Consider the following 454,482-nt stretch of genomic DNA (forward strand, 5'->3'; position numbering starts at 1 on the left):
GAGCACGTCGTGGGCGCTGGAATCGAGGACTTTGACCTTGATGCGCGGGAATTGCCGGTGATAACGGGCGACCACGCGCGGCATGAAGTAGTAGGCCGCCGACGGCACGCAGGCCACGGTGACGTGGCCCATTCGCGTCGAAGCGACTTCGCTGATGCCCAGCAACGCCACATCCAGATCATCCAGCAAACGCTCGACGCTGGGCATGAAGCCGCGCCCGGCCTGAGTCAGGCTGACTTTGCGCGTGGTGCGTTCGAACAGTTTTACGCCGAGGGCGTCCTCAAGCTTTTCGATGCGACGGCTCAAGGCCGGTTGTGACAGGCGCACGGTGTCGGCGGCCTTGCGAAAGCTGCCCTGTTCGACCACGGCGCGAAAGGCTTGCAGGTCGTTGAGGTCGAAGTTGATGGCCATGGCGGACTCGGAAAGACTGATTCGCGAAGGCTATCAATGTAACTATTTGATGCAAATTATTACAGACTTACACTGGACCCTGTAGGAGCTGCCGCAGGCTTCGATCTTTTGATCTCCGGAATTAAGATCAAAAGATCGCAGCCTGCGGCAGCTCCTACAGCGGATCTTCGATGGATCTTGAATCGTTTCAGCCTTTATCCTTGTCACCCCCCGCCGTACCGCTGTCAGGAGTCAACCCATGCCCCATGAAGGCAACCTGTTACAAGCCGCTGTCGTGTTTCTGTTCGCCGCAGTGCTCACCGTGCCCTTGGCCAAACGTCTGCAACTGGGCGCGGTGCTCGGTTATCTGTTGGCGGGGGTGATCATTGGCCCGTCGGTACTCGGTCTGATCGGTAATCCGCAGAGCGTCGCGCATATTTCCGAACTGGGCGTGGTGCTGCTGTTGTTCATCATCGGCCTGGAACTGTCGCCACGGCGCTTGTGGGTGATGCGCAAATCGGTGTTTGGCGTGGGCCTGGCGCAGGTGCTGCTGACAGCGGCAGTAATCGGCGTGCTGGCGTTGTATGTGTTCGGTCAGCCGCTGAACAGTGCAATTGTCCTCGGCCTTGGCCTGGCGCTGTCGTCCACCGCATTCGGCCTGCAGAGCCTGGCCGAGCGCAAGGAACTCACCAGCCCGCACGGGCGGCTGGCGTTTGCCATTCTGCTGTTTCAGGACATCGCCGCGATCCCGTTGATCGCGCTGGTGCCGATGCTCGCCGGCAGCGCGCATGCCACCAGCAACGCGGAAAGCCTGAATCACGGTTTGCAAGTACTCGGCGGGATCGCCGTGGTGGTGGTCGGCGGGCGTTATCTGTTGCGTCCGGTGTTCCGCGTGGTGGCGAAAACCGGTCTGCCGGAAGTGTCTACCGCCACCGCATTGCTGGTGGTGATCGGCACGGCGTGGCTGATGGATCTGGTCGGCGTGTCGATGGCCCTCGGGGCTTTCCTCGCCGGCCTGTTGCTGGCGGACTCCGAATATCGGCATGAACTGGAAGCGCAGATCGAGCCGTTCAAGGGCTTGCTGCTCGGGCTGTTTTTCATCAGCGTCGGCATGGGCGCCAATCTCGGCCTGCTGCTCAGCGCCCCCATCACGGTGCTTGGGCTGACGCTGCTGCTGATCGGCTTGAAGTTGCCGCTGCTGTTTGTGGTCGGGCGTCTGGCCGGTGGGCTGACCAAGGTCAGTGCAATTCGCCTGGGCATCGTGCTCGCCGCCGGCGGTGAATTTGCCTTTGTGGTGTTCAAGATCGGGCGCGATCAGGGCCTGTTCGAACCGCGCCTGTATGACCTGCTGGTGCTCACTATCACTCTGTCGATGGCGTTGACGCCGTTGCTGCTGTTGATCTGTGCGCGGCTGGTCAGCCCCAAAGTGCAGCCGGTGGAAGTACCGGAAAAATTCCGCGAAATCGACACCGAAGCACCGCGCGTGGTGATTGCCGGCATGGGCCGGATGGGCCAGATCGTGGCGCGGATTCTGCGAGCGCAGAACATCAAGTTCGTCGCCCTCGACACTTCAGTGGAAACCATCGAACTGTCGCGCAGTTTTGGCGGCGTACCGGTGTTCTATGGCGACCCGATGCGCCCGGAAATCCTCAATGCGGCAAAGGTTGGCGAGGCGGAATACTTCGTGATTGCCACGGACGATCCGGAAACCAACATCAAGACCGCCGAGATCGTGCGCAAGCTGTATCCGCACATGAAGATCATCGCCCGCGCACGTAACCGTCAGCACGTGCACCGCCTGGTGGATGTCGGCGCCGAGCCGATTCGTGAGACCTATTACTCCAGTCTGGAAATGAGCCGCCGTACCCTGGTCGGCCTCGGTCTGACCCAGGCCCAGGCCGATGCGCGGATCAAGCGTTTCAAACACCATGACGAACAGGTGCTGGAAGCCCAGCACGCGGTCTACGACGACGCGGCCAAAGTCCTGCAGACCGCTCAGGAAGCCCGCGCGGAACTGGCGCGGCTGTTCGAATCGGATCAACTGGAAGAGGAAGCGCGCAAGGCCTGACCTCCTTGCACAGATCCAAACTTCAGGCCGACAGCACTGACGCCTTCGCGGGCAAGCCCGCTCCCACAGGTTTTGTGAACGACCGAAAACCCTGTAGGAGCTGCCGCAGGCTGCGATCTTTTGATCTTGATCTTAAAAAAACAAAATCAAAAGATCGCAGCCTGCGGCAGCTCCTGCAGGGGATTGGATCAGGCCAGCTCTAATTCCCGTTCTTGCTTGACCGGCGCCACCTCAAACCGTTCCGCGAGGAACGGTGTGATATCCAGCGGCAGTGCTTCCTGGTTGACCAGTTTGTCCAGCAGCACCCCGGTAATCGCCGAGGTCAGGATGCCGGTGCGGAAGTGTCCGCAGGCATTCAGATACCCTTCCACCCCACGCATCGGCCCGAGGATCGGCAGCTCATCCGGCGACCCCGGACGCAATCCGGCCCAGGTGCGCTTGAGGTTGACGTCCTTGAGTTCCGGCAGGCAGCGCACCGCGCCCTGCACCAGTCCGGCGATTTCCGGGTAGGTGGTGGTGACGTCGAAGCCTTTGTCTTCGGTGGTGCTGCCGATCAGGATCTCGCCGTTGTCCTTCTGCGCCACATAGCAGTCGCTGGTGGTCAGGCAGCCGTTGAGGATCTTCGGCATGCGTTCGGTCAGCAGGATCTGGCCCTTGACCGGCTTCACCGGAATCCGCACACCGGTGGCCCATTCGCTCAAATCCGCCGCCCAGGCGCCGCCGGCGTTGATCAGGGTTTTGCAGTGGAACACGCCCTCTTCGGCCGTCTGCACGCCGGTCACGCGGCTGCCGTGGTGCAACACGCCAGTGACGTTGGTATTGACGAAGATGTCGACGCCGTTCTGCCGCGCACCTTCCATGTAGGCATCGGCGAGACGGAACGGGCTGACCTGGTGGTCGCAGAGAAACTCCAGCGCGCCCCGAGCCTCATGGCTGACGCTCGGCTCGGCTTCGCGCAATGCAGCCTGATCAAGCCAGCGCACCTGATCGGCCAGATGCGGAATGCAGCTGACAATGTGCTCGGCGTAGAGCCGGTCTTCGTCGTCATAAATGACGAACTTCAGTCCGGTCTTTTCAAACTTGAAATCCATCCCGTGCTTGTCCTTCAACTCGCGATGCAACGCCGGGTACAGCGCGTTGGACTGCAAGGCGAAATCGAAGAGCGACTCCGGCAGGATATGCGGCGTGCTGGCGTCCACCGCGACGGCCGCGCCCTGGGTTTCGCGTTTGCGGTTGGCCGACATCATCCGGAAGAAAATCACTCCGCAGCCCAGCCCCACCGACTCGCCGATGGCCCACAAGCCGCCGGCCGAAGCGCGGGTTGCGTTGCCCGGGCGTTTGGCGTCGATCAACGCCACCTTGAGGTTCTCGCGCTTGGACAATTGATAGGCGCAGGACGCCCCGATCACGCCGCCGCCAGCAATGATCACGTCATAGAACTTACTCATGGGAAACGGCCTCCGTGCCGCCGGACTGGAACGCGGAAAAAGGAATCGGATCGATCGGGAAACGCGGACGCAACCAGCCAACGTCCTTGCGCCCGGTCGCCTGGCGCAGGCGATCGCTGCAGTAGCCGACGCACATCCGGCCCTGACAATCGCCCATGCTGACGCGGGTGCGCATCTTCAGGCTGGCGATGTCCTGCACGCCTTGCTCCAGCGCCAGATCAATGTCCGCGCGGGTCGCATGTTCACAGCGGCAGATCACCGTATCGGCAGCCGGCAAGGCGGTCTGGCCGACACCACGTTCGGTGTAGCGATCAACAGCCGCGCGGAAGCGCACGATGGATTTGAGTTTGCCCAAGTAGCGGTCGCGGCGTACCCGTGCCAGATCCTCTTCGATAATCCCGCGTTGCAGCAGGATCGAAGTGGCAGCGATTCTGCCGGCGAGCATCGCTGCTTCACCGCCGCGAATGCCGCCCATGTCACCGGCCAGGTGCACATGCGGCTCGTTGCTTTGTTGCCAGCTGTTGGCATTGGCGCGCAGGTAACCGTCGTCGCTGAAACCGTGGTCGAGGCCCATCTGCTGACTGAGCTGGGTGCGCGGGATAAAACCGTAACCGACCGCCAGGGTCTGGGCTTCGAAGCGCTCGATGCGTGTCAGGTCCGGCTCCCAGGTGGCCGAGTACGGTGCCACGCTGACGCTTTTCAGCTCGCCGTCGCCGTGAGCTTCGACCACGCCCCAGCCGTAGTTCATCGGGATGCCGTGCAGTTTCAGGTAAGCGAGCATGCTCAAACCATCGAGGAACAGCTGCGGCTTGTTCAGCAACGCCAGGCTTTCGCGGGCGATCTTGCCGAAGGCGCAGGCTTCGTACACGCCCGCGACCTTGACGCCAGACGCGTGCAGCTGCGTTGCCACCAGCGGCAGCAACGGCCCGGTACCGGCGATGACCACCGGCCCCTGCGGCTTGACCACGCCACTTTTGATTTGCAGTTGCAGGCCGCCGAGCATGATCACCCCCGGCAGGGTCCAGCCGGGAAACGGCACGCTGCGTTCGTGACAACCGGCGGCCAGCAGCAATTGCGGATAATCGATCTCATGCAGCTGCTCATCGCCATCCAGCACCACCAGGGCACGGGTGCCTTCGGCGCCAACCACGCGATGATTCAGGCGCACGTCAATCAGCCCGGCCTGTTGCTGAAAATCACCGTGCAGTTTGCTCAGGGCTTCGGAATAACGTGGCCCGAGGTAATCCAGTTGCACGCCGTCACGCAACGGCCCGCGATAGACCACCCCACCGAGGCGCGAAGCCTCTTCGAGCAAGGTGCAGCGCACACCATGGCGCGCCAGTTCGATGGCCGCCGCCATCCCCGCCGGACCACCGCCGACGATCACCGGTTGCAGGCTCATACGACCTCCTGCTCGTTGATGCGGTTGACCCGGGTTTCAATCCGCATTCCGTCGCGCACCACCGTCTGGCAGGCTCGGCGCTTGTGCCGACCGTTGATTTTCACCAGGCAGCACTGGCACACGCCCATGCCGCAATAGGCGCCGCTGATCTGGTCATGATCGTTGCGTGCGACCTGGCGCACACCGAGGGACTGGATAACGCTGAGGACCGTTTCACCGATGGCCGCGCTAACCGGTTGGCCGTTGATGTGGACAGTCATATCCGCCTGGGTCAGGGGCTGGATATCAAAGGTGCGTTCGAGGCAGTGCATTACGATGTTCATCCGTGAAAAGTTTCAGGGGGAGTTCTACGTCAGCTCCTTGCTGCACTCTGCCTGGCGACCCGTTGTGATTGTTGGTGGGGGCTGCCGGGCGACTCCATGAGCGCAGCAAATTGCGCACCGGAGCACTGTAGTCGATACCGCAACAAGGGCCTGGATCTTTTAAGTTAGGTGATATTTCAAAGGGAAATATTGATCCAGATCGGTGAAATCTCGAGCCGGCTGAAAAACCTTGAGGTGTCAGTGTTTGCCGGTGAGCAGCCCCTGCTCCGCCTCGCACAGCCCCACCACATAATCCCAGACCACCCGCAGCCGCACCGATTTGTGCAGCTCGCGCCGGGTGCTGATCCAGTAACTGCGCTCAATGCGCTCATCCGGCAGCAACAGGCGCAGATCCGGATCCGACGCCGCCATATAGCAGGGCAACACAGCAATCCCCAGGCCCGAGCGCGCCGCCTCCTGCTGGGCGATCACGCTGGTGCTGTGAAATACAACGCGCGGGCTGCGACAGAAACTGTTGAGAAACATCAGTTCCTGGCTGAACAGCAGATCATCCACATAGCCGATCCACGCATGCCGGGCGAGGTCTTCGCGACTCTGTAGCGGCGGTGCCTTGTCGAGGTAGGCCTGACTGGCGTAGAGCGCCAACCGATAGTCAGTGAGCTTGCGCGTGACCAGCATGTCGGCAGCCGGGCGTTCGAGGTGGATGCTGATTTCCGCCTCGCGGTTGAGGATGCTGACGAACCGCGGCACGGCCACCAGCTCCACCTCCAGGCCGGGATAGCGTTCGAACAGGCCGATCATGCGGCTGGCGAGAAATTTGATACCCAGCCCTTCGGTGACGCCGACGCGGATCTTGCCCAGCGGCGCGGTGGATTGGGTGATCTCTTCCTGGGCCAATAGTGCGACGTTTTCCATGGCTTCGGCGTGCTTGAGCAGCGCCTCCCCCGCCGGGGTCATTTCGTAGCCTTGGGCATGCTGGACGAACAGTGCGGTGCCGAGGCTCCGTTCGATGGCCTCAATGTGCCTGGCGACGGTGGCGTGAGTGGTGTTCAGGCGTCGGGCGGCCGTGAGCAGGCGGCCGCTGCGTTGCAACTCCAGAAAAAACCGCAGGTCGTTCCAGTCGAACATGGGGTGTCCTTGTCAGCCAGGGTCAAGCCAGGCTGTTCGAAAACGCACAGCGGCTGGGTAAAAACTAACATTCTTTTAACGAAAGCTGACAACTAGAGTGTCGGACAATAAAAACAAAAAGCGAGGTCAGGGAATGCAGACTTCCCTTGATGAATACGACTACATCGTGGTCGGTGCCGGACCTGCCGGGTGCCTGCTGGCCAATCGATTGTCGGCAGACAAGCAGCAGCGGGTGTTGCTGCTCGAAGCCGGCGGACGCGACAACTATGCGTGGATTCACATCCCGGTCGGCTATCTGTTCTGCATTGGCAACCCACGCACCGACTGGTGCTTCAAGACCGAAGCCCAACCCGGCCTGCAGGGTCGCAGCCTGAGTTACCCGCGCGGCAAAGTGCTCGGTGGCTGCTCCTCCATCAACGGCATGATCTACATGCGCGGCCAGGCCGGCGACTATGACGGCTGGGCGGCCGAGGGCAATCCGGGCTGGGCCTGGAACGACGTGCTGCCACTGTTCAAACAGAGCGAAAACCACTTTGCCGGCGCCGCTGAATTTCACGGTGCCACGGGTGAATGGCGGGTTGAGCAACAGCGGTTGTCATGGCCGATTCTCGACGCGTTTCGCAGCGCCGCGCAGCAGAGCGGCATCGCCAGCATCGACGACTTCAACCAGGGCGACAACGAGGGTTGCGGCTACTTTCAGGTCAACCAGAAGGCCGGGGTGCGCTGGAACGCGGCGAAAGCATTTCTCAAACCGATTCGCGAGCGGGCCAATCTGACGGTGCTGACCGGGGTTGAAGTGGATCGGGTGCTGCTGGAAAACGGCCGTGCTTGCAAAGTCAGCGCGCGTCACGAAGGCCAGGTGAAAAGTTTCAAGGCGCGCAAGGAAATCATCCTCTGCGCCGGTGCCGTCGGTTCCCCGAGCATTCTGCAGCGCTCCGGAATCGGCCCGCGGCCGTTGCTGGAACACCTCGGCATCGGCGTGATTCATGAGCTGCCGGGGGTTGGCGGCAACCTGCAGGATCACCTGCAATTGCGCCTGATCTACAAACTGCAAAACGCCCGCACGTTGAATCAGATCGCCGGCAGCCTGTGGGGCAAGATGGGCATGGGCCTGCGTTACCTGTATGACCGCAGCGGGCCGCTGTCGATGGCGCCGAGTCAGTTGGGCGCATTTGCCCGCTCCGGGCCGGAGCAGACTTCCGCCAACCTTGAATACCACGTGCAACCGCTGTCGCTGGAGCGCTTTGGCGAGCCGCTGCACGGTTTCCCGGCGTTCACTGCGTCGGTCTGTGATCTGCGTCCGCAGAGCCGTGGGCGGATCGACATCCGTTCGACGAATCCTCAGGACGCGCCGCTGATTCAACCGAACTACCTCAGCCATCCCGAAGATTTGCGCGTGGCCGCCGATGCGATCCGCCTGACCCGCCGCATCGTCAGCGCCCCGGCCCTGCAGGCATTCAAACCGGTGGAGTATCTGCCCGGCGACAGCCTGCAGAGCGAGGCGCAACTGCACGAAGCGGCGGCGCGAATCGGCACGACGATCTTCCACCCCGTCGGCACCTGCCGCATGGGCAATGACGCTGACGCGGTGGTCGATGCGCAACTGCGCGTGCATGGCGTACCCGGCCTGCGCATCGCCGACGCCTCGATCATGCCGCGCATCACCTCGGGCAATACCTGTTCGCCTACGCTGATGATTGCCGAGAAGGCGGCGCAGATGATCCTCAACCCACCGATCAGGACCTGCACACCCACTCCCGAACTGGCCCACACCCTGTAGGAGCTGCCGCAGGCTGCGATCTTTTGCCTTTGGCTTTTACAAGATCAAAAGATCGCAGCCTGCGGCAGCTCCTACAGGGGGCCGTGTAATTCGTTCAAGGCAGCGCGCAACACCAGTGGAACAACAAAAACAATCACTGTGAGGGATACCGATATGTCAGAACACGCTCAGCCGCTGGATGCCGCGAGCGGCGCCAGCACCAGCAATGCCACACAGAAAGTCATCTTCGCCTCGTCCCTGGGGACGGTGTTCGAGTGGTATGACTTCTTCCTCTACGGCGCCCTGGCGGCGGTGATCAGCAAGCAGTTTTTCGCCGGCGTCAACGACACCACGGCGTTCATCTTCGCGCTGATGGCCTTCGCCGCCGGGTTTATCGTGCGGCCGTTCGGGGCGCTGGTGTTCGGTCGGTTGGGGGACATGATCGGGCGCAAATACACCTTCCTCGCGACCATCGTCCTGATGGGCATCGCCACGTTCTGTGTCGGTCTGCTGCCGAACTACGCCAGCATCGGCATCGCCGCGCCGATCATTCTGGTGGTGCTGCGCATGCTCCAGGGCCTGGCGCTGGGAGGTGAATACGGCGGCGCCGCGACCTACGTGGCGGAACACGCGCCCATCGGCAAGCGCGGTTTCCACACCAGCTGGATTCAATCCACCGCGACCCTCGGTCTGCTGCTGTCACTGCTGGTGGTGCTCGGTTGCCGGTACTTCACCGGTGACCAGTTTGAAGTCTGGGGCTGGCGTATTCCGTTCCTGCTGTCGATCGTGCTGCTGGGCATTTCCACCTGGATCCGCCTGAGCCTGCACGAATCGCCGGCGTACCTGAAAATGAAAGAGCAAGGCAAAGCGTCGAAGGCGCCGATCCGCGAATCGTTCGGCCAATGGGAGAACCTCAAAGTCGTACTGATCGCGCTGTTCAGCATCAATGCCGGGCAAGCGGTGACCTTTTATGCCGCGCAGTTCTACGTGCTGTTCTTCCTGACCCAGTTTCTGAAAATGGACCCGGCCGTTGCCAACAGCCTGCTGATCATCAGCGTGGTCATCGGTGCGCCGTTCTTCATCATTTTCGGCTGGCTGTCGGACAAGGTCGGACGCAAACCGGTGTTGATGCTCGGTTTGCTGCTGGCGACGGCGCTGTACTTCCCGATTTTCAAATCCCTCGCCCACTACGCCAATCCGGCAATCGATCAGGCCAGCCGTCAGGCGCCGATCACCGTGCTGGCGGACCCAGCAACCTGCACCTTTCAGTTCGACCCGGTGGGCAAGGCCAAATTCGACAGCCCGTGCGACAAGGTCAAGACCTTCCTGGTCAAGCAAGGCCTGCCCTACACCAGCGCCGCAGCGCCGGCCGGCAGCGGCGTGCAGGTGAGCATCGGCGACGTGAAGATCGACGGCTATGACGAATCGGCCCTGCGCGGCGCCGTCACCCTCGCCGGTTACCCGCAACAGGCCGACCTGCAGCAGATCAACAAACCGATGATCGTGGCACTGATCGTCGCACTGATCATCATCTCGGCCATGTGCTACGGCCCGCTGGCGGCGCTGATGGTCGAACTGTTCCCGACGCGCATCCGCTACACCTCGATGTCCCTGCCGTATCACATCGGCAACGGCTGGTTCGGCGGTTTCCTGCCAACGGTGTCGTTCGCGCTGGTGGTGTACACCGGGGATATTTTCTATGGGCTGTGGTACCCGGTGCTGATTACCGGGGTGAGCCTGGTGGTGGGAATGATTTGTCTGCGGGAGACGAAGAATATCGATCTGGACAAGAACTGAATCTGAACCTGCACACATGATCCTTGGGTGAAAAAAACCTGTGGCGAGGGGATTTATCCCCGATGGGGTGCGTGCGCCCCCGTGAAAAATGGGACTACTACGTAGTCCATCGGGGATAAATCCCCTCGCCACAATTGAATCTCTTCTTCCAGGAACTAAGCATCCGCCTTGATCACCTCGAACTTCACCTGATCCGGATAAAACGCCACATAGTCCTTGATCTGCTCGACCGAGATTTTCGGTTTCTCATACGTCCACACCGCATTCGCCGCCTCATGCCCCGGTATTTGCAAGCTGAAGTAATTGGCGTCGCCCTTGTACGGGCAATAACTGGTGTGGTCGGTGCGGGCGAAGTATTTTTCGTCGATGTCCTCGCGGGGCACGTAGTACACCGGCGGGTAATTGGCCTCATGAAGAACCAGCACATGCGAGGACGCCGCGACCTGGATGCCGTGGAATTTCACCAGCAGGCAACCGGGAAGCTCTTCGAGGGTAATGACGGGGTTGAGGCCGGTGGTGCTCATGGGGGGTTCTCCAGGGACAAATGAACTGTGGCGAGGGAGCTTGTCGAATCGTCGCACCGTCCCGCTGGGCTGCGTAGCAGCCCTGAATCCGGGAATCGCGTGTGTCAGGTATAACGCGATTTCCGAGTTTGCGACGGCTTCGCCGCCGAGCGGGACGGTGCGACGATTCGACAAGCTCCCTCGCCACAGGACGATAGTTGCCCTGAATCGGTGTCAGTCAGGATCAGCTCAAACCACGATATCCGTCGCCAGCGCCTGCCCCACCACACCGACGGCAAAGTCCACCTCACCCTGCCCCGTCAGATCGATCAGCAGCCCGGTCTGACCACTCTGCGCGTAATAAGTCAGGATTGCATCGCCCGCATGGCCGGTGAAACCGCTGACGAAGTTCAGCGTGGCCGCGCCCGTGGCGAAACCGGCGATGCCCGAGAGGTCGATCTTGTCCACGCCGCTTTTGAAATCCATGATCCAGTCCGGCTGGTTGTTGGTCGAGTCACTGGCCGCACCGAACACGAAGGTGTCCGCACCCTCGCCGCCCCACAGCACATCCGCGCCGCCACCGCCGTAAAGGATGTCGCTGCCGGCCCCGCCGAACAGATGGTTGACGGCCGAGTTACCGATCAGCAGGTCATTGCCGGAACCGCCAACGGCGTTTTCCACGGTCACGCCATAGGCGATCGACACGTTACCGACCAGCCCTCCGACATCGGAGAACGAGCCTTCATTGAGGTTGATTTTCTGGTTCTGGGTGAAGCCGGAGAAGTTCAGCGTGTCATCGCCGCCACCGTCCCACACCGAGAACACCAGCTTCGACGACGCCGAGGTGGCGCTGTAGTAATCGCGCCCGGTATTGGAGCCGAAACCGTAGGTGGTGTTATCGGCGCGAGTCTCATAGTTGGCGCCGTAGAGTTTTTGCACGGCGACGATATCGTCCAGCAGCGGTGCCGAGGCGTAGGCGCCGCTGCCGTCCTTGCTGAAGTTCTGGTCGGTGTTGGCTTCGCTCCAGTAGCTCATCAGGCTGTAGCCACGGGTGTCTTCGGCGTATTTGGCGTCGTTGTAGGTCGGGTTGCCGTTGCCGGCGTTATAGGCGCCCGGGTGCGACAGGCCAAGGGTATGGCCGATCTCGTGGGTCAGGGTCTGACGCCCGTAGTTGTTGGTGTCCGGGGTCTTGTTGACCTGATACTGGTTGTTGATCAGGTACCACGACTGGCCATCGTAGCTGCCACCGCTCGGCAGGTAAGCGAACGCCGCACCGCCAGTGCTGACGTCGTAGTTGCCGAAGGTCATGTGGCCGTCGCCGCCCTTGCCCTCGGTGAAGGTCACCTTGGCCACGTCGGCCCAGGATTGCATCGACAGCACGGCCTGAGCCTTTTGTTGAGCACTGAACTGGCTGAAATTGCCGAGGTTCGGGTTGTAGTTCGCCGGTTTCTCGGTCAGGAAGGTGTAAGTCAGGGAGATTTTGCCGTCGCCGTTCTTGTCGTGCCACGACAGGTTTTTGCGCAGGATTTCGTCGGCCGCCTGGTCGGCAGTGAACGACGGTTTGCCGTTCACCAGGCCGACGCCACGGTCGTACAGGTGGCTGAAGGCGTTCACTTCGTCATAGGCGCTGCTGGTTTTCGCTTTGGCTTGAGCCATGGTGGGACTTCCTTGTTTCAGAGTTGGCAGTACGCGTCGAGCACAGCGATCCACTAGCGAGATCGCCCGGTCACTCGCGTTTCTGAGAAGCCCGGTGAACCTGACACGGGCGTCAACTGCCTTGCCAATCGATTTATCGATAGCCGCTCGCGACGTCCCGGTAATACCGGTCATCTCCGGCAATGTTTTGATCTGTATATCCATACAGATAAAAGTTGCCCCGAGCGCCAACTGCGGCCATTCTGTGCACCCCCAGTGAACTGATCGACGACGGTGGTTATGCAGCTGTACCTCTGTGAAAAACCTTCCCAGGCCAAAGACATCGCGGCCGTGCTGGGCGCCAGGCGTCGCGGCGACGGCTGCTGGCTGGGGACGAACGTCACAGTGACCTGGTGCATCGGCCATCTGCTGGAAACCGCGCCGCCGGATGCCTACGACGCGCGCTACAAACGCTGGGTACTGGCGGATCTGCCGATCATCCCGGACAAGTGGAAAATGACCGTCAAGCCGCGCACCGCCAGCCAGTACAAGGCGGTCAAGCGCCTGCTCGGCGAGGCCAGCGAGCTGATCATCGCCACCGACGCCGACCGTGAGGGCGAGATGATTGCCCGGGAACTGGTCGAGCACTGCCGCTATCGCGGGCCGATCCGGCGCTTGTGGCTGTCGGCGCTGGACGAGGCGTCAATTCGCAAGGCTCTGGCCGCGCTGAAGCCGGGAGCGGAAACCTTCAGCCTGTATCACTCGGCGCTGGGTCGCTCGCGGGCGGACTGGCTGATCGGCATGAACATGAGCCGCCTGTTCACTCTATTGGGCCGGCAGTCCGGCTATCAGGGCGTGCTGCCGGTCGGTCGGGTACAAACGCCGACGCTGCGACTGGTGGTGGATCGCGACCGCAGCATCGCCGATTTCGTCCCGGTGCCGTATTGGGCGATCGATGTGCAACTGCTGCACGACGGCACGCGGTTCACTGCGCAATGGCGTGCGCCCAGCAACGTTTGCGACGATCAGGATCGCTGTCTGAATCAGGCACTGGCGCAACAAGCGGCGGCGGCAATCAGCAATGCCGCCACTGCGCGGGTGATGAAGCTACGCACCGAGCGCATGCGTGAAGTGGCACCGCTGCCTTTCGATCTGGGCACCCTGCAGGAAGTCTGCTCGAAGAAACTCGGTCTCGGCGCCCAGGAAACCCTCGACATCGCCCAGGCGCTCTACGAAACCTACAAGGTCATCACCTACCCGCGCAGCGATTGCGGCTTTCTGCCGCTGAGCCAGCACAGCGAAGCGCCGGGGATACTTGCGGCACTGCGTCAGGCCGACCCGAGCCTTGACGCGCTGAACGGTCACCTCGACCCGCAGCGCCGCTCCCGGGCGTGGAACGACGCCAAGGTCAGCGCCCACCACGGCATCATCCCCACAGCGGCGGCGAACAATCTCGAACGCCTGAGCGGCAAACACCGGGCGGTCTATACCCTGATTCGCGCGCGTTATCTGGCGCAATTCCTGCCTAACCACGAATACGATCGCACCCAGGCCGATTTCGATTGCGCTGGTGAAGCGTTGCGCGCGGTCGGCAAGCAGATCATCGAACCGGGCTGGAAACGTGCCCTACCTGAAGCCCTCGCCCCGGCCAAGGGCCGTGAAGCGCCAGCCCCACAAACGCTTCCGGCGCTAAGCCAGGGTATCGATTGCGCCGTGGCCGGCGTGAACCTCAAGGACCTCTGGACGCAGCCGCCGAAACCCTACACCGAAGGCGATCTGATCAAGGCGATGAAGAACGTCGCCAGACTGGTGGAAGATCCGCTGCTCAAACAGAAACTCAAGGACACCACCGGCATCGGCACCGAAGCCACGCGCGCCTCGATCATTCAGGGCCTGCTGGATCGTGGTTATCTGGTGAAGAACGGCAAGGCGCTGGCCGCGACCCCGCCGGCCTTCAGCCTGATCGACGCCGTACCGCGGGCGATTGCCGATCCCGGCACCACCGCCATCTGGGAGCAGGCGCTGGACATGGTGCAGAGCGGCGAGATGAGTCTGGAAGAGTTCGTCACCAAACAGGCGGCGTGGATGAGCAAGCAGATCACCCGCTGTTCGGCCCTGAACCTGACCATCAGCGGCCCGCCACCGGCCGGCAAGGCTGCCGCGCCGTGGAAAAAAAAGCGTAAATCGACGCGCGGTAAAACCGCCGGGGCAGCCAAACGCACAGCGAAGTAATGATCAGTCCTGTGGTGGGGGACTCTGTGGTGAGGGGATTTATCCCCGATGGGCTGCGAAGCGGCCCCAGCTTTTACTTAAACCAGAGGACTGCTGCGCAGCCCATCGGGGATAAATCCCCTCGCCACAAGGTATGATTCGACAATACTGAAGCCGCAATCTTCAGGAGTTTCCCCAATGCCCACCATCGAACTGCACCCCGCCCACCGCGACGAACTGCAAACCATCGAAAACCTGATGCAGTTCTACATGTACGACTTCAGCCAATGGCTACCACTGAAACTCGGCGAACATGGCTTCTTCAGTATTCAGCCGAAAGACGACTACTGGCGCAATCCAGCTACCCAACCTTTCCTGATCCGCATCGACGGCGAACTGGCCGGGTTCGTGATCGTCGACAATGACACCCGCATCGACGGCACTGAATACAACATCAGCTACCTCTTCCTCACCCGACGCTTCCGTGGCCAAGGCGTCGCGCAGTTTGTCGTCTCTGCCCTCTTGAGTCGTTTGCCCGGTCAGTGGCAGATTTTTCATATCGACGCCAACCTGCCTGCACGGCACTTCTGGGCCCGGTTGATCCCCAAATTGAGCGGTGGTGAGTTCGTCCGCCAGCAGCGTTCGGTCGACAGTTATCCCTGCACCTTCTACATCTTTCACAGCCCCGCGTCCGTTGCCTGAACGGAACTTTTCTCATTCCAAAACAGCTTTGTCCGACAATATGTAGTGATCAAAAATAATCACTACAAAACCGTTGACGGCGTCGTTTTGCTTTTGCATGATGAAGACGTTCCCCGATCGGGAACATCGGTAACACGCTTGAGCAAACTCGTCTGACCGCCGAGTTGTTTTTTCCGGATACACGCTGCCCACAAGGCAGATTGAAGAAGCTGACCTGGCCTGAACGTCCAGTACAAGGACGAGAAGCGCTGGCGAAAATTCTCAAGATGCTTGTGGTCGACCCTGAAAACGTCGTCAAGGAGCCTCCCGGTTTTCGCTGCTTCTCCTCGTTGTGACGCTATTGCGTAGCAGTTATTCAACACGACTACATGCAACAGACGCATGACCCCGTACTTCTCACGGGCGACCGCTGACGTCCTGGTTTCGGTGCCAGGGATCAACTAACCGATGGGCTACCTGTATTAGCGAATCAACTTTGAAAGATCACCAGACTGGTCAAGGGGCAAACATCATGAATCTGAACAATCAACCTACTATCGAAGAACTGGCTCGTATGTTCGCGGCGCAAAAAGACAGCCACGACAGCCACATTCTCTGGATCAGCAAGTCGGGTCAGGTGCATATCGACTGCCTGTCGCCCCACGCTGGTGAAGAAGAATTCGACCGCAACAACCAGAACCTGCTGGCCCGCCTGAAGATGTACCGCCGTGGCCACGGTTATGTCGGCAAAAAAGCCGCGGCCGATAAAGACTTCATCGGCAATGTGCTGCAGACGCTGAAACAGGCGTGGGATTCGATGCAGAACAAGAATGAAGTTCGGGTGATTGACCGGTTTTGCTGAGTTACAACTTCAATCAATAAAAGGGCCTGCTTCCAAAAGAAGCAGGCCCTTTTTATTGCTCCCTGAAACTGCACTGTAGGAGCTGCCGAAGGCTGCGATCTTTTGATCTTGTTTTTTAGATCAAGATCAAAAGATCGCAGCCTTCGGCAGCTCCTACAGAGGGATATTGAGTTCCAGCACCAGATTCATGAACGCCACTGCCGCCGCACTGTGGTAATTATTGCGCCGCCGCAACAACGCCGCTCCACGCTGCGGCGCTTCATGCTCGACGCTCAAGCGACGCAACGCGCGGTCTTCGGTCGCAATCGCCTCGGGCAACATCGTCGCCATCGGCGCATGTCGCACCACCTCCAGCAACGTGCTCACCGAGTTCACCTCGATTCGCACCTGCGGCGTGATCCCTAACTGACGAAAATATTCATCGATTGATAACCGGGTAATGAAGTCCGGTGCCAGCAAGGCGAAATCCAGCTGTGCAAGGTCACTCGACGTCAGTACCCCGCTGCTGTCGTACAGCGGGTGCTCGCGCCCGACCATGATCCCCAGGGTTTCGGTAAACGCCGGAATGCACTCGAGATCGGGGTGGCGCACCGGGGTAAAGGCAATCGCGATGTCCAGCGAATCGTCCGCCAGTCCCGCCTCGATATCGTCCATCGACAGCTCGAGAATCTGCAGATGGATACCCGGGTAGCGCGCCGCGAAATCACGCACCAACGGCCCGACCAGATACGCCATGAAGGTCGGGGTCATGGCCAGACGCAGGTTGCCACGGGACAGATCCTTCACGTCATGCAATGCCCGCTTGCCCGCCTCCAGCTCCACCAGCACCCGCCGCGCACACTCAATGTAAGCCTCGCCGGCATCGGTGGCCTTGACCGTGCGCGAAGTGCGATCGAACAGGGCCACCCCCAGAGTTTCCTCAAGTTGGCGGATCTGTTGCGACAAGGTCGGCTGCGACACGTGCAACGCCTCCGCCGCCCGGGTAAATCCGCCGTGGTCGGCCACGGCCAGCAGATAACGCAAATGTCGCAACAGCATCGGGCTCACCATCTATAGGCAGGACTTATGCGAAGCATTGTATATCGGTCTTGGACGCTATGGATCAATCGGCAGAAGATGGCTCCCACACCGCAAGCCAACCTTGAAAGGAGTGACACCATGCAACAGTCCCACGCTTACAACGATGCCAGCCTGGCCCTGACCACCCGCATTCTCGACATCAAGGCCCGCAAAAATCTGTCGTGGCAGGATCTGGCCGACGACACCGGCCTGAGCCTGGCCTACGTCACCGCTGCCCTGCTCGGCCAGCACCCTTTGCCGCAAGACGCCGCGCAAGTGGTCGGCGCCAAGCTTGAACTGGACGCCGACGCCGTTGCCGCCCTGCAGATCATCCCGTTGCGCGGCAGCCTCAGCGGCGTGCCGACCGACCCGACCATCTACCGCTTCCACGAGATGATCCAGATCTACGGCACCACCCTCAAAGCCCTGGTCCACGAGCAGTTCGGTGACGGCATCATCAGCGCCATCAACTTCAAGCTCGACATCAAGAAAGTCGAAGACCCGGAGGGCGGCTCCCGCGCCGTGGTCACCCTCGACGGCAAGTTCCTGCCACTGCGTCCGTTCTGATCCACCCGGCCCGCACCTGAGGTGCGGGCCCATCCAAACCCGAATTGCCAAGTCGTCACCACATCCGCCTGGAGGCTGCCCCATGCACAAAATTCTGTTGACCCTGACCCTGCTCGCCGGCCTCGCCGCCCAGGCCCAGGCTGATGAAGAGGCCATTGCCTACCGCTACGGCATGGCGCTGGATATTGCTGAAGTCGTGAACATCACCCCGGTCGCCGACGTCTGCGGCGTTGTACCGGTCGAGATGACCTACCTCGACAGCCACGGCGCAAAACACATTCTTCAATACAGCGAATTCGGCACCGGCTGTTCGAACTGAAAGGACAACACCATGAAAAACCTGATCGAAGGCTTCCTGAAGTTCCAGAACGAGGCGTTTCCGCAACGCACCGAACTGTTCAAACACTTGGCGACCACTCAAACCCCGGGCACCTTGTTCATCACCTGTTCCGACAGCCGCGTCGTCCCGGAACTGCTGACCCAGCAAGAACCCGGCGAGCTGTTCGTGATCCGCAACGCGGGCAATATCGTGCCGTCCTACAGCCCGCATCCGGGCGGGGTGTCGGCGACGGTGGAATATGCGGTGGCGGTGCTTGGGGTGACTGACATCGTGATCTGCGGCCACTCCGATTGCGGCGCGATGACCGCGATTGCCCAATGCAAATGCATGGATCACCTGCCCGCCGTCAGCGGCTGGCTGCAACATGCCGAGTCGGCGAAAGTGGTGAACGAGGCACGACCGCACGCCAATGACGCGGCGAAATTGAGTGCGATGGTGCGGGAAAATGTGATCGCGCAACTGGCGAACATTCAGACCCACCCAAGCGTGCGCCTGGCCCAGGAAAAAGGCCTGCTGAACCTGCATGGCTGGGTCTATGACATCGAGACCGGGTCAATCGATGCGCTGGCGGCGGATCGCCGTACGTTTGTGCCGCTGGCTGAGCAACCGGCGACTTGCGCCATTCAGGCAAACGCCAGCGCAGCCGCCTGATACAAATCCGCTGAGGTGAAGAGGAACTTGTGGCGAGGGGATTTATCCCCGATGGACTGCGCAGCAGGCCCGGTCTCTTGGGGCCGCTTCGCGCCCCATCGGGGATAAATCCCCTCGCCACAGGGCCGGTGTGCATCAATCGGGATAAGGCGTTTTCAGCGTTTTACGCTGAGGTCGATCTGGGTCATACGGCTACGCACCGTAAACACCCCATCCCCCGAAAGAATCGCACTGCGCGCAAACAGGCGCCCGCTCTCCCAGTTCGAAAGCCCCAGTTCCGGCTTGTTCAGCGCGTACTGCCCATCGACCCAACGGGTAATCCCGTTGCCCACAAACGGCGCGTTCACCGCGTTGTAGAAACGCTCCTGGGCCGCCGCATCCTCGCTGATCAGCGACACCGTGAACTGCGGGCTGTAGCGGTTGAACAGCGCGATCGCCTGATCCAGATCATCGACGATCATCAGACTGACTTCCGGGGTTTCTTCCCATTCCCACTCGCGGCCCAAATCGGATTCCGCCAGCGCCTCGGCCAAGGCCTCAGTCTGATAACCCTCGGCGCGATAGACCTCGACCGTCGCGTTCTGCCACTCGGCCGGCAGATAGCTTTCACTGCCGGCGACGATGTGCAGTTTGCAGCCCTGCCCGCGTGCTGTGCCCGCTTGTTTGAGCGCATCGAGGAACAACGGCAGCAGTTCGGCGACACGGTCGCGTTGAATCAGGCAAACGTTCAGCGTGTTGCAGACCTTGCGATCCAGCGAGTTGCGCACCACGGCGGCGAAGCGTGTGGCATCGGCATCACGATCGGCAATCAGCCATGCGCCGCCAGTGCCGTGCAGGCTGACCGCCGTGCCCGCCTGCTGGGCGATGCTGCCCAATTGGCTGACGGCACGCCCCGAACCCCGGGCCACCGCCAGCGACAGACGCCGGTCGGCGAACATCGCCCAACCGGCGGCGTGATTGACGCTTTCCACCAGCGACACCGCCCCCACCGGCAGACCGGCATCGGCCAGCGCCGGGTTCAGCGCGTGAGTGACGATCGCTTGCGCGGTGCCCAACGCATCGCTGCCGATGCGCAGCACCGCGGTGTTGCCAGTGCGCAGTACGCCGGCGGCATCGGCGAACACGTTCGGCCGCCCTTCAAACACGAACGCCACAATGCCCAGCGGCGACACCACTTGTTCGACTTTCCAGCCGTCGTGTTCGACGCTGCTGATGACCTTGCCGCGCGTGGCCGGCGCATCCCGCCAGGCGCGCAGACCGGCGATCATGTCACGGCGCATGCGCTCGTCGGCGAGCAGCCGGGTAGTGGAGCGACCACGGGCCTTGGCGCGTTCGATGTCGGCCAGGTTTGCCGCTTCGATCAGGCTCCAGCATTCCGGGGTTTCCAGACGTTGGGCGAACAGATCGAAGAAACGACTGATGGCTTGGTCGGTCACCGCCGACAAAGCAGTGAAAGCCGCTTCAGCCCGTTCGATGGCCACCGCAGCGGCCTGTTGATCGACCACAGGAATCAGCAACAGCTCGCCACTCACCTGCTCGACCAAAAGGTGGTCACCGGGCTGAAACCGCGCCGCCAGTTCGGGGCTGACCACGGTCACGCGGTTACCAGCGAAAGGGATCGGCGTGCCGGCGACTAGACGTTCGAGCGCAAGAGACATGAAGCGGATTCACCATATGAGGGGCGGCCGGAAAATGTAGCGGATTCTGCGCTGAAACACACCTTCTACAAACACCAGCTCCCACAAAGTTTTGCAGTGTTTGAAAGATCGGGTCAGAAGACTGACCAGCCAATCCGCGAACTGAGCATCTCCAGCGCCGCCATCCCCGCCAGCGAGTTGCCGGCAGCATTGAGTTCCGGCGACCACACGCACACGCTGAATTGCCCCGGCACCACCGCGACAATCCCGCCGCCGACCCCGCTCTTGCCCGGCAGGCCGACGCGATAGGCGAAATTGCCGGCCTCGTCGTACAAACCGCTGGTGGCCATGATCGAGTTGACCTGCTGGGTCTGGCGACGGGTGAGGATCTGTTCGCCGCTGTGCTTGCAGAACCCGTCGTTGGCGAGGAAGCAGAACGCCCGCGCCAGGTCGATACAGTTCATGCGCAACGCGCAGTGGCTGAAGTAGCTGCGCAATACCGCTTCGACGTCGTTGTGGAAGTTGCCGAACGATTGCATCAGGTACGCCATGGCCGCGTTGCGGGCGCGGTGCTGGTATTCGGATTCGGCGACTTTGCCGTCGACGATCACCTGCGGATTGCCCGACAGGCGCCGCACGAAATCACGCATCGACAGGGCCGGCGCGGCGAAACGCGACTGGTTGATGTCGCAGATCACCAGCGCCCCGGCGTTGATGAACGGATTACGGGGGCGCCCGCGCTCGAACTCCAGCTGCACCAGCGAGTTGAACGGCTGGCCGGACGGCTCGTGCCCCAGACGCTCCCAAATCGCCTCGCCGGAATGCTCGATGGCCTGCACCAGGCTGAACACCTTGGAAATACTCTGCACCGAGAACGGCGTCTCGGCATCGCCGGCGCAATACATTTCGCCGTCGTTGCCGTACACGGCGATGCCCAGTTGATTGGCCGGCACGGTGCCGAGGGCGGGAATGTAGTCAGCCACTTTGCCCTGCCCGATCAGGGGCCGGACAGCGTCAAGAATCTCGTTCAACAGCGCTTGCATGCCGGGTTCCGAAGTCTCGCCCCATGGGATTGCGGGGACACTGGGGCTAGACGCTGCGCAAGCTTGCGGAATCACACAAACCCTGTAGGAGCTGCCGCAGGCTGCGATCTTTTGATCTTGATTTTGAAAGGCAAAATTAAAAGATCGCAGCCTGCGGCAGCTCCTACAGAGATCGGTCAGTGTGCCCCGTCGAGCCCGGCGAGCAGCGCACTGTCGCGGCTGTAGATATCCGGCGCATAACGCACCTGCCCATCCTTGCCGACCTGCGCCGTCCAGTAGGTCATCAGGATCGGCACCGGGGCCGACAGGCGGAATTCGTGGGTGCTGCCGGTGGCGAGCAACGTGTCGGTACGCGTACGTTCCGCCGGGGTCAACAGCAGGTCGCGCAGTTGCATCGGGTGCTCGACCCGCACACAGCCCGAGCTGAAAGCGCGCGGGCCTTTGTCGAACAGGGCCTTGCTCGGCGTATCGTGCAAGTACACGGCGAACGGGTTGGGGAAGCGGATCACCAGTTGCCCCAGCGGATTCCGCGGCCCGGCCTCCTGGCGCAGCATGATGTTGCCGGGATTGTCCCAGTCGATATCCGCCGCGGCCAACGGCTGGCCATGGGCGTCGAGGACTTGCAGGTTCTGCCGGCTGAGGAAGGTCTGATCCTTGCGGATCGCCGGCAGTTTGTCTTCTTTCCAGATGGTCGGCGGCACGGTCCAGGTCGGGTTCAGGGTCAGGCGCGTGACCCGGGATTTGAGCAGCGGGGTCTGCCGTTCGGCGCGACCGACCTGGGTACGGGTCTGCCAGACCGGCACGCCGCCCTGATACAGGGTCAGTTCGGCGGCGGCGACGTTAACGAGCAAGCCATTGGGCTCCATGTCCTGCGCCAGCCAGCGGAAGCGTTCGAGGTTGACTCGCAACTGCTCGCGGCGCGTCAGCGGGCTGATGTTGAGCTCGGCAATCGTCCCCGGCCCGACTACCCCGTCGGCCTGCAATGAATGGTTGGCCTGAAAGCTCTTCACCGCTTCCACCAGCACACCCTCATAGGCATTGCCGGGCGTGCCGGTGACGTGGGTCAGATAGCCCTCGTTGAACAGCCGCTGGGCCAGTTCCGGCACGCGTTTGTCCTCCATCGCCGGGCGCAGCAGCGGGCCGTTGCCCACCGCCTGCCAGTGCGGCAAGGCCTGCAGCCGTTGGCTGGCATAGAGATGACGCAGGCTTTGATACTGCGCCAGACGCGGACGCGCCAGATCGAACGCGGCTTTGATGTCGTGCAGGCCGGGTACCGCGATCGCCAGCAATTCCGCCTGACGATCACGCGGGGTGTCATCGGCATGCCACAGCGGCTCGAAATGCGACTGCAACAGACGCCCGAAATGCAGGTCTTGCAGCGCTTGCAGATAAAAGCGGCTGATGTCGATATCGGCACACAACTCGCCGTCCTGCGGTGGATTGACGGCCACCGGATAGCGCTTGGGATTGAGGCCATCGTCGGCCAACAACTGCAACTGCGCACGCAAGGCCGGCAAACGCCCGGACTCGCTGGCCCACACCGGCAGCCAGTCCTGCTGCTGGTAGAACGCTTGCAGTTGCGCCAGCGCCGGACCACTCAGCTGTGCGGCAATCGCCGGGCATGCCTGAGGCAAACCGATCAGCACCGCTTGCAGCGGACTTTGTGGTTCGACCGGCATTTGCGCCGGCGGCGTCGGCAGGGTCTGCAACGGCGGCAAGGGTTCATCGGCACAAGCGACAAACGGCGCAGCGAGCAAACAAATGCTCAAGTAGCATGCGTACTTTTTGAACAACTGCTTTACTCCAATCCGTGGCCGTCTCATTGACGGTCAACCTTACATCAGGTGCGCTGAACAGTCAGGCTCGAAACAGGGGTCTGTCGGGTATGACTGGGAGTCAGGAGCCAAAGTGCCAAATAAGTAGCCAGTGAGGACACTGTATAAATGTTGACGTTTTTGCGCCGACTTCTGCTGACCAGCGCGACCCTCGTCGCCGTGAGCAGCCCAGCTTTCGCCGCCGGCAAGCCATCGCCGGTTCTCTTCACCAGCCTCGCGCACGCCGCGCCGGAACTCAATCCCCAAGCGCTCAAAGGCGCCTTGAACGCCATGCAATGCGCGGTCAACAATGGCGCGCGCCCCTCACGCCATCTGGCGATCATCGATTACTCGCAACCCTCCACCGCGCGCCGGCTGTGGATCTTCGACCTGAGCAGACAGAAACTGGTGCTGCGCGACCTGGTCGCCCACGGTTCGAATTCCGGGGAAAACTTCGCCACTCAGTTCTCCAATCGCGAAGGCAGCTACCAGTCCAGCCTCGGGCTGTTCCGCACCCAGGAAAGTTACGAGGGAACCCATGGTTATTCGCTGCGCATGGACGGTCTGGAGCCGGGCTTCAATGATCTGGCCCGCGACCGCGCCATCGTGATCCACGCCGCCGACTACGTGAATCCGCTGTGGAGCAAGCGTCAAGGCCGAATCGGTCGCAGCCAGGGTTGCCCGGCGGTGCGTCCGCAAGTGGCAAGGCAGGTGATCGACAAACTCAAGGACGGCCAGTTCATGTTCTCCTGGTACCCGGATCAGCGCTGGCTGAAGTCCTCGCCGTACCTCAACTGCCAGCCACAACAGGTGGCGAGTATCTTGAGTAGCCACGCCAGCTGACGATCAGGGCCATGGCCATCAGCGCCGCCGCAACCCCGAACGTGCAGTGCAAGCCACTGCCGATGACCTCGGCCGGGGCTTGCGTCGGGTTGCCGGTAGCGGAGGCAAACACCGCGCCCATGACCGCCGCGCCGGTGATCAGTCCGAGATTGCGCGACAGCCCGAGCAAAGCCGACACCACGCCGCGCTGATCCTGACTGACCGTCGCCATCAACCCGGTATTGTTCGCCGCCTGAAACAACGCGTAACTGCTGGCAATCACCGCCATCGGCAACAGATACCCCGGCAGGCCGAGACGCATCGGCAACAACGCCAACAAGCTGCAACCCCCGACCATCCCGAGCAACGCCCCCGGCACCACACGCCGCGCACCGAAGCGATCCACCAGACGCCCGGCCGGCACCCCGCCACACGCGGCCAGCAGCGGCCCGACTGACAACGCCAGGCCGACCACGGTGCTGCCCAGCCCCAGGCCTCGGCTCAGGTAAAACGGCCCGACCACCAGCGTGGTCATCATCACCGTCGTCACCAGCAATGTCAGCGCAAGACTGCTGCTCAGACGCGCATCGCTGAAGAGAGACAAACGAATCAGCGGCGCTCTGGCTTTGATCTCGACCGCAATAAACAGCCCCGCCCCGCCTACGCTCGACAGCAGCAACACCAGGGTGAATCCATCCAGCGTCATCGCCAGCGCATAGGCCGCCAGCGTCAAGACCAACACTGCGCTGCCGAGATAATCAAACGCAACACCCGCCCGCACCGGCCGATCCGCCGGCAGATAGCGATAAACCAGCCACGCGTTGAGCAGGCCCAAGGGCACGTTGAGGACAAAGATCGACGGCCAGCCAACCTGCGCGATCAGCAGACCACCCAGTGACGGCCCGAGGCTGGTACCGGTGGCCGACATCGTCGCGAGCAGGCCCATCGCACTGCCCGCCCGCGTTTTGGGCACCGCATCAGCCACCAGCGCCACGGTCAAGGCGAACATGATTGCCGCGCCCAGGCCCTGCACGGCCCGCGCGCCGATCAACCAGCCAAGCCCCGGAGCCAGTGCGCAACACAACGACGCACTGGTAAAAATGCCAATGCCGATCAACAGCAATCGCCGCCGCCCGAACACATCGCCCAGACGCCCGACGCTGACAATCAACGTGGTGACCGCCAGCAGATACGCCAGCACGATCCATTGCACCTGTTGAAACGTCGCATCGAACGCGGCGGCCAGGGTGGGTAATCCGGCGTTGGCGATGCTGGTGTCCAGCGACGGCATCAACATCGACAGCGCCAGGCTGGTCAGCGCCCAGCGGGCTTGAGGGGGCAAGGGGGATCCGGGCATTGGGCGCTCCTGGTGCGAAGGTCAGACGGCATAGCCTGAGTCTCGACAAGGCAGGGCGCAAGACGCATGCTTTGCACTTGATACCTGCATGGAACGCCATGTCATGAGCGCACCGGACCTTAACCTGTTGATCACCCTTGACGTACTGCTGCGCGAAGGCAGCGTCGCCCGCGCCGCGCAAATTCTGCAGCTGAGCCCGTCGGCCATGAGCCGTGCGCTGACCCGGCTGCGCGAGACCACCGGCGACCCGTTGCTGGTGCGCGCCGGGCGTGGCCTGGTGCCGACCCCGCGTGCGCTGGAGTTGCGTGAGCGGGTCAGCACGCTGGTGCAGGAAGCCGAGGCCGCTTTGCGCCCCGCCGAGATTCTCGACCCCGGCCAGTTGCAGCGCACCTTTACCCTGCGCAACACCGACGGTTTTGTTGAAACCTTCGCCGCCGCCCTGCTCGCGCGCATCGCCGAAGAAGCACCCGGCGTGCGCCTGCGCTTTGTGCAGAAGGCCGACAAGGACAGCACCCTTCTACGTGAAGGCAGGGTGGATCTGGAGACCGGTGTGGTCGATGACAGCACCGACCCGGCGCTGCACAGCCGTATCCTGTTTCAGGATCACTGGATTGGTGTAGTTCGTGAGGGCCATCCATTGAGTGCGGGCAAGATCAGCAGCAAACGCTTCGCCGGCGGCCAGCACATTCTCATCTCACGTCGCGGGCGCAGCAGCGGCCCGGTGGACGAAGCGTTGCTGGCTGCGGGTCTGACGCGGGATATCGTTACTTCATTCGGCGGGTTTTCGGCGGCGCTGACGCTGGTCCGCGAATCAGACCTGATCGCCACGGTTCCAGAGCGTCACACCAGCAAGCTGCGCATGGGTCTGCACAGCTTCGCCCTGCCCTTCAGGATGCCGCCGATCAGCGTATCGATGCTCTGGCACCCGCGCATGGACGCCGACCCGGCGCACCGCTGGTTGCGCAATTGCGTACGGGAAGTCTGCGTCTAACGCGCATCGCCGCCGGCCGGTTTATAGAACAGGAATTTGCCGACCGCGGCGGTCTTTTTGTACTCCTTGGCCCAACTCGGGTGCACGTTGCGATCATGAAAGTACAACGCGCCACGGGTGCGATCCGGCAACTGGCGGTTGAGCGCCTTGCCGGCGATGTCCTTGGCCAAGGTGTATTCAGCGTCTTCCTTGACCTGATCGGCCTTGCCATCGCACCACCAGGAAAACTGGCAACTCTTGGTTTCCGACCCTTGTTTGACCACTGCACACACGGTGTCGGGAAAGCCATCATGGCCCAGGCGGTTCATCACCACGCTGGCCACGGCCTGCATTTCCGCAGTGTCGCGCCCCTTGGCTTCCCAGTAGATACTACGTGCCAGGCAGGTGATCGGATCGTCCAGCGGCGCGGTGCCGGCGGGGTCCACGGCTTGTACTTCAGTCGGTGTGATCGCTTCGGATTTGGGTGCCGGCGCCGCGCTGACTTTGTCAGCGGCTTTCTCTTCCAGCACCTGAGCTTTTTCTTCGGCCTTGGCCTTGATCGGGGCCTGATCGGTGGCCATCACCACACCGGCCATCAGGGTTACTGCGAAACAGCCAGCCAACCATTTCAATCCCATGTCAGTTCTTCCGGCAGCGCCCGTTCCGGGCAAGGTGTTTCGTGGGGGAGACGCCCGGTTCCCGGGGCCTTCGGAGAGTGTAGACGGCAAAGGCCGGCGTAACGTTCCGCAGAAAAACCGGCTCGATGAAGAAAAAGACATTGCACGGACCGGGGGCCTTTCGCGCATCATGAGCGCATTCCGCTCAAGGAGATTTCCATGCGTTTCATGCCATCCGTTTTGCGCTTTGCCGCGCTGTCCTTTGGGCTGGCCGTGGCCGCCTCGGCCATGGCTGCCGACGAGTCGCAACTGATCGAGTCGATCAATACTTACCGCAGCCAACCGCAGCGTTGCGGCAGCCAGGCGTCCAATGAACTGCCACCGCTGTCGGCCGACCCGCGACTGAGGCTGCCGGCCGCGGGAGCAGTCGATCTGCAACAGGCCATGGCCAGCGCCAGTTACCCGATGGTCAATGTGCAGGCGATCACCCTCAACGGCCCGCGCGATGCGGCGTCGGCGATGAAGGCGATTGAGGAGAGCTTCTGTCAGGTGGTGCTGGATCCGCAGTTCGTCGATGTCGGCGTGAGCCGCGCCGATCGCGACTGGCGCATAGTGCTGGCACGACCACTGCTGTCGGCAAAACTCGGGGATGCGCAGAGCGAAGGCCAGAAGTTGCTTGAACAACTCAACGCCGCTCGCGCCCAGCCACGTCAATGCGGCGGCCAGGCCTTTGCCGCCGCGGCACCATTGGCCTGGAGTGCAAGCCTGGGCAGCATCGCTCAGGATCACAGCCGCGACATGGCCAACAACAATTACTTCGACCACAAGGACCGTGACGGCCGCACCCCGGGCGACCGCGCCGAACTGGCCGGCTACGGCGGCCAACTGGTTGGCGAAAACATCGCCGCCGGGCAAGATACCGTGCGCAAGGTCGTCGACGGCTGGCTTGCCAGCTCCGGTCACTGCGCCAACCTGATGAACCCACAATACAAGGAACTCGGCGCCGCCTACGCGACCGACCCGAAAAGCAGCGCCGGCATTTACTGGACCGCGATGTTTGGCGCGCCATAACCCTGATTGATGGAACATCAGCGGTCACAGCTGACAGTGGATGTACTCTGACAATGGTGGCGACTGCACGGGCGCCTTCACGAGCACGCCCACTGTCGGCGTTCAACCCGGATCGTCGTCTCGGTGAACTATCAGTTCATCATCGAGCGCATCAATCAGCCATTCACTAATAGTGATTGGACGCTTGCCAACGTTGCCCCTAACCTGCGTGCACTCCATTCTTTCCGCTCAATGCGGCTTCTCTACTCCTGCAAGGCTGTCATGTCAGAGCGTGTCTTGATCGATGGTTACAACCGCCGCGTCGACTATCTGCGCATGTCGGTTACCGACCGCTGCGACTTCCGCTGCGTGTATTGCATGGCTGAGGACATGCAGTTTCTGCCGCGCCAGCAAGTGCTGACGCTGGAGGAGATCTATCAACTGGCGCAGAGCTTCGTGGCGCTGGGCACGCGCAAGATTCGCCTGACCGGCGGCGAGCCGCTGATCCGTCCGGGCGTCGTCAAACTGTGCGAACAGATCGCCGCCCTGCCCGGCCTGCGTGAGCTGTGCATGACCACCAACGGCTCGCAACTGGACAAACTCGCCGCGCCGCTGTTCGACGCCGGGGTCAGCCGCCTGAACATCAGTCTCGACAGCCTCGACCCGGATCGCTTCAAGCAAATGACCCGCACCGGTGATCTGGCGCAGGTGATCAAGGGCATCGATGCGGCGCGCAAGGCTGGTTTCACCCGAACCAAACTCAACGTGGTGGTGATGCAGGGACGCAACGATCAGGCGATCAACGATCTGGTGAGTTTCGCCATCGACCGCCAGCTCGACGTCTCGTTCATCGAGGAAATGCCGCTGGGGATCATCAGCGAACACAGTCGCGCCGAGTCGTTTTTCTCCAGTGTCCAAGTGCGCGAGAAAATCGCCGAGCGCTACACCCTGATCGATTCCGCCGAGTCGACCCAAGGCCCGTCGCGCTACTGGCGCGTGGCCGAAACACCGGACATTCGCCTGGGCTTTATCTCGCCGCACAGCCACAATTTCTGTGGCACCTGCAACCGCGTGCGGCTGACCGTCGAAGGGCGTTTGCTACTGTGTCTGGGTAACGAGCATTCGGTGGACCTCAAAGCCGTGTTGCGCGCTCATCCGGGGCAACCGCAGCGGCTGGAAAAGGCCATTATCGAGGCGATGAAACTCAAGCCGTACCGGCACAACTTCGAAGTGAACGACGACGTTCAGGTCGTGCGCTTCATGAACATGACCGGCGGTTGAGCCGCCCTCACCCTGCGTAACCGGGATCGCCCAGCATGATCATCAGACCCAAGGTCAACCAGTTCGCCATCCTCTTCACCCTCAAGGGTTCGATCGCCAAACGCATCGCCCTGCGCACGCTGATGGTCACCTTGCTGGCCTCGGCCATCGTGCTGATGGAAATGCTCCACCCGAGCAACTTCACCAAGGTCAACGCCACGCCGTTCACCTTGCTCGGCTTGTCGCTGTCGATCTTCATGAGTTTTCGCAACAACGCCTGCTACGACCGCTGGTATGAAGCGCGCAAAGCCTGGGGCGATGTGCTGGTGCACATTCGTTCGGTGATCCGCGAAACCCAGGTCATCCGCGAATCGGTGCAACGCAAGCCATTGCTGCTCAACCTCTGCGGTTTCGCCCACTCGCTGAATGCGCGGTTGCGCCGGGAAAGCGAAGCGGCGGCCAGCCGTGCGTGGATCACCCCGCAACACGATGCACAGGTGCCGGACTACAGCGGGCGCATTCTGCAGCAGGTCGGCCAACAGTGCTCCGACCTGCAACAGAGTGGCGAACTGAGCGAGTGGCGCTACATGCTGCTGGCCAATCACCTGACGAGCCTGACCCAGGCGCAAGCGGTGTGCGAACGGATCAAAAACACCCCGCTACCCTTCCCCTACACCTTGCTGCTGCACCGCACCATCTACCTGTTCTGCATTCTGTTGCCGTTCGCCATGGCCGAACCGCTGGGCTGGCTGACCCCGCTGTTTACCGCGATTGTCAGCTACACATTTTTTGGTCTGGACGCGATTGCCGACGAGCTGGAAGACCCGTTCGGTCGCGACGAAAACGACCTGGCGACCGACTCGCTGGTGCGCACCATCGAGCGCGATGTCCTCAGCGAACTGGGCGTGGCCGACCTTCCAGCAATGCTGCTGCCGGTGGACTATGTGCTGAGCTGATCTCGCTCTCCCCCGCAAGTACGGTCTGATCACTCTGACCCACCCCATGATCGATCTGCTCTATCGACGCCGTTGACCTCGGCCAACGCCTTTGAAACCATGGGCGCCAGAGCGGATCGCCAGGCTATTCAATTCTTCCGATCCGGCGCACATACCGTCAGGTGAGATCGTCGCACCTCGCGTTTTTCGTGCGCTGCGCGCCGCTGCGTCGATACTCAATCCGATTTCTCAACGAGCAGGTGCCATCGTGGACATCAAACAACTCAAGTTCCTGATCGCGCTGGACGAAACCCGACACTTCGGCCAGGCCGCCGCCCGCTGCCACATTACCCAGCCGACCCTGTCGATGCGTCTGCGCAATCTGGAAGATGAGCTGGATCTGGTGCTGGTCAATCGCGGCCAGCGCTTTGAAGGGTTTACCGAGGCCGGCGAACGAGTGCTGGCCTGGGCCCGCACGCTGCTGGCCGCGCATGACGGCCTGTTTGCCGAAGCCGCAGCGTGCCGCGGGCAACTGGTCGGCAGCCTGCGCCTGGGCCTGGTGCCGTTGAGCAACTTCAACCCGATCACTTACATCCAGAGCTTGTCCGGCACGTATCCCGAGTTGAAATTCAGTCTGTCGTCGGGGAGTTCCGACGAGATCATCGCCGAGCTTGGCAACAATCAACTGGACTTGGGCGTGTGCTACCTCGACCACGTCAACCCTAACTATTTCGATTTTTTCGAGATTGGCGAAACCCGCGTCGGGCTGCTTTACGACAACCGCCACTTCCATTTCGAAGGCTCGGACATCAGTTGGGAGGACGCCGCCGAACTGCCGCTGGGGATGATCACCACCGGCATGCATTACCGCAAATCCATCGACCTGAGTTTCCGCAGTCGCGGCCTCAATCCGCAGCCGATCCTGGAAAGCGATTCGACCTATCAGCTGTTACAGGCCATTCATCAGGGCTTCTGTTGCTCGATCATGCCGCTGGACAGCGGGCTGGAAGAACCGATCGAACACCTGTCGTTCATGCAATTGCCGGATGCCAGTGTGCTGGCACCGCTGGGGCTGGTGATGCGCAAGACCGAACCGCGTTCGGCGATTGCCGAGAAGTGCTTCGCCGAGGCACGCAAGTTGTTTGGAAAGGGCCAAGCCTGACACCACACTTGAACAAAAAACTGCTTAGATAGCGGCTCCGACAACATCCACCGCAGGCGCCGCGCTTGAACACCTCACCCGAAGATTTGCCCAGACCCGCTCCCGTAACGCTGCGCCAGGCCTGGCGCTTCTGGCTCAAGCTCGGCTGCATCGGGTTCGGCGGCCCGGCCGGGCAGATCGCGATCATGCATCAGGAACTGGTCGAGCGCCGGCGCTGGATCTCCGAGCGACGGTTTCTGCATGCGCTCAACTACTGCATGTTGCTGCCCGGCCCCGAGGCCCAGCAACTGGCGACCTACATTGGCTGGCTGTTGCATCGCACCTGGGGCGGGGTGATCGCCGGGGCGCTGTTCGTGCTGCCGTCGCTGTTTATTCTGATTGCGCTGTCGTGGCTGTACATCGCCTTCGGCGACGTGCCGGTGGTCGCCGGAATCTTCTACGGGATCAAACCGGCGGTGACCGCGATTGTCTTGCACGCGGCGCACCGCATCGGCTCGCGGGCGCTGAAAAACGCTTGGCTGTGGGCCATCGCGGGGGCGTCATTCGTGGCGATCTTCGCCTTTGATCTACCGTTCCCGCTGATCGTGCTCGGGGCGGCACTGATCGGTTATCTCGGCGGGCGACTGGCGCCACAGCGCTTCAACAACGGCGGTCAGCGCAGCAGTGCCAAATCCTTCGGCCCGGCGTTGATCGATGACGACACGCCGACGCCTGAGCATGCGCGATTCAGCCTGCCAAAGCTGTGGCGCCTGCTGTTGATCGGCGCGGCGTTATGGTGTTTGCCGATGGGCCTGCTGACCGCGCTGTTCGGCTGGGACGGCACCTTCACGCAAATGGGCTGGTTCTTCACCAAAGCCGCACTGCTGACCTTCGGTGGTGCTTACGCGGTATTGCCGTATGTCTATCAAGGCGCGGTCGGGCACTACGGCTGGCTGACGCCGACGCAGATGATCGACGGCCTCGCCCTCGGCGAAACCACACCCGGCCCGCTGATCATGGTGGTGGCGTTTGTCGGTTTCATCGGCGGTTACGTGCAACCGGCGTTCGGTGCGGAACATGCATTCGCCGCCGGTGCACTGGCGGCGACGCTGGTGACCTGGTTCACCTTCCTGCCTTCGTTTCTGTTCATCCTCGCCGGCGGGCCGCTGGTGGAATCGACCCACGACGAACTGAAATTCACCGCACCGCTGACCGCGATCACCGCGGCGGTGGTCGGGGTGATCCTCAACCTGGCGTGTTTCTTCGCTTATCACGTGTTCTGGCCGAGCGGTTTCGCCGGGCATCCGGATCTGTTTTCGATCGGGCTGGCGCTGCTGGCGGCATTGGCGCTGTTCATTTTCAAGCGCGGGGTGATCGAAGTGTTGATCGTTTGCGCCCTTGCCGGGCTGGGCTTTCACCTGCTGCGCTGAACGTCGTCCAACGGTGCCGGGGCGCAATCAGCGGTTTACACACCCGCAGATTGCCCCTTACTATCCGGGCACACCGGTCGGCGGGTCTGCCCCGCCACCGACGTTTTCCGCCAACGGAAACACGCGTTATGAGTACGTCACCACAACAACCAGAAAGGTTGAACGTCTCCGCTATGTGCGCCCTCTGTCACAGGGGCCGCGCATGAATCGCATCGTCAATCTCCCCATGGCCCTGCGCCGTTCCAAGCTGCGCCACTCCGCACGCCCGCCGGATATCGCCTGCTGATTCCGACAGTCAGAAAAGATCCATTGTGGTGAGGGGATTCATCCCCGATGGACTGCGCAGCAGTCCCTATCTTTTTGGCCCGCTACGCGCGCCGTCGGGGATAAATCCCCTCACCACAGGTTCAGTGTCACTTCCGACTGCCGGGCATTAGCGAAATACTTTTTTCTTTTTGATATCCCTGCCAGGACACCCACGCCTATTTACCGCGTCGTGTCCGGCCCGATTCTGCGCGCCTGCGCGGCGCCATCGTGAGTGATTGACCATGAAATTCGCAGCCATCGAAGACGCACGCCTGTTCCTTGAACAAAACCCCGATATCGACATGATCGAGCTGTTCATCCTCGATGCCAACGGCGTGCCACGCGGCAAGTTGTTGCACCGTGAAGAACTGCTTGCCGTGTACCAGAGCGGTCGCCCGCTACCCAGCACCATCCTCGGCCTGACTGTGCAGGGCGAGGACGTGGAAAACTCCGGGCTGGTGTGGGACGTCGGCGACATCGACTGCCGCGCCTACCCGCTCGAAGGCAGTCTGGTGCGCCTGCCGTGGCGGCAGATTCCCACCGCGGCAGTGCAGGTCAGCATGCACCCGACCGAGGGGATGCCAGCGAGCATCGCCGACCCGCGTCATCTGCTGATCAAGGTCATCGACGGCCTCAAGGCCGAGGGTTATCACCCGGTGATGGCGTGCGAACTGGAGTTCTATCTGCTCGACGCCAAACGCGATCACAACGGCCGTCCGCAACCGGCGCTGGATGCCGATGGCGGCCGACCGCGACACACTCAGGTCTACGGTTTGCGCGAACTGGAGCAGATCGAACCGTTCCTCGCCGACCTCTACGGTGCCTGCAAACTGCACGGCATTCCGGCGCGCACGGCGATCTCGGAATATGCACCAGGCCAGGTGGAAATCACCCTTGAACACGGCGACGCACTGGTCGCGATGGATCAGGCAGTGCGCTACAAACGTCTGGTCAAAGCGGTGGCGCACAAGCACGGCATGCAGGCGACGTTCATGGCCAAGCCGTTCGATGATCTGGCCGGCACCGGCATGCACATGCACGTCAGCCTTGCTGATGGCGAGGGGCGCAATCTGTTCGCCGCCGAGGATCCGGCCGGCACCCCGCTGCTGCGCACGGCGATTGGCGGCATGCTCGCCTCGCTGCTCGATACGCTGCTGCTGTTCTGCCCCAACGCCAACTCCTACCGCCGGTTCCAGGCCAACAGCTACGCGCCATTGGCGCCGACCTGGGGCGTCGACAACCGCACCGTCAGCCTGCGTGTACCGGGCGGCCCGGCCAACACCCGGCATATCGAACATCGCATCTGCGGCGCCGACGCCAACCCGTATCTGGCGGCGGCAGCGATCCTTGCCGGGATCCATCGCGGGATTCGTGAAAACCTCGATCCGGGTGCGCCGGTCGAGGGAAACGGCTATGCGCAGGCCAAGGAATTGCTGCCGACCGACTGGCTGACGTCGCTGCAGGCGCTGGAAAATTCTGCGTGGGCGCGGGATGCCCTGGGCCAGGAATTTCTTGGCGTGTACCTGGCGGTGAAGCGTGCCGAGTACCGGCAGTTCATGGCCGAGGTGGGTGAGCAGGACTGGCGTTGGTACCTGACCGAAGCCTGAAGCCTCACCACTAATCTCCTGTGGGAGCGAGCCTGCTCGCGAAAGCGGTGTGTCAGTCACTTAATAGGTTGAATGTGACGACGCCTTCGCGAGCAGGCTCGCTCCCACAAGTGACCGCGTATAACCAAAGAATTTGTGTGGACACCAACATGACCCAACGCTGCAATTCCTACTACACCGCCACCCTCAACCAGGACACCGATTACCCGACCCTGCAGGGCCGGCACCAGGTTGATGTGGTGATCGTCGGCGGCGGTTTCACCGGCGTCGCCACCGCCGTCGAACTCGCCGAAAAAGGCCTGAAAGTCGCCATCGTCGAGAGCCGCAAGATCGGCTGGGGCGCCACCGGGCGCAATGGCGGACAAGTCACCGGCAGCCTCTCCGGCGACGGCGCGATGCGCAAACAGATGCGCCCGAAACTCGGCGATGAGGTCGACGATTTCATCTGGCACCTGCGCTGGCGCGGGCATCAAATCATCCAGCAGCGCGTGACGAAATACGGCATTCAGTGCGACCTCAAACACGGTCATCTGCACGCGGCTTACAAGCCGAGCCACATGGCCGGTTTGCGCAATGATTACGAGGAAGCCGTGCGTCGCGGCCTCGGCGACGAAGTCAGCCTGCTCGACCGCAGTCAAGTGCGCGACCTGCTGCAGAGCGACCTCTACCACGGCGCAATCAAGAACACGCGCAACATGCATCTGCACCCGCTCAACCTGTGTATCGGCGAAGCGCGGGCGGCAGAAAGTCTTGGTGCATTGATCTTCGAGAACAGTGAAGTGCTGGAGATCATTCACGGCAAGAGCCCGGGCGTACGCACCGCCCACGGCCAGATCGACGCCAATCAGGTCATGCTCGCCGGCGACGTCTATCACAAACTCGAACCGGGTCAGCTCAAGGGCAAGATTTTCCCGGCCATGGGCGGCATCGTCACCACCGCGCCGCTGGGTGATCTGGCGCGGCAGATCAACCCCGAAGATCTCGCGGTGTATGACTGCCGTTTCGTCCTCGATTACTACCGCCTCACGGCTGATGGTCGTCTGCTGTTCGGTGGCGGCGCCAACTACAGCGGCAAGGATTCACGGGACATCGCCGCCGAGCTGCGCCCGTGTATCGAGCAGACCTTCCCGGCGCTCAAAGGGGTGCAGATCGACTACCAGTGGAGCTGCGCGATGGGCATCGTGATCAACCGCATCCCGCAACTGGGCAAGCTCTCGGACAACGTCTGGTATTGTCAGGGCTACTCGGGACACGGCATCGCGACGACGCACATCATGGGCGAAATCATGAGCAGCGCGATCACCGGGCAGATGGAACAGTTCGACACCTTTGCGCAGTGCCAGCACATTCGGGTGCCGATGGGGGATTTACTGGGCAATCCGTTGCTGGCGGCGGGGATGTGGTATTACCAGATGCTTGAACGCCTTCGCTGACACCCCCGATCCCTGTAGGAGCTGCCGAAGGCTGCGATCTTTTGATCTTGATCTTAAAAACAAAGTCAAAAGATCGCAGCCTTCGGCAGCTCCTACAGTGTCCGTGTCGTACTCAACCTGATGTACACCACCAAAACCTGTGGGAGCTGGCTTGCCAGCGATGAGGCCATCAGCCTCAGCAAAAAACCTCAGTCCGGCAACTGCTCCACCACAATCCCCAATCGCCGATAATCCTCGACACTGCCCGACGCCACATGCCGCTCGGTAATCAGCGTATGCAGGCGAGTACAAGGCGCCACCACAAACGGCTCGACCGCCCCGAGCTTGTCCGCCGTGGTCACCGCAATCACCCGCGTCGCGCTGTCGAGCAGCGCCTGTTTCACCGGCACTTCATCGAAGTGCAGCGAGGTGATGCCCACTTCCGGGTGAATCGCGCAGACGCCGGTAAAGGCCAGATCCGCCTTGATCCCGGCCAGCATACGCACCGCCTCGTGCCCGCCGGCCGCCATCGTGCGCGGATTAAGTTGCCCTCCGGCGAGAATCACGTTCACGCCCTTGTACTCAGACAACGCGATGGCCGTCATCGGCGCTGCGGTCACCGCGGTGATCTGGATATCCGCCCGCAGCGAGCGTGCCACCTGCAAAGTGGTGGAGCCGGAATCGAACAGCACAATCTGCCCGTCCTCCACCTCTCGCGCTGCCCGTTGCGCCAACCGCACTTTGACCTCATCGGTCTCATCCAGCCGGGTGAAGTAATCCTTGCCGCTGTCCTTGGGCCGTGGCAGTGCCCCGCCATGCACGCGCTGCACCAGCCCGGCGTTGTCCAGTTCGGCGAGGTCGCGGCGAATGGTGTCTTCGGACACGGCGAAATGCTGGCTCAACTCGGAGGCCATGACCTTGCCGTCGCGCTCGAGGATCAGGAGGATTTTCTGCCGGCGCAGGGAGGGCAGTTCGGTGACCGAATGATCGTGCATGGTTTTGCCTGTTTGTGCTTGTAGTTGCAGGTTTTTGCCGAGACTAGCGAAAGCCTCGGGCAAACACAAACCGGCGGGTATCAATTGTTTCGATCATTGGAATCAACAGGCCGAATTTTTTCTTTGCATGGCCCCTGTTCAGAATGGCCTCACTTTAAAAAGGCTCAGGATGAACAGCTGATGAATCTCAATTTTGCGTTTGCGTGCATGATCGTGGTGTCTTTTGCGATTGCCCTTGGCCACGCCTGATACGTCACACCGACGCCGCCAAGTGCTCGCGAAGCCATTTGTGTGCCGGGTCGCGGTGCGCGCGCTCGCCCCAGAACATTGCCATTTCGTAGCCCGGCACCTGCAGCGGTGCGTCCACCACCTGCAACGCCGGGTTGCCGCGCACCAGCCGTGACGGCAGCATCGCCACCAGATCAGTACTGGCCAGCACCGACATCACCATCAGAAAATGCGGCACCGACAACACCACTTTGCGCGCCAAACCGACCTCGGCCAGCGCCTTGTCGGTGACCCCGAAAAAACCGCCGCCCTCGCGCGACACCATCACGTGTTCCAGCGCGCAGAACTGTTCGCGAGTCGGCTTACGCTTCAAACCCGGATGCCCGACACGCCCGACCAACACGTAATGCTCGGTAAACAGCACCCGTTGATGCAGATCCAGCGGCGCGTCTTCGGTGATGTGCAGCGCCAAGTCAAACACGCCCTGCTCCGCCTGCCTGGCCAACTGCGCCGGCACCAGATCAAGCACCGCCAGCCGCGTGCCCGGCGCCTGAAGGCGCAAACCGCTGAGGGCTGGCAGCACCACCGTCGACTCGCCGTAATCGGTCGCCGCGACTTTCCAGATGTGCCTGGCCTGCGCCGGATCGAACGCGCTGGCCGGCGCCACCGCGCGCTCCAGTGCCTGCAGCGCTTCACGCAACGGCTCGCGCAGTTCATCGGCCCGTGCAGTCGGGCGCATGCCCCGAGGGCCGGGCAGCAACAGCGGGTCGCCGAAAATCTCGCGCAGCTTGGCCAGGTGCACGCTCACCGACGGCTGCGACAGGTTCAACCGCTCTGCGGCGCGGGTTACGTTGTGTTCTGCCAACAACACGTCTAGGGTCAACAGCAAGTTTATATCCAGACGTCGTAAATTATTCATGGCTATACCTGACATATCAGACATTCATTTCCAATATACCGATCAAGGACTGATCCTGCCTGCATCCAACCAAGGAGTTACGACATGAATGTGCTACTGGTCTACGCCCACCCCGAACCCACTTCGCTCAACGGCTCGCTCAAGGACTTCACCGTCCAGCGCCTGCAAGCCGCCGGCCACACCGTGCAGGTCTCTGACCTGTATGCGATGAACTGGAAAACCACGATCGACGCCGATGACGCCCCCGGTCGCGATGAAAGCCGGCCATTCCACGCTTCGATCGATTCGAAACTGGCTTACCAACAGGGCCGGCAGTCCGCCGACATCGCCCGCGAGCAGGAAAAACTGCTGTGGGCCGACGCATTGATCCTGCAGTTTCCGCTGTGGTGGTTCACCATGCCGGCCATCCTCAAAGGCTGGGTCGAGCGCGTGTATGCCTACGGGTTTGCCTACGGTGTCGGCGAACACTCCGATGCGCGCTGGGGCGAGCGCTACGGCGAAGGCAAGATGAAAGGCAAACGCGCGATGCTGCTGGTCACCACCGGAGGCTGGGATTCTCACTACAGCCCGCGCGGGATCAACGGGCCGATTGATGATTTGCTGTTTCCGATCCAGCACGGCGTGCTGTTCTACCCCGGTTTCGACGTGGTGCCACCCTTCCTGGTGTACCGCGCCAGCCGCATGGATCAAGCGCGGTTTGCCGAGACCTGCGAGGCACTGGGTACGCGTCTGGATGAATTGTGGAGCACGCGGCCGATTGCGTATCGGCAGCAGAATGCCGGCGATTATGAGATTCCGGCGTTGACGTTGAAGGAAGGTATAGCCCCGGGGCTTGAGGGCTTTGCGGCCCACACACGGTAAAGATACCTGGACCTTTGTGGCGAGGGAGCTTGCTCCCGCTCGGCGACGCAGTCGCCGCAAACCTGCGATTTCGGTGCACCTGAAACACCGCGACATCAGGATTTGGGGCCGCTTCGCAGCCCGGCGGGAGCAAGCTCCCTCGCCACAGGAGGGTGTGCTTCAGACTTCTTTCTGCGCTCGCCGCACCTGCACCAACAACGCCGGCGCAAAGTGCAGCAACACCATCCGCGCCAGATGATGCGTGAGGATAAACACCACATTCAGCCCACCGGCAAACGCGACAATCGCAATCGTCTCGATCGCCCCCGGCATATACGCCAGCCACAGCGACAGCGGATCACTGCCCAGCCAACGCGCCGCTACTTCGGCAAATGCCGCCGCCACCACGATCATCAGCCCCACCGACACAAATGCCGTGCGACCATGCCGCCCGAGCTCCGCAAAACCGAGTCCCTGAAAGCGCGAGCCGATCCGCACGCCGAGAATCAGCGCCGCCAGATTCAGGCTCCAGTCCGGCATGTGGAAGCCGTGCAGCCATCCCGATTTCACAAACACCGCCGTCAGCAGAATCGCCGTCAGCATGAACGGCGCCGGCACGCCGATTGCCAGCAGCAAACGCCCGAGCACCACGCTCAGGCCGATCAGTGCGAATACGGTCAACGCCATGCCTGTGCTCAACGGAGGACTTTCAACCACCGCCACCGAGCCCTGCCCGGGAATCAAAAAGCTCACCAGCACCGTGATCAACAGCAACCGCATCAGGTGCACGATGATGACCTTGCTTGAGGCCTTTTCCGACTCCAGCAAATCAAACACCGCTGCCAGTGCGCCGGGGTATACCGCCAACAGCGCATCGGTACGGTTCCAGCCTGCGCCGCGGGTCAGCCATCCTCCGGCGAGGGCAATCTGTACCGTCAGGCATAGCAACAGAACGCCGAGGCTTGGCAACATCGCCGATGCCGTTGCACTGTCCCACGCCTCGAACATCAGCCCGGTGGCGATGCCCAGCGTGACCTGGATGTAGCCCAGACCATAAGGCGTTGCGGGGGCAAAACCGCTGCGCGTGGTGACCAATGCGGTGACGAGGATCGCTCCCAGCAACAGGCCATGAGGGACACCGCTGACCTGCAACGCAGCGCCAACGGCGGCCGCGATCAACAAACACAGAATCGATTTCATATTCGCCTTCCTGGCTATTTCCCTGAGGTATTCCACTCCCCTGTAGGAGCTGCCGAAGGCTGCGATCTTTTGATCTTGCTTTTAAAAAACAAAGTCAAAAGATCGCAGCCTTCGGCAGCTCCTACAGGGGGGATTCGTTCTTACGTGCGCAACCGCCCAATCGCCCGCCGATACTTCTCGACCCGCTCCAGATCCTCCCAACCTGGCGAGGCAATGCGCGACAGGTCGCTGTTCTCTTCCAGATCCGCCAGTTTCACCACCCGGCCAATCGGGTTCTGCGCCGCGCGCTCGACGAAATCCTCGTAGGATTCGCCCGGCACTTTGGTCACCGACTCAATCGCCGTCAGCACCTCTTCGCTGAAACCTTCCTTGCGCAAGTCATCGAGGCTGACGCCGCAATCCTCGACCACGTCGTGCAGCACGGCGACGATGCGTTCTTCCAGCGAATTCATGCGCAACATGACTTTCAGCGGATGCAGAATGTACGGCGCACCGCCCTTGTCGACCTGCCCGGCATGGGCGGTGGCGGCGATGGCGATAGCGCGTTCGAGTGTCTGGGGCATGGAGATTCCTCGGGTTAGAGACCGTAACGGCCACCGACGTGGATATTGCGTTTAAGCCAGTTGCCGATTGTTTTCAAACGCCCCACTGGCTGGGCATGTTGCTCAAGCAGCCTGGACACCAATGTCGCTTGGTCCACCTCCCGATGCGCATCGATCACCTGCGCAACCCACGCACAATCAGCCTTCTTCAAATGCTCACGCCATTCGCCGGGCCAGCCATCCAGCTCATCCAGCGCCAACCACCGCGCTCCGCCCTGCTCGGCATGCCCGCCGCCAATCGATTGCTCGAAACAGAACGGCGTCGCCGGTCGGGACTGGTCGATGCTGAAAATGTAGATGTCTTGAGTGGGGTGCTGCGGAGTGGGGGCGTTGTTGCGGCTGCCGATTTCAATCATGCGCGGTTCCGTCCGTGGGCGAGGCGTTACAACTTGTTTCGCAGTCTACGTCGTGGTGCCGATGGGGGGAACCATTGGCGATGAACCGGGATGTGACAAGTGATGAATTTGACTGAACGGAGATCCCTCAACGTTTCATGGCTTCGCACTAACGGCGCAGGTCATGGCTACTGATACCGTTGCAATTGCCTCCGTTGGAGGCAGCGGGATAAGCACCAATCGAAATAATCATAATTAATTAAAAATATTAAAACCTGTCATGTATTACAGGTGACAGCACCTTTAACCAAAATACATTATCACCTCCCAGAAACATGTACTCCAAGATCATGCTCGCTTAGAAACTGGAGGTTGAGAAATGACATACCCCCTGAATGGAAACTATGATGGCGGAAGCGGAAATATATACCGTTTGGAGATTGAAAAGTTCAACGAATCAAACGGAACCTGCAGCGGCTATTTTTATGACGATCACAAGAAAACTCGCGAAAAAGTGGAAGGCCACTACCATTTCTACTGGGACGGCCAAGATGAAACAGTACTCGAATTCCGTACGTCACATGGCGCTTGGAGATGGGAAGCAGACTACGTCGGTGGTTCGCCATCCTTCACAAAATGGAGCGCCACTCTAAATGACGACATTTATAATCCGATCAAGTTTTTCAAAGAGTCAAACACACCGAAAACTCCAACCTTGGCAGAACTAAAGTACGGCGAATAAGTAATTAAGAATTTAGAGAAAAATTGAGACCATGTTTTAGCAACGCCGAAAAATTAATCAAAGCCATACACCGGCATAAGGGTATGGCTTTGAATAAAACCAAACCCGCTGCCTTTCCATATCGTGCCGCAAATCATCAAAAATTCGCTGGCGTATTCGCACTAATAATCTCAGCCTCATCCGCCCCGATATTCCGGAACTTGTGCGGCAGCGTCGTCGGAAAATAATACCCGTCCCCCGCACTCAACACGCTCACCTGCCCGTCCACCGTCAACTCGACCGTGCCGCGCGTCACCAACCCACACTCCTCGCCTTCCGCGTGAACAATCGGCTCTTCGCCGGAGCTTGCACCCGGTGCGTATTGCTCGCGCAGCAAGCGCATCTGGCGGCTTGGGACGGAGGCGCCGATCAGCAGCAGGCGCAGGCCGTGGCGGCCGAGGTCGGGTTGTTCGTTGGCGCGGAACACGTATTGGTGTTCGCGCGGGGGCTGGTCGAAGGTGAAGAAGTCGGCCAGGGACATCGGGATGCCTTCGAGCAGCTTTTTCAGTGAGCTGACGGAAGGACTGACGCGATTCTGTTCGATCAGGGAGATGGTGGCATTGGTCACGCCGCTACGCCGGGCCAGCTCGCGCTGGGAGAGTTTGTAGCTTTCGCGCACTAGTTTGAGTCGAGAACCCGTATCCATGACAGCCTTATGTGAGTAGTACTTAAGGGTAATGGGGGTGGGTGGCGGGTGCCGCGCAAGGCGCGCGGATCACGTTGCTCCCGTGTCCCGGAACCGTGAAAGGCGGCTATTAAATCACGTTTGCCGGTGTTGCTCAGCAGGTTCGATGGACGGTGCGGTAAAAGTCCTTCTGGCCTTGGTAATACAGTCACTGTGGGAGCGAGCCTGCTCGCGAAAGCGGTGTGTCAGACGACATGGAGGTTGGCTGATATGGCCTCTTCGCGAGCAGGCTCGCTCCCACAGTTGGATCTCTTTTGTGTCAGTTAACTTGATAGCGGTTGTCAGACCGCTATCGCTGGCAAGCCAGCTCCCACAGGTTTTGTGGTGTGTCAGCGGGAGTGAGGGTGGCTGCACTGGTCTCATCGCGAGCAGGCTCACTCCTACATTTTGATTCTTGGTGTATCAGATAAAAAACCGGCGGGGTCTTGGGGACCGCCGCCGGGGAGGTAACTTAGATGCCGAAGCGGTCGCGCAGCGAGTAATACACGGCGCCGAGGGCGGTCAACGGGGCGGAGAAGGTGCGCCCGCCGAGCATCGGCATGTGCGGCAGCGAGGCGAAGGCGTCGAAGCGTTCGGCGTCGCCGCGGATCATTTCCGAGATCAGTTTGCCGGCCAGGTGCGAACAGGTGACGCCGTGACCGCTGTAGCCTTGCATGTAGTAGGCGTTTTTCTCGATGCGGCCGAATTGCGGCATGCGTGACATGGTCAGCAGGAAGTTGCCGGTCCAGCGGTAGTCGATTTTCACGTCCTTGAGCTGCGGGAAGGTCTTGAGGATCTTCGGCCGGATCAGGGTTTCGATGTCGTCCGGTTCACGGGCGCCGTAGACCACGCCGCCGCCGTACAGCAAACGGTTGTCAGCAGTGAGACGGTAGTAATCCAACAGGTAATTGCAGTCTTCGACGCAGTAGTTGTTGGTGATCAGGCTGCGCGCCTGCTTTTCCGTCAACGGTTCGGTAACGCAGATCTGCGAGCCGCACGGCATGCTCTTGGCGGTCACGCGGTTGTCCAGACCCTGCGGCAGGTAGGCGTTGCCGGCGATCAGCAGGTACTTGGCGCGGACCTGGCCTTTGGCGGTGCGCACGACGTTAGGCTCGCCGTACTTGATTTCCACGGCGGCCGATTGCTCGTAGATCTTGCCGCCCAGACGCACGATGGCCGCGGCTTCACCGAGGGCCAGGTTCAGCGGATGCACGTGGCCGCCCTGCATGTCCAGCAGGCCGCCAACGTAGGCGTCAGAGCCGACTTCGCGACGAATGTCGGCAGCGTCGAGCATCTTCAGGTTTTTGTTGCCGTAACGTTCCCAGCTGCGCTTCTGCTCGGCCAGACCGTTGAGTTGTTTCTTGTTCATCGCTGCGAAAATGCCGCCCGGGCGATAGTCGCATTTGATGTCGTAGTCCTTGATCCGCGAACGGATGATGTCGGCGCCTTCGAAGATCATGCTGCCGAGGATTTCTGCGGTCTTGTCACCGTAGCGCTCTTCGATCACATCGACGTCGCGACTGTAGGAGTTGACCAGTTGCCCGCCATTGCGGCCACTGGCGCCGTAGCCGACTTTAGCCGCTTCGAGCACCGTCACTTTGTAGCCGGCCTCGGTGAGGAACAGGGCCGAGGACAGGCCGGTGTAACCGGCGCCGATGATGCAGACGTCGCACTCGACCGACTCTTCAAGGGTCGGAAAGTCGATGACTTCGTTGCGGGTGGCGGCGTAGTAGCTGTTGACGTGTTGTTGCTTCATTTTATTGTTCTCCGAGGGTCGCTCATCAGGAGCGACCACCGCTGTAGAAAATCAGAGCTTGATCCAGGTCGCTTTCAGCTCGGTGTACTTGTCAAACGCGTGCAGCGATTTGTCGCGACCGTTGCCCGACTGTTTGAAGCCACCGAACGGGGCTGTCATGTCGCCGCCGTCGTACTGGTTGACCCACACGCTGCCGGCGCGCAGGCCACGGGCGAAGGTGTGCGCTTTGCTCAGGTTGCTGGTCCACACGCCGGCGGCGAGGCCGAAGATGCTGTCGTTGGCGATCTGCAGCGCTTCTTCAACGGTGTCGAAGGTGATCAGCGACAGCACCGGGCCAAAGATTTCTTCCTTGGCGATGGTCATGGCGTTGGTCACGCCGTCGAAAATCGTCGGCTCGATGTAAGTGCCGCCGGTTTCTTCGAGGGTGCGCTGGCCGCCGGCAATCAGCTCGGCGCCCTGCTCGCGGCCGATGCTGATGTAGCGCAGCACGTTATCCAGTTGACGCTGATCGACCACGGCGCCGACGGTGGTGGCCGGGTCAAGCGCATGCCCCGGTTTCCACGCTTGCAGCGCTTCCACCAGCAGCGGAATGAATTGCTCGCGGATCGAACGTTCGACCAGCAGACGCGAACCGGCGGTGCACACTTCGCCCTGGTTGAAAGCAATGGCACCGGCCGCAGCCTGGGCGGCTGCGCGCAAGTCCGGGGCGTCGGCAAACACCACGTTCGGGCTCTTGCCACCGGCTTCGAGCCAGACGCGTTTCATGTTGCTCTGGCCGGCATAAATCATCAGTTGTTTGGCAATCGCCGTGGAGCCGGTGAAGGCCAGCACGTCGACGTCCATGTGCAGCGCCAGCGCCTTGCCGACAGTGTGGCCGAAGCCCGGCAGGACGTTGAACACACCTTTCGGAATGCCCGCGTCCAGCGCCAGTTGGGCGATGCGGATCGCGGTCAGCGGCGACTTTTCCGAAGGCTTGAGGATGAACGAGTTACCCGCCGCCAGCGCCGGGGCGAATTTCCAGCTGGCCATGATCAGCGGGAAGTTCCACGGCACGATGGCCGCGACTACGCCGGCTGGCTCGCGGGTCACCAGGCCGAGTTGATCGTGCGGGGTGGCGGCGACTTCGTCGTAGATCTTGTCGATGGCTTCGGCGCTCCAGCGGATCGCGTTGGCGGTCGCCGGAATGTCGATGCTCATCGAGTCGCTGATCGGTTTGCCCATGTCGAGGGTTTCCAGCAGCGCCAGTTCTTCCTGGTGTTGCAGGATCAGATCGGCGAAGCGGATCAGGATGCGTTTGCGCTCGGCCGGGGCCTTGTTGGCCCACACGCCGGAATTGAAGGACTGGCGTGCGACCTCGACGGCGAGATTGGCGTCGGCTTCATCGGTGCTGGCCACGGAGGCGAGGAAACGGCCGTCGACGGGGCTCAGGCATTCGAAGGTGGCACCGCTGATCGCCGGGCGATATTCGCCGTTGATGAAGGCGCGGGATTCGAGGGTCAGGGACTGGAAGCGTTGTTCCCAGTCGTTGCGGGTCATGGTCATGGGGGTGACTCACACAGGAGAATGGGTGACCGATATCCCTGTGGGAGCGAGCTTGCTCGCGAATACGGTGGGTCAGTCACCTTCAATGTTGAAGGTGATGGCCTCTTCGCGGGCAAGCCCGCTCCCACAGGGTTTTGCGGTGTTAACGGGATCGCGCTTGAGCGTCAGACCGTATGCAGATACCAGTTGTACTCAAGGTCGGAGATCGAGTTCTCGAACTCGGCCAGCTCGCTTTCCTTGCACGCGACGAACACGTCGATGTACATCGGGTCGATGTAGCGGGCCATGACTTCGCTGTCGTCCAGCTCGCGCAATGCATCGCGCAGGTTGTTCGGCAGGCTCTGTTCGTTCTGCTCGTAGCTGTTGCCTTCAACCGGTGCGCCCGGCTCGATCTGATTAGTCAGGCCGTGGTGAATGCCTGCCAGTACCGAAGCCATCAGCAGGTACGGGTTGGCGTCGGCGCCGGCCACGCGGTGCTCGATGCGCACGGCGTCGGCCGAACCGGTCGGTACACGTACCGCAACGGTGCGGTTGTCGATGCCCCAGCTCGGCGAGTTCGGCACGTAGAACTGCGCGCCGAAGCGGCGGTACGAGTTGACGTTCGGGCAGAGGAACGCCATTTGCGCAGGCAGGGTCTCCAGCACACCGCCGATCGCGTGGCGCAGCGCGGCGTTCTGCTCGGGATCCTCGCTGGCGAAGATGTTGTTGCCTTCTTTGTCCAGGATCGAAATGTGTACGTGCAGACCGTTGCCCGCCTGGCCCGGATACGGCTTGGCCATGAAGGTGGTGTCCATCTCGTGGTCATAGGCGATGTTCTTCACCAGACGCTTGAGCAGAACGGCGTAGTCGCAGGCCTTGATCGGGTCGGAGACGTGATGCAGGTTGACTTCGAACTGCGCCGGGGCGCTTTCCTTGACGATCGCGTCAGCCGGGATGCCCTGCTCTTTCGCGCCTTCGAGGATGTCTTGCAGGCAGTCGACGTACTCGTCGAGATCGTCGATCAGGTAGACCTGAGTCGATACCGGACGCTTGCCGGAGACCGGTGAACGCGGCGACTGCGGACGGCCGTTCACGTTGTCCTGGTCGATCAGGTAGAACTCCAGTTCGAACGCGGCGCAGATGGTCAGGCCCAGTTCGTCGAACTTGCGCACTACGTTGGCCAACACTTCACGCGGGTCGGCGAAGAACGGCTCGCCTTCCAGTTCGTGCATGGTCATCAACAGTTGTGCGGTCGGGCGCTTCTGCCACGGCTCGATGCTCAGGGTGCCGGGGATCGGGTAGCAAATGCGGTCGGCGTCACCGATGTCCAGGCCCAGACCGGTGCTTTCCACGGTGGAGCCATTGATGTCGAGGGCGAAGAGCGAGGCCGGCAGGTTGATGCCTTTCTCGTAAACCTTGTGAAGACTGGTGCGCTCGATGCGCTTGCCGCGCACCACACCGTTCATGTCTGCAATCAGAAGGTCGACGTACAAAACCTCAGGATGTTTCTTAAGGAATGCGTTTGCTTCGTTGAGTTGAACGGCACGCAGAGGGACCGACATGATGCACCTATTTAGCTGTTAATTATTATGTTCACTGCTGTTTCGCCGAGCCAGTCAATCCGAAAGGCAAAGTGAAGTCAATAGCGAACACCCAGCCGTTCAGCGTTTATTTTTCGGGCTTTTTTTAACACTCACGTGCCAATGCAGGCGCCGCAAGGCCTGGAATCATGAAGGTTGGATGAACGGCGTTTAGAATTTTTTACATGGCAGTTGTTAATTAAAATCAACGAGGCTAAGCTCCGGAAAAGCTCGTTCAAGTGTCAAACTTCGAGGTGAATAAAAATGGCATTCAAGCCATTGATCGGCGTTACAGCGTGCGTCAAACAGATTGGCCTGCACCCCTATCACATCAGCGGCGACAAATACGTTCGCGCTGTCAGCGTTGCGGCGCTGGGGTTGCCCGTCGTCATTCCTTCCCTTGGCAAACTGACTGAAATCGAAGACCTGCTGGGTCAACTCGACGGTCTGCTGCTGACCGGCTCACCCTCGAACGTGGAGCCCTTCCACTATCAAGGCCCGGACAGCGCCCCCGGCACGGATCACGATCCGGCGCGGGACGCCACCACCCTTCCTTTATTGCGTGCAGCCATTGCGGCGGGCGTTCCGGTGCTCGGCATTTGCCGTGGCTTCCAGGAAATGAACGTGGCCTTCGGCGGCAGCCTGCACCAGAAGGTGCATGAGTTGCCGGGCATGCTCGATCACCGCGAAGCCGACAGCCCGGACGTGGCCGTGCAATACGCACCGGCGCATGCCGTGAGCGTGCTGGCCGGTGGTGTGTTCGAGGCGCTCGAGTTGCCGGGCGAATTTCAGGTCAACTCGATTCACAGTCAGGGCATCGACCGCCTCGCGCCCGGCCTGCGTGCCGAAGCGGTGGCGCCGGATGGCCTGATCGAGGCGATCTCGGTCGAGCACAGTCCGACTTTCGCCCTCGGCGTGCAATGGCACCCGGAATGGCAGGTGCTGGACAACCCGAACTACCTGAAGATTTTCCAGGCGTTCGGTGAGGCTTGCCGGCAACGGGCGACGCGGCGCAGCCAGCGCTGACACCACCCAGGATTTCAAAACTGTTTACTGCCCCCACGGGGTCGGCGGTTGCGCGTGTGCGCATCCGTCATCCGTGAAAACAACACACCGTAATAACAACAAGTACGACCCAGGCAGCCAGGACGGCGGCGCCGACCAGGTCAGGGTAACCCGCAGCCAATGCGACCTCCTGTAGGAGCTGCCGAAGGCTGCGATCTTTTGATTTTGTTTTTCAGAATCAGGATCAAAAGATCGCAGCCTTCGGCAGCTCCTACAGAGGCCATGTGTGGCGAGGACAGTTTTCCCTGGCTTGCAATCCACTTAAGCCCGGCCACGTTGGCCGAGCGAACGAAACCTGTTGGGAGTTTCACATGGCAAACGCCTCCAGCACTTACCGGAAGGCACTTGAAGGCCACCAGCAACCGAAAAAGGTTCTGGTGAAAGTCGATCGTGTCACCAAGAAGTTCGACGAAACCACGGCCGTGGACGATGTGTCCCTGGAGATCCATCAGGGCGAAATCTTCGCCCTGCTCGGTGGCTCCGGTTCGGGCAAATCGACCCTGCTGCGCATGCTCGCCGGTTTCGAGCGCCCGACTGAAGGGCGGATTCTGCTCGACGGTGTAGACATCACTGACATGCCGCCCTACGAGCGGCCGATCAACATGATGTTCCAGTCCTACGCGCTGTTCCCGCACATGACCGTGGCACAGAACATTGCCTTCGGCCTCAAGCAGGACCGTTTGCCCGCCAGCGAAATCGACGCCCGCGTCGAAGAGATGCTGCGCCTGGTGCACATGACCCAATACGCCAAACGCAAACCCCATCAGTTGTCCGGCGGTCAACGCCAGCGCGTCGCCCTCGCCCGCTCTTTGGCGAAACGCCCGAAGCTATTGCTGCTCGACGAACCGATGGGCGCACTGGATAAAAAACTGCGCTCGCAGATGCAGCTGGAACTGGTGGAAATCATCGAGCGCGTCGGCGTGACCTGCGTGATGGTGACCCACGACCAGGAAGAGGCCATGACCATGGCCGAGCGCATCGCGATCATGCACCTGGGCTGGATCGCCCAGATCGGCAGCCCGGTCGACATTTATGAAGCGCCGGTCAGCCGCATGGTCTGCGAATTCATCGGCAACGTGAACGCCTTCGACGGCACCGTGGTGGAAGACCTTGAAGGTCACGCGATCATCCACAGCCCGGACTTGCAGCAGAAGATCTACGTCGGTCACGGCGTCAGTACCTCGGTGCAGGACAAGTCGATCACCTACGCGATCCGCCCGGAAAAAATGCTCGTCAGCACCCTCAAGCCAGAGACCCGCTACAACTGGTCGGAAGGCAAGGTGCATGACATCGCCTACCTCGGCGGCCACTCGGTGTTCTACGTCGAGCTGCCGGGCGGCAAGATCGTCCAGTCGTTCATGGCCAACGCCGAACGTCGTGGCGCGCGTCCGACCTGGGACGACAAGGTCTACGTGTGGTGGGAAGACGACAGCGGCGTGGTGCTGCGCTCATGAGAACCTTCAATCAGCAATGCCTGCGCCTGGTGCCCAGCGGGCGAAAGTTCGTCATCGGCATCCCGTTCATCTGGCTGTTCCTGTTCTTCATGTTGCCGTTTTTCCTGGTGATGAAGATCAGCTTCTCGGAAGCCGCGCTGTCGATCCCGCCGTACTCGGAGATCTACACCTACGCCGAACAGAAATTCCAGCTGATGCTGAACATCGGCAACTACACCATGCTCGGCGAAGACGAGTTGTACCTGTCGGCCTACCTCGGTTCGCTGAAGGTCGCGGCGCTGAGCACGATGATGTGCCTGGTGATCGGTTTCCCGATGGCCTATGCGATCACCAAAGCGAGCAAGGAAGCGCAAAACGTCCTGCTGCTGTTAATCATGATGCCGACCTGGACCGCGATCCTGATCCGCGTTTACGCGTGGATGGGCATCCTCAGCAACAACGGTCTGCTCAACGCGTTTCTGATGTGGACGGGGCTGACCGATCACCCGATCGAGATCCTCAACACCAACACCGCGGTGTATATCGGCGTGGTCTACGCGTATCTGCCATTCATGGTGCTGCCGCTGTACGCCAACCTGGTCAAGCACGATGGCAGCCTGTTGGAAGCCGCGTCGGACCTGGGTTCGAGCAACTTCAACAATTTCTGGAAAATCACCGTGCCGCTGGCCAAGAACGGCATCATCGCCGGTTGCATGCTGGTGTTCATTCCGGTGGTCGGCGAGTTCGTGATTCCGGAACTGCTGGGTGGCCCGGAGACGCTGATGATCGGTCGCGTGCTGTGGCAAGAGTTCTTCAATAACCGCGACTGGCCGGTGGCGTCTGCGCTGGCAGTGGTGATGCTGTTGATCCTGATTGTGCCGATTCTGCTGTTCAACCGCAGCCAGGCCAAAGAGATGGAGGCACGGGGATGAAACGCTTCGGTTTTTCCAAGTTCATGTTGATCTTCGGCCTGATGTTCATCTATCTGCCGATGCTGATTCTGGTGATCTACTCGTTCAACGCCTCGAAACTGGTGACGGTGTGGGGCGGCTGGTCGGTGAAGTGGTACGTCGGCCTGCTGGACAATACGCAACTGATGGGTTCGGTGGTGCGTTCGCTGGAAATCGCCTGCTACACCGCGATTGCCGCAGTGGCGTTGGGCACCCTCGCCGCCTTCGTCCTGACGCGGGTGACGCGCTTCAAGGGTCGTACGCTGTTCGGCGGTCTGGTGACGGCGCCGCTGGTCATGCCGGAAGTGATCACTGGTCTGTCGCTGTTGCTGCTGTTCGTGGCGATGGCGCAGTTGATCGGCTGGCCACAGGAGCGTGGCATCGTCACCATCTGGATCGCCCACACCACGTTTTGTGCAGCCTATGTGGCGGTGGTAGTCTCCGCCCGCCTGCGGGAGCTGGATCTGTCGATTGAAGAAGCCGCGATGGATCTGGGGGCCAAGCCGTTCAAGGTGTTTTTCCTGATCACCATTCCGATGATCGCGCCATCGCTGGCGGCGGGCGGCATGATGTCGTTCGCCCTGTCGCTGGACGACCTGGTGCTGGCGAGCTTCGTTTCCGGCCCGGGTTCGACCACCCTGCCGATGGAAGTGTTCTCGGCGGTGCGTCTGGGCGTGAAGCCCGAGATCAACGCCGTGGCCAGCCTGATTCTGCTGGCGGTGTCGCTGGTGACTTTCCTGGTCTGGTACTTCGGCCGCAAGGCAGAAGCCAGCCGCAAGAAGGCGATTCAGGAAGCGATGGATCAAACGGCGAATGAGGCGTGGCAGCAGCCGCAACGCGCCGCGACTGCCTAAGCAACACCGATGAACACTGTGGTGAGGGGATTCATCCCCGATCGGCTGCGAAGCAGTCGCCAAACCATTGCATGCGGTGTCCCTGTTAAACCGCAAGTGCCTGGCTTGGGGCCGCTTCGCGACCCATCGGGGATAAATCCCCTCACCACAGCAAGCTCCCTCGCCACAGGTTTTACGTACACCCGGTTTGTGTTTTTGAATAAGAAGAATGGAGTTTCACCGATGAAAATGTTTGGCAGGACTCTGCTGACACTGTCCTTAATGGGCGCAATCGCCACGGGCGTCCAGGCCAACGACAAGGTGCTGCGTGTTTACAACTGGTCCGATTACATCGCGCCGGACACCGTCAAGAAGTTCGAAGACGAGACCGGTATCCAGGTGACCTACGACGTGTTCGACAGCAACGAAACCCTTGAGGCGCGTTTGCTGGCGGGCAAATCCGGCTATGACATCGTCGTGCCGTCCAACAGCTTTCTGGCCAAGCAGATCAAGGCCGGGGTCTATCAGCCGCTCGACAAATCGAAGCTGTCGAACTGGAAGAATCTCAACCCGGTGCTGCTGAAAAACGCCTCCGCCAGTGATCCGGGCAACGCTCACGCGTTCCCGTACATGTGGGGCTCGATCGGCATCGGCTATAGCCCCGACAAGGTCAAGGAAGTGCTCGGCGCCAACGCCCCGACCAACTCCTGGGACCTGCTGTTCAAGCCGGAAAACGCCGAGAAGCTGAAAGCCTGCGGTATCAGCTTCCTCGACTCGCCGACCGAAATGATCCCGGCCGCCCTGCACTACCTGGGCTACCCGGTGAACGACAAGGACAAGGCGCACATCCTAGAAGCCGAAGCGCTGTTCATGAAGATCCGCCCGTACGTGGCGTACTTCCATTCCTCGAAGTACATCTCGGACCTGGCCAACGGCAACATCTGCGTGGCGGTCGGTTACTCCGGAGACGTGCTGCAGGCCAAGGCCCGCGCGGTTGAAGCCGGCAACAAGGTGCAGATCGACTACAGCATTCCGAAGGAAGGCGCCGGCAGTTTCTACGACATGGTCGCGATCCCGCGCGATGCGGCGAATGTCGATAACGCCTACCTGTTCATGAACTTCCTGATGCGCCCGGACATTATCGCCGAAATCACCAACAGCAACGGCTACAGCAACGCCAACTCGGCGGCGACGCCACTGGTGGACGAAGCGATCCGCAATGACCCGGGTTCGTACCCGTCGCAAGCGGTGATGGCGACGTTGTACGCGGTGCCGGATCAGCCGATTGCCACCCAGCGGATCATGACCCGCGGCTGGACGCGGGTGAAGCTCGGTAAATAACTGACACCGCCCCCCTGCGGCAGCTCCTACACAGGGATGTGGCGTAGCTTTTCCGTTCACGCAGCGCCTTACCACCGCTGCACCCTGCAATGAACGGCCTCACCTGGCTCCCTCGGCTCAGGTGAATTTCAGGCGCCCTCGGGCGCCTTTTTTTCTGCGCTCAATTCAGCGGCCAATCCTGCAGGATCCGATAGCGGCCCTTGTGCGATTCGAACAAGGCAAAGCGCTCGGCACGCAGGAAGAACTCCGGCGGCGTGGCGGCTTCCGGTTCCGCTGCGCGGTAGTCCCGGGCCAGGGTCAAGTGCGGGCGAAACTCGCGCGGCGAGTCTTCGAAACCGAATGGCAGTATCGCCTGTTCCAACGCATACACCAGACGCAACAATGCTGGCGGCGCCTGTTCCGGCGCCAGAGACAGGATCCCCGCGCGATGCCAGACCTGCAGGCGATCCAGCGCAAGCTTCAATGGCTCACCCGGCGTTCGTACCTTGCCGGCGGCCTCGCAGACTTCATGGATCTGCGCCAGCGGCACCGCGCCGAGGAACAGCAGCGTCAGGTGAAAGTTATCCGCCGGCACCGCTTTGCCGGTTCTCAAGCGCAGATCGGCGCGCCACTGAGCGATGGCCTTGCGTAATGCTGGTGGGCAGTCGAGGGCGAAAAACAGTCGCTTGAACGGTTCATCCCTGCGCGCATCATCGGTCATGGCCCTGCTCCTTCGCTGGTCGATCGGCCGATTCTACACAGCCTTCTCTGACGACTCGCGACAGCCGGCTATAGTTCAAGGATGGCCATCGAACTGGAGGTCGCCATGCGCGAGATCCTCAGCAAAGAGCCCTGGTGGGCCCGACCACCCAGCCCAGGGCAGGATGAAACCGAGCTGGAATGGGGCTGGCTGGTGCATTACAGCGAAGGTGAACCGCGTTTCGAATTCGTCCGCGAACGACCGACGGAGGAAGAAATCCGCCACCGCAAAAGCTGCCGCATTACTCCCTCTGCAGAGTGACCACCACCCCATGGGGGAGCGAGCCTGCTCGCGAAAGCGGTGGGTCAGCCATGAAGCTATTGGCTGTGCCGGCCTCTTCGCGAGCAGGCTCACTCCTGCGCTGGATTTCAGGATTCAAGAATGTCCTTGAAACCACCAAAGATCATCCGCTGCCCATCAAACCCCATCGGATTGACGTCCGGTTGCATGCGCGGGTCTTCCATCATCTTTGCCATGCCGGCATCGCGGGTGGCCTTGTCGGGCCAGATCAACCAGCCGGCCGAAACGGTCTCGCCGTCCTTGAGTTTTACCGCCATCGGGAATGACGTGACTTTGCCTTCCGGCACGTCATCGCCCCAGCCCTGAACCACCTCCTTCGCTCCGTACTCCTTGAACAGTTTCGCGGCGATCGCACAGTGTTTTTTGTACTGCTCGCGGTTGGCATTCGGCACGGGTGCTACAAAAATATCGATGTAAGCCATGATCACTCTCCTTGCACGTTGGGTTCTATCTGCTGATTGGTCGATTCGGGAGGTCGCCATTCGACACGATTCAGCCCCTGCCCGACCGACGGTTGTTCGCCCCCGCCAAGGTTGCCCTCGACCTGCCCGGCGATATGCAGCGTTCCAGCCATGACCCCGGTGGTCGGGTTTTGCAGCAGTTTCGCCCAGGCCTTGTCGAAGGTACTGCCCAGGCTGCTGCGAATCAGCGCTTCGCTGTCGGGTCGGTCGTTGGCCTGGATGATCGCGCGGATGCCCGCCACCCCAATCGAGATCACCCCGCCAACCAACTTGCCCGCCGCAGCCGCCACCGCACTGGCCGCTCCGCGCGGCGCCATTTCCGCTTCCATCCGTTGACTGGCGCGTTTGGCCACAGGGGCCATGCCGGCGTCGGTCGAGGCAATGCCCTTGCTGCCGCCCTCAGTGTGGATCTTGTCGATCAGCGCGGCATACGCCGGCAAGGTGTTCAGCGGCTCGGTGCTGATGATCTGATACAGCGACGCATCCCGCGCCGGCGGCGGACCGAGGGCGATGGCCGGGACCTTCTGCAGACGCCCGTTGAGTTGGGCCACCGGCATGCCATAGCGCTGGGCGATGAGCGGCATCTGCTGGGCCATCAGTTGCGCGTAGAACGCCGTGGCCTGACCGAGGATCGCGTCCGGATCGATCTCCACCGCCACCGGCGCCAGCACTCTTTCCTGATATTGCTCAAGCAGATAGCTCGCCAGACGCTTGGCCGACGCATCCTGCTCGCCGCCAGCACTGATGGTGTACCAACTGACCTTCATCGACAGCCATTCCTGAGTCCAGTAGCTGCTGAACCACGGAATGAAATTTTCTTCAGTTTGCTGATAGACGCGAGTGCGCCAATGTTCCATCGAACCCCGGGCAAATACTTTGACTTGCTCGGTGGATTGCTGCGAGGCGCTGACGATGTCGCGGTCGATCTGCTGCCAGGTCGCCGGGGACACCACCACCGCTCGCGGCGCCACCGGAGCGCGGGCCGAGGTGGCGCAGCCAGCCAGCAGACACAGTGCGGCGAGGCTCAGCGCACGCAGGTTCACGGTGGTGGAGTCCTTGAATGGAGGGAGACAGCATTGAGTATAGGTGTGTCAGTTTCCGAGGATGTTGGCTGTACCGACGCCATCGCTGGCAAGCCAGCTCCCACAGAGCCCTTCTGTGAACATCAATCCATTGAGCACCCGAAAAACCTGTGGGAGCTGGCTTGTAAGCTCCATGGAAAACTTCAGTGGCCATCAATCCAATGAACAGCCGAAAACCTGTGGGAGCTGGCTTGCCAGCGATGAGGCCAGTCGATCCACCACACCTATTAACCATCAACGCCGTCGATATTCACCATCGCCACGATTGCCTTCCGCCCGCCGCCCGGCCAAGGCACGATTCACCCATCCGAGACGCAACGAGGAGTACCCATCATGATTCGCACCATCACCCTCTCCGTGAGCTTCCCGGCGTTCGGCAGCAACTATTACGACCAGCAGGTCGTCTCGCGCAAGACGCAAGCGCTGCTGTTCAACGAAGATTTCGACGATGTGCTGATGCCCGCTGCGAGCAATCACTTCAGCAATGAAGTGGTCGGCATCAACGATCAGTTCCGCTTTCTGAGCGACATACTCGCCACCCATTTGCTGGATCTCGAGGCCACCGTGCCTGCGCATTCCAGCGTCCGGGCGAGCGCTCATTTTTAATCGCCGAGGGCGTTCCCGTTGCGGGAACGCCCTTTTCATTTCTACTCAGTCATCGTCGCGGTCACGATAGTAACGACGCCCGTCACGACGACCATCGTCGCGGTCATCCCAACGCCGGTCATGGTCGTAGTAACGGCCATGATCGCGATCGTAATGCCGCCCGTGGCGGTGGTCATCATCAAAGTCCGCCACACAGCCCGCCAGCAATACGGCGGCAGTTACGGTCAGCAGCATCGTTGTAGCGCGCTTCATTCAACACTTCCCTAAAACCAAGGTCTTGACGACGGAACGGCTGCCACTGCCCACGCCTTCACAGGACGCAGTGCGCGCAGCCGCTGATACGACCGGACAAAAGGACTTTGATTCACTGCCCGGGCACGACCGTTGATCGGCCGATTTGTTGCATCCGGGCGGCGGCGAAATGCCACCTATACTGCTGCTTACCGACTCCCCCGCAATGGATCTGCGCCTCGATAACAACAAGCAGAGGTGGATCATGGTCTGGCAGCAAATCTACGACCCGTTCGGCAACCCGCTGATCTCCACGCTCATGGCCGCGGTGCCGGTGGTGGTGATGCTCGCGGCGCTGGCGTTTTTTCACGTCAAGGCGCACCTGGCCGCCCTGCTCGCCCTGGCTTCGGCATTGTTGATTTCGATCTTCGCCTTCGGCATGCCGGCGAGCATGGCCGGTTCGGCGGCGTTGTTCGGCGCGGCCAATGGTTTGCTGCCGATCGGCTGGATCGTGCTCAACATCATTTTTCTGCACCGCCTGACCACCGAGAACGGCTCGTTCAAAGTGCTGCAGGATTCCCTCGCACGTATCACCGATGACCGGCGTTTGCAGTTGCTGCTGATCGCGTTCTGCTTCGGTGCATTTTTCGAAGGCGCCGCCGGGTTCGGTACGCCGGTCGCGGTAACCGGAGCGATTCTGATCGGCCTCGGTTTTTCGCCGCTGGCGGCGTCGGGTCTGGCGTTGATTGCCAACACCGCACCGGTGGCGTTCGGCGCACTCGGCACGCCGATCATCACCCTGGCCAAGGTCACCGGACTGGATGAGATGGAACTGTCGATGATGGTCGGTCGGCAGCTGCCGTTTTTCTCGGTGCTGGTGCCGTTCTGGTTGATCTGGGCGTTTGCCGGGTGGCGCAAGATGCTGGAGATCTGGCCGGCGATTCTGGTGGCCGGGGTCAGCTTCGCGGTGCCGCAATTCCTCGTCTCGAACTTCCACGGGCCGATGCTGGTGGACGTGATCGCCGCGCTGATTTCCATGGCCTGTCTGACCCTGTTTCTGCGAGTCTGGAAACCGGCGACGGTGTACACCTCGGCTGCCCTGTCGGGGCGGGTCGACAACTCCCGGGTCGAGGAAGAAAAAGTCACCGCCAGCGCCGCCTTCAGTGATCAGGCACGCCCGGCCGTAATGCGCGCGTGGATGCCGTGGATCATTCTCACCGTGTTCGTGTTTGCCTGGGGCACCCAGGGCTTCAAGAACATCTTCGATGTGCGCCCGGCGCTGGACCCGGTAACGCACGCGGTCAAACTCGATCCTCAAGGCAAACCGCTCAATGAGGCCAACCCGATTTTCTCCCCGGCGCTGACCTTCACCACCCTGCACCTGCAAGTGCAGAAAGTCCCGCCGGTGGTGCCGGCGCCGAAAGCCGAGGAAGCGATCTACAAGTTCACCTGGTTCACCGCCACCGGCAGCGGCATTCTGCTGGCAGCGATTGTCGGCGGTTTATTGATGGGCTATTCGGTCCCGCAACTGATCAAGCAATACTTGCGCACGTTGTGGGTGGTGCGCTTTTCGCTGATCACCATTGCCGCGATGCTGGCGCTGGGGTTCCTCACGCGGTATTCCGGACTGGACGCCACCATGGGTCTGGCGTTTGCCGCGACCGGAGTGTTCTACCCGATGTTCGGCACCCTGCTCGGCTGGCTCGGCGTCGCGTTGACTGGCTCGGACACGGCTTCGAACGTGCTGTTCGGCGGACTGCAACGAGTGACCTCGGAACAGCTGGGCATCAGCCCGGTGCTGATGGCGGCGGCCAACAGTTCCGGCGGGGTGATGGGCAAGATGGTCGATGCGCAATCGATCGTGGTCGCCTCCACCGCGACCCGCTGGTATGGGCATGAGGGCGAGATTCTGCGCTACGTGTTCTTCCACTCGATTGTGCTGGCGGTGCTGGTCGGCGGGCTGGTGACGTTGCAGGCGTATGTGGCGCCGTTCACGCACATGGTGGTCGGCGGGCATTGAACACAATACCTGTGGGAGCGGGCTTGCCCGCGATGGCGGTGTGTCATTCAAGCAATGCTGACTGACACGACCCCATCGCAGGCAAGCCCGCTCCCACAAGGTCAGCGTCGCCCAGCTCATTAATGAATCCTGCGCATAACTCTATAGCGCAAATCCGCAAAAACCTTTTCCCCTCCGCGCAGGTCATTCCAAGAACGAGACCGGTAAACATGCCGGCGCGCCCGTTTGGGCCCTTTAATCCCTGCCGTCCTGATTAAGCCAGAGAGGAATCGAAGCATGACGATTTCCCGACGAAGATTCCTGATCCTCGGCGCGGTGACCGCCACCGCGTTTGCAATGCCCCCTTTCATCAGCCTCAAGGCCTACGCGGCCAGTCTGGAGCAACCCGCCATGGCCAACCTGACAATCAACGTCAACGGTACACCCCAAGCCCTTGAGGTCGATAACCGCACCACCCTGCTCGATGCCCTGCGCGAACACCTGCACCTGACCGGCAGCAAGAAAGGCTGCGACCACGGCCAGTGCGGCGCCTGCACGGTGATCGCCGACGGCCGTCGAATCAATGCCTGCCTGACCCTGGCGGTGATGCACGAAGGCAGCGAGATCACCACCATCGAAGGCCTCGGCATGCCCGACCATCTGCACCCGATGCAGGCCGCGTTCATCAAGCACGACGGCTACCAGTGCGGCTATTGCACGCCGGGGCAGATCTGTTCGGCGGTGGCGGTGCTCAAGGAAATTCGCGAGGGCATTCCCAGCCACGTCAGCCCCAGTCTGACCGAAGCCCCGCAACTGATCGCCAGCGAATTCCAGGAACGCATGAGCGGCAACATCTGCCGCTGCGGCGCCTACTCCAACATCATCGAAGCCATCACTGAAGTTGCGCAGGTGCCAGCATGAGAGCGTTCAATTACAGCCGCGCCGACTCCCCCGCCGCAGCCGCAACGCTGGCGGCGCAGATTGAAGGCGCGAAGTTCATCGCCGGCGGCACCAACCTGCTGGACCTGATGAAACTCGACATCGAAACCCCGCTGTACCTGATCGACGTCAACCACTTGGGCCTCGATCAGATCGAAGCCACACCTGAAGGCGGATTGCGCATCGGCGCGCTGGTGCGCAACACCGATCTGGCCGCCGACAGCCGCGTGCGCAAGGACTACGCGCTGCTCTCCCGCGCTTTGCTCGCCGGCGCTTCCGGTCAGTTGCGCAACATGGCGAGTACTGCCGGCAACCTGCTGCAACGCACCCGCTGCCCGTACTTCTATGACGTCAATCAGGCCTGCAACAAACGCCAGCCCGGCAGCGGCTGCGCGGCGATTGGCGGGGTCAGTCGGCAGTTGGGATTGATTGGCGTCAGCGACGCCTGTATCGCCACCCACCCCAGCGACATGGCAATTGCCATGCGCGCCCTCGATGCACAGGTTGAAACGGTGAAACCGGACGGCAGCACCCGCAGCATCGCCATCGCCGATTTCCATCAGCTCCCCGGCAACACGCCGAACATCGAAACCAGCCTCACGCCCGGCGAGTTCATCACGTCGGTAACCCTGCCGGCCCCAGTCGGCGGCACACACATTTATCACAAGGTGCGCGATCGCTCGTCTTACGCCTTTGCCCTGGTATCGGTCGGTCTGATCTTGCACAAGGACGGCAGCGGCCGTGTGGCAGTCGGTGGTATCGCGCCGAAACCGTGGCGGGTCGACGCCGCTGACGCGTTGCTGCCCCAAGGCGCTAAAGCCGTCAGCGAACGTCTGCTTGACGGCGCCACGCCAACCCACGACAACCAATTCAAACTGACGCTGGTCGAGCGCACGCTGGGCTCGGTGTTGGCGCAAGCGAGGGATCAGGCATGAAATTCGACACGCCCGCCACCACCAACCCGATCGACCAACTGAAAGTCGTCGGCAAGCCCACCGACCGCATCGAAGGCCCGCTGAAAACCAGCGGCCAGGCGCCGTATGCTTACGAGCAGCATCAGGCCGTGGCGAATCAGGCTTACGGTTTCATGGTCGGTTCGGCCATCGCCAAGGGCCGCATCAGCCACATTGATCTTGACGCGGCCCAAGCCGCACCGGGCGTGCTGGCCATCGTTACCGCCGCCAATGCCGGCAAGCTCGGTAAAGGCCAATACAATTCGGCGCCGCTGCTCGCCGGGCCCGAGGTGCAGCACTATCACCAGGCCGTGGCGCTGGTGGTCGCCGAGACCTTCGAGCAGGCCCGCGCCGCAGCGCAATTGGTCAAGGTCGATTACGTCACGGCCAAAGGCGAGTTTGAACTGGCCAACGTGCGCGACCAGGGTGTCGAAGACGACGAGTTGCCCGACGTCACCCACGGCGATTTCGACGCGGCCTTCGCCGCCGCGCCGGTGCAGTTCGACCAGACCTACACCACTCCCGATCAATCCCACGCAATGATGGAGCCGCACGCCACATTGGCCGCATGGAAAGGTGATCACCTGACCTTGTGGACCTCCAATCAGATGATTGCCTGGAGCGTCGGCGACGTCGCCACGACCCTTGGCCTGACCAAGGAAAACGTGCGCCTGATCTCGCCGTACATTGGCGGCGGCTTCGGCGGCAAACTGTTCATTCGTGCCGACGCGATCCTCGCCGCCCTCGGTGCGCGCCTGGCCAACCGCCCGGTGAAAGTCGCCCTCGCCCGCCCGCAAATGGCCAACAACACCACCCACCGCCCGGCCACGATTCAGCGTATTCGGATGGGCGCGACGGCGGACGGCAAGCTCAGCGCCATCGCCCACGAAGGCTGGTCGGGCAACCTCAAGGACGGCAAGGTCGAAGTCGCCGCTCAACCGAGCCAGTTGCTTTATGCCGGGGAAAACCGCCGGGTGACCATGCGCCGGGCGCCGCTGGATCTGCCCGAAGGCAATTCCATGCGCGCACCGGGTGAGGCGCCGGGGCTGATGGCGCTGGAAATCGCCATGGACGAAATGGCCGAGCAGCTCAAGCTCGACCCGGTGCAGTTCCGCATCCTCAATGACACGCAGGTCGATCCGGTGAAAACCGAGCGTCCGTTCTCCCAGCGGCGTCTGATCGAATGCCTGCAGACCGGCGCCGAGAAATTCGGCTGGAACCAGCGCAACGCCACACCCGGTAGCCGTCGCGAAGGCCGCTGGCTGATCGGCATGGGCGTCGCTGCGGCGTTTCGCAACAACCTGCTGCTGAAATCCGGCGCCCGGGTGCGGCTAGAGCGCGATGGCAAGGTCACGGTGGAAACCGACATGACCGACATCGGTACCGGCAGCTACACCATCATCGCCCAGACCGCCGCCGAGATGATGGGCGTGCCTCTGGCGGATGTGACGGTGCATCTGGGCGATTCGAATTTCCCGGTGTCGTCCGGTTCCGGCGGCCAGTTCGGCGGTAACTGCTCGACTGCCGGGGTGTATGCCGCGTGCATGAAACTGCGTGAAGCGGTGGCGACGAAGCTGGGCATGAGCGGTAGTGACGTCGAGTTCGCCGACGGTCAGGTGCGTGCCGGCGGCAAGACTCTGCCGCTGCGTGATGCGGCAAAAGATGGCGTGGTCGAGGCCGAGGACAGCATCGAATTCGGCGACCTCGCCAAGCAGTATCAGCAGTCGACTTTCGGTGCGCATTTCGTCGAAGTGGCAGTGGATGCAGCGACCGGCGAAGTCCGCGTGCGGCGTATGCTCGCGGTATGCGCGGCGGGACGGATTCTCAACCCGAAAGCCGCGCGCAGCCAAGTGATCGGGGCGATGACCATGGGCGTCGGCGCGGCACTGATGGAAGAGCTGGCGGTGGACAAGCGGCTGGGCTTTTTCGTCAATCACGACCTGGCTGGATACGAGGTGCCGGTGCATGCTGACATCCCGCATCAGGAAGTGATTTTCCTCGACGAAACCGATCCGGTTTCATCGCCGATGAAAGCCAAGGGTGTGGGTGAACTGGGGATTTGCGGCGTGAGTGCGGCGGTGGCGAATGCGATCTACAACGCCACCGGGGCGCGGGTGCGTGAGTACCCGATCACCCTCGACAAGATCCTCTCTTCCTTGCCAGAGATGATCTGACCCCTGTAGGAGCTGCCGCAGGCTGCGATCTTTTGCTTTTGCTTGAGAGGCTAAAGTCAAAAGATCGCAGCCTGCGGCAGCTCCTACACAGGTCAGTTCGGGTACTGCGCCGCGCTCACCTGTTCCATCCACTCCACCACATCACCGTCCAGCACCTCGGCAATCGCAATGTGCGTCATCGCCGTGGTCGGCGTGGCGCCATGCCAGTGCTTCACCTGTGGCGCGATCCATACGGTATCGCCGGGGCGGATCTCGCGAACCGGTTGCCCCCACTCCTGCACAAAACCTGAACCGGCGGTGACGATCAGCGTCTGACCCAACGGATGGGTATGCCACGCGGTGCGTGCGCCCGGCTCGAAAGTCACCGTAGCGCCGCTGACGCGCGCCGCCTCGCTGCCTTTGAACGGTGCGTCAACGCGCACGGTGCCGGTGAACCAGTCCGTCGGGCCTTTGGCTGACGGTTGCGAGCCGTTGGGGGTGACGGTAACGCCTGAGATATGTGCATTCATCACAAGACTCCAAATCTGAAAGAGATCTCCCTGTAGGAGCTGCCGCCGGCTGCGATCTTTTGATCTTTGATTTTCAAAAACAACATCAAAAGATCGCAGCCTGCGGCAGCTCCTACAGGGAACTTGCGTCACTTTAGCGAGCCGTACTCTTCAGATAATCGACTAGAATTCGAAAAAACTTATGCAGGACACTCATCAATGCTTCGAGAAAACGCCAGTGACCTGCTCGCCTTCCTCGCCGTGGCCCGCGAGCGCAGCTTCACCAAAGCCGCAGCCAGACTGGGCGTTTCACAATCGGCGCTCAGCCATACCATTCGCGCCCTCGAAGCGCGCCTTGGCCTGCGCTTGCTGACGCGCACCACCCGCAGCGTCTCGCCCACCGAGGCTGGCGAACATCTGCTGCAGACCATCGGCCCGCGCTTCGAAGAGATCGAGCAGGAACTGGCGGCCCTGAGCAACCTGCGCGAGACGCCCGCAGGCCGGATCCGCATCAGTGCCACCGACCATTCGCTGAATTGGCTGTTGCGTCCGGTGCTCAAGGAATTCATGCCCCAATACCCGGACATCGCCGTCGAGGTGATCTGCGACTACGGTTTCGTTGACATCGCCGGGCAAGGCTTCGACGCCGGCGTGCGGCTGGGCGAAGATGTCGCGCAAGGCATGATTGCCACCCGCATCGGCCCGGACATGCGCATGGCAGTGGTTGGCGCCCCCGCTTACTTCGCCAAGCGTGAACAGCCACAAACACCACGAGACCTGACCGCCCATGCCTGTAACAACCTGCGCCTGCCCACCAACGGCGGGCTGTACACCTGGGAGTTCGAGAAGGACGGCGAAAGCCTCAAGGTGCGGGTTTCCGGGCAAGTCACCCTCAATGGCGTGTATCCGCTGCTCGACGCTGCACTCGACGGTTTTGGCCTGAGCTACATTCCGGAAAACATCGTCGCGCCCTATCTGGCCGACGGGCGTCTGCTGCAAGTGCTGGCCGACTGGTGCCCGACATTTGCCGGTTATCACCTGTATTACCCGAGTCGACGGCAGGCGGCGCCGGCGTTTGCGTTGTTGGTCGAGGCATTGCGTTATCGCGGGCAGGCACCTATCCCAGCAGCGCAATCAACTGATGCCGCTGCGCATCGGTGAGCATCGGCCCGAACCCGGCGCCGGCGTTGTCGGTCATGTAGCGCGGATTGCCGGTGCCGGGAATCACGCAGGTCACCGCCGGGTGCGACAGCAAAAACTTCAGCGCCAGTTGCGGCCAACTGTTGACCTGCACGTCCGACACCCACGCCGGCAGCGGCCTGCCCTTGAGCCGCGCGAGCAGGCCACCGCCACCAAAAGGTCGATTGCAGATCACTGCCACTGCGCGCTCGCGGCACAGCGGCAGAATGCGTTTTTCCACGCCACGGTCGTCGAGGGCGTAGTTGATCTGCAAAAAGTCGAGCTGTTCAGCCTTGAGTAAAGCTTCAATTTCATCGTAAGCCGAGGGCGTGTAATGGGTGATGCCGATGTAGCGGATGCGCCCCTCGGTTTTCCACTCGCGCAGAGTCGGCAGATGACTTTGCCAGTCCAGCAGGTTGTGGATCTGCATCAGGTCGATGCGTTCGGTGCGCAACAGACGGAAGGATTGCTCCATCTGCGCGATACCTTCCTCGCGCCCCCGCGTCCAGACCTTGGTGGCGAGAAAGGCCGGCGAACGCGGTTCATGGATCGCCAGCAGTTCGCCAGTGGTCTGCTCGGCGCGGCCATACATCGGTGAGCTGTCGATCAGCGTGCCGCCCTTTCTGAACAGCTCGTCGAGCACTGCCGGCAGTTGTTTATAGGCGGTCTCGCCGGGCGCAACGTCGAAGCCGCGATAAGTGCCCAGGCCCACCACGGGCAGTCGTTCGGCGCTGGAAGGGATGGCGCGGGTCTGCATGGTCTGGTCTCCTGCCTGGTTCGGCGAAGTGGCACTCGGCGTGGCGGCAGTGGCCAACGCCCGGTCAAAGCTCAGCACCGCCGAAACCCCGGCAGCCAGCGTGAGCAATCGGCGACGGGAGCAACCCTCAGTGTGGCTCATGCTGGTTCCCCTGCTGCGTGAATCTGTTGCACGTTGTGTGCGACAGCTGTCCCTCCACGGCGCTGGACTACACTGCGACAGCGAACACCCGCGTCCCGTTAAAGTTAGCCGAATGTCCAGAATCCTGATGTCAGTCGTCGCTTTGCTCATCGCCCTCTACGTTTTGCTGTGCGGGGCCTTGTTCGTGTTTCAGCGTTCGCTGATCTATTTCCCCCAGCCTGGCAGTGCCGTGACCACGGCAGATTCACGGCTGAAACTGGCGATGCCGGATGCCGATGTCTGGATAACCGTTCGTGAACAGGCGGGTCCGAAAGCGCTGATCTACTTCGGCGGGAATGCCGAGGACGTGTCGCACAACCTGCCTTCATTCAGCGCAGCGTTTCCCGATTACGCGCTGTATCTGCTGAACTACCGGGGCTTTGGCGGCAGCGGCGGTTCCCCCTCGGAGGAAGCGATTGCCGAAGATGCGCTGGCGCTGTTTGACCGGGTCTACGCCAGCCATCCGCAGATTGCCGTGGTCGGACGCAGCCTGGGTTCCGGAGTGGCGGTGCGGCTGGCGAGTCAGCGCCCGGCGCAGACATTGATTCTGGTGACGCCGTACAACAGCCTCGAAGAACTCGCCGTGCGCCAATACCCGTGGTTTCCGGTGAAATGGCTGCTGAAGGATCGCTTCGAGTCGGGTCGCTATGCCGCGCACATTCAAGTGCCGACCCTGCTGCTGGCAGCCAGCGATGATGAGGTGATTCCACGGGACAGCACGCAGCGGCTGCTGGGGCATTTCCCCAAAGGTGTGGCGACGCTGCGAGTAGTGCCGGATTCGGGGCACAACTCGATTGCCGAGCGGGCGCAGTATCTGCAGTGGATGCAGGCAGTGCTTGATCGCTGATAGCCGATTATTGCGTCGGCTGAACTGGCTCCTTCGCGAGCAGGCTCGCTCCCACCTGGCTCTGTGGGAGCGAGCCTGCTCGCGAAGGGGCCAGTGCGGGCAACACAAAATCCAGGATCACCCTCCCCTTCACACCCAGCAAAAAAGCCAGTTTGCCAGCATGAACCAAGTGCAAAAAGCCCAGTCCTAGTGGCGCCGCATTCCGCGGCTGCCCACTTCAGCACTGTCCTTTCCCCTGAGTCTGCCGTCCCATGCGCCATGTCGTTCGCTCATCACGCTTCGTTTCGCTGTGCCTGCTGATCCTTGCCCCACTGTTCACCGAGACCGCCCACGCCAGCGAAGAACGGCAGCTGGTGGCCGCCATCAACGATTACCGCGCCCATCCGCAACGCTGCGAACGTCGCCCTGCCCAGCGCCTGGCGCCACTGTCGCTGAAGTCGAATCTGGCGTTGCCGATCGGCTATGGCTACGGCGGTGGCTTGCGCGAAAGATTGAAGTCTTCGGGATATTCGGCGGTGGCGGTGCGCAGCATCCGCATCGTCGGTGCCGGGGATGCCGAGGAAGCCTTCGAACAGCTGCAAGACAGCCACTGCACCGCCCTGCTCGACGCCCAGTACGCCGACATCGGCGTCAGCCGCGCCCGCGGTGAATGGCAAGTGGTGCTGGCGCAACCGGTGCTCGACAGTCGCGTCGGCGACAACCGCAGCGTCGGCAAAGCCTTGCTCGCCGAGGTCAACGCCGCCCGTGCACGCCCACGGATGTGTGGACGCCAGCGCTTCGCCGCCGCTCGCCCGCTCAGCTGGAACCCGGCGCTGGGAGCCGCCGCGCAAGGGCATAGCAAGGCCATGGCCTACGGCAACTATTTCGCCCACCGTGATCCGGACGGCGACATGCCGGCCGATCGCGCCCGGGCGGCAGGTTATCGGGGCCGGCAGATCGGCGAAAACATCGCCGCCGGCCAGAGTTCACCGGGCAAGGCGATGGCCGGATGGCTGGCCAGCCCCGGGCATTGTGCCAACCTGATGAACCCGATGTTCACCCAGGTCGGCGCGGGTTTTGCCAGCGAGGCGCGCAGTGATGAAGGGGTTTACTGGACGATGGTGTTTGGTGCGCCTTGATTCGCTGAGAGATTTTCAGTGAAGCTACTGGCCCCTTCGCGAGCAGGCTCGCTCCCACATTTTGCCCGGTTGAGGCTGAACCCATGTGGGAGCGAGCCTGCTCGCGAAGGGCCAGAACAGGCACCCTCCATCACTTGGGCCGCCGCACCGCCCGCAGCCGCCCACTCCCCCCGCCACCGCAGTAAAAGCGCTCGCCGTCATCCGCTTCCAGCCCGGAAACGCCTGTCCCCGCAGGCATCTTCAAACGCTCCAGGACCTCGCCATCCTGCGGATCGACCCGGCGCAGTTCACTTTCATCGCCCTCCCAGGTGCCATGCCATAACGCGCCGTCGACCCAGGTGACCCCGGTGACAAAGCGGTCTGACGCCAGCGTGCGCAAGACCGCGCCAGTCTCCGGATCGACCTGATAGATCTTGCGCTCGCGATACTGGCCGATCCACAGCGAGCCTTCGGCCCAGGCCATCCCCGAATCGTTGCCGCCGCCCGGCGCCGGGACGGTGTTCAGCACACGGCCGGTGGTCGGGTCGATTTTCTGGATACGGCTGTCGGCGATCTGGAACAGGTACTGGCCGTCGAACGCGGTGCCAGCGTCGGCACCGACCTTGAGCGTGCGCACGGTTTCGCCGCTGGCCGGGTCCAGCGCATTGAGCTGGCCGTCACTGGCGAACCACACGTGCTGGCCGTCGAAGGTCACGCCGTGGACACGTTCGACGCCGTCGAATGGGCCGTACTCACGAAGGATTTCTGCGTTTGCCTGTTTCATGCTGCCTTCCTCGTTGGTAGGAGTGTCCAGCCTAGCCATTGCCTAACGACACCGGGAGTAACAAGATCGTCGCGAAACCCGGCACCAGCGGCGTGGTCCAGCGCCGCGCACGACCCACGCCGAACCCTTGCACTTTATCCGCCTGCGCCAGTGCTTCCAGTGAACGCTGCACTTGCCGCTGACTGCAGCCCAACGCCAACGCCAGCGCCGAACTCGACCAGGCTTCGCCATCGGCGAGCAAGGCCAGCAGCGCGGCGTATTTATCCTCGACCGGCAAGGTGAGCAACGCCACATCCTCGGCGACCAGGGCAAAACCGCGCGCCGTCGCGATGATCCGCGCCAGGGGCTGCAACGCCGAACGCAAACGGCCGATCTCCACCCGCAGGCGTGCGCGATTGGATTCGTCGCTTAGTTTCAAGCGAAACGCCTGAGCGATCAGCGCCTCTCTCGACACATCTTCCGGCCACGCCTGAGCCAGCATTCGCAGCAGACCGAACAGCACCGGCCGCGTCGCCAGGGCCACGGTCATCCCCGCGCCGCGCACGCTGTAGCGACACGCATCGACCACCAGCGCCGGCGAGGCGAACAACGCTTCAACCTGCGCGAGCGTCACGGTCTGAGACCGGCCAGACACAATCAGTTGCGCCGCAGGTGCATCGAGCATTTGCAAGGCCTGTTCGGTCTCTGCGATCAGCGCGGGAATAGCCGCTTGCTGCGCCGCCCGTTGCGCAAGCTCGAGCGCCGCCCGCGCGTTGTGCGCCTGCACCTGACGCAGCGCAATACCGGCCGTCATCAATCCATGAGCGGCCCGCAACGGCGGGGGCAACGCGGTGGGATCAAGTGCGGCGAGCAACGCCTGTGCCTCATCGAGCTGGCCGATCAGCAACAGCCGGCGGATTTGCAAATAGCGGGCATGCGCAGCGTTCAGTTGATCGCCGTGATCGAGCAAGAGCTGCCGCGCCGCCTCCAGCGCTTTAACCGGCCAGCCCAGATCCCGCGTCGCCAGCGCCACTTCGGCCTCGGCCACGACGCAGCGCGCTCGGGACAACGGCTCGTTGGCGCCGAACGCCTTGACCGCCCGCTGCAGCAGCGCCTTGGCTCGGGACACATCACCGAGCTGAGCCATGGCGATGCCCCGCAGCGCCAGCGCAGGCGGGTCTTCACGCAGGGCGACGAGCTTCAACGCGGCCAGCGGATCACCCACTGCGAGCGCACGGCCGGCAGCGTTGATCAACGAGTCCATGACAGATCAGGCACAGTGAACATTTCCGGGACTGGATATCCCGGTTTAGTCCAGTTAGCGGACGGACACCAGTACGGTGTGATGCGAGAAATGACAACGCAGTAGAAACAGCCGCGCCCTTCGATAAGAAAGGGCGCTGGAGTCTGGTGGAGTGCTGCCGGGGTCAGACCGGAGAAATCGTCGCAAGCATTCCGATCAGAATGGTCAACGTCAGAAAACCACCGAGGAAAATCGCCATCTTGTTCATGCTGCTCTCCTTAATGTTGAGCTTGCGGTGCACCGGGCGCTTCGGGATGAAGGGCAGCCGCGGGTGACCGGATTGCCGGGCTATTTTGAGCGCCTGACTGAGCCGGTTACAGAGGCAGATCCAACAGAAAAATACGGATCAGATACCAAACTGATCTGTTCCGGACATGGCGTGATATTCAGACCGGCACACAAAGATTCGAGGGCACGCCGCTTTGAACTAGAGTGATTGCCGTCGCGCGAAAAACAACAACAATTCCAGGAGTGGTCAATGTCCGAACTGAACCTGCACCCCAACGCCGCCGAATCCTTGAAGCGCTGGCACGAGATGATCCGCACCGGCAACCTCACGGCCTTGCCCGAGCTGCTTGATCCGAATGCGCTGTTCCGCTCGCCCATGGCCCACTCGCCCTACCCCGGCGCGCCTGTGGTGACGATGATCCTCAACACCGTGTTCAACGTGTTTGAAGATTTCAAATACCACCGTGAACTGGCGACTGCCGATGGTTTGAATGTGGTGCTGGAGTTCAGTGCCAAGGTGGGGACGAAAGAGTTGAAGGGGATCGACATGATTCGCTTCGATGAGCGCGGGAAAATTATCGAGTTCGAGGTGATGGTGCGGCCGTTGAGTGGGTTGCAGGCCCTCGGCGAGGAAATGGGACGGCGGTTGGGCGCCTACCTGGCGAAAGCGAAACCTGTGTAGGAGCTGCCGCAGGCTGCGATCTTCTGATCTTGATCTGTTCAAATCAAGATCAGAAGATCGCAGCCTGCGGCAACTCCTACAGCGGTTTTTTGGCAAAAAAAAGCCCACTGACCGTTACCGGTGCAGTGGGCTTTTGTGCATCTGGCGTGTGGTTACAGCGCCATGTCACGTGCAGCATTTTCCTTCGGTGCCTCAGCTTTCTCAGCTGCTGGTGCAGCCGGAGCAGCCTGACCGATCACCGGAGGCGTTGGCAGTTCGAGGATCTTGGCGGTGTACGCCCACTCTTGTGCCACTTTGGCCGGATCGTTGTTCAGCTGGGTGCCGTAGCTTGGAACGATCTGGTGCAGCTTGGCTTGCCACTCAGGGGTAGCGACTTTGTCTTTGAAGACTTTCTGCAGCACGCTCAGCATGATCGGTGCAGCAGTCGACGCGCCTGGCGATGCGCCCAGCAGACCGGCGATGGAGCCGTCTTGTGCAGCAACGATTTCGGTGCCCAGTTTCAGCACGCCGCCAGCGGCTTCATCACGCTTGATGATCTGCACGCGTTGGCCGGCTTGCCACAGGCGCCAGTCTTCGGCTTTGGCGTTCGGGAAGTATTCCTTCAGCGCGTTCAGACGGTCTTCATCCGACAGCATCAGTTGACCGGCCAGGTACTCGACCAGCGGGTATTCCTTGATGCCGACCTTGGTCATTGGCCAGATGTTGTGGGTGGTGGTGCTGGTCAGCAGGTCCAGGTACGAGCCTTCTTTGAGGAACTTGGTGCTGAAGGTCGCGAATGGGCCAAACAGGATGACGCGCTTGCCGTCCAGTACACGGGTGTCCAGGTGCGGAACCGACATCGGCGGTGCGCCAACCGAAGCTTTACCGTAGGCCTTGGCCAGGTGCTGCTCGGCGATGGCCGGGTTATCGGTCACCAGGAACGAGCCGCCTACCGGGAAGCCAGCATATTCCTTGGCTTCAGGAATGCCCGACTTCTGCAGCAGGTGCAGAGCGCCGCCACCGGCGCCGATGAACACGAACTTGGCATCGGTTTCGGTTTTGGTGCCGTCTTTCAGGTTTTTGTAGCTGACGCGCCAGGTGCCATCGGCGTTCTTGGTGATGTCTTCGACTTCACTCGACAGCTTCAGGTCGAAGTTAGGCTTGGTCTGCAGGTAACCGGCGAACTGGCGGGTGATTTCGCCGAAGTTCATGTCGGTACCCAGCGGGCTCCAGGTGGCCGCGATTTTCTGGTTCGGGTCACGCCCTTCCATCATCAGCGGGACCCACTTCTTGATCACAGCCGGGTCTTCGGAGTACTGCATGCCGGCGAACAGCGGGCTCGCCTGCAGGGCTTCGTAGCGCTTTTTCAGGAACTTGATGTTGTCGTCACCCCACACGAAGCTCATGTGCGGCGTGGTGTTGATGAACGAGCGAGGGTTCTTCAGAACGCCTTGCTGAACCTGCCAGGCCCAGAACTGACGGGAGACCTGGAACGCTTCGTTGATCTCGACGGCTTTCGGGATCGTCACGTTGCCTTTGTCATCTTCCGGGGTGTAGTTCAGCTCGGCGAGCGCCGAATGACCAGTACCGGCGTTGTTCCAGCCGTTGGAGCTTTCCAGGGCGACGCCATCGAGGCGCTCGACCATTTCCATCGACCAGCTTGGCTCCAGCTCATTGATCCACACACCCAGGGTGGTGCTCATGATGCCGCCGCCGATCAACAGAACGTCGACTTTCTTTGCTTCTGCAGCATTGGCGGACGACATCCCCATCGCCAAAGCCAGCCCGAGCAAGGCTGTGTTCACTTTCTTAAACATCTGTTGCACCTATGATAAAACGCCTTCCGCCCGTCGTTGTTGTGGGTATGAGGGCCTTTTGTCGCGACACTCAGGCCAGGGTCGCGGGCACCTTCACACTGCAATGTTGACGGGTGGGCACACAAGGCCGACGTACCGCATCGACCTCAGTTAATGTCCCTTCTGAACTGACTTTTTATCATTATTGGCTTCAGCTACTTGAGCGACAGGGATTCCGTCAGCCTGCCAAAAAGGCAGGCCAACCGAATTAGGTCAAACCAAGTTGGCGCGAAGAATATCACGTCAGGGCAAACCCGCGCGTCTGTTCCCGACTTGAGAGTCTTTTTCCGCTCTGGGCGTTATCGGCCGGTTTGGGTCGAACATGATCCGCAAACCTGCTCGCGATGGCGGCCCTACAACCGAAACCGGTCCACCGACAACGCCAGCGCACCCGCCAGACTCGACAGTTCATCGGTGGTGTTGGCCGTCTGCCCGATCACTTTGCTGTTGCCCTCGGACATCCCGGCGATCATTTCCACCTGATGGGCAATTTCGTTGCTGGCCTGGCTTTGCTCGCCGATGGTGCGGGTAATGTCATTAACCAGTTGCGTGGTGCTGAGGGTGGCGTCGAGGATCTCGCGGATCGCCCGCTCGACTTCAGCCGTGACCGCCATGCCTTTGTCCACCTGAGCCACGCCGGCCTCCATGCTGCTGACCGCTTCGCGGGTACTGTTCTGGATGCGCGCGACCATCGCCGCGATTTCCTGGGTTGAGGCGCTGGTCCGCGCGGCCAGACTGCGCACTTCGTCGGCGACCACGGCGAAGCCCCGGCCCTGCTCGCCGGCCCGCGCCGCTTCGATGGCGGCGTTGAGTGCCAGCAGGTTGGTCTGGTCGGCGATGCTCTTGATCACCTGAATGATGTTGAAGATGCCTTCGGATTCCTGATCCAGCGTGCGGATCACCTGTGCCGACTGCTGCGCCGAGCGGGCGATGTCGTCCATGTCGCTGACCACCTGATGGATCACCTGTCCGCCGCTCTTGGCCAGCGACTCGGCCTGATTGGCCATGCCCAGTGCGCGTTCGGCATGGCGGGTGATTTCCTCGATGCTGGCGGTCATCTGGCTCGCGGCAGCGGCCATGGTGCCGGCGGCGGTGCTTTGCTGCTGACTGCTGTCGGCGACCTGATGGCAGCCGTGGCTCAACTGCTCGCTCATGCCACTGACGCCATGCGCGTTGCGGCGCACCACGTCGATCATGTCGCGCAGATCGCGCTGCATGGTCGCCAGGCTGCGGATCAGCGTGCTGGCTTCATCCTTGCCGGCCGGTTCGCTGATCGGCTCGCTGAGGTTGCCATGCGCAATGCTTTGGGCGATGTGGTTGGCGGACTTCAGCGGCCCCATGATGCTGCGGGTCACCCAACGCCCTTGCGCCAGTAATAGCAACAGGCTGGCGAGCAGCACCACGCCGAGGGCGATGTTGGCATTTCGAATGGCGCTGTCGGTGGCTTTGCTGGTGTCCCGGGTATTGCTTTCAATCAGCTCACTGAGCGCGGCCATCTGCGCTTCGAGCTGACTGAACGCAGCATTGAACGTGCCGAGCTCCCGCTGTGCGCTGTCCGGATTATCCAGTGCCAGGCCGACAATGCGCTCGGCCGCCTCGATGTAGGTGTCCAGGCTGGGCTTGATCTGTTCGAGCGCGGTCTTGATTGTCGGGTTGACCGGCAGTTTGAGGTTCTCATCCAGCACTTCGCGAAAATGGCTCGCGTGCTCGTTGATCGAATCCCGCACTTCAGCGGCCGTGCCGGTACTTTTGCCCAGGCCCACCAGCATCGCCGAGTACACGTCAGCCCGCAGTGCATCGTGCATCATGTCGGCTTCCATGTGATTGCGCAGCGCAGTCATGCTCACCGCGTTGTCGTCTACCGCCGCGGACATCCGCGTATTCCCCACATAGCTGACCAGACTCACGATCAGCGCTGTCAGCAGGCTGGTTGCTATCAGCAACAGCAAACGCAATTTGATCGACACGGTGGGTTCCTCCTGAGGCGCGCCGAATGCACCTGTCAGGAGTTCAGTTAAGCTTATTTGTGCAGATGTGCCGCTTCAGAGCGTTTCAGCAAGTATCCGCGTGTTTGAACGGAACTCCGGCAAAGGCCGCACCTCTGAGATTATGTAGTCTTCCTTTTTGCTTCGCGCTTGTGGAGGAACACCGTCATGCGCAAGTTAGTGCTCGTTTCTTCTCTCCTGCTGTGCCTCCCTGTCGGCTCGGCTCTGGCCCGTGTCGATGCTGGCGATGTCGCCACCTCGGCGGGTGTTTCCGCGTCGCTTTACTCGACCTTCAAGGATCACAAAATGGTGATCCCGGCGCGCGATGACCTGTCAGCGTTCGTGGCCAGCGGCGGTGCCATACGAGGGGTCTATCTGGAGTCGGTGCTTCAACAGGTCCGGCACGACAACCCCGGTCTCAACGCCAGCGATGAAGACCTTGCCAACGCGATTCTGGTGCATTACGAAGGCCTGAATCAGTAGTTGTCACGGAGGCAGCGGCCGATGGATGGCAACTGAAGGCACATAGGCAAAACAGTCCGACGGCCTCTATGATGGAGGCCATGACGACTCTTGCGCCGCCTGCGCCTTTGCGCTCACCCTGCCCGCCCGGCGCCTGCGATTGCGGGCGCGAATCGTTGCTGGAAAATCCCGGCAGCGACCTGCGCATCCTGCGCCTGACTCGCGAGCAGGAAAAAATCCTGCTCGCCCGCCTGGAACAACTCAAAGACCTCGCCGACCTGCGCCATCTGCAGGATCGCATGCACGAACAATTGGGCCTGCGAGTTGAAGTTGCTCCGGGCTTTCATGAAGTGCGCACCATGCTCGGCATCGAGATTCAGATCGAAGCGCTGCCGGGGCTGTGCCGCAAGACGCGCAAAGCGATTCCGGCGGCCATTCGTCGAGGCCTGAGCAACCACCCTGAAATCGCTTTCGAACTCCTCAACGCCCACGACTTGCTGCGCGACACTTGATCATCTTTTCATGCCAACCCGCTTGCGCATCTCTGCAGTGATGCTCTGGCGGGTTTTCTTCATGTCGGCCCACGGCGCGTCGCCGACCTCGTTCAGGCGCTCATGGACATTGCTGATGTTCCACTGATTGCCACCCTTGATCTGCGCCACCTCTTCGCGAAACAGCGGCACCGACACCGGCAGCCCCTCGCGGGTGCGCGCCGCGTAGGCACAAATAGTGGTGGCACCCAGACCGTTGCGCAGGTAATCGATGAAAATTCGTCCAACCCGGTTTTTCGGCCCGGACACCGCGGAAAACCGTTCCGGCAACAAGTTCGCCATATGACTGACAATCGCATGGCTGAAATCCTTGACCTCGTCCCAGCCGTGCTTGCGGGTCAATGGCACCACCAGGTGAATGCCTTTGCCCCCGCTGGTCTTGAGAAACGCCTTGAGCCCCAGTTCGTCGAGCACGGTCAGAGTCAGCGCAGTGGCTTCGACCATGCTTTTCCATGGGAGCGCGGGATCCGGATCAAGATCGAGGACAAAGCGGTCAGGCTTGTCCAGATCAATGGTGGTGGCGTTCCAGGTGTGCAGCTCGACCGTGCTCATCTGCACGGCGCCGATCAAGGCTTCGGCGTTGTTGATCAGCATCACCGGCTGACCGGTGACCTCCTTGTCCAGCGTGGTGATGCCGGGAATCGCCAGACGCTCGGCGTTTTTCTGGAAGAACAGTTCGCCGGCGATACCGTCCGGCGCACGCACCAGTGCCACTGGACGATCCTTGAGCTGCGGCAGGATCCACTCGGCGACGCTGGCGTAATACTCGGCCAGTTGCATCTTGGTGGTGCCACTGACCGCATCGATTACCCGGTCGGGGTGGGTGATGCGCACCTTGCCGCTGGCGAGACCCAGTTGTGACGGTGCTGCTTCAGCCTTTTTCGTTGCCGGTGCAGCCTTTTTCGATGGGGTGGCTTTCGCTGAAGTCTTCACGGGTTTCGCGCGCTCCTCGGTAATTGCCCTGGCCGGTTTGTCATTGCGCAGACCATGGAACACGGCATGGCGCACCGAGCCGTCCTTGGTCATTTCGGCGAATGCCACTTCCGCCAACAGATTCGGTTTGAGCCAGTGCACACCCTTGGCGTCGAAGCCGCTTGGCGGGTTGACCACGGCAGCCTTCTTCACCTGCAACGGCTTGAGTTGGGCAAGGATGCTTTTCAGGGTGGTGTCGTTGAACCCGGTGCCGACCTTGCCGGCGTAACGCAATTCGCCACTGTCGCGATCATGCAAACCCAGCAGCAAGGCGCCGAAGGCACTGCGCGCGCCCTTCGGATCGGTATAGCCGACAACCACGAATTCCTGACGATGCTTGCACTTGAGCTTGATCCAGTCGCTGCTGCGCCGCGATACGTAAGGCGAACCCAGGCGCTTGCCGATCAGTCCTTCCATCTGCATCTGGCAGGCGCTGTTGAGCAGCGCGTCCGGGGTTTCGTCGAAGGCTTCGGAGAAGCGCAGCAAGGGCTGCTGATGCCCAGCGAGCACTGTGGACAGCGCGGCGCGGCGCTCCTCCACCGGCACTTCGCGCAGGTCGACGCCGTTGAGGTAAGGCAAATCGAACAGGTAATAGACGATGTTGCCGCTGCTTCCAGCTTCGAATGCATTCTGCAGTGCCTGAAAGTCCGGCACACCGTGTTCGTTGGCGACTACCATTTCGCCGTCCAGCCACGCCGATTCCAGGCCCAGCCCGGCCAGAGCCTGCGCCTGTTGCGGCAGCTTGTGCGTCCAGTCATGGCCATTGCGGGTAAACAGCTGCACCTGATCATGATCGATGCGCGCCAGAATCCGGTAACCGTCGAACTTGATCTCGTAACTCCACTGTCCTTCGGGGGCGCTGTCGACCAGCGTCGCCAGTTCCGGCTTGAGTTGCGCCGGCAGTTTGGCCTTGCGCGCACCCGTGAGCGTACCGGACGCCGCTTTGCGCGGTTTGGCCGGGGCCTTCTTCACCGGTTTGGCTTGCTCGGCGGCAAGCTTGGGTTTGCCGATCAAGGTGCGGTCGCTGAGCACGCTGTGCGGCTCGGCACTGAGCACATCGTAATCGTCTTGCGGGCGCGCAGCGCTGTCCTGATGCTTGATCAGAAACCAGTTTTCCTTCTTGCCCGGCATGTGGGTGCGCACCAGATTCCAGAGGCCGGACAGCTTCTCGCCTTGCAGTTCGAATTTAAGTTTGCCCTTGGCGTAAGCCTTGGCCGGGTCTTCCTGCGGAATCCACACACCACGATCCCAGACGATCACATCGCCGGCGCCGTAATGCCCTTCGGGAATGCTGCCCTCGAACGTCGCGTAATCCAGCGGGTGATCTTCGACGTGCACCGCCAGGCGTTTGACATTGGGGTCGAGCGACGGCCCCTTGGGCACCGCCCAGCTCTTCAGCGCGCCATCAAGTTCGAGGCGAAAGTCATAATGCAGGTGCGAAGCGTCGTGCTTCTGGATGCAGAACTGCAGCGCATGTTCAGTCGCCTTGCTGCGGCCACGACGCTTGATGGCAGCGGGCTCCGAGGTCGCCGAAAAATCGCGCATGCGGTTGTAGTCGTCGAGGTTCCTGGTCATGGCGCACCTGCCTTGTGTCAGCCAATGCGGGTCACGGTCAGCGCGACCACGGCGATCCGGTCTACACGCTGGTAACCGGGGTTCAACAATTCTTCACCGAACACGTCGGGATCCAGTTCGCGATAGGTCCAACCGAATCGCGCCGAATCCAGGCGTGGCACCACGGTGTCGAAAAACGGATCACGGCCATCGACCATGGCCACGCCGGTATACAGCAGTAACGAGCCGCCGGGTGCCAGCCGATTGAGCGCCTGTTCGACGATGCGCAGCGACAACCCGGCCCCGAGTGAACCTCCACCATTTCGGTAAGCGCGCCCGGCCGGATCGGCCATGTACGGCGGGTTGGCGACGATCAGGTCGAAGTCGCCGTCGGTACCCTGCAACACATCGCTGGCCTGCACCTCGACGTTAACAACCTCGGCCAATGCCGCGTTGATCGCGGTCAGGCGCAGCGCGGCGGGGTTGATGTCCACCGCCAACACCTGCGCTTCGCGCCGCGCGCGGGCAATCAGAATCGCGCCGACGCCCGCCCCGCATCCGATATCCACCGCACGCTGGATCGGTGCAAAGCTCTGCTGCAGATGTGCGTGAATCAACTGCGCGAAACGGTAGGTGTCCGGACCGAAAAACACCGAATCAGCGGCATCGGTGGGAAAGCCCGAATGCACGAACAACAAGTCATCCAGACTCGACCAGCGCACCCGGCTTTTCAAGCGGCCGTCGTAGGCGTCAATCACTTGCGCCTCCTGCAACTGCCGCTGCTCTTCGGCGGACAACAACCCCGGTTCAAACGGGCGCGACCAGCCGAAGACATCACGCAAGGTATCGGCCACCTGCCCCTCGTCCCGCTGGTTGACCCGCTGATGGGTCAAAGGCGTCGGCGTGATGAAACGATAACCGTCGGCCTGCAAGCGTCGACCGAGCTGCAGCAGTGTGAGGTCGTCGGCAGACAAATGTTCTTCCTGATTCATGGAGAATTCCTTAACGCAGACTGGATTTGAGTTCGATGAAGCGACGCGTTGCCAACAGCCCCGCCGGGTGGGCATGGCGGGCCGGTGACAGCCATGGGATCAGCGTGGCCATTTGCGCGTGTCCGTCCTGGCCTTGTAGCGCGCAGGTCAGACGCTGCACATCGGGATCGTGTTCGGGCACGGCGGCGTCAGGGGTGGCGACCTGACGGCTGCGTCTTGGCGTCGTATTCCTCTCCGAGGACGTCCAGTCGCCGGCGATCCAGTCGTGCAGCAGTTGCTTTTCATAAGGACTGAACACGCCGAACATCGCCGCACCGTCGCCGTCGATCAACTGCCAGAAACGGCTGGCCTGCGGATCTTGATTGCGCTTGATCCAGCCCTTGTCCTGCATCACCTGCAGAAACCCGGGCAGTTGCTCGGGCGTGGCCAGCCACTGATTGACGGTTTTGCCGTCGAAGCGGCAGTAGTCGGAATGCATGTGCTGACCAAACGGACGCTTGCGCTCGAGCATCGCCAGCACTTCCTGTTCCAGGTTGAAACCCTCGATGATGGCGCGGCTGCCCTGCCCCAGATCGTTGAGTCGATAGCCCAGCGCTACCCGGCGCAGAAACTCGCTGCGATCCGCTTCCAGGGGCAGCAGGTCGAGCACCGCCTGCACGGCTTTTTGCGCATGGCCGGTGCTGGCGTTATCGATGGTCACATGCAGGGTGAAATAGTACGGATCGATGCCCAACTCGCTGAGCTCATAGGCACTGATCAGCAGGTGCAGCGGCAATTGTTCGTAACCGAGGTTGTAACCGATCACCTCCGGCAAACAAGCTTCACCGCAGGCACCGAGTGCCAGTTGCAATGCACCTTGCAGGTAGCGCTCGTCGGCGATGGCGCCGGCATCCTGCAAACCGTGTTCAGCGAGCAGTTTGCGATAGATCACCACATGGTTTTGCGCAGGATTGCCGTCGCCGAGTTCTTCCAGATAGGTACACAGCAAGCCATCAAAACGCGGGTCGCGCCATTGCGCCAACAAGCCGTACAGCCACGCGCCATCGACCAGTTTGGTCGGTGCCACGGCTTGCAGAAAGTACAACGCATGAGCCTTGTTGCTGAAGTACTGGCGCGGTCCGCCCGCCTGACGCTGTTGCAGGTAATCGGCGTACTGCCGGGCAACTTCGGTGCAGTGCCCGGCGACCCAGTCCTGCCACACCGACGGATCCTGCGGCAGTTCTTCAGGCAGCAGCGCGGGGCGCTGCAACTGCTCGGCGAGAAAATCCTGCGCGAGGGTGTCAGGCGAATGCTCGAGCAGCAGCGCTTCATAAATACGCCGCAGGTCACCGTCGGCAATGATCGGCTGTGGCTGCGCGCTCGGCGCTGGCAGGGAAGTCAGGGCAGTCATGTCAGTGTTCTCGTTCGGTTGGCCGGTCAGGGCGTTGTTTCACGCCTCTACAGCAGCAGAGCAACCGCTACGGAGAAAAATTCAATCGACATGAAAAACGCCCTGACGGACGGCGATCAGCGCCAATTCTCTTTCACTTGGTCACTTGGTCACTTGGTCAGTTGGTCGCTGTAGGAGCTGCCGAAGGCTGCGATCTTTTGATTTTGTCTTTTACGATCAAGATCAAAAGATCGCAGCCTTCGGCAGCTCCTACATTTACATCGTGTAATGGCTTGGGTTCGTGAACTGTCATTGGGCAGCTAGTGTTGAAGGACGATGGTTACGGAGGGCAATGGAATGCCTGAAGCTGCAAAAGCCTGCGGTTTACGCAAGGGACGCTATTCGGAGGTTGGGCGGGTTTATTTGCTGACGGCGGTGGTTAAGGAGCGTCGGCCGGTTTTTTCCGACTGGAAAGTCGGAAGATTATTGGTTGAGCAGATGCGCGCGGCAGATGAGGCAGGATTGGGCGTGTCTTTGGCTTGGGTGGTCATGCCGGATCACCTGCATTGGTTGGTCGACCTGAAACGAGGCTCCTTGGCCCAGCTGATGTGCCGCGTCAAATCGCGTAGCTGTCGGTCGGTAAACCTGATGTCTGACAGCCGGGGAAGCCTGTGGCAACGCGGCTATCACGACCGAGCTCTGCGTCGCGATGAAGATTTGAAAGCGGCTGCCCGCTACATTGTCATGAATCCATTGCGGGCAGGTCTGGTAAAGCGCTTGGGTGATTACCCGCTATGGGACGCAGTCTGGCTCTGAAGATCAAAAGATCGCAGCCTTCGGCAGCTCCTACATTTGGAACGATTTTCCCCTGTAGGAGCTGCCGAAGGCTGCGACCTTTTGAGTTTTGCTTCAGCCCTGCCCCTTGGCCTGCTGCTCCAGATGCACCTGCAATTGCGGATCGATCTGCAGCGCGGCAGCCAGTTCATCCAGGTAGTTGCGTTCGGCGTCTTGCTGATCGTCCACCAGTATCACGCTGACCAGGTACATTTCGGCGGCCATGGCCGGGTCGCCGTTGGCGGCCTCGGCGACTTCGTTCGCATCCAGTGGTTTGGCAATTTCGCTTTCGAACCACTGCTGCAATTGCGGATCGTCGGTGTGCTTGCTGATTTCACTGTTGATCATCTGTTGTTCCCGGGTATCGATCTCACCGTCGGCCTTGGCTGCGGCGATCAGCGCCCGCAGTACAGCATGACTGTGTTCCTCGACTTCGGGCCCGGCCAGCAGGTTGGCGGTTGGCGGGATCTGTTGCGGGGCCGCTGAGGCCTGACTGCGTTGCCAGGCCTGATATGCCTGGAACGCCATCATTCCCAATGAGGCCAGCGCCGCATAATGGGTGCCGCCGGAACGACTTTGTGTTCCGCCGCCACCGAGTGCCCCACCCAGCGCGCCACCCAAACCACCACCGCTACCGCCGCCGAGCAGACCTCCGAGCAGACCGCCCAGACCGCCCAGCCCACCGGACTGCGCCGCACTGCCGCCGGGGCCTGCACCACCACCCAACAGACCGCCAAGCAAGCCGCCCAACCCACCCAGCCCACTGCCGGCCGAACCAGCACCTTGTTGTCCCGCCGAGGCCTGGCCTCGCAGCAGTTGTTCGAGCAAATCGCTGGTGTTCATGATGTCGTCCTCAGGCATTGGCATTCACTGCGTCAGGCAACGATAGACCGGCGCAGCCATCGCGCCAGCACCGTCTGGCTGACACCGGCGGTTTTCGCCGAGGTATTTTTCGAGCGGCCAGCTAAGATTCAACGGTGGTGAACCTTATCCCGGCCAAGCCGGTCGATAGCTGCAACCCCGACCCGGTTTGCCGGCGCCCTTTGCTCGAGGGTGATACCCGGCTTGCTTCATTTTTCTGGAGAACGCCCCTGTGATATCGACCGTACACATCGCCAGGCTCAAAGCATGGGGCGCCCATGGTTTTACCGCGACCGGCGTGGTCACTGCCTTTCTGGCGACCCTCGCCCTGCTGGAGAACCAGCCGACCCATTGCCTGATGTGGCTGGGCGTGGCATTGATCGTCGACGGCCTCGACGGGGCGCTCGCGCGCAAGGTCAATGTGCAATCGGTGCTGCCGAGTTTTGACGGTTCGATCCTCGATCTGGTGATCGACTACCTGACCTACGTGTTTATCCCGGCGCTGTTCATCTACCGCTACATCACCCTGCCCGACTACACCCTGCTGCTGAGTGTGTCGCTGATTCTGGTGTCGTCGCTGTTCTGCTTCTGCAACGTCAACATGAAAAGCAAGGACAACTATTTCGTCGGTTTCCCCGCCGCGTGGAACGTGGTTGCCCTGTGCCTGTACATCATTGGCCCGGGACCGTGGATCACTTTTCTGACCATCATTGGCCTGGCGCTGCTGACCGTCACCCGCATGAAGTTCCTGCACCCGTTCCGAGTGCGCCGGTTCATGCCGATCAACATCGCGGTAACGGCAATCTGGCTGTTGTGCAGCCTGTCGCTGGTGCTCAATCACCCGGTGATCAATCCGCTGGTGATGGGGTTGTGGCTGCTGATGTCGGCGTACTTTCTGGGGATCTGCATCTGGCGTACGGCGCTGGAGTGGTTTGATCGGCCGCCTCTGAAGTAAACCCACCCTATACCTTGTAGGAGCTGCCGAAGGCTGCGATCTTTTGATCTTGCTTTTAAAACCAAAATCAAAAGATCGTCCGAACGCGGCATGAGCCTTCGGCAGCTCTTACAGGGGTTTTCATTAGGTTTCAGCGTTTGGTAATGACCACCTCCAGATACTCGCTCGGCACCACCAGCGACTTCTCTCCCACCCGGTTCGAGCGGTTCAGCAGATCCGCCAGATCACTCTCCAACGCCTGCCCGCTTTCCGGTGGCAATGCCGCAAATGCCTTGTGCACCGGCCCGTACCAGTGGCGGAAAATGTCGACGAAATGCGCCGCCGAGCGATAACGGAAGTTGAACGTGCGGCGGGTGACCTGCAGCAGAAATTCACGTTCATCGAAGTGGCTGTGCAACCACGCTTCAGTGCCCCAGTTTGACGGTGGCTGCGCAACGGCGGGCGGCGGCACGTGGCGACCAAGCACCTTGAACATCTGGCCGACGAAGCCTTCCGGCGTCCAGTTCGCCAGACCGATGCGCCCGCCCCTTCGGCAGACCCGCGCCAGTTCTGCAGCTGCAGTGGCCTGATCCGGGGCAAACATCACGCCGAAGGTCGACAGCAGCGCGTCGTAACTCTCGTCGGCGAACGGCAACGCTTCGGCATCGGCGACCTGAAAAATCACCTCCAGATGCTCGGCCCGCGCCCGATCCTGTCCACGCTCGAGCAGCGCCGCGACATAGTCGGTCGAGGTCACCTTGCAGCCACGCCGCGCTGCCGCCAGGGTTGCATTGCCGTTACCGGCGGCGACATCCAGCACCTCTTCATCGCAGCGCAGGTCGCAAGCCTCGGCGAGGTTTTCGCCGACGATCTGCAAGGTGGTACCGATCACCGCGTAATCGCCGCTGGCCCAGGCGACTTTCTGGCGCTCCTTCAGACCCGTCAGATCAATGGGCGTACTCATCAATCGTGCTCCGCAGCAGGTTGGAGAACTTCATTCAGCCGTGGTCGGGTCAATGACCGTCATCACCCGTGCCACGCTGTTGGCCGGGAAGCCGCCCAGCCTGGCGTGCTCGCGCACCTGCTCCTCGTCAGGGGCGATGTAGACGCAATAGATTTTGTCGGCCGTGACGTAACTCTGCAGCCACTGCACCTGTGGCCCGAGTTCACGCAACACCTGGCAGGAGGTTTGCGATACGGCTTTTAGTTCTTGCGGCGACAGCTTTCCGGCCCCTGGAATCTCGCGTTCAATCACGAATTTCGGCATGGCAACCTCGCGTTCTTTTTATCAAGGACAGGGTCGGCAGTGACCCTGCCTGTTCACTATCGCGCCGAGGGTCGATGGCGTCCGTGCCAATCGTCCGAAGAGCACGTAAAACAAGGGCTGTGCCGATGAATGGCGGTTTTTTGTAAAGCCTGCGAAACACCGTCGGGACTGCTCGGGATGGCGAGGAGCAATCAATTTTCGTTGTTGCAGCCATCGGCGAATTTACGGTAATCCAGCACTTGGGTTTTGCCTGCCGAATCGAGGTAGGTCATGCGCGCATCGACAATGCCGCAGGTCACCGAGGTGTCCTGGGTCATCGACAGCACTTTCTGCACGTCCAGGTGCGTGCCGTAGGTGTAGGTGTGCGGGGTGATATCGGCTTCGGCACGGGCCGACAGGGTGCAGATGTTCAGGGCGGCGAACAGGCACGCGGCGATCACGGATGTGCGGGTCATGGCGGTTACCTCAAGGCGTGGGTGGGTTGAGCCGAGGCAAGCTGGATGCGCCTCGATGGAGCCTATTTGAGGCGCCTGAGGTATCACGTCTGTGTCTGGAAATGCCCGTTATGACGCGTTGTGTATCTGCGCCACCCGGAGATACACAGCGATACAAAACCCTGAAAAAATCGCGTTTTTGCGTGTGTATGTATCCGTCATGGCGCCAGATACACTGCAATACAAACCCTGGCAGGCAAGCCGGCGCAGGCTCGATAGACTGCATGGCATTGCCCTTTGATAGAGGTTCTGCACCGATGGAACATGTCGATCACATTCTCATCGTCGACGACGACCGCGAAATCCGCGAGCTGGTTGGCAATTACCTGAAAAAGAACGGCTTGCGCACCACCGTGGTCGCCGATGGCCGACAGATGCGCAGTTTTCTCGAAGCCAACACTGTCGACCTGATCGTGCTCGACATCATGATGCCCGGCGACGATGGTCTGCAGTTGTGCCGCGAATTGCGCGTGGGCAAACACAAGGCCACGCCGGTGCTGATGCTCACCGCGCGCAACGATGAAACCGACCGCATCATCGGCCTGGAAATGGGTGCAGACGATTACCTGACCAAACCGTTCGCTGCCCGCGAACTGCTGGCGCGGATCAACGCCGTGCTGCGGCGCACGCGGATGCTGCCGCCAAACCTGGTGGTCACCGAAAGCGGTCGTATGTTGGGTTTCGGCCGATGGCAGCTGGACACCTCGGCCCGTCACCTACTGGACCAGGACGGCACGCTGGTCGCGCTCAGCGGCGCCGAATACCGTTTGCTGCGAGTGTTCCTCGATCACCCGCAACGGGTGCTCAGCCGCGATCAGTTGCTCAACCTGACCCAGGGGCGCGAGGCCGATCTGTTTGATCGTTCCATCGATCTGCTGGTCAGCCGCCTGCGCCAGCGTCTGCTCGACGATGCGCGCGAACCGGCTTACATCAAGACCGTGCGCAGCGAAGGTTATGTGTTCTCGCTGCCGGTGGAAATTTTCGGGGCTTCGGCATGAGTTTCAGGCTGCAGTGGCCACGAACGCTGGCGTCACGCTTGTCGCTGATCTTTCTGGTCGGGCTGATCCTCGCTCAGGCGCTGTCGTTTGGCGCGCAGTACTACGAGCGTTTCCAGAGTGCCCGAAGCACCATGCTGGGCAATATGCGAAACGACGTCTCGACGTCGATCGCCATCCTCGACCGCTTGCCCGCGCAGGAACGGCCCGCCTGGCTCAAGCAACTGTCCCGCACCAACTACGACTATCTGTTGAGTGTCGGCGAATCCGGTGCGCCGCTCGACCCCGAGGCCGACGAGGTGCCGGTGGCCGTGACCTCGATCAGCGCCGCGCTCGGCGGTGCACACCCGCTGGGCTTCACCCGGTTTGCCGGGGAGCAAAAACACTTTCAGGCCCATGTCAGACTCAGCGACGGCAGCCCGGTGACGATTGATGTGCGTCCGGCCATGCCGCCCTTGTCGCCGTGGCTGCCGGGGGTTTTGCTCGGACAACTGGCGCTGTTGATCGCCTGCACCTGGCTGGCGGTGCGCATTGCCATCCGCCCCCTCGCCCGCCTCGCCAACGCCGTGGACACCCTCGATCCCAACGCCCATCCCGTGATGCTCGACGAGCAAGGCCCGATCGAAGTGGCCCACGCCGCGCGGGCCTTCAACGCGATGCAGACACGCATCGCCGCGTATCTGAAGGAGCGCATGCAACTACTGGCAGCGATTTCCCACGACCTGCAAACCCCGATCACCCGCATGAAGCTGCGTGCCGAGTTCATGGACGACTCAGTGGAAAAAGACAAACTGTGGAACGACCTCGGCGAAATGGAGCACTTGGTCCGCGAAGGCGTGGCCTACGCCCGCAGCATCCATGGTTCGACCGAAGAAAGCCGGCGCACCGACCTCGATGCCTTCCTCGACAGCCTGGTGTTCGATTACCAGGACATGGGCAAGGATGTACGCCTGATCGGCAAGAGCGCGGCGGTGATCGATACCCGCCCCCAGGCCCTGCGGCGGGTGCTGGTGAACCTGACCGACAACGCGTTGAAATTCGCCGGTGCCGCCGAAGTCTGGGTCGAAGCCCACAAGGATAGCCTCGCAATCACCGTCATGGATCGTGGCCCGGGCATCGCCGATGCCGAACTGGCGCATGTGCTGCAACCGTTCTATCGCGTGGAAAACTCGCGTAATCGTGATACCGGCGGTACCGGTCTGGGACTGGCGATCGCTCAGCAACTGGCCATGGCCCTCGGAGGTTCGCTGACCCTGAGCAATCGCGAGGGCGGTGGGCTGTGTGCCGTGCTGAGGCTGCCGCTGCGCTGACCCCCGCACAGATCCCTCATCGGAATTGCAGGCTCACACAGCCTGCAAGGTTCACCCGGCCCGGCTAGACTGATTCATTACCCAGTCGAGGGGGAATGCAGGACGACGTCAGCTGTGCCCTGCCCATTTCCGTGACCATCGCCCTGCGGCCCATGCCTCGACAACGTTTTGCCACCGGACGGTGATCCTGTATCAGGAGCACTCGTGATGGACGAATCAAGACTCAACGCATTCATGGGCAAACTGGTCAACGACATGGGCGGCGCCGCAATGCTGGCGAACGTCATCGTTGGCGAAGAACTCGGGCTGTATCGGGCAATGGCCGACAGTCAGCCGATCACCCCGCAAGCCCTCGCTGAAAAAACCACCTGCAATCCCCGACTGGTGCGCGAATGGCTCAGCGCGCACGCCGCGTCCGGCTACATGGAACATCACGATGGCCAGTTCCGTCTGCCGGAAGAACAGGCACTGGCACTCGCCGTCGAAGACTCACCGGTGTACGTCGCCGGCGGACTCGGCGTGGTGGCCTCGTTTTTCCACGACAAGGACAAACTGGTCAAAGCCATGCGCGGCAACGGCGCCCTGCCCTGGGGCGATCACCACCCGTGCATGTTCAGCGGTACGGAGCGCTTCTTCCGCCCCGGCTATAAGGGGCACTTGATCGCGGAATGGCTGCCGGCGCTGGACGGCGTGGTGGCCAAACTGGAAAAAGGCGCCAAAGTCGCCGACATCGGCTGCGGCCACGGCGCTTCCACGGTGATCATGGCCCAAGCGTTTCCCAAATCGCACTTTGTCGGTTTCGATTATCACGCGCCGTCAATCACCGTCGCCACCCAGCGCGCCGAAGAAGGCGGTGTCAGCAGCCGGGCAAAATTCTTCCAGAGCACCGCCAAAAGCTATCCCGGTGACGGCTATGACCTGATCTGCTATTTCGACTGCCTGCACGACATGGGCGACCCGGTCGGCGCTGCGCAGCATGCGTTCAAATCATTAAAGGACGACGGCACGGTGCTGTTGGTCGAGCCATTTGCCAACGATACGCTGGACGACAATATCAACCCGGTCGGACGCCTGTTTTATGCGGCCTCGACCTTTATCTGCACGCCGAATTCGCTGTCCCAGGAAGTCGGCCTGGGGCTCGGCGCGCAGGCGGGTGAAGTGCGCTTGCGCAAAGTGTTTACCGAGGCCGGGTTCAAGCACTTCCGCCGGGCGACGCAGACGCCGTTCAATCTGATTCTGGAGGCGCGCAAATAACTCACTGCTATCACGTGTGGCGAGGGAGCTTGCTCCCGCTGGACTGCGCAGCAGGCCTGTTTTTGGGCTTGCCTTGCAATCCAGCGGGAGCAAGCTCCCTCGCCACACGGTTAATGCTAACCTGCGAGCACCGTCCTCCCCGGAGTGCTGCGCATGCTCGACAGCCCGATCCGCGAACACTTCAACACCCTGTGCCAGGCCATGGCCGATGGCGATTTTCTGGTGCTGACCGGCGCCGGCATCAGCACGCCATCGGGCATTCCGGATTACCGCGATAGCGAAGGTGTGCGCCGGGGCCGGCAACCGATGATGTATCAGGAATTTCTCGCCGCTCCCGAATCCCGCCGCCGCTATTGGGCGCGGGCCATGCTTGGCTGGCCCCGGGTGCGTCAGGCGCAACCCAACGCGGCGCATACAGCACTGGCGGATTTGCAGCGCCAGGGACGGATCAGCGCCTTGATCACACAGAACGTCGACACCCTGCATGATCAGGCCGGCAGTCAGGATGTGATCGAACTGCACGGCAGCCTGCACCGGGTGCTGTGCCTGGATTGCGGCCAACGCAGTGCGCGCGATGAGATTCAGCAACGCATGGTCGAGCAGAATCCGTATCTGGCCGGGGTCGATGCAGTGCAGGCGCCGGACGGCGATACCCTGCTCGATCCGGCCTTCGAGGCGCGCTTTCAGACGCCGCAATGCCCGTATTGCGACGGGGAGCGGATGAAGCCGGACGTGGTGTTCTTTGGCGAGAACGTGGCGCAGCCGACGGCGGCGCGGGCCATGGCCGCAGCGGAAAAAGCCGAGGGTTTGCTGGTGGTGGGTTCGTCGCTGATGGCGTATTCAGCGTTCCGTCTGTGCCGGGTGATCGCCGATCGCGGCAAGCCGTTGCTGGCGATCAATCTGGGCAAGACCCGCGCCGATGATCTGTTGGATCTGAAGATCGAGGTGTCATGCGAACAACTGCTGCCGTTGCTGGTGCAACACTTATCGACCTGAATACCGAAAATCCCTGTAGGAGTTGCCGAAGGCTGCGATCTTTTGATCTTGCTTCTAAAAAACAAAGCCAAAAGATCGCAGCCTTCGGCAGCTCCTACAGGGATGGGATCTCAGTTCAGGGTTCAGTGTTCGGCTTTGAGGATGTCGAACAGCGCCTGCGCCGCTGCCGACAGTTCATTGCCGGGCTCGGTCAGCACGCCAATCGCTCGCTCCACCGAATCATTCAAGGTCAGGCAATGCGCGCCCAGTTCGAGCATCTGCTCGGCACACAACGCCGGCACTGCACTCACTCCCAGCCCGCTGGCGACCATGCGCCCGACGGTTGCCAGTTGATGGCTTTCGAACTCCACCGGGAGCTTCATTCCCCGGGCCAGCAAGTGTTCTTCGAGCATCACCCGCACTGTCGACGGCCGTTGCAGGGTGATGAACGGTTCCTGCAGCAAGGTCTGCCAGTCGATTTCGCCAAGCCTGGCCAGCGCTGAATCTTGCGGCACCACCGCGACAAAGCGGTCCATGTACAGCGGCGTGAACGTCAGCGAGGTGTTCTGCATCGGCTCGAACGCGACACCCAGTTCCACGTGGCGGTCGCGCACCATTTCCAGCACTTGTTCGTTGATCACGTCGTTGACCGTGACATTGACGTTTGGATAGCGCGCGCGAAACGTCTTGAGGATCGGCGGCAACAGGTTGCCGGCAAACGACGGCATCGCCGCCAGCGTCACCCGTCCGCGTTGCAGACTGAAACGCTGGCGCATTTCGTCTTCGGCGTTGTCCCAATCGGCGATCAGGCGCCGAGCCAGCGGCAGCAGCGATTCACCCTCGGCGGTCAGCGCCACATTGCGCGTGTTGCGACTGAACAACCGCCCGCCCAAACCCTCTTCCAGCGCCTTGATGGTCAGGCTCAGCGCCGATTGCGACAAGTGCAGACGCTCGCAGGCCACGGCGAAACTCAGGCTCTGGGCCACGGCGAGGAAGGCGCGGATCTGCTTTATCGTCATAATGGATAACGCCCTGTTAGCGATATTGCGGAATAAACGCCGTATCCATGTAGGAGCTGCCGCAGGCTGCGATCCTTTGATCTTGATCCTAAAAAAACAACATCAAAAGATCGCAGCCTGCGGCAGCTCCTACAGGGTAACAGCCGAAATTATTGAGTTTTATCTATTAATCAACCCTAAAAATCAACTTAACAAATATATCCTCCAGCGCGACACTCCAGTCATTCGGCTAGCCAGCCGCCCGACAAACAATAAAAGAGGTGCATATGGCAGGTTTCGACAAGCGCGTGAGTTCCTACGAGGAGGCCATGGCGGGTCTTAAAGACGGCATGACCGTAATTGCCGGCGGCTTCGGCCTGTGTGGCATCCCGGAAAACCTGATCGCCGAGATCAAGCGCAAAGGCACCCGCGACCTCACCGTGGTCTCCAATAACTGCGGCGTCGACGGTTTCGGCCTCGGTGTGCTGCTGACTGACCGCCAGATCAGCAAAGTGATCGCCTCCTACGTCGGCGAAAACAAATTGTTCGAAGAGCAGCTGCTCAAGGGCGACATTGAAGTCATCCTGACCCCGCAAGGCACCCTCGCCGAGAAAATGCGCGCAGGCGGTGCCGGTATCCCGGCTTTCTTCACCGCCACCGGCGTCGGCACTCCGGTCGCCGAAGGCAAGGAAGTGCGTGAATTCAACGGGCGCAAGTACCTGATGGAAGAATCCATCACTGGCGACTTCGCCATCGTCAAAGGCTGGAAAGCCGACCATTTCGGTAACGTCATCTACCGTCACACCGCGCAGAACTTCAACCCGCTGGCGGCCACCGCCGGCAAGATCACCGTGGTCGAAGTCGAAGAAATCGTCGAGCCCGGCGAACTGGATCCGTCGCAGATCCACACCCCCGGCATCTACGTCGACCGGGTCATTTGCGGCACGTTCGAAAAGCGCATCGAACAGCGCACCATCCGCAAATAATTCAGGCTGACGGAGAATAACAACATGGCACTTACCCGCGAACAAATGGCTCAGCGCGTCGCCCGCGAAATGCAGGACGGCTACTACGTGAACCTCGGCATCGGCATTCCGACCCTGGTCGCCAACTACATTCCCGACGGCATGGAAGTCATGCTGCAATCGGAAAACGGTCTGCTCGGCATGGGCCCGTTTCCGACTGAAGACACCATCGATGCCGACATGATCAACGCCGGCAAGCAGACCGTCACCGCGCGCATCGGCGCATCGATCTTCAACTCCGCCGAATCCTTCGCGATGATCCGCGGCGGGCATGTCGACCTGACCGTGCTCGGCGCGTTCGAGGTCGACGTAGAAGGCAACATCGCCTCGTGGATGATTCCCGGCAAACTGGTCAAGGGCATGGGCGGCGCCATGGATCTGGTGGCCGGCGCCGACAACATCATCGTGATCATGACCCACGCCTCCAAGGACGGTGAGTCCAAACTTCTGTCCAAATGCAGCCTGCCGCTGACCGGCGCCGGCTGCATCAAGCGCGTGCTGACCGACCTCGCCTACCTGGAAATCGAAAATGGCGCTTTTGTCCTCAAGGAACGCGCACCTGGCGTCAGCGTCGAGGAAATCGTCGCCAAAACCGCTGGTAAACTGATCGTCCCGGATCACGTACCGGAAATGCAGTTCGCTGCCCAGTGAGGAATTCGAAAATGCAAGACGTCGTAATTGTTGCCGCCACGCGCACCGCGATCGGCAGTTTCCAAGGGTCTCTGGCCAGCGTGTCCGCGGTGGATCTGGGCGCTGCGGTGATCCGTCAGTTGCTGGAACAGACCGGTCTGGACGGTGCGCAGGTCGATGAAGTGATCATGGGCCAGGTGCTGACCGCCGGCGCTGGCCAGAACCCGGCGCGTCAAGCGGCGATCAAGGCTGGCCTGCCCCACGCCGTGCCGGCCATGACCCTGAACAAGGTCTGTGGCTCGGGCCTCAAAGCCCTGCACCTGGGCGCGCAGGCGATTCGTTGTGGCGATGCCGAGGTGATCATCGCGGGCGGTCAGGAGAACATGAGCCTGTCCAACTATGTGATGCCGGGTGCTCGCACCGGTCTGCGCATGGGTCACGCGCAAATCGTCGACACCATGATCAGCGACGGCCTGTGGGATGCGTTCAACGATTACCACATGGGCATCACCGCCGAGAATCTGGTCGATAAATATGAGATCAGCCGCGAGCAGCAGGACGCCTTCGCCGCCGCTTCGCAGCGCAAGGCCGCCGCAGCCATCGAAGCCGGGCGTTTCGTCGATGAAATCACCCCGATTCTGATCCCGCAGCGCAAAGGTGATCCGGTCGCGTTCAAGGTCGACGAACAACCACGCGGCGACACCACCGCCGAATCGCTGGCCAAACTGCGTCCGGCGTTCAAGAAGGATGGCAGCGTCACCGCCGGCAACGCCTCCTCGCTGAACGACGGCGCCGCCGCCGTCATCCTGATGAGCGCCGAGAAAGCCAAGGCTCTGGGCCTGCCGGTGCTGGCGAAAATTGCGGCTTACGCCAATGCGGGCGTGGACCCGGCGATCATGGGCATCGGTCCGGTCTCGGCCACCCGTCGCTGCCTCGACAAGGCAGGCTGGAACATCGGCCAACTGGACCTGATCGAGGCCAACGAAGCCTTCGCCGCACAATCACTGGCGGTGGCCAAGGATCTGCAATGGGACCTGGACAAGGTCAACGTCAACGGCGGCGCCATCGCCCTCGGTCACCCGATCGGTGCGTCGGGCTGCCGGGTGCTGGTGACCTTGCTGCACGAGATGCTCAAGCGTGATGCGAAAAAAGGTCTGGCGACCTTGTGCATCGGCGGCGGTCAGGGTGTGGCGCTGGCGCTGGAACGCGGTTAACCCAAAGGAGCAATACAGGCGGCGGACGGATCCACGACATCCGCCCGCTGTCTGGTTTCATCGCTTTTGTGGCGAGGGGATTTATCCCCGATGGGATGCGCAGCAGCCCCAGAATTTTTCGCCTCGACACACATCTTTGCCAGCGCTTCGCACTGGATCGGGGATAAATCCCCTCGCCACAAGGTGCTTTGAAAGTCACACCACCATCTGCAGAATCAACCAGGCATTCGCCCCACTGATCACCACAAACAATCCCCACGCCAGCACCCGGGTCGGCAGCCGATTCACAAACGGCCCCATCAGTTGTTTGTCGCTGGTCATACGGATCAACGGGTACAGCGCAAATGGCAGCTGCAGGCTCAACACCACCTGACTCAACACCAGCAATTTGCCCACTGCGTTATCGCCCATCAGCCACACGCCAATGAATGCCGGGATCAACGCCAGCCCACGCGTGATCAAACGCCGCTGCCAGCAGGGAATCCGCAGGTTCAGGTAACCCTCCATGATCACCTGCCCGGCGATGGTCCCGGTGAACGTCGAGCTCTGCCCCGACGCCAGCAACGCGACGCCGAACAGCACACTGGCCAGCGCGCCACCGACCAGCGGGTCGAGCAGGTGGTAGGCGTCCTGAATGTCGACCACGTCGGTATGCCCCGACTGATGAAAAGCAGCCGCCGCCAGAATCAGGATCGCCGCGTTGACCAGCAGCGCCAGCGCCAGCGAGCCAATGGTGTCGATGCGCGCCAGGTTCACCGCATCCTGCTTGCTGGCCAGGTCCTTGCCGATCATCCGCGTCTGCACGATCGAAGTGTGCAGGTAGAGGTTATGCGGCATCACCGTCGCGCCAAGAATACCGATCGCCAGATACAACGGCGCGGCATCACTGATCGCCGAGAGCGACGGTTTGAATCCGGCGAACACCTGCGGCCAGTAAGGTTTGATCAGCACCAGCTCAACAAAGAAACACACGCCGATGGTCGCCACCAGCACCAGCATGATTGCCTCCAGCCGACGGAAGCCACGGTTCTGCAGAGCCAGCACCAGCAGCGTATCGAAGGCAGTCAGGGCAATGCCGAAGGTCAGCGAACAACCCAGCAATAAATGGAAGGCCAAGGCACAGCCGAGCACTTCGGCCAGATCGGTGGCGATGATCGAGATTTCCGCCAGCACCCATTGCAGGCGCGCGGTCGGGGTGCTGTAGCGCTCACGGGACAATTGCGCGAGATCGCGGCCGGTGGCGATGCCCAGCCGCGAGCAGAGGCATTGCACGACCATTCCCGCCAGGCTCGCCAGCAACACCACGAACAGCAGGCTGTAACCAAAACGCGAACCGGCCTCGATGGCGGTCGCCCAGTTACCGGGGTCCATGTAGCCGATCGACACCAACAGGCCGGGACCGGCAAAACGCAGCACGCGTTTGAAGAACGAAGCGTTCGGATCGACCGCGACGCTGCCGGCTACTTCTGGCGGGCAGAACGGCGCAGTGGCGATTTTGGGTAAGCTGAATTTCACGCACACATCCAGAAACAAGTTCGAAAGACGCAGCTTAGAGGTTTCAGTTGAACCCTTGAAGAGCAAAAGATCGCAGCCTTCGGCAGCTCCTGCATTGGAATGCATATCCTGTAGGCGCTGCCGAAGGCTGCGATCTTTTGCTCTTAACGACTCATCCCCAGTAACTGCTCGCGCAATTCGGGATTACGAGTACGCGGATCCAGCCAGATATCGAAAAACGCCCGGGCAAATTGCGGATCATCAATTTCGTGCTGCAACTGCTGCCCGACAAAGAATCGCGCACCCTGCCCCGGCAGGTATACGCCGGTAATCCGTGTGCCCGCCTGCACATCGACGAACGATTGCTGCATTTGTCCTTGCCACCTGGCCAGTTGCGCGGGACTGACGCCCGAGCCTGCCAGCCGTTTGATTTCATCGACACTGGCCTGCACCAGATCATCGCGCGAGATCTCGCGCCGGTAGATCAGCTCCAGGGCGAAGGGCTGTTCGGTCGACAATGGGCGTGCCGCGCTCCACAACCGGGCGTTGTAGACGTCAAAGCCGAACACACTGAAATCGCCGGTGCCGATGATTTGCGCGCCGGGCACCGCGTCCTGCCAATTGGCCCAGGTCGGTGTGAGTAACAACGCCCACAAGCCGATGCCACAGCACCCACGCAGCAACTTCGATGGTTTGTTCATTGCGGCATCGACCCCGGTAAACCCTGATCTTCAGAGCATAGCGGATATCACTCGCGCACTTTGTATACAAAAATTGTCGATCAATGCAGCAATCGGTTACCGTGGCCGTTCAATCCCCCGGAGGCCTCCCGCGTGCTGATCCTCAAATTACTGCTGATCCCCGGTTTCCTGCTGCTGATTTCCCTCGCTGGCAAGCGCTGGGGGCCGAGCGTCGCCGGGTGGCTGTCGGGATTGCCAGTGGTGGTCGGGCCGATTCTGTTTTTCCTCGCCATCGAACAGGGGCCGTCGTTTGCTGCGCAATCGGCGGTCGCGGCACTGTCGGCGATGTTCGCCATGATCGCCTTCTGCATCACCTACGCGCAGGTGGCGCAGCGGGCGAACTGGCCATGGGCGCTGACGATTTCCCTGGCGGTGTGGGCGGTGCTGGCGCTGGTGTTGTCGCTGATTCCGTCGTCACTGACGTTCTCCGTCGCGGCGGCGGCCACTGCCCTGCTCGCCGCGCCGTACCTGTTCCCCAATGTGCAACCGGTGCAGAACGGCCCGGCACCGAAATCGGACAAACTGCTCTGGCGAATGATTGCCGGCGCGGCGCTGACGCTGTTGGTGACGATGCTCGCCAGTACCGTGGGCGAACGCTGGAGCGGTCTGCTCGCGGTGTTCCCGGTGCTTGGCAGTGTGATGGCGGTGTTTTCTCAGCAGACTCGTGGCCCGGCATTTACCGCGGCATTGCTGCGGGCGACGGCGACGGGCATGTACTCGTTTTCGGCGTTTTGTCTGGTGTCGGCGCTGACCCTGCCAAGCCTCGGCCTCAGCGGATTCATCGCCGGTGTCGCGGTGTCGGTGGCCATGCTCGGGGTCACCCGCAAACTGCTGGCCCGACCTGTTCCGGCAAAAAACCGTACTTCCGAGGCTGATGCGAACACCTGACAAACCGCGCTGGAATGCCAGGCATGCTCCGTGGGATCATCGCCGCCCTGGCGCGACCATCCCTCGGAGATTCACATGTCATTGCTCAGCAAGAAAGCCGTCGTCCTGTTGCTGGCGGCGGTCGCCGCTCTCGGCGCCCTCAACGCCCAGGCAGCCAAGCCCAAGGAAAAGGCCTCGACCAACAACGTGTCGATGCTCGACGGCAAGTTCACCTTCGTCCTGCCCAAGGGCTTCACCGCCAACCCGCTGCCGGCCGGGCCGACCGGTGCCAAAGGCACGATGTACACCAATCAGGCGACCAAGACCGTGGTCATCGCCGCGGAAAACCAGATCGCCGGTGGCACCAGCGTGAAGGACAACGACAACGAATTTCTCGACGGCAGCCTGGCAAGTTTCATCGATGACCAGCGCAAGGCGCTGCCGGACTTCAACAAGCTCACAGAAAAGAGTCTGACCCAGAAAAGCAGCGGCCTCGGCGTGCGTCAGGTCGACAGTACTGCCACCCAAGGCGGCGGCCAGACACTCAATACCACCCTGCTCGCCGCCTCCGGCAAACGCATGGCCTTGGTCCAGGTGATTTCCCGGGCCAGCGACAAAAGCGGTCACGATGCGCTGGTGAAAACCATCCTCAAGGACAAGTGACCGTCACGGGTTGAGCTGCTGCAGCCAGGCGTTCAAGTCACGCAGCTCGGCCGCGCTGATGCTGTGGCCGACGCCGGGATAGGCGTGAAACTCGGGCTTATAGGCGAGTTTCTGCAGCAGCGTATTGGCCTCGGTGCCGTCGCGGTACGGCACTCGATCATCGGCGGTGCCATGGCCGATGAAAATGTGCAGCGGCAGCGGTTGCTGCTCAGTCTTTAGCTCGGTTTTCAACACCGGCAGCAGCCGTCCGCTCAACGCCGCAATCCCGCCGACCGCCACCGGCGGACGCAAGCCCACTTCGTAGGTCATCATCGCGCCCTGACTGAAACCGATCAGGTACACCTTGTCCGGGCTGGCGTGATATTTCTGCGCCGCCTGCGCGACAAACTCCCGCAACTTCTGGCCGCTGGCCTGCAGATCATCGGTCTCGCCGTTGTAAGCCCCTTCGCCTTTCTTGCGAAACCACTGGAAACGTCCTTCGCCCAACGCCAGTGGCGCCTGCACCGAGAGGTAGTTGTACTGCGCCGGCAGCTGAAATTTCATACCGATCAGATCGGCTTCGTTACTGCCGTAGCCGTGCAGGAATATCACCAGTGGTCGAGTGTTCGCGTCCGGGTGGACCTGTTCGATGTATTTCAGTGGCAAGTCGCTTTGCAGCGTGGTTTGCGCATGCACGGCGCTGGACGCCAGCAGGGTTAACAGGGCAAACGCCTTCAACATAGAGCCTTCCTTCACGGAGTGTCGGGTTCGGGGAGAGCCTAACAGGCTTGATCTGCCACACCCACCCTGTAGGAGCTGCCGCAGGCTGCGATCTTTTGACTTTGATTTTTAAAAGCAAGATCAAAAGATCGCAGCCTGCGGCAGCTCCTACAGGGGTGGATGAGGCCTGGACTCAGTCGTTGATCAACTTGCCCACCCGGATCGGTTCACGCCCCGCCACTTTGGCCTGCCAGATTCCCGGCTGGGTGTAACGCCCACGATCAATCGCAAACAGCACGCCGCTGGTGCCGGCGCGGACGGTGGTGAGGCGGTCATTCAACGGGTCAACCACCTCGAACAACGCATCGCCCTGCTCGACCCACTCCCCGGCATTACGCAGGAAACTGACCACGCCGTGGTGCGGCGCGAACAGGTATTCGGTGCCTTCGAACGGCATGCCTTCGCAGCACTCGCTCGGGGCCGCCGGCCATTCACCGCTGATGAACCCCTGCTCGGCGAGAAAGCCGAGTATCGCTTCGCTATTGGCCTGCGCCTGATCAACCCGGGTATCGCCCATACTGCCCAGTTCCAGGGTGGTGGCAAGGTTCGCCGGGGGAATCGCCGCGTTCGGAAACGCCCGCGCCAGACGCAGCCACGGCGATGAGCACGACTCGTCGAACGAACTGCCGCCGGAGTCTTCACACAACAGTGCAACGCCGGCCTGCAGTCGCGCCGCCAGCGATTGCCAGCGCGGCCAGTGTTGCGGCAGCGCGTAAAGGTGAATCGCCGCATCAAAATCGCAATGCAGATCCAGAGTGATGTCGGCGTCGCAGGCATGGCGCAGCAGCAAGCGGTGCAGAGCTTCCAGCTGTGAGGGCGGGGCCGGCAGTTCATCGAGCACCTGGCCCATGGTTTGCCGGATCAACGCTATGTTGGCCTCGGCATCGCTGCCCAGCCGCTCGCCGATGCGCGCCGCCACTGGCGCGCTGAGTTCGACAAACGCGCGGTTGAAATTTTTCCCGCTGCCCAGCTCGAAGCGGCCCATGTGGCTGCCTTGCAAATGCTGATCGAGCCCGATCGGGTTGGCCACCGGCACCAACTCGATCACCCCTTGCAGACGGCCCTGCTGCTCCAGCGCATTCAGGCGTTGCTTGAGTTCCCATGCGGTGCGCATGCCCGGCAGTTCGTCGGCGTGCAGACTGGCCTGGATGTAGACCTTGCGGCTGCCCGCGCCGTAACGGAAGACGCTGAGGGAACGTTCGCTGCCCAAGTGGCTCCAGGGCAGGACATGGTCGATGCGTTGCATGAGAAAACTCCTGCAGTCTGGTAGATCTGGATCGATGAGATCCCTGTGGGAGCGAGCTTGCTCGCGAATGCAACCTGACAGTCAATAAAGATGTTGAATGTTAAACCGCATTCGCGAGCAAGCTCGCTCCCACAGTGAATCTCCGCCGTAGAAAGAGAGCACAAAAAAAGTGGCCACCGCGCAAACGGGACCACTTTTTCTACGCCGTATTAATGGCCGTACACGTCAAAGTCGAAGTACTTGTCCTGGACTTTCTTGTACTCGCCATTGGCGCGGATTTCGGTGATGGCCTTGTTGAATTTCTCGGCCAGCTCGGTATCGCCCTTGCGCACCGCGATGCCGGCGCCGCCACCGAAGTACTTGGCGTCTTCGTAGGTCGGGCCGACGAATTCGAAGCCTTTGCCGGCGTCGGTCTTCAGGAAACCGTCGCTGAGGTTGACCGAGTCGGCCAGCATCGCGTCGAGACGACCGGATTTCATATCCAGGTTGGCTTCCTGTTGCGAACCGTAGCGCACCACTTCAAACCCGGCGTCCTTGGCGATGTCGGTGGCGTAGCGGTCGTGGGTACTGGCGCGCAGTACACCGACTTTCTTGCCCTTGAGCTCGGTCAGCGGGTCTTTGACACCGGAGCCTTCCTTCATCACGAAGCGCGCCGGGGTGTGGTAGTACTTGATGGTGAAATCGACGTTCTTCTTGCGATCATCGGTGATGGTCATCGAGGAAAGTATCGCGTCGATCTTCTTCACCTTGAGTGCCGGGATCAGGCCATCAAACTCCTGCTCGACCCACACGCATTTAACGTCCATCTGTTTGCACAGCGCATCGCCGATGTCGACATCGAACCCGGTGAGCTTGCCGTCAGCGGTTTTCATCGAGAATGGCGGGTAAGCGGCTTCGATCCCCAGACGAATCGGCTTGGCGTCCTCAGCCACAGCGGTCAAGGACAACATCGACAGTGCCAGGGCACCGAACATCACTAGCTTCTTCATTTATTACTCCTGTGTGCGGAGGCTTTTATTGGCAGCTTTCGATTGGCGTTCGGTCATGGCCATCAAGTAGCAAAAACCGAAGTGGACGGCAGTCTATGGCGGCGCGCACAGGGTAAATTGTGTTTATGCGACAAATACTTACAGAACATCGGCGCACGCGTTGACCGGGATCAACGGTGCGCCGACATGGTGCAAAGGCTGTAGGAAAAACCCTCGAAAAGGATACCTATTACTCATGTAGGAGCTGCCGAAGGCTGCGATCTTTTGATCTTGATCTTAAAAAACAAAGCCAAAAGATCGCAGCCTTCGGCAGCTCCTACAAAAGCATTTCAGCATTCGCAGGCGATGGGGGTTTTGGCAGGTTGTTCGACGCTCAGCGAAAAGCCCTCATCGAGCCAGCCGCACACGCCACCGATCATCTCCTTGACCGGGTAACCCAGCGCCGCCAGTTTCACCGCTGCCTTGTTAGCGCCGTTGCAGTGCGGACCTGCGCAATAGACCACGAACAATGTGTCCTTGGCGTAAGTCGACAAGGCTTCGGGCGTCAACAACCGCGTCGGAATATTGATCGCGCCCGGTACATGACCGCGCTCGAACGCCAGCGGACCACGCACATCGACCAGGACAAAATCGACCTCACCAGCCTCCTGGCTGCTGAAGACGTCGGAACAATCGGTTTCATAGGTCAGACGATTGCTGAAATGCATCAGGGCAATCGCCGACGGCGCAGCAGGCATTTCGCGAACCAGGCTGGGCATGTTGTGGAGCTCCTGTATCAGTTGGGGTGTGAACAGACTTTATCGGGCCGTCACTTGGCGCTACAGTGGCGCGCAAGACACTCACCGGGAACTTTCCGCCAAATGCCTGATTCACCTGGATTGGTCGCGATTCTGGCCTACGACGGCCTCTGTACCTTCGAGTTCGGGATTGCCGTGGAAATCTTCGGCCTCGCCCGGCCGGAGTTCGATTTCCCGTGGTACGAACACCGCATCGTCGCCGTCGACGCAGGGCCGATGCGCGCCATGGGCGGCATTCACGTCCTGGCCGACGGCGGCCTGGAGCTGCTGGCGCAGGCACGCACCATCATCATTCCCGGTTGGCGTGATCGCGAAGCCCCGGTGCCACCGGCGCTGCTTGGCGCATTGCGTCAGGCCCACGCCCACGGTGCGCGGCTGCTATCGATCTGTTCAGGGGTGTTCGTGCTGGCCGCCAGCGGCTTGCTCGACGGCCACGGCGCGACCACCCACTGGCGCTACAGCGATGAACTGGCGCGGCGCTTCCCCGCGATTGCGGTGGATCCGGATGTGCTGTACGTCGACTCGGGTCAGTTGATCACCTCGGCCGGCAGCGCCGCCGGGATCGATGCGTGTCTGCATCTGGTGGCCCGCGACTTTGGCACTCAGGTCGCCAATTCGGTGGCGCGGCGGCTGGTGATGTCGCCGCAACGCACCGGCGGCCAGGCGCAATTCATTCCCACGCCTGTCAGCCCGACGCCGCGCAACGATTTGTCACGGGTGATGCAGTGGGCTCGCGAGCGTCTGCACCAACCGCTGGAAGTGCGCGATCTGGCGAGCGAAGCGGCGATGAGCGAGCGCACGTTTCTGCGGCGATTCAGCGAGGCCAGCGGGCAATCGCCCAAGGCGTGGCTGCAACACGAACGCCTGGCGCGGGCGCGGGAACTGCTGGAAAGCACAGCGCACAACAGCGAACAGATTGCCGAGCGCTGTGGTTACCGATCAGTGGAAAGTTTTCGCGTGGCATTTCGCAGCGTGGTCGGGGTGCCGCCGTCGGTGTATCGGGAGCGGTTTGGGCGTGGGGTCAAAGCCATATCCTGAGGTGAGTTTCCGGACGCCTTCGCTGGCAAGCCAGCTCCCACAGGTTTGGCGTCGTACACACAACTTATTTCAACCCGAAAACCTGTGGGAGCGGGCTTGCCCGCGATGAGGCCCGAACCGACACCCGACAATTCAGGGCTTGCGCAACAGATAGGTATCCATGATCCACCCATGCTCGGCCCGCGCCGCTTTGCGCGTGCGCTCGATCTGATCCGCAACATCCTCAAGTTTGCCGCTGATCAGAAGCTCATCCGGCGTGCCCAGGTAGGCCCCCCAGTAGATCTCGGTCTGCTGATCCGCCACATGACGGTAGGAATCTTCAGCGTCGAGCATCACCACCAGGCTATCCGTGTCACTCACCTGCCCCGCCGCCAGACGCCGGCCCGTGGTGATTTCGACAGACCGGCCAATGCTGTTCAACGGCACTTTATGCTGCGCGGCCAGTGCCTGAACGCTGGTAATCCCGGGGATCACTTCAAACTCGAACGCACAGCGGCCTGACGCCAGAATCGCCTGCAGGATACGAATCGTGCTGTCGTACAGCGCCGGGTCGCCCCACACGAGGAAACCACCGCAGTCGCTGTCAGCCAATTCTTCATTGATCAGCCGCTCGAAGGTTTCCTGCTTTGCACGGTTCAGATCTTCGACCGCGCGGGTGTAGTCCACGTCGCCACGCTCACGCTCCGGGCTGTGAGCTTCGACGAAACGATAGGCAGGATCGGTGATGTAGCGCTCACAGATGTCGCGACGCAGATCGATCAGTTTGTCCTTGCGCGGGCCTTTGTCCATCAGAAAAAACACATCTACCCGGTTGAGCGCTTTCACCGCTTGCAGGGTGATGTAGTCGGGGTTGCCGGCGCCGATGCCGATGACCAGCAGTCGTTTCATCACTGTGCTCCCACACGAACGCTACTCGGCAAGCGTAGCCGCCAGATCCCGTTGAACCGCAGTTCAACGACTGACAGCGGTTCAACATCAATCGCGTTGAACGCTACGCCCTGCACCACCTGCATCAATGCAGCCCGCACCACGAAAGGATGGGTGATGGCGACGATAGGCCCCGGCACGCCTTGCAGGCTGGCCAGCCACGCCGCCACGCGTTCGCCCAATTGCGTCACCGACTCGCCGCCATGGGGTGCCGCCCGCGGATCACTGATCCATGCCTGCAAAGCCCCGGCCTCGCGCAGTTGCAGATCCTTGATCGCTTGTCCGTGCCAGCGCCCCATATCGCAATCGCGCAGCGCTTCGTCCACCTGCGGCGCCGCACCGAACCACACGGCGGTCTGGCGCGTACGCAATTCCGGCCCGCACAGCAGATGGCGGGCGCTGGTGAATTGTGTGACCAATGCACCGAGCCCTGATGGCGGATTTTCAACCGGCTCGTTCGTAGGAAAACGCGACAATTTCTGTGCGACGGTTCGAGCGTGGCAGATCAATGTCAAACAGGTGGATTGCACAGGGTTGCACTCGCTGAACATCGGTTGAATCGGCGGCAAACCGCCGGTTTTGCGGCAATTGTGCCGCAAAACCGGGCGGCTCGGGGGACCTCGCGAGCTAGGACGTTACTCCGGCGAGCGTACAAAAACGGCAATGTCTCACACGCCAATAGGCAATGGACTACAAGGGCCGAGGACATCGGTGTAGCCCTTGTGACACAGCTCTTTGAGGTTATTTAAACAGTGAATTCCTACCGCAAAAAATTCACTAGACATGTAACCTGAGTTACATAAATACTGTTTTAACGGATTATGAAACAAATTCAACACCCTCTCATCCAGCAGGAGCCCGGATGCCCCCTCTCAGAGACTTGATCACCGATCCCGGCCTGGAGCTGACGCCGTCGGAGCGCAAAGTGATTCGCGCCCTGCTCGACCAGTATCCACGCAATGGCCTGGGTCCGATGGCGCGTCTGGCCGAACACGCCGGCGTCAGCGATCCGACCATCGTGCGGCTGGTGAAGAAGCTCGGATTCGGCGGTTATGCCGAATTTCAGGACGCCCTGCTCAGCGACATGGACCACCGCCTGCGCTCGCCGCGCACCCTGTTGCAACCGCGTTCGCACCTGAACAAGGACGACGCCTGGGGCCATTATCTGGCCGATAGCCAACGCCTGCTGGTGGAAACCCAGGTCCTGACCCAGCCCGAAGACATACGCATTCTGCTCGATTGGCTGCTCGATACGCGGCACCAGATCTACTGCTTCGGCGGACGCTTCAGCAGCCTGATGGCCAACTACCTGCTCAATCACCTGCGTCTGCTGCGCCCCGGCTGCTTTGCCCTGGAAGACAACGCGCAACTGCCCGACCGCCTGTTCGATCTGCAACGCCAGGACGTGGTGCTGCTGTTCGACTATCGCCGCTATCAGACCCAGGCCTTGCGCGTGGCCAGTGCTGCAAAAAGCCGCAACGCCCGGGTGGTGCTGTTCACCGACATCTATGCCTCACCGCTGCGTGAACTGGCCGACCTGATCATCAGCGCCCCGGTGGAATCGGCTTCGCCGTTCGACACCATGGTGCCAGCGCTGGCCCAGGTAGAAGCTCTGATTGCCTGCCTGACCCTGCGCAGCCCCGATCTGGCCGATCGCCTGGAAGGCATCGACGCCCTGCGCAACGAGTTCCACACCCACTTGCTGGAGGATAAATAAGGATGTTCAGTCTTCCCCACCGCTCACCGCGGGACTTGCCGTTTGTCACCGATCACACCGCGTTGCTGCTGGTGGACATGCAGCGTGCCTGGCTCGAACCGCAGTTCGATCCGCACCTGAACGGCCCGGACGCCGAGTATTTCCTGACCCGCACCCATATGCAGGTGGTGCCCAACCAGCGCCGCTTGCTCAGCGCCTTTCGCGAAGCGCGGCAGAACGTGCTGCACACCATTATCGAAAGCCTGACCGCCGACGGCCGCGACCGCTCGCTGGATCACAAACTGTCGGACATGCACCTGCCCAAGGGCAGTGAACAGGCGCGGATCATCGACGACCTGACCCCGGTGGAAAACGAAATCGTGCTGCCGAAAACCTCGTCCGGGGTGTTCAACTCGACCAACATCGATTACGTGCTGCGCAACCTCGAAACCCGCCACCTGATCATCGCCGGCATTGTCACCGACCAGTGCGTCGACATGGCGGTGCGTGATGCCGCCGACCGCGGTTATCTGGTGACGCTGGTCGAAGACGCCTGCGCCACCTACACCCCGGCGCGACATGACGCCTGCCTGAATGCGATCAAGGGCTACTGCTGGATCACCGACACCCAGACGGTGCTCGGCAGGTTGCAGGAGATGCGCCCATGAGCGAGCGCCTGACGCCGTTGCCGATGACCACCATCGTCACCACTGACCTGATCGGCATCACCCGTGGCCGTTCGTTTCCCACCGATCAGCTGGAACATTATCAAGCAGCCGGTTGCGGCTGGGTGCCGGCCAACAGTGCCTTGACGCCGCAAGACATCATCGCCTCGACCAACCCGTGGGGCGCGTATGGCGATCTGCGGCTGATCCCTGACTTGAGCAGCCGCGTCACCGTCGGCAACGGCCCGGATGCCGCAGCGCCGGCGCTGGACTTTATCCACGGCGACATCCGCGAGACCGATGGCCGGCCGTGGAGCGCTTGCCCGCGCACGCTGCTGCGCGATGAAATCGAGCGCTATCGCGACGACCTCGGTTTGCAGGTCAACGCGGCGTTCGAACACGAATTCAACCTGCATGCCGGTTTTGCCGAGCATCTGGCGTTTTCCCTCGAAGCCCAGCGTCAGGGTGCCGAGTTCGGCGGCTGGCTGCTCAGCGCGCTGCGCGCGGGTGGCGTTGAGCCGGAAATGTTCCTGCCCGAATACGGCAAGCACCAATACGAAATCACCTGCCGGCCGACCCTCGGCGTGGCGGCGGCGGATCGTGCGGTCAATGTGCGCGAGATCACCCGTGAAATCGCCCGGCAAATGGGCCTGGACGTCAGCTTCGCGCCGAAAACCAAGGCCGATGCGGTGTGCAACGGCGTGCACTTGCACGTCAGCCTGCTCGACCTGCAAGGTCTGCCGCTGCTCTATGACGCCGGCACCAGCAACGGTCTGTCGACCCTCGGCCAGCATTGGGCGGCCGGCATCCTGCATTATCTGCCAGCGCTGTGTGCATTCACCGCGCCGACGCCGGTGTCGTACGAACGCCTGCAGCCGCATCACTGGAGCGCGTCCTACGCGTGTCTGGGGCAGCAGAACCGTGAAGCGGCGTTGCGCATTTGTCCGACCGTGAGCCTGGGCGGCAAATCCGTGGCGGCGCAGTACAACCTCGAATTCCGCGCCATGGACGCCACCGCTTCGCCGCACCTGGCGATGGCCGCGCTGCTGATCGCCGGACGGCTGGGCATCGAACAGCGCCTGGCGCTGAACGCAATCACCGATGAAATACCCGATTCACTCAACGACGAGCAACGCAAGGCGCGGGGCATCGTTGCCCTGCCCGCCTCGCTGGCGCAGGCGCTGGATTGCCTGCGTGACAGTGCAGCCTTCAACCAATGGCTGCCCAAGCCGTTGCTCGACACCTACCACGCCCTTAAAACCGAGGAACTGGCGCTGACGGAACAGCTCTCGCCCGCTGACCTGTGTGAGCACTATGCACGCCTGTACTGAATCCGCCGAGCTGGGGTTGTATACCCGCCCGGTCTACAACCTGAGTCGTGAAGATTCATCGCATCCATTGATCCTGGTGTGTGAGCACGCCAGCCGCTACATCCCCGAAGCCCTGAACAACCTGGGCCTGGACGATGCAGCCGCGCGCGAGCACATCGCCTGGGACATCGGCGCCTTGCAACTGGCTGAAAAGCTTTCGCAGGTGCTCGGGGCGACACTGTTGAGCGCCAACTATTCACGGTTGCTGATCGACCTCAACCGGCCCCGGCATGCCCCCGACAGCATTCCGGCACAGAGCGAGATTTATCAGGTGCCCGGCAATCGCGAGCTGGACGAAGCCACTCGCGAGTACCGGCGCCAGACGCTGTTCAAACCGTTTCACGCCCGGCTGCAAACCCTGATCGACCAACGCGTCGCGCAAGGTCAAGCGGTACGGGTGGTGGGGATTCACAGCTTTACCCCGGTGTATTACGGCCAGCCGCGCCCGCTGGAAGTCGGCGTGTTGTTCGGCCAGGCCAGCGCCTATGCACAACGGCTGATCGACGGCCTTGGCCAGCACCCGTTGAAGGTCGCGGGCAACCAGCCGTACCGGATCGATCCGCTGGGTGACATGACCGTGCCGGTGCACGGCGATGCCCGTGGACTGGAGTCGGTGCTGATCGAGGTGCGCAACGATCTGCTGCGCAGCCCGGAAGCGGTTTCGCTGTGGGCCGAGCGCCTGGCACCGCTGCTGTAACGAATGCAAAGATTGATAACGCGGTAAACGATGGACCGACATAACAACTAAAAACGCCGGATAGGCTGACAAGGAGTTGCGCTTCATGGAAATAGAAGAGTTCGGCTACAAACAGGAGTTGAAACGTAGCCTGACACTGACCGATCTGGTGGTGTACGGAATGATCTTCATGATCCCCATCGCCCCGTTTGGCGTGTATGGCTACGTCAATGCCGAGGCGCCCGGGATGGTGCCGCTGGCCTACATCATCGGCATGGTGGCGATGCTGTTCACCGCGTTGAGCTATGGCAGCATGGCGCGGGCATTTCCGATTGCAGGTTCGGTCTACTCCTACGCGCAACGCGGCCTCAACCAACACGTCGGTTTTCTCGCCGGCTGGCTGATGCTGCTCGACTACCTGCTGATTCCGCCGCTGCTCTATGTCTACGCGGCGATGGCCCTGAACCATCTGTACCCGGACATTCCGAAAGTCGGCTTCATTCTGGCGTTCCTCGTCAGCGCGACGTTCGTCAACCTGCGCGGCATCACCTTCACCGCACGGATGAACATCATCTTCCTGCTGGCGCAATTGGTGGTGCTGGGGATTTTCCTGTTCTACGCCTGGAATGCCCTGCACAACGGCGGCGGCAATGGCGAGCTGACCTTGGCGCCGCTGTATCACCCGGAAACATTCAACTTCGCCCTGCTGATGCAGGCGGTGTCGATTGCGGTACTGTCGTTCCTCGGCTTCGATGCGATCTCGACGCTCGCCGAAGAAATCAAGGGCGACCCGGGCAAAAGCGTCGGTCGGGCAGCGCTGATCACACTGCTGGTGATGGGCGCGATTTTCGTCGTACAGACCTGGATCGCCACCGACCTCGCTGCCGGCATGGGCTTCAAGTCCGCCGACACCGCGTTCTATGAAATCGCCGAAATCGCGGCGGGCAGCTGGCTGGCAACGCTGACCGGTGTGGCGACTGCTCTGGCCTGGGGGGTTGCCGTGGCAATCACCTCGCAAGCCGCGGTGTCGCGCCTGCTGTTCGGCATGGCCCGTGACGGCAAGTTGCCGAAAGTGCTGGCCAAGGTGCACCCGAAGCACAACACCCCGTACCTGAGCATTTATCTGGTGGCGCTGCTGTCGCTGGTGATCTGCTACCTGTTCATCAATTCGGTCGACACCCTGACCTCGCTGGTCAACTTCGGTGCCCTCAGCGGTTTCATGCTGCTGCACCTGACAGTGATCAACTACTACTGGCGTCGGCAGAAGTCCGGCCAGGTCGTGCGCCATCTGATCTGCCCGGTGATCGGCTTCATCATCGTCGCCGCCATCATGTACAACATGGGCGTCGATGCGCAGAAACTCGGCCTGATCTGGATCGCGCTGGGTCTGGTGTACCTGTTCTTCCTGAACAAGCTCGGCGCCAGCAGTGCATTGCCTGACCCGAGTAACGGCTGACAAGAAAAAGAGCGGCGTCTGACAACAAATCAGGCGACCGCCGCTTTAAAGCGTGGCAACCGACAGTGATAGTCAGGTTCGGTGCGGATCACCGGACCCTTTGATACAGGAGTGCATCCATGCTGGTCTTACGCCCAGTCGAGCCAACCGACCTGCCGCAATTGCAGCAACTGGCCCGCGACAGTCTGGTCGGCGTCACGTCGCTGCCGGACGACAGCGAACGCCTGCGTGAAAAAATCGCCGGTTCCTGCGCCTCGTTCGACCACGACATTCAGGCGCAAGGCCCGGAAAATTACTTCTTCGTGCTGGAAGACCTCGACACTCGGCGGCTGGTCGGCTGCTCGGAGATTCTCGCCACGGCCGGTTTCAACGAACCGTTCTACAGCCTGCGCAACCGCCACTTCACCAGCGCCTCGCGGGAGCTGAACATCGAGCACGGGGTGCCGGCGCTGTCGCTGTGTCACGACCTCAACGACCACACCCTGCTGCGTGGTTTTCACATCGACAACGCGCTGGTGCGCAGCGCTTTTTCCGAACTGCTGTCGCGGGCGCGGCTGCTGTTCATCGCCGCTCACGCATCCCGTTTCGCCGATGCGGTGATCACCGAAATCGTCGGCTACAGCGATGAGAATGGCCATTCACCGTTCTGGGATGCACTGGGCAAGCATTTCTTCGACCTGCCCTACGTCGAGGCCGAGCGCCTGTGCGGTCTGCAAAGCCGCACCTTTCTCGCCGAACTGATGCCGCAATACCCGATTTACGTGCCGATGCTGCCCCCGGAAGCACAGGCATGCATCGGCCGGATTCACCCGGACGGCCAGGAAGCGTTCGACATCCTTGAACGCGAAGGCTTTGAAACCAACAGCTACATCGACCTGTTCGACGCCGGCCCGACCCTGTATGCGCGCACCGCGAACATCCGTTCGATCGCCCGCAGCCAGACCGCCACCGTGCGCCAGCAAGCACAAATCGACGCTCGGGGACGCTATCTGGTGAGCAACGACGCCTTGCACGGTTTCCGGGCCATCGTCGCCGAACTGGATTACCAGCCCGATCAACCGCTGTCCCTTACGCCAGCCCTGTGCACGGCGCTGAAGGTCACCGATGGCAGCACGATCAGGCTGACAGCCCTGTGAACGGCGCCCGGTTGCACACCCAACGACAGTGCCCGAACAGGCGCGTACAAGGAGTTACCGCATGATCGTCCGTCCGGTCAAAGTCAGCGACCTGCCAGCGCTGATGACTCTGGTGCAGCAGGCCGGCCCCGGGTTCACCACCCTGCCGGCCAATGAAGACCGCCTCGCTCACCGGGTGCGCTGGGCGCAGCGTGCGTTCGCCGAGCAGGTGGAACGGGCTGACGCCGACTACCTGTTCGTGCTCGAAGACGACGACCTGCGCGTGGTGGGTGTCAGCGCCCTGACCGGCGCGGTTGGCCTGCGCGAGCCGTGGTACAACTACCGCGTCGGGTTGACCGTGAGTTCGTCAGCGGATCTGGGCATTTCCCGACAGATACCCACGCTGTTTCTCAATAATGAGCTGACCGGCCAGTCGGAGCTGTGCTCGCTGTTTCTCAGCCACGACCATCGTCATGGCAGCAACGGCCGGCTGCTGTCGTTGGGGCGCCTGCTGTTCGTGGCTGAATTTCCGCAGTTGTTTGGCGAGAAGATGATCGCCGAACTGCGTGGCAGTGCCGATGAACGCGGTTGTTCGCCGTTCTGGGACAGCCTGGGCCGGCACTTTTTCCAGATGGACTTCAGCCACGCCGACCACTTGTCGGGTCTGGGCAACAAGTCGTTCATCGCCGAACTGATGCCGCGCCAGCCGTTGTACACCTGCATGCTGACCGAACAGGCACAAGCGGCCATCGGCCAGCCACACCCCAATACCGAGCCGGCGCTGAAGATCCTGCGCGAGGAAGGCTTTGTACATAAGGGCTACATCGACATCTTCGACGGTGGCCCGGTGATCGAAGCGCCAATCGGCAGCATTCGTACCGTGCGCGACAGCCAGGCGCTGACCTTGAGCCTCGGCACGCCGGACGATCAGGCCCCCTTGTGGCTGATCCATAACCGTCGCCTGGAGAACTGCCGCATCACCGTGGCCCCCGGTCGTCTGGTCGGCAATACCCTGGTGGTCGACCGCCTGACCGCCAAGCGCCTGCAACTGCAGCCGGGCAATTCGGTTCGCGCCGTGCTGCTGCCCAGGCAACAGCAACACGCAGTCGCGGCCTGAACAACTGTCCTGACACTGGAAATCCGCTGATTGCAGATGAAACCTTTCAGCCTTTGCATCCGTGATCAACGCCTCACTTGCAAATTCGTCATGAACCTTGACCCATTCGCGTGATAGCCTTTTCATTCTTCGGCGTTGACACCATTGCTCAAGCCGTTCCATTCCTTTGTATTGGTGGAACTCGTATGACCAGGCTTTCCCATCAAGATTTGCGCCGTAACTTCCGTCAATTGCTGGCTTCCGACACCTGCTACCACACGGCTTCGGTGTTCGATCCGATGTCCGCGCGCATTGCCGCAGACCTGGGTTTTGAAGTGGGGATCCTCGGCGGCTCCGTCGCCTCGTTGCAGGTGCTGGGCGCCCCCGACTTTGCCTTGATCACCCTCAGCGAGTTCGCTGAGCAGGCCACCCGCATTGGCCGCGTCGCTCAGCTGCCCGTGATCGCCGACGCCGACCACGGCTACGGCAACGCCCTCAACGTGATGCGCACCATCGTTGAGCTGGAACGCGCCGGCGTCGCCGCACTGACCATCGAAGACACACTGCTGCCGGCACAATTCGGCCGTAAATCCACCGACTTGATCTCGGTTGCCGAAGGCGTCGGCAAGATCCGTGCAGCGCTGGAAGCCCGGGTCGATTCGGAAATGGCGATCATCGCCCGCACCAACGCCGGTATTCTGCCGAACCAGGAAATCATCAGCCGCACCAAGCAATACCAGGCCGCCGGTGCCGACGGCATCTGCATGGTCGGCGTGCAGGACTTCGATCAGCTAGAACAGATTGCCGAACACTTGACCGTGCCACTGATGCTGGTCACCTACGGCAACCCGGCGCTGCGCGACGACAAGCGTCTGGCCGAACTCGGTGTGCGCGTAACCATCGACGGTCACGGCGCGTACTTCGCGGCGATCAAGGCCACCTACGACAGCCTGCGTGAGCAACGACAGATCTTTACCCAGGCTTCGGACCTGAGTGCCACCGAACTGACGCACACCTACACCCAGCCAGAGGACTACATTCTCTGGGCGAAGGAATACATGAGCGTCAAGGAGTGATGTGATGACCGGGCTGACGCTATCGCTGGCAAGCCAGCTCCCAAAGGTTATTTGGCCGACATGGATTTGTGGGCATCACCAAAGTCCGTGGGAGCTGGCCTGCCAGTAAAGGCAGTGGATCAGGCTATATGGATGTTGATTGTGCTCACGCCATCGCGAGCAGGCTCGCTCCCACATTTGATCGGTGTCGAACACAGATACTGCGTCCACTGAAGTTCTACTGTGGGAGCTGGCTTGCAAGCGATGGGGCCGGTCGCCTCAGCACTGAACAATGTTCAGACTGTGACTATTTGGCCAATTCCATGATCATCCGCGACAACAGATAAATCCGCGGCGCCACGCTCGCCACTTCAGCGTACTCCTCCGGCGTATGAATATTGCCGCCGACAATCCCGAAACCGTCTAGCGTCGGTGTGCCCACGCCGGCTGCCAGGCTGGCATCCGCCGCACCACCACTGCCCTCTTCGGTCAGCTTGCGGCCGATCTCGCCGTAAATCCCTTGGGCCATCGCCATCAAGCGATCCGACTCCGCCGTTTGCGGCATCGGCGGCAAGCCGCGTTTGAGGCTGGTGGTGACTTCGGTTTCCGCGATCAGCTTGTCCTGCGAGACCCGCGCCAGGTCTTTCTCGATCCGGTCGAATTCTTCCGGCACGGCCGCGCGCACGTCAGCCTTGGCGGTGGCGTGATCGGGAATCACGTTGGTGCGATCACCGGCCTGGAGCACGGTGAAGTTGATCGTGGTTTTCTTCGCTTCGTCGCCGAGTTTGCCCAGTTGCAGAATCTGGTGCGCCGCTTCCATCGCTGCGTTGCGTCCCAGCTCCGGCGCGACGCCCGCATGCGCAGCCTTGCCCTTGACCTCGACCAGCGCCGTTGCGCTGCCTTTGCGCCACACCACCAGACCATCGGCCGGACGCCCCGGTTCGAGGTTGAGCGTCACGTCGTGGGCCTTGGCGGTTTTCTTGATCAGGTCGGTGGCGACGTCCGAGCCGGTTTCTTCGCTGGCATCGAGCAGGAAGGTGATTTGCGCGTAATCCTTGAAGTCGAGGTTCTTCAGGATCTTCAGCGCGTAGATCCCGGCGACGATGCCACCCTTGTCGTCCATCACCCCCGGCCCGTAGGCGCGGCCGTCCTTGATATGGAACGGGCGCTCGGCGGCGGAGCCTTCCTTGAACACCGTGTCCATGTGCGCCATCAAGAGGATTTTCGCCTTGCCGGTGCCTTTGAAAGTGGCCAGCACGTGGTTGGTTTTTTCCGGGGTGTTGGGCACCAGCTCGATGGTGGCGCCGAGTTTTTTCAGCTCGTCGATGGCGATCTCGCTGACATGTTTGAGGCCCGGTTCATAGCCGGAACCGGAGTCGATGTTGACCAGCCGCTCCAGCAGTTTCAGGGCTTCAGGCTGATACTGCTCGGCATCGGCCAGCACTTGCTTGTGCGGTTCGGCGAAGGCACCGGCAGCGCTGAAGGCGAGAGACAGGCCGAGGCTGGCGGCCAGCAGGGAGCGGGGAAATGAGAACGTCATGAATCGATCCTTGTTTCGCGTCGGGGGATTCAAACCGTACCTGACATCGACGCAAGGCTCTATAGCGGATGCGACACCGGAGCCGCCGACACCGAACACTTCCAGGAGCGAGCCGGCTCGCACAGGTGAATGGGGTGAGCAGTCAGACCGAATCGAGCAGTTCCTGTTTCGGCAGGTCGTCACTGTTGCAAATCACCCGATTGCGCCCGGTCGCCTTGGCCTCGTACAGCGCCTGATCCGCATCATTGAGCCAGCGGGTCGCGTCGCCATGCGCCGGATCATAAGCCGCCAGACCGATACTCAGGCTGACCTTGAGCGCCGGGTTCTGTTCATAACCCAGGGTGGCGAAACGTTCGCGCAAGGCTTCCATCGCCTGCGCCGCATTGAACAGCGGCAGGTCGGGCAGAATCACGCAGAACTCATCGCCGCCGTAGCGACCGGCGATATCCGCAGCGCGCAGGTTCTGCTTGAGCATTTTGCTCAACTGGCGCAGGACGATGTCACCCGCCACATGCCCATACGTGTCATTGATCGACTTGAAGTGGTCGATATCGATCAACGCAATCGCCGCGCCCTGTTGCTGTCGACGGCAACGTTGAAAAGCGATGTCCAGTTGATCCTTCCAGGCGCCGTGGTTGAGCAGACCGGTCAGGCTGTCGGTGCGACTCAGGGCCAGCAGTTCACGCTTGTGCAGGCCCAGCGTGTAGGCCTGGCGAAAGCAGATCCAGCCCAGCGCCAACGGGTACAGCATCAGCAATGGCAGGCAGGCATACAGCTGTAAAGGTGAGGTGGGCGGGATGAACGCCGGGGCGAACACCACCAGGCCGACGCCGATTCCAAGGACCTGCGCCGCCAGGCCCGCCGCGAGAAAACGCACGCCACCGATGGCGACGTTATTCATCGCCATCATCGAAACGGTGGTGGCACTGGGCAACGGATTGAACTGCATGGCGGCGACCCAGAAGCCGCCCATAAACGCGTCGATCAACAGATTGCGGTGTTCAGCATGGTAGGGAACGCTGGAGCGACGGGCCCATTGAAACGCCAGATGCGGCCAGACCAGGCCATTGAACAGCATCAGTGCCCAGACCCACGGCGACGGGTCAAGCGGGTACATCGCCACGCTCACGCACAACAACCCCAGCACCAGGCCGAGGGTTCGCGATGTATAAAGCCTCCTGGCCAGTGAAAGTCCCTTTCCCCCCTTGTTTCGCATAAGGGCCTCGACCACTCAACGGAACCTGCGCACACCGTCAGACCGATGTGCTGGGAGTCTATCAGCCAGCCGCTAAATAGCCATCACCGCCCAGCCGCCCGCTCCCACTCGGCGAATTTTTAGCTATACCTGAAAGGATGAAAACGGTGAAACGACTATAAGAAGGAGACCCATGCGGACCTACCAGGTGTTGATCATCGGCAGCGGATTTGGCGGCCAATGTGCGGCGGTCAATTTGCTCAAGGCCGGCATTGACGATTTTCGCCTGCTAGAACGAAGGGCGTTCTTCGGCGGCACCTGGTGCCAGAACACCTATCCCGGCGCAGCGGTGGATGTGCCCTCACCACTGTACTCGCTGTCCTTCGCGCCGTACCGCTGGACGCAGATGTTTGCCGCCCAACCTGAACTGCACCGATACACCGAACACGTCATCGAACGCTTCGGCCTTCGCGAACGCGTGGAACTGCAAACCAACGTCGAACGCATCGAATGGGATGACGCCGCCAGGCAGTGGGCGGTGCACACCAACAAGGGGATGTTCTGCGCGCAGTTCGTGATCAACGCCTCCGGACCGTTGAGCCAACCGGTGATCCCACCCTTCCCCGGCCAGGATCGCTTTCAGGGCAAGACTTTTCATACAAACAATTGGGATCACAGCTACGACTACCGCGGTAAACGCGTGGCCATCGTCGGCAGCGGCGCCAGTGCCGCGCAGGTCATTCCGGCGATTGCCCCCGAGGTCGCACAACTGCATGTATTCCAGCGCACACCACATTGGGTGCTGCCGCGCGCCGATCGCCGGTTCGGGCCTTTGCAGCGCTGGCTGCTGGGAGTGAAACCGGCCTACAAGCTGCTGCGCTGGCTGCTTTACTGGCAATTCGAAACACGGGTCATCGCCTTCAAATATTCGAAACCGGCGATTCACCTGGTCCAGCGCCAGGCCCTGCGTTTTCTCAAGCAACAGGTGCCGGACCCGCTGTTGCGCGAAAAACTCACCCCGGACTTCACCATCGGCTGCAAGCGCATCCTGCTTTCCAGCACCTATTACCCGGCGCTGACCCGACCCAACGTCACCCTGCACAGCCGCGAGCAAGGCATCGCCGCGCTCGATGAAACCGGCATCGTCACCCAGGATGGCCAGCACATCGATGTCGACCTGATTGTCTGGTCGACCGGCTACGACGCCACCGACGGCGTGGTCTCCTACCCGGTGACCGGCAAGCACGGCGTGCAACTCAAGGACGCCTGGGCGCAGTACCCGCGCGCCTACCTGGGCACCAGCCTGCCGGACTTTCCCAACCTGTTCATCGTCACCGGGCCCAACACCGGCATCGGGCATACCTCGGCGCTGTTCATCATCGAGGCGCAGATGAACTACATCCTCGACTGTATCCACACCCTGCAGGCAAAAGGATTGCGCAGCATCGAAGTGCGCCCCGACGCGGAACGTACCTACACTGCAATGATCCACCGTGAGATGGAGCGCACGGTGTGGAAGTCCGGCGGCTGTCACAGTTGGTATCAAAGCAAGAGCGGTCATGTGATCGCGATATTTCCGGGCTTCAGTTTCAGCTACTACCGGTTGACCCGGGCGCTGAAACCGGCTGACCACATTCTGTCCTGAACACGTAAAAGGAAGACGTCGATGCTTGTGCTGTTTGTCGCTCTCGCGGTTTTCGTGGCCTGGAGCTGGTTGAGTTATCCGGCGATCGGCCATTGGCTGTATGACCTGAGCACGGCGCTCGAGGCCAGGTTGTACAAGTTGCACAAGATCGAAGTGCCGATTGCCGAAATGACGGTCTCGACCTGGCAAGGTGGGCCTTATGAAGCCGCCAGCGCGATCCTGATGCTGCACGGCTACAGCGCCGAGAAAAATCTGTGGCTGCGCTTCGCCAGGCACTTTGTCCGCCAGTACCGGGTGATCATTCCGGACATCGCCGGCCACGGTGAAACCGGCTTCAAGGCCGGTGGCGGCTATGACATTGCGCTGCAGGCCAAGCGCATGATCCAGCTGCTCGACGTGTGCGGTGTGGAGAAAGTCCACGTGATCGGCAACTCGATGGGCGGCTACATCGCAGCGTGGCTGGCGGCAACCTACCCGGACCGGATTGCCTCACTGGCACTGATCGACCCGGCCGGCGTCACCGCACCGCAGGCCAGCGACATGGAACGCCATCTGGCCCGTGGACATAACCCGTTCCTGATCAACTCCCGGGAAGAATTCCGCCAGTTTTATGCGATGACCATGGCCTCGCCACCGTGGGTACCCGGGCTGGTGCTGGACGCCATCGCCCAACGTTACCAACGCCAGCGTGATGAGTTGGAAGAGATCTTCCGCGACTTTCGCGCCAGCCCGCCGATGGAACCGAAACTGGCCGAGATCAAATGCCCGGCGCTGCTGTTGTGGGGGCGCAAGGACCGTTTGATCGACGTCAGCAGCGTGCCGGTGTGGAGCAAGGGCATCGCCAATCTGCGGGTCGAAGTGTGGGACGGTGTCGGGCACATGCCGATGGTCGAACAACCGGGGAATACTGCGCGGTTGTATCGGGAGTTTCTGGGCGATCAGCGATGAATCCCACAACTATCCTTGTAGTGAGGGGATTTATTGTGGTGAGGGGATTCATCCCCGATGGGTTGCAGAGCAGCCCCGGTTCCAGCACCAAGCTGAATCAGACACACCGCATGTTCTGGGTTGGGCTGCTGCGCAGCCAGTCGGGGATAAATCCCCTCACCACAGGTAATCCCGTCCGCCAATGGAATTGGAATGAACATTCTCTACGACGAACGCCTCGACGGCCCGCTACCGGAAGTGAACAAGGCTGAGCTGCTGAAAACCCTGCAGCACGCCCTCCCGGATCTCGACCTTCTGTGGCGCGAAGACGAACTCAAGCCGTACGAATGCGATGGCCTGTCGGCCTATCGCACCACACCGATGCTGGTGGCGCTGCCTCGGCGACTCGATCAGGTACAAACCCTGCTCAGGCTCTGCCATCAACACCACGTGCCGGTGGTGGCCCGTGGCGCCGGCACCGGGTTGTCGGGCGGCGCGCTGCCGCTGGAAAGCGGCCTGTTGCTGGTGATGGCGCGGTTCAACAACATCCTGCACATCGACCCGGCGGCCCGCACCGCAAGGGTTCAACCCGGGGTGCGCAACCTGGCGATATCCCAGGCGGCGGCGCCGTTCGGCCTGTATTACGCGCCGGATCCGTCGTCGCAGATTGCCTGTTCGATCGGCGGCAACGTCGCGGAAAATGCCGGTGGCGTGCATTGCCTCAAGTACGGTCTGACCGTACACAACCTGCTGAAGATCGAAGTGCTGACCATCGAAGGCGAACGCCTGACGCTGGGCAGCGAGGCCCTCGATGCGCCGGGCTTCGATTTGCTGGCGCTGTTCACCGGCTCCGAGGGTTTGCTCGGGATCATCACCGAAGTCACGGTCAAACTGCTGCCCAGACCGCAGGTCGCCAAGGTGCTGCTGGGCAGCTTCGATTCGGTGGAAAAGGCTGGCCGCGCGGTGGCCGACATTATCGCTGCGGGGATTATTCCCGGTGGCCTGGAGATGATGGACAACCTGGCGATCCGCGCCGCCGAAGACTTCATTCACGCCGGTTACCCGGTCGCTGCCGAAGCGATTCTGCTGTGCGAACTCGATGGCGTCGAAGCCGATGTCCATGACGATTGCCTGCGGGTGCGCGAGGTCATGCTGCAGGCCGGCGCCAGCGAAGTGCGCCAGGCCCGCGATGAAGCCGAGCGCGTGCGCTTCTGGGCCGGGCGCAAAAACGCCTTTCCGGCGATCGGCCGCTTGTCCCCGGACTACTACTGCATGGACGGCACCATCCCGCGTCGCGAATTGCCCGGCGTGCTGCAAAGCATCGCGCGCCTCGGCGCCGAATACGGCTTGCGCGTGGCCAATGTGTTCCATGCCGGTGACGGCAACATGCACCCGCTGATCCTGTTCGACGCCAACCAGCCCGGCGAACTGCAGCGCGCGGAGGCGTTGGGCGGGAAAATTCTCGAATTGTGCGTGCACGTCGGCGGCAGCATCACCGGTGAACACGGGGTCGGCCGCGAGAAAATCAATCAGATGTGTGCGCAGTTCAACAGCGCTGAGCTGAGCCTGTTCCACGCGGTCAAAGCCGCGTTCGACCCGCAAGGCCTGCTCAACCCCGGCAAGAACATCCCGACCCTGCACCGTTGCGCGGAATTCGGTGCGATGCACATTCATGCCGGACAATTGCCATTCCCCGAACTGGAGCGCTTCTGATGGCTGACGTCGACGCCAGCGGCGCCCTGCTGGATCAGGTCAACCAGGCCCGGGCCAACGCCACGCCGCTGAAAATCCAGGGTGGCAACAGCAAGGCGTTTCTGGGGCGCGAGGTGGCCGGCGAAGTGCTCGACACTCGCGCGCACTGCGGCATCGTGCGCTATGAACCGACCGAGCTGGTGGTCAGCGTGCGCGCCGGTACGCCGCTGCGCGAGTTGCTCGCGGCGCTCGACGCAGCCGGGCAGATGCTGCCGTGCGAACCGCCGGCCTTCGGTGACAGTGCCACCGTCGGCGGGATGATCGCCAGCGGACTGTCCGGGCCACGGCGGCCATGGTCAGGTTCGGTGCGCGACTTCGTCCTCGGTACCCGGGTCATCACAGGCCTTGGCGAGCACCTGCGGTTCGGTGGCGAGGTCATGAAAAACGTTGCCGGCTACGACCTGTCGCGCTTGTTGACTGGCAGTTTCGGCTGTCTCGGCGTGCTCACCGAGGTCTCGCTGAAAGTCCTGCCGAAACCGCGTCAATGCCTGAGCATCCGCCTCGATATCGACTGCACCCGAGCGCTGACCAGGCTGGCCGAATGGGGCCAGCAACCGTTGCCGATCAGCGGCGCCTGCCATGACGGGCAAAGCCTGTACCTGCGCCTGGAGGGCGGCGAAGGCTCGGTGACCGCCGCGCATCAACGACTCGGCGGCGAGCCGCTGGACTCGGTGTTCTGGCGCGACTTGAACGAGCAACGCCTGAGCTTTTTCGACGAGGGCCTGCCGCTGTGGCGCCTGTCGCTGCCGAACAATCTCGGGCCGCAAGACTTGCCCGGCCAGCAGTTGATCGACTGGGCCGGCGCGCAACGCTGGCTGAAGTCCGATCACGAGCACGTTCAGATTCTCGCTCGGGAACTCGGTGGCCATGCCACCTGCTTCACCCATGGCGCCAGCGACACACCGTTCCAGCCGCTGCCGCGCACGTTGATGCGTTATCACCGGCAACTCAAGGCGCAACTCGATCCGCAAGGACTGTTCAACCCCGGCCGGATGTACGCGGAGTTCTAGCCATGCAGACCACCCTCAGCGAACAATCCCGACAACTGCCGCGTGCGGCCGAGGCGGAAAAGATTCTGCGCACCTGCGTGCATTGCGGTTTTTGCAACGCCACCTGCCCGACCTATCAGTTGCTCGGTGATGAGCTCGATGGGCCACGCGGACGCATCTATCTGATCAAGCAAGTGCTCGAAGGGGCGCCGGCCACCGAGCAGACTCAGTTGCATCTGGATCGCTGCCTGTCCTGCCGTAATTGCGAAACCACCTGCCCCTCTGGTGTTGACTATCACAACCTGTTGGATATCGGTCGGGCGGTGGTCGATCAGGCCGTGCCCCGCCCTGCCGCCCAGCGCTTGTTGCGCGAGGGCTTGCGTGCACTGGCGCCGAATCCGGGCGTATTCAAGGGCCTGCTGCGGGTAGGCACGACGTTCCGGCCGCTGTTACCGCGCATCCTCGAAAGCAAATTGCCGCAACGCGCCCCAGTGCCCGGCTCACGCCCCGCCCCACGCCATGCGCGGCGGGTGTTGCTGCTCGAAGGCTGCGTGCAACCAGGCCTGTCGCCGAACACCAATGATGCGACGGCGCGGGTGCTCGATCGACTAGGGATCAGCGTCACGCCGGTGGCCGAGGCCGGTTGCTGCGGCGCGCTGGACTATCACCTCGACGCCCAGGCCAAAGGCCTCGACCGCGCGCGGCAAAACATCGACGCGTGGTGGCCACAGCTGGAAAACGGCGCGGAAGCCATCGTGCAGACGGCCAGCGGTTGCGGCGCGTTCATCAAGGATTACGGGCATCTGCTGGCGCAGGATCCGCGCTACGCCGACAAGGCGCGGCAGATCAGTGAGCGAACGCTGGATCTGGTGCAACTGCTCGCTCAGGAACCTCTGGAGCAAGTGTGCGCCGCCCGCCAGCGGCGGATCGCCGTGCATTGCCCCTGCACACTGCAACATGCGCTGAAACTCGGCGGCGCAGTCGAAGCGCTGCTGACCCGCCTCGGGTTCAATCTCACACCCGTGCCGGACGGTCACCTGTGTTGCGGTTCGGCCGGCACTTATTCGCTGACGCAACCGACCCTCGCCCGGCAATTGCGCGATAACCGCCTCAATGCGCTGGAAAGCGGGCGCCCGGAGCTGATCGTCACGTCCAACGTCGGCTGCCAGAATCATCTGGCCGGCGCCGGACGTACGCAGATTTTGCACTGGATCGAACTGGTGGATCAGTCGTTGGCAGAATGAAGTTCGTAGGATTCTTCGTTTGCCGCCGTCGGCGAAGGCTGCGATCTTTTCCTCCATCCTTTACGTGACCGTGGCAGGAATTTTTTTCATGACCGTGCAGCCTTTCGTCAGCCCCGACCTGATCCGCCAACGCTTTTCCAAAGCGATGTCCGACATGTACCGCGAAGAAGTGCCGTTGTACGGCGCGCTGATGGAATTGGTGGAACAGACCAACCGTGAAGTGCTGGCCGCTCAGCCAGACCTCGCACGGCAGCTCGACAGCACTGGTGAAATCGGGCGCCTGGACATGGAGCGCCACGGCGCGATCCGCGTTGGCACAGCCAAAGAACTGGCGACCCTAGCGCGTTTGTTCGCGGTGATGGGCATGCAACCGGTGGGCTACTACGACCTGACCCCGGCAGGTGTGCCGGTGCACTCCACGGCGTTTCGCGCGGTGCATGAAGCGGCGCTGCAGGTCAGTCCGTTTCGGGTGTTCACCTCATTACTGCGCCTTGAGTTGATCGAGGATCCCGAACTGCGGGCGTTTGCCGAATCGGTGCTGAATCAGCGTTCGATCTTCACCCCTGCGGCATTGCATCTGATCGAGCGGGCGGAGTCCGTCGGCGGGCTGAATGAGGATGAAGCCAGGGAATTCGTCCTGCAGGCACTGGAAACCTTTCGCTGGCATCACAGCGCCACCGTCACCGCTGCGCAGTACCAGACCCTCAGCGCCCAGCACCGTCTGATCGCCGATGTGGTGGCGTTCAAAGGCCCGCACATCAATCACCTGACCCCACGCACGCTGGACATCGATATCGTCCAGGCGCAGATGCCGGTGCACGGCATCACCCCGAAAGCGGTGATCGAAGGCCCGCCACGCCGCAAGTGCCCGATCCTGTTGCGCCAGACCAGTTTCAAGGCGCTGGACGAGCCGATCGCTTTCACCGATCAGCACGAGACTCGCGGTAGCCACAGCGCGCGTTTCGGCGAAATCGAACAACGCGGTGCGGCGCTGACGCCCAAAGGCCGAGCGCTGTATGACCGCTTGCTGAATGCCGCGCGCGATGAACTGGGCGATTTCCCTAACGAAGGTAACGCCGCACGTTACAACACGCTGATGACCCGACACTTTGGCGAATTTCCTGACAGCGTCGACGGCATGCGTGAACAGGAGCTGGCGTATTTTCGCTATTTCCCCACGGAAAAAGGCTTGGCAGCGGGCAGCCTCAAATCGACATCGCTGGAGGATTTGCTCCGCGAAGGCCATGTGAAAGCTGAACCGTTGGTGTACGAAGATTTTCTGCCAGTGAGTGCGGCGGGGATTTTTCAGTCGAACCTTGGGGATGCTGCGCAGACACACTATGGCGAACACTCGAACCGCCAGGCGTTCGAACAGGCGCTGGGGCGTGCAACCATTGATGAATTGGGGTTGTATGCCGAGACACAGCGGCGCTCGATTGAGGAGTGTCTGGCAGCGCTTTCGCGCTGAAAGATCAAAAGATCGCAGCCTGCGGCAGCTCCTACAGATGGAATGTGTTTCCCCCTGTAGGAGCTGCCGCAGGCTGCGATCTTTTGCTTTTGCTTCTAGCGCAAGCGTGACAACAGCGCGAACGCTGTCTCTTCCGACGACGCCGGATTCTGCCCGGTCAACAACAGCCCGTCCTCACGGGTGTAGCTCGACCAGTCCGCGCCCTTGGAGAAAATCCCGCCCTTGGCCTTGAGCTCATCCTCCACCAGAAATGGCACCACATTGGTCAGCCCTACCGCCTCCTCTTCACTGTTGGTAAAGCCTGTCACCTGCTTACCCTTGACCAATGGCTGACCGTCCGCACCTTTGACATGTCGCAGCACACCGGGCGCATGACACACCGCCGCCACCGGTTTGCCACTGTTGTAAAACGCTTCGATCAGCGCAATCGAATGGCGGTCTTCAGCCAGGTCCCACAACGGGCCGTGGCCGCCGGGATAGAACACGGCATCGAAATCCGCAGCCTTTACCGTGTCCAGCTTGACTGTCGACGACAATGCCGACTGGGCGGCAGAATCCTTGCGAAAGCGCTCGGTTGCGGCGGTCTGTGCGTCCGGTTCGTCACTCTTCGGGTCCAGCGGTGGCTGGCCGCCCTTGGGCGAGGCCAGCGTCAGTTGCGCGCCGGCATCCTTGAACACGTAATACGGCGCGGCGAATTCTTCCAGCCAGAAGCCGGTTTTCTTGCCGGTATCACCCAGTTGATCGTGGGACGTTAAAACCATCAGGATTTTCATGTCGTTCTCACTCGCGGTGGGGAATGTTCAGACGCCTGCGGCGCAGTCGTGAGTGATTGACCGTCGCGCTGGGCGGATCGTTTCAAACGCTCGACGCTGGCACTTGGCCTTACTGCGCAACTTCTTGCGCACTTGTCCGGCAAAAAACGTGACTTATCGCGCTACAGACCTTGATCGGAGAGGCTTACAGCCGAGTGCGCAACTTTTTGCGCAGTACTGCGCAAGAAGTTGCGCACTTTCCATCTCGATTCAATAAAAAACATCGGCAAAACCGCAGACTACAGCCGCTTCACCCCCGGCTGCCGGGCCTTCAACAAACCTGGCACGCTCCTTGATAACAGTCAGGCACCCACCGGGCGATTTCGCCTCCCGGGCACCCTAAATTTATCCGCAAGGAGAGCACCCCATGGCAACACCAGCGTACATGTCGGTTACCGGCGAAAAACAAGGCCTGATCACTGCCGGCGCCTTCACCGCCGACTCCGTTGGCAACACCTACCAGGAAGGCCACGAAGACCAGGTCATGGTTCAGGCTTTCAGCCACGACGTGATCATCCCGCGTGACCCACAATCCGGTCAGCCAACCGGTCAGCGCGTTCACAAGCCAGTGATCATCACCAAGGTCTACGACAAGGCTTCGCCTCTGCTGCAAGCTGCTCTGACCTCCGGCGAGCGCATGAGCGAAATCGTTATCCAGTGGTACCGTACTTCTGCTCAAGGTACTCAAGAGCACTACTACACCACCAAACTGGAAGACGCGATCATCGTCGCCATCAACAACAAAATGCACAACTGCCAGGATCCAGGCAACTCGCACTTCACCCACCTGGAAGAAGTGCAGTTCACCTACCGCAAAATCACCTGGACCCACGAAGTATCCGGTACTTCGGGTTCCGATGACTGGCGTGCTCCAGTCGTTTAATTACGGCTGATCGTTACAAGCATCGACCAGCCCTGCTGGTCGATGTTGTTTACGCCCCTCCAGAATTTCGCGTGCGTTGAACCGCCTGGCGGTAGTCGACGAACGCCGCTGTACAGCACGAGGAACAAGGGATGTTCGCGCCGGCCAATGAAACCCACTTTGCCCTGACCATCGAAGGGCTCTCCGCCGATTTTCAGGTATTCACCCTGACCGGCCGGGAAGCCATCAGCCAGCCTTTTGTGTTCGAGGTGGAGCTGGTCAGTGAGCAGCCGTCGCTGGACCTCGAAACCCTGCTGCACAAACCGGCTTTCCTGCAGCTGTCGCCCGATGGCAGCGGCATTCACGGCCAGATCTATCGCGCCGCGCAAGGCGATTCCGGCAAGCGCCTGACCCGTTATTCGGTGACCCTGCGCCCGCAATTGTCGTACCTGGCCCATCGCGTCAATCAACGCATCTTCCAGAACCTCACGGTGCCGAAAATCATCGGCATGGTTCTCGAAGAACACGGCATCCAGAGCAACGCCTACGAATTCAAGACCGGTTCGATCTATCCCGAGCGCATCTACTGCGTGCAATACGATGAATCGGACCTGCACTTCATCCAGCGCCTGTGCGAGGAAGAAGGTATCCACTACCACTTCCAGCACAGCGCCACGGCGCACAAACTGGTGTTCGGTGATGACCAGACGGTGTTCCCGAAACTCCAGCCTGTGGCCTACCAGCAAGACTCCGGCATGGTCGCCAGCAATCCGGTGATCAAACGTTTCGACCTGCGCTTGGAAACCCGCACCAGCCGCACCACGCGCCGCGATTACGACTTCGAAAAACCGCGCCTGACGCTGGAAAGCGAGAACCGTGGCGACGCCCTGCCCGACCTCGAAGACTACGACTACCCGGGCCGGTTCATCGACCGCGAGCGCGGCAAACACCTGGCCAAACGCGCCCTCGAACGCCACCGCAGCGACTTCCAGCTCGCCGAAGGCAAGAGCGATCAGCCGCTGCTGGTCAGCGGCCATTTCCTCGCCCTGACCGAGCACCCAAAGGCCAAATGGAATGACCTGTGGCTGCTGACCGAAGTGCTGCACGAAGGCAAACAGCCGCAAGTACTCGAAGAGTCGGTGACCAGCGACACCACCACGCTGAAAGACGATTTCCATCAGGGCTATCGCAACCGCTTCCAGGCGACCCCGTGGGACGTGCCGAACCGCCCGCCCCTACGCCACCCGAAACCGCGCATCCTCGGCAGCCAGAGCGCCGTGGTCACCGGCCCCAAAGGTGAAGAGATTCACTGCGACGAGTACGGCCGGGTCAAAGTCCAGTTCCACTGGGACCGCGAAGGCCAGGCCGACGACAAGACCAGTTGCTGGCTGCGCGTCTCCAGCGCCTGGGCCGGCGCCCAGTACGGCGGCATCGCCATCCCGCGCATCGGCATGGAAGTGCTGGTCACCTTCCTTGAAGGCGACCCCGATCAACCGCTGATCAGCGGCTGCCTGTACCACAAGGAAAACACCGTCCCCTACCCGCTGCCGGCGAACAAGACCCGCAGCACCTTCAAGACCCTGAGTTCCATGGGCGGTGGCGGCTACAACGAACTGCGCATCGAAGACAAGAAAGGTCAGGAGCAGATCTTCCTCCACGCCCAGCGCGACTGGGATGAGAACATCGAGCACGACCAGAAGATCCGCGTCGGCAACGAACGCCACGACACTGTCGAGCAGAACAGCTACACAGAATTCAAGGCCGAAGAACACCACACCGTCTACGAAGACCGCAAAGTCGAAGCCCGCGCCAACGACCACCTGACCGTTGGCGTGAACCAGCACATCAAGATCGGCACCGGCCAGTTCATTGATGCAGGCCAGGAAATCCACCTGAGCAGCGGCATGAAAGTCGTGCTCGAAGCCGGCGCCGAATTGACCCTGGTCGGCGGCGGCAGCTTCATCAAGATCGACGCCGGCGGCGTAACCATGAGCGGCCCGACGATCAACATCAACTCCGGCGGCAGCCCCGGCAGCGGCACTGGCGCCGCCCCGCTGATGCCCGGCGTGCTGAAACAGGCCGACGCCGACAAGGCCGGCCAGGTCCTGACCCCGGCCCAGATCAACACCCTCAAACGCAACGCGCCGTTCTGCGAAGAATGCGAAAAATGCAAGGCAGGTGCCTGTGCCATCTGATCGACTGACACCCAAAGACTGGCTGGCACAACAGCCGCTGCAGAGCGGTGAACGCCTGTACCTGATCATCAGCGCAGCGAGCGATGCCGACGCGCTGAAAACCCTGTACCTGACCGAACCCACCGCCCAGCTCCTGCCAATCTGGGGCGGCACGCCCTACTCCACCTGGCAACCGGTGATGCCCTACGTCACCGAGCTCAAACCGAACTCGGCATTCCTGCCGTGGATCGCCGAAACCGACGCCCTCGACTGGGGCTGGCTGGCCGTCTCACGCGCCGAACCGAACGACGTGTTCGAGCACCTGCGCAGCCTGACACAGGTGAAGATGCCGGACGGGACTGAGGTGTTTTTCCGCTTTTGGGATGGGCGGCACATCTACCCGATTTTGAAGGGGCTTGGGGAGAAGGCTGGGGAAGTACTGCCGGTGTTTGAACGGTATCTGATTAACGGGCAGACGCTGGAGGTTGGGACGCGGGTGTTGCCGAAGGTGAAGGATTGGCCGTGGTGGGAGGTGCCGAAGGAGTTGCTGGATGGCTTAGCCAAGGAGAACCCGACGACACTGATCAGCAACCTGATGCAGTGGCTGGAAGAAGACCGCCCGGATGTTTACAACGCCTGGCCTGAGAACAACCTGAAGCTGAAAGTCAGCCGTTTCGTGCGCCGCCCGGATGCGCCGAAAAACCTTAAAGAAGCACTGTTAAACCACCTGATTCTGGAGCAAGGCTGATGATCGCAAAGGAACGCATTGCCTTCGTTGACAACCAACTGAAGAACTTCAAAAACAGCCTGACGATTTACCAGAAGCAAACCCATTCCTGGTATGCAAGTCTGGCTGATGAAGTCAGCCATAAAACCAATAAACCCTCCCTGTTGGGAATGGAGCGAATCCTCAAAGCAGGCGGATCATCGACTGCGGTAAGCATGACTGATGACAATTTCAGTGTTGTGGCTCAATGCCCATTGAAAGGTCCTTTGCTAATCGAGAGCAAGTTCGAATCGCTTTACGACATTCCTCTGGGCGATATCGAAGTTGAGGTCGTTGCAGTGGATGGCGGCGCTATCCACAAAGTCAAACTCGATGCTAAAGGTAAAGGTAGTTGGTCAGGTGGTGTACCGGGAAAAAATTACATCATCCGCGTTCACAACGAAGTGACACCTGCGCAGATCGATACGCTGTTCGACTCATACAAGGGACTTAACAGCGAACTCGAAGGTTTTCTGCGCAACAAATGGACGGGGCCTGGGGGATATCGGCAGCAATGGTCGAGCCTTTCTCTTTCAGGTACGGTCATGGCCGTCGGTAGCGGCATCCTTGACGGTGGATGGGAGGCAATTAAAGGCGTTTGGGATGGAATCAAACTTGTCCTCGATATCCTTCAGGATCCTGGCAAATTTGGAAAAAAATTAGGCGAAGGTGCGCAAGAGCTAATTGATGTAGCAAAAACCGCCCCTGATGTCATGAAAAAAGCCATGCTTTTAGCCAGTGACGAAGCAGCGCTTTTTCTCATGATGCACACTGCGATTATCTGGCTGGCCAGCTTGCCACCGATGAAAACCGCAGGCGATGCCGCAAAGATGACTACAGCGGCTGTCGTGGGTATTGCCATCGACATCGTCATTTCCATCGTTTTGACAGTGGCAGCCGAAGGCACGGGGCTGATTTATCTCGTCGCACGAATCAAGAAATACGGAGAAATCGTCCTTAAAGCCGTTGTTAATTTTGTTAAGTCAATCTTTGAAATTATTAAAGGCTTCATGGCATACGTTACCAAGTATGTTCCAGTGGCCGCGCGCGGTATTGGAAGGCAAGTTAAACAAGGCGTAGTGCAAGTTCGATTCGATGGTAAGACAAACGCTCGCCTAGGTACTGGGGCGCACGGGGACGATGCTTCAAGACAAGCCACGACGCCCGCCAACAAAAGCGCGGAGCCCGTGTCTTGCACACGAGTCGACAAATGCCCGGTTTCGATGGTTACCGGTGAAGAGTTGCTGACGCTGACCGATGGTCAACTGGATGGTCTGCTGCCGTTTGAGTGGACCCGCCTGTACAGAACCAGTGCAGTGGAAATCGATTGTGGCCTGGGTTATGGCTGGAGCCATGCGCTGGCGCATCGCCTCGAGATCAGTGACGACGAAGTCATCTGGACCGACCACGAAAACCGCGCAACGCCCTTCCCTCTCCCAACAGAAAAACGTCCAGCAATCACCAACACTCTCTCACGAGCCGCCATTTTTCTCGGTGACGATCCCGCCGAACTGGTTCTGGCACAGGCAGGCAAACGCCCATCGTTCTACCACTTCCGCTTCAACAGCAAAGGCGCCACCCTGATCGCCATCAGCGACAGCTATGGCAATCGGCTGCACGTCACGCGCGATATCCACGGTCGAATCAAGCGCCTCGATAACGGTGCCGGTCGCGCCCTGCTGCTGCGCTATGACCGCAAACACATTATCGCTGTGGACTATCAACAGTTCCTGCCGGCGGACAACCTGGAAGATACCTGGAACACCGTTCAAACGCTGGTGACGTACAGCTATGACGCACAGCACCGTCTGATCGAAGCGAAGAACGCGGCCGGCGAAGCCGAGCGCTATCGCTACAACGAACAGCACGTGATTCTGGAGCGGCAACTGGCGGGCGGCGCGGCCTTCTATTGGGAGTGGGAGAACGAAGGCAAACTGTCTCGCTGCATCCGTCACTGGGCCAACTTCTCGCAGATGGAAGCGCATTACGCCTGGGACGATAAAGGCAGCGTAACGGTAACCAACGCCGACGGCAGCGAAGAGGTCTACACCCACGACGACCAGGCGCGACTGATCAGCAAGGTCGACCCGGACGGCGCCGAACACCTCAAGGCCTATAACGACAAAGGTCAGTTGATCGCGGAAAAGGATCCTTTGGGTGCCGTCACCGAATACCGGTACGACGACAACGGACTGATGACTGCCGTCATCCCGCCGGAAGACGAAGCGACCACGTATGAATACATCAATGGTTTCGTCAGCGATGTTCATCGCGGCAAAGCCAGCTGGAAGTACCAACGCAACCGTCAGGGCGACATCACCCAGCAAATCGACCCGAACGGCAATGCCACGCTATACAGCTACGATGCCCAGGGTCGCCTGCTGGAGATCCGCCACCCCGATGGCAGCCGCCATCAACTCGGTTGGAACAACCTCGGGCAGTTACTGGAAGAACGCCTGCCGGACGGCGGTCAACGCAAGTATCGCTACGACGCACTGGGTCGGCAGATTACCCGCCAGGAAGAATCCGGCGCCATCACCCACTACCAATGGGATGCGGCCAACCGCCTGGCACAAGTCACGCTGCCGGGCGGCGCAACACGTGCCTTCACCTACAACGCCTATGGCAACGTCACCGCCGAACGCGACGAACTCGGTCGCGTCACGCGATATGAGTATGCGGAAAACTTGCACCTGGTCAGCCGCCGCATCAATCCGGACGGCAGCCAACTGCGCTATCGCTACGACAACTCGCGTCTGCTGCTCACCGACATCGAAAACGAGCGCGGCGAACATTACCATCTCGATTACTACTCGAACGGCCTGATCCAACAGGAAACCGGCTTCGACGGTCGCCGCACGGCCTACGAATACGACCTCAACGGCCAGTTGCTGAAGAAAACCGAATTCGGTGATGACGGCAGCGAACTCGTTACCGAGTATCAACGCGACGCCGCTGGCCGTCTGCTGGTAAAAACCCTCGCCGATGGCGAGGAGATTCACTACAGCTACGACGCTCTCGGCCGCCTGGTAAACGTCGACGACGGCCACTGGCCGCTCGCCTATGAATACGACGTGCAGGATCGCCTGATCACCGAACACCAGGGCTGGGGCTCCACGCGTTACGAATACGACAGCGTTGGCCAACTGAGTCACTGCCGCCTCCCTGACGGCAGCACACTCGACTACCGTCACCTGTCCGGCGGACGCCTGAGCAGCATCGACCTCAACGGCTCACGTCTGACCGATCACCAGTTCAGCGCCGGTCGTGAACAACAGCGCCAGCAAGGCCTGTTGCTCAGCCAGTACCAGTACGACGAACAAGGCCGCCTGCAAGCACACACCGTCGGCCAGCGTGATAAAAACCTGTTCCAGCGTCGCTACAACTACGACGCCAACGGCAACCTCGCCGGTATCGATGACAGCCGCAAGGGCAATCGCAGCTATCACTACGATCCGCTTGATCGGCTCATTAGCGTACGCGGCACGACACCGGAAAGCTTCGCCCACGACCCGGCGGATAACCTGCTCGGTCAGAACAACGAAGGCACAGCCAACCTCGCCAACGTCAAAGGCAACCGTCTGCTGATGCAAGGCGACCGCCATTACGACTACGATGCCTACGGCAACCTGATCCGCGAACGCCGTGGTACCGGCCAGAAACTCGTCACCGAATACCGCTACGACTGCCAGCACCGCCTAATCGGCGTAAGCCTGCCGGGTGGGAGCACCGCGTCCTACAAATACGACGCTTTCGGCCGACGCATCGAAAAAACCGTTGATGGCCACACTACCGAGTTCTTGTGGCAAGGCGAACGACTGATCGCGGAAAGCGCCGACAACCGCTACCGCAGCTACATCTATGAGCCCGGTAGCTTCCGTCCATTGGCGATGCTCGATGGCGAAGGTCCGCGCAAAGCCACGCCGTTTTACTACCAACTCGATCATCTGGGCACGCCGCAGGAACTCACCGACTACAGTGGCGAGATCATGTGGTCAGCGAAGTACCGCGCCTACGGTAACCTCGCTGCGCTGGACGTCAGCGAGATCGATAATCCGCTGCGCTTCCAGGGTCAGTATTTCGACGCCGAGACGGGGTTACATTACAACCGGCACCGCTACTACAATCCGGGCACTGGGCGGTTTTTGACGCCTGATCCGATCAAGCTTGCCGGCGGGTTGAATAGCTACCAGTACGTGCCTAATCCTACGGGGTGGGTGGATCCGTTGGGGTTAGCAAGTAAAGAGTGTGATGAGCCAGAAGCCTATGACAACTCAGCTCATAACGCCGCCAAATACGAAGCCATGAAACGTGACCTTAGAACGACTGAGGCTGCCAACCCCTTAGTCGAAAGTTTGCGAGCCACTGGTGATCTTCCCCCAAACTACGTTACTAAAGCTCAGGCAACACAAAGCGGATGGAAAAAAGGTAAAGCAGTCAACAATAGCGTTCCTGGTGGGCAGCTAGGCGGGGATGTTTTCTATAATGATACAAACGTACTTCCATCAGCCCCTGGCCGAACCTGGTATGAAGCTGACGTCGGTCTCAACAATACGATGTCTCGAAGCAATCAGCCTGGAACCAGATTGCTCTACTCAGATGACGGACTACTTTACATCACTAGCGATCACTACGAAACTGTCACCCCTATTGGAAAGTGGAAGTAAATCAACATGATAATTGAGCTTGATGGATTATCCATCACATCCGAGCAAGAATTCCATAAGCGAATAGCATCTGCTTTTTCCGTCACCCAATATTATGGAAACAACCTCAATGCTCTTTGGGACCTGCTCAGCACCGACGTAGAACGTCCAGTTGAGTTAATTTGGACGAACTCAAAACATTCAGAAGAACGAATGGGTGATGCATATAAAAAAATCTTAACCATTCTTGACCGAGTAAAAAGTCAAGATGAAAGCTTTGGACTAGATGAGAAATTCAGCTACCAACTGAAATAGAGAAAGCAAACCATGAAAAAAATTGGCAGTTTTGTCTTCTATCGCTGAAAAACAAACTGCCTTTTTTCCGATTAATGGCGAACAACAAAGGACAACCTGAATCACTCATTTAGCATTACTAAATACAGCGGCACGTTTTGGCGTCGAGGGCACCTGCAACAAAGGCGACAGATTTATTATTAGGGCAAAAGGACGGGCAAAAGGGGATGGTTTTATTTTCCAGCCTGCCACTTTTCAATCAATATAGATTGAAACCCCTCCATTTGCGAAACGTCGACGACGGCCACTGGCCGCTCGCCTACAAGTACGACCTGCAAGACCGCCTCATCGAGGAACACCAAGGCTGGGGCACCCTGCGCTACGAGTACGACAGCGTCGGCCAGCTGAGCCATTGTCGCCTACCCGATGGCAGCACACTCGACTACCGCCACCTGTCCGGCGGACGCCTGAGCAACATCGATCTCAACGGCTCACGCCTGACCAACCATCAGTTCAGCGCCGGTCGCGAACAACAGCGCCAGCAAGGCCTGCTGCTCAGCCAATACCAGTACGACGAACAGGGCCGCCTGCAAGCGCATACAGTCGGCCAGCGAGACAAGAACCTGTTCCAGCGTCGCTACAACTACGACGCCAACGGCAACCTCGCCGGTATCGACGATAGTCGCAAAGGCAAGCGCAGCTACCATTACGACCCGCTCGACCGACTCATCAGCGTGCGCGGCGCCACACCGGAAAGCTTCGCCCATGATCCGGCGGGTAACCTGCTGGGTCAGAACAACGAAGGCACAGCGAACCTGGCCAACGTCAAAGGCAACCGCCTGCTGATGCAGGGTGATCGCCACTACGACTACGATGCCTACGGCAACCTGATCCGCGAACGCCGTGGTACCGGCCAGAAACTCGTCACCGAATACCGCTACGACTGCCAGCACCGCCTAATCGGCGTAAGCCTGCCGGGCGGCAGTACCGCATCCTACAAATACGACGCCTTCGGCCGACGCATCGAAAAAACCGTCGACGGTCACACCACGGAATTCCTGTGGCAAGGCGAACGTCTGATCGCTGAAAGCGCCGAAAACCGCTACCGCAGCTACATCTATGAGCCCGGCAGCTTCCGCCCACTGGCGATGCTCAATGGCGAAGGCCCGCGCAAAGCCACGCCGTTTTACTACCAACTCGATCATCTGGGCACACCGCAGGAACTCACCGACTACAGTGGCGAGATCATGTGGTCGGCCAAGTACCGCGCCTACGGTAACCTCGCGGCGCTGGACGTCAGCGAGATCGATAACCCGCTGCGCTTCCAGGGTCAGTATTTCGACGCCGAGACGGGGTTACATTACAACCGGCACCGCTACTACAATCCGGGCACTGGACGGTTTTTGACGCCGGACCCGATCAAGCTTGCGGGCGGGTTGAATAACTACCAGTACGTGCCTAACCCTACTGGGTGGGTAGATCCTCTAGGCTTGGCCAGTGGTCCAACAAATTGCCCACAACCGGTTCCAGGTGGGACATGGAAATTCAATTCAGAGGTTGACCTCGACTGGAGACATACGCCAGGAACGTCGTATCAGCAGATGCATAAAGGATTAGACGAGGCATTTACTCGAACTGGCGTACCAAAAAATGAATTTACAGTTACCAAGTGGGGTAAAGACCAATACGGAAAATCTTATCCTACGGAATGGCGCGTACTAGAGGGCAAAAATAAGGGTGCAGAGGTGAACATCGATGATCCTCGTCTCGTTCCATCCACCGACGGTCCTGCAGACCCTCATGTCGGGTATCAAACGCCTGGCAAACGGGGTACAGGTGGGGCTGTTAGAGGACATATTTTGTTAGAATCCGTGCCTGTATCACGCGCGAGAATTGGAGACCCTCAATGAACTACCTAGAAAAAGAAATAGACTCAACATTGGCAGAGCAGTCCTTAGCGCATGAGAAACTATGCGACGATGAACTGTCTAAATTAATCACCAGGCTAACAACATTATTTTTTTTCCCTGAAACAAAGGGTCTCGACCCTTACCACTTGAAGAACACTCAAAAAAAACACGATCCAGAATTCTGGAAAAAAGTCGACAAGCTCCAAAATTTTGAAAAACCGTTCCTAATAGTTCAAGACAGTAAGATTCATGCTTGGAAGCTAGAAACCTCTGCAGATCTTAAAATGCTATTTTCCGAAACGACTGGGTTTCCATTCTGGATAGCCGACAACAATTTAAAAGTCCTAATCTATATGGATGATCATGACTGCGTTCATACCAGTGATTGCACCCAGTAAATACACCCAACGTCAGGTTACTGGCCAACCGGAAGGGAACAGATTTATCTTCCGGCTTGCCCCCATTTTTCGACCTGAAAATATGAGCCCAACTGTCAGGGTGATATCACCCAACTAGATCTGATAAACATGTAATGAATATCGACAACACTGTAATACGAGCACTACCAGAAACAAAATAAATGGTTATTACGATAGCAAGCATAGTTAAAAGCACGCACAATAAAATACTTGTCGAATATTCAACGCCCTATGGAAAAGGCTTGTCAGTATGTAAAGACTCACCCCCTAAAGCAAATAAAAAACTTGATGTCGAAATCAATATAGATGATGAGTTCATTTGGGGTGAAAACTTGATTCCCTCCACAAAAAACGCACCTTCTATATCCTTCAATCTAGGATTCACATACATCACAGGAGAGTTAATCGCTATTGAGGACGACGGTTGCGGTGTATTAAAAATTGGGGATGCGATAATATTAATTTCTATTGAGCAAAAAAAAATTATCCTGCCCATATTCGTAGATATTATTGCAAAAGAAATATCCATCCACCCAACCAACATATGAGCAAGCGGAAAAACACCAAAAGCTTTCATCTAATATTACCCCACCCTTTGAATCCCTACTCTAGGTTAACGTGATTAAAGCGAACCAATTAAAGAGGAAATATTTATTTTGCAGCCCGCCCCTTTTTAATCAATAGAGATTGAAAACATTCCTTTTGCAAAGCCTCTTTTCATAAAATAAATCCGTCCCCTTTCCCACCAAGCAGGCGCGAGCTAGTGGTAATCGAATGTATAGCGCATCTCACGACAGTATAACATTTAGGATCTACCTAGATGAAACACTAACAACCGCCAAAAATTTTCACCCAACGATGAAATAGATGATGACCATAGAACAGCTTTCAGAAAAGCAACGCGGCATAGTCAACAATTATCTACTAGACTTACTGGAGTCATCATCCTTACAAAACTCTAGTTTTTTGCCAAAAGCTTTAGAAAGCCTAATTAAATCGCATGGCTTTGGCATAGAAATGTCTGGGATATATATAAGCACGGACGAAGATCCAGAAAATATCCCTGAATACCTGAAAGATGGAATTGCTTTTGAATTTATGGATAGCCACGTCACATTGCCATTTAAAGACGCTGCCGCCTTTATCATTTCTTGGTGCGCTACACAAAAACAGGTGGAAGAGCTTAATCTAGACATAACGCTAGAAAAACTTAAGAAAAAATTCAGCTAAACAATTAGAACCAACAAATTAAAAAATAAATCTCGGCAAAAGGGGGCGGAAAACAAAAAAATACGAAATAACGATAAACAACGATGAGTTTCCGGAGCAATTCATCAAACACGCAAACTCATTTATTATCGAATGCAAAATTGACGACTCTAAGCAAGGCTACGCGGACATTCCAGAACTTGAAAAGATAAATTACCCAACCTTTGATAAAATTTTAAAAACCCATCACTATTTAGCGGCCAGCCTTATAAAAGATTGTCTTTATTTCGAGCTTTTTTATTTCTATTTCAAAAATCAGAAATACCTGAACTAGTTATAAATAGCATAAAAGATGTAAAATCAGATGAAATGTCAATTACGATCATGGGTGATACGTATCCAGCTCAGAAAAGTTGATGAACGAAAGGTGTCAGATTTATTTTCCAACTCTAATCAAAAGAGATTGAAATAAGCCCGTCTCCTTTTACACGACCACACTTCGCATACGGAGTCTCGCCGCCCATTAAATGATTTTTTCACCATCTACGGTATAGCGATCATCTCTCCACCATTTCCTCCGCCACCTCATACTTAACCACCACCCGATTCCGATACAACCTCACCCGCTCCACCAACTCCCCCACCTGCCCCTTCTCCCTCACCTCCCGCCAGATCTCATTCTCCCGATAGACCCGCTCCCCCTCCCGCACAAACCGATGCCCTTCCTGAAACACGTGATACCGATACGCCCGCACCTGATCGCATAACAACTCGCCCTCCAGCTGCGTGTCCCCCACATTCAACTTCAACTGAAAACTCCGATCCGTCGGGTTGTGCAGTACCAGGTCAACGTAGTTGTAGAAAATTGCCGCACCGGAACCGAATGGCAGCACTCGCCCCTCATCCGGGAATGGATCGAAGCTGTGGTTGGAGCGTTCAACAACGACCAGCGGCGAGTGAATCGCCATCCAGTGGATCAGGTTGCTCAGTTGGCAGATTCCGCCGCCGATACCGCTGCGTGCTTCGCCGAAGGACAGTTCCATGCCTTCGACGTAGCCGCGTTTGCGGGTTGGGCGGCCGACGAGGCGGCAGAAGGAGAAGTATTCGCCTGGGGCGATGATGAGGCCGTCGATGGCGGCGACGGCGAGTTTCAGGTTGATGACTTTGTTGTGTTGCAGGGCGAGGTCGGAGTCGCCGAGTTTGCGGATGAGTTTCGAGGTGTGTTTGAGGTAGCGAAATGGCAGACGGTCAGCGCCGGCCACAAGGCGTGCGTAGCGTTTGCTGGAGCAGTGCCAGGCGATCTGGCGGAACAGTCTTTTTTGCCACACGCGCAGCCAGTACAGGGCCGGGTGATAGAGGGAAAGTGGTTTCATCCGTGGGGCGACGGCAGGTGCCGTTTCTTCCTTGACGCATCCGAGGAGCACGCAGTTTAGCCTGTGGGCCGGCTTGCGTCGTGCGCGAGATGTCGTGTCTCGAAACACCTCGCCTCACTTCCTGAACAGCAAATTAAGCTTCAACTAAGCTTGCGTCGCTAGCATCCCGGCCCGAGAGACACCTGTCGCCGATCAACCGCGGATGAGCTTCCCGAATGAGCCAGTTTGATTTACCAGCCGTTACGCAGCCGAATTTCAGTCTTGTATTGGTAAATTACAAAACCCCGGACATCACCCGGATGTGCCTGGAGTTGTTGCGTCAGCACGTTCAGGCGCAGCGCATTCCGGTTTGGGTGGTGGACAATGATTCTGCCGACGCCAGTCTGGATTATTTGCGCTCGCTGGACTGGATCAATCTGATCGAACGCTCCTCCCCCGGCAAAGAAGCGGGACATATCGCCCATGGCAAGGCGTTGGATCTGGCGCTGGAAAAAGTTGAAACCGACTATCTGTTTCTGCTGCACACCGACACTTTTGTCTACGACAAGGAAGTCTTCGCGATGATGCTGCGTGAGTGCGCAAAGTCTGCAGACATTGCTGCAGTCGGGTGTGTCGAGCAAATCAATCGCGGGATTGTCAGAGACACTTGGCGACTAACTTCGCGTTTTTGCAAACACTATATTCGCCGGGCGAAAACGGCATTGGGTTTGCGCAGTAAAGAGCCGAAACCTTATCGGGAAACTCACCTCAAAAGTTTTTGCACGTTGTGGAACGCCAGGTTGATGAAGTCTCAGGGACTGCACTTTTGCATGGATGACCGAGTTCCCGGTTATACCCTGCAGGATCGAATGGTCGCTTTGGGCTTCGGCATCAAGCTGCTGTCACCGCGCAAGATTTTCCGCTATCTGGATCACATCCAGGCAGGCACCGTCGCTGCCGCCGGCACCTACGGCAAAAACCACCGTCGTACCAGAATGTACGAGGCCACTCTCAAACGTTTTGAAAAGCAAGCATCGGTTTGATCATGAACACAAAAAGGGCGACCGCAAAGTCGCCCTTTTTTTAATCTGAAATTGTATACATCCGCTCCGAAGAGGTGTTCGCCCAGTGTAATGGCCTGGCAATCCATGCACCGGTAAAGAGCCCTGACACTGGGCGAACGGGAAGGATTTTAATAGAAGTTGGCGGATATGTCGTCATACACAAAGGTAAATTTTATGTACGAATAAGTTAATAGATATTTATCGACGAAATCCTTTCGTGAAACTTTCAAAGCACGGCTCAGCTCATTTCAGATGATTGTTCTCATACAATAATTTGTACAAGAACAATCATCTTGTAGAGTTAATACTCAGCTTTCATGCTGACTGGTCACTTTTAATACATCGGTATAAGTGACAACTACGCTCTGCCCTACTTTCAGATCTTTCAGCTTGGCTTGGATTTCAGGCTTTTTCACGTCGAGGGTTTTCGACTGACCCTGCGGGTTTTCCAGGGTCACCTGATTATTCTTCAAATCAATTTTGGTGATTTTCAGTTGCACCTGAATCTGGCGATAGGCCTCGCCGCCCGGGTTTTCGCTGCCCGGCGCCTTGCGCAGCTCGCCGCTACGCTCGACGGTGCCAGGCAGACCTTTATCCACATCGGTATCGAGGTAAGCCGCCACCGAGCGTTGTACTTCGACTTTTACCAGATCGCCGACTTGAAGATTGGCGAGGTTTTTCGCCTTGTCGCTGAGCTGGACGTGAACCTGACGACCTTCTGCACCTTCGAGCACGACCTGATGGTTGGCCGCATCGACGGCCAGCACTTTGGTGGTGACCTGATCGGCCTCAAGGGTGGCGGACAGCGGAATGTCCGCCGCCATGGCAACGAAGCTGGTGACGGACAGAACGGTTGCAAGGGTGATGGCCTTGGCCAGAGCGTGGAGCTTCATAAGCGGTACTTTCCCTGTAGTGAATGGCAGCAACCGGCGCCAACGCGTGTTTGGCGCCGAATGTGCCACTGAGCATAGACGCTGTTCAGGGCTTGGCTTTCGATTCTGCCGCAGCAGTCTCTTGCGCAGTGGATTCGCCACTGGCGGTGCCCTTGCCGCTGTCCTTGCGTTGCTTGGGGTCGGTCGGGCGCAGGGCGTCGTTATCGCGCTCGGTCTCTCCCGGTGGCCGGGGTTCATCGGGATGTTCACTGGGGGATACGGGTTTCATGGGAGTGCTCCTCAGGCGTCAGGGTCATCCAGTTCATTGGCGACATTCGCGGCGGGCGAATTCTTGTGCAGGTCATCGGCCTTGGCGCGCAGGATCTGCCACTGCTCCAGATCGATCGCGCCTTGACCGAGCAGATCGTCGGCGATGCGTTGCAGGTCGAAATAGTGAGCGTCGGGGGACTGCTGCCAGTAGGTCTGATCGTCGAACAGGCGCTGCCAGGTGCTGAGGTCTGGGGGTTGCAGGTCGTCGCTCATGGCTAATCCTCCACGGGTAATAGTTTGTAGAGGCTGCGCAATGAAACGGAGTTCAACCCAATCCCTGTAGGAGCTGCCGCAGGCTGCGATCTTTTGACTTTGATTTTTACAAACAGGAGCAAAAGATCGCAGTATTCGGCAGCTCCTACATGAATGGCAATCAGCAGTCAGTACCCGGTCATTTCCAGATAGCCGCGCCCGCCATGGCTGCCGCTGATCTGCACCGGGCCCTCCCAATAAGGAATGCGCAGGTTCATCCAGGCCTTGGGGTTGAGCGCGTCGAGACTGATGTCGAGGTGTTTGTCGGGAATGCTGATCGACCAGCGCACCGGCATCGTGTGCCCGGCAACTTTTGCGGTGTTTTGCGGCGTGAGTTTGATCTGCTCAGCGTGCAAAGTTTCAGTCTGGCCGTCGGCGTTGATCCAGGTGCCGGTCAGATACGGTGCGCCATCGGTTTGTCGGGTGCGAAACAGCATCAGCGATTCACCGCTGTCCAGATGCAGGGAAAACCAGTCCCAACCGGTCTGATTGGCCGCCAGCGGCTGGCTGCTCCACTCACGGTCCAGCCATGCCGGGCCACTGACGGTGTAGGTCTGGCCGTCGATTTGCAGGGTGCCGCTGGCCTGAAAGAACGGCTGACTGTAGTAGTACGAGGCCTGGCCCTGTGCGGATTTGCGGCTGAAGCCGTTGTCGCCCTGCAACACCAGCGGGCGGCTGGAGGTGAGGTGCAGTTGATAGCTGAAGGCTTTGTCGCGGGCACTGAGTTGCACATCCGTCAGCGGATCCTGCGCCTCGCTGGCGAAGCGCCAATCATCGATCCACGCCTCGAACGGTGCCACGTTCACCCCGGCTTGCCCCACTCCGCCCCGGGCATAGCGCTCGGCGGCATGGTGCGCGGTGGCCGACGTCACCGCGGCATGCCCGAGCCAGATCGTCTGGTTGGCCCAGCCCGGTTGCTCTGCCGCAGGTTTCAGGGCGCTGCGAAACAGCGTCCATTGCACACCGAAATCGTGGCCCTGCTGATCCTTGAGATTGGCGGTGACGTACCACCACTCGATACGAAATCCATCGTGGGCGCCGTGATCCGCCGGGAAGCTGAATACCCGCCCCGGCACCACAGCGGTGAACTGCGCAGCCTGATCGCCAAGTCCGGCGAAGCCCTTCTGCTCAGGCACAGGCTGATCGCAACCGGCCAACAGCAGCAGCGCGAACAGCAGCGCAACCCGGTTAATCCTCATGGGCAAACGTCCTCAGCAGATCCGCCGGTTGCGTGCGGTACAACGAATACAGCGGCCACGCCGAGGCCAACAGCGTTGCCAGCAGCGCCAGCCCGAGCAACTGCAGCAGTTGCAGCGGAAAAACCCGCAACGGCAAACGCCAGCCGAACGCCTGCACATTGATCACCGCGTCCAGACACCACGCCAACGCGATCCCCAGCGGCAACGCCAGCACCAGCGTCAGCAGCGCGAGCAACCAGGTCTGGCCGAGGTTGAGCAGCATCAACTGCCGGCGCGTCACGCCCAAGGCCCACAACGGCGCCAGTTGCCCGAGACGGCTCTGGCTTTGGGTCAGCAGGCTGATGAACAGCGCCACACCGGCCACCGCCAAAGTGAGGCTGTTGAGCGCGGCGGTGGCGGCGAAAGTGCGTTCGAACACTTGCACCGACCAGCCCTTGAGCCGCGCCTGATCCACGATGCGGCTGTCATCGAGCTGAAAGCGCGTTTGCAGCGCAGTCAAAAACCACGGGATGTCCGGCGGCGCGATACGCAGGTTGAAACGGTTCGGCGTCAGCGTCGGCCACAGGCGCAGCAGGTGGTTGCTGTTGACCAACAGATGGCCCTTGGGATTGCCGTAATCGGCGTAGATGCCGACGATGCGCGGTGACCACGGCCCGCCCGGCGTCGGCACGCTCAGATGATCCCCCGCGCGAACCTTCAGCCGTCGCGCCAGTTGTTCGCTGAGCATCACCGCATCGTCCGTCGCCAGGTGCGCCCACGGATCACCGGCGATCGCCTCGAGCAACGGCCAGTGCTGCCGGTAATAAGGATGATCGATCACCCCGAAGACATCAGCCGGCCAGCCTTGCAGGGTCACCGCGACTTGCCAGTTGGGCAGCACCGCGCTGACGTTCGGCTGTTGTTTGAGCCAGACGTACATCTCGCGCGATTGCGCCGGATTCACCGGGTTGAGGTACAGCTCGGCACTCAGGCGTTGTTCGAGCCAGTCGTTGAAGGTCTGGCGAAAACCGGCGGTCATGCTGCCCGCGCCGATGTTTGCCGCCAGCGCCAGCAACAGCGCCATCAGCGCCAGACTCAGTGCCGGTAACTGTTGGCGGCAATCAGCAAGAAACCACTGACCCAGCACCGAACGACTGCGCCCAAGCAATCGATTGAGCACCGCGCTGAGCACCACCGGCAACGCCAGTGCGGCACCGAGCAGCAACCCGGCCATCAACACAAAACCACTGCTCAGGCTGTCGCCGAACAGCAGCGCCAGCAGCGCGATCACGCCCAATAGCACCGCCAGCCAACCCTGACGGCGCAACCAGCGCGCATGTTGCTGATGCCAGGCCTGTGGGTCCGCCACCGCCAATAGCGGCAAACGTGCCGCCCGCAACAGACTGTTGGCGCCGGCCAGCAACGCGCCGAACAGACTCAGACCAATACCGCTGAACCACCACCACGGACTCAGGCGTAACTGCCCCGCCACTTCCGCGCCGTATAAACCACGCAGGCTGGCGGCGACATCCGACAGCAATACGCTCGCCAGCCAGTAACCGCTGACGACGCCGAACACCCCGCCAATCAACGCCAGCACACCGAGTTCGACGATCAGGCTGCCGATCAGCATCCGCGCACTGACCCCGCAGGCACGCAAGGTGCGCAGCAGGCCACGACGCTGCTCCAGCGCCAGACCGATGGCCGCGTGCACGATGAACAGCCCGACCACGAACGAGAGAAATCCCAAGGCATCAAGATTCAGGTGGAAGCTCTCGGTCAGGCGCGCCAGATTGTTTTCCTCGGCGCTGCTTTTGAGCTGCAACCGGCCATTGAACGCGGCCGGCAACTCGGCGTGAAAATCCTTGGGCAGCAACAAGCGTGACACTTGCCCGGGTTGCTCCAGCAGACTCTGCGCGACGCCAATGTCCACCAGCAACACGCCCGGCGCCATGTCCTTTTGTACCTGCAGCGGCGGCAGGTTTTGGCCGTTGACGGCCTGGGGTGTTGCGCCTTCGCTGAGGTTCAGGGCCTGCAAGGTCTCAGGCGAAATCCACGTAACGCCCGGCGACGAGAAGAACGCGACGATGCGCTCGATCGGCATCACCTGTCCGGCCACGGCGGAATCCACAGGCAGCGACACCGGTTCGATGCCCATCAGTTGCAGGCGCTGATCCGGGTGATCCTTGAGTACCAGCCGCCCCTGCAGCAGCGGCGAGACCGGCCAGCCCTGGCGGCGCAGGTCAACGAACCATTGCTGGGTAAACGTCGCGCCATTGGGCGTAGCAAGGCTGGCCTGCGGTTCGCCGCCAATCATCTGGCTCGCCCGGGCGTAACTGTCGCGGGCCTGACTGTTCAGCGCCTCGACGCCGGTCAACAGACTGGTGGCCAGCCACAACCCCGTCAGCACACTGAAGAACTGCACCGGATGCCGCCGCCAATGGCTGAGCAGCGCACGCAGGGTTTGCCAGAACACGTTCACGTCAGACGGCCCTTGGACAACACCACCCGCTGCGCCAGTCGCGCCGCCACGCGTGGGCTGTGCGTGACCATCAGCAGCGTGGTCGGCGTGTCGTCGAGCAACTCCAGCAACAGGCGCAGCACTTCATCGCTGGTGGCTTCGTCGAGGCTGCCGGTGGGTTCGTCGGCCAGCAGCAGTTTCGGTCGCGACGCCAACGCCCGGGCCAATGCAACCCGCTGCTGCTGGCCGCCCGACAGTTGTTCGGGATAACGCGTGAGCAAATCACCCAAACCCAGGCGCTGCACCAGATGCGCTTGCCAGCGCGGGTCATGGCGCTCGGCCAAGCGCGCCTGAAACGCCAGATTGTCCTCGACCCGCAGGCTGCCGATCAGGTTGAACTGCTGGAACACCAGACCGATTTCGGTACGGCGCCAGTCGGCCAGTTGCGCTTCGTTCATCTGCTCCAGCCGATGCTCGCCGCTGTGGATGCTGCCGCGATCAACCTTGTCGAGGCCGGCGATCAGGTGCAGCAAAGTGCTTTTGCCACTGCCGGATTCGCCCATCAGCGCCAGGCTGCCGCCGGGTTCGAGCGTCAGGTCGACGCCTTGCAGCACGGGCAATGAGCCTTGGGGAGTGAGGTAACTTTTGAAGACGCCTTGAACCTGAAGCATGCCGCCATCCGTTGGATCAGTGTGGGGCAAGGATAGCGGATTGCGGGCTGATCAAATCACTGGTGTTCGCACTGGCCCCATCGCTGGCAAGCCAGCCCCCACAGGGATTGGGGTTGTCCACAAACACCAGGTTCACCCTGAAACACTGTGGGAGCTGGCTTGCCAGCGATGAGGCCAGTGAACCCGACACAACGCTCAATCCCCGGTCGCCACACTGGTCGCTGCCTCCCCCGGCGTGACAATGGTGTTCAGATCAATGTGCTTCCACTCAGGCCTGGCCCCCAGCCGCGCATTGAAGCGGTAGTTGAAGGTGAAATCGTCCGCCGTCGGCAGCGTCAGCGGTTTGCCATATACCGCCTCGATGCCCGCCAGGTCGTAACCCATCAGCTGCAGCAGCGTCGGGAAAATGTTGTAGTGACTCGAACGGTCCTTGTTCACCGGTAATGACTGCGCCCAATCCGGGCCGTGCAGTTGATCGCCCTGAATCACCACCAGCGGCACCAGCCCCTCCTCCTCCACCGGATCACCACCGCAGTGGGTATTGAGCCCGGGATTGCCGCGCTCATGCAGGTCCTGGCCGTGATCGGAGGTGTAGATCAGCAGCGCATTGTTCAGCCTGGCCTGGGCAAATACCCGGGCGAAAAACTCGCCCACGTTCCATAACACCGTGTTCTTGTAGGCGTTGCGGTACAACAGCCAATCGTCCGGCTGGCCGTTGAAACCGTCGCGTTTGCCGGTATCGGCGACTTCGGTGAACTGCCCGCGCGGCAGGGTCGGACGGTAGGCCATGAAGGCGTCGGGGTACTTGTCGTGCACCGGGAAATGCGCGCCGACTTTATTGATCACCACCAGCTCCGGCTGATCGTCGTTGAGCAGCTCGATCAGCTTCGCGGCGGCAGCCATGTCACGGTCTCGGACGCTGGTCTGGTCAAACTGCACGAACTCGTCGATGTCCTTTTTCTCGGTGTCGGTCATCAGGTTCTGCAGATTGCCGGCGGTGCGCTGGGCGTCGATGTACACCGTGCGCAACCCGGCCTTTTTCGCGTACTGCCAGATCGACGGCAGCGTGCTGTTGATCCGTATGTAGTCGGCACGCGTACCGCCGTAACGCAACGTAACGTTGGTATCAGCGCTGCAGTTGGCAATGGACGCGGCGTAGCCGTAGTTGAAAATCTCGACCCCCGGATGCGCCTGCTTGAGGTTGCTGTGCACCCCGAACGGCGCGTTGATGTCCAGGTAATTGCCGGAGATGCTTTCGTCGATAATCAACACGATGTCGTGATTGACCGTCGCAGCGCTGCGCGCCAGCGTCACGGGCTCACGCGGACCGACCGTGTTGTGCAGCGCTTCATAGGTGAACAGGTTCAGATAGGCCAGCGGCGTGTACATGATCGGCAAGCCCCGCGCCCCCTCGCCCGCCCGCAGGAACAACACCGCGCTCAACAGCAGCACACCACACACCGGCGCCGCCACTCGCAATGCATTGGGCACTGCCAGCGCATGCCGCGGTTTGAGCCCGATGCCGAACAGCAACAGCAGGCCGCTGAGCACGCCATGAATGATCGCGTCGCGATACTGGTAAGCGGCTTCCTGAATGAAGCCGCCAGAGTAAACCAGCGAGACAAAGCTGCTGTAGCTCAGGTAATCCGCGGTGACCCGGGTATAAACATCGAAAAACACTGCCGAGACAAACAGTGTTATTGCGAACAAGTGGCGAATGAGAGCTTGACGAATATACGCCGTTAGATATAACGCCAAAGTAAGCGCCAAAAACATCGCGCCAAAAAGAAGTACAGCAAAACCTGCGCCGATAGCATTTAACCGATCAATGTAATATTCGGAGTAAAGCAGCAAGTAAATAAATAAAAGTAATTCTTTGGCATATCTGAACATGGCGATACCGCTCGCGCAAAACGGCAGGGAGTCAAAGGTTTGTCGGTCAGAACCTGACACTAGCACCCGGCCATCAAAGCGCAAGAATTGACTGTTTTTTTCACAAAGCGTCAAAAAACCGGTGACTCAAATCTGACACACACGAAACGCTAGAAGCCTTTAAATTAAAGACTTACAACCGTTTATCGCTTATTTTGAATCTGAACAAATCTGCAAAAAATCAACAAATCCAATCGCAGCAATGACTTGATGGCCAATCGCCAAAAAGCGCTCAAGTGTTATACAGGTGCAACATGTCATTTTGCTGACACGCTTTCCAAACCCTGCGCTATACCCCTTTTACAGTCTTCTTCCGAACTTCTTCTTTTCGCTCTATCGAGGGTGCGCAGATGGACGTGAGCGTATTTGGCACCGGCTATGTCGGATTAATTCAAGCCGCCGCACTTGCCGATGTGGGACATCGGGTTTTATGTGTCGATATTGACCCGAACAAGATTAAACAACTGCAACAAGCCGTGCCGCCTATTAGCGAACCGGGCTTATCCGCTGCACTGGAAGAAAACATCAAGGCTGGCCGTCTGCTGTTCAGCACCCAGGCCAGCGACGCAGTGGAGCATGCCGAGTTGATCTTCATCGCCGTAGGCACCCCCGCCGATGAGGACGGTTCCGCCGACCTGACCCATGTGCTCAACGTCGCCCGGCAGATCGCCTCGCACATGGAGGCCGATCGCACCCTGATCATCAAGTCCACGGTGCCGGTCGGCACGGCGGATCAGGTCGCCGCCAAGGCCTGCGAAGAATTGCAGCGCCGCGGCCGCAGCAGCCTCCAGGTGAGGGTGGTGTCCAACCCCGAATTCCTCAAGGAAGGCAGCGCCCTCGCCGATTGCATGCGCCCGGACCGGATCATCATTGGCACCCGCGATGACGCGGCCCGCGAACAGATGAGCGAGCTGTACGCGCCGTTCTGCCGCAACCACGAAAAACTGATGTTCATGGACAACCGCAGCGCCGAGCTGACCAAGTACGCGGCCAACGCGATGCTCGCTACGCGTATCAGCTTCATGAACGAGCTGGCCAATCTCACTGAATTGCTGGGCGCCGACATCGAAGCGGTGCGCAAAGGCATCGGCTCCGATCCGCGCATTGGTTACCACTTCATCTACCCCGGTTGCGGCTTCGGCGGTTCGTGCTTTCCCAAGGATCTGCGCGCCCTGCTGCACACCGCCGAACACAACGGCATGCCGCTGAAACTGCTGCGCAGCGTCACTGACGTCAACGACAGCCAGCGGCACATTCTTTTCAGCAAACTCAAGGCGCAGTTTCCGCAAGGCCTGGCTGGCAAGTCGATCGCGATCTGGGGCCTGGCGTTCAAACCCAATACCGATGACATGCGCGAGGCCCCCAGCCGCTACCTGATGGATGCGCTGTGGGCCGAAGGCGCGAGCGTGCAGGCCTACGATCCGGAGGCCATGTCCGAATGCCGGCGCCTGTACGGCTATCGCGACGATCTGCACTTGTGCGCCACCCGCGACGACACCCTCGAAGATGCCGATGCGCTGGTGATCTGCACCGAATGGAAGAATTTCCGCGTGGTGGATTTCGAGCTGCTGGCGAGCAAGTTGCGCTCCAAAGTGATTGTCGACGGTCGCAACCTCTACAACCCGGAACACGTGGCCGCCGCCGGTTTGCATTACAGCGGCATCGGCCTGCGCCACATCGCACCCGAAGGACTGCGCCCATGAAAATCCTGGTCACCGGCGCAGCCGGCTTCATTGGTGCCCATTGCGTGTTGCGGCTGATGCGCGACGGACATGCGGTGGTCGGCCTGGATAATTTCAACGGCTACTACGACCCGCAGCTCAAACACGATCGGGTGCAATGGGTGCGCGATCAGGTCGGGCACTTCCCGCTGGCACGCATTGATCTGGCCGACGCCGCCGCGATCGAAGCGTTGTTTGTCCGCGAGCAACCGCAGGTGGTGATCCACCTCGCAGCGCAAGCCGGGGTGCGCTACTCGCTGGAAAATCCGAAAGCCTATCTGGACAGCAACCTCTGCGGCTTCCTGAACATTCTCGAAGGCTGCCGGCACCATCCGGTGGAGCACTTGATCTACGCCTCATCGAGTTCGGTCTACGGCGCCAACCAGCACACCCCGTATTCGGTGCACGACGGTGTCAATCACCCGCTGTCGCTGTACGCCGCGACCAAAAAAGCCAATGAGCTGATGGCCCACAGTTACAGCCACCTGTTCGGCATTCCCAGCACCGGCCTGCGCTTTTTCACGGTGTATGGCCCTTGGGGGCGGCCTGACATGTCGCCCATCCAGTTTGCCCGGGCGATCACCGAAGGCACACCGCTGAAACTGTTCAACTACGGCGAGCACCAGCGCGACTTCACCTACATAGACGACATCGTCGAAAGCATTGCGCGCCTCACCGACCATCCGCCACACAGCCACCCGGAGTGGGATCGCGAGCACCCCGACGCCGGCAGCAGCATGGCCCCGTGGTGCCTGTTCAACATCGGCGGCCACCACCCGGTGGAGCTGAAAACCTACCTGGCGCTGATGGAAAAGCACCTCGGCCAGAAAGCCATTGTCGAGCTCTTGCCCCTGCAACCGGGCGATGTGCTCAACACCTGTGCCGAGACCGATGATCTGGCCCAGGCCACCGGGTTCCAGCCCCGGATCGAGCTGGATGAAGGACTGGGGCGTTTCATCGCCTGGTTTCGCGACTACTACCCCACTGCCTATCGCCCACGCGCCGCTCGCGGCTGAACATCAGCGGAGGACCCCATGACTGGACATGAACAAGGTGTACCGATCAACCAGATGCGCCGTGACAAGCGCATGGATCCCGAGCACCGAATGCGCCTCGATTCCGCCATCCACAGGCAGGGCCGTGGCTGGTTGACCGGCCGTGACGGTGGCCGGCCATGGACGCTGTCCCGCACCAACCGGGTATTGGCCTGCGTCGGTGCGCTGGTGCTGCTGGTGGTGTTCTCGCCGCTGCTGCTGGGCCTGGCACTAGCCATCAAATTCACCAGCCCGGGACCGGTGATGTTCGTGCAGAAACGCACCGGTTATCGCGGCCGCACCTTCGGCATGTACAAGTTCCGCACCATGGTCTGCAACGCCGAAGAGCTGAAGGAATCGCTGCGTCACCTCAACAAGCACGGGGTCGACGCCATCGATTTCAAGATCGACAAGGACCCACGCATCACCGGTATCGGCGGTTTCCTGCGGCGCACCAGCCTCGATGAACTGCCCAACCTGTTCAACGTGGTGAGCGGTGACATGCGCCTGGTCGGCCCGCGGCCGACCTCGTTCAACGCCTACCGCTACAAGGACAATCACCTCGCGCGCCTGAGCATCTACCCCGGCATGACCGGCCTGTGGCAGATCTCCGGACGCAGCAACATCGACTTCGACCAGCGCGTTGAGTTGGACCTCAGCTACATCGCCGAGCAAAGCCTTTTGCTTGATCTGAAGATCTTGTTGAAAACCCCTTTCAAAGTATTCAGCGGCCACGGAGCAAGCTAATGGACGGTTCAACCAACAAAAGCCTGAGCATTGCCAACCCCAGCGAATCGAACCTGATTTCGACCGTGCTGGATCTGGATCTGCGGATCCTGTTCCTGACCGCCGCCAACCCCGGCGCCGGTACCACCACCAGCGCGTTGGCGCTGGCCAGCCAACTGGCGCAGATGAGCAGCGGCCAGGTGCTACTGGTCGACGCCAGCCAGTCGGCGGGCAGCCTCACGCAGCAATTGAACCTGGGCAAGGAGCGCGGCCTGCGCGACCTGCTGTTCAACCCGGACAACCCGCCGCTGTTGCAAGATTGCGTGGTGCAGGTTTCCAGCCTGCCGTTCCACGTGCTGCCCAACGGCCGGCCGATCCGCACCCTGGAGCACTTGACCGCCGAGCGCCTGAGCCCGCTGCTCGACCGCTTGGGCACGCAGTATCGCTTCGTGGTGATCGACGGTGACGCGGTGTATTCCGCCGCCGACACGCTGGTGCTCGCCACTCAGGTCGATGGCGTGGTGTTCGTGGTCCGCGCTGAGGACACCCGCTGGGAAGTCGCCCAGGCCGCCGTGCAACGCCTGACCCAGGCCGGGGCAAAAGTGGTCGGCAGCGTATTCAACCGGCGCAAGTACTACATGCCCAAGTGGCTCTACAAAAACCTGTAAGCAAACGCGAGGGATGACGCCATGAACGCCAAGATACTGGTTCTGCTGATGCTGCCGCTTGCAGGCTGCTCGAGCAATTCCGAAACCCAGCACATGCCGGTGAACATTCTCACCGCCACCCCGGCCAACGCCCAGGCCACCGATATGCCGAAGATCGAGCAGACCTTGCGCCCGCAAGACGTGCTGGATGTGATCTTCCACATCAGCACCAGCGGCTCGGATGCCTATCGCGTGCAGTCGGGTGACCAGATCGGCCTGAACTTCACCGCCGCCAGCCAGCTCAATGGCAACCAGTTGGTGCTGCCCGACGGCACCATCAACCTGCCCGGCGCCAACACCTCGGTGAAAATCGCCGGCCTGACCGCCGATGAGGCGCGCGATGAAATCCAGCGTGCCTACCAGCGCAAACAGCTGTTCCAGCCCAACCGCAATCAACTGACGGTGCAGGTCATCAGCCCGCTGACCAATGAGCAGAACCTGAAAAGCGCGCTGAATCACCCGGCCACCGGCATGAGCCGCGAGATCACCGTGGGCAACGACGGTTATGCGAGCTTTCCGGAAATCGGCGCCGTGCCGCTGCAAGGCATGACCATCAATCAACTGGAAACCTTCCTCAACCAGAAGTACGCGCAATTGCCGGGGCGGATGAGCGTCGATGTGATGCTCAAGTCCACCGCTGGCAACGAGATCTACGTGCTGGGCGAGGTCGGCCAACCGGGCTCCTACCCGATCCGCCGTCCAGTGTCGGTGCTTGAAGCACTGACCCTGGCGCGCGGCACCAACGTCAAGGCGCGTCTGGACTCGGTGGTGATCATGCGCCGCAACGGCAATCAGGTGCAGGCCGTGCACTACGACGTGGAAAAAGCCCTGTCGGGCGACGCGTCGCAGATCGCCTACCTGCAACCGGACGACATGCTGTTCGTGCCAAAAACCAAACTGGCGAGTGCCGGCGATCTGGCCCGGCAACTGGCCGATGTGGTGCTGTTCCAGGGCGTGGGTTTCAGCTTCGGCTACCGCGTCGACAACAAAGGCAGTAACAACAACTGACTCTCAGGTGACCGATCATGAATCCAAAGGAAAACTACCTGCATGAGTTCTTCAGGATCTTCTTCGCCAACAAGCAGCTGGTGAAACGGGTCTTCCTGATCTTTGCAGTCATCGCGTTGGTACTGCCGCTGGTGCTCAAGCAGAGCTTCGATATCACCGCCCAGGTGATCGTGCAGTCGAAAAAACTCTCTCAGGGTGACGCCACCACGTCACTGACGGTCGATAACGCCACCTTCATTCCGCCGTCGCTGGCGGACATGGAAACCGAAAGCAACATCCTGCGGTCCCCGGCGCTGATCCGCCAGACCATCAGCGAGCTACGCGACAAGGGCGAGTACGACCCGCCTGTGGGCGTATTCGCCAAACTGGTGAGCAACCCGTTCCGCCGTTACGTCTCTTCGCCGCTGCGTGAGTACGTGATCAATCCCCTGCGCAACATGCTCGGGCTGCAAACCGATCCGGTACGTGACACGGTGCTCGATGGCTTGACGCAAGATGCGATCGACAGCCTGAAGATCGAGACCCTGCCCGGCTCCAACGTGATCTCGATCATCTACAGCTTCCCGGATCCGCATCAGGGCACGACCTTCGTCAGCGCCTTGTTGCAGAACTATCTGGTCAGCCGTCAGGCGCTGCAGTCGATCGACCTGCCGCAGTCTTTCTACGAAACCAAGAAGCACTTGTATCAGGTGCGTCTCGACGGGCTGGAAGGTAATCGGCAAGCGCTGCTGGAAAGTGTTGCATCGTCCGATCCGAAGGAAGAAATCACCTTCCGCCTGAACGCGATCAATACCGAAGAGCAGGCCCTGAACCTGTATCAGGATCGCCTGTTGCAGAGCCAGCGCTGGCTCGAATACCTGAAAACCGCGCTGACGGCCGCCAGCAGCAACAAGCTCAACGACTACACCTTCCCCTTCACCTTCACCACCACCGTCGATAACGTGGCATTCGAGGATCGGGAAATCAAACAGTTGGGCGAGCAACTGACCACTCAGGTCAGCCGCTACATGAATGACCTCGCCGTGTTCCAGCCCGGCAGCGAGCCGATGCTGCTGACCCGTGAGCAGATTGCCCGCACCCGCCAGCAGTTCCTTAAAGTGGTGAGCAACCGCATTCAGGAACGCACCAATGACCTGGCCGTGGTGCAACAGGTGATCGATCAGAAAACCGCGCGCATCGCCGAGTTCAAGAACCGCATCCACACCTTGCAACAGACCCAGAGCAAGCTGCGGCAGATGGACACGGAAATCGACGCGCTGCACACGGCGTTCTCGACCTATGCGCAACGCTTCGCCGAAAGCAGCACCGCCGGTTCGCTCAACGATGACCTGTCGAACGCCAAAGTGCTCAGCCCGCCGTTTGAGCCAACCGAGCCGGCGTTCCCCAAACCGCTGCTGATCATCCCGTTCGGGCTGTTCACCGGTCTGCTGCTGGCGATTGCCCTGGTCTATGTGCGTGAGTTCTTCGATCACCGGTTCAAACACCCGGCGCAAATCACCCACGAACTGGGCCTGCCGGTGTTGCTGGTGATCAACGACGAGAACGTGCTGCCGAGCAATCCGCACAAGAACTGGACCGTGCCAAGCTTCGTGCACTGGGTGCGCAATTGAACACGCCCTCCACCCCGAATGCCGCGCTGCCGATCATTCACTTGCTCAGCAGCGGCGGCTTCTATGGGGCCGAGCGCATGTTGCTCGATCACTGCCTGGCGACACCGGGGCAGCACCAGGTGCTGTTTCTCGATGCACCGCCAGCGTTGATCGCGCGCTTTCGCGAGGCCGGGGTGGACTGTCGTGGTTGTGCCGGGCTGGGTGAGTTGTTGCGCCACCTGCGGGCCCGGCGCAGCGAACGGCCGCTGATCAACACTCACAACTTCAAGGGGCTGTTGTTCGGCTGGGTCGGCGCGACGCTGTTGCGTTTGCCGCTGGTCATCACCCAGCACGGCTTCACCCCGCGCAGCCGCAAACAGAAGTTCTACACCTGGCTGAGTCTGCAGTTGTGCCGCACCGCCTCGGTGGATCGGGTGGTGTGCGTGGCCGAGAGCATCGCGGTATTGCATCGTCAGGCCAGCGTGCAAGCTGAAAAGCTGCAGGTGATCCCCAACGGTTTACCCGCTGCCGCCGCGCGGGTCAGCAACGTTGACCGCCAGCGCTGGCTGGCCGGTTATGTCGGGCGCTTGAGCAGCGAGAAAGGCCCGGACCTGTTTCTCGATGCCCTGATTCCGCTGTGTCACCAGCATCCGCAACTGGACGCGGTGATGCTCGGCGACGGTCCGGAACGAGAGGCGCTGCAGGCGCGGATCGACGCCGCAGGTTTGCAGCAACGAATTCGTCTGCCCGGCTACCAGACCGCCATGCAGCCGTGGTGGCAGCAACTCGATGCGCTGGTGATCAGCTCGCGCACCGAAGGCACGCCGATGATTCTGCTCGAAGCGATGCAGAGCGGCGTGCCGGTGGTGGCGTTTGCGGTCGGCGGCATTCCCGATGTACTCGAACACCGGCACAACGGCTTGCTGGCGACACCCGCCGCCAGCGCCGACCTCGCCCGCCAGCTCGATAACCTGCTGAACGAGCCGAACCTGGCTCGGCAATTGTGTGACAACGCAAAGCGTACGCAACAGGATCGCTACGACCTCAAGGCTCTGGCCGAACGCTGGTCGCAGCTGTACATCCGCACGGCACGGGAGGCACGCGCATGATTTTCCCGCTCTCGATCGTCACGCTGCTCGGTCTGGTGTGCATCGGTCTGCTCGCCAGCCCTTATCCATTTCTCGCACCCGGCGCGGTCATTGGCCTGGTGGGGTTCACGGTGTTGTACCGCAAGCCGACCTGGGGCCTGCTGGGCATTGCCGCGCTGGTACCGTTTGAAGGTTTCTTCAAGGACAGTGCGCTGTCCGGAAGCAAACTGATCGGCGCCTCGCTGGCGGTGATCGTGATGCTGCAACTGGCCCTGCACCAGATTCCCGGCGAGCGCCTGCGCAGCAATATCTGGCGGTTTCTGCTGTGGTTTCTGGTCCTGTATTTCCTCAGCCTGCTCAACACCGATGACGTGAGCATGTCGTTGGGACACCTGCGCGAACTGAGCGTCGGCCTGATCCTGTTTGTCATTACCCTGTTGATCGGCCGTGAACTGAATCTTGACCTGTTTGCCCGACTGGTGACCCTGAGCGTCAGTGCCACCTGCGCCATGGCGATGTTCTCGACCAAATTCCAGGATCAAGGCCGCGCCGCCGGGCTGCTGGAGGACCCCAACGCCTTCGCCCTGCTGATCGCCTTCGCCATTCCGCTGGGCCTGCTGCTGGTGATTCGGGGGCCTAACCTGCTGCACCGCTTGTTCTGGGGCGCTTGCTGCCTGCTGCTGCTCGGTGGCATGACCAAGACCGAATCGCGCTCCGGGCTGGTGGTGGTGGCCTTGAGTCTGCTGATCGGTTGCTGGCACTACCGCGCGCAACTGACGCGGATTCGCCCTCGGCACCTGGGCTTCGCCATGCTCGGTGCAGCCATCGTGATCCCGCTGGCAATCTACGCGATGCCCGCCGGCTACGCCGCGCGCATTCAGTCGCTGAGTATTCTCAGTGCCGGCTCCAAGGCCCAGGATGAATCCCTCGGCCGCCGCGCCTCGTACATCGTGGTCGGCGGGCAGATGATCCGCGAGAACCCGCTGCTCGGTTCCGGCCCCGGCACCTTCCCGCTGCACTACGCGACCACCGGCTACGCCAAGGCGTTTTCCGCCAACCGCAAGATCGGCGACCTGTACCGCCGTGCCCACAACACCTACCTGGAAATCTTCAGTGAACTGGGGATTCCTGCCGGCCTGCTGTTCGTCGGTATGCTCGGCCTGGGCCTGTACAACCTGATTCGCGCACGCGCCGCGTGGATGCTGCGGCGCGATTGGCAACAGGCAAATCTGATGACCCACCTCGGCGTGAGCTTCCTGTCGCTGACCCTGTTCCTGATGTTCCTCAGCGCGCCGAACCAGAAATACGTGTGGATCATGCTCGCGCTGACCAGCGTCCTGCGCCTCAAGGCCGAGCAGGCGCCACTGACCGAGGCAAGGACATGAGACGGATCAGCATCATCATCCCGATGTTCAACGAGGCCCGGCACATTGGCCGCACGCTGCTGGCCGCGCAAAAAGCCGCACATGCAGCCGATGTCGAGTGCGAGTTGATCGTGGTCGACAACGGTTCGAGCGACGACGGCCCGCACATCGCCCGCCAGTTCGGTGCACAGGTGCTGGTGCTGCCGGGCCTGCTGATCGGTGCGCTGCGCAATCGCGGCGCGCTGCTGGCAAGCGGCGAGTGGATAGCATTCATTGATGCCGACGTCGAGATGCCCGAAGACTGGCTCAAGCCCTTGTTCGAGCTGCAAGCCGAAGGTCAGGCCGATGTGTTCGGTCTGGACCTGCACACCCCCGCTGCCGCGCCATGGTACGCCGCTGCCTGGCAACGGCGCACGCTGCGCCCGTCCAGCCAGAGCTCGCACCCGGTGGACTGGCTACCCAGCTCCAACCTGCTGATGCGCCGGCGCTGGTTCGACAAGGTCGGCGGTTTCGACGAACACCTGCGCACTGGCGAGGACAAGGAATTCACCCTGCGCCTGCGCGACAACGGCGCCGTATTGCTCTCGATCAACAACAACGTCGCCCTGCACTGGGGCTACGAAATGAACTGGCGCGAGTGGATGGGCAAGGAAATGTGGCGCCAGGGCAGTCATCTGCAACTGCTGCGCACCCACGGGTTCAGCCTGCGCCTGCTGCGTTTTCCGTTGCTGTCGATTGCGGTGTGGATCCTCGATTTCCTGGCGATTTCAGCGTTGCTCGACGGCTTCCCGCATCACGCCGCGACCATGGTCGCGTTGACCCTTCTGCCGGGGCTGGTACTGAGCGTGCGGCAGAGTATCAAACACCGCGACATCGGCCTGACCCTGCAACTATGGGGCCTGCACTGGGTGCGTCTGCACCTGGCGGGCGCCGCGTTCATTCTCAGTCTGTGTCATTGGAATGCCAGGAGGCCTGCCCGTGGCTGAATTCATTTTCTGGCTATGCCTGCTGCTGCCGGTGTACGCCTACCTTGGCTACCCGCTGCTGCTGACTGTGCTGGCGCCGCTGTTTCCGGCCTGGCGCCACAGCCCGGCGCCGCCGCTGAATATCAGCATCGTGATCGCCGCGCACAACGAGGCGAGGCACATCGAGCACAAATTGCGCACGCTGCTGGCGCAGGACTATCAGCCGGCCACGCTGCAGATCATCCTCGCCAGCGACGGCTCGACCGACGACACCGTGGCCTGTGCGCACAAGGTGGTCGATTCGCGCATCACCGTGCTCGATCTGCCGCGCCAGGGCAAAGCGGCAACGCTGAACGCCGGGGCGGCGCTGGCGACCGGCGATATCCTGGTGTTCACCGATGCCGATAACCAATGGTCGCGGGAAACCCTCGGCTACCTGCTCGCGCCCCTCAGTGACCCGAATGTCGGCGCCTGCGCCGGGCACATGGTGATTCCGGTGACCGGTGGCGGCTTGAGCGTCGGCGACAGTCTGTACCGGCATTACGAGGGCTGGCTGCGCCGGGTGGAGAATCGCACCGGTTGCATGGTCTCGGCAGACGGCGCCCTGCTCGCCCTGCGCCGCGAGCTGTTCCAGAGCGTACCGGCGGAGGTCAATGACGACTTCTTTCTCAGCACCTGCGCGCCGGTCGCCTTCAAGCGCATTGTCTATGTGCCCGAGGCGCAGGTGATCGACCACGGTGTCGACGAAGCGGATAAACAATTCCGCCGCCGTCAACGCGTCACCGTCGGTGGCCTGCAAAGCCTCGCCCAGCGCCGTGAACTGCTCAACCCGCTCAAACATGGCTTGTATTCGATTGCGCTGATCAGCCACAAGCTGATCCGCCGCCTGGCACCGATCCTCCTGCTGCCACTGCTGCTGAGCAATTTCTGGCTGTGGGAGGACCACGGATTCTATCGACTGGCCCTGATCGCCCAACTGTTCGGTTACGCCGTGGCGATTGCCGGACTGCTGGATTCACAACACCGGTTACCCAAACCGTTTCGCCTTGCGGCATTTCTGCTGGTCACGCTGGCAGGCATGAGCATCGGCCTGTGGCAGTTCCTGCGCGGCCAGCGTTACGCCCAGTGGAATCCTGAACAAAACCGTTGAAAGGAGCGAAGCCATGGCGATCAAACAATTAATAAAACGCACCAGTGGCTGGCTTTACCTCAATTCCCCGGTGGGACGTAATCAGCTGCACGGCGCCGGGGTGATCCTGATGTTGCACCGGGTGCTGGCCAACGACCGCGCCGCCGACCTGCCGCACCGCAATGAGCTGTGTGTCGGACCGAAAGCCTTCGAGCACCTGCTGGTGTGGCTGCGCCGACACTTCGATTGCGTGCCGCTGATGGACATCCTTGCGCCCACCTCACTGCGCAGCGACCGCCCACGGGTGGCGCTGACGTTCGACGACGGCTGGCGCGACAACGCGGTCAATGCGTTCCCGCTGCTGCAAAAACATCAGGTGCCGGCGAGCATCTTTCTCTCCACCGACTTCATCGGCAGCCGTCAGCGCTTCTGGTGGGAAAGCCTTGGCGAGACCCTGTGGGGCAGCCATGGCGAAAAGGCCCGCATGCACTTGATCGAATACCTGCACATGATCCACCACCCACTGCCGGTACTGGTCGATGACATCGATGTCGACCGCCGCAGCCTGTCGCTGCTGCATTACCTGCAAAGCCTCAAAGACCTTGAACCGGCGATGCTCGAACGCCTGACTGACGAATGTCCGCCCGAAGCGCAGCCGCAAGCGCTGGACTGGCATCAGGTGCGGGCGCTGGAAGCCTCGGGGCTGGTGCGTTTCGGCCCGCACGGCGCCAGCCACGCGATCCTCACGGAACTGGACGATGTGCGCCTGAGCGAAGAAATCCGCCGCAGCCGCGACGCCTTGAACAACGGCTGCAACCGGCCACTGCCGGTGTATTGCTACCCCAACGGCAACAACGACGACCGTGTGCGCAAGCAGATGGCTGCCCACGATTACCCGTTCGCGCTGGGCACCGGCACCGGCATCTATCGCGGCGAAGGCGATCCACTGAACCTGCCACGTTTCGGCGTCAGTCAACGCACCGCGCGTAATCCCGAGCTGCTGTCGTGGCGCATCTTTCGTGGAAACCGGCCATGAGCCGCAGCCATTACCTCAAGCATCTGGCGCTGAGCATGGGCACCAAACTGGCGATGATCGCCTTGCGTTTGCTGCGCAACGTGCTGCTGGCGCGGATCCTCGGCCCCAGTGAGCGCGGGTTGTTTGCGCTGCTCAGCACCTTGCCCGATCTGATCAGCGCTGCCACCAGTGGCGGGTTGAATTCAGCCGTCGGTTATCAGGCCGCCAAGCAACGGCCGATGGGGCTGCTGCTGAGTCAGGTGCTGGTGTTCGGATGCTTGCTCGCCGGCCTGTTGACCTTGTTGGTGGTGGCGCTGGTGCGTGAGTTCGGCAGTGAACTGGATGTCACCGTGCAGCTCGGTCTGCTGGCCTGGCTGTTACTGCTGGCGGTACCGCTGACCGTGCTGAAAAGCGGTCTGCTGACCCTGCACAACGCCTCCGGTGGCGTGGTCGCGTTCAACGCCTTGCGCCTGACCGAATCGCTGGCGCCGCTGCTGCTGTTTCTCGCGCTGTTCTGGATGTGGAAAAGCGCGGCACTGGAAGCGGCGTTGATCAGTTGGCTGGCCGGAATCAGCCTGGTGGTGCTGGCCGGTTGGGTCTGGCTCAAACGCGCGCAACCGCTGCACCTGCAATGGGATCGCGCCAGCCAGAACGAACTGCTGCGCTACAGCGCGCGCAGCCATCCGGATCTGCTGTTCCAGCAGGTGATTCTGCGCTCGGACTACCTGTTCATCGGCGCTCTGCTCGGCAGCACCGCGCTGGGTCATTATGCGATGGCCAGCGCCGCCGCCGAACTGCTGCTGATCGTCCCGGAAGCGGTGACCACGCCGCTGATGAAACGCCTGCTGCAACAGGACGAAGGCATGGACAAGGTCACCCCGCTGGCCCTGCGCCTGACCGCCACAGTGATGCTCGGCGCGTGCCTGAGCATGGCCGTGATCGGCAACTGGCTGATCGTCACCCTGTTCGGCATCGCTTACCAACCGGCGTATCCGGCGCTGCTCGCCTTGCTGCCGGGGCTGCTCGGGCTGTGCTACGCGAGCATCCTGCGTCTGGACCTGCTGGGGAAAAACCGCCCCGGTACGGTGTCGCTGCTGATGGGCCTCGGCGCCCTGCTCAATCTGGCGCTGAACCTGGTGTTGATTCCGGCCTACGGCATCGTCGGCGCAGCAGCGGCGTCGTCGATTGCCTATCTGGCGGTGACGGTGGCGATGCTGGTGTTGTACTGCCGTTTGAGCGGCGTGGCGTTCTGGCAAACCCTGATCATCCTGCCCAGTGACATCCCGCCGATGTGGCAGATGCTGCACCGGAAGGCCGCATGAACCGCCTGGTCCTGCTGCTCGGTCTCGGCCTGTCGCTGGACGCCTTTGCCGCGTCGATGCGCTGGGGCGAAATCCGCGACGGCAGCCTGTATCTGCAAGCCGACCGCCCGGACAGCGTGACCGTGCGCTGGACTCCGGCGTGGCAGGCCGACGCCAACGAAGAGCATCTGTACCTGCTCGACGGCCAGGGCAAACTGCAGGGCGAACGCTTGATCAAGGCCAGCGAAACCCGCGGCACCCAGAGCTGGCCGTTGCTGCCCGGCGCTGCCAGTTATCGCCTGGAAATCCCTGGCTACAGCTTCCGCAATTATCGGGTCGAACACGATGAGCACACGGTGGCGCTGTTCGAGCCGGCCAAGGTGCATTTCAGCGCGCAGACACAGAACGGCGACGAGTTGTATTTCAAGGTGGCGCCAGGGGAACACGCGGTGCTGGCCGGCAAGTTTCATGGCGGGGTCAACGCGCTGCAGGCGCAACGCGTGGGCGATGATCAGCCACTGACGCTGGCGCTCAAACCCTATCGCGCCTACTGGCAGTTCGATCAACTGGCGTTGCCGGTCAGCGAACGCGAACAGGTCTGGCGTCTGCGCCTGCAAGGCAGCGGCAAAGCGGCGTTCTGGCTCGACGGCACGGCCAATCGGTTTGCGCAGACGCCGCAGCAACTCAAACCTGTGCGCGAAGAGACCGGCCAGATCCACCTGACCCTGCACGACAAAATCCTCGGACGCACCCCGGATCTGGGCATCGCCCTGCCCTACGTGATGCCGCCCGCCAGTAGCCATGCGGTGCTGGATGCGTTGAAAGCGACCGCCGCCAGTTACTACAGCTTTGTCGATGTCACGGCGAAGAATCCGCACTTCGAAGACGCGTTCCGCAAGGTTTATCAGGAGCGCTTCGGCATCCGTCAGGACATCACCCTGCTCGCCGGCAGCCAGCGTCAGGCCGATCTGCGCGCCGACGTGCAAAGCAATGGCGGGCTCGACGCGTGGCTGGCCGGCACCCGCGCCTTGGGCGGCACGGGCACGCACTACATCGGTTTTGCCGATGAGCCGAACCTCAACTATTCGAGCTTCGAGCAATACCGGGCGATTTTCGCCAGCATGGCCAGGCAAGTACGCAGCGATCCAGCGAATGCCAGGGCCGGCGTGCGCATCGCCATGCCGGCCAGTTCGCGGCTGGTCAACGGGCCGTTCGCCGATAACGCGGCAGACAAGCGTGGCATTGACTGGGCGCGGCGCTTGCTCGGTGAATCCGCCGGGCAGATCGACGCGCTGGCGTGGCACGAATGGATGATCCGCGATCTGCTTGCCACCCGGGTCTACCGCGACAGCGTGCGCCGCGCTGCCGAACTGGTTGGCCTCGACGCTCGCGGCCAACCGCGCAAGGCTTTGCTGCTGGATCAGACCAACCTGTCCAGCGGCTCCAGCCTCAGCCCCTACGATCAGGAAACCCGCTACGCCGCGCTGTGGTGGACGTCGGTGGTGATCAACGCCTCGCAGGACGGTTTGCTGAGCATGCTCAACTGGTTTCAGGCCGCCGATGAACCGGAATACCCCAAAGGCATGATCCGGGTCCTGGGCGCTGAGGGTTTCGAGCTGAAACCGGTGGGGCTGGCCCAGCAGTTCATCGCGCAGCACTGGCTGCATCAGGTGCTGTGGCTGGAGAACGACGGCTTTGAAGTCGATGTGCTGGCGATGGCCGGCGACGACCAGCGTGGCCTGCTCGGTGTGAACAAGGGCACGCGTTTGCAGCGGGTCGACCTGAGTGGCGTCAAGTGCCCACTCAACAACGGTGCGTTGCGTTACTTCGGCACGGACAACCGCAGCCGCGATGCGCCATTCGCCTGCCGCGACGGACGCGTCAGCTTCGACTTGCCAGGGGAAACCCTGTTCGCCCTGAGCTGGAGCGCGTCATGAACCCGAATTTCAGACAATGCATGGCGAAAACAAAATTGTGGCGAGGGAGCTTGCTCCCGCCGGGCTGCGAAGCAGCCCCAATACTTGCGACCCCATTGGCGACTGCTGCGCAGCCGAGCGGGAGCAAGCTCCCTCGCCACAGTCGTTCGCCCTGCGATATCGCCGGAGTACAGAACATGGGTACCGTCAGCAAACTCAGCCAGCACATCAAACAAAAAGGCCTGCGCGCCACTCTCGCCAAGGCGTGGAAGCACTACGTGTTTTTCCATCAGGAACTGCTGTGGATGGAGCGCGATCTGGTCAGTCCGGTGCCACCGCACAGCCTCAAACCGTACCCGCCGCTGCGGGTAGTAAAAATCACCGCCGACAACGCCAGCGCCTTTGCCCGCTACTTCGGCGACCGCGTCGGGACCATGGCCGAGCTGGCCAACGAAGGGCACACCGGGCACATGCACCTGGACGATCAGGGCGATGCCGTGGCGTTCATCTGGGGCAGCGCACGGGACTACTTCGACCGGCATTACTACGGCTGCCTGTTCCCGGTGAAACCCGGAGAATTCTTCGAGTTCGGCGGCGAACTGACCCGCGCCTACTGGGGCAGCGAACTGTCGGTAGACCTGCAACTGCAACTGTGGAAAGCCATGGCGGCCCAAGGCTGCGACAAGGTGGTGGACGTCTGCGAATTCCACAACATCCCGGCGCTGAAACTGCATTTGCGCATGGGGTACACCGAGCAAGGCCGGATCATGAACGTCTACACCCTGTTCGGTCGCTGGCGCTTCTACCGCGAAACCCGCTACAGCGGCTCGCGGCTGGATGCGCTGCGCAAACCGTCCCGTCCACCTGTCACAGCAACGGCGGCCTGAGTCTATGGCGCGATTCGAATGGCGCACTTCGTTGTGCGCACCCGACTTTCCGGCGGCGGCCTATGAAGCGCTGCGCCTGCGGGTGACGGATCACACGCCGTTCAACAGCCTCGACTGGCTGTGTGCGGCAGAGCAGGCGCTCGACGCGCATGAGCGGCTGCATGTATTGCTGGGTTGGGAAGCAGACGAATTGCGCCTGTGCCTGCCACTGGTGGCGAGCCGTGAAAGGTTTTTCGGATTGCCATTTCGGGTAGTGCATCACCTGGGTTATCCGCTGACCGATCGCCTGGCGTTGCTATCACTGCTGGGCGCCGAAGACATGCGCCAGGTCCTGCGGCTGATTCGCCAGCGAGTGCCCCAAGCCCTTTTGCAATTTAACGAAATCTCCGAGCCGGTCGGCGACGAAAGCGTGCTCACCGAATGGATGGCCCACAGCTCCACCGGCGAACGTCGCTTGAGTTGCCGGGTGCCGGTGCACCTGATCAGCGAGGCTGACCGCCAGGAAGTCTCGGGCGACCCGCGCTACAAGCTGCGCCGGGCACGCAAACGGATTGCCGCGTGCGGCGCCGAGGTGCGGCGGATCATTCCCGACGCGACCAGCATGGGCCCATTGTTGCAGGCCATCAGCGAAGTCGAAGCGGTCAGCTGGAAAGGCGACGAAGGCGTCGGGATCTTTGCCAGCGAACGCAGCCGCCGCTGCATGGAAACCGCCTTCACCGCCCTCGCCGCTTCGGATCGGGTGCGCGTGGTGATGCTGGAACTGGACGGACGTTGCATCAGCTATCGGCTCGGCCTGTTCGAACAGGGCCGACTCTACGATTACAACCTCGCGTTCCTGCCGCAATACGCCGATCTGGGCAGCGGCCGGGTGTTGCTGGAGGAATGGATTCGCTGGGGGCTGGATGAGCACTGGCGCTGGATCGATGCCTCGCGGGTCAGCCTGGAAAACTCCAGCCACCAGTTACACGAGCGCATGACCGGGCAACTGGAACACTGGCGCTGGAGTTTCTATTCCTGGCGCCCCAGCGGGATATTGCTGGGGCTGGGGTTGCGCCTCTGGCATCGCTTGAAACCAACGGTGCAGCAATGGCGCGTGCGACGTGCGGCCAGACCGGCACCGACACCTGTCGTCATCACCACGGAGGGCGATCATGCCTCGCCAAGTCATAGTCAACGCTGACGATTTCGGTTTGAGCCCGAACGAAAACGCGACGATCTTCGCCGCGTTTCAGGCTGGGGTCATCAGCTCGGCCACGGCCATGGCCAACATGCCGGCGTTTGAGGCGGCCTGTGCGATGGCCAGGCATGCATCGCTGCAAGGTCGGGTCGGATTGCACTTCAATCTGACTTACGGCCGGCCGCTGAGTGCTTCGATTCTGCGCAGCCGAACCTTTTGCGATGGCCACGGCGTGTTCGATCTGAGCCTGCCACGCCATAGCCTGTGGCTGAGTCGCGAAGATCGCGACGCAGTACGAGAAGAGTTGCAGGCGCAGTGGCAGCGTTGTGTCGAGCATGGCGTACGGCCAAGCCACATCGATTCGCACCAACACGTGCACAACATCTGGCCGATTGGTGAAATCGTCGCGCGGTTTGCCGCTCAGCAAGGCGTGCCGATTCGTTTGGCGCGCAATCTGGGGCAGAACCTCAGTCTGCCGAAACGCGTGTTCAAAGGTTTGCTCAATTGGCGCTTGCAGAGCCTGGCCGGCGCGACGGCGGACTACGTATGCACGCCAGTGGACCTGCGCAACGCCCCCGCACCGAGCGACGGCGTGCTGGAAATCGTCGCCCACCCCAATCAGCTCGACAGCGATTTCGGCGATGCCTATCTCAACCCCGGAGAATCCCTGAACCGCGTGCTGGAGCAGCGGCTGACGGGGGTGCCGCGGGTGTCCTATGCCGATTTGAACAAAGATTTTTTACGGGGTGCCGCGGCACTCGATTGATTCATCCTCACAACAGCAACATCCACCACACCGGGCCTCGGCCACGGAGGGCAACATGAGTGTTATCGAAAAGCTGCGCGAACGCATCCGTCAAAAAGGCCTCGGCCGTCTCTTCGCCACCCTGTGGAAACGCTACGTGTTCTTCCACTGGGAGTTGCTGTGGATGGAGCGCGATCTGGTCTCCCCGGTGCCGCCGCACAAGCTGCGCCCCTACGAAGGCCTGCGCAAAGTCGATATCACCCCGCTGAACACCGGGGCGTTCGCCAAACACTTCGGCGATCGCGTCGACACCATGGCCGAACTCGCCGCCGAGGGTCACACCGGACACATGTACCTCGATGCCGACGGCCACGCGGTGGCCTTCATCTGGGGCAGCATTCGCGACTACCACGACCGCCACTATTACGGCTGCTGGTTCCCGGTGAAACCTGGCGAGTTCTTCGAATTCGGCGGCGAAATGGCTCGGCCGTATTTCGGCACCAGCCTGTCGGTGGACGTACAAGTCGCCCTCTGGGAAGCCATGGCGGCTCAAGGCTGCGACAAAGTCGTCGACGTCTGCGAAACCCACAACATCCCGGCGCTGAAGCTGCACATCCGCATGGGCTACCACGAACAGGGCCGCGTCACCCACGTCTACGGCCTGTTCGGCCGCTGGCGCTTCTACCGCGAAAGCCGCTATCAAGGCTCACGCCTGGACCCCCTGCGCAAACCTGGGCGGCCGGTGGTGAGTGCGGCGGCGCAGGCGTGATTCGGTCGTAAGACATGGCGGCCATTTGGCCGCCATCGCGAGCAGGCTCGCTCCTACAGAGGCTTTCGTTCCTACAAATAATGGGATCACTGCCTACGACCTCTATTGGCGCATCCGGCGTCGCTTAGAGATCCAACCGATAGATTGACCGTATCCAATTGGATACAGTCGAGCAATGACTTATCTTATCCAGCAAACAGCGGTTTTCAGGGCTTGGCATGCCTCTGTTCGAGACCTGCGAGCCAGAATTGCAATTACCCGTCATTGATCGTGCTGCGACGGGCAATTTGGGTGACGCCAAATCCGTTGGCGATGGCGTATCGGAACTGCGAGTGGATGTTGGCGCTGGTTATCGGGTCTATTTCACAAAGCGTAACGGTGCAATCATCGTACTGCTGGCAGGAGGTGATAAATCCACTCAAGTGCAGACATACAACGCGCAAAAAAAATGGCAAAGGAGGTTTAATCATGAGCCAGACTTTGACAACGTTCGACATGGTGGCACTGCTGGATAGCGACGAAGCCATAAGCGAGTACCTCTCACAAGTACTTGCAGACGGCGATAATGAAGAGTTCCTCCGAGCAATCGGCTATGTAGTCAAAGCACGCGGAATGACTCAAATCGCCAAGGACTCTGGCATGGGTCGGGAAAGTCTGTACAAGGCCTTTGCGCCCGGAGCAAAACCTCGATTTGAGACGGTGCTAAAAGTCATTCATGCCCTTGGCATTGATCTTTGTGCTCAACCGGGGCATGCAATCAATCAGTCTGTTTCCTGAAGAATTTACGGTGGTTTGACTGCCGCCATCGCTGGCAAGCCAGCTCCCACAGGATGTTGTGTAGACCCGAAGACCTGTGGGAGTCTGGCTTGCCAGCGATGAGGCCGGTTGGAGCGATGGAAAGCTTCAGGCCTTGCTGGCGACCAAGGTGAAGCACAGCGGCATCTGCGCTGGCCGATTCAGGTACTGGTCATACACCTCCTCCCGATTCGAATGCGCATATTCCCTGAAGTGTGCGATGTTCAGGCCGGCCGCGATGGCGCCGCTGAAGATCGCGCCGAGGGTGTGCACGAACCAGTAGGACTTGGCCGCCTGCTGCTCGACCTTGCCGACGTAGACAATCGGTTCTTCCTGCACGAATGGCTCGGCGCGGAAGTAGGAGCTGGCGAGGCGGTGCGGGTCTTCGGCGTCGGGGTCGACCATTTCCAGAAACGGATGGGTTTCATAGATCACCAGTTTGCCGCCCGGTTTCAGGGTTAACGCCACGTGGCGAAAGAACTCGCCGATGTCGGGCATCCAGTTCAGCACGCCGATGGTGATCAGCGCCACGTCGAAGCGGCTGTGCAGCGCAGCCGGCAGGTGATGGATATCGCTTTCGATGAATTCAGCGTTGTACGGCGAGCGCTGGTTCAATTCGCGAGCCTGTTCGAGAAACGCCTCCGATTGATCGACGCCGACCACACTGCGTGCACCGAGAGCAAACAGCGACAGGCTTTCGCGACCGTTGTTGCAACCGAGTTGAATCAACTCTTTACCGTCCACGCCGACCTGTTCCAGCAGACCGCGCAAGGTATCGTCGAGGCAGGAAAAATCTGCCTGCGAAACGTCGTTCAACAGCGCTCGCCATTCCGCCGATTCACGATGATGGCGAGCGGAATCGTTCCACGCCTGTCGATTGCTGTCGATGGCGGTTTTATTGTTGGGCACTTCCATGGCGCACTCCGGACGATGCTCGTGATTGAGCGGCCCCGAGTCTAGAACAGCCCAATCAATACGGTTGTTGCGACTTTGTAAGCCGCACCGCCGTTCCACTGTGGGAGCTGGCTTGCCAGCGATTGTGGCGGTTCAGCCAAATCATCATCGACTGAAACACCGCTATTGCGAGCAGGCTCACTCCTGTAGTTCGGAACGCTTACATCTGATTCAGGCGCTCGCGCAAAAACTCGACCAACGCCTGCACCGGTCGCGACGCCTGGCGATGTTGCGGATACACCGCCGACAGGGTCAGCGGTTCGGGCCTGTAGTCGTCGAGTACCGGCACCAGTCGCCCGTCCTTCAGCGCCGCGCCGACGATGAACGTCGGCAGATAGGTAATCCCCATTCCCTGCACCGCTGCATCCCTCAGCAGCTCGCCGTTGTTCACCCGCATGCGCCCGGTGACGTTGACCAGCAGCGGCTTGCCCTGCCCCGCGTTGAAGCGCCATTGCACCGATCGACCATGGCCGTACGGCAGGCAGTCGTGGCTGTGCAGGTCTTCGGGGTTGAGCGGTGTGCCACGTTCGGCCAGATACGCGGGGCTGGCGCAGTACACCCGTTCGATGGCGGCGATACGCCGGGCGATCAGCGTCGAGTCTTCCAGCACACCGATGCGCAACGCCAGGTCATAACCTTCGCCGAGCAGGTCCACCGGGCGATCACTCAAATCCACTTCCACGGTGACATCGCGATAGCGCTGCAAAAACAGCGGCAACAGACAACCCAGATGCGCCACGGCAAACGACAGCGGCGCACTGACGCGAATCGTCCCGCGCGGCTCGGCGGTCTGCCCGGCGATGCCCTGTTCGACCTGCTCCACTTCGCCCAGCAGGCGCAGCGCCGACTCGTAGTAGCTCTGACCCAGTGGCGTGACGTCGAGGCGTCGGGTGGAACGGTTCAACAAGCGCACACCGAGGCGCTCTTCGAGCTGCATCAAGCGGCGGCTGACGAACTGCTTGGACAGACCCAACTGATCGGCTGCAGCGGTGAAGCTGCCGGAGTCCATGACCTGGCAAAAAATACGCATGTCTTCGAACGGGTTCATTGTCACTCTCTGGTGGACAGTTAAACGCTTTATAGCCGCTTTTTCACATTTCGACAGCTCATTAATCTGTGTTCACGGTGTTGAAACCAACCCCAAACCTGTAGGAGCTGCCGAAGGCTGCGATCTTTTAAAGATCAAAAGATCGCAGCCTTCGGCAGCTCCTACAGAGAACACGACCAATCAAAAATGGAATTGAGCATGAACATCAAAAAAACCCTGACCGCCTCCCTCCTCGCCCTCTCCATCGGCAACGCATTCGCCGCCGGCAGCCCGGGTGTCGAACACAACACCCAGGCCTTCCTCGAAGCCCTCGCCGCCGGCGGTGGCAAACCGCTGGAACAGCTGAGCCCGAAGGATGCCCGTGCGGTGCTGACCGGTGCCCAGGCGTCGGTAAAGGTTGACCTGTCCGGGGTTGAAGTCAGCGACAAGGCGATCAAGGTCGATGGCCAGACCATCAACCTGAAAGTGGTGCGGCCGGCCAAGGTCAAAGGCGAATTGCCGGTGTTCATGTTCTTCCACGGTGGTGGTTGGGTATTGGGCGATTACCCGACTCACCAACGCCTGATTCGCGATCTGGTGGTCGGCTCTGGAGCGGTCGCGGTGTACGTCGATTACACGCCGTCGCCGGAAGCGCAGTACCCGACTGCGATCAATCAGGCTTACGCCGCGACCAAATGGGTGGCCGAGCACGGCAAGGAGATTGGTGTCGACGGCAAGCGTCTGGCGGTGGCCGGCAACAGCGTCGGCGGCAACATGGCGGCGGTCGTGGCGTTGATGGCCAAGGAACAGAAAACCCCGGCCCTGCGCTTCCAGTTGCTGATGTGGCCGGTGACCAACGCCGGGTTCGATAACGGCTCGTACCAGCAATTTGCCGAGGGCCACTTCCTGACCAAGGGCATGATGCAGTGGTTCTGGGACAACTACACCACCAACCCGGCCGAACGCGCGCAGATCCACGCCTCGCCGCTCAACGCCAGCGCCGAACAGCTCAAGGGCCTGCCCGCCGCGCTGGTACAGACCGCCGAATTCGACGTGCTGCGTGACGAAGGCGAAGGCTACGCACGGCATCTGGATGCGGCCGGTGTGCCGGTGACCTCGGTGCGCTACAACGGGATGATTCATGACTTTGGCTTGCTCAATCCGCTGAGTCAGATTCCCGAAGTGAAAGCGGCCGTGCGCCAGGCCGCGGCTGAGCTGAAGACGCATCTGAACTGAGGCCCCCTCCCTCGCCACACCCAACAGTGTGGCGAGTTTTTTGATTGCAAGAACCCTTGTGGTGAGGGGATTCATCCCCGATGGGTTGCGAAGCGACCCCACTGCTAACCAAAAAGGCAGGGGACTGCTGCGCAGTCCATCGGGGATGAATCCCCTCACCACAAAAGCCTCTTCAACACCGACGTTCATGCAGTTCCGGAGATCGCCATGTCCATCCTCCTCACCCACCTGCTGTCCTGGAGCGCCGCGCTGTTGCTGCTCGACGCGCTGCTCTGGCACCTCGCCCCGTTCAAGCACCGCGCACCGCGGGTCGGTGTGCGGCTGGTGCTGTTTCTGGCATTCAGCGCGCTGGCCATCAACGCCGGCGTCAGCCCGTTGCAGGCTCCACTGTTTGCCGATGACCCGGTGACGCAGCTCGGGGCGACGGCGCTGGGCATTCTCTGGTGGCTGTACGCCGCGCGGGTGCTGACCGAAGTGATCGGCCTGATTCTGATGCGACGCATCGGCCACAGCGGTCGGCTGTTGCAGGACGTGATTGGCGCGCTGGTGTTTCTGGCGGCGATCGTCGCGGCCGCCGGCTATGTGCTGGAGCTGCCGGTCAAAGGCTTGCTGGCGACGTCCGGGGTGGTGGCGATCGTCGTCGGTCTGGCGTTGCAAAGCACCTTGAGCGACGTGTTCTCGGGGATCGTGCTCAACACCACCAAGCCGTATCAGGTGGATGATCTGGTGGTCATCGACGGCGTTGAAGGCAAGGTGCTCGACATCAACTGGCGTGCCACGCATCTGCTGTCCAGCACCGGCACTCTGGCCGTGGTGCCGAACTCGGTGGCGGCCAAGGCCAAGATCGTCAACCTCAGTCGCCCGAACAACCTGCATGGCGTGTCCATCAGCATCAAGGTGCCGAACCACATTCGCCCGCGTCGGGTGCTCGACGCCCTCGACCGCACGCTGCAAGGCAGCAGCAGTCTGCTGCTCAATCCGCCGCCCAAAGCCGTGTTGAAAGAGGCCGGCGAGGAGATGTCGGAGTACGTCGCCAGCGGCTTCATCAGTGAACTGAGCAAGAAAGGCGAAGTGCGCAATCAACTGTTCGACCTCGCCCATCGGCATCTCGAAGCCGCAGGTATTTCCCGCCATCCCGATGGCGTGATCGAGCCCTCGACCCGCGCCAGGGCCTTGCTCGATGAAGTGAAAGTTTTCCGCTCGCTGAGCCATGAGGAACGTGATCGCCTCGCCGAATCGATGGTCGCGCAGCAGTACGCGGCCGGTCAGGTGGTGCTGGGTCTGGATGAAGTGCCTGACAGTCTTTTTGTCATCGCCACCGGCGTGGTCAGTGCAACCGTGCCCGACGGCAACGGCCAGACCGAGGCCGGACGCATGGGGCCGAGCGAGGTCATGGGCGAACAGAGCATCCTCGCCGATACCCCGTCGCAAGCCACGTTCACCGCGCTGACGTCGAGCATCATCTATCGCCTCGACAAAGCGCTGACCCGCCAATGCATGGAGCGGCGCAGCGAAGTCGGCCAGGCGTTGAACAAATTGCAGGCCGTGCGACAGCAGAACAGCCGGCTGGCGTTGATGGCCAAACCGGTGGCGGTGCGCAAGGGTGGGTTTCTCGGCTGGTTGCAAAAGCGCTAGCCCTGACAAACAGGTGGACGCCATACCTTGTGGCGAGGGAGCTTGCTCCCGCTTGAGTGCGCAGCGCTCACAGATTTCGGGGACTGCTGCGCAGCCCAGCGGGAGCAAGCTCCCTCGCCACAGGAGGTGGTGGATTACGCCACTTTTTACTGCACATGAAAATGCCCGCAATCAAGCGGGCACTTTCAGATCAAGCAATCACTTGGCAGTGAACTTGGTGTAGCTGTTGATCAGGTTGCGGTAGTTCGGCAGGCGTTCGGACAGCAGGTGCGCCAGGCCTTCCATGTCGTTGCGCCAGTCGCCCTGCAGCTCGCAGGCCACGGCAAACCAGTTCAGCAGATGTGCACCGGCCGCCGACATGCGCGCCCACGCCGCTTGTTGCACGGTGGTGTTGAAGGTGCCGGAAGAATCGGTCACCACGAACACTTCAAAACCTTCGGCGATGGCCGACAGGGTCGGGAACGCCACGCAGACGTCGGTCACCACACCGGCGATGATCAGTTGCTTGCGGCCGGTGGCTTTGATCGCCTTGACGAAGTCTTCGTTGTCCCAGGCGTTGATCTGGCCAGGACGTTGAATGAACGGTGCATCCGGAAACTGCTCGCGCAGCTCAGGCACGATCGGGCCGTTCGGGCCGGCGTCGAAACTGGTGGTGAGGATGGTTGGCAGCTTGAAGAACTTGGCGATGTCGCCCAGTGCCAGCACGTTGTTTTTGAATTCGTTTGGCGAGAAATCCTGTACCAGCGAGATCAGACCGGTCTGGTGGTCGACCAGCAGCACGACCGCATCATCTTTGTTCAGACGCTTGTAGGGAACGCTCATGGGAAACTCCTCGGTGGATGGTTGTTGCATGAGGCGCCGACCGGGTGGCCGGCGCTTTTTTGTAGTCATCAGAACGCGAAACAGGAACAGCCGAACGCGCCCCAGAAACCGGCGAAGTCACTGACCGGAGCGTTCGACAGTCGGGCTTTTTCATGGCTGTGCGCGTGCACCGCGCAGGCACCGACGCACTGGTGCACTTGCGCCTGCAAAGGCGAATTCGGGCGCCAGTGGCCCGGCACCTTGACCACCGGCGACCAGTCCGGCAGCACGGGGATCGAGCGAGGGCCGAGGTCTTCGAAATCGCCAGCGGCATAAACGATCTTGCCGCCGACCACGGTCAGCACCGACTCGATCCACTTGATCGCTTCTTCTTCGACGTGGAAGAAGTCCGCGCTCAGTGCCGCCAGATCCGCCAGTTGCCCGACCTTGATCTGGCCCTTCTTGCCCTGCTCGGACGAGAACCAGGCGCTGCCGTGGGTGAACAGTTCCAGCGCGGTGGTGCGCGGCAAACCTTCTTCGTACAACGCCAGACCGCCGACGGTACGGCCGCTGACCATCCAGTAAAGCGACGTCCACGGGTTGTAGCTGGAAACCCGCGTGGCATCGGTGCCGGCGCCGACCGGCACGCCTTCGGCAAGCATGCGCTTGATCGGCGGCGTGGCTTCGGCGGCTTTCGCGCCGTAGCGGTCGACGAAGTATTCGCCCTGGAACGCCATGCGATCCTGAATCGCGATGCCGCCGCCCAGCGCCCTCACCCGCTCAATGTTCTGCGGGGTGATGGTTTCGGCATGGTCGAAGAACCACGGCAGACCGTTGAACGGAATGTCGCGGTTGACCTTCTCGAACACGTCGAGCATGCGGCTGATCGATTCGTTGTACGTGGCGTGCAAACGGAAGGGCCAGCGCTGCTCGACCAAGTGGCGCACCACCGGCTCCAGTTCCTGTTCCATGGTCTGCGGCAGGTCCGGGCGCGGTTCGAGGAAGTCTTCGAAGTCGGCTGCCGAGAACACCAGCATTTCCCCGGCGCCGTTGTGCCGCAGGTAATCGTCGCCCTGGTGCAACTTGACGCTGCCGGTCCAGTTCTGGAAATCGGTCAGCTCTTCTTTCGGCTTCTGGGTGAACAGGTTGTAGGCGATGCGCACGGTCAACTGATCATCCTTGGCCAGTTGCTCGATCACCTGATAGTCGTCGGGATAGTTCTGGAAACCACCGCCGGCATCGATCGCGCTGGTCAGGCCGAGGCGATTGAGTTCGCGCATGAACTGCCGGGTCGAGTTGACCTGATAGTCCAGCGGCAACTTCGGCCCCTTGGCCAGCGTCGAGTACAGAATCATCGCGTTCGGCCGCGCCACCAGCATCCCGGTCGGATTGCCGTTGGCATCGCGCACGATCTCGCCGCCCGGCGGATTCGGTGTGTCGCGGGTGTAGCCGGCGACGCGCAGGGCGGCACGGTTGAGCAGCGCGCGGTCGTACAGGTGCAGGACGAACACTGGGGTATCCGGTGCGGCCTGGTTGAGTTCTTCGAGGGTCGGCATGCGTTTTTCGGCGAACTGGAATTCGTTCCAGCCCCCGACCACGCGCACCCATTGCGGGGTCGGTGTGCGGTCGGCCTGCTCCTTGAGCATGCGCAGTGCATCAGCCAGCGACGGCACGCCTTCCCAGCGCAGTTCGAGGTTGTAGTTGAGGCCGCCACGGATCAGGTGCAAGTGCGAGTCGTTGAGGCCGGGGATCACGCAGCGCCCGTGCAGGTCGATCACTTGCGTGGCCGAACCACGCAGGGCCATGGCCTGGGTGTCGTTGCCGACGACGACAAAGCGTCCGTCCTTGATCGCCACAGCACTGGCGAGGGGTTTTTCGCGGTCTACCGTATGAAATTGGCCATTGAACAGAATCAGATCGGCGTTCATCGCAGTTCCTTCGAGATAAGTGAAACGAAGTTCCTATCCGCCCCTTCAGCGCGGCGGATGGGCTTTGGATTCAAGGTGCTCATGGGGCTGAGTGGCCGCCAGCCACGGCGCGAACAAGCGAGTGGCGGCCGGCATGCAGACGTACACCACTGACAGCACGATGGTCAGGGTGATCAGGAACGTGGCGACCACATAGTTGGACAGGAATGCATTGAGTTGCAGCAGCGGCCCCCAGATCAGCGGCACCAACAAGGTGTGCGGCAGGATCACGAACAGCGTCACGACGGCCTGCTTCCAGCGTGGTGGTGGCGTGGCAGCTTCGACCAGTGGCGTGAACCAGAACTCGTTGGCCGCATTGACCTCGGTCTGGTCGCCGTCGGCGAGCATCGGCGCGGCCTCTTCGATCAGCGCCTGACGCTGTGGGGAGTCGAGCCAGCGCTGCATCGCCTCGGTCGAGCAATAACGCAGCACGCAGGTGAACAGCGCGAGGCCACCCTGTTTACTGCGCATTACGTCCACACCCAAGTGCCCTTCTTCACGCCCCGCCACGCTGACGATATTGCGCAGCCAGGCTTCATAGGGCTGTTCGAAGCCGGCCTTGACCCGGTGCTTGACGATCAGCGTCACGGTTTCTTCGGTTCCCGGTTTTCTCAGGGACGGGGTATCAGGCATAACGAAGCACTCCGGGCAAACGCGCATTGAGCGCCAGCCGTCCAGGCCCGGCGATCAGTACAGTGGTGAAGAGGATCAACAGCAACCAGCCGAACTGTCCTTCGGCCACACTCCATTGCGGATGCACGACCAGCAGCGCCACCAGCAGAACAAAAAGAATAGGCAAGCAGGCCAATCGCGCCAGCACCCCGGCGACGATCAGTAGCGGACAGAGGACTTCGGCGAAGATCGCCAGAATCAAAGTGAGGTGGGCACCGAGGTGGAACGGGTCTTCGATCTGTTGCAGCTGCGCAGTGAAGTCCAGCAACTTGGGCAAGCCGTGGACGAACAGCAGAAACAACCCGCCGGTCACCCGCAGTAAGAGCAGGCCGAGGTTCTGCGCCTGGTCATTGCGTTGTACAGCGTTCATGGATCCACCCTTGATCAATCATTGCAGGGAATAGTGCAACGATTGATCGGGGGGAAATTGGATGGGTGTGCTCTCTTTGCTCTTGATCGATCGCTCCCACGTTCTGCATGGGAATGCAGCCGGGATGCTCCGCGTCCCAACCGTCCAAAGCCGAAAACCTTATTCCCTCCTCCGGTCAGCGCGAGTCCACGATGGTGTAACGACGCGGTTCGAAAACCGTGACTGCCGTCGAGCTTGGCACTTGATCCGTTCTCACTGTGAACAGGATGCTCACCAATGTCCCGACCCCGAGCGACAGCAGATAGTCGAGCGGGAGTCCGAACGTGTAGCCTCGATTCAAGACCCAGGCCTGATGAACCGAATTGCGATCGGGTGTCCAGATACTTCGATTGTTCTCGATGCCATTGGCCGTGAAGCCCATCAGGGTGAGTTCCAGTCGTTGGCCTCTCGCTATGTGTATCCAGTTGCCGAAAGTCAGGTTCGCTCCGGTCACGATGTCCTTCTTGTCCAGTTCGAGAGTGTCTTTGGCCTCGTCGATCACTGGGGATATGAGCAAGTTGCTCGGGATCGGCAGCACGGATAGCGCCAAGGGTTGCAACTGCACCGCCGGTGCACCGCCGCGTACGTAGGAGGCGGTAGCTTCAACGGATTTACCGATGCTGAAGGCCACCAGAGAGACAGGCGCCGTTAGTTCTCTGGGCGTGGCACCCACAGCGACCGGCAGCGATGTATACGAACCTGCCGCTGGCGTGCCTTGCGCCGCGATCCAGCGCACGCTGACCAGGTCGGCAGGCTGGCTCGGATAATCGAGCACAAACGTCAGCGTATTAATGGACGCAGAAGGATTCAAATGAGTGTTGCCGGTTGATTCCTTGATCCGTACTTCGCGGTTTTCCAGAACGTTGATCGTCCGGGTATTGGATACCCCGCCACCGGCGTATTGACCTTTAAAGATGTGTGGGCCCTGGGTCAATCCAGTAACCGGAAATTTCCATACGCCCGCTATGGCCGGCGCCCTGCCCAGAGGCGCTTGCCCGTCAAACACGCTGACTTCTTCTGTCGCGGCACCGTGCAATGTGGCGCTGGTGAAAAGCGTGTCGCCATCTTCGGCGATCTCCTGATCGAGCGGATCAGTGATCCGTTCGATCCTTGGCGCGCTCACAGGGTCCGTCAGGACGATGTAGTTACGATGTGCAAATGCCTGGGCATCGGACCGATCCGGACTGTTCTGCAGCCCGGCCCAAAACCTCATTGTCAACACGCTTCCATTTTGCAGACCTTGCAGCGGCGCGGCAGGGATCTTTTGTTCGTAATACCCGAGGCTGAATTCATTACCAACAATATTTCCCGGTGCTTGCCAATACCAGGCCTCCCAGACACTGCCGTCGGCTTTCACGCCTGTGAGCAGGAGCCAGAAGAACTGCTCGCGCCTGCTCAGCAGCCATGACCGGATACGTAAAGTAACCTCAGTCAGATCGCTCACATCCAAGTGAGTGCCCCCACCTTCGTCGTTTGCCTCTTTGATCACCGGCAGGGGCAGATCAAGTTGGTTTATGAGCGGTATGAAGAGCGGCAAAGGTTGCGATACCACAGGAGGTTCAGTGCCACGGTAAAGCGTGTAACTGACAATGACAGTCCGACCGAGATTGAAAGCCACCAGAATATTGTTAATGTGGGTCGTGAAAGGGGGTTTAAATCCGCCGATCGGTATGCGCGGCGACGTATAGGAACCGGAACCTGGAGTCCCGGCCCACGTGATGGAAAGTAAGTCTCCTGGCAACCAAGGGAAGTCGATTATTACCGTCAGGTTGTACCGGGCGGCCGCTGGCAACAGGAAACCATTTGAACTTTCTTTAATTGCCAGTCGCGACAGATCGTCACGGGTAAGCGCGGTAATCGGCACGTCCATTTTCACTTCCCCCGAGGGCTGGCCGTTTCGGCATTGACCCATCAAACACGGAAAGGCGAGCACTCACCACTGTCAGAACTAACAGGGTGAACGCTGTTTTAGACGAGCGGTCACTCACACCACTGGAACATCCAGCGACACCGACATGAACTGACTGATCCGCGACCGCAGCCATTTCTCTGCCGGGTCGTTGTCATGCACCCCGCTCCAGGCCATCGACAGTTGCGCCGCATCAATCGGAAACGGCGGATCTTCAGCTCGCAACGCACAACCTTCCACCAGCGCACACGCGGCGTAATCCGGCACGGTAGCGATCATCTCGGTGCCCGCCAACAGCGCGCGCAGGCCGCTGAACTGAGGTACACCGAGCACCACCCGGCGGCTGCGGCCGACCTTGGCCAGGTCCATGTCGATGTTGCCGCTCAGGTCCCCCGAGAACGACACCATGGCGTGAGGCCGCTCGCAGTACTCGTCAAGCGTGAGCGGCCCCGGGCGGTCGTCGCCACGCAGAACCTTGCAGGGAATGTCGCGCAGTTTCTTGCGCTTGGCGTTGGCCGGCAGATCGGTGGTGTAGCTCACGCCGACGGAGATTTCCCCGGACGCCAGCAACGCCGGCATCAGCAGGTAGTTGGCGCGGCGCACCACGACCACGATCCCCGGCGCCTCTTCCTGCAACTGGCGCAATAGCGGAGGAAACAGACCGAACTCGGCGTCATCCGAGAGGCCGATACGGAACACATCGCAACTGGTCGCCGGGTCGAACTCCTTGGCCCGGCTGACCGCGCCGGAGATCACATCCATCGCCGGTTGCAGCTCCTGCAGAATCGCCAGCGCTCGCGCCGTCGGCTCCATGCTGCGGCCGTTGCGCAACAGCAGCGGATCATCGAACAGGTCACGCAAACGCCCCAGCGCGGCACTGACCGCCGGCTGGCCCATGAACAGTTTTTCGGCGACGCGGGTCAGGTTCTTTTCGAACATCAGCGCTTCGAAAATCACCAGCAGGTTCATGTCGACACGGCGCAGATCGTTACGGTTCATGGGCTGCAATTCCTTCTAAGACCGTTCGCAAGTGCTGAGCACTTTACCCGATCAACGGTGGTTTGCATCTGTGTCAGGCCTGCGAATTAACAACGATTAACTCGTCAGCCGGCATGTCCCTTCTTAACAATGAAGGCCTCTGCGCAGCGTTGTTTTTCACCTCCACGACACGGACACCGGCCATGGCTCCTCTACAGCAATCCGTCGCCCTCGCCCCTGCCAGCGAAACGCCCCGGCCGCTTATCGGCGGCCTCAGCCCGCAACGGGAGCGGCAGGTCAAACAACTGATCCTCGAACGCCTCGGAGAAAGCCTGGAAGTGGCCGAGTTGGCACGCGCCTGCTCATTGTCGCGCAGCCATTTCTCCCGGGCGTTCAAGGCCAGCACCGGTCTGGCGCCGCAGGACTGGATCCGCGAGCAGCGCATTGCCCGCGCCAAGCTGCTGATCCGCCACACCGGCCTGAGCCTGACGCAGATCAGCCTGGAATGCGGTTTCTGTGATCAGGCACATTTCTGCCACATGTTCACCCGCAGCGAAGGGATCAATCCGTTTGCCTGGCGCTGTCAGGTCATGCGTGATGGCAACGACCCCCGGACACGGCATCTGAGCTTTTGAGCGTTGCGCAAGAGCCCGGCGTTGCACTGATGGCCAAACCTGAGGAATATGCTGCGATACCTTGTAGCCGACGATCTGCGTCTTCACGCAGCGTCCATCTGCCAGGATCGCCGCATCACCGCAGGAGTGCGCTGTTGAGTCTTTCCCCGAATCAGGCCATCGGCTTCGGCCCCTATCGGATTTACACCGGACAACGATTGGTCATGGAAGGTGACCAGCCGTTGCGGCTGGGGCGGCGCGCCATGGATATTCTGCTGATGCTGCTGGCGCATGCCGGAGAAGTGGTGAGCAAGCAGCAACTGCTCGCCGGCGTATGGCCGGACACCGTCGTCGAAGACATCAATCTGCGGGTGCACATGGCCGCCCTGCGCAAGGCGCTGGGCGACGGTCAGGCCGGTCAGCGCTATATCGTGACCGTGGCCCAGCGCGGCTACAGTTTCGTTGCCCCACTGACGGTGCACGCCAACGGACAACGGCTACTGGAGGCGGCGCCCGGGCGCCACAACCTGCCGCTGCGCCGTACCCGGATGATCGGCCGCCAGTCATTGGTGGACAGCTTGATGCAGCAACTGCCGCGACAGCGCTGCATCACCCTCATCGGCCCCGGCGGCATCGGCAAGACCACCGTTGCCCTGCGCGTCGCCGAGCAGTTGCTCGGACGCTATCGCGATGGCATCCGCCTGCTGGATCTGGCGCCGCTCACCGACCCGGCGCTGATCGCCTCGCAACTGGCGACCCTGCTTGATCTGGCGGTACACGACGGCGCGCCGCTGGCGAGTGTGATCAACGATTTGCGCGAACGGCAGATGCTGCTGGTGATCGATAACTGCGAGCACCTCATCGATGCCGTGGCGCTGCTCGCCGAGAGCCTTCTGCGCGGCGCACCGCACGTACACATTCTGGCCACCAGCCGCGAAAGTCTGCGCGCTGAGGGCGAGTTCGTGCAGCGTCTGGAATCCCTCGATTGCCCGCCTGCGACGAGCCGTCTCGATCGCGAGCAAGCGATGACTTTCGCGGCCTTGCAACTGTTCGTCGAACGAACGATGGGCGCCCATGAACGCTTTGAACTGAGCGACGCCGAGTTACCCTTGGCGATGGAAATCTGCCGACGTCTGGACGGTATTCCGCTGGCTCTGGAACTGGCAGCAGCGCAGGTCGAAAGCCTGGGCCTGAGCGGCTTGCTGGAGCAATGGCAGGATCACTTGCACCCACTGGCGGCGGGCAACCACCAGCGCCATGCGCGGCATCAAACGCTGCACGCCACGCTGGACTGGAGTTTCAATCTGCTCACCCCTTGCGAGCAGACTTGCCTGCGGCGCCTCGGGGTGTTTCGCGGCAGCTTCAGCCTGGCCTCGGCTGCGGCGGTGATCGTCGGTCAACACATCGATCCCACGCAGGTGCTCGCATCGGTCACGCAACTGGTGGGTAAATCGCTGCTGAACGTGGAAGTCGGTGATGAAGAAGTGTTTTATCGCCTGCTCGACACCACCCGCCATTACGCCCTGGAAAAACTCGAACTCAGCGGCGAACGCGAAACCCTGCGCGAACGCCACGCCGAACGCTATCTGACGTTGATGGAGCAAGCGCAGACCGAATGGGAACACACTCCGACCACACAATGGATCGAGCGCTATGCCCGAGGCCTGGAAGACCTGCGCGCTGCACTCGACTGGAGTTTGCACGGCAACGGCTCGCGCCCTCTCGGCATCCGTTTGACCGCGACGTCGGCCGCGTTGTGGCAGGAGCTGTCATTGCTCAAGGAATATGGCGCGCATGTCCGTCAGGCGTTGTCCTTGCTCAAAAGCGCGGCACAACCCTGCCCGCGCCTGCAGACAGCCTTGCAACTGGCACTCGGCAGCGCTTGTTATCACACCTGCGGCGGTTCGCCGGAAACCATTGAAGCGTTCACTCAGGCTAACGCGCTGGCGCAGCAGCACAACGACGTCGCCGCGCAATTGCGCGCCATCTCCGGCCACCTGGCGGTCAATCTCAGCTGTGGGCATTACCAGGCGGCATTGCAGCAAAGCGAACAATTCGACCGCCTCGGTGGCCACGACGACCCGCTGCTGTCATTGAGCATTCACCGCTTGCGTGTCCTTGCGCTGCACTTTGCCGGCGACCAGCCGCGCGCGCGGATCAACGCTGAGCAAGTGATTCAGCGTATGGCCCACAGTGGTTGTCGCAACCGCTTCACCCACGGCTTTGGCGTGCAGTACGACCAGAGCGTGGCTTCGTTGACCATTCTCGCCCGGGTGCTGTGGCTGCAGGGGTTTCCCGAACAGGCGTGGCGCACCGCCCGACAGGCGCTGGATATCGCCGTGCAGATCAACCACGGAACGTCGATCTGCTACACCCTGGCATTGGCCAGCTGCCTGATTGCGCATTACAACGGCGACGCCAGGACTGCGCGCGAATTGTTGCAACTGTTGCTGGAGCAGGCGCAGAAGCACTCGGTGCTGCTGTTCTATCGCTGGGGACGGCACTATGCGCAGGTGATCGATGAACGCCTGGCCCAACCCGAGGCGCCGGCGGATAACGGGCTGATCAAGGAGCTGATGGTCACACTCGATGCCCGCCATATCGATGAAGCGCTGCTGGAGCGGGCGCACAGTGGTGCAGCAGGCTGGAGCACGGCGGAAGTGTTGCGGGCCGAGGCTGAGCGGTTATTGGCGGACGAGGCGGATTGTCCGCAGGGACGCCTTGGCGAGCAGGTAGAACACCTCCTGCAAAACGCCCTCGCCATCGCCCGTGCCCAGGGCGCGCTGGCCTGGGAACTGCGCAGCGCCACAACATTGGCCCAACTGTGGCAGCGCCAATCACGCCACCGCGAAGCACTGGAGCTGCTGACCCCGATCCATCAACGCTTCACCGAAGGCTATGCCACGCCGGACCTGCGCAAGGTAAGCTTATTGCTCGATGCGTTGCATGAACAGTTGCACACCTGCAGCTGATCGATTTGGCCTGCGGTACAGCGCACGATGGTACGCGATAGCACTCGGTTCAACGCTGGCTTCGGTCTGTTCACGGACGTAACAGCGAAGAAGATTGAGCATTCGGTAACGCACCGCATCTGCACCCCGCTCCACCGTCAGCCATGACTTGGCAGCCAGGCGTTCAATCACCGATCGCAGATGCCCACCGTCGATGACCCGCAACGCAGCCTCTTCGGTGAAGGCCATCTTGAATACCGACAGGCGCTGCAACACCCGGCGTTCGCAGGGCCGCAGATCCTGATAGCTCCAGTCCAACGCTGCGCTCATGGATTGATGCCGTGGCTTCGCGGTGCGGCGGCCATGCCTGAGCAGGTGCAGGGCGTTGTCCAGTTGCGCTTGCAGCCCTACCAACGCCAGCGCATCGATCTGCGCGGCCGCCAGTTCAATGGCCAATGGCAAACCGTCGAGACGACGACAGAGACTGCACACGGTTTGCAGATCCTGCTCGCGCAAGCTGAAATCGTGCTGCCGGGCACGCGCGCGACTGACCAGCAATTGCACCGCCGAATAGCCCATGAGTTCCTCGACGCTGGCCGGTGTCGAGGCCTTGGGAAAGGTCAATGGCGCAATCGGTTGCAGGGTTTCCAGATTGGCCTGCAACGGTTCGCGACTGGTGACCAGCAGCGCCAGCCGCGGCGCCGCCAGTTGCAGTCGCTCCACCAATGCCCGGCATGAGTCACGACACCGCTCGCTGTTATCCAGCAGCAGTAAGGCATGACGCGACGCTAACGCATCGAACGAAAGGTCGAGGGTGCGCAACAGATGTTCAAGCAGTGACGGCGCATCACCGAGCATGGACAGGTCGATGTACCAGACGCCGTCGCGGTAATGCTGCAACAACAATTCGGCCACCCGCAGCGCCACCGTGGATTTGCCGATGCCGGCCGGGCCGGTCAGTGTCATCAAGCGGCACAGGGGCATTTGCCGGACCAGACGGCCCACCAGCGCATCGCGGCCGATGACCGGAGTCAAGCGGGCGGGCAGATTCTGTTGCGGCGTCTGCATGGTGTCGAACACGACCTGCGCGACGCTGTCGCCGTGCACCGGCGCGATAAAGCTGTAACCACATTGCGGCACGTTGACGATATAACGCTGGCCCTTCTCGCCATCACCCAGCGCTCGGCGCAACGCGGCGATGTGCACCCGCAGGTTGATCTCTTCGACCACACTGTCCGGCCACACGCGGGCGATCAACAGCTCCTTGCGGACGACGCGACCGGCGTGTTCGACCAGCACCTGCAAAATATCGAGGGCGCGGCCGCCCATGCGCAATGGTCGATCCCCGTCGAGGATCAGCCGTTGGCGCAGATGAAAGGCGTATGGCCCGAAATACAACACCGATGCAGCGGGTAAATCTTTGTGGCTGTTCATGCCGTTTTCCAGCGCCAACGCGCGCGGGCAGCATGCCCTCGGCGCTCAGCGCTTCTCCCTTCCAAGCGTTACCGTTTATCTTGGCAGGCGCAGGTGACGGTACAACCTCCGTACAGGGCGCAACACGGACATCCGGATGCACCGGACGGACACAACCGCTCTAGCTGAACTGTTCGCGGTATTGCGCCGGGGTCAGGCCGAGCTTTTCCGCAAACAGAAAACGCATATGGCGCACACTGCCGAAACCACTTTTGTAGGCCACGGTCTTCAACGGCAGCTCAGTGGTTTCCAGCAGATTACGCGCGCAATCGATCCGGGCGTTTTGCAAAAACTCCATCGGCGTCATGTTCACATCCCGCGCAAACAGCCGCGCAAAATGCCGGGTACTCATGTTCGCCAGCCCCGCCATGCGCTCGACGGTAAAGGCTTCGTCGAGATGTTCCAGCACATGGTTCTGCACGCTGGTGATCGCGGTTTCCTGTGGCGCCACTGCGGCCATCAACGGACTGAACTGCGCTTGCCCGCCCTGACGTTTCATCACCACCAGCAGCACCTTGGCCACGTCCTGAGCGAGCTTTTTCCCGTGATCCCGGGCGACCACGGCCAATGCCAGATCGATGCCGGCGGTCACGCCTCCCGAGGTAATCAGATTGCGATCTTCGGTGTAAATCTGGTCGGTTTCCACCTGCGCCTTGGGGAACGCCTTGATCAGACGTTCGGTGTAGTTCCAGTGAGTGGTCACGCGATAACCGTCGAGCAGACCGGCATGCCCGAGCACAAACGCTCCGGTGCAGATCGAACCGTAGCAACCGGACTGCCCCACAGAGCGTTGCAACCAGGCAAGCAACGCCGGATGTTTTTCGTTATAGGCACCCGGTCCACCCGGTACCAGCAGCAGGTCGAAGGCCTGGGCCGGGTCGTCAATATGGCGGTCGGTCTGCACCTGCACACCATTGGAAGCTCGCAGCATCCCGTGCTCAGTGCCCAGGGTGATCAATTGGTAGTGATCTTCGGGTTTCAAGTAGCGATTGGCAACCGAAAACACCTCCATGGGGCCGGCCATGTCGAGCAGGAGAAAGTCGGGGAACAGCACCATTGCCACGGTTTTCATGGGTGAACATCACTGAAATCAAGGGAAGGAACAGACCCGCATTATGGCCAAGTGCATGACATCCGGCGAAAAGAATGCGTGATCGACTCCACAAAACTGTCAACCTGAGCAGGACAGTATTTCAATTTCGATCTACTTATTGCCTCAGCCGATTAACAGTAACCTTCTCCTCACTCGGACGAATCAACGTCCTGCAAGGAGAATTCATCATGCTGACCCTTCGCAAAGCTTCCGACCGCGGCCTCGCCAATCATGGCTGGTTGAAGTCCTTCCACACCTTTTCCTTCGCCAGCTACCGCGACCCACGCGAACAGGGTTTTTCCGACCTGCTGGTGATCAACGATGACCGCGTGGCGGCTGGCAAGGGTTTCGGCCAGCACCCGCACCGCGACATGGAGATCTTTTCCTATGTGCTTGAAGGTGCGCTGGAGCATAAGGACACCTTGGGCACCGGTTCGGTGATCCGCCCTGGCGACGTACAACTGATGAGCGCCGGCAGTGGCGTGGCCCACAGCGAATTCAACCATTCGGCCACCCGTCCAGTGCACTTTCTGCAGATCTGGATCGTGCCGGAAGTGGCGGGTGCCAAGCCGCGCTACCAGCAGGAGCACTTCAGCGCGCAGAAAAAACGCGGTCGCCTGCAACTGATTATCTCGCCGGACGGTAGCGATGGTTCGCTGACAGTGCGCCAGGATGCGCGGGTTTACGCCGGGTTGTTCGATGGCAAGGAAAGCGCGACGCTGGAACTGCCCGCCAACCGTTACGCCTACGTGCATGTGGCACGTGGCAGCGTTGAACTCAACGGCCAGTCGCTGCAGGAAGGTGACGGCGTGCGGGTTCGCGAGGAACAGGCGTTGACCCTGAGCAATGGCGTGGATGCCGAAGTACTGGTGTTTGACTTGCGTCCGCAAGAGCTGCCGCAAATGCCATGAGGCAGGGGTTTTCAATGGCAACAAAAACGGCCTTCGATTGAAGGCCGTTGTTTATTTTGGCAACACCGATGATGGCAGCTCGGCAGGCTTCGCTGCACCGACATCCTTGCCCGCCTGAACCGCCGCCAACGTTGTTTGTACCGCTACATAAAGGTTGGCCTGGCTGGCGAAATACCCACCCACGACAATGCTGACCACGCCAAACAAATGCACAGCCGTTGCCATCCAGACATTGGCATTCACGGTGCCGGCCTTTTTGAGCGCCTCTCTGGATTCAATGGCAATGCCTTGAATCATTGACTCGTACCGTTTATCCCGCTCGAACTGGATGCGCTCAATAGCCTTGTCTCGCTCTGTCTGAGAGCCAAGGAACTCTCGGATATCTGCGTGCACTCGCTCTACGCGAGCATCCATTCTTGCCTCGATGGTCTCGATCCTCGCGTTGAATTCTTCACGGCTGATTGCGTTCATGGCTGGTGTGTTACGACCTCTGCTCAATGTGTCAGTGCTTTGATATTGCTCGAATTCCCTGGCTTTCAATCCGATCCCTTCCCTGGGTTACCGATACCTGTTCTGGCGCATCACTCACACCGATTTCCTGGCGCTGCAAGTTGCATCAACAGTAGGGCTGGCGCTTCAAGCCCACAAGCCGGCAGATTCTGCTGTGGGTGTAGGGCGTTTCGTCAGACGATGTAGCTTCTCCAAAGCGCTTTGAGCCGTCACTCATTCTCCAGTGCAAACGCCTCGACAATCTGCTCAATCACCGCCCTGACCCGTGCGGTGTGGCGCAAGTCCGCGTGGGTCACCAGCCAGACCTCATACGGTTGCGGGCGATTGCGCTCCGGCCAAAGCCTGATCAGGCCATCGCGCTCGCCCATGTACACCGGAATTTCTCCTACGCCCAAGCCAGCCGCAATCGAGCGCCGTACCAGCAGACTGGAGCTCAGGCTAGCGACGATACGCCCGCGCTGCAGCGGTTCGCAAACCAGCGTCATGTCCTTGTGCGTCTGCAAATACGGTTGATAGACCACCAGATCATGGCCTTCGAACGCCGTACCCTGCGGCGGGATGCCATGGGCGTCGATATACGCCTGTGAAGCGAACAACCCCACGGGCCAGCGCGCAATCCGCCGCGCGATCAGATCGGGATTGTCAGGCCGGGTATTGCGCACGGCGATGTCGGCCTCGCGCTTGGCCAGGCTGAGGATCTGCGTGGAGGCGTCCAGTTGCACACGCACGTCCGGGTGCTGCGCGTGCAGGCGACTAATGGCCGGGATCAGGAAGTCGATGGCCAGCGAGTCGGTGGTGCTGACGCGTACGGTGCCGGTCAGACGATCATCCAGGCCCTGAATCTGCCGCTCAAGTTCCAGCGCCGACTGCTCCATTTTTTCCACGCTTTTGAGCGCGGCTTCGCCGACTGCAGTCAGTGCGTAGCCGTCGGAGGTGCGCAGGAACAAGGTCGCGCTCAAGGACTTTTCCAACGCCGTGATCCGGCGCCCGACAGTCGCCTGATCCACCCCCAGAACCCGCGCTGCACCGCGTAAGGTCGACTCTCTGCATACCGCGAGAAATACCCGCGCATCATCCCAGTTCATGTTGTCCCGCCCGATGCGAATTTGCATCACTATAAAGCCAAATCGCTGCATTACCGCAGCAAAGATAGCCGATATCCTGAGCGCCTTAGAACTTCCTCAGGATGGCTGTCATGCGTACATCGACCTCAGCGTTACCGATTTTCTCGGGACTCTGCGCCAGCCTGGTCGGCATTGGTCTGGCGCGTTTTGCCTATACACCGCTTATTCCCTCGCTGATTCAGGCGCAGTGGTTTTCTGCCAACGACGTGGTCTACCTCGGCGCAGCCAATCTGGTCGGCTATCTGATCGGCGCCCTGCTCGGCCGCCCGCTAGCGCGGCAACTGGGCAATAAAAACGCCCTGCGACTGATGATGCTGCTGGTCACCGCAGCGTTTTTTGCCTGTGCATTTCCGTTGTCGGTGAGCTGGTTCTTTGGCTGGCGGTTGCTGTCGGGGATTACCGGCGGTGCAATTATGGTGCTGGTGGCGGCGACTGTACTGCCCCATGTGCCGGCATCCCGCAAAGGACTGGCCAGCGGTGCGATTTTTCTCGGTATCGGCCTGGGGATTGCCGCCTCCGGGACCATCGTCCCGCCCTTGTTGAATATGGGCCTGCAAGCGACCTGGTTGGGACTGGGCGGATTGTCGTTGTTGCTGACCGTAACAAGCTGGTTTGGCTGGCCTGCTGATCTACCACACCCGACCGCCACTCACGCAGGCGCGACGGTTGAGCCAACCCCCTCCGCCGTCTATTTACTGTTCGGACAATACGCATTCATGGCCGCAGGACTGGTGCCGGCCATGGTGTTTCTGGTGGATTACGTCGCTCGTGGGCTCGGTGCCGGGGCGCAAATTGGCGCACTGGTTTGGGTGATGTATGGCCTGGGCGCAATTGTCGGCCCGGTAAGTTATGGCTTTCTCGCGGATCGGCTTGGCGCGCGGATGGGGATTCGGCTGGTATTGCTGGTACAGGCGATTGCGCTGGGACTGCTGGCGGTTTCCAAGTCCTTCATGGCGTTGGCCGTACTGGCAGTGATCATCGGTTCATTCCCGCCCGGGATCGTGCCGCTGGCCCTGGCTCGCGTGCATGAACTGGTGCCTGATCACCATCGCCAGCAAATCGCCTGGAGCCGCGCCACCGTATCGTTTGCCACGTTTCAGGCGCTGGCCGGATTCGCCTATTCGGCACTGTTCAATGCCACGGGCGGTCATCACGCAATGCTCTTCGTGATCGCCGCAGGGGCGATTGGCGTGGCGATCTTGTTGGAGCATGCCCTGAAATGGCTGCACTCAGCGACTGAACCACGCGTCTGTGAAAATTGAAGGGAATCATTGCCTGCGGGCTGTGCTCCCATCTTCAGAACCTCAAGCAACAGGAATCGACATGACCTTTCCCAGCGAAATGACCCGTATCGAAATCACTCAACCTGGTGGCCCCGAAGTCTTGCAAGCCAAGCGTGTGCCCCTGCCCGTCGCCGCAGCCGGCGAAGTGCTGATTCGCGTGCATGCCGCCGGGATCAACCGCCCCGATGCCCTGCAACGGGCAGGCAAGTACCCGATGAAGCCGGGCATGAATCCGATTCCCGGTCTGGAAGTGGCCGGCGAAGTGGTGGCGCTGGGTGCGGGGGTCAGTCAGTTTGCCGTGGGGGACAAGGTTTGCGCGCTGACCAACGGCGGCGGTTACGCTGAATACTGCACCGTGCCGGCCGGGCAAACCTTGCCGATCCCCGAAGGTCTGGACTGGGTGCAGGCCGCCGCGATCCCCGAAACGTTCTTTACCGTATGGGCCAACCTGTTCGGTCTCGGCAACGCTCAACGTGGTCAGCGCGTGCTGATCCACGGTGGCACCAGCGGCATCGGTACCACCGCACTGATGCTGTGCCGTGAATTCGGCATCGAAGCCTTTGCCACGGCCGGCAGTGCCGATAAATGCGCGGCAATCAGCAAACTGGGTGGGCAACCGATCAATTATCGCGAGCAGGATTTCGCCACGGTCATCGCCGAAAAGACCGCGGGGCACGGCGTGAATGCGGTCCTGGACATCATGGGCGCCTCGTACCTCAACGGTAATGTCAGCGCACTGGCGATGGATGGCCGACTGGTGATGCTCGGCTTTCTCGGCGGCGGCAAGGCCAACGACATCGACCTGCTGGCAATCATGGCCAAACGGGCAGTGATCACCGGTTCACTGCTGCGTGCGCGAACCACAGAGGAAAAGGCCGAGATTGCCGGGCAACTGCGCGAACATGTTTGGCCAGCGCTGGCCGCCGGGCGCTGCCTGCCGATCATCGACAAGGTCTACTCGCTGCACGAGGCGGCCCAGGCGCATACACGCATGGAAGGTGGCGACCATATCGGCAAAATCGTCCTGCGGGTGAACTGAGCTGCAGCATCTTGTAATCGTTGCGAGGAGACGGTGGTCGAAAAACTCACGCGCAGATCAAGGCATCTGGTAAAAAGCCTTCTTTGTCTGCGCCGTGGTGAATCGTTTAATGTTCCTGTCCTTCATGACGCGTTTGCGTCGTCGCCGTCTGGCGTTCGCCTGCATGGCTGCGCTGATCATTGGCGTACCGACGAGTTGTGCGGTGCTCGAACACACCGAGCGCAAGCTGCTGTTTCGCATCGAACCGGGCACGGCCGGCTGGTATCGCGGCTTGCCGGGCAGCGTGCAGGAACTCGACCTGCAGCCCAAGAGCTTCAAGGCCGGGGAGAATATTCATGCCTGGTGGTGGCCCGCGGAAAAAGCCAATGCACCGGCCATTCTCTATCTGCATGGCGTGCGCTGGAACCTCACCGGGCAGCTGTTCCGCATCGAACAATTGCGCGCGGCCGGCTACTCGGTACTGGCCATCGACTACCGCGGTTTCGGTCAGAGCAAGGGCGATCTGCCTTCGGAAAGCAGCGTGTACGAAGACGCCCGTGTGGCGTGGGAGCGCTTCAAACTGCTGCAGCCCGACCCGAGCAAGCGCCTGATCTACGGTCACTCGCTAGGTGGTGCCGTGGCCATTGATCTGGCGGCAGAGCTCGGCCAGGACGCCGCGCGGGACCATGCACCGCTACCGGTCAAGGGTCTGGTGATCGAGTCGACCTTCACCTCCCTCGCCGATGTGGCCGCCGCCGTGGCCAACACCTCGCTACCGGTGCGCTGGCTGCTGTCGCAGAAATTCGACTCCATCGACAAGATCGCCGAGATTCACATGCCGCTGTTGGTAGTGCACGGCATGGCCGACGCGTTCGTGCCGCCACGCTTCAGCGAGCAACTGTTCAACGCCGCCCGACAACCGAAACGACTGCTGCTGGTGCCAGGCGCGACCCACAACAACAGCATGGCACTGGGCGGACAGAATTATCGCAAGGCGATCGATGCGCTGATGCAATCAAAACCCGCGCCGCGCGTGGCCGGCCCGGCAATGGCCCGCAACGCACAGGACTCCTAACGATAGCCGCGAGCCTGCAGATCGAACAATTTGGCGTAGCGTCCATTGGCGGCAATCAGGCTGTCGTGACCGCCCTGCTCCAGTATCCGTCCGGCCTCCAGCACAATGATCTGATCGGCGTTGCGCACACTGGAAAAGCGATGGGAAATCAGCAGGGTCATGCGACCTTCGCTGTGCTGGCTGAAATGCTCGAACACTGCCGCTTCCGCTGCCGGATCCAGGGCCGAGGTCGGCTCGTCGAGAATCAGGATATCGGCATCGCGGCGCATGTAGGCCCGGGACAAGGCAATCTTCTGCCATTGCCCACCCGACAACTCCTGACCGCCAGCAAACCAGCGACCCAACTGTGTGGCGTAGCCGCGGTCGAGCCCTTCAATGAACGGCGCGGCCATGCCTTCGGTAGCCGCAGCCTTCCAGCGTGATTCTTCATTGAACGCCTGGGTATCGCCAACGCCAATGTTTTCACCCACGGTGAACTGGTAGCGGATGTAGTCCTGGAAAATCACGCCGATGCGCCGGCGCAAAGTGGTTTCTTCCCAATCCTGCAAGTCACTGCCATCAAGCAGGATGCGCCCTTGATCCGGCCGATACAGGCGGGTCAGCAGTTTGATCAGGGTGGTCTTGCCTGAACCGTTCTCCCCCACCAGCGCCACGCTCCTGCCCGGCACCAGGTGCAGGTCAATGCCTTCCAGTGCCGCGCGAATGGCGCCTGGATAGCGAAAACCGACGTTTTCAAAGCGCAGGCCATCGCCCGGGTGCGCGCCGACGGTGAGATGACCGGAATCGGCCAGCACCGGTTCAGCCAGGTATTCGTAAAGGTTCGACAGGTACAAACCGTCTTCATACAAGCCGCTGATTGCGCTCAGACTGCTACTGACCGCGCTTTGCCCCTGCTTGAATAACACCAGGTACATGGTCATTTGGCCGAGACTGATATTGCCGTGCACGGCATCGATCACTACCCACGCATAGGCCAGGTAGAACGCCCCGGTGCCGAGCAAGCCGAGACCAAAACCCCAGCCATCGCGACGCAAGGTCAGGCGCCGATCCTCGGCATAGAGCTTGGCGAACGTGTCCCGATAACGCTGTAGCAGCAACGGTGCAAAGCCGAACAACTTGACCTCTTTGATATAGGCCTCGTGGGACAGCAAGGTTTCGATGTAATTTTGCTGCCGACTTTCCGGGGCCCGGCGGGTAAACAAGCGGAAAGCATCGCCGGAAAAATGTGCCTCGGCAAAGAACACCGGCAACGCGCCGATCACCAGCAACAGCAGTGCCCACGGCGAAAAGTGCACCAGCAGCACACCAAAGCTGATCAGCATGATCAGGTTCTGGATCAGCCCCAGCGACTTCATCACTAACGCCAGCGGTCGTGTCGAGGCTTCGCGGCGTACGCGCACCAGCTTGTCGTAGAATTCGGAGTTCTCGAACTGCACCAGCGACAGGGTCTGGGCCTTTTCCAGAATCAGCGTGTTGACCTTCTGCCCCAACTGCACCCGCAGCAGCGACTGCTGGACCGACAATGCCCGCTGTGTGCCGGACAACAGCGCCAATACCCCCGCTTCCAACAGGACATAACGCAACACCGGCCACAGCGGGGCATCGCCCTGCTGCGCGTGCAACTGCATCGCCATCACCACCGCATCGACAATACGCTGCCCCAGCCACGCGGCCAGCGCCGGCAGCACGCCGGCAATCAGGGTCGCCAGCACCAGCCCCAGAAACAATCCGCGTGATGTCGCCCAAACCAATAGCAAGGCGCGCCGGGCCTGATCGAACAGGGCGTTGAAGCGGGAAATCAAAGGCATGGCAGATCAAGCTCGACAGGTCGTACAGGGTGTCATGGTACTCCGCAGGGTTTATCCGTGCTGAAACCCGGTGTTTTCAGAAGAAAAACATCTGGAAAAACTCCGGCCGTTGCGACGTCCAATGCTCTGCTATGTTTTTAACCGCCTTTCGCGGAACCTGGCGAAAATCGCCGCTCTCCGCGCCTACTGCCAGGAGCGCAACCATGCGAATCAATCCCTATCTGATCTTCAACGGCAACTGCCGCGAAGCCTTCACTTTTTACGAACAAGCCTTGCAGGGCAAACTCGAAGCGATGATGACTTTCGGCGAAACACCCGCTGCCGAACACGTACCGAAAGAGCACCACAACCTGGTCATCCATACCTGCCTGAAAGTCGGCGATCAGATGATCATGGCCTCCGACACCACGGCCGACCGGCCAACCGGCGGCATGAGCGGTTGCTCGATCTCCCTCAACGTCGACAGCATTGCCGAAGCCGAGCGAGTGTTTAATGCGCTGGCCAAGGACGGTCGTGTCGACATGCCGCTGGAGGCGACGTTCTGGGCCGCCCGGTTCGGCATGCTGGTCGATCGCTTTGGAGTCTCCTGGATGGTCAATTGCGAGAGCGACAAGTGACGCCGACGTTTCGTCAGGCATGAAAAAGCCCAACCGTTTCAGGTTGGGCTTTTGGGTTTATCGCTGGGCCAGTTCATGCCGCACACATTGTTCGTAATAAGTCTGCTTGACTGCCGCCGGCTTGAGCTTCGAGGTGCTGTTGTAGGTCTGCTCGGTAATGCCCATCGCCGTCATGCGCATCCACGGTTGCTGGAACTTGCGCACCTGCAACTGCTTGCGTGCGCCATACAACGAGATCCCCGACAGCTTCGACTGCTGCGCCCCGGCGGCGATGTCCGAGCCCCAGGTACAGGCAAACCGATGACTCTTGCTCAACTCCCTCGCTTCAATGGCCGAAGCAAAGGCAGCCAGGGAAAGCGTTGCAACGGTTATGACAATCGTCCGCATATAGCCAACCTAACCTTTTGAAAAAAGGCGATTTTGCCGAGGAAGCTCAGACCTGGGGGCCAGCAAATTGCCGCATGGCGCGCAAAGCCAGCCGTTCGTCCAATGAGCAGCACCTTGGCGAGCCTGGTGCCTCCAATGCGGTACACCCCCCAACAAGGCCGGAAAAATGGACAACAAGATTGCAACCCTGATGCTTGCAAGCCTGATGCTGGCTGGCTCTGCCTTGACACTGGCAACCGAGAAAGCAGGATCAGCCGCACCGCCCACGGCCATCCCAGGCGTCAATCAATCCAGCAACACATCTGAATCAAACGAAGAAAAAGCCAACAAGAAAGGTGAAGAAGCCTCAGGCTCGAACTCGGGCGCAGAATCGAAAGAAACCGAGAAAGACGCGGCAACCTCCAGCGACTCGGAAGATATTCAGAGCAAGACAAAGCAGTAACCACTGGATTGACCGACAGCGAACGCCGATCATGCTGGGCATCGCCAATCCCCTGCAGATGAATGAAAGTATGCCCAGCAAAGAAGCGCAAACCCAGGCACCCGCGACCGCCGCTGACATCGAACGCTCGATCCAGGCCCTGAACAAAATGGCGGAACGTTTATGGGGCGATGGCCGAGAGTCAGAAGCAAAGGCACTTCTGGATGCACTGGATGCATTGAACCGGGCGCTGGACCGGATCAGGATTGGTGAGAGCCGTAGGGTTCTGCATTGAGGCGTGGCTTTTTGGCTGGGCACAGCATAGTCGTCCCGCAAAACTCACGCGCATGAAAAAGGCCAATGTCATTAACATTGGCCTAAGTCATTGAAATATATGGTCGGGACGGAGTGATTCGAACACTCGACCCCTAGCACCCCATGCTGGGGCCTGAAGAATCGCATACTGTTGATTTAAAAGGAATACAGGCTGCTTTTGCGGTTGCAAAACATCCGTTTTCTTGTGCTTATGCAAACGAAAACATGCGGCCTCCAGAGGAGGTTTTGCGCATCCATCCCCGGCGTCCTGCCGACCGAACACCAATCCAAAATCCTACAGCTCGTCGCCTCACCCTCGCCCACTCGTCACACCTCAATTACTGTATATCCAAACAGTACAAAGCAAGGCGCCTTCCGTGGATCCCTCCGATATCGAAAACACCGACGACTGGCTCGGCTGCCCGACGCCGCTCGAAACCTGTCGTCATCAGCTCGCCCTCTACGAAAATGAGTTCGAGGAACTGAACCTGCAACTGCGCCAAGCCAGGGAACGGATATTCAAGCTGGTCGAGATGCACACCGAGATCAGCAAGGAGTGCGACACCCTTCGGTCACAACTGACCACAGCCAAGGCTGAAGCTGCGGAATCGAACAGTCGCGCCAGCGACATCGAGACTCGCAGTAACTGGGAGCTGATGGCGAAGAACAGGCACATCAGCGAACTGAACGCAGAGGTCTTGGCCTTGCAGGGCAAGAGCGTGTTCCCAAAATCCCCTGATCCAATACCGCTGGACTGAGAGCCTTTATTCGACACGTTGCGGGGTCAACGTCCGAATGTAGGCCTGACACGCCTGCAGCGCTATCAATCCCCGGTCGCCGGTGTCGGTGATGGCGATAATTCGTTGAGCATGCGCTGGGTCAAGTCGGGCTCGTACGGCTGCATGATCCACGCCGCCGGCGCTGGCGGTGGCTGGCACCCCACAACCTTTGGCAGTGTCGGTTGCGTCGATGAGGACTGACAACCGCAGATCAGAAGTGGCAAGGCGATCGCGCAGGCGATCTTGGTTCTTTTGAGCATCGGTCATTTTCCTGAAGTGGGTTTGCTCGCTGTCCGCCAGCCGCTGCTCGAGCGCCAGACGTTTGCCCTGCTCAGCCTGCTGTGCAGTAGCCGCGGCCTGGGTCAGTTGATTGAGGGTTTCGGCGTGCTGCTTGTCCTGCTCGGCCAACTGCTTGCCATAGCGCCAGTCCTGAAACTGCCAGGCGCTGCCGGCGCCGATCAGCACAAGTGCCAGCAGGCCCACCGCCTTCCACGGAACAACCATCACGGCACATCCTTGAAGAATACGTGTCCGCCCAACTTGAGCGTTTGTTTGGCCTTCGCTGCCCAGGCCGGCGCCTTGATGCTGGTGGCGTAGTAATGCGTGGCGCCGCCGGTAGGATCCGGCGCCTTGCCGTCGATCACCTGGTCAGCAGCGATCCGGCATTGCGCCAGCTCGCGGAACGGGATTTCCTTCACGCCTATCAGGAACTGATAGTTCGGGTCGGTTTTGTTCCAGCAACTGAACTGGTACGGCTTCTGGCAGACGCCGGCGTAGCCCTCGCCCCACCACGAATTGGTCTTGCCGTCGAACACGCGGTTGCGGATCGTCCACGCCACGGCGATCTGGCCGGCGGTTCCCTCGCCGCGGGCTTCGCCCCACAGCGTGCGGGCGAGGATGTCGCGGTCTTTCTCGATTACAGGCATCAGTTTTCTCCAGGCAAAAAAATACCCGCTCAATGGCGGGTTCCTCGGGGTGACTCCCTAAAACAGTTCGGTCTAAGCGCGTGCGACCGTTGTTTCATCGTTATAGAGCGCCGGTTGTTCTGGCCAAGTCGGCGCCGTCGGCCAGATCGGTTGACCGGTCACGCGGCCGAGAAACACCCGGTACTTTTTCCACTCGGCCAGCATTGCCACTCGATGGGGCTTCTCTTCAACCTCCTCCGGCAAAGCGTAATCGCCGTCAATGGCGTCGTTGATTGCATCGACTCGACCCTGCAGGCAGTGACCTGGGCAGTCGCAAGGCGTGTCCGCGCATTGAGATCGGCCGTCGTTTCGCGCAGCAGATCTTGAGCGGCAATTGCGTCTATCAACGACTGGGGAATTTCCTCGACAAGGCTTTCACCTTCAGCCAAGTCGGCATCAGTAAACCCCTCTCCGACCGCGCGCCAGCCGTAGCTTGTGATTGCGTAAGGCATCATCTGTCCATCCCATAGCCGGTAATATCGATTGAAAGCGATCCGCCGGTACCAGAGTTGAAGTACCAGAGGTTCCCCGAGTCGTCCAGGGTTGTGTCACAGGACACTTTCCCACCCGGCTCCGCCCCAACCATGGTTACGTTGAAGTTTCCGGGCGCGAGGTTCGCCACGGGGGTGCCGTTGTTGTTCATGCTCAAGCGGACGCTTTTTGTAACGTTGATTGGAACGATGGCCGAGGTAACAACTATGGTTGGAGCAGTTGCCGCTCCATTGGAAAGAACCCGGTACGGCGCTGCGATCAGGTTGTCTCGATAGTTGATCATCCCGTCGTTGCCAGCAGTAAATCCAAGAACCCCGCCATTGGTGCTCGAACGAAAAGCCCCGATGAAGCGGCGGGTTGTATCTCCCGCTTTCGTTCTGGCGGAGCCCATATACGGCGCCGCCGGAGCGGTCGTGACCAGTTCAATAGCAGCAGCGCCAGAGTTCTCATACAGATACGCGTAATACCAAACCGATGCAGGAAGTGCCAATCCGCTCAGGGTGATATCTGCGGAAACCGTAACTCGTCGGCCGAGGCCCGGGATGTAGGCGGTACCGCTGGAGAAGGTGAGAGAGGTCGGGGCCGGCCTTGAGGGAATCAATCCAGCGATCAACGCGGTGAGGCTCGACGTATCTTCTTTGGAGGCCTGCAATTTACCGAGGGCCGCCAGCACGCTGTCGGTCGCGACAACCGGTGTCCTCACTGTCAAATCAAGTCCGGTCAGCGTTGTTCCGCGAACACCTGCAGCGGTCATGTATTTGTTGGTCGGCCCCTCTGGCAGTCCGTCGGTATTGGTCAGATTCAGCGAGTTGCGCACGCCAGCCTGCGTAGGAATTTCTCCCAGTACAGCCATCACCCCGCCGAATTGATTGACCAGCGCCCGCAGTGCATCTGCCGAGTCTTTGACATAGCCCTGCATCGGAGCCAAAGCATAAGCGCCGGATGAATTGGTTGCCCCCAGATAGTTTGGCGAGATAGCGAGCGAGGTCTCGCTCGGGATGTTGATGACTTCGTACCAACCGCCATCAGGCCCGCGGAAGGCGTCACCGACCCGGCCGTTAGAAAAGAACGCCGTATTGGTACCGGTCACGACGTTGGAGTTTTGGACGACAGAAACCGTCCCGGCTTTGTACCAGGGCATTGAATTTCTCCAGAAGAAGTTGAGGCTCAGGCCAGCAATTTGGCGCAGAGAAATGGGCGATGGCCCTGATCGGTCCAGGCTGTAAAGGCGAGGCTGTACATCATGATGCGGCCGCCAGCGTAATCGACTCCAAGAGCGCAGCCGCCACCGGTACCGTCGTTGTGGCAGTTCATCGTGAAAGGATTGAGGGATACGTACTCACCTACCCCGAGGCTCTTGTTGATACCCCATAAATACCGGCGCCCCACACTGAGCTGCTCGGTTCCGAGATAGGTCCAGTTGCCGGCGGCGAATGTCACAACCACCGCCGGAGCGCCACTGTCGTAAACGAGCGCGCCAGCGCCATCCCACAGCCGCATCCCGTACGCAGCGGTGCCCATCGAAGCCCAAGCCGCCACGAAGTACTGCCCGCTGAGGGTTTCATTCACCCGAGAGGCGTTCATGGCAAAACCCGTCCAGTTTCCTGGCCCTCCCGTGAACCATACCGAAATGGGAACCTGAATCGCGCCGCCCTGATCGGGACGAATGAACACCATTGGCGGGTCTTGGCTGGTCACCGCCCTAGCAAACGTTCCTGATGCGGTTGCAACGCCGGAATAGGTGCCTTTGGTGAGAAGACAAAGCCTTGGTGCCTCCGAATCAATTTGAACAAACGAGTTGTCATTCATGCTCTGAAAGCCGTAACTCATGTCCCGTACCTGATTGCGTAGCCTTTGGCGACGATCCTCGTCTGAATTGTTGAAGCGCCGGCTGAAGGGTTTTTGGGCCGTACCACTACTTGCCCCACCGCCGTCGTGACGTATGGATAGGACTTTGCGTTGCCTGACCCATCTGTTTCAGATGACTGCACATCCTGCGCCCTCGTCGGGATGATCATGAACACGCAATTGGCAGGGTTGAAACCGGGAATGTTCAGCGTGTAGCTGGGGGTGGTACCGCTGAAATCAATCACGCCCTGCCACAGCACCTGATAGGTGAAGCTGTTGGTGTCCATGGCGAGCTGACCGCTCTCGTCAAACACACGAAGGCCAAATAGAGCCATTGATCACCCCAAATAGCCGAGACGAACGCGCAGCACGTTGTTGGCGTCATAAACCGAGACGTTCAGTGAATTGATCACCAGTCGCCCCTGTCCCGGGACAATGCCATTGATCTCAAGCGTTCCGTCTTTATTGAGAATCCAGCCTTGCTGGCCGGCGATGTAGTTGGTTGAGCTGATATAACTGCCGATCTTGGCGTTGGTGATCGTTCCGTCGGCGATAAACGCCGAGTTCATGAACACCTGGCCGCCCTGCACTGCAAAAGGCACCGAGATTGCGCCACCGGCAATCGTGTTGACGATGGCGAACCGGTCAGCACTCACCAGGAACTGGCTTTGCAGGCCGGCTCCCGTGTTTTCAATGCCGAGGCCAATACCCGCCGCGACATACTTGCCGTCCTGTGTGACCTGCATCTTCACCGACCACATCGTCGACAGCTTGCCACTGGTATCCGCGTACGCGGTCGAGGTTTCCTGAATGGCAGCAGTGTTCTCGCCGACCTTCACGTTCACCTGTGTAATCGCCTGCGCAGTGGCTTCCTTGTCAGTGGCAACCGTTTTCCGGAGATCAATGACACTGGCTTCGTTCTCGCCAACCTTGGAATCAAGAGTGGTGAGCTTTTGTGCGCTGGCCAGGTTCTCCGATGCCCTCACCCGTTCTTCGGTTGCAATGGATGCGGTACTGCTCCAGCCCTTCAACGCATCAGCCAGTTCGCCCTCACCATTATCATCACGAAAAGATGCGCGCAGCGCCTGAAAGGCAGTCGCCTGTGCCGTAACAACGCCGTCGAGTTCGGTGATTTCGGCAGTATTGGTCGCGACCTGCTGGGCAAGTCCGTTGGCGGTTTCCACGGTTTGACCCACGTCGAGCCAGTAGAGCGGATTCGGCGGCGGCATATTGACTGGTACCGGGCCGGTGGCCTGATAGATGCGTTTGCCCTGCACCACCAGGTCGTACTCTTCGTAGGTATCGTCGGGGTTGTAACCCTTCAGCCCGTCGAGTGCGTCGATCTGAGCCTGCAGCCCGGGAATCTTGTCGATTTCGTCGAGTAGATCCTGGCCCAGTTCCGTGCGGCCGATCTCGCCGGCGATCATCTCCAAAATTGCCGCAGCGTCCGCGCTCGACTGCCCCTGCACACCCATTCCGATCGGGTACCACGGCCCGATGTTGCCGATTTTGTCGACGATCCGGCCCCAGAAGTAGAAAGTCACACCAGCGCGTAGGCCGAGCATTGAGAAGTCACTCTGCGGATAGGCCAGGTCTGTCAGCTTCGTGGCCGCATCAAGCTGCGTCGTGGGTCCATACCAGATCTCTGTCCGCTGGCTGTCCTCAGCGCCAGCAGGGAAGCCCCATTTCAGATAGATGCCGAACAGCAGCGGCGTGGCCGTCAAATAGCTGAGCGCCGGCGGCAGCCCCTGCTTACCCTTCAGGTTGGTCAGGATCGAGTTGCGCCACTGCGACGAGATGTCGAAAGCACTCACCGCGCGGACCCGGGCCACATAGGCGCCGGCGTAGATGCCGACCACATCCACGTTGGTCATGCCGGTGCGCTGCAGCTTGATCCAGTTGCCGCTGTCCTTGCGCCACTCCACGTCATAGCCGACGGCGCCGTCCACAGCAGGCCAACTGATGGTCATGGTGGCCACGGCCAAACCCTGCACCACCGACGACGTCGACGTGAGGGAAACGCTTGCCGGCGCCGGAACCACGGTGATCGGGATCACGCTGATCGGCCGTTCTTCCAGACGAGCGCCCGTGTCGATGTGCGCGAACTTGCTCGGCTCGAACTGCAGCGCACTGATTTCGAAGTCGCCCTCGGTGGTGCGCTTAGTGCGCAGCACGCGATACAGCGGGATCGCCAGATCATCGGCGTCGAGCGCCCATTGCAGTTGCGCGACTGGTGGCTCGCTGTAAGCGACAGTCACCGTTACCGCGCGGCCGTTGACGCTCTGCACGGTGCGCCCTTCGGCGCGGCCGCCCGGCAGGTTGATGATCAATCGATCACCGGCCTTGGCTTGGGTGTTGCGATCGAGCGTGACAACGCGGCCAGCCGCTGACGAGATCCGCCCGCCGACCTCCCGCCCGGCCAGCAGTGAGTCCGCCACCGGAATGATGTGGCCCGGCAGCGGGATAACGCCCTCCATACCGGTCTTGAACGATACGGTGCGGTCTTGGTTGTTGCTCAAGATCGCCCACTTGCCACGGCGCTGGGCCTCGGAGGCGCGCGTGCAGCCAATAGCACTCAGCTCGGTCGGCCGGTCGCCATAACGGCGCTGAAGGTCCAGGTCAGCGAACGGAATGACGTCGGTGTCGTAGTTGTTCGCCGGGTTGTCGTAGCTGACCAGCGCCCGCGTGTACCGGGTTTTCGCCGAGGCGCTACCGTACGAGAATTTGCCGTCGATGACGTTGGCCCGGGTGAAGACGTAGTCGAAATCCTGCGCGCGCGGCATGTCGGCCTGCATCACCAGCTGGCCCTGCGCCCAGTACGTCATGCCCCGGTAAATCGCCGAGATATCGCGCAGCAGCGACCAGGCGTCAGCCTTGCCCTGCAGGTTCATGTCGCAGAGGAACCGCGGTTCCTGACCGCCGAGGCCGTTCGGCACCAACTGGTCGCAATACTGAGCGATTCGGTACAGCTCCCACTTGTCGACCATGAACGGTTTGATGCGCTTGCCCAGGCCGAAACGCTCCTCGGTGCAAATGCCGTAGGTGATCCACGCCGGATTGTTGGTCCAGGCCGATTTCATCGAGCCGTCCCACGTCCCGGTGTAGGTGCGCAGAATCGGGTCGTAGTTGCTCGGCACCATCCAGCGCCGGGCCTTGCACTTCACGGTCACCGCCGGAATGTTGGTGAACTGCTCGGCGTCGAACTCGATGTACAGCAGCGCGGTGTTTGGGTACCGCAACTTGGCGTCGATCACTTCGGTGTAACCGGCCACCAGCATGGTGTCGGCGACCTTGTTGCTGTTCTGGTTCGGCGTCAGGCGGCGCACGCGGATCTGCCAGCCAGTGGTTGCGGTCGGCAGATCGATACGGCGCGAGCGCTCGTAGCGCGTAGTGGTCTTGCCGTCGACAGCGTCCACCAGAACCTGCTGATAGGCGCCGCCGTCGGTGGCCACGTCGATGGCGTACTCGATGCGGTAACCGCCGACATTGCCTTCATCGTCTGACCGTTGCAGCGCCGGCCAAGCGAGGCGCATCCGTACCGCCGACAACTGGGTATTGCTGATCGAGCGCACCCACGGCGAATCGCTGCGCAGCTCAATGTTCAGCGAAGTCTCGTTCTCCACGGACGGGATGCCAGGGATGTAAGGCTGATCCACTGAACCCGGGCGCCAGTCCCACTTCACGTTCGGGAAGTTGTAGTTGCCGCTGGCATCGCGGATCGGTGTGTTGTCCAGGTAGATATCGTAATCGGTCGGGACGCTGTCGAACTCCCCCTCGCCCACGGCGATCAGCAATTTAGCAAGGTTGGTCGAGCGCAGGCTGTCACTGGCTTCGACCGGCGACTTCGGCTTGCTGCTGCCGCCCTTCTCGCCGTGGATCTCGATCTGTTGCGCTGCGCCCATGCTTTCCTCCAGGCATAAAAAAACCGCCTCGCGGGCGGTTGGTCAGTTGCTGTCCTGCTTACACTTTGTCTTCAGCCAGGATCGAAGCCGAGATAATCATCCCGCCCCACCGGCGCTCACCGATGCAGATCGGCACAGGGTTGCCGCTGGCTGTGGTGTTCTTGGCGCTCCCGAAGGCGTAGGACGGGGCGTTTTCGGGGGAGGCGCTTTGCGAGAGCCCCTTCGCTTGCGGGCTGAGCATTTGGATCACGCCGCCTGCGGTCGAGGCGATACCACCAGCGATCAATGCTGCACCCTGAGCTGTTGTTGAGCCGTAGGCGAAAAAGCCAACGGCGATCAGCACGATGCCCAACACGGTTTGCATCAATCCGGCGCGCTTGCTGCCCGATACGACCGGGACGATTCGGATCTCCCTTGTGCCACCCAGATCAAAAGCCTCCACCGCTTCGTTCTTCCGATTTCGAAAGATGGCGAATCGCATGCCGAGCCGATCAAGTCGGCGGATCTCATTTTCGAAGCCATCCAGCGTCACCTTAAGCGCCTTGAAGGCCTCCCATACCCGCTTGCTGTCCACTTGGCGACGATGTACTCGTCCAAACTTTTTGGCCAGTGAGCCAGATAGAAGGATCGTGGTCATTGGATTGTAAGCAGCTGCAACGTCAGCCATGTTCTTCTCCGGGTACAAAAAAGCCCGCTGATGCGGGCCTGGGAATGCATTTAAATTGCCGTGGGGGATATATCAAAATTGTCGCCCGAAAGCGTGATACGACGCCTGACCGTCTCACCGGTTTTCACATCAACCTCTCGCTCAACCAAGCCCCAGCCACCACATGCGGCGCTCGGCTTAATTCCAAGGATATGTTTTCCGGCTTTTACTCCAAACCGAGCTACCTCGCCTGAGGCGAATTCAGCTGCCAGGGTTCCATCAATGTACAGCCGGTAATTACAGCCAGATCCATATAGACCGCTGTCACGCGTGACGAGCAACTGCGACTCCGACTTGGCACTGAACGCATACAGGCGGTTACTCGGAACCGGATCAGCTTTATCCGCCGGCACCGGCGAAGTAGCACACCCCGCCAACAGCGCGACCGCCAACGCCCCTATCAAAATCCGCATATTTACTCCTTGTGGTCTCGCATGGTGAAGGTGAAGAAATAGAATGAGATTTTTTCGTTCTCAATATCCCTCAGCTCGTACCGGATTCTATCCAGACCACGGTCGATGCGAGTTACGACGAGGTCCATGAATTGGGTTAGCCCGCCACCGAAGCCGCTTAGGTTCAGTGCGCTGACGTCATGAAAAACAGCCGTCACACCCTCGGTTTCTGGATCTTCCGAGGAAGACATAGTCAGGCTGAGGCTGTACTTGAAATCCACCATTTCGAGCTTGATCGCAGCTACGCAATCGTTCTCGAAAAATAGTTCGTTTAAGCGAGACAGGCTACACATTCTCTAAATCCAAAATTCAACGCTGGTCGATCTCAATTTTCTGAGTTGGATCAGGACTGTACTTCTGCCGTTTCAACTGAGGATCACCGGCTGCCAAACAGAAGAAATAGATCTCCGCTTCGCCGCAGCCGCCATGCAGTGCACATTCACTTGCCTGCATGTGATCGAGGAGGATTTCACGCCCCTGTGAGGCGCAAAAAACATTCGCCTCTTTCAGGGCCTGCCCTTTCGCGGAAGCAGGGCCACCGAAAGGCACTCGAGTCGAAATCGTGTAGGTGTCGGGTCCGACTTTTATCGGTCCGCTGTCAGAGCAACCCGCCAATAGCGCTACCGCCAGCGCTCCTATGATCAATTTCATGCAGGTCACTCCTGTGGAAAGCAGTAACGATATCACTGGGGCTGGGAGAAATGAAAAAGCCCGGCACTGGCCGGGCTTCGAGAAAATTGTGTATGGCTCCACGAATCAAGCGGCGTGCGCTTCAATCCATTGGTCTTTGCAATGCTGAAACGTCCCGCCCTCATCGGGTTTCACACCAGCATCCACTTTGACCGGGCCGAAATTCGCATGGATATAGGCAGAGTACCACGCCCGCATTGCGATATCGGATGCACCAGGCACCGGCTCGCTGCCCTTCTTTTCCCAGTTTGCGATCGTTTGCACGTCAACACGGAAAAGAGCGGCTGCCTCTTCCTGTACCAGATCCTGTTCTTTGCGCAGAAACCGGAACTGGTGGCCCGTCATGGGCTTTTTCTGTTTCACGATGTCGACAGCAATCGCGCGATGCAATCCTTCCACGTCCTGGATTCTCACACCCTTGCCATACGAACTTTCAACGATCGTATAGCCATTTTTCAGGTAGATGCCCTCCAGGCCGCTCCCTGTATATTCGTACATTAATCCACCTCCCATACAGTTACGGCGAACACCTCGCCAGGATCAGGAACCGGCTTCACCGCCGCAACAACGCAGACGATGTCCCTCGGCGGAGGCTCGCACATTCTGAATTCAAAGCTCTTGTGTTCTGCGCTATAGGTTGGACCACGGATAATGGCCCCGCGTTGCAAGCACCTCAGCGCCTCACCCACTGTCACGCCCCGCTCCGCCAATCGCTGGAGGAAATGATCAGTAAAAACCACCTTCGATGAGTCTCCCGCAAGAACGTGTACGAGATCCTCAAGCTGTCGTGGCGTCCACAACGGTGAAATAGTGCTCATATAAACCTATAATATTTATAGGTTGCGCAATACTAGTGCGCAACAACACATTGTCAATATTTGTGTGAGAAGGCTTGCGCTGCTCATTACGAAAGCGCCCGCCGCATGCGGCTTTCGCCGATACATTGGCGACGACTGCGCGACAGGCGGTAAGTGCTTTGCTGAGAATAGTCAAAATTCAAGAGTTGTCGCGCGTACTCAGAGATGAGTTTCGATGGCGAAGCACCAACCTCGTACGATCAAGCCACGGACCGCCGAAAACGATTACTTCCGACGGCCTGCCGTACAGGTGATGCAGCAGGAACGGCCCCGGGCCGAAGGTTGCTGCATCCTCGCCAGGCAGCGCCGGGTCGCCGCCGAGGTAAATCCCGGCGTGGTTCGGGTGGACCGTCCGTCCTACTTCCATCACGATCATGTCGCCGCGCTGCGGCTGGTCGACGCGATAGAAGCCGGCGGCCTCGTAGTTCGTCTCGTAAAGGCTGGCGTTGTCCTTGCTCTCCCACCAGCCATCCGCGCGCTTGAAAGCTTCAAACTCTAGCCCCCACTCGCGCTTGTACCAGTCGGCACAAACCTGCCAGCAGTCCCAAGCACCATGCACAAACGGGCGCTTCAGTAGCGGTACCTCACCGGTCGGGACGATAGTGCGCAGATCCCCTTCCGGCCAGCTTAGGATGTGCCAGGGCATGGCCGTCGCTTCACACATTGCAAGGTCGCGCGGTGACGGCCTGCTGGTGGCGTCCGGATGCGAGTGCACCACACCGATCACTTCGCCGATGTCTTCGGCCGCCGCGTACTCCTCGGGATCGATCCGGAATTCCTCGTTCGGCTCGGTCGAGACGTTGCGGCACGGGTAGTACTGCTGTTTGCGACCGATGCCCAGCAGCAGGCCACAGCACTCCTTAGGGTACTCGGCGGCCGCGTGCACCTGGATCGCGTTCAAAATGTGTTTGCGCATGTCAGCTCCGTGCGATCAGCGAAACGGCCGGGAAGCCACCAAAGGGCAGCGGGTTGCCCTCGCCGAAGCGTGGGATACATCCCTTGCCCAGCGTGGCGTCACACTCGTCCAATTCAGGGTTGTCAGTGACGACACCGTCCTTGGTCACGTAAGGGCCGGTGTAGCCGCAGTTCGGCCCTCGGTAGCCGCCGGTGAGACACCAGTGGCACAGCGTCGTTGCCTGTCGGCCGATGGACTCGTAACCGACGTCGCCCGGGCTGGCCAACTCCCAACTGACCGTCTCGCCGTCCTCGTTCGTTTTCTGGTCGATGTACCAGACTTCGATCGTCTCCTGGGTCGGATCTGCCGTCAGATTGCCGGCCGGGAAGTTCGCCGCGTCCAGGTAGGTGCCCAGCGTGTGGCGCATGGTCAACTTGAACTCGAGCAGATCCTCGAACGCGAGGCACAGCGCTGTGATCCGCCCATTGATGTTGCCCACCGATAAAGTTGGCCGCACGGCAGTGCCGTCGCCGTTCGCCTCGATGCCGTCGATCTGCATCGGCCAGGCGCTGTACTCGTTGCCTTGCCAGTAAATCGCTTTGGCCGGCAGCTGGTCGGCATTGTCGCCGGCGGCAATCAGCTCGGCCGCCGTGTGCGGAATCGCGTGCCCATGGAAGCGCAGAACATCCGCGCCATAGTCCGTGCCGTCCAATTCAAAGAGCAGCACTTCGCTGCCAGGCTCAAGCACCTGGATATCACTGATCAGCGGCATGATTGCCCCTTATGGTTGGAATGCCCGCTCGAACGTGGCGGTGAGTTTGAAGACTCCGCCGCCCATTGGAGTGGGAGCTGGATTTTTGCAGGTGAACAGGCCGAGTTCGCCGAGCGGCGTTGTCCAGAGAAACGCTTTCGCGCCGGCGTGCCGGTCGAGGAACTTCATGATCTCCAGCACCTTGGCCTTCTGGCCGACACAGGTGACCGGATATGAATCCTCTTTGTTGTTCGGGCCGTCGCCGACGTTCTGCGCGTAGCCGTTGCCGAATTTCGAGGTGCGCACCCGATAGTTGATATCGGGTGTTTCCCCGCGCTCGGTCGGCCAGTTGAATTTCTCGATGGCCATCAGGCCCTCCCATTTGTCAGGCGCCAGATCGAACCGCCCGGCTGCAGCGCTCGGGCAATCGCAGTTTCCGCTTCGGTTTTCGCAGCCTGCTGGATGCTCTTGCCAAGTTGGTTGGTTGTCTCTTGCGAAACACCCGCCCCGTCGCTCCCAGAAGTCTGCACCGAGACCGCTACCGGAAAGTTGTACGTGTTGCCGCCACCGCCGGACATTGCGGCCAGAGCAGGCCCGCCGCCGGTGGTCAACGGCGTGACGCTGCCGCCGTTGGCACCGGTCATCAGGAACGACCGGCCGCCCTCGTTGTAGAGCTCCGGTCCCAGTTCGTTGACTTCGTACAGAGAGTTCGGCGCAACAGGCCCACCAGCAGCCCGATATCCGGAGAGATCAAACCCTGTGTAGCCGGCCTGCGATGCTCCGAGATCTGAAGACACGGCACCGGCAGATCCAGCGGCCAATCCATTCCCGCCGCCGCCACCGAAGTAGGAGCCAGCTGCTGATGCAGCAATACCGAACAGAGCGCTGAGTCCTTGAGAAGTAGCCTGTCGAGTGGCGATCTTCGCCATATCCGCCAACACCGATTTGGTGAAGTCAGAAAACGAGAATTTGCCGTTGATGGCGAAACTGGCTACTGCGTCCTCTGCCGAGCTGAATGCATTAGTGAGCAGGCTTTTCGTCTGCCCCGCCGCATTCTGTGCGGACTCCAGATAGTTCTGCCATGCCGACGAGGCTCCGGCACTCCAGTCGCTCTGGGCTGCCGTCATCTCGTCGTAGTTGGCTTGAACCGTGTCGTGCAAGTCCTGCTGGGTTGCCTTCAGCGCCGCCAGCTTCTGCGTGTACTCGTCAAGGCTCATGCCGCGCGAGCCATCGCCGTACTGGTTCGCCAGATCCAGCTTCTGCTGATTGAAGCGATCGTCGATGCCGTTCTGCTGGCTCATCAGATCGCGCTGGCGATCTCCCAGGCCGATGCCCGCCGCCGCACGCTGGCCCTGCTCACGCAGAGTTTTGACTTGTTGCTGCAGCGCGCTGCTATAGGTGTTGACGGCCTCGGCCTGCTTCTTCAGCCGGCCCTCTTCGTTCTTCGCCAGGACGCTCAGTTCGGTGTCAGCATCCTGCTGCACCTTGACCATGGCGGCCCGGGCGTCGGCGATTTTCTGGTCAAGCTGGATGCGCTGTGCGGCCGATGTGCCGGCTTTGCTTTTCGCCGCCTCCAGTGCGGTGATCTCAGCCTCATACGCAGCAGTAACTTCGTCGCGCTCGTTGCCGATCATGGCTTCACGCGCTTGCAGATAATCAGCCTGCGAGATCAGCCCGGCCTTTTGCGAAGCCTCCAAATCCTTTTGAGCATTTTTGTACTCGGCGAGCACGGTATTGAGCGCGTTTTTCGAGTCATTGAACCCGGATAGATCGACGCTACCCGCGGCAACTTTGGGGTCCTTTTTCTGCTCCTCGATTGCCTTGCGCAACTGGTCGTAGGCGCCACCGGAAAACTTCTTCCCGTCAAACTGAACACCATCCAGCAGCGCTGACTTCTGACCTGTCTTTTCCGCGTTCTGATAGAGCTTGGTGAACTGGTCGTCCAGTTTCTTGTACGCGTCCCGACGCTTCGCGAGCGGGTTCAGGTTGTCCATCTGCTTGTCCAGTTCCTTCTGGACAGCGATCAATTCCTTGTTCGCCCGCGTCTCCTCGCCGGTCGCGGCAGCATTGCTTTCGCTCGCCGACAGACGAGCCTTCAGCCCCGCAAGCTTGGCCTCAAGCGCCGGCGTCGAGTCGTCGTTCTCACCGTCGTTCAACCCCAGAAAGGAATTGAGCGAGCTCAGCCCGTTTGAAATCGCTCCTGTAACCCCGCCCCCTTTCCGGGTTTCCAGCACGCGCTGGGTGATCTCGATCTGCTTTGCCAGGTCAGGGAAAATCTCTGACCTGACTTCAGCGTAGGCGCCCTTGATAGCCGCCTTCACTCGATCCCAATCGCGTTCGATATCGGACAGCGATTCTCGGTAGCTCTTCAGGCGCTCCTGGGCGGACTGATTTAGATCTTCACTGAGGGTGTCAAGCGCTCGCTGATGGTCGCCCTGATCATCAATCGCCTTGATCGTCTGGTACTGCTCGTAGGTGAGCAGCCCATACTGGTCGCTGATCTTCTCTGCGGCTTCTGTAGCGGTGTCACCGGCATTCGCGAGCGACTTGGCGATGTCTCCAGCGCCCTTCCCTGTCACCTCACCAATTGCTGCGGCGGCCTGAGCCAGGTTCTGCATTTGGACGCCGCTGGTAGCGGCACCGGAAGCCAGTGCAATCACCGCCTCGCGAGCGCCAGCAAAGTTCTCAGTGATCGCCCCGGCGGTATCGGCCATCACCTTGAGGCTGGCAATGCTCTGACCGGCATCGTTCGATCCGCCGTTGATGGCGACGTTGAACTCGCGGGCCTGCTTCTGTGCGTCGAAGTAGGCATAACCCAGAGCGCCGAGGACACCGGCCAGAAATCCGGCGGGAATCAGTGCTGCGGCCAGGCTCTTGGCAGACGCGCCCGCACCAGCGCCCAACTGAGCGACAGCCCGCGCACCACTCCCCCAATCCCCAGACTGCAGGGCATTGGTCAGCTGCATCACGTTTTCTTGCGCCTGGCGGGTGCCGAGCTTCAGCTTGTCGAATGCAGTTTCTGTCGCGGTCAGACCGTCACGGTCTTTGCCGATCTTCGCCAGCGCCTCTCCGTAACGAGTCGCGTCGATCTGGCCGGCCTTGTACAGATCGTTGAGCGCTTTCTCCTGCGCCTCCAGCTTTGCCAACTTCGCAGTGACCGGGTCGATGCCGTTGACCGTGCGCTTCAACGCTTCGATCTGACGGTTTTCAGCGTCGATCAGCCGCTGCTTCTGCGCCATCTCCTTGGCTTCGGCTTTCTCGATCCGCTCATACGCCTTGCCAAGCCGATCCTGATAGGACTCCTGCTGCTCGATGGTGACGAGACCGCCCTTGCGAGCGCGCTCCAGCAAGCCTTCAGCCTGGATCAGTTGCTCCATGCTGCCGATGTTGCCGGACATCGCCTTGTCGAGCTGGCTGATGATTGCGATTTCACTGGCCGCGCTGGCACCTGCCTTGCGGCTGGCATCGACTTGGCGCTCTTTGGCGCCCGTGGCCTTGTCGATGCTCTGAGCAGCCTCGTTCTCGGCCTGGCTGATCTTCTTGCCGGTGTTGGCCAGGCCTTCGCCCGACTTGCCGAGATCGTCAATCGCCTTTTCGGCATCAACTGCCGAGTCGACCAGCTTGTCGAGATCGTCAGCCGCCTTGGATGCCGACGAGGAGTTCACCTCGATACCGAGGGACGCGAAGGTGGTGCTCATTTACTGTCCCTCTGTTCCGCCATCACCCGCAGGGCTTCGGCTTCCATGACACGGATGTCTGGAAAGACGTCGGCGACCTCCGACCGAGTAAGGCCGAGAAAGCCGGCGACATGGCGAATTGACGTGTAATCGAGTCCGGTAGCGCCGCACGCGCCTGTACGCCACTGGGTGCCCATGGCCTCGAAGACCTTGAAGGCTTGCCAGACATCAGGCCAGACCTCACAGATCTCATCGGGTATGTCACGAAGAGAAAGGCCGAAGGCCGCCAGCGATTCGGCTGACGGCCCCGGCTCGTACAGCTTGCGGGAGACGCTTAGGAGTTTCCCAAGCGTGCGTTGCTGAAGGCATCGGAATAAGCGGCCAGCACCGCGCCCGGCGTGGCGGCGATTGATTTGACCAGGATGCGCAGGTTTTCGTCGGTGAACTCTTCGGCAATATCCCAGCCGGCGACAATCGCCTTCAGCTGCTCGACCTGCAGATCAATCAGCAAAGCCGTGAACTGCTCAATGCCGGCCTCTTCCGCTTTCTCCTTGAGCGCCTTGTGACGCTCACCCCACTCCGCGTAGAGCCCGGCCAGTTCGGTGCGATCGCGATATTTGAATTCGAACTCAACGCTGACCGGGTCACCGCCAACCGTTGGCAGCATGACGACGTGATTGAAGGTTGGATTCCGGGCGAGTGTGAACTTTGCCATGTGCCTTCCTTACGCCGAGGCGCTATAGCGGGTTGGGCGGCCGGTCAGCGCGATGCTGATAACGCGGGTCATCAGGTTGTTGCGCGACATGGTCGGGGTCGAGGTGATCGAGACGTAGCCGTTGTAGATGATCCGGCTGCCGCCCGGCAGGTTCAGGCGCAGAACGCGGGCCTGTTTGTCGTCGTCCGCGGCCTCGCAGACATCGACATAGGGCTGCGACGGATCGTCGGCAACCGTGATAGTCAGGGTGATCGGATTCTTGGTGGTCGGCATCTGGCGGTCGTCATCGTCAGCCAGGAAGCCAAACGTTAGAAACTGCTGGTCGCCCCCGCTCGAGCCGAGCTCGGTGATTTTCGAGATCTCGGTGAAGGTCGTCACCTCGCGGGCGGCACCGACGCCCGAGCCGGCCGGATACTGCTGAATGTTCGTGGTATTCACGCCATCGAGCGCAAAGGTGCCGCTGGCAATCTCGCCGACTTGCACGGCACGGCCGTCCAGGCGGGTCCAGCCAGAGCTGAGGGCGATGATGTCGCCCTCGGCCAGACCGTGGGCTGCCGCGGTCGCCACTGCCGGGTTGGCATTGGTCAAGGCAGTGAATGGGATTGCAGCGCCATAGGCGGAAGCAATTTCGAACGTCGCGCCGTTGGGCATTTGAATGCCGGCCATGGGTTTTCCTCTCTTCAGAAATGATAAAACCCGCTCAATGGCGGGTTCTGGGTTTGCCCAATGGGCGGTTTAGATGTTGCTACTCAAGCTTCATATTGTTACGCACTTCATCCAGCGGTATGCCGGACTTCGAACCGACAACCACGCCGGTGAGCCCGCAGTGTGGGCAACAAGCATGCAGTTCTTCGTACCACTTAATGATTTCGGCCGGCTTCAGCCATGCGCCGCACCCAGTGCATAGGCACCGGTCGCTCCCGCCAATTTCCTCACGGTTTCGATAGCAGTGGGCATCCACCATTTCGCCGAGGTATTGAAGCCGTTGCTTCCGATTTTCATCCATCACCAATAGCTCTTGAGAGTTGATGACGGGATTCTACCTCAGCAGATCAGTCGGTATCGGCTCGGTACATGAACGACACCGGTACGGTGAAGGTCGTGTCGCCTGGAATACCTGGCCCCTGATCGACCGGCGTTATGGTCACCACGGTCAGCGCGCCCTTCGTGTTTCGCTCGTACAGCGGAAACAGCGCGGCGATCTGGTCAGCCAACGCGCCGGCCGCGCCGCGATACTTCCCTGCTGGTGTCACGATGCTGACCTGAAACACCCCCGTGAACAGCTTGTGATCACCGGCAAGCGTGCCGCTTGCGGTGTCGCCCGGCAAAGTGAAAGCTCGCAGGTAGGTGACACTATTTCCGGGCTCATAGGCCTCGTTCTCGACGACGACCTTGATGGGTGTCGGCAAAGCCTTCGCCCAAGCGATCAGCCGGGCTTCGTAGATCGAAGCGATGATGTTGTGGCTCATACCTGATTGTTCCTGATGGCTTCGTCGACGATCTGCTGGAATCGCGCGAGCGTGATACGCACCATGCCGCCCGGTGCCTGTTTGGAATGGCCGTACTCAAGCGGCACCGCATATGGCAGGTTATTAACGATGTACGCCGTTTGCCCGATGGTCAGTTGTTCGACCTGAAGCCTGAGCTTCGCCAAGGTGATGCCGCCGGCCGGATCGACCTGATCAAGTTCGCCTTCTGCCGGCGTCCCGATCGAGAACTGCCAATTCCCGCGGAATCGGCCGCCGGCGTAATCCTTGCCAGCAACCAGTCCATTCACGCTGAAGTTCTGGTCGCGCTCGGTCTTTGTCAGCGGCTTGGCGTACTTCACGCCGCGCTTCAGCTTCCCGGCCTTGGTGAAATTGCTCTCATCGAGATTGATGAGGGTGTTGCGCACGGCGACCTTGAAATCGTAGTCATCGGCGGCGCGGGTGTTGGTTGCGCGATGCGCCACGTTCGCGGCCCAGATCTCGGGGTTACCCACCGGTGACATGCGGATGACGCTGCTACCGATCTCGATCACGATTTCGCGGAAGGTGGCGTCGAGCCCTGCCTGGGCCTGCTCGGCAAACTGGCGGATGTTCTCGGCAAAGCTGCCGGACTGCCCGGCGCCCGCCCGGCTCATGACCGCACCTGCAGTTCGTAGAGGATCGGCGTCCCGGCGGGATTCACCTCTTTCAGCGGCGGCACGATGGACCAAGTACGCCCCTGAATGATCACCTTGTTCAGCAGGTCCGGTACCCAATCCAGCCCCTGCGCGGCGATTTTCAGTTTCTTGTCGCCCTGCTTGATGAGGCTATTGTTCTGGAATTCCTGACCGGTGAAGTCGAGCAGGATGCCTTGCGCGGTCTGCACGATGGTGGCGCATGGCGATTCGCCGCCCGTCTCCGGGTCGTACTCGCCCGGCTCCGTCTTGTTGATGGTCACGGGCTGGCCGAACTCTGTGATCATCTCCAGAGCCATCACGGCCATTTCGTCGTAGAAGGCCATGTTGGCTCCATCAATGAAATCGAAAGAGTTAAACCAACTCGTCTTTCTTCGCTAAGTAGATCTCCAGAGCATCATTCGCGCCCTGTCGTGCCACTTCAAGAATGTCGGTCAAAGTAAACTTGTCGTCGGTATCCCCGGCGAGCAACCCTTGGGCAATAGATTGGTAGAGCTCCTGCCAAACATCGATATTGCTTTTCATAGTGCCTCCTATCAGTGAGGCACAAAGCTATCATTACGCGCGAACTGCGAACAGCCCGCGTTTCTGTAGGTAGTCAGCAAACTGTGTTGCGCTCGGCCGATCCGGCGCTGCCGGCAACAGTCGGCCGCTGGTATTCGGGATCGCCGCGTACTCGCGTGTGACAGCGCCCTCAACACGCTCCAGCGTTACCGCGCCTTTGCGCTTCTCGATCGGGTCGACGTCGTCAGTGTGGATCTCGGCGGCCAAAGCCATCTGACCGTACTGGATCCGCGCTGGCAGGTAGTTGTCGGGCTTGATCTCGTAATCCAACTCGACACCGCGGCGCGGCCACGCCAGAGCCTGCCCGCTGTTGGACTTTCGCCCTTTCCAAGACATGCCGTCCATTGCCAGCGCGGCCCGGCGCAGCAGCGCTTCTTGCGCTGGAACCTCCGCCGGGATGATCACGCCGAACTTCACGGCGTACATGGCCAGGTCTTCGGCGGATGCGTAGCTTTCGGCGTCAGGCTTGCCGATACCGTCCTCGATGATGAGAGTCATGAATCAGCTCGCTGTGATTTTCTGGATCGGGTACCGCGTTGCCGGGCACCCGGGTTATTACGCCTGCTGCAGTTCAGCAACTGCCTTTTCCAGCGATTCTACCGAAGCATTCGCCCGATACGTCACGTTGGCGGCGTCTAGCTGCGCCTTGAGGTTCGCGATCTTCTCGGCATTATCGACCGGCTCCGCTGCCGCCTTGAGGCGTTCGACTTCAGCGCGGAGAGATTCAACCTCGCCCGCCAAGTTGTCACGTTCACCCGTGAGGGCTTCGAAACCTTCATGAATGGCTTTCAGTGCACCGAACAGGCGGATTGGCAGTTCGCCGGCGCCAGGGTGTTCCAGATCGGACAGACCTTCAGCGGCGTCGATTAACAACACGATGCCGTCACGCTCCGCATTCAACTTGTCGATCAGCTCCTGCAGCGCAGCGTGATCACCACTATCGGCGATCAGCAATACCGGCGCCGGCTCGACCTGCCGCACCGTCACCTCCGGCACATCATCGGCCTCACCATCGCGATTTTCGGTGATGCTCGCGTCGATGATGCGCAGGCCGTGTTCCTTCGCTAACGCCTTCACGTCTTCCCGGTACTGGTGAAACGGTCCGGGCAGATACCAAATTTTGTTGCTCATGATTGCATCTCCGCCAAGCCGGGCACACGTCCCGGCTTGGACATCGCGGGGTTACTTGGAGGCGTCACCGATCAGAGCCACACCGGCGGTGTGCTTGATGCTGGTAGCGGTCTTGTCCCAGTTGGTGCCGGTCGCCAGCTCAGCGTCGGTTGGAGACTTGCCGCCGGTGGTGGTATCCCAGGTGTACCCCTTCAGGCCCAGGCCGAAGGTGTAGTCGGTCTGGAGCGTAGTTTCGATGCGCTCCTTGCCGTTGGTGGTCTGGACATTGCTGATGATGTCGCGGCCGTCGTGGACCAGCGCAGCGCCTTGCACCAGGGAGAGGATGATTTCCTTGTTCGGGGTGCCGGCCTGCATCAGCGCAGGGGCATCCGTCACAACGGAGATCTTGCCGAGGATGTCCACCACGCGAACGTTGCCTGCCTGGAACAGCTGCTGCTGGTTCGCCAGGTTCTGGCCGACCAACTTGTGGTAGCTGGTGCCCTGCATCACTTGGGTGACCAAGTTCTGGCTTGCGTCGCCGAACTTCGCATGCGCGTTGTTCAGGCCGGCGTAGCTGATACCTGCGGTAGCCGACACATCGTTGACTGCTGCCTCTTGAGCGGTGATTGCTGCAACCAGTGCCGCGATCGCAGTGTTCAACTGGTCCTTCAGCAGGATTTCAGCGAACGCTCGGCTGGCGACTTCGATGCCTTGCGCAGTTGGGCGCTCCAGCCAGGTCATCTGCGATGGTTCATAGCGGATCGGGCCGAAGCCGCCGGCGACCTTCACCGAAGTGTTTTTCAGTTCGGTCAGGTCGGTTGCAGCAACGGCGGCGTTGGCGCTGTAGCGGTCCACGCGGCGCTGAGCAGCAGCCAGGGTCTGGAAAAACGACTCTTGGAGGAAGTCGCCAGTGAAGCCGTCCGGGGACAGCACGATAGCGCCGCGACTCGCAGCGTTGAAAGCGGCCAGGTACTGATCCAGCGTCTCGAGAGTCGCAGGCATGATGTACTGGTTGAAGACCTGCATTTGCGACAGGGACATGAGTTATTTCCTTACGATTGAGGGAGATCTGGGAACCGGCTTGCGATCGCAGCCGTGCGTTCCTCTTTGGTACCGCCGATTTTTCCTTTCGGGGCCCCGCCCCCACCACCTGCACCGCCGGCCCCGCCGCCAGATGCTTTACTGCCCGCGATCAGCGGCGCGAACGCCGCGTCATTCGCGATTTCTGCTTTCAGCTCGTCCAGCGTTGCCGCCGAGAGCTTGCCCTGTGCGTCGAGGACGACCACAACAGGCTTCCCATCGCGCTGCTCGACGCTCAGACGGCGTTCGATGTGCGGCAACAGAGCTTTTGCGCTGCCTTGCACTGCAAGTGCAGAGGCGATGTCAGTAGCGGTACGCCCTACAGTCAGATCCCGGATCTGCCCGCTCAACGTTGCCCGCTCCTGTTCCAACGTGCCGGTTAGCTCAGCTTCTCGGCGAGTGAATTTCTCTGTCCACGAACGCTCGAGCTCTTCGACGTTGCCGGACTTGCGAGCGAGTTCTTCCCGCTCCAGACGCGCAGCCTCTTCGGCTTCGCGCGCCTTCTTCTCGGCGGCTTTTTTCTCGCCAAGCAATTCATCAACCTTGGCCTTCAGGCCGGATACATCTTCTTGCTGCGGCAGACCTTCAATGCCGAGTACGAACTTGCCGTCCTTCTCGGTGTAAAGAGCGCGCACGGCTTCATCTACCCCTTCCAGGGTATCCAGTTGGAATTTCAGCATTGGTTGTCTCCCAGAGACGTAGGTGCAGGCCCTGCCTGCGGGCATAAAAAATTTCGCCTGTCAAGCATCATCGAAAGATAGGCGAGATGCCCGAAGTCTATATGGGACAAGGGCTTGAGTCTTCTCGCCGGCCCTTCGCGCGGTTCCGCGCAAACAGGCTAGGAGCCACATAAGGGCAACGCGGTTGCGGGCTCCGGCGTGTCCGAGCGTGCATCCACGCTCGGCGTTGGCGGCGATGATATGACGAGGCTCCCCCGAGCCATAGCCCAAAGCAAAAAGCGCAGGTCGATGGCCTGCGCATTTTGTTTGCAGCGGGTACGGCACCGCATCTATGCAGGCGGCGCATCGCGTCGGGGCGCGGGTGGCGCTTTCGGCGGTGCCGTCCCTTTCCTGAATCCCCGATCCCGCGCCATGAACGCTTCCAGCATGTGCGGAATCAGCGTCACGGCATCGACCGCTTCGCCGTAGGTCTGCGCGTGCAGCGCGGCGTAGCGGTCGAGGTCGGCTTTGAGGCTGGCCGGGCATGTGAAGGTCAGCTTGACGCTGGTGCTGGAAGGCAGCGGTCCGAGCCGCAGTTTGTTCGTGCTCATCGTGACGACCCCCTGTTGAAGAACAGCGGCTGGTACGGCTGAAGTACCAGGTCGCGGTTGACGATGATGCGCACCGGCAGGCCGGGCCGGTTGGTCAAGGTGGGCTGGATGTTCAGGTTGCGGCGCGTCACCTCCTGGCCGATCTGGTTCACCGTGTCCTGCACGCTGTCGCGGCCGGCGATGATGACGCGGTTGCCGTCCTGGCGGTTCTCGGGGGTGGCCAGTTCGGCACCGATGCCGAGCAGCGTGGTCAGCGCCGCGCCGGCGAAGATCCGATCCCAATGCCAATCGACACCATCCTCCAGGCCGGCATAGCCGGCCGGGTCGCTGCCCACCAGATTGTCGAGCTGAACCGATGAGGTGTCCGGCAGGATGATGCGATGCCACACCATCTGGATGCGCGTCTGCCCGTAGCTGACCTGGCTGTTGTAGCGGCCCATCAGGCGCGAGCCCTGCGGGATCAGTGGATAACGGCCGGTGGCCGTGTCGTAGACCGTTTCCGTCACCGTGGCGATCACGTCACCCGGCAGGTCGGACTTGATGCCCGTCACCAGCGCGGCCGGGATCACCGTGCCGGCCATCACCTGATACGGCGAGACAGGCATTTGCAGATTCCCGGAATTACGGGTTTGCGTGGAACCGGCTTGTGACAGAAACGCCTCCTTCTGCTCCTGCCGGTTCTGCACGGCCGTGGGGTCGAGCGACTGCGCGGCCGTCGAGGCCGGCCCGGCCGCCAGCGGGTCGAAGGCCGCGTTCGACGCGAACGCAGGCGCGGCGGCCTGGGCTGGTGCCGCCGCCGTGGCGCGCTGCCCGCCCGAGCGGAAGAACACCGACGAGGCAGCCGCTTCCTCGGCCTCCTTCAAGCGGGCCAGGCGCTCGGCCTCGGCCGGGTCGTGGCCGGATGGCGGGTAGCCTTGCGCACGCTGCTCGGCGCGCAGGATCGGCCCGCCCAGGTCGCCGGGCAAGGGCTCGCCCAGCATCGGCACCTCCGGCGGCAGCGCGGGTGGCAGTTGCGAGTAGTCGGCGGGCAACTGCGCCAGCCCTTCGGAGCGCGACACGCGATCGACGTTGTACAGCTCGGCCTGCTCGCCTGCGCCCCGACGTTGCGGGGCTTGCAGCGACCAGATCGTCGCGCCCAGCACGGCGGTGGCCATGCCGCCGACCAGCACCGCCAACATGCGCCGGTTCAGGCGCGTGACCGGGCGCGGTTGGGCGCGCAGCGCCACCGCCTCGGGCGCCAGCTTGCCGGCCGGTGGCGCGGCAAGCTCGGGGGTATCGTCCTGGCTCATGGTCAGTTCCCCCGCGTGACGCCATCGGTACGTTCGATGCGCACGATGTCGCCCTTCTTGCCGCCCAGACGCAGTTCAGCCGCACCGAACAGCCGGTCCACGATGTAGTACGGCGAGCGGAAGCGGTAGTTCACCAGTTGCCCGTCGCCCTGCGCGCCGATCACGAACAGCGGCGGCAGCTCGCCCTGGGCGATGCCGGCGGGAAACTGGATATAGACCTTCTCGCCATCGTCGAAGGCGCGCAGCGGCTTCCACGGCGCATTGCTGCCGCTGATCGCGTAGCGGAAGCGGATGTTTTCCAGCGACAGGCCCGTATCGAGCGGCGCGGCGACGCTGGCCGCCTGCGCCTGGCGCTGCAAGGACAGCATCCGGTCCCTCGGGTAGTCCCAGGACACCGAGGCCATCCACGCCTTCTCAGTCGAGGTCAGCTCGATCAGGTAGGTGCGGCGGCTGGTGGTGATGACCAGATTGGTTTTGAGGCCCGAGCGGATCGGCTTCACCAGCACATTGACGCGCAGCTCGTCACCGCCGCCGCTGGCCGTGTCGCCGACGATCCAGCGCACGGTGTCGCCGGCGGCGACCGTCACCAGCTCCTCGCCGGGCTGCAAGGCAATCACCGTCACCCGGCCCGGACTGGCATAGACCTGGTACAGCGCGCCGTCGGTGAAGGGCCAGACCTGAATCGCGTTGACGTAGCCCTCGCGCGTGGGGGCGACGCGCGCCTCCGCGTTGGCGCGGGACACGCGCACGCGCTCGTCCGTGGGCTCGGGCGTCGGTGGCGGCTCCACCGTCTCGGGCAACGGCATCAACTGCCCCGGCAGCGGCAAAGGTTCGGGCACCGCGACCACCTCCACCGGCTTGGGCAGTTCAGGCAGCGGCTGCGCCTGCACCGGCTCGTCGAGGGTGATGGTCGGCGGCTTGCGCGGTGTGGCACAGCCGGTCAGCGCAATGGCGACCACTGCAACAGCGTAAAAGCGGAAAGACGTTTTCATGGCCTGCCTCCTTCGGTCGAATCGAGTTCGCGGCTCCACGACAGGCCGTTGACGTAGATGCCCAGGGGATTGCGGCGCAACCGCGCCTCGGTGCGGGGGAGTTGCAGCACGATGGACACCACCGCCGTCCAGCGCTCGATGCCCGCCGCCGCGCCGTTGACGTAGCGGCGCTCGGTCCAGCGAATCTGGAACGACGCATCGCTGGCGCGCACGACGCTGTTGATCTCCACCGTCACCGTTTCCCGGCCGATGCGCGCGAAGGGATCGTTGGCCCGCGCGTAGTCGTTGAGCACCGCCGCGCCGCGGTCGGTGGTGTAGTCGTAGGCGTCCAGCCAGTTCTGCCGGACGACGATAGGGTCGATGGACAGCGAGCGCACCAGCGTGACGAAGCGCGCCAGGTGGTGCGCGATCTGCGCGTCGTTGGGGCGGTACGGCGTGGCCGCCTCGCCGACAGCGCGCACCTGCCCACCGTGATCCACTTCCACCACATAAGGTGTGACGATGGATTGCGCCGAGCGCCACACCAGGCCGCCGGCCATCAGCAGCGCGAGCGTCAGGCAACCGAAGGCCATCAGCCGCCAGTTCTTCGCCTGCACGCGGGGCGAGCCGATGCGCTCGTCCCACACCTGTTCGGCGCTCTGGTACGGCGTGGCCGGCTGCGGCGATTCGGCATAGCGCACCTGCGGTCGTTTGAATCGCATGGCAAGTTCTCCTTATGAATTCGAGGGATCGCGCAGGCTGGGGCCGCTGCCCGCGCCGCCGCCGTCGCCACCGCGCAGCGTGTGCGCAACGGTGGTGGCGGCATGGGAAAGCTGCTGGCGGCGTTGCAGGCGCTTGGCCCAGGCCGGTTGCGAGGTACTGTCGGACGTGGCGTCCGCACCGCCCTGGGCGGTCGAGGCAGCAGCGCCGCCGCCCGCCCCAGCCGTCGAGGTGGCGGCTTCGGGCTGCATGGCAGAGGCGGCCCGCTCTTTCAGCGAGCGGGCACCGGCGGCGACCTTCTGGCCGACCGACTGCGCGCCCGTGCGGGCGACGTTGCCTAGCCCGGCCGCTGCACCCTTGAGGCCACCACCAGCGCCAGCGGAACCCGCCTGGAAGGCGGACTTCGCACTGCTGGCGGTGGATGCCATCGAGCGCGCACCGCCGGCGACCATGCGGGCAGCGCCGGGCGCCATGCGCGCACCGGCGACGACGGCACCGCCCACGCCCGTGGCCACCGCGCCCGCCGCAACGGCAGTGCCGGCCACGCCGAGCGCGGCACCGGCCATCGCACCCGCGCCAAGTTGCGGGCCGCCGGAAATCAGCCCGGTGGCGATGCCCGGCCCGAAGATCCCCAGCGCCAGCATCGCCAACGAGGCGAGCATCACCACCAGCGCGTGGTCGATGGACGGTTCATCGGGCACGGTCTGGAACTCGGCGAACAGGCCGGTGCCGATGCCGACGATCACCGCCAGCACCAGCACCTTGATGCCCGACGACACCACGTTGCCCAAGACCTTCTCGGCTAGGAACGCGGTCTTGTTCCACAAGGCGAACGGCACCAGCACGAAGCCGGCGAGCGTGGTCAGCTTGAACTCGATCAGCGTGATGAAAAGCTGCACCGCCAGGATGAAGAAGGTGAGGATCACCACCAGCCAGGCCAGGAACAGCACCATGATGGCATCGAGGTTCACGAACACGCCGGGAAAGCCCGTCATGTCGCCGATCTGCTCCATGATCGGCTCGGCGGCGTCGATGCCCACCTTCGCCAGCCGGCCGGGTTGCAGGAACTCGGTTTCCGAAATCGTCGAGCCCGAAGCCATCAGCCCCAGCCCGGCGAACGAGCGGAAGACGATGCCCGCCAGCAGGTTGAAGTTGCTGAGGATGTAGGCGAAGGCGCCGACGTAGAGCACCTTGCGCAGCAGCTTGGCGATCACGTCGTCACCCTGGCCGGTGGCGTGGCTCATGGCCCAGTACAAACCGGCCAGGGTCATGTCGATCACGATCAGGGTGGCGGTGAGAAAGGCGATCTCACCGCCCAGCAGTCCGAACCCCGAGTCGATGTAGGTGGAGAAAACACCAAGGAATCGGTCGATCACCGCCACGTCGTCCATCACGCTTTCCTCAGTTGCCGTAGAAGCGCACGGGCTGCGGCGTGTACGGCGTGCCCTCGCCGAGGAAGCGCCGCCGCACCTCGCGGGCGCGCTCGGTGGCCGCCGCCTGGCGCGCCAGCTCCAGCGATGCGGCACGGTCCTGCGTCAACTGGAGCTGCTGCGCCTGGATCGCCTGCTTGGCCTGCAAGGCCAGCAGTTGGTTGGTCGCCTGCATGGCTTGCAGCGCGCCACCGGCCGACTGGCTCTGGGCGACCAGATCGGCCAGCACGCTCTCGTCTTCGCTGAGGTTCTGCGACACCTGCGCCTGCACGCGCATCGCTGTGTGCAGGCCGTCGAGCGTGTGGCGCCAGCGCTCGCGCGCATCCTGCGCCATGCGGTCGCCGCTGACGCTGGCGGCGTACTCGTGCGGGTACAGCCGCGCGAACTCCTGATCCATGTGCGCCACGTCGTAGGCCAGGCCCTGCGCCTCTGCGATTAGGCGTTCGGTGGTCGCCAGCGTCGAGCGCAGCCGGTTGACCACGTTGTAGTCGAGGCCAGCCAGATTGCGCGCCTGATTGATGAGCATCTGCGCCTCGTTCTGGAGCTGGCGCACCTGGTTGTTGATCTGCTCCAGCGTGCGGATCGCGGTCAGCGTGTTCTGGATCAGGTTGGTCGGGTCGATGACGGTGAACGCCGTCGCGGGTTGCACGACCAGCAGCGAGCCCGCCAGCACGGCGGCGAGCGAAACGGAAAGCACACGGGTTTTCATGACAGGTTCTCCTGTGATTGGGGGGATAAGAACGGGGATGCGGCGGGCGCGGACGGCAGCAGCTCGGCCGCCCAATCGAGGCCGCGATGGCGCAGCCAGACACTGGCGAAGTCGGCGTGGCCGGCCTCGCGCAATACACGGTCCATGTCGCGCTGATCCTGCGGCGTCGAGGCGCCGGCGAACGCCAGCACGACCGGCCCCAGGTCGAGGTCGAACAGGCGGTTGCCGAGGCGCGACTGGTAGTAGTAATCGCGCTTGGGCTGCGCGGTGGCGACGATCTCGATCTGCCGGGCGTTGAGCCCGAAGCCCTGGTAGATCGTGCGAATCTGCGGCTCGGTGGCCTGCGGGTTGGGCAGGAAGATGCGGCTCGCGCAGCTCTCCACGATGGCCGGTGCGATGCTGGAATCCTTGATGTCGGCAAGCGACTGCGTGGCGAAGACCACGCTGACGTTCTTCTTGCGCAGAGTCTTGAGCCACTGGCGGATGCGCGCCGCGAACACCGGGTCGTCGAGGAACAGCCAGGCTTCGTCGAGGATCAACAGCGTGGGCGCGCCGTCGAAACGCTCATCGAAGCGCGCGAACAGATAGCCCAGCACTGCCAGCACGGCGGCGCGGCTGGCCATCAGTTCCTCCATCTCGAAGCCCTGCACATCGGCGGTGCCGAGCCGGTCGTGGTCGGCGTCCAGCAGCTTGCCGTGCGCGCCGCCGAGCACGTAGGGCGCGAGCGCCTGGCGCAGCGCGTTGTTCTGCAACAGCACTGAAAATCCGGTCAGCGTGCGCTGTTCCACCGGCGCGCCGGCGAGGCTTTGCAGCGCCGACCAGATGGCGGCCTTCTCGTCGGGGCCGATGGTGGCACCCTCCTGCTGCGCCCGGCCTTCCAGCCATTCGGCCGCCCAGGCGCGGTAGCCCTCCTGGTCGATGCGCGCCAGCGGCTGGAACGCGATGTCGCCATCCGTGCCCAAGTCGTAGTGCTCGCCGCCCAGGCCCAGGATGGTGGCGCGCATCGAACGCCCCATGTCGAAGGCGAAGATGCGCGCGCCGGGATAGCGTCGGAACTGCATCGCCAGCGTGGCGAGCAGCACCGACTTGCCCATGCCGGTGGGGCCGGCCACCAGCGTGTGGCCCACGTCGCCGATGTGCGTCACCAGCCGGAAAGGCGTCGCGCCGTCGGTGCGCGTGACGATCAGCGGCGGGCCGTCGAGGTGGTCGTTGCGCTCCGGCCCGGCCCACACTGCCGACACCGGCATCAGGTGCGCGAGGTTCAGCGTGGAAATGATCGGCTGGCGCACATTGGCGTAGGCGTTGCCCGGAACCGAAGACAGCCAGGCATCCACGGCGTTGAGTGTTTCCGGAATGGTGACGAAGCCGCGACCCTGGATGACGCGCTCGATCATGCGCAGCTTCTCGTCGGCCACGGCCGGGTCGGCGTCCAGCACCGTCACGGTCGCCGTCACATAGCCGAAGGCCACCTGATCGCCACCCAGCTCCTGCAAGGCCGCGTCGGCATCGACGGCCTTGTTGCTGGCGTCGGTGTCCACCAGCGGGCTTTCCTGCTGGAAGATCGTTTCGCGCAGCAGCGCCACCACGTTCTTGCGCTTGGCGAACCACTGCCGGCGCAGGCGGCCCAGTTCACGCTCGGCCTCGGCTTTGTCCATGCACAGGAAGCGCGTGCTCCAGCGGTAGGCAAAGCCCAGGCGGTTCAAATCGTCCAGCAGCCCCGGCCAGGTCGAGGTCGGGAAGCCGCGCACCGACACCACGCGCAGGTGCGCATCGCCCAGCATCGGCGCCAGGCCGCCGACCAGCGGGCAGTCGGCCAGCAGCGCATCGAGGTGGAACGGCACCTCTGGCACCCCGACGCGGTAGCGCCGCGTGGAAATGGTCGCGTGCAGGTAGGTCAGCGTCTCGCCGTCGTCGAGCCAGGCAATCTCCGGCATCACGCCGTCGAGCAGGTCGAAGAAGCGATCCGTCTCCGCGACGAAGGCGGCCAGCCGCTCGCGCCAGTCCACCCCGCGCTGCGGCGTGTTCTCGTAGAGCAGCTTGGCGGCGCGCGCGTGGGATTCCTCCGGCGGCAGGTACAGCAGCGTCAGGTGGTAGCCGCTCTCGAAGTGGCTGCCGTCTTCCTCGAAGGTCGCACGGCGCTCTTCGTCCACCAGCCAGGACAGCGGCTCGGGAAAGTCGGACTGCGGATAGTCGGCCGCCGCCAACCGCTCGGCCTCCACGAACAAGGCCCAGCCCGAACCCAGGCGGCGCAGTGCGTTGTTGAGCCGCGCCGACGTGGCGATCAGCTCGCCCTGCGTCGCGCTGTCCAGGTCCGGGCCACGAAAGCGCGCGGTGCGCTGGAACGAGCCGTCCTTGTTGAGCACCACGCCGGGCGCCACCAGCCCGGCCCAGGGCAGCCAGTCGGCGAGCAGTGCGGGACGCTGGCGGTATTCGGTGAGGTTCAACATGGCGGCGCCCTCACACGTCCAGCAGCGGCTTGTGCTTGATGTGCCGAGCGAACACCTGCATGAATTGCGGGTCCAGCCGTGCGCCCCACACCGCCAATGAATGGCCGACGATCCACAGCACCAGGCCCGGAATCCACAGTTGCAGACCCAGGCCCACGGCAGCGGCCAGCGTGCCGTTGGCGATTGCCACGGTGCGCGGCGCACCGCCCAGCAGGACCGGCTCGGTCAGCGAGCGATGCAGCGGCACCTCGAAACCACTGGCGAAACCGTCGGCGAACTCATCGGGCGCGCTCATACGACGGCCCCGCCGGAGAAGCTGAAGAACGACAGGAAGAACGAGGACGCTGCGAACGCGATAGACAGGCCGAAGACGATCTGGATCAGCTTGCGGAAGCCGCCGCTGGTATCGCCGAAGGCCAGCGCCAACCCGGTGGCAATGATGATGATGACCGCGACGATGCGCGCCACCGGCCCCTGGATGGATTCGAGGATGGCTTGCAGCGGTCCTTCCCAGGGCATCGAGGAACCGGCCGCGTGCGCCGTGCCGGCCATCAGCAGGAATACGAGCGCCAGCAGCAGTCCCTGTTGCGTCGGCCCGGCCAGGCGCGCAAGGCGGGAAACGTGGAAAGGCGGATTTACGGAAATGCGCAAAGCATGAGAAGGCGTCATGGCAGTTCTCCAGGGTGGGTTGAGGACGGGGAAGGAAGTGGCTGTGCCAGTGCGTCGTCGAGCTGGTAGCCGTGGCCGTCGAAGCCGCTCACGCGGGCGACGGTCTGCACATGCCGGGCACGGCCGCGTCCGGCGATGAACACGATCACGTTCACCGCCTCGGCGATCAGCGCGCGCGGCGGGGTCAGGGCGACTTCGAGAATCAGTTGCTCCAGGCGCAAGAGCGCGCCGTGGGCGGAGCTGGCGTGCAACGTGGCGATGCCGCCGGGGTGGCCGGTGCCCCACACTTTGATGAGGTCCAGTGCTTCACCGCCGCGCACCTCGCCAACGATCACCCGGTCGGGGCGCAGGCGCATGGTGGCGCGCACCAGCTCGGTCATCGACACCACGCCGGCGCGGGTGCGCAGCGGCACGTGGTCGCGCGCCGCGCACTGCAACTCCACCGTGTCTTCGAGCACCAGCACGCGGTCGCCGGTATCGGCGATCTCGGCCAGCAGCGCATTGGCCAGCGTGGTCTTGCCGGTACTGGTGCCACCGGCGATCAGGATGTTCTGACGCTCGCGCACCGCGCGGCGCAGAAACGCGGCCTGCGGCTCGGACAGAATGCCGTCGCTCACATAGTCGGCTAGGCCGATCACGCCCACGGCGCGCTTGCGCAGGGCGAAGGCCGGGCCTGGCGCCGCCGGCGGCAAGATGCCCTCGAAGCGCTCGCCGGTTTCCGGCAGTTCGGCGGTCAGCAGCGGTTGGCCGCGATGCACCTCCGTGCCGACGTGCGCGGCCACCAGGCGGATGATGCGTTCGCCATCGGCGGCGGACAGCGACTCGCCAGTGGCCGCACGCCCCGACGACAGCCGGTCGAGCCACAGCGCGCCGTCCGGGTTCAGCATCACCTCCACCACGTCCGGGTCTTCCAGCGCGGCGGCGATCAGCGGCCCCATCGCCGTGCGCAACATGCGGATGCGTCGGTCCAGCGACGTGGCGGCGGAAGATAGCTCGTTCATAAGGCCGTCTCCCTCGCACGCTCCTGCGCCTCGGCCAGCGCCGCCGCCTCGTCCAGCCGCTGCACGTCGGGCTGGATCTCCTCGACCACCTCACGCACCAGGCTGCGCCCGCGCAGCAGGTGGCGGCCGAGCTGTTCGATGAACTGCTCGAAGCGCGCCTTGCCCTGCGCCTTCGCCGCCTCCTGATGCGCCTCCGGCAGCGGCGTACTGACGGTGAGGTAGTAGCGCACGAACAGCGCCAGCGTCTCGATCAGGATGTTCTGGTCGCGCTCCAGCTTCTCGAACTGGCGCGACAGGCGATCGAGGCGTTTGGCGATGGCCGCCTCGCGCTGGTCGGCCGCGTCCGGCGACAGCCAGGACGCCAGCGCTGCCGCAACGATGGACGACTTGGACACGCCTTTCTTGGCGGCCAGCTCGTCCAGGCGCTTGGCGTGGTCGCGCTCGATGAACAGGTTCAGGCGATGGCGGGAATGAAGATGGCTCATAGCTGGATTCCGTCGTTGGGATCGAGGGCGGCCAGCCGCGCCGCGCGCGTCAGGCGCGGGTCGAGCTGGGATGGCAGGGGAAGCGGCAGGTCGTCTTCGTCATCAAGCAGCGCCAGGTCACTGGCCGCGTGCTCGGGTTCGGCGCTGTAGGCCACGGCGTCGGACAGCTCGGGCTGGCGGCGCGGGCCGCCGTCGTCGGGGTCGTCGAGCCCAGCGGCTGCGACAGCAGGCGCAACGGGTATGGCGGGAACCGCCAAGGTGCTCCAGTCGTCCGGCCGGACCGCTGGAGCATCCGTATAGCGGCCCTGCACCAGCACGGGCGGCGGCAGGATGCGGCGCTGGAAGTTGGCGTCGGTGTAGTAGCGCAGCTTCCGCGCTCTGATCGGCGGATGGCCGGACACCATCACCACCGCCTCGTCGGGCGGAAGCTGCATCACCTCGCCGGGCGTGAGCAGCGGCCGTGCCGTCTCCTGACGCGACACCATCAGGTGGCCGAGCCAGGGTGCGAGCCGGTGGCCGGCGTAATTGCGCTGCGCGCGCAGCTCGGTGGCGGTGCCCAGGGTTTCGGAGATGCGTTTCGCCGTGCGCTCGTCGTTGGTGGCGAAGGTCACGCGCACATGGCAGTTGTCCAGAATCGAATGGTTCTGGCCGTAGGCTTTGTCGATCTGGTTGAGCGACTGCGCGATCAGGAAGGCGCGCAGGCCGTAGCCCGCCATGAAGGCCAAGGCGGACTCGAAGAAGTCGAGCCGGCCCAATGCCGGGAACTCGTCGAGCATCAGCAGCAGTTCATGGCGGCGTGGAATGCCGTCGCTGCCATCGAGCGATTCGGTGAGTCGCCGGCCGATCTGGTTGAGGATCAAACGCACCAGCGGCTTGGTGCGCGAAATATCCGAAGGCGGCACCACCAGGTACAGTGACACCGGATGCTTCGCCGAAATCAGGTCGGCGATGCGCCAGTCGCAGCGCGAGGTCACTTCGGCCACCGTGGGATCGCGGTACAGGCCGAGGAAAGACATGGCGGTGCTCAATACACCCGAGCGCTCGTTGTCGCTCTTGTTGAGCACTTCGCGCGCGGCGGACGCGACCACCGGATGCGGCGCATCGCCCAGGTGATGCGTCGTCATCATCCGGTGCAGCGTGACTTCAAACGGGCACGCGGGATCACTGAGGAAGTTGGCGACGCCGCGCAGCGTCTTGTCCTCGCCGGCGTAGAGCACATGCAGGATGGCGCCGACCAGCAGCGCGTGGCTGGTCTTCTCCCAGTGGTTGCGCTTTTCCAGCGCGCCTTCGGGATCAACCAGAATGTCCGCGATGTTCTGCACGTCGCGCACTTCATGCGCGCCGCGCCGTACCTCCAGCAGCGGGTTGTAGGCGGCCGACTTCGCGTCGGTGGGGTTGAACAGCAGGCAGTGCGAAAAGCGCGAACGCCAGCCGGCGGTGAGCTTCCAGTTCTCGCCCTTGATGTCGTGGATCACGGCTGATGCCGGCCACGTCAGCAAGGTGGGCACCACCAGGCCCACGCCCTTGCCGCTGCGGGTGGGCGCGAAGGCCAGCACATGCTCCGGCCCGGCGTGGCGCAGGTAGCGCCCGTCGAACAGGCCGAGAAACACGCCCGCCAGGCCCATCAGCCCGGCCTTGATGATTTCCGCGCCGGCGGCCCAGCGCGCCGAACCGTAGGTGGTGACGCGGCGCGCCTGCCGCGAGCGCCATACCGACATGGCGATGGCCACCACTACCGCCACCAGGCCGCTCGCGCCAGCGATGGCGCCGCCCTTGGCGAAGATGTGGGGCGCGTAGGCGTCAAAGAAGAACCACCACTCGAACAAGCGCCATGGGTGGTAGACCGGCGTGCCGAAGAAATCGAACCAGGGCGAGCCAAGGCGTACTTGATAGCCCAGGGCGGCGGCTGTCCATTGTGTGGCGGTCCACACGCCGGCGATCACGATGCCGAATACGGCGGCGATCTGCCCGAACAGCACGTTCGTCCCTTGCATTTACGGCCTCCGACTTCTCCTGCGCTGATGCCTCGGCGAAAACGGCACACATGCGTGCCGCAAGGTCGAGAATCAGTGCCGGGTCGGTGCCGGTCAAAGACCGTTATCGGGACAAAACTCGCTTGGAAAACATCAATTCATGCGGGGGCGGAAACAGAGAAAGCGCAGCAAGCGCGAGCGCGTTGCGGCGTGTTGAGAAAAATTCAAGATCGAAACCGCCAGGGCTGCGATCAGAACTTCGGCGGCGTCTCGGGCGGTGTATAGGGCACGGTTCCGTCACCGAAGAAGCGCTTGCGCGTCGCCTCGGCCACGCGGTTGCACAGCTCGTCGCTCAGCGCGGCGCGATCGAGCCTGCATTGTTGGCGAAGCTCCTTCAGCCGTTCGGGATCGGCCGCGAGCGCTTCGACTGTGGGCAATGCGGCCGGCGCCGGTGTTTCGGACTGGCCGCAGGCGGTGAGCGCCAGGGCAAACAGAAACGGCATGATCTTCTTCATGGCTCGAATTCCTCCGCAGTGTCGGACTGATGGGGCGTGGCGGGCTTGCTGCCCTCGGGCGACTGGATGGAATGAACCCTCTCGATGAAGCGGGTCAGGGTTTCCGAAGGTTCGCCGACCAGTCGCAGCAGATAGGTCGTGAGCATGGGCGAACGTCCGGCCAATGGCCTTGCCACGATGCCCGAGTCTCGGCAGACGATGATGTGCGATGAGCCGGCCAGCCCCAGGGCCAATCCCGCCGACACCAGCGCCATCATCAAGTCGAACGACGCCACCTGTTCGGCAATCAACGGCTCGCGCTCCGCGCGGCGCAGCACGCGCGCCACCTGTCGCGCATAGCCTTCGTACACTTGGGGATCACACAGCACCAGCGGATAGCGCAACACTTCGTCCAACGGGATGCGCTTGTGAGCGAGCAGCGGATGCCGTGCGGGCACGGCCACCATCAGCGGATCACTCCACACCGGCTCCGCGACGATGCCATCACCCACCTCGTCGGACTGTGCGAAGCCCACGTCGTACAGGTCGTCATGCAGCCCTTTGATCTGTTGTGACAGCGGCGTCTCGAACAGGCGGATTTCGACTTCGGGTTCCTCCTGCCGACACAGCGCCAGCAGGGTGGGCAGGCGTGATGGCGTGAGTCCGTCGGACAGGGCGATGCGTAGTTGGCCGTGAAAACCGTTGGCCGCAGCCCTCATGCTGTCCCGTGCCTGCTGCAAGGCTGCGAAGATGCGCGGCACATGGGTGAGGAACAGTGTGCCCGCACGAGTCAGCCGCGTACTGCGGGTGGTTCGTATGAACAGCTTGACGCCCAAGTCTTCTTCCAGCTCCTTGATGGCGCGTGACAGTGGTGACTGCTCAATGTGCAAGCGTTCGGCTGCGCGGGCAAAGTGCAGTTCCTCGGCAACCGCGAGGAAGCATCGCAAGTGGCGTAGTTCCATCCAGTAGTTCCCATCGTTGAATCACCGGCAACCAAGAGAACCGCCCACATCCGGCATGCTTTCTACTCGGGCGCCTCAGCTTCTCCTGCATCGAAATCAACCATCAGCGCTCGCCCCCATACGGCCTGACGAAGCCCACCAGCCCCGAAGAAGAAATACCCATGCTCTCGGCATGGGCCAGCGGGTGAACATTGAACGGCACGGAAATCACTGCGGTGATCCGCAAATCCAGATCACCGCGATGGGCAGAGCCACCGCCGCGAACGCACCGCATTCCTCACTCTCCTGCAAGGCCCGGCCGGTCCCCACCGCATGGGCGGTGATCCCCAGCGCGATGCCCTGCGCCGCCGGATGATGGATGCCGAAGCGACGCAGCAGCTCAGGGCCGCACATGGCACCGATCACGCCAGTGATCAGAACGAATACGGCGGCAAGTGCGGCCACGCCTCCAATCTGTTCGGCCACCAGCATGGCGATGGGCGAGGTCACGGACTTGGGCGCAAGCGTCATCAACATGACGTGATCAGCGCCGAATGCCCAAGCCAGGCCCACGCCCAGCGCCGTCGCGACAGTACCTGCCGCCGCCAACGTGATCAGGATCGGCCAGAACAGTTGGCGGATACGCTGCAAGTTGAGATACAGCGGCACGGCCAGCGCTACCGTGGTCGGCCCCAGCAGCACCGTGAGCACAAAGGCGCTGTCGCGATACTCTTCATAGCTGAGCCCCGCCAGCAGCAGTAATCCGATCACCACGATCATCGAAACCAGCACGGGTTGCAGGAACATCGACCGGGTGCGTTCGTAAGCGGCCTGTGCCATCTGGTAGACACCTAGCGTGATGCCCACGCCGAATAGAGGGTGATGCACGACGGCGTGCAGCGCCTCTTGCCCATGCCAAACCATCAGCTTTCGCTCCGTTGCGACTGACGTTCAATCAGCCGCTGCATCAGCCAGCCCGCGAACACCAGCGAGATCAGCAACGACAGACCCAGGGCTCCTGCCAAGGCCCAGAAGTCAGCGGCGATCTGTCGGGTGTAGACCATGACCCCTACGGCGGGCGGCACCAGCAGTAGAGGCAGGTAACGCAACAGAGCGGTGGCCGCTTCGCTGATCGGCTGCCCCACTTCGCCACGAATCCGGAGGAAAGCGAACATCAGCAGCATGCCGATGATCGGACCGGGCAGCATGGGCAAGATCAGGACATTGAGTGCGGTGCCGATCAACTGAAACAGCACCAACCAAGTCAGGCCACGGAGCAGCATGCTAGCGGGGCGAAGAAGCTGAGGACGCAGGAATCACCTTCTCGGCCACGGTGCTGAGGTTATCCAGCAGGTCTGCGGAGTCCTTCTCGATCCGCTTGCGCAGAAAGAGGTGGTTGGCCAGACGTCCGATCAGGTGGGAAAAGCGATACTCCAGCGTGCGCGTGAATCGGGTCATCGTTCCCATCGGTTTGCACTCGTAGGTCACGAACATCATCAGGCCGTATCTGCCACGCGCCCGCGCCTGCCAGCGATGCCCCGGCACGTATTCGATGACATCCCACAGCAGATGGCCCGCGCGGCCGCCGGTGTATGCAAACTCGGCACCGGCAGGCAGCGAGCCGGAAGGGCCTTTGATCGCCACCGGGTAGTGGTGCCATTCGTGCCAGCGAGTCGGGGTACTGAGATAGCCCAGCACCTGCTCCGGCGACCGGCGGATGTCGATGTGGTGCTGCATCGAGGTCATCTTCTTGCGATCTTCGATGTGGCCTTCGTTTTCCCAGTAGAGCGTCCCGTAAATCCAGTCCCAGAGCGGGAACACCACGTTGAAGTTGAACGTCTGCATCAAGTCACGGGCATGGTGCAGCTCGTGCAGCCGGCGCATGTGGCGCACCCACGGCAGCTTCGAGATGGGATGCTGTTCCGGCAGGTGTTCGCAGGCATGGAGAATTTCGTAGGCGAGATATCCGAGCAGCATCGATCCGCTGAAAAGGGCCGCAACATTGGTATTCCAATGACTCAGCACCCAGTAGCTCGCCAGGTTGGCCGCCGCAAACACGACGATCAGCCATGCCGGGAAAAAGATGACCCGCCAATCCTGGGCGCGCTCGTAGCTCATCTGTCCGTAAGCGAAGAAGCTGTGGTGGTCGCCGGTATGGCGCTGGTAGAACATCTTGCTGAAGCGGTGTTTGAAGTGGCCCAGGTGCTGGTGAACCATGTATTCGCCCCAGTTCTGGAGGATCAGCGCCAGCGGCACCGCCAGCCACTCCCAGGGCTGCACGTTCTCGGCACGGCTCCAGAGAAATCCGATGCAGAGCGCGCCGAACAGAAGAACAAAGCCGCCATGCAGCCAGGCGCTGTAGCGGGGATTGATCTGCGCGCGATACCGCGCGCGAAAGCTGGTCGTATCGAATTGCATGTGCTTGCCCATCCTGTCGAGGAGTTGACAGGACGATAGGGGGCGTCACATTATTTGTCTAATGGATATTAAAAATGACCTTTATTCATGATAACGAATTTACGACAGATCGACCTGAATCTGCTGCTGGTATTCGATGCGCTGATGCAGGAGCAGAACCTGACGCGAGCCGCTACGCGCTTGCACTTGAGCCAGTCAACGGTCAGCAATGCCCTGGCCCGCTTGCGCGAGCAGTTGGGCGAGCCGTTGTTCCAGCGCACATCACGCGGAATGGTGCCTACCCCGCAGGCGCAGACCCTCTATGGGCCGGTGCGTCAGGCATTGCATCTGCTGCGTATCGGGCTGGGTCCGCAGGAAGAGGTCGATGTCGAAAGCGACCTGATGTTTCGGGTGTCGATGAACGACTACGCGCAGGCCGTGTTTCTGCCGGAGGTGCTGTCTAAACTGCATGCGATGGCGCCTCGACTGGTGCTCTCCGTCCAGTCGGACGATGCAGACACCCTCGTAAAACGTCTGGAGACCGGCGAGCTGGATCTGGCCATCGACTACCTGCACTTCAACAACGACGATCTGCGGTACCAGCCGCTGAGCGAAGAAGAACTCGCCGTCATCGCCTGTTCAAATCATCCCAAGATCAAGGGACGATTGACGATGTCGCAGTTTCAGGATTGCCATCACGTCTCGGTTCATCCACGCGCCGGACGTGGGTCGCCACTGGAGATCGTGCTGGGCTCTGCGAAGGTGCAACGGAAGGTGCAGTTGCTTGTGCCGCACTATCTGGCCATTCCAGCGGTGGTCTCTCGCTCCCACCTGCTCGGAACCGTGCCGCGACGACTCGCCGAGCACTTTGCCAAGCAGTATTCCCTACAGATTCTTCCCCTGCCGCTGGTCATGGCGCCGGTCCAGGTGAACCTGATCTGGCACAAGCAGCAGGACGTAGCCGTCGGGTTGAAGTGGTTGCGGGAGCAGCTTGTCTCGACGATGAAGCGCCGATAAGCGCTCTGCCCCCGTTGAAAGATGCACCGTGCCGGCGGCACGCCCCCAAACCGGTCCATCTAAATACCTGGGCCGCGCGAGCGGCCAAGCTCCCACGTTGCTCGCCCAGCTTGCACGGTCGCTGACAGCGATTGGCCAAGGCGTTGTTCGATGACGGGCTTCCATGGCACCAGGCTGAACCCCTTGCCGTCATCGAGCATGGCGTAGCGCCCGCTGGCCAGCATGACACTGCGCCGGTAGACGCCGCTGACGCGCTGGCCGTCGCCCACCGGGCGGTGCTCCAGGCCGGTTTCGGCGGCAATGCTTTGCGCCGCTGACGCCAGCTCCCGGTTGCGCAGTGTGCGTAGCAGGTTGCGCGCGAGGATCACGCGCTGGCCGCGCCGCTCGGCCAGGCCCTGTTCTTCGAGGAAATCGGCACGCTGCTGGAGGGCTTTGCGCACCTCGCTGCCAAAGCCCAGCTCGCCCAGGCCCTCGCCGCCGCCGATCAACTGCTGGTCCAGCCAGGTGGCGCCGATCACGCGAGCCTGCCGCTCGATGGACAGGTGCGATTTCAGCTCCACGGCCACGCCGCCGCCCAGGCGCTGGGTGTCGTGCCGCCGGCCCTGCTCGGGCAGGTCGGCCGGGACTTGCCAGACGCCTTCGCCCAGGCGCTCCACGATGCCGGCGCGGCGCAGGGCTTCCAGCCGGCGGACATGGGCGGCGACCACCTCGGCGGGGTCGCGGCCGCTCATGGTCTGTCCTTGGGCCTGCGCCTTGGCCACGGCCAGGTGTTGGTCGGTGCGGTACAGGCCATCGACGGCCAGCGCGGCGATGGTCTTGTCCGCCGCGCGCACGCCGGCCGCGCCTTTGACTTCCACCACCGCGCCCCTGGGGTACTGCTCCAGCTCTGTGCGGGGTGGCAGCGCGACGTAGTGGGCCTTGCCGTCGGTGCCATCGACGATCAGGTAGCCCTTGTCGTACAGCTCGTCGGCCAGGCCCTTGGTGGCGACGCGGCCGAGGATCGGGCGGGCGTGCTTGCCCGGCTCGAACACCGCCAGTTCGCGCTGCGCGCCGCCCATTGCGCGCTGCATGGTGCGGATGATGTCGCCGCGCTCGCCCATCGCCCGCAGGGTGTCTTCGACGTTGGGGTGAATGGCCCAGACGCCGGGCTCCTTTTCGCGCACCAGCCCCATGCTCTGCAAGTGTTGCAGGCGGCCGATCAGCAGCAGGCGCTGGCTTCGCAGACGGGGCAGCACGTTCAGCCGGTCGATGGTGATGCGGCCGTTCACCGCTTCGCGCTGTAGGGTGCGGTCCAGCCCCGTCCAGCGCTCCTGCTCCACCTCGCGGGCCATGCTTTGCTGGATCTCCAGTTCGGTGCGCGGGCCGAGCCATTCGGTGGCCAGTTCGGCGGCGCGGTGGCGCATTCCTTCGGCGATGTAGTCGCGGGCGATGATGAGGTCTTTTCCGGTGTCGTCTTTACCGCGCAGCACGATATGGGTGTGCGGGTTGTCGGTGTTCCAGTGATCGACGGCGACCCAATCGAGCTGCGTGCCCAGGTCGCCTTCCATGCGCTGCATCAGGTGGCGGGTGTAGGTGCGCAGGTCGTCGAGCTGTTCGGCGTCTTCCGGCGAGGCGATGAAGCGGAACTGGTGCCGGTCTTCGCGGCCGCGTTCCTCGAAGGCGGCCAGGTCGGCGTCGTCGGTCATTGGCCCGTAGGCGCGGCCCCGCCCGCCCTGGCGGTCCACGCCTTCGCGCTCGATGTAGCGCAGGTGGGCGGTGGTCGAACGCGGCCCGGCCTTGGCGAGATTCACCAGCCGGGTCTTGATGGTGACGCGCCGTGCATTGGCGCCCAGCGACTGCCCGGCGAAGCGCGCGGCGACGTGCCCGCGCCCCAGCCGGGCACCGGGACGGTGGCCTGCCTTGCCGACCTTGGCACCGGCCTTGCTGGCCTGCTTGAGCACGCGGTTGACGAACGACTGCGTGCGGTCCTTGGGCGCGCCGGGACGGATGCGGAAGCGGTCGGCGTCGTCGCCGCTGCGCCGGCTCATGGGGTGGCTCCGGCGCAGTCCAGCGCGCCAGAGGGCGCGATGCACGCGGTTTCGCCAGTGCCTGCGTGGCCTTGGCGCTGTTCGCGGCACGATGCCGTTCCCCGGCGCGTGCCGCGCTCCCCCCACGTGCAGACTGGCTTTTCGCGCAACGCAGTGCCGCGACCTTTTATCTTGCCCTGCATCTGCCCCGCGCCTGACGGCACGGGGGTGCGATGCCCAGGCGGCGCTGCGCAAAGCGCCGCCTGGCCGCCTGCGAGCGCCAGCCCTGCCTGTGGCATGGCGCGCTCGGGGCAAGCTGTCTGCACGGGGGAATGCCGGGCCAAGCGCGGTGCGAAGGCACACGCGCGGCACCGGCATGAACGCGAACACGGCGGAATGATGTGCGCTGTCATGGCTGCGGCTCCAGGCGCAGCGGCTGCGCTACGCCGAGCACGGCGGCAGCGCTGACTGGGCCGAAGTAGCGGCTGTCGAACGACGCCGGGTTGGTGACGCTGAGCAGGAACAGTTCGCCCTGGGCAAGTGGACGGCACTGCGGCCAGGATGGCAGCGGCCGGCCCCAGCGGTCGGTGCGCAGCACGGCGACCACCGGCACGCCGTCGATGCGCACCACGCCATCGACGATGCAGACGTGTTGCGGCGCCACCGCGCCGACACGCTTGAGCAGCGGGATGTGCGACGGCAGGTAGCCGCGCTGCGCGGCCAGCGTGGCGGCGTCTGCCGGCAAGGTGGTGAGCACGATGCTGTCTACCGACAAGGCACCGGGCAGCGCGTGCGCCGGTGTGATGCGATACCAGCCGACCGGCACGCTGTCGGATGGGTTGTAGACGATGCGCACCGCCGGCTGTACGAAGGCGGCCCAGGCCAGCGCCGCGAGGCCGCCGGCCGCGAGTGCAGCTAGTGCAAGGCGAACGCGACGGCGTGAGCGAGGCACAGCGGCGGGCGTTGTGGTGGCGGGTGTCGTCATTGCAGCGCCCTCCCGGCCAGCCAGGCCGCATGGCGCTCGGCGCTGTAGTCCGGCAGCGGCAGGTGCGCGGCCAGGCGGTTGCCCAGCGTGCGCCAGTAGGCCGGCGACACCTCGGCAGGCTCGATGCCCAGCGCCTCGATGGCGTCGATCCGGGCGAGCACGGCTCGCGTTTTCTGTTCGCCTTCGGCGTGCAGCAGGATGCGCGCGCCGGGGCGAACGCCGGGGATGCTCTGCATGGCATCCAGCGGCGTGCAGGCTTGCAGCACCATGAGCTGCCAGCGCACGGTGCCGTAGTCGTTCGATTGCCAGCGGATGCGGCAGAAGATCGCCGTGGGCAGGAACACCGCGCAGCGCCGCCAGCGGTCGAGCTGGACGGTGCGCGCCGGGTGGCCGAAGCGCAGGTAGAGGTTGATGCGCTGCTCGACATACGCGAGCGATACGCGCGTGAGCGGCGTGCTGCTGGCGAGTGCGGCGAGCGGTTGCGGTGACGGCGGCGTTGCCATCTGTGCGGTGCTGTTCATGGTGTGTGCTCCGGGAACTCGCGCTCCAGCAGCGCGCGCAGCAGCTCGGCCACGGTCACGCCCTGGGTGAAGGCCGACACCTTGATGCGGGCGCGCATGGCGGGCGTCACGTCGAGGGTCAGGCGTGCGGTGTAGAGGTCGCCTTTCTGGAGGTCGGCGCTGTCGCCCTGGCGAATCCAGGCTTCGGCCTGCGGATTCGCCGGCGGGCGCGTGCCGATGGCGATGCGTTTGCCGCGTTCCCTGCTCATGACGGCCACCGCAATAGCTCGTCCACCAGCGCGGTGATTTCGCGCGCGGCCATGCTGTCGGGGGCTGTCTCGCACGCGAGCCGGCCGGCGGCCACGCTGTCGGCGAAGACGATGCGCTGGCGCACTTCGGAGCGCAGTGCCGGCAGCGGCTGTTCGGCGAGCGCGTTGCGCGCTTCGCGGCCGATGATCGTGGTGCTGATGCGCCGGTTGATGACGAAAGCCGCGCGCAGCGCTGGCCGGAATACCTGCGCCTCGCGGATCAGCGCGACCATCTCGGCGCTGGCCCACAGGTCGTAGGGGCTGGGCTGCACCGGGATCAGCACACAGTCGGCCGCCAGCAGCGCGGAGCGCGCGAGTGCGGCAATGCGTGGCGGGCCGTCGATGACGATGTGATCGCAGCGCCGGGCCAGTTCCGGCGCTTCCTGGTGCAGCGTTTCGCGGGCCAGGCCCACGGCGCTGAAAAGCCGTGGCAGGCCCTGCTGGCTTCTGCGCTGCGTCCAGTCGAGCGACGAACCCTGCGGGTCGGCATCGAGCAGGATCACCTGTTGACCGCGCAGCGCGAGTTCGCCGGCGATGTGGGTGGCGAGTGTGGTCTTGCCGACGCCGCCTTTCTGGTTGAGCAAGGCGACGATCATGGCGCAGCCCTCCGAGGTGGAAAGCGGCTCGCTGAACGCCTTGGAAAACGCTTTTGCTGTTGGCCTGCGGCGCTTATCCACCGCGCCAAGGTCTTTCTACTAAAAGTTAGGTATTTATTGTTAGATACGTTAGAGAGCGTCAAAACCCGCGCTGTTACTGGGTTTGCGGCTGTTTCGCACGCCTGATAGCACGATAGGGTCACGCCTGATAGCACGAGCCTCGGCACGCCCGATAGCACGAGGGCGTTCACAGCTTGTCCCGCAGTTATCAACGTGCCGTGGACGGCACGGGGCGGAAGGCCAGAATCTCCGGCTCGCCGGGCCAGCGTTCGATGGACAGTACGTAGCCGGGCAGCGACTGCCGTGCGACCAGCGCGCGCAGGTCGCAGGCGAAGTCGTAGGGCTTGGCGAGACTGCCCGACTTGCGGTGCAGGTAGCGGAAGTCGAACTGCCAGCCTTCGCGCTGCTTGCCGCCATGCTTGCGCACCAGGCGGTAAAGCCAGCGCTCGATGCCGCCGGTGAGCTTGAAGTACGCGGGGTCGATGGTGAGCACCAGGGCCTCGTCCAGCACGCCGGCATAGAACCAGTCCGGCAGGATGAGTTCGAGGCCGAGCGGGACGCCCTTGGCGTCCGCGCGCTCTTTCCATTCGTTGATCCATGAGAAGCGGTGCAGACGCCGCCCTGTCGTTTCGCGGATCGAGGTGGCCACCGTGGTGGATTGCAAGCGATCCAGCGCGGCCTTGAGGCGCTGGTAGTCGCGCAGCGACGTGCCGCGGCCGATGAAGCGCAGAATCTCGTAGGGCGTCGCCTGCATCCTGCGCGACGGCTGGATGCCCGCGTCGCGCGCTTCGACGATCTGGCTGGCGGCCCAGATGAGGATGTCCGCATCCCAGATGGTGGCGATGCCGTGCTCCTGCGTGCCTTCCACGCGCACGGTGACGCCGGACGAGCGGAAGTCGATCGGCGCAGTGCGCCGCGACTTCGCCAGCGAGAAAAACGGATAGGCCATCAGGTCCTGGGCGTCGCGCGGCGCCATGTCGCCGGGCAGCGCGCGGAACAGGTCGAGCTGTTCGCGCTGCTTCTGCTCCAGGCTGAACACGGCCAGGACCACCCGCGCGCCGGTCGTCAGCGGCCATCGCGGTAATCACCCGCATGGCGTTCGGCGTATTCGGGGTCGGACGTGGCCTCGAAGCTGCGGGCGTCGGCCCAGGCGTCGAGGTCGGCCACTGCGTACATGACGCGGCGGCCGAACTTGCGAAAGCGCGGGCCGCCGCCGATGACACGCTGCTTCTCCAGCGTGCGCGGCGACAGGCGCAGGTAGTCGGCGGCTTCGTCGTTGGTCAGGTAGCGCGCGGGCTGCTGCGCGGTGGCGGGTGCGGCCTGCGGCCGCAAGGGAGCCGGTCTCATTGCGTGAACCTCCATCGGTCGGGGTCGCCGGCCACGACAGCGCGACCGGATGGAGGCAGTCTCAGGAAAGCAAGGCGTCCTGCTCAGGGACGTTTTGCGCGGGCGGCGGAACGTCCCTGTTCAAGTGTCGGAAGCTGTGCCAAATGGCGGTAGCCGCCGCGCATCAGCCATTGCCCACGCCGCACCAGGCGACGCACGCGGGCGCGCAGCGCACCGTCGGCGTGCCAGTCCTGGTGAATGGTCTCGGTGCCGAACAGCACGTCGGCCACCCGCCGCAGGGACGCACCTGCCAGGCTGCCGTCCAGCGCTTGCAGGGTGTGCATCTCCAGCAGCGCGGTGGCCGCTGGGCGCGGATGGACCGCCGCCGACGCGGCCACGGCCAGCTTGTCCAGTTCCCCAGCCAGTGCGTGGCAGCGCGAGTACGGCTGCGCGGTGGCGCGCACGGCGTAGCTGTGGGCCATGCCGTGCGCCAGACCAGAGGCGAGCGCCAGGCGAACGTGGCGGCCCGGCCAGCGCGTGAGCAGCACCAGCCGCCGGCCGTCGTGCAGTAGAGACTTAGTGCCTGGCAGGTGCCAGAAGTCGAAGGCCACGGCACCGGGCGGCGGGTCGTCGTCGGGGTGGAGCTGCACCACACTGTCGTGATCGGGGAACCAGGCCGGGTGCGCGTCGCGCGCGTCCAGGGCCGGGTCTTCCAGCAGGCGCAGGCCCCAGCGTTGCGCCGCCTTGGGATGGCGGCGACGGCGCAGCCAGTCGTGTCGGTAGTCCGGGTGGCGGCGCAGGTACTCCCAGGCCAGGGCCGGACCGTCCAGATGCAGGATGTACAGATAGGCGGCACCGGGGTGCCAATGATCGGCGGGCTCTACCATGACGCGGCCTCCTGTAGGACAGCAGGATTCGTCGCCACGGGCATCAGCGTTAGGCGCTACGGCGTCATCGGCAAATCGTCACGGGCTATTCAATAAACTGGCAGTGGGCAAGACCGATTGGCTCCTGAGCGTTGCATGAATCGTCCGAATGCGACGGCTTGCGCGCACGCTGGATGGTGCGCTGCACAACACACCTTGCCGAAAGCGGTGCCGGCCATCAGGACTGTTTAGGTCTGGTCTACGCCCTGCCAGCGCATAGTGCGGATTGATGCGCTTTCGGTCTGAACCCAGACCGGAATAGACACAATGCGCCGGGGCCGCTCAGTCGATGACCGAGCCGTTGATGCGCGCCAGGCGCGTGTATTCCGACAGTGTGCGCCGGGGGACGAAGTACAGGTCGCGCTCGATGGGCTGCTGCTGCGGCCCGACGATGGACGCCAGCTCGGATAACCGCACGGTGCTGAGGTCGGGCAGGCCGATACCAATGTCGCACAAGCCATAGGCGGTGTCGCCGTCCTCGGGATCGAGGGCAGCGAGCAGCCAGATGGCGTGCGCGTCCGGGGTGAACAGGCGAACCACCGGCAGCGGGTCGAGGTCCTGCCCGGCGGCGCGTGCGCGGCCGTTGGCGAGCAGTTGCGCGCGCTGGGCGTCGGTGACGAGGGGCGGCTTCATGGGCGCTTCCTCCTGCAACTACACAAAGCCGGTGATGCACGGATGCGCTTGCGCGCGAAAGCTCGAATCCGCCGACCCGGCAACGTGCTTTCGTGCGGAAGCACGAAGGCGTGGAAGCGGCATTGTGGAAGCCATCAATGACACGAATACGGTTTCCTGGATTTGGCGCAATCCACACATGCGGATTTCAGTAGAAGCACAAAAGCGCATGTCCGGGGCATCAAATGAACACTATAGATTGTAGCCCTATAGGACGCAATGGGCTGTCATCTTGGGTTTTGGGGAAACCACTGGATGACGGCGAAAAACTCATTTGCGGCAGCGTTGAAGACGGTCAGGAAAGCGCGTGGCTTGAGCCAGGAAGCGTTCTCCGACGTGTCGAGCCGCACCTACATGAGTTCGCTGGAGCGCAGCCTGAAAAGCCCGACTTTGAGCAAGGTGGCCGAGTTGTGCGAGGTCATGGACGTGCATCCCCTCACGCTGCTGACGCTGGCCTATGCCGGCGACAGCACACTCAAGGCCGATGAGCTGCTGGCGCAGGTGCGCCAGGAACTGGATGAGATTGGCCAAGATGGTTCTGAGTAAACGGCGGCCAAGAACGAACGTTCGACGCCACTCCCAAAAGTGACGACCTAGCCTAGATGCGCAAATGAAATGGAAAAGCAGGAACCTCAGAGAACTCGCCCACATCGTTTGCGGTGACACTGATAATTTTCGATATCGCTCCAGCAGTTACATCACTGAGTTCTTTCAGGACTGTGACCTGGACTATACCCACGACGGTTCAACCCGATGGGCATGGGTTGCAAGCAGGCTGGAGGAAGTGCTGTCACTACCACATCCTAGCCCCTCGGTTCCGCCAGACGCCTTCATTCGGATCATCCGTGCCACCCTTGATAAAGGCGACGCGCAAGACGGAGACCCTGATCGGAGCAAGGCACTTGCTGCATTGAACATCGTACTAGCACGCGAAGGTTGGGAAGCGTTCTACGACGAGCACGGCATCGGCCAGCTTCGCCACATTGCCACGAACACCGTTGCGCAGATGGCAAACCCGCATCGTCCGCTGACTCCAGCGGAGGTGGAGCGTCGGGAGCAACTCACTGTCTACTTGGACAAGTGCTCCGAAGATGAACTGATCGAGGAAGTGCTGCTGCCGCTATTCCGTCAGCTTGGCTTTCACCGCATCACAGCAGCAGGTCACAAAGACAAGGCATTGGAGTATGGCAAAGACGTATGGATGAAATACACCCTGCCGACTCTCCATGTCCTCTACTTTGGCATCCAAGCAAAGAAGGGCAAACTTGACTCATCAGGTGTTGATAAAGCTGGTTCAGCCAATGTCGCCGAGATACACAACCAAGTAAACATGATGCTCGGGCACGAAATATTCGACCCGGAATTGAACCGTCGTGTACTGGTTGACCATGCTTTTATTGTCGCCGGCGGCGAGATAACAAAACAGGCAAGAAACTGGATTGGCAACAAACTCGACGCAACGAAACGCTCGCAGATTTTATTCATGGATAGGGATGACATCCTCAACCTGTTCATCGTTACGAACTTGCCACTTCCGAAGGGAGCTTTGCCTACCGAGAAGGTTGTAGATCCATTCGACGACGACATTCCGTTTTGACAGAGCGCCAAATTACTCTGCACTAACAAGGCGATTTGGCTTGCCAAAGATTCGACGCCGATAAAAGCGCCCCGCCGCAAGGGCGGGGCGATGGCGGCGGTCAAGCCGCCTGTGGCTTGCTGCGCGACCAGATCAGGTCGTGCGTGCCGTCCTCGTTCTCGATCAGCCGGGCATAGACCGTCGCCGGGAACGAAGGATCGTCGAGGGTCACGGACAGGTAGTCCCGCCCGGCCTCGCTGGTCTTCTTCCACGCCGCGCCGATGTCGTGGCCGGCCGCCTGGAGGCGGAAGTCGGGGGCGTTCTCGCTGCTGCCCTTGTCGTTGGGAACCAGCTTGACCTTGACGTTGAGCGTCAGGGTGCGAAGCGAGCCGGTGAAGCCGTCTTTCTCTGCGGTGAAGGTGCCGATGTTGGCCATGATGTGTGCTCCTTTCGGTTGAACAAGGTTCGCGCCCATCGCGTCCTTGTTGTGATCCGGCCGGCGGGGGACGGGCTGGCTGCACCGCCTGCGGTCGAAACGCAGTGGAGAACCGGGAGGCGAAAAGAATTTGCTGCGCGAGGAAGCCGCGCAGCGGCGGGGAAATTGTTTTCGCCGGACGGTTGCAGTCCTGAAGCCCGAGGCGCAGCCGCGCCACCGCCAGGATTCACAACAAACCAAGGACGCCTTGGGCCGAACCGCCCCGGAAGGCGCTATGGCCGGCTCGGCATCCCCGCACGATGGCTGCTCCGGCTCGCCCCCTGACGCGGGCCAGGTCAACCACCCGACGACTGGCGGGAACGCCCCAGCCGTACCTTGCTGTGCCGGTCTTGAGGCGTGGTGTGGAAGCTCCATAGCGATGCCGGGCGGGTTGTCCGTGAACCGTCCTTCGTGACGTGATGGGCAAGAACCGCCAGCGTTGAGGACGGCACGCTTCTGCACAACCTGCCTCAGCAAGCCGGGGCGTAGCCCCGCGTGCCGCCCTGGTGGTGGGGCGCCTTCAAGAGTCGGGCGGCGTGCCACGCCGCTGCATCTTGGGCCGTTCCCGCACAAGCGCGCTTGTGCGCCGCCACGCCGCCGCCTGACCCAAGGCGGCGGCGTGGCGGTTTTGCTTTTGGCCGTTGAAACCGGGCGCGGCGGGCACGCCGTGCCCGGTTTTTGCCACCACGGCAAAAGGCCCCGGCGCGGCCTGCGCCGGGGCCATGTTTCGCATGGCTACCTCATGCCGCCAGCGTTTCCGCTTCTACCACTTCCTCCGTTTCGGCGTCGGCCTCTGCGTCAGCTTCCTGCGCTTCTTCCTGCGCACCTGCCTGCACCGCCTCGTCCTCGGCCTTGAACACGGCGGGCATCCAGCCGGTGCCATCGGCCAGCCGTTCGGCCTCGCTGGCAATGTCGGCCTTCTTGAGCTTCGCCAGCCGGGTGACGTGCAACGGTGCGAACTGCTGCACGGCATCCAGAATCGCGGCCTTGGGGATGTGGTTGAAGTAGCCTTCGGCGCTCGGCTGCCACCATGCGGCCATGTCCAGCCCGACCGCTCGCGCCAGTTCCGCGCCGGGCTGGTGCGACGTGGCGCGGGGCGTTACCACGTCCACGCTGGCGGCCACGCACACGGCCAGCAATCGCACCAGCTCGCCTTGCTCCATCGCCAGCAGCGCGGCGAACAGTTCGGCGCTGTCCTGCGGCAGCCGTTCGCCCCATGCCTGTTGCAGTTCGCGCAGGGCGACGGCGGCGGACGACTCCGGCCAGTCGGGGGCCATGCCTTCCAGCCGGTCTTGCACTTTCAGGCTCACGCCCAGCGGCAGGTCGTGGCCGTAGTGGCTGTCCTGCAAGACGGTTTGCACCATGCCATGCACCAGCGCGGCCAGCGCCATCTGCGGATGCCGGGCGACTTCGATTTGCAGCGCGGCGGTACGGTGCGCGCTCAGGCGCTGCGCCAGCCGGTCGGACAGGTTGGCGGCCTTGGGTGGCTCGGCATCCTCGCCTTCGTCGTCGTGTTCGCCTTCCGCGCCGGTGAAGCCTTGGCGCAGCTTTTCCAGCGTGCGCAGCGCCTTGGCCTCGGCCTCGCGCAGCAGGCCGCGATGAATCACGGCCGCGCCGTCGCGGTCGATGGTGACGATGGCACCGGCTACCGCGAGCACGTCCGGGGCGTAGCGCAGCAAACCGGCCTGCACGGTGTCCAGTTCGTCCGCCAACCGTTCGCGCTGTTCGTGCAGGGCTTCGGCCTTGTCCTCGGCCTCGGCCTCGTAGGCGTCTTCCAGCGCGGCGTCGGCCTTGTCGATGCGCGCTTGCAGCGAGGCGATGCGCTTGGCCTCGCGGGCGTTCGGCTCGCGCCGCTGGCGCGGGGCGTTCTGGAATGCCTGCCGGTCGGCGTGGCTCAGGTGCGGCACGGCCTCCACCCATGCCCAACCCTCGGCGCGCACGTCCCCGGCCTGCGCGTCCAGCTTGTCGCGCACCAGCCGTTCCAGCAGCGCGGCGTCGTTCAGGTAGATGCCGCTGTCGTCCTCGGCAAACAGATCGCGGCGGGTGCTGCCGCCCGCCGCCGTGTAGGCGTCCAGCCCGACGAAGCGGGCCAGCGGGTGCTGTGCGTCGATTTCGCGTTCGGTCAAGTGCTCGCGCAGCGCGGACGGGCTGCGCTGCCACTGCGGCGCGCCGTAGAACGCGGCTTCCTGCGCGGCGTGGTCGTCGGTGATGGCAAGGGCCATCAACTGTTCCAGCGTGACGGCACCGGCGCGGTAGTCGGTCATCAGGCGCGGCGAGACGTTGGCGAGTTTCAGGCGGCGCTGCACCACCAGCGGGGTGACGCTGAAATCGGCGGCAATGTCCTCAATGGGGCGGCCTTCGGCGACCAGCGCTGCGAACGCCTCGAACTGGTCGGCGGGATGCATGGCCTCGCGCTGCACGTTCTCGGTGAGGCTCGCGGTGCGGGCGCTGCCGTCCGCCACCAGCAGGCACGGCACGTTCCAGTCCTTGGCGATGCGCTTCTTCTTCGCCAGCAGCTTCAAGGCGGCCAGCCTGCGACCTCCGGCGACGACTTCGTAATGCTCGCCATCGGCGGCGAGGATGACGACAAGGTTTTGCAGCAAGCCGACGCGCGCGACGCTGGCGGCCAGTTCGGGGATGGACATGCGCGGGGTCTTGCGCACGTTGCGCTTGGACTGGCGCGGCAGCAACTGCGACAGCGGGACAAGAATCAGATTCTTGGCCGGGTCGGCCACTTCCAGCGCGCTGGCGGTGTGGATGGCGAGGGTTTCGGTTTGGGTAATCGCGTTCATGGTGTTACTCCTGACATAAGGGTTTGCTGTTGAAACCGCACACCGGATTCCTAGATTCGGAGCCCGCCTTTCGGCTTTCCGGTGGGGTCGGCGCGGAGACCTGGGCCGGCCTCGTTGCCACCGTCTTTCCTGAGTTCATCGCCCGCGACGAAAGGGAGTCCGTGGCCGGGGGCAGTCAAGGAAGCGAGCGCCGGGTTGGTGCGGCCCGCAGCGCAGCGAGGACACGGCCCGGCGCGCCTTGACGGCACACGGGCGCGGGCTACAGTCGCGGATGAGGTGATGAGCGAGGGAAGACGGCGCTTGTGGCAACGGCCGCAGATGGCGCCGCCCCTACGCAAGCGAAGCGCGCAGCGCCGCAGGCGCGAAGGCCGATCAGGTGCAACCTGTTCGGCGGCTGTCAGGGGCGCCAAGCAACGCGCGGCGGGGATCGGCTGCAAGCCGTTCCCCTGGAGTGCAAGCGCAGCGCGCAGGCCCGCAGGGCCGAAGGATTCGACACCAGGCGCAGCAGAAAAAAAGGTGCGCCGCCCAGCAGCGCGACGCACCGGATGTTGGCCGTGCGATCAGCTCGCCGCCGGCGACACCATCGCCTGCAACTGTTCGATCACGCCGGGTTCGACGAATACGCACGGCTGCTCAGCCGTGATCGGCACGTTGAACAGCTCGGTGAACACCTTGCGCTTCAGGTGCGCCAGCCGGCCCGTCCGGTAAGCCTGCTCCGGCTTCACGCAACCGCCGCCCGCCGGCGAACCGCTGCGCTCGGGATCGCATTCGACCAGGGCGACAAAGCCGTCATCGGACAGCTTCTGGTGTTCGGCGCACAGGTCCCAGCCTGTCGTCGTGTAGCGCTCCATGCTCGCGCGCAAGCGCTTGTCGAGCAGGATGCTGCCGGTGTCGTAAGCGGTGCCGCAGACCAGGCAGACGCGGCGTTCCATGGAAACATGCGATTTGTCGTTCATGATGACGATCTCCGGTTACTCGGGCGGAATTGCCCGGAACCGTCGCCAGCACGGCGCAGCGCAAGCAGTCAGGGGTCGCAGACGGCCGCCAGGACGCCAGCGCGCAAGGCGCGCGCCGCCCTTGACGGCGAGAACGCCGTGATACGGTGAAGGGAACAGCAAGACCGCCTTCCCACCTCCAACGAAGGCACGGACAGGCAAGCGCAGCGCGCAGGCCCGCAAGGGCCGGAGGGTTCGTCACAAGGCGCAGCAAAAAGGGGCCGAAGCCCCTCGATCACAGCAGACCCTGTTCGGCGAAGGACACCGTGCCCTCGCTGCCGACGACGATGTGATCCAGCGTGCGAATCTCCACGATGGCCAGCGCCTCCCTGAGCCGCTGGGTCAGTACCTTGTCGGCATGGCTCGGCTCGGGGTTACCGCTGGGGTGGTTGTGCGAGAAGACCGCCGCCGCCGCATTGACCCGCAGCGCCGCCTTAACAACTTCGCGCGGGTACACCGACGCACTGTCGATGGTGCCGCGAAACAGCTCGATGTACTCGATCAGCCGATGCTTGGTGTCGAGGAACAGCGCCGCGAAGACTTCATGCTCGAAGCCGGCCAGCTTGGTGCGCAGGTAGTCCTTGACCAGCTCCGGCGACGTGAACAGCGCACCGCGCGGGATCTTCTGGTCGATGACCTGGCGGGCCGCCTCCAGAATCTGGTCAGCGGTGGCCTGCATGTAGCGCCCCTGGTCGTCACGCACCAGCAGCGAGGAATCGAAAGCGATAGAGAGTTGCGACATGATCGTGCTCCGGTTGCTCGGGCGGAATTGCCCGGAACCGGCGCCAGCACGGCGCAGCGCAAGCTGTCACAGGGTCGAAGACGGCCACGTCCGCCAGCGTGCAAAGCACGCGCAGCCCTTGACGGCGAGAACGCCGTGATACGGTGAAGGGAACAGCAAGACCGCCCACCCCCGCCCACTGCACACACCCGGCTTTCGGCAAGCGGAGCGCGCAGGCCCTCAAGGGCCGAAGGCGTCAGGGATCAAAGCCGGATGGCCGCGATTCGGCACGAAGCGCGGGGCGCAGCCCGCGAGCCCGACGGCGGTACGCCGGGACGCACGGATTCATCCCCTGAATATCCTTGTGGAGTGAACCCCATGCGGCATTTATAGTTGTCTGTCGGCCGACTGTCGTGTTGCTGTCGTGTTGTCCTTGTCCCTGGCTCCCCATACTTCGTCACGTCTGCTGAAAACGATGGAGCCACCCATGAACGCTACAGAACATGCCCAACAACCCCGCCTGCTGACGCCCGCTGAACTGGCCGCTTTCATCAAGCTGTTCCGCGAAATGCGCCAGTGGTCGCAGGAGCAGTTGTCCGCGATTTCCGGCCTCAACGTGCGAACGATCCAGCGAGTCGAACAAGGTTTGTCCGCGAGCCTCGATACCCGCCGTGCTCTTGCCCGAGCCTTCGATTTCGAAGACATAGACGCGCTCAACAAGCCGTTCGCCATTCCGTCCGAGGAAGAAGCCAAGGCGGCAAAGGAAAAGTTCGACCGGGAGCACGTCACCCTGACAGCAATTCCGCTGACCACGGGCAAGCAGTTGGCCAAGCTGGCGGAAACCTGCTCGATGGACTTGTCGGAACCGGCTTTCGAGCTGACCCGCGAGGCAGACGAAACATTCGCCATGCTGGTGGACTACCTCCGGGACTACCGGGATTGCGCCGATGCCTACAGCGAAACGCAGAAGTTCGATGTGTACGACGAAATGCAGTCCCACATCGACGCACTCAAAGCGCTTGGGGTCTCGCTGCGCTACGCCACGCGCAAGGTGCAGGTGACGTGGGGCTCAGATGCAGCGGGCACCAAGCCGATGCCCGTCACGGTGCTGTACGTAGTCGGCTTCCCGCTCGGCGAAGAACCTGAGCAATTCGCAACGCCGAAGTCCGGCGGTATCCGTCTGTAAGAACGCTCACGCTCAAGGACGAGTCGTGCCGCGAAGCTCCAGTATGAGCCGCGTGCGCTCAAGCTCTTGTTGCAGCAACTCGGCATTCGGCAGCACGGTTCGGTAGTTGGCCGCCATGACCTTGGTGGGCAACCCCTCCAGGGCGTACCGCGCCAGCGCGTGGCCCTTGTCGGCGCAGAGGATCAGGCCCACGGGCGGATTCTCGTCGGGGTACGCCCAGTGCTCCTTGGCATAGTTGCAGTACATGTGCATCTGGCCCACGTCCGCGTGGGTCAGGCTGCCCAGCTTCAAGTCGATGATGACCAGGCAGCGCAGCTTGCGATGGAAGAACAGCAGGTCCACCCGATACCAGGTCTGGTCGATGCGCAGCCGGCGCTGCCGCCCCACGAAGGTGAACCCTTCGCCCAGCTCCAGCAGAAAATCCTCCAGCCGCCGGATCAAGGCTTGTTCAAGATCGGATTCCGAATACTCGTCCTTGAGGTCCAGAAACTCCAGCACATAGGGGTCTTTGATCGCGTCGTCGGGCGTGACCGCATCCGCTGGCTTGGGCACCGCGCCCTTGGCCAGCATCGCCGCCTTGTCCTTGGACAGCGCGGTGCGCTCGTAGAACTGGCTGCCGATCTGCCGGTCGAGCTGGCGCACGCTCCACCCGCCGCGCAGGGCCTCGGCTTCGTAGAAGCGGCGGGCGTGATCGTCCTTGACCGACAGCAGCCGGACGTAGGCCGACCACGGCAGCGTGAACACCTGCGCCAGTTCGGAGAGGGCTAATTTCCGAGACACTGCCTCGGATTTCGCCGCAGCCAGCTCGTTGCCAGATTTCCGAGACAGTGTCTCGGAAATTGCAGACCAGGGGTACGCGAGGAAGAACCGGCGCATGTTCTCCAGATTGTCCGCGCTGAACCCACGCCCGAAGCGCGTGGTCAGGTCGGCGGACAGCCGGGCAATCAACCGCTCGCCGTAGCCCGCGCGCCGCTTGCCCTGTTGCTCGGCCTCCACGATGCGGCGGCCGATTTCCCAGTAGCTGGCCGTCATCAGCGCATTGACACTGCGGGCCGCCGCCTGGCGTGCAGCGTCGAGCAATTCGACGATACCGCCGTGGATGCCGGCATAGCCGGCCGGCAAGGCGGCGGGGCTTTTCCCCGCCGCCGGAAGCGTCTTCTTGCTCATGCCGCTGCCTCCTCGGCACGTCGCGCCCCGGTGATGGTCTTGCGCCGGTTCGCCACCAGTTCGGCCGCCTGGCGCACCGGGTCATCCTCGGTGTGGACGTAGCGCATGAACATCGCCACGGTCTTGTGCGCGGTGAGCGCCATGCCGACCTTGACCGGGATACCGGAGTTGGCGATGTCGGTGGCCGAGCGGTGGCGAATGCCATGCGTCCCCACATGCGTCGCACCCGCCGCCTTGAGGACGCGGCTCCAGCCGTTGTAATACTCGCCCGTGGTCAGGTGCTGCCCTGGATGGCTCGGTGACGGCAGGACGTGGGAGCAGCCTTCCTGTCGCGGTGCTGTCGAAAGCAGCCGGTGGGCTTCCTCGCTCAAGGGCTTCGACATGCCGCCGGTCTTACTGTCAGGCCAGACCACCCGCCGGTTCTCCAGATCGACCCAATCCCATTGCAGGCCGACGATTTCGGAGCGGCGGCCGGCGAACTCGAACTGCAAGCGGATCGCCAGGGGAATGACGTAGTTCTCCAGTCCCTCCGCCTCCAGCTTGTCGAGTTGGCGGAAGATTCGCCCCATGTCCTCGTCGCTGATGAGGTGAGTGGCTTTGCCGTTGGGATACATCGGGACATGGCGGCATGGGTTCGTGCCGTCGGAACGGTAGCCCCACACTTCGGCCAGGTTGAACATCCGGCGCATGACGCCGAACGTGCGGTTCGCGTCGGCTGGCTTGTGGGCCATCTTCTTCATCATCCCGGCGATGTCCGGGCGCTTCACGTCACGGACTTTCAGTCGGCCGATCATCGGGATGATGTTGCGGTCGATGACGCTCTGGTAGCCTTTCTGCGTGCTGGGCTTGTTGCGCTGTTTGGAGTAGTCCTCCATGAACTTCACGCACAGCTCCTTGACCGTCGGCGCCTTGCGCGCTTCGGCCTTGTCCGCTGCCGGATCGCCGCCCCGGCGTACCTGAGCCAGCCATTCCTGCGCCAGCGAGCGAGCCTGCTCGACGGTCAGTTCGCCGTACTGGCCCAGCGCGGGCTTGCGGCGCTCACCGGCGTTCGTCCGATACTGGAGCATGAAGACCTTGCGACCGGCTGGTGTAATCTTGCACAGGAAGCCGGGAACGAGGGTGTCGCGCAGCTCAATGGGCTGCGCCTGGGGTTGTGCCGCATCGACTGCGGACTTGGTGAGTTTGATCTTGGCCATAGCTGACTCCTTTGGAAGACCCGTTTCCAGGAGCCTCTTGGGAGCCAAGCGGACGGAAGCCGGGTCAAGTTTCGGAAAGCACCGGCATAGGATGAACTCACGTAAGTTCTTGATAAACCTGCCACAAGGGGCTGTGGCGTAGTCCAGCGAAGTTCGGTGCTGGAGTCATGCTGAAATAAAAAAACCCCGCATAAGGCGGGGTTCGTGAAAACGGATAGTCAATATGTCGGTATGAGGTGATCGCCTTCAATCTTGGAAGCAATCAGAGCAAGCATTGCCGCGCGCAGAGGAAAGAAATCAGACCAGCTTTTTCCGTCCTCTACGGTGGCTGTCCAGCCAGATACGCCATCGTATTTCAGGGATATTTTGAACTGTTCAATGAGAGGTCCGCCATCCGCCCAACGAGAGCTTGGGAAAAACTCAGCCTTCTTCCCGCTTCGCTCTTCGAATTGGAGACTAAGGATACTCTGGCCTCCAGGCGCCCAAGTGATATGCGGTTTGCGATTACAAACCCGCTGCCCCACAACGAAATCAATCCACCATCCTTCCAACTCTTCAATGCTTACAGATACTTGCGGCATCGAGTGACTCTCCTTGTGTGTAGAGCCCAATGAGTACACGCTCCAATCACAAAGGTCAAATCCTCGCCCGCTCGAACGCAAGAGGCTCAAGCGCTCTCATCTCCACGAGAGACAGCGGCGCAAAGCTTCGATCAAGCTGCAGCTCGGCAAAGCGCTCGACGCTCAGGCCGCCTTCGCGAAACAGCTTCGCCCGAACCGGGCCAATGGCTTTGTCCTGGAACGCCGCCGGCTGCTGCTTGAGCCAGTCGTAGTAGCTGAGGTCCGCCCTTACCTGCTGCGCGCCAGCATCGCCGATGGATGCGCGCGTGGCGCCCTCGGCGAACAGCGCGCTGAAGCGTGTCACCGCCACCACCGTCGAACGGCAGTTGATGTGGATCGGCGGCCTAGGCCCTTCGGTCAGCTTGAAACGGCGCTTGTCGAGCGTCCGGCACTGGCTGGTCGTCTTCGAATCCAGCGTGCTGACCCATTCCACCGACGGCACGACATCGGAGTTCGCTTTCAGCGTCTCCATGCGCGCTTGGGGGGCGACGTGCTGCACCGCCGTCCGCACGATGGCGCCGGCGTTGCGGTTGGTCGTGGCCAGGATGCCGTCGTTGTACTTCAGCGCCTTGGTGCCGCGAATGTTCTTGATGATCTGGAAATTGGTTTGGCCTTCGAAGAAGCCCTGCCGGATTGCGCCTGTGAGGCGTTGTCGCTCGGTGGTGGTGAAGCCCTCAATGAACGACTTGAGCAGCTTGCCGCCGTCCGCACCGCGCACGCTGAGCGGGTTGGTGAGGATTGCAGCACGTATCGCTGCAGCACCAGGCACCGCCGCATCGAACGAAACGCCAACAGGTGCCGCCCGGGTCAGGCTGGTCGCCTCGAACTCGGCCTCGTAATTGGCGATATCCACCAGATCAAGGTTCAGCTTCTCGCTGTACCGGTCGAAAATGCCCAGCAGAAGGCTGTCGACTTCGCTCAGCAGCCGCTCAAGCCGAGCGACGGTGTAATCCGTCAGGTCGGCCCGGGTCAGCCGCTCACGGATTGAGCGGTCGATCTCCTTGAGGAACGGCGCGAACTTCGCCACCTCCCCCGACTTCAATTGCTCAAGGAAGACGGCGTGCCGGATCGTGGCATCAAGGATTGCTTGGTTTGCCGCCATTCGGAATCACCTCTGCGTCATCAAGGGCTGGCCCGGTGCTCTGCGCTTCGAGTTCGTCCCGGATCTCGTCGTCCGTCTTCTCAGGGTTGATCACGCCTCGATCGCGCAGGTACTGCCAGAAGTCGCCTTCAGGGAGTTTGCCGCCCTGCACCGCATTGAACAGTGCAGCCAGGATCGTCGCGTCGAGAGTGATCTGGCTGAAGTCCTGATTGAGCTTGTAGACCACTTCACCGGAGACGTTCACGAACTCAGCCATCCATTCAAGGCACTGGCTGTAGGCTTCGCTGACGTTGCTGACCACCAGCGACAGGACGCTGTGTTCGGCGGCGCTGTCGTTGTCGGCCTGGGTTGCGGTCTTCACTGCGCTACCACGCTCAATGAGCCGCGCGCCGAGCGACACCATGTCCTGCTTCTTGGATTCCATGGCCTCCTTGGCCACCGTGTTCGGCTGAGCCTGCCAAACTCCGCAGGTGCCGTTTACCGGAAGCAGCCAAGGCGCTCGGGAGCCGAGGAATATCCCATTCGTCTCCATGTGATCGCGCCACTGCTCGTCCAAACCAGCCATCCACGGCTGAGGCTGACCCACCAGATAGGCAGCTTCCTCGTAATCCGCGCTGTTTCGGTAATGGCCGATGTTCACCTCGGCCATGTCGTACAGCGGTGCATCATCGATGGTCGTGTCGTTGTTCTCGCTGCCAACAAACTGGAACGGGATCACCTGCCATGGCCGGCCAATCCCATTCAGCGGCGTGAACGGAGCAACAATTTGAGAAGTCTTGCTCGAACCCTCCTCCCAAACCTCTTGCGTGTACTGGCCAGCAAGATCAAGGCGTAACACGCGGTATTGCACGACTTGCTCGCTACCGAAACCGTCATCCGTGTCGACATCGACTATCTCACGCAGCACTACAAGGCTGAGCAGGTGCTGGCCTCCGATCTGGCGGGTCTTCCAGTTGATGATCGACTCTGCGGTGTAGCTCGCGATGTTCGCTCGGGCACGGCCGGACAATTCGTCGGCCTTGCTGACAGTTCCAGCCTCAACCGCGGCGTAATCCACCAGCAGCCCATGGCGACCCACTTCGAGCAGGTGCCCGATCACCGACTGGGATTGTTGGTAGACGCTCACACCCTGACCGTCGACGTCCTTGGCCACGTAATCGAGCGCGCCGGGAACAGTCAGCGTGGGCCAGGTGCGGAATACCGCACCGACTAGGCTGTGCTTCGTGCGCCCCGTGGCGTTGTAGAACACTGCCCGCTTCTTGTACGCCTCGTAGCGCTGCTTGTTGTCCTCGCCGGTGTCGGCCGCGTTCGGCCTCGGCAGGTAGCGGTCGCCGGCAGCCTTCATGGTTTCCGACCCTTTGCAGACGTCGCGCACCAAGCGCCAGCGATACTGTGCCTCCTTGTACTCGGGACGAGTAAAAGTGACGTCCGTCATCGGGCGACTCCCATTTTCATTGAGGTGACCGGTTTAACGATCGGGTACTCGCGGTGAATGAAGTAACCGCCGCCGTCGTTGGCGTGGTCGTTACCTTGGCTCTTATCTGGCTCGCCGTTGGGCGCCCATATCTGCTGTTCCAGGCCGTCGGCGTATGTCGGGCAGGTGAACGGATTAACCAGGTAACGCCGCTCGCCCTGCGCGTTGCAGAACATGGCGTTCATGGCGTTGATCCGATCTTTAACCGGCGGGTTGGCCGCCGGCGCGATGACCGTGAAGCCTGCCTGCTTGAGCATGGCGATATCGGTGATGCTGGCATTGACCGATTTACGGGAATCACCGGAGGCGTCCGGGTATATCCGGATCTCGCAGGTCTTTCTGAAGTCGTTGCCGGTGTGCTCCCAGTACCGCTCTTTGATACGGCGGATCATGTCCGGCGTGTCGTAGCCATCCATCAACTCATCCACGGCGCGCGGCAGGCCCTGCTCACGTTTGACGTGGGTGATCGCCGCCATCTTGCCGACGTTGAAGTCCATGCCGATAAACAGCGGCTCACCGGGCTGCACAGTATCGAAGCACTGGTTCAACTTGCGGTCGTAAGCGTGGTAGATCGATCCGGACGTCAGGTTGACGAACTGGCCGTTCAAGTACGCGCGGATCAGCTGCTCGGGGTACGACTCCATCAGCGAGGCGATGTAGTCATCCGGTAGATTCAGCTCGTTGTCGAAGGTGCTGGCCTGGATCAGCCCATACATTTCCTTCAGCGCCGGCTTGTCGCGTAGCTGCTTCACGAACTGGAGAAAGACGAACTTGAAGCCTTCCGGCGTTGTGGTCACGTCCACGCCGTTCTTCAGCCCGGGAATGTTGTAACGCATCCGCGCAATGATCTTGCGCCAGGCCTGCTGCGCCTTTATCGACGTCAGCACGTCTAACTCGTCGACCAGCGCGTGACCGATCTTGAAGCCGACGATGGTCTGCGGCTTTTCCATCGAGCGGCAAATCACAGTGCCGCGATACTGCCGGCCGCTGTAGATGTGAACCTCATGGTTCGCCTGGTTGATTTTGGTCTTCAGCCCCCAGTCGTAAGCCACCTCCTCCATCGTGGGATAGAAGATGTCGCGGATCTGCGGGTAAGTCGGAGCGAAGTAACCGGAGTTGACGCCCGGCCACTCCATGAAATGCTTGCTGAGCGCTGAGCATCCGACCCAGGTCTTCCCAGAACCGAAGCCAGCAACGAAAGCGCGAAACTTGTGGGGCAACAGGAGGAACTGCGACTGCGGAACGTTAAGGCTCGGCATTCGGCTTCCTCGCATCCACTACGTCGACCTGAATGCGCGTCGGGATTGCCGGTTCGTCGTCAGGCTCATCCTTCCGGTGGCGATTGACGTAGACGTCGCCGACTTCTTTCGCGGCCTGTTCGAGGATCTGCATGGCCAGGCCGATGTTCTTCATCGTCTCCGCCTTCTCCACGAACCGGTTCATGGCGCGCAGGCGGTAGGCACGGTTCGCGATCGGGATCTCGGCAGTTTCTTCGCGGAAGCGCTTGCGGGCATCTTCAAACATCGTCACCCAGCGCTTGGCCAGGCCTTTCCCTGATGTCTTTGTCGGGTCGTGTGTCTCCACCTGTTGGCGGGTCACCGATATCCCGTATTCCTTTTGGACGGCTTCAACAACCTGTGACGGCGTGTCGAAGCACGCCAAGGCCTGAACGATAAAGGCCTTCACGTCGTTTTGAAGGGCTGCCATAGATTTTCATCCGTCCAGAGCCTGTCCAGAATCAGGCCGACTTGAGCAGACAGGTTCCGCAGGCCCTCGCAATATTCATTTTCCCTACCTCAGCAGGATTGTTTGCAGCGTCCACCAGCTCTTGCACTTGAGGGCTCGCCCCATAGCGACGCACTACGCCGACGAACTCTTCAACGTCGTGTCCGCGCATCTCAAGCTTGGGTAGACCTTCTTGGGTGAAGGCTGGCTGACCGTACTTATCGGTCGCCTGGGCGATGTGATACAGCTCGTGTTCCACCAGTGCGCAGAAGTCAGCGTCGCTGCACTGAGCGCAGTAGTCGGCAGCCAGGGTAATGATGTAGGCCGGCACGTCACCGAACCAATCCAGCATCTGCTGTTCCATTCGAGCCTTCTGCCAGCCACCAGCGCGAAACGCCACCTGCTCGGCTTGACCAACAACCGTGCGCCCCTTCTTGGTGAAGGCGGCAGATGCCCACATCACGCGGATGTCCGCATCGATCAGATGGGCGTGCTCTTCGTTGTGGATGCTTCCGGTGTCAGCGAGGATCTCGGCTTGAAGCCATTCCCAAACTTCAGGAGCTGGGGTCTGGCGGATTCCGAAGTCAGATAGATCAGACAGCTCAAGCAGGGAAGCTGGAGGGTATGGCCTGACCATAAGTCACCTTGAGCTTGAAATAGTGGCGCGTTGCCGGTATTGGTAAGAATCAACTCACCAGCAAGGAAGTGGACATGGCAGATACGAAATCAAACGCTCTCAGCGCCTCCGGTTATTACGGCGCCAATGCTGAAGGCAAGAGAATTCTCGCAGTATCCGCAGCGCTCGAATTGATTGCAGCCAGAGCGAGCAGCTCAACCCCATTCAACTTAGAGCCGGAAATCAACAACCTTTCCAAATATGCTGACCAGATACAGGAAGCAATCAACAAAAAGTGATTCACCCGTGCCGCACTCACGTGCGGCACATCTATAGGGTCGCGACACAATTTGCTGATTCGCGAAACGTGTCGCGACTTACTTGGATCGACGCTCGATCCCGCCCGGCGCCTTGTCACAGCGCAGACAGTGTTCACAGTTCAACGTCCGGCAGAGCCAGGCTTTCACCCGCTGCCACCAGATGACCATGAAGATGTGGCGCATACCAGCCAAGGCCAGTGAGACGTGTAGCGTGATCCCGGCCGTGGTCGGGCCCATAATGAAGATGTTCTGCTCCCGGCTCATCACGACGAAACCGCTGATGGCGATCGCCGAATAGATCAGCTTGCCGAGGATGCCGTCCCGCACTCGACCGCTCAGAACACACCAGGTCGCCCACAAGGCAATCAAGCCGCAGGCGATGGAGTTGATCAGTTCAAGACTCATGGTGGATTGCCTCCCCCGAACCGCTGGCGAATGAGCGCCCAGAGGTCAGCGGCTTTGATGGCCCGGTTGATGGCTGCGAGCAGCGATCCGCCGAATGTGCCCAGCAGGAAGCCGACACCGGCAACGATGTTCGGCTCGGTCACGCCGAGGTATGCACTGACCATACCGGTCAGGTATAGGGCGCAGGCCACGCCAGTGGTGAGGAAGATCAGCCAGGCGCGCCAATCGGTCAGATCGTCCTTGTGCCACCAACTGGCGACGATGACGCCGAACAGGCCGGCGATCAGCAGATCCAATCTGTCGAGCAGGCGGTGCAAAAAATCCATGCGCTCGACTCCGTGGGCATGAAGAAACGAAAAGGCCCCGATCAATGTCGAGGCCCAGAAATTTGATGCAGCGTTAAAACGAACGAACCACAGACCTAGTGGTCATAATTTAACCAGCACACATAGAAACACCCCGCAGTTCAGGCATAACCATCTCTCTCGGCCTCATATCCCGGCAGACCTCTCTGAATTCCAGATACTTAGGATCGACCCTTTTGGGTATGGCTTCGGCCAAGAGGCTCCAATGACAAACCCCGTCCACTACGCCATCCATTACATGAGGCACGGCGAGCCCGAGCACTTCATAACGACAGGGACCTCGTTTAGCGAGGAAGAAGCAATTCGCCTCGCTGCAAGTCACGCCGTCCAAGAGACAGAAAGCTGCATGGATTGCGGACTATCGAGAGAGGCAATGCTGCTCGAGGCTGGAAAACTGGGCGTGACCCAAGTCCGCTGGAACAGAGCTGGTTAACCCCTGCGAATGCAGAGGCCCTGAATAGGTGCGCTCGTCTTTCCGAGCTGTCTGCCAAAGGCCTTCTCAGCGTCGACGCCCCTATGCATCGATCTCGCTGATCTGGTCTCGCGCCACCCCGAAAGCAAGTTTGAGGTCAGGGTGCGCGGGCTGCCGGTGTTGATTCCGTACGTCGCACTATCCGGCTATCGACGTCCAGGCCTTCCCGAAGGCTGTCCTGGCTACAGGTAAATTCGAGGCATAAAAAAACCCGCACTGGGCGGGCTTTCTACTACCTGACACGGCTTATTTTCCTGGCGGCTACCCGCGAAACCTTGAGTACCACCAGCGCAATTAGCGCACCGACAAGCCCGCCAAATAGTCCCATCTGAAATGCTGCTGATGGCTCCATCCAACACGGGCTCAATGGCTTAAAAGGGTAGTAAAGGCATGGCTCAGGAAAGAGTGCCCGCCATACTGGTAACGCACCGCCGATGATCAGCAACCCTACCGTAAAGAGCAAAATAGCTATCCAGTGCGGTATGACGAGAAACCGCCTCCGAAGCACTGATAAGGCGATGACCAATACAAACGAAAAGAAACCAGGTAGGTAAAGTGTCACGAAGTAGATTTGGTCGAGCTGGTGGCCGGCAGTATCCATATCACCTCAGCAAAAAACCCGGCGCTTGGCCGGGCTTGAATGTCTATGTGCGTTTCGCGTTACTTGTGCACTATGGGAAAAGTACGCCCGAAACGCCGTCATGTCAACATAATTATGCCGCTTCTTGATCTTTTTCCGCGTGGATCACCTGCCATAGCGGCTGCTGCGCCTGAATATCCACTTCCTTAATGACTTCTTTCAGGGATTCCCACAATCCCAACCAGTCACGCGTCCAGTTTTTCGGGTCGATTGTCACACCGAAGAAGGCATCCATCTCAGCCGCCACCCGCGCCGGCCCCCACTCCGCCGCCCCTTGAACCTCCCCTTTGTACGACTGCAGGGCCAGAGTAACGAGGTACTGCGCTTTCACTCGCTTGGCCGAGGTCAGATCGGGTAGCGCCGCCTTGGCGGTGATCAGCAGCACCGCGTTCAGTAGATGTCCCATGTTCATCGCTGGGTGATACAGGTAGTGCCCAAATTGCTGAACCTGGAACGGCAGCGTGTCTATTGCACGCAGCACTTTTCCGATCATCGCCAAGTGTGCGGCGCGGGCAGTGGATCTCCCAACAGGCGTACGCCGAGTCTCGCTGATGCTGATCCGCTCGCGCACGACCTGAATACGCTCTTCTTTGTCATCGCCCAGTGCTGCGAACACAGCTTCGTGCCGGCGCATGCGGGCGCCCTTCTTCACCGGCGCCGACTCAGCCCGATCAATGGCCGCAGCGCTGATCGACGCGTTCGATTCATGCTGAGCCTCAGTCCATACCTGTCTTGCATTGATCAGTTTCATGCTGCTTCCTTTTTCAGTTCTCTGGTCTTCGCCCGATATTCGGCCTTGATGGTTTTAATTTCTTCGACGGTGTGCTTACGGGGCTCATGAGGCCCTTCGAGCCAAGCCACGGTTTCGGCGCCGATGCGCTGCACCAACCGGATGCGGTACTCGACCGCGTTACCGGACAGGTTGCGATTGCACTTCACGCACTGGCGGTGGATGTTCAGCGGCTCGAAGCGCAGCTCTGGGCAGGCGCCGACGGATCGGTAGTGTCCAGCGTCCCAGCGGCTGCCGGTGATCAGGTCGCTGTCATTCGGCATCGAGTCGCAGCTGATGCACGGCAAGTGCGCGTCACGCAGGCGGACGTATTCGTTCACAGCGGCCTGGGCTTCGCGCAGGTGGTCAGCTCTGGTCTTCAGTTTCTCTTTGCGGACTTGGATCTCGCGGCGATCACGCTGGGCGATCGCCTTCTTCGCTTTCTGTTCATTCCTGGGCGCGTCCTTAAGCGCGCAGGCCGGACCGCACACTGCCTGACCCAAACGCTGAGGGACGAATGAGGCCCCGCAGGAGGTAACACGGCATTTCTTCGGCTTGGGCGCCTTCTTTTCCTTGATGGCAGTCCGCATCAGTAGCGCCCTCCCCACTTGTCCTGCTCAGTCCAGCGCACGCCATGCTCGGCGCCGAAGGCGTGCATCAGCTCGAACAGATCGCTGAACCACTTCTGGGACTGCTTTCGGGTCGATACGGCCATCACGACGAAGCCACCGTCGAGGCCAGGCTCGGCGCGTTGCTTCTCCAGCGAGGCACTGAAAAGGCACTTCCAATCCTCGTCGCTGAGCTTCTTGCCATACCAGATCACCTGGTTGGAGACGTCCTTGAGCATTGCCCACATCTTGCGGTTGCAGACGTCCGGGCGCTTCTCGTCGCGGATCACTACCACTTTTGGCTTGCTCAGGTCGATGGCGTGGAGAACGCCGGCGAGGCGGTTGACGTCTCGCTGATCACGGATCGTGTATTCGGGATTCATGGATGTTCGCTCCCACAGGCAGAGCGTTGCAGGGACGGGGCTTCAGGCGCAGGCGAGCCCTGCTCGCTCCCACAGACAACTGACCGCCCTTTGCTCATGGCGGCGGCGATGGATGCGATGGCCGCTTGGCGCATTGGGTGCCTGAAGGAAACCTCATTGTTTTCATCCAGAAGCCCGCGCACCTCGGCTTCGTGCAGAATGAATTCGCGGGCATCCAGCGCAGCTCTACGCAGCGCCTTGTTCTCAGCTAGCAGCTCAAGCGCCACCTCCTCCATGGTTTTCTCCCCGAGGAATTCCTGTAGCGCATCGGTATTGCGCTTCCACTCCGCGCAGTCAGCTTTCCAGGCGGCGACCTCGCTCCACAGCAGGGACTGGAGTTTCTGTTTGTCGATGCTCATGTCAAAAGCCCTCCTTGCCGCGCTGAGATTCCCATTCGAACGGGACCACGATCATTCCGCCCTCGCGCAGGCGGTCGACGCAGCGCTCGCCCATTGCGCCCGGCAGTTGGTGCGCGTCGAGGTTGGAGATCACCACTGTCGGGCGCTCCTGCTCGTACCGGCCGTTGATGATTGCGAACAGGGTTGTCAGCTCGAAGTCGCTCGGCTGCTCCTTGCTCACGCCGACCTCGTCCAGCACCAGCAGGTCGGGGTCGATCAGGCTCGACAGAATTTCCGCCTCGGTGCGTTCGCTGTGCTTGTCGTAGGTGGAACGGATCGCCTGCAGGATCGCGCCGACAGTGCGGTACACCGCAGTGCGCGAGGTGTGGTGCAGCAGCTCGTTCGCCATGCCAGCCCCGAGGTGCGTTTTCCCGGTGCCGGGTTTTCCGATCAGCACCATGCAGCGGCCGGTCTTCAGGATCTCGTCGAAGATTTGTACGTAGTGCTGACAGAACCGGAGGGCTTTGCGCTGGCCTTCGTTCTCGGCCTGGTAGTTGCCCAGGGTGCGAGTAGTAAACCGTTTCGGGATCAACGCGTCGCCCAGCTTGCGAGCGAGGGACATGCGCAGCTCCATCGCCTTATTGGCCTGCTCGGCCGCTTCGGATTTCTCGCGGGCAATGCGGCTGCACTCCGGGCAGTTGCTTTTCAGCTCCCGGCCCAGCACCGCGTACACCTTCTGGTCGTAGGCGCCGTGGGTTTCGCAGTCAGCAGGCTGGATCCAGGTTCCCGGTGGAAGTTCTGGTGTCGATTGGACTGGCTCAGAGCGCATAGCTGCCGTCCTCCCGCATTTTCAGGCCGGCGGTGTAATTGCGATCGGCGAAGCCCGTATGGCGTGATTGCGACTCACGTTTCGGGAACTGGCGAACGTTGCTCGCACGGTTCTTGTCGTCCTTGACCCACTTCACCAAGAGCGAAACCCACTTGGATTGCGGGTGCACGCCGCCACCGGATTCGTGGTGGGCGGTGAATGGGGCCACGGCCTCCTTGGTGAACAGGTCAGGCGAGACACCGAAGTGAACGCAGTAGGTCTTCAGCAGTTTGGCGTCAGGCATCCAGTCGAGAGTCATCTCTACCGGAGACTTTGGGTCAACAGGTTCCAGATCTGGCTCTGGCTCGAATTCCGGAGCTGGCTCGCCCGCGTTGAGAGAGTGGTGTTGATCTTCTTCAGGAATCGGTGAATCAGAGAATCGGTGAATCAGGGCGTTATCCAACGGTGGGTTAACAGGCTCTAACTGTTCCTTAACGTTATTTTGCAGGTCTTTAACGTTAACCTTGTGTGAGACGCCTGTTATTACACCGTTTGACTTGCGTTCGTTAACGGTCAGGTAACCGTCTTTGTCGGGGATCGAGCTGTCTTTTTCCGTGCCGTGCGGGCGCTGATGCTTCTGGAAATTGTCGATCTCGATGGCGCTAAAGCCGTCGACGCTGTACCGCGAAATGAACTTCGCGCTGGCAAGGTTGGCAAGACCCGCCTCCACGTCGTAGGTATCGCACGGGAACAGCTCCATCTTGATTCGCTTGGGGCGATCCTCGAGACGCCCTTCCCGATCAGCCAGGCACCACAGCCCGATGAATAGTAGGCGGTCAAATGCTGGAAGCTCTGCCATCAGCTCGTTGCTGAACAGGCCAGGTTTGATATTGCGTGCGCGAGCCATTACACAACCTCCCTCAATTGGTGCTGCGCCCACAGACCAGCAACCCAGTTGACGCCCTTGGGAGTGAATTTCGATTGGTTGTAGGCGTGCCCGCTGTCAGTGGTGCCGGCCTTGACCTCGAAGCGGCCGGCGTCGATGTGTGGCTGGTAGGCCTGCCACTCGCCGCCCATGCGGTACATGATCTTTTTGTCGAGCAGGAACTCGCGAAAACGCGCTTCATTGGCTTTGAGCAGTTTGGCGACCTGGCGGAAGCCTTTCAGACCGGTAGACTCAACATATTTTTCGACAAAGGCGATCTTCGGCGCAGCTTCAATAAGCGCCTGATTGGCAGCCTGCTGAAGCTCAAACTGCTCAGCCCAAGCGCGAGCGGCGGCGGCAGGATTAGAGAAGTCAGGAAGCGTTGCCAAGACGCGTGGGCGAACCTGCTCTTCGAGTTCGGTCCAGCGGCGCACCACCGCCCTTCTCATTTTGGCGCTGTAACCAGTCAGGAGGGTCTCGGTCAGCTCTTTGTCCAGCAAATACTCGGTCTGCTCACGATTCATGCTGTCCAAATAGATGTGAGCAAAATCGCTCACATCTTCTTCGAGCTCAGAAGCCATCGCTTGGATGTCGCGCTTTACATCGGGATGACGCTTCCCCGTGAGTTCAGCAATTTCGCGAGACGACATGGTGGTACGCGACACATTTTCATAATTCGAAAAACGTGTCGCGGCCTGTCCGGTATTGTCCAGTTGTGGTTGTGCGTGCATAATCGGCTCCACTTGTTTTACCGCTGTTGAAAAAGCCGACCTCGTACGTCGGCTTTTTTGTGTCTGAAATTCAGGCTGCCTTCACGGACTGCTTGAAAACTTCCAGGCTGACGATCACTTCCTCAGCTTCCTTAAGCAGGCTCGTTTTCTCGACCGAGCAGACTCGCCCATCAGCCTGTGCGTCGAATGCAAGGCGAGTAACGTCAGCAAGGTCGGCATGCAGCCGCAGAAGTGCGGCGTTGAGATTGATGCCTTCCGGCTTTTCCTTCGGAACCAGGTCGAAACCGAACGCCTCCGCCCATGCTTTGAGCGGACGGAAGTCCTGAGTGAACTTCATGATCCGATGCAGCTCTTCCACGTTCATGCGGTGGGTGTCGTAGTCCGGGTTTGCCTTCTGGGAAAGAAGCGTCCGTGACTTGAAGTCCGCGCCTTCAGCGATTTTCTTGGTGCCATGGTCGTCAACCACGTCGTAGATCGCCTTCATCAATTCCTGCATGTAACACCTCGAAATTCTTTACGTGGCGCCCTGCTGGTGCAGAGGCGATCATTTGCTCGTAGCTCAGGCAGCAGTTCGTTTGGCTGATTGCACAGGAAATGGGCGCAGCTCCTCGGCGGTGAACTTACCGTCTTCATGCTCAATCACGTACACGTCCCGACGCACACGGATTGCCTTGTTGAGGGCTCCTTGAGTCATACCAAGAAGCGCCGCGGCCTTGGTCTGTCCGTTGGTTTCTGCAAATTCAGATAGCGGGATTCGGCCCATAGCCAGAACTCCATTGATTCACTTGAGCGCAGGTTATCTCCACGGGAGATACTTTGCAACTCCACTGGAGATGGCGAGGTATTGCCATTGGGAATATTCTTGAAAGATGAGCACAGAACGACGCGATCTAGAGGGCTGGGAAAAGCAGGAGTGCGCAGCGCTCAAGGCCGCCCTAGCCGAACATAATGCGAAGCTGCCTAAGGGCAGAAAGCTGACGCAGGAAGAAATTGCTCACCAAGTCGGGATGAGCCAAGGCACGCTTGGTAGTCACCTGAATGGTCATAGGCCGGTGACTCAGAAGCTGGCCGTGGCAATGGCAAAGCTGCTTGATATTCCTATTTCGAAATTCAGTACGAGGCTTGCCGACCAGATTGCGGACATGGCCGCTGCAGTTGGCGATGCCTCTAATCCTGACTCAACGAATGTCGGCGAAGAACCAGACGCGGAGAGCTCGCAAGCCCATACCAAAGTCACGATTAAGGACAGACACAAAGATCCGCGTGAAGTGATCATGGCGCTTTTTCTAATCGCCACGAAGGCGTCAATCACAGGACTAAGTGAGACTCACGCAAAGCAGATACTTGGCATCAGGGACGAAATGGTCCATCCAAGAAACGAACCATATAGCACCCTGCCAAAAGGTCTTGATGGAATTGCCGCAGCAGCCTTTAAAGTTTCCGAGGAAGGCGGTTTTTCCGATGATCTCTTCTCAATGCTTGAGCACGGGTTAAGCAAACACAGCCACAAGGAACAGGCAAAAGAAGATGTCCGCCCAAAGAAGTCTCGTACCGAGCGAAATTGAGCTCGGCCTGTTTTTGACGGGAAAACGCGTGGAGGACCCGGCCGTTTGTGGGCAGCATCCTCTTTTTTACGGCATCGTCCAGCTTAAGGGGCAGATGCGTTACAACGCGTATGTAAAAATGATCCCCGCCAGGCTGGTATATGCCGAGGTGCTGGCCTCTCTTCTTGGTCGCGCTCTCGGCTTGCCAGTGCCGCTCACAATTCCAGTTTATGCCAAAGGTCAAACTGTCGGCATAACGGCCGCTCATGTCCTCTGCGTAGCAAGCCTTGACTGCGGCGCAGCTCCAATTGGAAGAATCGCAAGGCTCGACGACGTCAACGATCTGCTCACTAAGTGGACGCACATCCGAACCGCAATCGTGTTTGATGAACTGATAGCCAACGCCGATAGAAATCTCAAAAACATCTTGCTAGGAGCTGACGGCAAGATATGGCTCATCGATCATGAAGAGGCTCTTAGAGACCCTCTAACTACGGCCCATAGGCAGATACAGAACTATCTACTAAAGCGGCTATCTGAAGACTTGAGCCAGTTCGAGCTTCGACGTACAGCGCAGAGGCTGAAGGAAGAGTCGCTGGGGTTTGTGGATATCGACATCTCTGCTGAAGCGCTGAACGGCATGCCAACAGCGTGTCAGGTTACAGGCGCACATATGGATGCCGTGGTACAGTTTCTCACTGACCGAATTCAGCACATGCCGAAGCTTCTCGAGAGCGGCCTAGGCCTCAGTCAAACACATTTAGATCTGAATTATGACCGTCCACGCGCCTAACATTGAAGGAATTCCAGATTTCCCCGCCTTCGAAGCACAGTGGGCGCCGATCTATCTCGAGCCTATAGTTGAATCTGGAGAGCGCTTAACCATTGGCGTGGTTGCAGGGGCTGAAGGACAGGTTTCTGGCAGCCTAACGATTACCGATAAGGCTCTTCAATGCTTGTACGGCGAGTCCGCTCCAGGAATGAAAGCAATGATGGAGATTGCTCTCAAGAAGGCGCTGGTTTACGCCAAGAAAGGATTTGTCCAAGGCTATTCATCTGGAATTCATGGTGTCGTCCTAGGGAAAGCTCGCGAAGGGATAGGTTACGACCTCGAGGACATCATTTCCCAAGGGATAGATCTCTGCTCAAGCCTCAGCTTAATTCATAACGAGGACATCAAGTCCGGCCATGATAGGTCTTCTTATTGGAAGCGTGTTCAGAAGGCAATGGAGCGCGTAGATAAGACTCTTGTACCGCACTTCAATGTACCTGTTGATGTCACAATTCGCGGCTCTAGACTGGCCTTGCAGTGCGACTACTTCTCTTCTCGAATCGCGGTCAACGTCTGTGCTTTTTTGGGCAACTATCGCTTGGCTCAACTATTCGACGCTGCCACTTCCAAGGTGTTCAGGCTGGAGCAGCTCAAAGACCATGACGCCCTTATCCGTCACGATCACAAAGCAGCAATGATGCTTGTGGTTCCGCAGGACGCTGTAATTGAACAGCTGAAGCCGGTAGCGATGAGAACCTACAAGGAACGAATTCTGATGCTGGAAGACATGGCAGACAAAAAAGGTTTTGACCTCGTCATGGTTCGCAGCGCCTTCGAAGGTGCGAAGCAAATACAAAGACTCGAAAAGTCAGCCGCTTAGCCAACAAATAGCTCTCCTCCAAGCCCGCCAGCGAGCGGGCTTTTTATCGCCCGACGAAATTATTATCTCCATTGGAGTTGACATGGATATTTCCATGGGAGATATTTACCCCATCGCAGCGACACACAGCCACTGCGAAGGGCCTCAAGAGACCCGCCGCTCTTTAACAGTCAGGAATCTTCGCGGATCGATCCCCGGAAACGGGCACAGCGCGAAACACAAACTTCGATCCCCATGCAGGCTCTGGAACCTGCCGGACTCCCCATATGGGAGGACGCCAAACCATGCAAGCCAGCCGGCGAAGAACACCGAACACGAAATGTGTGACGCCGGCCAGGTGGGGAAACCGCGGCGCCGCGCATGGAATGGAAAACAGATTTCACTGGCTGGCCTTGGCGACAGGGCCAGACGGGAAATCAACCGGAGAACCACGATGACTCGCAATGAACATGAAGAAGTCGAAAGCTACGCAATCGCAGCGATGATCGGCCTCATTTCTGCCAACGATGACCGCCCCGAGCTGATCGTGACCAAGGCCTTTGATATCGCCGAGGCATTCCAGCAAGAAAAGCTGAAGCGAATTGGCGAAAAGCCTCCATACGACTGCTAAACAACCAGCGCCACGACAGCCTGTCGTTAACTGCCCGATCCTCTCTATGAGAGCGCATCGGGGTGTGATCTGAGGCCAAGCCTCGGGCGGCGGATGTGCCAACAGGTAGCCTCCAGGGCTGCCCCATCCGCTCAATGCCGGTTGAGCCCCGGTCAGATCACACCCCGATGCGGACGAAGCAGCGGCCTATAACCGCCCAACTGCATGCAACACCAACTGAGAACGGCGAGCGCCCGCCAAGATGCCAACGGCGCGCACAGCGGGAGATATCGCCATGAAGGAATAACGCACGGTCGCCGAGCGACAGCCTACCCGGCCGCTACAGTGCTGGGCGCTTGGGTCGACGAGAGAATATCGGCCCCGGAGAGCGCGCCTTGTCAGCGCCCCGCAGCGGGTATAGCCCACAGATCTGCTGGTGACATCAGCGCCGGACAAGTAACCGGCATCCCTTCCCCGACCAATCCCGAATGCACTCCCCTCCGCGCCCAACGGCAACCAGCGGAGCGGATGAGTGCATTGCGAGTTTTGTTGGATCAACCACAGAGGATTCGTCATGGAATACATGGCAGCTCAGATGGATCGCCAAATTGAAGGCGCCCAGCTTCGATACGACGCCGCAATCGAGGATGGCCTACAGCCGGCCTTTCCGGTGGCTGATTACGACCACCAGACATTTCAGCCCGCAACCGTCGCAGAGTCGAAGCGGCAGTTGTCGGGCATGACCCTGCGCGACTACTTCGCGGCCAAAGCGCTGCAGGGAATGCTGGCTGGTGATGCGGAGTGGATCGCATCCGAGGACGTCGCTGCGACGCGAGCTTACAAAATGGCTGACGCCATGCTCGCCGCCCGCATCGCCTAACCCAAAACACTGGAGGTCGTCATGCACAACTGCACTGACACACAAGCGGTTTGCCGAGGTTGCGGGCTGAAGCTGCGCGGCTCGCCATCGTGGAAAAGCGGCCTCGCCTATCACCCTGAGCCGAAAGGTGAAGTCCACCGCTGTCATTACGGCGGCTGGGTCTGCTCGCGCCGCTGCGATATCCGCGCCTGCGTCGAGCTGGAAGGAACCATGCCTGGCTGCGGCGGCGTGAACAGTTACCAGCGGCTGTCCATTTACGCAAAACAGAGCATTGAGCGCCATTGGCCGGAGGTCGCATGAACGCAGCACTGAAACTCTGTCAGGCCATGTACGACGCGCAGTTGCCTCCGGCGGTGAGCGAGCCAGACGATCAGCGGGAATGGCTGGAAAGCGCCGCCGAACAACTGGTGTGCGGCTCGGATGTGGAATGGAAGCGCCGGTTTGGCCCGGTGCGGAAGGTGACCTCAGCGGAGTACGCCGAACACCTGCAGCACCACCTGAATCAGCGGCAGATCGACGGGCTGGATGACCGTGACTCGTTCGCCAACCTGGTGCTGGCTGTCGTGGTTGGCAGCCCAGCCGAGGCGCTGACACACGCCAAGCACCTGTTGGGCAGTAACAGCCCGGTCACACAGCTTGAGGCGATCGCCGCCAACTTCCTCCGCCCTCACGCCGCCGATGCAGTTGCTGCTGAGCGCGAAGCAGCCGAGGACGACGTGGACAGCGCTCTATGAGCGCTCACATCGCTATCGATAAGGCTCTGGAGGCTATTGAACACGCCGGCGCCCGCCAGATCGACGAATCCCTGGCCGAGGGGCTGATCATCCAGCACTTCACGGCCAACGCAATCACCGCAGAAGAATTCAAACACTACAGCGCCCGCCTGCTGAAGATCAGTCGGCAGCGCAAGGAGCTGGCAGCATGACCACGCCAATCGTGACAACGCTGGTTGATGAGCAACTGGCGGACATCGAGCGCAAGATCGCCGTCCTCGGTTTCGGCCTGCCCTTCAATGAAGTCATCGGCCGCAAGCGCGAGGATCTGGTCGACAACCTCCCGCAGCGTCTGTCGGTGACCATGAAAGGCGGACGCATCGCAGTGAAGGCTCGGCCATGAAGACCGCCTACTGGATTCTCGCTTTCATCCTGTTCATCGGCCTGATGGCTTACGGAACCATGAAGGACGCTAATTCGCGGTGCGACCCGCCGCAGGCCCAGCGCAGGTTTCTGCAATGACCGGTCGCCAATGGGCGCGCCGCCTGACCATCTGGCGCGGCGCGTTCTCTTCCCTCGGCGTTTTCACCTTCCTGATGCTGCTCAGCGCCCTCGCCGATCGCATCACTCAATAAACCAAGCATTCAATCGCTGCGCATCGCGCGGCAAGGAACAGTCATGTCCGCTCAAAGCGTGGCGCCGGTGGCGCACGACCGAAACCTCCACGTCCTTCCGCACGCAGCAACCAGCACCAGCGCTTTGGTGCTGGACGGCGACAGCCTGGACAAGATGATGCGCCTAGCCGAAGTCATGGCCACCGGCCGCGCCACGCTGCCGAAGCACTTCAACGGCAACCCGGCGGATTGTCTGGCGGTCGTCATGCAGTCGATGCAGTGGAAGATGAACCCGTTCGCCGTGGCGCAGAAAACGCACTTGGTGAACGGCGTGCTGGGTTACGAAGCGCAACTGGTGAACGCGGTGATCACTACCTGCGCACCGGTGGTGGATCGCCTGCATTACGAGTGGTACGGCGCCTGGGACAAGGTGATTGGAAAGTTCACCATCAAGAATGGCGACAAAGGCGAGTACCGCGTCCCGGGCTGGAAGCTCGAGGACGAGCAAGGTCTGGGAGTGAAGGTTTGGGCGACATTCCGAGGCGAAGAAGAGCCGCGGATCCTCGAGCTGCTGCTGGCCCAGGCTCGCACCCGCAACAGCACACTTTGGGCTGACGATCCTCGTCAGCAACTGGCGTACCTCGCCACCAAACGCTGGTCGCGCCTCTACTGCCCGGATGTGATCCTCGGCGTGTACAGCCCGGATGAACTCGAAGAAACCGCACCAACCATTCGCGACGTATCACTGGCGCGTGGCGCGGCACCAGCTGAACTTCCGCCCTACCCCGACGAGAAGCTCGCAGAGAACTTGCCCAAATGGCAAGTCGCTGTCGACGCCGGGCGCTCCGCCCCTGATCACTTGATCGCAACTGTCAGCAGCAAATTCACCCTTAGCGAAGAGCAGATCGGCAAGATCAAAGCGCTCGCGCCGATTGAAGGAGACCACGAATGAAAATCCACAATGTCGCTCAGGGCTCCGAAGCCTGGCACGCGCTACGCGCCAACTACTTCACTGCTTCAGAAGCGCCGGCAATGATGGGCGCCTCGAAGCAGATGAAGCGCACTGAACTGCTGCACGCGAAGAAGACCGGTCTCGACCGCGACGTATCGTGGTGGGTGCAGAAAAACCTCTTCGACAAAGGACACGAAGCCGAGGCTCTTGCTCGGCCGATTCTTGAGGGGCGAATTGGCGAGGACCTGTTTCCCGTCGTCGGCACCGAAGGTGATCTGCTCGCATCCCTCGATGGCTGCACAATCCTCGGTGACGTGTTGTTCGAACACAAAATGTGGAACGAGCAACTTGCTGCCGACGTTCGCGCGGGTACGCTGGATCCGCACTACTACTGGCAGCTCGAACAACAGCTGTTGGTGAGCGGCGCCGAGAAAGTAATTTTCGTCTGCTCCGACGGCACCGAGGAAAACTTCGTGTCGATGGAATACGCGCCGGTGCCCGGCCGCGCCGCAACGCTCGTCGCAGGCTGGAAACAGTTCCAAGCCGATTTGCAGGACTTCACTCCCGCCGAGGTGGTGCCGGAGGCTGTTGGTAAAACGCCGGAATCCTTGCCCGCTCTGCGCATCGAGGTGACCGGTATGGTAACCGCCAGCAACCTTGAGCAGTTCAAGGCTCACTCGCTGGCCGTCTTCGGTTCGATCAACACTGTACTGGAAACCGATCAGCACTTCGCTGACGCCGAAAAAACTGTCAAATGGTGCGGTGATGTCGAGGAGCGGCTGGAAGCTGCCAAGCAGCATGCGCTGAGCCAAACCGAAAGCATCGACGCACTGTTCCGCACCATTGACGAAATCAGCGCCGAGGCGCGCGCCAAACGCCTGATGCTCGACAAGTTGGTGAAAGCCCGCAAGCTCAGCATCCGTGAAGACATCGTCATGGATGCAGCCAAGGCGCTGCAGGTCCACATTGACCAGATCAACACTTCACTGGGCGGAAAAGCGCGCATGCCGGGGGTGCCGGCAGATTTCGCCGGAGCCATCAAAGGCAAAAAGACGATCAGCAGCCTGCGCGACTCTGCCGATTCCGAGCTGGCCCGGGCAAAGATTGCCGCAAGCCAGATCGGCGACAGCATCCGGAGCAACTTGGCCAGCCTGGACGAGCTCGCAGCCGACTACATGTTCCTGTTCAACGACGTTCAGCAACTGGTGATGAAAGCGAACGACGACCTGGTCGCGCTGATCAAGGTGCGGATCTCGGAACACCAGAAGACGGAGGAGCAGAAAGCCGAAGCGCAGCGCGAGCAGATCCGCCAGCAGGAGCTGAAGCGAATCGAAGACGAGGCGAAAGCCAGCGCGCCGGTCGAGCCTGCACCAGTTGCAAGCCCGGCGCCGGTGAAAGCCGCGGCGCCGGTTCAGTCTGCTGTGAAGCCAGCAACCACCACTGCGACACCGGTGAACCTGCAGGCCGAGGTGTTTGATCTGGAAGCGCTGATTCATGCCGTCGCCGGCGGTCACGCACCGATTTCGGTGCTGACCGTAGATTGGGAGAAACTCGACGCAATGGTCGCCGCCCAGGGTGCCAAGTTCACCATGGCCGGTGTGAAGCTGGTCAAGGTGGCGGCATGATCAGCAACCACCTCAACCTGGTGGAGCAGCACCGGCCGGACGCTGAGGCTATCTCTGAACGAGTCGCCCAGTACCTGGCCGCCGGCGGGAGGATCGAACAACTGAAAAGCCCGCCGCGCAATCCGCTGCCACCGCCCCGCTCGACTCGAATAGACCCTGAAACGGTCCTCAAGCGGCGACCGAAGCCGATATCGGCCGCTGACCGAAAGACTCTGCGCAAAATGGCGGACTCGATATGAGCAAGCGCAAACCATGCAATCGTCGGGTGCAGATCGAGCGCAGCATGCGCGCCTTGGTCAACACCCACCACGCAGCTGTGATCAACATCGATCCAAGCGGACTTCAGGTCATGATCAACTGGAAGAACGGCAAGCAGATCCTGTCGAGGGCGGTTTCCGACGCGCTCTGCGATGTCGCGCACCGCTGGACGATCTACATCGCGGGCATCTGCGTTCGTCAAGACGGCGCCCAATACATTAAGTCGATCGACATCAAGCCCGACGGCGTGCACCTGGTGGAAAGGCTCTCGGACGTCCTTGAGCATTTCTACGAAGAGGTGAAGGCCGACTGCAACCCCAATCACCGCGTCGGCATGGGCTGGCTGGCCGTGCCCGGTGACACGCCGGTGCCCGAAGCACGGTTATCGGCGCTGCTGGCATCGGTCGGCGCCTGGCATCAGGTGAAGGTCGCAGCGTGAAACGAACCATCAACCGGGCGGCCACACGCCGCCGACAGACCTGGCTGGACTTGCCGGCCAGCGGAATTGAAGAGGTAGGCCATGGCCAAGAGCAACGCGCAATTGCAGAAGGACAAGCGCGCCAAGGAAAAGGCATTGCTCGAGCGGATCGGCGCCGAGAAGCGCTCGCTGATTGTGTCGAAAGCGCTCGATGACGCCTTGCTGGTTCTCGGCGAGCGCCACAGCTTCGAGGAATGGCAAGAGATGGTGTCGACGTTCATCATCAATCTGGCCGGCGCGCCTGCTGAAGAATCGGCGCGCTTCGCCAGCATGTCGCGACCGGAAATCGCGATCAAGGAGAAGTGGTCGCGAAAGCTTGAGGCTTTCGCTGCGACTGGTGTTGAACTGCCTTAGCCACCAAACAGAAAAGTCCAAACAACACCGCCAGCCGCTAGGGTTACACCGACAGAAAGTTGCAGCCAGTATTCACGAAACCATTTCTTTTTTTCTGCGGCCTGCGCTGGATCCGATGAACGAACATCAAATTCGTTGTTGCTCAGCCTCACATCAGACGGAGCCAGGCCATCGCGCTCCTCCATGAGAATGCCCGTAATTCCTGAGCCGAACTTGCTATCCGAGATGCTTATGTCAGTGGCGTTGCCGATTATGTGAATACCAATTGGCTTATTCCCCGGCAGATTGTTGTCGGACATCGGTATCCCCTCCCGCCTCAAGATTTGTTCACCCGTAATACCCCAACCCAAACCAAATTGCCACCACCGGTCACGCAGGGCGGCGCCTGACGGGTCCGCTACTTACCCGCCCATAGCGCAATGACCGAAATTATCAGGCTTAGGACTGATATCGGAACTGCTAATCCTTGGTTTTTGTTGAAGAAATCAAGCGCCTTGTCTTTCAATGTCATTGATGCGCGTTTATAACCGGCCTCAGTCAGAAAAAAGGATGTGTTTTGGTCATACGCGACGTAACCGCTGGCCTCGAGCTCTTGCATTATGTCTATAAAACGATGCCTGATGACGTTCCCCTCCTGCTCCTGAAGTTCTGGCATGTCGCCTACATAAACTTCCGCACTCGTAATGTAGATAGGAAATTCATCTAGGTTGCGAACGCCGTGCCCAAAACGGTGGATGTACTTGTCGTAAATAAGTCCGAGAAGTTTTGATTCCATCACCCTCGATATTTTTTTTGTTATCACGCCGCTTTCCTCGTTCCGGCCCCATGCCGGGCCGAACACAAATACCCCACTTCTACGAATCACGCCAGCCGGCGAGGCAATGGATCATTTGCATGCTCAGTCCGATCCTTTGCAATGCCGAAACGAAATCGCAAAAGTGAAATGATTTATCTCAGCAGTTTGGATTTTATATACTCATAGGCCTGCTTCGATAGCTCATCCGCCTTCGCCAAAATCCTGCCCTCTTGCCACCCATCAAGCTCAAATTTGTCGCCTAACTCTATGATCCTGGTTTTGAATAAATCTACTCTTTCAAATTCTACATCTGGTTCAATTGCCGCCGAAAAAAGACGCACACACCCATAAAACTCATCACAAATATTTATTATTCCACCGAATGAGTTTGATAGCTCATCCCCCCACAAAGCACGTGCCTCAATGAGAAGCACTTGCAAGTCAGCCCTCTGAGTTTTAGCCTTCTCCATTCTAACTATAAAACTATTTGTCACGCTTCTAAGCAAGTCTGGCGGAAGCCCCTCAAAACCAACAATGCAGTTATTCCTACAGAACTGCATATCTGCATAAGCTGACTGAATAGTTTCCTTAAGATTTATCAGTGAGACAGCCAATTTGCGGGCTAGCTCGTGGTCTGACTCTGCTTTTATTTGGCTTCGCCATGCATTAATACTGAAAGCTGCAAGGATCACAGCCACAACCGTCGCAGCGGAAGAAAGTATTTCAAACAGGTCGTGAATATTGTCAACGGTATAGAAATCCGTTTTCAGCCTAATACTGCCCCACGTAACACCTGCAAGAAATATCAATACGCAGGTCAGCCAAATAATCCAGTCCTTCTTCAAGACGTTCTCCTTTTTGCTAATTAACTGATTATGCCGGAGCAAACTGCTATCGGCGAGGATCCCCTATGTCCGCACAACAGATCGACGAAAAGAAACTCGAGCGCGCGATCCGAAAGATCAAGCACTGTCTGGCACTGGCGCAAAGCGCCAACGAGAACGAGGCGGCAACAGCGCTTCGACAAGCACAGGCACTCATGCGCGAGTACCGGCTGACCGAAATGGATGTGAAGTTGAGCGACGTCGGTGAAGTCGAGTCGCAATTCTCCCGGGCCGAGCGCCTGCCGACGTGGGAGCGGAACCTGAGCGGAGCAGTTGCCCACGTTTTCGGGTGCACCTCACTGTATGGTCGGCAGTACTGCAAGGAAAAGGATCGGATCATCGCCCGCGTGTCATTCGTTGGGGTGACACCTGCCCAGCACATCGCGCTGTATGCGTTCGAGGCGCTGCTGACAAAGCTGAAATTTGCCCGCAAGCAATACGTCGCTTCGGTGCGTGCAGGCGTGCACCACAGCTCGTACTCAGCCGAAACAGCAGGCGACCACTTTGCCCTGGCATGGGTTAACGAGGTTTACGGAAAGCTGAGCGCCCTTGTTCCAAAAGGCGAAGACGATATCCCGGGAGCAAGCGACGGCCGCGACATCATCGCCGTCGAAGCGCAAGACAAGGCGCTGATCACCGAGTACCTCGCAAACAAAGGCGTAGGCAAAGCCCGCAAAGCGCGCGATATCGACATCGACCTGAACGCGCAAATCGCGGGAATGCTTGCCGGCCGCAGGGTAGATCTGCACGCCGGCATCGCACGCGGCGGGGAAGAAGCACTCGCGCTAACCGCTACCTACTAATGAGAAAACCAAACATGGCCTGCATTCGAGGGCCATGCCGGTGCGGCGTAATCACGTTAGCCAAGATTGCCAAGGCAATGTGTTGAGCCATTCGATGAGTCGAGCAAAAAGGGTTACCAACTGGTCAATCACAAGTTGTAACAGCAGCTCTTCGAGAAGTCGAAACATCATCGTTTTCCGCCTATCAGCGAGCCGGTTTTACCGGCGACCGACGATGTTACTCCGATTAAAAACAAACAAAAGACGCGTTACGTAATTAGTTGTGGCAACAGCCACCCTCCACTCTCCTCCGCCCGGGCATGCCCCGGCATAGGACGCCCCATGCCCACAGAAAACAAACCGGCCGAGCCGCTGCCGACATTGGCGACCGGTGCCGCGCTTGATGCTTCGACCTGGACCGACTTCGTCGAACGCCTCCGCTATCACTGCAACGGCGCCGGCGTTAAGTGGCACCACACTGCGGCCGCCATTTTCACCGTGCAGACCAAGCGAATCGATTACGGCTACGAGATCGACTACGCGGAAGGCCGAGTCGTTTGCCTAGAAGATCGGTCGTGGTTCTGCCCGAAGGAATACTGGGAAGACCTCGACGACGAGGAGCGTGCAGAAATCGACCAAGCACTGATGGCTGATCGGGAATGCAGCTTTATGGATATGGACGAGGACGACCAGTGGGAATATCTCGCTGAGTGCGATGACCACACCGTCACCGGCTGGAACAAGCGCTGGGAGATCGTGAACAGCCACTTCACTCGGGATGCCGCCGAAGCTTTCATCCGTCGTAAGCAGCACGACTATGGCGAAATGCGTGTCTACGTCGAATCGCAGTACTACGCCTGGGAGTTCGAAGCCATCAAGGAAGCGATCCTCGACGGAACGCTGACCTACACGCCAAAGGTGGCTGCATAAGGCGGTCACCTCGCAGCCTTCGCTGAATCGGGTTTAAGCTTGGCGCGAACCTCTGCGAGTAATGCGCTCTGACGTGGACATTGTCACCGACTGACGCGTCATTGCGACAAATTCATTGGCTCGCTCAAATCCCCACGCCATGGCCTGAGTCATCGTTTCGCCCGGTCGGGAATCGAAGGCTTCCTCAAGCAACATCGCTCCTCGCTGCCCGTAAACACCTAGAAAGAGCTGCGTCTCACCGGTCTTTGAGGTCCGGACTTGGACATTTAGCAGCGTGCCATCCGACAACCTATCGTCTTTGTTTCGAACATGGATTTCAGGGTTAACCCACTTCCAGTAGACGCTTCCGCGTATGCGCATTACCTGCCCCCTATTTTGATGGGCAAGTATGCATCAGATGATGTTCGACATACTATCGCTCAGAATCGCTGAAAGCGTTGACCGCGAGCGTCGTAGCATAATTCGGATAGAGGGCGTCAGAGACTTCGTTGCTGTCTACAACCTCAAACCAGGCGGCGTAGGAGCACTTTTGTCTGGCAAGCGCGTCATCCCAGATCTTGCCAGAGACTTCGCCCGCGACGACGAGCAGCATCAGGTGATTGTTTGTGGCTTCGAGATCGAGCAAATAGTGGTGAGCCTTGAATCGAAAATCTTCATTCGTAAGCATTTGAACACGCGCGCCCAGTAGGACTGACTCGGAGATACGAGTCGCTATTCCTATGAAAGCAGTATGGCATCACGGCCTGCTGTTAGATACGAGCAAACCCCTCCCCCTTCAAAGTCAGCCGCTATAGCGGCAAGGACGAAGTCATGTCTGAACAAAAGATTACGTTCGTCAACAGCGAACCCGCCAAGTGCGGCTGCAAGATGGAATTCAGCTCTGGCGGCGGTCACTACTCCGACGTGCTTTGCGTCACTCCCTGCGAAGCGCATAGCGGCAGCAAGCCGTTCGGGCCGGTCGAGGTTAAACGTGATGCGGATGGCTGGTGGTATCACCCCAACATCCCGAGCTTCGGTGAAGGCGAAGACCCGGCGCCCTACATTGCCTGGGTCAAGGAACAGGGTCTGGAACTGAAAGGCTGGCACTCTGGCGACGAACTCGAGGATCTTCCTGAAGAGGATGCTGCGTGCACCGCTTGGAATCCCGAATCGCCAGGCCCTGAGTGGTTCTTGATGGGGATCTTCGATACGGATGACGGCCCCTACGTGCAATGGGCACGCCGCGAGGTGACGCTATGATCATCGATGACGTGATGACGGACAAAATCACCCTGCACGGCCTCGGCTTTGTGCAGGTTCAGCTCCAGGGCAATCAGCGCCTGCACGTCTGGCACCCTGAACTGCCGCGCCGGGCGTGCTTCGCGCACTCGGCAATCCACGACCACCGTTTCAACTTCACCTCTCGCGTGATCGTTGGTACTCAGTTCAATCACTGCTTCAGAATGGAGCGGGACGACAATGGCGCCTTCATGCTGTATCTGCACGAAGGTGCCCGCACGGCCGGCGGTGGGCGGCCATGGACTCCAGATGGCCGGGCTCATCTGGTGAGCGACGGCTCGTTCAAGGTCGAGGCCGGCAACGATTACAACACGATTGCCTACGAGTACCACGCAACCGCGCCGGGCGGCGATGGCCGAGTGGCAACGATCATGGCCAAGCGCGGCGAGTACCCGGCGGGGGCACACTCCACCTGCACCTATGGCGTTCAGCCCGACACCGACTTCGACCGCTTCCAATGGTCGCCCGCTCAACTATGGGAGGTCGTCAGCGATGTGCTGCTCGGCCAGAAGGTGACGCAATGAGCAAGCGAGCGATTCACCTTTACCCGTGGGACGGAGGCACCGAGGCTGATCAGGATCCGCCAGAGCGAGTTTACTGCGGCACCGACGGCGACATGGCCGACGAGCAGCTCACCAATGACTGGCGGTACGTCACCTGCAAGCGCTGCCTCAAAATCCACGAAAAAGAGCTGGCCGCGCGAGCAGCGGACGAACGAGACCAGAAGGTCAAGCTGTTCGACGAGGCCCAGGCCATCACCATCACGCTGGGTCACCGCAACATCTCGACAGCCATCAAGGCTTTGATCAGGGAGCGCGACCAACTCAAAGCTGAGTTGGCCAACCTGCGTGAAGACCGCGACGCCCTACTTGAATCAGGAGCAGACCTACTATGATCTTCGCCCCGCTCTACATGGCCTACCTGATCTACAGGGGGCCGTGGCGATGAAGTCAGGTTCTTTTTTTCGTCGCCAAGCCAGCAACCATCAGCACCAGCCCCGGAATCCAAAGACCCGGGGCAGTAATCGCAACGCCACAGACAGTCAGCGGCAGACCGGATAAGAACAACGAGTTTTGAAATGCCTTTTTCATAGATGCCTCTCCTTAAGAAAACATCTCATTTAACCACAAAGCCTGCCGGCGTAAGGCCAAGCCGCGGTTAATCACTCAAAACCAATTCAGGACTCGCAACACTCTCGCGAATGTTCGCTCGCCTGCCCCGCACGTCAGCAAGACAAGGCCGCTTCCAGCGACGACAAAAATAAAACCTCCAACTGCATCGACGGCGATCAGAAATATTCCCAGCGCCAGGAATGCGGCACCGAGCACAGCCAGCGCCGTCCGGCTTTGCTTCTGCTCCGGATACTTGTTGAACATCCATTTTCTCCACGTCAAGTAGCGCGTCCACCAACTGTAGACCAGGTGCGACCACTCAATATCCACCACCTTCTGCCGCCACGCGCGGCATGGAGCATCACCAATGAAAAAAGAGCTGATCAAGATCAGTGAATTCCAGCGCCGGCGCTGGGGTGAAAACGGCACACCACCCTGCCCCCAGGCGATCCGCAACTACATCCGCAACGGCCAGTTGCCCGGCGAGCAAATCGGCAAACTCTGGTACGTTGATTGGACAGCGTTCAGCCGGTCAGACGGCAATGATCTGGTCGCGATGGTATTGAAAGGAGCTGCATGATGGTCCCACGGCCGCGCAACAAGGCGAACAAGAGCCTACCGCAGAACCTGTACTTCGATTCGCGGCGCTCGACCTATCGCTACCGCCGGCCTACCGACGGTAAGTGGTTCCAGTTCGGCACCGACCGGATCAAGGCGATCGACGCCGCGAAGCAATTAAACCTGGAGTTCATGCGCGGCGCTGACCTGATCGGCGCCGTGATGGGCAGCACATCTGAATCCTTCGCCGGCTTCCTCGATACATACGAGCGCGACGTGCTACCACCGCGCGAACTGGCAAAAGGAACCTTGGGCCTCTATGCCGTGCACTTCCGCCGTTTCCGGAAGCAGTTCGAAGGCAAAGCGGTAGACCAGATCACGATCCGCATGATTGCGGAAATGCTGGACGCCCTCACGCCGCGCACTGCCAACCAATGCCGAGCCCTGCTGATCGATATCTTCAATCACGCAGCGGCCAAAGGCCTGTGCCCGGACAACCCAGCGGCCAGCACCATCAACAGGATTGAGAAGAAGCAGCGCAAGCGACACACCGTCGAAGGCCTGAAGGCCATCCGGGAAAAGTCACCGTTCTGGCTGCAGAACGCTATCGACCTAGCACTGATCACTGCACAGCGCCGGACGGACATTTTGAACATGCGGTTCGACGGTGTTCGGGAAGGGTTTTTGTATGTGGTTCAGCAGAAGACGGCCAAGGCCAGCGACGCGGCGTGGATCCGGTTCAAAGTGACCGAAGAACTCCAGGCGGTGATCAGCCGTTGCCGGGATGACATCGTCTCACCGTACCTGATTCACCGTCGGCCCGATCGCAAAAAGCAGAAGCAGGCGCAGACGAAGGACCACTGGACTCAGGTCGAAGAGCGATATTTGACGCGAGCATTCAAGGAGGCCCGGGAAGCAGCGGGTTGTTACAAGGGATGGAAGGAAGAGGAAATGCCAGGCTTCCATGAAGTGCGGGCGCTATCGCTGCACCTGTACCAGAAAGCCGGAAAAGACGGTCAGAAGATCGCCGGCCACGCCAGCGAAACCATGACCAAGAACTACCAGAAGGACCACGCCGAGATCGTCTGGTCGGAGGCAATTCCAGACCTCAATATCAGCGAAATCACGGGGTAGTTTTGCGCAAGTTTTGCGCGGGTTTTGCGCATGCACAAAAAAGCCGATCTAGATGATCGGCTTAAGTGTCTGATTTTACTCAGGAATAATGGTCGGGACGGAGTGATTCGAACACTCGACCCCTAGCACCCCATGCTAGTGCGCTACCGGACTGCGCTACGCCCCGACTGGTTTGGAACCTGCCCTTCATCTCGAAGAGCGCTCAAGAATATAGCGCAAGCTTTTGAAAACTGGAAGTATTCAAACGCAGCTTTTTATTTCTTGAGCACCACCAGTACATCTTCAAGCTCAGCGATCATCTGGCGGATCATTTGCTTGTATTGGGTGGTGTCGTCTTTGGCTTCATCGCCGGACAAACGCAGGCGCGCGCCGCCGATGGTGAAACCCTGATCGTAAAGGAGCGCGCGGATCTGCCGGATCATCAGCACGTCCTGGCGCTGATAATACCGGCGGTTTCCGCGGCGTTTGACGGGGTTGAGCTGAGGAAACTCCTGCTCCCAGTAGCGCAGCACGTGTGGTTTTACCGCACACAGCTCGCTGACTTCACCAATGGTGAAGTAGCGTTTGCCCGGGATGACGGGTAGCTCGTCGTTATGACTTGGTTCCAGCATAAGCCTCAACTCGGGCCTTCAACTTCTGCCCTGGACGAAAGGTGACCACACGGCGAGCCGTGATCGGGATTTCTTCCCCCGTTTTCGGGTTGCGGCCAGGCCGCTGGCGTTTGTCCCGAAGGTCGAAATTGCCGAAACCGGACAATTTGACCTGCTCGTTGTCTTCAAGAGCGTGCCTGATTTCCTCGAAAAACAGTTCGACCAATTCCTTGGCTTCCCGCTTGTTCAGGCCCAGCTCTTCATACAGACGTTCCGCCATCTCAGCTTTCGTCAAAGCCCCCATACGTCACTTCCTTAACGTGGCGTTCAACCTTTGTTCGAGCGAGGTGAGGATATTTTGCGTCGTCGAATTCACCTCATCGTCATTAAGAGTGCGCGATGGATGCTGCCAGGTCAAGCCAACTGCAAGGCTTTTTCTATCAGGATCAATGCCTTTACCCTGATACACGTCAAACAGCCTGAGATCCGTGAGCCATTCGCCTGCATTTTCACGGATTACGTCGAGTACAGCCGAGGCCGCGACGTCTTTGTGCGCGATCAGTGCAAGGTCACGACGCACTTCAGGAAAACGCGACAACTCGTGGAATTGCGGCATTTTTCCGGAAGCGACTTCAGCCAAAACCAGCTCGAAGACGAATACCGGACGATCCAGACCCAGGGCTTTGGACAGTTCAGGGTGAATCGCACCGATGAAGCCGACTTCACGCCCATCACGTTCAATGCGCGCGGTTTGACCCGGGTGCAGCGCCGGATGTTTGCCCGGAGTGAAAGTGAAGGCCTCCAACGCACCGGCGTAACCCAGAACCGCTTCAACGTCCGCTTTCACATCGAAGAAATCGATGCTGTCGCGACCCTGTGCCCAACCTTCCGGCAGACGGCTGCCGCAAACAACACCCGAGAGCATCGGCTCTTGCTTCAGACCTTCCAGCTGACCGACGAAGCGCAGACCGCTTTCGAACAGACGCACGCGATCCTGCTGACGGTTCAGGTTGTGCTGCAACGCCTTGACCAGGCCCGGCCACAGCGACGAGCGCATGGCAGCCATGTCATTGGAAATCGGGTTGGCCAGCAGCAGCGGCTCAACGCCCGGATTGAACAGTTCGAACTGCTTGGGATCGATGAAGCTGTAAGTGATCGCTTCCTGATAACCACGGGCAACCAGCAGACGACGCAACTCAGGCAGCTCGCTGCGTGCTTCAGCTTTGGCTTGTGGCGCCAGACGCGCTTGCGGGTAACGAACCGGCAGACGGTTGTAGCCGTAAAGACGCGCCAGCTCTTCGATCAGATCGACTTCCAGGCTGATATCGAAACGGTGGCTTGGCACTTCTACGCGCCACTGACCTGCTCCGTCAGCGGAAATCTTCAGACCCAAAGCGCTGAGCAGACGCTCAACCTGCGCCGAATCCATTTCCATCCCCAGCATCTGGGTGATGCGCTGTGCACGCAGGGTGATCGGCGCGATCGACGGCAGGTGCTGCTCGCTCACGGTTTCGATGATCGGGCCGGCTTCACCACCGGTGATTTCCAGCAGCAGGCCAGTGGCGCGCTCCATGGCTTCACGGGCCAGTTGCCAGTCCACGCCACGCTCGTATCGGTGCGAAGCATCGGTGTGCAGGCCGTAGGAACGGGCCTTGCCCGCCACAGCGATCTGGTCAAAGAACGCACTTTCCAGGAACACGTCGCGCGTGGTCGCGGACACTCCGCTGTGTTCGCCCCCCATCACGCCGGCAATCGCCAGAGCGCGAGTATGGTCGGCAATCACCAGCGTATCGCTACGCAGACTGACTTCCTGACCGTCGAGCAGCACCAGCTTCTCGCCCTCTTCAGCCATACGCACGCGGATGCCGCCATTGATTTCGGCGAGATCGAACGCGTGCAGCGGCTGACCCAGCTCGAGCATCACGTAGTTGGTGATGTCGACGGCAGCGTCGATACTGCGCACTTCGGCGCGGCGCAGTCGTTCAACCATCCACAGCGGGGTCGGCCTGGACAGGTCAACGTTACGGATGACACGCCCCAGGTAACGCGGGCAAGCGGCAGGCGCCAGCACGTCTACCGGACGCACTTCGTCGTGCACAGCCGGAATCGCCATGACCACCGGACGGGTAACCGGAGCGGCGTACAGCGCACCCACTTCACGGGCCAGGCCGGCCAACGACAGGCAGTCGCCACGGTTCGGGGTCAGGTCGACCTCGATGCTGGCGTCTTCCAGATCCAGATACACACGGAAATCTTCGCCCACCGGCGCATCGGCCGGCAGTTCCATCAGACCGTCGTTGCCTTCACCAATCTGCAGCTCGGCTTGCGAGCACAACATGCCGTTGGACTCGACGCCGCGCAGCTTGGCCTTCTTGATCTTGAAGTCGCCCGGCAGTTCGGCGCCGATCATGGCGAACGGAATCTTCAGGCCCGGACGCACGTTTGGCGCACCGCACACGACCTGGAAGGTCTCCGCGCCATTGCTGACCTGGCACACACGCAGCTTGTCGGCGTCAGGGTGTTGCTCGGTGCTCAGCACCTCGCCGACGACCACGCCGCTGAATACACCGGCGGCCGGGGTCACACTATCGACCTCCAGACCCGCCATCGACAGACGAGCAACCAGCTCGTCGCGACTTACCTGCGGGCTAACCCAGCCACGCAGCCATTGTTCACTGAATTTCATCCTGCTCTCCTAAGAATTCGTTACGACTAGCGAAATTGCGCGAGGAACCGCAAGTCGTTGTCGAAGAACAGACGCAAGTCGTTCACGCCGTAACGGAGCATGGCCAGACGCTCGACGCCCATACCGAAAGCAAAACCGGAGAACTCTTCCGGATCGATGCCAGACATGCGCAGCACGTTCGGGTGGACCATGCCGCAGCCCATGACTTCCAGCCAGCCGGTCTGCTTGCAGACGCGGCAGCCTTTACCGCTGCACATCACGCATTCCATATCGACTTCAGCGGATGGCTCGGTGAACGGGAAGTAAGAAGGACGGAAACGTACGGCCAGCTCTTTCTCGAAGAACACCCGCAGGAATTCTTCGATGGTGCCTTTGAGATCGGCAAAATTGATATCGCGATCGACCAGCAGGCCTTCGACCTGGTGGAACATCGGCGAGTGGGTGATATCGGAGTCGCTGCGATACACACGGCCTGGGCAGACGATGCGGATCGGCGGTTGCTTGGACTCCATGGTCCGGACCTGTACCGGCGAGGTATGGGTGCGCAGCAACATGTTCGCATTGAAATAGAAAGTGTCATGCATCGACCGGGCCGGGTGGTGGCCTGGGATGTTGAGCGCTTCGAAGTTGTGATAGTCGTCTTCGACCTCAGGGCCTTCGGCGATACCGTAGCCGATGCGGGTGAAGAACTGCTCGACTCGTTCCAGAGTCCGGGTCACCGGATGCAGACCACCGGAGGTCTGGCCACGGCCCGGCAACGTCACGTCAATGGATTCGGCAGACAGTTTGGCAGCCAGTTCGGCTTCTTCAAACAGGGCCATGCGCGCATTGAGAACGCCTGTAACACGCTCCTTGGCAACGTTGATCAGGGCGCCGACTTGCGGACGCTCTTCTGCCGGCAAATTCCCCAGGGTCTTCATCACCTGAGTCAATTCACCCTTTTTGCCAAGGTATTGAACCCGGATTTGCTCCAGGGCATTGATATCTTCAGCGCTTTGCACAGCCTCTAGTGCTTGAGAGACCAGCGCATCCAGGTTTTCCATGTACAGACTCCAGATACAAAATAGGGGAAGAGCTTGAAGGCTCTTCCCCTATTTATGACGTTTAACACCTGACCCCACAGAGGTGAGGCCGGGTGACTGTCGGGGGTACTTAAGCCAAGGTGGCTTTAGCTTTCTCGACAATCGCAGCAAACGCCGCTTTTTCGTTCACTGCCAGATCAGCCAGAACCTTACGGTCGATCTCGATGGACGCTTTTTTCAGGCCAGCAATGAAACGGCTGTAAGACAGACCGTTAACACGAGCACCAGCGTTGATACGAGCGATCCACAGAGCGCGGAACTGACGTTTTTTCTGACGACGGTCACGGTAGGCGTATTGGCCTGCCTTGATTACCGCTTGCTTGGCAACACGGAATACGCGGGAGCGTGCGCCGTAGTAGCCTTTAGCAAGTTTCAGAATTTTTTTGTGACGCTTACGGGCAATGACGCCACGCTTTACACGAGCCATGAGTTACTTCCTCTATTCTTGACTAAAATTAACGAAGGCGCAGCATGCGCTCGACTTTTGCCACGTCAGACGGATGCAGCAAGCTGCTACCGCGCAGTTGACGCTTACGCTTGGTCGACATTTTGGTCAGGATGTGGCTCTTGAAAGCGTGCTTGTGCTTGATACCGTTAGCAGTTTTCAGAAACCGCTTAGCAGCACCACTTTTGGTTTTCATTTTTGGCATGTTCGGATACTCCGCATTCAGTTGATAAACATAATCAGAAGGCCTGCCGTGCCCTGTTGATTACTTCTTCTTTTTCGGGGCGATGACCATGATCAGCTGGCGTCCTTCCATCTTAGGATGCTGTTCGACCGAACCGTACTCGAGCAGGTCAGCTTCAACCCGCTTGAGGAGTTCCATCCCCAGCTCCTGGTGGGCCATCTCACGGCCGCGGAATCGCAAGGATACCTTGGCCCTGTCCCCGTCACTCAGGAAACGTACCAGGTTGCGCAGTTTTACCTGGTAATCCCCTTCCTCCGTCCCTGGACGAAACTTGATTTCTTTTACCTGAATCTGCTTCTGGTTTTTCTTCGCTGCTGCAATCTGCTTCTTCTTTTCGAAGATCGATTTGCCGTAGTCCATCACCCGGCAAACCGGTGGGACTGCGTCAGCAGAGATTTCTACCAGATCAAGCTTTGCTTCTTCAGCAATACGAAGCGCTTCATCAATCGAGACGATGCCAATCTGCTCGCCATCAGCGCCAATTAACCGAACCTCGCGTGCCGAGATATTCTCGTTGATCGGGGCTTTCGGTGCAGCTCGTTTATCTTGTCTCATTTCACGCTTAATAATAATTACTCCGAATCTGGGCGACCACGCCGGGAAACCGCTTGCGCGAGAAACTCAGCGAACTGGGCGACGGGCATCGAGCCCAGGTCAGCACCTTCACGAGTACGCACAGCGACAGTCTGCATCTCGACTTCCTTATCTCCGATAACCAAAAGATAGGGAACCTTGAGCAAAGTATGCTCGCGGATTTTAAAGCCGATCTTTTCATTTCTCAAGTCGGACTTGGCACGAAATCCGCTTTCGTTGAGAGTTTTTTCAACCTGAGCGACGAAATCTGCCTGTTTATCAGTGATATTCATGATCACTGCCTGGGTTGGCGCGAGCCACGCAGGGAATGCACCTTCGTAGTGCTCGATCAGAATCCCGACGAAACGCTCGAAAGAACCGAGGATCGCGCGGTGCAACATTACCGGATGCTTGCGGCTGTTGTCTTCGGAGACGTATTCGGCGCCGAGACGGACAGGCAGGTTGAAATCGAGCTGCAAGGTACCACACTGCCAGACGCGACCGAGGCAATCTTTCAGCGAGAACTCGATCTTCGGACCGTAGAACGCACCTTCGCCCGGTTGCAGATCATACGGCAGGCCCGCGCTATCGAGGGCTGCCGCCAGTGCCGCTTCGGCGCGATCCCACAGCTCGTCGGAACCCACGCGTTTTTCCGGACGAGTGGACAGTTTCATCTCGACATCGGTGAAGCCGAAGTCGCGGTAAACATCCATGGTCAGTTTGATGAACGCTGCGGATTCAGCCTGCATCTGCTCTTCGGTGCAGAAAATGTGGGCGTCGTCCTGAGTAAACGCACGCACACGCATGATGCCGTGCAATGCTCCCGACGGCTCGTTACGGTGGCACGCACCAAACTCGGCCAGACGCATCGGCAGCTCGCGGTAGCTCTTCAGACCCTGATTGAACACCTGCACGTGGCACGGGCAGTTCATCGGCTTGATGGCGTAGTCGCGGCTTTCCGACTCGGTGGTGAACATGTTGTCGGCGTAGTTGGCCCAGTGCCCGGATTTTTCCCACAGACTGCGATCGACCACTTGCGGGGTCTTGATCTCGAGGTAGCCATTGTCACGCTGCACCTTGCGCATGTACTGCTCGAGCACTTGATACAGGGTCCAGCCGTTCGGGTGCCAGAACACCATGCCCGGCGCTTCTTCCTGGGTGTGGAACAGGCCCAGGCGCTTGCCGATCTTGCGGTGATCGCGCTTTTCCGCTTCTTCGATGCGCTGGATGTAAGCCGCCAGCTGCTTCTTGTCTGCCCAGGCAGTACCGTAAACGCGCTGTAGTTGCTCGTTCTTGGCATCACCGCGCCAGTAGGCACCGGACAATTTGGTCAGTTTGAAGGACTTCAGGAAACGCGTGTTCGGCACGTGCGGGCCGCGGCACATGTCGACGTATTCTTCGTGGTAATACAGGCCCATGGCCTGCTCGTTCGGCATGTCCTCGACCAGACGCAGCTTGTAATCTTCGCCGCGAGCCTTGAACACTTCGATCACTTCGGCGCGCGGAGTGACTTTCTTGATGACGTCGTAATCCTTGTCGATCAGCTGATGCATGCGCTGTTCGATGGCGGCCATGTCGTCCGGCGTAAAAGGACGCTCGAAGGCGATGTCGTAATAGAAGCCTTCGTCGATAACCGGGCCGATGACCATTTTCGCAGTCGGGTACAGCTGCTTGACCGCATGGCCAACCAGGTGCGCGCAAGAGTGGCGAATGATCTCCAGCCCCTCTTCATCCTTTGGCGTGATGATTTGCAGCGTCGCGTCGCTGTCGATGATGTCGCAGGCGTCGACCAGCTTGCCGTTGACCTTGCCGGCCACGGTGGCCTTGGCCAGACCGGCACCAATGGATGCGGCGACCTCGGCTACGGAAACCGGGTGATCGAATGAACGTTGACTGCCGTCGGGAAGAGTAATAGTTGGCATGGCGCCTCCTCTCCTAGTGGTGACCCCTACCAAAGGTCACGTGGGTTGGGATGAGCCAGTACAAGATCCGATCCAGGCCATTCAATGACGAACGCCTGCCTTACAGCGGCAGGAGCCTTGCGGCCAACCGGAAAACCGAACCAGAGTGACTGGGATTCAAATCAGGGTTTCGCACGCTGACCGCTTCGGGGCTGAAGGCCATCCGGAGCCTGAGAACGCATGAGCCCGGCATGCTAACACAGATGAGCGGTCATCGAGTCGAAGGATTTTCAGTGCTGAAGATTTATGCATTTTTGCGGCGCAAAGTGAACTTGGGATATACGCTTTGCCTCAAATAAGCTGAGAATCGTCGCCGATATCAACCCAAGGAGTTTCCGACATGCGCCTTACCCGACTTTTTGCTTACGCGGCCCCGCTGGCCCTGCTACTGCCGCTGAGCGCCAACGCGGCCTGGCCTGCCGGTGTCAAAGCCCAGTACATGAACGACTGCACCGCCGCCGCCAGCAAGAGCGTCAATCCAGCCGAAGCCAATAAACACTGCGCTTGCGGTGCCGATGTTCTGGAAAAGAAATTCACCACGCAAGAGATCGCGCAGCTGATGGACAAGAACACCCCGCCCAGTGGTGAACTGGGTCAACGCGCACTGAAAGAAATCTCGGTTTGCCGCGTGCAGAAATAAGCGCTGATGAATGTTTTTTCGGGCGTCCGGCAGACCAAAAATCGCTAAAAAGACCCCGAAATCGATAATTTACGCAGGTTTTATAGCTTTTTTTACACCCTCTTCTTTCGGCCAAAAGCCACTGAAACCGGGGCTTGCAGACATTTCAGAGGTTGAAATCGATGCAATATGAAAGCAAACAGCACGTCCGGGGCGCTACCAAAGCGAACATTTCGACTATGATACCCGGGTGTGCCCAGTTGGCCTGAGCAGCACAGTACTACTGAAAATATATGTTTCTTGGAGATACACCATGTCTAATCGCCAAACCGGCACCGTTAAATGGTTCAACGATGAAAAAGGCTTCGGCTTCATCACTCCTCAAGGTGGCGGTGACGACCTGTTCGTACACTTCAAAGCTATCGAATCCGACGGTTTCAAAAGCCTGAAAGAAGGCCAGACCGTCTCTTTCGTGGCTGAGAAAGGCCAAAAGGGTATGCAAGCTGCACAAGTTCGCCCAGAGTAATTTCCCGGCGCGCTAAAAAAACCCCGTCCATGTGACGGGGTTTTTTATGCCGGCAACAAAAGCGCTCTGCGATCAACCGCAGTTGACGCGGGTGACCACAAGGCTGTTGTCGGTGTTCAGATTCAAGCGATCGGAGCGGTATTCCAGCGTGATCATGTCGGTTGGCTTGAGGAAACGGGCGTTTTGCGCGCCAGCCTTGGCACGCGCCTGATCGAGCAGTTCCGGCGAAGCCTTTTTACCGATGGCAAATTCCGCTGCCTTTGCTTCACAGCGGCTGTGACCGGCATCGGTCGCCACAGGATCCTTTGCCGACTCGCTGGAGGTCGTGCTGCAACCGGCCAACATGGCAACGGCCATAAATGCACCCAGAGACGCGAACTTCAAAGGCATGAAGCCTCCTTCTTTCAAATGGTTAAGCTGAGATCGTGCGACCGCCAATCTGGCGTTTGGTTTCACAACCAATGCTGCCACCCTGCCCCACGATCCGGAAAAACGCTGAGTCTGCCTGAAGAGCGTGCAGCGCATCCTCACACAATCGTCACCGAATATTAACGAAGCTCAATAGACGTCGATGTAGTCGAGCGGCGGATTCGGCCAGTTGTCTTTAAGCGCATTGAAAATCTGCATCACCCAGACTTCATCACTGGCCGCGACATTGCCGACATACCCCGAACCCTTGGCCCAGGTTTCCAGGCGAAAGAGCAGGCCGTCAATATCCTGCCCGCCGGTCACACCGGAAGAAATATAGGCAATCCCACCCTTGGTCACGCGCAGTTGCGTGTGTACATCATCGCTGGCCGACGCGAGCAACTGGCGCACAGCGTCAAGTGTGAGGCCGTCGGGGGAATTCAAATCGATCTGCACAGCACATTCCTTGGTTCAACCGGAAAAGACCAAGTGTCGCATAGCGTCGCGCCCATGCCTAAGTCGCAGTGCCAAACGCCCGACAAAGTGGTTAACTCGCGCTCAGACATTCCCGACTTTTCGAGCGCACTCATGAGCACCGTAAGCATCTCCGCCGACATCAAGGTTCTTTGGCCGAAGGGGCACAGTTCGTATAGCCCGGGCAGTTCGGAGGAGCTGGCGCTGATCAGCATCGATCTGCTGGTCAAGACGATGGGAACACAAGGCGCACAAACGTTTATCGCTCAAGTGTTCGAACGGTACCAGCATGACGACAAGAGCACGCCGGACACGGAGAGGGAGTAAAAACCCGCAGACTTGCACCTGCGGGTCCAGGCCTTACTTCAAGCGCTTCAGACGCTCAGTCAGCAGATCGAAGAAACCTTGGGCATCACCATTCTCGACCCAAAATGCGTTTTTCGGCTGTTTCAGACCATCGTACCAGTCGACCACGGTCTGACCGAACGTGATCCCCTCACGGCTGTCGATGGCCACGTTCACCGAGCGACCGGTGAACAGCTCCGGCTTGAGCAGGTAAGCAATGACGGTAGCGTCATGCACCGGACCGCCAGGGATGCCGTAGTGCTCCATGTCGCCCTTGATGTACTCGTTGAGGATGTCGCCGACAATCTTGCTCGCATTGTTGTTGAGCGCGGCAATCTGCTTCAGGCGGGCGTCGCTGGTGAGAATCTTGTGGGTCACGTCCAGCGGCAGATAGGTCAGTTTTACACCACTCTTGAGTACCACTTCTGCCGCTTGCGGGTCGGCAAACAAGTTGAATTCGGCCACCGGGGTAATGTTGCCGCCATTGAAGTGCGCGCCGCCCATGATCACCACTTCCTTGATACCGTTAACGATCTCCGGCTCCTGGATCAGCGCCAGCGCCAGGTTGGTCTGCGGGCCCAGCATGGCGATGGTGATGCTGTGCGGTTTGGCTTTTTTCAGGGTATCGATCAGGTAGTTGACCGCATTGCCTTCGGCCAGGCCTTTTTTCGGCTCATGCACGGTGACACCCGACAGGCCTTCCTTGCCATGGATGTTCTCGGCGTAGATCGGCGTACGCATCAGCGGCTTCGGCGCGCCCGCGTAAACCGGAACGTCCTCGCGCCCTGCCCACTCGCGAGCCAGGCGCGCGTTGCGCGAAGTCTTGTCGAGGCGCACGTTGCCGGCCACGGTGGTCAGTGCGCGAATGTTCAGTTCATCCGGCGAAGCCAGGGCGAATAGCAGGGCAACCACATCGTCGGCACCCGGATCGGTGTCGATGATCAGGTCGATCTTTTCAGCAGCCTGAGCGCTGGTGGCGGTCATAAAAGACAAAAGCAGCAGACTCCGAAGCAATTGGTGGAGTTTGTGAGCGTAACGGTGCATGGCGCATTCCTTGTGCTGATGAAAATGAAAGGGTCGAAAACCCGATTAGAACGTTACTCCGGCCACCAGCACGATGTTGCAGTACGGCTGACATTCGCCTGTACGAACAATCGCCCGTGCCTGTCGGCTAAGGACCTTGAATTGCTCATGAGTCAGCAGATCGCGCCGACCGAGGGCGCCCTCTTCTTGCAACTCGTCCAGCACAACCAGGGCGGTCGGCTGCTTGTCGAGGATTTCGTTGGCCAGCACATGGCTCTCCACCTGCATCTCGCTGAGCACGACTTTCAGGGTACTGACAAAATCCGGAACGCCGTGGGTCAGCGCCAGATCAATCAGTTCAACACCAGGAGGAACCGGCAGTCCGGCGTCACCGATCACCACCATGTCACCATGGCCCAGGGATGCGATCAGCCGCGACAACGCGACGTTGAGCAAAGCAGTCTTTTTCATGCGGATTTGAACGCCTGTACGTCGGACATGGTGGGAATGGAAGGCTGTGCGCCGGCCCGGGTCACAGATAACGCTGCAGCGACTTGCCCGTAACGGATCGCCTCAGCCTCGGATTTGCCACTGGCAAGCGCTGCGGCAAAACCACCAACAAAGGTATCGCCCGCGGCGGTGGTATCGACCGCCTTCACCTTGGGCGCCGGGAAATGCTCGAAATCTTTGCCATTGGCGAACAGCGAGCCTTGCGCACCGAGGGTAACGATGACCTTGCCCGCGCCCATTGCGATCAACTGACTGGCAGCGCCCTCTGCGCTCTGCAGCGAATCGACTGGCAACCCGCTCAACGCCGCGGCTTCGCTTTCGTTGGGAATCAGGTAATCGATGGCGGTATACCAGTCTGCCGGCAGCGGACGACTGGCCGGCGCCGGGTTTAAAATCACGGTCTTGCCCAGCGCACGCGCACGCTTGAGCGCATGCCCCACCGTTGCATCCGGGATCTCCAGCTGGCAGATAATCACGTCGGCCGCCTGCAGAACTGCATCAAAGCGGTCAATCACCGCCGGGGTCATTGCACCGTTGGCGCCAGCGACGATCACGATGGCGTTCTGACTGTTGTCATCGACCACAATCAGCGCCACGCCACTGGAGTCGGCAACCGTGCTCACCGCCTGACAATCGATCTGCTCGGCCAGCAATGCGTCGCGCAATTGAACGCCGTAGTCATCGTTGCCAACACAGCCGACCATCGCCACCTGCGCACCCAAGCGCGCAGCAGCGACTGCCTGATTGGCGCCCTTGCCGCCGGAAACGGTGGCAAAAGAATGACCGATCAGCGTTTCACCACCCTTTGGCAGCCGTGGCGCCCGGGTGACCAGATCCATGTTCAGGCTGCCTATTACCACTACATTTGCTGGCATACATCACTACTCGTCAATTCGATTTCAGCGGTACTCGGTGAACACGCTTGACAGCGGTGCAGTCGATTCGCGCAAGACAATACTCGGGGTCACGATTCGTTGATCGGTGACCAGACTCGGGGTAGCAATCCTTCGCAGCAGCACTTCGGCAGCCATCTCGCCCAACTGCAGGATCGACTGGCCAACGGTGGTCAGCGCCGGGTACACGTAGCGACTCATCTGGATATCGTCGAAGCCGATCACCGACAGCTCGCTCGGTACGCGGACATTGCGCTCGGCCGCCGCGCGCAGCACACCGATCCCGATCATGTCGTTACCGGCGAAGATCGCACTCGGCGGATTGCTTTCAAGCAGGATCGCCGCCGCGTTGTAACCGCCAGTGCTGGTGAAATCGCTTTCCAGCATGCGCTCGGCCCGCACCTTGATGCCCGCCTCCTGCAGCGCTCGACAAAAACCGGCCTGACGCATTTGCGCCACGCTGGTGCTCGACGGACCGCCGATGGTGGCGATGTCACGATGGCCCAGCTCCAGCAGGTGACGCGTCGCCAGATAGGCACCATATTCATGGTCGATGCGCACCAGGTCGGCGTCCACGCCATCCAGCCCGCGGTCGACGATGACCATCGGCGTTTTCACCCCGGCCAGCCCTTGCGCGAGCCCGATGTCGCCACCGGCGGAGGCGACGATCAGGCCGTCAATGCGCTTCTCCAGCAGCACCCGCAAATAGCTGCGCTGTTTTTCCGGGTTATCGTCAGAGTTGCAAAGGATCACGCAATAGCCGTTACGCTCACAGTAATCCTCGATACCCCGAGCCAACTCGGCAAAATACGGGTTGAGGCTGTTAGGCACCAATAAGCCAATGGTCGCAGTGGTCTTGGCTTTCAGTGAACGCGCCACGGCACTTGGCACGTAATCGAGGCTTTTGATGGCCGCCTCGACCTTCAACCGCACCTCCTGACTGACCGGCCGGGTCTTGTTCACCACGTGAGAAACCGTGGTGTAGGAAATCCCCGCGAGCGCCGCCACATCCTTGATCGTTGCCATGGCTTAGCCCCGTCGACTGGCGCGTTGACTGCGATAGGTATCGAGTACCACCGCAATGACGATCACCGCACCGGTGATAATGCGCTTGGTTGGCTCCGTCGCACCGATCTGCGCCAGACCGGCCGCCAGCACCGAAATGATCAACACACCGAAGAAGGTGCTGATCACCGAACCACGCCCCCCCATCAGGCTGGTGCCACCAATGACCACCGCAGCGATCACTTGCAGTTCGAGGCCGGAGCCGGCATTCGGATCCGCCGCTTCCAGACGGGAAATCTGGAACAGCGCGGCGATGCCGGCGAGCAGCCCCATCAGGCTGAACACCAGAATCTTGTACGGTTTTGGATTGATCCCGGCCAGACGCACCGCTTCTTCGTTGGTGCCGATGCCGATCAGGTAGCGACCGAACACGGTGCGGGTCAGCACCGCTTGCGCAATGAAGATCACCAGCAAGGCAATGATGAACGACGGCGAGATACCAAAGGCGATCGGGTTCGACAGCCAGGCAAACGAATCACCGATGTAGGCGGTGCGCGAACCGGTCATCTGATACGCCAGGCCACGGGCCATTTCCAGCACACCGAGCGAAACGATGAACGACGGAATACGCCACGCTACAGTGATCGAACCAGTCACCGTACCCGCCAGTGCAGCCACCGCCATACCGAGCAGAGCGGACGGCAACACGCTCCAGCCCCAGCCGAGAATCGCGACGCTGACTGTCGAGGCGGCAAGTGCCAGTACCGAACCGACCGACAGGTCGATGCCGCCGATGATCAGCACGAAGGTCATGCCCACCGCCAGCACCATCAGATCGGGGATCTGGTTGGCCAGCGTGCTGAAGGTGTCATAGGACAGAAAGTGGCTGCTCATGACCGAGAACAACGCCACCATCGCCAACAAGGCACCCGCCAGGCCCAGATAGGTGCCAAGACCGTAGAAATTGCCACCACGTTTGCCGGCAGAAGATGCAGTTTTCATGGGAGTTCCCTAGGCGCCGCTTCATTGAGCTGCGCATCACGTTTTTGGTAGCCGGCGAACGCGGCAGCAAGCAAATCATCCTGGGTCCAGCTGTCGCGCTCGAAGGTATCGATCAAACGCCCTGCCGACAGAACACCGATCCGGTCGCAGATCAGCATCAGCTCGCGCAGGTCACTGGATACCACCACCAGCGCTTTGCCCTGACGTGTCAACTCGCCCAGCAAGGCATAGATATCGAACTTGGCACCCACATCAATGCCGCGAGTCGGCTCGTCGAACAACAGCACCGAGCAATCACGCTCCAGCCAGCGACCGATCACGACCTTCTGCTGATTACCGCCAGACAACTCGGAAACCAATTGGGTCGGGCTCGAACTGCGGATGCGCATGGCGTTGATCTGACGCTGCGCCAAAGAAATTTCGTTGCTGTTATTGACGACCCCGGCCCGGGAAATTTCCGGCATGTTGCCCAAAGCAATATTGGCGCTGATCGACTGGCTGAGCAGCAAGCCTTCACCCTTGCGGTCTTCGGTGATCAGGGCGATGCCGTGCTTCACTGCATCAACCGGCGAACGCACACTGACCTCCTGCGCCGGCGAACCCAGCGCAATCGTGCCGCTGTCGGCGAGGTCGGCGCCAAAAATCAGCCTTAGCAATTCAGTGCGCCCGGCTCCGATCAGCCCGGAAATCCCGAAAATCTCGCCAGCACGCACTTCAAAGGAAACATCGCGCACCTTGTCGGAGCGGGTCAGGCCCTTGACCGTCAGGGCTGGCGCGCCAATCTTGCGCGGGCCCATGTCGATGTGTTCGCCCAGCTCACGGCCGACCATCAAGGTCACCAACTGCTCACTGTTATAGTTGGCCATCGGCTCGACGCAGACCAGATTGCCGTCACGCAGCACAGCAATGCGTTGCGCAACTCGGGCCAGCTCTTCCAGGCGGTGGGAGATATAGATGATCGCAACCCCACGCGCCTGTAAACGGGTGATCTGCTCAAAAAGCATTTCCACTTCACGGGCAGTGAGCATGGCCGTCGGCTCATCAAGAATCAGCACATGACAATCGCCGATCAGGTTGCGTGCGATCTCGACCATCTGCTGATGCCCGATACCCAACTCGCCGACCAGAGTGTCCGGATCAATCGCATCGAGGCCGACCTGCGCCATGGCTTCGATGGCGGCCTTGCGCAATTGCTTGCGACTGATCCAGCCGCCGTTGCTCGGCAGGTTGTCGAGAAACAGGTTTTCCGCCACCGACAGGGTCGGCAGCAGATTGAGTTCTTGCATGACCATGCGCACGCCAAGCTCTTCAGCCTGGGTACGGCTGCCAGGGCGGTAGTCTTTGCCCTGGAACCGCATCTGGCCTGTGGTCGGCGTGACCAGACCACCAATGATCTTCGACAGCGTGCTTTTACCGGCACCATTTTCACCGGTCAGCGCCAGCACTTCACCGCGCATCAGCGTCAAGTCGATGCCCGTGAGCACCGGCTGCGCATAGGTCTTACCGATACCGCTGACCGAGAGGACAGCGTTCGGGGCGGAAACTGACATAAAAACTCTCCATGCGCTCGTCCGGACGGACGAGCGCCGTTGTGTCGCCGAAAGACTTACTGGGTGACCAGCTCGACTGGCGTTTCGATCACGCCATTGGCGCCGCTGTCGACTTTTTCGCCCTTGAGGATTTTCAGTGCGGTCTCAATACCGAACACAGCCTGCTTGGCAGCGAACTGATCGGCCGTCGCCAGCACACGACCGTCCTTGAGCATCGGCTTGATCGCGTTGATATTGTCGTAACCGACCACTTGTACCTTGCCCGCCTTGCCGGCAGCGCGCACAGCGGAAACAGCGCCGACGGCCATGCTGTCGTTACCCGCCAAGAGCGCTTTCACATCCGGGTATTCGCTGAGAATCGAAGCAGCAACCTTGTTGCCCTTGTCGATTTCCCAGTCCCCCGATTGCAACGAAACCACCTTGATCTGCGCCGCGCCCATCGCATCCTTGAAGCCGGCGGTGCGCTGCTGGGCGTTGGTGGTGGTGGACACACCTTCGATGATGCCGACTTCGTCACCGGCCTTCAGTTGCTTGGCCAGGTACTCACCGACCAGACGCGCACCCTTGCGGTTGTCCGGCCCTACGAATGGCACACTGATATTTTTGCTTTTGACGATTTGCGGATCGAGCTGGTTGTCGATGTTGATCACGGTGATGCCGGCATCGACGGCTTTCTTGATGACCGGCACCATGGCCTTGGAATCGGACGGTGCGATGACCAGCGCGTTGACCTTGGCCAGAATCATCTGCTCGACGATGCGGGTCTGGCCGGCGGTATCGGTCTCGTCCTTGATGCCGTTGGAGATCAGGTCAAAATCGGCGGAGTGTTCTTTCTGGTAAGCCTTGGCGCCATCTTCCATGGTCAGGAAGAATTCGTTGGCCAGGGATTTCATGACCAATGCGACTTTGGGTTTTTCCGGGGACTCGGCGAAGGCCGAAGAGACAGGTAGTGCGGCGGCTGCAGCAGCCAGCATAGCGACAGCAAGAAGACGTCCAGCGAATGGCAGCTTCATGGGTTCACTCCGATCTTATGATTATTGTGAGCAACGCTCGCGCTGGCGTAAGCTTCAGCGCTCTCTTCCGGCCAATAGGGCACCGGGGAAGCCGCGCAAACGTTTGCGTAGACCGAACTATGCGAATCCCGCCGACATTTGTCAACAATCAGAAATCATCGTTTTATCGCAGGGCGAATCGGCTGATTCGCCCTTCCCTGCTTACGCCGTGGTACTGACCAGGTTGCCGCTGGTTGAGTCCTTGGACATTTCCTTGACCAGTGCCGCCGCGACTTCCATCAGCGCGCCGCTGGTTTGCGCGATCTGGCCCTGAACGGACATGACCGCCTGTGACTTGGCCTCGGGCGTCGGATAACTTGCCGCCTGCGCCGCCGCCAATTGTTGTTGCTGTTCTTGCAGTTGCTTCTGCAATTCCTGCATCCGCTTGAGCAACATTTTGACGGTGATGCTCAGGCTATCGCCGCTGTCAGCGCTACTCGCCTGGCTGGCTTCTTGCGCAGGTCCACCGGTTCTGACCTGGTTGCTTTGCTCTTTTTCAACGCCCAGCGCCTCTTCGGATGCGTCTGCTTCCGCCTGGTTCATTGCATTGATTGTCGCTGCGGTCTTACCGCCGATGGTGACTGCGCCGGGATGTGAAAAACCGATCGTCAGTGACATGTGAATTCCCTAAATAATCGTTTCCTTTAACACCCATCGGCCTGCTGACGGGTTTCTTTAGCAGAAAAGCCGAAACCGGCAAGCGGCTTCGTTCGTCAAGAGTTGTAGCCTTTTTCGGTGAGCCGAACATGAAAGGTCCCAATATTCGGAAACCCGGACAGGTGATCGGCACAACCATTGGCCGATCCATAAAATCCTGATGCAAATCATGATGTTAAACATTTCTCTGAAGCAAAGTAGCGCTGGTACGGATCCTGCTCCTTAGCCTGGACCCCGAGCATTCAGATCGGCTCGGGGCGCATCTAGATGAACCTGCATCAGCACCGTCTCACTACTAGAGAGAAAAATAATGAAATCTGCTTTCAACACCTTGGTACCGGGCGCTTTGGCCCTCCTCCTGCTCCTGCCAACCGCCCTTCAGGCAAAAGAAGTCGAAACCCAGACCAAACTCGCCAACGTCGTGGTACTTGCCACTGGCGGCACCATTGCCGGTGCCGGCGCCAGCGCAGCCAACAGCGCCACCTACCAGGCGGCCAAGGTTGGCATTGAACAACTGATTGCCGGCATCCCCGAGTTGAGCAAACTGGCAAACGTGCGTGGCGAACAAGTCATGCAGATCGCCTCGGAAAGCATCACCAACGACAACCTGCTGCAACTGGGTCGTCGCGTGTCCGAACTGGCCGACAGCAAAGACGTCGATGGCATCGTCATCACCCACGGTACCGACACCCTGGAAGAAACTGCCTACTTCCTCAACCTGGTCGAGAAGACCGACAAGCCGATCATCGTCGTCGGCTCGATGCGTCCGGGCACCGCCATGTCGGCGGACGGCATGCTCAACCTGTACAACGCCGTCGCCGTGGCCAGCAGCAAAGAAGCGCACGGCAAAGGCGTGCTGGTGACCATGAATGATGAAATCCAGTCCGGTCGCGACGTGAGCAAAATGATCAACATCAAGACCGAGGCGTTCAAAAGCCCCTGGGGGCCGCTGGGCATGGTGGTCGAAGGCAAATCCTATTGGTTCCGCTTGCCAGCCAAGCGCCACACCATGGATTCGGAATTCGACATCAAGAACATCAAGAGCCTGCCTGACGTAGAAATCGCCTATTCCTACGGCAACGTTGATGACACCGCCTACAAAGCACTGGCCCAGGCCGGCGCCAAAGCCATCATCCATGCCGGTACCGGCAATGGTTCTGTTTCTTCGCGCGTAGTGCCGAGCCTGCAAGCCTTGCGCAAAGACGGCGTGCAGATCATCCGCTCGTCCCACGTCAACGCCGGTGGTTTCGTTCTGCGTAACGCCGAACAACCTGACGACAAATACGATTGGGTCGTCGCTCACGACCTGAACCCGCAAAAAGCCCGGATCCTGGCCATGGTCGCCCTGACCAAAACCAACGACAGCAAAGAGCTGCAACGGATGTTCTGGGAATATTGATTGGCCCTCGCCTGAGCCTTTCCGGATCGGGCAACCTGCTCACCACTCGCCCACGCGGCGGGTGGTGCTGCCACCTACGCTGCGCGCGACTTTTTCGTACAAAATAATCGATCCGGCTTACACCAAAATCGCAAAAGCGCTGTCAGAGGTTTTTCTTGAATTTTAAGCAGTTGCGAAAATGCTTACAGTTAAATACTGTATGCACGTACAGCTTAATAAGGATAACCTCGTGGCCACCTCCCCTGATGCTCCTGCTGCTTACGAACGCATGGGTATGCGCGTTCAAAAAATCATCAATTCCCCTACCGCACAAAAAGCCAAAGCCGCGTTGATCTTCCGTCTGCCGGACGAGCCTGTGGATGCATGGGAGCAACTGCTCGAGGAAATCGACGAGAACGACAACGTCACACTCGCCTATCGCGACGATGGTGGCGTGCAGATTTTTTGGGTTGTGCCGAAGGAAGATTGATTCAATGAGTGTCCGCTGTTTTGCATTACTGTTGCTGTTCATCGCTTTTGGCGCCCAGGCTGGCGCTCCCCGCACCTTTACCGAGGCCAAGAAAGCCGCCTGGAAGCTGTATGCACCGCAGTCCACCGAGTTTTACTGCGGATGCAAATACACTGGCAACAAGGTGGACTTGAAGGCTTGCGGTTATGTGCCACGCAAAAATGCCAAGCGCGCTTCGCGCATCGAATGGGAGCACATTGTCCCGGCGTGGGAATTCGGTCACCAGCGTCAATGCTGGCAGTCGGGCGGGCGCAAGAACTGCACACGCTACGACCCGAGTTATCAGAAAGCCGAAGCCGACCTGCACAACCTGGTACCGAGCATTGGCGAAGTCAACGGTGATCGCAGCAACTTCAGCTACGGCTGGCTGCCGGTGCAATCCGGTCAGTATGGCTCGTGCCTGACTCAAGTCGACTTCAAGGCCAAGAAAGTCATGCCTCGCCCGTCGATTCGCGGCATGATCGCGCGCACCTATTTCTACATGAGCAAGCAGTACGGCTTGCGCCTGTCGAAACAGGATCGGCAGCTTTACGAAGCCTGGAACAAGACGTACCCGGTGCAAGACTGGGAACGCCAGCGTAATCAGAGCGTGGCGTGCGTCATGGGACACGGCAATGAATTTGTCGGCCCGGTGAACCTGAAAGCCTGCGGCTGATTCTTCAGCGCAAAAGAAAAGGCCTCGAACGTGATGTTCGAGGCCTTTTCTGTTTTTAGCTGCCAGCCTTGTTGTAGCGCCAGTAGCCCATCAGATTGAGTGACTCGCGGGGGATACCGCATTCCTTGATCAGGTATTTGCGCAGACGCATGACCGCAGCACTTTCGCCGGCAATCCAGCCATAAAAACCTTCGAGGGCCGTGTTGGCGATCTCCCAGAGAATGTCTTTGTCGATATCGACTTCGGCGAGTTCGGCGGCTTGCCCGACCGATGAATCCTCTGCAGGCAAGAACGCCTGCTGCACCGCCTCTACCATCAGCGCCCCAGCCACTGCTTCTGGCGCCTGATCGCGAATCAGCCACTGCACCGACAGCCCTGGCCAATCCGGCACCGGGAGCATGTCTGGTGCGCTGTCCACTTCAAAGTAAGCCTGAGTCTGAGGCGGTCCGGACATGGCAGCCAACTCGTCAAGAATGCCCATGGCGGCCGGCAATGCCGTGGCATCCGCCACCAGCAAAACCTCCTTGAGCAACTGCGGCGGTTTCCATTCGAACCCTCCGGCGTCCTGCGCGGAAAAACCGCTGTCGGGAGCAAGAATCTGCATCGACGCTCCCGGCTGCGCACGCAGCGCCCAGCGCGACGCGGGACCGGTCTCGCCATGCAGGACAAAATCGATGTCGACCTCGCCCTGATCAGCGCGTAAATGACGAATGGTGTAAGTGCGCATTGCCGGTCGACGGCTCGCCAACATCGAACGAAAACGCGCGTACCAGCCCTCCTCCTGCGCAAGGCTCGCAGGTGATCCATCTTCAGCAGGGAAAAACAATTTGACGCGCTGATCCGGCGCCCAAGTGGCCATGCCACCTATCGAAGGGTCGGCGAGCGTGATACGCATCATGTGCGGACTCACCAGCGTCTTGCGGCGCAAAACCGCATTGAAAAGCTTATAGGGAGCGGCGGAGGCCATGCGGAGCTCCTTCGAGAAATCGTGATTGACTCGTATAAGACGAGTCGACTGCGATGTCCTTTAGGCCGCTCCGCTGAAAGTGCGGCTTACGGTGCGAACGGATGCTCGACGATCACCGATTCGACGTTCTGCTTCTTGGCCTTCACCAATGCTGCATCCACCTCGACCTTGCGTGCTTGCGCGTCGGCCTGGGAGTTGAACGGACCAATCAGGATCCGCGTCTTGCCGCTGCTGTCCTTGATCACGGTCGGCACGAACGCATGCTCGATCAACCAGCCACTCAGGTCACTGACAGCCTGAGGTGTTTCGCCGCGCACTTCGAGGTCCCATTGCGGGGCGGACGCCGCCGCAGATGCGGCCGCGACTGCCGTTTTCGGCTTCTGCACGTCTACACTCTTGCCTTCACCACATCCCGCCAATGCCAGTGCCGCGACCATCCAGACCAGTTTGCGCACAACGCTTTCCTCGAAAATCACAAAGCGGCGATCTTAACATTCATAAATACTTCGCGAGGCCCGCAAAATGGGCACAAAACAACGAGATTGATGATTGCAGCCTCTGTATAGTTACGCCCTGGGAATTAATGCCGCATCTGCGCGTCAGAAAGAGGCACCCAAACCGTGAGACTTCGCACTAATCTATACGTACCACCGACCTCTGCACTGTCTGAATCAGGTGCCCTACAAAGCAATCAAGGAGAAGACCATGCTGATACTCACCCGCAAAGTCGGTGAAAGCATAAATATTGGTGATGACATTACGATCACCATCCTCGGCGTAAGCGGTCAGCAAGTCCGTATCGGCATCAATGCTCCGAAAAACGTTGCCGTACACCGTGAAGAAATCTATCAGCGCATTCAGGCCGGCCTGACCGCCCCGGACAAGCCACAAACGCCCTGAACCGCATTGCAGTCAGTAGCCAGTTCGTTTGCTTTGCATAATGACTGGCTAGAGATACACGCGCCGTATTGCCATCCGCTCTCCAGCCCACTGGGCACGGCGCCTGACACATCCCATCGCTCTACTTCATTCGCTCCCTTCCCCCTGCAGCGCGATACTACCTGCGACTACCCAGCCTGGCTGTCAGACATTTCCGAGAGAACACAGGGAATTGCTCCCTGCTAGACGAACGTCACGCCGCGCGCCATGCCAGTGGCTGCAATCACCATCAATACCAACAGCAGCGCCTCGACGTGACTGATCCGTGCATACAACTTTGCACGCCCGGTATCGATCACCTTGCCCCGCGCCAATGCGATCCGCCATTTGACCAGCGTGATCATCGGCGCCAGCTCTATCAGCAGAATCAGCACGAACAACGTCATCTTCAAATGAAACAGCGGCTGGTGCAGATAGTAGTCAGTGCCCTTTTCAAAGCCGCCGAAGGCGCGTATGCCGCCAGTCACCAACAGCACCAGCGCAGCAATGCCCCACAGATTATCGGCAAGCAAAACCCGTTTTGCTTCACCGACGCCAGTCGCCAAACGACTGAACGCCGTGCCACGGGCCAACACGGCCCAGAAGCCCAGTGCAAAAGCCAAGAGATGAATAGCGGCGAGAAACCAATGAACCAGCATCGACGAACTCCTTGAGAAAGCCGTGAAAAACGCCAGTCAGTAGTAGTCGAAAAAAACCGGTTTCGCCCGCACGCAGCAGTGGGACTGGAAAGCTTCGCGCAGGAAGCAAGTACACAGAAAACGGGATTGGCCAAATCGCAGGCAAAAAAAATCCCAAGCAGCTGATGGAAGCTTGGGATTTAAAAATGCATAAACCGTGGTGGTGAACGCGGGGCAGATGTTACTGAAGTTCACGATCAGCAACAACATTTTTTTGATCACCGGACGGTTAAAAATACCGGTAACCCCTTCAATATCCACACTTTTTCGACGGATCCAAAAAAAGCACAGAACGCCATATCAACAGGTCGTGTTATTTCGAAACACGCTAAGCAGTCAGGGTAACGAAAGATCGGAAGGATTGAGGCGAGCGCCTGGAGCAAGGCTTTGAAAAATCGCAGACAACAAAAAAGGGCCCACCTTTCGGTGAGCCCTTCGAGACCGCCCAGCAGAGCGGATTTTGTTTGGTAGGCGCGATTGGACTCGAACCAACGACCCCCACCATGTCAAGGTGGTGCTCTAACCAACTGAGCTACGTGCCTGCTGTGAGGCGGCATTCTACGGAATTCCGGAGGGGTGTCAACACCTTTTTTTCACCTAACCCTATGAATATGCAAAATATTTAATTTCGGGTCGGTGAAGAAGATTTTTCCGGTGGCTGGCGGAGGTTTTTCAACTCGGGTAGGATCGACGCACTCGTAAAATATATTAAACAGAGGCTGCAGGATGGCGAACACCCCTTACCCAGAGTCTTATTACGCTGCGTCGGCCAATACTGCACCGCCACGTCCGGCCCTGCAGGATGATGTGGAGACGGATGTCTGTGTGATCGGCGCCGGGTACACCGGGCTGTCCTCGGCGCTGTTTCTGCTGGAGAACGGTTTTCGCGTCACAGTCCTGGAAGCAGCGAAGGTCGGCTTCGGTGCGTCGGGGCGTAATGGCGGGCAGATCGTCAACAGCTATAGCCGCGACATCGACGTTATCGAGCGCACAGTCGGCCCCAAGCAAGCACAACTGCTCGGGCAGATGGCCTTCGAAGGCGGCCGGATCATTCGGGAGCGCGTGGCCAAATACAACATCCAGTGCGACCTGAAGGACGGCGGCGTGTTTGCCGCCCTCTCCGCCAAACAGATGGGTCACCTGGAATCGCAGAAGCGCCTGTGGGAGCGCTTCGGCCACACGCAACTGGAACTGCTCGACCAGCGCCGCATTCGCGAAGTGGTCGCCTGCGATCAGTACGTCGGCGGCATGCTCGACATGAGCGGCGGTCACATCCACCCGCTGAACCTGGCGCTCGGTGAAGCCGCTGCAGTCGAGTCCCTCGGCGGCACGATCTATGAGCAATCGCCGGCCGTGCGCATCGAGCGCGGTGCCAGTCCGGTGGTGCACACGCCGCAAGGCAAGGTCAGGGCCAAGTTCATCATCGTTGCCGGCAACGCCTACCTCGGTAATCTGGTGCCGGAACTGGCGGCCAAATCGATGCCGTGCGGCACTCAGGTGATCACTACCGAACCGCTGGGCGAAGAACTGGCGAAATCCCTGCTGCCACAGGATTACTGCGTCGAGGACTGCAACTACCTGCTCGACTACTACCGCCTGACGGGCGACAAGCGCCTGATCTTCGGCGGCGGTGTGGTTTATGGCGCGCGGGATCCGGCGAACATCGAAGCGATCATCCGCCCGAAAATGCTCAAGGCTTTTCCGCAACTCAAGGACGTGAAGATCGACTACGCCTGGACCGGCAATTTCCTGCTGACCCTGTCGCGCCTGCCGCAGGTTGGGCGTCTGGGCGACAACATTTATTACTCGCAGGGCTGCAGCGGCCACGGCGTGACGTACACACATCTGGCCGGCAAGGTACTGGCGGAAGCGTTGCGTGGTCAGGCTGAGCGTTTTGATGCATTTGCCGATCTGCCGCACTATCCGTTCCCGGGCGGGCAGTTGCTGCGCACGCCGTTTGCGGCATTGGGTGCGTGGTATTACGGGTTGCGTGACAAGCTGGGGTTCTGATCAGTTTTCTTGACTGGCAAACAACTGTGGCGAGGGAGCTTGCTCCCGCCGGTTCGCGCAGTGGACTCCCTTTTATCTGAAAAGAAGGCCTGCTGCGCAGTCCAGCGGGAGCAAGCTCCCTCGCCACAAATATTTGCAAAATCCAGATCAGAGCTGGTCTCGGGCGATCCCGCTACGAATCCGCAAGATATCCGCCAGCACCGCCAAAGCGATCTCAGCCGGTGTCTTGCTGCCCAGGTTAAGCCCGATCGGCGCATGAATCCGCGCCAGTTCGACCTCTCCCAGCCCACCAATCCTGCGCAGGCGCTCGAAACGTTTCTGCGAGGTCTGCTGCGAGCCCATGACGCCGATGTAAAACGCTTCGGTGCGCACCGCTTCCATCATTGCCAGGTCGTCGATACGCGGATCATGGGTCAGCGCTACCACCGCGGTATCGCGGTGACAGCCGCCATCGGCGATAAACACTGACGGCAATTGCCGACGAATCTCTACGCCATTCAGCACCACGCCTTCGAGCACTTCGTCGCGCGGATCGCAAAGAATCACTTCGAAGCCGAGACCGACCGCGAACTCGGCACAGGCCTGCGCCACGCTGGAGTAACCCGCCAGCAGCAAGCGCTGAGCAGCACCGATGCGAATCCGCACCCGGTCGATCTCGCGCTCGATGCGCGCGCCTTGCTCGCGATCCGCGAACAGACTGCGCGCACCGCTGGCCAGATCGACCTCGCGAATCAGACGACGCTGGCCGAGCAACGCCGATTCAAGCTCACGCAGATGCGCCTGCACTTCACAGTCGGCGTCAAATTTCTCTACCAGTACGTCGAGAATACCGCCACAGGGCAGGCTGACCCGCGAGCGCGGATCATCACCTTCGCCGTAACGCACCACGTTGACTGCATCGAGAAACGCACCTTCAGCGACGCGCGCGAGAAAGTCTTCCTCGACGCAGCCACCGGACAGCGACCCGATCCACTGGCCGTTATCGTTCACCGCCAGCAGCGAACCCGGCGCACGCGGCGCCGAGCCGTAAGTGGTCAGCACCGTACAGAGCCAAATACGCTGCCCGGCCACCGACCACTCCAGTACCCGCCGCACAACCTGTAGATCGAGATGCTGCATGTCAGTGCGCCTTGTGCTCGACGGCTGGAGCGTCAGCCTGCAGCTTCTGCACATCGCTCACTGCCAACTCTGCCGACTGGCCGCCCCAGCCTTGACGCAGGTAGTTCAGCAGATCGGTCAGCTGTTCAGCGCTGAGCCTGTCAGCGAATCCCGGCATTGGCTGCATGTGTTCGAACCCGGCGAATTTCTGCTCGCCGATGCCGTCCTCGATCACCCGCAACAGATTGAGCGGATCTTCCAGACGCAGCGTGGTGTTGCCGCGCATGGCCACGGCGATGTGCGGCTTGCCTTCGCCGCCGGCAGCATGGCAACCGGCGCAGACGTTCAAATATTCCTGACGACCGCGCTGGGCGCTCGGGCTGAGTTTGTCCAGCGACACTTCAGTCAGCTCTTTCGCCGCGGGTGGCTTGTCGCCAAGCAGGAACGTCGCCATCGCCGCCAGATCCTGATCGTTCAGGCCCTGGGTGCTGTTGTGGAACACCGGGAACATCTCGTTGAACATCGTGCCCTGGGCGCTCATGCCGTGCTTGAGGAACGTGCTCAGGTCCTGCTGATTCCAGCCGCGCGCCGTCAGATCGGTGGCGAGCAGGCTCGGTGCCAGATAACCGTTGAGGATGCCGCCGGTCAGGCGTTTATCCAGCTGCATCGCACCCGGCAGGCCACGTGGTGTGTGGCATTCGCCGCAGTGACCGAGCACCTCGACCATGTACTGGCCGCGCTTCCAGGCTTCGCTTTTGCCTTCGGCAGATTCCAGCTTCAAGGCTTTGCCGTACAGCATATTCCAGCCAATCAGGCCCGGACGCACGTTAAACGGAAAGCTCAGACTCGTGACCGGCGCGGCGCGCTCGATCGGCTCGATGGTTTTCAGATACGCGTGAATCGCATCCGAGTCTTCCCGCGGGACCAGGTGATACGAGGTGTAAGGCATCGCCGGATACAGATTCGCCCCGTCGCGACGCTTGCCTTCGGTCAGCGCAGCGAAGAATTCGTCATCGCTGTACAGGCCGATGCCGTGCTCTTTGCTCGGAGTGATGTTGGTGCCGTAGATGGTGCCGAACGGCGAGACGATCGGCAGCCCGCCGGCAAACGGCGCGCCGCCCGGTGCGGTGTGGCACGCCATGCAGTCGGCCGCGCGGGCGAGGTATTCGCCGCGCTTGACCTGATCGTCGGCGTGGGCAAACAACACCGGCGCAGCCAGCCCGACCGCCAGGGTCAAGCGGGTCAATAGATGCTTCATGCTCAACCCTCCTTGACCAGGCCGAGATCGGTCAGCACGTTGCGCGTGGCGTTGTAGTAACGCACGTACCCGGTGCAACGACAGACGTGATGGCCGAGGCTGTCTTCGATGACGCTTTCCAGCTGGCTTTTGACGATCGGCTGGCGCTGCAGCTTCTCCACCAGCACCGTCGCGGCGTTGACGAAGCCCGGCGCGCAATAGCTGCACTGGAAGGCGAATTCGTCGACGAAACGCTGCTGGATCGGGTTCAGCTCAGTGACCTGACCGCTCTCATCACGTTTGGCGTGACCTTCGATGGTGCGGACTTTTTTGCCCTCGAAGTAATGCGCGCCGGTGATGCAGGTGCGCACTTCTTCGCTGGTGCCGTCCGGGTTGTCGACGATCACCACACAGGCGTGGCAGATGCCCTGGCCGCAGCCCAGGCGCGAACCGGTGAGATTCTTGTATTCGTGCAGGTAGTCGATCATCGGCAGGTCATCAGGGATGTCCACCGGGCCGACGGATTGACCATTGAGGGTCAGTTGAAGCGGACGGTTAGCCATTGAGGGCCTCCTTGATGCGCGCAGCAGTGATTGGCAGATCGCGAACACGTTTACCGATGGCATGCGCCACGGCGTTACCGATGGCACCAACCACCGGAATCATCACCACTTCGGCGATGCCTTTGGACGGATCGCTTGGCGACAGCGGCGGCAGAATCTCCGCGGTCTGCTTCCACACCGCGACGTGACGGGCCATCGGCAGGCGATAACGGTTGAAGTTCCAGTCACCCTCCCCCGGTCCGCCTTCGTACAGCGGCATCTCTTCCATCAATGCGTGACCAATACCCATCGCGATACCGCCTTCGAGCTGGCCCTTGACCAGTTCTTCGACCAGCACCCGACCGCACTCGACCCACGAATGGTGGTTGAGCACTTCGACTTCCGCCGAGCCTTTGTTGACCTTCAGCTCGACCAGCGTCGCGACCGGGCTGTAGTAAGTCACCGCGGCATTGTTCAACTGAACCACCGGGTAGTTGATGTTCTGGCGATCCAGCAGGTGGAAACCAGCGGTGTTCATCAGCGCCTTCTTCGCCTTCGGCGCACCATCGCCGTACTTCACCGCCAGACCGTCGAGCGGCAGACGCTCGCGCACACCGTCGATGCTGTATTCAGCCTCGGCCCAGCTCCAGCGGTTGAACGCGTGAACGGTGGCACCGGTGACCAGGCCACGTTCGTGAGCGCGCTTGGCCAGCTCTTCAAAACTCAACGGCTGCATGCCGTTGGCAGTGAGTTTGCCGTCGACCCAATGCGCATCTTCACGACGCACCACGTATGGGTTGGCTTGACCGCCGTAAGGGCCCTGACGCCAGATTTCCATGGCCGCCGGCCACAAGCCATTGTTGAACAGCACGCGCGCCGCTTCACGAGTGGCGTGGCTGAAATAGTAGGCCGAGTTGGTCGCGGACGACGCCGAAGCCAGCTTGCCAACCCAGCGCGGATTGCGCAGCAGGTTGTCCTGTTCGGCCTGGCTCATGATGTAAGGGTTGCCGCTGGTGATCAGCTGCATTTCCTGCCATTCGGTTTCACCGGTCTTCACTTCATGCGCGGGGCTACCGAGGAAATCGGCCACCACCAGCGCTTGCGAAGTGGACATGCCGGTGCCGATTTCGATACCGATGTGGCGCAGGGTGATGCGACCTTCAGCGGTGAATTCGATGCTGGCCATCGGCGCTTCCGAACCGGTGCCGAAGTCTTTCTGGCAAATGGCAAAACCCACGCCGTACCAGTTGTCCGGGTCGGCGGCTTCGCGCTGCTTCTTGATCGCGTCGCGGTTTTTCCAGACTTCGTGCACCGAAGCCTTGTCGAGAATTTCGTGCAGGCGCAGAGCACCCGCCGGGATCGCGCCCTGGGTGTTTTTCATCCCCGAACGCAAGGCGTTCTTGCGACGCAGATCAATCGGGTCAACGCCGAGACGATGGGCGATTTCGTCGACCATCATTTCGGTCGAGGCCATGCTTTGCAGGGTGCCGTAACCGCGCATCGACCCCGCCTCAACACCACGCGAGTGGTAAGCGGTGACCTGCAGATCGTTCTGCGGCATGTAATAGATCGACTGCGCTGCCGTGGCACCCACCGCCGCCACCGACGGGCTGTAGTTGATGCGACCGCCACCGTCGACGCTCATCTCGGCACGGAAAATCTTGAAGCTGTAGTCGTTCTTGTCCACCGCCAACTGGTAGCGGATGTCGAACGGGTGACGCTTGATGCCGCTCTGGAACTGCTCATAGCGGTCATTCGCCAGACGGATCGGCACACCGGCACCGTACAGCGCCGCGAGGGCTGCGTAGTAGACGAAGATGTTGTGGTCTTTGGAACCGTAACCCACGGTGTAACCCGGGTGCATGTTCAAATTGGCCAGGCCGAAGCGCGACGGCGCGATCATTTTCGCGGTCTCGGTCGCGGCTTCCAGCGGGCACTGAGTGGCGACCACGAAATGCAGGGTCTTGGTTTTCGGGTCGTACCAGCCGTTGCCGTTGTCCGGTTCCATCGCAGCCGGTTCGATCGACGGGGTCTTGTAGCGCTCGTCGAACACCAGCCAGTTGTCTGGCGGGCTATCGATCTCTTTCTTCATGCGATCGGCGTAGAACAGACCGCGCTCAGTCAGGTTGCCGTGCAGGTTCGGCTGAGAATTCCACACCGGCCGACGGTTCTTCAGCATCGGGAACAGGATCGAGTCTTTCAGGCTGGCGAATTCGTCTTCGTCGGCCGAGGTCGGACCGCCCACGCGCACGTAGCGGAAGCTGCCATAAGGGTCGCCTTCGTAGTACGGCACTTGTGCACCGTAACGAATCGCCTTGTCATTGAATTTGAGTTTGTTCTTGGCCTGGCGGAAACGCTCGAAATCGTTCCAGATCAGGATTGCTACGGGGTGACCGATGAACATCGGTACTTTGCCTTCCGGCAGCAAGGGGTCCGGCGCGTGCTCTTCCGGGAAGACGATGCCGTCCTTGTCCAGATCGGCCGCGGTAACGATGCGGTCAGGTTGCAAGTCGGCACCGAGCCACGACAGGTCGTAGCCAGCGTAGATACGGTCGGCCTTGATGGTTTTCAGCAGCATGGCGTGGCCCTGTTGCTCAGGCCAGCCCGGCATGTCCTTGGAGCGAATGTCGCGGGCAAATACTTTGCTGCCGCAAACTTTGGACAGCGCATCGTTACGCTGACGCGCCTTGCCGTTGTTGCCGAGCCACTTCTCGGACGGCACGGTGACGCTGGTTTCCATCAAGGCAGCCAGCGCCTGACTGCTGAGCGGCGTGAGCGTGACGCTCACACCCGCCACCAGCCCGCCCTGGAGGAACGAGCGCCGGGATATATCACGGTTGGACATGGATCATCCTCTGGGCGGTTATGTGTCCGCCCTTCTGGTTATCTACTGGGAATCTCGAGTCTTGCAGAAGCCCTTCTTGGCTAAACAAAGGGCGTGTTGACAGTGCAAAGCTGACCGAAAGGTTAACTTTAAAGGTTTCCGCGCTCGCAGCAAACAACCAGTTACAAAAATTTGACTAAAGAATCAAAAAATCAATGCGACGTGGCACCGCATGAGGTCGATTGCCCCCCGCCATACACAGTCGAATGCGGTTGCCCACTTCATGCAGGCGCTGTCGAGTGAAACGAGGCTGCGATTTTTTGATCCTACTTCTACGATCAAGATCAAAATCAAAAGATCGCAGCGTGCCGCAGCTCCTACAGGGATTTGTGCAGGACTGGGTAGTGAAGGGAGAGCGGTCAAATTTCAGACACAAAAAACCCCGGTCTTTCGACCAGGGTCTTTGCTATCGATTCCGAATCAACCAAGGGTTGCTTTCGGTGCTTCAAGGCGTTCAGTGGTCCTTGAAACAGATATGGCGCAGCGGACGGGACTCGAACCCGCGACCCCCGGCGTGACAGGCCGGTATTCTAACCGACTGAACTACCGCTGCGTATCGCTTTGAGCTTGCGCTCAAGTAACTCGTTTTGACTGAAAGCTTCGATGCTTTTCAATCGCGAACCGGACAATGCCCGACTCGTAAAATATGGCGCAGCGGACGGGACTCGAACCCGCGACCCCCGGCGTGACAGGCCGGTATTCTAACCGACTGAACTACCGCTGCGCGTCGGTGGAGGCACTTTCAGCCTACCTCTTGCTTTCGCAAGTTTCTCGGTAGTGGTGGGTGATGACGGGATCGAACCGCCGACATTCTGCTTGTAAGGCAGACGCTCTCCCAGCTGAGCTAATCACCCGTTTGCATCTCCGAGGCCGCGAAATTTACGCAGGTAGCGAACCTAAGTCAATAGCAGGATTGAAGTTTTTCTGAAAAAGACGAAATTGTTTCCATCCTGCAAGACTGCATTCGCGAGCAAGCTCGCTCCCACAGGGGATTGCATTCCAAATGTGGAAGCGAGCTTGCTCGCGAAGACGGCAGTCCATTTGACGCAAATTCAGCAGAAGCACGCGATCTACTCGGTGTAAATCATCTTCTTGGTCATGCCACCATCCACGACGAATTCCTGCCCGGTCACAAACCCGGCGTTGCGCGACAACAGCCACGCGACCATCGCCGCCACATCCTCGACCGTCCCTACCCTGCCCGCCGGATGCTGAGCATGATCGGCATCGGCCAAAGGCTCTGCTCGACGCGCAGAAGGATCCCGCGCATCGATCCAGCCGGGACTGACTGCGTTCACCCGAATCTCCGGCCCAAGACTGATCGCCAGCGCATGGGTCAGCGCCAACAACCCGCCCTTGCTCGCCGCATAGGCCTCGGAATCTGCCTCCGACTGCCGCGCACGGGTCGAGGCCAGATTGACGATCGAGCCGTTGTGCGCGCGCAGATATGGCGCACAGTGCTTGGCCAGCAGCATCGGCCCGCTGAGGTTCACCGCCAGCACCCGATTCCAGTACGCCAGATCCAGACTTTCCAGGGTGATGTTGTGCGGATCGGCCACCGCCGCGTTGCACACTAACGCATCGAGACGACCGAACTGCCCAAGCACTTCAGCAACACCCAATGCCACCTGACTTTCATCCGCCACGTCCATGGCGATGAACCAGGCATTCTCACCCAGCACCTTCGCCACTTTCGAACCGCGTGCGCGATCAAGATCGGTCAGCACCACTTGCCAGCCTTCGCTGATCAGCCAGGCCGCGATGCCCAGACCGATGCCACGCGCGGCGCCGGTGACCAGCGCCACGCGGCCATAGGTACCCGCCGTCGGCGTCGACAACTCGATCACAATGCCGCCAGACCGCGCGACAGGTCGGCCTGCAGGTCCGCCACGTCTTCCAGACCGACCGCAATGCGGATCAGGCTGTCACGAATCCCCGCCGCCTCACGCTCCTGCGGCGCCAGACGGCCGTGGGAGGTGGTGCTCGGATGGGTGATGGTGGTTTTGCTGTCACCAAGGTTGGCAGTGATCGAGATCAAGCGAGTGGCGTCGATAAAGCGCCATGCGCCCTCTTTGCCGCCCTTGACCTCGAAACTCACCACCGCACCGAAGCCCTTCTGCTGACGCTGGGCCAGTTCGTGCTGCGGATGGCTCTTGAGCCCGGCGTAATGGACTTTCTCGATACCGTCCTGCTGCTCCAGCCACTCGGCGAGTTGCTGAGCGTTGGCGCAGTGCGCCTTCATCCGCAGGTTCAGGGTTTCCAGGCCCTTGAGGAAGATCCACGCATTGAACGGGCTGAGGGTCGGCCCGGCGGTGCGCAGGAAACCGACAACTTCTTTCATCTGCTCGCTGCGACCGGCCACCACCCCGCCCATGCAACGGCCCTGGCCGTCGATGAACTTGGTTGCCGAATGCACGACGATGTCTGCACCGAGCTTCAGCGGTTGCTGCAAGGCAGGCGTGCAGAAGCAGTTGTCGACCACCAGCATCGCGCCTTTGGCGTGAGCGATTTCCGCGAGCGCGGTGATATCCACCAGCTCGGCCAACGGATTGGACGGCGACTCGACGAACAACAGCTTGGTGTTCGGCTTGATTGCCGCTTCCCAACCCGACAGATCGGCCAGCGGCACGTAATCAACTTGCACGCCGAAACGCTTGAAGTACTTTTCGAACAGGCTGATGGTCGAACCGAACACGCTGCGCGACACCAGCACATGATCGCCGGCGCTGCACAGGCTCATCACCACCGCCATGATCGCGGCCATGCCCGTGGCAGTGGCGACCGCTTGCTCGGCACCTTCCAGCGCGGCAATGCGCTCTTCGAACGCGCGCACGGTCGGGTTGGTGTAGCGCGAGTAAACGTTGCCCGGCACTTCCCCGGCAAAGCGCGCGGCCGCATCGGCGGCGGTACGGAACACATAGCTGGAAGTGAAGAACATCGGATCACCGTGTTCGCCTTCCGGCGTACGGTGCTGACCGGCACGTACGGCCAGGGTATCGAACGCTACGCCTTCGAGGTCGCTGTCCAGCCGACCGGCATCCCATTCCTGACTCATGCTGTCACTCCTTGCCCTGTTCTGAATAAATGAAAGTCTTTTGCCAGATACAAAACCGGCCCCTCAGGGCCGGTAGAAACTCAGTTGTTGTACAGATCGATGATCGCACTGACCGCCTGGGTCTTGACCTTGGAGGCATCGTTGCGGGCCTGCTCGATCTTGTCCAGGTAAGCCTCGTCGACGTCGCCGGTGACGTACTTGCCATCGAAGACTGCGCAATCGAAATGCTCGATCTTGATCTTGCCGCCACCGACCGCCTCGATCAAGTCAGGCAAGTCCTGATAGATCAGCCAGTCTGCGCCGATCAGATCCGCCACGTCCTGAGTCGAACGGTTGTGTGCGATCAGTTCGTGAGCGCTCGGCATGTCGATGCCGTAAACGTTCGGGAAGCGTACCGCCGGGGCCGCCGAGCAGAAGTAGACGTTTTTCGCGCCGGCTTCGCGGGCCATCTGAATGATCTGCTTGCAGGTGGTGCCGCGCACGATCGAGTCGTCGACCAGCATCACGTTCTTGCCGCGGAATTCCAGTTCGATCGCGTTGAGCTTCTGGCGAACCGATTTCTTGCGCGCCGCCTGGCCCGGCATGATGAAGGTCCGGCCGATGTAACGGTTCTTGACGAAACCTTCGCGGAATTTCACGCCCAGATGGTTCGCCAGCTCCAGCGCGGCGGTGCGGCTGGTGTCCGGAATCGGGATGACCACGTCGATGTCGTGCTCTGGACGCTCGCGCAGGATCTTCTCGGCGAGTTTCTCACCCATGCGCAGACGCGCCTTGTACACCGACACGCCGTCGATGATCGAATCCGGACGCGCCAGGTAAACGTGTTCGAAGATGCACGGGGTCAGGGACGGGTTGGTCGCGCACTGACGGGTGTGCAGCTTGCCGTCTTCAGTGATGTAGACCGCTTCGCCCGGGGCCAGGTCGCGGATCAGGGTGAAACCGAGTACGTCCAGCGAAACGCTTTCGGAAGCGATCATGTACTCGACGCCTTCGTCGGTGTGACGCTGGCCGAACACGATCGGACGAATGCCGTGCGGGTCCCGGAAACCGACGATGCCGTAACCGGTGATCATTGCCACCACGGCGTAACCGCCGACGCAACGGTTGTGCACGTCGGTCACGGCGGCAAACACATCTTCTTCGGTCGGCTGCAGCTTGCCGCGCTGGGCCAGCTCGTGGGCGAACACGTTGAGCAGCACTTCCGAGTCGGAACTGGTGTTGACGTGACGCAGGTCGGATTCGTAGATTTCCTTGGCCAACTGTTCAACGTTGGTCAGGTTGCCGTTGTGCGCCAGGGTGATGCCGTAAGGCGAGTTGACGTAAAACGGCTGCGCTTCGGCCGAGGTCGAGCTGCCGGCGGTCGGGTAACGCACGTGGCCGATACCCATGTGGCCGACCAGACGCTGCATGTGACGCTGCTGAAACACGTCACGCACCAGACCATTGTCCTTGCGCAAGAACAACCGGCCATCATGGCTGGTCACGATACCGGCAGCGTCCTGGCCGCGGTGCTGGAGCACGGTTAGCGCGTCATACAGCGCCTGATTGACGTTCGACTTACCGACGATACCGACGATGCCACACATGCGACGCAACCCCTACTTAATGGATCTGAACTGAACAACACTCACTGTGGCGTTTTGGCCGACGGCAAGAGTTGCTCCTTGAACGGAATATCAGCGGGTACGCTGATTCCGCTGGCAAGCCACTGACTGCTCCACCCGAGAATCAGGTTTTTGGACCAGTCGGCGACCAATAGAAACTTTGGCACGAGCTGTGATTCTTTCCACCACCCGTCCTGCTGTACCGGCCCCAGGCTCAACAGCCCGACTGCCACGACCACCAGCAACACGCCACGCGCCGCGCCGAAGGCCATGCCCAGGAATCGGTCGGTGCCGGACAACCCGGTCACGCGCACCAACTCGCCGATAAGATAATTGATCATTGCGCCCACGATCAGTGTGGCGACAAACATGATGGCACAGCCCGCGATCACGCGAGCCGATGGGGTTTCGATGTATCCGGCGAGGTACTCGGACAGTGAGCCACCGAACATCCAGGCAACCGCTCCTGCGATGATCCAGGTCACCAGCGATAATGCTTCCTTGACGAAGCCGCGGCTCAAACTGATCAAAGCGGAGATGGCGATGATTGCAACGATCGCCCAGTCAACCAGGGTAAATGGCACAGTGCAGCCTACAGACGGATAAGGCGGCGCATTTTAGCAGAGCGCACCGCTGTCGGTAAGCTGCGATTTTCAGTGCATTTCAATCGAATCGATAGATCCTAGCCGCGCTCGGGCTGAAAGCGCACGACAAAACCCTTGAGGTTCTGCTGACGGCTCAACACATCCCGCAGACGATCAGCCTCGGCACGTTCGATCAGCGGCCCGACGAACACCCGATTCTTGCCATCGGCAGAACGGATGTAAGCGTTGTAGCCTTGGCTGCGCAGGGTTTTCTGCAGCGACTCCGCGCCCTCACGGCTCGACAGGCTGGCCAGTTGCACCGACCAGCTGACCGACAGACCGTTGGCATCGACCCGGCTTTGCGTGGTATCAGGCTTGGCCGCAGCCGCAGCAATCGGCTGAGCCGGCGCCGCAGCAGGCTTGGCAACGGGCGCAGGCGCAACCGGTTTGGCTGCCGGAGCCGGAGCCGGGGTCGGCGCGGGTGCCGGTGCTGCGGCAATCGGCATCGACGGCGCCGATTGCTCGGCCACTTCGTCGTCGCTCGGGACCGGCTCCTGCGGCAGTGCTTGCGGCTCAGGCACGGCCACCGGTTCGAGCTGCACTTGCGGCACAGCCGGCGCTTGCGGTGCAGACGGCGCCTCGACTGTCACTTGACGTTGCTCGTCCTGGCGGGAAAACAGCATCGGCAGGAAAATCACCGCCAGTGCCACCAGCACCAAGGCACCAACCATGCGCTGCTTGTACGCTTTATCCAGCAAAGCCATTTGCCGCTTCCTCCGTGGAGCGCCGGGCCAGCCACTCAAGGGCCTCGGCGACACAATAAAATGATCCGAACAACAGAATCTCGTCGTCACTGGTGGCCACTGCGCACTGCCCTTCCAGCGCCGCCGCAACACTGTCATAGGACGTGACGGATGCGCCAAGGTTCTGTAACCCGGCGTGCAATTCGCTGACCGGGCGCGAACGCGGCGAATCCAGCGGCGCGACCGCCCAATGCTGGACACTAGCATTCAATTCGCCGACAACACCATCCAGATCCTTGTCGGCCAGCAAGCCGAACACCGCCAGACGCTTGCCCGTCGGTGGCCGACTGGCCAGACGCCGCGCCAGAAATTCCGCCGCGTGCGGGTTGTGTCCCACATCCAGCAGCAGGTTCAAGCGCTTGCCATTGAAGTCAAAGGAGCGACGATCCAGACGCCCGACCACGCGAGTCGCCTGCAAGGCTGCAACGATCTGCGGGGCATCCCACGGCAGACCGAGCAACAGATACGCCTGCAAGGCCAGCGCGGCGTTTTCCATCGGCAGATCGAGCAACGGCAGATCATGCAGTTCGACCTGCAGGCCTTGCGCATCGGTACCGCGCCATTGCCAATGCTGATCAGTGACACCCAGGTCGAAATCACGCCCACGCAGGAAAAACGGACACGCCAATTCGCGCGCCTTGTCGAGCAACGGCTGCGGAGGATTCAGATCACCACACAAGGCAGGTTTGCCCTGACGGAAAATCCCGGCCTTCTCGAATGCCACGGATTCACGGGTGTTACCCAGGTATTCGGCATGATCAACGCCAATGCTGGTGACCAGCGCGATATCGGCATCCACCACATTGACCGTATCCAGACGCCCGCCCAGACCGACTTCCAGCACCACAGCGTCAAGTTTTGCCTGTTGAAACAGCCAGAACGCCGCCAGGGTACCCATTTCGAAGTAAGTCAGGGACGTGTCGCCTCGCCCGGCCTCGACTGCAGCGAAGGCCTCGCACAGCTGTGCGTCAGTGGCCTCGACGCCATTGAGCTGCACCCGCTCGTTGTAACGCAGCAGGTGCGGAGAATTGTAGACACCTACGTTCAGGCCCTGCGCCCGTAGCAATGAAGCCATGAAAGCGCAGGTTGAACCCTTGCCGTTGGTGCCGGTGACCGTGATCACCCGAGGCGCCGGCTGGCCCAGTCCCATGCGGGACGCTACCTGTTGCGAACGCTCCAGCCCCATGTCGATGGCCGATGGATGCAACTGTTCAAGGTAGGCGAGCCACTCGCCAAGGGTACGCTCGGTCATACGTTGGCAGGCACCGGTGGAACGACGATTGGCTCGACAGGAGCGGCGACGTAGGTCGGTGTCGGCTGACCGGTCAGCTGCGCCAGCAGATTGCCCAGACGTGGACGCAGTTCACGACGATCGATGATCAGGTCGATTGCGCCATGCTCCAGCAGAAACTCGCTGCGCTGGAAGCCTTCCGGCAGTTTTTCCCGCACGGTCTGCTCGATCACGCGCGGACCGGCGAAGCCGATCAGGGCTTTTGGCTCACCGACGATCACGTCGCCGAGCATCGCCAGACTGGCAGAAACACCGCCGTAGACCGGATCGGTCAGCACCGAGATGAACGGAATGCCTTCTTCACGCAGACGCGCCAGTACGGCCGACGTCTTGGCCATTTGCATCAGCGAGATCAGCGCTTCCTGCATGCGCGCACCACCGGAGGCGGCGAAGCAGATCATCGGGCAACGGTTTTCCAGGGCGTAGTTGGCGGCGCGCACGAAGCGCTCACCGACGATGGCACCCATGGAACCGCCCATGAAGTTGAATTCGAACGCCGACACCACCACCGGCATGCCCAGCAAGGTGCCGCTGACGGAGATCAGCGCGTCCTTTTCGCCGGTCTGCTTCTGTGCAGCAACCAGACGGTCCTTGTACTTCTTGCCGTCACGGAACTTCAGACGGTCAACCGGCTCCAGATCGGCACCCAGCTCGTTGCGACCTTCGGCATCCAGGAAGATGTCGATACGCGCCCGTGCGCCGATGCGCATGTGGTGGTTGCACTTGGGGCAAACATCCAGGGTCTTTTCCAGCTCAGGACGATACAGCACAGCCTCGCAGGACGGGCATTTGTGCCACAGACCTTCAGGCACCGAGCTCTTCTTGACCTCCGACCGCATGATCGAAGGGATCAGTTTGTCTACCAACCAGTTGCTCATGCTTTCTTTCTCCAGTACCGGCGGCCCGAACGCTCTGGTTCGCAGCCCCGCGTATGCCCTTCAGCTAAATTCATGTGTGTGGCGATGGTTGGTGGAACGCCGCGGTCAGCGCGAAACATGACCTGCGTGCAACTCCAGAAACCCTCAGCCTCGCCTGCTTTGTGCAAGTGCATTGATGGACGGCGGCAGACTGCCAGCCGTCACATCGAAGTAGCCGCTCCCTGCGAGCTGCTGCGTACGGCATTGATGAACGCGCGGATCTTCGCAGGATCCTTGATGCCCTTGCTCGCCTCTACCCCGCCGCTGACATCGACGGCGTACGGTTTGACCCGGGCCACGGCGTCGGCGACGTTTTCCGGGGTCAGGCCACCCGCCAGGATCAGCGGCTTGCTCAATTGCTGCGGAATCAATGACCAGTCGAACGCCTCACCGGTTCCGCCAGGCACGCCTTCAACGTAAGTGTCGAGCAGCACGCCACTGGCACTCGGATAGGCATCAACGGCAGCCGCGATATCGTCGCCGGCCTTGACCCGCAATGCCTTGATGTACGGACGATGCCAGCCTTCGCACTCTTCAGCGGTCTCGTCGCCATGGAACTGCAACAGATCCAGCGGCACGGCATCGAGGATTTCCCCCAACTCACAGCGACTGGCGTTGACGAACAAGCCCACCGTCGTCACGAAGGGCGGCAAAGCCTGAATGATCGCCCTTGCCTGCTGCACGCTCACTGCGCGCGGACTTTTTGCATAAAACACGAAACCGATGGCATCGGCCCCGGCCTCGACCGCTGCCAACGCATCCTCTATGCGGGTAATCCCGCAAATCTTGCTGCGAACGGCTGACATGTCGATAAAAACCTCAAGGTAAAAACCGGGAAAGTCCCGGATGGTAACAAAAGCGTCGGGAGGCGTCAGCCGTCAAGGTCCGAGAAACCCGTAAGGAAATGTGGCCCGATGAAACGCTCGGGCAGCGGGAACTCGTCGTGATACTCGACCTGCACCAGATACAACCCATACGGATGCGCTGTCACGCCACCGGAGCGTCGCTCCCGGCTCTCCAGCACTTCCTTCATCCACTCCACCGGGCGCTCGCCGGCACCGATGGTCATCAGCACACCGGCGATGTTGCGCACCATGTGGTGCAAAAAGGCGTTGGCACGGATATCGAGCACGATCATCTTGCCGTGGCGGGTCACCCGCAGGTGATGCATCTTCTTGATCGGCGACTTGGCCTGGCACTGACCGGCACGGAACGCACTGAAGTCGTGGGTGCCGATCAGATATTGCGCAGCTTGCGCCATGCGCTCGACGTCGAGCGGGCGGTGGTTCCAGGTGATCTCTTCATTGAGATGCGCCGGACGAATCTGATCGTTGTAGATCACATAGCGGTAACGTCGGGCGATGGCTTTGAACCGCGCATGAAAATGCGCCGGCATCACCCGCGCCCAACTGACACTGATGTCGTGGGGCAGATTGATATTGGCGCCCATCACCCAGGCTTTCAGCGAACGATCGACCGGCGTGTCGAAATGCACCACCTGCCCGCACGCATGCACCCCGGCATCGGTGCGACCGGCGCACTGCAGCGAAATCGGCGAATTGGCGACTTTCGACAAGGCTTTTTCAAGCTCTTCCTGCACCGTGGCCACGCCGGTCAACTGACGCTGCCAGCCGCTGTAGCGCGAGCCTTTGTACTCGACGCCCAGTGCCACGCGGTAAAAACCTTCGGGTGCCATTTCGGCGGCCGGATTATCTATGTTTGCCAAGGTGGGACAGCCTGCTGATGTACAAAGGCGGGCATTATAAGGCTGTGGGTCGGGGATGCCAGTTTCAAGATCAAAAGATCGCAGCCTTCGGCAGCTCCAACATGAGATTACGTTTCTCTGTAGGAGCTGCCGAAGGCTGCGATCTTTTGATTTGAAAAAGCAAACAAAAACGGCAGCCTTGATCGGGCTGCCGTTTTTGATTTACCGCTGACTCAAGCCAGGTGCGAAAGCATTTCCTTGGCCTCGCCCCGCTGCTTCTCATCCCCCTCGGTCAACACCTCGTTGAGGATGTCGCGCGCGCCGTCATTGTCGCCCATGTCGATGTAGGCCTGGGCCAGATCGAGCTTGGTGGCGGCTTCGTCGGTGCCGGCGAGGAAGTCGAAGTCGTCTTCGCCCAGATCATCACCCATGGCCGCGTCGGCTTCGGTGAAGGTCGGCTCGGCGATGCTCTGCGACAGACGATCCAGCTCGGCGTTGACGTCATCCAGCTCTGCCGCGAAGGCATCCGGTTCGGCCGGGTTGGTGTCCATCTCGTCGGCCAGCGACAGATCGAAATCGGCGGGCAGCTCCAGATCGTCCTGTGGCACTTCGTTGGCGACCACAGGCTCGGCCGGCGACAGGTCTTTCACGCCTTCGTCCAGATCCAGCAGGAAGTCATCGTCCGCCAGGTCAGCCACCGGGGCTGGCGCAGGCTCGGCACCAAGGTCCAGATCGAGGTCGAAGTCCGACAGGTCGTCGAGGTTCTCTTTGATCTCGGTCTGCTGTTGCAGCACCGACTCAAAGCTCAGATCGTCGTCAGCCGGAAACTCGTCCAGCTCCACTGGTGCTTCAGGTGCGACAACAGGCGCAGGCTCAACCGGGGTAATGTTATCGAGGTCGTCCAGACTCAGGTCGAACGCGCTGTCCAGATCGTCCGCCGCCGGCGCAGGTGCAGGCGCCTCGGGCTCGTCAAGCAGCAGCTCCTTGACGTATTGCGCATCGAGTTCGGCGGCGGCGGCCGCTGCAGCCAGACCAGCGACCGCGACTACAGCCATGGCCGGAAAGCGCTTTTTCAGTTCTTCGACCTTGGCGAAGTTGTCGCCATTGGCCACCAGTTGACGCTCCTGACCGACGAACGCATCGCGGTCACCCTGCTGACCATAGACTTCCATCAGTTTCAGGCGCAGATCACTGCGTTGCGGCTCAAGGCTGACGCCCTCTTCCAGCAGCGCGGCGGCCTGATTCAGGCGACCGGCATTGATATGCGACTGAGCCTTGTCCAGCACGTCATCGGAACGCTCGGCGGCCGGCGCGACCAATGGCGCGGCAATCGGCTCGGCCATCACCACCGGAGCCACTACTGGCGCTGGTGCGGGTGCCGGGGTGTTGAGCTTGACGCTGGCGGCAGGTGTTTCCAGACCTTCGAAGCTGCTTTCCGGCAGATCCTGTTCGGCAGAGAACTCCTGCTCTTCAGCCAAAGCGCGGGCCATGCGCAGGTGTTTCTCGGCTTCCTGCTGGGCTTTGCGGCGACGGGCCAGCAGCAACAGCAGAAGCAGCAACACCACCGCGCCGCCGCCGATCAGACCCAGCAGGATCGGATTGGTCAGCAGTTCATTGAAGGTTTTGTCTTCATCGACCACCGGTTTTGGCGCAACCACTGGCGTCTCGGCAGGCGTGTCGACCGGTGGCGCAATCGCCGATTCCGGGGTGGGTGCAGCTTCTGCCGGGGTCGCCGGCGGAGTGGCAGCCAGCTCAGCAGTGATCGCCGGCACAGCGGCGTTGGCAGCTGGCGCGGCACCGGTACCGTCGGCCTGCATTTTCGCCAGCTGATTATTCTTAAGCTCGATCAGGCGCTGCAGCTTGTCCAGCTGACTTTGCAGATCAGCCATGCGGCTTTTCAGTTCCTCGTTGTCACGACGGGTCGTGTCGAGGCTTTCCTGAGTCACCGCCAGCTTGTTGCTCAAGGCCTTGGCATCGCCGGCCGGGCCTTTACCCCGGGCCTTGGCACTTTCGGCGGAGACCAGGCTCAAGTTGTCTTTGGCATTCTGGCCGGTGCCGGCGTTGCTGCGACCACGCTTGGTTGCGTCGAGCTGCTGCTGGCCGGTACCCGGCTTGGCCACATAGCGACGGCCCTGACGCCAGGCTTCGTTCTGCGCGGCAACTTCGGCAATCGCTTTCGATTGTGGCAGCGCGGTGCTTTCCACCGAGTCCGGCAGACGCAACACTTGACCGGTTTTCAGCCGGTTGATGTTGCCGTCGATGAACGCATCCGGATTCAGCGCCTGAATCGCCAGCATGGTTTGCTGCACGGAGCCGCCGGTGCGCGCTTTCGCGGCGATTTCCCACAGGGTATCGCGCGGCGTGGTGGTGTACTGATTCGGGTGCGTGGCGCCGGTGGTCGGTGCGGTGATGGTCTGCGACGGCGCCGGTTGCGCGGCGGCGTCAGCGGTCTGTGGCGAGAATTTCGACGGATCCAGCAGCACAGTGTAATCGCGCAGCAGACGGCCATTCGGCCACATCACCTGCACGAGGAATTTCACCATCGGTTCCGACAGCGGCTTGCTCGACGTCACGCGCAGCACACTTTTGCCGCTGGCGTTGAGCACCGGGGTGAACGTCAGGTCGTTGAGGAAGGCCTGGCGATCAACACCGGCCTTGGCGAAATCTTCGGGTGAAGCCAGGCTCGGCACCACTTCGGCAGCGGTGAGATCCTTGACGTCGAGCAACTCGATCTCGGCCACCAGCGGCTGGTTCAGGGTCGACTTCAGGGTCAGCTCCCCGAGCCCGAGGGCATGCGCCATACCGGAGGACAGCGCCGAGGCGGCCGCTATTGCTAACACCAGTTTGCGAACTTGAACCATAGCCTCATCCTTTGTTTGAACGTTCCTCGGCCAGCGAGAAGATGTTGATTGCCGCTGCCGTAAGGCATTGCGCGCGACGACGACACATGCCGCGCGCGATCATTTCTTTGATGCCCCGGAAAGTCCCGGAGGGTGACACGTTATCAAGTGCTCCGGGCAAGCATAGCGCTCACCTAGAATCAGTCGACAAATTGTTGCCAAGTATCTTTTACAGCAGGTCTTTTATCAACAATTCAGCAACCTGCACAGCGTTGAGGGCCGCGCCTTTGCGTACGTTATCTGACGTCAGCCACAGATTAAGTTCCGCCGGATCGTCGACACCGGCGCGCACACGGCCAACATAGACAACGTCCTGCCCCACCGCGTCACCCACCGCCGTCGGGTAATCGCCCGCTTCAACCAGCTCGATGCCGGGTGCGTCTTCAAGTGCGGCGTTGACCTTTTCCAGGTCGACCGCGCTCGCTGACTGCAAGGTCACGCTATAGCTATCGCCAAAAAACACCGGGGCTTGAACGCAAGTAGCGGAAATCTTTAATAAAGGCTGCGCCAACACCTGACGCAGCTCGCGCACCAGGCGTTTTTCCAGCAGCGTGTGGCCTTGAGCGTCCGGCGTGCCGACCTGGGCCAGCAGGTTGAAGGCCATCTGCCGATCGAAGAAGGTCGGCTCCAGCGGACGCATGTTCAGCAACTCGGCGGTCTGCCGCGCCAGCTCAGTCACGGCTTCGCGACCTTGCGCGGAGACGGCGAGATTGGCGGTGACGTTGACGTATTGCAGGTCGAGCAAGTCGAGCAGCGGCGCCAGCACCACGGCCAGCGTCGTCGCCGACGGGCTTGGGCTGCTGATCTGGAACGGCGCGGTCAGACCGGCGATGACCTCGGCGTTGGCTTCCGGCACCACTTGCGGCGCCTGCTCGGCCGGCAATGCGCCGGACAGGTCGATCAGCGAGCAACCGGCCGCGTGGGCACGCGCCGCGTAGCTCAGGGAAACGGCAGCGCCCGCGGCGAAGAACACCAGTTTGACCTTGCTGAAATCGAACTCGTCGACTTCGCGCACGCGCACGTTTTTGTTGCGAAACAGCACCGAGCTGCCAGCGGATTCGCTGCTGGCCAGCAGGTGCAGGTTACCGACCGGAAAGTCGCGTTCTTCGAGAATCTGTACGAGGGTTTCGCCGACAGTACCGGTGGCGCCGACGACGGCAATATCTAGGGTCTGGGTCATGGTTCTACCTCTGGCGAAACGGGGGGAGCGGCACTTTACCGGGTGACTGCCATGCAGGCAATTTCTGTCGGAATGTGCAGTGTCTGCACCGGCCCCTTCGCGAGCAAGCTCGCTCCCACAGAGGAACGCATTTCTAATGTGGGAGCGAGCTTGCTCGCGAAGAGGCCAGACCGAGCGCCCGGGAAACCTGAGGCATAAAAAAACCCGCACCTCTCACAAGGCACGGGTTCTTTCATTGCATCAAAGGATCAACGCTCCAGCAGGATCCGCAGCATGCGACGCAGCGGTTCGGCCGCGCCCCACAGCAGTTGGTCGCCGACGGTGAAAGCACCGACGAATTGCGAACCCATGTTCAGCTTGCGCAGACGACCCACCGGGACGTTCAGGGTGCCGGTGACCTTGGTCGGGCTCAGCTCCTGCATGCTGATGTCGCGGTTGTTCGGCACCAGTTTGACCCAAGGGTTGTGCTGGCTGATCAGCCCTTCGATATCAGCGATCGGCACGTCTTTGTTCAGCTTGATGGTCAGCGCCTGGCTGTGGCAACGCATGGCGCCGATGCGCACGCAGATACCGTCGACCGGGATCGGGCTCTTGAAGCGACCAAGGATCTTGTTGGTCTCGGCCTGGGCCTTCCACTCTTCACGACTCTGGCCGTTCGGCAGTTCCTTGTCGATCCACGGGATCAGGCTGCCGGCCAGCGGTACGCCGAAGTTCTCGGTCGGGTACGCGTCGCTGCGCATGGCTTCGGCCACGCGACGGTCGATGTCGAGGATCGCGCTGGCCGGATCGGCCAGTTGATCGGCCACCGCAGCGTGGGTCGCGCCCATCTGCTTGATCAGTTCACGCATGTTCTGTGCGCCGGCGCCGGAGGCCGCCTGATAGGTCATGGCGCTCATCCACTCGACCAGGCCGGCTTCGAACAGACCGCCCAGGCCCATCAGCATCAGGCTGACGGTGCAGTTGCCGCCGATGTAGTTCTTGGTACCCGCGTCCAGTTGCTGGTCGATGACCTTGCGGTTGACCGGATCAAGAATGATGACCGCGTCATCGTTCATGCGCAGGCTGGACGCCGCGTCGATCCAGTAACCCTGCCAGCCGGCTTCGCGCAGCTTCGGGAACACTTCGCTGGTGTAGTCGCCGCCCTGGCAGGTCAGGATCACGTCGAGGGTTTTCAGCTCTTCAATGCTGTAAGCGTCCTTGAGCGGAGCAATGTCCTTGCCCACGGACGGGCCTTGGCCACCGACATTGGAAGTGGTGAAAAACACCGGCTCGATAAGATCGAAATCCTGCTCTTCCAGCATCCGCTGCATGAGCACGGAACCGACCATGCCGCGCCAACCGATCAGACCTACACGTTTCATCGCAACTACACCTTCTTGAAAAGTGGGCCGCTGCTTTGTATTGAATTTCGCAGCGGGCCCGAGAGATTACAGATTCCGCAGCGCGGCGACTACTGCGTCACCCATTTCCTGCGTTCCGACTTTAGTGCAACCGGCCGAATAGATGTCGCCGGTACGCAAGCCTTGATCCAGCACCACGCTGACGGCTTTCTCGATGGCATCGGCCGCGTCGTGCAGATTGAAGCTGTAACGCAGCATCATCGACACCGACAGAATGGTCGCCAACGGGTTGGCAATGCCTTTACCGGCGATGTCCGGCGCCGAACCGTGGCACGGCTCGTACATGCCCTTGTTGTTCGAATCCAGCGAAGCCGACGGCAGCATGCCGATGGAACCGGTGAGCATCGAGGCTTCGTCGGACAGGATGTCGCCGAACATGTTGTCGGTGACGATCACGTCGAACTGCTTCGGCGCGCGCACCAGTTGCATGGCGGCGTTGTCGACGTACATGTGGCTCAGTTCGACTTCAGGGTAATCCTTGGCCACTTGTTCGACCACTTCACGCCACAGTTGGCTGGACGCCAGCACGTTGGCCTTGTCCACCGAGCACAGCTTCTTGCCGCGAACCATGGCCATGTCGAAACCGACGCGGGCGATGCGGCGGATCTCGCTCTCGCTGTACGGCAGGGTGTCGTAGGACTGACGCTCGCCGTTGTCCAGGGTGCGGGTGCCACGTGGCGCGCCGAAGTAGATGCCACCGGTGAGCTCACGCACGATCAGGATGTCCAGACCGGCAACGATTTCCGGCTTCAGGCTCGAAGCGTCGGCCAGTTGCGGGTAGAGGATCGCCGGACGCAGGTTGCCGAACAGGCCCAGTTGCGCACGAATCTTCAGCAGGCCGCGCTCAGGGCGGATGTCACGCTCGATGGTGTCCCATTTCGGGCCGCCCACGGCGCCCAGCAGGACGGCGTCGGCAGCACGGGCGCGGTCAAGCGTTTCGTCAGCCAGCGGCACGCCGTGCTTGTCGATGGCGGCGCCACCGATCACGTCATGGCTCAGCTCGAAGCCCAGGCTGTACTTGTCGTTGGCCAGCTCCAGCACCTTGACCGCTTCGGCCATGATTTCCGGACCAATACCGTCACCTGGGAGAATCAGAATCTGCTTGCTCATGCTTTCCTCATGTCATCAGTCGGTGCGCCACTCAGGGCGCGCCCGGAAAAATTCTTAGCGCTCAGCCATCAATACGATTACATCTGTACTGAACGAGCCGTCGGCATCAATCTCAAAATATTCGCGCACTTCGTTGCCCATCGACTGCTGCAACTGGCGAATCGCCGCGCGCATCACCTCGGGCGTGCGCATGCGCTCGACCCAGCTGCTGTACTCCAGACGCAGACGCTGACGCGTGGTGCTGCGGGTATGCAGCCCGGCCTCGCTGACCTGACGCAGCCACTCGCCGGCAGAATAATCGCGCACATGGCTGGTGTCGCGCAGCACTTCAACGCTCTGCAAATAGGTGTCGAACAACGGGTTGCCCGGTGACAACACGTCAACGAACGCCGCCACACCACCCGGTTTCAGCACCCGACGCACTTCACGCAGGGCCACGCCGAGGTCGCTCCAATGGTGCGCCGAATAACGGCTGAACACGAAATCGAATTCGCCATCGGCAAACGGCAGACGCTCGGCGGCGCCGTTGACCGTGGAGATGTTGGCAAAACCGCGATCAACCGCTGCGGCGGCGACCACATCGAGCATTTGCTGCGACAAGTCGTAGGCCACCACTTCCTTGACCAGCGGTGCCACATGAAAACTCACATGACCGGCGCCGCACCCCAGGTCCAGCACCCGGGCCGCGCCCTGCCCGGCCAGTTCAGCCTGTAGCAGCGCGAATTCGGTGCCTTGAGCGTGAACGGCGCTGCTCAGGTAGGCGGCGGCCTGTTCACCGAATTGCTTTTGTACAACCTGACTGTGCTGGGCGGTGCTGGTCATAGGGACTTCCTTTTGATCTTGGGATGCCTGTTCCGGCCTCATCGCTGGCAAGCCAGCTCCCACATTGATTTGCAGCGTTCACAAAACCTGTGGGAGCTGGCTTGCCAGCGATGGGGCCAGCTCTGACTACATCAATCACGAATCAATCACGCGTCGCGAAACAACCACGGCTGGCTCACACGATGCTTGGCCTCGAACGCGGCAATCGCATCGCCGTCCTGCAAGGTCAGGCCGATATCATCCAGACCATTGAGCAGGCAATGCTTGCGGAACGCGTCGATCTCGAAGTGGTACACCTTGCCGTTCGGGCTGGTCACGGTCTGCTCGTGCAGATCGATCTGCAACTGATAGCCCGGCGCGGCCTCGACCTGCTTGAACAGCTCATCGACTTCAGCGTCGCTCAGAATGATCGGCAGCAAGCCGTTCTTGAAGCTGTTGTTAAAGAAGATGTCGGCGTAGCTCGGCGCGATGATGCTGCGGAAACCGTATTCTTCCAGCGCCCACGGGGCGTGTTCACGGCTGGAGCCGCAACCGAAGTTCTCACGGGCCAGCAACACGCTGGCGCCTTGATAACGCTCGGCGTTGAGCACGAAGTCCTTGTTCAACGGGCGCTTGGAGTTGTCCTGATACGGCTGGCCGACATCCAGGTAACGCCACTCGTCGAACAGGTTCGGGCCGAAACCGGTGCGCTTGATCGATTTCAAGAACTGCTTGGGAATGATCTGGTCGGTGTCGACGTTGGCACGATCCAGAGGCGCGACAAGACCAGTGTGCTGGGTAAAAGCTTTCATGCTGCGCTCTCCTTCAGATCAATTCACGAACGTCGATGAAACGACCGTTCACCGCCGCCGCAGCGGCCATGGCCGGGCTCACGAGGTGGGTACGACCACCGGCACCCTGACGGCCTTCGAAGTTACGGTTGGAGGTCGAGGCGCAATGCTCGCCGGACTCCAAACGGTCCGGGTTCATCGCCAGGCACATCGAGCAACCCGGCTCACGCCACTCAAAACCGGCTTCGAGGAAGATCTTGTCGAGACCTTCGGCCTCCGCCTGCGCCTTCACCAGACCCGAGCCCGGCACCACGATGGCCTGCTTGATCGTCGAAGCGACTTTGCGGCCCTTGGCAATCACGGCTGCAGCGCGCAAGTCTTCGATGCGCGAGTTGGTGCAGGAGCCAATGAACACGCGATCCAGCTGAATGTCGGTGATCGCCTGATTGGCGCTCAAACCCATGTATTTCAGGGCGCGGACGATCGAGTCACGCTTGACCAGATCCATCTCTTTGGCTGGATCCGGCACGTTCTGATCAACGGCCAGCACCATTTCCGGGGAAGTGCCCCAGCTGACTTGCGGCTTGATCTGCGCAGCGTCGAGTTCAACCACGGTGTCGAACTTGGCATCGGCGTCGGAGACCAGGTCTTTCCAGGCTTCAACCGCCTGATCCCACTGCGCGCCTTTCGGCGCAAACGGACGGCCCTTGACGTACTCGACGGTCTTTTCATCCGCTGCCACCAGCCCCACGCGGGCGCCGGCTTCGATGGACATGTTGCAGATGGTCATGCGGCCTTCGACGGACAGATCACGAATCGCGCTGCCGGCGAATTCGATGGCATGGCCGTTACCGCCGGCGGTGCCGATCTTGCCGATCACCGCGAGGACGATGTCCTTGGCGGTCACGCCGAACGGCAACTGGCCTTCGACGCGTACCAGCATGTTCTTCATTTTCTTCGCGACCAGGCACTGGGTGGCGAGCACGTGCTCGACCTCGGAAGTGCCGATCCCGTGCGCCAAGGCACCGAAGGCACCGTGGGTCGAGGTGTGCGAGTCGCCGCAGACCACGGTCATGCCCGGCAAGGTTGCGCCCTGCTCCGGGCTGATCACGTGGACGATGCCCTGACGGATGTCGTTCATCTTGAACTCGACGATGCCGTACTCATCACAGTTGTCATCGAGGGTCTGAACCTGCAAACGCGAGACCTGGTCGGCAATGGCCGTGATGCCGCCCTTGCGTTCTGGCGTGGTCGGTACGTTGTGATCCGGGGTCGCGATGTTGGCATCGATGCGCCACGGCTTGCGCCCGGCCAGACGCAGGCCTTCGAAGGCTTGCGGCGAGGTCACTTCGTGGATGATGTGACGATCGATATAGATCAGCGCCGAGCCATCGTCGCGCTGCTTGACCAAATGCGAATCCCAGAGCTTGTCGTAGAGCGTTTTGCCGGCCATCAGACGGTTCCTCATCAGCTTGTTTCTATGCCCTGGGCTTATCAATAACCCTTTGGCTTGTGAGGCCGATCCTATGGGGTTACATTAAATAACTCAAATTCATATTTTTTATGCTTTGGATAACCAACTGGAATACAAACCATGGATCTGGCCAACCTCAATGCGTTTATCGCCATCGCCGAGACTGGCAGCTTCTCCGGCGCCGGGGAACGCCTGCATCTGACCCAACCGGCGATCAGCAAACGCATCGCCGGGCTGGAGCAACAATTGAACGTGCGGCTGTTCGACCGCCTGGGTCGTGAAGTCGGCCTGACCGAAGCCGGCCGCGCTCTGCTGCCCCGGGCGTACCAGATTCTCAACGTGCTGGACGACACCCGTCGCGCCCTGACCAACCTGACCGGTGAAGTCAGCGGTCGCCTGACCCTGGCCACCAGTCACCACATCGGCCTGCACCGTTTGCCGCCACTCTTGAGGGAATTCACCCGCCGCTACCCACAAGTGGCGCTGGATATTCAGTTCCTCGATTCGGAAGTGGCCTACGAAGAAATTCTCCACGGCCGCGCCGAGCTGGCGGTGATCACTCTGGCCCCGGAGCCGCACACACTGGTCAAAGCCACACCTGTGTGGGACGACCCGCTGGATTTCGTGGTAGCGCCGGAGCATTCGCTGATCAGCAATGGCGCCGTGAGCCTGGCGGACGTTGCCGGTCATCCGGCGGTTTTTCCCGGCGGCAACACCTTTACTCATCACATTGTCCAACGCTTGTTCGAAGCCCAAGGGCTGACGCCGAACATCGCCATGAGCACCAACTACCTGGAAACCATCAAGATGATGGTGTCCATTGGTCTGGCCTGGAGTGTTCTGCCCCGTACCATGCTTGACGAACAGGTGGCGCGCATACCTTTGCCGGGCATACAGCTCAGTCGCCAGCTAGGCTATATCGTGCACACCGAACGGACGCTGTCGAATGCGGCAAGGGCTTTCATGGCCTTGCTGGATGCGCAAATCGATCTGCCAGGGACTCCAGGCTAACTTGTGCTACTCCTATAGAGCCGCTGTCCCTGTGCCTAACGCCACCATCAGCTCAAGGCCCGTTAACAATGCCGAAATCTGTTGACCGAATTCCGCCGATGCCGCGTATTCAGGCCATTGATCCGCGACGTTCCGAGCAGAGCTGGGAGAGTGCGCCGCAACTGCTCGCCGCACTCAACGGCGCCCGGCTCGGCGCCTGGTATTGGGACATCGAGCGTGGTCAGATCAGCTGGTCACGGGGCACTCAGGCGCTGTTCGGTTTCGATCCACGGCAACCGCTGCCCCAAGACCTCGAATACCTCGACCTGCTGCCACCCGAAGACCGGGCGAAAACCGTGCGCGCCTTCCACGCGGTGATTGCCGGCGCGCCGCTGGAACAGGCGATGCACCACCGTATCCGCTGGCCCGACGGCAGCCTGCACTGGCTGGAAATCAGCGGCAGCCTGCTGCCGGACAAAAACGGCCGTCCCCGAATGATCGGGGTGATTCGCGAAATCACCCACCAGCGTCAACGCGAACAGGCCCTCAGCAGCTCGGAGAAACGTTTCGCCACACTCTTTCATCTGTGCCCGAACATGGTGCTGCTGACGCGCCAGGAAGACGGCCTGATCAGCGAGGCCAACCAGTATTTCGAAAGCCTGTTCGGCTGGCCGGTGCAGAGCGCCATTGGCCGCACCACTCTGGAGCTGGGCCTGTGGGTACACCCCGAACAACGTGCCGAACTGGTGAAAAAGACCAAGGCCAAAGGCGAACTGGTCAGCATGGAAGTGCAGTTTCGCGCCAGCAACGGGCAGATTCATGACGGCATTCTCAGCGCGCAGAAGGTCGAGCTCGAAGGCCAGCCGTATCTGCTCAGCACGTTCCTCGACACCACCGAGCGCAAAGCTGCCGAACACGCCTTGAAAGACAGCCAGGAACGCCTTGATCTGGCGCTGGATTCGGCGCAGCTCGGCACTTGGGACTGGCACATCCCCAGCGGCATGCTCTACGGTTCGGCGCGGGCCGCGCAGTTGCACGGGTTGGAACCGATCCCGTTTCACGAGTCATTTGAAGAGTTTTTCGAAGGCGTGCCCGGCGAAGAGCGCGACAGCATGCGCGACGCCTACCGCAGCCTGCGCGAAGGCCCGGCTGGCAACTATCAGCTGACTTATCGCGTGCAACTGCCCGACGGCAGCTCACGTTATCTGGAAAGCCGCGCCCGCCTCTATCGCGACGAAAACGGCGCGCCGCTGCGCATGGCCGGAACCTTGCTGGACATCACCGATCAGGTCGAGCGCGAGCAACGTCTGGTCGCCTCGGAAGAAAAATTCGCCACGCTGTTTCAGGTCAGTCCGGACCCGATCTGCGTCACCCGCCAGGACAGCGGCGAGTTCATCGAAATCAACAACAGCTTCACCCAGACCTTCGGCTGGAGCGCCGCCGACGTGATCGGGCGCACCGCCGAGGACATCGGCCTGTGGGACGCCTCGGCAAAGAGCCTGCAACGCATCGAACGCGTCATCCGCGAACAGGGCCTGAGCAATGTCGCGATCATCGTCCAGCACAAGGACGGCCAGTCGCTGACGTGTGTGATTTCCAGTCGGCAGATCAGCGTTGGCAATCAGCCATGCATCGTCACCACCCTGCGCGACATCACTCAACAGCAACGCTCCGAGGCCGCACTCAAGGCCAGCGAAGAGAAATTTGCCAAGGCGTTCCACTCCAGCCCCGACGCGATCACCATCACCGAGCGCGACACCGGGCGCTATCTGGAGGTCAACGACGGCTTCTGCCGCCTGACCGGCTATCGCGCCGACGAGGTGGTGGGCAAGACCGTGTATCAGATCGGCATCTGGGCCGAAGAGAAACAACGCTCGGCGCTGCTCGCCGAACTGCAGATCAAGGGCCGCGTGCATCATCAGGAAATGCTCGGACGCAACAAGCGCGGCGAGTTGCTGACGGTGGAGGTGTCGATCGAACCGATCACCCTCAACGAAACCGCGTGCCTGCTGCTGACCGCGCGCGACGTCAGCCTGCTGAAAAATGCCGAGGCGCAGATCCGCCACCTGGCCTATCACGACCCGCTGACCAACCTGCCCAACCGCGCCTTGCTGATGGATCGCCTGAGCCAGCAGATCGCCCTGCTCAAGCGCCACAACCTGCGCGGTGCGCTGCTGTTCCTCGACCTTGACCACTTCAAGCACATCAACGACTCGCTGGGCCATCCGGTCGGCGATACGGTGCTGAAAATCATCACCGCACGGCTCGAAGCCAGCGTGCGCATGGAGGACACGGTGGCGCGTCTCGGCGGCGATGAGTTCGTGGTACTGCTCAGCGGCCTCGAAGGCACGCGCAACGAGGTCAGCGCGCAAGTGCGCGAGCTGGCCGACACCATTCGCGAGCTGCTGTCGGAGCCGATGTTCCTCGACGGCCAGCGCCTGCAAGTGACACCGAGTATCGGCGTGGCGCTGATTCCCGACCACGGCTCGACCCCGACCGACCTGCTCAAGCGCGCCGACATCGCCCTGTACCGGGCCAAGGACTCCGGGCGCAACACCACGCAGATGTACCACAACACCATGCAGAAAGCGGCCAGCGAGCGGTTGCGCATGGAGACCGATCTGCGCCTGGCGTTGTCGCGCGGCGAGTTCAACGTGCATTACCAGCCGCAGGTCGACGCGCAGGACAACCGCATCATCGGTGCCGAAGCGCTGGTGCGCTGGAACCACCCGGAACTCGGCGCGCAATCGCCCACCGAATTCATCAAGGTACTGGAAGATAGCGGTCTGATTCTGGAAGTCGGCACCTGGATTCTCGATGAAGCCTGCGAGGCGTTCAAACAATTGATCGCGCTGAAACTGGTCGACCCGCTCAACTTCAGCCTGTGCGTGAACATCAGCCCACGGCAGTTCCGCCAGAACGACTTCGTCGAACGTATCGAACACAGCATGAGCAGCCACGGCCTGCCCTGCTCGCTGCTGAAACTGGAGATCACCGAAGGCATCGTCATCCAGAACCTGGAAGACACCATCAGCAAAATGCGTCGCCTGAAAAAGCTCGGTGTGAGCTTCGCCATGGACGATTTCGGCACCGGCTATTCATCGCTGACTTACCTCAAACGCCTGCCGGTCGATACTCTGAAAATCGACCAGTCGTTCATCCGCGACGCAACCACCGACCCCAACGACGCCGAGATCATCCGCGCCATCGTCGCCATGGCCCGCAGCCTGGAACTGGAGGTGATTGCCGAAGGCGTGGAGACGCCGGAGCAACTGGCGTTCCTGCAAGGGCTCGGCTGCCATTTGTATCAGGGCTACCTGCACAGTCGGCCGGTGGCACTGGAAGCGTTGAAAAAGATGCTCGAATGACGGGCACAAAAAAAGGGCGCCAGTGGCGCCCTTTTTTATTGCTCGGTCTTATTGCAGAACCGGCTTTTGCGCTCCGTTGATCGGGATGCGCTTGGCTTTCGCTTCTTCCGGGATCACCCGCAACAGGTCGATACTCAGCAGACCGTTGCTCAGATCGGCGGCCTTGATCTCGATGTGATCAGCCAGGCGGAAGGACAGCTTGAAAGCCCGCTGGGCAATGCCTTGATGCAGGAAGGTCACGCCTTCGTTGACATCACGCTTGCCGCCACTGATGGTCAGCACACCCTTCTCGACTTGCAGCTCCAGGTCTTCTTCCTGGAAACCGGCGGCCGCCACGACGATGCGGTATTGATCGTCACCGTGTTTTTCCACGTTGTAGGGTGGGTAGGTGCTGCCTGGCTCGTTGCGCAGCGCGGTTTCGAACAGGTCGTTGAAACGGTCGAAACCCACCGAAGAACGGAACAGTGGTGCCAGGGAAAATGCAGTACTCATGGTTCAAATCTCCTGAAAACAATCAGCAAGTTTTTGTGTCTCCGCGACCCGAATTCGGCATCGCGTAACCCTTAGATAGGGACCGCCATAATGATTTCAAGAGAGTATTTGAAGATTTTTTTCAGGCCGCTTCGGCGACCGGCAAACCCAGTAAACGCGAGACCTGGTCCGGTTCTGTCTCGCGACGCAGCACGGTAAACAGCTCGGTAGCCTCGGGATAATTGCGCGTCAGCATCGCCAGCCACTGCTTCAAGCGACCCGGCGATTGGCGTGCGGTCATCTGCGCCTTGGCTTGCAGCCAGAAGTCCTGAATCAGCGGCAGCAGCTCGGCCCAGCTCATCTCGACCACGTCTTCACCAGCGCGCGCGGCGGCGATCTGCCTGGCCAGATCCGGGCGCGATACCAGACCGCGTCCGAGCATGATGTCTTCGACGCCGCTGATCTCGCGGCAGCGGCGCCAGTCCTCGATGCTCCAGATATCACCGTTGGCGAACACCGGCACCTTGACCACGTCCTGCACCCGCGGAATCCACTCCCAATGCGCCGGCGGCTTGTAGCCATCGACCTTGGTGCGGGCGTGAACCACGATGTGTTCGGCGCCGCCCTCGGCCAGCGCGGTGGCGCAGACCAGCGAGCCATCCGGGCTGTCGAAACCCAGGCGCATCTTCGCGGTGACGGGGATGTGCGCCGGCACGGCGCGACGCACGTGCTCGACAATGCTGTTGAGCAGTTCCGGCTCCTTGAGCAGCACCGCCCCGCCCCGCGACTTGTTGACGGTCTTGGCCGGACAGCCGAAGTTCAGGTCGATCACTTGCGAGCCGAGCTCGCAGGCCAGCGCCGCGTTTTCCGCCAGGCACACCGGATCGGAACCCAACAATTGCACGCGCAGCGGCACGCCGGAACGGGTGCGGGCGCCGTTGAGCAGCTCCGGGCCGAACTTGTGGAAATAGGCCGGGGTGAGTAACTGATCGTTGACCCGAATGAATTCGGTCACGCACCAGTCGATGCCGCCAACGCGGGTCAGCACGTCGCGCAGGATGTCGTCGACCAACCCCTCCATGGGCGCCAGGGCAATTTGCATGGGGAAAACACTACTCAGGAAGAAAAAACGTGCGGCAGTTTACTGGATTAAGCCGGTTAAACCCACGACCACCTGTAGGAGCTGCCGCAGGCTGCGATCTTTTGACTTTGATTTTTAAGGATCACAATCAAAAGATCGCAGCCTTCGGCAGCGCCTACAGGGATTGGGTCAGGCTGGGGACTGGATCGCCGGGCCGTAACCCTCGATGAACTCTGCCGGCATGCGCTTGGGCTTGCCGGTGGACAGTTCGATGCAGACGAAGGTGGTCTGGGCGCGCAACAGGGTGGCGTTGTCGCTGGGGCGGATCAGCTGGAAGTGCCGGGTCATTTTCAGGCGCTGATCCCAATCGACGATCCAGGTTGCCAGTTGCAGCTCGTCGCCTTCGTAGGCCGCCGCCAGGTAATCGATTTCGTGCCGCACCACGGCCATCGCCCGATCCAGGCGCCGGTACTCGACCAGATCCAGCCCCAGACGCTGCGAGTGACGCCAGGCGCAGCGTTCGAGCCAGGTCACGTACACCGCATTGTTGGCGTGGCCCAACCCGTCGATGTCCTCGGCGCCTACTTGCAGATCAATGGTGAACGGCGTTGCCCGATCCCAGCCCATGCCCCACTCCCGGTCAGATTATTCAACCGGGGCAGTGTAACGGATGTCAGGCCGATTGCCGCGCTTGAAGGCTGCGCCCCGCCAACAGTGATAACACGCCATCAACCACCCGAGGGTCGGCCAGTACGCGCTGGTGACCGCCGCTTTCCAGGCGCAACAGGCGACTGTCGAACCAGGACTCGTGGATCAATTGCGATTCCTTGACCGGGACGAAATTGTCATCCTCGGCATGCACGATCAGGCCCGGCATATCCAATTGATAGTGCGCGACATCGAGGGTGGCGGCGCGCATGCCGACGTCCTGCTCGACCTGACGGATGAAGGCGGATCGTGCCCGCGGCGGCATGCCGACGTAACGGGCGAAACCACGCAGCACTCCCAGGATCCGTGCGGGCGCCGCGATGCTGACCAGGGTTTCGGTACGCAACCCCAATTGGACCGCGAGCATGGCACTGGCGCCGCCCATGGAGTGGCCGATGACGGCTTGCAGCGGTGGCAGTTCGGCGGCTGCTTCGAGCATGGCGCGGGCGAACAGTACGACGTTGGCTTCACGCCCCGGCGAACGACCATGAGCCGGACCATCAAGGGCAACGACGGTGTAACCGGCCTCGACCAGCGCTGTGATCAACGCCGCAAACTGCGTGGGTCGCCCTTCCCAGCCGTGCATCAGCAGCACCGCCGGGCCTTGGCCCCAGCGCAGCGCCGACAGGCCAAAGCGCAAAGTGATGCGTTCGGAGCTCGCCAGCAGCGGCAGCTCCCAATCGCGCAGCGGCAACGTGCGCGGCGTCATGAACGCTACGCGCATTTTGCTCGCTACCCGCTTTGGTGCAATCCAGCCCAAGGTGCCATTAACGCCACGAACCCACTTCAACGTGTTCATCGCTCTCTCCTCAGGCGTATTGCCTTCAGGTCAACGCACCGCCGACTTGGCAGCGCGCAGCAATCGATCGGATAAATCGCCCGGGCCCAGCGCGCGTGCCAGCGCCAGACCACCCACCATCAACGCCACATCGGCCAATGCTTTGTCGGTGTCCTCGGGGCTGGACGCCAACTGCGCAATCATCAGTTCCAGGTGTTCGTTCAGTGCGATGCGGAAGGATTCCGGCAGACGCCCCAGTTCGCCAATCGAAGCCGGTATCGGGCACGCAGCATCGCTGGAATCCCGATGCTTGCGCGACAGATAGAACGCAGCAACCAGGGCGCGACGCTCTTCGCCGGTCAGCTCGGAGTCCATGTCGGCAATCAGGTCGCGTCGACGGCTGAGCAGTTGCTTGAACGCTTCGAGCATCATTGCGTCCTTGCTTTCGAAGTGCGCGTAGAAACCACCAACAGTCAGGCCGGCGGCGCCCATCACTTCGCCTACGCTGGGATCCGCCGGACCCCGCTGCATCAGCGCAGCACTGGCAGCCTTGAGGATGCGTTCGCGGGTTTGAGCTTTTTTATCGTTCATCGTTGCCTCCGAATATTACGCCTAGAATATTATTCGCATAATAATATTCCGCAAGTCGAGGATATGACCGCTGGTCTGAAGCACAGTGTAAGGAAAATGGAGAGTTGGCCAAACGCCAGACAAACAAAAGGGCCATTCAATAATTGAATGACCCTTATAAATCCCGCAGAGCGGGTAATCGTGGCGTCCCCTAGGGGACTCGAACCCCTGTTACCGCCGTGAAAGGGCGGTGTCCTAGGCCACTAGACGAAGGGGACACAAACCCTTCTATACAGCTGATCAGTGCTGAGATCTGATCTGATTCAAGGCCGGTGTGGCCAGACCTTGAACTGTAAAATTGGTGGAGCTAAGCGGGATCGAACCGCTGACCTCCTGCATGCCATGCAGGCGCTCTCCCAGCTGAGCTATAGCCCCGGATTTTTCGCCTCGCGGCGGAGCGACATCTTGCAACATCGCTTCTGTAAAACTGGCGTCCCCTAGGGGACTCGAACCCCTGTTACCGCCGTGAAAGGGCGGTGTCCTAGGCCACTAGACGAAGGGGACGCAAACCCTTCCATACAACTGATCAACGCTGAGTGTTGATCGCTTCGAAGCCGGTGTGGCCAGGCTTCAAAGTGTAAATTGGTGGAGCTAGACGGGATCGAACCGTCGACCTCTTGCATGCCATGCAAGCGCTCTCCCAGCTGAGCTATAGCCCCTCATCGTTGATGTCATCGCTGAGGACGGGGCGAATCTTAAGGGCGTATCGAAAGCCTGTCAAACTTATTTTTGAAAAAATTCAAAGTTTTTTGTCGGCATAACAATCACTTACCGCCTTCCCCCCGAAAATCCGGGAGGTTTACGCACACCGCCGACCTGCAGGGGCTGGCGCAGGCTGCAATCTTTTGCCGTTGGTCTTTAGAAGCAAGAGCAAAAGATCGCAGCCTTCGGCAGCTCCTACAGGGAATCACAAGTGCTTAGGCTATGGCGCCCAGCAGCTTTTCCCACTCTTTGTTTTCTTTCTTCGACACGCCGCCCAGCAGGTCAATCGCCTGGCGCAGACGGAAACGGGTCAGGTCCGGGCCGAGGATTTCCATCGCATCGAGTACCGACACCGAACTGGCCTGCCCGGTGATCGCGGCAAACATCAGCGGCATCGCGTCACGCAGCTTCAGCTCAAGGGATTCGACCACCGCCTGAATCGTCGCGGTGATGCTGTCCTTCTCCCACTGACGCAGGCTTTCCAGCTTCCACAGGATCAATTGCATCAACTGACGCACCTGATCGCCCGAGAGCTTTTTCGACTCGAACAGCTTGGCATCCGGATTGACACCACCGGCAAAGAAGAACCCGGCCAACGGTGCAACCTGGCTGAAGGTTTCCACGCGGCCCTGGACGTGCGGCGCGATCTTCATCATGTATTCGGAATTGAACGCCCACTTCTGCACACGCGCGGCGAATTCCTCCACCGGCAGGTCACGCAACCACTGGCCGTTGAGCCACGACAGCTTCTCAATGTCGAAAATCGGCCCGCCGAGGGACACACGCTTGAGGTCGAAGTTGTCGACCATTTCCTGCAGCGAGAACTTCTCGCGCTCGTCCGGCATCGACCAGCCCATGCGACCGAGGTAGTTGAGCATCGCTTCGGGCATGAAGCCCATGCGCTCATAGAACGTCACCGAAGTCGGGTTCTTGCGCTTGGACAGCTTGCTCTTGTCCGGGTTACGCAGCAGCGGCATGTAGCACAGCTCCGGCTGTTCCCAGCCGAAGTACTCGTAGAGCAGGATCAGTTTCGGCGCCGACGGCAGCCATTCTTCGCCACGCAGCACATGGGTGATGCCCATCAGGTGGTCGTCGACCACGTTGGCGAGGAAGTACGTCGGCAGGCCGTCGGTCTTCATCAGCACTTGCATGTCCATGCGATCCCACGGGATCTCGACATCACCACGCAGCATGTCCGGCACTACGCAAACGCCTTCGGTCGGCACTTTCATGCGGATCACGTGCGGCTCGCCAGCGGCCAGACGCGCCGCGACTTCTTCCTTGGACAACAGCAGCGCGCGGCCGTCGTAACGCGGGGTTTCGCCGCGCGCCATTTGTTCGGCGCGCATCTGGTCCAGTTCTTCAGCGGTGCAGAAGCATGGGAACGCGTGGCCCATGTCCACCAGTTGCTGGCAATACTTCTGATAGATATCGCCACGCTCGCTCTGCCGGTACGGGCCGTGCGGGCCGCCGACATCCGGGCCTTCGCTCCAGTCGATCCCCAGCCAGCGCAGGGCGTCGAAAATCTGCTGCTCGGACTCGCGGGTCGAACGCAACTGGTCGGTGTCTTCGATGCGCAGGATGAACTCACCGCCATGCTGCTTGGCAAAGCAGTAGTTGAACAATGCGATGTAAGCGGTACCTACGTGGGGGTCCCCGGTAGGCGATGGCGCGATGCGAGTGCGGACGGTGGTCATGGCATGTCTCGAAAAGAATGAAAAGCAAAACAATCAAGCGGCGAATGGTAACAGGCGACACCCGCCCCGCTCCAGCGGGCAGGGCATTTAAGCCAAGTTTGCGGCTGGAACGCCCATAGAGCGTGGCGAATGGCCGAATATCGGTCGACAGCATTTACCGTTTATCGGCTTCGTGCCAGATTCTCCCCCTGATAACTTTCCTTACAATTCCTCGACTACAGTTTGCCCATGCCTGCCCAACTCAAGCGTCGCCTGTTCGTTTTCCTGCTGCTGGTTCTGTTGATTGCCGGGGGCTTCTTCGCCCATTGGTTTTTCAAGGGACGCTTTTATGAAAGCACCGACAATGCCTATGTCCAGGGCGAGATCACCCGCGTCTCCAGCCAGTTGAGCGCGCGCATCGACGAAGTGCTGGTGCAGGACAACCAGCACGTGGAAAAAGGCCAATTGCTGGTACGCCTCGAACCCAATGATTTCCGCCTGGCCGTGGATCGCGCCAGCGCCGCCCTCGCCACCCGCGTAGCCGAGCGCCTGCAGGCGCAAAGCAAACTGACTCAGCAATCGAGCCTGATCGCCGCCAGCGACGCGCAAGTGGCCGCCTCCCAGGCATCGCTGGGTCGTTCGCAGATAGATCTGTCTCGCGCTGAAGCCCTGCGCAAGCCTGGTTTTGTGTCCGAGGAACGGGTCACCACCCTCTCCGCCGACAACCATATCGCCCGCTCGCAAGTGGCCAAGGCTCAGGCCGATGCGCAGAGTCAGCGCCAGCAGGTCAACGCACTGACCGCCGAGATCAAACGCCTCGACGCGCAGATCGCCAACGCCCGTGCCGATCTGGCGCAAGCCGAACTCAACCTGACCCGCAGCGACATCCACGCGCCGATCAGCGGCATGGTCGGCCAGCGTGCCGCGCGCAACGGCCAAGTGGTGCAGGCCGGCGCGTACCTGCTGTCGATCGTCCCGGACGAAGACATCTGGGTGCAGGCCAACTTCAAGGAAACCCAGATCGGCCACATGGTCCCCGGCCAAAAAGCCGAACTGACTTTCGACGCCTACAGCGACACGCCGATCGAGGCGCGTGTCGACAGTCTGTTCGCCGCCTCGGGTGCGCAGTTCAGCCTGTTGCCGCCGGACAACGCCACCGGCAACTTCACCAAAGTCGTGCAGCGGATTCCGGTGAAATTGACGTTCAAGGCTGACAATCCGTTGCATGGCAAGATCCGTCCGGGCATGTCGGTCACCGCCACCGTGAACATCAAAGACGCCCCAGACAATGGCCGGTGATCAACTGATCCGCCCGGCCGGCGAACCGACCCGGCGGGACTGGATCGCGGTGATGAGCGTGATGCTTGGCGCCTTCATGGCAGTGCTCGACATTCAGATCACCAACTCTTCGCTCAAGGACATTCAGGGCGCGCTGTCGGCGACACTGGAAGAAGGCTCGTGGATTTCCACCTCCTATCTGGTAGCGGAAATCATCATGATTCCGCTGACCGCGTGGCTGGTGCAGTTGCTCTCGGCACGACGCTTGGCGGTGTGGGTGTCTCTGGGGTTTCTGGTGTCATCGCTGCTGTGCTCGATGGCCTGGAGCCTCGAAAGCATGATTGTCTTTCGCGCCATGCAGGGTTTCACCGGCGGCGCGCTGATCCCGCTGGCGTTCACCCTGACCCTGATCAAACTCCCCGAACACCATCGCGCCAAAGGCATGGCAATGTTCGCCATGACCGCGACCTTTGCTCCGTCCATCGGCCCGACCCTCGGCGGCTGGCTCACGGAAAACTGGGGCTGGGAATACATCTTTTACATCAACATTCCGCCGGGGCTGATCATGATCGCCGGGCTGATGTACGGGCTGGAGAAGAAAGAAGCGCACTGGGAACTGCTGAAAAGCACCGACTACACCGGGATTCTCACCCTCGGTGTCGGCCTCGGTTGCCTGCAGGTGTTTCTTGAAGAGGGCCACCGCAAGGACTGGCTCGAATCGAACCTGATCGTGACCCTCGGCAGCATCGCCCTCCTCAGCCTGATCACCTTCGTCATCGTGCAGGTCTCCAAACCCAACCCGCTGATCAACCTCGGCATCCTGCGCAATCGCAACTTCGGCCTGTCGAGCATTTCCAGCCTGGGCATGGGTGTCGGCTTGTATGGCTCGATTTATCTGCTGCCGCTGTACCTGGCGCAGATCCAAAACTACAACGCCCTGCAAATCGGCGAAGTGATCATGTGGATGGGCGTGCCGCAGCTGTTCCTGATTCCGCTGGTGCCGAAACTGATGAAGTTCGTTTCACCGAAGTGGCTGTGCACCCTGGGCTTCGGACTGTTCGGGCTGGCGAGTTTTTCGTCGGGAGTGCTCAACCCGGATTTCGCCGGGCCGCAGTTCAATCAGATCCAGATCATCCGGGCGCTGGGCCAGCCGCTGATCATGGTGACCATTTCGCTGATCGCCACCGCTTACATCCTGCCGCAGGACGCGGGATCGGCATCGAGCCTGTTCAACATCCTGCGCAACCTCGGCGGTGCAATCGGCATTGCCCTGCTCGCCACGCTGCTGGATGCACGGACCAAGACTTACTTCGATTATTTGCGCGAGGCGGTGGTGCCGACCAATCCGCAAGTGGCTGAGCGGCTGGCGTCGATGACCGACCGCTTTGGCAATGACACGGCGGCGTTGGGCAAGTTGAGCGAGATCGTCCATCAGCAGGCGCTGATCATGGCCTACAACGACGCGTTTCACTTTGTCGGGATAGCGCTGGGGATCAGCATGTTGGCGATTTTGTTGACCAAAAAATTGCCAGAGGGGCTGAAGGCTGGGGAAGCGCATTAAACTGAACACAACCCTGTAGGAGCTGCCGAAGGCTGCGATCTTTTGCTTTTGATTGTAAAAAACAAGATCAAAAGATCGCAGCCTCCGGCAGCTCCTACAGGTTTAGCATCAGGCTTCAAACCGCCAAAAGCCGCTCGCGCAACTTGGCAATCTCATCGCGCATCTGCGCCGCTGCCTCAAATTCCAGATCCCGCGCCAGCTGGTACATCTTCTCTTCCAGCGCGCGAATACGCTTGGTGATTTCGCTCGGCGAGCGCAGTTCGGCTTCGTACTTGGCGCTTTCTTCGGCAGCCTTGGCCATGCCCTTGCGCTTCTTGCTGCGAGAGCCGGGCACGGTGGCGCCTTCCATGATGTCGGCGACGTCCTTGAACACCCCTTTGGGCGTGATGCCGTTGGCGAGGTTGAAGGCAATCTGCTTGTCGCGACGACGCTCGGTCTCGCCAATCGCCCGCTCCATCGAACCGGTGATGCGGTCGGCGTAGAGAATCGCCCGGCCATTGAGGTTGCGCGCAGCCCGACCAATGGTCTGGATCAGTGAGCGTTCGGAACGCAGGAAGCCTTCCTTGTCGGCGTCCAGAATCGCTACCAGCGACACTTCCGGCATGTCCAGACCTTCACGCAGCAGGTTGATCCCCACCAGCACATCGAAGGTGCCCAAGCGCAGATCGCGGATGATCTCGACCCGCTCGACGGTGTCGATATCCGAGTGCAGATAGCGCACGCGCACGCCGTGGTCGGCGAGGTAATCGGTGAGGTCTTCGGCCATGCGCTTGGTCAGCGTGGTGACCAGCACTCGCTCCTCGACCGCCACGCGCTTGGTGATTTCCGAGAGCAAGTCGTCAACCTGGGTCAGCGCCGGGCGCACTTCAACCTGCGGGTCAACCAGGCCGGTCGGACGCACCACTTGCTCGACCACGCGCCCGGCATGCTCGGCCTCGTAATTGCCCGGCGTCGCCGAGACAAAAATCGTCTGCGGGCTGACCCCTTCCCACTCGTCAAAACGCATCGGCCGGTTGTCCAGTGCCGACGGCAAGCGGAAGCCATATTCCACCAGGGTTTCTTTACGCGAACGGTCGCCCTTATACATCGCGCCGACTTGCGGCACGCTGACGTGGGATTCGTCGATCACCAGCAAGGCGTCGGCCGGCAAATAGTCATAAAGCGTTGGCGGCGCGGCACCAGCAGGACGCCCGGACAGGTAGCGCGAGTAGTTTTCGATGCCGTTGCAGTAACCCAGTTCGAGGATCATTTCCAGGTCGAATCGGGTGCGCTGCTCCAGGCGCTGGGCCTCAACGAGTTTGTTGCTGCTGCGCAGGTACTCGAGACGCTCCTGCAACTCGACTTTGATCCCCTCGATGGCGTCGAGCAGGGTCTCGCGCGGCGTCACGTAGTGACTCTTCGGATAGAAGGTGAAGCGCGGCATCTTGCGGATGACTTCGCCGGTCAGCGGGTCGAACGCGGAAATGCTCTCGACCTCGTCATCGAACAGCTCGATGCGGATCGCTTCCAGATCGGATTCGGCCGGGTAAATGTCGATCACGTCGCCGCGCACGCGGAACGTCGCCCGGGCAAAATCCATGTCGTTGCGGGTGTATTGCAGGTCGGCCAGACGCCGCAGCAAAGCGCGCTGATCGAGTTTGTCGCCGCGATCGACGTGCAGCACCATCTTCAAATAGGTTTCCGGACTGCCCAGACCGTAGATGCAAGACACCGTGGTGACGATGATCGCGTCCTTGCGCTCGAGCAACGCTTTGGTCGCGGACAGACGCATCTGCTCGATGTGGTCGTTGATCGACGCGTCCTTCTCGATGAAGGTGTCGGACGACGGCACATAGGCTTCGGGCTGGTAGTAGTCGTAATAGGAAACGAAGTATTCGACGGCGTTGTTCGGGAAGAACGCCTTGAACTCGCCATACAGTTGCGCGGCGAGGGTCTTGTTCGGCGCCAGCACCAGCGTCGGGCGCTGTACCTGCGAGATGACATTGGCGATGCTGAAGGTCTTCCCCGAGCCGGTCACACCGAGCAGCGTCTGGTGCGCCAGCCCGGCTTCGATGCCCTCGACCAATTGGCGGATCGCTTCTGGCTGATCGCCGGCAGGCTCGAAGCGGGTGACTAGCTGGAATTCGGACATACACACCTCTGGGATCGCGGCTCGCGCAGAAAACAGCCGAGCCGCGGGGATGACCGCAAACGACCGTTGTCGCCCAAGGAAAAACGAAGATTGTGCTCAATGTGGAGTCGATTGCCTCGCCTTTCAAGGCAAACGTCCTACATCCGGTAAAGTCTCTGACAGAGTCAATCGACTAACGGTCAAGAAATAATCGGAAAAACTTGCCGGAAAAGCTGAATCGCCTGTCGCCATTGCTCAGTAATGGCCTCTATACTAGCTCCCCGTTTGTGCACCGCTCTAGTGCATTCGGCTGGAGCGCGACACGTCCCTCCACTCTCCATTCAGAGCCGCCGTAATAATGAGCCTGTTCTCCGCTGTCGAAATGGCACCCCGCGATCCAATCCTGGGCCTCAACGAAGCATTCAACGCCGATACCCGGACCACCAAGGTCAACCTGGGTGTAGGTGTTTACTGCAACGAAGAGGGGCGAATTCCCCTGCTGCGCGCGGTGATCGAAGCCGAAACCATTCGCGCTGCTCAGCACGCCTCCCGTGGCTACCTGCCGATCGACGGCATTGCCGCCTACGACCAGGCCGTGCAAAAGCTGCTGTTCGGTAACGACTCGCCGCTGATCGCTGCCGGTCGCATCGTCACCACTCAGGCTGTCGGCGGTACCGGCGCGCTGAAAATCGGTGCCGACTTCCTCAAGCAACTGCTGCCGAACGCCGTCGTGGCGATCAGCGACCCGAGCTGGGAAAACCACCGTGCGCTGTTCGAAACCGCTGGCTTCCCTGTGCAGAACTACCGTTACTACGACGCCGCCACTCACGACGTGAACCGTACCGGCATGCTCGACGACCTCAACGCCCTGCCGAACGGCTCGATCGTTGTGCTGCACGCCTGCTGCCACAACCCGACCGGCGTCGACCTGACCCCGGCCGACTGGAAGAACGTGCTGGACGTGGTCAAGGCCAAAGGTCACGTGCCGTTCCTCGACATGGCTTACCAGGGTTTCGGCGACGGCATCGACGAAGACGCCGCAGCGGTGCGTCTGTTCGCTGAATCGGGCCTGACTTTCTTCGTTTCGAGCTCGTTCTCCAAGTCGTTCTCGCTGTACGGCGAGCGCGTGGGCGCCCTGTCGATCGTCAGCGAATCGAAAGAAGAAAGCGCGCGCGTGCTGTCGCAGGTCAAGCGCGTGATCCGCACCAACTACTCCAATCCGCCGACTCACGGTGCCAGCGTTGTCGCCGCCGTGTTGAACAGCCCGGAACTGCGCGCCCAGTGGGAAGCCGAACTGGCAGAAATGCGTCTGCGCATTCGCGGCATGCGCGAGCAGATGGTCGCCCTGCTGGCCGAGAAAGCCCCGCAGCGTGACTTCAGCTTCGTCGGCCGTCAGCGCGGCATGTTCTCTTACTCCGGCCTGACCACCGAACAGGTGCATCGCCTGCGTAACGAGTTCGGCATCTACGCCCTGGACACCGGCCGCATCTGCGTCGCGGCACTGAACCAGAGCAACATCAAAGCGGTAACGGATGCGATCGTGCAGGTCATCTGATTCGCCTGGCAATGAAAAACGGGAAGCCTTGGGCTTCCCGTTTTTTATTTGTCCGAAGGAATGCAACATTCCCTCTAAACTGCATACAAATCTGAATTGTGGGAGCGAGCCTGCTCGCGAATGCGGTGGGTCAGTCGCCATTGTTGGTGGCTGACAGCATTCGCGAGCAGGCTCGCTCCCACAGGTTTCATATACATCCAGGAATTCTGTGAGAACCCAAATGAAAAACGACAACCTGCGCGCCGACCGTGACGACCTGGATGACTTCATCCCCCGCGCCCCGGCCAGACGCGAAAAAAGCCTGGTGCTGCAAGTCGCCGCCGGGGTGTTTCTCGGCGGTCTCGCCCTGTGGCTGGTGCAACTGGCGGCCACCGCGGCGTACGCCAAATTACTGCTCGGAACGATTACCTTCGGCAGTTAAGCCAGTTCGCTCGCGCGCTGACTCGCGGCATCGTCATACACGACGTACAGCGATTCGGCGATCTGGCTTTTGATCGCCTTGGTGCTTTCCAGGCCGAGCACGAAACCTTCGGCTTTGCCGCCAGCGCGATTGAGTTCCTCAGCCGTGCCGGCCTGAGTGATTGCGTCGAAGAGTTTCTCGGCGTGGGGGCCAACGCCCTTGGGCAGACTGATTTGCGCGATGCTCATGCGAGCACCTCGTTGTTGCGGATTGCAGGCTTCATGGCGCGTACCTTTTCGGCGAATGGCCGGCAGCGCGTGTGACCACTTCCGGGGCCCCATGGTAGACCGCCGATGGTTTTCTGGTAACCGCCAATCACTGACAAATCACCGTCCGTCCTGCCTACACCTGAAATTTTACATCCATTGCTTGACTTCTCTTTTTGAATCAGTAACATACGCACCAATTCCGCAATAGCTCAGTTGGTAGAGCAAATGACTGTTAATCATTGGGTCCCTGGTTCGAGTCCAGGTTGTGGAGCCAAATAGCAAAGCCCCTGAATTGAAAGATTCAGGGGCTTTTTTGTGGGCGCTCGAAAAAATCAAAAGATCGCAGCCTTCGGCAGCTCCTACAGGGGAACGCATTCCACATGTAGGAGCTGCCGAAGGCTGCGATCTTTTGATCTTCAAACGAAAAGGCCGAACTACAGTTCGGCCTTTTTCACCCAATCAGCGATCAAACGTGTTCGCTGCTCTTCATCTGGGTCTTCGGCGTACCATGCCCATGATCGTGGTCATCAGGCTCGACCACCGGCACTTCTTTGCCGTCGCAATCGTGCAGCTTGCCGTCGCTGAAGTAGTCACCCTCACGCAACGCCGCCAGGTCGCGATAACGCAGGGTCCGCTCTTCCGCAGCGGCAAACACTGACTGCTGGTCCGAGTTACCGGCGGTGAAGTGGTTAAAGGTCAGGTTCAGCACAATCGCCATGATTGCTGACGAGCTGATGCCCGAGTGGAAAATGGTCGCGAACCAGCTCGGGAAATGATCGTAGAAGTTCGGCGCGGCAATCGGGATCATGCCGAAGCCGATCGAGGTCGCGACGATGATCAGGTTGACGTTGTTGCGGTAATCGACCTTCGACAGCGTACGGATGCCGCTCGCCGCCACCGTACCGAACAGCACGATACCGGCACCGCCCAGCACTGAGGTCGGCACTGCGGCAATCACCCGACCCATGAACGGCAGCAGGCCAAGGATCACCAGGAAGATACCGCCGGTGGCCACCACGTAACGGCTCTTGATCCCGGTCACTGCCACCAGCCCGACGTTCTGCGCGAAGGCGCTTTGGGTGAACGATCCGAAGATTGGCGCAAACATGCTCGACAGCATGTCCGCCCGCAAGCCGTTGCCCAGGCGTTTGGAGTCGACTTTAGTGCCGATGATCTCACCGACCGCCAGAATGTCCGCCGAGGTTTCCACCAGCGTCACCATGACCACGATGCACATCGACAGGATCGCGGCGAAGTGGAAAGTCGGCATGCCGAAGTGGAACGGCGTCGGGAAGCCGAACATCGGTCCTTGAGCGACACCGGAGAAGTCCGCCATGCCGAGGAATACCGCCAGCACCGTGCCGATCACCATGGCCAACAGAATCGACAGACGCGAGATGGTCGAACTGCCGACCTTGCTCAGCAACAACACCAGCACCAGCGTGACCGCCGCCAGCCCGATGTTCTGCATGCTGCCGAAGTCCGGCGCATGGCTGTTGCCACCCATGGCCCAGCGCGCCGCCACCGGCATCAGCGTCAGACCGATGGTGGTGATCACGATGCCGGTGACCAGCGGAGGGAAAAACTTGGTGATTCGCGAGAACACCGGCGTAATCAGCAAGCCGATCAACGACGCGGCAATCACCGCGCCCAGCACCGACTGGAAGCCGCCCTCCCCGCCACTGCTGACGATCGCGACCATGGTCGCCACACCGGAGAACGACACGCCCTGCACCAGCGGCAACTGACAGCCAAAAAACGGTAGACCCAGGGTTTGCAGCAGTGTCGCCAGCCCCCCCGCAAACAATGAAGCAGCAATCAACAAACCAATGTCCGCCGGCGACAGCCCGGCCGCTTGGCCAATGATCAGTGGCACCGCAACGATACCGCCGTACATGGTCAGAACATGTTGCAGGCCGTAAGCCATATTCGCGCCGACCCCGAGATTTTCGTCCTCGGGCCGTTGGTGTGAAACATGGGGCGTTTTCATGTGGGGGGTTCCCTGGTTTTTGTTATGCGCACACTGTATTCAATACTCGGGACAAATGTCCATAGAGTTGTATACAACTTATCAGTCACATAATGGATAGGTAGCCACCCAAGCTTCTATCTCGCCACCTCTAGCTCCCACAAATCCGGCAACACATCCCCTCCTGCCCCCGGTTCTTATCGCACTAGGCTGAATTATTCATGGCGACCAGCGGTGCATTGGCGCCCTTTTTTATACATATAAAGTATGCATAATGAAGTCATTCGAAATTCAGTACGACAAAAGCAAGAACGCAGCCAACAAACTCAAGCACAGGGGCGTCAGCCTTGCCGAGACCGAGCCGGTCTTTCACGACGAGCGCGCACTGAAGATCGAGGACAACGACCATGACGAACAGCGCTGGATCACCCTCGGCCTTGATGGCAAAGGGCGTTTGCTGGTGGTTGCGTACAGTTATCGCGAAGCCAACGTCGTACGAATCATTTCTGCACGTGTCGCCACACCGAGCGAGCGTTGCGCTTACTTTCTGGAGGCTTGAACAATGAAAGACGAATACGATTTCTCGCAGGGCAAGCGCGGTGCCTTGGCGCCCGCCAAGGGCAAGACCCGCATCACCATCATGCTCGATGACGCGGTCATCGAAGCCGCCCGCAACGTGGCGGAAAACGAAGGCTTCGGTTATCAGACGGTGATCAACAACACCCTGCGCCATGCCCTGCTGGAGGCTGGCAGCAAAACGCAGGAGGCCGAGCCGCCCCACTCCGGGCAATTCAAGAAAGGCATCACCGCCGCCGACCTCAAGAGCCTGGAAAAAAAGCTGTCGGCGGCGGTCGGTGAAATCCGCCGGGTACTGGAACCGGAGGCAAAGCCTTGAGATCAGGCCGGTACGAGCATCCGCGCCAGCGACTGACGCACATGCGGCTGGTCAGGCAAGCTCAGGCCGAACTCCAGCTCCAGCACCTCGATCAACTCATCGACATCCGCCACCTCGCGCCGCTCGCTGTCGGCGCCCATGTGATGAATCGCGAAGCTGCCGTTGTTCAGGGTCCGTCGCCAGCCATCGCCAGTGCGTGCAACCATCAGCCGTTTGGCGAACGGTGACTCGGGATGGGTCGAGACGTACCAGTTGCCGAGGGTGTAATCGATGTCTTCCTGGCGTTGCAGATCAAACAGGTACATCGCGCGCCACTCGCCTGCGACATTGGCGCGCAGCATGTAACCGTCGGCCTGTTTCTCGATGCGATAGGACTCGTGCGGCGTCGGCTGTTCAGCCTCGGTATCGAGCAACAGCGGCGCAGTCGGCACCATGCCGCCAAAGCCGACATCGGTGATGTAACGCTCGCCGTCGATGATCACCAGGCTCAAGCGATGGGTGCGCGCCGTCCAGGTGCCCTCGGGTTGCGCCAGCACCACACGGCCGGAGATGCCACGGGCCTCGAAGCCCAATTCCTGCAACAACGCCAGAAACAGATTGTTCAGTTCGTAGCAGTAACCACCCCGGCCTCCGTGGAGAACTTTCTGTTCGACCGACGCCAGATCGATCAGCACCGGCGCGCCCGTGATCGTCGACAGGTTCTCGAAGGGGAAGACGCCGGTGTGGCGTAACTGCAGCTGCCGCAGGGTTTCCAGGGTCGGTGCCGGTGGGGCATCGAATCCCAGGCGTTGCAGGTACAACGTCGGATTCGCCAGACGTGGCTCGCTCATTGCTCAGTCCTTTTGCATGTGGCCGCGGATCGCTGTGCCGCTGGCCGACAGGTATACGGGATCAGGCCCCGACTCCGACAATTGATTTCGCCAATCAGCGCTACCGCCGCTTGCGCGAACCGATACGAATCCAGGTCGGTGCATGGTCGCTGGCGTGCGGTTCGTTGCGCACCCAGGCGTCGACCCCGGCCTCGTGCAGGTAAGGGCTGAGTGCCGGGTTGAGCAGCAGATGGTCAATGCGCAGACCGGAGTTGGTTTGCCAATGCTGGCGGAAGTAATCCCAGAACGTGTAGAGGCGATCCTCGGGATACAGATGACGCAGCGAATCAGTCCAGCCCTGATCGAGCAGCCGTTGATAACACTCGCGGCTTTCGGGCTGCAGCAGCGCATCCTTGAGCCAGGAACGGGTGTTATAGATGTCCATGTCGGTGGGCACCACGTTGTAATCGCCGGCCAGCACCACCGGATGATCGCTGCTTTGCAGATCCTTGGCGTAGCGGATCAGGCGTTCGAACCAGGCCAGTTTGTAATCGAACTTCGGCCCCGGCTGCGGATTGCCGTTGGGCAAGTACAGGCAGCCGACCAGCACGCCGTGCACCGCCGCCTCCAGATAACGACTGTGCTTGTCGTCGGGATCGCCCGGCAGACCACGACGGCTTTCCAGCGGCTGCGCATCGCGAGCGAGGATCGCCACGCCGTTCCATGACGCCTGACCGTGCCAGATCGCGCCGTAACCCGCCGCTTCGAGTTCGGCAGCCGGAAATGCACTGTCCACCGACTTGAGCTCCTGCAGGCAGGCGATGTCCGGCTGTTCGCGCTTGAGCCATTGCAGCAGGTTCGGTAACCGCGCGCGCAAACCGTTGACGTTGAAGGTGGCAATCCGCAGGTTTTTCATCGTCCAGGCTCCGGCGAACAAGGTATGACAATTGTGACCCGGTGGCGGCGCCGCTGGTTGCATCGGATCAACCGCCTGCCGCGCAACAGGCGCTCACCTCTGGCCTGATTGCCGCGACCTGCCGCATGCTCAGTAAAGCTCAGGTCGCAACCGCTCGTCAGCCAGGTGGCACCAACGTTCAGGGCCGTCAGACCAAAGTCAGGTAACCGACCCTTTCTGGAGACGTACCATGACATCGCGCAAACTGACTTCGCTGTTGCTCGCCGGGCTGTTGACCTCCGCGTCGCTCGGCGCCTTTGCTGCCAATGACGGGGCAGATTCCTCAGGCACCCAATCCGGTGCGACAAGTGGCACCAACATGCCCCCCAACACCAATCCCGGAGCACCGAAAAACGGCGACAGTACCGATGGCGCCGGCAAGGGTACGGGCACTAACAGTGGCACCATGGGTTCTGGTTCGGGGGCGGGTGGCGGCACCGGTTCGGCCGGCGGCGGAACCGGCGGTGCCGGCGGTGGCACCGGGAGCTGAACGAACAAGCGTGACCGCTGGTGATCCGGCATAACGCCAACAATCTGTGGCGCGGGAACCTGGCTCCTCGCCACAGATCAGGGGCGGGCCTTTAGCGATCCGAACGCATCAACTCGGCAAACTCCGATTCCAGCGACAACACCGCCGCACGATTGCGCCCGGCGTTTTTCGCCTGATACAACGCCGCGTCGGCACGCTGGATAAATTCTTCCACGCTGTCGTTGCCGCTGGGCACAAACGCATAACAACCCAGGCTCACCGTGAGGTAGCCGGTCGGCGAACCGCTGTGGGTGATGCGCTTGTCCATCACGCTGCGGCGGATCTGCCCGGCAATCGCCAGCGTGCCGTTGATGTCAGTGTCCGGCAGCAGCACCGCGAACTCTTCGCCACCGTACCGTACTGCCAAGTCAGCCTTGCGCTGGCAACTGTTCTTCAGCACCTGGGCCACCTGGGTCAGGCAATGATCCCCCGCCACATGGCCGTAGGCATCGTTGTAGCGTTTGAAGAAATCGATATCGAGCATGATCAGGCCGACCGGACTCGACTGCCGTGCACCGCGGGCGAATTCGATGTCCAGCGATTGCTCGAACAGCCGCCGGTTCGCCAGCCCGGTCAGGCTGTCATGAGTCGCAATCTGCTCCAGTGCGCGCTGTGCCTTGCGCAGGTTTTTCTCGATACGCTCACCGTCACGCACCTGATGAATGAACACCCAGCCGAACAGGCCGACGCCGAGAATCACCAGCGCCACAATCACGCTGGACTGAAAGGCCCGCTCGGACCAACCCTTGAGAATCGTGTCGCGCGAAGAGGCGGACGCGACCACCAGCGGGTAAGCCGCCAACTGCCGGTAGCCATATAAACGCACCACGCCGTCGACCACTGATCTGATCATCGCCGTACCGGCCGGTGCTTCAGGCAGCAGTTTCTGATAGATCTTGCCCCGCGCCAGCGACGAGCCGATCAGGCTTTCGTCAAACGGCCGCCGCGCCAGCAAGGTGCCGTCCTTGAGGCCGAGAAACATGATGCCGCTATCATCGAGGCTGAAGCTTTTGAAGAAGCGGTCGAAGTACGCCATCTTGATCCCGGCCATCAGCACGCCCTGAAAGTTGCCGGCGCGGTCATTGATGCGCTTCGAGATCGGAATGATCCACTCACCATTTTCCCGACTGCGGATCGCCGGGCCGATGTGCGCCACGGTAGAAACATTCTGTTGGTGAAACCTGAAGTACTCGCGGTCGGCCACGCCGTTGCCACGAGGCAGGTCCGGGAACGAGGTAATCACCCACTGCCCCTCGCGGTCGAACAGGAACATGCCGTGCAACTGTTCCAGTTGCTGCACCCGGCGGGCAAAGGTTTTTTGCAGGCGTGGTCGCTGCGCGGCGCCATAACCATCGTCCTCGACCCAGTCGGCGAGACTGGTGAGCACCAGATCGGCAGCCAGAAACGTGTCTTCGGCCTGCTGCGCCATGGCTCGGGTCAAGTTGGTGGAGGCAACCTGCGCGTTCGCCAGATCCTGACGCCGCGTCTGCTCCAGCTGCAAATAAAGCAAGCCGGACAGGCACAGGCACACCGCAACGATGAACAGCGCTGCCGCCTTGCGCAACGGCAGGCGTTTAAGCGTGCCGGGAGTTTGATGCGGTTCGTGAATGGGGATTGGCAAAAACGTGTCCTGGGCAGGTACGACAGGGGCCGCAGCCCGAAACCCTTACTTTTTGTGAGCGTAGCCCACCGGGATGCGCACGGCAAACCCGCCGCGCCAACACACGCCCGCCCCGTTGTATCGGCGCGCGAGGGATTTGGATGAACGCCGCGCCGCGATTTATTTTCAGAGGTCGTTTTGCAGGTGATCGCCCTCGCGTATCTGCGCAGGGCATTCGCGCAGGGCACCAGTGGCAGCTATCGGGGTTTGTTGATTTCCCGCAGTAGATCCGCGACCGGCAGGTTCATGGTGTTTGAGTAGTAGGGTTTATAGCCGTACGCGGTGACGACGACTTTGCAGGGGATTTGTTGTTTGTTGGCGAGGAGTTGATTCAGCTCTGCCACCGAGAGATTTCTTTCAGAACTCCGGTTGCTTGAAGTTTCACTCAAGAATGCGCGAGTGAGATAGGAAAACTTGGCCTTGTTGTTTTCATTTTTTTCCGAGCGTATCAAACCGGTGGCGGAAAACTGTATGGCTTTGCCTACTGAGAAATCATGATCATCCGCCAATGCACAATGAAGCATGCCCGAAATCACCCCAACTCGCTCTCCGCGATCAAAAAGATCCAACACATCAACGTCCGACTGATACCGGATGACGTATAGCAGCGACTTTTCTCTTTCCACAGACTCGAAGCTCAGGTTTGCGGGAGGCTTTACGTGGTTCTTCGCACAACCAGAGCAAATAGCGAGTAAAACGCAAAGGAGTAGCCTGTACATCATGGAAACTCCTTCATGATTGAGTCAAAAAGCATATCGCCTGCCGGCTTGCCCCGGCGATACGGGCAGTAAACAACCCCAAAGCATTTGCATAATTTGTGTCTACATTGACGTTTAATGAAGGGCCAAAGGAGATAAGCCACTTTTCACCAATCCGTCGAAATTCACGTTCGGCGAGCCACTGGCAATCGGATTGGTGCCATGTCCCGGGAGTGGGCAGGCGGTCGGATCGGTGACGCGGGCGGCGGGTTTTCCGCTCATGAACAGCTCCTTGCCGTGTTGCGGGTCATCCTATTGGGGGCGCAAGCATGCGTGAATTTCCAGGTTGCTTCAAACCTCCAGGCAAAAAAAGGCGCCCGATCGAGGCGCCTTTTTCATTCGTGCAAACCACTCACATCAACGCGACGGCGGCACCCGAATATCCCCCGCTCGGCACTGGGTCTTCACGCCCTTGCCGCAAGCACCGAACTGCAGATCCTTGCCCATGCACACCCGCACTTCCGAGAGTTCCGGGCCGCTGCAGATCACCGCGATGCCATTGGCCGGGATGCCCGGGTTGGCCTTGCGGAACAGGTCGGCGATTTCCTGGGCTTCGAAATAATAAGAGGAACTGAACGGCTGCAGCTCTTGCGGGATCTTCACCGCGCCCACCGCTTTGTCCGCCTCATCCAGATAGCCCATCGCGCCCAGACCGCTGCAAGTGCCGTGCTTGGACCATTCGTGATCAAGCAGTTTTTTGGTCGGGAACAGCGTAAGACCTTTGGTGGTTTCCGCCGCCGACAGCGTGGTCAAGGGTGGGCAGGATTCCGGCCAGCCGCCATTGGCGTATTGCGGCCACAAACCGTGCAGCACGAAGCCATAACCCTTGCCGGAACATTGCACGTCATCTTTGTGAGTGAGGCAAAAGGTCGGCGACCAGGACAGCGTCAGCAGGTAGTAATCGAACTGCCCCGCCACTGCTTCCGTTTGCACCTTGCTGGCGTTCGACTGACGCGCCGAACTCAGACCGATGCTACCGGCCGTCAGCGCGATCAGCGCCAGAATTGTAAACAGCTTTTTCATGTACCCGCTCCTTGGGACGCCTGCGTCCGTGGTTTTTGATGCTGACCAGACTTGGCCAGCGCTGATTTCGCCATGCTTGTGTTGCAAGCGCATGACGCAAGGCAAGACCGTACGCCGTTGAAAGGTCTACGATTAACAGGCAGACATCAAACCAAGGGATCCGAAATGAGTAAAGCAGACGAACTCGCCGCCAAACTCAAGCAAACCCGGCACACCCACGCGGATGCCGCGCTGGAGATCGATTGCTGGCCGGCGCAGGTCTATGACCTGTACCACCGCATCGAGGCCTGGCTGCAGCCCGTCACCGAAGTCGGCCTGAAAATCCGCCGCAACCCGACCCACGTTTGCGAAAGCTCACCTGATGGCGAAAGCCACGATTATGCGATCGACCAACTGGTGATCGAAGCCAACCAGCAAACCCTGACCTTTGATCCCATCGCCCGGTTTACCGAGGACGGCGCCGGCCGCGTACAGATCACCCTGCCGGACCGCAACACCTCCCTGCTGCGCACCGTCGATGAACATCATGAAAGCCATTGGTGGTTGCAAACGGTGGAAACCGGACAGGAGCTGGATGCGATTGCGCTGACCGAGAACAATCTGTTGCAGGTGGTGCAGGAAGGGCTCGGCCTGTAACGGGAACGGTCAAACTGTCAAAACTGTAATCCCGCCCTCAGCCAACTGAAAGCCAGCGCTGGTTAGCCTCCCCGTCATGTTTCAAACGGGGACTTCCAGCGCATGCCTTCCAACACTTCAAGACGCACCTTCGTCAAAGGCCTCGCCGCCAGTGGCCTGCTCGGCGGCCTCGGTCTGTGGCGCGCGCCGGTCTGGGCGCTGAGCGGGCCAGGGCAGATCAATGAGCTGAGCGGCAGCGAGTTCGAGCTGTTCATCGGCGAAACCCCGGTCAACTTCACCGGCAGCCCGCGCACTGCGCTGACCATCAATGGCAGCCTGCCCGGTCCGCTGTTGCGCTGGCGCGAAGGCGACACGGTGACGCTGCGGGTGCGTAATCGGCTCAAGGACAGCACTTCGATTCACTGGCACGGCATCCTGCTGCCGGCCAACATGGACGGCGTGCCGGGTCTGAGTTTTCACGGCATCGAACCGGGTGGCGTGTATGTTTACCAGTTCAAGGTGCGGCAGCACGGCACTTACTGGTATCACAGCCACTCCGGCTTGCAGGAACAGGCCGGGGTCTACGGGCCGTTGGTGATCGATGCGAAAGAACCGGAGCCGTTCCACTACGACCGTGACTACGTGGTGATGCTCAGCGACTGGACCGACGATGACCCGGCCAGCCTGCTGAAAACCCTGAAAAAGCAGTCCGATTACTACAACTACCACAAGCGCACCGTCAGAGATTTTATCGACGACGTCAGCGACAAAGGCTGGAGTGCCACCGTCGCCGACCGCACGATGTGGGCGCAAATGAAGATGAACCCCACCGACATCGCCGACGTCAGTGGCGCCACCTACACCTTCCTGATCAACGGCCACGCTCCTGACTCGAATTGGACCGGCCTGTTTCGCCCCGGCGAAAAACTGCGCCTGCGCCTGATCAACGGCTCGGCCATGACCTACTTCGACGTGCGCATACCCGGGCTGAAAATGACCGTGGTGGCAGCGGACGGTTTGCACGTCAAACCGGTCAGGGTCGATGAACTGCGCATCGCGGTGGCGGAAACCTACGACGTGATCGTCGAACCCGCCGCCGACGCTTATACCCTGTTCGCCCAGGCCATGGACCGCAGCGGTTACGCCCGCGCCACCCTCGCGTCCCGCGCCGGTCTGACGGCCCCGGTGCCAGCGCTGGATTCGCGCCCATTGGTGAGCATGGACGACATGGGCATGGGTGGCATGGACCACGGCTCGATGGACATGAGCGACATGGCGGGCATGGACCACTCGGCGATGGGCCCGATGCAATCGCACCCCGCCAGCGAAAAAGACAATCCGCTGGTGGACATGCAAGCCATGACCCCCACACCGAAACTCGACGACCCCGGCCTCGGGCTGCGCAACAACGGTCGTCGCGTGCTGGCTTACGCCGACCTGCGCAGCACTTTTGACGACCCGGACGGCCGCGATCCCGGGCGTACGATCGAGCTGCACCTGACCGGGCACATGGAGAAGTTCGCCTGGTCGTTCAACGGCATCAAGTTCTCCGACGCCGAACCGCTGCGCCTCAAGTACGGCGAGCGCATCCGTCTGGTGCTGGTCAACGACACGATGATGACCCACCCCATCCACCTGCACGGTATGTGGAGCGATCTGGAAGACGAAAACGGCAACTTCCAGGTGCGCAAACACACCATCGACATGCCTCCCGGTACCCGTCGCAGCTACCGGGTCACGGCCGATGCATTGGGCCGCTGGGCCTATCACTGCCATCTGCTTTATCACATGGAAACGGGCATGTTCCGCGAAGTGCGGGTGGAAGAATGAAGGGGCTGATGATGACTCGACTTGCAGCGTTCTCCGTGCTGTTCATCAGCGCCTCCGTCATGGCTGCCAACGACATGCAAGGCATGGATCACAGCCAGATGCCTGGTATGGATCACTCGATGCAAAGCATGGACGACGGCATGATGCAGCCGGCCGCACCCACTGAAAGCCGCACGCCGATCCCGGTGCTGACCGACGCCGACCGCGCCGCCGTGTTCGCCAGCCCCGGCGGCCATCAGGTGCATGACAGCGCGATCAACAGCTACTTCCTTGCCGACAAACTTGAGTGGCAAAACGCCGATGACGGCAGCGCTTTGGCCTGGGATCTGTCCGGCTGGATCGGCGGCGACATCGATCGCCTGTGGCTGCGCTCCGAAGGCGAACGCAGCAACGGCAAGACCGAGGACGCCGAACTCCAGGCATTGTGGGGCCATGCGATTTCGCCGTGGTGGGACGTGGTCAGCGGCGTGCGTCAGGACTTCAAACCCGGCGCCGCACAAACCTGGGCCGCGTTCGGTCTGCAGGGCATGGCGCTGTACAACTTCGAAGCCGAGGCCACGGCGTTTCTCGGTGAGGGCGGACAAAGCGCGCTGCGGCTGGAAGGCGACTACGACATTCTGCTGACCAACCGGCTGATCCTGCAGCCCACCGCCGAACTCAACGTCTACGGCAAAAACGACCCGCAACGGGGCCTCGGTTCCGGCCTGTCGAACACTGAAGCCGGCCTGCGCCTGCGCTACGAAATCCGCCGCGAATTCGCGCCGTACCTCGGCGTGACGTGGAACCGCACCTACGGCAACACCGCCGATTACGCCCGCGAAGAAGGCGAAAGTCGCAGCGAAGCACGCCTCGTGCTCGGTGTGCGGCTGTGGTTTTGAATCCCATTAAAAAACAACCCGGAGTCTTGCATGCGCACATTGAATATCATCTTGGCACTCGCCAGCGGATTGCTCTTGAGCACCCTCGCCCAGGCCCACCCGAAACTGCTGTCATCAACCCCGGCCGAAGGTGCTGACGGCGCAGCGCCGGACAAGATCGAGCTGCACTTTTCCGAAAACCTGTTGACCCGGTTCTCCGGCGCCAAACTGGTGATGACCGAGATGCCCGGCATGGCCCATTCACCGATGCCGATGAAGGCGAGAGTCAGCGCTGGCAGCGACCCGAAATCCATGCTCGTCACCCCGCTCGCGCCGTTGCCCGCCGGCACCTACCAGGTCGAGTGGCGTGCGGTGTCGTCAGACACGCACCCGATCACCGGCAACGTCACGTTCAAAGTGAAGTGAGCGATGGCTGAACTGATCAACATCATTCTGCGCCTGGCGTTGTATGTGGATTTGCTGCTGTTGTTCGGGGTGGGGTTGTTTACGCTGTACAGCGCCAACGCCGACCTGCGCTCTGGCCCGATGCTGCGTGGACTGGCGTTGATCGGGGCACTGCTGTCAGTGGCTGGACTGGTGCTGATGACAAGCACCATGAGTGGCGAAACCGAACTCGCCGCGCTCTGGCCGCATCTGCAGATGATGCTGCTGGAAACGGACGTCGGGCTGGCGTGGGCGCTGCGCATGATTGCGCTGATCGTGGTGCTGATTCAGCCGGGGAAGTGGCTCGCGTCGACGGCCGGCGCGGTTGTCCTCAGCTCCCTTGCGTGGAGTGGGCACGGGGCCATGGACGAGGGCTCGCTGCGGGTCTGGCATTTCCTCAGCGACATCCTGCATCTGCTGGCGGCGGGTGCGTGGTTGGGGGGGATGCTGGCGCTGGTGCTGCTGGCGCGGGGTCGCGTGGATGAAGCGCGGATTCGCCTGCTGGCCGAGGCGGTGAAACGCTTCGAATGGGTCGGCGCGACGATTGTGCTGACGCTCTCAGTGAGCGGCGTGGTGAATTACTTGTTCATCGTCGGCCCGAGGCTGGATGACGTGCTGCTCGGCACTTACGGCGTATTGCTGGCGATCAAGGTCGTGCTGTTTGCCGGGATGCTGGTATTGGCCGCGCTGAACCGCTTCCACCTTGGGCCGGCACTGGAGCGATCGCTACGCGATGGACAGCACGTCATCGCGGCGAACGCACTCAGGCGCAGTGTGCTGCTGGAACTGGGCATGGCCCTGCTGATCGTGGCGGTGGTGGCGTGGCTCGGCACGTTGAGTCCGGACGCGGGATGACACCCGCGAAGGCCTTTCACTACACTGGCTCACCGTCCTCTGCAGAAGCCCGATGTTCATGACTATTCTAAAAAGCACGATGATCCTTTGCGGCGCGCTGACCCTGGCCGCAGGTGTGCAAGCCCAGGAAGCCATTTCGCACCTCGACAGCATCCAGCAACAAGGCCAACTGCGCGTCTGCACCACCGGCGACTACAAGCCCTACACCTTCAAGCGCGCCGACGGCGAATTTGAAGGCATCGACATCGCCATGGCGCGCTCGCTGGCCGACAGCCTCGGGGTCAAAGTCGAGTGGGTGCAGACCACCTGGAAAACCCTGATGCCGGACATGCAGGCCGGCAAGTGCGACATCGGCATGGGCGGCATTTCGGTGACGCTGGAACGGCAGAAAAAAGCCTTCTTCAGCAACACCCTCGACAGCGACGGCAAGATCCCGCTGGTGCGCTGCGCCGACCAAGCCAAATACCAGACCATCGAGCAGATCAACCAGCCAGACGTACGTCTGGTGGAACCGGCCGGCGGTACCAACGAAGCCTTCGTCCACGCCTTCCTGCCCAAGGCCCGACTGGCCCTGCACGACAACGTGACGATCTTCCAGCAACTGCTCGACAACCAGGCCGACGTGATGATCACCGACGCCTCGGAAGCGCTGTATCAGCAGAAACTCAAACCGGGGTTGTGTGCGGTGAATCCGCACCAATACATGCAGTACGGGGAAAAGGCTTATCTGCTGCCGCGCGATGACATCAGCTGGAAGCTGTACGTCGATCAGTGGCTGCATTTGAGCAAAGTCACTGGCAGCTATCAGAAGGTCATTGGTGAGTGGCTGGCAGTGCCGCAGTAATCGTCCAGGCACAAACAGTTGTGGCGAGGGAGCTTGCTCCCGCTGGACTGCGCAGCAGGCCTTCTTTTGAGGCGCCGCTTCGCGCCGCAGCGGGAGCAAGCTCCCTTGCCACAGGTTCAGCCTCGATTTTGATCAATCATCATGCAACATCCCGGAGCTGTACTGATTCAAGCTGCTGCCAATGCTGTTGCCGCCAAACTTCAGGGTCGTGGCATGACTGCGCCCTTCGGGCGACTGACAATCCGCAGAAAAACAACTGGTGGTGGTCAAGCCACCGGCGCCCGAACAGGCACTCAATACCGAAACAGTTGCAGCGATCAACAGCACTTTGACGACAGCGGCGCGCATGGAAAGGCTCCCCTTGGGATGATCTTGTGCAAGCATCCTAGGCGTTCACCGCACCCGGCAAGATGAAACCTGGCTGATCGACAGCACGGGTTCAGCTTCGCATCACACCGCCCGCCACGCCCCGGCCGGAATCTGCGCCATCGCCTCGAACGCCGGTTTGGCGAACCAGAATCCCTGCATCAGATAAATCCCGCAGTCAGCGAGGAAATCCCGCTCCTCCGGGTGCTCGATGCCCTCGGCAATCACCTCGATCCCCAGTTCGGTACACATGCCCACCACGCCCCGCACAATTGCCTGACGTACGCGGTCGCGGTGAATACCGCGTATCAGCGCCATGTCCAGTTTGATCAGATCCGGTTGAAAGTCCGCCAGCAGATTCAACCCGGAATACCCCGCACCGAAGTCATCGATGGCGGTCTTGAAGCCAAACTCGCGGTACTCGCGCAAGATATTCATCAAGTGCTTGTTGCTTTCAACGTGCTCACCCTCGACCGCTTCGAAGATCAGCCGCTCGAGCGGAAACGCATGCGCACGCGCCGCCTCCAGCGTGCTGCGGATGCACAGGTCCGGGCGATAAACCGCGTTGGGCAGGAAGTTGATCGAGAGAAAACCGGTGAGGCCCAGCTGCGCGGCGGTGGAGATTGCCCGCACGCGGCACAGTTGATCGAAGCGATAGCGGTTCTGGTCATCGACCTGCTGCAGCACCGACAGCGCCCCTTCGCCCTGCACGCCCCGGACCAACGCCTCGTGGGCGAAAGTCGATTGATCACGCACATCGACAATCGGCTGGAACGCGAAGGAGAACGCCATGTCGGCCTCGCCTTTTTGCCGGCAGCCTTGGCACCCCCCGCTGGGCTGGGGGAAAATGGGTGTATTGGTCATGACGCCCCCTGAGAGCGGGTTGCAACCATCCATGGCCCAGAAAAAAATCACTGCACGGACCGGGTGGCGCCGCGTGGCGCCCCCCCGCTTATACAGGCTGACCGGTCAATTCCGGCCAAGTTCATTGCGAAATGCCATCAGGTGCGGAAATGCGCCGTCATGCGTTGCAAGTCCTGCCCCAGCGACACCAGCTCAAGGGTCGCGGCAGCACTTTCTTCGCTGGCGACGGCCGACTGATCAGCCACATCGCGCACGCTGACGATGCTGCGATTGATCTCATCGGCCACCGCACTTTGCTGCTCGGCGGCGGCGGAAATCTGCAGGCTCATTTGCTGGATCGTACCGATCGACTGGTTGATCTCGGTGATCGCCTGCTCGGCCTTCTGCGCCAGCACCACGGTGTCCAGCGTGCGTTCGCGGCTGGATGTCATCAGTGTAGAGGCCGCTTGCGTGCCCTGCTGCAAGGTGACAATCAGCGCTTCGATTTCCTTGGTCGAATCCTGGGTGCGCTGCGCCAGCGAGCGCACTTCATCGGCAACCACCGCGAAACCACGGCCCTGCTCCCCCGCCCGCGCCGCTTCAATCGCCGCGTTCAGCGCCAACAGGTTGGTCTGCTCGGCGACAGCCTTGATCACATCGATGACCTTGCCGATCTGCTCACTGTCCTGGGACAGCACGTTCATCGCCGCGCCCAGGTCCTCGATTGCCACCGACAGTTCGCTGATCTGCACAGTCGCCTGCTTGACCACCGCGCTGCCGTGACGTGCCTGCTGATCGGCCAGAGTTGCGGCGGCGGACGCGTCGGTGGTGTTGCGCGCGACCTCCTGCACCGTCGAGGCCATTTCGTGCATCGCCGTGGCGACCTGATCGACCTCGACCTTCTGCTGGCGCACACCGGCGCTGGTCTGCTCGCTCATCGCCGAAAGCTTCTCGGCCGACGTCGAAATATGCGTCACGCCGTTACCGATCCCCTGCACCAGCGTGTTCAGACTTTGCGCCATGTCCTGCATCGCGTTTTGCAGATCGCCCAACTCATCCTTGCGGCTGGATTTGGCTTGCACCGTCAGATCGCCCTTGGCAATCCGCCGCGCCAGTTCCACCGTCAGCGCCAGCGGCCCGGTGATCTGCCGCGAAATAAGCACTGCAGCCAACAGACCAACCACCAGCGCCAGCACGGTCAGCACGGCAATCTGAATAAAGGCACGATGTTGATCGTCCCGCGCCAGACGCTGCTGGGTGTCCATCAGCCCGGTCATGATGCTGTCCATCGCCTGGCTCTGTTGATCCACCTGCTGGCGCAGGCTCTGCTTCTGCTCGAACAGCGCGGCAACATCCACCAGCACCTCGCGATAACGCCGGATCCCGGCCTGCGCCTCTTCAAGCTGACTCGACAGGGCCGCCGGCAACCCGCTGCGCGCCTTGCTGATGTCCGTCAGAAACGTATCGGTGGTGTCCAGCAGCACCTTCTTGTTGGCCTCACTTGGCACCGCGATATAACGCCGCAGCATCAGACGAAACATCGTCATGCCATTGCGCAGATCCGCCACCGTGCGCAAGTCCGCCACTCGCGCACTGTCGGCTGACGCCAACGCACTGGCCGCGGCGCTCTCGAACAACCTGTTGAAGGTCTCGGCGTACTTGTCCGACATCGCTCCCAACGGTTTCAGCGCATCGCTGGTCGCCTTGTCCGCCTCGACCAGACGCTTGACCTGCTGATCGTAAACCAGCGTGGTGTCCTGCAAACGCTTCAAGGCCTGCTGGTTTTCCGCCCGCGTCAGGGTCTGCAAGGCCTTGGCGATCAGCCCTTGCAACACCGTCAGCCGCGACTGATAAGCCTCGGCAAACGCCGCATCGGCCGCCGCTTCGTACTGCTTCTCCGACAACCGCATGTCCTGCGACGCATCGTTGAGCCTGCCGATCAGACGCGTGGTGTCCAGGCGATCCACCAACACATTGCTGCTGCTGTAGCCAATGAAGGCCACCGCCCCCACCGCCAGCAACAGAACGCCAAACCCGGCCCCCAACTTTCGGGAAACCTTGATGTTGCCCAGGAAATTCGATGCTTCTGCCATGTTCAGCCTCTAACGCCCTGACGCGATTCAACGTCAGGCACAAAAAGTAGATCTCTGATAACCGGAGTTACCGCTCATATTCGGGGGCGTCATCCTGAGCAAATGGCGGACAGCTCCAACTGTCCCGGCTGCAACAGACTGACGCGAAGAACCGTACCGACGGCGCACGCACCAGCGGACAAATCCAGGGTTTGCGCTGGATTTATCGTTTCAGCAAAGGTGTTGGAACGGATGCTATAAATTTTGGGAAAAGTTGTACAACTTTATATTTTTGTATAATCGTTGAACTTTTTTGAGCCTGTGATGACGCATTGCCATCATTTTTTGTGGCACATCGCTACTGCTGCGAAATCAGGCTGAAACCTGCCATTTCGGCGGTTGTTTTGCGCATCGACTGAGCGCCCTCCGCGACCCCGCCGCTTGCCACGGAGGGCAGCGATCTACGCTTTGAGCTCGACGTTATCCAGCGCCTGATTCACCGCCAACTCCCCCAACATCACCACCTGCGCAATGCCCAGCAGCGTCTTGCGGTGCGAGACATCCAGCAACGCGGCGAAATCGTTGAGCATGGTGGTGGCGGAACCCAAGGACTCGCTGGCATTGGCGAGCAGGGATTCGGTGTCGTAGGCCGGGTTGGCGAGGAACATCGGTCTGGATTGATCACCGCTGGCCATGATCTGGCTGGCCGGGGTGAAGTAGTGATCAAGGGCGCGCTCGGCGGCTTCGTGGAGTTTGCGGGAATCGAGGGATTCGTAGGGGGATGCGGGGTTGGATTCGGGTGGGTTGGGTGTTGGTTTGAACATGGATGGAGCCTCTAGTGCGAATACTAAAAGGAGCCATCACCCTCGCTACCAAACGATAGGTGGCGGCCATACGCGGGTTGGTAGACCGGTCGCACTAGAACCCGGCGCCCACGAATGAGCCCCACGCATGACCACCATGAAATCGGAGCCCCGAGAAAGGACTGCACACGGTGATGCCATGAGTCTAGAAACGAAGCGGGCTACCAAACCCGATCACTGATTTGCAGTGACACAGGGACGATAGAACCCACGGTCTAGACGCACAAGCCGGCGGATTCTGTCTTAGGTGTAGGGGGAGGCGCAAGGTGTTGTAGGAGCAGGACTGCAAAGATAGGCCTCATTTAAACAGGCGCTTTTTCACTCAAAAAAAGCTTCAAAAATACGCTGATTGTTCGGGATAACGTCACTAGTGCAGAGAGCAAATACGATCCTTTTTCCAGCGCTGTACGTCGCTCCATTGGTGGACTGGACTGACTTACGCTAACCCCTTAAAAACTGGAAATATTCAGGATATGTAATTCCTACTTACCAATTCTGTACCAGTCACCGGTCCCGATTTTTATCCTTTGCTACTCACCCTCATCTCTTCATGGCAAAATGCCTCCACCAGGTCATCAACGTCCTGCTCCTAAATCGCGATTTTTTACAAACAACTCTTAACACAGGGACAATAACCATGGCAGGCAATGATATAAATCTAATTTTATCTGATGATGATTCCGACGATCAGTTCATACAAGTGCCAATTAAGAAAAAAGATTTTGGAGACTTTATTACTAGCCTTCTAGGTCAAAGAGAAACGATAAACGGGCAAAAAGCCGGTTCTTTTGTAATTGATCACGAATGGTTGCTAAACCTACACCACCTAATAGATCAACGTATAAAACTTCAAGCAAAGTCATCCTTAGTTGACTTCTCAGCGACAATCAGCTATCACAACGCACCCGACAGGACAATTACGACAGCTAAAGGCTTCGCACACTTTAACGAAACTAGAATCACCACTACTGAAAGCATCGTATTAACTTGGACTTATTTAGTTATTTTTCCAGGAAAACCATCTCCTGAAAAACAAGAGATTTCAGTTCGCTTTGTATCAGACCCCTCTGTTTTGATTTCACGTCCAGGTGCGATACTCGGTCGAATCCCAGAGCTTACCGGTGGTCTAGCATCGTTTACCGTGGCTCATACAGAGAGAACATGGGGTGATGATATTAGTGCGCTACTTATTCGCGAAATTGAGGCATGCTTTAAACCTGAAACATTCCTTGATAAATACCACAATACAATAACATCCATCCTCGGAATAACTTGTTTAATGGCAGGGATATTCTTACCCGGCTACATCGAAGAGCTCATTCGCCAAAAAGAAGTAGCAGAGTTCTTTCTGAAGGCCTTGCCAAACGGCAATTCATTCACATCATTAAGCATTGATGAAAAACTAAACTTAGCTTTGACAATACTCCAGCCTAGCAACCAACTTCATACTATCGGAACAGGATACAAACTATTAAGCATGGTTTGCAGCATGGCAATTTCAGCTGTAATTTTATTTGGATTTGATACCACAAAAAAATCGCACATTCTTTTAACAAAAAAAGACTCCTCAGAAAAAGAATGCGAAGAGAAAAAGGAAAAATTCAAGCTGGCGAAAAGATTAATTTCAGTTGCATCGGCCATAGCTCTCGGGGTCGCGGGAAATTACGCATACTATTTATTACATCTCCCATCTTAAAAAGATTCTGCCTGCCTTTAGTCGCACAAGGGCATTCGTATTCCAATTTGATAACGAGTGCCCGGTTTCCCTTACCAACCACTATTTCACAAATTCAAGCGAATTCCAGTCATCACCATGCTCAGTTGGTGGTAGTAAGTGCATCCTCGAAAAAGGGGTCAGATTTATTTACTACCAAGCATTCCCCGATGCTGATCCAGTTTTTTCCAAGCACAGACATCTACCAGCCCCCAAACCCGTCCTCCCCCATTCCTGATAAACTCCCCCACCTCCCAGCCCCACCCAATCCAGAACCGCCAATGTCCCCTATCTCCGCCACACCCGCCCCACTCTCCCGCCGCTTCTCCGTCGCCCCGATGATGGATCGAACTGACCCTTCCTCTACCTCCCGCAGATAAAGGCCCAAACGCCTCGTCCCCAACCCGCGTACCAGTTGCGTACCAGCTCTGTTCTTCTCCTTTCTCGTCCCATCCCCTCTGCCGATTGCATTAGCAAATTTTAAGCAGCGGTTCTCGGCTCCAATCCTGGCACTGTCTATCGTCGGCTCAGGCGCGCTTCGTGAGAGTTAGAACCGCGCGCATGAAAGACCAGCGAATGGCCGCGTCTGCGCTTCACCCGTTTTCAGGTTGACCCCTGGGAAAAAGGTAATTTTGGTAATTTTCTTTTTAAAATCCATAAAAACCAAATAAATTCAGTAGGTTAGATTGATCTGGCAAAGGTAATAATAGGGTAATAGGAAGGTTAGAAAATTACCCTTAGTCGTAGTAATTTCACCCACCTACAAAACCCTTTAAAATCAGGCGCTTGGAGAAATATTACCTCCGGCCTTACCAAATATTACCTTCAAAGGTAATACCTCAAAGCCACGGTCTATAAGGGCTGCAGCCAATTTTTCGCACCGGCTTACCAAAATTACCTTTTTCCCAGCCTCGGACTGAAATGAGCCTCCCAAGCACCCTGCTATGCTTTCTGCTTTCCGAATGGAGTCGAATACATGGCCAGCGAATACTCCCTTTCCGTCGTCCTCGAAAAAATGTACGAAAACCAGCTTGGGCTTGAAGCCGCGCTGATGGAGTTAGTGCTGTTGGTCGAGCAACAGGGATACAAGACCGAGGGGGAGAATGCCCGCGTGGCACTTGAGCGAATTGGGGAGAATGCGGGGTTTATCAATCAGGGCTTGGCACGATTAAGAAACCTTGAAAAGGACTAGCTCGTGACCCGTCCTCTCTGTGGATGCTAAAGGTCGCCGGTGGTCAACTGCGCGCCTTTACCTAAAGCAATACTGCAAATCTAAAGGCTTTAAAACTGACCTTAGGGGAGTACCACAAGAGCGCTGGAGTTAGCTAAGAAGTCAGTGTATCCCCCCACGAACAACGGATGTGACCGCAAAGCCACGGTGCAGAGCGATTGAAAGGCTAGCTTTCATCCCTCGATGGGGATTGGTAATTGGGCTTATAGATCCATACTCAACGATACCCCCCTGGTACTTTCATCAGCACGTTTTAGCTTCCACCGCCCGACTGTGAGCAGAAAAGCGTTATAAAACGCACCAAAACAGTGCCGTAATTTTTTTACGGAGAGCCTTGAAAATGCTATGATCTCCGCGCAGTCATGCTAAACCTGGAGTACAAGATGCTTGCTCGATTCGAAGTTACCAACTTCAAAAACTTTAAAGACACTATAACTTTTGACCTCACAAAATCCAACTCTTACGAATTCAACAAAGAATGCATTTCAAATGGAATAATTAATAAAGCAATCGTGTATGGATATAACGGAGTAGGAAAATCAAACTTAGGCTTCGCCATTTTTGATTTAGTTTCACACTTAACAGATCGCAATAACAGTTCCGAACTATACGAAAACTACACTTACGCAGGCTCAAGCGAACATGCTTCCTTTAAATATGAATTTCATTTCTTGGAAGATCGCGTAGTTTACGAGTATGGAAAAACCGATTTAGACACACTCGTATTCGAAAAACTTTATATTAATGGAAAACTATTTGCTGCAATAGATCGAAGAAAAAGCAATACCGCATTCATTGACGCAGAAGGAGCAGAAAGCCTCAAAAAAGATCTAAGCGAAACCGCGATTTCTGTAGTCACATACATTAAAAAAAATACAGTCCTTGAAGCAAACAGAGATAACGACTGCTTTCGAAACTTCGCAACCTACGTTAACGGCATGCTGTTTTTTAGATCGCTAGGACAAAACAATTATATAGGACTTGAGCAGGGCACAACAGGCATTGAGACTGACATTATCGAAAAAAATAATGTCGAAGCATTTGAGAGCTTTTTAAATAAAGCAGGAATTAAGTGCAACTTAATTACAGTCCTGAACGATGGAAAAAAACCTCATCTAGCCTTTGAGTTTGATGGAAAACAGATTCCTTTCTATGATATTGCCTCTCAAGGAACAAGAGCACTTGGAGTATTTTACTTTTGGTTCCAACGCTTAAAAAAGGAAGATACAAAAGTCACATTAGTATTTATTGACGAATTCGATGCATTTTACCACTATTCACTATCGCTGCTTGTAATAGAACAGCTAAGAGGAATAAAACCACAAGTCATTGTTACAACTCATAACACGTCAGTAATGACAAACGAGCTCCTCCGCCCAGACTGCTATTTCTTCATAGATGAAAAAGGCATAAGGTCTCTTTCTAACCGCACTCCAAAAGAGCTACGCGAAGCACACAACATCGAGAAAATGTATAGGGCCGGAGCTTTTGATGGGTAACCATATCTTACTTGTATTTGAAGGTCAAAAAACTGAGCCAGAAGTATTTGAGAGTCTCCGCCGCTTTTATTTGAATGATTTAGGTGATCGCACATTCGTCATAGCGATATATGGTTGTGAAATCTACAGTCTGTATCACAAAATGAAGAACGATGAATATCTAGACCTTTTTCTTTTGTTAAAATCAGACGCTAGAAATAAAGATTTATTAAAAGACATCAACAAAGATCAAGTGTCGGAAATTTACTTGCTCTTCGACTATGATGGTCATGCACCAACAGCGACTGATGATAAATTGCTGGAAATGCTAGGCGTATTCAATGAGGAAACCGAACGGGGCAAGCTGTACATTAGTTATCCTATGGTAGAGTCCTTGAAACACCTACCTGACAATCTTTGCTTTTCAACAGTAGTTGTACCTTGCAAGCAAAACATCCAGTATAAAGCTTTGGTCGGCACGCAAGTTCCGGAACGCTTAAAAAGTTTTAAACTTCTTGAGCAGTCTCACTGGAAGGCCATGCTTGAAGCTCATTGCAAAAAGCTCAACCACTTAATTACTGGGGATTTTTCTATTTCCGAAACCTATGTCTGCCAACACGAAATTCTTTCTACTCAAATACAAAAGCACATCAAGCCCAACGAACACGTAGCAGTTTTAAGCGCTTTCCCCATTTTTGTAAAAGACTATTATGGAGCTAAAAAATTAATAGAACTTATTGAAGCCCAATAAATATTTTCTGTAAATATATAACACCATACCTGATCATTAGAAGTGTGCGTGGCTCGTCCCACTTGTGACGTACAGATGCTTGACAGCAACTGTTCCTTTCCAACCAGATGAACTCGCACATTCAGCATCAAAAATCCAGGTCTGCTTTCACTGGAAATATTTTCTCTCCAGACGTGATAGCACTAATCTCGGAGGTCGGGACTCACTGTATTTAGTCGATTGCGCCCTTATTGATGAGCCCTTTCGCACTCACAATCTATGAAATGCGCTGAACGCGATGAAAGCCAATTGGGCCGGGCTTTTGAGACGATCCAATACCCCTCCTGAAAAGCGCCGTAAGCTTTTCTGATACGTCCTATTAGAAAAACAAAAACCTGGTAAAACGCGTCTTTCAAACGACGCCCCCTAGTAAATAGGGGCCTCTCCAGATGAGTTACCGACTTAACCCAGACGACACGCTGCACAGTGCCGCATCACTTCTTCACAAATCCTTTCATTCCGTGAAATTGAAATGCGCCTCAGATTACCTGCAGTGGCGCTGGGCGGGGCCATAATTTGTATTGACGTCGTCTTTGCAAAAAAAAAGGATACGAGGCCCGTCGGCGGGAGGGGGATAAGTGCTTTTTTCCACACTTTTTTTTCCAAGAGTTGTTTTTACAGTTCACGACATGGCATCTTGACTCCAGGCACAAAATGGAGCCAAGCATGAGAGATTTGGGAACGGCTGGAGAGAAATTCTTCGGTGGGCTGTGTGCAGCGGCTGGAATGGCCGCAAATAAATCTGATACCGACGTAAATGGTTGGGATCTGTTTATAGAGATTGATACCGCGTCAGACACTCTAGATCGGATGACTATGCACGAAGGTTTGATCGAAACCAAAGTTCAGGTCAAATCTACCGACGGCAATAAAAAATCAGTAGACGTGGAATTATCGAATCTTAGAAAGATGGCTACGAGTTCACTGCCATGCTTTTATGTATTACTAGAGTTCGATGGTGGAGATTTCCCTGCTAGAGCGTACTTACGTCACTTCGACAACGACTTGGTAGCGAAGACCCTTAGACGAGTTTCAGACGAATACGCCAAAAACCCCAAAGCGAAACTTAACAAAAAGAGAATGCGCCTTAACTTTGAGGAGCCTATCCACCCCATTTCAGCTTCAACATTAAAAAAAATGGTGAATAGTCATATTGGCCTTTCATACTTAGATTATCTGGAGCAAAAACATGGATATCTCAAGTCGGTTGGCTTTGAAGAAGGCACTCATCGTATAAAATTTTCGATCGTAGGGGATGACAAACTTGAAGAACTCATAGACATATCATTGGGCAATAATAGTACCATCCAAGTCGGAAACGTTCATGGATCATCACTTCGATTCGGTGTCTCCTCGGACAGGCCTGAGTTGTCCAGCGAATCTGCCTTGCTCGCTATGCCAGACGTAATGCCCAGCGATCAGGGGCTTATAATTTTTCGGGACAAATCGACCGGACGCATACTGAAATTCGGAGTTGATCTCTATACGAGTCCTTTCAACTCGTGGGTTCCGAAAAATTATAGAAAAATAAGAATGGATGCCAAACTATTCGAATTCCATATACTTAACTATGGAAAATCTTTTAACATCTCTATGAACATTCATCTGCTTGAACAATTCGAAATTGAGGAAGCACTCAGAATGTTCAAGCTTACTCACATGCTTTCCGCCCCACAAAATATCGAACTCACTTTTAAATTCCAAGAGCTTTTATCAACAGCCCATTTAAAGCACGGAGAATGCTTTCCCGAGCAATCCCAAACAATTGAATACCTTGAAAAATTAGTTAAAATTAAACGCTACTATGATACTGACACTCCGTTACATCTCAACATCCATCAAATAGAAAAGTCTCGCACCAAGCTTGATCAATTGATGCCAGTAATTGAAGGCAAACCAGAAATATTTAAACTAAATTTCTCGTCGACCGACGAGATCCCCCACGACATTGAAATAGAATGCTTTTACTTATTGTCTTTCCAAATTGGAAACTATCTATTCTTAGAGTTAATTCTTTTTCTGGGAAAAGTCGAAAAAACGCCAGATGATCGTTATAGCATCACACCAGAAGCCAAAAGCTCTTTTTACAAAACGATGGTTGACACGAGGGACTTTAACAAAAGCATCCTCAGAGAAGACATTACCAACTTAGTAGAAAACTATGAATCCGCGCGCCCAGTTATAAACTTTACACCTTCCTTCTTCGAAGAATTGGAAGCCCAATAGTTACGCAGAACAATGAAAAAAAGCAGTTTAAAACTTGATTTCCTCCATCAACTTACTTAAACGAGTTGCGACCATTGCTTTTTCCATAAAGGAAGAAGCGTCTACCGTAGCCGGTTTAGGCCCAGGCAAATGCGTATGCGATGCCAGTTGAGTATTCATGTCTCCAATCAAATCGAGCAAATCGCACAACACCTGCAATACATTCACCTCTTCCGATCCCAGCCACGTTCTAGGTGCCTTTAAACTTTGACTTACCCCGGCCACACTCTGGCGCAGTCCCTGGATTCGCTCCTGCATGTCTCCACCCACCGTGGCGTTATGCATTTGCCCCACAACTAGGTTCAGATCTCGGCCGGTAGCCTGGTGTAGATCGTCCACCGCCGCTAGGCTCGCGGACCCGCCCGACAACAACTTGAGCGCACCCAGCGCCTCGATCGTCTTCACACCTCCCACAGACTCAGTCGAGTGGTCATCAATCGTCTGCGTGTGTCTCTGAAACTGCTCGCGGTTGTCCATGGCTTCGACTTCGCGCTCGATTGCCTGATCTCGGATCTTGCCATCGGTCTGGCGTAGCCAGTTGCCGTCGGCGTCAACGCGCTGCTGGGCGGCTGCGCTGTGCTGCCACACCTGATCACCTTTAGGCACCTTAGGCATGCTCAGGCCGTGCGGCAATATCGATTGAATGTAGGGCTTATTCGGCAGGCCGTAGGCAAAGCACACCACGACCCGCGTGCCTTCCTCCGGAAAGGCGTAGATGCCCATTTCTTCGCCACCGGTGGGCAGTGGCAGCGGAACGCCAGTGAGCGCCGGTATGGCCGGGTCTGGCTCGTCATCGGCGCCGAGCACGACAATGTCCACCGCGTAGCGCGGGCGGAAGTCGTCGCAGATCCCGGCGTCCGCCGGCGCATCGGCCACGGCGGTAACCAGGGCGAAGCGCGGCAAATGGTAACCGCCGGTGAGTTCGGGAAATTGGCGCTCTACAGCGCGACGGATTGCGTCTTCCATCGGATAGCCATCTGGTCATTGGCGAGCGCCACACTGGTGACGCGCTCGTCGGCGTTGAACGTTGCACCTGGTCGCAGCCCGGGAAGGGCCGCGATCATCGCGCTCTGGTTGCCCTGGTAGCCGTCGAACAGCTCCGTGGGGATTTGCAGCGGCGCTCGGGCGCCATAAAAACTGTCGGTCCAACTGCCGGCGAACACTTCACCGTTACCCAGTTGGTGCCAGGTAAAGTCGGGAATGCTGAATACCCGGGCGAGACTGTCCATCGCCTGGTAACCGGCGGCGAGGCTGTAGAAGTACGGCGTCTTCACGCTGGCGTATGGTTGATCCGGAACGCGGAAGCGCAACCCGGTTTGTTCGCTGACCTTGGCCAACACGGCGCGCAGATCCGCATGACGCAGGTTCAACGGCAATGGGTTGGCCAGCACTGCCGCCAGTTCCCGGCAAAACAGCACCTGCTCGACCGCATTGGCGGCGGTGCAGCGCTCGACGTAGCCGATGAAGTGGCGTTGCAGCGTTCGCTCGTTGTAGCCGATGTCCAGCGTCACCAGCCCTTTCAGCGGCTCCGTGGATTGCACGGTGAAGTTGGCCCGGCCGGGGCTGGTGGCATCGAGACGGACGTCTTCCTTGATCAGGGCGATCGGCGCGCCATTGATGGCCAGCTTCTTGTGCAGCTTCACTTCTGCTCACTCCCGCCCAGCCACTTATCCACACGTCCCAGCACTTTTTCAAAGCCGCTCAACTCGGGCTTGTTCCCTGCCCCGTCGCCACCCTCTCCCACTGCGCCACCCGGGGCGCCTTGCGCGTTGACCTTGTTGACGGCGCGCCGATCTTCGACTTTTTCCGGGTTCGATTCACGCTCGCTCAGCGTGAATTGCACCAGCCAGGCTTTCAGGCTGTCAGCTTCCCTAGCGCTGACGCCGTCGGAAAACTCGACCTGACGCACGCCGAAGGCCTCGGCCGTGTCGTTGACGATCCGGTACAGGTGCAGCTGCCCACCGCTGGCCGTGGTTTCGGCCATGCGTAGCAGATCCGTCAGCTGGGTTTTATCCACAAAGGGAATCATCAGCGACACGGTCAGCGTCTTGGGCTTGAATCCCTTGTGTGCCTTGTCGGTGTTGCTGGTCTGGCCGGACATATCGCCGCTTTCGATTCGCAGGTTGGCGGTGACCTTGAGGTTCTTCCCCTGGACTTTTTGCCCATCAAGCAACAGCGTCATAGGCCCACCAGTTCCTGGACAAAGCTCAGCCCTTCTTTGCTGCCGACCAGCAGCAGGCCGGCGCACTGAACCCATTCGTGGCCGGGGGCATCGCCGGCCAGCAGCTCGCGGCGCAATTCGCCGGCGTTACCTGGACCGATCAGCCGCGCCCGCATGCTGACGTCAGGGCTTCCCCCCGCCAGCAACGCTTTCAGGGCGTCCAGCTGTTGGTCGCGGCCTTTCTGTTGAGCGCCCTTGCGAGCGGCCAGCGCGGCCAGATCGCCCAGCGGCGAACTGTCGGCGGCGTAGCCCTCCAACACCGCCAGTTGGCCGGCCATGGACTGCTTGGCAGCCCTGACCACTGTGCAGCGTTCCAGCGGCAGGCCTTGCCAGCGCGGCAGTGGCCCGGCGGCGGGGATCTCCCACTTTTCGCTGTCCAGTTTCATCAAGTGCTGTGCCCGGCGTTCGGTGCGGACCAGGTCGGGGATCGGCAGCAGTGCATTGAACCGCGACAGAGCGCTGGCCAACTGTTCCAGGCGCGTGCCCAGGAAAAGAATCGACAGGGCGTATTGCGGACCGGCGGGACGCCCCGAGTCGGTGACGTCCTCCAACTTGCTGGCCAGGTGCTCGAGCGCGTTGGGTGCGGACAGAAAGCGCTGATACCCTTTTCCCTGGCCAATGCCGCTTTGAAATGGCGTCACCACCAGGCACGCCGGCACTTGGCCCAGTTGTTCGGCCAAGGCATCCCGTCCCGCTGCGATCGCACCTTTTGCCGCATCACCGACCGGCCCCGGGTTGGTGCTAGCCAAGCCATTCAACCCGGCCAGACGTTGGGCGGTGCTGGTCAGCTCGCCGCCGGCCAGATCCTTGGCGGCTGACAGTGCTCCCATCCATTGCGTGGCCTGCTCCGGCCAGCGCATCGTCACTGGTGCCCAGGTCATGCGGGCGGCGTCCAGTTGATTGCGTCCATCGCCTTGCTGTCTTGCTCGTTGAAAGCCTTGGCCAGCGCCTGGCGCAGGGTTTCAGCGTGCAATTGGGCCGCTTGCTTGAAATGGAACAAGTCTTGGCCGACGTCACGCAGCTGGTCGGGTGTATGGGTCCTGAAAGCCTTGTGCTGCTCCATGTCTGTGCAGGCGATATCGGCGGACAATCCCGAGAGGATGGAGCCGGTCAAATTGATTTGATCGACCAGCTCACTGTCATAACGAAACGGCCAGCCCAGCGCGTGGGAGATGAACCCGGATTCGGTGTACTGGGCGCACGCCTGGTTTATTTCCCGTCTTTTCTGCTCGTGCAGCGCTGCTAATATCGCGGCCGTGTCGTCGGTCCAGTGGTCCTCTTTCCAGACCTGGTGCGGCTGTGGCTGCTTGAGCGTGTAACCGCTGGGCATCGGCGCGAAGCCGTCCAGCGTCAACGGTTCCCCGGTCTTGATGTTGTACGCGGTCACGCCTTGGAAAAAGTCCAGCAGTTGCCACTTTCCATCGATCCAGCATGCAGCCTTGTGTTCAGGTTCTTCCGGCGGCGGGATTTCAACGCAGCCTGCTGGGATCAGAAAAACGTCAGGTTCCAGCTGGCAGGCTTCGGCCACGGTCGTGCCGATGTAGCGGCCGAAGGAATTGGTTTGATAGACGACTTTTCGGTTCATACAGGCGCTCAGTATTTGATGCAAACGAGATATGCCACGTTGTCCGGACGGGACTCATTGCCCCCGTCTGCGGCGACCGTGACACCATGGATGTGGTTACCGGCGGGATAGATGTTCAGGCCGTGTGTGTGAACACCGTCACCGTTGATGCCGACGGCGTGAGTGTGTGCAGAGTGAGCGCTTCCGAACTCTCGCCAGAAGGCTCCGCCGGAGCTGGAACCCATTACCGACCCCGCGACGTTCCCGCCGACGTTGATGCCTTGGTTGCCCATCAGAATTTGAGTGTTTCCTTCGCCAGCGGCTGCTGTCCAGGCCGAGTGTCCGTGCCAGCCGGCAGCATCGATATGTCCGCCGTGTTGGTGTTCACCTGCTGCCGAGGTTGACGCCGCGTGAGCATGCGCGCGGTTTTGGTTAGCCTGGTCACTGCCCAGCACGCGGCCGGCATCGTAGGCGGCGCCGTCAGACCAGGCGCGAATGAATTTGCCTCGCAGGTCGCTCAAGTTGAAGGTGTTCACGCCATCGCCGGCGCCGTAGCGGGTACCGATAATCGTGAACAGCTTGGCGTAGGTGGTTCGCGAGATGGCGGCACCGTTGCACTTCAGCCAGCCCGGGGGGGCGCTGGTCATATCGAATGCGGCGACCATTCCGGTCATCGAGTTGTCGACCAACTGCTGCAGTTTGTTCAGCGCGGCCGTGGTGGCAAGAATGTCGCTGCTGTTGGTTTTCGGGTCATCGCTCTTGGCGTTGGGCAGATTGCCCAGCTCAACGTCCTCTTTGGTCGTACCCCGGGCGCGCAAGCCCGCGTAATCGCAATCACGCGCTGCAAAGTGCTCGATCAGTGGCCCGGCGATAGATTCGGGTTTACGTGCGTCCGAAAAGTCCGTGGGAGACGTGTAAAAGGCGATCGGCACGCAGTAATGGCGAACGCCGGCCGCGTCGGTGTAATCGGACTTTTCTCCATAGACGACTTTCCAAGTCGCCACCCGATCGTTCAACTGACGTTCCAGGCAGACGTCGAGCGTGATTACTCCTACGGGAATCGCACCGGTGAATGCCCACGGCTTTGACATGAACACTCGAATGCCTTCGATGTAGGCCGTACCGGCATTCAGTTGGAACCCGTTTTCGCTCTTTGCGAATGCCAGAGCTTTACCGAAAAAACAGGCGCGGCCGTACATCTCGCGATTGCTCAGGCGCTCGCGCTCATCAATGCCGGCAAGGCGTACCGTGAAGTCATGCTGCCAGGTGCTGGCGTCGATCTTCACGCCAGTCAGTTGCATGGCACCGTCAAAGGCCACCAGAAAGTTTCGGGTGACGTTGTTGCCGATCTGCTGCGGCGGGATGTTCTTGCGCTTCTGTTGCAGCGGAACATAGGACACGGCGAACAGCACCCCTTCAGCGTCCTCAAGACCGACCCAATTGAAGTCCCAGTCGCCGATGTCCGACCCCAGTTGGCAGCTGTACACCACCTGGTTGGGGTTCACGAAGCCGGCGTTTTGCTCCGGGAGGTCATAGACCTGAACGATCTGGCCTGAAGGTGGTTTGCCGGCGGCGCGGTCTACTGGCGCTTCCGGGTTTAGCCCGGGCACGTTGGCAAAAATGAACCGCGTGACGATCAGCGGCTTTTTCTGGCTTTGCTTCAAGGCAATCTGGCTTTCGCCGGCCAAGGTAATACTGGCGCTCACGGTGCGCTCCTACAGGCTGGCAACCAGCGTTTGCTGGTCGTCGTTGAAGTCGATTAGGGCGATTTGCAGCCCCACGGGGGTGATGGTCACGAAGTCGTAGCGCCGGCAGGTGCGGCCGTATTGCTGGATCAGCACGCGCAGCAGCTCGGGGTTCAGCGACAGCTGGGCGTTGCTGAACTTGAGCAACACCACGTCCCAATCCCGATCGGGCTGGCGCTCCTCGATCTCGACGTAACCCACGCCGAGGCGTTCGAAAATGCGCTTCATACCGGCGGTGCTGCCGGCGTCCACGGAGTTGACGAAGGCGTGTTTCACTCGCAGCCGGAACAGCGACTCCGGCTCGCCCTGAAAGCGCGTGACGTCACGCTGCCAAGCCCACAGCTCAAGGATGCTCATGTGGCAGGTGTCGGGATCGATCTGCGAGTAAGGCCAGCGCAGCCAGCCGGTGACGGTTTCCCACCACGCCTGGGCAGCGGCGACCAGCTTCGAAAGCTCGGTACCGCCGAGCCAGAAAGGCAGTTTGAGTTTGATCATTGCAGGTTCACCTTCACCGAAGACAGGCGCGGGATGTTCAGGCCGCTGATGATGTCCACCCCGGGGGCAAACCGAAGCGATGCGATATCAGCGAACTGCTGGTGGAGTTCTTCCGCCAGCCGGCTGAAGCTGAAACGCGACTGGGGATAAGTCAGCGTGGGCTGATAATCACGCGGGGAGCTTTCCCGAAACGCTGCCCGGATGAACAACTCGACCTCACTTTTCAGCGTGTTGATCTGTTCCGTACTCAGGTTCGGTTGGGGCCAAAGGGACATAACCACACTCACCGGCACCTCCGGCATGACCATGGCCAGCAGGTCATCGCCGTGGCCATGGTTGCCCTGGTCGCGGATGTGCGAATTGATTTGCTCCAGGTAAGTCGCCGCCGGCACGCCCGCGTCAAACAGCACATAGGCGTTGGCACTGCCCGGCCCACGTGGTGCGCCATGCTCAAAATAAACGCCGTCCGGGCGCACGCCGGGGAATACGGAAATCATGGCGCGATACACCGCGTCGGTGTGCCACTGGTTGACCGCCGAGAACTGGTTGCGCACGCGCAAGCGCAGTTGTTCGTTTGGTTCAGGATCCGCACCTGGTGATTCCAGCCAGCCGTCTTTGTTCACCACCTGGACGATGCCGGGGATCGGCACCGGCAGGATCGCGTAGTAACCCGGGGCGAGGTTGAAGCCGCTGCCGGCCTCGATCGCTTGCACTGGAACGTCTCGCTGGAGCTGGCCGGGCTGAAACGTCGCCGGCGCCGTGGTGACCAGTTGGTAGACATTGCCGTTGATCGCCGCTGACTGCACCACAATGCCCTTTTCCAGCTGCAGCACACCGTCAGGCACCGCCCGGGTGAACAGCAACTTACCGCGGGCTTTGGTGGCTCCCTTGCGCTCGACGTTGACCGCCCACGCGAGCATGTCCAGCCAGGCGTCCACCGCCGTTTTCACAAAGAAGTTCGGCAGCACGGTCAGACACAAAAAGTCCAACAGCCACAACACCGGTTTGGTCACCAGCGCGGTCATCACTCGCCAGAACGGCGAATAGCTGCTGGTGTTGGCCACCTTGGCGCCCTGGGCTTCCACTTCCTTTTCCCACGCAGCCTTCAGCCCCGCTTCGGTGGTCGGAATGCCGGCGTCAGCGATCACCTTTTTAAAATCGACCTGACTCACAGACTTACCTCAATCGATCCGAATTTGATGGTTTTGGCAGTCACCAGGTAAACGCCTGGTTCCTGTTGAGTGATGCGCGCTGTCCCCGGTACCAGGCGTTCGTCGTTCTCCACCAACAGTTCCAGCTGCTGGATGCAGTCTCGTTGCCGCAGGCGGTCGCGCTCGGCCACCAGCACGACCAGCAGCCCGCTGTCGCGGATCATGTGGGCGATGTCCTGGGCGATGCAGGCGCGGTCATCGATCAGCAGCGGCTGGTGCGACGGATCCAGCGCCAGGTCGTTGTCGACAATCCACAGATCCACGTACTCGCTCACCCGCCCACCGCCATGGCGACCATGTTTTCCATCTCCAGCGGTGTCATCGTTTTACCGGTATGGATGTTCACGTTTTCCACGTGCGTGCCCTTGTTCTGGCTGCTGTTGTTGTTCTGGATGCTGGTCAGCAAGCCACCGGGCGGTACCGCTGAAGGGCGCGCCGGCGAAAGGCTGGGGATTGCCGCGTTGATGGTCTGCTGGGCTTTCTGCGCGGCGTTGGCGGTGTCGGCGGCGTTGGTCGCAGCATCGACGCCGGGCACTTCGGGCATACCGCCGAAACGCGCCTCGATGTTCACGCCCGGGATGCTGTTCAGCAGCTCGATCACGCCGTTAACGGCCTTGGTGAAAATGCCGACGATGCTGTCCCAAGCGGCCTTGGCCATGCCCGACCAGCTCCCCATGGAGTTGAACCAGTCGGACAGTTTCTGCAGCTTGTCTGCGACGAACTGAAACGCGGCGGTGTTCATCAGTGCCGCCGTCCATTCGTCCCAGTAGTAAACGGCCGCGACAATGACCGCGACCAGGGCGACGATCCCGACCACGATCCACACCACCGGGTTGGCCAACAGCGCCGCGTTGACCAGCCAGATCGCGCCCTGCCACAGCAGCATGGCGCCACGAATGAGTGCCAGGCCGGCGCTCAGCGTGTAGATCACGGCGACGTAAGCCAGGATGGCGAGCTTCTGCAGGATGAACACGGCGACAGTGCGCAGGCTGAACAACTGAACGACTTTCCAGACGGTCAATATGCCCAGCCAGGTCATGCGGGCGATGCCGACCACCATGGTCAGTGCCGACACCGCGGCAACGATGCCCATGATGGCCAACGCGGTGACGCCGATCACCCGGGTGATGTTCGGGAACAGCTGCGACCAGCGCACCAGTGTTTTACCGATGTCCACCATCTTGGCCATGAACGGCGACAGCACCGGGATCAGCACTTGGCCGAACACCGTACGCATGACCTCGACCAGGGACGCCCACTGCTGCCAGGGATCGACCATGGCCCGGGCCATCTGCTCGGCGTTCTCCAGGCCGCGCACCTTGCCCAGCTGCTCGATGCCATTGCGCAACCGATCAGTGTCCTTGGCCAGCGCGCCGATCACCTGGGCGCCTTCACCGCCGAAAGCCTCCATCAGCTTGGCCCCGGCCGACGCGCTGGTCAGGTCGCCGAACTTGCCCTGGAGCTTGTCCAGGATGGCCATCATCGGCAGCACCTTGCCCTGCTGGTCGGTGAACTTCATGCCGAGCTTTTCCGAGGCGGCGCCGATGTTCTCGAAAAACGCCTTGTAGCGTCCGCCGGCGTCGCCGCCTTCCATGGTGCTACTCAGCGTGCCGATCACCGCCATCTGTTCAGCCAGATCGACGCCGGAGGTCGTCGCGATCGCGCCGGCCTCCTTGAAAGCGTCTTTCATGGCCGCCCCGCTGGTACGGAACAACTGCACCGCCAGCGCCGTCTGACCGCCGAGCTTTTCCACCCACGCGCCCTTCCCCATCGCATCGGCTTGAGACTTCTGCAGGTTGTAGAGCGTGCCGACGTATTCGCCCATGGTTTCGGCGTCGGTCTTGGTGGCTTTGGCCAGCAGGTTGCTGGTGTTGGTGAACACGGCGAGCTGGTTGCCGGCGAGGCCTTTGATGGCGCCCTCGATCAGATACGCCGAGGCCACAAAGTCCTTGGCGTTCTCACCGTAGTTCACCGCGAACTCCAGTGATTTACTGTTCAGCGCCGCCAGCGCGTCTTCGGCCACGCCCAGCGATCGGACATCGCCCAGGGCGCGGTTGACCTCCAGCGCCGGTTCCATGGATTCGCGAATCGCGACCACGCCCGCTGTCAGACCTCCAAAGCCTAAGCCGATCGTCTTGATGTGCTTTTCGCTTTGATCGGAAAGCTCGGCAAAACCCATTTTCACCTTGCCCAGGGGCGCGGTGACCTTGTCCTGCAAGCTGAGAATGAAAGCCAGGCTGGCGCTACGGTCTGCCAATGTCGTTACCCGTTCAGCGCAATGGCGATGCCGTTAGCCACGGCAAATTCCATGCGTCTCCAGTGTTCGTCCTCCAGCCACTTGGCCATCCCCATCGCCTCGGGCGTGGGTTCGGCACCAGGTAGCCAGCGGTGCGTCAGGGCCATCAACTGGCCCAGGCCGTTTTCGCTCAGGCGATCAGCGTGTTCGAGCGCTTTTTTACGATTACCTCAACGTTCGGCGCGTATTCCTCCAGCAGCGCGCCGGCGATCTGCATCACCATCACCGGGTTGGCCAGGATCGGTTTCAGCGTGGCTTTTTCTTCCTGCTTGACGGTGTTCATCAGCAGGTTGTTGCCCGGGGCGACCTTGTTGGTTTGGGTCAGGGCGTTGAAATACTTGGTCACGTCCGCCGGCGTCAGGTTGAAGGTAAATTCGTTTTCGCCGACTTCCAGGGTGATTTCTTTGTTCTGTTCGTTCATTGGATGACTCACTTGTTGAGGTTGGGTAAAGGGTTGGTCGAGAGCGCCGGCGATCGCCGGCAAACGTCCAGGGCGTACTGCTGCAGTCCGACGATCATTTGCCGGCTTAGGGCGAGTTGATCTCGGAGGGTGAAATAATCCTGTCGAGCGTCTGCTGCGAGTTCGGCGCGTCCTGCATCAGCCACGCGGGGGGTGCCGGCGGTGGCGGACACAGCTCCGGAAGCGGGACAGGTAGCGCTGACGTACAGCCGGCCAGTGCCATCGCCAACAGCGCGGCGCAGGCGTTCGTTTTCAGTGCGTGCATCGGTCAATTCCTTGGTGTTTCGTTGGTCGATCGCATCCCGCTCGGCGAGCATTTCACCGCTGATGCGTATCGCTTGGCGCAGGCCGACCACCTCAGTGTTCAGGTCTCGCAGGTCTTCCAGCGCGTCGTCGCGTTGATCCACCAGCCGGATAAACCAATACAAGGGCACCAGGGCGGCAATGAGCATCCCGAACAGTGCGGCCTTGAAAGGTGAAATGGTCATTTCAGGCAGACTCCCACCTCGGCCAGCCGCCGGTTGTGCAGCCCTGGTACAAAGCGTTTCTGGCCGTTGGCGTCAGTCACAAAGGCCCACACCGGCGTCTTGCCGTCCGGCGCCCAAGCCAGGGCTTTGCAGCCTTCGGCGATGCGACCAGCGTTGATGAGCGCGACCGCTCGACTGGCGCAAGTGCTGGTCACGCCGAAGTTGTGGCCGTGACTGGTCAGTGCGTCGAACGTGTTCTGGTTCACGTTCGGGTTGGTGATGCACTCGGCCAGCTGCAGCTGCGTGTTGCGGATCACCAGTTGCTCCACCTCAGCGCACTTGGCAGGCGACCAGTAGTCGCCGACCACGACCGGGTACGGGCTGGTGAACCGGGTGATGCCTTTGCACACAGTAGGCAGCCCGCCGGCCAGTTTGTCCGCGTAAACGGTGTTCTGGCCGTTGCCTTCCCAGGTGCCCAAGAAGATCACCAGCGGCGTGCTGGCCAGCGCGATCAAACCGGCGGCTATCCGCCCGCGCAGGCTCATGGGAACCACACACGCAACAGCGCCGGCACGACCATCTGCAGCACAGCGCCAACCAGCGTCAGGATGGTCAGCAAACGCCCGACTTTGGAGCCGATCACGTTTACCGCAAGGGTCAACGCCTGCTGTCCTTTGTTCAGCTCCTTGAGCTGGCCAGTCATGTTTTCGAATTGCTGCTCAAGCTTGGTCACACGAGTCGGCACGGTTTCGTGACGGCCTTCAAACTCGTTCATGCGGTGCTCGATCACGGCAAGTTGCCGCTCCAGCGTTCCCAGACGCGAAGTTTCAGTAGTCATCGGCGTTTACTCTTCTCAACGTCCGTCTGGCACGGAACGCACCGCGTCATACCGCCCAGCGCCTGGCGTGCCGGCGGGATCTCTTTGTCACAGTCCTGGCAATGGGTCAGGCTTGGCCCGACCGGCATAGGCGTCTGCAGCTGCGCCTTGATCGCCTGGTCACGTTGGCGTTGCTCCAGCTCCTGGGCACGGTCGAACCAGTCCACCATTAGCGCAGCCCCTCGGTTTCAGCTGCGGCCAGGTAGGGAACGCCGTTGATACGGATAAAGTCCGGGCTGGTAACGTCAAACGGCACCTTGTATTTGCTCTTTTCGCCGCCCTTGGGATCGATCGACAGCAGGCTGGACACCTTCAACCGGCAACCGAATGCCTCCACACGCATTTCCTCGTCCTCGCCGGCCTTGGCGAAGAACACCGCATCAAAGGGTTTCAGCTCGCGAAAACTGCCTGCCGAGCGGGCGGCGTCCACCAACAGGTTGAAATTGGTGCTGTCCAGTTCGAGTTCGCCGGCGGCGGCGACATCGCCGTCCACATAGCCGTCCGGAACGCCACGGGTTTGAGCCACTGCCGAGTTGTCGGTGATGTCCAAGGTGCAACTCTCAACGTGCAGCGCGATGTCGCCCAGGTTCACGTCAAAATTCTTGCCGCCAATCTTCGCCATGGCGCGTTACTCCGTTTTGTCGGTGGAAAGATCCAGGGCGATGTTCGCGGCCAGGTCTTTCGGGCAGTTGAGGGGTTTGAGCTTGAAGTAGGCGACCACCTTGGTTTTGCTCAACCAGGTCAGCACCAGGTCGCCGTCTTTCGGCGGTTCGATATCGCCGGGGAACACTTGGCCAGCGAACGTGACGGACTTGGCCATGGCGCGCAGTGGAGCCATCAACTGGTTGGTGTTGACCGCCATGCTGTTGGGCGTGTTGTTCAAACGGCGATCGGCCACGCGGCGGATCAGCAGCGCCCGAATCAGGCGAGCGGCTTTGTCGGTGATGCGCAGGTATTCGACGACCTGGAAGTCGCTGCCCGGGGTGTCCAGCATGTTGCCGTCACCCCAATAAACGCCCGGATAGTCCGGATAGGTTTGCGACACCGAGTACCGCGCCCGATCCAGTTCGGAGCGCACAGCCGAGGGCAGGGAGATTTTTTCCCCATCAATCGGCACCGGGCCGAGGCCCAGCACGGAACCGGTGGCCACGCGCATCGGGCTGTCGGCGATGCTCACGGAAGCGTTGGCCAATCGGCCAGCCAGCACGCCCAAGTCATTGCCGTGCAGCTGCGGGACAACCAGCACACGCGGCGCGGCGAGGTTGGCCAGTAGCGTTTTTCGCTCGCCCACGTACTTCGCCCAGGTCTGGTCGGCGGTGATGCCGGCAGTGCAGGCCATTACAAAGATTCGACGCCCATAGGTATTACTCAATGAGATAGCAGCGTCATTCATGGCCGAAAGTTCTGCCGGTGCGGTCACCGGTTTGGTGATGATTACAGCCTCGACGGAATAGCCCAGTTGCTGGGATTGCTCCAACGCATCAGCCCAATTGCCCTCGGCGCCGATCGGAGCGGCCACACATGCCCAGCGCTGACCACCGTTGAGACGGGCAGCGGTGATTTGGGTTTTCAGGTCACTGGCCGCAACGCCCAGGGCGGCGTCCAGATCGCTGTCGTTGTTCAGGGGCAGAAACTGGCCGACGTTCTTGCCGGCAGGGCCGATGAATAGAAAGTAACGCTCAATCTCGCTCACTGGCCCCTGGCCCAGATTGAGATTGTCGACGGTGACTTGACCGAGTGCCATGCAGTGCCTCGTTAGCGGGGTGAATTAAGGATTTGTTGCAACACCTGGTTAATCAGCAGATTGGTGTCGCGATCGGAGTTAACGCCGATGAACTGGCGCTTCGGCAGGGTGATTTCCCAGCTCTGCGCGCCCGAAGACTCGCTGCGCTGGTCGTCCAGGATGCGGATCAGCAAGCCCGCCTTGGCGTAGTTCACATGCTCCTGAATCCACGCCACCGACGGCCTGGTCAGGCTCTTTTTGCCAGCCTGGCGCACGCGAAAACCCAGCCGACGCAGGCGCTTGGCTTGCTTTTCGGTGGCCGCAAGTCCCGGCGGGGTCTTGTTCCAGCGGCGCATCTGCGCAGCGGTGCGGCGTTCACTGACACCGTTGTGTTGCTGGGCGGCGACCCATCGGGTCAGGGCGTTTTTCCAGCCCAGTTCCGCTTCATCAGCGGTCAGTCGAGTGACCACCATCAGCTTGGCCAGGCCGGCTTCCATCTTCTTTTTGCCCTTGCCGTCGCCCTGGCGCGGAGCGAACGCCGAGCCGTCAAGGTTCTGCTGGGCACGCTGACGTTTGCGGCTCATCGTCCGCACGCGCTTGGTGACCTGGTTCAACAACCGGCGGCGCAATTGGGGCGGCATGGCCAGCAATGCCAGTTGCTCGCGCACGCCCAGGCGACCCAGTACGTCGAGTTCGAACGTGCTACGCCCCGCCATTGGTGGCCACCTCGCCATGCTCAGCGACCCACAGGTCAAACGGGATGAACGCCCAGGTCTTGCCGAAGGCCTCGACTTCGCCGTCCGGATCTTCGGAGAGGTACTGCGGTTCAACGAATTCCAGCGTGACTTCCACGTCGAATAGGTCGGTGTCGACCGGCTCCACGGCGAATTCCGGCGCCGGCAGTTCGTGGCGGTCGCGATCACCGTCGTGGTTTTCCAGCCAGCTGCCTATCAGGGCCATCAGACGTGCCGGATGATCGGCAAAGCGCTCAAGCACAATCGCGGCGCGATAGTGCATATCCGCGAAGTGCATGCCGCCGACGTCGGGTTTCCAGATCAGCGAAAGCTTTACCTGCTCGGTGAAGCTGTCGAGCTGTTCAGGCGCAACTAGTCGGCGTTCCAAAAGGTAGGTGGTCAGTCCTTGCAGCTTGGTCATAGCAGCGCCGCCGTGATGCGGCCACGGCCCTGCAGAGCGCGTACTGCTTGCTGACTGAACGCCAGAAAGGTGTCTTCACGCTCCGGCGCTTCCTTGCCGATGTTCTCGGCGCTCTCGCGGCGAGTCACGGTGGCGAACTGCTGCAGGGCGCTGGCCTTGGCGCGGCAATAAACGGCGCGCTTGTACAACTTCGCTTTCCAGGCACGTTCCGGCAGCAACATCGGATCGGCTTTTTCTACGGTGGTAATGCCCGCCGCCAGCCAGCTGGATTTGAGCTTGGCCAAGTCGCTGTTGACCTCGGCCATGGCGATGCTCAGCGCGTCGGTCAGCAGATCGCCCAGGAATTCCGCCGGCAGGCGGTAACCCTTCTGGAATTCGGACACGGAGAGATCCGGCCAGAAGCCGTCGTTCTCGATGATCTGTTCCACAAAGGTGGTGGGTTTCCCGGAAAAGCTCATTGCTGACCGCTCGAATTAGGGCGGGGAGACTGTTTTTCGTGAGGCTGGCCATAAATGGCAGACACACGTCCACAGTTCCCCGCTGGGGGGGTAGTCAGTTATTGGGCGCCGGTGACGGCGGGTGGTTGTTTGGCGATCGCCTTTCGGCACTTCGCAATGCGCGTTTCGTTGCCGGCTTTCGCGTAAAGCGCGGTGGAGCGTTCCAGGTGCTTGAGCGCGGTTTCCCACTGCTCGGCTTCCATGGCGCGCATGCCAATCAACTTGTGGTACTTGCTCGGAATCTGCTCGGGCAGATTCCACTCACTGTCAACACGCGGCAGCAGATCGGACAGGTAAGGTTCCGGGCTGCGCTGGGCGTTGTATTCGGCGTAGGCCCAGTCGATCACTGCATCCGCGACAAAGGTCTGCACGTCGCGCTTGAAGCGCTCCGGCATCTCCTGGCCCTGCTCGATCGCGAAGTCCGCCAGTTCCAGGCCGTCTTCGAATTGCTCGGTGTCGAACAGCCAGATCATTACCTGCACCAATACGCGGTTCGGCATCACCAGGCCCGAATCCATGTAGCGCTGGATGAAGTCCTGGTACTTGGGCAGCAACTCAGCTCGCTTAAGCGTTTGTTTGCTCGCCAAGTTCTTCAAATCGCTCAAGCGCTTCAGGTCTTCATCCAGCGAGGCTTCCATCAGCAGCAGGTGCTTTTTCGCGTTGGCCGGACTGCTCAGGGCTTCCGCTGGCGAATACGCCAGCGGTGCCGCTGCAGCAGCGATCACTGCAGCGGTTCCCATAGCCAGGGTGCGGCGCTTATGTGCGAGAGCCAGGCTCACTTCACCAGCTCCACGTTCTCGGTCAGCGCGATCTTTTCCAGCTGCTCGATCACGTAACCCTCGTTGCGGCTGTTGTAGTCCTCAACGCGGGAACGCTTCGGGTTATCCACGGTTTGCTTTCGCCAGCTGGAGTCCTGGAAGTAAATCGACAGGTTGTCCCAACTGGTGACCAGGACGCCGTTGACCGGGAAGAACGGCACGCTAAAGCTCGGCAGACCACCGTAGGTCGCGATCACCTGGGCGTCCTCGATGCGCTCTTTTTCGGTCGGGGTGTCGCCCTGTTTGGCGTACAGCTTCGCCTTGTCAGCAGCCAGCAGGTCGGTGCCGATGATCGCCACCAGGTCGCCGCCGTCGCGCAGACGCTCGTCCACCATTTGCTTGGTGTCATGCACCAGGCCGTCCAGGTTCTCGTAATCACCGCCCGGCCCCATGGTGACCTTGCCGGGTGTTTTGCCTTCCTTGAGTACCTGCTGCGGCGCCTGTTCACGCAGCTGCTGCAGCCAGCCTTTGTTCACGTCCTGCAGCATCGGATAGGCTTCGATGTCGGTCTGTGCAGCCGCTTTCACACCATGGAAACCGACCATGATGCGATCCAGTGCAATCTGTTTCTGTACGGCGGCGGAGTAGCGTTGATGGAAGTCCGGGAACTTGGCCCAGGCATCGATCTTCGCGTAGGGCAGACCCACGTCCGATTCGGTCGACGACAGCTCATAGGTGCTGTTCTCCAGCGCCGAGGCATCTTTCGCCACGCGATCGGTGGTCTTGGTGTTGGTGCGTCCAGTCACCGGGCCGGACACGCCAATAAACACCTTCTCGCCCTTGATCTCGGTCACCGGAATGACGTTGATGCGCTGCAGGAAGTCCGCTTTGGCGGTAATGGCGTCGTTCAGCTCCTGGGCGATCGACGGTTCAACGGAAAACATCTTGCTGGCCAGCTCGACACCGTAGGTCTCGGCGATAGCCAGCTGCATTTCGGCGTACATCTTGGCGCCGTAGGCACTCAGAGAACGGGCCATGATCAGAGTACCCGCGCTTTGGCTTTGTCAGTCGGGCCGGAATTGCGCGGCAACTGACGTCCGGTCGGTGTGTTCTGCAGCGCAGTGAATTGCTTCTGCAGGCCGGCCAACGCAGCCAACACAGCCTTATTGCCGCCACCGTTACGCTTGAATTCGCGCTCCTCTTCGGCAGTGGTGACGATCTCGTCTACTGCGGCACTGACATCATCGATCGGGGCTTGATCGGGTTCTGGTGCGTCTTCGGCGGCAGGCTCGATCACGGCCTGAATGCCGGCAGCGACGACCAGCAGCTGGGCCAGCAGGGCTTTCAAAGCCGTTGCGGTAGCTTCATCCATTGGGGGGTTGCTCTCGGTTGGGGTTTGCGGGGTGGTTTCGGCGGACGTTTCTTCAATGCCGAAACGCTTGAACAAGCGGGTGAACATGGCGGCGAGGCGCCCGATCTCGCCCTGCGGCTCGGTCTCAGATTTGGTCTTAGTCACGGGTAGAGGTCCCAACTCCAGCGATGCGGCGTAGTACGCGGCGCGGCTGGTTCGGTTGGAGAAATACAGCTCTTGCGTGCCGAGGCTGGCCGGCGAATCAGTCACCGCCAGCCCGGTCAGATAGGCCTTGCCGCTGCCGGCAAAATTCGGGGTGATTTCGATGCTGCTGAACAGCTTCTGGCCCTGATCGTTGAGGTACAGCAGGCGGTCGTTCGGTTTCAGCTGCGCTTCCAGCGCAATTTGCCCCGGTTCCAGATCCTCACCCTCTTCCACCAGGCGCACGGCAAATACGGTGCCGTGCGAGCCTGTCCAGCGTTCGTGGTCACACCAGATCACAGCGGTGTATTTGGCCGGGGTGTAGGTCTCAGCGATGTCGCGCAGTTCCTGGGGCAGTATCTCGCGGCCATCGACGGTCGGGCCGCTGGTGGCAACACGTTTCCAGTAGGAGATAAGGGAACGGGGCATGGTGGGTAACTGCGCTCAATCACTGAATGAGCCGCCACGATAGGGAGCCGATTTGCCCCAAACAAACGGTTGGTTTTCGGCGATCTCCTATTTTCCGGATATAGGCGAATGATGGGATTTAACCCCGCGTTTCCGGCGTTTTCGCCGCATAGACTGCGGCCCATGAATTACCCGACCGAAGTCAAAGAAGCCGCAAAACGCCTCTACCTGCGCCGCTGTTCGGTGAAGGAAATCCAGGCGCATTTGAAGCTGCCAAATATCCGTATCGTCTACTACTGGATCCGCCAAGGCGGCTGGGACGAGATGCTTACGGATGAAGAACCATTGAGCGCCGTCAACCGACGAATCACCTTGATTCTGGAGAAGATCGAGCCGCTGACGAAAGCCGAACTGGACGAACTGGAGCGGCTGACAAGCCTGCTTGAGCGACTGAAAAAGCTCGCGGCCAAACCTGCGCCGGCGGCGGCAACAGATCGTCCGGACGAGCCTCGCGAACGTCAGCCTGGTCAACGCCGTGAGCGTGGCGAAGGCGGCGACAAGAAGCGCGAAAAGAAGGCAAAGAATGACATCAGCGGCCTGACCGAAGTGGACTTCCTGGATAAGTTCATCTCGAAAATGTACGGCTACCAGAGAGAACTGTTCGAGGCGAAACAGAACCCGCTGACCCGCCGTGTCCGGAACATCCTCAAAAGCCGTCAGGTCGGCCTGACCTACTACTTCGCCGGCGAAGCGTTCATGGACGCCGTGTTGAGCGGTGATAACCAGGTGTTCCTGTCAGCCAGCCGATCGCAGTCCGAAATCTTCCGCAGCTACATCATCCAGTTCGCCAAGCAATGGTTTGATATTGAGCTGACCGGTAACCCGATCACCCTGAGCAACGGCGCCGAGCTGCGCTTTCTCAGCACCAACAGCAGCACCGCCCAGGGCTACCACGGCCACGTCTACGTGGACGAATATTTCTGGATTCGCGACTTCGAAAAACTCAGCACCGTGGCCAGCGCCATGGGCACCCACAAGAAGTGGCGCAAAACCTATTTCTCGACGCCCAGCGCCGTGTCGCACCAGGCGTATCCGTTCTGGTCGGGCGAAGAGTTCCGCAACAGCAAGCGCGGCAAGAAGGCCGGCGGTGTGTGGCCGAGCGAAACGGCCTACACACAGGGCGCGCTGTGTCCGGACGGCCAGTGGCGCAAAACGATCACCCTGGACGATGCGATCGCCGGCGGCTGCGATTTGTTCGACCTGGAGCAGCTGCAGCTGGAGTACGACGAGGACAAGTTTCAGCAGCTGTTCTACTGCAAGTTCATCGACAGCACCCAAAGCGCGTTCAGTCTCAAGGATCTGGAGCGCTGCTACTCGGATCTGTCATTGTGGGAGGACTACAACCCGGATCTGGATCGCCCGTTCGGCAACAGCCCGGTGTGGCTGGGGTACGACCCGAGTCGCACCCGCGACGACGCCACCTGTGTGGTCATCGCGCCGCCGCTCGAACCCGGGGCGAAGTTCCGGATCCTGGAGAAGCACAGCTGGCGGGGCCATTCGTTCACCTACCAGGCCGCGCAGGTCAAGAAGCTGACCGAGCGCTTTAACGTGCAGCACATCGGCATCGATGTCACCGGCGTGGGTTACGGCGTTTTCGACCTGGTGCGCGACTTCTACGCCAAGGCGACACCGATTCACTACAGCCTGGAAGCGAAAAACGCCCTGGTGCTCAAAGCCCAGGACACGATTCAAGGCAGTCGCATTGAGTGGGATGCCGGATGGACGGATATCGCCCAGGCCTTCCTGACCATCAAGCGCGGCGCCACCAACAGCGGTCAGATCACCTACAGCGCATCCCGTACCGAAGCCACCGGTCACGCCGACATTGCCTGGGCGGTGATGCACGCCCTGTCCAACGAACCTTTGAACACCAACAAGCGGCGTCGTAGCCGCTACGTCACGAGTAACCAGAGCAGCCATGGCCAACCGCAAACGCAGAAAGCACCACGTAGCCCAACCACAGCAGCATCCGATGCGCTCGTTTACGTTCGGGGAGCCGGAACAGGTGCTGTCGGGCAACATCGGCGAATACGTGGGCGTGTTCCCCAGCGACGACGGCAAGATCTACAAGCCACCGGTGTCGCGAGCTGGCCTGGCCAGGCTGCTGCGCGCCAACGCGCACCACGGCGCCATTCCGAAGTTCAAGCGCAACCTGCTGTTGCGTGAGTTCATCGCTTCGGCTGGCTGCAGCACGGAGACGATGGGACGTGCCGGACTGGACTACATGGTGTTTGGCGAAGCGTACTTCTACAACGACACCAACGCATTCGGCCAGGTGCTGGAGCTACAGCACCTGCCGGCGATCAACATGCGCGTGAAGGTCGACGGCGGTTTCGTGATGCTGCTGCCCGACAACAAGGAAATGGAATTCGAGGCGCACGAAATCTCCCACGTCCTGGACTACGACGTAGAACAGAACATTTACGGGATTCCGGATTACTTGGGAGGTCTGCAGGCGTTGCTGCTGAATGAGGCCGCTACCCTCTTCCGCCGGCGCTACTACAGCAACGGTGCGCACGCTGGCTACATCTTCTACACCAATGACCCCGACCTGACCGAAGAGGACGAAGACGAGCTGCGCGCCCAAATCAGCGCGAGCAAGGGTGTGGGCAACTTCCGATCAATGTTCGTCAACATCCCCAACGGTAAGGAAAACGCCATCCAGATCATCCCGGTGGGCGACTTCCAGGCGAAAGACGAGCTGGAGAAAGTGAAGAACATCACTCGAAACGATGTCATCGCGGCCTGGCGGATGAACCCGGCGCTGGCAGGCATCATCCCGGAAAACACCGGTGGATTCGGCGACATCGAAAAGATTGATCGCGTGTACACCAGCAACGAAATCCGGCCGATCTGCCAGTTGTTCGACCAGCTTAATGACAAATTGCGAAAAGACAGGCGCTTTAGCTGGAAGCCCGCTCAGGAAGCAGTGGATACCACTATATGAACAACCAAGCGGAGAGAAAGCCACTACATATTGTGGCAATATGGTGGCGATCAGCTGCCCCTGGGGAGGGACACAATGAGAGTTGTATGCAAGTGCGGCCACAAGGGTCGAATTGCTTCACGGGAAGAGGTAACAACGGAGTTCGTGAAGCTGTATTGCCAATGCCTGGACGCAAAGTGCGGGCATACGTGGGTGTCAAACCTGACGTTCTCACACACGCTCAGCCCGTCTTCGCAGACCTTCGAACGCATGTTGATCGATCGGTTTCGCGAGTTGCCCAGGGCGAAGCAGCGGGAGCTGTTCGAGCAGTTGGGGTCGCAGGCGGTGGCGTAGGTACAAACCGCCAACGCTGCAGCGTCGGCGATCGGGATCATTCAAAGAATGACGTTCAGCCCCCTACTTTCTCCTTTGGGTTGATTGCCAGTATCTCAGCCACGCGACGAACCTGCTGCTGTTCAACGCGACTCAGCCGACGATACAGATCGATCAGTCGACGCTCGATGTCCGTGAGTACGGTCGTTTCCGACCCGACGTGCTCGAGGTTGATTTGATCGTTCTTCTTGCGATCCAACATGCTAACTACTCCATAAAGTGCATTGCTGAACGGACTTTATGGGGCGTGGCAAAAATCATTGGAATGGTAGCTTTCCCAATGATGTATGGCTTTTCGTGAATTAAGACCGACGCCTGGCGGCGTCGTCAGCCATGGCCTCAAGGAAACGACGAATCGCTTTTTGATCCTCATCCGAGATGGTTCTGAACTGGTTTATCAACTCTTCTTCTGCTGCGCTAAAAAGTTGACCCAGAGGAGTGGATCGCCGGCCGGTCAGCACATAGGCAGCATCAACGCCACGTTCTTCAAGAGCCGTGACGTATCGGAGATCGAGAGAGTTCGCTCCCAATTCGTAGTTCTTTTGTGTGCCCCGGCTGACGCCAAGCAGCACTCCAAAATCAGTTTGATTTAACCCCAAGCGCTCGCGCTCTTCCCTGAGGCGTTCACCAACTCGATCCGCTATGAGCATTTTTTTATTCACCACCATTGACTTGATCATTTTTTTGACCAAGAATCACCACAGACAAACGCAAACAAACAGAAACAAACAAGGGGAGCACTATGCCCGCCACCGTTACGCACGAGCAAGCCCGGGCGGCGCTTGATCGAAAAGGAGTCAGCATTGCGGAGTTCAGTCGCAAACACGGACTGAACAAAAATTTAGTCAGCGACCTATTGAACGGTCGGATCAAAGGTCGCCGGGGGGAGGCACATCGCGCCGCTGTGTTACTAGGGATTAAAGACGGCGTGATCGAACAGTAATAGCGGCGCTCAACAGGGAAAAGTAGAAGATGAAAAGCCCGATCCTAGACACTCGCAAAGAAGTCATGAGCGAGATCATCCGCAGCTATACCGGAGGACGTGAGGCCGCCGCCGCACGCTTGGGGCTGAAGCTTAAAAAGTTCGACAACCATGCCTACGAAAATGCCGGCTGTAGCCCCCTTAGTGACACGCAAGTTTTCATGCTGGAGCAAGATTGCGGCACACACCATTTCCCCAACTACGTCGCGTCGATGTATGGCGGGCTGTTTGTGCCGGTTGCTGATCCTGAGACCTTGGACAACGTCGAGCTTTACGCTCGATCGGTGCAGGTAGCAGCAAAGCGCGGTTGTGTTGACCTAGCGATCGCCAAGGCGCTTGAAGACGGTTCGATCAGCGAAGAAGAAGCCGAGCTGATCCTAGACGCCCACAACCTCCATGTTGCTGCACGACACTCCGAAGTGCTTGCAGCCATCGCTCTATACCGTGCGGGGAAAGCCCAATGAACAATCTGTCTGCAGCACAGGAATATCAGGACATGCTCAAAGCCGCGGCGTCGCTGTTCCTCGAACGGCACCGGTGCGAACACTTGAGCGACGATCTGCAATTGGTCAAACGCGCCGTTCAACATTTGGTGTCCGACTTCGACGTACTGACTCCGACAGCCGAAAAAATGGTTCACCTGGCCTACAGCGATTTATCTGCCGCAAGCGATCGGCAGCGCCTCGATGTACTGACCAGCACGGCGACACATACAGTTATCACTGACACAGGCACCGGTGAGGTTTGGGCCGTCCCCGTCAGCCTGATCTATGAACGCATTCTGAACGCGCCGGACAACGGGCGTTTCCGCGTTACCACTCCTTAACACCCAACCAACAAATTCCCGACCCCCCATATCCGTGGGTTTGGGTGAGCTGCGCCCGAAATTGAGGTTTGACGATGGAAAACACCCTGAACATCAACGCAAAACTGCCGCCAGCGCAGGCCGAAGCGCTCTTGGTAAACCTGCGTGAACAGTACCGTCTCAGCCTCAATGACCTTTGGTATGCAGATCAATACCGATTTATCCCCGAAGGCCTGCGTCACGGATCGATCCTCGCTAACTGTCCTGTGATGGCCGCTCAGAAACACCTGATCGGCGCCCTCTCCCTCTGCCTTAAGAAAGTGAAGTAACCATGAAAGAGCAACTGCGTAGCGACGTGATCGAACGCTTGAAATTCGATTACGGCCTCAAGCACAGGACAAACACCGACTACATGCGGGGGGGTACTTGCCCGAAGTGCCGGCAGAAGACGCTTTACACCCGCTTTGATGCTCCGTGGTTAGTGATCTGCGGCAGACCTGAAAAATGCGCCCACACGATGCATGTGAAGGAGCTGTACGACGACCTGTTTGAAGACTGGAGCAAACGCGCGCCAGCGACCGATCAACACCCTAACGCGACCGCCCGCGCCTATCTGGAATTTGCCCGAGGTTTTCGCTTAGAGCTGATCCAGGGATGGTTCACCCAGGAAAGCTATTACTCGGCCGAACACAACGCTGGCAGCGCTACCGTTCGCTTTGCCCTGGAGAAAGGTGGCTGGTGGGAAAGGTTGATCGACCGCCCACACCGCTTTGGAAAGATGAAAGCGCGGTTCAAATCGAAGGACAGCTACCGCGGCGTCTGGTGGTGCCCGCCTTGCGTGGATCTGCTGGAAGCCAAAGAAATCTGGATAGTGGAAGGCATCTTCGACGCGATCGCTTTGGTGCATAACGAAATCGCAGCCGTATCCGCCATGTCTTCGAATGCGTTCCCGGAGGAATCCCTACGGGCGCTCGTTCGTGACCGTGAGGGGAAGCTGCCGAAGCTGGTCTGGGCGTTGGATAACGAACCAGGTGCACATACCTACACCAAACGCTGGGCCAAGCAGGCGCGAGCGCTGGGGTTCGTCTGTGAGGCCGCGCAGATCCCTCTGCGTGACGGTCGGAAGACCGACTGGAACGACCTACATCAACGCTGGGGCTTCATTGACAACGAAAGCGAGCGAGCCGACCAGATTGCCGCTGACCTGAAACAGACGCGTCATCTGGGTGCGCTGCTGCTTGCCGAGAGCGCCGCCGAGAAAGCGTTGCTGATGTATGACTGGAACAAGCGCGGGGAATTTCACCTCGGCTTCGGTAGCCGCCTCTACTGGTTCAAGTTGGACATGGAAAAATTCAACCGGGCGATGCAGGACATCGAGGACAGCGAAAACCACGACGACCAACTACTCAACCAATCCCAACAGCGCGAGAAAGCTCTGCAGCAGTCCGGCAGCGTGGTCGAGATCGCTAACTGCTACCCACAGGCGCTGTACTTTCAACGCAACGAAGTCACCGACGAATCCTGGTACTACGTGCGCGTGGACTTCCCTCACGACTCAGAAAGCGTGAAGAACACCTTCACCAGCGGTCAGCTGTCAGCCGCCAGCGAGTTCAAAAAACGTCTGCTCGGAATGGCTGCGGGTGCCATGTACACCGGTAGCGGCCAGCAGCTCGACAAGTTGATGAAGGATCAGCTTTTCGGCATCAAAACCGTATCCACGATCGACTACGTGGGCTACAGCAAGGAATACGGCTGCTACGTTTTTGGGGATCTCGCCATCAAGGATGGCACGATCTACAAAATCAACAGCGAGGACTATTTCGAGTTCGGAAAACTTCGGCTGAAATCGCTGCAGAAAGGCGTGCCGATCAAGCTACAGCGTGAGGGGAAGGACTTTAACGAGCAGTGGCTGCAGCTGCTGTGGACATGCTTCGGCGCCCAGGGCCTGGTCGCACTGGTGTTCTTCTTCGGTTCGCTGTTCTGCGAGCAGATCCGGGCGCGCTATCAGTCCTTCCCATTTCTGGAAGCCACCGGCGAGGCCGGCGCCGGCAAAACCACCTTGCTTAACCTGCTGTGGAAACTGCTCGGCCGCGAGGGGTACGAAGGCTTCGACCCGATGAAATCGACGAAAGCCGGCCGTTCGCGGTTGATGGGGCAAGTCGCAGGTATGCCGGTCGTATTCCTCGAAGCCGATCGACACAGCGAGGATCGCTCTCACGCCAAAACCTTCGAATGGGACGAGCTAAAGGATTACTACGGCGGCGGCACCTTGGCCACCAAGGGTGTGAAGACTGCCGGCAACGAAACCTACGAACCACCGTTTCGCGGCACGATCGCCATCAGCCAGAACGCGGCCGTGGTCGCCCATGAGGCGATCATGACCCGGATCGTGAAGCTGCACTTCATCCGGCCGACAGTGACGCCGCAAAGCCGCGCTGCAGCGGACAAGCTGAACGCTTTGGACGGCGGCACGCTCAGCCACTTCTTGATTCGGGCCGTCGGTAAAGAATCGGCCGTCCTCGAGCTTTTCGCCCAGCGCATGCCTGAATACGAATCCAAGCTGCGCCGTCTTCACACCCACTGCTTCGACTGCGGAACCGAGTTCACAAGCGAACAAGGTAATTGCCGCAGCTGCGGATCCGACCTGCGCGGATACATCCGTGTGGAGCGGATCAGTAAGAACCACGCGCAGCTGCTTTCGCTGCTCGATGCGCTGCGCCTGGTTCTGAAACTGGACGAGCCTCAGGTAGCAGCGACCCAGCGGCAGATCGTCCGTATGGCAATCGAGCGTCAAGCCTCAATCAGCTCCGACCACCCGGCCGTTGCCGAATTCTGGGAGGTCTACGACTACCTCGAATCGCTCAATGATGACCCCTTAGTCGATCACAGCAGCGACCCGAACGTGATTGCGATCAACCTCAATGAGTTCAGCGAACGAGCTGCCGAACACAAACAGAAGCTGGCCGACGTCGCCACCCTGCGCGACCTGTTGAAAGAGTCCCGCTCGCACAAGTTTCTGGAGGCAAATAAAGCCGTACACAGCGCAGTCCGCGCAGCGATGAACAGCAGAACCCCCCTGGCGCCGGGCCGTCCCACAACGGTCAAGTGCTGGATCTTCAAAGCGTGAAAAGGAGGCTACACCGATGCAAATCCAAGTCTTTATGGGTAATGCCGGCGACGGCAACACGAACAAGCTGCAGGAGATCATCGATCGCCTGAATGCGCTGGGGAAGAGCCAGCCGGTGATTCAAGCCGGGGCTTACGGCGAGGACGGGCTGCTGCAGATTCTTGAAGTTCGTGCTGCAGGTGGCCAGCGCGAAATCCTGGTGGAGTCGTGCAGCCCGCAGCAGATCTTGAGCGTACTTGAATGGCAATCCTGCACCGAGGAAGACCCGAATTACGCTGACCTGGTTATTCACCTGGCCCGTCGAGACTGACGGATGAGAAGCGATGTCGAGGAGTTGCAGCTCCCCGACATCAACCACCACTGAGGGCTACACCATGGAAGCAAGGCACCAAAGCAGCAGTGATCCAAAGGCTAACACACTCAACAACAGTGACCCGCACGAACGGCATCTGATGGCTATCAGAATCGTAGGTACAGCGCTGTTTGAATATCGAGTACGGAAAACTGAAGCAGCGAGGATCCGGCTTGAATGCCTTACCACTTTCGCCAAAGAGTTGGGCGACATCGATGCGACAGAGTTCGCTGTTGTAGCTCAACTACTGGCAGGCAAATCGACAGCAGACCGCCCCCCAATTGATCGAACTTACTCACTCGAAGGTATCGCACTATGAAAACGCTTTTTGTACTGATGGCTCAATACAATGGCCAAGTGGTAATTCCCCTGGATCGAGTGTGCCAGGACTATTTCACGCACCTGACAACGGATATGTTTCAACGCAAAGTTGGTGCCGGGCAGATAAAGCTCCCGATTACTCGCATGGAGCCGAGCCAGAAAAGTGCGAAAGGTGTTCATATTGCAGACCTGTCGGCCTATCTGGATGAACAGCGCGCTGCTGCAGTCAAAGAGAGTAATCAACTGAATAGCGCGCCGCGCAGCAGCTAATTCACTTCAACGTTTTGGCGCCCAGCTTTACGGGCGCCTGCAGGATGCGCTCGAACCATTCCCAAGTTGCATAAGCATCCCCTCGCCCGCGCAAGTGGGTATAACGGCGCATTGAGTTCCAATCTCGATGGCCCGACACGCTCGCCACCCGCGGAATATCCCAATCCATTTCAAAAAGACGACTGACGCCTTCGTGTCGCAGATCGTGAAAGTGCAGATCTTCAATGCCCAGGATTTTGCAGGCCCTTGTCCAGGACGTCGACACGGATTCAGCGCTGTAAGGAAAAATCTCAGGCAACACCTTGGGCATGGTCTGAAGGATCGCCCATGCTTCTGGCGGCAAATGACACCAGACGTCGTTACCGATTTTTTGCCCAGGGTTCTTCATGTCACGAACCAGAACCCGCTGGCCAACGTCGTCCAAATCCTCCCAGCGGATCCGGGTAATCTCTTCTTGCCTACGCGTGGAGAACAACGCGAAGCCGGTCAGTTTAAGCATGTTGATAGAAGTTGGACGACGGGTTTGGATATCCAGGAAGTGTGTAAGCAGCTTGTCGAGTTCGTCCAGGGTGGGCCGGCGATCGCGTTCGCGGCTTTTCATGTTGTAACCGAGCTTTTTTAATACTCGGCGCGCATCCGCCATTGCATGCGGATCCACCTCATAACCCCAAGCTGGCCGAGCGATCGAGAGAACAGCGCCAAGGTGTGCGAGATCGTTGCCAGCGGTCTGAGGCTGAACGCCCCCACCCTCCTTGCCCATGCGCCATAGCGCATACTCAACCAGGTGCTGGCTACTTATATCTCTGTCGTTCAGTTTCCCCAAGTACGACTCGCTGATCGCCTTCAACGTGCCGAGTTTCGTTTTCCCGAGAGGGCGCGCCTTGGTCATCTCGGCCAAGTAGCGATCGATCATTTCCTTGATCGTCGCACCAGGTCGGTTCGCCCGCTCGATCGCACCTGGTTCGTCCAGTTCGGTTTCTCTTTTACGCACCCAAGCCTGTGCGGCCTGTTTTCGGGCGAAGGTCTGACTCTCTTGGTAAACTTGCGCCCCATCGCGAAACAGGCGTATCTGTGCCGTGTAACTGGTGCTGCCGTCGGTGCGTTTCCGTGCTCTGATCGTGGCCATAGTCAACTGGTACAATTGGGAAAGTGGTTGGTACATTGTACCAACCGACCCCAGAAAACGCCTATTTACCCCCTGAAATCGGCTTAGAACACGTAGAGCAAAATGGTACAGAAATCAGCTACATACCCAACAAACACCGGCTCTACGCTGTCTAGAAGGTTCTCCGTTGCGCCCATGATGGATTGGACTGATAGGCATTGCAGATACTTCCTACGCCTCCTGTCGAAGAACGCCCTGCTCTACACCGAGATGGTCACCACCGGCGCTCTCCTCAACGGCGATCACGAACGCTTCCTCCGTCACAACGAAGCCGAGCACCCGCTGGCATTGCAGTTGGGTGGCAGCGTCCCGCTGGATCTGGCCGCCTGCGCGCGCATGGCGCAGGCGCATGGTTACGACGAGGTGAACCTGAATGTGGGCTGCCCGAGTGATCGGGTGCAGAACAATATGATCGGTGCGTGCCTGATGGGGCATCCGCAGTTGGTGGCGGATTGCGTGAAGGCGATGCGCGATGCGGTGTCGATTCCGGTGACGGTGAAACATCGGATCGGGATCAATGGGCGGGACAGTTACGCCGAGTTGTGTGATTTCGTCGGGACGGTGCGGGATGCCGGGTGTACCAGTTTTACCGTGCATGCGCGGATTGCGATTCTGGAGGGGTTGTCGCCGAAGGAGAATCGCGATATTCCGCCGTTGCGGTATGACGTGGCGGCGCAGTTGAAGGCGGATTTTCCGGAGCTGGAGATTGTGCTGAACGGCGGGATCAAGACGATGGAGGCCTGCCATGAGCATTTGCAGACCTTTGACGGTGTGATGCTGGGGCGTGAGGCTTATCACAATCCGTATTTGCTAGCGGAGGTCGATCAGCAGTTGTTCGGCAGCAGCGCGCCGGTGATCAGCCGTGCCGAGGCGCTGGCGCAGTTGCGGCCTTATATTGCCGAGCATTTGCAGGCGGGTGGTGCGATGCATCACATCACCCGGCATGTGCTGGGGTTGGGCACCGGGTTCCCGGGGGCGCGTAAATTCCGTCAGTTGTTGTCGGTGGATATTCACAAGGCTACGGATCCGCTGGCGTTGCTGGATCAGGCGGGGGAGTTGCTGCAAGGGCGTTGATGCCCTCCTTCCGTAAAACGCGCCAGGCGGGTTGATCCGCCTGGCGTGCGCATCACCCCGCCGCCGCTTCCGTCCAGTTCACCCAGCCAAACACCCACGTCGCCAGAATCAACAAGCCAAACGCGATCCGGTACCAGGCGAACGCCGCATAACTGTGGTTGGCGATGAATTTGAGCAGGCCGCGCACGGCGATCATGGCGAAGATGAAGGCGATGACAAAACCGAGGGCGAACACCGGCAGGTCGCTGGCCTGGAAGAGGTCACGGTATTTGTAGCCGGAGTACACCGCGGCGCCGACCATGGTCGGCATGGCGAGGAAAAACGAGAACTCTGTGGCGGCTTTCCGGGACAAGCCGAACAATAAACCGCCGATGATGGTCGAGCCCGAGCGCGACGTGCCGGGAATCATTGCCAGGCATTGCACGAAACCGATTTTCAACGCGTCTGACCAGCGCATGTCGTCGACGTGATCGACGCTCACCACATGGCTGCGCTGTTCCGCCCACAACATGACGATGCCGCCCACTACCAAGGCCATGGCCACGGTGATCGGGTTAAACAGGTATTGATGGATTTTGTCAGCGAACAGCACGCCGAGGATCACCGCCGGCAGAAAGGCAATCAGCAGGTTGAGGGTGAAACGTTGCGCATTGCGTTGGGTGGGCAGGCCTTTGACGATGTCGAAGATCTTCGGGCGAAACTCCCAGACCACGGCCAGGATCGCCCCCAGTTGAATGATGATGTTGAACGCCATCGCGCGTTCGCCGCCGAAGTCCAGCAGGTCGGCGACGATGATCTGGTGGCCGGTACTGGAGATCGGCAAGAACTCGGTCAGGCCTTCTACCGCGCCCAAAATCAACACCTGGATAAAGGTCCAGAAATCCATTAATCCTCCGTCAGAGCGCTCTTGCTGAGCGACCGGTCAACTGTATTCAGGAATTGAGTATCTGAAGTTAAACAATCGGTATAACGCGACACCCATTGCCTGATCAGGCGACGGAGAATATGTCTTATCAAAAGACACACTCAAGCCATGTTAATAAACGTCCGCCTACGAACTAATCGAAAAATATTTAGGCCTATAGTAGAAAAAAGATCGATTCGCCAATAAAGTGTGATCCAGCTCACACTGTCTCAGGATCGTGAACAGTGGCAATTGGACATGAATAAAGCCATCGCCATAGATTCAAAATAGTGGCACAATTCCACATTGCCACCATGTAATGACTAGTTCACAGCCCCGAGAAAATCAACTAAAAGCTTGAAATGCTTAATTATTGTTAGAAAACTCGGGAGCCACGTCTAAAAATCGCGTGAATGTTACCAATTGTCAGTCACAGATGAGAACCGGTGCTTTAACATCCCGATGTCAGCACCTAATTCGAGTCAATGCATGATGCTCTCAGGGAACTTGGCGACTAGAAGTCCGCGCCCGACAAACGACGTACCTGGTGTTCTTACTCTGGGTCGTACCCGTGGCGTGGCCGAACATTTCAGGGCGCTGATCGCGAAGCACGTACACACTGATATGGCACTTGAGGCCGGTTCGTACACTAGTTCCTTCAACAATGAACTTTCTGGTCCGTATCGCGCCATTTTCATCGTTATCGATACTCCGCAAGCGCTGGAAGACAATCTTGCGCTGATCGAAAGCCTGCGCAGCGACAACTTGAAGCCGATCATCTGCGCGGTCATTACCGGTCGCGGCGCGTTCAACAAGATCAAGTATTTTCTGGCCGGTGCCGACTTCTGTATCAAACTCAATACCCTTGCCGACGAGGGCGACGAGCTGCTCGGTGAGTTCTTCAACAGTGAAGAATGGCAGCGGGATATCAATCTGACGCTCGACCCTACGCGTATCTGCCTGCTGGGCAGCCCCCGTCAGAAACTCGACATCTCGTTCGCCGAGATGAAGATCCTGGAAGCCTTTGCGCAGACCAGCAATCACATTCTCAGCCATGATGAAATCGCCAGCATCATGGGGCTCAACACTCATTTCTACGACCCGAGAGCGCTGGAAAAATCCATCAGCCGCTTGCGTGGAAAAATCAAGGACATGTATGGTACGAACGCGATTCAGAGCATCCGCGGCTACGGCTATCGCCTGATGCGGGGTCTGATATCGACTGCCTGACTCTCGGGCAGCCATCCTCTTTGCATAATTACGAAGGATCGTCATATGCAACCATACCGCTCTAGTTGTACTTCACATCTAATTATAATCAAGCCATTGAATGAGCACGGCTACACCGAACCATAACAATAAACTTCACAACATAGCAGCAGAACGAGTGGAACTTATCGAGGGCCATTTTAAGCCCAGACCCTGCCTGTCGATTACTTCCGAGGAAGTCATTGCTCGCCTGCCGATTTATCTTTTCGCCCATTTTGGTGCACATTTTAGGAGAGAGACATGGAAACGAGTACAACCCTCCCGAGAAAATATTTTGTCGTCGTGACTCACAGTACAACGTCGCAGCGTGAACTTGAGAGCATTCTGTCCAGCGAGCGCTTCAATTCGTTTGGCACGTCTCAGGCACAAATGTTTATTGAAGGTGCTACTTCGCCCTCTTCCGCGCCCATGCTGATGGAGTTCTCTTACCCAAGCGGCACCCGCAAACACGTGGCCCGCACGATTGAACACGACACCCAGCGCATCCTCGCCACCCTCGAATCGGAATGGCTGTCCGCACAATCGGCGAAGCCGTTTCAAAGTGCAGAGTGCGACAACCGCACTGCCGCCATTGAAGACGCTGCCACTGGCAACACGACCTGGCATCTGGACGATGATCAAGGCGCCCTGATCAAGGAAGGCGTCGAAATCAGCCTGACCGGACTGGAAACCGCGCTGGTGCGCAAAATGCTCCATCACGAAGAGCGCGTTGTCAGCCGCGACGATCTGATCCTCAGCATCGGTCGTGAACCGGAGCAATATCGTGGCCTGGAGATGTGCCTGAGTCGCCTGCAGGACAAGTTCAAAAGCGCCAGTAATGGGGAGCGATTGTTCCGTGCCGTAAGAAATCGCGGTTATTGCCTCATCCAGGACATCGTTGCGTAAACACGCACGCTCTCCGCGAACAAAACAAACAGAAAACAGTGCGATTACAAAAACAACAAGAGCACTCTGTTTGACTTCACCTCCCTGGTAAATAAAGTTCCCTGCCTCCACCCCTCCTACAGTAACAAACACAACATCATTTATTCACCCCTTGCTCCACGACCTTTTCTAACAGCGTTGTATTTGATTACTCGAAAGTTGGCACAGTGCCATCTTGTTAGAACTCGTCAGACACCCTCTCCGGCAATAACTTAGTCTATTGATTGACGACAGTTCGGCCTATCGACGTTGTTACCTCAGGACACTCGTCCAATAACAACAACAAGCCTATCTAGCAACTCGGACTTTAACTGTCGAAACCTGAATGGACGTATTTCTGGGGATATCTCATGGAACTCTCTCTACGGATCAATCGAAATAACGGCCTCAAGGGACTTACCTTCTGGGGCCAATGGGCGCTGGCGCAAGGTTTCATTGTCGCGCTGTTGTTCGTACTTGCTGAACGCCATACCGGCACCGTCGAGTTCTATTACCGCCTGTGCGCAACACTGGCGGTACTGGCTTCGGTACCGGCGTACACGTTCAGCGGCGTCTATCGCAAACAGGACAATTACCTGACGGGTCTGGGACGTCTGTTCATGGGCTGGTCGATGACCATGCTCGCGCTGGCCGGCATCGCGTTCGTGTGCAAGGCCGACGAGGTGTTTTCCCGTGAAGTGACGCTGAGCTGGGCGGTGTACGGTTTCCTCGGTCAGGCGCTGCTGTACGCGCCGCTGCATGCGTTTTCCAAGTACTACCAGCGTTCCCGCACCAGTGCGCAGAAAACCCTGATTGTCGGTACGGGTGAGTTGGCGCTGGGCCTGGCGCAGAAGATCAGTCTGGTGGAAAACCTGCCACTGGTCGGTTTGGTCAGCAATGGCACGAAACCGGTTCTGGATTCGGATGCACCGCGGGTGGTGGGCGATCAGGAAGATCTGCTGCAACTGATCAAGGATCATGACATCCGCCGTCTGTACATCACCCTGCCGCTGGCGGAAGCGGCGAAAATCGAAGCGATGTACGTCGATTTGCTCGGGGCCAACGTTGATGTGGTCTGGGTGCCGGACTTGAACAGTCTGACCCTGCTCAACCACTCGGTGAAGGTCGTGGATGGTCTGCCGGCAATCTGCCTCAACGAAAGCCCGCTGACCAGCCGCCCTACTGCTGCGCTGAGCAAAAGTCTGGTGGAAAAAGGCGTGGCGCTGCTGGCGATCATTCTGTTGAGCCCGGTGCTGCTGTTCATCGCGCTGGCGGTGAAGATCAATTCGCCGGGACCGGTATTTTTCAAGCAGGATCGCCACGGCTGGAACGGCAAGGTGATTCAGGTGTGGAAATTCCGCTCGATGCGCGTGCACGATGATCGCGAGGTGGTCCAGGCCAGCCGCAATGACTCGCGGATTACCGCCGTCGGGCGGTTCATCCGCCGCACCTCGCTGGATGAGCTGCCGCAGTTGTTCAACGTGCTGCAGGGGCAGATGGCCCTGGTCGGCCCGCGCCCTCACGCTGTCGCGCACAACCACTACTACTCGGGGAAAATCCTCGCGTACATGGCTCGTCACCGAATCAAACCGGGCATCACCGGGCTGGCGCAAATCAGCGGCTGCCGTGGCGAGACCGACACCCTCGACAAGATGCAGCGTCGGGTGGAGATGGACCTGCATTACATCAATAACTGGTCGTTGTGGCTGGATCTGAAGATCCTGGTGAAGACGCCGTTTACGCTGTTGTCGAAAGATATTTATTGATGGACTGGTGACAAGCCAGGCGATAGCGCAAGGGGACGAAAGTCCCCTTTTTTGTGGGCGGGATTTGGTGGTGGGATCAGGCGGTTGCGAGGGTGGCAGTGCCGACGCCTTCGCGGGCAAGCCCGCTCCCACAGAGTCCGGCGGTGTTCACTCAAATCGGGTACACCACAAAATCACTGTGGGAGCTTGCCTGCAAGCGATAGCGGTGGGTCAGGCAACATGGATTTTGAATGGACTGACGCCTTCGCGAGCAGGCTCGCTCCCACAGGAATTGGGGTGTCGATCAAGATATTTGCTTCACCCCGAACCACTGTGGGAGCGTGGCGTGCCCGCGATGGCGGTGGGTCAGCCGACCGAGATGTTGAATGTGCCGACGCCTTCGCGAGCAGGCTCGCTCCCACAGGGATTGGGGGTGGATCCGGGATATTCAGTTCATCCCGATCCACTGTGGGAGCGTGGCTTGCCCGCGATGGCGGTGGGTCAGCCGACAGAGATGTTGAATGTGCCGACGCCTTCGCGGGCAAGCCCGCTCCCACAGGAATTGGGTTGTCGATCAAGATATTTGCTTCGCCCCGAACCACTGTGGGAGCGTGGGTGGCCCGCGATGGCGGTGGAGCAGCCGACAGAGATGTTGCATGTGCCGACGCCTTCGCGAGCAAGCTCGCTCCCACAGGGATTGGGGGTGGATCCGGGATATTCAGTTCATCCCGATCCACTGTGGGAGCGTGGGTGGCCCGCGATGGCGGTGGAGCAGCCGACAGAGATGTTGCATGTGCCGACGCCTTCGCGGGCACGCCCGCTCCCACAGGAATTGGGTTGTCGATCAAGATATTTGCTTCACCCCGAACCACTGTGGGAGCGTGGCTTGCCCGCGATGGCGGTGGATCAGCCGACAGAGATGTTGAATGTGCCGACGCCTTCGCGAGCAAGCTCGCTCCCACAGGGATTGGGGGTGGATCGGGATATCCAGTTCATCCCGATCCCACAGCTCCCGAGCAGGCTCTGGGGTTACTCGGTAATCTTCGAGAAGTTGCGATAGAACATGTCACCCTCGCGGCTATCGGTCATCGAGTGCAGCTGGAAGCTGCGATTGAGCCTGGCGCCGCCGTCACGGGTCAGCGGGGCCCAGACCAGATTGGCGCGGCGCATGGTCGACATGCTCATCATTTCGTCGAACGGGATCGACAGGTAGATGCCCTTGTCGAAACTACCCTCCCCGTACTCGGCACTGCCAGCCGTGGTGATCGTCGCCCAAGCGCCGAAACGCACACCGTTGAAAAACTCGCGAGAGATGTCCAGCGTACCGCCCCAGTCGCCAGCCAGGTAACGGCCGACGCTGACCGCAGCCAGCGTGTCGTAGGGCAAGTCGGTGTAGCCAGTGATGTGCCCGGTCCAGACCGAGTAGTCGCGCAGGCCGAAGCCCTGATCGAACTCACGCTGACGCACATAATTCAGATCCGCCCCCACCGACCAGCGCTCACCGGTCGGCCGGAACAGCACCTCAGCGCCGACACCGGCAAACATCGACTCCAGATAACCGCCGTAGACCATGCCATACAGGTCTTTGTCCAACTGCTCGGCATGGCTGACCTGAAATAACGGCATGGTCACCTCCGAGGTGGTCAGGTACTGACGCAAATCGGTACGCACCCGCGGCAGGCCGCTCGGCGCGTCGTAGGTGAACTTGTCGAAGTTGTTCACCAGGTTGGCACTGAGCAAGCCGTTCCACCAGGTATTGCGGTTGAAGCGGTACTCCGCGTCCGCATCTGCACTGAATTGATAGAGCAAACCATCCGGGCCGCCGACGTTCTGCTTGAAGCCCAGGCCGACGCCGTAATTGAAGTGCTGTGGCGCTTCGCTGTAGAGGGTTTTCTCGTTGTGCGGCATCGCCGGGTTGATCTCGGTGGTGCGGTGCAGCGACTCCAGCGGTTCCTCGTTGTTGATCACTTCGCGGAAGGTCTGGCGCGGCACGCTGGTCTCTTCCAGCGGCAGGTCGTAGCGCTTGTTGACCACGGTGAACCAGTTGATGTCGTCGTTCACACTGTTGTCGAGAATCCGGCTCGCGCGGCCAACAGCCTTGGACGAATGGAAGTAGCGCTGCTGCTCGCCGTAGACGATCAGCTCGGAATCACGCTGACTGATGCGCTCGACCTTGTACCCGGCATTCTGCTGCAAACGTTGCGACACGTCGGCCCAGTTGACCTGTTCCATCGGCGTGGTCGGCATCTTCGCCGGCAGCGGTTCCGGCGTCGGATCGTAGGTCTTGGCCGGCGCCTTGCGGCTGACAAAATTGGTGTGAAACGTGATGCCGAACATCGCCGTATTGCCACGCTCCCACGCCGCACTGACGTCCACCGAATCGGCCACCTTGAACACAGCGCCGAAGTTGATCGGCGAATCTTGCTTGATCACGTTGTCCTTCGGCTCGTGCTTGTAGTCGTTGCCTTCGTATTCGAGTTTCAGGCTGAGTCGATCCCACGGCGTCTGGTAGCTCACGCCTCCGAAGAACGACGGCCGACCGCGAAAGTACGAGCCGGAGTTGACGTCACCGGTACCTTCGAGAGCCGGTCGGGTATCGAAGCGATCACTGACGTAGCCCAGCGGGTTGTCGAGGTCGCCGCGATTACCCAGATAACCCCAGGCAATGCCGGCGCTGAAATCGAAATTGTCGAAACGTTTGTTGGCGACAAAAAATTCGCTGGAGAACAGACCCGTACCGCCAATGTCTCGGAAGCCCAGCGCGACTTCCGGCGCCCAGTGGCTTTCCTGCCACAACCGAACCTTGGCGTCGACCGCCTTGTCCTTGTAGCTCTGGCTGCCGCTCAGCGCCTCGGAGCCGTACGGCCGGTTGGTGATCGCGGTGTAGCGGAACGAACCTTCGAGCCAGTCCAGTGGCTGCAACGACACGCTGTAGCGGCTGTAAGGCTCGGTGCGGTTGGCATTGACGCTCAGTTCGCCGGCCGGCGCCATGCGCGCGGTCGGGGTCTGCAACAGACCGGTGCCACCAAAATCATTTTGAGTAATACGCGGCTCGGCATACACCAGGCCGCACGGCAATAACAACACAGCTGCAACACGTAACTTCAACGAACCACCTCAGCCAGCTGCGTGGCAATCAATTCGGCCAACTGCTGATTCAGTTCAGGAACAGGCGGATCCAGATCATCGTTTTTCACCGGCACCAGAATCTTGCTGCCGGCCACGGGAAACTGCCCGCTCTCGCGATTCCAGTGCGCAATGCCCACGCGCCGCACCGCACCATTGGGCTGGATCAGCCACAGGTAATCGGCTTCGGCATCGTCCAGCGGCGTGCAGTTTTCCAGATACTCGCGCGCCTCCAGCAAGGGCTGATAAGGCAGGTGGCAGGTCTCGGCAACCGCGCCCAGCACTTGCACCTCGTCGACCCGTTTCGGGTAGATCAGACGATCGCCATCGTCGAGACGCATGTTGCGCGCGAAACCGACTTCCACCGCGACCGGATCGAGGTCCGCTACCTGGCGCCCGGTGACCGGCATCTGCCGCACCTGCTCGGACAGACGCAGCGCCAGTGCCGCGCGGCTCGGTCGATCAAACAACGAGGCCATGCGCTGCAACACATCGAGATCGAACAACACTCCGGCCTTGAGCCGCGCCTGCTGTTCCAGCAACGACTGGCGCAGCAACACGCCGGCCAGCCAGTAACCTTCGGCATTCGGCACCGCCACGCTGATCACGTCGAGCAAGCGCCCGCCCGGCGGCAATTCCACCGGCCCCGGATTGGCCACATCGCCACTGACCGTGACCGCTGCCTGAGTGACGCCACTGAGCAACAGCAAACCTGCCGATAACATGCGTAAGCGCTTCACGGCAGATGCCTGCGATCAGGGGTCAGTTGCACGATGCGCACGCGCAGTTGCGTGGTCAGTTGCTGCTCGCTCTGCAGGATGAAACCGTCCAGCGGATCGACCCAGTAATGGTTGGTCGCGCGCAGGCCGATGGCCGGGACGTCGATGCGTTCGTCGACACGCAGCACGGTGTATTCCTTGTCGAGAATGTGCAGGGTTTGCGTGGCTCGGCGGGAGAACCGGCTATTGACGATCAAACCGACTTCCTGGCCCTTGTACAGGTCGATCCAGCGCTGACTGGTGAAGCCGTCGGCGACCTGATGCAGGCCACGTTTGAACGGCGCGTTGTCAGCCAGCCGCGTGCCGTCCAGATCACCTTCCACACCGAGGCCGATGGTGCGCACGGCGAGGCCGTCACGCAGCAGCAACACCTGTTTGCCGGAGGCGACCCAGAACTGCAGGTCTTCACGCTCGCGCACCAGCGCCAGTACCCCGGAGCCGGACGGCGTGGTCAGTTTGATTTGCGGGTACTTGACCTCGGCCACCTGGGCCGCGCTCACGTCCAGCTCGTCCGGGCCGATCACCGCCGACTTGAGGTTGCGCACCGAGGCGGTCATCAGCGGGTTGCAGCCACACAACATCAAGGCCGCCATCAGGCAGACGCCCACTTTCAAGGTTTTCACGGTCGGCCTTATTTGCTGTTGTTACTGAATTCGCTCCAGTTCTTCGCAGCGGAAGCCCCGGTCCCGACGATCGATGCCGACGGCACCAGTTGGCTGATGAAGCGGTTCCAGCGCGTGACGTTGGCCGGGCCGACGTACACCACATCCTGCGGACGCACTTCAAAATGCGAAGCGAGTGCCATTGAGGTCGGCGACTGAGCTTCCAGTTGATAGATCTTCGCCGGCTCGACATCGAGGTTTTCCACCCCGCGAATCACATACACCGCGTTGCCATTGGAGGTGGTCTGGCTCAAGCCGCCGACCGAGCCAAGCACATCGGAGAGGTTCATCGTCGCGGTCTTGAAGCTCAGCGCGCGGGGCTGGTTGACTTCACCCATGACGTAGATGCGCTTGTTGTCGTTGTACGGCAGATACAACTGATCGCCGCCCTTGAGGAAGACGTGCTGCAACTCGGAGTCCTGCTGGTTCAGCGAGTCGAGATTGAGCGGATACACCCGGCCATTGCGCGTCAGCAGCAGGCCCGACAGATCGGCGTTGTTGGTGTCGATGCCGGCCGTACCGAGGGCTTCGACCACGCTCAGCGGGTTGGTGGAAATTGGCTGCGGACCGGCCTTCGCCACGGCGCCCGAAACCACCACTTTCTGACTGGCGAAACGCAGCACCGCGACATCCACTTGCGGCTCGGCGATGAACGCCGACAGGCGGGATTCGATGTCCGAGCGCAGCTGTTGAATGGTCTTGCCGGCCGCCTGCACTTCCTTGATGAACGGGTAGTACAGCGTGCCATCGGAGCGCACCAGTCGACCGTTGGCGTCGATCTGCTGTTGTGCCCCCGATGGCGCGGTCAGCTCCGGGTGATCCCAGACCGTGATGTACAACACATCGTTGCTGCCAATGCGGTATTCCGCCGGCGTTGCCAACAGTTCCGCCGGCACCGACTCACGCTTTTGCGTGGCGCGGGTCATCGAGATCAGCTTGGGCGTGATCGGAATCAGCTCGACCCGACTGCTTTCGCTGGCGCCTTGGCGCGTGATGTCGCCGGTGCTCAGGTATTGGCCGGGGGAAAACATGCAACCTTGCAAAGCGATACTTGCCAACAGCAAAAGAGAAAAACTACGAGTCATAATGGCACTACGCTATCCAAGGGCGAATCTAAAAATAAAGTCACCCGACTTGCGTCGGGCGACCCTGTACTGCACTAACAAATGTTCCTGTTAGTTGTGCGTGCCAGTGGTGCCGGTAGTACCGGTGGTGCCCGTGGTACCGCCGTTGGCACTTCCGCCGCTGTTGGACGCCGCGACTGCACTGGCAACCATTGCAGTACTGGCAGCAGGCGCTGTAGAAGCCGCGACACTGCCAGATACATTGGTCACCGCAGTAAGCGGCGCTTCAGCAGCGGACGCCCAGTTGCTCAACATCGTCAACAGGGCAATCGCCATCACTTTTTTCATATCAACTCCTTTCTAACATTCGGCCTGTTAAAAACCGGCCTGAGTTAGCGGTGGTAGCGTTCAAGTTCGCGAAAATCGCGAACAAGATCCGTCGTTCTTTCACAGTCTTACCCAACTGATAAAAGTCGAACGGCAGGTTTATATCTACGGACTTGCAAAAGGCATTTCCAGCGTATTTTCCCGACGATATCTAACAGCTGACCGAAACTAACATTCAGTATTAGAACGACATCATTCGAGATAACCGCGTGGATGATTCGATTGCCAGCGCCAGGTGTCGGTGACCATGTCCTGCAAACTGCGCGTGGCTTTCCAGCCAAGTTCTCTTGCGGCCTTGGAGGCGTCGGCCCAACTCTCGGCAATATCGCCGCTGCGCCGCGGCATCACTCGGTATGGCACCGGACGCCCGCTGGCTTGTTCGAAGGCATGCAGCACTTGCATCACGCTGTAGCCGTCGCCGGTGCCGAGGTTCCAGGTGTGAATGCCCGGACGATCGGCAATCGATTGCAGGGCTTTGAGATGGCCATCGGCGAGGTCGACGACATGGATGTAATCGCGAACCCCGGTGCCGTCGATGGTCGGGTAATCGTCGCCGAAAATCGACAGCTCCTGCAGGCTGCCGACCGCGACCTGGCTGATGTAGGGCAGCAGGTTATTGGGAATGCCATTGGGGTCTTCGCCCATGTGCCCGCTGTGATGCGCGCCGATCGGGTTGAAGTAGCGCAGCAAGGCGATGCTCCAGCGCGGCTCGGCCAGGCTCAGGTCGCGCAGCACGTTCTCGACGATCAGCTTGGACTGGCCGTAAGGATTGGTCGGAATACCGGTGGGGAAATCCTCGCGGATCGGCATCTGCTCAGGCTCGCCGTACACCGTGGCCGACGAGCTGAACACCAGTCGGAACACTCCGGCCGCCGCCATCGCCTGACACAGCGTGATGCTGCCGCCGACGTTGTTCTCGTAATAATCCAGCGGCTTGCGCACGCTCTCGCCGACGGCCTTGAGCCCGGCAAAATGCAGCACCGCGTCGATTTGATGCTCGCGAAAAATCCGCTCGAGCAACGCCCGGTCGCAGACATCGCCGCGAATCATCAGCGCGCTTTTGCCGCAAATACCTTCTATCGCATGCAGTGCCGCATCGCTGCTGTTGCAAAGATTATCCAGTACAACAACTTCATAACCTGCTTCAAGCAGCGCAAGTGTGGTGTGCGAGCCGATATAGCCGGCGCCACCCGTTACCAGAATCTTCATAGCGCGGTCCGTCATTGGATAAGTGACAAGTAGCCTGTCAAGTCCCTTTCATTGAATCTGTGGCGCACCACACAAATAAGGACGACAACAGCCTTAAACAAAATTAGTTCAACCACTGGCAATAAATATTTTTGCAGGTCAAACTGTATTGCCCGGTACTTATTAGCACCTCGAGTACACTCATCACTATCAACAGATACCGACTAAAAATAACCAATAACGCTATAACCGACATCTCATAACATTGTCATGTTTTACCCCCTGCGCTAATTGCCATTAACAACCTGACTCAGGTATTAAAGTACTCGTTCAATAATCATTGAAACTTGTGCGCTTTGATAAGTGCGCGCACCCGTTGCCTGTGTTCCATGACTGTCCAGGATACTTTTATGATTCGTAAATGTTTGTTCCCCGCTGCCGGTTACGGCACGCGTTTCTTGCCGGCGACCAAAGCCATGCCGAAAGAAATGCTGCCGATCGTCAACAAGCCGTTGATCGAATACGCCGTTGAAGAAGCACGGGACGCCGGCCTGCAACACATGGCCATCGTCACCGGTCGGGGCAAGCGTGCGCTGGAAGACCACTTCGACATCAGCTACGAACTCGAACACCAGATCCGCGGCACCGAGAAAGAGAAATTCCTCGCCGGCACCCGCGAGCTGATCGACACCTGCACCTTCTCCTACACCCGTCAGGTGGAAATGAAGGGCCTCGGTCACGCGATTCTCAGCGGCCGTCCGTTGATCGGTGATGAGCCCTTCGCCGTGGTGTTGGCCGATGACCTGTGCCTGAACCTGGACGGTGACGGCGTGCTCTCGCAGATGATCCAGCTGTACAAAAAATTCCGCTGCTCGATCGTCGCCATCCAGGAAGTCCCGGCCGACCAGACCCACAAGTACGGGGTGATCGCCGGCGAACTGATGTCCGAGGGCATCTACCGGGTCAATAACATGGTGGAAAAACCGGCGCCGCAGGACGCGCCGTCGAACCTGGCGATCATCGGCCGCTACATCCTCACCCCGGACATCTTCGACCTGATCGCCGACACCCAACCGGGCAAGGGCGGCGAGATCCAGATCACCGACGCGCTGATGAAACAGGCACAGAACGGTTGCGTGCTGGCCTACAAGTTCAAGGGCCTGCGCTTCGACTGCGGTGACGCCGAGGGTTATCTGCAGGCGACCAACTTCTGCTACGACAACGTCTACCTCAAGGGCCGCTGAGACGGCTCCCGCCCACTTCTCTTTTCAGGAGGCAACCATGAACATGGCACAGCATGCAGCAGAGATTGAACGGGAGGTGGGCAACCTCGGGACGGTGAGCCGGCTGTCACGGCATCAGCCGTTGCCCAGCGCCAACGAGTCGTGGCTGGGGAGTATTCTGCTGGTGGAACGCATCGGCATGTTTCCTTCGTCCGGCGACATTCGCCTGCCGCTGGCCGATCCCTATCCCCTGCTCGCCCATCTGAAACAGCTGTATGCCGAGCAGGCGCTGGAAATGGACGACCGCGATGGCCTGAAAGTGATCTTCAGCGACTGGCGCTTCCGCGTACGCCTGTGCTGCAACGAGCCGGCGATCATCATCAATGTCGAGACACGGTGTGCGACGCAACTGATGCCGCAGAAGACTGCGGAGCTCCTGAGCCAGATAGATCACTTCAAATAAAACACCACCCCTGTAGGAGCTGCCGAAGGCTGCGATCTTTTGATTTTGTATTGAAGAGCAAGATCAAAAGATCGCAGCCTTCGGCAGCTCCTACAGGGGTTTCGTTGGGTCGCAACTGGTTGTGTTGATGCCACTGACGATCCAGCGATAGAAGTAGTCGGCAATCACTTTCCCGCCCGTCGCGGGCTGCGGATGAATCTTGTCCGGCCCGATCATCGCCGCCGCATAGCGTTTGACGTCAGGGCCGAACGCGCATTGCAGATTGGCAAAGCCCAACTGCTGCTCATGCGCCCACGGCTGCAAGACCTGCGCATACGCCGACATCGGGTAGGCACTGGACCGCGTGGTGTCCTGACGCATGATCAGGTTGATGCTCGCCGCCGGCTGGATCTCGCGGATCATCGCCACCAACCCTTGAACGTTGTGCAGGTACTGTTCGGGTTTGACCCCGAAACCCTGGTCGTTGCCGCCGAGCATGATCAGGTAAATGTCGGCGGGGATCTTCGACACGGCGGCTTTCCACTGCACTTGCCATTGCGGATCGCGGTGATAGAAGTCCGCTGAGGCCGCGCCCGAGGCCGCCAGTTTCGAGACCCGCACGCCGTTCTGCTCGTTGCTCAGCCACAGGCCAAACAAGGTCGGTGCGCCCTTCACCACCTCCAGTTTGAACGACCAGTCTGCGGCTGCCGAAAGACCTGCGAGCGGTAGTTCCTGTAAGCCTGAACCTCCAAGTGTCAAGGGTTGCCAGGCTTGTGCGGGCGTCCAGCGGTAACGCAGCTCACTCGGCTCGCCGTTGCCCAGGTAGAGCAATTTCGCCTGGGTGACTTGGGTGTCGATGGCGGGTGTCGGGCTGGCGTCGATTTGCAGCCAGGCGCCGGGCTTGCCGATCACCGTGCGGCTGTCGGGGCTGGCCTGGCCGAGGCCGGACACTTGCCAGCCACCGCCGAAGTACTTTTCGCTGCTGCGGGTGTATTTGAAATGCGTGCCGCCCAGCGCCGCGCCATGGTTGAAACCGACATAACCGGGGCCGGCAAATCCGACCTCGCCGGCCACGCGCTGCACCAGTTTGTTCAAGTAAAAATCCTGACCGGCGCTGTAGCTGTCGCCAATTACCGAGACCGACAACACCTTCCCGGCCTTGCCTTCGCGCCACTGCGCAAAGCGCTCGCGGGCATCGCCCACTTCGATTACGGACGCAGCGACCGGCTGAGCGTCATTTACTGCCAACATGCATTATTTCCTTCAGTCTGGAATGGCCCCTTCGCGAGCAAGCTCGCTCCCACATTGGATCGGCGTCATACACCAATTCTCTGTAGGAGCTGTCGAGTGAAACGAGGCTGCGATCTTTTGATCTTCAACCTCAAAAGATCGCAGCGTGCCGCAGCTCCTACCGAGGTCTTGTGTCCTCCGTTGAACCCTGTGGGAGCGAGCCTGCTCGCGAAGCTTTTCAGCTACTGGCCGGCACCACCGGAGCAATACCCGCCGCCGTTTTTTTCTTCGCCGCACGCTCCCCGAGAAACAGCACCGAAGTGACATTGAAGCGACTGAAAATCATCGACAGCACCACCGGTCCCAACAGACCGAACAGCAGGCCACTGAGCACCAGAATGCTTTCGTCTTTTACCCCCAACCGCCCCATGACAAACCGCGAAGTCGCCGCAAACAACACATGAAACAGGAAGATCGCGTAAGAGTAGCCGCCCAGCCAGGTCAGCCACTTCGAGCGCATGTCACTCGACAGCAAAGCAATGCAGGACACGCAACCCACGGTCAAGCCAATCAGGCTACGGCGGTCGACAATCAACTCACGGTCAATCGCCGCCACGTAAAGCAGCGTCAACGAAATCAACACAAACACCAGCGGCCCGATCACCTTGAACCGTTGCTTCAACGCCTCGACATTTTCCTGGCCGATCATCCCCGCCACAAAAAACGGCAGCAGGTAAATCGCACCATTGATGCCGAACGCATCGAGCTTGAACGGTGGCAGCAGAAACAGCGCTGCAGCGAAGGCGAACAGCAGGTACAAGCGGGTCATCGAACGCAGCATCCCACGCCATTCCAGCAGGCCGACGAACATGAAAATGATGAACACCGCCTGCAGGAACCAGAAGTGATTGACCGGCACCCAGAACGACAACAACGCATCGATCACCCCGACGTCCTTGTTCACCCCCGGCCCCACCGCCTGCAACACCGAGAACGGCACACCGACGCAAAACAGCGGCACGATCAACCGTCGCACCTTGCCGCTGAAGAATGCGGAAAAGTCATTGCCACGGATTTTGTAGATCGAATAGATGTAGCCGGAAATAAAGGTGAACAGCGGCATGCGCACATACACCATCGAGTCGGCGATCACCCGGAACGGCGAGCCGAGATCGATTTTCAGCCCTCCGCCCAACGGGCCGATGACGTGGTAGAGCACCAGCAGCAGGCACGCCAGACCACGCAGGGTTTCGATTTCCAGGGACTTTTTCTTGCTCGACATACAGCACCTGCCTCAATTCAGAACGCGTGACTCAACCCGCACCGGTTTGTTCGCACGCAACATCAGGCCCAGGCCGACAAACAGCACCGGCACCACCATGGAAAAGTGTCGGGCAAAGGAGCCGAAGTCCGGCTCGAACAAGCCTTGCACCAACAGAAACGCCAGCGGGATCGCGATCAGTTCCTTGGGTTTGGTCTCGATCGGCGCACCTTTGTAATCGGTGGAGGTGATGACTTTGAACAGCAGCAGCGCGGTCATGATCATCAGCGCGACGAAGATCACCTGACCCGGCCCGGACAACAGAATCAGCTCCACCGGGAACGACAACCGGAAGAAAATGATCATCGAGTCCAGCGCCTGCGAGACGAAGTCGCTGCCACTGAGCCACGAGACGATCAGCGATTTCGACCCCTCCTCCCCCGCCGTGCGCAACTCGTTGTTGCTGGCGCGAATCGACGACACCGGAAAGCCCAGCGCCAGCTGAATCGCCATGGCCACCGCCAGGTAAAACAGGAACAGCATCAGGAAGAAGGTGAAGCGCGACACGTACTTTTTCATCACGCAAACGCCGACCCACGACAGCGAAAACAGAATCCAGTAAGGCCGGATCAGCACGCCATAGATCACCGCCGAGAGAAAAAAACCGCCGCGGTATTTGCGCGTCAATGCGCTGAACAAAATGCTCAGCACCGCCACCGAGACGATGATTTCCTTGGTCAGGTTTTCCAGAAAAAACGAACGCACCACACCCCACAGGCACAGGGTGCCGAAGATCGCCAGCGGCATGCGCCGAAACACCACCACCGGGATCGCCGTGAGGAAGAAGTTGCAGAACATCCCGTAGGCCCAGGCATTGGTCAGGTTGATCCCGGTGGGCCGCAGCAGGAACGCCGAACACTCGTAGGAGGAGCGATCCGGCGAGAACGGGTTCCAGAAATTGCAGTTGTCGGCGCGGGCGTAGGACGACCATAAAGTCATCGCATCCGGGCCCGGATCGCGCGGGATCAGCAGCGGCATCGCCACCGACAGAAACAGCCCGGTGAACAGAATCAGGAACGACAGCGAGGAATCGAGTTTGCGGCCGCGAAACTCGATGCACGGCAATTTCAACCCCATGCCAGCGCCCCTTTGGCACGGGTCGCTCGAGTCAACACGGCGATCACCCCGAGCTGCACGATGATCGCGAAGACATTGCCCCACGCCGCGCCATAAATCGAATAATGCTTGATCAGCAGGTAACTGACCGGCACCGACACCAGCAAACAAATCGCCGCGCTGGCGAATGACACCCGACTGTTTTTCGAAGCGATCAGACCGCCCCAGACGATGTCGCCGATGGCCCGCAGGGCAAAGGAAAAGATCAGCACGCCGAGGAGTGCGTTATCCGGACGCGGCACGCTGTTGGCGACGTAATCGAGCACCACGTTGAAGAACAGATAGATCAACACCGCCACCGCCGCCGACACCACTAACGAACGCATCACCCACTTGTTGACGAACAACTGCCGGATGCTGAACGCCTGTTGATCCGCCTGAAACCGCTTGGCCAGCACCGGAATGCCGACTACCGCCACCACCGCGTAAGACAGCGCCTGCAGAGTGTTCGCCGCCGACCACGCATACACGTATTTGCCGAGGCTGGCGTAGGGTTCGAGGTCGGCAATCAGAAAGCGCTCGGCGCACTGACTCAGCGCGATCAAGCCCGTGCCGAAATAAAACGGCAACCCGGCCTTCCACACGGTCGCCGTCGTCAGCGCTTCGCTGACCCGGCCCTTGTGCACGTTCACCACGATCAGGTAACCGGCGACGATCACCAGCACGTTGGCGGCCACCCACAACCACAGCACACTGGCGATGCCCGACACCCAGTCGAGCATCATCGCGCCCACCGCCAGCAGCGCCCAGAGACCGGTCTTGATGAAGAACAGCAGCGCACCCGCCGTGGCTTTCTGCGCAGAAAACACGAACGAGTTGATCTCGAAGGACAGGTGTTCAGTGAGCAACACCAGCGTCACGCAGAGGATTAGCGCGGTGCTCGCCTCGACCTGCTGAAACAGCGAATAGATCCCCACCGTTGCCAGCGACAGCAGCAGCCCCACCGCGAGGTACAGCAGCAGGACTTTGTCGACCACCCGCCGCGAGCTGCCGCCGACGCTGATCAACCGATTGATCTCGGAACTGAAACCAACGCTGTAGAACTTCGAAGCAATCAGCGACGCGGCGACCACCACGCCATAAAAACCCAGCGCTTCGTAGCCCAGGTAATGGGTGATGGCCAACACCAGCAGAAACTTCGCGCCCAAGGCTCCGCCGCGCAGCAGCAAGCGGAATATCATCGAACGACGCCTTTGATGATCTCGTCCATCATCACCGTCTTGGCTTCGATTTCACGGCAGGTATCCGTCAGGCGCTTGCCGAAATTCGACAGGGCATTGGGCGCGTACACGGTGTCGATGATCTGCTCGACATCGATGTCGCCGCCATTGATCACCCAGTCTTCCACGCCCATGTCCTGATAGGCGCCAAAGCCTTTGCGCTCGTAGCTGATGTGGTACGCCGGGACACCGGACAACAGCGATTCGATGGCGCCGTGCAGACGCACCGAGATCACCAGGTCCGGCTGATATTTGGCAATCGTCGCCTTCAACGACAGCAGCTCTTCGCTGATGCCCAGTTCGCGATAGAACGCACCGTCGTCGTTACCGCGAACGGCACTCTGTACGGCGCAAACCACTTTGCTTTTGTTCTTCAGGCGCTGCAGCAGCAGCTTCAGGTTGGCGACGTAGGCGACTTTCTTTTCCTTGCTCCACTCCGGCGGCTTGCGCAGCACCACGCACACGGTGGCCGGCGAAGCGGCACAGCGGGTGAACTTCGGTTTCTGAAGAATCTTGCTGGCCAGTGACTGCACTGCCAGATCCGGCGCACGATAGACGTTTTCGCAGGCATCGAACATTGCCGAGGAGCGGTTATCGCGCACAAACACCGCGTCCGCGCTGGCGTAGTGATCGACGATCTTGCGGCTCTCGCCATGGAACGGGCCGATGCTTTGCGGCAGGTACACCGACGGCACCTTGCTGAGGATCGCTGTTTCCAGTTGCTTGGCGTGGCCGAGTTTGAGCTTGATGTGTTCGAAAGCACTTTTCGAGCGCATGTAGCCGCCACCGACGCCGACGATCAGATCAGTCTTGCGCAACAGATCCGCCAGCCCGGCATACGACTGATTGAGGAACACCGCCTGCTTGACCCGCCCCAAGCCCTTGGCCGCCATCACCGGCGCGTCGAAACGCGGGTGCGGCAGGTAGGCGAAAGACTGCGGGTCGGACGCCACGACATTGATCGCGGTGTCTTCGCCAAAGTTGCGCTGCACCAACGCGATGGCCAGATCGACGAGCAGGCCGTCACCGGAGTTGGACGCACTGTAGCCATGCAAAATCGTTACGTTCATAAGCTTGAGTTCTACTTAATAAGTGGGAGCGCAATACACGTCGTAGGTCTGGCGGATCATCAGCGCGGCACTGAAGCGCTCACGCACGATGCTCCGGCCTTCGTTGCCGAGGTCGAGCAACCGCGGCTTCTGGATTCGCGCCAGCACATCGGCCAGCGCCTGGTGGTCACCGGTGGGAAAGACGTAGCCGGACACCTCATGGGTAACCAGTTCGGGCAGCGACGTGCAGTTGCTGGCGATCACCGGCAAACCCATGGCCATGCCTTCCAGCGGCACCATGGCAAAACCTTCCCAGCGGCTCGGCACGATCAGCGCGTCGGCCTGTTGATACAGCGCCTGCACTTCGGCCGGCGTGACCCACGGCAGGTACTCGACCGCGTCCATCTCGGGGCACTCGACCTTGTCCTCGTTGACCGCACTGCCAACCACCGTCAGCTTCAGATCGTTGCGCTGTACCTTGGCGAAGGCTTTGAGCAATACGTCGAAGCCTTTCTGGTAGTCGAGGCGACCGACGAACAGCAGATGAATCGGCGCGGGGTTGTCGGCCCTCGGTGCGTCATCCTTGTGCGGGATGCCGTTGTAAATCAGGCGCATGCGCTTGCGCTCGATACCGAACCGCGCGGCTTTGTCCATCTCGTAGCGACTGACGCAAATGATCACGTCGGTGACTTTCTGCAAGACGCGCTCGATCGAGGCGTAGACCTTCTGCTTGATGGGCGAGCTTTCCATCAGGAACGAAAACGCGTGCGGGCAGTAGACGATTTTCGGCCGACGCCACGGCTTGAGCAGCACACAAACACAGCGGCCGATCACCCCGGAAAACGTGCTGTGCAGATGCACCACATCGGGTTTTTCCTTGAACAGCGTCCGTGCCAGTTCCCACGCAAAGCGCAGCAGCGAAGGCACGTTACGCCCGGATCTGACGAACGTGCGAATCTGGCGCTGATCGATGCCGTGCAGCTCCTGTTTCTGGTCGAGCGGCACCAGATAGACCCATTCGTAGTTCGCGTCCTGGCCTTCGGGCGACGCCGATATCGTGCGGATAACGGTGGCAACCCCACCTTTTATCGTTTCAGCCACGTGCAGTATTTTCTTCACAACCCACCCACTTCCTTGCATGTAAGGACAAGCGCTGACACTCAGGATTTGTCCGACGCGTATTCGTAGTTGTAGTAACCGTAGTTGCCGTTGCCGTAGTAACTGGCGGCGCGCTTCTCGACGCCGTTGAACACCGCGCCCTTGAGCTCGATGCCGTTCTGCGCGAAGCGGCGGATGGTCATTTCAATCTCTTTGGCCGGGTTCACCGCAAACCGGGTGACGATCAGGCTGATGCCGGCTTCACGCCCGACAATCGCCGCATCGGTCACCGCCAGCAGGGGCGGCGTATCGATGATCACCACGTCGTAGCGCTGACTCAGCTCGGCGAGCAAATCGCGGAAGTTGGCGTGCATCAGCAGCTCGGAAGGGTTCGGTGGAACCTGGCCACGGCTGATGAAGTGCAGGTTGTCGATTTCCACCGTGTTGATCGCCTGCTCGATGCTGCAGCGCTTGACCAGCAGATCCGACAGGCCATTGGCGATCGGCACATTCAGCGTCTTGTGCAGGTGGCCCTTGCGCATGTCGGCGTCGATCAGCAGTACGCGCTGACCGCTCTGTGCCATGACCGCGGCGAGGTTGGACGAGACGAAGGTCTTGCCGACCTGCGGGCTGGGGCCGGAGATCATGATGCGGTTGTTGGTCGAATCCAGCGCGGCGAAATGCAGGCAGGTGCGCAGGCTGCGGATCGACTCGATGGACAGGTCGGTCGGGTTGCGCAACGCCAGCAGATAGGCCGGTGTTTCAGCGGTGATTTTGGCCCGGCCCTTTTTCGTGTCCTCTTCACGCTGCAAGGCGCTGTAGGGAATCGAGGCGTATACCGGCAGCCCGAGCTGTTCGATGGCTTCCGGGCCTTCCAGACCCTTGCTCAGGGATTTGCGCAACAGCACCAGCGCCACGCCGACAAAGGCGCCGAGGAACGTCGCGATCAGCACAATCAGGGCTTTTTTCGGTTTGACCGGGCTGGTCAGGTCGACATCCGCCGGGTCGATCAGGCGTACGTTACCCACCGCACCGGCGCGAACAATGTCCAGCTCCTGGGATTTGTTCAGCAACTGCGTATAGATCTGCGAAGCCACTTCCACATCGCGGGTCAGGTTGAGCAGCTCCTGTTGCGTCGCCGGCAGGTCGCCGACCTTGCCTTCCAGCGATTTCTGCTGCTGGGTCAATTCACCGATCTGCGACATCAAGGCGCGATACGCCGGATGCTGCTTGGTGAATTTGCGATCCATTTCCGCCTGCTGCATTTTCAGCTCGGAAATCCGCGTTTCCAGCGCCACGGACTGACCGAGCACCGATTGGGTTTCCAGGGAAATGTTCACGGTCTTGCCGTGGGTCTGGTAAGCGTTGAGCGCATCGCTGGCCTTGGCCAGATCACGCTTGACCTGCGGCAACTGACTTTGCAGGAACGCCAGGCTCTGCGCCGCTTCCGCCGAGGTGCGGCGCACGTTCTGATCGACGTAGAGCGCGGCGATCTTGTTGAGGATCTTCACCGCCTCGGCGGCATCGGCGCTGGCCAGCGCCAGACGGATAATCCCCGACTCTTTACCTTGCTCGGAGATATCCAGCGCATCCTGGTAACCCTGAATGGTCACGATCCGTGGATTGCGCACCACTTCAAAGCGCGTGCCCGGGTTGGCTTGCAGGCGCTCGATCAAACCTTCGACGCCGTCCTGCGCGAAGGCTTCGCCGGCGACGCCCTCGATCAGCAGGTTGTCGTTGTCATCGAGCAACTGAAAGTGCTGTTGCTCACCAGCAATCAGGGTGAGCTTCTTGCCCAACAGTTCTTTGGGCAGATCGAGCCGGGCGAATTCCAGACGCTCGCCGCCCCAGGCGTAGCTGTTGAAGCCAAAACGCGGCGGCGCCACGCTGGACTCGGTTTCACCGCGATAACGCCGGGCGAGAAAACCGCCGATGACCGGGAAGGTATTGGGGGTGACGTCGATGTCCAGACGCAGGTCGTCGACGGTTTTGCCGATCACCGCGCGGGATTTGATGATGCCGATTTCGGTGACCGACGGCGATTGCCCACCGAGCATGCTGCTGAGGTCGGAAAAGCCGAGCATGTCGTTTTTTTTCGGCTCGACCTGCACCAGCGCGTTCGCCAGGTACACCGGCGTCGCCAATACCGCGTAGGCAACGCCGGCGGCCATGAAGGCACCGGTGAATGCACCGATCAGCCATTTCTGGTCGATCAAACTGCCGAATATGCCGAGAAGATCAATACTGTCTTGATCGTTATCACGGTTGGCGATTACTGACGGTAACTGCATAAGTCTTTCTTACCATTCACTGATCTGAAGAATATTCATCAATGTCCGAGGCGCTGCGCCCACGAGCTAACAGCATCTTCAATCAATGCATGGGCATGAATAAAAGCGGCCTTACCTTGACGATACGGATCCTGTATTTCTCTTTCGCCCTGCCACTTGCCAAGAAGAAACACTTTGCCTCGGGCATGCGAAGCAATCTTCAGCACCTGATTCACATGTTGTTTTTCCATGACCAGAATCAGGTCTGATGCATTGACGATATCGGTCGTCAATTGCCGCGCCTTGAACCCCTCGGCGCTGTGCCCGTGATCTTCCAGCACCTGGCGTGCCGAGGCTTCCATGCCTTCGCCGACTCGCGCTGCGAGGCCTGCGGAAGTCACGGAGATGGTTGAGGGGGTCAGCGCGTTACGCAGCAGAAGTTCTGCTGTCGGACTTCGGCAAATATTGCCAACGCACACAACCAGGATATTTCTGAACAAGGTTTACTTTCCTGTGTAATATCATTCTGCCAACATCTAGTGCGAATCTTAATGAACCCACTAGATCATCCTGCACTCAGAAATAGATTCGCCCTGTCAGTACCAGCGTATTAAGTACCACAGCCTCAAAAGCCGCCAAAACAGAATTACCGGACTAAAAATAACTGTGATTTTCAGGTCTTGTTTTCCTGACAAAAAATAACAATCACGCACTAAGTACCCTTGTTAGTTTCGAAACAGGAGTAACGGGATAACTATTCGTTGTTGTCATTCTCATCCGGAGAGCAGACATGAAATCAGCCCATCTCACACAGCTCGGCGCCTCGGCGCTGCTGGCACTCAGTGTCGCCACCCATGTTCACGCCAGTGAACTGTTTCCCAAGCTTCCCGCCAGAACCATCGGCGTCCAGGTGAAGATCCAGAGTTTCACCGCCGACGACGCTGCCAACATCAAGTCTGCCGGCTTCAGTTTCGTGCGCTTCGGGGTATGGAGCGACAGCCTCAGTGCCAAGGCCTATCAAAAACAGGTCAGCGATGCCTTCGCCGCAGCCGGCTCCGCTGGCCTGCCGGTGCTCCTGACCGTGCGCGCCATCAAGCCTTTGACCACGACGCCGGCCAACACTAATGAACTGACGACGGCAGGCGAAGCTTTTGCCAATACCCTGACCGGCGTTGAAACCGCCTACAGCTCACAACTGGTAGCACTGGAGATCTGGAACGAGCCAGATCTGGAAACCTACTGGCCCACGCGCAATTTCGACACCACGTTTGTGCCGTTCATGAGTGCGGTGTGCAAAACACTCCAGGACAAACCGCAGTCAGCACCGCGGGTCGGCTACGGTTTCGCGCGGCCGCCAACGGCCGGTTCGGCGTCCACCGTGGCGTTGAGCAGGATTGTCAGTGAATACCCCAAGTGCCTGAATGCGATTTCCTACCATCCCTACGGCATGACAGCCACGCAGATCAGCAATGCGCAATCGTTCATCCAGCAGAATTTCCATCTGCCGGGAGTCATCAGTGAATGGGGTATTTCGGCGCTCGGTTCCAACGGCGGGATTGAAGGACAAGCCAGCAAAGTCGGCGCGTTCATAGCCGACGTCAAAAGGCTGAACATTCCACTGACTTCGATCTATGAGTGGAAAAACAGTGATTCAGGCAGCAATGAACGAGAGAAGAACTTCGGCTTGCTGACCTCTGACGGCCAGCCAAAACCGGCGAGAGCGGCGGCCGAATTGCAACTTAACGCCCAATAAGTCAGCGGCAACTGGCCTGGTCACAGGTCAGTTGCTTTGAACCTGCGGCCGATTTTGGCATCGTATTCATCGATACCGCGCCCCACCCTTCAAACAGCCGTTCTCAGGTTGTTGCCCCCGGGGAGCCCGTTACGCCTTGATGCCCTTGAGTGGCCGTCAGCGCTCGGGTAATGTCGTCAAACCCACAGGACAGAGCACACCCATGACTTCCAAGCTGGAACAACTCAAACAGATGACCACCGTGGTTGCCGACACCGGCGACTTCGAAGCGATCGCCCGGGTCAAGCCGGTCGACGCCACCACCAACCCTTCCCTGCTGCTCAAAGCCGCCGCCATCCCGGCTTACGCCGAGCTGCTGAATGCTTGCGTCAGCGACTGCAAGGGCGACGTGGGCCTGGCCAGCGACCGTTTCGGCGTCGCCGTGGGCCAGGAAATCCTCAAAGTGATTCCGGGCCGCATTTCCACTGAAGTGGATGCGCGCCTGTCATTCGACCAGGACGCCGTGCTCAAGCGTGCCCATCGCCTGATCGAGCTGTACGACAAGGCCGGCATCGGCCGTGACCGCGTACTGATCAAGATCGCGTCGACCTGGGAAGGCATCCGCGCAGCCGAGATTCTCGAGAAGGAAGGCATCCAGACCAACCTGACCCTGCTGTTCTCTTTCGCTCAGGCTGCCGCTTGCGCTGACGCCGGGGTGTTCCTGATCTCGCCGTTCGTGGGCCGCATCTACGACTGGTACAAGAAGGCCAATGGCAACGACTACACCGGTGCCGATGATCCGGGCGTGCAGTCGGTGACCCGCATCTACAACTACTACAAGGCCAATGATTACAAGACCGTGGTCATGGGCGCCAGCTTCCGTAACCTGAGCCAGATCGAACAACTGGCCGGCTGCGACCGCCTGACCATCAGCCCGGATCTGATCGACAAGCTGGCAGCCGACACCGGCAAACTGGAGCGCAAACTCGCCCCGGGCCACGCCGGCGAAGCGCGCCTGAGCCTCAACGAAGCGCAATTCCGCTGGCTGTCCAACGAAGACGCGATGGCCACCGAGAAACTGGCTGAGGGCATCCGTCAGTTTGCCCGTGACCAGGAGAAGCTCGAGGCGCTGCTGCAGGCCAAGCTGTGATCTGAGCGGTTGAAATGCAAAAAGGGCGAACCCGGTTGGGTTCGCCCTTTTTATTTATGCAGTGCCTGAAGATGCATCGTCTGGACTGACGCATTCGCGGGCAAGCCCGCTCCCACAGGGTCAGGTGTGGAATGAAGATCTCGGGTTCACTCAATCACTGTGGGAGCGGGCTTGCCCGCGAAGAGGCCGGAACAGACAACCTCAACCTCAAAGAATCAGTGTCTTTCGAGGGCATTCACCAGGTCATGGAAGGCTTCACGGTTGGAATCGTTCAGCCCCATGAGGATCTTGTGCGCTTCAAGCACCTTGATCCGCACCACTTCTTCTGACTGGTCCTGATCCGGCAGGTCGTCCAGGCACTCGGGGCACGGCACCGGGTGGTTGACGATGTTGAACACCTGTTCGAAGCCCATCGACTGCAACAGACGGGTGATGTCTTCGTGGGTGGTGACGACGGTCGGCAGCAGGCCGACCTTTTGCCGCGACAGGATCGACAGCTTGGCCAACAGGCCCAGGGTGGTGCTGTCGATGCTGCGGGTTTCGGTCAAATCGATCACGATCGCGTTGAAATTCAGCGCGGTGAAGATTTTCTCAATAGTCGCATCCAACGCCGAACACAGGGTCAGGCGAACTTCACCGACGAACTTCAGGACGAAGGTGCCGTCCTGCTCGGCGAACTGGATTCTACCGGTACTCATTGAAGGTTCCTGCTCAACACCAACAGGGCGATATCATCCGGCATCTCCCCTAGCGTGGCCAATCCAAACACTTGCCGCAGACCATCCAGGCTGCCGCCCGCCGACTTCACCCGTTGTGGCAAAGCGGCTTCTTTTTCTTTGAGCGTAGGTTCTGGCAATAGATCCAGAATACCGTCGGACATCAGCGTCAGGCTGAACGTCGGTGGCAGCTCAAGCACATGATCTTCGTAGGTGGCCTCGTTGAACAGGCCCACCGGCAAACCGCGGCCTTCGAGGTAACGAACACTGTCAGGCGTGTACAACACAGGCAACGGCAGATGGCCGCCGATGCTATAGGTCAACAAACCGGTCTCCTCGTCGATGACTCCACCGACCATTGTGACGTGTTTGCCCAGCTTACAACTGATCAGCCCCCGGTTGATATGACCAAGGACTTCCGAAGGCTTGAATTCCGGCAATGTGCCGTTGCGCTTGGACTCGAACAGCAAGCGCGTGGTCATGAACTTCAGCAGCACGGTGACGAACGCCGAAGAGGCGCCATGCCCCGACACGTCAGCCAGGTAGAACGCCACCCGACGCTCGTCGACGCGGAAATAGTCGACAAAATCTCCCGACAGGTACAGCGACGGGATGATCTGGTGGGCAAACTGGAACTCGTCGATGCGCCACGGGCTTTCCGGCAGCATGTTCATCTGTACCTGGCGACCGGCGTTCTGGTCTTCCTGCAGCAGGTTCAGGCTGGCTTCGAGCTCGCGGTTGGCCTTCTCCAGCTTCTCGCGGTAGCGCTGGTTCTCCAGCAGCAGGCGCGCACGATCAAGCGCACGACGCACCGAGTGCTCGAGCACGGCCAGGTCTTCAAGAGGCTTGATCAGGTAGTCCGCCGCACCCAGGCGCAGCGCCTCGACCGCGTCGTTCATCACGCCGGCACCCGAAACGACGATCATCGGCGTTTGCGGTGACCGCTCGGTGACCTGACGGATGAGTTCGAGCCCACCCATCTGCGGCATGCGCAGATCGCAGATGACCAAGTCGGGCTTGTCTTGCTCGAATACCTGAAGACCCTGTTGGCCGTTGCTGGCCTGCAGGACGCTGAAACCACTGTCTTCCAAATAGGCCGCGAGGCTCGCGCGCACTACTTCGTCATCATCGATTATCAGCAGCGTGGCACTGGTTTTTGGCATGTGGGCAAACGGCGCCAGAATTAGGTTGGCGTAGCAGGCGGGGCATCGGCCCGGCTCAGACTACTGGATTCGCTTTCTAGCCTCTCTGCTGCACCGCTTTCGAGCAGTGGCCCGGAACGCGATTGCACCAGAGGTGCCCTTCTAAGGCGCAGACGGTACTCCCATCCGCGGGGCGTTTCAAGCATGCGCCGATGGTCGCTTGACGACTTTACTTGTCAAATCACCGAGAGTTATAAGAACCGCTCAAACCGTAACCCAATGGAAGGTCAAAACCATGAGTCAAACCGGTCGGGACTACAGCGAAAAGCGTGATTTCATCCGCATGCGGGTCGACGCCGATGTGGTGTTGATCCATGAGGGTGATGAGGTATCAGCCGTGTGCATCGACCTCTCGAGCAGCGGCATGCAGGTTGAGGCACCGCGCCAGTTCGCGGTTGGCGACCGCTTGAGTGTGCGCATCGACTCCGATCATGCCGCCTTGAGCGGTCTGGAAGCGGAGACCGAAGTGGTCTGGGTCAAGGCCCAGGATGGCGACAGCCAGAAGCTCGGCCTGAGCATTCTGAAAATGAAATAAGCGCACACAAAAAAGGCGGCCTCAGGGGCCGCCTTCTTGTCATCGGTCGAAATCAGAAATCGTCTTCGACTTGACCATCCTTGACCTTGAACTCGCGATTCTGCAGGTAGGCGTTGCGGATGAAGGTGTACTTGTCGCCGCTGATCAGCTTCTCGCTCGACAGCAGGCTGGCGCGGGTATCGACGATGTTCAGGCCGAATACCGAGTTACGCACAGGCACGTCGTTGATGTAGCGGTACGGACCGGTGTAGCTGTCGACGTACTTCGACGGCGCATCACGCAGGGTGCTCGGGCCGAGCAACGGCAGCATCACGTAAGGGCCGCTGCTGACGCCCCAGTAACCGAGGGTCTGACCGAAGTCCTCATCGCTGCGATTGAGGCCCATTTTGGTGCCGACATCGAAGAAGCCCAGCAGGCCGAACGTGGTGTTGAAGATGATGCGCGCGGTATCGACACCAGCGGCTGCGGGCTTGGCCTGCAGAATGTTGTTCGCCAGGTTGGTGACGTCACCGACGTTGCGGAACATGTTGTGGATGCCGTCTTCAAGGAACTGCGGCGTCACGTACTCGTAGCCCTGCGCCAGCGGCTTGAGCGCGTAGGTGTCAACGAAGTCGTTGAACTGGAAGATCGGGCGGTTGACGCTTTCCCAAGGGTCTTCTTCCGTTGCAGCATTGGCGGCGAACGGAACCAGCAAGACGCTGGCACATACACATAGCTGAGCGAGAGGATTGCTCCAGCGCATAGAAAAGCTCCTTGGATTCGTACTGGCGCGGGCACCGTCGGCCCAAGCGTTAAGACCGCTAGTATAAGCGCAAAAGCCGTTTTGGGCAGTCTACCTGTCAAGAGTAATGCAGGACGTTTCCAGAGCGCGCCTTCACACACCTGTCATCCAGCTGTCACCGATGTCGCCTAACCTCGTGACTATTTCAGGGACGTTGCCATGACCCACGCTGAAGCCTTGCCTGTCGCCGCGCCCGGCCTGACCGCCGTGCTGTTCGGACTCAGTGGCTGTCTGGTGGATTTCGGTGCCCGTGCCCGGCAACACGCCAGCATGCTGCCCGAGCACGCCGACGCCACACCCGGCGCCCTCGACAGCCTGCTCAGCCTGCAGCGCCAGCAGATTCCCTGTGCGTGGATCGATGAACTGCCCCCTGCCCTCGCGCATCCCCTGGCGGCCTCTCTGCCGGCGTGGATCAAACCGACGCAATATTCAGCAACAAACAATCCATGGCCCGCGCCGAATGCCTGCTGGCAGGCGCTGATGGGCTTGAACGTCAGCCGTCTGGATGGCTGCGTGCTGGTCAGTGGCGAGCCGCGCCTGCTGCAAGCGGGCCTCAACGCCGGGCTGTGGACCATTGGCCTGGCTTCCTGCGGCTCGTTGTGCGGCCTGTCGCCGAGCGAGTGGCAAGCCTTGAGCCAACAGGAACGCGAACAGCGCCGCGGCAAGGCGACCCTGCAGTTGTTCAATCTGGGCGTGCATTCGGTGATCGACCACCTGGGCGAGCTCGACACCTGCCTGGCCGACATCAACCTGCGCCGCCTCAAGGGCGAAAAGCCCTGACCGGGATCATGCAGGTTGCAGCAGAGTGGATTAATCTAAAGGTCAGCCATAGACCTTTGGCGCGCGGCTGCGGTCAATGCCAGTGCCTCTTGATAAAAGGAAACCACCATGCCCGCCCAAGAACTGCAAAAACAACTCGACACCCTGCGCGAGCAACTGGAGCAGAATCCGCCGCTGTCCGAAACCGAGCGTGAAGATTTGCATGCGCTGATGGCGCAGATTGAAACCGAAATCAAACTGGAAAGCGCCACTCAGGACGCCAGTATCGCCGATGGCGTGAACCTGGCGGTTGACCGCTTTGAACTCGAACACCCGGCCATTGCCGGCACCCTGCGCAATATCGTCAATGCGCTGGGCAGCATGGGGATCTGATTCGCGGGCATCCCAAAAAAGCAAAAGATCGCAGCCTGCGGCAGCTCCTACAGGGAATCTCATGTAGGAGTTGCCGCAGGCTGCGATCTTTTGATCTTACTGACGGACCAGTCGGTGGTTCGGCAGTTGTACCGCTTCGGTGCTGCGATACGGGTTGATATCCAGCCCGCCGCGACGCACATACCGCGCAAACACCGTGAGCTTCTCCGGCTTCAGCAAACGCTGCAGATCGAGGAAGATCCGCTCCACGCACTGTTCGTGGAAGTCCGAGTGCTGGCGGAAGCTGACGATGTATTCCAGCAGACTGGCGTGATCCAGCGCCGCACCACGATATTCCACGACCACGCTGCCCCAGTCTGGCTGGCTGGTCACCGGACAGTTGGATTTGAGCAGATGGCTGTGCACGCTCTCTTCGACAATTCGCGAATCATCGCAACGCAGCAGTTCCGGACGCGGATGCTCATAGTTGCTGACGCTGATGTCCAGATCGTCGATGCACACGCCCGGCAACGCCACGACACCTTCGGCTTCGACCTCTTTCAGGCTGCGTACGCGCACGCCGACCGGTTTGCCGGCAGCGGCCGACAGGTCCTTGACCAGCGTCGCTTCCAGGCTGGCGATGTCGGCAAACGGCGTCTGGTTCAGCGAGTTCAGGTACAACTTGAACGACTTCGATTCGATGATGTTCGGCGAATCCGCCGGAATGCTGAATTCACCGATCGCCACCACCGGTTTGCCCGACGGCAGCAGCCACGACAGTTCGAAGCAGTTCCAGAAATCCACACCTTTATACGGCAGGGTTTCGGCGGTCAGGCCCAGTTCGGCCCATTTCGCGGTGCGCGGAATCGGGAACAGCAGTGACGGCGTGTACGTGGCGATGTATTCGCTGGATTTGCCCAGCGGCGAATGTTCGGCTGCGGGATGCATGGCGGAAACCTGACTGAAGAATCAGCGGATTCTATCAGCCTTTGCGCCCGCCTTTGAGTGCTTACTGACTGACAGTCAGTTTGCCGACCATGCCCGCCTGGTAGTGCCCGGGAATATTGCAGGCAAATTCCAGGCTGGTGGCCTTGCTGAAGGTCCAGGTCAGCTCGGCGGTCTTGCCCGGCTCGACCAGCACGCTGTTGGGGTCGTCGTGCTGCATGCCGTGGCCCATGCTGCCGTGATCCATGCCCGCCATGTCGTGGGACATTTCTTTCATGCCGGTAGGCGTCAGCATGCCGCTTTGCTGCATCTGCAGCATTTCCTGCTGGTGTTGGGCATGCATCGCCGCGTCACCGAGGTTGAATTCGTGCAGCAACTGGCCTTTATTCACCAGGACAAAGCGAACCGTCTCACCGGCCTTGACCTGAATCGCCTTGGGGTCGAACGACATGTCGTTCAGTACAACTTCAATGCTGCGAGTAGCCTTGGCTGCTGGTGCCGGTTGGCCAAAATCATAAGTGTGTGCGGGAGCGGCCCAGACAGGTGAACTCAGTGCCAGCAAGCAGGCGGCGACGGCCAGAGGGTTGCGCAAAAACATGGTCATACTCCAACAAGAAAAGGTTCAGCCTGTGGGAAACTCTAGCCCGCCTGCGCTGGCAGCTACCTGACAGGCAGATTACAACTTTGTCAGGTTGGCGCGCGCCGTCTGCTCCCACGGTATAACGCTTTCGTTTCTATATATTCGAGTCGCCCATGAAACTGCTAATCGTCGAAGACCAACCGAAAACCGGCCACTACCTGCGCCAGGGCTTGACCGAGGCCGGGTTCAACACGGAACTGGTGGCCGACGGCAACAGCGGCCAGCAACTGGCGTTGAGCGGTGATTATGCGCTGCTGATCCTCGACGTGATGCTGCCCGGGCGCAGTGGCTGGCAGATTCTGCACGCGGTGCGAAGTGCCGGACTCGACACGCCGGTACTGTTTCTCACCGCCAAGGATGCCGTGGAAGACCGGGTGCACGGTCTTGAACTCGGTGCCGACGACTATCTGGTCAAACCGTTCGCCTTCTCCGAGTTGCTGGCGCGGGTGCGCAGCCTGCTACGCCGGGGCAGTGCGACACCCCAGGAAACCAGCCTGCAACTGGCCGACCTGCGCCTGGACCTGATTCGCCGCCGGGTCGAACGCAGTGGCCAGCGCATCGACCTCACCGCCAAGGAATTCGCCCTGCTGGAAATGCTCCTGCGTCGCCAGGGTGAAGTGCTGCCGAAATCGTTGATTGCCTCGCAAGTCTGGGACATGAACTTCGACAGCGACACCAACGTGATCGAAGTGGCGATCCGTCGCCTGCGCCTGAAGATCGACGATGACTTCCCCAACAAACTGATCCACACCGTGCGTGGCATGGGTTACGTGCTTGAAGAGCGTCCAGCCTGATGCGTCGCCTGTCGCTGAGTTCTCGCCTGGCCTTGCTGTTCGCCGCGTGCACCGCCGTGGTCTCGCTGTTCGCCGGGGTGCTGTTCAGCCGCGCCAGCGAGGCGCACTTCATTGAGCTCGATCAGCAATTGCTGGATGGCAAACTGATCGGCCTGCGCCGGGCCTTGCAGGATGTGCAACCCGCTCAGCGTGAGGCGCGGCTGGCGGATGAGCTGAGCCGCCAGGCCGATCTGGCGCTGCGTATTACCGGCAGTGACGGCCAGCGCTGGTACGACAGTTCGACGCAGATCCCTACGGAGTTGCCGAAACAATCCGGCCTGTCGACCATCAGCCATGACGGCGCCGACTACCGCGTGCTCAACGCCCCGCTCTACCCGGACAAGTCCGATACACCACAACTGACGCTGCTGCTGGACATCACCCATCACCAGCACTTCCTGCAACGCATGCAGCATCTGATCTGGCTGACCGTCGGCTTGTCGGCCCTGGCCACTGCGCTGCTCGGCGCCTGGGCGGCGCGCAGCGGCTTGCGCCCACTGCGGCGCATGAGTGCAGTCGCCCGTGGGATTTCTGCACAATCGCTGAATGCCCGACTGCCGGAAGCGCAAATGCCGCCGGAGCTGGCAGAAATGGCCCACAGCTTCAACGCCATGCTCGGACGCCTCGATGACTCGTTTCAGCGGCTGTCGGCGTTTTCTGCCGACATCGCCCATGAACTGCGCACACCGCTGTCGAACCTGCTGACCCACACCCAGGTCACCCTCACCCGCCCACGACCGCTCGAGGATTACCGCGAAGCCCTGCACAGCAACCTCGAAGAACTGCAATGGATGGCCCAACTGGTCAACGACATGCTTTATCTGGCCAAGGCTGACCATGGTTTGCTGATGCCCAAGCGCGAGGCGCTGGAGCTGGCGGATGAAAGCGATGTATTGCTCGAATTCTTCGCGCCACTGGCCGAAGACGCCGGGGTGACGCTGAGTCGCCAAGGTCATGCGCGAATAGAGGGCGATCGCAGCATGCTGCGCCGGGCCTTGTCGAATCTGCTGGATAACGCGCTGCGCTTCACTCCGGTGGCGGGCAGCGTACGCCTGTCCATCGTCGATCAGCCGCACGCGGTGCAGGTGTCGGTGGAGAACAGTGGCGAAGAGATTTCGGCAGAGCTGTTACCACGGCTGTTTGACCGGTTTTATCGCGCCGATCCGGCGCGGCAGGAAGGCAGCATTGAGCATGCGGGGTTGGGGCTGGCGATTACCCAATCGATCGTCCGGGCGCATGGTGGGCAGATTCATTGCGAATCGGCTGCGGGGTGGACGCGGTTTGTGATCGAGTTGCCCAAGGAGGCTTGAGGCCAGCAGGTACGGCCCCATCGCGGGCAAGCCCGCTCCCACAGTGTTTTGTGTCGTTCACATAATGGTGACTCAACTCAATACCTGTGGGAGCGGGCTTGCCCGCGATGGCGATTTCAGCGCTTACGAATATCTCAACGCGTGAGCCGGCTCGATCTTCGCCGCCCGCAACGCCGGGTACACCGTCGCCAGGAAGCTCAGAATAAAGCCCGCCGAGCAGATCAACAGCACATCCCCGCCCTGCAATTCCGAAGGCAGGTTGCTGACGAAGTACACGTCGGAACTGAAGATGTGCTGCCCGGTGACGCGCTCGACCCAGCCGACCATCTCACTGACGTTCAGCGCGGCAATCACGCCGAGCACACCGCCAATCAATGTGCCGACAATGCCGATCACTGTGCCCTGCACCATGAAAATCGCCATGATCTGCCGTGGCGTGGCGCCGATGGTGCGCAGAATCGCGATATCCGCGCCTTTGTCGTTCACCACCATGATCAGCGTGGCGATGATGTTGAACGCCGCCACAGCGACAATCATCAGCAACAGCAGGCCGATCATGGTTTTTTCCATTTTCATCGCGCTGAACAGACTGCCCTGGGTGTGGGTCCAGTCGTCAGCCTTGAACTCGGCGCCCAGGCCTGCGGCGATGTCCGAGGAGACTTTCGGCGCGGCGTACAGATCCTTCACCGCCAAGCGCACGCTCTGCACCTGATTCGGCTGCCAGTGCTGCATGGTCGCGGCATCGGCCACGTGGATCAGGCCCATCGAGCCGTCCAGCTCGGCGCCGACCTTGAACACACCGACCACGTTCAGCCGTTGCATGCGCGGGGTGATGCCCCCCGGTGCGCTGCTGACTTCCGGGACGATCAGGGTGATCTTGTCGCCGACATTGAGACGGAAGCGGCGCGCGGTGATTTCACCGATTACCACGCCGAACTCACCCGGCTTCAGATCATCAAGACGCCCCTGCACGATGTGCTGGGCCACGATCGACACCTTGCCTTCCTGGGCCGGATCGACGCCGCTGATCTGGATCGGCTGCATCAAGCCCTTGTAAGACAGCATGCCTTCCATCTCGGTGAACGGCACGGCGGCGGTCACTTCGGGATTTTTCAGCGCGGCAGCGGCCACCGGCTGCCAGTCATTGATCGGCTTGACGCCAACGATGGTCGCGTGCGGCACCATGCCGAGGATGCGCGAGCTCATCTCGCGCTGGAAGCCGTTCATCACCGACAGCACCACAATCATCGCCAGCACGCCGAGGGCGAGCCCGATCATCGAAGTCATCGAGATGAACGAAACAAAGCGATTGCGGCGCTTGGCGCGGGTATAGCGCGTGCCGATAAAGATCGATAACGGTCTGAACATTCGCTGGGGCACCGTATAAAAATCAAGCTTAAAAAAGCGGCCAATCGTTTGAGAGCGTAGCGAGCGAAGGAAAGACAAGGCAAAAACAGGCGAGGAAGCGGAGCCTACTGGCTGTAAATGAGCATTCCGAGCCTGTTTTTAACGCAGTATTTCCGAGCGCAGTAGCTCTTAAGCGATTGGAGTCAGGCAGCCTTCCTGCAGTTGCAGGACGCGGTCCATCTGGCGGGCCAGGTTCATGTCGTGAGTCACCACCAGGAACGCCGTGCGCATCGAAGTGCTGAGTTCCAGCATCAAGTCCTGAATGCCTTCGGCGGTGTGCGAATCGAGGTTGCCGGTCGGCTCGTCGAGCATCACAAGGCCTGGGTTGTTCACCAGCGCACGGGCGATGGCCACACGCTGGCGCTCGCCACCGGAAAGCTCGGCCGGTTTGTGCTCCAGACGATGGCCCAGACCGACACGCTCAAGCAACGCGGTAGCGCGCTGACGTGCTTGCGGGATCGCGGTCTTGCCGATCAGCAACGGCATGCAGACGTTTTCCAGTGCGGTGAATTCCGGCAGCAAGTGGTGGAACTGGTACACGAACCCGAGGGCACGGTTACGCAGCAGACCACGCTTCTTTTCGCTCAGCGCTGACAGCTCTTCGCCGTCAAGCCAGACGCTGCCCTCGGTTGGGGTGTCGAGACCGCCCAGCAGGTTGAGCAAGGTACTTTTGCCCGAACCGGATTTGCCGACGATCGCCACACGCTCGCCCGGGTGCAACTCCAATTGCAGACCGGCCAGCACTCGCACCGACTCCGGGCCTTCCTCGTAGGATTTGCCCAGGTTGCGGCAACTCAAGATTGCTTTATCACTCATGCCCGACTCACTCATAACGTAGCGCCTCCGCCGGCTGGGTGCGCGCAGCACGCCAGGCGGGATACAGGGTGGCGAGGAAACTCAGGACCAACGCAGCGGCGCAGACCATGACCACGTCCTGGCTCTGCACCTGCGACGGCAGGTAATCGATGAAATACACGTCGGCGTTGAGAAACTTGTGGCCGATCAGCCCTTCAAGGGCGGAAATCGCAGCGCTGACGTTGAGCGCGGCGAAGATCCCGACCACCGCACCAATCGCCGTACCGACCACGCCGATCACGGTGCCCTGCACCATGAACGTACGCATGATCGTCCCCGGCGTAGCGCCGAGGGTACGCAGAATGGCGATGTCGCTCTTCTTGTCATTTACCACCATTACCAGCGTGGAAATGATGTTGAACGCAGCCACCGCGACGATCAGCAGCAACAGCAGACCGATCATGGCTTTTTCCATGCGGATCGCCTGATACAGGTTGCCGTGGGTACGGGTCCAGTCGCGGGCGTAGTAATGGTCTTCGCCCAACTGCTGGGCGATGGTCCAGGCCACGCGCGGCGCCTGGAACAGATCATCGAACTTCAACCGGATGCCCTGCACCTGATCAGGCTTCCAGCGGTGCATCTTCGCCAGATCCTGCAGGTTGGTGACGCCCAGATAGCCGTCCAGCTCACCGGCGCCAACATGAAAGATGCCGACCACGGTAAAGCGCTTCATGCGCGGGAACATCCCGGCCGGGGTCACGCTGACCTCCGGCGCGACGAAGGTGACTTTGTCACCCAGGCCCACGCCGAGCTTGGTCGCGGCCTTGTCGCCGATGACGATGCCGAAGCTGCCCGGCGTCAAATCGTCGAGTTTGCCCTGCTTCATGAAGTTGTCGATGATCGACACATTGCGCTCGAGCGCGGGGTCGATGGCGTTGAGCAACACCTTGGACACCTGGCCGTTGTTGGTCAGCAAACCCTGCATCTGAGTAAACGGCGCAACGGCCGTTACCTCCGGGTTGCGCTTGACCTTGGCGGCCAGGCTCTGCCAATCGTTGATCGGTTCGCCGGTTTCAAGAGTCGCGTGGGGCACCATGCCCAGCACGCGGGTGCGCATCTCATGATCGAAGCCGTTCATCACCGAGAGCACCACGATCATCACGATCACGCCGAGGGCGAGCCCGATCATCGAAGTCAGGGAAATGAATGACACAAAATGATTGCGACGCTTTGCACGGGTATAACGCGTGCCGATAAATACGAAGAGAGGTCTGAACATGTCGGGGCTTGTTCGGAGGGAAAAGGAACGTCCTTGTGGCGGGGGTCGATAACCAGCTTTACACTCAGACCACCGCCGCTACCATGGGTTCGCCATGTCGACATTAGATGAAGAAGATCGCCGCGAATACTACCGTATCGAGGACATGATCGCACTGGAAATTCGGCCCCTGTCCGCTCCCGAAGCCGCAGGCCAGGAAGTGTTGCAGGATGCTTCCCCGCTGTTCAACCTGCTCAGCGAACTGCACCTGAGCGAATTCGAGTCGCAGCACCTGTTGCGCCAGATCAGCGAGCGCGACCGGGCGATTGCCGCGTTCCTCAAATCCCAGAACAAACGCATCGACCTGCTCAGCCAGGTGGTCGCCCTGACCGTGCTCGGCCACATTGGCGAGCCGCAACCGGTGATCCTCTCCGAAGGCGGAATCGACTTTCAGCACCCGACGCCAATCGCCACGGGCGCGCACCTGTCGGTGAAACTGGTGCTGATGCCGCAGGCGCTGGGCCTGCTGCTGCGTGCCCGCGTCACCCATTGCGACCGCAAGGGCGATGGCTACGACATCGGCACCGAGTTCGAACACTTGACCGACGCCCAGCGCCAGTTGCTCGCCCGTTATATCTTGCAGAAACAGGCCCAGGAACGACGCCTGGCCCGTGAACAGAACGAATCAGGCATTTAAATTAAGGAAGCACCGTGACCCTCATCTACGGCCACCGCGGCGCCAAGGGCGAAGCACCGGAAAATACCCTGACCAGTTTTCAGGAATGTCTCAAGCACGGCGTGCGCCGTTGCGAACTGGATCTGCACCTGTCCAAGGACGGCGAGCTGATGGTGATCCACGACCCGACCCTCAAGCGCACCACCGACCGGCGCGGCAAGGTGGTCGAGCACACCGCCGCCGAACTGGTGACCTACGACGCGCGCAAGGGCGGCCCGGGCTGGATCAAGCCGTGCCCGATTCCGACCCTGGAAGAACTGTTCGAGCAGTGCGATTTCGAGCACTGGCAACTGGAAGTCAAAAGCGCTTCACGCACCCGCGCCGCCACCACCGTGTTGGCGATTCGCGAAATGGCCCAGCGTCATGGCTTGCTGGACAAGGTCACCATTACTTCGAGTTCGCGGGAAGTACTGAAGGCAGCGCTGGAGTTGGTGCCGGACGTGTCGCGTGGACTGGTCGCCGAATACGCCTGGCTCGACCCGTTGAAGGTCGCCGCCAGCTATGGCTGTGAGATCTTGGCGCTGAACTGGACGCTGTGTACGCCGGAACGCCTGCAGAAGGCGCAGCGTCAGGGGCTGCATGTGTCGGTGTGGACCGTCAACGAGCCTGCGCTGATGCGCAGACTCGCCGACTTCGGCGTTGACAGCCTGATTACAGACTTTCCCGGTTTGGCCACTGCCACCCTCGAGAATTGCTGAAATCGGTCTCCCCGGCCGGCTCAGGCCACCGGCCGGAGCCCGTCAAAAAAGCCGGTTGAGGCCGTCGTACGCCGCTACCCGATAGGCTTCGGCCATGGTCGGGTAGTTGAACGTGGTGTTGACGAAGTACTTTAGCGTATTCAACTCACCCGGCTGGTTCATGATCGCCTGACCGATGTGCACGATCTCCGACGCCTGATAACCGAAGCAGTGAACACCCAGCACTTCCAGGGTTTCACGGTGGAACAGGATTTTCAGCATGCCTTGCGGCTCGCCGGCGATCTGCGCACGCGCCATGCTCTTGAAGAACGCCTTGCCGACTTCGTACGGCACTTTGGCCTGGGTCAGTTCCTGCTCGTTCTTGCCGATCGAGCTGATCTCCGGAATGGTGTAGATGCCGGTCGGCACATCATTCACAAAGCGCCAGCTACCGTTATCGACAATGCTACCAGCCGCCGAACGCCCTTGGTCGTGGGCGGCACTGGCCAGGCTCGGCCAGCCGATCACGTCGCCGGCGCCGTAGATGTTCGGCACGCAGGTACGGTAAGCCTCGTCGACTTCGATCTGGCCACGGCTGTTGACCTTGACCCCGATGTTTTCCAGACCCAACTGGTCGGTGTTACCGGTACGGCCGTTGCACCAGAGCAAAGCGTCGGCCTTGATCTTCTTGCCGGACTTCAGGTGCAGGATCACGCCGTTGTCCACGCCTTCAACGCGATCGTAATCTTCGTTGTGGCGCACGGTGATGTTGTTGTTGCTGAAGTGGTAGCTCAACGCCTGGGAGATTTCCGAGTCGAGGAAGCTCAGCAACTGACCGCGGTTGTCCACCAGCTCGACCAGCACCCCCAGACCGCTGAAGATCGAGGCGTATTCGCAACCGATCACGCCGGCGCCGTAAACGATCAGTTTGCGCGGGGTGTGGCCAAGGCTGAGGATGGTGTCGCTATCGTAGATACGCGGGTGATTGAAATCGATGTCCGCCGGGCGATACGGACGCGAACCGGTAGCGATGATGATGTGCTTGGCCACCAGTTTCTCGACCACGCCGTTGGCGCAGACCACTTCGATGGTTTGCTCGTCGGCAAAGCTGCCGGTACCGATGAACACGTCGACGCGGTTACGGGCGTAGTAGCCGGTGCGCGAAGCGACTTGTTTGGAGATAACCTTTTCTGCGCTTTTCAACACGTCCGGGAAGGAGAACCAGCGTGGCTCGCCGATCGCCCGGAACATCGGGTTGGTGTTGAACTGCATGATCTGCCGCACCGAGTGACGCAGGGCCTTGGACGGGATGGTTCCCAGGTGGGTGCAGTTGCCGCCGACCTGGCGACGACTGTCGACCATGGCCACCTTGCGCCCTGCTTTGGCGGCGTTCATTGCCGCGCCTTCTCCCGCCGGGCCGGAACCCAGCACCACCACGTCGTAGTTGTAGACAGCCATGCGTACTCCTCAGAACAGGCCGCGGTGCCAGCAGCACCAGCGGCTAAATCACGCCGAATCGCGGCGCGAAGGAACAATTGGGGGCCAGTAAAGAACCCGGACACAGTCTATAGAAGCGTCAACGCCGCGCACATTAACCCTTGGTCGCGTCGTAGGCTACTTTTGCCTGCACTACAACGCCAGCTTTCGTACTGTTTTCAGTCAACTTTTGCACGACTCAGGCGCTCGAAAGCCGCACTGGTGCGAATAACGAAGCCTGTATCGGCACGAATCACGAAGAATGCACCAATGTCGTGTTTTTCGGCATAGTCCCAAGCCCTTTCAAGCCCGAGAATCAGCAACAGCGTCGATAGTCCATCGGCCATCAACGCTGAAGGATGAATCACCGTGACTGATGCCAGGTTGTGCAGGACCGGCGCCCCACTCCGCGCATCAAAGGTGTGGGAATAGCGCCGACCGTCCTGCAGGAAATAGTTGCGGTAATCACCGGAGGTGGACACGCCGTAGCCATCGACCTGAATGATCCGTTCGGCCACCTGTTGATCGTCACGCGGCGCCTCCAGCGCGATGCGCCATGCCGAGCCGTCGAGCTTATTGCCCTTGGCCTTCAGCTCGCCGGTGGCTTCGGCGAGATAGTCATGGATGCCCATCGATTCGAGTCTGGCGGCGATGGTGTCGACGGCATATCCGGCGGCGATGCTGTTGAAATCGACCTCGACAGCGGCGTCCTTGCACAAGCGGTCGACGTCGATACGCAAATGGCGGTAGCCGACCCGCTGCAGGGTTTCGGCCAGCACGGCGGGGTCGGGGACTTTCTCTTCACGCCCTTGCGGGCCGAACCCCCACAGATTCATCAGCGGCTCGACGGTCAAGTCGTAGGCACCTTCGCTTTGCTCTGCCAGTTGCTTACCAACTCGGACCAATTCGAGCACGGCGGCGGGCATGGTCTGACAGCTGTTCGCCGGCAAGGCATTGAAGCGCTCGATGTCGGAATCACTGCGATAGGTCGACATCTGTCGATCCACGTCAGCGAGGATACCTTCCACTTCACGGCGAACTTGCGCCGGCTCGGCAATACCCGCGTGTCGCACGTACTTGATCGAATACGTGCTGCCCATGGTCGGGCCACCAAAACTTTCCAGGGAATCACCGTTGCCACAGGCCACGAGGACAACCACCACACTCACAAGCCCAACCCACCGTCCAGTGAACAATTCTTCATCTCCCCATAAAAGCGCGCCGGCCATTATGGATCAAAGGCCCGCACGCTCCCCATCGGATGCAACGCGTTACAAGAAACCCATAATGAGTAACTGAAAATGTCCTCGACCACGGGCAAAGGCAAAGCGATTTTTCGCGTTGTCAGCGGTAACTTTCTCGAGATGTTCGACTTTATGGTCTATGGCTTCTACGCCACGGCCATCGCCAAAACCTTCTTCCCGGCCGACAGCGCCTTCGCTTCCCTGATGCTGTCCCTGGCCACCTTCGGCGCTGGCTTCCTGATGCGTCCGCTGGGGGCGATCTTCCTTGGCGCTTACATTGACCGTCACGGTCGTCGCCAGGGCCTGATCATTACCCTTGCGCTGATGGCCGCCGGTACGATCCTGATCGCCTGCGTGCCGGGTTACGCCACCCTGGGTGTCGCCGCGCCGTTGATCGTGCTGTTCAGTCGCTTGCTGCAAGGCTTCTCGGCCGGCGTAGAGCTGGGCGGTGTTTCGGTGTATCTGGCGGAAATTGCCACGCCGGGCCGCAAGGGCTTTTTCGTCAGTTGGCAGTCGGCAAGCCAGCAAGCAGCGGTGGTGTTTGCCGGTCTGCTCGGGGTGGGCCTCAACCACTGGCTGAGCCCGGAGCAGATGGGTGACTGGGGCTGGCGCGTGCCGTTCCTGATCGGTTGCATGATCGTTCCGGTGATCTTCGTGATTCGTCGCTCGCTGGAAGAAACGCCGGAATTCCAGGCGCGTAAACATCGCCCTACCCTGCGGGAAATCGTCCGCTCGATTGGCCAGAACTTCGGCATCGTCATCGCTGGCATGGCGCTGGTGGTGATGACCACGGTTTCGTTCTACCTGATCACTGCCTACACCCCGACCTTCGGCAAGGCCGAACTGCATCTGTCGGACTTCGACGCGCTGCTCGTGACCGTGTGCATCGGTCTGTCGAACTTCTTCTGGCTGCCAGTGATGGGCGCGGTGTCCGACAAGATCGGGCGCAAACCCCTACTGCTGGCGGCGACCCTTCTGGCGATCCTGACCGCTTACCCGGCGCTGTCGTGGCTGGTGGCGAACCCGAGCTTCAGTCATCTGCTGATCGTCGAGCTGTGGCTGTCGTTCCTGTACGGCTCGTACAACGGCGCGATGGTGGTGGCGCTGACCGAAATCATGCCGGTGGAAGTGCGCACGACCGGGTTCTCGCTGGCCTATAGCCTGGCAACAGCGACCTTTGGCGGCTTTACGCCTGCGGCCTGTACTTACCTGATTCACGTGCTGGACAACAAGGCTGCGCCGGGAATCTGGCTCAGCGGTGCGGCGGTGCTGGGATTGATTGCGACGCTGGTGCTGTTCCGCGGGAACAAACATGAATTGCGCACTGCGCAAGCCGCTGTGACAGGTGGCGCCAGATAGGACGCCATCGCTGGCAAGCCAGCTCCCACAAGGTCTTGAGGCGTACATGCCATGGCGCAGCCTGCCAGGAAACCTGTGGGAGCTGGCTTGCCAGCGATGAGGCCGGATCAGGCAATAGAGATCTGCCAGGCATAAAAAAACGCCCCGACCTAGGTCGGGGCGTTTTCATTTGCGGTCAAGGCTTAGCGCGGGAACGCTGGCGGGTTTACACCGGCCATGTCTTCCATCACGCGAACCACCTGGCAGCTGTAGCCGAACTCGTTGTCGTACCAGACGTACAGCACAACGCGGTTGTCCTGAACGATGGTCGCTTCAGCATCGACCACACCGGCGTGACGCGAACCCACGAAGTCAGTGGACACCACTTCCTGCGAGTTGACGAAGTCGATTTGCTTGTGCAGATCGGAGTGCAGCGCCATGTAGCGCAGGTACTCGTTCATCTCTTCACGGCTGGCGGCTTTCTCAAGGTTCAGGTTGAGAATGGCCATCGACACGTTTGGCGTCGGAACGCGGATCGCGTTACCGGTCAGCTTGCCGGCCAGCTCAGGCAGGGCCTTGGCAGCAGCGGTGGCAGCACCGGTCTCGGTGATGACCATGTTCAGCGCGGCGGAACGGCCACGACGGTCACCCTTGTGGAAGTTGTCGATCAGGTTCTGGTCGTTGGTGTACGAGTGAACGGTTTCGACGTGACCGTTGATGATGCCGAACTTGTCATTCACAGCCTTCAGCACCGGCACGATGGCGTTGGTGGTGCAGGAAGCGGCGGACACGATCTTGTCGTCAGCGGTGATTTCGTTGTGGTTGATACCGTGAACGATGTTCTTCAGCTTGCCTTTGCCAGGCGCGGTCAGAACAACGCGAGCAACACCCGGGCATTGCAGGTGTTGACCCAGGCCATCGGCGTCACGCCATACACCGGTGTTGTCCACCAGCAGCGCGTCTTTGATGCCGTACTGGGTGTAATCCACCTCGGTCGGGTTCTTCGCGTAGATCACCTGGATCAGGTTACCGTTGGCGGTGATGGTGTTGTTTTCTTCGTCGATGACGATGGTGCCGTTGAACGGACCGTGTACCGAATCGCGACGCAGCAGGCTGGCGCGTTTGGTCAGGTCGTTTTCGGCGCCCTTGCGCACGACGATGGCACGCAGACGCAGACCGTCGCCACCACCGGTTTTCTCGATCAGGATGCGCGCCAGCAGACGGCCGATACGACCGAAGCCGTACAGCACAACGTCAGTGCCTTTGCGGGCCGAAGCGTTTTGCTGACCAACCACGTCAGCCAGTTCTTCACGCACGAACTGCTCGGCGCTGCGGCCATTGCCTTCGCTGCGGAATTTGAACGCCAACTTGCCCAGGTCTACCGAAGCCGCGCCGAGCTTGAGCTCGCTCATGGCTTTAAGCAGAGGGAATGTTTCGTGGACGGAGAGTTCGCTATCGTCGGAGGAACGGTGGCGAGCAAAGCGGTGAGCTTTGAGAATCGCGATGACAGACTGGTTGATCAGGCTGCGGCCATAGATCGAGCTCACCACGTTGTTATTGCGGTAGAGCTGACCGATAAGCGGAATCATCGCTTCTGCGAGTGCTTCACGGTCGATCCATTCACCAAGACACTGGTCGGGCTTCTGAGTCACGGGAACCTTCCACATGTAGGGGCAGAAAAAAGGGGCTACATTATGCCGCCGAGAACCTCTTGTAGCAATGCGCGCTTGTCGCGCAATCGGTAACAAAATTCCGTTCAAAAAAATTACGCCTCGCGCCAGCCCAGTAAAACCGGGGCTTTCAGCGCAGTCAATTTTTCGACGACTGTTAGCCGATGTCTGTAACCCTCCGTAACACCGGTCGATTTCGGCACTACATAACCGTAAAAAAAGTGCTCGTTTTTATGGTTACCACTACATTTCGCGCAAACCGCGCAGATAGACGCAGTCTGCAACTGACAGCCGGCACCTGACGCCGCTACAATTACCGACTTTGTCGCAACGCCTGGAGCTCAACCTTCCGTGCCTGTTCTGCGTCTACCGCTTCTCCCTGCCGCGGCAGGTAAACAGCATTGGGGCAACTTGCCCGGTGCCGCCCTCAGCCTCGCGATTGCCGAGGCTGCCAGCGCAGCCAAGCGCTTCACCCTGCTACTGACCGCCGACAGCCAGAGTGCCGAACGGCTGGAACAGGAGCTGAGCTTCTTCGCCCCGGATTTGCCCGTGCTGCATTTCCCCGACTGGGAAACCCTGCCGTACGATCTGTTCTCGCCGCACCAGGACATCATTTCCCAGCGCATCGCCAGCCTGTACAGGCTGCCGGAACTGGCGCATGGCGTGCTGGTGGTGCCGATCACCACCGCCCTGCATCGCCTGGCGCCGACCAAATTCCTGCTTGGCAGCAGCCTGGTGCTGGATGTCGGGCAGAAGCTCGATGTCGAACAGATGCGCTCGCGCCTGGAAGCCAGCGGCTATCGCTACGTCGATACGGTTTACGAGCACGGCGAGTTCACCGTACGCGGCGCGCTGATCGACCTGTTCCCGATGGGCAGCAAACTGCCCTATCGCATTGACCTGTTCGACGACGAAATCGAAACCCTGCGCACCTTCGACCCGGAAAACCAGCGCTCCATCGACAAGGTCGAATCGGTCAAGCTGCTGCCGGCGCGAGAGTTTCCGCTGCAGAAAGATGCGGTCACCCGCTTCAAGGCGCGATTCCGCGAGCGCTTCGATGTCGACTTCCGGCGCTGCCCGATCTTCCAGGACCTGAGCAGCGGCATCACGCCCGCCGGTATCGAGTACTACCTGCCGCTGTTCTTCGATGAGACTTCGACGCTGTTCGATTACCTGCCGCAGGACACGCAAGTGTTCTCGCTGCCGGGCATCGAGCAAGCAACGGAAAACTTCTGGAACGACGTGCGCAATCGCTACGAAGAGCGCCGCGTCGATCCATCACGTCCTTTATTGCCGCCCGCCGAACTGTTCCTGCCGGTGGAGGACTGCTTCGCCCGTCTCAAGAGCTGGCCACGGGTAGTGGCCAGTCAGCAGGACGTCGAAGCCGGTGCCGGTCGCGAGCGCTTCCCGGCGCAAGCGCTGCCGAACCTGGCGATCGAAGCCAAGGCGACGCAACCGCTGGCGGCGCTCTCGGCATTCCTCGACGAATTCCCCGGACGCGTGCTGTTCACCGCCGAATCCGCGGGCCGTCGTGAAGTCCTGCTGGAGTTGCTGGAGCGTCTGAAGCTGCGGCCGAAAACCGTCGACAGCTGGCCGGACTTCGTTGCGAGCAAGGACCGTCTGGCGATCACCATTGCCCCGCTCGACGAGGGTTTGATGCTCGATGACCCGGCGCTGGCGCTGGTGGCCGAGAGTCCGCTGTTCGGTCAGCGGGTGATGCAGCGTCGTCGCCGGGAAAAACGTGCCGACGCCAACAACGATGCCGTGATCAAGAACCTCACCGAGCTGCGCGAAGGCGCGCCGGTGGTGCACATCGATCACGGGGTCGGGCGTTATCTGGGCCTGACGATTCTGGAAATCGACAATCAGGCGGCGGAATTCCTCACCCTGGAATACGCCGAGAACGCCAAGCTCTACGTGCCGGTGGCCAACCTGCATCTGATTGCGCGTTACACCGGCAGCGATGACTCACTGGCGCCGCTGCACCGCCTCGGCTCCGAGACCTGGCAGAAAGCCAAGCGCAAAGCCGCCGAACAGGTGCGCGATGTCGCTGCTGAATTGCTCGACATCTATGCCCGCCGCGCCGCGCGCGAAGGCTACGCGTTTGCCGACCCGAAAGCCGATTACGCGACGTTCAGCGCCGGTTTCCCGTTCGAAGAAACCCCGGATCAGCAAGCGACCATCGAAGCCGTGCGCGAAGACATGCTCGCGCCGAAGCCGATGGATCGCCTGGTCTGCGGCGACGTCGGTTTCGGCAAGACCGAAGTGGCGATGCGCGCAGCGTTCATCGCCGTGCACGGCGGGCGTCAGGTGGCGATTCTGGTGCCGACCACCCTGCTCGCCCAGCAACACTACAACAGTTTCCGCGACCGCTTCGCCGACTGGCCGGTGACCGTAGAAGTGATGAGTCGCTTCAAATCGGCCAAGGAAGTCAACGCGGCGATTGCCGATCTGGCGGAAGGCAAGATCGACATCGTCATCGGTACGCACAAGCTGCTGTCCGACGATGTGAAGATCAAAAACCTCGGACTGGTGATCATCGACGAAGAACACCGTTTCGGTGTCCGGCAGAAAGAACAACTCAAGGCCCTGCGCAGCGAAGTCGACATTCTGACGCTGACCGCCACGCCGATTCCGCGCACGCTGAACATGGCGGTGTCGGGTATGCGCGATCTGTCGATCATCGCCACGCCGCCGGCGCGACGCCTGTCGGTGCGCACGTTCGTCATGGAGCAGAACAAGAGCACGGTCAAAGAGGCCCTGCTGCGTGAACTGCTGCGCGGTGGGCAGGTTTACTACTTGCACAACGACGTGAAGACCATCGAGAAGTGCGCTGCCGATCTCGCCGAACTGGTGCCGGAAGCGCGGATCGGCATCGGCCATGGGCAGATGCGCGAACGCGAACTCGAACAGGTGATGAGCGACTTCTATCACAAGCGCTTCAACGTGCTGATCGCCTCGACCATCATCGAGACCGGCATCGACGTACCGAGCGCCAACACCATCATCATCGAGCGCGCCGACAAGTTCGGCCTGGCGCAATTGCACCAGTTGCGCGGACGTGTGGGTCGCAGTCACCACCAGGCTTACGCCTACCTGCTGACGCCGCTGCGCCAGCAAATCACCTCGGACGCGGAAAAGCGTCTGGAAGCGATTGCCAACACTCAGGATCTGGGCGCCGGCTTCGTGCTGGCGACCAACGACCTGGAAATCCGTGGCGCCGGCGAATTGCTCGGCGACGGCCAGAGCGGGCAGATTCAGGCCGTGGGCTTCACGCTCTACATGGAGATGCTCGAGCGCGCGGTGAAGTCGATCCGCAAGGGCGAGCAACCGAACCTTGATCAACCGCTCGGCGGTGGCCCGGAAGTCAACCTGCGGGTGCCGGCGCTGATACCGGAAGACTATCTGCCGGATGTTCATGCCCGCCTGATCCTGTACAAGCGCATCGCTTCGGCCACCGACGAGGAAGGCCTGAAGGATCTGCAAGTGGAGATGATCGACCGCTTCGGTCTGCTGCCGGAGCCGACCAAGAATCTGGTGCGCATCACCGCGCTGAAGTTGCAGGCCGAACAACTGGGCATCAAGAAAGTCGACGGTGGCCCGCAAGGTGGCCGCATCGAGTTCGCCGCGCAGACGCCGGTCGACCCGATGACCTTGATCAAACTGATCCAGACTCAGCCAAAACGCTACAAATTCGAAGGCGCCACAATGTTCAAGTTCCAGGTGCCGATGGAACGCCCGGAAGAGCGCTTTAATACTGTAGAGGCGCTGTTCGAGCGCCTCCTCCCGAAAACTGTTTGAAGGACGCCGCATGCGCCTGTTTCGCTCACTGACTTTGCTACTCAGCTTCGTAGCACCGATGGCGTTTGCCGATGACACCTACATGGTCGAAATGATTCTGGTGCGGCAGAACGCCGTACCGGCGATTGTCAGCCGCGCGGCCCCGGAAGACTGGGCAGCCGGCGCTCAACGCCTCGACGATGCCAGCCAGCGCACACCTGCCTTGAATGAGGTGGCCAACAAACTCAGCGCCACCGGCGAGTACAGCGTGCTGCTGCACAAGGCCTGGCAGCAAACCCTCGGCGAAGCGCCGACCAAGGTGGCCGTCAGCGACGGCAAGGAACAGTTCGGCCAGTTCCCGATCGAAGGCACCCTGGAAATGAAACTCGGGCGCTTCACCGACGTGAACGCCGACTTCTGGGTCAACCAGATCGACGCCAACGGCATGGTCACTGCCAGCGAACGCCTGAAGCAGGACAGCCACACTAAAAACGGCCAGCTCAACTATCTCGACAACGGCCACCTGGCGCTGCTGATCAAGATCACTTCCCTGACGGCGCCCGCCCCTCGGCAAGCTCCTGAAGCGATTCCGGACTGATCGAAGTCCTTATGTCCCCGCCCCTGAGTAAACCGTTGGCACCCTCCTGGGTCAGCCGATTCAAGGAACAGAGCCTGGAGCGTGGCCGCCGCTACGCCCTGGAGAATCGGGTACGCATCGCGCAGGTTGGCGATGCGACCATCACCGCCAGTTGCGAAGGCTCTGGCGGTAACGTCTACCGTCAGACCATTCACTTGCGCGAGTCAGCCAAAGGCACCCTGCTGCTGGTTGACGCCAGCTGTACCTGCCCGGTGCGCAACAACTGCAAGCACTGCGCTGCGGTACTTCTGCAAGTGCAGGAAACCCTCGAATACCCGGCCGCCGCAAAAGACGCCGAACTGCTGGAAAAACTCCAGGCCGTATTGGAGAACCGCAGCCCCAAGGCGCCGCCGCAAGTGCTGGTGGACAACGTGCAACCGCTGCCGCGCCTGTGGCTGGCCAGCGTCGAGTTCAGCGCGTTCGAGCCACGCAACGGCAAGATGCAGCGCTACATCCAGCATCGCGCGGCGCTGTCGTTCAGCTATCTGGATGAATACGTCAGCGGACAGAAAAACAGCGACATCCTGATCCGCCAGGAAACCCAGACGCTGCGGATAAAACGCCATCCTGAAGTGGAACAGTCCTACCGCGAACAGTTAAGAATCCTCGGCTTTCGCATCGCCACCCGCCAGAGCAAGGCACTACCGGAAAGCGCTGGTGAGCTGTACGAAATGGTCAACGACAGCGCCTGGCTGACGTTCACCCTCAATGAACTGCCGAAACTGCGTACCCAAGGCTGGGAATTGCAGATCGACGAGGAATTCGGTTTCGACCTGACTGCCGTCGACGACTGGTACGCCACCGTCGAACAGGCGCCGGAGCGCGACTGGTTCGATCTGGAGCTGGGGATTATCGTCAATGGCGAACGCCTGAGCCTGCTGCCGATCCTGCTCAACCTGATGCGCTCGCACACGGAAATCCTCAACCCGGAACGCCTGGCACGGCGACGCGATGACGAACTGATTCTGGTCAATATTCCGCAACGCAACAGTGAGCACGGGCCACTGCAGGTGGCCCTGCCCCTTGGCCGACTGAAACCGGTGCTGGCGACACTGGGCGAGTTTTACTTGCAGGAGCCGGGCGAAACCACCCTGCGCCTGAGCAAAGCCGACGCGACGCGGCTCAATTCGCTGGAAGGCCTTCCCCTGCTGTGGGAAGGCGGCGAGCAGATTCGCAGCTTCGCCCAACGCCTGCGCGACATCCGTGATTACACGGCCAAGGCACCGAAGGGTTTGAACGCGACGTTGCGCCCTTATCAGCTCGAAGGTCTGAGCTGGATGCAGTCCCTTCGTCAGCTTGAGGTCGGCGGGATTCTTGCGGACGACATGGGCCTGGGTAAAACCCTACAGACCCTGGCGCATATTCTCAGCGAGAAAAACGCCGGACGCCTGGATCGGCCATGCATGGTGGTGATGCCCACCAGCCTGATCCCGAACTGGCTCGATGAGGCTGCGCACTTCACGCCGCAACTGAAAGTGGTCGCGCTGTACGGTGCCGGCCGCAAAAAGCATTTCGAGCATCTGGCCGACTTCGACCTGATCCTGACCACCTATGCACTGCTGCCCAAGGACGTCGAACGGCTGGCACAACAGCCGCTGCACGTTCTGGTGCTGGACGAAGCCCAATACATCAAGAACCCCAACAGCAAGGCCGCGCAGGCCGCTCGCGAACTCAACGCGCGCCAGCGCCTGTGCCTGAGTGGCACACCGCTGGAAAACCACCTCGGCGAGTTGTGGTCGTTGTTCCACTTTCTGCTGCCGGGCTGGCTGGGCGACGTCAAAAGTTTCAATGCCGACTACCGCGTTCCGATCGAAAAACGCGCCAGCGAAGTCAGATTGCAGCACCTCAATGGGCGGATAAAACCGTTTCTGCTGCGCCGGACCAAGGAACAGGTGGCTACCGAACTGCCGCCGAAAACCGAGATCATCCACTGGGTCGATCTCAATGAGGCGCAGCGCGATGTGTACGAAACCATGCGCCTGGCGATGGACAAGAAAGTCCGCGACGAGATCACTCGCAAGGGCGTGGCGCGCAGCCAGATCATCATTCTTGAAGCCCTGCTCAAGCTGCGTCAGGTTTGCTGCGACTTGCGCCTGGTCAACGACGCCACCCTGCCCGCTCGCGGCAGCAGTTCCGGCAAGCTCGACAGTCTGATGGAAATGCTCGAGGAGTTGTTTGAGGAAGGTCGGCGAATTCTGCTGTTCTCGCAGTTCACGTCAATGCTGTCACTGATCGAAGACGAACTGAAAAAACGCAACGTGGCCTATGCCCTGCTGACGGGACAGACCCGCGATCGGCGCACGCCGGTGAAGGAATTCCAGAGCGGTAAGCGTCAGATCTTTCTGATCAGCCTGAAGGCCGGTGGCGTTGGTTTGAACCTGACCGAAGCGGACACGGTGATTCATTACGACCCGTGGTGGAACCCGGCAACGGAGAATCAGGCGACTGACCGCGCGTACCGGATCGGCCAGGAAAAGCCGGTGTTCGTTTACAAGATGATTGCCCGGGGCACGGTGGAAGAGAAGATTCAGCACCTGCAGAAGGAAAAATCCGACCTGGCGGCAGGCGTGCTGGATGGGCGCAAGGCCGGGGACTGGAAACTGCAGAGCGATGATATCGAAGCGCTGTTTGCGCCGTTGCCGGATAAGCTCGACAAGCGTTGAGCCCCTCCCTGCCAATTAGAGAGCTGTCGCTGGCAAGCCAGCTCCCACAAGGTTATGAGTCGAACACAACACTGTGATTCAACTCGATACCTGTGGCAGCTGGCTTGCCAGCGATGAGGCCAAATCGGTTTCGGTCAGACTCAGCCCTTGAGCACCCGCGCCAACGCCGATTTCACTTTGCCCATCCCGTCATGCAGCGCCTGCTCGATCTCGGCCATGGTGATCACTTCGGTGGTCTTGCCCGCCGCCGGATTCACCACCAGCGCCAGGCAGGCGTAATCCAGCTCCAGTTCACGGGCCAGCGCGGCTTCCGGCATGCCGGTCATGCCAACGATGTCGCAGCCATCGCGCTCCAGTCGCACGATCTCCGCCACGGTTTCCAGACGCGGGCCCTGAGTGCAGGCATACACGCCCTGATCGCTGTATTCGCAACCTTCGGCAGCCACCGCCGCAATCAATTGCTGACGCAGCGGCTCGCTGTAAGGAAAGCTGAAATCGATGTGGGTGACGTGCTCCAGATCGTCGGCGAAAAACGTGTGTTCGCGACCGCTGGTGTAGTCGACGATCTGATGCGGCACACAGAAGTGGCCGGTGCCCATGGCCGGGTGAATCCCGCCCACCGCGTTGACCGCGATGATCGCCTCCGCGCCAGCCTGCTTCAGCGCCCACAGGTTGGCGCGGTAGTTGACCTTGTGTGGCGGAAAGCGATGCGGATGGCCGTGACGGGCGAGGAACAGCACTTCCTTGCCAGCGTATTCACCGATCTGCACGTCGGCTGATGGCGCGCCATAAGGCGTGTCTACCGCCAGCGATTGGCGAATGGTCAAGCCTTCGAGTTGAGTCAGGCCGGTGCCACCAATGATTGCGTAAACCGTCATAGCAAATAATCCTTAATCGATCAGTTGAGCGTCTTTGAGCGCACCGATTGCAGTGAGCCAGCGCGGGTCCTGACGGTAGTCGGTGCTGGCGAACGCCTGGCCGCGCATCCGCGCAATGCGCGTGGACGGCTTGACCTTCATCCGTTGCGCGGCACTGAGCGCAAGTTCCGCAGCAGCGCGGTCGTTGCACACCAGCCCCATATCACAGCCGGCAGTCAGTGCGGCTTCGATACGGCTGGCGGCATCGCCAACCACGTGAGCGCCGGCCATTGAAAGGTCGTCGCTGAAGATCACCCCGTCGAACTGCAACTCGCCGCGCAGGATCTCCTGCAACCAGCGACGGGAGAAGCCGGCAGGTTGCGAATCGACTTGCGGATAGATGACGTGGGCGGGCATGACCGCCGCGAGCTGCTTACTCAACCTGGCGAACGGTACAAGATCATTGGCGCGGATGTCGTCAAGGCTGCGCTCGTCGTTCGGGATCGCGACGTGGGAATCGGCTTCAGCCCAGCCGTGACCGGGGAAATGTTTGCCAGTGGCAGCCATGCCGGCGCTGTTCATGCCGCGAATAAACGCTCCAGCGAGCAATGCGGCGCGCTCGGGATCACTCTCGAACGAACGGGTGCCAACCACGGCGCTGCGCTGGTAATCCAGGTCCAGTACCGGGGCGAAACTCAGATCAAGGCCGA

Annotated in this window: 458 protein-coding genes, 10 tRNA genes and 4 pseudogenes (1 of these 472 cut by a window edge); 190 read left to right on the plus strand and 282 right to left on the minus strand. The window is 60.3% G+C overall.

Going from position 1 to position 454,482, the window contains the following annotated elements; all coding sequences use genetic code 11:
• Positions 1-411: LysR family transcriptional regulator (locus HXW87_RS19810; RefSeq protein WP_239777556.1), on the minus strand; the 411-nt coding region annotated here is incomplete at its 3' end.
• Between the two features lie 238 nt (positions 412-649).
• Between HXW87_RS19810 and HXW87_RS19815 the strand changes: the two genes are divergently transcribed.
• On the plus strand, positions 650-2,458 hold the full coding sequence (locus HXW87_RS19815; RefSeq protein ID WP_239777557.1) for a monovalent cation:proton antiporter-2 (CPA2) family protein: 1,809 nt from the start codon (positions 650-652) through the stop codon (positions 2,456-2,458).
• A gap of 188 nt (positions 2,459-2,646) precedes the next feature.
• Here HXW87_RS19815 and hcnC read toward each other — a convergent pair whose 3' ends face one another.
• From hcnC to HXW87_RS19835, 4 genes are all read right to left on the minus strand, one after another.
• Complete coding sequence (gene hcnC, locus HXW87_RS19820; RefSeq protein WP_239777558.1) at positions 2,647-3,906, minus strand: cyanide-forming glycine dehydrogenase subunit HcnC; 1,260 nt, start codon at positions 3,904-3,906, stop codon at positions 2,647-2,649.
• Entirely contained in the window at positions 3,899-5,308 is a 1,410-nt protein-coding gene (hcnB, locus tag HXW87_RS19825; RefSeq protein WP_047293569.1) for a cyanide-forming glycine dehydrogenase subunit HcnB, read from the minus strand. Before hcnB ends, hcnC begins: the two co-directional genes overlap by 8 nt.
• A complete protein-coding gene (locus tag HXW87_RS19830; protein ID WP_047293821.1) occupies positions 5,305-5,619 on the minus strand; it encodes a (2Fe-2S)-binding protein in 315 nt (104 codons plus the stop codon). The genes hcnB and HXW87_RS19830 overlap by 4 nt, the downstream gene beginning before the upstream one ends.
• Positions 5,620-5,868: 249 nt before the next feature.
• Positions 5,869-6,759: a LysR family transcriptional regulator gene (locus HXW87_RS19835; protein ID WP_047293567.1), complete on the minus strand. Its 891-nt coding sequence runs from the start codon at positions 6,757-6,759 to the stop codon at positions 5,869-5,871.
• A gap of 133 nt (positions 6,760-6,892) precedes the next feature.
• On the opposite strand from HXW87_RS19835, the gene HXW87_RS19840 reads away from it, so the two are divergent.
• Both HXW87_RS19840 and HXW87_RS19845 read left to right on the plus strand, forming a co-directional pair.
• Positions 6,893-8,539, plus strand: coding sequence for a GMC family oxidoreductase N-terminal domain-containing protein (locus tag HXW87_RS19840; RefSeq protein ID WP_239777559.1), 1,647 nt, complete (start codon positions 6,893-6,895; stop codon positions 8,537-8,539).
• Positions 8,540-8,692: 153 nt separating this feature from the next.
• The gene (locus HXW87_RS19845) at positions 8,693-10,315 is read left to right on the plus strand and encodes an MFS transporter (RefSeq protein ID WP_047293563.1); all 1,623 of its coding nucleotides are present in this window, start codon (positions 8,693-8,695) and stop codon (positions 10,313-10,315) included.
• Positions 10,316-10,470: 155 nt separating this feature from the next.
• On the opposite strand, the gene HXW87_RS19850 is transcribed toward HXW87_RS19845, so the two are convergent.
• Both HXW87_RS19850 and HXW87_RS19855 read right to left on the minus strand, forming a co-directional pair.
• Positions 10,471-10,839 (minus strand): DUF427 domain-containing protein, encoded by a 369-nt coding sequence (locus HXW87_RS19850; RefSeq protein WP_121186046.1) that lies wholly within the window; start codon positions 10,837-10,839, stop codon positions 10,471-10,473.
• Between the two features lie 228 nt (positions 10,840-11,067).
• Positions 11,068-12,474 (minus strand): serralysin family metalloprotease, encoded by a 1,407-nt coding sequence (locus tag HXW87_RS19855; RefSeq protein ID WP_239777560.1) that lies wholly within the window; start codon positions 12,472-12,474, stop codon positions 11,068-11,070.
• Between the two features lie 279 nt (positions 12,475-12,753).
• Here HXW87_RS19855 and HXW87_RS19860 point away from each other — a divergent pair, with 279 nt between their 5' ends.
• The 3 genes from HXW87_RS19860 to HXW87_RS19870 all read left to right on the plus strand — a co-directional run bounded on the left by HXW87_RS19860 (position 12,754) and on the right by HXW87_RS19870 (position 16,207).
• Positions 12,754-14,685, plus strand: coding sequence for a DNA topoisomerase III (locus HXW87_RS19860; RefSeq protein ID WP_239777561.1), 1,932 nt, complete (start codon positions 12,754-12,756; stop codon positions 14,683-14,685).
• A 177-nt stretch (positions 14,686-14,862) separates the two neighbouring features.
• Positions 14,863-15,366: a GNAT family N-acetyltransferase gene (locus HXW87_RS19865; RefSeq protein WP_239777562.1), complete on the plus strand. Its 504-nt coding sequence runs from the start codon at positions 14,863-14,865 to the stop codon at positions 15,364-15,366.
• A 511-nt stretch (positions 15,367-15,877) separates the two neighbouring features.
• Entirely contained in the window at positions 15,878-16,207 is a 330-nt protein-coding gene (locus HXW87_RS19870; RefSeq protein ID WP_047293552.1) for a hypothetical protein, read from the plus strand.
• A gap of 153 nt (positions 16,208-16,360) precedes the next feature.
• Here HXW87_RS19870 and cynR read toward each other — a convergent pair whose 3' ends face one another.
• Positions 16,361-17,245 (minus strand): transcriptional regulator CynR, encoded by an 885-nt coding sequence (gene cynR / locus HXW87_RS19875; RefSeq protein WP_239777563.1) that lies wholly within the window; start codon positions 17,243-17,245, stop codon positions 16,361-16,363.
• A 120-nt stretch (positions 17,246-17,365) separates the two neighbouring features.
• On the opposite strand from cynR, the gene cynS reads away from it, so the two are divergent.
• The 3 genes from cynS (at position 17,366) to HXW87_RS19890 (ending at position 18,824) form a co-directional block, all read left to right on the plus strand.
• Positions 17,366-17,833 carry a cyanase gene (cynS, locus tag HXW87_RS19880; protein ID WP_041073392.1) on the plus strand — a complete coding sequence of 156 codons (468 nt, stop codon included), beginning with the start codon at positions 17,366-17,368 and terminating at the stop codon, positions 17,831-17,833.
• A gap of 82 nt (positions 17,834-17,915) precedes the next feature.
• A complete protein-coding gene (locus tag HXW87_RS19885; RefSeq protein WP_239777564.1) occupies positions 17,916-18,152 on the plus strand; it encodes a DUF2790 domain-containing protein in 237 nt (78 codons plus the stop codon).
• 12 nt (positions 18,153-18,164) lie between these two features.
• Positions 18,165-18,824 carry a carbonic anhydrase gene (locus HXW87_RS19890; protein WP_239777565.1) on the plus strand — a complete coding sequence of 220 codons (660 nt, stop codon included), beginning with the start codon at positions 18,165-18,167 and terminating at the stop codon, positions 18,822-18,824.
• Between the two features lie 155 nt (positions 18,825-18,979).
• Here the strand turns inward: HXW87_RS19890 and HXW87_RS19895 are convergent, their stop codons facing one another.
• The 3 genes from HXW87_RS19895 to HXW87_RS19905 form a co-directional block, all read right to left on the minus strand.
• Positions 18,980-20,482 carry an aldehyde dehydrogenase family protein gene (locus tag HXW87_RS19895; RefSeq protein ID WP_239777566.1) on the minus strand — a complete coding sequence of 501 codons (1,503 nt, stop codon included), beginning with the start codon at positions 20,480-20,482 and terminating at the stop codon, positions 18,980-18,982.
• 113 nt (positions 20,483-20,595) lie between these two features.
• The gene (gene glsB, locus HXW87_RS19900) at positions 20,596-21,504 is read right to left on the minus strand and encodes a glutaminase B (RefSeq protein ID WP_027611723.1); all 909 of its coding nucleotides are present in this window, start codon (positions 21,502-21,504) and stop codon (positions 20,596-20,598) included.
• A gap of 176 nt (positions 21,505-21,680) precedes the next feature.
• Complete coding sequence (locus tag HXW87_RS19905; protein WP_239777567.1) at positions 21,681-23,297, minus strand: L,D-transpeptidase family protein; 1,617 nt, start codon at positions 23,295-23,297, stop codon at positions 21,681-21,683.
• A 150-nt stretch (positions 23,298-23,447) separates the two neighbouring features.
• Between HXW87_RS19905 and HXW87_RS19910 the strand changes: the two genes are divergently transcribed.
• The gene (locus HXW87_RS19910) at positions 23,448-24,161 is read left to right on the plus strand and encodes a murein L,D-transpeptidase catalytic domain family protein (RefSeq protein WP_145595391.1); all 714 of its coding nucleotides are present in this window, start codon (positions 23,448-23,450) and stop codon (positions 24,159-24,161) included.
• Here the strand turns inward: HXW87_RS19910 and HXW87_RS19915 are convergent.
• Positions 24,109-25,497: an MFS transporter gene (locus HXW87_RS19915; RefSeq protein ID WP_239777568.1), complete on the minus strand. Its 1,389-nt coding sequence runs from the start codon at positions 25,495-25,497 to the stop codon at positions 24,109-24,111. The two genes, HXW87_RS19910 and HXW87_RS19915, sit on opposite strands and share 53 nt — an antisense overlap.
• Positions 25,498-25,600: 103 nt before the next feature.
• Between HXW87_RS19915 and HXW87_RS19920 the strand changes: the two genes are divergently transcribed.
• Complete coding sequence (locus HXW87_RS19920; RefSeq protein ID WP_239777569.1) at positions 25,601-26,488, plus strand: LysR family transcriptional regulator; 888 nt, start codon at positions 25,601-25,603, stop codon at positions 26,486-26,488.
• On the opposite strand, the gene HXW87_RS19925 is transcribed toward HXW87_RS19920, so the two are convergent.
• Positions 26,485-27,105 carry a cell wall hydrolase gene (locus tag HXW87_RS19925; protein WP_047293535.1) on the minus strand — a complete coding sequence of 207 codons (621 nt, stop codon included), beginning with the start codon at positions 27,103-27,105 and terminating at the stop codon, positions 26,485-26,487. The two genes, HXW87_RS19920 and HXW87_RS19925, sit on opposite strands and share 4 nt — an antisense overlap.
• A 198-nt stretch (positions 27,106-27,303) precedes the next feature.
• Between HXW87_RS19925 and HXW87_RS19930 the strand changes: the two genes are divergently transcribed.
• The 7 genes from HXW87_RS19930 to HXW87_RS19960 all read left to right on the plus strand — a co-directional run bounded on the left by HXW87_RS19930 (position 27,304) and on the right by HXW87_RS19960 (position 36,246).
• Positions 27,304-28,155: a CAP domain-containing protein gene (locus HXW87_RS19930; RefSeq protein WP_095668909.1), complete on the plus strand. Its 852-nt coding sequence runs from the start codon at positions 27,304-27,306 to the stop codon at positions 28,153-28,155.
• 261 nt (positions 28,156-28,416) lie between these two features.
• On the plus strand, positions 28,417-29,415 hold the full coding sequence (gene moaA, locus HXW87_RS19935; RefSeq protein ID WP_239777570.1) for a GTP 3',8-cyclase MoaA: 999 nt from the start codon (positions 28,417-28,419) through the stop codon (positions 29,413-29,415).
• A 35-nt stretch (positions 29,416-29,450) separates the two neighbouring features.
• On the plus strand, positions 29,451-30,350 hold the full coding sequence (locus HXW87_RS19940; protein WP_239777571.1) for a bestrophin family protein: 900 nt from the start codon (positions 29,451-29,453) through the stop codon (positions 30,348-30,350).
• Positions 30,351-30,597: 247 nt separating this feature from the next.
• On the plus strand, positions 30,598-31,491 hold the full coding sequence (locus HXW87_RS19945) for a LysR family transcriptional regulator (RefSeq protein WP_095668906.1): 894 nt from the start codon (positions 30,598-30,600) through the stop codon (positions 31,489-31,491).
• A 65-nt stretch (positions 31,492-31,556) separates the two neighbouring features.
• Complete coding sequence (gene chrA, locus HXW87_RS19950) at positions 31,557-32,900, plus strand: chromate efflux transporter (RefSeq protein ID WP_239777572.1); 1,344 nt, start codon at positions 31,557-31,559, stop codon at positions 32,898-32,900.
• A gap of 548 nt (positions 32,901-33,448) precedes the next feature.
• Positions 33,449-34,813 (plus strand): glutamine synthetase family protein, encoded by a 1,365-nt coding sequence (locus HXW87_RS19955; protein ID WP_239777573.1) that lies wholly within the window; start codon positions 33,449-33,451, stop codon positions 34,811-34,813.
• A 149-nt stretch (positions 34,814-34,962) separates the two neighbouring features.
• Positions 34,963-36,246: an FAD-binding oxidoreductase gene (locus HXW87_RS19960; RefSeq protein ID WP_239777574.1), complete on the plus strand. Its 1,284-nt coding sequence runs from the start codon at positions 34,963-34,965 to the stop codon at positions 36,244-36,246.
• 188 nt (positions 36,247-36,434) lie between these two features.
• Here the strand turns inward: HXW87_RS19960 and HXW87_RS19965 are convergent, their stop codons facing one another.
• Positions 36,435-37,220 carry a DeoR/GlpR family DNA-binding transcription regulator gene (locus HXW87_RS19965; protein WP_047293524.1) on the minus strand — a complete coding sequence of 262 codons (786 nt, stop codon included), beginning with the start codon at positions 37,218-37,220 and terminating at the stop codon, positions 36,435-36,437.
• 253 nt (positions 37,221-37,473) lie between these two features.
• On the minus strand, positions 37,474-38,367 hold the full coding sequence (locus HXW87_RS19970) for a LysR family transcriptional regulator (protein WP_217325308.1): 894 nt from the start codon (positions 38,365-38,367) through the stop codon (positions 37,474-37,476).
• 84 nt (positions 38,368-38,451) lie between these two features.
• Here HXW87_RS19970 and HXW87_RS19975 point away from each other — a divergent pair, with 84 nt between their 5' ends.
• Positions 38,452-39,228: an NAD(P)H-dependent oxidoreductase gene (locus HXW87_RS19975; RefSeq protein ID WP_131671289.1), complete on the plus strand. Its 777-nt coding sequence runs from the start codon at positions 38,452-38,454 to the stop codon at positions 39,226-39,228.
• Between the two features lie 159 nt (positions 39,229-39,387).
• On the opposite strand, the gene HXW87_RS19980 is transcribed toward HXW87_RS19975, so the two are convergent.
• The 3 genes from HXW87_RS19980 to HXW87_RS19990 all read right to left on the minus strand — a co-directional run bounded on the left by HXW87_RS19980 (position 39,388) and on the right by HXW87_RS19990 (position 41,365).
• A complete protein-coding gene (locus HXW87_RS19980; protein WP_239777575.1) occupies positions 39,388-40,407 on the minus strand; it encodes an AbrB family transcriptional regulator in 1,020 nt (339 codons plus the stop codon).
• A 140-nt stretch (positions 40,408-40,547) separates the two neighbouring features.
• Complete coding sequence (locus HXW87_RS19985; protein ID WP_182401513.1) at positions 40,548-40,970, minus strand: HD domain-containing protein; 423 nt, start codon at positions 40,968-40,970, stop codon at positions 40,548-40,550.
• A gap of 14 nt (positions 40,971-40,984) precedes the next feature.
• Positions 40,985-41,365 carry a hypothetical protein gene (locus tag HXW87_RS19990; RefSeq protein ID WP_239777576.1) on the minus strand — a complete coding sequence of 127 codons (381 nt, stop codon included), beginning with the start codon at positions 41,363-41,365 and terminating at the stop codon, positions 40,985-40,987.
• 358 nt (positions 41,366-41,723) lie between these two features.
• Between HXW87_RS19990 and HXW87_RS19995 the strand changes: the two genes are divergently transcribed.
• Positions 41,724-42,086, plus strand: a complete 363-nt coding sequence (locus tag HXW87_RS19995) for a hypothetical protein (RefSeq protein ID WP_239777577.1) — start codon at positions 41,724-41,726, stop codon at positions 42,084-42,086.
• A 136-nt stretch (positions 42,087-42,222) separates the two neighbouring features.
• On the opposite strand, the gene HXW87_RS20000 is transcribed toward HXW87_RS19995, so the two are convergent.
• From HXW87_RS20000 to HXW87_RS20015, 4 genes are all read right to left on the minus strand, one after another.
• The gene (locus HXW87_RS20000; RefSeq protein WP_011333561.1) at positions 42,223-42,771 is read right to left on the minus strand and encodes a cupin domain-containing protein; all 549 of its coding nucleotides are present in this window, start codon (positions 42,769-42,771) and stop codon (positions 42,223-42,225) included.
• Positions 42,772-43,261: 490 nt separating this feature from the next.
• The gene (locus HXW87_RS20005; RefSeq protein WP_095668897.1) at positions 43,262-44,545 is read right to left on the minus strand and encodes an FAD-binding oxidoreductase; all 1,284 of its coding nucleotides are present in this window, start codon (positions 44,543-44,545) and stop codon (positions 43,262-43,264) included.
• Between the two features lie 51 nt (positions 44,546-44,596).
• Positions 44,597-46,087: an aldehyde dehydrogenase gene (locus tag HXW87_RS20010; RefSeq protein ID WP_239777578.1), complete on the minus strand. Its 1,491-nt coding sequence runs from the start codon at positions 46,085-46,087 to the stop codon at positions 44,597-44,599.
• A 164-nt stretch (positions 46,088-46,251) separates the two neighbouring features.
• Complete coding sequence (locus HXW87_RS20015) at positions 46,252-47,628, minus strand: glutamine synthetase family protein (RefSeq protein WP_047293499.1); 1,377 nt, start codon at positions 47,626-47,628, stop codon at positions 46,252-46,254.
• 282 nt (positions 47,629-47,910) lie between these two features.
• On the opposite strand from HXW87_RS20015, the gene HXW87_RS20020 reads away from it, so the two are divergent.
• The 5 genes from HXW87_RS20020 (at position 47,911) to HXW87_RS20040 (ending at position 53,268) form a co-directional block, all read left to right on the plus strand.
• Positions 47,911-48,672, plus strand: a complete 762-nt coding sequence (locus HXW87_RS20020) for a gamma-glutamyl-gamma-aminobutyrate hydrolase family protein (protein ID WP_182401686.1) — start codon at positions 47,911-47,913, stop codon at positions 48,670-48,672.
• A gap of 350 nt (positions 48,673-49,022) precedes the next feature.
• Positions 49,023-50,165, plus strand: a complete 1,143-nt coding sequence (potA, locus tag HXW87_RS20025; RefSeq protein WP_041073459.1) for a polyamine ABC transporter ATP-binding protein — start codon at positions 49,023-49,025, stop codon at positions 50,163-50,165.
• The gene (locus HXW87_RS20030; RefSeq protein WP_041073460.1) at positions 50,162-51,076 is read left to right on the plus strand and encodes an ABC transporter permease subunit; all 915 of its coding nucleotides are present in this window, start codon (positions 50,162-50,164) and stop codon (positions 51,074-51,076) included. Before potA ends, HXW87_RS20030 begins: the two co-directional genes overlap by 4 nt.
• Positions 51,073-51,948 (plus strand): ABC transporter permease subunit, encoded by an 876-nt coding sequence (locus HXW87_RS20035; protein WP_007962456.1) that lies wholly within the window; start codon positions 51,073-51,075, stop codon positions 51,946-51,948. Before HXW87_RS20030 ends, HXW87_RS20035 begins: the two co-directional genes overlap by 4 nt.
• Positions 51,949-52,170: 222 nt before the next feature.
• Positions 52,171-53,268 carry a polyamine ABC transporter substrate-binding protein gene (locus HXW87_RS20040; protein ID WP_239777579.1) on the plus strand — a complete coding sequence of 366 codons (1,098 nt, stop codon included), beginning with the start codon at positions 52,171-52,173 and terminating at the stop codon, positions 53,266-53,268.
• 160 nt (positions 53,269-53,428) lie between these two features.
• On the opposite strand, the gene thpR is transcribed toward HXW87_RS20040, so the two are convergent.
• A complete protein-coding gene (gene thpR, locus HXW87_RS20045; protein ID WP_239777580.1) occupies positions 53,429-53,968 on the minus strand; it encodes an RNA 2',3'-cyclic phosphodiesterase in 540 nt (179 codons plus the stop codon).
• Positions 53,969-54,073: 105 nt separating this feature from the next.
• Here thpR and HXW87_RS20050 point away from each other — a divergent pair, with 105 nt between their 5' ends.
• Positions 54,074-54,268, plus strand: a complete 195-nt coding sequence (locus HXW87_RS20050) for a hypothetical protein (RefSeq protein ID WP_095136579.1) — start codon at positions 54,074-54,076, stop codon at positions 54,266-54,268.
• A 107-nt stretch (positions 54,269-54,375) separates the two neighbouring features.
• Here the strand turns inward: HXW87_RS20050 and HXW87_RS20055 are convergent, their stop codons facing one another.
• A complete protein-coding gene (locus tag HXW87_RS20055; RefSeq protein WP_239777581.1) occupies positions 54,376-54,729 on the minus strand; it encodes a DUF1428 domain-containing protein in 354 nt (117 codons plus the stop codon).
• Positions 54,730-54,731: 2 nt separating this feature from the next.
• Positions 54,732-55,811 (minus strand): hypothetical protein, encoded by a 1,080-nt coding sequence (locus tag HXW87_RS20060; protein WP_047293486.1) that lies wholly within the window; start codon positions 55,809-55,811, stop codon positions 54,732-54,734.
• 372 nt (positions 55,812-56,183) lie between these two features.
• Here HXW87_RS20060 and HXW87_RS20065 point away from each other — a divergent pair, with 372 nt between their 5' ends.
• Positions 56,184-56,456 (plus strand): hypothetical protein, encoded by a 273-nt coding sequence (locus HXW87_RS20065; RefSeq protein ID WP_121186100.1) that lies wholly within the window; start codon positions 56,184-56,186, stop codon positions 56,454-56,456.
• A 45-nt stretch (positions 56,457-56,501) separates the two neighbouring features.
• On the opposite strand, the gene HXW87_RS20070 is transcribed toward HXW87_RS20065, so the two are convergent.
• Positions 56,502-56,708 carry a hypothetical protein gene (locus tag HXW87_RS20070; RefSeq protein ID WP_041073476.1) on the minus strand — a complete coding sequence of 69 codons (207 nt, stop codon included), beginning with the start codon at positions 56,706-56,708 and terminating at the stop codon, positions 56,502-56,504.
• 244 nt (positions 56,709-56,952) lie between these two features.
• Here HXW87_RS20070 and HXW87_RS20075 point away from each other — a divergent pair, with 244 nt between their 5' ends.
• From HXW87_RS20075 to paoC, 4 genes are all read left to right on the plus strand, one after another.
• Complete coding sequence (locus tag HXW87_RS20075) at positions 56,953-58,707, plus strand: L-lactate permease (RefSeq protein WP_239779178.1); 1,755 nt, start codon at positions 56,953-56,955, stop codon at positions 58,705-58,707.
• 276 nt (positions 58,708-58,983) lie between these two features.
• Positions 58,984-59,607: an aldehyde dehydrogenase iron-sulfur subunit PaoA gene (gene paoA / locus HXW87_RS20080; RefSeq protein ID WP_239777582.1), complete on the plus strand. Its 624-nt coding sequence runs from the start codon at positions 58,984-58,986 to the stop codon at positions 59,605-59,607.
• Positions 59,604-60,560 carry a xanthine dehydrogenase family protein subunit M gene (locus tag HXW87_RS20085; protein WP_239777583.1) on the plus strand — a complete coding sequence of 319 codons (957 nt, stop codon included), beginning with the start codon at positions 59,604-59,606 and terminating at the stop codon, positions 60,558-60,560. Before paoA ends, HXW87_RS20085 begins: the two co-directional genes overlap by 4 nt.
• On the plus strand, positions 60,557-62,752 hold the full coding sequence (gene paoC, locus HXW87_RS20090; RefSeq protein WP_239777584.1) for an aldehyde oxidoreductase molybdenum-binding subunit PaoC: 2,196 nt from the start codon (positions 60,557-60,559) through the stop codon (positions 62,750-62,752). Before HXW87_RS20085 ends, paoC begins: the two co-directional genes overlap by 4 nt.
• A 92-nt stretch (positions 62,753-62,844) precedes the next feature.
• On the opposite strand, the gene HXW87_RS20095 is transcribed toward paoC, so the two are convergent.
• The gene (locus HXW87_RS20095; protein ID WP_239777585.1) at positions 62,845-63,261 is read right to left on the minus strand and encodes a cupin domain-containing protein; all 417 of its coding nucleotides are present in this window, start codon (positions 63,259-63,261) and stop codon (positions 62,845-62,847) included.
• 198 nt (positions 63,262-63,459) lie between these two features.
• Between HXW87_RS20095 and HXW87_RS20100 the strand changes: the two genes are divergently transcribed.
• Entirely contained in the window at positions 63,460-64,401 is a 942-nt protein-coding gene (locus HXW87_RS20100) for a LysR family transcriptional regulator (protein WP_239777586.1), read from the plus strand.
• Here the strand turns inward: HXW87_RS20100 and HXW87_RS20105 are convergent.
• Positions 64,358-65,317 (minus strand): aldo/keto reductase, encoded by a 960-nt coding sequence (locus HXW87_RS20105; protein WP_239777587.1) that lies wholly within the window; start codon positions 65,315-65,317, stop codon positions 64,358-64,360. The two genes, HXW87_RS20100 and HXW87_RS20105, sit on opposite strands and share 44 nt — an antisense overlap.
• 112 nt (positions 65,318-65,429) lie before the next feature.
• Here HXW87_RS20105 and HXW87_RS20110 point away from each other — a divergent pair, with 112 nt between their 5' ends.
• Together HXW87_RS20110 and HXW87_RS20115 are read left to right on the plus strand one after the other, a co-directional pair.
• Entirely contained in the window at positions 65,430-66,203 is a 774-nt protein-coding gene (locus HXW87_RS20110) for an alpha/beta fold hydrolase (protein ID WP_239777588.1), read from the plus strand.
• Between the two features lie 251 nt (positions 66,204-66,454).
• Positions 66,455-67,321 (plus strand): CAP domain-containing protein, encoded by an 867-nt coding sequence (locus HXW87_RS20115; protein WP_041073492.1) that lies wholly within the window; start codon positions 66,455-66,457, stop codon positions 67,319-67,321.
• A gap of 130 nt (positions 67,322-67,451) precedes the next feature.
• On the opposite strand, the gene HXW87_RS20120 is transcribed toward HXW87_RS20115, so the two are convergent.
• Both HXW87_RS20120 and HXW87_RS20125 read right to left on the minus strand, forming a co-directional pair.
• Positions 67,452-68,084: a PQQ-binding-like beta-propeller repeat protein gene (locus HXW87_RS20120; protein WP_047293469.1), complete on the minus strand. Its 633-nt coding sequence runs from the start codon at positions 68,082-68,084 to the stop codon at positions 67,452-67,454.
• Positions 68,085-68,115: 31 nt separating this feature from the next.
• On the minus strand, positions 68,116-69,327 hold the full coding sequence (locus HXW87_RS20125; protein ID WP_239777589.1) for a helix-turn-helix domain-containing protein: 1,212 nt from the start codon (positions 69,325-69,327) through the stop codon (positions 68,116-68,118).
• A gap of 517 nt (positions 69,328-69,844) precedes the next feature.
• On the opposite strand from HXW87_RS20125, the gene HXW87_RS20130 reads away from it, so the two are divergent.
• Positions 69,845-70,276: a nuclear transport factor 2 family protein gene (locus HXW87_RS20130; RefSeq protein WP_239777590.1), complete on the plus strand. Its 432-nt coding sequence runs from the start codon at positions 69,845-69,847 to the stop codon at positions 70,274-70,276.
• A 152-nt stretch (positions 70,277-70,428) separates the two neighbouring features.
• On the opposite strand, the gene mqo is transcribed toward HXW87_RS20130, so the two are convergent.
• Both mqo and HXW87_RS20140 read right to left on the minus strand, forming a co-directional pair.
• Positions 70,429-72,072 carry a malate dehydrogenase (quinone) gene (mqo, locus tag HXW87_RS20135; protein WP_041073501.1) on the minus strand — a complete coding sequence of 548 codons (1,644 nt, stop codon included), beginning with the start codon at positions 72,070-72,072 and terminating at the stop codon, positions 70,429-70,431.
• 392 nt (positions 72,073-72,464) lie between these two features.
• Positions 72,465-74,078 carry a methyl-accepting chemotaxis protein gene (locus HXW87_RS20140; RefSeq protein WP_239777591.1) on the minus strand — a complete coding sequence of 538 codons (1,614 nt, stop codon included), beginning with the start codon at positions 74,076-74,078 and terminating at the stop codon, positions 72,465-72,467.
• Between the two features lie 186 nt (positions 74,079-74,264).
• On the opposite strand from HXW87_RS20140, the gene HXW87_RS20145 reads away from it, so the two are divergent.
• Together HXW87_RS20145 and HXW87_RS20150 are read left to right on the plus strand one after the other, a co-directional pair.
• On the plus strand, positions 74,265-74,579 hold the full coding sequence (locus tag HXW87_RS20145; RefSeq protein ID WP_025111286.1) for a DUF2388 domain-containing protein: 315 nt from the start codon (positions 74,265-74,267) through the stop codon (positions 74,577-74,579).
• 80 nt (positions 74,580-74,659) lie between these two features.
• On the plus strand, positions 74,660-75,070 hold the full coding sequence (locus HXW87_RS20150) for a hypothetical protein (RefSeq protein ID WP_232966986.1): 411 nt from the start codon (positions 74,660-74,662) through the stop codon (positions 75,068-75,070).
• Here HXW87_RS20150 and ligD read toward each other — a convergent pair whose 3' ends face one another.
• Genes ligD through HXW87_RS20165 form a run of 3 tightly spaced genes read right to left on the minus strand, consistent with a single transcriptional unit; the run spans position 75,071 to position 80,017 of the window.
• Entirely contained in the window at positions 75,071-77,656 is a 2,586-nt protein-coding gene (gene ligD / locus HXW87_RS20155; RefSeq protein ID WP_239777592.1) for a DNA ligase D, read from the minus strand.
• 17 nt (positions 77,657-77,673) lie between these two features.
• Entirely contained in the window at positions 77,674-78,627 is a 954-nt protein-coding gene (locus HXW87_RS20160) for a class I SAM-dependent methyltransferase (protein ID WP_095668881.1), read from the minus strand.
• 10 nt (positions 78,628-78,637) lie between these two features.
• On the minus strand, positions 78,638-80,017 hold the full coding sequence (locus HXW87_RS20165) for an iron-containing redox enzyme family protein (RefSeq protein ID WP_239777593.1): 1,380 nt from the start codon (positions 80,015-80,017) through the stop codon (positions 78,638-78,640).
• 336 nt (positions 80,018-80,353) lie between these two features.
• On the opposite strand from HXW87_RS20165, the gene HXW87_RS20170 reads away from it, so the two are divergent.
• The gene (locus tag HXW87_RS20170; protein ID WP_182401711.1) at positions 80,354-80,812 is read left to right on the plus strand and encodes a transposase; all 459 of its coding nucleotides are present in this window, start codon (positions 80,354-80,356) and stop codon (positions 80,810-80,812) included.
• 93 nt (positions 80,813-80,905) lie between these two features.
• Here the strand turns inward: HXW87_RS20170 and HXW87_RS20175 are convergent, their stop codons facing one another.
• Entirely contained in the window at positions 80,906-81,673 is a 768-nt protein-coding gene (locus HXW87_RS20175; protein WP_239777594.1) for a tellurite resistance TerB family protein, read from the minus strand.
• Between the two features lie 250 nt (positions 81,674-81,923).
• On the opposite strand from HXW87_RS20175, the gene pcsA reads away from it, so the two are divergent.
• Positions 81,924-82,646, plus strand: coding sequence for a phosphatidylcholine synthase (gene pcsA, locus HXW87_RS20180; RefSeq protein WP_239777595.1), 723 nt, complete (start codon positions 81,924-81,926; stop codon positions 82,644-82,646).
• Between the two features lie 130 nt (positions 82,647-82,776).
• Here pcsA and HXW87_RS20185 read toward each other — a convergent pair whose 3' ends face one another.
• The 3 genes from HXW87_RS20185 to HXW87_RS20195 form a co-directional block, all read right to left on the minus strand.
• The gene (locus tag HXW87_RS20185) at positions 82,777-83,589 is read right to left on the minus strand and encodes a class I SAM-dependent methyltransferase (protein ID WP_239777596.1); all 813 of its coding nucleotides are present in this window, start codon (positions 83,587-83,589) and stop codon (positions 82,777-82,779) included.
• 30 nt (positions 83,590-83,619) lie between these two features.
• Entirely contained in the window at positions 83,620-83,892 is a 273-nt protein-coding gene (locus tag HXW87_RS20190; RefSeq protein WP_047293441.1) for a DUF4242 domain-containing protein, read from the minus strand.
• A 191-nt stretch (positions 83,893-84,083) separates the two neighbouring features.
• A complete protein-coding gene (locus tag HXW87_RS20195) occupies positions 84,084-84,347 on the minus strand; it encodes a DUF2790 domain-containing protein (RefSeq protein WP_041073518.1) in 264 nt (87 codons plus the stop codon).
• A 296-nt stretch (positions 84,348-84,643) separates the two neighbouring features.
• Here HXW87_RS20195 and HXW87_RS20200 point away from each other — a divergent pair, with 296 nt between their 5' ends.
• From HXW87_RS20200 to HXW87_RS20215, 4 genes are all read left to right on the plus strand, one after another.
• On the plus strand, positions 84,644-85,384 hold the full coding sequence (locus HXW87_RS20200) for a response regulator (RefSeq protein ID WP_182404147.1): 741 nt from the start codon (positions 84,644-84,646) through the stop codon (positions 85,382-85,384).
• Positions 85,381-86,691 (plus strand): HAMP domain-containing sensor histidine kinase, encoded by a 1,311-nt coding sequence (locus tag HXW87_RS20205; RefSeq protein WP_239777597.1) that lies wholly within the window; start codon positions 85,381-85,383, stop codon positions 86,689-86,691. Before HXW87_RS20200 ends, HXW87_RS20205 begins: the two co-directional genes overlap by 4 nt.
• A 207-nt stretch (positions 86,692-86,898) precedes the next feature.
• Positions 86,899-87,945, plus strand: coding sequence for a methyltransferase domain-containing protein (locus tag HXW87_RS20210; RefSeq protein ID WP_239777598.1), 1,047 nt, complete (start codon positions 86,899-86,901; stop codon positions 87,943-87,945).
• A 153-nt stretch (positions 87,946-88,098) separates the two neighbouring features.
• Positions 88,099-88,941, plus strand: coding sequence for an NAD-dependent protein deacetylase (locus HXW87_RS20215; protein WP_239777599.1), 843 nt, complete (start codon positions 88,099-88,101; stop codon positions 88,939-88,941).
• Positions 88,942-89,063: 122 nt separating this feature from the next.
• Here the strand turns inward: HXW87_RS20215 and HXW87_RS20220 are convergent, their stop codons facing one another.
• Positions 89,064-89,939 carry a LysR family transcriptional regulator gene (locus tag HXW87_RS20220; protein ID WP_047293426.1) on the minus strand — a complete coding sequence of 292 codons (876 nt, stop codon included), beginning with the start codon at positions 89,937-89,939 and terminating at the stop codon, positions 89,064-89,066.
• Between the two features lie 266 nt (positions 89,940-90,205).
• On the opposite strand from HXW87_RS20220, the gene HXW87_RS20225 reads away from it, so the two are divergent.
• The 3 genes from HXW87_RS20225 to HXW87_RS20235 are packed head-to-tail and all read left to right on the plus strand — an operon-like array spanning position 90,206 to position 92,787.
• Positions 90,206-90,904: a CoA transferase subunit A gene (locus HXW87_RS20225; RefSeq protein WP_239777600.1), complete on the plus strand. Its 699-nt coding sequence runs from the start codon at positions 90,206-90,208 to the stop codon at positions 90,902-90,904.
• Between the two features lie 24 nt (positions 90,905-90,928).
• The gene (locus HXW87_RS20230) at positions 90,929-91,594 is read left to right on the plus strand and encodes a CoA transferase subunit B (protein WP_047293423.1); all 666 of its coding nucleotides are present in this window, start codon (positions 90,929-90,931) and stop codon (positions 91,592-91,594) included.
• Between the two features lie 11 nt (positions 91,595-91,605).
• On the plus strand, positions 91,606-92,787 hold the full coding sequence (locus tag HXW87_RS20235) for an acetyl-CoA C-acetyltransferase (protein WP_041073536.1): 1,182 nt from the start codon (positions 91,606-91,608) through the stop codon (positions 92,785-92,787).
• Between the two features lie 195 nt (positions 92,788-92,982).
• Here the strand turns inward: HXW87_RS20235 and HXW87_RS20240 are convergent, their stop codons facing one another.
• Positions 92,983-94,302: an Nramp family divalent metal transporter gene (locus HXW87_RS20240; protein ID WP_041073538.1), complete on the minus strand. Its 1,320-nt coding sequence runs from the start codon at positions 94,300-94,302 to the stop codon at positions 92,983-92,985.
• Between the two features lie 143 nt (positions 94,303-94,445).
• Positions 94,446-94,982: a chalcone isomerase family protein gene (locus HXW87_RS20245; protein ID WP_121186126.1), complete on the minus strand. Its 537-nt coding sequence runs from the start codon at positions 94,980-94,982 to the stop codon at positions 94,446-94,448.
• Between the two features lie 132 nt (positions 94,983-95,114).
• Here HXW87_RS20245 and HXW87_RS20250 point away from each other — a divergent pair, with 132 nt between their 5' ends.
• Both HXW87_RS20250 and HXW87_RS20255 read left to right on the plus strand, forming a co-directional pair.
• Positions 95,115-95,909 carry a hypothetical protein gene (locus tag HXW87_RS20250; RefSeq protein ID WP_239777601.1) on the plus strand — a complete coding sequence of 265 codons (795 nt, stop codon included), beginning with the start codon at positions 95,115-95,117 and terminating at the stop codon, positions 95,907-95,909.
• A 75-nt stretch (positions 95,910-95,984) separates the two neighbouring features.
• A complete protein-coding gene (locus HXW87_RS20255) occupies positions 95,985-96,551 on the plus strand; it encodes a hypothetical protein (protein ID WP_121186130.1) in 567 nt (188 codons plus the stop codon).
• A gap of 3 nt (positions 96,552-96,554) precedes the next feature.
• Here HXW87_RS20255 and HXW87_RS20260 read toward each other — a convergent pair whose 3' ends face one another.
• The 4 genes from HXW87_RS20260 to HXW87_RS20275 all read right to left on the minus strand — a co-directional run bounded on the left by HXW87_RS20260 (position 96,555) and on the right by HXW87_RS20275 (position 100,303).
• Entirely contained in the window at positions 96,555-97,271 is a 717-nt protein-coding gene (locus tag HXW87_RS20260) for a prolyl oligopeptidase family serine peptidase (protein WP_239777602.1), read from the minus strand.
• A 172-nt stretch (positions 97,272-97,443) separates the two neighbouring features.
• The gene (locus HXW87_RS20265; protein WP_239777603.1) at positions 97,444-98,556 is read right to left on the minus strand and encodes a M14 family metallopeptidase; all 1,113 of its coding nucleotides are present in this window, start codon (positions 98,554-98,556) and stop codon (positions 97,444-97,446) included.
• 209 nt (positions 98,557-98,765) lie between these two features.
• Positions 98,766-99,545: an ABC transporter substrate-binding protein gene (locus tag HXW87_RS20270; RefSeq protein ID WP_047293409.1), complete on the minus strand. Its 780-nt coding sequence runs from the start codon at positions 99,543-99,545 to the stop codon at positions 98,766-98,768.
• A 329-nt stretch (positions 99,546-99,874) separates the two neighbouring features.
• Positions 99,875-100,303 carry a rhodanese-like domain-containing protein gene (locus HXW87_RS20275; RefSeq protein ID WP_047293407.1) on the minus strand — a complete coding sequence of 143 codons (429 nt, stop codon included), beginning with the start codon at positions 100,301-100,303 and terminating at the stop codon, positions 99,875-99,877.
• Between the two features lie 102 nt (positions 100,304-100,405).
• On the opposite strand from HXW87_RS20275, the gene ftrA reads away from it, so the two are divergent.
• Complete coding sequence (ftrA, locus tag HXW87_RS20280; RefSeq protein ID WP_047293405.1) at positions 100,406-101,380, plus strand: transcriptional regulator FtrA; 975 nt, start codon at positions 100,406-100,408, stop codon at positions 101,378-101,380.
• A gap of 132 nt (positions 101,381-101,512) precedes the next feature.
• On the opposite strand, the gene cobF is transcribed toward ftrA, so the two are convergent.
• Together cobF and HXW87_RS20290 are read right to left on the minus strand one after the other, a co-directional pair.
• Positions 101,513-102,268 (minus strand): precorrin-6A synthase (deacetylating), encoded by a 756-nt coding sequence (gene cobF, locus HXW87_RS20285; RefSeq protein ID WP_239777604.1) that lies wholly within the window; start codon positions 102,266-102,268, stop codon positions 101,513-101,515.
• On the minus strand, positions 102,268-102,858 hold the full coding sequence (locus HXW87_RS20290) for a phosphoglycerate mutase family protein (protein WP_239777605.1): 591 nt from the start codon (positions 102,856-102,858) through the stop codon (positions 102,268-102,270). The genes cobF and HXW87_RS20290 overlap by 1 nt, the downstream gene beginning before the upstream one ends.
• A 311-nt stretch (positions 102,859-103,169) precedes the next feature.
• Between HXW87_RS20290 and HXW87_RS20295 the strand changes: the two genes are divergently transcribed.
• The 8 genes from HXW87_RS20295 to HXW87_RS20330 all read left to right on the plus strand — a co-directional run bounded on the left by HXW87_RS20295 (position 103,170) and on the right by HXW87_RS20330 (position 111,457).
• A complete protein-coding gene (locus tag HXW87_RS20295; protein ID WP_047293401.1) occupies positions 103,170-104,024 on the plus strand; it encodes a MurR/RpiR family transcriptional regulator in 855 nt (284 codons plus the stop codon).
• Positions 104,025-104,026: 2 nt separating this feature from the next.
• Positions 104,027-104,671 (plus strand): isochorismatase family cysteine hydrolase, encoded by a 645-nt coding sequence (locus HXW87_RS20300; protein ID WP_239777606.1) that lies wholly within the window; start codon positions 104,027-104,029, stop codon positions 104,669-104,671.
• Positions 104,668-105,999 carry a glutamine synthetase gene (locus HXW87_RS20305; RefSeq protein ID WP_239777607.1) on the plus strand — a complete coding sequence of 444 codons (1,332 nt, stop codon included), beginning with the start codon at positions 104,668-104,670 and terminating at the stop codon, positions 105,997-105,999. Before HXW87_RS20300 ends, HXW87_RS20305 begins: the two co-directional genes overlap by 4 nt.
• Complete coding sequence (locus HXW87_RS20310; protein ID WP_041074157.1) at positions 105,983-106,735, plus strand: N-formylglutamate amidohydrolase; 753 nt, start codon at positions 105,983-105,985, stop codon at positions 106,733-106,735. Before HXW87_RS20305 ends, HXW87_RS20310 begins: the two co-directional genes overlap by 17 nt.
• An 85-nt stretch (positions 106,736-106,820) precedes the next feature.
• A complete protein-coding gene (locus HXW87_RS20315; protein WP_222018948.1) occupies positions 106,821-108,170 on the plus strand; it encodes an APC family permease in 1,350 nt (449 codons plus the stop codon).
• A 119-nt stretch (positions 108,171-108,289) separates the two neighbouring features.
• On the plus strand, positions 108,290-109,306 hold the full coding sequence (locus tag HXW87_RS20320; RefSeq protein WP_047293392.1) for an arginine N-succinyltransferase: 1,017 nt from the start codon (positions 108,290-108,292) through the stop codon (positions 109,304-109,306).
• A 61-nt stretch (positions 109,307-109,367) separates the two neighbouring features.
• Complete coding sequence (gene astA / locus HXW87_RS20325) at positions 109,368-110,402, plus strand: arginine N-succinyltransferase (protein WP_041074151.1); 1,035 nt, start codon at positions 109,368-109,370, stop codon at positions 110,400-110,402.
• Between the two features lie 185 nt (positions 110,403-110,587).
• Positions 110,588-111,457, plus strand: a complete 870-nt coding sequence (locus HXW87_RS20330) for an oxaloacetate decarboxylase (protein WP_007968750.1) — start codon at positions 110,588-110,590, stop codon at positions 111,455-111,457.
• Positions 111,458-111,743: 286 nt separating this feature from the next.
• Here HXW87_RS20330 and HXW87_RS20335 read toward each other — a convergent pair whose 3' ends face one another.
• On the minus strand, positions 111,744-112,976 hold the full coding sequence (locus tag HXW87_RS20335; protein WP_239777608.1) for a M20/M25/M40 family metallo-hydrolase: 1,233 nt from the start codon (positions 112,974-112,976) through the stop codon (positions 111,744-111,746).
• 142 nt (positions 112,977-113,118) lie between these two features.
• Positions 113,119-114,192 carry a diguanylate cyclase gene (locus HXW87_RS20340; RefSeq protein WP_095668862.1) on the minus strand — a complete coding sequence of 358 codons (1,074 nt, stop codon included), beginning with the start codon at positions 114,190-114,192 and terminating at the stop codon, positions 113,119-113,121.
• Between the two features lie 172 nt (positions 114,193-114,364).
• On the opposite strand from HXW87_RS20340, the gene HXW87_RS20345 reads away from it, so the two are divergent.
• From HXW87_RS20345 to HXW87_RS20370, 6 genes are all read left to right on the plus strand, one after another.
• On the plus strand, positions 114,365-115,816 hold the full coding sequence (locus tag HXW87_RS20345) for an NAD(P)/FAD-dependent oxidoreductase (protein WP_239777609.1): 1,452 nt from the start codon (positions 114,365-114,367) through the stop codon (positions 115,814-115,816).
• A gap of 21 nt (positions 115,817-115,837) precedes the next feature.
• Complete coding sequence (locus HXW87_RS20350; RefSeq protein WP_239777610.1) at positions 115,838-116,764, plus strand: alpha/beta fold hydrolase; 927 nt, start codon at positions 115,838-115,840, stop codon at positions 116,762-116,764.
• Between the two features lie 192 nt (positions 116,765-116,956).
• Positions 116,957-118,456 carry a glycolate oxidase subunit GlcD gene (gene glcD, locus HXW87_RS20355; protein WP_239777611.1) on the plus strand — a complete coding sequence of 500 codons (1,500 nt, stop codon included), beginning with the start codon at positions 116,957-116,959 and terminating at the stop codon, positions 118,454-118,456.
• Positions 118,456-119,505, plus strand: coding sequence for a glycolate oxidase subunit GlcE (glcE, locus tag HXW87_RS20360; RefSeq protein ID WP_239777612.1), 1,050 nt, complete (start codon positions 118,456-118,458; stop codon positions 119,503-119,505). Before glcD ends, glcE begins: the two co-directional genes overlap by 1 nt.
• A gap of 2 nt (positions 119,506-119,507) precedes the next feature.
• Positions 119,508-120,728, plus strand: coding sequence for a glycolate oxidase subunit GlcF (gene glcF / locus HXW87_RS20365; RefSeq protein ID WP_239777613.1), 1,221 nt, complete (start codon positions 119,508-119,510; stop codon positions 120,726-120,728).
• A gap of 88 nt (positions 120,729-120,816) precedes the next feature.
• Positions 120,817-122,196 (plus strand): VOC family protein, encoded by a 1,380-nt coding sequence (locus HXW87_RS20370; protein ID WP_239777614.1) that lies wholly within the window; start codon positions 120,817-120,819, stop codon positions 122,194-122,196.
• Positions 122,197-122,291: 95 nt separating this feature from the next.
• Here the strand turns inward: HXW87_RS20370 and HXW87_RS20375 are convergent, their stop codons facing one another.
• A complete protein-coding gene (locus tag HXW87_RS20375; protein ID WP_003226244.1) occupies positions 122,292-122,969 on the minus strand; it encodes a type 1 glutamine amidotransferase domain-containing protein in 678 nt (225 codons plus the stop codon).
• Positions 122,970-123,375: 406 nt separating this feature from the next.
• Here HXW87_RS20375 and HXW87_RS20380 point away from each other — a divergent pair, with 406 nt between their 5' ends.
• The 9 genes and pseudogenes from HXW87_RS20380 (at position 123,376) to HXW87_RS20420 (ending at position 135,309) form a co-directional block, all read left to right on the plus strand.
• Entirely contained in the window at positions 123,376-123,891 is a 516-nt protein-coding gene (locus tag HXW87_RS20380) for an Hcp family type VI secretion system effector (protein ID WP_003226246.1), read from the plus strand.
• Between the two features lie 131 nt (positions 123,892-124,022).
• Entirely contained in the window at positions 124,023-126,065 is a 2,043-nt protein-coding gene (gene tssI / locus HXW87_RS20385; protein WP_239777615.1) for a type VI secretion system tip protein TssI/VgrG, read from the plus strand.
• Positions 126,055-126,792: a DUF4123 domain-containing protein gene (locus HXW87_RS20390; protein WP_239777616.1), complete on the plus strand. Its 738-nt coding sequence runs from the start codon at positions 126,055-126,057 to the stop codon at positions 126,790-126,792. Before tssI ends, HXW87_RS20390 begins: the two co-directional genes overlap by 11 nt.
• The gene (locus tag HXW87_RS20395; protein ID WP_239777617.1) at positions 126,792-131,477 is read left to right on the plus strand and encodes an RHS repeat-associated core domain-containing protein; all 4,686 of its coding nucleotides are present in this window, start codon (positions 126,792-126,794) and stop codon (positions 131,475-131,477) included. The genes HXW87_RS20390 and HXW87_RS20395 overlap by 1 nt, the downstream gene beginning before the upstream one ends.
• 6 nt (positions 131,478-131,483) lie before the next feature.
• Positions 131,484-131,771 (plus strand): barstar family protein, encoded by a 288-nt coding sequence (locus tag HXW87_RS20400; RefSeq protein ID WP_095668853.1) that lies wholly within the window; start codon positions 131,484-131,486, stop codon positions 131,769-131,771.
• Between the two features lie 269 nt (positions 131,772-132,040).
• Positions 132,041-133,660, plus strand: a pseudogene (locus HXW87_RS20405) (polymorphic toxin type 47 domain-containing protein); the annotation flags it as partial.
• Entirely contained in the window at positions 133,657-134,058 is a 402-nt protein-coding gene (locus tag HXW87_RS20410; RefSeq protein ID WP_239777618.1) for a hypothetical protein, read from the plus strand. The pseudogene HXW87_RS20405 and the gene HXW87_RS20410, both read left to right, overlap by 4 nt.
• Before the next feature lie 182 nt (positions 134,059-134,240).
• On the plus strand, positions 134,241-134,627 hold the full coding sequence (locus HXW87_RS20415) for a hypothetical protein (RefSeq protein WP_182404598.1): 387 nt from the start codon (positions 134,241-134,243) through the stop codon (positions 134,625-134,627).
• A 319-nt stretch (positions 134,628-134,946) separates the two neighbouring features.
• Positions 134,947-135,309, plus strand: coding sequence for a hypothetical protein (locus tag HXW87_RS20420; protein WP_182403921.1), 363 nt, complete (start codon positions 134,947-134,949; stop codon positions 135,307-135,309).
• 536 nt (positions 135,310-135,845) lie between these two features.
• On the opposite strand, the gene HXW87_RS20425 is transcribed toward HXW87_RS20420, so the two are convergent.
• Positions 135,846-136,661, minus strand: a complete 816-nt coding sequence (locus HXW87_RS20425; RefSeq protein ID WP_047293371.1) for a VanW family protein — start codon at positions 136,659-136,661, stop codon at positions 135,846-135,848.
• Positions 136,662-136,876: 215 nt separating this feature from the next.
• Here HXW87_RS20425 and HXW87_RS20430 point away from each other — a divergent pair, with 215 nt between their 5' ends.
• Positions 136,877-137,683, plus strand: coding sequence for a glycosyltransferase (locus HXW87_RS20430; protein WP_047293370.1), 807 nt, complete (start codon positions 136,877-136,879; stop codon positions 137,681-137,683).
• 329 nt (positions 137,684-138,012) lie between these two features.
• Here the strand turns inward: HXW87_RS20430 and HXW87_RS20435 are convergent, their stop codons facing one another.
• The 7 genes from HXW87_RS20435 to HXW87_RS20465 all read right to left on the minus strand — a co-directional run bounded on the left by HXW87_RS20435 (position 138,013) and on the right by HXW87_RS20465 (position 145,361).
• Entirely contained in the window at positions 138,013-138,597 is a 585-nt protein-coding gene (locus tag HXW87_RS20435) for a hypothetical protein (protein ID WP_239777619.1), read from the minus strand.
• Positions 138,598-138,682: 85 nt separating this feature from the next.
• Positions 138,683-138,865, minus strand: coding sequence for a hypothetical protein (locus tag HXW87_RS20440; RefSeq protein WP_047293368.1), 183 nt, complete (start codon positions 138,863-138,865; stop codon positions 138,683-138,685).
• Between the two features lie 11 nt (positions 138,866-138,876).
• Positions 138,877-139,119: a hypothetical protein gene (locus tag HXW87_RS20445; RefSeq protein WP_095668849.1), complete on the minus strand. Its 243-nt coding sequence runs from the start codon at positions 139,117-139,119 to the stop codon at positions 138,877-138,879.
• Between the two features lie 167 nt (positions 139,120-139,286).
• Entirely contained in the window at positions 139,287-140,357 is a 1,071-nt protein-coding gene (locus HXW87_RS20450; protein WP_239777620.1) for a lipocalin-like domain-containing protein, read from the minus strand.
• Positions 140,347-142,818, minus strand: a complete 2,472-nt coding sequence (locus HXW87_RS20455; protein WP_182401742.1) for an ABC transporter permease — start codon at positions 142,816-142,818, stop codon at positions 140,347-140,349. The genes HXW87_RS20450 and HXW87_RS20455 overlap by 11 nt, the downstream gene beginning before the upstream one ends.
• Entirely contained in the window at positions 142,815-143,468 is a 654-nt protein-coding gene (locus tag HXW87_RS20460) for an ABC transporter ATP-binding protein (RefSeq protein WP_182401745.1), read from the minus strand. The genes HXW87_RS20455 and HXW87_RS20460 overlap by 4 nt, the downstream gene beginning before the upstream one ends.
• 195 nt (positions 143,469-143,663) lie before the next feature.
• Complete coding sequence (locus HXW87_RS20465) at positions 143,664-145,361, minus strand: sulfatase-like hydrolase/transferase (protein ID WP_131671241.1); 1,698 nt, start codon at positions 145,359-145,361, stop codon at positions 143,664-143,666.
• Between the two features lie 389 nt (positions 145,362-145,750).
• Between HXW87_RS20465 and HXW87_RS20470 the strand changes: the two genes are divergently transcribed.
• The 19 genes and pseudogenes from HXW87_RS20470 to HXW87_RS20560 all read left to right on the plus strand — a co-directional run bounded on the left by HXW87_RS20470 (position 145,751) and on the right by HXW87_RS20560 (position 165,318).
• Entirely contained in the window at positions 145,751-147,103 is a 1,353-nt protein-coding gene (locus HXW87_RS20470) for a UDP-glucose/GDP-mannose dehydrogenase family protein (RefSeq protein WP_121186180.1), read from the plus strand.
• Complete coding sequence (locus HXW87_RS20475; protein WP_097088761.1) at positions 147,100-148,137, plus strand: NAD-dependent epimerase; 1,038 nt, start codon at positions 147,100-147,102, stop codon at positions 148,135-148,137. Before HXW87_RS20470 ends, HXW87_RS20475 begins: the two co-directional genes overlap by 4 nt.
• A gap of 18 nt (positions 148,138-148,155) precedes the next feature.
• Positions 148,156-148,902, plus strand: coding sequence for a sugar transferase (locus tag HXW87_RS20480; RefSeq protein WP_239777621.1), 747 nt, complete (start codon positions 148,156-148,158; stop codon positions 148,900-148,902).
• A complete protein-coding gene (locus HXW87_RS20485) occupies positions 148,902-149,549 on the plus strand; it encodes a CpsD/CapB family tyrosine-protein kinase (protein ID WP_041066276.1) in 648 nt (215 codons plus the stop codon). Before HXW87_RS20480 ends, HXW87_RS20485 begins: the two co-directional genes overlap by 1 nt.
• A gap of 21 nt (positions 149,550-149,570) precedes the next feature.
• Positions 149,571-150,596 carry a polysaccharide biosynthesis/export family protein gene (locus HXW87_RS20490; RefSeq protein WP_047293356.1) on the plus strand — a complete coding sequence of 342 codons (1,026 nt, stop codon included), beginning with the start codon at positions 149,571-149,573 and terminating at the stop codon, positions 150,594-150,596.
• Between the two features lie 17 nt (positions 150,597-150,613).
• Positions 150,614-152,206, plus strand: a complete 1,593-nt coding sequence (locus HXW87_RS20495) for a Wzz/FepE/Etk N-terminal domain-containing protein (protein WP_047293354.1) — start codon at positions 150,614-150,616, stop codon at positions 152,204-152,206.
• The gene (locus HXW87_RS20500) at positions 152,203-153,294 is read left to right on the plus strand and encodes a glycosyltransferase family 4 protein (protein WP_239777622.1); all 1,092 of its coding nucleotides are present in this window, start codon (positions 152,203-152,205) and stop codon (positions 153,292-153,294) included. Before HXW87_RS20495 ends, HXW87_RS20500 begins: the two co-directional genes overlap by 4 nt.
• Positions 153,291-154,658 carry an O-antigen ligase family protein gene (locus HXW87_RS20505; protein ID WP_239777623.1) on the plus strand — a complete coding sequence of 456 codons (1,368 nt, stop codon included), beginning with the start codon at positions 153,291-153,293 and terminating at the stop codon, positions 154,656-154,658. The genes HXW87_RS20500 and HXW87_RS20505 overlap by 4 nt, the downstream gene beginning before the upstream one ends.
• Positions 154,655-155,623, plus strand: coding sequence for a glycosyltransferase (locus HXW87_RS20510; RefSeq protein ID WP_239777624.1), 969 nt, complete (start codon positions 154,655-154,657; stop codon positions 155,621-155,623). Before HXW87_RS20505 ends, HXW87_RS20510 begins: the two co-directional genes overlap by 4 nt.
• A complete protein-coding gene (locus HXW87_RS20515) occupies positions 155,616-156,752 on the plus strand; it encodes a glycosyltransferase (protein WP_239777625.1) in 1,137 nt (378 codons plus the stop codon). Before HXW87_RS20510 ends, HXW87_RS20515 begins: the two co-directional genes overlap by 8 nt.
• A 13-nt stretch (positions 156,753-156,765) precedes the next feature.
• Entirely contained in the window at positions 156,766-157,767 is a 1,002-nt protein-coding gene (locus HXW87_RS20520) for a polysaccharide deacetylase family protein (RefSeq protein WP_239777626.1), read from the plus strand.
• Positions 157,764-159,068, plus strand: a complete 1,305-nt coding sequence (locus tag HXW87_RS20525; protein WP_239777627.1) for an oligosaccharide flippase family protein — start codon at positions 157,764-157,766, stop codon at positions 159,066-159,068. Before HXW87_RS20520 ends, HXW87_RS20525 begins: the two co-directional genes overlap by 4 nt.
• Positions 159,065-160,984, plus strand: a complete 1,920-nt coding sequence (locus HXW87_RS20530; RefSeq protein ID WP_239777628.1) for a hypothetical protein — start codon at positions 159,065-159,067, stop codon at positions 160,982-160,984. The genes HXW87_RS20525 and HXW87_RS20530 overlap by 4 nt, the downstream gene beginning before the upstream one ends.
• A 176-nt stretch (positions 160,985-161,160) precedes the next feature.
• Complete coding sequence (locus tag HXW87_RS20535) at positions 161,161-161,850, plus strand: N-acetyltransferase (protein WP_182401754.1); 690 nt, start codon at positions 161,161-161,163, stop codon at positions 161,848-161,850.
• 4 nt (positions 161,851-161,854) lie between these two features.
• On the plus strand, positions 161,855-163,030 hold the full coding sequence (locus HXW87_RS20540; protein ID WP_239777629.1) for a GNAT family N-acetyltransferase: 1,176 nt from the start codon (positions 161,855-161,857) through the stop codon (positions 163,028-163,030).
• Complete coding sequence (locus HXW87_RS20545; RefSeq protein WP_047293343.1) at positions 163,002-163,793, plus strand: ChbG/HpnK family deacetylase; 792 nt, start codon at positions 163,002-163,004, stop codon at positions 163,791-163,793. Before HXW87_RS20540 ends, HXW87_RS20545 begins: the two co-directional genes overlap by 29 nt.
• Before the next feature lie 55 nt (positions 163,794-163,848).
• Entirely contained in the window at positions 163,849-164,541 is a 693-nt protein-coding gene (locus HXW87_RS20550; RefSeq protein ID WP_239777630.1) for an N-acetyltransferase, read from the plus strand.
• A 175-nt stretch (positions 164,542-164,716) separates the two neighbouring features.
• Positions 164,717-165,007: pseudogene (locus tag HXW87_RS20555) on the plus strand (type II toxin-antitoxin system RelE/ParE family toxin).
• Positions 165,008-165,009: 2 nt separating this feature from the next.
• Entirely contained in the window at positions 165,010-165,318 is a 309-nt protein-coding gene (locus HXW87_RS20560) for an addiction module antidote protein (protein WP_182401760.1), read from the plus strand.
• Positions 165,319-165,444: 126 nt separating this feature from the next.
• On the opposite strand, the gene HXW87_RS20565 is transcribed toward HXW87_RS20560, so the two are convergent.
• Together HXW87_RS20565 and HXW87_RS20570 are read right to left on the minus strand one after the other, a co-directional pair.
• Positions 165,445-166,251, minus strand: a complete 807-nt coding sequence (locus HXW87_RS20565) for a class I SAM-dependent methyltransferase (RefSeq protein ID WP_182401762.1) — start codon at positions 166,249-166,251, stop codon at positions 165,445-165,447.
• Positions 166,252-166,450: 199 nt separating this feature from the next.
• The gene (locus tag HXW87_RS20570; RefSeq protein WP_007961294.1) at positions 166,451-167,338 is read right to left on the minus strand and encodes a LysR family transcriptional regulator; all 888 of its coding nucleotides are present in this window, start codon (positions 167,336-167,338) and stop codon (positions 166,451-166,453) included.
• A gap of 198 nt (positions 167,339-167,536) precedes the next feature.
• Here HXW87_RS20570 and HXW87_RS20575 point away from each other — a divergent pair, with 198 nt between their 5' ends.
• Entirely contained in the window at positions 167,537-168,553 is a 1,017-nt protein-coding gene (locus tag HXW87_RS20575; protein WP_239777631.1) for an alpha/beta hydrolase, read from the plus strand.
• 207 nt (positions 168,554-168,760) lie between these two features.
• Entirely contained in the window at positions 168,761-170,188 is a 1,428-nt protein-coding gene (locus HXW87_RS20580) for a mechanosensitive ion channel family protein (RefSeq protein WP_239777632.1), read from the plus strand.
• Positions 170,189-170,386: 198 nt separating this feature from the next.
• On the opposite strand, the gene ycaC is transcribed toward HXW87_RS20580, so the two are convergent.
• The 6 genes from ycaC to HXW87_RS20610 all read right to left on the minus strand — a co-directional run bounded on the left by ycaC (position 170,387) and on the right by HXW87_RS20610 (position 176,945).
• Positions 170,387-171,010, minus strand: coding sequence for an isochorismate family cysteine hydrolase YcaC (ycaC, locus tag HXW87_RS20585; protein WP_041066222.1), 624 nt, complete (start codon positions 171,008-171,010; stop codon positions 170,387-170,389).
• Positions 171,011-171,078: 68 nt separating this feature from the next.
• Entirely contained in the window at positions 171,079-172,917 is a 1,839-nt protein-coding gene (locus tag HXW87_RS20590) for an amidohydrolase (protein ID WP_095668839.1), read from the minus strand.
• 45 nt (positions 172,918-172,962) lie between these two features.
• Positions 172,963-173,589: an antibiotic biosynthesis monooxygenase gene (locus HXW87_RS20595; RefSeq protein ID WP_239777633.1), complete on the minus strand. Its 627-nt coding sequence runs from the start codon at positions 173,587-173,589 to the stop codon at positions 172,963-172,965.
• Positions 173,582-173,998, minus strand: coding sequence for a DoxX family protein (locus HXW87_RS20600; RefSeq protein ID WP_047293330.1), 417 nt, complete (start codon positions 173,996-173,998; stop codon positions 173,582-173,584). Before HXW87_RS20600 ends, HXW87_RS20595 begins: the two co-directional genes overlap by 8 nt.
• Before the next feature lie 175 nt (positions 173,999-174,173).
• Positions 174,174-175,907: a hypothetical protein gene (locus HXW87_RS20605; RefSeq protein WP_239777634.1), complete on the minus strand. Its 1,734-nt coding sequence runs from the start codon at positions 175,905-175,907 to the stop codon at positions 174,174-174,176.
• A 114-nt stretch (positions 175,908-176,021) separates the two neighbouring features.
• Complete coding sequence (locus HXW87_RS20610; protein ID WP_095668835.1) at positions 176,022-176,945, minus strand: LysR family transcriptional regulator; 924 nt, start codon at positions 176,943-176,945, stop codon at positions 176,022-176,024.
• 182 nt (positions 176,946-177,127) lie between these two features.
• On the opposite strand from HXW87_RS20610, the gene HXW87_RS20615 reads away from it, so the two are divergent.
• Complete coding sequence (locus HXW87_RS20615) at positions 177,128-177,559, plus strand: AraC family transcriptional regulator (protein WP_239777635.1); 432 nt, start codon at positions 177,128-177,130, stop codon at positions 177,557-177,559.
• A gap of 134 nt (positions 177,560-177,693) precedes the next feature.
• Positions 177,694-180,510 (plus strand): winged helix-turn-helix domain-containing protein, encoded by a 2,817-nt coding sequence (locus HXW87_RS20620; protein ID WP_239777636.1) that lies wholly within the window; start codon positions 177,694-177,696, stop codon positions 180,508-180,510.
• Here the strand turns inward: HXW87_RS20620 and HXW87_RS20625 are convergent.
• Both HXW87_RS20625 and HXW87_RS20630 read right to left on the minus strand, forming a co-directional pair.
• Positions 180,466-181,923: a winged helix-turn-helix domain-containing protein gene (locus HXW87_RS20625; protein WP_239777637.1), complete on the minus strand. Its 1,458-nt coding sequence runs from the start codon at positions 181,921-181,923 to the stop codon at positions 180,466-180,468. The two genes, HXW87_RS20620 and HXW87_RS20625, sit on opposite strands and share 45 nt — an antisense overlap.
• 160 nt (positions 181,924-182,083) lie before the next feature.
• Positions 182,084-183,034, minus strand: a complete 951-nt coding sequence (locus HXW87_RS20630; protein ID WP_239777638.1) for a GlxA family transcriptional regulator — start codon at positions 183,032-183,034, stop codon at positions 182,084-182,086.
• Positions 183,035-183,243: 209 nt separating this feature from the next.
• Between HXW87_RS20630 and HXW87_RS20635 the strand changes: the two genes are divergently transcribed.
• Complete coding sequence (locus HXW87_RS20635) at positions 183,244-183,966, plus strand: pirin family protein (RefSeq protein ID WP_086793162.1); 723 nt, start codon at positions 183,244-183,246, stop codon at positions 183,964-183,966.
• Positions 183,967-184,017: 51 nt separating this feature from the next.
• Here HXW87_RS20635 and HXW87_RS20640 read toward each other — a convergent pair whose 3' ends face one another.
• Complete coding sequence (locus HXW87_RS20640) at positions 184,018-184,506, minus strand: hypothetical protein (protein WP_239777639.1); 489 nt, start codon at positions 184,504-184,506, stop codon at positions 184,018-184,020.
• 179 nt (positions 184,507-184,685) lie between these two features.
• Positions 184,686-185,561 carry a LysR family transcriptional regulator gene (locus tag HXW87_RS20645; protein WP_131671224.1) on the minus strand — a complete coding sequence of 292 codons (876 nt, stop codon included), beginning with the start codon at positions 185,559-185,561 and terminating at the stop codon, positions 184,686-184,688.
• A 110-nt stretch (positions 185,562-185,671) separates the two neighbouring features.
• Between HXW87_RS20645 and HXW87_RS20650 the strand changes: the two genes are divergently transcribed.
• The 3 genes from HXW87_RS20650 to HXW87_RS20660 all read left to right on the plus strand — a co-directional run bounded on the left by HXW87_RS20650 (position 185,672) and on the right by HXW87_RS20660 (position 188,976).
• Positions 185,672-186,862, plus strand: coding sequence for a YbfB/YjiJ family MFS transporter (locus HXW87_RS20650; RefSeq protein ID WP_239777640.1), 1,191 nt, complete (start codon positions 185,672-185,674; stop codon positions 186,860-186,862).
• A gap of 61 nt (positions 186,863-186,923) precedes the next feature.
• The gene (locus tag HXW87_RS20655) at positions 186,924-187,922 is read left to right on the plus strand and encodes an NAD(P)H-quinone oxidoreductase (protein ID WP_239777641.1); all 999 of its coding nucleotides are present in this window, start codon (positions 186,924-186,926) and stop codon (positions 187,920-187,922) included.
• A 109-nt stretch (positions 187,923-188,031) separates the two neighbouring features.
• A complete protein-coding gene (locus tag HXW87_RS20660; RefSeq protein WP_121186235.1) occupies positions 188,032-188,976 on the plus strand; it encodes an alpha/beta fold hydrolase in 945 nt (314 codons plus the stop codon).
• Here the strand turns inward: HXW87_RS20660 and HXW87_RS20665 are convergent.
• Positions 188,973-190,784 carry an ABC transporter ATP-binding protein gene (locus tag HXW87_RS20665; protein WP_239777642.1) on the minus strand — a complete coding sequence of 604 codons (1,812 nt, stop codon included), beginning with the start codon at positions 190,782-190,784 and terminating at the stop codon, positions 188,973-188,975. The genes HXW87_RS20660 and HXW87_RS20665 overlap by 4 nt on opposite strands.
• Positions 190,785-190,987: 203 nt before the next feature.
• Between HXW87_RS20665 and HXW87_RS20670 the strand changes: the two genes are divergently transcribed.
• Complete coding sequence (locus HXW87_RS20670) at positions 190,988-191,401, plus strand: VOC family protein (protein WP_239777643.1); 414 nt, start codon at positions 190,988-190,990, stop codon at positions 191,399-191,401.
• Between the two features lie 57 nt (positions 191,402-191,458).
• Here the strand turns inward: HXW87_RS20670 and HXW87_RS20675 are convergent, their stop codons facing one another.
• On the minus strand, positions 191,459-191,788 hold the full coding sequence (locus HXW87_RS20675) for a hypothetical protein (protein WP_007961262.1): 330 nt from the start codon (positions 191,786-191,788) through the stop codon (positions 191,459-191,461).
• A gap of 166 nt (positions 191,789-191,954) precedes the next feature.
• Between HXW87_RS20675 and HXW87_RS20680 the strand changes: the two genes are divergently transcribed.
• From HXW87_RS20680 to HXW87_RS20690, 3 genes are all read left to right on the plus strand, one after another.
• On the plus strand, positions 191,955-192,230 hold the full coding sequence (locus HXW87_RS20680; RefSeq protein WP_047293307.1) for a hypothetical protein: 276 nt from the start codon (positions 191,955-191,957) through the stop codon (positions 192,228-192,230).
• Between the two features lie 70 nt (positions 192,231-192,300).
• A complete protein-coding gene (locus HXW87_RS20685) occupies positions 192,301-192,504 on the plus strand; it encodes a hypothetical protein (protein WP_047293802.1) in 204 nt (67 codons plus the stop codon).
• A 397-nt stretch (positions 192,505-192,901) separates the two neighbouring features.
• Positions 192,902-193,282 carry a hypothetical protein gene (locus HXW87_RS20690; RefSeq protein WP_239777644.1) on the plus strand — a complete coding sequence of 127 codons (381 nt, stop codon included), beginning with the start codon at positions 192,902-192,904 and terminating at the stop codon, positions 193,280-193,282.
• A gap of 6 nt (positions 193,283-193,288) precedes the next feature.
• On the opposite strand, the gene HXW87_RS20695 is transcribed toward HXW87_RS20690, so the two are convergent.
• The 45 genes and pseudogenes from HXW87_RS20695 to HXW87_RS20915 form a co-directional block, all read right to left on the minus strand.
• Positions 193,289-193,807, minus strand: coding sequence for a lysis system i-spanin subunit Rz (locus HXW87_RS20695; protein ID WP_239777645.1), 519 nt, complete (start codon positions 193,805-193,807; stop codon positions 193,289-193,291).
• On the minus strand, positions 193,807-194,229 hold the full coding sequence (locus HXW87_RS20700; RefSeq protein ID WP_239777646.1) for a cell wall hydrolase: 423 nt from the start codon (positions 194,227-194,229) through the stop codon (positions 193,807-193,809). The genes HXW87_RS20695 and HXW87_RS20700 overlap by 1 nt, the downstream gene beginning before the upstream one ends.
• 158 nt (positions 194,230-194,387) lie before the next feature.
• Positions 194,388-194,720 carry a hypothetical protein gene (locus HXW87_RS20705; protein WP_239777647.1) on the minus strand — a complete coding sequence of 111 codons (333 nt, stop codon included), beginning with the start codon at positions 194,718-194,720 and terminating at the stop codon, positions 194,388-194,390.
• Positions 194,720-195,901, minus strand: a complete 1,182-nt coding sequence (locus HXW87_RS20710) for a hypothetical protein (RefSeq protein ID WP_239777648.1) — start codon at positions 195,899-195,901, stop codon at positions 194,720-194,722. Before HXW87_RS20710 ends, HXW87_RS20705 begins: the two co-directional genes overlap by 1 nt.
• A 26-nt stretch (positions 195,902-195,927) precedes the next feature.
• On the minus strand, positions 195,928-196,590 hold the full coding sequence (locus HXW87_RS20715) for a hypothetical protein (RefSeq protein ID WP_239777649.1): 663 nt from the start codon (positions 196,588-196,590) through the stop codon (positions 195,928-195,930).
• Positions 196,587-196,943, minus strand: coding sequence for a hypothetical protein (locus HXW87_RS20720; protein ID WP_182400907.1), 357 nt, complete (start codon positions 196,941-196,943; stop codon positions 196,587-196,589). Before HXW87_RS20720 ends, HXW87_RS20715 begins: the two co-directional genes overlap by 4 nt.
• 3 nt (positions 196,944-196,946) lie before the next feature.
• Positions 196,947-200,510, minus strand: a complete 3,564-nt coding sequence (locus tag HXW87_RS20725; protein WP_239777650.1) for a phage tail protein — start codon at positions 200,508-200,510, stop codon at positions 196,947-196,949.
• A gap of 58 nt (positions 200,511-200,568) precedes the next feature.
• Positions 200,569-201,177 carry a tail assembly protein gene (locus HXW87_RS20730; protein WP_146188999.1) on the minus strand — a complete coding sequence of 203 codons (609 nt, stop codon included), beginning with the start codon at positions 201,175-201,177 and terminating at the stop codon, positions 200,569-200,571.
• A gap of 50 nt (positions 201,178-201,227) precedes the next feature.
• Complete coding sequence (locus HXW87_RS20735) at positions 201,228-201,629, minus strand: hypothetical protein (protein WP_239777651.1); 402 nt, start codon at positions 201,627-201,629, stop codon at positions 201,228-201,230.
• 2 nt (positions 201,630-201,631) lie between these two features.
• Positions 201,632-201,961: a hypothetical protein gene (locus HXW87_RS20740; RefSeq protein ID WP_239777652.1), complete on the minus strand. Its 330-nt coding sequence runs from the start codon at positions 201,959-201,961 to the stop codon at positions 201,632-201,634.
• Between the two features lie 16 nt (positions 201,962-201,977).
• Positions 201,978-202,319, minus strand: coding sequence for a hypothetical protein (locus tag HXW87_RS20745; protein WP_239777653.1), 342 nt, complete (start codon positions 202,317-202,319; stop codon positions 201,978-201,980).
• Positions 202,320-202,424: 105 nt separating this feature from the next.
• Positions 202,425-202,856, minus strand: coding sequence for a transcriptional regulator (locus tag HXW87_RS20750; RefSeq protein ID WP_239777654.1), 432 nt, complete (start codon positions 202,854-202,856; stop codon positions 202,425-202,427).
• Positions 202,856-203,176, minus strand: coding sequence for a DUF4258 domain-containing protein (locus tag HXW87_RS20755; RefSeq protein WP_239777655.1), 321 nt, complete (start codon positions 203,174-203,176; stop codon positions 202,856-202,858). Before HXW87_RS20755 ends, HXW87_RS20750 begins: the two co-directional genes overlap by 1 nt.
• 178 nt (positions 203,177-203,354) lie before the next feature.
• Positions 203,355-204,131 carry a C40 family peptidase gene (locus HXW87_RS20760; RefSeq protein WP_239777656.1) on the minus strand — a complete coding sequence of 259 codons (777 nt, stop codon included), beginning with the start codon at positions 204,129-204,131 and terminating at the stop codon, positions 203,355-203,357.
• 1 nt (position 204,132) lies between these two features.
• Positions 204,133-204,882: a phage minor tail protein L gene (locus tag HXW87_RS20765; protein WP_239777657.1), complete on the minus strand. Its 750-nt coding sequence runs from the start codon at positions 204,880-204,882 to the stop codon at positions 204,133-204,135.
• Between the two features lie 9 nt (positions 204,883-204,891).
• Positions 204,892-205,230, minus strand: a complete 339-nt coding sequence (locus tag HXW87_RS20770; RefSeq protein WP_239777658.1) for a phage tail protein — start codon at positions 205,228-205,230, stop codon at positions 204,892-204,894.
• Positions 205,230-208,559 carry a phage tail tape measure protein gene (locus HXW87_RS20775; RefSeq protein ID WP_239777659.1) on the minus strand — a complete coding sequence of 1,110 codons (3,330 nt, stop codon included), beginning with the start codon at positions 208,557-208,559 and terminating at the stop codon, positions 205,230-205,232. Before HXW87_RS20775 ends, HXW87_RS20770 begins: the two co-directional genes overlap by 1 nt.
• A complete protein-coding gene (locus HXW87_RS20780; RefSeq protein ID WP_045122089.1) occupies positions 208,556-208,828 on the minus strand; it encodes a DUF1799 domain-containing protein in 273 nt (90 codons plus the stop codon). Before HXW87_RS20780 ends, HXW87_RS20775 begins: the two co-directional genes overlap by 4 nt.
• A gap of 44 nt (positions 208,829-208,872) precedes the next feature.
• Complete coding sequence (locus HXW87_RS20785) at positions 208,873-209,253, minus strand: phage tail assembly chaperone (RefSeq protein ID WP_234205109.1); 381 nt, start codon at positions 209,251-209,253, stop codon at positions 208,873-208,875.
• Between the two features lie 9 nt (positions 209,254-209,262).
• Entirely contained in the window at positions 209,263-209,919 is a 657-nt protein-coding gene (locus HXW87_RS20790; RefSeq protein WP_007964989.1) for a phage tail protein, read from the minus strand.
• Positions 209,920-210,305: 386 nt separating this feature from the next.
• Positions 210,306-210,722: a phage tail terminator-like protein gene (locus HXW87_RS20795; protein ID WP_239777660.1), complete on the minus strand. Its 417-nt coding sequence runs from the start codon at positions 210,720-210,722 to the stop codon at positions 210,306-210,308.
• The gene (locus tag HXW87_RS20800; protein ID WP_239777661.1) at positions 210,719-211,375 is read right to left on the minus strand and encodes a hypothetical protein; all 657 of its coding nucleotides are present in this window, start codon (positions 211,373-211,375) and stop codon (positions 210,719-210,721) included. Before HXW87_RS20800 ends, HXW87_RS20795 begins: the two co-directional genes overlap by 4 nt.
• On the minus strand, positions 211,372-211,740 hold the full coding sequence (locus HXW87_RS20805; protein WP_239777662.1) for a hypothetical protein: 369 nt from the start codon (positions 211,738-211,740) through the stop codon (positions 211,372-211,374). Before HXW87_RS20805 ends, HXW87_RS20800 begins: the two co-directional genes overlap by 4 nt.
• A 28-nt stretch (positions 211,741-211,768) precedes the next feature.
• Entirely contained in the window at positions 211,769-211,939 is a 171-nt protein-coding gene (locus HXW87_RS20810; protein ID WP_239777663.1) for a hypothetical protein, read from the minus strand.
• Positions 211,940-211,972: 33 nt separating this feature from the next.
• Positions 211,973-212,476: a DnaT-like ssDNA-binding protein gene (locus HXW87_RS20815; RefSeq protein WP_239777664.1), complete on the minus strand. Its 504-nt coding sequence runs from the start codon at positions 212,474-212,476 to the stop codon at positions 211,973-211,975.
• Between the two features lie 57 nt (positions 212,477-212,533).
• Entirely contained in the window at positions 212,534-213,109 is a 576-nt protein-coding gene (locus HXW87_RS20820) for a hypothetical protein (RefSeq protein WP_239777665.1), read from the minus strand.
• A 51-nt stretch (positions 213,110-213,160) separates the two neighbouring features.
• The gene (locus HXW87_RS20825) at positions 213,161-214,129 is read right to left on the minus strand and encodes a major capsid protein (RefSeq protein ID WP_239777666.1); all 969 of its coding nucleotides are present in this window, start codon (positions 214,127-214,129) and stop codon (positions 213,161-213,163) included.
• Between the two features lie 11 nt (positions 214,130-214,140).
• Positions 214,141-214,848 (minus strand): hypothetical protein, encoded by a 708-nt coding sequence (locus HXW87_RS20830; protein ID WP_047297546.1) that lies wholly within the window; start codon positions 214,846-214,848, stop codon positions 214,141-214,143.
• 329 nt (positions 214,849-215,177) lie between these two features.
• On the minus strand, positions 215,178-215,438 hold the full coding sequence (locus tag HXW87_RS20835) for a DUF2274 domain-containing protein (RefSeq protein ID WP_031643423.1): 261 nt from the start codon (positions 215,436-215,438) through the stop codon (positions 215,178-215,180).
• Positions 215,435-216,727 carry a TrbI/VirB10 family protein gene (locus tag HXW87_RS20840; protein WP_031643424.1) on the minus strand — a complete coding sequence of 431 codons (1,293 nt, stop codon included), beginning with the start codon at positions 216,725-216,727 and terminating at the stop codon, positions 215,435-215,437. Before HXW87_RS20840 ends, HXW87_RS20835 begins: the two co-directional genes overlap by 4 nt.
• A gap of 2 nt (positions 216,728-216,729) precedes the next feature.
• Positions 216,730-217,719: a P-type conjugative transfer protein TrbG gene (trbG, locus tag HXW87_RS20845; RefSeq protein ID WP_181119332.1), complete on the minus strand. Its 990-nt coding sequence runs from the start codon at positions 217,717-217,719 to the stop codon at positions 216,730-216,732.
• Complete coding sequence (trbF, locus tag HXW87_RS20850) at positions 217,716-218,420, minus strand: conjugal transfer protein TrbF (RefSeq protein WP_031643427.1); 705 nt, start codon at positions 218,418-218,420, stop codon at positions 217,716-217,718. Before trbF ends, trbG begins: the two co-directional genes overlap by 4 nt.
• 12 nt (positions 218,421-218,432) lie before the next feature.
• Entirely contained in the window at positions 218,433-219,809 is a 1,377-nt protein-coding gene (gene trbL, locus HXW87_RS20855) for a P-type conjugative transfer protein TrbL (protein ID WP_031643428.1), read from the minus strand.
• 10 nt (positions 219,810-219,819) lie between these two features.
• Positions 219,820-220,557: a P-type conjugative transfer protein TrbJ gene (gene trbJ / locus HXW87_RS20860; RefSeq protein WP_031643429.1), complete on the minus strand. Its 738-nt coding sequence runs from the start codon at positions 220,555-220,557 to the stop codon at positions 219,820-219,822.
• Positions 220,554-223,004, minus strand: a complete 2,451-nt coding sequence (gene trbE / locus HXW87_RS20865; protein ID WP_031643430.1) for a conjugal transfer protein TrbE — start codon at positions 223,002-223,004, stop codon at positions 220,554-220,556. Before trbE ends, trbJ begins: the two co-directional genes overlap by 4 nt.
• 10 nt (positions 223,005-223,014) lie before the next feature.
• Positions 223,015-223,299, minus strand: coding sequence for a VirB3 family type IV secretion system protein (locus HXW87_RS20870; protein ID WP_031643431.1), 285 nt, complete (start codon positions 223,297-223,299; stop codon positions 223,015-223,017).
• The gene (locus HXW87_RS20875; protein ID WP_031643433.1) at positions 223,296-223,673 is read right to left on the minus strand and encodes a TrbC/VirB2 family protein; all 378 of its coding nucleotides are present in this window, start codon (positions 223,671-223,673) and stop codon (positions 223,296-223,298) included. The genes HXW87_RS20870 and HXW87_RS20875 overlap by 4 nt, the downstream gene beginning before the upstream one ends.
• 47 nt (positions 223,674-223,720) lie before the next feature.
• A pseudogene (gene trbB, locus HXW87_RS20880) lies at positions 223,721-224,674 on the minus strand (P-type conjugative transfer ATPase TrbB); the annotation flags it as partial.
• Positions 224,671-225,159 carry a ribbon-helix-helix protein, CopG family gene (locus tag HXW87_RS20885; RefSeq protein WP_031643435.1) on the minus strand — a complete coding sequence of 163 codons (489 nt, stop codon included), beginning with the start codon at positions 225,157-225,159 and terminating at the stop codon, positions 224,671-224,673. The gene HXW87_RS20885 and the pseudogene trbB, both read right to left, overlap by 4 nt.
• Complete coding sequence (locus tag HXW87_RS20890) at positions 225,156-227,153, minus strand: conjugal transfer protein TraG (RefSeq protein ID WP_031643436.1); 1,998 nt, start codon at positions 227,151-227,153, stop codon at positions 225,156-225,158. The genes HXW87_RS20885 and HXW87_RS20890 overlap by 4 nt, the downstream gene beginning before the upstream one ends.
• A 230-nt stretch (positions 227,154-227,383) precedes the next feature.
• The gene (locus tag HXW87_RS20895) at positions 227,384-227,647 is read right to left on the minus strand and encodes an EexN family lipoprotein (RefSeq protein WP_031643437.1); all 264 of its coding nucleotides are present in this window, start codon (positions 227,645-227,647) and stop codon (positions 227,384-227,386) included.
• Positions 227,644-228,588, minus strand: coding sequence for a LysR family transcriptional regulator (locus tag HXW87_RS20900; RefSeq protein ID WP_031643439.1), 945 nt, complete (start codon positions 228,586-228,588; stop codon positions 227,644-227,646). Before HXW87_RS20900 ends, HXW87_RS20895 begins: the two co-directional genes overlap by 4 nt.
• 207 nt (positions 228,589-228,795) lie before the next feature.
• Positions 228,796-229,491, minus strand: coding sequence for an LrgB family protein (locus HXW87_RS20905; RefSeq protein WP_239777667.1), 696 nt, complete (start codon positions 229,489-229,491; stop codon positions 228,796-228,798).
• Complete coding sequence (locus tag HXW87_RS20910; protein WP_031643441.1) at positions 229,491-229,850, minus strand: CidA/LrgA family protein; 360 nt, start codon at positions 229,848-229,850, stop codon at positions 229,491-229,493. The genes HXW87_RS20905 and HXW87_RS20910 overlap by 1 nt, the downstream gene beginning before the upstream one ends.
• Position 229,851: 1 nt before the next feature.
• On the minus strand, positions 229,852-230,985 hold the full coding sequence (locus HXW87_RS20915; RefSeq protein ID WP_239777668.1) for an SRPBCC family protein: 1,134 nt from the start codon (positions 230,983-230,985) through the stop codon (positions 229,852-229,854).
• A gap of 87 nt (positions 230,986-231,072) precedes the next feature.
• On the opposite strand from HXW87_RS20915, the gene HXW87_RS20920 reads away from it, so the two are divergent.
• Positions 231,073-231,981, plus strand: coding sequence for a LysR family transcriptional regulator (locus tag HXW87_RS20920; protein WP_031643443.1), 909 nt, complete (start codon positions 231,073-231,075; stop codon positions 231,979-231,981).
• A 59-nt stretch (positions 231,982-232,040) separates the two neighbouring features.
• Here the strand turns inward: HXW87_RS20920 and HXW87_RS20925 are convergent, their stop codons facing one another.
• From HXW87_RS20925 to HXW87_RS20965, 9 genes are all read right to left on the minus strand, one after another.
• Positions 232,041-234,008: a relaxase/mobilization nuclease and DUF3363 domain-containing protein gene (locus tag HXW87_RS20925; protein ID WP_031643444.1), complete on the minus strand. Its 1,968-nt coding sequence runs from the start codon at positions 234,006-234,008 to the stop codon at positions 232,041-232,043.
• Between the two features lie 388 nt (positions 234,009-234,396).
• A complete protein-coding gene (locus tag HXW87_RS20930) occupies positions 234,397-234,972 on the minus strand; it encodes a S26 family signal peptidase (protein ID WP_031643446.1) in 576 nt (191 codons plus the stop codon).
• On the minus strand, positions 234,969-235,493 hold the full coding sequence (locus HXW87_RS20935) for a DUF2840 domain-containing protein (protein WP_031643447.1): 525 nt from the start codon (positions 235,491-235,493) through the stop codon (positions 234,969-234,971). The genes HXW87_RS20930 and HXW87_RS20935 overlap by 4 nt, the downstream gene beginning before the upstream one ends.
• Positions 235,490-235,741: a hypothetical protein gene (locus HXW87_RS20940; RefSeq protein ID WP_031643449.1), complete on the minus strand. Its 252-nt coding sequence runs from the start codon at positions 235,739-235,741 to the stop codon at positions 235,490-235,492. The genes HXW87_RS20935 and HXW87_RS20940 overlap by 4 nt, the downstream gene beginning before the upstream one ends.
• Positions 235,738-236,376 (minus strand): ParA family partition ATPase, encoded by a 639-nt coding sequence (gene parA, locus HXW87_RS20945; RefSeq protein WP_031643451.1) that lies wholly within the window; start codon positions 236,374-236,376, stop codon positions 235,738-235,740. The genes HXW87_RS20940 and parA overlap by 4 nt, the downstream gene beginning before the upstream one ends.
• Positions 236,377-236,644: 268 nt before the next feature.
• Entirely contained in the window at positions 236,645-237,481 is an 837-nt protein-coding gene (locus HXW87_RS20950; RefSeq protein WP_031643452.1) for a replication initiator protein A, read from the minus strand.
• 20 nt (positions 237,482-237,501) lie between these two features.
• On the minus strand, positions 237,502-237,783 hold the full coding sequence (locus tag HXW87_RS20955; RefSeq protein WP_031643453.1) for a helix-turn-helix domain-containing protein: 282 nt from the start codon (positions 237,781-237,783) through the stop codon (positions 237,502-237,504).
• 83 nt (positions 237,784-237,866) lie between these two features.
• Positions 237,867-238,649, minus strand: a complete 783-nt coding sequence (locus tag HXW87_RS20960) for a DUF2285 domain-containing protein (RefSeq protein WP_031643454.1) — start codon at positions 238,647-238,649, stop codon at positions 237,867-237,869.
• A gap of 321 nt (positions 238,650-238,970) precedes the next feature.
• On the minus strand, positions 238,971-239,321 hold the full coding sequence (locus HXW87_RS20965; RefSeq protein ID WP_031643455.1) for a DUF2958 domain-containing protein: 351 nt from the start codon (positions 239,319-239,321) through the stop codon (positions 238,971-238,973).
• A gap of 294 nt (positions 239,322-239,615) precedes the next feature.
• Between HXW87_RS20965 and HXW87_RS20970 the strand changes: the two genes are divergently transcribed.
• A complete protein-coding gene (locus HXW87_RS20970; protein WP_049949998.1) occupies positions 239,616-239,906 on the plus strand; it encodes a helix-turn-helix transcriptional regulator in 291 nt (96 codons plus the stop codon).
• A gap of 64 nt (positions 239,907-239,970) precedes the next feature.
• Positions 239,971-240,957, plus strand: coding sequence for a hypothetical protein (locus HXW87_RS20975; RefSeq protein ID WP_031643457.1), 987 nt, complete (start codon positions 239,971-239,973; stop codon positions 240,955-240,957).
• A 100-nt stretch (positions 240,958-241,057) separates the two neighbouring features.
• Here the strand turns inward: HXW87_RS20975 and HXW87_RS20980 are convergent, their stop codons facing one another.
• The 5 genes from HXW87_RS20980 to radC form a co-directional block, all read right to left on the minus strand.
• The gene (locus tag HXW87_RS20980; RefSeq protein ID WP_031643458.1) at positions 241,058-241,372 is read right to left on the minus strand and encodes a DUF736 domain-containing protein; all 315 of its coding nucleotides are present in this window, start codon (positions 241,370-241,372) and stop codon (positions 241,058-241,060) included.
• A 559-nt stretch (positions 241,373-241,931) separates the two neighbouring features.
• Positions 241,932-242,144, minus strand: coding sequence for a hypothetical protein (locus HXW87_RS20985; RefSeq protein ID WP_031643459.1), 213 nt, complete (start codon positions 242,142-242,144; stop codon positions 241,932-241,934).
• A gap of 7 nt (positions 242,145-242,151) precedes the next feature.
• Positions 242,152-244,203 carry a ParB/RepB/Spo0J family partition protein gene (locus HXW87_RS20990; RefSeq protein ID WP_031643461.1) on the minus strand — a complete coding sequence of 684 codons (2,052 nt, stop codon included), beginning with the start codon at positions 244,201-244,203 and terminating at the stop codon, positions 242,152-242,154.
• A 560-nt stretch (positions 244,204-244,763) separates the two neighbouring features.
• A complete protein-coding gene (locus HXW87_RS20995) occupies positions 244,764-245,159 on the minus strand; it encodes a hypothetical protein (RefSeq protein WP_031643463.1) in 396 nt (131 codons plus the stop codon).
• 274 nt (positions 245,160-245,433) lie between these two features.
• Entirely contained in the window at positions 245,434-245,940 is a 507-nt protein-coding gene (gene radC / locus HXW87_RS21000) for a DNA repair protein RadC (RefSeq protein ID WP_031643464.1), read from the minus strand.
• A gap of 466 nt (positions 245,941-246,406) precedes the next feature.
• On the opposite strand from radC, the gene HXW87_RS21005 reads away from it, so the two are divergent.
• Positions 246,407-247,105, plus strand: coding sequence for a helix-turn-helix transcriptional regulator (locus HXW87_RS21005; protein ID WP_031643465.1), 699 nt, complete (start codon positions 246,407-246,409; stop codon positions 247,103-247,105).
• Between the two features lie 12 nt (positions 247,106-247,117).
• On the opposite strand, the gene HXW87_RS21010 is transcribed toward HXW87_RS21005, so the two are convergent.
• From HXW87_RS21010 to HXW87_RS21045, 8 genes are all read right to left on the minus strand, one after another.
• Positions 247,118-248,272 (minus strand): PDDEXK nuclease domain-containing protein, encoded by a 1,155-nt coding sequence (locus HXW87_RS21010; RefSeq protein WP_031643467.1) that lies wholly within the window; start codon positions 248,270-248,272, stop codon positions 247,118-247,120.
• On the minus strand, positions 248,269-249,468 hold the full coding sequence (locus tag HXW87_RS21015) for a site-specific integrase (protein ID WP_031643469.1): 1,200 nt from the start codon (positions 249,466-249,468) through the stop codon (positions 248,269-248,271). The genes HXW87_RS21010 and HXW87_RS21015 overlap by 4 nt, the downstream gene beginning before the upstream one ends.
• A gap of 218 nt (positions 249,469-249,686) precedes the next feature.
• Positions 249,687-250,049 carry a phage protein NinX family protein gene (locus HXW87_RS21020; protein ID WP_239777669.1) on the minus strand — a complete coding sequence of 121 codons (363 nt, stop codon included), beginning with the start codon at positions 250,047-250,049 and terminating at the stop codon, positions 249,687-249,689.
• Positions 250,050-250,104: 55 nt separating this feature from the next.
• Positions 250,105-251,190 (minus strand): minor capsid protein, encoded by a 1,086-nt coding sequence (locus HXW87_RS21025; RefSeq protein WP_239777670.1) that lies wholly within the window; start codon positions 251,188-251,190, stop codon positions 250,105-250,107.
• Positions 251,165-252,625, minus strand: coding sequence for a DUF4055 domain-containing protein (locus tag HXW87_RS21030; protein WP_239777671.1), 1,461 nt, complete (start codon positions 252,623-252,625; stop codon positions 251,165-251,167). Before HXW87_RS21030 ends, HXW87_RS21025 begins: the two co-directional genes overlap by 26 nt.
• Positions 252,622-253,923 carry a terminase family protein gene (locus HXW87_RS21035; RefSeq protein WP_239777672.1) on the minus strand — a complete coding sequence of 434 codons (1,302 nt, stop codon included), beginning with the start codon at positions 253,921-253,923 and terminating at the stop codon, positions 252,622-252,624. Before HXW87_RS21035 ends, HXW87_RS21030 begins: the two co-directional genes overlap by 4 nt.
• Complete coding sequence (locus tag HXW87_RS21040) at positions 253,910-254,371, minus strand: DUF2280 domain-containing protein (RefSeq protein WP_098963826.1); 462 nt, start codon at positions 254,369-254,371, stop codon at positions 253,910-253,912. Before HXW87_RS21040 ends, HXW87_RS21035 begins: the two co-directional genes overlap by 14 nt.
• 31 nt (positions 254,372-254,402) lie before the next feature.
• On the minus strand, positions 254,403-255,026 hold the full coding sequence (locus HXW87_RS21045) for a putative metallopeptidase (protein WP_239777673.1): 624 nt from the start codon (positions 255,024-255,026) through the stop codon (positions 254,403-254,405).
• A 74-nt stretch (positions 255,027-255,100) separates the two neighbouring features.
• On the opposite strand from HXW87_RS21045, the gene HXW87_RS21050 reads away from it, so the two are divergent.
• Positions 255,101-255,304, plus strand: a complete 204-nt coding sequence (locus tag HXW87_RS21050; RefSeq protein ID WP_239777674.1) for a hypothetical protein — start codon at positions 255,101-255,103, stop codon at positions 255,302-255,304.
• Between the two features lie 78 nt (positions 255,305-255,382).
• Here HXW87_RS21050 and HXW87_RS21055 read toward each other — a convergent pair whose 3' ends face one another.
• From HXW87_RS21055 to HXW87_RS21105, 11 genes are all read right to left on the minus strand, one after another.
• Positions 255,383-255,730, minus strand: a complete 348-nt coding sequence (locus HXW87_RS21055) for a hypothetical protein (protein WP_239777675.1) — start codon at positions 255,728-255,730, stop codon at positions 255,383-255,385.
• Positions 255,727-256,056 carry a hypothetical protein gene (locus HXW87_RS21060; protein WP_047297555.1) on the minus strand — a complete coding sequence of 110 codons (330 nt, stop codon included), beginning with the start codon at positions 256,054-256,056 and terminating at the stop codon, positions 255,727-255,729. Before HXW87_RS21060 ends, HXW87_RS21055 begins: the two co-directional genes overlap by 4 nt.
• 1,224 nt (positions 256,057-257,280) lie before the next feature.
• Entirely contained in the window at positions 257,281-257,958 is a 678-nt protein-coding gene (locus HXW87_RS21065; protein ID WP_239777676.1) for a hypothetical protein, read from the minus strand.
• Positions 257,955-258,566, minus strand: a complete 612-nt coding sequence (locus HXW87_RS21070) for a recombination protein NinG (protein WP_239777677.1) — start codon at positions 258,564-258,566, stop codon at positions 257,955-257,957. The genes HXW87_RS21065 and HXW87_RS21070 overlap by 4 nt, the downstream gene beginning before the upstream one ends.
• Complete coding sequence (locus HXW87_RS21075) at positions 258,566-258,967, minus strand: recombination protein NinB (RefSeq protein WP_103486675.1); 402 nt, start codon at positions 258,965-258,967, stop codon at positions 258,566-258,568. Before HXW87_RS21075 ends, HXW87_RS21070 begins: the two co-directional genes overlap by 1 nt.
• The gene (locus HXW87_RS21080; RefSeq protein ID WP_239777678.1) at positions 258,964-259,365 is read right to left on the minus strand and encodes a hypothetical protein; all 402 of its coding nucleotides are present in this window, start codon (positions 259,363-259,365) and stop codon (positions 258,964-258,966) included. Before HXW87_RS21080 ends, HXW87_RS21075 begins: the two co-directional genes overlap by 4 nt.
• A 1-nt stretch (position 259,366) precedes the next feature.
• Positions 259,367-260,173, minus strand: a complete 807-nt coding sequence (locus HXW87_RS21085) for an ATP-binding protein (RefSeq protein ID WP_239777679.1) — start codon at positions 260,171-260,173, stop codon at positions 259,367-259,369.
• On the minus strand, positions 260,163-261,059 hold the full coding sequence (locus tag HXW87_RS21090) for a DnaT-like ssDNA-binding domain-containing protein (protein ID WP_236170475.1): 897 nt from the start codon (positions 261,057-261,059) through the stop codon (positions 260,163-260,165). Before HXW87_RS21090 ends, HXW87_RS21085 begins: the two co-directional genes overlap by 11 nt.
• Complete coding sequence (locus HXW87_RS21095; protein WP_236170474.1) at positions 261,059-261,808, minus strand: phage antirepressor KilAC domain-containing protein; 750 nt, start codon at positions 261,806-261,808, stop codon at positions 261,059-261,061. Before HXW87_RS21095 ends, HXW87_RS21090 begins: the two co-directional genes overlap by 1 nt.
• Before the next feature lie 70 nt (positions 261,809-261,878).
• Positions 261,879-262,304, minus strand: a complete 426-nt coding sequence (locus HXW87_RS21100; protein WP_034152712.1) for a phage regulatory CII family protein — start codon at positions 262,302-262,304, stop codon at positions 261,879-261,881.
• 63 nt (positions 262,305-262,367) lie between these two features.
• Entirely contained in the window at positions 262,368-262,571 is a 204-nt protein-coding gene (locus tag HXW87_RS21105; RefSeq protein WP_236170473.1) for a Cro/CI family transcriptional regulator, read from the minus strand.
• Positions 262,572-262,677: 106 nt separating this feature from the next.
• On the opposite strand from HXW87_RS21105, the gene HXW87_RS21110 reads away from it, so the two are divergent.
• The 15 genes from HXW87_RS21110 (at position 262,678) to HXW87_RS21175 (ending at position 271,467) form a co-directional block, all read left to right on the plus strand.
• Positions 262,678-263,373, plus strand: a complete 696-nt coding sequence (locus HXW87_RS21110) for a helix-turn-helix transcriptional regulator (protein WP_236170472.1) — start codon at positions 262,678-262,680, stop codon at positions 263,371-263,373.
• Entirely contained in the window at positions 263,336-264,145 is an 810-nt protein-coding gene (locus HXW87_RS21115; RefSeq protein WP_236170471.1) for a HipA family kinase, read from the plus strand. Before HXW87_RS21110 ends, HXW87_RS21115 begins: the two co-directional genes overlap by 38 nt.
• Positions 264,126-265,004: a hypothetical protein gene (locus tag HXW87_RS21120; RefSeq protein ID WP_236170470.1), complete on the plus strand. Its 879-nt coding sequence runs from the start codon at positions 264,126-264,128 to the stop codon at positions 265,002-265,004. The genes HXW87_RS21115 and HXW87_RS21120 overlap by 20 nt, the downstream gene beginning before the upstream one ends.
• An 82-nt stretch (positions 265,005-265,086) precedes the next feature.
• Positions 265,087-265,614, plus strand: coding sequence for a hypothetical protein (locus HXW87_RS21125; RefSeq protein ID WP_239777680.1), 528 nt, complete (start codon positions 265,087-265,089; stop codon positions 265,612-265,614).
• A gap of 553 nt (positions 265,615-266,167) precedes the next feature.
• Entirely contained in the window at positions 266,168-266,473 is a 306-nt protein-coding gene (locus HXW87_RS21130; RefSeq protein WP_239777681.1) for a hypothetical protein, read from the plus strand.
• Between the two features lie 21 nt (positions 266,474-266,494).
• Entirely contained in the window at positions 266,495-266,773 is a 279-nt protein-coding gene (locus HXW87_RS21135; RefSeq protein WP_239777682.1) for a hypothetical protein, read from the plus strand.
• On the plus strand, positions 266,770-267,207 hold the full coding sequence (locus HXW87_RS21140; RefSeq protein WP_239777683.1) for a hypothetical protein: 438 nt from the start codon (positions 266,770-266,772) through the stop codon (positions 267,205-267,207). Before HXW87_RS21135 ends, HXW87_RS21140 begins: the two co-directional genes overlap by 4 nt.
• Positions 267,204-267,398, plus strand: coding sequence for a hypothetical protein (locus HXW87_RS21145; protein WP_239777684.1), 195 nt, complete (start codon positions 267,204-267,206; stop codon positions 267,396-267,398). Before HXW87_RS21140 ends, HXW87_RS21145 begins: the two co-directional genes overlap by 4 nt.
• A complete protein-coding gene (locus HXW87_RS21150; RefSeq protein ID WP_239777685.1) occupies positions 267,395-267,589 on the plus strand; it encodes a hypothetical protein in 195 nt (64 codons plus the stop codon). Before HXW87_RS21145 ends, HXW87_RS21150 begins: the two co-directional genes overlap by 4 nt.
• Positions 267,586-267,708 (plus strand): hypothetical protein, encoded by a 123-nt coding sequence (locus HXW87_RS29515; protein WP_275588683.1) that lies wholly within the window; start codon positions 267,586-267,588, stop codon positions 267,706-267,708. The genes HXW87_RS21150 and HXW87_RS29515 overlap by 4 nt, the downstream gene beginning before the upstream one ends.
• 156 nt (positions 267,709-267,864) lie before the next feature.
• Positions 267,865-268,752: a RecT family recombinase gene (locus HXW87_RS21155; protein WP_239777686.1), complete on the plus strand. Its 888-nt coding sequence runs from the start codon at positions 267,865-267,867 to the stop codon at positions 268,750-268,752.
• Entirely contained in the window at positions 268,749-270,377 is a 1,629-nt protein-coding gene (locus HXW87_RS21160) for a YqaJ viral recombinase family protein (protein WP_239777687.1), read from the plus strand. The genes HXW87_RS21155 and HXW87_RS21160 overlap by 4 nt, the downstream gene beginning before the upstream one ends.
• Entirely contained in the window at positions 270,374-270,616 is a 243-nt protein-coding gene (locus HXW87_RS21165) for a hypothetical protein (RefSeq protein ID WP_239777688.1), read from the plus strand. The genes HXW87_RS21160 and HXW87_RS21165 overlap by 4 nt, the downstream gene beginning before the upstream one ends.
• Positions 270,613-271,074: a hypothetical protein gene (locus HXW87_RS21170; protein WP_123587648.1), complete on the plus strand. Its 462-nt coding sequence runs from the start codon at positions 270,613-270,615 to the stop codon at positions 271,072-271,074. The genes HXW87_RS21165 and HXW87_RS21170 overlap by 4 nt, the downstream gene beginning before the upstream one ends.
• 81 nt (positions 271,075-271,155) lie before the next feature.
• Positions 271,156-271,467, plus strand: coding sequence for a hypothetical protein (locus HXW87_RS21175; RefSeq protein ID WP_239777689.1), 312 nt, complete (start codon positions 271,156-271,158; stop codon positions 271,465-271,467).
• Here HXW87_RS21175 and HXW87_RS21180 read toward each other — a convergent pair.
• From HXW87_RS21180 to HXW87_RS21190, 3 genes are all read right to left on the minus strand, one after another.
• On the minus strand, positions 271,464-271,766 hold the full coding sequence (locus tag HXW87_RS21180) for a hypothetical protein (RefSeq protein WP_239777690.1): 303 nt from the start codon (positions 271,764-271,766) through the stop codon (positions 271,464-271,466). The two genes, HXW87_RS21175 and HXW87_RS21180, sit on opposite strands and share 4 nt — an antisense overlap.
• A gap of 98 nt (positions 271,767-271,864) precedes the next feature.
• Positions 271,865-272,269 carry a hypothetical protein gene (locus tag HXW87_RS21185; RefSeq protein ID WP_239777691.1) on the minus strand — a complete coding sequence of 135 codons (405 nt, stop codon included), beginning with the start codon at positions 272,267-272,269 and terminating at the stop codon, positions 271,865-271,867.
• A 146-nt stretch (positions 272,270-272,415) separates the two neighbouring features.
• Positions 272,416-273,108, minus strand: coding sequence for a hypothetical protein (locus HXW87_RS21190; RefSeq protein ID WP_239777692.1), 693 nt, complete (start codon positions 273,106-273,108; stop codon positions 272,416-272,418).
• A gap of 65 nt (positions 273,109-273,173) precedes the next feature.
• On the opposite strand from HXW87_RS21190, the gene HXW87_RS21195 reads away from it, so the two are divergent.
• On the plus strand, positions 273,174-273,950 hold the full coding sequence (locus HXW87_RS21195; protein WP_239777693.1) for a DUF2786 domain-containing protein: 777 nt from the start codon (positions 273,174-273,176) through the stop codon (positions 273,948-273,950).
• Between the two features lie 321 nt (positions 273,951-274,271).
• Positions 274,272-274,859, plus strand: coding sequence for a hypothetical protein (locus tag HXW87_RS21200; RefSeq protein WP_239777694.1), 588 nt, complete (start codon positions 274,272-274,274; stop codon positions 274,857-274,859).
• Between the two features lie 33 nt (positions 274,860-274,892).
• On the opposite strand, the gene HXW87_RS21205 is transcribed toward HXW87_RS21200, so the two are convergent.
• Positions 274,893-275,219 carry a hypothetical protein gene (locus HXW87_RS21205; protein ID WP_239777695.1) on the minus strand — a complete coding sequence of 109 codons (327 nt, stop codon included), beginning with the start codon at positions 275,217-275,219 and terminating at the stop codon, positions 274,893-274,895.
• A 28-nt stretch (positions 275,220-275,247) separates the two neighbouring features.
• Between HXW87_RS21205 and HXW87_RS21210 the strand changes: the two genes are divergently transcribed.
• From HXW87_RS21210 to HXW87_RS21225, 4 genes are all read left to right on the plus strand, one after another.
• Entirely contained in the window at positions 275,248-275,547 is a 300-nt protein-coding gene (locus HXW87_RS21210; RefSeq protein WP_239777696.1) for a hypothetical protein, read from the plus strand.
• 122 nt (positions 275,548-275,669) lie between these two features.
• Complete coding sequence (locus HXW87_RS21215) at positions 275,670-276,098, plus strand: hypothetical protein (RefSeq protein ID WP_239777697.1); 429 nt, start codon at positions 275,670-275,672, stop codon at positions 276,096-276,098.
• Entirely contained in the window at positions 276,095-276,661 is a 567-nt protein-coding gene (locus HXW87_RS21220) for a hypothetical protein (protein WP_239777698.1), read from the plus strand. The genes HXW87_RS21215 and HXW87_RS21220 overlap by 4 nt, the downstream gene beginning before the upstream one ends.
• The gene (locus HXW87_RS21225) at positions 276,658-277,032 is read left to right on the plus strand and encodes a hypothetical protein (RefSeq protein WP_239777699.1); all 375 of its coding nucleotides are present in this window, start codon (positions 276,658-276,660) and stop codon (positions 277,030-277,032) included. The genes HXW87_RS21220 and HXW87_RS21225 overlap by 4 nt, the downstream gene beginning before the upstream one ends.
• Before the next feature lie 55 nt (positions 277,033-277,087).
• Here HXW87_RS21225 and HXW87_RS21230 read toward each other — a convergent pair whose 3' ends face one another.
• Positions 277,088-277,228: a hypothetical protein gene (locus HXW87_RS21230; RefSeq protein WP_176393377.1), complete on the minus strand. Its 141-nt coding sequence runs from the start codon at positions 277,226-277,228 to the stop codon at positions 277,088-277,090.
• Between the two features lie 75 nt (positions 277,229-277,303).
• Positions 277,304-277,513 (minus strand): hypothetical protein, encoded by a 210-nt coding sequence (locus HXW87_RS21235; RefSeq protein ID WP_086793182.1) that lies wholly within the window; start codon positions 277,511-277,513, stop codon positions 277,304-277,306.
• Positions 277,514-277,616: 103 nt separating this feature from the next.
• Between HXW87_RS21235 and HXW87_RS21240 the strand changes: the two genes are divergently transcribed.
• The gene (locus HXW87_RS21240) at positions 277,617-277,829 is read left to right on the plus strand and encodes a hypothetical protein (RefSeq protein WP_202370394.1); all 213 of its coding nucleotides are present in this window, start codon (positions 277,617-277,619) and stop codon (positions 277,827-277,829) included.
• Complete coding sequence (locus HXW87_RS21245) at positions 277,829-278,941, plus strand: tyrosine-type recombinase/integrase (RefSeq protein WP_239779179.1); 1,113 nt, start codon at positions 277,829-277,831, stop codon at positions 278,939-278,941. Before HXW87_RS21240 ends, HXW87_RS21245 begins: the two co-directional genes overlap by 1 nt.
• Positions 278,942-279,030: 89 nt before the next feature.
• Here HXW87_RS21245 and HXW87_RS21250 read toward each other — a convergent pair.
• From HXW87_RS21250 to thrS, 9 genes are all read right to left on the minus strand, one after another.
• Positions 279,031-279,107, minus strand: a tRNA-Pro gene (locus tag HXW87_RS21250).
• Between the two features lie 88 nt (positions 279,108-279,195).
• Positions 279,196-279,552, minus strand: coding sequence for a MerR family transcriptional regulator (locus tag HXW87_RS21255; protein WP_003179985.1), 357 nt, complete (start codon positions 279,550-279,552; stop codon positions 279,196-279,198).
• Entirely contained in the window at positions 279,533-279,835 is a 303-nt protein-coding gene (gene ihfA / locus HXW87_RS21260) for an integration host factor subunit alpha (protein ID WP_002553164.1), read from the minus strand. Before ihfA ends, HXW87_RS21255 begins: the two co-directional genes overlap by 20 nt.
• Positions 279,836-279,838: 3 nt before the next feature.
• Positions 279,839-282,217 (minus strand): phenylalanine--tRNA ligase subunit beta, encoded by a 2,379-nt coding sequence (gene pheT / locus HXW87_RS21265; protein ID WP_095668826.1) that lies wholly within the window; start codon positions 282,215-282,217, stop codon positions 279,839-279,841.
• 26 nt (positions 282,218-282,243) lie between these two features.
• On the minus strand, positions 282,244-283,260 hold the full coding sequence (pheS, locus tag HXW87_RS21270; RefSeq protein WP_003226365.1) for a phenylalanine--tRNA ligase subunit alpha: 1,017 nt from the start codon (positions 283,258-283,260) through the stop codon (positions 282,244-282,246).
• Positions 283,261-283,369: 109 nt separating this feature from the next.
• The gene (rplT, locus tag HXW87_RS21275) at positions 283,370-283,726 is read right to left on the minus strand and encodes a 50S ribosomal protein L20 (RefSeq protein ID WP_002553161.1); all 357 of its coding nucleotides are present in this window, start codon (positions 283,724-283,726) and stop codon (positions 283,370-283,372) included.
• 28 nt (positions 283,727-283,754) lie between these two features.
• A complete protein-coding gene (rpmI, locus tag HXW87_RS21280; protein WP_002553160.1) occupies positions 283,755-283,949 on the minus strand; it encodes a 50S ribosomal protein L35 in 195 nt (64 codons plus the stop codon).
• A gap of 60 nt (positions 283,950-284,009) precedes the next feature.
• Entirely contained in the window at positions 284,010-284,561 is a 552-nt protein-coding gene (gene infC / locus HXW87_RS21285) for a translation initiation factor IF-3 (RefSeq protein WP_170929410.1), read from the minus strand.
• Positions 284,561-286,483, minus strand: a complete 1,923-nt coding sequence (gene thrS / locus HXW87_RS21290; protein WP_007961251.1) for a threonine--tRNA ligase — start codon at positions 286,481-286,483, stop codon at positions 284,561-284,563. Before thrS ends, infC begins: the two co-directional genes overlap by 1 nt.
• Before the next feature lie 379 nt (positions 286,484-286,862).
• Here thrS and HXW87_RS21295 point away from each other — a divergent pair, with 379 nt between their 5' ends.
• On the plus strand, positions 286,863-287,162 hold the full coding sequence (locus tag HXW87_RS21295; protein WP_047293289.1) for a hypothetical protein: 300 nt from the start codon (positions 286,863-286,865) through the stop codon (positions 287,160-287,162).
• Positions 287,163-287,454: 292 nt separating this feature from the next.
• The gene (locus HXW87_RS21300; RefSeq protein WP_003179963.1) at positions 287,455-287,667 is read left to right on the plus strand and encodes a cold-shock protein; all 213 of its coding nucleotides are present in this window, start codon (positions 287,455-287,457) and stop codon (positions 287,665-287,667) included.
• 72 nt (positions 287,668-287,739) lie between these two features.
• Here HXW87_RS21300 and HXW87_RS21305 read toward each other — a convergent pair whose 3' ends face one another.
• Both HXW87_RS21305 and HXW87_RS21310 read right to left on the minus strand, forming a co-directional pair.
• On the minus strand, positions 287,740-288,057 hold the full coding sequence (locus HXW87_RS21305) for an I78 family peptidase inhibitor (protein ID WP_239777700.1): 318 nt from the start codon (positions 288,055-288,057) through the stop codon (positions 287,740-287,742).
• Between the two features lie 168 nt (positions 288,058-288,225).
• Positions 288,226-288,531 carry a hypothetical protein gene (locus tag HXW87_RS21310; RefSeq protein WP_041066130.1) on the minus strand — a complete coding sequence of 102 codons (306 nt, stop codon included), beginning with the start codon at positions 288,529-288,531 and terminating at the stop codon, positions 288,226-288,228.
• A 132-nt stretch (positions 288,532-288,663) separates the two neighbouring features.
• Here HXW87_RS21310 and HXW87_RS21315 point away from each other — a divergent pair, with 132 nt between their 5' ends.
• A complete protein-coding gene (locus HXW87_RS21315) occupies positions 288,664-288,876 on the plus strand; it encodes a hypothetical protein (RefSeq protein WP_095669300.1) in 213 nt (70 codons plus the stop codon).
• A gap of 33 nt (positions 288,877-288,909) precedes the next feature.
• Here the strand turns inward: HXW87_RS21315 and HXW87_RS21320 are convergent, their stop codons facing one another.
• From HXW87_RS21320 to HXW87_RS21355, 8 genes are all read right to left on the minus strand, one after another.
• Complete coding sequence (locus tag HXW87_RS21320) at positions 288,910-289,938, minus strand: nucleoside hydrolase (protein WP_047293285.1); 1,029 nt, start codon at positions 289,936-289,938, stop codon at positions 288,910-288,912.
• 45 nt (positions 289,939-289,983) lie between these two features.
• Positions 289,984-290,388: a D-ribose pyranase gene (gene rbsD, locus HXW87_RS21325; protein WP_047293284.1), complete on the minus strand. Its 405-nt coding sequence runs from the start codon at positions 290,386-290,388 to the stop codon at positions 289,984-289,986.
• Entirely contained in the window at positions 290,385-291,302 is a 918-nt protein-coding gene (gene rbsK / locus HXW87_RS21330) for a ribokinase (RefSeq protein WP_239777701.1), read from the minus strand. Before rbsK ends, rbsD begins: the two co-directional genes overlap by 4 nt.
• A gap of 24 nt (positions 291,303-291,326) precedes the next feature.
• Positions 291,327-292,346: a LacI family DNA-binding transcriptional regulator gene (locus HXW87_RS21335; protein WP_121186246.1), complete on the minus strand. Its 1,020-nt coding sequence runs from the start codon at positions 292,344-292,346 to the stop codon at positions 291,327-291,329.
• A 3-nt stretch (positions 292,347-292,349) separates the two neighbouring features.
• Positions 292,350-293,327, minus strand: a complete 978-nt coding sequence (locus tag HXW87_RS21340; RefSeq protein ID WP_041066117.1) for an ABC transporter permease — start codon at positions 293,325-293,327, stop codon at positions 292,350-292,352.
• Positions 293,324-294,877, minus strand: coding sequence for a sugar ABC transporter ATP-binding protein (locus tag HXW87_RS21345; protein WP_121186248.1), 1,554 nt, complete (start codon positions 294,875-294,877; stop codon positions 293,324-293,326). The genes HXW87_RS21340 and HXW87_RS21345 overlap by 4 nt, the downstream gene beginning before the upstream one ends.
• A 56-nt stretch (positions 294,878-294,933) precedes the next feature.
• Entirely contained in the window at positions 294,934-295,890 is a 957-nt protein-coding gene (locus HXW87_RS21350; protein WP_121186250.1) for a sugar ABC transporter substrate-binding protein, read from the minus strand.
• A gap of 201 nt (positions 295,891-296,091) precedes the next feature.
• Positions 296,092-296,547, minus strand: coding sequence for a hypothetical protein (locus tag HXW87_RS21355; RefSeq protein WP_121186252.1), 456 nt, complete (start codon positions 296,545-296,547; stop codon positions 296,092-296,094).
• Between the two features lie 349 nt (positions 296,548-296,896).
• Between HXW87_RS21355 and HXW87_RS21360 the strand changes: the two genes are divergently transcribed.
• The 3 genes from HXW87_RS21360 (at position 296,897) to HXW87_RS21370 (ending at position 299,148) form a co-directional block, all read left to right on the plus strand.
• Entirely contained in the window at positions 296,897-297,985 is a 1,089-nt protein-coding gene (locus tag HXW87_RS21360; RefSeq protein WP_027611548.1) for an asparaginase, read from the plus strand.
• A 178-nt stretch (positions 297,986-298,163) separates the two neighbouring features.
• On the plus strand, positions 298,164-298,454 hold the full coding sequence (locus HXW87_RS21365) for a DUF1654 domain-containing protein (RefSeq protein WP_182401781.1): 291 nt from the start codon (positions 298,164-298,166) through the stop codon (positions 298,452-298,454).
• A 4-nt stretch (positions 298,455-298,458) separates the two neighbouring features.
• Entirely contained in the window at positions 298,459-299,148 is a 690-nt protein-coding gene (locus HXW87_RS21370) for an endonuclease I family protein (RefSeq protein ID WP_095668822.1), read from the plus strand.
• A gap of 55 nt (positions 299,149-299,203) precedes the next feature.
• Here HXW87_RS21370 and HXW87_RS21375 read toward each other — a convergent pair whose 3' ends face one another.
• The gene (locus tag HXW87_RS21375) at positions 299,204-300,115 is read right to left on the minus strand and encodes a siderophore-interacting protein (protein ID WP_239777702.1); all 912 of its coding nucleotides are present in this window, start codon (positions 300,113-300,115) and stop codon (positions 299,204-299,206) included.
• An 86-nt stretch (positions 300,116-300,201) separates the two neighbouring features.
• Positions 300,202-300,570, minus strand: coding sequence for an SPOR domain-containing protein (locus HXW87_RS21380; protein WP_239777703.1), 369 nt, complete (start codon positions 300,568-300,570; stop codon positions 300,202-300,204).
• 250 nt (positions 300,571-300,820) lie between these two features.
• Between HXW87_RS21380 and csrA the strand changes: the two genes are divergently transcribed.
• On the plus strand, positions 300,821-301,015 hold the full coding sequence (gene csrA, locus HXW87_RS21385; protein ID WP_003179932.1) for a carbon storage regulator CsrA: 195 nt from the start codon (positions 300,821-300,823) through the stop codon (positions 301,013-301,015).
• 221 nt (positions 301,016-301,236) lie between these two features.
• Here csrA and HXW87_RS21390 read toward each other — a convergent pair whose 3' ends face one another.
• The 3 genes from HXW87_RS21390 to HXW87_RS21400 all read right to left on the minus strand — a co-directional run bounded on the left by HXW87_RS21390 (position 301,237) and on the right by HXW87_RS21400 (position 302,273).
• A complete protein-coding gene (locus tag HXW87_RS21390; RefSeq protein WP_239777704.1) occupies positions 301,237-301,692 on the minus strand; it encodes a DUF2214 family protein in 456 nt (151 codons plus the stop codon).
• A 36-nt stretch (positions 301,693-301,728) separates the two neighbouring features.
• Entirely contained in the window at positions 301,729-301,992 is a 264-nt protein-coding gene (locus HXW87_RS21395) for a hypothetical protein (protein ID WP_239777705.1), read from the minus strand.
• A 204-nt stretch (positions 301,993-302,196) separates the two neighbouring features.
• Positions 302,197-302,273: transfer RNA gene (locus HXW87_RS21400), tRNA-Val, on the minus strand.
• Positions 302,274-302,457: 184 nt separating this feature from the next.
• On the opposite strand from HXW87_RS21400, the gene HXW87_RS21405 reads away from it, so the two are divergent.
• Complete coding sequence (locus HXW87_RS21405; protein WP_047293239.1) at positions 302,458-303,741, plus strand: FAD-binding oxidoreductase; 1,284 nt, start codon at positions 302,458-302,460, stop codon at positions 303,739-303,741.
• Between the two features lie 147 nt (positions 303,742-303,888).
• Here the strand turns inward: HXW87_RS21405 and HXW87_RS21410 are convergent, their stop codons facing one another.
• The 23 genes from HXW87_RS21410 to leuC form a co-directional block, all read right to left on the minus strand.
• A complete protein-coding gene (locus HXW87_RS21410) occupies positions 303,889-304,860 on the minus strand; it encodes an XdhC family protein (protein WP_239777706.1) in 972 nt (323 codons plus the stop codon).
• 1 nt (position 304,861) lies between these two features.
• The gene (locus tag HXW87_RS21415) at positions 304,862-306,097 is read right to left on the minus strand and encodes a cytochrome c (RefSeq protein WP_239777707.1); all 1,236 of its coding nucleotides are present in this window, start codon (positions 306,095-306,097) and stop codon (positions 304,862-304,864) included.
• A gap of 2 nt (positions 306,098-306,099) precedes the next feature.
• Positions 306,100-306,639 (minus strand): (2Fe-2S)-binding protein, encoded by a 540-nt coding sequence (locus HXW87_RS21420; RefSeq protein ID WP_047293235.1) that lies wholly within the window; start codon positions 306,637-306,639, stop codon positions 306,100-306,102.
• A complete protein-coding gene (locus HXW87_RS21425) occupies positions 306,632-309,463 on the minus strand; it encodes a xanthine dehydrogenase family protein molybdopterin-binding subunit (RefSeq protein ID WP_047293233.1) in 2,832 nt (943 codons plus the stop codon). The genes HXW87_RS21420 and HXW87_RS21425 overlap by 8 nt, the downstream gene beginning before the upstream one ends.
• A 515-nt stretch (positions 309,464-309,978) precedes the next feature.
• Positions 309,979-310,055 (minus strand) — tRNA-Asp (locus HXW87_RS21430).
• A 94-nt stretch (positions 310,056-310,149) separates the two neighbouring features.
• Positions 310,150-310,226: transfer RNA gene (locus tag HXW87_RS21435), tRNA-Asp, on the minus strand.
• Positions 310,227-310,280: 54 nt separating this feature from the next.
• Positions 310,281-310,356 (minus strand) — tRNA-Val (locus tag HXW87_RS21440).
• 216 nt (positions 310,357-310,572) lie between these two features.
• Complete coding sequence (locus HXW87_RS21445) at positions 310,573-311,349, minus strand: SDR family oxidoreductase (RefSeq protein WP_239777708.1); 777 nt, start codon at positions 311,347-311,349, stop codon at positions 310,573-310,575.
• Complete coding sequence (locus tag HXW87_RS21450; protein WP_239777709.1) at positions 311,346-312,557, minus strand: O-succinylhomoserine sulfhydrylase; 1,212 nt, start codon at positions 312,555-312,557, stop codon at positions 311,346-311,348. Before HXW87_RS21450 ends, HXW87_RS21445 begins: the two co-directional genes overlap by 4 nt.
• An 80-nt stretch (positions 312,558-312,637) precedes the next feature.
• The gene (gene purF, locus HXW87_RS21455) at positions 312,638-314,143 is read right to left on the minus strand and encodes an amidophosphoribosyltransferase (RefSeq protein ID WP_123448659.1); all 1,506 of its coding nucleotides are present in this window, start codon (positions 314,141-314,143) and stop codon (positions 312,638-312,640) included.
• 41 nt (positions 314,144-314,184) lie between these two features.
• Positions 314,185-314,745 (minus strand): CvpA family protein, encoded by a 561-nt coding sequence (locus HXW87_RS21460; protein WP_007961197.1) that lies wholly within the window; start codon positions 314,743-314,745, stop codon positions 314,185-314,187.
• Positions 314,746-314,843: 98 nt separating this feature from the next.
• The gene (locus HXW87_RS21465; RefSeq protein WP_047293229.1) at positions 314,844-315,509 is read right to left on the minus strand and encodes an SPOR domain-containing protein; all 666 of its coding nucleotides are present in this window, start codon (positions 315,507-315,509) and stop codon (positions 314,844-314,846) included.
• Positions 315,493-316,800: a bifunctional tetrahydrofolate synthase/dihydrofolate synthase gene (folC, locus tag HXW87_RS21470; protein ID WP_239777710.1), complete on the minus strand. Its 1,308-nt coding sequence runs from the start codon at positions 316,798-316,800 to the stop codon at positions 315,493-315,495. The genes HXW87_RS21465 and folC overlap by 17 nt, the downstream gene beginning before the upstream one ends.
• Positions 316,797-317,717 carry an acetyl-CoA carboxylase, carboxyltransferase subunit beta gene (accD, locus tag HXW87_RS21475; RefSeq protein WP_041066058.1) on the minus strand — a complete coding sequence of 307 codons (921 nt, stop codon included), beginning with the start codon at positions 317,715-317,717 and terminating at the stop codon, positions 316,797-316,799. Before accD ends, folC begins: the two co-directional genes overlap by 4 nt.
• 200 nt (positions 317,718-317,917) lie before the next feature.
• Positions 317,918-318,562: a phosphoribosylanthranilate isomerase gene (locus HXW87_RS21480; protein WP_239777711.1), complete on the minus strand. Its 645-nt coding sequence runs from the start codon at positions 318,560-318,562 to the stop codon at positions 317,918-317,920.
• A gap of 65 nt (positions 318,563-318,627) precedes the next feature.
• Complete coding sequence (gene truA, locus HXW87_RS21485; protein WP_041066053.1) at positions 318,628-319,452, minus strand: tRNA pseudouridine(38-40) synthase TruA; 825 nt, start codon at positions 319,450-319,452, stop codon at positions 318,628-318,630.
• Between the two features lie 242 nt (positions 319,453-319,694).
• On the minus strand, positions 319,695-322,322 hold the full coding sequence (locus tag HXW87_RS21490; protein ID WP_239777712.1) for a FimV/HubP family polar landmark protein: 2,628 nt from the start codon (positions 322,320-322,322) through the stop codon (positions 319,695-319,697).
• A gap of 208 nt (positions 322,323-322,530) precedes the next feature.
• The gene (locus HXW87_RS21495; RefSeq protein WP_239777713.1) at positions 322,531-323,541 is read right to left on the minus strand and encodes an aspartate-semialdehyde dehydrogenase; all 1,011 of its coding nucleotides are present in this window, start codon (positions 323,539-323,541) and stop codon (positions 322,531-322,533) included.
• 248 nt (positions 323,542-323,789) lie between these two features.
• Entirely contained in the window at positions 323,790-324,902 is a 1,113-nt protein-coding gene (gene asd / locus HXW87_RS21500; protein WP_003226428.1) for an aspartate-semialdehyde dehydrogenase, read from the minus strand.
• 66 nt (positions 324,903-324,968) lie between these two features.
• Positions 324,969-326,051 (minus strand): 3-isopropylmalate dehydrogenase, encoded by a 1,083-nt coding sequence (leuB, locus tag HXW87_RS21505; RefSeq protein WP_108183238.1) that lies wholly within the window; start codon positions 326,049-326,051, stop codon positions 324,969-324,971.
• Positions 326,052-326,105: 54 nt separating this feature from the next.
• A complete protein-coding gene (locus HXW87_RS21510; protein WP_239777714.1) occupies positions 326,106-326,873 on the minus strand; it encodes a class I SAM-dependent methyltransferase in 768 nt (255 codons plus the stop codon).
• 146 nt (positions 326,874-327,019) lie between these two features.
• Complete coding sequence (leuD, locus tag HXW87_RS21515) at positions 327,020-327,664, minus strand: 3-isopropylmalate dehydratase small subunit (protein ID WP_047293213.1); 645 nt, start codon at positions 327,662-327,664, stop codon at positions 327,020-327,022.
• A gap of 13 nt (positions 327,665-327,677) precedes the next feature.
• The gene (gene leuC / locus HXW87_RS21520) at positions 327,678-329,096 is read right to left on the minus strand and encodes a 3-isopropylmalate dehydratase large subunit (protein WP_095668812.1); all 1,419 of its coding nucleotides are present in this window, start codon (positions 329,094-329,096) and stop codon (positions 327,678-327,680) included.
• A 141-nt stretch (positions 329,097-329,237) separates the two neighbouring features.
• Between leuC and HXW87_RS21525 the strand changes: the two genes are divergently transcribed.
• Positions 329,238-330,128 carry a LysR family transcriptional regulator gene (locus HXW87_RS21525; protein ID WP_041066034.1) on the plus strand — a complete coding sequence of 297 codons (891 nt, stop codon included), beginning with the start codon at positions 329,238-329,240 and terminating at the stop codon, positions 330,126-330,128.
• Between the two features lie 68 nt (positions 330,129-330,196).
• Positions 330,197-333,475, plus strand: coding sequence for a PAS domain S-box protein (locus HXW87_RS21530; RefSeq protein ID WP_041066032.1), 3,279 nt, complete (start codon positions 330,197-330,199; stop codon positions 333,473-333,475).
• A 48-nt stretch (positions 333,476-333,523) separates the two neighbouring features.
• Here the strand turns inward: HXW87_RS21530 and HXW87_RS21535 are convergent, their stop codons facing one another.
• From HXW87_RS21535 to gltX, 10 genes are all read right to left on the minus strand, one after another.
• Positions 333,524-333,967 (minus strand): Hsp20 family protein, encoded by a 444-nt coding sequence (locus HXW87_RS21535; RefSeq protein ID WP_047293206.1) that lies wholly within the window; start codon positions 333,965-333,967, stop codon positions 333,524-333,526.
• 121 nt (positions 333,968-334,088) lie between these two features.
• A complete protein-coding gene (locus HXW87_RS21540) occupies positions 334,089-335,048 on the minus strand; it encodes a tRNA-dihydrouridine synthase (RefSeq protein WP_239777715.1) in 960 nt (319 codons plus the stop codon).
• 168 nt (positions 335,049-335,216) lie between these two features.
• Positions 335,217-335,654, minus strand: coding sequence for a thioesterase family protein (locus HXW87_RS21545; RefSeq protein ID WP_047293202.1), 438 nt, complete (start codon positions 335,652-335,654; stop codon positions 335,217-335,219).
• 46 nt (positions 335,655-335,700) lie between these two features.
• Positions 335,701-336,534 (minus strand): alpha/beta fold hydrolase, encoded by an 834-nt coding sequence (locus tag HXW87_RS21550; protein WP_131671793.1) that lies wholly within the window; start codon positions 336,532-336,534, stop codon positions 335,701-335,703.
• Between the two features lie 30 nt (positions 336,535-336,564).
• The gene (locus tag HXW87_RS21555) at positions 336,565-337,104 is read right to left on the minus strand and encodes a TetR/AcrR family transcriptional regulator (RefSeq protein WP_007969225.1); all 540 of its coding nucleotides are present in this window, start codon (positions 337,102-337,104) and stop codon (positions 336,565-336,567) included.
• 181 nt (positions 337,105-337,285) lie between these two features.
• Positions 337,286-337,361 (minus strand) — tRNA-Glu (locus tag HXW87_RS21560).
• A gap of 81 nt (positions 337,362-337,442) precedes the next feature.
• Positions 337,443-337,518: transfer RNA gene (locus tag HXW87_RS21565), tRNA-Ala, on the minus strand.
• Positions 337,519-337,571: 53 nt separating this feature from the next.
• Positions 337,572-337,647: transfer RNA gene (locus tag HXW87_RS21570), tRNA-Glu, on the minus strand.
• A 79-nt stretch (positions 337,648-337,726) separates the two neighbouring features.
• A tRNA-Ala gene (locus HXW87_RS21575) sits at positions 337,727-337,802 on the minus strand.
• Between the two features lie 258 nt (positions 337,803-338,060).
• Complete coding sequence (gltX, locus tag HXW87_RS21580; RefSeq protein ID WP_047293199.1) at positions 338,061-339,542, minus strand: glutamate--tRNA ligase; 1,482 nt, start codon at positions 339,540-339,542, stop codon at positions 338,061-338,063.
• 228 nt (positions 339,543-339,770) lie between these two features.
• Between gltX and HXW87_RS21585 the strand changes: the two genes are divergently transcribed.
• The gene (locus tag HXW87_RS21585; protein ID WP_239777716.1) at positions 339,771-340,820 is read left to right on the plus strand and encodes an HlyD family secretion protein; all 1,050 of its coding nucleotides are present in this window, start codon (positions 339,771-339,773) and stop codon (positions 340,818-340,820) included.
• 49 nt (positions 340,821-340,869) lie between these two features.
• The gene (locus HXW87_RS21590; RefSeq protein ID WP_239779180.1) at positions 340,870-342,360 is read left to right on the plus strand and encodes an MDR family MFS transporter; all 1,491 of its coding nucleotides are present in this window, start codon (positions 340,870-340,872) and stop codon (positions 342,358-342,360) included.
• A 115-nt stretch (positions 342,361-342,475) separates the two neighbouring features.
• Here HXW87_RS21590 and uvrB read toward each other — a convergent pair whose 3' ends face one another.
• Positions 342,476-344,491 (minus strand): excinuclease ABC subunit UvrB, encoded by a 2,016-nt coding sequence (uvrB, locus tag HXW87_RS21595; protein WP_047293192.1) that lies wholly within the window; start codon positions 344,489-344,491, stop codon positions 342,476-342,478.
• Between the two features lie 337 nt (positions 344,492-344,828).
• Between uvrB and HXW87_RS21600 the strand changes: the two genes are divergently transcribed.
• Positions 344,829-346,025: an amino acid aminotransferase gene (locus HXW87_RS21600; protein WP_047293190.1), complete on the plus strand. Its 1,197-nt coding sequence runs from the start codon at positions 344,829-344,831 to the stop codon at positions 346,023-346,025.
• Between the two features lie 220 nt (positions 346,026-346,245).
• Positions 346,246-346,446, plus strand: coding sequence for a hypothetical protein (locus HXW87_RS21605; protein WP_047293188.1), 201 nt, complete (start codon positions 346,246-346,248; stop codon positions 346,444-346,446).
• Here HXW87_RS21605 and HXW87_RS21610 read toward each other — a convergent pair.
• On the minus strand, positions 346,443-346,673 hold the full coding sequence (locus tag HXW87_RS21610) for a hypothetical protein (RefSeq protein ID WP_145595033.1): 231 nt from the start codon (positions 346,671-346,673) through the stop codon (positions 346,443-346,445). The genes HXW87_RS21605 and HXW87_RS21610 overlap by 4 nt on opposite strands.
• A gap of 219 nt (positions 346,674-346,892) precedes the next feature.
• On the opposite strand from HXW87_RS21610, the gene HXW87_RS21615 reads away from it, so the two are divergent.
• Positions 346,893-346,968, plus strand: a tRNA-Asn gene (locus tag HXW87_RS21615).
• Positions 346,969-347,160: 192 nt separating this feature from the next.
• On the opposite strand, the gene HXW87_RS21620 is transcribed toward HXW87_RS21615, so the two are convergent.
• A complete protein-coding gene (locus HXW87_RS21620) occupies positions 347,161-348,684 on the minus strand; it encodes a nucleobase:cation symporter-2 family protein (protein WP_239777717.1) in 1,524 nt (507 codons plus the stop codon).
• A gap of 253 nt (positions 348,685-348,937) precedes the next feature.
• Here HXW87_RS21620 and HXW87_RS21625 point away from each other — a divergent pair, with 253 nt between their 5' ends.
• Positions 348,938-349,222 carry a BrnT family toxin gene (locus tag HXW87_RS21625; protein ID WP_239777718.1) on the plus strand — a complete coding sequence of 95 codons (285 nt, stop codon included), beginning with the start codon at positions 348,938-348,940 and terminating at the stop codon, positions 349,220-349,222.
• A 3-nt stretch (positions 349,223-349,225) separates the two neighbouring features.
• Positions 349,226-349,558 carry a BrnA antitoxin family protein gene (locus HXW87_RS21630; RefSeq protein ID WP_047293183.1) on the plus strand — a complete coding sequence of 111 codons (333 nt, stop codon included), beginning with the start codon at positions 349,226-349,228 and terminating at the stop codon, positions 349,556-349,558.
• A gap of 2 nt (positions 349,559-349,560) precedes the next feature.
• Here the strand turns inward: HXW87_RS21630 and HXW87_RS21635 are convergent, their stop codons facing one another.
• Entirely contained in the window at positions 349,561-350,388 is an 828-nt protein-coding gene (locus tag HXW87_RS21635) for an arylamine N-acetyltransferase (protein WP_239777719.1), read from the minus strand.
• A gap of 100 nt (positions 350,389-350,488) precedes the next feature.
• Positions 350,489-351,283 (minus strand): exodeoxyribonuclease III, encoded by a 795-nt coding sequence (locus HXW87_RS21640; protein ID WP_041065979.1) that lies wholly within the window; start codon positions 351,281-351,283, stop codon positions 350,489-350,491.
• 229 nt (positions 351,284-351,512) lie between these two features.
• On the opposite strand from HXW87_RS21640, the gene HXW87_RS21645 reads away from it, so the two are divergent.
• On the plus strand, positions 351,513-351,812 hold the full coding sequence (locus tag HXW87_RS21645; protein ID WP_047293181.1) for a hypothetical protein: 300 nt from the start codon (positions 351,513-351,515) through the stop codon (positions 351,810-351,812).
• 91 nt (positions 351,813-351,903) lie between these two features.
• On the opposite strand, the gene HXW87_RS21650 is transcribed toward HXW87_RS21645, so the two are convergent.
• From HXW87_RS21650 to HXW87_RS21665, 4 genes and pseudogenes are all read right to left on the minus strand, one after another.
• Positions 351,904-353,472, minus strand: a complete 1,569-nt coding sequence (locus HXW87_RS21650; RefSeq protein WP_239777720.1) for a sensor domain-containing diguanylate cyclase — start codon at positions 353,470-353,472, stop codon at positions 351,904-351,906.
• A gap of 236 nt (positions 353,473-353,708) precedes the next feature.
• Positions 353,709-354,233 (minus strand): hypothetical protein, encoded by a 525-nt coding sequence (locus tag HXW87_RS21655; RefSeq protein ID WP_047293179.1) that lies wholly within the window; start codon positions 354,231-354,233, stop codon positions 353,709-353,711.
• Between the two features lie 147 nt (positions 354,234-354,380).
• Positions 354,381-354,491: pseudogene (locus HXW87_RS21660) on the minus strand (PAAR domain-containing protein); the annotation flags it as partial.
• Between the two features lie 135 nt (positions 354,492-354,626).
• Complete coding sequence (locus tag HXW87_RS21665) at positions 354,627-355,292, minus strand: ribonuclease T2 (protein WP_027611510.1); 666 nt, start codon at positions 355,290-355,292, stop codon at positions 354,627-354,629.
• Between the two features lie 165 nt (positions 355,293-355,457).
• On the opposite strand from HXW87_RS21665, the gene HXW87_RS21670 reads away from it, so the two are divergent.
• The 6 genes from HXW87_RS21670 to HXW87_RS21695 all read left to right on the plus strand — a co-directional run bounded on the left by HXW87_RS21670 (position 355,458) and on the right by HXW87_RS21695 (position 360,737).
• Complete coding sequence (locus HXW87_RS21670; protein ID WP_047293177.1) at positions 355,458-355,928, plus strand: hypothetical protein; 471 nt, start codon at positions 355,458-355,460, stop codon at positions 355,926-355,928.
• A 102-nt stretch (positions 355,929-356,030) separates the two neighbouring features.
• Positions 356,031-357,737, plus strand: coding sequence for a copper resistance system multicopper oxidase (locus HXW87_RS21675; RefSeq protein WP_239777721.1), 1,707 nt, complete (start codon positions 356,031-356,033; stop codon positions 357,735-357,737).
• Positions 357,738-357,748: 11 nt separating this feature from the next.
• On the plus strand, positions 357,749-358,615 hold the full coding sequence (locus HXW87_RS21680) for a copper resistance protein B (protein ID WP_041066328.1): 867 nt from the start codon (positions 357,749-357,751) through the stop codon (positions 358,613-358,615).
• Between the two features lie 30 nt (positions 358,616-358,645).
• Positions 358,646-359,020: a copper homeostasis periplasmic binding protein CopC gene (copC, locus tag HXW87_RS21685; RefSeq protein WP_239777722.1), complete on the plus strand. Its 375-nt coding sequence runs from the start codon at positions 358,646-358,648 to the stop codon at positions 359,018-359,020.
• A 3-nt stretch (positions 359,021-359,023) separates the two neighbouring features.
• Positions 359,024-359,893 carry a copper homeostasis membrane protein CopD gene (copD, locus tag HXW87_RS21690; RefSeq protein ID WP_239777723.1) on the plus strand — a complete coding sequence of 290 codons (870 nt, stop codon included), beginning with the start codon at positions 359,024-359,026 and terminating at the stop codon, positions 359,891-359,893.
• Positions 359,894-359,951: 58 nt separating this feature from the next.
• The gene (locus HXW87_RS21695; protein WP_239777724.1) at positions 359,952-360,737 is read left to right on the plus strand and encodes a transporter substrate-binding domain-containing protein; all 786 of its coding nucleotides are present in this window, start codon (positions 359,952-359,954) and stop codon (positions 360,735-360,737) included.
• Between the two features lie 132 nt (positions 360,738-360,869).
• On the opposite strand, the gene HXW87_RS21700 is transcribed toward HXW87_RS21695, so the two are convergent.
• From HXW87_RS21700 to HXW87_RS21715, 4 genes are all read right to left on the minus strand, one after another.
• Positions 360,870-361,085, minus strand: coding sequence for a hypothetical protein (locus HXW87_RS21700; RefSeq protein WP_047293172.1), 216 nt, complete (start codon positions 361,083-361,085; stop codon positions 360,870-360,872).
• A gap of 102 nt (positions 361,086-361,187) precedes the next feature.
• Positions 361,188-361,895: an EAL domain-containing protein gene (locus HXW87_RS21705; protein WP_230679365.1), complete on the minus strand. Its 708-nt coding sequence runs from the start codon at positions 361,893-361,895 to the stop codon at positions 361,188-361,190.
• Positions 361,896-362,104: 209 nt separating this feature from the next.
• The gene (locus HXW87_RS21710) at positions 362,105-364,039 is read right to left on the minus strand and encodes a methyl-accepting chemotaxis protein (RefSeq protein ID WP_239777725.1); all 1,935 of its coding nucleotides are present in this window, start codon (positions 364,037-364,039) and stop codon (positions 362,105-362,107) included.
• Between the two features lie 440 nt (positions 364,040-364,479).
• Positions 364,480-364,842 carry a DUF6124 family protein gene (locus HXW87_RS21715; RefSeq protein WP_239777726.1) on the minus strand — a complete coding sequence of 121 codons (363 nt, stop codon included), beginning with the start codon at positions 364,840-364,842 and terminating at the stop codon, positions 364,480-364,482.
• Positions 364,843-365,518: 676 nt separating this feature from the next.
• Between HXW87_RS21715 and HXW87_RS21720 the strand changes: the two genes are divergently transcribed.
• The 5 genes from HXW87_RS21720 (at position 365,519) to HXW87_RS21740 (ending at position 372,320) form a co-directional block, all read left to right on the plus strand.
• On the plus strand, positions 365,519-366,577 hold the full coding sequence (locus tag HXW87_RS21720) for a hypothetical protein (RefSeq protein WP_239777727.1): 1,059 nt from the start codon (positions 365,519-365,521) through the stop codon (positions 366,575-366,577).
• Positions 366,578-367,571: 994 nt separating this feature from the next.
• Entirely contained in the window at positions 367,572-367,787 is a 216-nt protein-coding gene (locus tag HXW87_RS21725) for a hypothetical protein (RefSeq protein WP_239777728.1), read from the plus strand.
• Between the two features lie 422 nt (positions 367,788-368,209).
• Entirely contained in the window at positions 368,210-369,325 is a 1,116-nt protein-coding gene (locus HXW87_RS21730) for an ATP-binding protein (RefSeq protein ID WP_239777729.1), read from the plus strand.
• Positions 369,318-370,055, plus strand: a complete 738-nt coding sequence (locus HXW87_RS21735; protein WP_239777730.1) for an RloB family protein — start codon at positions 369,318-369,320, stop codon at positions 370,053-370,055. Before HXW87_RS21730 ends, HXW87_RS21735 begins: the two co-directional genes overlap by 8 nt.
• 705 nt (positions 370,056-370,760) lie before the next feature.
• Positions 370,761-372,320 carry a hypothetical protein gene (locus HXW87_RS21740; protein WP_239777731.1) on the plus strand — a complete coding sequence of 520 codons (1,560 nt, stop codon included), beginning with the start codon at positions 370,761-370,763 and terminating at the stop codon, positions 372,318-372,320.
• Positions 372,321-372,347: 27 nt separating this feature from the next.
• Here HXW87_RS21740 and HXW87_RS21745 read toward each other — a convergent pair whose 3' ends face one another.
• From HXW87_RS21745 to HXW87_RS21860, 24 genes are all read right to left on the minus strand, one after another.
• Positions 372,348-373,325, minus strand: a complete 978-nt coding sequence (locus tag HXW87_RS21745) for a hypothetical protein (RefSeq protein ID WP_239777732.1) — start codon at positions 373,323-373,325, stop codon at positions 372,348-372,350.
• Positions 373,298-374,002, minus strand: a complete 705-nt coding sequence (locus tag HXW87_RS21750) for a hypothetical protein (RefSeq protein WP_239777733.1) — start codon at positions 374,000-374,002, stop codon at positions 373,298-373,300. The genes HXW87_RS21745 and HXW87_RS21750 overlap by 28 nt, the downstream gene beginning before the upstream one ends.
• Entirely contained in the window at positions 373,999-374,541 is a 543-nt protein-coding gene (locus tag HXW87_RS21755; protein WP_239777734.1) for a DNA-binding protein, read from the minus strand. The genes HXW87_RS21750 and HXW87_RS21755 overlap by 4 nt, the downstream gene beginning before the upstream one ends.
• A complete protein-coding gene (locus HXW87_RS21760; protein WP_239777735.1) occupies positions 374,538-375,461 on the minus strand; it encodes a hypothetical protein in 924 nt (307 codons plus the stop codon). Before HXW87_RS21760 ends, HXW87_RS21755 begins: the two co-directional genes overlap by 4 nt.
• Positions 375,458-376,165 (minus strand): hypothetical protein, encoded by a 708-nt coding sequence (locus HXW87_RS21765; RefSeq protein WP_239777736.1) that lies wholly within the window; start codon positions 376,163-376,165, stop codon positions 375,458-375,460. Before HXW87_RS21765 ends, HXW87_RS21760 begins: the two co-directional genes overlap by 4 nt.
• 8 nt (positions 376,166-376,173) lie before the next feature.
• Positions 376,174-377,850 carry a phage tail protein gene (locus HXW87_RS21770; protein WP_239777737.1) on the minus strand — a complete coding sequence of 559 codons (1,677 nt, stop codon included), beginning with the start codon at positions 377,848-377,850 and terminating at the stop codon, positions 376,174-376,176.
• A 9-nt stretch (positions 377,851-377,859) separates the two neighbouring features.
• A complete protein-coding gene (locus HXW87_RS21775) occupies positions 377,860-378,384 on the minus strand; it encodes a phage tail protein (RefSeq protein WP_239777738.1) in 525 nt (174 codons plus the stop codon).
• A complete protein-coding gene (locus HXW87_RS21780; RefSeq protein ID WP_239777739.1) occupies positions 378,381-379,556 on the minus strand; it encodes a baseplate J/gp47 family protein in 1,176 nt (391 codons plus the stop codon). Before HXW87_RS21780 ends, HXW87_RS21775 begins: the two co-directional genes overlap by 4 nt.
• Positions 379,553-379,870 carry a DUF2590 family protein gene (locus HXW87_RS21785; RefSeq protein WP_239777740.1) on the minus strand — a complete coding sequence of 106 codons (318 nt, stop codon included), beginning with the start codon at positions 379,868-379,870 and terminating at the stop codon, positions 379,553-379,555. The genes HXW87_RS21780 and HXW87_RS21785 overlap by 4 nt, the downstream gene beginning before the upstream one ends.
• Complete coding sequence (locus HXW87_RS21790; protein ID WP_239777741.1) at positions 379,867-381,852, minus strand: phage tail tape measure protein; 1,986 nt, start codon at positions 381,850-381,852, stop codon at positions 379,867-379,869. The genes HXW87_RS21785 and HXW87_RS21790 overlap by 4 nt, the downstream gene beginning before the upstream one ends.
• A gap of 5 nt (positions 381,853-381,857) precedes the next feature.
• The gene (locus HXW87_RS21795) at positions 381,858-381,998 is read right to left on the minus strand and encodes a hypothetical protein (protein WP_169840848.1); all 141 of its coding nucleotides are present in this window, start codon (positions 381,996-381,998) and stop codon (positions 381,858-381,860) included.
• Between the two features lie 23 nt (positions 381,999-382,021).
• A complete protein-coding gene (locus HXW87_RS21800; protein ID WP_239777742.1) occupies positions 382,022-382,312 on the minus strand; it encodes a putative phage tail assembly chaperone in 291 nt (96 codons plus the stop codon).
• 8 nt (positions 382,313-382,320) lie between these two features.
• Positions 382,321-382,839 (minus strand): lysis protein, encoded by a 519-nt coding sequence (locus HXW87_RS21805; RefSeq protein WP_239777743.1) that lies wholly within the window; start codon positions 382,837-382,839, stop codon positions 382,321-382,323.
• Positions 382,836-383,363: a lysozyme gene (locus tag HXW87_RS21810; RefSeq protein WP_239777744.1), complete on the minus strand. Its 528-nt coding sequence runs from the start codon at positions 383,361-383,363 to the stop codon at positions 382,836-382,838. The genes HXW87_RS21805 and HXW87_RS21810 overlap by 4 nt, the downstream gene beginning before the upstream one ends.
• On the minus strand, positions 383,360-383,656 hold the full coding sequence (locus tag HXW87_RS21815; protein ID WP_041074592.1) for a hypothetical protein: 297 nt from the start codon (positions 383,654-383,656) through the stop codon (positions 383,360-383,362). The genes HXW87_RS21810 and HXW87_RS21815 overlap by 4 nt, the downstream gene beginning before the upstream one ends.
• Positions 383,653-383,865: a TraR/DksA family transcriptional regulator gene (locus HXW87_RS21820; RefSeq protein WP_041074594.1), complete on the minus strand. Its 213-nt coding sequence runs from the start codon at positions 383,863-383,865 to the stop codon at positions 383,653-383,655. Before HXW87_RS21820 ends, HXW87_RS21815 begins: the two co-directional genes overlap by 4 nt.
• On the minus strand, positions 383,865-384,317 hold the full coding sequence (locus HXW87_RS21825; RefSeq protein WP_121183182.1) for a phage protein: 453 nt from the start codon (positions 384,315-384,317) through the stop codon (positions 383,865-383,867). The genes HXW87_RS21820 and HXW87_RS21825 overlap by 1 nt, the downstream gene beginning before the upstream one ends.
• A 6-nt stretch (positions 384,318-384,323) precedes the next feature.
• The gene (locus HXW87_RS21830) at positions 384,324-385,439 is read right to left on the minus strand and encodes a DUF2586 domain-containing protein (RefSeq protein ID WP_239777745.1); all 1,116 of its coding nucleotides are present in this window, start codon (positions 385,437-385,439) and stop codon (positions 384,324-384,326) included.
• Positions 385,440-385,450: 11 nt separating this feature from the next.
• A complete protein-coding gene (locus HXW87_RS21835) occupies positions 385,451-386,134 on the minus strand; it encodes a virion morphogenesis protein (RefSeq protein WP_239777746.1) in 684 nt (227 codons plus the stop codon).
• Complete coding sequence (locus HXW87_RS21840; protein WP_239777747.1) at positions 386,121-386,573, minus strand: phage tail protein; 453 nt, start codon at positions 386,571-386,573, stop codon at positions 386,121-386,123. Before HXW87_RS21840 ends, HXW87_RS21835 begins: the two co-directional genes overlap by 14 nt.
• Positions 386,570-387,031, minus strand: coding sequence for a head completion/stabilization protein (locus HXW87_RS21845; RefSeq protein ID WP_239777748.1), 462 nt, complete (start codon positions 387,029-387,031; stop codon positions 386,570-386,572). The genes HXW87_RS21840 and HXW87_RS21845 overlap by 4 nt, the downstream gene beginning before the upstream one ends.
• 98 nt (positions 387,032-387,129) lie before the next feature.
• Complete coding sequence (gene gpM / locus HXW87_RS21850) at positions 387,130-387,849, minus strand: phage terminase small subunit (RefSeq protein WP_239777749.1); 720 nt, start codon at positions 387,847-387,849, stop codon at positions 387,130-387,132.
• The gene (locus tag HXW87_RS21855; RefSeq protein ID WP_169840861.1) at positions 387,846-388,865 is read right to left on the minus strand and encodes a phage major capsid protein, P2 family; all 1,020 of its coding nucleotides are present in this window, start codon (positions 388,863-388,865) and stop codon (positions 387,846-387,848) included. The genes gpM and HXW87_RS21855 overlap by 4 nt, the downstream gene beginning before the upstream one ends.
• Before the next feature lie 2 nt (positions 388,866-388,867).
• The gene (locus HXW87_RS21860; RefSeq protein WP_239777750.1) at positions 388,868-389,809 is read right to left on the minus strand and encodes a GPO family capsid scaffolding protein; all 942 of its coding nucleotides are present in this window, start codon (positions 389,807-389,809) and stop codon (positions 388,868-388,870) included.
• Positions 389,810-389,971: 162 nt separating this feature from the next.
• Between HXW87_RS21860 and HXW87_RS21865 the strand changes: the two genes are divergently transcribed.
• From HXW87_RS21865 to HXW87_RS21875, 3 genes are all read left to right on the plus strand, one after another.
• Positions 389,972-392,014, plus strand: coding sequence for a terminase family protein (locus HXW87_RS21865; RefSeq protein WP_239779181.1), 2,043 nt, complete (start codon positions 389,972-389,974; stop codon positions 392,012-392,014).
• The gene (locus tag HXW87_RS21870; RefSeq protein ID WP_239779182.1) at positions 391,926-392,795 is read left to right on the plus strand and encodes a phage portal protein; all 870 of its coding nucleotides are present in this window, start codon (positions 391,926-391,928) and stop codon (positions 392,793-392,795) included. Before HXW87_RS21865 ends, HXW87_RS21870 begins: the two co-directional genes overlap by 89 nt.
• Before the next feature lie 75 nt (positions 392,796-392,870).
• The gene (locus tag HXW87_RS21875; RefSeq protein WP_041074615.1) at positions 392,871-393,128 is read left to right on the plus strand and encodes an ogr/Delta-like zinc finger family protein; all 258 of its coding nucleotides are present in this window, start codon (positions 392,871-392,873) and stop codon (positions 393,126-393,128) included.
• 55 nt (positions 393,129-393,183) lie between these two features.
• On the opposite strand, the gene HXW87_RS21880 is transcribed toward HXW87_RS21875, so the two are convergent.
• The gene (locus HXW87_RS21880; RefSeq protein WP_041074617.1) at positions 393,184-393,369 is read right to left on the minus strand and encodes a hypothetical protein; all 186 of its coding nucleotides are present in this window, start codon (positions 393,367-393,369) and stop codon (positions 393,184-393,186) included.
• Between the two features lie 100 nt (positions 393,370-393,469).
• Entirely contained in the window at positions 393,470-393,817 is a 348-nt protein-coding gene (locus HXW87_RS21885) for a helix-turn-helix domain-containing protein (RefSeq protein ID WP_041074636.1), read from the minus strand.
• A 92-nt stretch (positions 393,818-393,909) separates the two neighbouring features.
• Between HXW87_RS21885 and HXW87_RS21890 the strand changes: the two genes are divergently transcribed.
• The 7 genes from HXW87_RS21890 to HXW87_RS21920 all read left to right on the plus strand — a co-directional run bounded on the left by HXW87_RS21890 (position 393,910) and on the right by HXW87_RS21920 (position 399,024).
• Positions 393,910-394,110 (plus strand): DNA-binding protein, encoded by a 201-nt coding sequence (locus HXW87_RS21890; protein WP_041074619.1) that lies wholly within the window; start codon positions 393,910-393,912, stop codon positions 394,108-394,110.
• 29 nt (positions 394,111-394,139) lie between these two features.
• Complete coding sequence (locus HXW87_RS21895) at positions 394,140-394,613, plus strand: YmfL family putative regulatory protein (RefSeq protein WP_121186347.1); 474 nt, start codon at positions 394,140-394,142, stop codon at positions 394,611-394,613.
• Positions 394,610-394,975, plus strand: coding sequence for a hypothetical protein (locus HXW87_RS21900; protein WP_041074623.1), 366 nt, complete (start codon positions 394,610-394,612; stop codon positions 394,973-394,975). Before HXW87_RS21895 ends, HXW87_RS21900 begins: the two co-directional genes overlap by 4 nt.
• Positions 394,976-395,049: 74 nt before the next feature.
• Complete coding sequence (locus HXW87_RS21905; protein WP_041074625.1) at positions 395,050-395,283, plus strand: hypothetical protein; 234 nt, start codon at positions 395,050-395,052, stop codon at positions 395,281-395,283.
• A gap of 2 nt (positions 395,284-395,285) precedes the next feature.
• Complete coding sequence (locus tag HXW87_RS21910) at positions 395,286-398,081, plus strand: toprim domain-containing protein (protein WP_239777751.1); 2,796 nt, start codon at positions 395,286-395,288, stop codon at positions 398,079-398,081.
• 16 nt (positions 398,082-398,097) lie between these two features.
• Positions 398,098-398,391, plus strand: coding sequence for a hypothetical protein (locus HXW87_RS21915; protein ID WP_041074629.1), 294 nt, complete (start codon positions 398,098-398,100; stop codon positions 398,389-398,391).
• 357 nt (positions 398,392-398,748) lie between these two features.
• Positions 398,749-399,024 carry a pyocin activator PrtN family protein gene (locus HXW87_RS21920; RefSeq protein ID WP_025111104.1) on the plus strand — a complete coding sequence of 92 codons (276 nt, stop codon included), beginning with the start codon at positions 398,749-398,751 and terminating at the stop codon, positions 399,022-399,024.
• 1 nt (position 399,025) lies between these two features.
• Here HXW87_RS21920 and HXW87_RS21925 read toward each other — a convergent pair whose 3' ends face one another.
• Positions 399,026-400,150, minus strand: coding sequence for a site-specific integrase (locus HXW87_RS21925; RefSeq protein WP_047293249.1), 1,125 nt, complete (start codon positions 400,148-400,150; stop codon positions 399,026-399,028).
• A 102-nt stretch (positions 400,151-400,252) separates the two neighbouring features.
• Between HXW87_RS21925 and dusA the strand changes: the two genes are divergently transcribed.
• Entirely contained in the window at positions 400,253-401,263 is a 1,011-nt protein-coding gene (gene dusA, locus HXW87_RS21930) for a tRNA dihydrouridine(20/20a) synthase DusA (protein ID WP_080963259.1), read from the plus strand.
• A 52-nt stretch (positions 401,264-401,315) separates the two neighbouring features.
• Here dusA and HXW87_RS21935 read toward each other — a convergent pair whose 3' ends face one another.
• On the minus strand, positions 401,316-402,149 hold the full coding sequence (locus tag HXW87_RS21935; protein ID WP_007969588.1) for an undecaprenyl-diphosphate phosphatase: 834 nt from the start codon (positions 402,147-402,149) through the stop codon (positions 401,316-401,318).
• Between the two features lie 507 nt (positions 402,150-402,656).
• Here HXW87_RS21935 and HXW87_RS21940 point away from each other — a divergent pair.
• From HXW87_RS21940 to HXW87_RS21950, 3 genes are all read left to right on the plus strand, one after another.
• The gene (locus tag HXW87_RS21940) at positions 402,657-403,397 is read left to right on the plus strand and encodes a winged helix-turn-helix domain-containing protein (RefSeq protein WP_145594913.1); all 741 of its coding nucleotides are present in this window, start codon (positions 402,657-402,659) and stop codon (positions 403,395-403,397) included.
• A gap of 279 nt (positions 403,398-403,676) precedes the next feature.
• Positions 403,677-404,321 (plus strand): helix-turn-helix domain-containing protein, encoded by a 645-nt coding sequence (locus HXW87_RS21945; RefSeq protein ID WP_239777752.1) that lies wholly within the window; start codon positions 403,677-403,679, stop codon positions 404,319-404,321.
• A gap of 389 nt (positions 404,322-404,710) precedes the next feature.
• Positions 404,711-406,105, plus strand: coding sequence for an undecaprenyl-phosphate glucose phosphotransferase (locus tag HXW87_RS21950; RefSeq protein WP_131671806.1), 1,395 nt, complete (start codon positions 404,711-404,713; stop codon positions 406,103-406,105).
• A 1,008-nt stretch (positions 406,106-407,113) separates the two neighbouring features.
• Here HXW87_RS21950 and HXW87_RS21955 read toward each other — a convergent pair.
• The 6 genes from HXW87_RS21955 to galE form a co-directional block, all read right to left on the minus strand.
• Positions 407,114-409,192 (minus strand): YjbH domain-containing protein, encoded by a 2,079-nt coding sequence (locus tag HXW87_RS21955; protein ID WP_239777753.1) that lies wholly within the window; start codon positions 409,190-409,192, stop codon positions 407,114-407,116.
• The gene (locus HXW87_RS21960) at positions 409,189-409,950 is read right to left on the minus strand and encodes a capsule biosynthesis GfcC family protein (protein ID WP_345773036.1); all 762 of its coding nucleotides are present in this window, start codon (positions 409,948-409,950) and stop codon (positions 409,189-409,191) included. Before HXW87_RS21960 ends, HXW87_RS21955 begins: the two co-directional genes overlap by 4 nt.
• Complete coding sequence (locus HXW87_RS21965; protein WP_239777754.1) at positions 409,947-410,612, minus strand: YjbF family lipoprotein; 666 nt, start codon at positions 410,610-410,612, stop codon at positions 409,947-409,949. The genes HXW87_RS21960 and HXW87_RS21965 overlap by 4 nt, the downstream gene beginning before the upstream one ends.
• A gap of 8 nt (positions 410,613-410,620) precedes the next feature.
• On the minus strand, positions 410,621-411,682 hold the full coding sequence (locus tag HXW87_RS21970) for a polysaccharide biosynthesis/export family protein (RefSeq protein WP_121186361.1): 1,062 nt from the start codon (positions 411,680-411,682) through the stop codon (positions 410,621-410,623).
• Positions 411,683-411,826: 144 nt separating this feature from the next.
• On the minus strand, positions 411,827-412,063 hold the full coding sequence (locus tag HXW87_RS21975; RefSeq protein ID WP_003226528.1) for a hypothetical protein: 237 nt from the start codon (positions 412,061-412,063) through the stop codon (positions 411,827-411,829).
• 231 nt (positions 412,064-412,294) lie between these two features.
• Positions 412,295-413,311, minus strand: a complete 1,017-nt coding sequence (gene galE / locus HXW87_RS21980) for a UDP-glucose 4-epimerase GalE (protein WP_239777755.1) — start codon at positions 413,309-413,311, stop codon at positions 412,295-412,297.
• 389 nt (positions 413,312-413,700) lie between these two features.
• Between galE and galU the strand changes: the two genes are divergently transcribed.
• Both galU and HXW87_RS21990 read left to right on the plus strand, forming a co-directional pair.
• On the plus strand, positions 413,701-414,534 hold the full coding sequence (galU, locus tag HXW87_RS21985; protein WP_047295217.1) for a UTP--glucose-1-phosphate uridylyltransferase GalU: 834 nt from the start codon (positions 413,701-413,703) through the stop codon (positions 414,532-414,534).
• Between the two features lie 37 nt (positions 414,535-414,571).
• Complete coding sequence (locus tag HXW87_RS21990) at positions 414,572-414,976, plus strand: mannose-1-phosphate guanylyltransferase (protein ID WP_239777756.1); 405 nt, start codon at positions 414,572-414,574, stop codon at positions 414,974-414,976.
• Positions 414,977-415,066: 90 nt separating this feature from the next.
• On the opposite strand, the gene HXW87_RS21995 is transcribed toward HXW87_RS21990, so the two are convergent.
• The 8 genes from HXW87_RS21995 to HXW87_RS22030 all read right to left on the minus strand — a co-directional run bounded on the left by HXW87_RS21995 (position 415,067) and on the right by HXW87_RS22030 (position 424,759).
• Positions 415,067-416,206 (minus strand): GDSL-type esterase/lipase family protein, encoded by a 1,140-nt coding sequence (locus HXW87_RS21995; protein WP_239777757.1) that lies wholly within the window; start codon positions 416,204-416,206, stop codon positions 415,067-415,069.
• A 217-nt stretch (positions 416,207-416,423) separates the two neighbouring features.
• Entirely contained in the window at positions 416,424-417,467 is a 1,044-nt protein-coding gene (locus HXW87_RS22000; RefSeq protein WP_095668737.1) for an acyltransferase, read from the minus strand.
• A 12-nt stretch (positions 417,468-417,479) separates the two neighbouring features.
• Positions 417,480-418,583 carry a hypothetical protein gene (locus HXW87_RS22005; RefSeq protein WP_047600104.1) on the minus strand — a complete coding sequence of 368 codons (1,104 nt, stop codon included), beginning with the start codon at positions 418,581-418,583 and terminating at the stop codon, positions 417,480-417,482.
• Positions 418,574-419,803: a polysaccharide biosynthesis C-terminal domain-containing protein gene (locus HXW87_RS22010; RefSeq protein WP_239777758.1), complete on the minus strand. Its 1,230-nt coding sequence runs from the start codon at positions 419,801-419,803 to the stop codon at positions 418,574-418,576. The genes HXW87_RS22005 and HXW87_RS22010 overlap by 10 nt, the downstream gene beginning before the upstream one ends.
• Positions 419,800-420,912, minus strand: coding sequence for a polysaccharide pyruvyl transferase family protein (locus tag HXW87_RS22015; protein WP_239777759.1), 1,113 nt, complete (start codon positions 420,910-420,912; stop codon positions 419,800-419,802). The genes HXW87_RS22010 and HXW87_RS22015 overlap by 4 nt, the downstream gene beginning before the upstream one ends.
• Before the next feature lie 15 nt (positions 420,913-420,927).
• Positions 420,928-422,010, minus strand: coding sequence for a glycosyltransferase (locus tag HXW87_RS22020; RefSeq protein WP_239777760.1), 1,083 nt, complete (start codon positions 422,008-422,010; stop codon positions 420,928-420,930).
• Positions 422,011-422,051: 41 nt separating this feature from the next.
• Positions 422,052-424,280 carry a polysaccharide biosynthesis tyrosine autokinase gene (locus HXW87_RS22025; RefSeq protein ID WP_239777761.1) on the minus strand — a complete coding sequence of 743 codons (2,229 nt, stop codon included), beginning with the start codon at positions 424,278-424,280 and terminating at the stop codon, positions 422,052-422,054.
• A 38-nt stretch (positions 424,281-424,318) separates the two neighbouring features.
• Entirely contained in the window at positions 424,319-424,759 is a 441-nt protein-coding gene (locus HXW87_RS22030; protein ID WP_239777762.1) for a low molecular weight protein-tyrosine-phosphatase, read from the minus strand.
• A 290-nt stretch (positions 424,760-425,049) separates the two neighbouring features.
• Here HXW87_RS22030 and HXW87_RS22035 point away from each other — a divergent pair, with 290 nt between their 5' ends.
• Entirely contained in the window at positions 425,050-426,012 is a 963-nt protein-coding gene (locus tag HXW87_RS22035; protein WP_239777763.1) for a cellulase family glycosylhydrolase, read from the plus strand.
• Positions 426,013-426,214: 202 nt separating this feature from the next.
• On the plus strand, positions 426,215-427,141 hold the full coding sequence (gene tal / locus HXW87_RS22040) for a transaldolase (protein WP_027611470.1): 927 nt from the start codon (positions 426,215-426,217) through the stop codon (positions 427,139-427,141).
• A gap of 215 nt (positions 427,142-427,356) precedes the next feature.
• On the opposite strand, the gene rssC is transcribed toward tal, so the two are convergent.
• Positions 427,357-427,839 (minus strand): anti-sigma factor antagonist RssC, encoded by a 483-nt coding sequence (rssC, locus tag HXW87_RS22045; RefSeq protein ID WP_003226553.1) that lies wholly within the window; start codon positions 427,837-427,839, stop codon positions 427,357-427,359.
• Entirely contained in the window at positions 427,836-429,020 is a 1,185-nt protein-coding gene (gene rssB, locus HXW87_RS22050; protein WP_041074010.1) for a two-component system response regulator RssB, read from the minus strand. The genes rssC and rssB overlap by 4 nt, the downstream gene beginning before the upstream one ends.
• A 274-nt stretch (positions 429,021-429,294) precedes the next feature.
• On the opposite strand from rssB, the gene HXW87_RS22055 reads away from it, so the two are divergent.
• Positions 429,295-429,594, plus strand: coding sequence for a PilZ domain-containing protein (locus HXW87_RS22055; RefSeq protein ID WP_095668728.1), 300 nt, complete (start codon positions 429,295-429,297; stop codon positions 429,592-429,594).
• A 52-nt stretch (positions 429,595-429,646) separates the two neighbouring features.
• Here HXW87_RS22055 and HXW87_RS22060 read toward each other — a convergent pair whose 3' ends face one another.
• On the minus strand, positions 429,647-430,336 hold the full coding sequence (locus tag HXW87_RS22060; protein WP_047295245.1) for a VacJ family lipoprotein: 690 nt from the start codon (positions 430,334-430,336) through the stop codon (positions 429,647-429,649).
• Between the two features lie 198 nt (positions 430,337-430,534).
• Here HXW87_RS22060 and HXW87_RS22065 point away from each other — a divergent pair, with 198 nt between their 5' ends.
• Together HXW87_RS22065 and HXW87_RS22070 are read left to right on the plus strand one after the other, a co-directional pair.
• A complete protein-coding gene (locus HXW87_RS22065; protein WP_121186387.1) occupies positions 430,535-431,155 on the plus strand; it encodes an HAD family phosphatase in 621 nt (206 codons plus the stop codon).
• A 108-nt stretch (positions 431,156-431,263) separates the two neighbouring features.
• On the plus strand, positions 431,264-431,527 hold the full coding sequence (locus tag HXW87_RS22070) for a DUF4404 family protein (protein ID WP_134177047.1): 264 nt from the start codon (positions 431,264-431,266) through the stop codon (positions 431,525-431,527).
• A gap of 96 nt (positions 431,528-431,623) precedes the next feature.
• Here HXW87_RS22070 and queF read toward each other — a convergent pair whose 3' ends face one another.
• Positions 431,624-432,454 carry an NADPH-dependent 7-cyano-7-deazaguanine reductase QueF gene (queF, locus tag HXW87_RS22075; protein WP_121186389.1) on the minus strand — a complete coding sequence of 277 codons (831 nt, stop codon included), beginning with the start codon at positions 432,452-432,454 and terminating at the stop codon, positions 431,624-431,626.
• A gap of 61 nt (positions 432,455-432,515) precedes the next feature.
• Entirely contained in the window at positions 432,516-433,049 is a 534-nt protein-coding gene (locus HXW87_RS22080; protein WP_121186391.1) for a cupredoxin family protein, read from the minus strand.
• Positions 433,050-433,204: 155 nt separating this feature from the next.
• Here HXW87_RS22080 and HXW87_RS22085 point away from each other — a divergent pair, with 155 nt between their 5' ends.
• Both HXW87_RS22085 and HXW87_RS22090 read left to right on the plus strand, forming a co-directional pair.
• Positions 433,205-433,885 (plus strand): heavy metal response regulator transcription factor, encoded by a 681-nt coding sequence (locus tag HXW87_RS22085; RefSeq protein WP_041073997.1) that lies wholly within the window; start codon positions 433,205-433,207, stop codon positions 433,883-433,885.
• Positions 433,885-435,234 (plus strand): heavy metal sensor histidine kinase, encoded by a 1,350-nt coding sequence (locus HXW87_RS22090; RefSeq protein ID WP_182401855.1) that lies wholly within the window; start codon positions 433,885-433,887, stop codon positions 435,232-435,234. Before HXW87_RS22085 ends, HXW87_RS22090 begins: the two co-directional genes overlap by 1 nt.
• Positions 435,235-435,357: 123 nt before the next feature.
• On the opposite strand, the gene HXW87_RS22095 is transcribed toward HXW87_RS22090, so the two are convergent.
• From HXW87_RS22095 to HXW87_RS22105, 3 genes are all read right to left on the minus strand, one after another.
• A complete protein-coding gene (locus HXW87_RS22095; protein ID WP_121186397.1) occupies positions 435,358-436,602 on the minus strand; it encodes a lipoprotein-releasing ABC transporter permease subunit in 1,245 nt (414 codons plus the stop codon).
• A gap of 168 nt (positions 436,603-436,770) precedes the next feature.
• The gene (lolD, locus tag HXW87_RS22100) at positions 436,771-437,457 is read right to left on the minus strand and encodes a lipoprotein-releasing ABC transporter ATP-binding protein LolD (RefSeq protein WP_182401857.1); all 687 of its coding nucleotides are present in this window, start codon (positions 437,455-437,457) and stop codon (positions 436,771-436,773) included.
• 7 nt (positions 437,458-437,464) lie between these two features.
• A complete protein-coding gene (locus tag HXW87_RS22105) occupies positions 437,465-438,715 on the minus strand; it encodes a lipoprotein-releasing ABC transporter permease subunit (RefSeq protein WP_095668723.1) in 1,251 nt (416 codons plus the stop codon).
• A gap of 94 nt (positions 438,716-438,809) precedes the next feature.
• Between HXW87_RS22105 and HXW87_RS22110 the strand changes: the two genes are divergently transcribed.
• Complete coding sequence (locus HXW87_RS22110; protein WP_239777764.1) at positions 438,810-439,391, plus strand: PilZ domain-containing protein; 582 nt, start codon at positions 438,810-438,812, stop codon at positions 439,389-439,391.
• Positions 439,392-439,405: 14 nt separating this feature from the next.
• A complete protein-coding gene (locus HXW87_RS22115; protein WP_041068969.1) occupies positions 439,406-440,128 on the plus strand; it encodes a glycerophosphodiester phosphodiesterase family protein in 723 nt (240 codons plus the stop codon).
• A 42-nt stretch (positions 440,129-440,170) separates the two neighbouring features.
• On the opposite strand, the gene sthA is transcribed toward HXW87_RS22115, so the two are convergent.
• Together sthA and HXW87_RS22125 are read right to left on the minus strand one after the other, a co-directional pair.
• Entirely contained in the window at positions 440,171-441,565 is a 1,395-nt protein-coding gene (sthA, locus tag HXW87_RS22120; protein ID WP_041068973.1) for a Si-specific NAD(P)(+) transhydrogenase, read from the minus strand.
• 197 nt (positions 441,566-441,762) lie between these two features.
• Positions 441,763-442,812, minus strand: a complete 1,050-nt coding sequence (locus HXW87_RS22125) for an FAD:protein FMN transferase (protein WP_239777765.1) — start codon at positions 442,810-442,812, stop codon at positions 441,763-441,765.
• A gap of 72 nt (positions 442,813-442,884) precedes the next feature.
• On the opposite strand from HXW87_RS22125, the gene HXW87_RS22130 reads away from it, so the two are divergent.
• The gene (locus tag HXW87_RS22130) at positions 442,885-444,186 is read left to right on the plus strand and encodes an MFS transporter (protein WP_239777766.1); all 1,302 of its coding nucleotides are present in this window, start codon (positions 442,885-442,887) and stop codon (positions 444,184-444,186) included.
• Positions 444,187-444,368: 182 nt separating this feature from the next.
• Here the strand turns inward: HXW87_RS22130 and HXW87_RS22135 are convergent, their stop codons facing one another.
• Entirely contained in the window at positions 444,369-445,832 is a 1,464-nt protein-coding gene (locus HXW87_RS22135; protein WP_003226583.1) for a glyceraldehyde-3-phosphate dehydrogenase, read from the minus strand.
• Positions 445,833-446,186: 354 nt separating this feature from the next.
• Here HXW87_RS22135 and mfd point away from each other — a divergent pair, with 354 nt between their 5' ends.
• From mfd to HXW87_RS22150, 3 genes are read left to right on the plus strand one after another with little or no spacing between them, the layout of a single operon-like run.
• Complete coding sequence (gene mfd / locus HXW87_RS22140; RefSeq protein WP_239777767.1) at positions 446,187-449,636, plus strand: transcription-repair coupling factor; 3,450 nt, start codon at positions 446,187-446,189, stop codon at positions 449,634-449,636.
• A 10-nt stretch (positions 449,637-449,646) separates the two neighbouring features.
• Positions 449,647-450,213 carry a CsiV family protein gene (locus HXW87_RS22145; RefSeq protein WP_047295268.1) on the plus strand — a complete coding sequence of 189 codons (567 nt, stop codon included), beginning with the start codon at positions 449,647-449,649 and terminating at the stop codon, positions 450,211-450,213.
• An 11-nt stretch (positions 450,214-450,224) separates the two neighbouring features.
• Positions 450,225-452,915: a DEAD/DEAH box helicase gene (locus HXW87_RS22150; RefSeq protein WP_239777768.1), complete on the plus strand. Its 2,691-nt coding sequence runs from the start codon at positions 450,225-450,227 to the stop codon at positions 452,913-452,915.
• Between the two features lie 140 nt (positions 452,916-453,055).
• Here the strand turns inward: HXW87_RS22150 and HXW87_RS22155 are convergent, their stop codons facing one another.
• Positions 453,056-453,793, minus strand: a complete 738-nt coding sequence (locus HXW87_RS22155; RefSeq protein ID WP_095668720.1) for an S-methyl-5'-thioinosine phosphorylase — start codon at positions 453,791-453,793, stop codon at positions 453,056-453,058.
• A gap of 12 nt (positions 453,794-453,805) precedes the next feature.
• Positions 453,806-454,482: the 3' portion of a beta-N-acetylhexosaminidase gene (gene nagZ, locus HXW87_RS22160; RefSeq protein ID WP_121186408.1), read on the minus strand. 334 nt of this gene lie beyond the right edge of the window; 677 of the gene's 1,011 nt are visible here — the last part of the coding sequence; the start codon falls outside the window, past its right edge — the gene reads right to left on this strand; it ends in the stop codon at positions 453,806-453,808.

The sequence above is a fragment of the Pseudomonas sp. Y5-11 genome (genome assembly GCF_022368695.1).
Classification (GTDB): Bacteria; Pseudomonadota; Gammaproteobacteria; order Pseudomonadales; family Pseudomonadaceae; genus Aquipseudomonas; species Aquipseudomonas parakoreensis.

Coding starts and splice junctions, on each gene's coding strand:
- HXW87_RS21040 (WP_098963826.1), bottom strand. CDS start 254,371: ATGGCAGCCCTTCAAAACGACGTGAAGGCCTTTATCGTTCAGGCCTTG.
- HXW87_RS20655 (WP_239777641.1), top strand. CDS start 186,924: ATGACCTTTCCCAGCGAAATGACCCGTATCGAAATCACTCAACCTGGT.
- HXW87_RS21070 (WP_239777677.1), bottom strand. CDS start 258,566: ATGCGGACTGCCATCAAGGAAAAGAAGGCGCCCAAGCCGAAGAAATGC.
- rbsK (WP_239777701.1), bottom strand. CDS start 291,302: ATGCCAGCAAATGTAGTGGTAATAGGCAGCCTGAACATGGATCTGGTC.
- HXW87_RS21480 (WP_239777711.1), bottom strand. CDS start 318,562: ATGTCAGCCGTTCGCAGCAAGATTTGCGGGATTACCCGCATAGAGGAT.
- HXW87_RS20990 (WP_031643461.1), bottom strand. CDS start 244,203: ATGAACGCGATTACCCAAACCGAAACCCTCGCCATCCACACCGCCAGC.
- HXW87_RS20030 (WP_041073460.1), top strand. CDS start 50,162: ATGAGAACCTTCAATCAGCAATGCCTGCGCCTGGTGCCCAGCGGGCGA.
- HXW87_RS22070 (WP_134177047.1), top strand. CDS start 431,264: ATGCCCGCCCAAGAACTGCAAAAACAACTCGACACCCTGCGCGAGCAA.
- HXW87_RS21950 (WP_131671806.1), top strand. CDS start 404,711: ATGGAACTCTCTCTACGGATCAATCGAAATAACGGCCTCAAGGGACTT.
- HXW87_RS21865 (WP_239779181.1), top strand. CDS start 389,972: ATGAATTACCCGACCGAAGTCAAAGAAGCCGCAAAACGCCTCTACCTG.
- HXW87_RS20870 (WP_031643431.1), bottom strand. CDS start 223,299: ATGAGCGCGCCCGATGAGTTCGCCGACGGTTTCGCCAGTGGTTTCGAG.
- HXW87_RS20020 (WP_182401686.1), top strand. CDS start 47,911: ATGGCATTCAAGCCATTGATCGGCGTTACAGCGTGCGTCAAACAGATT.
- HXW87_RS19925 (WP_047293535.1), bottom strand. CDS start 27,105: ATGGGATTGAAATGGTTGGCTGGCTGTTTCGCAGTAACCCTGATGGCC.
- HXW87_RS21730 (WP_239777729.1), top strand. CDS start 368,210: ATGCTTGCTCGATTCGAAGTTACCAACTTCAAAAACTTTAAAGACACT.
- trbF (WP_031643427.1), bottom strand. CDS start 218,420: ATGCGATTCAAACGACCGCAGGTGCGCTATGCCGAATCGCCGCAGCCG.
- HXW87_RS22055 (WP_095668728.1), top strand. CDS start 429,295: ATGAGTCAAACCGGTCGGGACTACAGCGAAAAGCGTGATTTCATCCGC.
- HXW87_RS20070 (WP_041073476.1), bottom strand. CDS start 56,708: ATGAAGCGCGCTACAACGATGCTGCTGACCGTAACTGCCGCCGTATTG.
- HXW87_RS20760 (WP_239777656.1), bottom strand. CDS start 204,131: ATGCGCAAACACATTTTGAACGCGATCCAGGTGCACGCGGCCGCCGAG.
- moaA (WP_239777570.1), top strand. CDS start 28,417: ATGTCAGAGCGTGTCTTGATCGATGGTTACAACCGCCGCGTCGACTAT.
- accD (WP_041066058.1), bottom strand. CDS start 317,717: ATGAGCAACTGGTTGGTAGACAAACTGATCCCTTCGATCATGCGGTCG.
- HXW87_RS19890 (WP_239777565.1), top strand. CDS start 18,165: ATGAAAAACCTGATCGAAGGCTTCCTGAAGTTCCAGAACGAGGCGTTT.
- HXW87_RS20915 (WP_239777668.1), bottom strand. CDS start 230,985: ATGCAATTCGATACGACCAGCTTTCGCGCGCGGTATCGCGCGCAGATC.
- HXW87_RS20565 (WP_182401762.1), bottom strand. CDS start 166,251: ATGGAAGTGCCCAACAATAAAACCGCCATCGACAGCAATCGACAGGCG.
- HXW87_RS21100 (WP_034152712.1), bottom strand. CDS start 262,304: ATGCAGGAATTGATGAAGGCGATCTACGACGTGGTTGACGACCATGGC.
- HXW87_RS20985 (WP_031643459.1), bottom strand. CDS start 242,144: ATGCGAAACATGGCCCCGGCGCAGGCCGCGCCGGGGCCTTTTGCCGTG.
- HXW87_RS21235 (WP_086793182.1), bottom strand. CDS start 277,513: ATGTTCAACAAGTATCCGGAGCAGAAGCAAAGCCGGACGGCGCTGGCT.
- glcF (WP_239777613.1), top strand. CDS start 119,508: ATGCAGACCACCCTCAGCGAACAATCCCGACAACTGCCGCGTGCGGCC.
- HXW87_RS19930 (WP_095668909.1), top strand. CDS start 27,304: ATGCGTTTCATGCCATCCGTTTTGCGCTTTGCCGCGCTGTCCTTTGGG.
- rssC (WP_003226553.1), bottom strand. CDS start 427,839: ATGAGTACCGGTAGAATCCAGTTCGCCGAGCAGGACGGCACCTTCGTC.
- HXW87_RS20895 (WP_031643437.1), bottom strand. CDS start 227,647: ATGAAGAAGATCATGCCGTTTCTGTTTGCCCTGGCGCTCACCGCCTGC.
- HXW87_RS19815 (WP_239777557.1), top strand. CDS start 650: ATGCCCCATGAAGGCAACCTGTTACAAGCCGCTGTCGTGTTTCTGTTC.
- HXW87_RS20295 (WP_047293401.1), top strand. CDS start 103,170: ATGCCCCCTCTCAGAGACTTGATCACCGATCCCGGCCTGGAGCTGACG.
- HXW87_RS21320 (WP_047293285.1), bottom strand. CDS start 289,938: ATGCACCGTTACGCTCACAAACTCCACCAATTGCTTCGGAGTCTGCTG.
- HXW87_RS21550 (WP_131671793.1), bottom strand. CDS start 336,534: ATGAACACGTTGAAGTGGGTTCGTGGCGTTAATGGCACCTTGGGCTGG.
- HXW87_RS21805 (WP_239777743.1), bottom strand. CDS start 382,839: ATGACCATTTCACCTTTCAAGGCCGCACTGTTCGGGATGCTCATTGCC.
- HXW87_RS22155 (WP_095668720.1), bottom strand. CDS start 453,793: ATGACGGTTTACGCAATCATTGGTGGCACCGGCCTGACTCAACTCGAA.
- HXW87_RS21655 (WP_047293179.1), bottom strand. CDS start 354,233: ATGATGTACAGGCTACTCCTTTGCGTTTTACTCGCTATTTGCTCTGGT.
- HXW87_RS20460 (WP_182401745.1), bottom strand. CDS start 143,468: ATGCTTCAGGTTCAAGGCGTCTTCAAAAGTTACCTCACTCCCCAAGGC.
- HXW87_RS20900 (WP_031643439.1), bottom strand. CDS start 228,588: ATGGAACTACGCCACTTGCGATGCTTCCTCGCGGTTGCCGAGGAACTG.
- HXW87_RS21510 (WP_239777714.1), bottom strand. CDS start 326,873: ATGACCAGCACCGCCCAGCACAGTCAGGTTGTACAAAAGCAATTCGGT.
- HXW87_RS21050 (WP_239777674.1), top strand. CDS start 255,101: ATGGCAGATACGAAATCAAACGCTCTCAGCGCCTCCGGTTATTACGGC.
- HXW87_RS20980 (WP_031643458.1), bottom strand. CDS start 241,372: ATGGCCAACATCGGCACCTTCACCGCAGAGAAAGACGGCTTCACCGGC.
- csrA (WP_003179932.1), top strand. CDS start 300,821: ATGCTGATACTCACCCGCAAAGTCGGTGAAAGCATAAATATTGGTGAT.
- paoA (WP_239777582.1), top strand. CDS start 58,984: ATGACGATTTCCCGACGAAGATTCCTGATCCTCGGCGCGGTGACCGCC.
- HXW87_RS21725 (WP_239777728.1), top strand. CDS start 367,572: ATGGCCAGCGAATACTCCCTTTCCGTCGTCCTCGAAAAAATGTACGAA.
- HXW87_RS20535 (WP_182401754.1), top strand. CDS start 161,161: ATGGGTACCGTCAGCAAACTCAGCCAGCACATCAAACAAAAAGGCCTG.
- HXW87_RS20065 (WP_121186100.1), top strand. CDS start 56,184: ATGATTCGCACCATCACCCTCTCCGTGAGCTTCCCGGCGTTCGGCAGC.
- hcnB (WP_047293569.1), bottom strand. CDS start 5,308: ATGAGCCTGCAACCGGTGATCGTCGGCGGTGGTCCGGCGGGGATGGCG.
- HXW87_RS20630 (WP_239777638.1), bottom strand. CDS start 183,034: ATGAAAACCGTGGCAATGGTGCTGTTCCCCGACTTTCTCCTGCTCGAC.
- HXW87_RS19885 (WP_239777564.1), top strand. CDS start 17,916: ATGCACAAAATTCTGTTGACCCTGACCCTGCTCGCCGGCCTCGCCGCC.
- HXW87_RS20415 (WP_182404598.1), top strand. CDS start 134,241: ATGGTTATTACGATAGCAAGCATAGTTAAAAGCACGCACAATAAAATA.
- HXW87_RS21535 (WP_047293206.1), bottom strand. CDS start 333,967: ATGAGTACTGCATTTTCCCTGGCACCACTGTTCCGTTCTTCGGTGGGT.
- HXW87_RS21810 (WP_239777744.1), bottom strand. CDS start 383,363: ATGAGCCTGCGCGGGCGGATAGCCGCCGGTTTGATCGCGCTGGCCAGC.
- HXW87_RS22125 (WP_239777765.1), bottom strand. CDS start 442,812: ATGGCCGGCGCGCTTTTATGGGGAGATGAAGAATTGTTCACTGGACGG.
- glcE (WP_239777612.1), top strand. CDS start 118,456: ATGGCTGACGTCGACGCCAGCGGCGCCCTGCTGGATCAGGTCAACCAG.
- HXW87_RS20150 (WP_232966986.1), top strand. CDS start 74,660: ATGACGACTCTTGCGCCGCCTGCGCCTTTGCGCTCACCCTGCCCGCCC.
- galU (WP_047295217.1), top strand. CDS start 413,701: ATGATTCGTAAATGTTTGTTCCCCGCTGCCGGTTACGGCACGCGTTTC.
- HXW87_RS21670 (WP_047293177.1), top strand. CDS start 355,458: ATGAGTAAAGCAGACGAACTCGCCGCCAAACTCAAGCAAACCCGGCAC.
- pheT (WP_095668826.1), bottom strand. CDS start 282,217: ATGAAATTCAGTGAACAATGGCTGCGTGGCTGGGTTAGCCCGCAGGTA.
- HXW87_RS21165 (WP_239777688.1), top strand. CDS start 270,374: ATGATCAGCAACCACCTCAACCTGGTGGAGCAGCACCGGCCGGACGCT.
- HXW87_RS19845 (WP_047293563.1), top strand. CDS start 8,693: ATGTCAGAACACGCTCAGCCGCTGGATGCCGCGAGCGGCGCCAGCACC.
- HXW87_RS22135 (WP_003226583.1), bottom strand. CDS start 445,832: ATGTGGAAGGTTCCCGTGACTCAGAAGCCCGACCAGTGTCTTGGTGAA.
- HXW87_RS21895 (WP_121186347.1), top strand. CDS start 394,140: ATGAAAAGCCCGATCCTAGACACTCGCAAAGAAGTCATGAGCGAGATC.
- HXW87_RS21990 (WP_239777756.1), top strand. CDS start 414,572: ATGAACATGGCACAGCATGCAGCAGAGATTGAACGGGAGGTGGGCAAC.
- HXW87_RS21370 (WP_095668822.1), top strand. CDS start 298,459: ATGAGTGTCCGCTGTTTTGCATTACTGTTGCTGTTCATCGCTTTTGGC.
- HXW87_RS20885 (WP_031643435.1), bottom strand. CDS start 225,159: ATGAGCCATCTTCATTCCCGCCATCGCCTGAACCTGTTCATCGAGCGC.
- HXW87_RS20590 (WP_095668839.1), bottom strand. CDS start 172,917: ATGAACGCCGATCTGATTCTGTTCAATGGCCAATTTCATACGGTAGAC.
- tssI (WP_239777615.1), top strand. CDS start 124,023: ATGTTCGCGCCGGCCAATGAAACCCACTTTGCCCTGACCATCGAAGGG.
- HXW87_RS20905 (WP_239777667.1), bottom strand. CDS start 229,491: ATGGTTTGGCATGGGCAAGAGGCGCTGCACGCCGTCGTGCATCACCCT.
- HXW87_RS21905 (WP_041074625.1), top strand. CDS start 395,050: ATGGAAAACACCCTGAACATCAACGCAAAACTGCCGCCAGCGCAGGCC.
- HXW87_RS21740 (WP_239777731.1), top strand. CDS start 370,761: ATGAGAGATTTGGGAACGGCTGGAGAGAAATTCTTCGGTGGGCTGTGT.
- HXW87_RS20485 (WP_041066276.1), top strand. CDS start 148,902: ATGGACGGTTCAACCAACAAAAGCCTGAGCATTGCCAACCCCAGCGAA.
- ligD (WP_239777592.1), bottom strand. CDS start 77,656: ATGACCAGGAACCTCGACGACTACAACCGCATGCGCGATTTTTCGGCG.
- HXW87_RS19865 (WP_239777562.1), top strand. CDS start 14,863: ATGCCCACCATCGAACTGCACCCCGCCCACCGCGACGAACTGCAAACC.
- HXW87_RS19990 (WP_239777576.1), bottom strand. CDS start 41,365: ATGATTGAAATCGGCAGCCGCAACAACGCCCCCACTCCGCAGCACCCC.
- HXW87_RS20200 (WP_182404147.1), top strand. CDS start 84,644: ATGGAACATGTCGATCACATTCTCATCGTCGACGACGACCGCGAAATC.
- HXW87_RS20050 (WP_095136579.1), top strand. CDS start 54,074: ATGCGCGAGATCCTCAGCAAAGAGCCCTGGTGGGCCCGACCACCCAGC.
- HXW87_RS21605 (WP_047293188.1), top strand. CDS start 346,246: ATGAAAAACGACAACCTGCGCGCCGACCGTGACGACCTGGATGACTTC.
- HXW87_RS20505 (WP_239777623.1), top strand. CDS start 153,291: ATGATTTTCCCGCTCTCGATCGTCACGCTGCTCGGTCTGGTGTGCATC.
- HXW87_RS20290 (WP_239777605.1), bottom strand. CDS start 102,858: ATGTTCAGCGAGTGCAACCCTGTGCAATCCACCTGTTTGACATTGATC.
- HXW87_RS21585 (WP_239777716.1), top strand. CDS start 339,771: ATGCCTGCCCAACTCAAGCGTCGCCTGTTCGTTTTCCTGCTGCTGGTT.
- HXW87_RS20235 (WP_041073536.1), top strand. CDS start 91,606: ATGCAAGACGTCGTAATTGTTGCCGCCACGCGCACCGCGATCGGCAGT.
- rssB (WP_041074010.1), bottom strand. CDS start 429,020: ATGCCAAAAACCAGTGCCACGCTGCTGATAATCGATGATGACGAAGTA.
- truA (WP_041066053.1), bottom strand. CDS start 319,452: ATGGCACCCGAAGGTTTTTACCGCGTGGCACTGGGCGTCGAGTACAAA.
- mqo (WP_041073501.1), bottom strand. CDS start 72,072: ATGTTTAAGAAAGTGAACACAGCCTTGCTCGGGCTGGCTTTGGCGATG.
- HXW87_RS20575 (WP_239777631.1), top strand. CDS start 167,537: ATGAACATCAAAAAAACCCTGACCGCCTCCCTCCTCGCCCTCTCCATC.
- HXW87_RS19915 (WP_239777568.1), bottom strand. CDS start 25,497: ATGCCCGGATCCCCCTTGCCCCCTCAAGCCCGCTGGGCGCTGACCAGC.
- HXW87_RS21080 (WP_239777678.1), bottom strand. CDS start 259,365: ATGAGCATCGACAAACAGAAACTCCAGTCCCTGCTGTGGAGCGAGGTC.
- HXW87_RS21525 (WP_041066034.1), top strand. CDS start 329,238: ATGGATCTGGCCAACCTCAATGCGTTTATCGCCATCGCCGAGACTGGC.
- HXW87_RS20600 (WP_047293330.1), bottom strand. CDS start 173,998: ATGAACGCTGTACAACGCAATGACCAGGCGCAGAACCTCGGCCTGCTC.
- HXW87_RS21745 (WP_239777732.1), bottom strand. CDS start 373,325: ATGGAAGACGCAATCCGTCGCGCTGTAGAGCGCCAATTTCCCGAACTC.
- HXW87_RS21065 (WP_239777676.1), bottom strand. CDS start 257,958: ATGAAACTGATCAATGCAAGACAGGTATGGACTGAGGCTCAGCATGAA.
- asd (WP_003226428.1), bottom strand. CDS start 324,902: ATGAAACGTGTAGGTCTGATCGGTTGGCGCGGCATGGTCGGTTCCGTG.
- HXW87_RS21230 (WP_176393377.1), bottom strand. CDS start 277,228: ATGAAAAAGGCATTTCAAAACTCGTTGTTCTTATCCGGTCTGCCGCTG.
- HXW87_RS19830 (WP_047293821.1), bottom strand. CDS start 5,619: ATGCACTGCCTCGAACGCACCTTTGATATCCAGCCCCTGACCCAGGCG.
- HXW87_RS20740 (WP_239777652.1), bottom strand. CDS start 201,961: ATGTGTAGCCTGTCTCGCTTAAACGAACTATTTTTCGAGAACGATTGC.
- HXW87_RS20075 (WP_239779178.1), top strand. CDS start 56,953: ATGGTCTGGCAGCAAATCTACGACCCGTTCGGCAACCCGCTGATCTCC.
- HXW87_RS21360 (WP_027611548.1), top strand. CDS start 296,897: ATGAAATCTGCTTTCAACACCTTGGTACCGGGCGCTTTGGCCCTCCTC.
- HXW87_RS21335 (WP_121186246.1), bottom strand. CDS start 292,346: ATGGCAACGATCAAGGATGTGGCGGCGCTCGCGGGGATTTCCTACACC.
- HXW87_RS20935 (WP_031643447.1), bottom strand. CDS start 235,493: ATGAACAGCACCGCACAGATGGCAACGCCGCCGTCACCGCAACCGCTC.
- HXW87_RS19960 (WP_239777574.1), top strand. CDS start 34,963: ATGACCCAACGCTGCAATTCCTACTACACCGCCACCCTCAACCAGGAC.
- ycaC (WP_041066222.1), bottom strand. CDS start 171,010: ATGAGCGTTCCCTACAAGCGTCTGAACAAAGATGATGCGGTCGTGCTG.
- HXW87_RS21145 (WP_239777684.1), top strand. CDS start 267,204: ATGAGCGCTCACATCGCTATCGATAAGGCTCTGGAGGCTATTGAACAC.
- HXW87_RS22025 (WP_239777761.1), bottom strand. CDS start 424,280: ATGCAGTTACCGTCAGTAATCGCCAACCGTGATAACGATCAAGACAGT.
- HXW87_RS20890 (WP_031643436.1), bottom strand. CDS start 227,153: ATGCAAGGGACGAACGTGCTGTTCGGGCAGATCGCCGCCGTATTCGGC.
- HXW87_RS20875 (WP_031643433.1), bottom strand. CDS start 223,673: ATGACGCCTTCTCATGCTTTGCGCATTTCCGTAAATCCGCCTTTCCAC.
- HXW87_RS20645 (WP_131671224.1), bottom strand. CDS start 185,561: ATGAACTGGGATGATGCGCGGGTATTTCTCGCGGTATGCAGAGAGTCG.
- HXW87_RS20210 (WP_239777598.1), top strand. CDS start 86,899: ATGGACGAATCAAGACTCAACGCATTCATGGGCAAACTGGTCAACGAC.
- rplT (WP_002553161.1), bottom strand. CDS start 283,726: ATGGCTCGTGTAAAGCGTGGCGTCATTGCCCGTAAGCGTCACAAAAAA.
- HXW87_RS21880 (WP_041074617.1), bottom strand. CDS start 393,369: ATGTTGGATCGCAAGAAGAACGATCAAATCAACCTCGAGCACGTCGGG.
- HXW87_RS21915 (WP_041074629.1), top strand. CDS start 398,098: ATGCAAATCCAAGTCTTTATGGGTAATGCCGGCGACGGCAACACGAAC.
- cobF (WP_239777604.1), bottom strand. CDS start 102,268: ATGAAACGACTGCTGGTCATCGGCATCGGCGCCGGCAACCCCGACTAC.
- HXW87_RS20055 (WP_239777581.1), bottom strand. CDS start 54,729: ATGGCTTACATCGATATTTTTGTAGCACCCGTGCCGAATGCCAACCGC.
- HXW87_RS20095 (WP_239777585.1), bottom strand. CDS start 63,261: ATGAATGCACATATCTCAGGCGTTACCGTCACCCCCAACGGCTCGCAA.
- HXW87_RS21015 (WP_031643469.1), bottom strand. CDS start 249,468: ATGGCCAAGATCAAACTCACCAAGTCCGCAGTCGATGCGGCACAACCC.
- HXW87_RS21215 (WP_239777697.1), top strand. CDS start 275,670: ATGTCTGAACAAAAGATTACGTTCGTCAACAGCGAACCCGCCAAGTGC.
- HXW87_RS21640 (WP_041065979.1), bottom strand. CDS start 351,283: ATGAAAAACCTGCGGATTGCCACCTTCAACGTCAACGGTTTGCGCGCG.
- HXW87_RS21970 (WP_121186361.1), bottom strand. CDS start 411,682: ATGTTTTCCCCCGGCCAATACCTGAGCACCGGCGACATCACGCGCCAA.
- HXW87_RS21085 (WP_239777679.1), bottom strand. CDS start 260,173: ATGCGCTCTGAGCCAGTCCAATCGACACCAGAACTTCCACCGGGAACC.
- HXW87_RS20595 (WP_239777633.1), bottom strand. CDS start 173,589: ATGCCTGATACCCCGTCCCTGAGAAAACCGGGAACCGAAGAAACCGTG.
- HXW87_RS21495 (WP_239777713.1), bottom strand. CDS start 323,541: ATGACCCAGACCCTAGATATTGCCGTCGTCGGCGCCACCGGTACTGTC.
- HXW87_RS22080 (WP_121186391.1), bottom strand. CDS start 433,049: ATGTTTTTGCGCAACCCTCTGGCCGTCGCCGCCTGCTTGCTGGCACTG.
- HXW87_RS20110 (WP_239777588.1), top strand. CDS start 65,430: ATGTCCAGAATCCTGATGTCAGTCGTCGCTTTGCTCATCGCCCTCTAC.
- HXW87_RS20445 (WP_095668849.1), bottom strand. CDS start 139,119: ATGAGCGACGACCTGCAACCCCCAGACCTCAGCACCTGGCAGCGCCTG.
- HXW87_RS21305 (WP_239777700.1), bottom strand. CDS start 288,057: ATGCCTTTGAAGTTCGCGTCTCTGGGTGCATTTATGGCCGTTGCCATG.
- HXW87_RS20495 (WP_047293354.1), top strand. CDS start 150,614: ATGAATCCAAAGGAAAACTACCTGCATGAGTTCTTCAGGATCTTCTTC.
- HXW87_RS21820 (WP_041074594.1), bottom strand. CDS start 383,865: ATGGTGGACTGGTTCGACCGTGCCCAGGAGCTGGAGCAACGCCAACGT.
- HXW87_RS20610 (WP_095668835.1), bottom strand. CDS start 176,945: ATGAACCGTAACGATCTGCGCCGTGTCGACATGAACCTGCTGGTGATT.
- HXW87_RS19840 (WP_239777559.1), top strand. CDS start 6,893: ATGCAGACTTCCCTTGATGAATACGACTACATCGTGGTCGGTGCCGGA.
- HXW87_RS20370 (WP_239777614.1), top strand. CDS start 120,817: ATGACCGTGCAGCCTTTCGTCAGCCCCGACCTGATCCGCCAACGCTTT.
- HXW87_RS20975 (WP_031643457.1), top strand. CDS start 239,971: ATGAAATGGAAAAGCAGGAACCTCAGAGAACTCGCCCACATCGTTTGC.
- HXW87_RS19965 (WP_047293524.1), bottom strand. CDS start 37,220: ATGCACGATCATTCGGTCACCGAACTGCCCTCCCTGCGCCGGCAGAAA.
- HXW87_RS20425 (WP_047293371.1), bottom strand. CDS start 136,661: ATGAAACCACTTTCCCTCTATCACCCGGCCCTGTACTGGCTGCGCGTG.
- HXW87_RS20000 (WP_011333561.1), bottom strand. CDS start 42,771: ATGGATACGGGTTCTCGACTCAAACTAGTGCGCGAAAGCTACAAACTC.
- HXW87_RS20995 (WP_031643463.1), bottom strand. CDS start 245,159: ATGAACGACAAATCGCATGTTTCCATGGAACGCCGCGTCTGCCTGGTC.
- HXW87_RS21860 (WP_239777750.1), bottom strand. CDS start 389,809: ATGCCCCGTTCCCTTATCTCCTACTGGAAACGTGTTGCCACCAGCGGC.
- HXW87_RS20480 (WP_239777621.1), top strand. CDS start 148,156: ATGACTGGACATGAACAAGGTGTACCGATCAACCAGATGCGCCGTGAC.
- HXW87_RS20315 (WP_222018948.1), top strand. CDS start 106,821: ATGGAAATAGAAGAGTTCGGCTACAAACAGGAGTTGAAACGTAGCCTG.
- HXW87_RS20820 (WP_239777665.1), bottom strand. CDS start 213,109: ATGAGCAACAAAATTTGGTATCTGCCCGGACCGTTTCACCAGTACCGG.
- HXW87_RS21350 (WP_121186250.1), bottom strand. CDS start 295,890: ATGAAGCTGCCATTCGCTGGACGTCTTCTTGCTGTCGCTATGCTGGCT.
- HXW87_RS21910 (WP_239777751.1), top strand. CDS start 395,286: ATGAAAGAGCAACTGCGTAGCGACGTGATCGAACGCTTGAAATTCGAT.
- HXW87_RS20735 (WP_239777651.1), bottom strand. CDS start 201,629: ATGCGGATTTTGATAGGGGCGTTGGCGGTCGCGCTGTTGGCGGGGTGT.
- HXW87_RS20305 (WP_239777607.1), top strand. CDS start 104,668: ATGAGCGAGCGCCTGACGCCGTTGCCGATGACCACCATCGTCACCACT.
- rbsD (WP_047293284.1), bottom strand. CDS start 290,388: ATGAAAAAGACTGCTTTGCTCAACGTCGCGTTGTCGCGGCTGATCGCA.
- HXW87_RS20675 (WP_007961262.1), bottom strand. CDS start 191,788: ATGCGGACGATTGTCATAACCGTTGCAACGCTTTCCCTGGCTGCCTTT.
- HXW87_RS21060 (WP_047297555.1), bottom strand. CDS start 256,056: ATGGATTTTTTGCACCGCCTGCTCGACAGATTGGATCTGCTGATCGCC.
- HXW87_RS21680 (WP_041066328.1), top strand. CDS start 357,749: ATGACTCGACTTGCAGCGTTCTCCGTGCTGTTCATCAGCGCCTCCGTC.
- leuB (WP_108183238.1), bottom strand. CDS start 326,051: ATGAGCAAGCAGATTCTGATTCTCCCAGGTGACGGTATTGGTCCGGAA.
- HXW87_RS20970 (WP_049949998.1), top strand. CDS start 239,616: ATGACGGCGAAAAACTCATTTGCGGCAGCGTTGAAGACGGTCAGGAAA.
- HXW87_RS19895 (WP_239777566.1), bottom strand. CDS start 20,482: ATGTCTCTTGCGCTCGAACGTCTAGTCGCCGGCACGCCGATCCCTTTC.
- HXW87_RS20605 (WP_239777634.1), bottom strand. CDS start 175,907: ATGGACGTGCCGATTACCGCGCTTACCCGTGACGATCTGTCGCGACTG.
- HXW87_RS20350 (WP_239777610.1), top strand. CDS start 115,838: ATGCTTGTGCTGTTTGTCGCTCTCGCGGTTTTCGTGGCCTGGAGCTGG.
- trbG (WP_181119332.1), bottom strand. CDS start 217,719: ATGAAAACGTCTTTCCGCTTTTACGCTGTTGCAGTGGTCGCCATTGCG.
- HXW87_RS21875 (WP_041074615.1), top strand. CDS start 392,871: ATGAGAGTTGTATGCAAGTGCGGCCACAAGGGTCGAATTGCTTCACGG.
- HXW87_RS20255 (WP_121186130.1), top strand. CDS start 95,985: ATGTCATTGCTCAGCAAGAAAGCCGTCGTCCTGTTGCTGGCGGCGGTC.
- HXW87_RS20910 (WP_031643441.1), bottom strand. CDS start 229,850: ATGCTGCTCCGTGGCCTGACTTGGTTGGTGCTGTTTCAGTTGATCGGC.
- HXW87_RS21110 (WP_236170472.1), top strand. CDS start 262,678: ATGAGCACAGAACGACGCGATCTAGAGGGCTGGGAAAAGCAGGAGTGC.
- HXW87_RS20380 (WP_003226246.1), top strand. CDS start 123,376: ATGGCAACACCAGCGTACATGTCGGTTACCGGCGAAAAACAAGGCCTG.
- HXW87_RS21410 (WP_239777706.1), bottom strand. CDS start 304,860: ATGCAGCATCTCGATCTACAGGTTGTGCGGCGGGTACTGGAGTGGTCG.
- HXW87_RS19975 (WP_131671289.1), top strand. CDS start 38,452: ATGAATGTGCTACTGGTCTACGCCCACCCCGAACCCACTTCGCTCAAC.
- HXW87_RS20435 (WP_239777619.1), bottom strand. CDS start 138,597: ATGAAGCTCCACGCTCTGGCCAAGGCCATCACCCTTGCAACCGTTCTG.
- HXW87_RS21105 (WP_236170473.1), bottom strand. CDS start 262,571: ATGGGCCGAATCCCGCTATCTGAATTTGCAGAAACCAACGGACAGACC.
- HXW87_RS21240 (WP_202370394.1), top strand. CDS start 277,617: ATGAAAAAAGAGCTGATCAAGATCAGTGAATTCCAGCGCCGGCGCTGG.
- HXW87_RS21095 (WP_236170474.1), bottom strand. CDS start 261,808: ATGCACGCACAACCACAACTGGACAATACCGGACAGGCCGCGACACGT.
- HXW87_RS20785 (WP_234205109.1), bottom strand. CDS start 209,253: ATGGCAAAGTTCACACTCGCCCGGAATCCAACCTTCAATCACGTCGTC.
- HXW87_RS21415 (WP_239777707.1), bottom strand. CDS start 306,097: ATGAAGCATCTATTGACCCGCTTGACCCTGGCGGTCGGGCTGGCTGCG.
- HXW87_RS21135 (WP_239777682.1), top strand. CDS start 266,495: ATGCACAACTGCACTGACACACAAGCGGTTTGCCGAGGTTGCGGGCTG.
- HXW87_RS21800 (WP_239777742.1), bottom strand. CDS start 382,312: ATGAACGAACAGAACAAAGAAATCACCCTGGAAGTCGGCGAAAACGAA.
- potA (WP_041073459.1), top strand. CDS start 49,023: ATGGCAAACGCCTCCAGCACTTACCGGAAGGCACTTGAAGGCCACCAG.
- HXW87_RS21610 (WP_145595033.1), bottom strand. CDS start 346,673: ATGAGCATCGCGCAAATCAGTCTGCCCAAGGGCGTTGGCCCCCACGCC.
- dusA (WP_080963259.1), top strand. CDS start 400,253: ATGGTACAGAAATCAGCTACATACCCAACAAACACCGGCTCTACGCTG.
- HXW87_RS20830 (WP_047297546.1), bottom strand. CDS start 214,848: ATGCTGAAATTCCAACTGGATACCCTGGAAGGGGTAGATGAAGCCGTG.
- HXW87_RS21825 (WP_121183182.1), bottom strand. CDS start 384,317: ATGGCGAAGATTGGCGGCAAGAATTTTGACGTGAACCTGGGCGACATC.
- HXW87_RS21140 (WP_239777683.1), top strand. CDS start 266,770: ATGAACGCAGCACTGAAACTCTGTCAGGCCATGTACGACGCGCAGTTG.
- HXW87_RS20465 (WP_131671241.1), bottom strand. CDS start 145,361: ATGTTCAGATATGCCAAAGAATTACTTTTATTTATTTACTTGCTGCTT.
- HXW87_RS20130 (WP_239777590.1), top strand. CDS start 69,845: ATGTCCGAACTGAACCTGCACCCCAACGCCGCCGAATCCTTGAAGCGC.
- HXW87_RS20745 (WP_239777653.1), bottom strand. CDS start 202,319: ATGAAATTGATCATAGGAGCGCTGGCGGTAGCGCTATTGGCGGGTTGC.
- HXW87_RS21075 (WP_103486675.1), bottom strand. CDS start 258,967: ATGAATCCCGAATACACGATCCGTGATCAGCGAGACGTCAACCGCCTC.
- HXW87_RS20580 (WP_239777632.1), top strand. CDS start 168,761: ATGTCCATCCTCCTCACCCACCTGCTGTCCTGGAGCGCCGCGCTGTTG.
- HXW87_RS22105 (WP_095668723.1), bottom strand. CDS start 438,715: ATGTTCAGACCTCTCTTCGTATTTATCGGCACGCGTTATACCCGTGCA.
- HXW87_RS21130 (WP_239777681.1), top strand. CDS start 266,168: ATGGAATACATGGCAGCTCAGATGGATCGCCAAATTGAAGGCGCCCAG.
- HXW87_RS20795 (WP_239777660.1), bottom strand. CDS start 210,722: ATGAGCCACAACATCATCGCTTCGATCTACGAAGCCCGGCTGATCGCT.
- HXW87_RS21720 (WP_239777727.1), top strand. CDS start 365,519: ATGGCAGGCAATGATATAAATCTAATTTTATCTGATGATGATTCCGAC.
- HXW87_RS20035 (WP_007962456.1), top strand. CDS start 51,073: ATGAAACGCTTCGGTTTTTCCAAGTTCATGTTGATCTTCGGCCTGATG.
- HXW87_RS20195 (WP_041073518.1), bottom strand. CDS start 84,347: ATGACCCGCACATCCGTGATCGCCGCGTGCCTGTTCGCCGCCCTGAAC.
- astA (WP_041074151.1), top strand. CDS start 109,368: ATGATCGTCCGTCCGGTCAAAGTCAGCGACCTGCCAGCGCTGATGACT.
- HXW87_RS20835 (WP_031643423.1), bottom strand. CDS start 215,438: ATGAGCACGAACAAACTGCGGCTCGGACCGCTGCCTTCCAGCACCAGC.
- HXW87_RS20420 (WP_182403921.1), top strand. CDS start 134,947: ATGATGACCATAGAACAGCTTTCAGAAAAGCAACGCGGCATAGTCAAC.
- HXW87_RS20790 (WP_007964989.1), bottom strand. CDS start 209,919: ATGGCCGGCATTCAAATGCCCAACGGCGCGACGTTCGAAATTGCTTCC.
- HXW87_RS22065 (WP_121186387.1), top strand. CDS start 430,535: ATGACCCACGCTGAAGCCTTGCCTGTCGCCGCGCCCGGCCTGACCGCC.
- HXW87_RS20960 (WP_031643454.1), bottom strand. CDS start 238,649: ATGGTAGAGCCCGCCGATCATTGGCACCCCGGTGCCGCCTATCTGTAC.
- HXW87_RS21815 (WP_041074592.1), bottom strand. CDS start 383,656: ATGACTACTGAAACTTCGCGTCTGGGAACGCTGGAGCGGCAACTTGCC.
- HXW87_RS20330 (WP_007968750.1), top strand. CDS start 110,588: ATGACCAGGCTTTCCCATCAAGATTTGCGCCGTAACTTCCGTCAATTG.
- HXW87_RS20965 (WP_031643455.1), bottom strand. CDS start 239,321: ATGAAGCCGCCCCTCGTCACCGACGCCCAGCGCGCGCAACTGCTCGCC.
- HXW87_RS21175 (WP_239777689.1), top strand. CDS start 271,156: ATGGCCAAGAGCAACGCGCAATTGCAGAAGGACAAGCGCGCCAAGGAA.
- HXW87_RS21120 (WP_236170470.1), top strand. CDS start 264,126: ATGACCGTCCACGCGCCTAACATTGAAGGAATTCCAGATTTCCCCGCC.
- HXW87_RS21900 (WP_041074623.1), top strand. CDS start 394,610: ATGAACAATCTGTCTGCAGCACAGGAATATCAGGACATGCTCAAAGCC.
- HXW87_RS20470 (WP_121186180.1), top strand. CDS start 145,751: ATGGACGTGAGCGTATTTGGCACCGGCTATGTCGGATTAATTCAAGCC.
- thpR (WP_239777580.1), bottom strand. CDS start 53,968: ATGACCGATGATGCGCGCAGGGATGAACCGTTCAAGCGACTGTTTTTC.
- HXW87_RS21645 (WP_047293181.1), top strand. CDS start 351,513: ATGACATCGCGCAAACTGACTTCGCTGTTGCTCGCCGGGCTGTTGACC.
- lolD (WP_182401857.1), bottom strand. CDS start 437,457: ATGAGTGATAAAGCAATCTTGAGTTGCCGCAACCTGGGCAAATCCTAC.
- HXW87_RS21830 (WP_239777745.1), bottom strand. CDS start 385,439: ATGGCACTCGGTCAAGTCACCGTCGACAATCTCAATCTGGGCCAGGGG.
- HXW87_RS20400 (WP_095668853.1), top strand. CDS start 131,484: ATGATAATTGAGCTTGATGGATTATCCATCACATCCGAGCAAGAATTC.
- HXW87_RS20730 (WP_146188999.1), bottom strand. CDS start 201,177: ATGGCTGACGTTGCAGCTGCTTACAATCCAATGACCACGATCCTTCTA.
- HXW87_RS21115 (WP_236170471.1), top strand. CDS start 263,336: ATGTCCGCCCAAAGAAGTCTCGTACCGAGCGAAATTGAGCTCGGCCTG.
- HXW87_RS20430 (WP_047293370.1), top strand. CDS start 136,877: ATGAGCCAGTTTGATTTACCAGCCGTTACGCAGCCGAATTTCAGTCTT.
- HXW87_RS20510 (WP_239777624.1), top strand. CDS start 154,655: ATGAGACGGATCAGCATCATCATCCCGATGTTCAACGAGGCCCGGCAC.
- copD (WP_239777723.1), top strand. CDS start 359,024: ATGGCTGAACTGATCAACATCATTCTGCGCCTGGCGTTGTATGTGGAT.
- HXW87_RS21715 (WP_239777726.1), bottom strand. CDS start 364,842: ATGTTCAAACCAACACCCAACCCACCCGAATCCAACCCCGCATCCCCC.
- HXW87_RS20010 (WP_239777578.1), bottom strand. CDS start 46,087: ATGACCATGACCCGCAACGACTGGGAACAACGCTTCCAGTCCCTGACC.
- HXW87_RS21755 (WP_239777734.1), bottom strand. CDS start 374,541: ATGACGCTGTTGCTTGATGGGCAAAAAGTCCAGGGGAAGAACCTCAAG.
- HXW87_RS20265 (WP_239777603.1), bottom strand. CDS start 98,556: ATGCAACGCATCGACCATGTCCTGCCCTGGAGCCACTTGGGCAGCGAA.
- HXW87_RS21555 (WP_007969225.1), bottom strand. CDS start 337,104: ATGAACGATAAAAAAGCTCAAACCCGCGAACGCATCCTCAAGGCTGCC.
- HXW87_RS20725 (WP_239777650.1), bottom strand. CDS start 200,510: ATGGGCGCAGCGCAACAGATCGAGATCCACGGCGAGAAGGGCGGCAGC.
- HXW87_RS20215 (WP_239777599.1), top strand. CDS start 88,099: ATGCTCGACAGCCCGATCCGCGAACACTTCAACACCCTGTGCCAGGCC.
- rpmI (WP_002553160.1), bottom strand. CDS start 283,949: ATGCCAAAAATGAAAACCAAAAGTGGTGCTGCTAAGCGGTTTCTGAAA.
- hcnC (WP_239777558.1), bottom strand. CDS start 3,906: ATGAGTAAGTTCTATGACGTGATCATTGCTGGCGGCGGCGTGATCGGG.
- HXW87_RS21635 (WP_239777719.1), bottom strand. CDS start 350,388: ATGAGCGAGCCACGTCTGGCGAATCCGACGTTGTACCTGCAACGCCTG.
- HXW87_RS21890 (WP_041074619.1), top strand. CDS start 393,910: ATGCCCGCCACCGTTACGCACGAGCAAGCCCGGGCGGCGCTTGATCGA.
- HXW87_RS21170 (WP_123587648.1), top strand. CDS start 270,613: ATGAGCAAGCGCAAACCATGCAATCGTCGGGTGCAGATCGAGCGCAGC.
- HXW87_RS21530 (WP_041066032.1), top strand. CDS start 330,197: ATGCCGAAATCTGTTGACCGAATTCCGCCGATGCCGCGTATTCAGGCC.
- HXW87_RS21735 (WP_239777730.1), top strand. CDS start 369,318: ATGGGTAACCATATCTTACTTGTATTTGAAGGTCAAAAAACTGAGCCA.
- HXW87_RS21705 (WP_230679365.1), bottom strand. CDS start 361,895: ATGGCGTTCTCCTTCGCGTTCCAGCCGATTGTCGATGTGCGTGATCAA.
- HXW87_RS20170 (WP_182401711.1), top strand. CDS start 80,354: ATGCCTGAAGCTGCAAAAGCCTGCGGTTTACGCAAGGGACGCTATTCG.
- HXW87_RS21620 (WP_239777717.1), bottom strand. CDS start 348,684: ATGAAAACGCCCCATGTTTCACACCAACGGCCCGAGGACGAAAATCTC.
- HXW87_RS21300 (WP_003179963.1), top strand. CDS start 287,455: ATGTCTAATCGCCAAACCGGCACCGTTAAATGGTTCAACGATGAAAAA.
- HXW87_RS21150 (WP_239777685.1), top strand. CDS start 267,395: ATGACCACGCCAATCGTGACAACGCTGGTTGATGAGCAACTGGCGGAC.
- HXW87_RS21255 (WP_003179985.1), bottom strand. CDS start 279,552: ATGCTGGAACCAAGTCATAACGACGAGCTACCCGTCATCCCGGGCAAA.
- HXW87_RS20670 (WP_239777643.1), top strand. CDS start 190,988: ATGCGAATCAATCCCTATCTGATCTTCAACGGCAACTGCCGCGAAGCC.
- HXW87_RS20475 (WP_097088761.1), top strand. CDS start 147,100: ATGAAAATCCTGGTCACCGGCGCAGCCGGCTTCATTGGTGCCCATTGC.
- HXW87_RS20205 (WP_239777597.1), top strand. CDS start 85,381: ATGAGTTTCAGGCTGCAGTGGCCACGAACGCTGGCGTCACGCTTGTCG.
- HXW87_RS21205 (WP_239777695.1), bottom strand. CDS start 275,219: ATGCGCATACGCGGAAGCGTCTACTGGAAGTGGGTTAACCCTGAAATC.
- HXW87_RS20345 (WP_239777609.1), top strand. CDS start 114,365: ATGCGGACCTACCAGGTGTTGATCATCGGCAGCGGATTTGGCGGCCAA.
- HXW87_RS21920 (WP_025111104.1), top strand. CDS start 398,749: ATGAAAACGCTTTTTGTACTGATGGCTCAATACAATGGCCAAGTGGTA.
- HXW87_RS22095 (WP_121186397.1), bottom strand. CDS start 436,602: ATGTTCAGACCGTTATCGATCTTTATCGGCACGCGCTATACCCGCGCC.
- HXW87_RS20765 (WP_239777657.1), bottom strand. CDS start 204,882: ATGCCGCTGATCAGTGATATCCAGGTGCTTGAGCCTGGCAGCGAAGTG.
- HXW87_RS19870 (WP_047293552.1), top strand. CDS start 15,878: ATGAATCTGAACAATCAACCTACTATCGAAGAACTGGCTCGTATGTTC.
- HXW87_RS20190 (WP_047293441.1), bottom strand. CDS start 83,892: ATGCCGAAATTCGTGATTGAACGCGAGATTCCAGGGGCCGGAAAGCTG.
- HXW87_RS21490 (WP_239777712.1), bottom strand. CDS start 322,322: ATGGTTCAAGTTCGCAAACTGGTGTTAGCAATAGCGGCCGCCTCGGCG.
- queF (WP_121186389.1), bottom strand. CDS start 432,454: ATGCATCCCGCAGCCGAACATTCGCCGCTGGGCAAATCCAGCGAATAC.
- HXW87_RS21020 (WP_239777669.1), bottom strand. CDS start 250,049: ATGCCGCAAGTATCTGTAAGCATTGAAGAGTTGGAAGGATGGTGGATT.
- HXW87_RS20525 (WP_239777627.1), top strand. CDS start 157,764: ATGAGCCGCAGCCATTACCTCAAGCATCTGGCGCTGAGCATGGGCACC.
- HXW87_RS21465 (WP_047293229.1), bottom strand. CDS start 315,509: ATGGCTTTGCTGGATAAAGCGTACAAGCAGCGCATGGTTGGTGCCTTG.
- HXW87_RS22060 (WP_047295245.1), bottom strand. CDS start 430,336: ATGCGCTGGAGCAATCCTCTCGCTCAGCTATGTGTATGTGCCAGCGTC.
- HXW87_RS20275 (WP_047293407.1), bottom strand. CDS start 100,303: ATGCCCAGCCTGGTTCGCGAAATGCCTGCTGCGCCGTCGGCGATTGCC.
- folC (WP_239777710.1), bottom strand. CDS start 316,800: ATGACCGAGCGTACCCTTGGCGAGTGGCTCGCCTACCTTGAACAGTTG.
- HXW87_RS20520 (WP_239777626.1), top strand. CDS start 156,766: ATGGCGATCAAACAATTAATAAAACGCACCAGTGGCTGGCTTTACCTC.
- glsB (WP_027611723.1), bottom strand. CDS start 21,504: ATGCAAGCGCTGTTGAACGAGATTCTTGACGCTGTCCGGCCCCTGATC.
- HXW87_RS20410 (WP_239777618.1), top strand. CDS start 133,657: ATGAACTACCTAGAAAAAGAAATAGACTCAACATTGGCAGAGCAGTCC.
- HXW87_RS22035 (WP_239777763.1), top strand. CDS start 425,050: ATGAAATCAGCCCATCTCACACAGCTCGGCGCCTCGGCGCTGCTGGCA.
- HXW87_RS21425 (WP_047293233.1), bottom strand. CDS start 309,463: ATGTCCAACCGTGATATATCCCGGCGCTCGTTCCTCCAGGGCGGGCTG.
- HXW87_RS20770 (WP_239777658.1), bottom strand. CDS start 205,230: ATGGCCATCGAGAAATTCAACTGGCCGACCGAGCGCGGGGAAACACCC.
- HXW87_RS20160 (WP_095668881.1), bottom strand. CDS start 78,627: ATGAATCAGGAAGAACATTTGTCTGCCGACGACCTCACACTGCTGCAG.
- HXW87_RS20825 (WP_239777666.1), bottom strand. CDS start 214,129: ATGTCCCTGTCGCAAATGCAGGTCTTCAACCAGTACATCATGCCTGCG.
- HXW87_RS20530 (WP_239777628.1), top strand. CDS start 159,065: ATGAACCGCCTGGTCCTGCTGCTCGGTCTCGGCCTGTCGCTGGACGCC.
- HXW87_RS29515 (WP_275588683.1), top strand. CDS start 267,586: ATGAAGACCGCCTACTGGATTCTCGCTTTCATCCTGTTCATCGGCCTG.
- HXW87_RS19860 (WP_239777561.1), top strand. CDS start 12,754: ATGCAGCTGTACCTCTGTGAAAAACCTTCCCAGGCCAAAGACATCGCG.
- HXW87_RS19910 (WP_145595391.1), top strand. CDS start 23,448: ATGTTGACGTTTTTGCGCCGACTTCTGCTGACCAGCGCGACCCTCGTC.
- HXW87_RS20220 (WP_047293426.1), bottom strand. CDS start 89,939: ATGACGATAAAGCAGATCCGCGCCTTCCTCGCCGTGGCCCAGAGCCTG.
- ihfA (WP_002553164.1), bottom strand. CDS start 279,835: ATGGGGGCTTTGACGAAAGCTGAGATGGCGGAACGTCTGTATGAAGAG.
- HXW87_RS20775 (WP_239777659.1), bottom strand. CDS start 208,559: ATGAGCACCACCTTCGCGTCCCTCGGTATCGAGGTGAACTCCTCGTCG.
- HXW87_RS21225 (WP_239777699.1), top strand. CDS start 276,658: ATGAGCAAGCGAGCGATTCACCTTTACCCGTGGGACGGAGGCACCGAG.
- HXW87_RS21365 (WP_182401781.1), top strand. CDS start 298,164: ATGCTTACAGTTAAATACTGTATGCACGTACAGCTTAATAAGGATAAC.
- HXW87_RS20125 (WP_239777589.1), bottom strand. CDS start 69,327: ATGGACTCGTTGATCAACGCTGCCGGCCGTGCGCTCGCAGTGGGTGAT.
- HXW87_RS20300 (WP_239777606.1), top strand. CDS start 104,027: ATGTTCAGTCTTCCCCACCGCTCACCGCGGGACTTGCCGTTTGTCACC.
- HXW87_RS21885 (WP_041074636.1), bottom strand. CDS start 393,817: ATGCTCATAGCGGATCGAGTTGGTGAACGCCTCAGGGAAGAGCGCGAG.
- HXW87_RS21345 (WP_121186248.1), bottom strand. CDS start 294,877: ATGTCAGTTTCCGCCCCGAACGCTGTCCTCTCGGTCAGCGGTATCGGT.
- trbL (WP_031643428.1), bottom strand. CDS start 219,809: ATGGACGACGTGGCGGTGATCGACCGATTCCTTGGTGTTTTCTCCACC.
- HXW87_RS21355 (WP_121186252.1), bottom strand. CDS start 296,547: ATGTCACTGACGATCGGTTTTTCACATCCCGGCGCAGTCACCATCGGC.
- HXW87_RS19995 (WP_239777577.1), top strand. CDS start 41,724: ATGACATACCCCCTGAATGGAAACTATGATGGCGGAAGCGGAAATATA.
- HXW87_RS21630 (WP_047293183.1), top strand. CDS start 349,226: ATGAAAGACGAATACGATTTCTCGCAGGGCAAGCGCGGTGCCTTGGCG.
- HXW87_RS20750 (WP_239777654.1), bottom strand. CDS start 202,856: ATGTACGAATATACAGGGAGCGGCCTGGAGGGCATCTACCTGAAAAAT.
- HXW87_RS20680 (WP_047293307.1), top strand. CDS start 191,955: ATGGACAACAAGATTGCAACCCTGATGCTTGCAAGCCTGATGCTGGCT.
- HXW87_RS21295 (WP_047293289.1), top strand. CDS start 286,863: ATGCGCCTTACCCGACTTTTTGCTTACGCGGCCCCGCTGGCCCTGCTA.
- sthA (WP_041068973.1), bottom strand. CDS start 441,565: ATGGCTGTCTACAACTACGACGTGGTGGTGCTGGGTTCCGGCCCGGCG.
- HXW87_RS21600 (WP_047293190.1), top strand. CDS start 344,829: ATGAGCCTGTTCTCCGCTGTCGAAATGGCACCCCGCGATCCAATCCTG.
- HXW87_RS19940 (WP_239777571.1), top strand. CDS start 29,451: ATGATCATCAGACCCAAGGTCAACCAGTTCGCCATCCTCTTCACCCTC.
- HXW87_RS20165 (WP_239777593.1), bottom strand. CDS start 80,017: ATGACTGCCCTGACTTCCCTGCCAGCGCCGAGCGCGCAGCCACAGCCG.
- HXW87_RS20540 (WP_239777629.1), top strand. CDS start 161,855: ATGGCGCGATTCGAATGGCGCACTTCGTTGTGCGCACCCGACTTTCCG.
- HXW87_RS21125 (WP_239777680.1), top strand. CDS start 265,087: ATGGATATTTCCATGGGAGATATTTACCCCATCGCAGCGACACACAGC.
- HXW87_RS21030 (WP_239777671.1), bottom strand. CDS start 252,625: ATGACGGACGTCACTTTTACTCGTCCCGAGTACAAGGAGGCACAGTAT.
- HXW87_RS20685 (WP_047293802.1), top strand. CDS start 192,301: ATGCCCAGCAAAGAAGCGCAAACCCAGGCACCCGCGACCGCCGCTGAC.
- HXW87_RS21855 (WP_169840861.1), bottom strand. CDS start 388,865: ATGGCCCGTTCTCTGAGTGCCTACGGCGCCAAGATGTACGCCGAAATG.
- tal (WP_027611470.1), top strand. CDS start 426,215: ATGACTTCCAAGCTGGAACAACTCAAACAGATGACCACCGTGGTTGCC.
- leuC (WP_095668812.1), bottom strand. CDS start 329,096: ATGGCCGGCAAAACGCTCTACGACAAGCTCTGGGATTCGCATTTGGTC.
- HXW87_RS22090 (WP_182401855.1), top strand. CDS start 433,885: ATGCGTCGCCTGTCGCTGAGTTCTCGCCTGGCCTTGCTGTTCGCCGCG.
- HXW87_RS19855 (WP_239777560.1), bottom strand. CDS start 12,474: ATGGCTCAAGCCAAAGCGAAAACCAGCAGCGCCTATGACGAAGTGAAC.
- HXW87_RS20570 (WP_007961294.1), bottom strand. CDS start 167,338: ATGAACCCGTTCGAAGACATGCGTATTTTTTGCCAGGTCATGGACTCC.
- HXW87_RS21210 (WP_239777696.1), top strand. CDS start 275,248: ATGCATCAGATGATGTTCGACATACTATCGCTCAGAATCGCTGAAAGC.
- HXW87_RS22145 (WP_047295268.1), top strand. CDS start 449,647: ATGCGCCTGTTTCGCTCACTGACTTTGCTACTCAGCTTCGTAGCACCG.
- HXW87_RS20805 (WP_239777662.1), bottom strand. CDS start 211,740: ATGGCCTTCTACGACGAAATGGCCGTGATGGCTCTGGAGATGATCACA.
- HXW87_RS20260 (WP_239777602.1), bottom strand. CDS start 97,271: ATGTTGAAGGCGTTTGCCCTGTTAACCCTGCTGGCGTCCAGCGCCGTG.
- HXW87_RS20120 (WP_047293469.1), bottom strand. CDS start 68,084: ATGAAACAGGCAAACGCAGAAATCCTTCGTGAGTACGGCCCATTCGAC.
- ftrA (WP_047293405.1), top strand. CDS start 100,406: ATGCCTGATTCACCTGGATTGGTCGCGATTCTGGCCTACGACGGCCTC.
- HXW87_RS21925 (WP_047293249.1), bottom strand. CDS start 400,150: ATGGCCACGATCAGAGCACGGAAACGCACCGACGGCAGCACCAGTTAC.
- HXW87_RS20660 (WP_121186235.1), top strand. CDS start 188,032: ATGTTCCTGTCCTTCATGACGCGTTTGCGTCGTCGCCGTCTGGCGTTC.
- uvrB (WP_047293192.1), bottom strand. CDS start 344,491: ATGTCCGAATTCCAGCTAGTCACCCGCTTCGAGCCTGCCGGCGATCAG.
- HXW87_RS20810 (WP_239777663.1), bottom strand. CDS start 211,939: ATGAAAAGCAATATCGATGTTTGGCAGGAGCTCTACCAATCTATTGCC.
- HXW87_RS20100 (WP_239777586.1), top strand. CDS start 63,460: ATGCTTCGAGAAAACGCCAGTGACCTGCTCGCCTTCCTCGCCGTGGCC.
- HXW87_RS20040 (WP_239777579.1), top strand. CDS start 52,171: ATGAAAATGTTTGGCAGGACTCTGCTGACACTGTCCTTAATGGGCGCA.
- HXW87_RS21420 (WP_047293235.1), bottom strand. CDS start 306,639: ATGGCTAACCGTCCGCTTCAACTGACCCTCAATGGTCAATCCGTCGGC.
- HXW87_RS20925 (WP_031643444.1), bottom strand. CDS start 234,008: ATGAGCCGGCGCAGCGGCGACGACGCCGACCGCTTCCGCATCCGTCCC.
- galE (WP_239777755.1), bottom strand. CDS start 413,311: ATGAAGATTCTGGTAACGGGTGGCGCCGGCTATATCGGCTCGCACACC.
- HXW87_RS22085 (WP_041073997.1), top strand. CDS start 433,205: ATGAAACTGCTAATCGTCGAAGACCAACCGAAAACCGGCCACTACCTG.
- glcD (WP_239777611.1), top strand. CDS start 116,957: ATGAACATTCTCTACGACGAACGCCTCGACGGCCCGCTACCGGAAGTG.
- HXW87_RS20840 (WP_031643424.1), bottom strand. CDS start 216,727: ATGAGCCAGGACGATACCCCCGAGCTTGCCGCGCCACCGGCCGGCAAG.
- HXW87_RS21675 (WP_239777721.1), top strand. CDS start 356,031: ATGCCTTCCAACACTTCAAGACGCACCTTCGTCAAAGGCCTCGCCGCC.
- HXW87_RS20320 (WP_047293392.1), top strand. CDS start 108,290: ATGCTGGTCTTACGCCCAGTCGAGCCAACCGACCTGCCGCAATTGCAG.
- HXW87_RS20490 (WP_047293356.1), top strand. CDS start 149,571: ATGAACGCCAAGATACTGGTTCTGCTGATGCTGCCGCTTGCAGGCTGC.
- pheS (WP_003226365.1), bottom strand. CDS start 283,260: ATGGAAAACCTGGATGCGCTGGTCTCTCAAGCACTAGAGGCTGTGCAA.
- HXW87_RS20145 (WP_025111286.1), top strand. CDS start 74,265: ATGCGCAAGTTAGTGCTCGTTTCTTCTCTCCTGCTGTGCCTCCCTGTC.
- HXW87_RS21835 (WP_239777746.1), bottom strand. CDS start 386,134: ATGGCGGGGCGTAGCACGTTCGAACTCGACGTACTGGGTCGCCTGGGC.
- HXW87_RS19835 (WP_047293567.1), bottom strand. CDS start 6,759: ATGTTCGACTGGAACGACCTGCGGTTTTTTCTGGAGTTGCAACGCAGC.
- HXW87_RS21540 (WP_239777715.1), bottom strand. CDS start 335,048: ATGCAAATTGCCCTGGCGCCCATGGAGGGGTTGGTCGACGACATCCTG.
- HXW87_RS21765 (WP_239777736.1), bottom strand. CDS start 376,165: ATGAACCGAAAAGTCGTCTATCAAACCAATTCCTTCGGCCGCTACATC.
- HXW87_RS19985 (WP_182401513.1), bottom strand. CDS start 40,970: ATGCCCCAGACACTCGAACGCGCTATCGCCATCGCCGCCACCGCCCAT.
- HXW87_RS21625 (WP_239777718.1), top strand. CDS start 348,938: ATGAAGTCATTCGAAATTCAGTACGACAAAAGCAAGAACGCAGCCAAC.
- HXW87_RS20245 (WP_121186126.1), bottom strand. CDS start 94,982: ATGAACAAACCATCGAAGTTGCTGCGTGGGTGCTGTGGCATCGGCTTG.
- HXW87_RS20230 (WP_047293423.1), top strand. CDS start 90,929: ATGGCACTTACCCGCGAACAAATGGCTCAGCGCGTCGCCCGCGAAATG.
- thrS (WP_007961251.1), bottom strand. CDS start 286,483: ATGCCAACTATTACTCTTCCCGACGGCAGTCAACGTTCATTCGATCAC.
- paoC (WP_239777584.1), top strand. CDS start 60,557: ATGAAATTCGACACGCCCGCCACCACCAACCCGATCGACCAACTGAAA.
- HXW87_RS20015 (WP_047293499.1), bottom strand. CDS start 47,628: ATGTCGGTCCCTCTGCGTGCCGTTCAACTCAACGAAGCAAACGCATTC.
- HXW87_RS20940 (WP_031643449.1), bottom strand. CDS start 235,741: ATGAGCAGGGAACGCGGCAAACGCATCGCCATCGGCACGCGCCCGCCG.
- HXW87_RS20920 (WP_031643443.1), top strand. CDS start 231,073: ATGATAACGAATTTACGACAGATCGACCTGAATCTGCTGCTGGTATTC.
- HXW87_RS20335 (WP_239777608.1), bottom strand. CDS start 112,976: ATGACGTTCTCATTTCCCCGCTCCCTGCTGGCCGCCAGCCTCGGCCTG.
- HXW87_RS21340 (WP_041066117.1), bottom strand. CDS start 293,327: ATGAAAACTGCATCTTCTGCCGGCAAACGTGGTGGCAATTTCTACGGT.
- HXW87_RS20665 (WP_239777642.1), bottom strand. CDS start 190,784: ATGCCTTTGATTTCCCGCTTCAACGCCCTGTTCGATCAGGCCCGGCGC.
- HXW87_RS21220 (WP_239777698.1), top strand. CDS start 276,095: ATGATCATCGATGACGTGATGACGGACAAAATCACCCTGCACGGCCTC.
- HXW87_RS21375 (WP_239777702.1), bottom strand. CDS start 300,115: ATGGCCTCCGCCGCTCCCTATAAGCTTTTCAATGCGGTTTTGCGCCGC.
- HXW87_RS20450 (WP_239777620.1), bottom strand. CDS start 140,357: ATGAGGATTAACCGGGTTGCGCTGCTGTTCGCGCTGCTGCTGTTGGCC.
- HXW87_RS21005 (WP_031643465.1), top strand. CDS start 246,407: ATGAACGCTACAGAACATGCCCAACAACCCCGCCTGCTGACGCCCGCT.
- HXW87_RS20395 (WP_239777617.1), top strand. CDS start 126,792: ATGATCGCAAAGGAACGCATTGCCTTCGTTGACAACCAACTGAAGAAC.
- HXW87_RS21665 (WP_027611510.1), bottom strand. CDS start 355,292: ATGAAAAAGCTGTTTACAATTCTGGCGCTGATCGCGCTGACGGCCGGT.
- HXW87_RS19980 (WP_239777575.1), bottom strand. CDS start 40,407: ATGAAATCGATTCTGTGTTTGTTGATCGCGGCCGCCGTTGGCGCTGCG.
- HXW87_RS21155 (WP_239777686.1), top strand. CDS start 267,865: ATGTCCGCTCAAAGCGTGGCGCCGGTGGCGCACGACCGAAACCTCCAC.
- HXW87_RS20085 (WP_239777583.1), top strand. CDS start 59,604: ATGAGAGCGTTCAATTACAGCCGCGCCGACTCCCCCGCCGCAGCCGCA.
- HXW87_RS22000 (WP_095668737.1), bottom strand. CDS start 417,467: ATGTCGAGCAAGAAAAAGTCCCTGGAAATCGAAACCCTGCGTGGTCTG.
- HXW87_RS21390 (WP_239777704.1), bottom strand. CDS start 301,692: ATGCTGGTTCATTGGTTTCTCGCCGCTATTCATCTCTTGGCTTTTGCA.
- HXW87_RS20710 (WP_239777648.1), bottom strand. CDS start 195,901: ATGCCCTGGTACAAAGCCGGGACGGTTTCTGTCGTCCAAAACTCCAAC.
- HXW87_RS21245 (WP_239779179.1), top strand. CDS start 277,829: ATGGTCCCACGGCCGCGCAACAAGGCGAACAAGAGCCTACCGCAGAAC.
- trbJ (WP_031643429.1), bottom strand. CDS start 220,557: ATGAAAACCCGTGTGCTTTCCGTTTCGCTCGCCGCCGTGCTGGCGGGC.
- cynS (WP_041073392.1), top strand. CDS start 17,366: ATGCAACAGTCCCACGCTTACAACGATGCCAGCCTGGCCCTGACCACC.
- HXW87_RS21200 (WP_239777694.1), top strand. CDS start 274,272: ATGCCCACAGAAAACAAACCGGCCGAGCCGCTGCCGACATTGGCGACC.
- HXW87_RS21845 (WP_239777748.1), bottom strand. CDS start 387,031: ATGAGCTTTTCCGGGAAACCCACCACCTTTGTGGAACAGATCATCGAG.
- HXW87_RS21760 (WP_239777735.1), bottom strand. CDS start 375,461: ATGACCTGGGCACCAGTGACGATGCGCTGGCCGGAGCAGGCCACGCAA.
- HXW87_RS21035 (WP_239777672.1), bottom strand. CDS start 253,923: ATGCCGAGCCTTAACGTTCCGCAGTCGCAGTTCCTCCTGTTGCCCCAC.
- HXW87_RS21545 (WP_047293202.1), bottom strand. CDS start 335,654: ATGGGCTGGGATCGGGCAACGCCGTTCACCATTGATCTGCAAGTAGGC.
- HXW87_RS21795 (WP_169840848.1), bottom strand. CDS start 381,998: ATGGCCCTGACGCACCGCTGGCTACCTGGTGCCGAACCCACGCCCGAG.
- HXW87_RS20560 (WP_182401760.1), top strand. CDS start 165,010: ATGAGCCAGACTTTGACAACGTTCGACATGGTGGCACTGCTGGATAGC.
- HXW87_RS20105 (WP_239777587.1), bottom strand. CDS start 65,317: ATGAGCCACACTGAGGGTTGCTCCCGTCGCCGATTGCTCACGCTGGCT.
- HXW87_RS20340 (WP_095668862.1), bottom strand. CDS start 114,192: ATGCGAAACAAGGGGGGAAAGGGACTTTCACTGGCCAGGAGGCTTTAT.
- gltX (WP_047293199.1), bottom strand. CDS start 339,542: ATGACCACCGTCCGCACTCGCATCGCGCCATCGCCTACCGGGGACCCC.
- HXW87_RS20270 (WP_047293409.1), bottom strand. CDS start 99,545: ATGAAGAAGCTAGTGATGTTCGGTGCCCTGGCACTGTCGATGTTGTCC.
- HXW87_RS19920 (WP_239777569.1), top strand. CDS start 25,601: ATGAGCGCACCGGACCTTAACCTGTTGATCACCCTTGACGTACTGCTG.
- HXW87_RS21940 (WP_145594913.1), top strand. CDS start 402,657: ATGATGCTCTCAGGGAACTTGGCGACTAGAAGTCCGCGCCCGACAAAC.
- HXW87_RS20225 (WP_239777600.1), top strand. CDS start 90,206: ATGGCAGGTTTCGACAAGCGCGTGAGTTCCTACGAGGAGGCCATGGCG.
- purF (WP_123448659.1), bottom strand. CDS start 314,143: ATGTGTGGCATCGTCGGTATCGTCGGTAAGTCGAACGTCAATCAGGCG.
- HXW87_RS20115 (WP_041073492.1), top strand. CDS start 66,455: ATGCGCCATGTCGTTCGCTCATCACGCTTCGTTTCGCTGTGCCTGCTG.
- HXW87_RS21180 (WP_239777690.1), bottom strand. CDS start 271,766: ATGTCCGACAACAATCTGCCGGGGAATAAGCCAATTGGTATTCACATA.
- HXW87_RS21995 (WP_239777757.1), bottom strand. CDS start 416,206: ATGTTGGCAGTAAATGACGCTCAGCCGGTCGCTGCGTCCGTAATCGAA.
- HXW87_RS22150 (WP_239777768.1), top strand. CDS start 450,225: ATGTCCCCGCCCCTGAGTAAACCGTTGGCACCCTCCTGGGTCAGCCGA.
- HXW87_RS21710 (WP_239777725.1), bottom strand. CDS start 364,039: ATGGCAGAAGCATCGAATTTCCTGGGCAACATCAAGGTTTCCCGAAAG.
- HXW87_RS21025 (WP_239777670.1), bottom strand. CDS start 251,190: ATGGCGGCAAACCAAGCAATCCTTGATGCCACGATCCGGCACGCCGTC.
- HXW87_RS20185 (WP_239777596.1), bottom strand. CDS start 83,589: ATGAGTACGCCCATTGATCTGACGGGTCTGAAGGAGCGCCAGAAAGTC.
- HXW87_RS20955 (WP_031643453.1), bottom strand. CDS start 237,783: ATGAGACCGGCTCCCTTGCGGCCGCAGGCCGCACCCGCCACCGCGCAG.
- HXW87_RS20700 (WP_239777646.1), bottom strand. CDS start 194,229: ATGCCTGTAATCGAGAAAGACCGCGACATCCTCGCCCGCACGCTGTGG.
- HXW87_RS22005 (WP_047600104.1), bottom strand. CDS start 418,583: ATGGGGTTGAAATTGCCGTGCATCGAGTTTCGCGGCCGCAAACTCGAT.
- HXW87_RS20625 (WP_239777637.1), bottom strand. CDS start 181,923: ATGAACAGCCACAAAGATTTACCCGCTGCATCGGTGTTGTATTTCGGG.
- HXW87_RS21195 (WP_239777693.1), top strand. CDS start 273,174: ATGTCCGCACAACAGATCGACGAAAAGAAACTCGAGCGCGCGATCCGA.
- HXW87_RS21945 (WP_239777752.1), top strand. CDS start 403,677: ATGGAAACGAGTACAACCCTCCCGAGAAAATATTTTGTCGTCGTGACT.
- HXW87_RS20615 (WP_239777635.1), top strand. CDS start 177,128: ATGGCTCCTCTACAGCAATCCGTCGCCCTCGCCCCTGCCAGCGAAACG.
- HXW87_RS20005 (WP_095668897.1), bottom strand. CDS start 44,545: ATGAAGCAACAACACGTCAACAGCTACTACGCCGCCACCCGCAACGAA.
- HXW87_RS20695 (WP_239777645.1), bottom strand. CDS start 193,807: ATGGTTGTTCCGTGGAAGGCGGTGGGCCTGCTGGCACTTGTGCTGATC.
- HXW87_RS19955 (WP_239777573.1), top strand. CDS start 33,449: ATGAAATTCGCAGCCATCGAAGACGCACGCCTGTTCCTTGAACAAAAC.
- HXW87_RS20715 (WP_239777649.1), bottom strand. CDS start 196,590: ATGAGTTACGGCTTTCAGAGCATGAATGACAACTCGTTTGTTCAAATT.
- HXW87_RS20440 (WP_047293368.1), bottom strand. CDS start 138,865: ATGAAACCCGTATCCCCCAGTGAACATCCCGATGAACCCCGGCCACCG.
- HXW87_RS21010 (WP_031643467.1), bottom strand. CDS start 248,272: ATGAGCAAGAAGACGCTTCCGGCGGCGGGGAAAAGCCCCGCCGCCTTG.
- HXW87_RS21695 (WP_239777724.1), top strand. CDS start 359,952: ATGACTATTCTAAAAAGCACGATGATCCTTTGCGGCGCGCTGACCCTG.
- HXW87_RS20175 (WP_239777594.1), bottom strand. CDS start 81,673: ATGAACACCAGCGATTTGCTCGAACAACTGCTGCGAGGCCAGGCCTCG.
- HXW87_RS21315 (WP_095669300.1), top strand. CDS start 288,664: ATGAGCACCGTAAGCATCTCCGCCGACATCAAGGTTCTTTGGCCGAAG.
- HXW87_RS20550 (WP_239777630.1), top strand. CDS start 163,849: ATGAGTGTTATCGAAAAGCTGCGCGAACGCATCCGTCAAAAAGGCCTC.
- HXW87_RS20375 (WP_003226244.1), bottom strand. CDS start 122,969: ATGAAAATCCTGATGGTTTTAACGTCCCACGATCAACTGGGTGATACC.
- HXW87_RS21405 (WP_047293239.1), top strand. CDS start 302,458: ATGGCGAACACCCCTTACCCAGAGTCTTATTACGCTGCGTCGGCCAAT.
- HXW87_RS20635 (WP_086793162.1), top strand. CDS start 183,244: ATGCTGACCCTTCGCAAAGCTTCCGACCGCGGCCTCGCCAATCATGGC.
- HXW87_RS21840 (WP_239777747.1), bottom strand. CDS start 386,573: ATGACCAAGCTGCAAGGACTGACCACCTACCTTTTGGAACGCCGACTA.
- leuD (WP_047293213.1), bottom strand. CDS start 327,664: ATGAAAGCTTTTACCCAGCACACTGGTCTTGTCGCGCCTCTGGATCGT.
- HXW87_RS21090 (WP_236170475.1), bottom strand. CDS start 261,059: ATGGCTCGCGCACGCAATATCAAACCTGGCCTGTTCAGCAACGAGCTG.
- HXW87_RS20815 (WP_239777664.1), bottom strand. CDS start 212,476: ATGACTCTCATCATCGAGGACGGTATCGGCAAGCCTGACGCCGAAAGC.
- HXW87_RS21975 (WP_003226528.1), bottom strand. CDS start 412,063: ATGAAAAAAGTGATGGCGATTGCCCTGTTGACGATGTTGAGCAACTGG.
- HXW87_RS20755 (WP_239777655.1), bottom strand. CDS start 203,176: ATGAGCACTATTTCACCGTTGTGGACGCCACGACAGCTTGAGGATCTC.
- HXW87_RS20930 (WP_031643446.1), bottom strand. CDS start 234,972: ATGACGACACCCGCCACCACAACGCCCGCCGCTGTGCCTCGCTCACGC.
- HXW87_RS20800 (WP_239777661.1), bottom strand. CDS start 211,375: ATGAGCCGGGCGGGCGCCGGGCAGTCCGGCAGCTTTGCCGAGAACATC.
- HXW87_RS21045 (WP_239777673.1), bottom strand. CDS start 255,026: ATGGTCAGGCCATACCCTCCAGCTTCCCTGCTTGAGCTGTCTGATCTA.
- HXW87_RS20650 (WP_239777640.1), top strand. CDS start 185,672: ATGCGTACATCGACCTCAGCGTTACCGATTTTCTCGGGACTCTGCGCC.
- HXW87_RS20705 (WP_239777647.1), bottom strand. CDS start 194,720: ATGCCTTACGCAATCACAAGCTACGGCTGGCGCGCGGTCGGAGAGGGG.
- HXW87_RS21160 (WP_239777687.1), top strand. CDS start 268,749: ATGAAAATCCACAATGTCGCTCAGGGCTCCGAAGCCTGGCACGCGCTA.
- radC (WP_031643464.1), bottom strand. CDS start 245,940: ATGTCGCAACTCTCTATCGCTTTCGATTCCTCGCTGCTGGTGCGTGAC.
- trbE (WP_031643430.1), bottom strand. CDS start 223,004: ATGTTGAACCTCACCGAATACCGCCAGCGTCCCGCACTGCTCGCCGAC.
- HXW87_RS21055 (WP_239777675.1), bottom strand. CDS start 255,730: ATGAGTCTTGAACTGATCAACTCCATCGCCTGCGGCTTGATTGCCTTG.
- HXW87_RS22015 (WP_239777759.1), bottom strand. CDS start 420,912: ATGAACGTAACGATTTTGCATGGCTACAGTGCGTCCAACTCCGGTGAC.
- HXW87_RS21935 (WP_007969588.1), bottom strand. CDS start 402,149: ATGGATTTCTGGACCTTTATCCAGGTGTTGATTTTGGGCGCGGTAGAA.
- HXW87_RS21700 (WP_047293172.1), bottom strand. CDS start 361,085: ATGCGCGCCGCTGTCGTCAAAGTGCTGTTGATCGCTGCAACTGTTTCG.
- HXW87_RS20720 (WP_182400907.1), bottom strand. CDS start 196,943: ATGGCTCTATTTGGCCTTCGTGTGTTTGACGAGAGCGGTCAGCTCGCC.
- HXW87_RS19970 (WP_217325308.1), bottom strand. CDS start 38,367: ATGAATAATTTACGACGTCTGGATATAAACTTGCTGTTGACCCTAGAC.
- HXW87_RS21775 (WP_239777738.1), bottom strand. CDS start 378,384: ATGATCAAACTCAAACTGCCTTTCTGGCTCGGCGGTACCGAGCTTTCG.
- HXW87_RS19850 (WP_121186046.1), bottom strand. CDS start 10,839: ATGAGCACCACCGGCCTCAACCCCGTCATTACCCTCGAAGAGCTTCCC.
- HXW87_RS22010 (WP_239777758.1), bottom strand. CDS start 419,803: ATGATATTCCGCTTGCTGCTGCGCGGCGGAGCCTTGGGCGCGAAGTTT.
- HXW87_RS22130 (WP_239777766.1), top strand. CDS start 442,885: ATGTCCTCGACCACGGGCAAAGGCAAAGCGATTTTTCGCGTTGTCAGC.
- HXW87_RS22110 (WP_239777764.1), top strand. CDS start 438,810: ATGTCGACATTAGATGAAGAAGATCGCCGCGAATACTACCGTATCGAG.
- parA (WP_031643451.1), bottom strand. CDS start 236,376: ATGATCGTCGCCTTGCTCAACCAGAAAGGCGGCGTCGGCAAGACCACA.
- HXW87_RS20310 (WP_041074157.1), top strand. CDS start 105,983: ATGCACGCCTGTACTGAATCCGCCGAGCTGGGGTTGTATACCCGCCCG.
- HXW87_RS21450 (WP_239777709.1), bottom strand. CDS start 312,557: ATGAGTCAGGAATGGGATGCCGGTCGGCTGGACAGCGACCTCGAAGGC.
- HXW87_RS20545 (WP_047293343.1), top strand. CDS start 163,002: ATGCCTCGCCAAGTCATAGTCAACGCTGACGATTTCGGTTTGAGCCCG.
- cynR (WP_239777563.1), bottom strand. CDS start 17,245: ATGCTGTTGCGACATTTGCGTTATCTGCTGGCCGTGGCCGACCACGGC.
- copC (WP_239777722.1), top strand. CDS start 358,646: ATGCGCACATTGAATATCATCTTGGCACTCGCCAGCGGATTGCTCTTG.